This is a genomic window from Ruegeria sp. B1, from assembly GCF_056535885.1.
Map to the genome: position 1 here is coordinate 2,854,974 of NZ_JBQFJA010000001.1, position 456,589 is coordinate 3,311,562.

A 456,589-nucleotide genomic window follows, 5' to 3' on the forward strand; every position below is an offset into this window, starting at 1 on the left:
TACACTGCTGCGGCGCTGGATCTTGCCCCGACCAACAGCACCATGGGGCTGAGCGAAATGCGCGCTTCGGTCGGTGGTTTATTTGTTGTCACGGGGATCGCGGTTCTTTGGCTCAACAACCCGATGGCCTATGCCATGCTGGGCGTCGTGTACGCTGGGGCTGCTTTGGGGCGGTTTGTTTCGGTTGCTCTGGACAACCCACCAATGGTCAAAGCGCTGACATTTGGTGGAATCGAGCTGGTTTTGGCCGTCTGTCTGATTGCCGCAAACATCAACAGAACCGCCTAAGGCGTTGGTATTCAACACACCACCACGCGGGATTCTAAGTTTGCATCCGGTCGGTGTCTCACCTATATAAACCTTGTCCTTCGGGACTATGGACATAAACGCGCTCGTAATAAGCGGATCGGACCCGGGGGCGGTACCCGGCGGCTCCACCAACATCCTTCATTTGAGGATCGCGGGGCCGAAACAGGATCGACGAACGTCTAAAGGGGTTAGCTTTGTCTCGGCGGGGTGCCACCGTACCGGCCCAAACAGTACAATTGCAAATGACAATCGTGCTCCGGTTGCAGTTGCTGCGTAAGCAGTAGCAAGACCGAAACTTAAGCCCTTGCGCCTAGCCGCGTAAGGCGGGGTTCGCAGGTACCTGGCAACAGAAACCTGCATTTTCATTTGTCTGCGTTTAAACCGAATCCTGTGTACATTCAGGGTTTCTTCATTCCTTTTTGTCATCCTCACCCCGGACAGACAGGAGAGCCGGGATGACAAATTCAGACATACTCAGGGCGTGGTATTCCGAAGTTTGGGAAAAGGGAAACACCGACGCGATCGGTCAGTTTTTTGCCCCTGACACGGTGGCCAAGGGTTTGATCCCCGAAATGCAGGTTGGCGCGGAGGATTTTCGCGATTTGGTCATGGCGTTCCGGCACATATTAGGTGACATCAAAGTGGATTTGCCCAAGACCATTGAAAACGACGACTGGGTGTCGGCCATCCTGCATGTCAGCACATCGCGTGCGGACAATGGGGCCCCGCTGAAAGTGACCGGCCAGGTCATGGCGCGGTTCAAGGATCAGATGATTGTCGAAACCTATAACCAATTCGATTTTGTTTCATTGTTCGAGCAGCTGGGGCAGTTTCCGCAGGACACCCTGCCGGTCTGCATGACCGGGCAAAGGCTCGATTGGGTCTGAACACTCTAAACCAATCTTGACCCCCCGGGCGCTTGCGCGGTAGCAAGTGCCATGGGGTAAGATTGCGGACACCCCGTGAGGCGACAGCCCAAGTTTCGCATGTATCCTGGATTGTGAGGAAACATGCTATGGCGTCGCCAAATTCGATAACTCCAAGACAACTTCTGCGTCTGATCGGGACACCGCAGGCCCCGGCCCTGATCGACGTGTGCCTGGACCCCGATTTTCAGGCCGACCCCTATCTGATCCCGGGGTCTGTCCGGCATCCCGCCGATGACATCGCAGGCCTGAGCCAACTGGTGTCCGGCCGTGCCTGCGTCATCATCTGTCAGAAAGGTAAAAAGCTGAGTCAGGGGCTCGTCTCGTGGCTGCGCAGCGAGGGCCACAGGGCTGAATTTCTCGAGGGTGGAATGTATGCGTGGCGGGACCTTCCTGAAACCCTGCGGGTGCCAGCATCCGCCATACCTGCGCCGGTTTCCGGGCAGACGCTGTGGGTCACGCGCCACCGTCCCAAGATCGACCGGATCGCCTGCCCCTGGCTGATCCGGAGATTCGTTGACCCAAACGCCAAATTCCTGTTCGTAGCCCCTGCCGAGGTCGAAAACGTCGCCGACAGGTTCGACGCAACCCCGTTCGACATCGAAAACACCTATTGGAGCCACCGGGACGACAGATGCACCTTCGACACCATGCTTGACGCGTTCACTCTCAAATCGCCCGCGCTGGATCGGCTGGCCACGGTCATTCGGGCTGCGGACACCAACAGGCATGACCTCGCGCCCGAGGCCGCTGGTTTGCTGGCCATCTCGGTTGGTTTGTCCCGTCAGTACCGGGATGATCACGAAAACCTCGCGGCCGGGATGCATTGCTACGATGCCCTCTACCGGTGGGCGCGCGATGGGTTCGACGAAGGCCACGATTGGCCGACGGACCGCAAATCATGACGCCCACATTCCACGATCTGATCCGGGTGTTTGGCAGGATCGGACTGTTGTCCTTTGGGGGCCCTGCCGCACAAATATCGCTCATGCATCAAGAACTTGTGGAGCGTCGCCCGTGGCTGGACGAGCAAACCTATCTGCGCGCCCTGTCCCTCTGCATGTTGCTGCCGGGTCCCGAGGCCATGCAACTGGCCACCTATGCAGGCTGGCGCCTGCGGGGTGTGATCGGAGGATTGATAGCGGGTGGACTTTTCGTGCTGCCCGGCGCGCTGGTGATCGCCGTGCTCGTGTCACTTTATGCCGCATATGGAGATCTGCCCCTGGTTCAAGCCGCGTTTCTTGGCGTCAAGGCAACGGTGATCGTGATTGTTCTACAGGCGCTACGCAACCTGTCGCGCAAGGCGCTGACCGATACCGAACACCGCGTGATTGCGGGGCTGGGTTTTCTGTCAATCTTCCTCCTGGACCTGCCGTTTCCGGTGATCATTCTTACGGCGGCGGTGTGGGGCTATGCCACTTTCCAAGGGTCCGCGCGCGCCGCGGACACATCCCCTGCCCCAAGCCTGGCGCGCCCGATTCGAACTGCGGCGATCTGGTTGACGCTTTGGCTGGGTCCACTGATCCTGCTCAGCGTCACCGGTCAGACTTTGCTGAGTGATCTGGGCTGGTTTTTTGCGCGGCTGGCGGTTGTCACGTTCGGCGGAGCCTATGCCGTCCTGGCCTACATGACTCAGACTGTGGTGGATCAGTACCACTGGATCAGCACCGACCAGATGATTGACGCACTGGGCCTTGCGGAAACAACGCCCGGGCCCCTGATCCTTGTCACGCAGTTTGTGGCCATGCTGACCGGTCAAATGACCGGCGGGCTCACACTGGCTCTGGCGGCCGGAGCGGTGGCGCTGTGGGCCACGTTTGTTCCCTGTTTCCTGTGGATTTTTCTGTCGGCCCCTTATCTGGATAGGCTCGCCACCCGCCCGCGTCTTTCGGCGGCCCTGCATGGGATTACGGCTGCCGTGGTTGGCGTGATTCTCAACCTGTCCGTGTGGTTTGGCCTGAATGTTCTTTTTGGATCGGTTCCGCAAACGTCATGGGGCTGGGCAAGCCTGCCCGTTCCAGACCTCGACACGGTGGACGTGGCGGCCCTCGCATTGACCTTGGCCGCAGCTGTGTTGATTTTTCGCCTGAAAATGGGCATGGCCTCGGTTCTGATCCTGATGGCATTCGCTGGAATGGCCGTGCATTTGATCTGATCAATCGAGGGATCGTGCCCTTTCGTTTCCGCGCAAATCCCTTATGCTGAGGGTAACCACGTTTGAGGATGACACATGTCGCAAGACATCGACTATGGAAACCTGATGCATACCGCACTGCGCGGGCTCATCAAGACTGTGCTGACCGACATTTCCGAAACCGGGCTGCCCGGAGCGCATCACTTTTTCATCACGTTCGACACACGCGAGGACGGCGTTGAACTGGCCGACTGGTTGCGCGAACGCTATCCCGAAGAGATGACGATCGTCATGCAGCACTGGTTCGAAAACCTTGAAGTTGGCGATGCGGGCTTTGCGATCACCCTAAACTTTGGTGACGCGCCCGAGACGCTGTATATCCCCTATACGGCCATCAAGACCTTTGTGGACCCGTCTGTAGAGTTTGGCCTGCGGTTTGAAAGCCCCGAGGACGAACAGGACGACGATCACGACATCGAAGAGGTGGTCGAGGTTGAGGAACCGGAAGAACAGCATGACGCGGATGTTGTGTCGCTGGACAGTTTCCGCAAATAGGCTCCCGGCGTCACTGTTTCTCGAGAAACGTCTCGACCGAGCGGGATTTTTCGCCGTTGATGAACCGTGAAAAGGACAGGTTTAAGCCGCCATCAGTCAGGGTCCGGTCGTATTGTTGTAACTCGTAGCCACCAGTCTCGTCTATGAACAGGGAAAACACCGTTAACGTCGATCCGTCAATGCGGCCCCAGACAAAGGGCTCACCCTTCATGGGGTTCAACGGAACCTCATGCCCGAAAACATTCCGTTTCATGGCCGCCGAATACACGTCCGGGCGGTCGGATGACCTGAAATCAATCGAAAATTTCTGTTCTTTGACGCGGCCATCCAACTTGTATGATGTGGTTTTCCAACTGACGTTAAAACCCTTGTCGATCTCATGGATCGAAACGCTCATATCCCTGGGCGTTGCGGTGCCGTCCGCATCCACCACGTTGGCCGACCCGATATAGTCGCCCACAAACGGCTTGATATCGGCGGCACTGGCCGAAACACCTGACAGCGCCAGACAGGCCACAAACCCTGTTGCAAGTGCAATCAACCGATAAGCGGCGATCTGAGCGAATAAAGGCATTTGGTCCTCCACCACGGCGGCCCGGCTATTGTAGCCGAGCGCGTTACCCACACAATGGTGCAGTGGCGGGAAGAAACAAGAAAAATGACGCACCCCTGCGCTATACCTTTGACACCCTCGCGTTTATGGTGCGCGCAACTGGCCGATTGCGCTTCAGCGATGCTGTGGTTAAACGGCATGCGATTGCATACCTGACGGAGTGACAGATGTCTCAGACCCGCACCGAATCCGACAGCTTTGGCCCGCTCGAGGTTCCCGCCGACAAATACTGGGGCGCGCAGACGCAGCGCTCGATCATGAACTTCCCGATCGGCTGGGAAAAGCAGCCCGTCGCCATTGTGCGGGCGCTGGGCGTGATCAAGAAGGCATGTGCGATTGAGAACAAGGCCATCGGCAAGCTGGACGCCAGAATTGCAGATGCGATTATCGCGGCGGCCGGGGACGTGATCGACGGCAAATTGGACGACAATTTCCCTTTGGTCGTTTGGCAGACCGGGTCCGGCACCCAGTCGAACATGAACGCCAATGAGGTTATCGCGAACCGCGCCATCGAGTTGCTGGGCGGTGTAATCGGCTCCAAAGACCCGGTTCACCCGAATGACCATTGCAATATGGGTCAATCCTCGAACGACACATTCCCGACCGCCATGCATATCGCAACGGCCATGTCAGTGCGCGACGTATTGCTGCCCGGGCTGGAGAAGCTGGCGGCAGGGCTCGAGCACAAGGCCCACGAGTTCGGCGATATCATCAAGATCGGGCGAACCCACACCCAGGACGCGACGCCGCTGACACTGGGGCAAGAGTTTGGGGGCTACGCGCATCAGATCCGTCAAGGTATGGCACGGGTCGACTCCGCAATGCCAGGTATTTACGAGTTGGCACAGGGCGGCACTGCCGTCGGCACCGGGCTGAATACACATGGCGGTTGGGACGAGGCCGTAGCGGCCTATATGGCTGAAATCACCGGCTTGCCCTTTGTCACCGCACCGAACAAGTTCGAAGCTTTGGCGGCCCATGACGCGATGGTGTTCCTGTCTGGTGCCCTGGCCACGATTGCAGGGTCCTGTTACAAAATTGCCAATGATATCAGGTTCCTGGGCTCCGGTCCCCGCTCGGGCCTGGGCGAGTTGGTTCTGCCTGAAAATGAACCTGGGTCTTCGATCATGCCCGGAAAAGTGAACCCAACTCAGGCCGAAGCCATCACCCAGGTGGCCGCCCATGTGATGGGCAATGACGCCGCGATCAAATTTGCGGGCTCTCAGGGGCATTTCCAGCTGAACGTTTACAACCCGATGATGTCGTACAATCTGCTGCAATCAATCCAGTTGTTGGGGGATGCCGCCGACAGCTTTACCGAGCGTATGTTGATGGGCATCGAGGCCAACGAGCCCCGGATCGACAAGCTGATGAAAGAATCGCTGATGCTGGTCACAGCGCTCGCCCCAACTATCGGCTATGACAATGCGACCAAAGTGGCCAAGACCGCGCATAAGAATGGCACCACGCTCAAGGAAGAGGCTATAGCGCTGGGATTTGTCGATGAAGAAACCTTTGATGCGGTTGTGCGTCCCGAACACATGATCGGGCCCAAAGACAAATGAGCGCAAAACCTGAACCCAAACGCGGGTCGATAGAAGCCGCGATGCACGACAAAGGTTGGGGGCCAAGGCTCAAAGAACTAGCTTCCGACTTGTCCGATGGAGACAAGTCGGTGCTTATTGGAATGCTGTCAAACCAGGGCGACGAAGACGTTATTGCAATGACGTCAAGAGGTTCGCCAAATGACTGGTTTTGGGCGCATTTGTCCAATGTGGGATGGATGGAGCCGCAAGCAGACAAAGTTCCTGAGGGGCTGAATGAGGTTACGGTAGCGTACTCAATAACATCTACAGGGCGTTCACTTCTTCCAGGGTTATTGCCGCAACTGTTTTGATCCCTAAACGAAAACTCACTAAATGGTGGTGCCGAAGATACAGGTGACAACATGAAAGCCGCCATAAATTTGAACCGGTATCGCAAGGACAAGGCGCGGGCCGAGAAAAAGGCCCGCGCGGATCAGAACGCGGTCACGTTCGGTCGGACCAAAGCCGATAAAGAAGCAGCCAAGCTGAGCCAGATGAAACAGCGCCGCAATCTGGATGGTCATGAGATCGACAAATGAGCGGCCGACCCGTCAAACGATCACTGACGCTCAAGGGGCACCGCACCTCGGTCTCGCTGGAGGATGAGTTCTGGCTGGCGTTTCGAGATATTGCCAAGGCAAAAGACATGCCAATCAATGTGCTGGCGGGCGAAATTGATGCGGCTCGCGATCCCGAAACCGGGCTGGCCTCGGCCATTCGCGTGTTCATTCTAAACTGGTATCGCGACAATCAGTGACGTCTTGCCATCCCCGTTCATCAGTGTTTAAGCTAAAAAGAACAAAAAGGGTACATCGATGAGCAAAACCGTTTCCGGCCCAGACGGACACCCCCGATGCGCATGGTGTCAGGCCGCACCTGAATTCTTTGACTACCACGATAAGGAGTGGGGGTATCCGGTTGCCGATGACCAGAGATTGTTCGAGAAACTGTGCCTGGAAAGCTTTCAGTCAGGGCTGAGCTGGCGGACAATTCTGTCCAAGCGTGAAAATTTCCGCAGGGCCTTTAACGATTTTGATTTCAATAAGATGGCGACGTTTTCTCAGGTGGATGTCGAGCGTCTGCTGCAGGATACAGGCATCATTCGCCATCGGGGCAAGATCGAAGCGGTCATCAACAATGCCCGCCGTGTGCAGGAATTGATCGCGGATGAGGGATCGCTGGCGGCGTATGTCTGGCGCTATGAGGCCGAAACGCCGCCAGAGCCACAAACCGCGTCTACCTCCCCTGAATCGGTTGCGATGTCGAAGGATCTCAAGAAGCGTGGCTGGAAATTTGTCGGTCCAACGACCGTCTTTGCTTTCATGCAGGCGATGGGGTTGGTCAATGACCACGCGTTGGGGTGCGTCATGCGGGAAAAGGCGGCGCAATTGCGCCGCGACTTCGTAAAACCCCAATAATGTAAATGCCTTGCGCGGAAATGTGGATCAAACTGACGCGCGAAAAATCTTGTCGATATTGCCGCCCAGGGCCGCATTGAATTCGGTATCGGACTGTTGTTTCGACAGCCCTTCGGTCAAGGCGCGTGAGAACGAGGCGATCATCTTGGTGTTCTGATCCAACAGGTCACAGGCTTCTTCGGTCGAGTACCCGCCCGACAGAGCCACAACCCGCAGCACACGCGGATGATCGGCCACGTCGTCATAGAGGTTGGGTTGGCTGGGCAATGTCAGCTTCAGCATAACTTCCTGACCGGCATCCAGTTGATCGAGGTTCTTCAACAGTTCCGCGCGCAGAATCTCTTCGGCTTGGGCCTTGGTTTCCGAGTGAATATTCACCTCGGGCTCGACAATCGGGACCATACCCGCGTCAGTCACCTGCCGGGCCACGTCAAACTGTTGGGCCACAACGGCTGCGATACCTTCTGCATCGGCCTCGTGAATGACCGAGCGTTCCTTGGTCCCAAATACCCCATCGGCCTTGGACAGCGTCTCACCCAGCCCGGGGATCGGTTTCATCATCTGAACGCCGTTGGCCTGCTCCTCAAGCCCTTTGTCGATCTTGAGAAACGGCACGATGCCTTTGACGGACCAAAGATAATCAGCAACTTTCTTGCCTTCGATTTCCTCGCCAAGCGTCCGCTCAAACAGGATGGCGCCGATCACTTTGTCTTTGGTGAAGTCATTTGCCAGAATGATCCGGGCGCGCATGGTCTGGATTTCGCCGAACATTTCCTCGTCCGACCCGTAATCCGATGCCTGAACACCATAAAGCGCCAGGGCCTTGGGGGTAGAGCCGCCGCTTTGATCCAGTGCTGCAATGAATCCGGCGCCGTCGGTCATCTGTTTGCGCTGTTCTGCTCTGGACATAATACATTCCCATTCAATACTGATTCCGATTTCCTCACCCGCATACAGCACAGCGCTTGGCGATGGTAGATTGTTAGCGCTCAATGAGCCGCACCCATATGCCGTCTTTGGAGCGAACGGTCAGATGGGCGACCGGAACCGGCGTTTTGCCGCTGATTGTTTCGAACCGGAAGTGACGCAGCAGAATCGACAGCAAAAGCGGTCCTTCGACCATCGCAAACCCGGCCCCTGTACAGACGCGCGGGCCTGCCGAAAACGGGATATAGGCGTCGCGCTGGCAGGTTTTGCCGTTCTCAGTGGCCCAGCGGTTGGGGGCAAACTCATCCGGCCGGTCCCACAACCGGTCCTGCCGGTGCAGATGCCACGGGCTGATCACAATCTGCGCGCCTTTTGGTACGTCGCGTTTCCGAAATTGTTCCGGGCAATTCGCCTCTCGCACCATCATCGGCACCGGCGGATATAGGCGCAAGGCCTCGCGGAACACATCCCGACTGAGACGCAGGCGCGACATGTCGGCAAAAGAAGGGTCTTGCACGGTCTGCGCCTCGGCCGCCACTTTCTCCTGCCAGTCCGGATAGAGCGCCATCAAATACAGTGTCCACGCCAGCGCGGATGCACTGGTTTCATGCCCGGCCAGAAAAAAGATCGCGACCTGGTCGATCATTTCATCCGTATCAAAGCACCGTCCCGTTTCAGGGTCGGGCGTCGTCATAATTTTGGTGGCCAGATCATTCGGCGCAGTACCGGCCGCAATACCTGCGACGCGCTCGGCTGTCAGACGCCGTATCAGATCCCGTATCTCGCCCGCCGTCCTTCGCGTTTTGCGTGAGAAAAAGCGCGGTACCCATCCCGGCAATGGGACAAAAGCGGCCAGATTCAGCAGAGGTTGCTCGCGTTGATACGCTCGGAACTTCTCAAATACCTGCGCTGCGATTTCATTTTCTATGGGCACCGAAAACAGAGTGCGAAAGATGACGTCCGCCGCGACGTGCGAGGTGATCTGCTCACATTCAACCTCCGTTCCCGCCCGTTCGCGCAAGCGATCCACGCAGGCCTGCGCGGCGGCCAGCATGGCCGGAAACGTGTCTTTCAACCGGCCCCCTTCAAAGGCCGGGTCGATAATCCGCCGCTGGCGTTGCCAGGTCTCTCCGTTGCTCAAAAACACCGAGTTGCCCAGCAAGGGGCGCAAACCTTCGCTGATCCGTTCCGATTTGGGAAAGTCGCTGGGCCGTTTTTTAAGAACCGTATCAACCAGGTCCGGCTGGTTGATCAGGTAGGATCGGAAAAACGGCGTTCTGAATTCGGCCATCCACGCGTGGTACAGGCGTTGCGGTTGCGCCGATAACAGGTCTTGCCGAAACAGCCTCAGATACCGCCTCAACGAAACCTTGTCCGGACGCGGTGCTGGCTTTGGCGGGATCATGCGCTGACCGAGCGGTACTTGGATACCGCATGTTCAATCCGGGTTTGCGACGGCGCGCGGTCCCGGAACCTCTGTCCCAGCGTCTGCGGGCCAGCCGTAACCCGGAAATAGTCGTAGGACCCGGGACGGTCAAACGCACACAGATACTGGAAGTGCAAACGGAGGAATCGCCAGCGCAACTCATCCCACCTGTCGGGTGACAAGGTCTTGGTGAATGCTGCGGACAACACCAGCGGCCAGTGCTTGTCCGGCCCCGCCACGCCGCTGACTGCAACGGGATCACATAAGGCAAAGGCACATCCGTCGCCCGGTGCCGAAACATCCACCCAAGTCACATCCTGTTGCGTTGACAGAAATTGCAGGTCCGCCCGCAGTTTGTGCGCCTCTGGCAGAAACGAGACCATCGGCACCACCTGCCCCAATGTCAGAAAGGACAGGACTGGACCCTCACGGGGAACCCGATCCGTTCGGATCAGATCGGCCAAGACCGACACGCCGAGATGCGCACCCGAGCTGTGCCCGACCACCAGAACTTCGTTGGCGTCCGTCTCCAGCGCTGTGCCAATGAGGTCGGTGAATGTATCGAGTCGAGCCTGCAATTCGGCCGAGATTTTGCCCTTCAGCCGCGCAGAATAGGCGTAATCATGCATCAGGTAGTAAGCAAACAGACGATTGTCGATCCAGCGAAACCACCGCAGCATTGCATAACCTGCGGCGAGGCCCGGCAGCCCCCCCCACCAGCCCGCAAGAGACCACAAGAGCAACGTAATCCCAGCCGTAACACCGACCGCGAGAAGCAGTTGCAGCACCAGCATGCCAACGGGATACAAGGCGGCAATCACGGGGCCCTTGCGCAAGCGCATTAACCGGCGCAGCGTGCCTGTGGAGATGTAAGTCCACGCCGTTTGTGCCAGTTGCAGGTAAGTCGCAGGGATTGAGGCCGACATGCTGTCACGCACGATGTCCGACCAGACCAGCACTTCGACAATTGCCCGGACATCTTCGTCATCCTGACAGGAGCGGACATGCCAGCCAAACGGTCCCTTGCCCGGTTTGGCAGAGATTGAGATGTCGTAACCTGAGATGTCGCCCTGTTTGGCGGCCTCGCTCCGGTACAGTTCCCGGTACCGTCGCGGGTGAATCGGGTCGTAGCCGGGGATATAGAACACCCGGCGTTTGCGCACCCGAGGCTGATTTGTCTGACTGCTCATCGTCTTACCTACTGCTGCTCAGGTTAACCCAGCATTGCGGCCAAGGTAAGATGGTTTGGCAGATCAGCCCAGAACGGCCAGCGCAGGAAAGGTTTCCAGCAGCCACCAGCTGAATTCCGTAAACAGACCGGTAATCAGCATGATACCAACAAACAGCAGCAGTCCGCCCATCACCTTTTCGATCGTGCCCATATAGGGCTTGATCCGGTTCATAACTGTCATCGAACGATTGAGGAACATCGCTGCCAGCAGGAACGGAATGCCCAGCCCGGCGGCATAGACGCCCAGCAACAGCGTTCCGCGCGCCACCGATGCCTCGGATGCGGCCAGTGACAGGATTGCGCCCAGCTGTGGCCCAATACAGGGCGTCCAGCCAAAGGCAAAGGCCAGACCCAGAATGTAGGCGCCAAACACTGATCCGCCGGACTCTCCTGTCTCGACGCGCGCTTCTCGGTCCAAAAGCGGAATACGGAACACGTTCAGGAAATGCAGGCCAAACACGATAACCACCGCACCGGACAGTTTGGCAAACAGCACCTGGTTCTTAAGCACAAAGGCCCCAAAAGCCGAGGCGGTGAACCCTAGCAGCAGGAAGACCGTCGACAGCCCCAGAACAAAGAACAGCGCCGACAGGGTCGCTTTGCGCCGCGCACGGGCCTCATCCTGCATCTCGTTGATGGTTACACCGCTCATATACGCAAGATACGGGGGCACGATCGGCAGCACGCAGGGCGACAGAAAGCTGATCAGACCGCCGATCATGGCGATGAACATGGCAGGCAACAGACCCGCGTCGATGATGTCAATTCCGAACATAGATCAGCACATATGGTATGCGTGCGGCTTCGTCACGAGGCCAATCGGTCACATCCTCGTGCTTGCGCGCTGGACACCATGCCAAAGTGGAAATATCTGACCCTTATGTCAAACCCGACCGAAACACTCGACGCCTTGGGCCTGTTGTGCCCCTTGCCGGTTCTCAAGGCGCGCAAACGTCTGAAATCCATGCCTGCCGGGTCCGTTCTGCGCGTTCTGGCCGATGATCCTGCGGCCATCATCGACGTACCGCATTTCTGTGCCGAAAGCGGCCATCGCCTGTTGTCGCAGGAAGAGGTCGAGGGGCGTCAGATCTACCTCATTGAAAAATCGGTGTGACGGCGCGGGATGGCTGAGTTTGCCCCTGACTGCTGACAACGCTCTTTTGCGGCTTGCGAGTTCAGTGTCGTGCTCGGCGCCGATTTCTTCTGTGGGCCCAGAAAAGATAAATTGAGGCCGCCAGGGTCAGTACCGCCATTAAAGACCAAACGAAACCTGCCTGTTCTAAAAAGACGACACCAGTTTCGGGATCGTAGCATCTGCCCAAATCGTTGAAGCAGTGGCGCCATTTGAAGTATTGTGTGTAGTAGGCAATCCAGAACAGGGACGAAACTCCCAGCAACGCCACGGCAATACCAAGCCTGATCAATGTTCACCTCATGATGCCCGTTGTTGCTTTACGTCCCATATTGACGGAAAAAACCTTCGGCTGGTCCGTAAACCTGAACCTTGAACGAAAGCCCCGCCAAATTGGCGGGGTCTGTCATTCGTTCGAAGCGGGGTTTAGCCCCCGCCCCTTTTGTTCAAACCGGGGTTACTTACCCAGAGACCACCACCCCCGCCGTTTGGGCTTGGAGGGTTCATCGGGTTGCTCCGCTTCCTGCGCCACAACTTCCAGCACCGGCTCGGCTGGCGGCTGCTCTGGCTCGGGCTCTGGCGTCGGTTCGGGGGCTGGCTCAACAGCCTCAACCGGTTCGACAGCGTCCGCAGTCTCAGGAGCTTCAGGCGCCTCTGTTGCCGTCTCTGCGGTGGCGTCCGGCTCCGGCTCTTGTGCGTTTTCAACCGCTGGCTCAGTCGCCTGAGTATCCGCGTCGGCGTCCTTCTTCCGGCGACGTGGTGCGCGACGTTTCTTGGGCTTGGCTGGTTGCTCGGTCTCAGCTGTCTCCTCGGCCGACGTGGCCTCGGAAGGCTCTGCCGGTGCAGCCTCACCCTCTTCGGCCGGTGTCTCATCGGCCTCCGTTGCCACGTCCTGCGTCTCGGCAGATCCGCCATTCTTTTTCCGCCGCCGCCGCCGCCGTTTCCGCTTGGGCTTGGCTTCGTCTTCAGACTGATCAGCGTCTTCGCTGATGTCTTCTTCGTCGGCGGCCTCAACCATATCCATCAAAGAGGCATCGACCGAGACGACCGGCGCAGTGGCCTCGGGCACGATCCGGCTGGCGGTCTTGAATTTCTCCATCGAGAAATCGGGGCTGACGAGATGCACGTCGCCCTCGATCCGCACCGACAGCCCGTAACGGGATTCGATCTGGGCAATGTGCTCGCGCTTCTGGTTCATCAGGAAGTTGGCGATGCTGACCGGACAGCGCACCAAGACCTCGCGCGACCGGCGGCGGGTGCCCTCTTCTTCGATCTGGCGCAGAATGGTCAGCGCCATGTTGTCGTCCGACCGGATCAGACCCGTACCATGACAGGCCGGGCACGGCTGAGTGGTCGCCTCAAGCATACCCGGGCGCAGGCGCTGACGGCTCATCTCCATCAGGCCAAAGCCCGAAATCCGGCCCATCTGGATGCGGGCCCGGTCGGTCTTGAGCTTGTCTTTCATGCGCTTTTCGACGGCCGAGTTGTTCTTGCGCTCGTCCATGTCGATAAAGTCAATCACGATCAGACCAGCCAGGTCCCTCAGACGCAGTTGCCGCGCAACTTCCTCAGCAGCCTCAAGGTTGGTCTTGAGCGCGGTGTCCTCGATCGAGCCTTCTTTGGTGGCCCGGCCCGAGTTCACGTCAATCGCCACCAGCGCTTCGGTCACGCCGATCACGATATAGCCACCCGATTTCAGCTGAACGGTCGGGTTGAACATCCCGGCCAGATAGCTTTCGACCTGATAGCGGGCGAACAAGGGCAGCGCGTCCTCATACCGTTTCACGTTCTTGGCGTGCGACGGCATGATCATCTTCATGAAGTCCTTGGCGATGCGGTAGCCGCCTTCGCCTTCCACCAGGACTTCATCGATATCGCGGTTATAGAGATCGCGGATCGACCTTTTGATCAGATCGCCCTCTTCGTAGATTTTAGCGGGCGCGATGGATTGCAGTGTCAGCTCGCGAATCTGTTCCCACATCCGCTGCAGGTACTCATAGTCGCGCTTGATCTCGGATTTGGTCCGTTTCGCGCCAGCGGTCCGGATAATCAGGCCCGCGCCAGTGGGAACGTCGATCTCGGATGCGATTTCCTTGAGCTTTTTCCGATCCGGCGCGTTGGTGATCTTGCGGCTGATCCCGCCGCCCCGCGCCGTGTTTGGCATCAGAACGCAATAGCGGCCCGCCAGCGACAGATATGTCGTCAGCGCAGCGCCCTTGTTGCCGCGCTCTTCTTTGACCACCTGCACCAGCAGGACCTGACGGACCTTTATGACCTCTTGAATCTTGTACCGGCGCGGGCGTGGTTTGCGGGGCGGACGGATGTCCTCGCTGTCATCCTCATCAGCAACGGATTCAATCGCGTCGTCTTTTTCAGCTGCGTCAGACCGCCCGTCGCCGTCTTCAGCCTCCGCATTTCCGTCTTCCGTCTGCTCCGCCTCGGCGGCAGCCTCCTGAGGTTCAGTCGCGTCCGCCTGCGCCTCTGCTACCTCTGTTTCCTCGGCGGCGGCGGTTTCCGACGCCATCTCAGGCGTGTCAGCGGTTTCCTCGGCGACCTGTGCGTCAGACGTGGCCGCCGCCTCTTCACCTGCTACTTCCGCAGCAGTGTCTTCGGCCTCAGCCTCTTCGGCCGGCTCTTCAACCGGAGTGTCTGCAACCAGTTCCACCGGCGACGTGCCTTCCGGCACACCCCCATCAGCGGCCTCGTCACCGTTTTCGAAATCAATGGTTTCCATGCCGGTCGGTTCCGAGGACACCTCGGTCGACTCGACGGCATCGTCGGATTTCACATCCGCCGCCTTGGTCCGCGACCGGGACCGGCGTTTTTGGGCTTGGTCTCTTCGGCCTCATCCCGCGCGCGCATCGCCTCGGCATAGGCGCGCTCTTCCTCCATCAGCGCTTCGCGGTCGGCGACGGGGATCTGGTAATAATCCGGATGGATCTCGGAAAACGCCAGAAACCCATGCCGGTTCCCGCCGTAATCGACAAAGGCCGCCTGCAGCGACGGCTCGACCCGGGTTACTTTTGCGAGATAGATGTTGCCAGCAAGCTGGCGTTTGTTTTCGGATTCAAAGTCGAACTCCTCGACCTTGTTTCCATCGACCACCACAACGCGGGTTTCTTCCGCGTGGGTGGCATCGATAAGCATTTTCTTAGCCATGTGTCCTTGGTGCACCGCGCCAAACGCGTTGTCCTGACCTGTCCGGGTGGACAGGCGCTTTTGGGGTGGTGTCTTGTCAGGGCGATATCGGACGGCGCGCGGCAGGGTCTGGCGCTGTGGCCCCCTGCCCGGTCAATCAAACGTTGCGCGCGCGTCATCGCGGTTCTTCTCCGACAGGCGCAACTAAACGCGGCCTGCCCATTCATTCCCTTTGCCCAACATATCGGGCTCAGGCATTCAACTGCCCCATCCGGGGCACAATCGGTCTGCTGTGCCGTGACAAACATAACGTCACATACGGCACTGCAGCGAAACTCAAAGATTCGGGACTTATGAGCGCAAAAAAGCCCGGCCCGTTTGGACACAATAAAAGCAGTCCTGTGGAAAAGACAATGGGCAAACTGCACCAGCCCCCCTTTCCAGGGCACTGGGATCTCTTCATCTGGCCATAAATATCTCGGGGGAGGCGCGCGGAACGCGCGGCGGGGGCAGAGCCCCCTAAACCGTCACAAATAGTCTGACCGCTGCAAGCCGTATTTGGCCATTTTCTCATTCAGCGTCCGGCGCGGCAGACACAGTTCCTCCATTACAGACGCGATCGAACCCTTGTGGCGACGCATCGTATTGTCGATCAGCATGCGCTCAAAAGCCTCGACATATTCTTTCAGAGGTTTGCCTTCGGTTGTCATCACCGGCTGCATCTCTTCGTGGTCCGACATCAACAGCGACGCAATGGTTCCGGACCCGCGCCGCGACTGCAACACAGCGCGTTCGGCGATGTTGATCAGTTGACGCACGTTACCCGGCCAGGGCGCCTGCAGCAGCTGCGCGGCCTCCTGGGCGCTGACCTGCGGCGCCTCGCAGCCGTATTCCTCGGCAAATTGCTCGCTCAGGCGTGTAAACAGCGTCAGGATGTCCTCGCCCCGCTGCCGCAGTGGCGGCATGGTGATGCGCAACGCAGCCAGACGGTAAAACAGGTCGGGCCGCAGCACGTCTTCGCTGGTTTTGCCTGCTTCCTGCAGGTTCGAGATTGCAACAATGCGGGTTTCCGCCGGGGTCCCCTGCTCGTTCATTACGCTCAACAAACGCGCCTGCAACGTATCGCTCAGGGCCTCGACGTCTTCCAGAACCAGCGTTCCACCGCGCGCTTCTTCGATTGCGGGCAACTGCGCGTCTTCGGGCATCATCGGGCCGAAGAGACGTTTCGAGAGTGCCTCTTCTTCCAGCGCGGCACAGGACACCAGCACGAATTTCTTGCCAGCCCTACTGCCAACGGCGTGCAGCGCGTGCGCCACCAGCGTCTTACCGGTTCCGGTCTCGCCATCGATCAGCACGTGGCCGTCGGCCTGCCCCAGATCCAGGATATCCTCGCGCAAGCGCTCCATCACCGGGCTGGCCCCGATCAGTTTGTTCATGATCTGGGTGCCGCCGGACAGTTCCCGCCGCAGGGCGCGGTTGTCCAGGGTCAGGCGGCGCGCATTGCTGGCGCGTTTGGCCAGTTCCGACATGCGATCCGGGTTGAACGGTTTTTCCAGAAAATCGAACGCCCCGACCCGCATCGCCTCAACCGCCATGGGAACATCACCATGGCCGGTGATCATGATGACCGGAAGCGTGCTGTCTGCGCCCATCAGCTTTTTCAGCAGTTGAATGCCGTCCATACCGGGCATCTTGATGTCAGAAATCACAATTCCAGGATATTCGGGTCCCAGGACCTTCAGCGCATCCTCTGCGCTGCCAAAGGTTTCCGTGTCATATCCGGACAGCGCCAACCATTGACTGATCGACTGGCGCATGTCCTGTTCGTCGTCCACGATGGCGATTTTCATGGCCTGTGCCATAGTATTTCCTCGTTATTCAGCGGCCTCAAGGCCGTCGCTTCCCAGTATCGGCAGTTGCATCTCAAACACCGCGCCGCCGTGTTGGCCGTTTCGCGCGGTCAGCCGTCCGCCATGGTCGTTCACGATACCCGACGAGATGGCAAGCCCCAACCCGACCCCATCGCCCGGCTGTTTGGTGGTGTAGAAGGGCTCGAACAGGTTTTCGATGTCTTCAATTCCATGCCCGTTGTCACGTACAGTCAACACGGCCGTATCGCCTGCCGCCAGAATGATCTCGACATCGGGCTCAGCAACAGACTTGGTGGCGTCCAGCGCATTGCGCAAGAGGTTGACCATCACCTGCTCGATCCGCATCCGGTCCCCCATCACCATTACCGGCTGTTCCGGCAGGATCTGGGTGATCTTGACGTGGCGTTGACGCAGTTGCGGCTCCATCATCGACAGAGCCGAGGCCAGCGCTTCGCCAAGATTTACTGGCGAAAACGCGTCCGCACCTTTGCGGGCATATGACTTGAGCTGCCGCGTAATCGCGCCCATCCGCTCGATCAGACCGTCGATGCGGCCAAAGCTGGCCAAGGCTTCTTCGGGTCGGTTTCGGCGCAACAAAAGCCGCGCGCCGGCCAGATAGGTTTTCATTGCAGCCAGCGGTTGATTGAGCTCGTGACTGACGGCGGCCGACATCTCGCCCAGAGCGGCGAGTTTCGAGCTTTGCGCAAGGGTTTGCTCGGCCAAATCCAGCGTCTTTTCAACCCGTTCCCGCTCAGCAATTTCCCGCTGTAGCCTGGAGTTCAATGCGCGAAGCTCTGCCGACTCGCGCTGGAACAAAGCCATCCGCAGCGTAGCCCGGCGGCTAAGCGCATAGAAGGCCAGCGCCAGAAGAATCGCAAATCCCATGATTTCCAGTGCCAGGACGCTGTTCACCCGTTCCCGGATCGATGCGTAGGTGGTGAACGACGTCATTTGCCAGCCGCGGAAGGGAATACGCGTTTCCATCCGCATCACCGCCTCACCCTGCAGGTAGGCGTCGGGCGGTAGGGCCGTCCAATCGGTAGTGGCCCGAATGGCGCGTTGAATGGCGCTCTGCGGGGGCTGGCGCAGCATCGCTTCGTTTTCATCCACGCCGCGCCATTGCGGTTCGGTCGATAGGATGATGGTTCCGGTGCTGTCCACCACCATCACCGCATCCGAAATCCCCGCCCAGGCCCGTTCAAATTTTTGCAGATCGACCTCGACTACAATCACACCCAGGATGCCCGACCCGGTGTCGATCCGGCGGGAATAGACAAAGCTGTATCCACCGGATTCCCTTGGGATCACGGAAAAGATCGTTGAATTGGACCGGACCGCATCCACGAAGTAAGGCGAATTCCGGTGCGCCTCGCCCAGTCTGTTCCGGTCGGTGGCGGCAACAGACCGCCCGTCCCGGTCCAGCAACATCAGCGAGGCCGCGCCGATTTCCTCGACAAAGGAGATCAGGCGCTGGGTGGACAGCGAGTAATCGCTGGATTGCAACGCCGCGATCAGCGTCGGATCGCGCGCCAGCAATTGTGGAACGATTGCGTTGCGGCGTAACTCGCTGAGCAAGTTCCCGGAATAGAGTGCGAGGCGCAACTCAGCCCGGTTGCGGGTGGACTCGGTGAACCGATCCGTCAGCAGACGATTGGTTGTCCAGACCGTCACGACCGTGGCAATCAGCAGGAAGATGACCGCCAGACGCAGGCGCCATCCCAATGGTGCGCCACGAAACGGGGTTGTCAGCTTGGACCAGCCTGAGCGAACGTCGGAACTCATTTCCAGAAGTTACGCTTACGCTGCTGCGACCTCAAGTCACGCGGGCGTCAGAACCCCGGACAATGCGCGGAACAGCGCCACCCCGTCGGTCCCTCCATGCCCTTCGTCGGCGGCCCGTTCCGGATGCGGCATCATCCCTAGAACCCGGCGGTTTTCAGACAGGATACCGGCAATGTCCCCAACCGAGCCGTTAGGATTCTCGGTATAGGTGAACGCGATCCGGTCCTGATCCTGCAGCATCGACAATGTGGTGTCATCCGCGAAATAGTTTCCGTCATGATGGGCAATCGGAATGCCAATCACATCCCCGGCATTGTACCCCTCGGTAAACGCGCTGTTGCTGGTTTCAACTTTCAAACCTACGGTCCGACAGATGTATTTGAGACCGGCATTGCGCAGCAGCGCCCCTGGAAGAATGCCGGTTTCGGTCAGTATCTGAAATCCGTTGCAGACACCCAAAGCGTAGCCACCCCGCTCCGTATGCTCGACGACGGCCTTACAGATGGGCGACTGCGCAGCAATCGCACCGCAGCGCAGGTAGTCACCGTATGAAAACCCGCCGGGCACCCCGACGATGTCGACGCCTTGCGGCAATGCCGCATCCTTGTGCCAGACCATGTCAACCTGAAACCCGGCTTGTTCAAAGGCGACGGCAAGGTCGCGGTCACAGTTGGAGCCGGGAAAGACGATGACAGCTGCGCGCATGGCGGACCCTCCTAGGTCGGATCAGGTGCGGTCCTCAGACCAATTCGATTTCGTAGCGTTCGATGACCGTATTGGCCAACAGCTTTTCGCACATTTCGGTCACATCCGCTTCGGTCGCGCCCTCGGCCAGCTCGAGGTCGATGACCTTGCCTTGCCGAACACCTTCGACCTTGTCGAAGCCCATGGCGCCCAAAGCGTGACGGACCGCCTCACCCTGCGGGTCCAGCACCCCGTTCTTGAGCATCACATGTACCCGTGCCTTCATTTTGGAAACTCCACCTGCGGGGCGCCTGCATCGGGCCCATTCCGTTGCGCGGGGGATAGCGCGGCTGAGGTCCTTGGACAACCCTTCTTGGACCGGGTTCAGCCGTCACTGCCGGGCGCAAGACCGGGATAGTGCGTGTCGATGGCATTAAATGCGCCGGTCAGAACCATTTCGACCGCCACCGCCACCAGCAAAATGGCCATGATCCGGGTCAGCACGTTGATCATGGTCTCACCCAGAAAGCGCGATATCTGATCTGCAAAAAACAAACCGACCCCAACGATTGCACAGGCAATCAGAACGGCCGAGCCCAGTGTTACAATCTCCGCCCCGTCTGAGAGCTGGTGCGAGAAAACGATGGTGATTGCAATGGTTCCCGGCCCGATCGTCAGTGGGATCGCCAAGGGCACGACCGCAAAGTTCAGCTTGCGCCCCTGACCGTCCGCAACGGCCGCCTGATCGCCGGGCGGGCGGTCTTCGGCGTTCAGCATCGCCATGCCGATGCCAAATATGATGATCCCGCCGGCAATTCGAAAGGACGGAACGTCGATGCCAAAGATGGCGAGGATTTCCTCTCCGATCAAAACCGCGACCAACGCTATGACCGTGACCGACATCATGACAATCATCGCGACGCGCTGCCGTTCGGGTTTTGTGCAATTCCGGGTCATGCCCAGAAAGATCGGAATGTTATAAAGCGGGTTGAAGATCGCCAGAACCGCCGCCAGAAACTTGAAGAAAATTGCTTGGTCAAACAACTCGGCCATGACGGGTATCACCTTGATAGCAAACCGGATTGAGCGATGGTCGCCTGCGTGTTTTAGACCATGAATCCGCCGCGTCGCGCAAACTTAAAAACGCGGCCCGCTTTGGGACCGCGTTTTCTAATCAGCAAATTCGACCGAAAGATCAATTGATAAGCGTCGGCTTTGTCACATTGGTTTTGGGCAGAACGCCCAATCTGCGCGCCACTTCGGAATAGGCGTCGGCCAGATTACCCAGATCCCGGCGGAACACGTCCTTGTCCAGTTTTTGACCGGTCTCGATATCCCAAAGCCGGCAACTGTCGGGGCTGATTTCATCGGCCACGATCAGACGCTGAAAATCGCCTTCGTAGACGCGCCCGATTTCGATCTTGAAATCGATCAGACGAATGCCGACGGCCAGCATGACACCACTCATAAAATCGTTCACGCGCAGCGCTAGGCTGAGGATATCGTCCATGTCCTGCTGGCTGGCCCAGCCAAAAGCAGCGATATGCTCTTCTGAGACCAGAGGGTCACCCAGCGCGTCATCCTTGTAGCAGTATTCGATGATCGGACGGGGCAGTTGCGTGCCCTCGGCGATGCCCAACCGCTTGGACAGCGTTCCGGCAGAGTAGTTGCGCACGATGATTTCCAGCGGAATGATCTCGCAGTTGCGCACCAGTTGCTCGCGCATGTTCAAACGCCGGATAAAATGGGTCGGCACGCCGATCTGATTGAGGCCGGTCATGAAAAACTCGCTCAGGCGGTTGTTCAACACGCCCTTGCCGTCGATCACATCCTTCTTTTCCGCATTGAACGCTGTGGCGTCATCCTTGAAATACTGTACGATGGTGCCCGGTTCCGGACCTTCGTACAGAATCTTGGCCTTGCCTTCGTATATTTTCTTGCGACGCGCCATAAGCGACCTTTCCACAGTATTGTGACGGATTGAGTCCCCTCACGTTGGCGTCCTCATAGTCCAAGCCCCCCTTTCCCGCAAGTTCGTGCAACCGGGAGGGTTTGACGCAGCGCAAATGCCTTGCACCCGGCCTCCGCTATGGTCATATCATCAGTAAAGAACTTGTTACTCCAAGGGGTCCCCAAACGATGACCACATTTGACGAACGTGAAAACGCCTTTGAGGCCAAATTCGCCCGTGACGAAGAGATGCAGTTCAAGGCGCGGGCGCGCCGGAACAAGCTGTTGGGTCTTTGGGCCGCTGAAAAACTGGGCAAGACCGGCGCAGACGCAGAAGACTATGCCAAAACCGTCGTCGTTTCCGATTTTGAAGAGCCCGGACACGAAGACGTTGTGCGCAAGGTATCCGGTGATCTGGGCAGCCTGTCTTCGGACGACGAAATCCGCGCCAAAATGGCCGAGCTGATGGGCGAAGCCAAATCCCAGGTGATGAGCGAGACAGACTGACGCCGTGCTGCATACCTCATGATCTTCATGAGTTTTATGAATTTGATTTGACGCCCCGGTCATGGGACACGGGGCGTCTCTATTTTTGACGGCGCTTTGCGCCTCTTTTCGGATTATTCCAATGACAAATGCGCTGAGCACACTTCTGGACACCGGAGATGCCATTCTGGCCGACGGTGCAACAGGAACCAACCTGTTCAACATGGGCTTGCAATCGGGCGACGCCCCCGAATTGTGGAACGTGGACGCACCCGACAAGATCCGAGCGCTCTATCAAGGTTCGGTGGATGCAGGCAGTGACCTTTTTCTCACCAACACGTTTGGAGGTACGGCCGCCCGGCTCAAGCTGCACGACGCGCAGAATCGGGTCGCCGAGTTGAACCGGATCGGTGCCGAACTGGGGCGTGAGGTTGCGGACAAGGCCGGGCGCCCCGTTGTGGTGGCGGGCTCTGTTGGCCCGACGGGTGAGATCATGCAGCCCGTCGGCAGCCTGTCGCATGGCGAAGCCGTCGAGATGTTTCATGAACAGTCCGAAGCCCTTAAAGAGGGCGGCGTCGATGTCCTGTGGCTGGAAACCATCAGCGCGCCCGAAGAGTTTCGCGCCGCAGCCGAGGCGTTTGCCCTGGCCGACATGCCCTGGTGCGGCACGATGAGCTTTGACACCGCCGGGCGCACCATGATGGGCGTGACCTCAGCCGATCTGGCGCTGCTGGTTGAAACCCTGCCCAATCCGCCGGTTGCCTTTGGCGCAAACTGCGGAACCGGTGCGTCGGATATCCTGCGCACGATCCTGGGATTTGCCGCGCAGGGTACGGAACGGCCTTTGATCTCCAAAGGCAATGCAGGCATTCCGAAATATGTGGATGGCCACATCCACTACGACGGCACGCCGGATCTGATGGCGCACTACGCGGTCATGGCACGGGATGCGGGCGCCACAATCGTTGGTGGATGCTGCGGAACGATGCCGGCCCATCTGGCGAAGATGCGGGCCGCGCTGGACACCACACCGCGCGCGGGCCGTCCAACTTTGGATCAGATCACGGATGCACTGGGGCCGTTTTCGTCGGCGTCAGATGGCACCGGAGACGATGCGATGCCCGAGCGACGCTCGCGTCGCCGCCGCCGCGCTTAACTTCGATCAGCGCCCCTCGAAGTTCGGGGGGCGTTTTTCCAGAAAGGCCACAACGCCTTCGGCAAAGTCACGGGAACGCCCGCACTCTCCCTGCAGGTGCGCTTCGGCTGCCAGTTGTTGCGGCAATGTCTTCTCGTATGTGCCGCGAATGGCCTGTTTGATCGCGCCAAAGGCGGCGGTTGGTCCTTTCGCCAGGTACTCCGCCCGCTTGCGCCACTGCGCGTCAAAGGCGTCATCGGCCACCGCTTCCCAGATCAGACCCCACTCATCCGCCTGCCGTGCGCTGATCTTGTCGGCAAACAGGGCCGCCCCCATTGCCTTGGCAAAGCCCATCTGGCGCGGCATGAACCACGTCCCGCCGGCATCCGGCACCAGCCCGATCCGGGCAAAGGCCTGCAGGAAGTAGGCGCTTTCGGTCGCGATTACGATATCTGCGCACAGCGCAAGGTTGGCCCCTGCCCCGGCGGCCGGTCCGTTGACGGCCGCGATCGTCGGAACCGGGCTGTCGTGAATGGTCTCGAGCATGGGTTCGTATTCGTCCCGCAGCGAGCGTTCCAGATCGATCTTGCCGGTGCTGGAAGCATCCCCCAGATCCTGACCCGAGCAAAACGCCGGTCCGGAGCCGGTCAGCACAATGCAGCGCGCGTTGCGGGCGGCATCTTTCATCGCATGGGTGATCTCGGCGCGCATTTGCGTGGTCAGCGCGTTCATCTTGTCCGGACGGTTCAAGGTCAGCACCGCCAGATCATCCGCAATATCCAACAGGACCGTTTCGTATTCCATGAAGAGCCTCCCTCGCGCGGCGTTTTCGAGACCCTGACTCAATTGCCCAGTGAGGGAAAGTGGAACCGCGCGTCAGTCTTCAAGAATCCGCTTCAGGCGCTCTTTCTCGTCCTGGCTGAGCGTGTCGGTATCACCGGTGTCGTGCACCTTTGCCCGGTTGCGGAGAAAATTCCATCCGACGCCCGCCGCGATCAACAGCATGATCGGGCCCGCCAGCCATAATAGAAGGTTTGACCCGATTATGGTCGGTCTCAGCAGAACGTATTCGCCGTATCTGTCGACGATAAAGGTAATGGCCTCTTCATCCGTATCGCCCGCCACCAGCCGCTCGCGCAGCAACAGGCGCAGGTCGCGGGCCAGATCGGCGTTGCTTTCGTCGATGCTTTCGTTGCGGCAGACAAGGCAGCGCAGACCGGTACTCAGATCGCGTGCACGCTGTTCCAGCGCCGGGTCCTCCAGCACTTCGTCCGGTTGCACGGCCATCAGCGGTGAGGCCAGCAACGCTAGGATCAGGACAAGCCGTTTCATTCCGCAGGAACTCCGCCGACCGGGGTTTTACGAGCACCGGCAGCAACGCGGAACCTGCGGTCGCACAGGCTCAGGACACCGCCCAGCGACATCAGGATGCACCCTGCCCAAATCCAGTTGGCAAACGGCTTGATATAGGTCCGTATGACCCAGCCGCCGTCCTGTTGCTGGTCCCCGATGACGATGTAGAGGTCACGGAACACACGATAGTCGATGGCCGCCTCGGTCGTCGGCATTTGCGCCACGGGATAGTTCCGCTTTTCCGGGTGCAGCGTTCCGATTGTCCGCCCGTTCGTTTGAACCAGTACATCTGCCATCGTGGAAAAGTAATTTGGCCCCTGCACTTGGCGGACATCCTCCAGCGTCAGGGTGAACTGGCCCACGTCAAAGGGCTGGCCGGGTTGCGCGACGCGAATATCCTCAACCTCCCACGCGGTCAGCCCGGCCACTGCAAACATGGTGACCCCCAGCCCGGTATGGGCCACGGCTTTGCCCCAGTCGGCCCCGGGCAGGCGCAGCAACCGTTTGAAGTTGCCGTTGCGGCCCGTCCGGCTCCACAAATCGATTATGGCACCAAAGGTGACCCAGGCGCCCAGAAACAGGCCAATCGGTCCCAGCGGGCTACGCCCGGTTTGCATGGTCCAGACCAGCAGCGCCAGCGCCAGTGCCAGAACAAACGCATAGCGCAGCGACCATGCGGCCTTGCCAATCCGTCCCCGTTTCCAGGGCAGCATCGCTCCAATCGGCAGAGCCAGTCCCAGCAGAACCATAAACGGCGTGAACGCGGCATTGAAAAACGGTGCGCCAACCGACAGTTTCCGGTCGAACGCCATTTCGGCCACCATCGGCCACATGGTGCCGACGAAGACCACAAAACAGCTGACCGCCAGAAGGACGTTGTTGACCACCAGCGCGCTTTCGCGACTGACCATGCCAAACACCCCCTTGGCTTCCATGGCCTGTGCACGGGCGGCGAAAAGGGTGAGCGCGCCACCAATAAACACCACAAGAATCAACAGGATGAACACGCCACGTTCCGGATCTGTGGCGAACGCGTGCACCGAGGTCAGCAGACCGGAGCGCACGATGAAGGTGCCAATCAGCGAGAACCCAAAGGCGATAATGGCCAGCAATATGGTCCAGCTTTTCAGCGCCTCGCGCTTTTCCACCACGATGGCGGAGTGCAGCAGCGCCGCCGCCAACAGCCATGGCATGAACGAGGCGTTTTCGACCGGGTCCCAGAACCAGAACCCACCCCAGCCCAGCTCATAATACGCCCACCACGACCCAAGCGCGATTCCGATGGTCAGAAAGACCCAGGCGGCCAGCGTCCATGGGCGCACCCAGCGCCCCCAGGCCGCATCCACGCGCCCCTCGATCAGCGCGGCAACCGCAAAGCTGAAGGTCATGCTCAGCCCGACATAGCCGAGATACAGGAATGGCGGGTGAAAGGCCAAACCGGGGTCCTGCAGCAGCGGGTTCAGATCGCGCCCGTCAAACGGGGCAATGGCCAGCCGGTCAAACGGGTTGGAGGTGAACAGGATGAACGCGAAAAACGCAACGGCCACAGCGGATTGTACCGCCAAAACGCGTGCTTTGAGCGTTGGCGGCAAGCCACCGCCGAAAAACGCGGCCATGGCACCGAACAGAGTCAGGATCAGCACCCATAGCAGCATGGACCCCTCGTGATTGCCCCAGGTACCGCTGATCTTGTAGATCATCGGCTTTGCCGAATGGCTGTTTTCAACCACGATCCGCAGCGAAAAGTCCGAGGTGGTAAACGCCCAGACCAAAGCGCCGAAGGAAAAGGCGGTCAGCAGGAACTGTGAAATCGCCGCCGGTTCGGCAAAGAACATCCATCCGGACCAGCGTTTCGAGGCTCCGATCAAGGGCACCACGCTTTGGACGATGGCAACAAAAAAGGCGAGGATTAGCGCGAAGTGACCTAGCTCTGTAATCATGCATCGAGATATACTCTGCCTGCCGATCAGACGCCAATACCTTTCGCCTGATTCAGAGGCACATAGTGTCGCGGTTCAGGCTTTTCTGAGCCGTTTCCAGTCCTCTAACGCGGCGTTGTGATCTGCGCCTGTGACTTCCATGGAAAGCTGTGCGTCCGCGCCAGGATCGGCAGCGCCGGGGCTGTCGCCTCGCATCTTTTGTAACGCCTTCAGATTGTCCATCACGGCAGGCGCGCGCGCCATAGTTGCAGTGATCTCGCGCTGCAAATCCTGTATCTTGGCCTGATGCCGCGCACCGAAATAGAACGACACGATTACACCCAACAGCCACCACAGCGGTTCGGGCACCAGGGCGATCCCCTGCATCCGGGACGCAAACCACACCGGGTCGACCATCGCCGCCACAAGCAGGCCCAGCGTTCCCAGCGCCAAAGCGGGGCGCGGCAGACGGTTCAGTCCATCGACAAAACGGTCGAATCCACCCTTACGCGGTAACTGAAACTCAGCCCCAAACTGAGTCATGGCCTGACCCTGAGCCGCCGCCGCGCGCTCCGCCCTCGCTTCGGCATTTTCGCGAAAGATTTCAGCGGTTTCGCGCACAACATTGCGACGACCGCCAAACAGAAACGCCAATACACCCGAAATCAGTCCCATCCGGCGACCCTCCTATCGAACTCCGCCTGCTGCAGATGATACCGGGGCGACAGAAACTCTTCGGCGCGACGTATCCATCCCCCTTTGCCACCCGCGCGCGTGCGGGCATATTTGCGCAAGGGCGGCCTGCGATCTGCAAGCCGGAAGTAATAGTTGCGCCGCGCCACACCATAGGCATCCCTAAGCGCGATCGGATCCGGTTGCGCCGCACGTTGACAGGCCCCGGCAGTTTGCGGTCCGATCACACCGTCCACCGCAACCTCATACCCCATCTCGCGCAGCAGTCTTTGCAGGATTTTCACCGCCTGCGTCCCAGCATTGACTTGCATGTCGAACACCGACGCGTGAATCGCTTCGGGCAAGTCCGCGATACGGGGTTGTTCGAAATAGTGTTTGATAAAGATATCCACGGCTTGCCGACGACTGAGCGCGTGAACATCCGCCTGGTCGACGAAACCGTCAGCGGTCAAATCCAGCCCCAGCCTGCGCATTGTGTGAATTGTCACGCCGTATTTGGTCGCCCCGCCCGGGTCGTCCGGGTCGTTCACAAACCCGCCTTCGCGCGCCACAATTTCCCTGGCAATCTGCCGAACCGTTTGCATGACACCTCCAAAACCTGGTGCAGCAATCAATTCCGCAAAACCTTTAAGACGATAAAACGAAACAGAGCGCTGCCTGCCTGATGCACGCAACGCTCTTTAGCTCGGGTTTCCCACAGTCAGCCTTCGCCCGGCTCTTTGTAAACGCCTTGTTCCTTGAGCGCGTCCATGACCTCTTTCGGCATGTAGGTTTCGTCATGTTTCGCAAGGATTTCCGTGGCTTGAAAGACACCGTTCACGTAGCTGCCGGTGCCGACCATCCCCTGATTTTCCGAAAACAGGTCGGGCAGCACACCGGTAAAGGCCACCGAAACGCTTTCGCCGCCATCGGTGACCACAAACCGCACCGTTTCACCCTGCCCCCGCACGATAGAGCCTTCTTCAACCAATCCGCCGATACGGAAGACTTCGGTTTCCATGGGCGGTTCTGCAATCACCTGACTGGGGGATCGGAAAAAGTTGATTCCGTCGCGCATGCCATATCCGATCAAGGCCGTCGACACCGCGAGGGCGACAAAGGCCACCAGGATGATTTGGACGCGACGGCGTTTCTTGAGCGATTTCATGACGTCCTCATGGGAACAAGGGGGCCATCATCAGCCCCGTGGTTTCAGCTTCACCTAACATCAGGTTGGCGTTCTGCAAGGCCTGCCCACTGCTACCTTTTGTCAGGTTATCCAATGCCGCGACCACAATGGCGCGGCGCTCGATCCTGTCGGCGACAACCCCAATATGGCAGAAATTCGAGCCACGCACATGATGGGTCGAAGGTGTCTCTCCCATCGGCAGCATTTCGACAAACGGCTCATCATCATAGGCCTTGGTAAGCGTCTCATAGATACTCTGCGGGTCACCTTTCACGTAAGTCGTTGCCAGTATGCCCCGATTGGCAGGGATCAGGTGCGGCGTGAACTGCACATGCACCGTGCGACCGGCCAGTTTCGAGAATTCCTGATCGAACTCGCCCAAATGCCGGTGCGCGCCGCCAACCGCATAGGCATTGGCACCCTCGCTCAGTTCCGCGTGCAGCAGGTTTTCCTTGAGCGACCGCCCTGCCCCGGATACGGCGCATTTCAGATCCAGAACGATGTCATCCAGGTCAATGACACCGGCAGAAATCAAGGGGCGCAATACATACTGGCCCGACGCCGCATTGCAGCCGGTGCCGGCCACAAGACGCGCGGCGCGGATTTCGTCCCGATAGAATTCGGTCAGGCCATAGACAGCCTCTTCCTGCTGTTCCAGGGCGGAATGAGGGTTTCCGTACCATTTTTCGTATTCATCTGGATCGCTCAGCCGGAAATCAGCGGACAAATCGATGATTTTCAGGTTTTTGGGCAGATCCCGGATGACCGCCTGACTGGTCTTGTGCGGCAAGGCGCAGAAGCACAGATCGATCTGCGAAAAATCGATCTCCGAGATTTTGCACAGGGTCGGCAGGTCCATATGGCGCAGATGTGGGAAGACCTGCGCCATTGGCAGACCCGCTTTGCGTTCTGCCGCCAGCGCGGCAATCTCCATGTTCGGGTGCTCGGCGATCAGCCGCACCAGTTCCGCGCCGGTATAGCCGGAAGCGCCTAGAATTGCGATTTTATGGGTCATGTCAGACCTCTCGTCTCATAGTGTGTCACATATCACGACCGCCGATGTGACGGTCTTGGAATTAGAAGAACGTAAAGGCGGAGTCCTTGACCGAAGTCAGGCCGCCTCGAACGCGATCTGTCGTCGGAGAAACTGTGTTGCCCGGTCGCTGACAAAGCCCGGCTTGCCCGTGGTCACAAAACCGCCCGCGCCATCCCCCAGCATATTGGGATGGCGCTGCAAATAATCCGCCAGGCTCTGGGCCACCAGATCGCCCTGGCTGAACACCTGAACATCCGGACCCAGGGCCTGTTGAAAGGCGTCCGCCATCAGCGGGTAGTGGGTACAACCCAAAACGGCGGCCTGAGGCTCGGGCATTTTGCGTTTTAGCGCATCGACATGGGAGCGCACCAGCGCTTCGGCCAGGATCATGTCGCCCTCTTCGATGGCATCGACAACACCGCCACAGGCCTGTGCCTCGACATCCACACCGATGGCGCGAAAGGCCAGTTCCCGTTGAAAGGCGCGGCTGGAGACCGTGGCCGGCGTTGCAAACAGCGCCACGTGCTGCACTTCGACCTCGCGCGGCGGAGAGTTGTCGCCCCATTGCCGTTCGGTCAGGGCTTCGATGAGCGGAACAAAGACACCAAGAACCCGTTTGCCATCGGGTACGCCCGCTTCCTGCATGCGGCGCAGGGCGGCGGCACTGGCCGTGTTGCAGGCCAGAATCACCAGATTGCAGCCCCGCGACCAGAGGTCGTTCACGGCAGCGCGGGTCAGTTGGTAGATATCCTCGGCATCGCGCACGCCATAAGGCGCATGCGCACTGTCCGCAAAATACAGGAAATCAACGTCGGGCAGACGGGTCTGCGCGGCGTTCAGGACGGTCAGACCGCCCAAACCGGAATCAAAGATGCCTACTGCCATGTGCCCCTTCAGGCGCGATGCCGTTCCTCGAATTCATAGCCGTAGTCATAGGACTTCAACGGCTTCGGAGACAGCTCATACGTGGCTTTGCGCAGGAAATCCATCATCTTGCGCGTATCCTTGCCAAGCGGGTCCAAAACATCACGCCCAATCGGTTCGCCGATCACCACTTTGACCGGCGTATCGACGCGTTTCTTGAATTCTTTGATCAGCAGCCCCATGCGCAAAGTGTAGTGTAGATGGCTGGCAATCTGGAACAGGCGCGAGGTGTGACCATCGAAAAAGACAGGCACCACGGTTGCGTTGGATTTGGCCACCATCCGTGCGGTAAAACCGCGCCAGCCCGGATCCATCGGGTGCGAGAACGGCTTGGCCGCCGTGCTGACCGTGCCGCCGGGGAAAATGCCAATTGCACCGCCATCGGCCAGGTAGTTCAGCGCCGTTTTACGGGTTGCGAGGTTCTGTTTCATCGCCTCTTTTGTCTCATCGAATGAGATCGGCAAAATGATGCGGTTCAGGTCCTCGGCCTTGCGGAATATCCGATGCGCCAGAATGCGGAAATCGCTGCGGGTTTCGGACAACATGTGACCCATCATCAACCCGTCAAGAATGCCATAGGGGTGATTGGCGATCAGGATCAGAGGACCGTCCGACGGGATGTTATCCAGCGACCCGCCAACCACATCCAGGGTCAGACCATAGCGATCGACCATCACCGACCAGAAGTCGCGCCCCTTGGCAACCTCTGCCTCATATCCGTCCGCGCGTTTGATCAGACGCATCCGGCCGGTCGTGTTCTCCATAAGTTTAATGACCATCCGCCCGCCCTTGGTTTCGGCGGAATAGGCGTAGGAAATGTCACGAACGACGTGGCGGCGCGAGGGCATTGGATACTCCGGTTTGCTGCCGAGAAGATAGCTGCACGTAACAATTTTGCCCAGCTATCGTGACACACTTGTGACGGATCACTCGGCAGCTGCCCGCATTTCCGGCCCGCCGCTGCGGATAACGGCCAGCAATTCCTCGCGCCGTTTCGCGGCTTTTGCTTCGTTTTCCTGCAACACAGGCCCAAAGCCACGGATATCCAACGGCAACCGCGCCAGTGCCGCAATTGAGTCCTGAGTGTCCTGCGACACCAGCGGCAAGACCTCTTTCATGTCCTTTTCGTATTGCTTGATCAAAGACCGCTCCAACCGCCGCTCGGACGAATACCCAAAGATGTCCAGCGGCGTGCCCCGCAGGGATTTCAGTTTCGCCAGCAACTTCAAGGGGCCCAGCATCCACTCGCCAAAGGCCCGTTTGCGCGGACGACCATTGCTGCCTTCACCACCAAAGATCGGGGGCGCAAGGTGAAAGGTCATTTTGAAATCGCCGTCGAACTCCGCTGCCGCTTTGTCGCGGCTGCTCAACAACAGGCGCGCAACCTCGTATTCGTCCTTGTAGGACAACAGTTTGTGGTACCCTTTTGCGATGGCCTCGCGGATCGTGGCATCCGCGACCGCGTCCACGAGTTTGCGATAGCGTTTGGCTAAACGGGGTCCCTGGTATTCCGTCAGATGCTGCGCACGGAACTCGATCATCTGATCCAGGGTTTTCGGCAACTCGGCAACCGAGGGCGACAGGATCGACTGCACGTCCTCGGGGTGCAGAACCGCCCAGCGACCGATGTCAAACGCGCGTTTGTTGCGCTCAATCGCCGTCCCGTTCAGCTCGATGGCCTGTTGAATCGCGTCGTGACTGACAGGCAGCAACCCGCGCTGCCAGGCTGCGCCAAAGACCATCATGTTGGAATAGATTGAATCCCCCATCACCGTCCGCGCCAGATCGGTTGCGTCAAACAGCGATACATCGTCTTTCAGCCGGGCCTGAAGCGCCAGTTCCAACTGATCGCTGGGAATGCGAAACTCGGTATCGCGTGTGAAGTCGCCGGTGACGGTTTCATGATTGTTCACAACCGCGCCGGTCTGGCCACTACGGGTCAGACCCAGGGTCTTTGCCCCTGCAGACACAACCAGATCGCCACCGATCAGGGCATGCGCTTCGCCGGTTGCAACGCGAATGGCACTGATATCCTCGGGAGCGTTGGCCAGACGGCAGTGGATATGCACCGCACCGCCCTTTTGCGCCAATCCGGCCATTTCCATCATCCCGGCACCCTTGCCGTCGATCTGCGCGGCCTGTGCCAAAACGGCCCCAAGGGTCACCACGCCGGTGCCGCCAACCCCGGTGATGACCACGTTATGCGTGCCCTTGATCTCGGGCAGCACCGGCATAGGCAGATCCGGCAGATCAATCTCGGTGGTCGCCTCCTTACGGATCTTGGCCCCTTCGAGGGTAACAAACGAAGGACAGAACCCGTTCAGGCACGAGAAATCCTTGTTGCAGCTCGATTGGTCAATCGCCCGTTTGCGCCCCAGTTCGGTTTCTTTGGGCACGATGGACACGCAGTTCGACTGCACGCCGCAATCGCCACAGCCCTCGCAGATATCGGTGTTGATAAACACCCGCTTGTCAGGATCCGGGAAGGTTCCGCGCTTGCGTCGGCGGCGTTTTTCGGCGGCGCAGGTCTGTACGTAGACAATCACCGACGTCCCTTCGATCTCGCGAAATTTCTCCTGAACCCTCATCAGGTCGGCGCGCTCAAAGGTTTCGACGCTCGGCGGCAGTGCCTTGAAATCCACATCTTCCTTTTCGTCATAGACAAGTGCGACCTCTTTCACGCCCATTGCCTTGACCTCGCCCACGATCCGTTCGGCGGTCAGACCGCCTTCGTTTCCCTGGCCGCCGGTCATAGCAACGGCATCGTTAAACAGGATTTTGAACGTGATGTTGGTCCCGGCAGACAGCGCCGCCCGGATCGCCTGAACGCCCGAATGGTTGTAGGTGCCGTCGCCAATGTTCTGAAAGACGTGCTTGGTGGTCGAAAATGGCGCTTCCCCGATCCAATTTGCGCCCTCGCCCCCCATCTGAGTAAACCCGCTGGTTTCGCGATCCATCCACTGCACCATGTAATGGCAGCCAATCCCAGCATAGGCGCGGCTGCCATCTGGTATTTTGGTCGAGCTGTTATGCGGGCAGCCCGAGCAGAAATACGGCAGGCGCGTTGCAATCTCCTGCGCATTATCGGCCCTGCGCGCCTCGGACAGTTTTGCCAGACCGGCGCGCACGCCGTCTGTTTTGCGCCCTTCCTCGATCAGGATGCCGCCCAGCTTTTCGGCGATCATGATGGGATCCAGCGCGCCCCGTGTCGGGAACAGTTCCTCGCGATCAAGGGTCCCTGCCCCACCCTTGTACCAGCCATAGACCCTGCGCCCGCGCCGGTTGTCAAAGATCGCTTCTTTGACCTGTACCTCGATCAGTTTGCGCTTTTCCTCAACAATGACGATCAGGTCGAGCCCTTCGGCCCAGTCCTGGAACCCCGTCATATCCAGCGGAAAGGTCTGGCCGATCTTGTAGGTGGTGATCCCCAGCCGCTCGGCCTCGACCTCGTCGACGTTCAACAGTGATAACGCATGGGTCAGGTCCAGCCAGTTCTTGCCCGCAGCCACCAGACCGATCTTGGCGCCCGGCTTGCCCCAGACCCTTTTGTCGAGCTTGTTGGCACGCGAAAAGGTTTCGGCGGCAAAGCGTTTGTAATCAATCAGCCGCGCTTCCTGCAGATGCGGCGTGTCGCCCAGCCGGATATTCAGCCCACCCTCGGGCATGTCGAACTCGGGCGTGACCACCGGGTTGCGGGCCGGATTGCCGTCGACGACAGAGGTGACCTCAATCGTATCCTTCATAGTTTTCAGGCCGACCCAGACACCGGCAAACCGGCTGAGCGCAAATCCGTAGACGCCATAGTCGAGAATTTCCTGCACACCGGCGGGGCTGACAATCGGCATATACATGTCGACCAAGGACCATTCGGACTGATGCAGCACGGTCGAGCTTTCGCCGGTATGGTCATCGCCCATCGCCACAAGAACACCGCCATATGGCGCGGTCCCTGCCATGTTGGCGTGCCGGAACACGTCGCCGGAGCGGTCAACACCGGGCCCTTTGCCGTACCACAGGCCAAAGACACCATCGAACCGGCCATCGCCGCGCAGACCGGCCTGCTGACTGCCCCAAAGTGCCGTGGCCGCCAGATCTTCATTCAGCCCGTGTTGAAAGGTAACGTCGCTGTCGGCCAGTTGCTTTTGCGCACGGGTCATTTGCACGTCCACCGCGCCCAGCGGAGACCCGCGATACCCGGTCACCAGACCTGCGGTATTCAGGCCCGCATGACGGTCCCGGGCTTTCTGCATCAGCATCAACCGCACCAGTGCCTGGGTTCCGTTCAGAAGAACAGGACTTTTGGTCAGATCGAACCGGTCATTGAGCGAAATCTGTGGCTGACTCATCGGACGCCTCCCCACGTCAGATCAGTGTGCTTCATATGCAGGCATATTTAGGTCAAAACACCTGACCTGTATAGGGCCTATCCTCTGAATTGTAATAATGTCACCGTTTGATTGTAGAACTTGTTACCCATTTCATATAGGCCATCCCGAGGATAACGAAAGTTGCGACGATGGATTGGGACAAGCTTAGAATATTTCATGCAGTTGCGGACGCCGGAAGCCTGACACATGCGGGCGACAGGCTGAATCTGTCTCAGTCCGCCGTCAGCCGGCAAATCCGTGCGCTGGAAGACTCTCTCGACGCGACCTTGTTTCATCGCCACGCTAGGGGTCTGATTCTGACCGAACAGGGCGAGTTGCTGTTTGATGCAACTTCGGCCATGTCCAAACGTCTGGATGCCGCGGCGGCCCGCATTCGCGACAGCGAAGAGGAGGTTTTTGGCGTCCTGCGCGTGACCACGACGTTTGGGTTTGGCACGCTCTGGCTGGCCCCGCGCCTGCCCAAGCTCTACGAACAATACCCTGATCTCAATGTCGACCTGATGCTGGAAGAACGGGTTCTCGACCTGCCCATGCGCGAGGCCGACGTCGCCATCCGGATGAAGGAACCAAGTCAGGCCGATCTGGTCCGCAAGCGCCTGATGACGGTGAAAATGCAGCTTTACGCCACGCAGGACTACATCGAGACCCACGGTGGCATGTTGCAATCCATTGAGGAGATTAAGAACCACCGGCTGATCTGTCAGACGCCCGCCGCCCCGCAAGTCGGGGCCAGTGCCGCGATGGTTCGCCACCTGATGACATACAATCCGGTGTCTTTTCTCACCGTGAACAACTATTTCGGGGTGCTTCAGGGCGTTTTGCACAATCTGGGTATCGGCGTGCTGCCAGACTACGTCACACAGGATTTCCCGCATCTGGTGCCCATTCTGTCGGATATCGAAAGTGCCGATGTCCCGGTCTACCTCGCCTTCCCTGAGGAATTGCGCCAATCCAAACGCGTTGCGGCCTTCCGGGACTTCGTTCAAGATGAGATCATCATTCAACGCAAGCACTTGAAACAGATGGGAAAACTGTAGCTATGCGCCAACCGCATATCGGACATGACCGATGGGCAGGCTTATAAATCTTGAACGTACATAAACCGACGCCTAAATGAGCATGCGAAGGCGGTGATGCTGAAACGCTCATCATCTTCATACCTCCCTGTTGGACTACGGCCGAGCTTCGTGCTCGGCCTTTTTTTTGCCGTTTTGCCACGTGCGCGCGATCAAGCCGGTGAAACTTCTGGGAAAAAACACCTTCGCGCCTATGATCCCGGAAAAAACGAATAATTGCGATCGAGGACAAAACAGATGTTCCATCCCCTCCGCCTGTTTTTGGCGTTGATTTCTGCACTGCTGTTATCCGGGCCATTATATGCTCAGGTCACCAGCACATCAGCAGCACCCGCGACGGTAACCATTCCCGATGATCTGACCCCGGATCAGGTGGATGACCTCGTTGCGCGCATGTCCGACGATCAGGTTCGTTCCATTTTGCTCGAGCGGCTGGATGCCGTGGCCGCGCAAACGGCTGAGACTGCAGCGGCCCAAAAGGGCCTGATCCAAACGATGTCTGATACGGCCAGCATCATGGCCGCATCCTGGGTAGACGTTATTCGCAAGGTTCCGGTGCTGGTCTCTGCGCAGGTCGAGGCATTTACCAACTTCGGAAACACCTTTGGTGCAAACGGGCTGATGACTCTGTTTGGATTTACCATTCTAGCGCTGGCGATCGGATATGCTGCCGAAAAGGTGGTGGGCTTGTGGACCCGCCGTTGGATCAAGGTGGTCGACGGCGATTCCTCCACCAATCTGCGCGGCGCCGTGACCTATCTGTTCAAACGGTTCTGCGGCGAGTTTCTGGGGCTCTTAGTCTTCTACTACACGCTGGTCTTTGTTGGACGCCAGCTGCTGGATGAACAACAGATCTCGCAGGCGGCACCATTTGTGTTTTATCTGATCTGGTTCCCACGACTGGGCGCCGCAATCTCGCGGTTTATCCTGGCTCCGAACCAGACCAACCTGCGTCTGGTCAATGTGGACGATCATTGGGCCAAATACCTACATCGCAATCTGATCGGTTTGTTCCTGCTGATCGGGTTCACGATGTTCATTCTGGATTTCAACTTTCTCAACGGCGTGCCGCCGGGTGAATCCCGTCTGGGATTCTGGCTGAACACGGCGATTCACATCTATATCGGTGTGATTGCATGGACAGCCCGCGATGGCCTCTCTGACATGATGCGCGGGTCTGATCCCGATCGTACCAGATTTGATGAAGAGGTCGCACGGCTTTACCCCTACCTGGCTATTGGCGTATCGGCGGGCACGTGGTTGTTGGTCGAATATCTGGCCGCGCAGAAAAATCCGGCAGTGTTTGCGCTGTTGGCGCATGGCGCGCACTTCACGACGATGTTCTGGCTGCTGATCGCGCCCGCTCTGGATACCCTGATCCGTGGTCTCGTGCGCCATCTGCAACCCCCGATGATGGGCGACGGCCCGATTGCCGAACAGGCTTACAAATCAACAAAACGCAGCTACATCCGTGTCGGGCGGGTTTTGGCCGGTATCCTCGTGATCTTGATGATCGCGGATGCATGGGACCTCGATTTGCAAGAGATCTCTGGCGGATCCGAGTCCGGCAGCAATGTCATACAATTCTTCATCATCATCGCAATCGGCTACATTATCAACGAAGCTGTGTCGCTCTGGATCAACCGCCGTCTGGCAAAAGAGCAGACCGCAGCAGAGCAAAGCCCCGATGAAGAGGCTGGCGAAGGTGGCGGTTCAGGCGGATCGCGTCTGGCCACCGTGCTGCCCCTGCTGCGGGTGACCGCGCAGGTGGCGATTGCTGTCATCTTTGTGCTGCTGGCTTTGGGTGCGTTGGGCCTCGACATCACGCCGCTTCTCGCCGGTGCCGGTATCCTGGGTCTGGCCATCGGGTTTGGTGCGCAAAAGCTGGTGTCGGATATCGTTGGGGGCATCTTCTTCCTGATCGATGATGCGTTCCGCGTGGGTGAATATGTCGATGTCGGCGGAACCACCGGGACCGTCGAGAAAATCTCGATCCGCTCGATGCAGCTGCGGCACCATCGCGGCCCGGTGCATACGATCCCATACGGCGAAATCCAAAAGCTGACCAATTACAGCCGCGACTGGGTGATCATGAAGCTCAAGTTCACCGTGCCCTTCGACACCGATCCGAACAAGGTTAAGAAAATCTTCAAGAAGATCGGTGCCGAGATGATGGAGGATGAAACCCACAAGGATGGGTTCCTCCAGCCGTTCAAGTCTCAGGGCGTGTTTGACTTTGATGACGTAGGCATGATCATCCGTGGCAAGTTCATGGCCAAGCCCGGCAAGCAGTTCACCTTGCGCAAGGAAATCTTCAACCGCGTCAAAGCGGCGTTCAAGGAAAACGGCATCGACTTTGCCCGCCGCGAGGTGCGCGTCGCGATACCGGGGCTTGATGAGGCCGAAAATCTGACTGAGGAGCAGAAGACGACCGTTGCCGCTGCGGCGGGCGACGCTGTTGCACAGCAGGCCCAACAACAACAGGAACAGCAGAAGTAACTGCGTCGCTTGTTCGGTTGCAAAAGCTTAGTAAAGGGATGCCTTCGGGCGTCCCTTTTGTTTTGTGCAACCCACAAGTTGGCACCTGCTAAAGCCATAGAAATCAGACAATCCGCCTTTGCTCTTTCCCCCGGCGATCCCTTCCCCTAAAAGGCGCCAACGATTGCCATCTCGGGGATGAATACAGGATGCAAGAGCCAGCCATCACACCGGATCTGATTGCCGCTCACGGCTTGAAACCCGATGAGTACGACATGATCCTCGAGATCATCGGGCGCGAACCGAGTTTCACTGAGCTGGGCATTTTCTCGGCGATGTGGAATGAGCATTGCTCGTACAAGTCCTCAAAGAAATGGCTGCGGACCCTGCCCACTTCTGGCCCGCAGGTCATCTGTGGACCGGGCGAGAACGCTGGTGTTGTGGATATCGGTGACGGGCAAGCCGTTGTTTTCAAAATGGAAAGCCACAATCACCCGTCTTACATCGAACCGTATCAGGGCGCGGCCACAGGAGTTGGTGGTATTCTGCGCGATGTCTTTACGATGGGCGCACGCCCCATCGCGTCGATGAACGCTCTGTCGTTTGGGGAACCTGAGCACCACAAGACCCGGCAACTGGTCAATGGCGTGGTCGAGGGTATTGGCGGCTACGGCAACTGCTTTGGCGTGCCGTGCGTCGGTGGCGAAGTCCGCTTCCACCCGGCCTATAACGGCAACTGCCTTGTGAATGCCTTTGCCGCAGGCCTCGCGGATAGCGACAAGATCTTCTACTCGGCCGCCTCGGGCGTTGGCATGCCGGTCGTCTATCTGGGTGCCAAAACGGGCCGCGATGGCGTTGGCGGTGCGACCATGGCCTCAGCCGAGTTCGATGATACCATCGAAGAAAAGCGCCCCACAGTCCAGGTCGGCGACCCCTTCACTGAAAAACGGCTGATGGAGGCCACGCTGGAGCTGATGAAGACCGGCGCCGTGATCTCGATCCAGGATATGGGCGCGGCAGGCCTGACATGTTCCGCCGTTGAGATGGGCGATAAGGGCGGTCTGGGCGTACGCCTCGATCTGGAAAACGTGCCCCAGCGCGAAGAGAACATGAACGCCTATGAGATGATGCTGTCCGAATCTCAGGAACGCATGCTGATGGTGTTGAAGCCTGAGCTTGAAGCCGAAGCCCGCGCCGTGTTCGAAAAGTGGGATCTGGACTTTGCCATCGTCGGGGAAACCATCGCCGAGGATCGCTTTCTCATCATGCACAATGACGAGGTGAAGGCCGATCTGGTTCTGTCCAAGCTTTCTTCAACCGCCCCCGAGTATGACCGTCCGTGGGAGCCGACCCCCGAGCCTGAGGAACTGGCCGACGTTCCGCAGATCGACCCGATTGACGGTCTGCGCGTCCTGCTCTCTTCCCCCAATTACGCAGGTAAGCAATGGGTGTACGAGCAGTATGATACGATGGTCATGGCCGACAGTGCCCGCACTCCGGGCCTCGGCGCTGGTATGGTGCGTGTTCACGGCACCGACAAGGTTCTGGCCTTTACCTCGGACGTGACGCCCCGCTATGTGCGGGCAAATCCGGAAGAAGGCGGCAAGCAGGCCGTTGCCGAAGCCTACCGCAATCTGACCGCTGTTGGCGCAACGCCACTGGCCACAACCGACAACCTGAATTTTGGCAACCCGGAAAAGCCCGACATCATGGGTCAGTTCGTCGGCGCAATCAAAGGCATCGGGGCTGCCGTCGCGGCGCTGGATATGCCCATCGTGTCCGGCAACGTGTCGCTCTATAACGAAACCGACGGTCAGGCGATCCTGCCAACGCCCACCATCGGCGCGGTTGGCCTGCTGACGCACACTGATGAGATCATCGGCAACGAGGTGCGCGACGGTCATGTCGCACTAGTCATTGGTGAAACACAAGGCCATCTGGGCCAGTCCGCTCTGCTGGCAGAAGTCTTCAACCGCGAAGACGGCGACGCGCCGCATGTCGATCTGGATGCTGAAAAGCGCAACGGAGAGTTCATCCGCGCCAACCGCGATATGATTAAGGCATGCACCGACCTTGGGGATGGCGGGCTTGCCCTCGCCGCTTTTGAATTGGCCGAGGCGGCTGGTGTTGGCATTCATCTCGAGGACGCACCCACCGAGGTGCTGTTTGGCGAAGATCAGGGCCGCTATCTGGTCGCCTGCAACTTCGATCAGGCCGAAGCCCTGATGATTGCCGCCGGTCAGGCTGGTGTCCCGCTGGTTTCGGTTGGCCGCTTCACGGGTGAAACCGTCAAGATCGGTGTCTCCGAAGCGCCGCTTGCCGAACTGGCCGATACGTTCCGCAGCAGTTTTGCAGCCGCAGTCGCCTGATATCACGTCATTTAGCCCGCGCGCGACAAGATGAACGGTGCACAGACTCGGTCAGAGGCCGGCGTCAGAGTTTGTACGCAACCCGCATCTTGCGCGCGCTCACCCAGCGCTCTACATCTTGGGAAAGACCTTCAGGAGTATCCTACATGCCGATGAGCGCCCATGAAATTGAAACCTTGCTGCGGGACGCCTTTCCTGACGCCGAAATTCAGGTAGGCGGGCAGGATGGCGTGCATATGTCGGCCATGGTCGTGGACGAGAGCTTTCGCGGCAAGAACCGGGTGCAACAGCAGCGCGCTGTCTATGCGGCCTTGAAAGGCAAGATGGATGGTCCTGCGGGCGAGTTGCATGCACTGGCGCTGACCACCAAGGTGCCGGAGTGAAATGGAACATGCGATCGTAATCTGTGTTGCGGTTTCAGTCTTTGTAGTGCTCATCGCACTGATTGCATGGAACCACTCAAAGAAGGGGCGCAACACAAGACGAGGCTCGCTGCCAGGACGTGGAAAACACCTTCTCCATTCAAACTACAGTTCATCTGACGGTGGCGTTAGCTCGGCGCAGACCCATATCCCAAGAGACCCTCAAAACTACGCCAAAGCGATGATGCCAAAGAGCAAAGGAAACGCGAAATGACCGACGTGAAAACCCAGATAGACGAAACCGTCAAGGCCAATGACGTTGTGCTCTATATGAAAGGCACCAAAGAGATGCCGCAATGTGGATTCTCATCCCGTGTGGCCGGCGTGCTGAACTACATGGGCGTGGAGTACACCGACGTGAACGTTCTGGCCGATGAAGACGTGCGTCAGGGCATCAAGGATTATTCCGACTGGCCGACGGTTCCGCAGCTTTACGTCAAAGGCGAGTTTGTCGGCGGTTGCGATATCATCACCGAAATGACGCTATCCGGTGAGCTCGACACATTGTTTGACGAAGCCAGCGTTGGCTACAACAAGGATGCTGCTGACAAAATCCGCGAGGCAAATGCCTGATCACCTCTTAACGGCTGGTGCACTCCTGATAGATGACCTGTTCATCGGCGCTGCCGCTGGGCAGGTAGCTTATAGTGGCGTCCCAGCCTTTTGAGCGCAAGATATACGTGCCTCCTGTGCCAACGGATTCATACCGGATGCCAGACCCGCTTTCGGTCTGGCGCATCGGCACCAACCTTCGGTCAACCATCATCGCCGCCGCGCCAGAGCCATCGGATGCATTGAAATAGGTGACGGGGACCGACGCGCCCGTCTCGCAGGTAAAGGTCACCGACAGGATGTCGATCTCGGCCACTGCCGCTGACGCGGCGAGTGTCATCAGTGCCCCGCAGGCCGCACCAAAGAGTGTTTTCATTTCACAGACTTCTCTTCAACAACCGCGGCAAGGGCTTCGGCCCGCGCCGCCAGTTCAGCCAGAGTATCAGTGACTGACGGCGGTACAACTGCTACCTCGACCCGTTCCGGTTCCGGGGGCGGCGCATTGCGCAGCGTCCTTAGCTCTGCCTCGGCCTCAGCCAGTTTTTCCTCGAGCACCTGTACTTTATCATCGGTTGCTGCCGTTTTGTCTGCCAGCATGAGACCCGCCATCAACAGCATCCGCGATTCAGGCATCCGTCCGATCTGATCCGACAGAATCTGCGCCTCATCATCAAGCATCTTGGCCGCAGCCTGCAAAAAGGTCTCTTCGCCGTCCTGACAGGACACATCAAAGCCGCGCCCGCCGATATGAATGGTCAATTCCGGCATCACTCTACCTCGCCTTCCGTCAGTTTCGCCTGAGACAGCAACGGTTCAAGCCGTGCCAGCACCGCATGCGCTTCGGCCGCATCCGTTGCCTGAGCGGCTCGGGTCGCCTCGAGTTCAGCTACGGTGGCGCGATTTAACAACTCTGCGTCCGTCACACCGTCCTGCGCTGCAGTGCGCAGTTCGTCCATTGACATTCGCAGCTCCTCGTTGGCTTTGCGCATCCGCTGCAGATCGTCATCCAGACGCGACATCGCCGCGCCGTGGCTGGTCCTTTCGGCGCGCAGCATCTCGAGTTCAGCGTTCAGATCACCGACCTTTTCGCTGTCGGCCAACTCCGAACGCAACCGGCCATTTTCCGCCTCGATGTCCTGCGCCCGGGCCAGCAAGCGCTTTAGCTGTTCGATTTCATCCCGCAAGGGCGCCGGGTCAACGCGACCCTCAAGGTCGGTGCGCAGCGTTTCGTTTTCGGCCTTTAGCGCATCCAGTTCCTCGCGGTTTTCCAAGGCGGCTTTGGCCTCTGCCAGTTCAGCCCGGGCCGCTTCTACCGCAGCGAGTTTCTCGGTGGCTTCGGTCAACTGGTCGCGCAGAGTTTCTGTGTCATCATCATCACCAGAGCCCGGGCGCAGTGTATCCAGATCGGCGCGCAGGGCGTCGACTTCCTGTTCATGCCTTTCTTTCAGGGACTTCAACCGCTCCTGAAGCTGGGCATTTGCAACGCGCTCATCCTCTAACGCGTCCTGCAGACCCGCCTCCTGCCCGTCGCCACTGCCGCCCGTTTTGTGCAAAGTTTCGACGCCGGTGCCGATGCGTTCCATCGCAGCAATAATGCGATGTTGTAGTTCCTCGATCTGGCTCATGCCCCTGTCACCTCTTTATCAAGGATCGTTCTGTTGCCGGCCGTCCGAATCAAAAACAAACCGTGCCTTTGGTTAGTCTACCGGAATGTGACAGAAAATACCCACTCTTAGGTTTCAATCACTTGGAGCGCGCTCTTCATGCTCGGTTATGGCCTCTCGCCGGGTTCCGCTTGCACTTTGAGGGGTGAATGATATTCAGCGCTGGATCTGCCTGTAACCCAAAGGAACTCCGCCCGTGGACCTGACTGCGCTGCGCAATGCCAACCCCGAACACTGGGACAAAGCTGCGGCCATCCGCACCCTGACCCTCGACGCCGTCGCCGCTGCCAATTCCGGCCATTCCGGCATGCCCATGGGCATGGCCGACGTCGCCACCGTGCTGTTCGAAAAACACCTGAAATTCGACGCAGCCAACCCGGATTGGCCCGACCGCGACCGGTTCATTCTGTCGGCGGGACACGGGTCAATGCTTGTCTATTCGCTGCTCTATCTAACCGGTCACGCCGATGTCACGCTGGAGGAAATCAAGAATTTCCGTCAGTTGGGTGCCAGGACAGCGGGCCACCCCGAGAATTTCCTGATTGATGGGGTCGAGACCACCACCGGCCCGTTGGGGCAAGGCATTTCAAACGCCGTTGGCTTTGCAATCGCCGAGGAAGTTCAGCGCGCGCATTACGGCAAGAAAGTCGTTGATCACTACACCTATGTAATCGCAGGCGATGGCTGCCTGATGGAGGGCGTCAGCCAAGAGGCGCTGACCCTGGCCGGCCGCCATGAGCTGAGCAAGCTGATCGTGTTCTGGGACAATAACAACATCACCATCGATGGCACGGTCGATATGTCCGACCGAACCGATCAGGTGCGTCGCTTTGCAGCCTCGGGCTGGCATGTGATTGAGATTGACGGCCATGACCCAAATGCCATCGACACCGCCATCGTTCAGGCAAAAAAGTCGAACAAACCAACCATGATTGCCTGCGAAAGTCATATCGCACTGGGTCACGCCGCGCAGGACACCTCAAAGGGTCACGGCGCGCTGACGGATCAGGATCAGTTGCAGGCCGCCAAGGACGGATACGGCTGGCCGCATGCGTCTTTCGAAATTCCGGCCAGCGTGAAATCTGCTTGGGAAGCCATCGGCACACGCGGCGCGGCCGAACGCGCGGCCTGGGAGGAACGGTTCGCGCAATTGTCCGAGCGTAAACAGGCCGAGTTCAACCGGGCTTATGCCTTTGAAACGCCCAAAAAACTTGCCGGTGCAATACGATCTCTGAAAAAACAGATTTCTGAAGATCAACCCAAGATGGCAACGCGCGCCTCGTCGGAAAAGGTTCTGAGCGTTGTAAATCCCATCATGCCTGAGACCGTCGGCGGGTCGGCGGACCTGACCGGGTCAAACAATACCAAAACGGACGATCTGGGCGTATTCCTGCCGGAAAACCGCAAGGGTCGCTACATCCATTACGGTATTCGCGAACACGGCATGGCGGCCGCGATGAACGGCATGGCTCTGCACGGTGGCATACGCCCCTATGGCGGGACGTTCATGGCCTTCACCGACTATGCGCGCCCGTCGATGCGGCTGGCGGCGCTGATGAAGGTTCCAAGCGTCTTTGTGATGACCCATGACTCCATTGGTTTGGGCGAAGACGGCCCGACCCACCAGCCGGTTGAGCATCTGGCCATCTCGCGCGCGACGCCGAACACCTATGTGTTCCGCCCCGCCGACACGGTCGAAACGGCCGAAGCGTGGGAACTGGCGCTGACCTTCAAGAACAGCCCCTCGGTCCTGTCGCTGACCCGTCAAGGCGTGCCGACCGTGCGCACCCAGCACAAGACCAAGAACCTGGTTGCTCAGGGCGCTTATGTTCTGGCCGAAGCCGACGGCAAACGTCGGGCAATCCTGATCGCCACCGGTTCCGAGGTGTCGCTGGCGATGGAGGCCAAGGCGATGCTGGAGGCCGAAGGTATTGGTACCCGTGTTGTCTCGATGCCCTGCATGGAGCTGTTTGCTGAGCAGGATGACGCCTACCGCAAGCGTGTCCTGCCGGGTGGAGCCGTTCGTGTCGGGATCGAAGCGGCGGTTCGCGCAGGTGGCTGGGATCGTTGGCTGTTGGGCGAGCGTGGTCGTGAGGCCAAGGCGGGCTTTGTCGGCATGTCCAGCTTTGGCGCATCGGCCCCGGCGGGTGACTTGTACAAGCACTTTGGCATCACCGCTGAGGCAACTGTTGCCAAGGTTAAAGAGCTATTGGGCTAATACCCGCGCCTTTCACGCGAAGAAGCCCCGGGGATTCACCGGGGCTTTTTTGATCAAACGAAGATGATCACGGACTGCATTCCGTCGACGACAAGGTCACCGTCGGTGTTCCAAACCCGCATAACCTGCGAACTGTAGCCATCGCGACCGGCGGTCAGTTGATGCTCCAACAACCACCAGCCATCGCGCGTTTTGACGTCTTCGGTCAACACATTGAAAATCCAGTTCATCGACGAACTCGGCCCTGGCTTTTTCAGCGTCGGGTAAATCGCAGGTGGCGGTAAATCTGCGATCGAGATCAGACCTTCAATGCTATCCCACATGCGCACATCATTGTGCCGTGCCCAAACACGCAGGTAGCCCCGTTCTGCTCCTGATATGGGGAGCGCCCCCTCCACAAGACGGACATCGAAGTTTTCCAGAAATGCGATGGGTGGTTTTGGTAGGTTCGGTGGGAAATAGTAGTCTGTCGTTTCAGGCTCACCCGACGGTTTCGCTGCGCAGGTAAAGGTTACGTGACTGTCCTGCGCCTGACCGAAACTGAAGGTTCCAACAGCCGATACGCGACCCTCGACCTCGGCACGGGCGGTGATCGTTGTGACATTTCGCCCTCGGCGCAACAACTCGGTGCCGACGGTCGCCGGCGCCCCGATTGGTGCGGTGAAGTTGATCAAAGCAGACCGCAATGGCGGCAAGGCAGGATGTTGCGTGTGAACCGCCGACAACATCAACGCGGAGGAAAAGCCACCAAAGGTCGTACGACCTTGCATCCAATTCTGTGGCACAGGATAGCGCAGCCGATCTTCAACCTGCTCGGCGGCGTTCAAAACATCTGGCAAACTGAGTGAAGACATGATGAACCTAATTGGACGTTACCGCCACCATGGTTACTCCAACCTTTCCGTGAATCCAGATGCGACCCCACGTCACCAAACTGCTTGGCTCAATGCTTGTCTGTCCGCCCCGCTACTGCGCCGATTGCCGGAGAAATCACTTTCGTTGCCAACGGAATAAGCGCCAAACCGTACGCAAGACCAAACACACCATCCAGCGTTGCCTTGGATATCCACTCGACCGCGCCAACCCACTGTTCGGACACCAAGTGTCCGATTGCATAAGCCCAATCGTGGATGTGGTGGCCCAGCCAGCCAAAGCCCAGCACCTCCAGCCCATGAATGACGATCGAACCGCCAACCCAAAGCATTGCGGCGGTTCCGATGATAGACAGCAGCTTCATCACGCCGGGCATACCCTTGACCAGGCCGCGTCCTACTCCGCGCCCAATGGGCGTTGGGGCGTTCTTGGCCAGGTACAACCCGACATCGTCCATTTTGACGATCAGACCGACCGAGCCATAGACGGCCAGCGTCACGCCGGTCCCGACGACCGCCAGCGTTGCGGCCTGCATCCACAGGTTCGGCGCCTCAATCGCCGCCAGAGCAATGGTCATGATCTCCGCAGACAGGATGAAATCGGTTTTGATGGCGCCCCTGACCTTTTGTTCTTCCAGATGGCCGGGATCGGGGTTCTTCATGTCTTGCTCGATCACATGGCTGCCGTGCGGAAACAGCACGTGAAAGATTTTTTCCGCCCCCTCGAAACACAGATACGATCCCCCGATCATCAACAAGGGTGTAATCAGCCACGGTGCGAAATTGGCCAGCAGCAAAGCAACGGGCAGCAACAGCACAAGTTTGTTGAACAGAGAGCCGCGTGCGATGCGCCAGATGATCGGCAGTTCCCGCGCCGGCGCAAATCCCTGAACGTATTTTGGGGTGACGGCGGCGTCGTCGATGATCACACCGGCTGTTTTGGCCCCCGCCTTACCCGCTGCCGCCACCACATCGTCCACTGAGGCAGCCGCGACCTTGGCGATTCCGGCAACATCGTCCAAAAGGGCCAAAAGACCACTCATCACGCGTCCTCTCTTAACATCTGTCGCCTCCGGACCCTACCTGATCCGACGTATAGCGCAAGCGTTAGCGCAATCGGCCCAGGTTTGCGCTAACACCTTAAAAATATGTCATTTTTGCCCTTTTTAGATTCCGTATTCGCGGCTATATGGCCCCCAAAGCAAGCGCAGTCGGAGACGTCATATGACCATAAAGGTCGGTATCAATGGTTTTGGCCGGATTGGCCGCTGTACTTTGTCCCACATAGCGGCCTCAGCCCGCAACGACATCGAAGTGATCAAAGTCAACGCAACCGGGCCGCTGGAAACCTCTGCGCATTTGCTCAAATACGACAGTATTCATGGCCGATTTCCACGTGACATTTCGATCAACGGCAAGACTATGGACCTGGGTCGCGGCCCGATGGAGATGTTTTCGACCTACGACATGAACGAGTTGGATTGGGACGGTTGCGATGTCGTTCTGGAATGCACCGGCAAATTCAACGATGGCCTGAAAGCCAAGACACATCTTGAGCGCGGCGCACAGCGGGTTCTGCTGTCGGCCCCCGGCAAGAACGTGGACAAGACCATCGTTTTCGGCGTGAACCACAACAGCCTGGTGTCCGAGGACCGCATGGTGTCCAACGGGTCCTGCACCACCAACTGCCTTGCTCCGCTTGCCAAGGTTCTGGATGAAGGCATCGGCATCGAACACGGCATCATGACCACGATCCATGCCTATACCGGCGACCAGCCGACGCTGGACCGCCGTCATAGTGACCTGTACCGCGCGCGCGCCGCTGCGATGTCGATGATCCCGACCACAACAGGTGCGGCCGCTGCCCTGGGTGAAGTCTTGCCGAACCTCAAGGGTCGTCTGGACGGGTCCGCCATTCGCGTTCCCACCCCCAACGTCTCTGCCGTCGATCTGTCATTCCGCGCTGCGCGGGATGTCACCGTCGAAGAGGTCAACGCAATTGTCGAAGAGGCCGCCAAGGGCCCGATGCAGCGCGTTCTGGGCTTTGAGCCCGCACCACTGGTCTCGACCGATTTCAACCATACCGAAGAAAGCTCGATCTTCGCGCCGGATCAGACCCGCGTGGTCGACAACCGCATGGTGCGCGTGTTGGCCTGGTACGACAATGAATGGGGCTTTTCGGTGCGCATGGCCGATGTGGCCGTGGCCATGGGGCGTCTTAACTGACCCTTCGTACACCGCTTGTACCCTAACGCCCGCTCAGGTTATCTGGGCGGGCGTTTTCGTTCGGAGACATGATGACAAACCAAATCGCCATCTGGCTTGGGATTCTCATTCTCGGCGGAATCATGCTGGATTATTCGGTGTACGGAACCGAGCATTTATTGTTTCTGAGCAAGAAGCTCTACGCTTTTCTCGACTGGCTGGCCTTCTGGCGCTGACGGATGTTTTGCTTGACATTTTCGCTCATCTGATCTTGTTAGCGCTAACTACATTCCTATCGTGGCCGAACGGCCAATCAGACGGAGCGCAACATGACACTGAAACTGGCAATCAACGGCTTTGGACGGATCGGGCGCGGCGTTTTGCGGGCGGTCATGGAATCGGGTCGCACAGATGTTGAGATCGTGGCCATCAACGACCTGGGCAAACCCGAGATGAATGCGCATCTATTTGAGTTTGACAGTGTGCATGGCCGGTATCCCAACCCGGTGACCCTTTCTGATGCGGGTCTGGACGTCGGCGCGGGTCCGATCCGTCTGAGCAGCGAGCGGGATCCGGAGTCGCTGAACTGGTCCGATGTCGATGTGGTTCTCGAATGCACCGGCGTGTTTCGCACCCGCGAGGCGGCCGAGCGGCATTTCAAGAACGGATCGGGAAAAGTTCTGATCTCTGCCCCTGCCCGTGGGGACGGCACGGTCAAGACGGTGGTATTTGGCGTTAACGATCACGAACTGACGGCAGAAGACACGGTTGTATCTAACGCGTCTTGTACGACGAACTGCTTGTCGCCGGTCGCCGCCGCGCTGGACGCCGGACTGGGTATTTTGCATGGCAACATGACGACCATCCACGCCTATACGGCCAGCCAGCCGGTTCACGACACGGTCGGCAAAGACCCCTATCTGTCGCGCGCTGCCGCGTTGTCGATGATCCCGACAACAACCGGGGCGGCCTCGGCCGTTGGTCTGGTTCTTCCGCAATTGTCTGGCAAGCTGACCGGTCAGGCCATTCGCGTTCCCACGCCAAATGTCTCGGTTGTCGATCTGGTGGCAGAAGTGTCACGCGCCACGACCGAGGACGAGGTCAACGCGCTGTTTGTCGACGCTGCTGCCAAGATCCCTGGCGTTTTGGCCGCCGAAAGCCGCCCGCTGGTCTCCATCGATTTTAATCACGATGCCCACAGTTCGACCGTGTCGCTGGCTGAAACCAAGGTCACGGATGGCACGCTTGTGCGCGTGCTGGCCTGGTATGACAACGAATGGGGGTTCTCGAACCGGATGCTCGATACCGCCGCCGCTATGGGCGCGCTATCCTAACCTGTCCTTGAGGGCCGTATTGACGCGGGGCGTGACAAATTTGGACACGTCCCCGTCCAGCCGGGCGATTTCCTTGACCAGTTTCGAAGCAATGGCCTGGTGTCGCGCCTCAGCCATCAGAAAGACCGTTTCGATCGAGTCGTCCAATGCCCGGTTCATGCCAACCATCTGAAACTCGTATTCGAAATCGGCAACAGCCCGCAATCCGCGAACGATGATCTGGGCACCAACGTCGCGTGCGCAGTCGATCAGCAAGTTTTCAAAGGGGTGCGCGACAATCTCGGTACCGGTCTGTTCGGTCAGATGAGCGCATTCCGCCTCGATCATCGCGACGCGTTCTTCCAGCGAAAACAGTGGGCCTTTGTCACGGTTGATGGCCACGCCAATCACCAGTTTGTCCACCAGGGCTGCGGCGCGACGGATGATGTCGATGTGACCCAGGGTGATCGGGTCAAAGGTTCCGGGGTATAATCCAACCCGCATCGCGCCCTCCTGCGCAACAAAATTTCTGCGCAAGCAAACATAACTTTAACGAGGGCGCAAGGCACCTTGTCACAAGATCGGATGGTCAGTGACCCATAATCATGCCTTGAAGGGCGTCCTTCTCCATCGCCAGTTCCACCAGCTGTGCTTTGACCACGTCCCCAAGGGTCACGATGCCGACCAGCTTGCCTTCTTCAACAATGGGCATATGGCGAAAGCGGCCTTCGGTCATGCGGGACATGATGTCCTGAACCGTAGCCTGCCGTGTCGTGGTGACAAGATCCCGGGTCATATACGCACTGACGGGTTGGGTCAGACACCCGCTGCCGCTGACCGCCAGTTCACGCACGATGTCACGTTCAGACAAGATTCCAGCCGCCGTCTCGCCTCCGTCCTCCGTCCTCCGTCCTCCGAGACGATGACCGTACCGATCCGTTTTTCTGCAAGTATTTTTGCAGCTTCCGCAACGGTCGCCGAAGGATCGACCGTCACCACACTGTCTGTCGCTTTGGATTTCAGAATGGCCTGAACTAGCATTGATCAAAAAACCTCCGGATTAACGTACTGTTTTCCAAGCGTTGCGCGATTGTCCGGACCTGTCAAGTTTCTGCGGCGGCTTCCAGCCGTGCCACCTCGTCGCGGATGCCGCGAGTCAGCGCCTCGGCAAAGCGATTCAGCCGTTCGTTGCGTTGATCCCCCTGATGCCTGACAAGGTAGAAGCTGCGGGTCAAGCTGACCTGATCGGTCAGGATTTTCTGAAGGTCAGGATGAAACGGCAGCGTAAAATCGTGGGCCACGCACACCCCGGTTCCGGCCGACACCTGCCGCAACTGCACTGAAACCGAGTTGGACGCCAGCGGTACGCGGTCGACGCCAATATCGTTCAGATAGTCGAGTTCCCGGTCAAAGATCATGTCCGGGATGTAGCCGATCAGCCGGTGCGCACTCAGGTCCGCTACCGACCGAATGGGGCCTTTGCGGCTGAGATAGTCCTGAGTTGCCACGATGTGCAGCTTATAATCACTGATCTTTTTAACCAACAGCTTGCCCGCCGTTGGCGCACTGACCGTGATGGCCATGTCCGCCTCGCGGCGAGACAGGTTGATGATCCGGGGCAGTGCCAGGATCTGAATATCCAGATCCGGATTGGCGTCGCTGATCTTGGCGCAAACCTGCGGCAACAGGTAGTTTGCACTGCCGTCCGGAGCGCCGATTCTGATCTGCCCGCTCAAGGATTTGGTCGAGCCGGTCACAGCCCCTGCAGCGGCACGCATCGCTTCTTCGGCCTGTTGGCCATGCTCTAGCAATCGTTCACCCGCCGCCGTAAGCACATAGCCTTGCTGCGACTTGGTGAACAACAACGCATCCAGCGTTGTTTCCAGTCGCGCGATGCGTCGGCCAACCGTGGCCGGGTCGATCTTGAGGATGCGCCCCGCCGATGACAGGCTTTCTTCGCGCGCAACGGCCAGAAAGACCCGCATATCGTCCCAATTCGGGTTCATCTGCTCCCTTTTGCATTTTTGCAAAGCTCTTTTGAAAGATTGCCTCTGTTCGTGGGATTTCTGCAAGCCTATTCTGCGCGCAAACCTATCGGAGGAGAGTTCGATGCAAGACCTGACCCACTTCATCAACGGCGAAAACGTGGCTGGTTCATCCGGCCGGTTCGACGACGTGTTCAACCCCGCAACCGGCGAAGTTCAGTACAAGTGCCCGATGGCCAGCGCGGCTGAGACCACGGCTACCATTGAACAGGCCGCAATTGCGCAGCCTGTGTGGGGGGCGACCAACCCACAAAAGCGCGCGCGTCATGATGGCCATGGTCCATCTGATGAATCGCGACATGGACAAACTTGCCGAAGCCCTCAGTCGCGAGCACGGCAAGACAATCCCGGACGCCAAGGGTGACCTGCAACGTGGTCTGGAAGTGATCGAATACTGCATCGGCGCGCCGCAGATGCTGAAAGGCGAGTACACTGACAGCGCGGGCCCGGGGATTGACATGTATTCGATGCGCCAGCCCTTGGGTGTGGTTGCCTCAATCATGCCGTTCAACTTTCCGGCCATGATGCCGTTGTGGCATGTGGGCCCTGCCCTTGCCTGCGGCAACGCCGTTGTGCTGAAACCGTCGGAACGTGATCCGTCCGTTCCGCTGATGTTGGCAGAGTTGTTTGTCGAGGCCGGCCTGCCCAAAGGCGTATTCCAGGTCGTCAACGGCGATAAGGAAGCCGTGGATACCCTGCTCGACAGCGACATCATTCAGGGTGTGTCTTTCGTCGGCTCGACGCCGATTGCGCAATACATCTATTCCCGTGCAACCGCGAACGGTAAGCGGGCGCAGTGCTTTGGCGGTGCCAAGAACCACATGATCGTCATGCCCGATGCCGACATGGATCAAGCGGCTGACGCCCTGGTCGGGGCCGGGTTCGGCGCGGCGGGCGAGCGCTGTATGGCTGTGTCGGTTGCTGTTCCGGTGGGCGAAGACACCGCTGACGCGCTGATTGAAAAGCTGGTGCCAAGGATCGAAAAACTGAAAGTTGGCCCCTACACCGCTGGCGATGATGTGGACATGGGCCCGGTTGTAACCGGCGCTGCGAAGGAGCGTATCCTCGGCCTGATCAACTCGGGCATCGAACAAGGCGCGAAGCTGGTCGTCGACAACCGTGACTTTAGCCTGCAGGGATATGAGGATGGATTCTTTGTCGGTCCGCATCTGTTTGATCACGTGACCCCGGCCATGGACATCTACCGTCAGGAGATCTTTGGCCCGGTTCTGTCGACCGTACGCGCGGGTTCCTATGAAGAAGCACTGAAACTGGCGATGGACCACGAATACGGAAACGGCACCGCGATTTTCACCCGCGACGGCGACACCGCCCGCGATTTTGCCAGCCGGGTGAATATCGGCATGGTGGGCATCAACGTTCCGATCCCGGTTCCGCTGGCCTATCACACCTTTGGCGGTTGGAAGAAATCCATGTTCGGCGACCTGAACCAGCATGGTCCGGACAGCTTCAAGTTCTACACCCGCACCAAAACCGTCACGGCCCGCTGGCCATCGGGCATCAAAGAAGGTGGCGAATTCAACTTCAAAGCCATGGACTAGGGTTGTAACCACGCGAACACCAAAGGCCGCTCTGATGGGCGGCCTTTTCAGTTCAGCGCGCCTGTCTCAGTTTTTGCAGAAATGCGCGCTGAATCGCTGCCTGATTACGCGGTGCGTATAAGTTTCATGCCAAACTCACGAAAAATTCAGACATCGCATCTGGTTCCGGACGAAAACACACCCTAAATTGCGCCAAAACCCGAGCAGTCTTTGAGGAGGCTCACGTGTCCAATTCTCGGATCAATCGCCGCGCGGCCCTGTTGGGCGTGGCATCGGCTCTCACCGCACCAACACTGCTGCGCGCGCAAAGCCTGGATGCCTTCCCGCAGACCGAAGACGCGATCAGTACGCAATTGCCGGTGCGCCGCAACGTCTCATCCTTTTCCCAGCAGAACTGGCAGGATCATTTCGACGAGTTGGGTGTTGGCTGCCTGCTGGCCGATATCACCAGTCGCGCAGTACATTATTGGGCCCCGGACGGCACCTATAAGCTGTACCCAAGCTCGGTTCCCATGAGTGAAGAACTGACAAAACGCGGATATACCAAGGTCGTGCGTAAGACCGAGTACCCAAGCTGGACACCCACCGCATCAATGCGCGAACGTGATCCATCCCTGCCGGTGCGCATGGAAGGCGGCGACCCCGGCAACCCGCTGGGCACCCGCGCGATGTATCTGGACTGGCCTGCCTATCTGGTGCATGGCACCCACGACACCCGAAAAATTGGTCGTCAGAGCTCATCCGGGTGCATCGGGCTTTATAACCAGCATGTCGAGGAGCTCTATCCTCTGGTCAAGATCGGCACTCAGGTGCGTCTGGTCTAAAGACAAAGCCCCGGCCAGATGGACCGGGGCTTTTCGTTGGCAAAGTGGCTGTTCTTATTCCGGAATAATGACCGCGTCGATGACGTGGATAACGCCGTTGCTGGCCTCGATATCGGCCTGAACAACTTCGGCACCATTTACCCTGACGCCGTTTCTGGCGTTCACGCTCAGGCGGTCGCCCTGAACTGTCAGAACCTTGGCACGCTTACCGGCGATATCGCCGGCCATCACCTTGGCGGGCACCACATGGTAGGTCAGGATTTCGACCAGTTGATCCTTGTTCTCAGGCAGCAGCAGCGTTTCAACCGTGCCTTCAGGCAAAGCGGCGAACGCCTCATCCGTTGGTGCAAATACGGTGAATGGGCCCGGGCTCTTCAGCGTGTCAACCAGACCAGCGGCCTGAACGGCGGCGACCAGTGTGTTGAATGATCCGGCAGATACGGCGGTGTCGACAATGTCAGCGGCTTGCGCCTTAAGTGGCATTGCAAATGCAAGTGCGGCGGCTGCCCCCATAAAGGTACGACGGAACATGGCTGTCATCTCCTCTCCAGCTTGTTATGGAAAGGGGTACGGGCGTTGTTTGGGGCCGGATCACTTTGGATCAGTCTTCTTTCACCTGGACCCAGATGCTCTGGGCGCGTCCGTCCTTGAGAAACGGCAGCGATTCGACGGCATCCGGACGGGCTTGTTGCAGGTAATATCCCGGCCAAAGCATTGAATATGAACCGGATTGCAGCAGAGCGTGCAGCATGTACTGCTCACCCCATCCCGGACAATCGTAAAAAAAGCGTTTGGGATATTCGTAGGGCAGAAAAACATCATGCACGTGGATCACAACGCCGGGTTTCAGTGCCGGAATGATACGACAGAACAGATGCGCCACATCATTGCTCATCCGCACCACATGGCTGGAATCGATGAACAGAATGTCGCCAGAGGCCAGGTCTTCGAACACCGACGGGTCGACATCTTCCAGCCGTTTCTGCTCAAAATGATCGACGACATGGGCGATGTCTGCGCGCGGATAAGGGTCGATTGCCGTGATCCGGGTTTCGAACCCGCCGTCGATAACGGCCTGTCGCGTGACACGGGTGGAATTACCGCAACCGACTTCGATCACGCGCTTGGGCTGAAACCGGCGGACCATCAAGTACAGCGCGTCAGCATCCGGGCTGTCATAATAGCCGTTCCCAATCTTGTACCCGGTCTGATTGCGCGTTGGGTCCTTTAATGCTGCCAGCGCATCCGCGTGCTGCCGGTATTCATCTGTCAATTGCGCAATATCGAACCCGTCCATACCAGGGGACAGCGCATAGGCCGGGCGGGTCAGCCCCCCGGCCCGTTCGAAAGCTTCAAGCCGGGTGCGCTCGTCCCGTTCCATGATCTTGTCGACCAGTTTCACGCCAAACCGATCCAGAATGGCATTGGTTCGCGGAAATTTTCTGGGTTTCACGTCCGGCTCCGATTTGGTGACACTCCGTGGCCGCTCCTTACCTTTGCTTGCCGGACCTGCGCAAGAACCAGAACGTCAAACCCTTGGCAAAACGGCGATTTCCGTATTCACTGATCCGATACCGAAAGGAGAGGTCCGCGCATGCAGCAGGATTTCACGCTTGGCATCGAAGAAGAGTATCTGCTGGTCGATCGCGACAGCCTGCACCTGACCGAGGCCCCCGGAGCCCTGATGGAGGCCTGTCAGGCCGATTTCGAAGGACAGGTCAGCCCGGAATTCCTGCAATGCCAGATCGAGGTCGGCACACGGCCCCACACCACGATCAACGGCGCGCGCGAAGATCTCAAACGCCTGCGCTCTTGCGTATCCAAACGCGCGGGTGAGTATAACCTGAGCCCCATCGCCGTTTCCTGTCACCCGTTCGCGAACTGGAAAGACCAGCATCATACGCGCAAGGAACGCTATGATGCGCTGCAACATGCGCTTGGCGGGGTCGCGCGGCGGATGCTGATCTGCGGCATGCATGTTCATGTCGGAGTCGAGGACCCTGCCCTGCGCGCCGACCTCATGCCCCAGCTTTGCTATTTCCTGCCGCATCTTCTGGCCTTATCCACATCTTCTCCGTTCTGGAGTGGCGAAGATACTGGCCTGTCCTCTTACCGGCTGACCGTCTTCGACAACCTGCCCCGCACAGGACTGCCGCCGGATTTTGGCAGCTGGTCAGAATACGAAAGAACCACGGGTGTCCTGGTCGAACTGGGGGTTATCGAGGATACGTCGAAAATCTGGTGGGACCTGCGCCCATCACATCGTTTTCCGACGTTAGAGACTCGCATCATGGATGTGCAGCCGCGTCTGGAGCATACTTTGTCGCTGGCTGCATTAGTTCAGGCACTGACGCGTATGTTGTGCCGTCTCAAGGCCCGCAATCTGCGGTGGCGGCAATATGACAGGTTCCTAATCGGCGAAAACCGCTGGCGCGCGCAGCGTTATGGCGTTGGTGAAGGATTGATCGACTATGGGGACAGATCCATTAAACCCATGCCCGAGCTGATGGGCGAATTGATGGGGATGCTGGCCGAAGATACCGAAGCGCTGGGCACCATGACAGAACTGGCCCGTCTGCGTCAGATCGCAGAAACCGGAACGTCCGCCACCCGCCAGCGCCGCGCCCATGCCGAGGCCGTGGCCCGGGGCGACGACCCGGGACAAGCCGTTGTCCGGCACCTGATCGAAGAGTTCCACGCCGACCTTTAAGCGGTCATTCGTGTGCGAAAACCTATGATCAAATCGGATGCTCGGCATTGCTGTACCTGCAAAATTTCTGTAACGATTAAGAAATAAACAACCGTTCAATTCGCTATCGACGGGAGGGAGCGCCATGGACTTTGCGCTGAGCGAGGAACAAACCGCCATTTTCGACATGGCTTATGCGTTTGGGCAAGAAAACATCGCACCGTTTGCCCGTCAGTGGGAAGCAGACGGAACCATTCCCAAAGACCTTTGGCCGCAAATCGGAGAACTGGGCTTTGGCGCGCTATACGTATCCGAGGATGGCGGCGGGTCCGGTCTCAGCCGCCTCGATGCGACGCTTGTGTTCGAAGCTTTGTCGATGGCCTGCCCGTCGGTCGCCGCATTTCTGTCGATCCACAATATGTGCGCCAAGATGCTGGACAGTTTTGCCGATGACGATCTGAAGTCGCGCATCATGCCAGACATCCTGACCCTGAACACGGTACTCAGCTACTGCCTGACAGAGCCGGGGTCGGGCTCAGACGCCGCCGCCCTGAAAACCCGCGCAGAGCGGACGAATGAAGGCTACACGCTGAACGGCACCAAAGCCTTTATCTCGGGTGGCGGGTATTCCGATGCCTATGTCTGTATGGTGCGCACCGGGCAGGATGGGCCAAAAGGTATCTCAACGGTTTATGTCGAGGACGGCACGCCCGGCCTGAGCTTTGGTGCGCTGGAAGACAAGATGGGCTGGAAAAGCCAACCCACCGCGCAGGTGCAGTTTGACGATTGCAAAATCCCGTCGGGCAATCTGGTGGGCGTCGAAGGCGACGGGTTCAAATATGCCATGATGGGTCTGGACGGGGGACGCCTGAACATCGCATCCTGTTCGCTCGGCGCGGCGCAGAATGGTCTGGATATGACCGTGCAATACATGTCCGAGCGCAAGGCCTTTGGCAAATCGATTGACCAGTTTCAGGCGCTGCAATTCCGTCTGGCTGATATGGAGATCGAACTGCAAGCCGCCCGCACATTCCTGCGTCAGGCGGCTTGGAAGCTTGATCAAGGCGCGCCGGATGCCACCAAATTCTGTGCGATGGCCAAGAAATTTGTGACCGAAACCGGCTCAAAAGTGGTCGACCAATGCCTGCAACTGCATGGTGGTTACGGCTATCTGGCGGACTATGGGATCGAAAAGCTTGTGCGCGACCTGCGCGTGCATCAGATACTGGAAGGCACCAACGAAATCATGCGCGTGATCGTCGCACGCCAAATGGTTGCACAGAACTGAGGGCCCGATGTCCGACATCGACATTCGTACCACCGGCCGCGCCGGGCGCATCACGCTGACGCGCCCCAAGGCTCTGAACGCGCTGACCTATGACATGTGCGGCGCAATCGAGACCGCGCTTCGAAACTGGCGCGAAGACGACACCGTTGATCTGGTCATTCTTGACGCCGAGGGGGATAAGGCATTCTGCGCGGGCGGAGACATCGCCGAACTCTACGCGACCGGAACCAAGGGCAATTTCGACTATGGGCGCACCTTCTGGCGGGATGAGTATCGTCTGAACGCGCTGATCTTTGAATACCCCAAACCGGTTGTCAGCTTTTTGCAGGGGTTCACCATGGGCGGTGGCGTGGGTGTCGGATGCCACGGAAGCCATCGGGTGGTTGGCGAAAGCTCGAAAATCTCAATGCCCGAATGTTCCATCGGACTTGTACCGGATGTGGGCGGCACACTGATGCTCGCCCTCGCACCAGGGCGCCTGGGCGAGTACCTCGGCACAACGGGGCACCGCATGGGTCCCGCCGACGCCATTTTGGCAGGCTTCGCCGATCTTTACATCCCTCAGTCTCAGTGGCCTGACCTGATCGAGATGCTGGAAGCGTCCGGCACTGCGGACCTGCTATCGGATCACACCATCACGCCGCCCGAAGGCTTATTGACTGCGATGCAGGAAGACATCGACCAGTATTTTGATGGCGAAACACTGGGCGACATAGTGAACAGCCTTCGTGCCACCGGGTCGGAGTTTTCATTGAAAACCCTGAGCACGCTGCAACGGAATGCTCCACTGTCCATGGCTTGTGCGGTTGAGATGTTACATCGCTTGCGCGGCGCATCGTTGACGATGCGCCGGGCTTTGGACATGGAATACCGTTTCACCTATCGGTCGATGGAACATGGCGATTTTCTGGAAGGCATCCGCGCACAGATCATCGACAAGGACCGCAATCCCAACTGGCAGTTCCCGGATATCAATGTGCCAGCAGTGGCCGTGTCGAAAATGCTGCAACCATTGGGTGCGGACGCGCCGACATTTGAGGAGGAGTAAGCAATGAAAATCGGGTTCATCGGTCTAGGAAACATGGGCGCCCCAATGGCGGCTAATCTGGCAAAGGCCGGTCATGATGTTCTGGGCTTTGATACCGCCGGTGTCACCATCGACGGGGTCGCGCAGGCTCAGACCGCGGCGGAGTCCGTGGCAAATGCGGATGCTGTCATCACCATGTTGCCAAACGGTGCCATTTTACGTGCGGTCGCAGATCAGGTCATCCCGCACATGCAACGGGCCGCGGTGTTGATCGATTGCTCGACTGTGGATGTCGACAGCGCCCGGGCCGTCGCCGAGCAGGCAATTGCCGCCGGATTGCTGTCGGTCGATGCACCGGTTTCAGGGGGCATTGGCGGCGCGTCAGCAGGGACGCTGACCTTCATGGCCGGTGGATCGGAAGAGGCGTTTGCAAAAGCCGCCCCCTTGTTTGACATCATGGGTCAAAAGGCGGTGCACTGCGGCACGGCCGGAGCCGGACAGGCCGCCAAGATCTGCAACAACATGATCCTGGGCGTGACGATGATTGCAACCTGCGAGGCCTTTGCACTGGCAGACAAGTTGGGTCTTGACCGTCAAAAGATGTTTGATGTGGTCAGCACATCCTCGGGCTATAGCTGGACAATGAACGCCTACTGCCCTGCCCCCGGTGTTGGACCAACCAGCCCGGCGGATAACGACTATCAGCCGGGCTTTGCGGCCGAATTGATGCTGAAAGACCTGCGCCTTAGCCAGCAGGCCGCAGAAAGCTCGGATGCCGACACGCCGATGGGGCAAGCTGCGACGCAACTGTATGAACAGTTTGTCGAGGCCGAGGATGGCCTGGGCAAAGACTTCTCTGCCATGCTGCCGCGTTTTGAAACGCGTGGGCGTAGCTGAGGGCGCGGACGACCACGCGATATCGGAGCCGCCTTTGCTTATTCCGCTGCGACGCGTTGGCCCTGAAGCATTGGCTTCAGGTAGCGCCCGGTGTGGCTGCGCTCATTCTCGGCCACCTCTTCAGGCGTCCCCTCGGCGACGATCTGGCCACCGCCATCCCCGCCCTCGGGGCCGATGTCTATGATCCAGTCTGCGGTTTTGATCACATCCAGATTGTGCTCGATCACGACAACCGTATTGCCCTGATCGACCAGTTCATGCAGCACTTCCAACAGCTTACGCACATCTTCAAAGTGCAGACCCGTGGTTGGTTCGTCGAGAATATAGAGCGTTCGACCGGTTGACCGCTTGCTGAGCTCTTTCGACAGTTTCACCCGCTGTGCTTCGCCTCCGGAAAGAGTCGTCGCCTGTTGACCAACCTTGATGTAGCCCAGCCCAACACGGGCCAACGCATCCATCTTGTCCCGGATCGATGGCACGGCCTTAAAGAACTCCTGCGCGTCTTCGACTGTCATATCAAGGACATCGGCAATGGATTTGCCTTTGAACTCAATCTCTAATGTCTCGCGGTTGTACCGCGCGCCTTTGCAGGTTTCGCAGGTGACATAGACGTCCGGCAGAAAATGCATCTCAATCTTGATGACACCGTCACCCTGGCAGGCCTCGCAGCGACCACCTTTGACGTTAAAGCTGAACCGACCGGGCTTGTACCCCCGCGCCTTGGCTTCGGGCAGGCCGGCAAACCAGTCCCGGATAGGCGTGAAGGCCCCGGTGTAAGTTGCTGGATTTGAACGCGGAGTCCGCCCGATGGGTCGCTGATCAATGTCGATGACCTTGTCCAAATGTTCAAGCCCCTTGATCGTTTCACAAGGCGCCGGTGTCTGGCGCGCACCGTTGAGGCGCATCGAAGCCGTTTTGAACAGCGTTTCAATCGTCAAAGTCGATTTTCCACCGCCGGAAACGCCGGTCACACAGACGAATTTGGACAACGGAAAGTCGACTGTAACGTTTTTCAGGTTGTTCCCGGTTGCCTTGACCACCGTGACTTTCTTTTTGTTGCCCTTCCGGCGCTCTGACGGCACCGCAATTTCCCGTGTGCCTGCCAAATACTGGCCTGTGATCGAGGCAGAATCCGCCGCGATGTCAGACGGTTTGCCCTGACTGACCACCTGCCCGCCATGAACACCGGCGCCAGGGCCGATATCAAAGACATAATCGGCTTCGCGGATCGCCTCTTCGTCATGCTCTACGACAATGACTGAGTTGCCCTGATCCCGCAGGTTCTTGAGGGTTCCCAGCAGACGGTCATTGTCCCTTTGATGCAGGCCAATCGAAGGTTCATCCAGCACATACAGAACACCGGTCAGGCCTGAACCGATCTGGCTGGCCAACCGAATTCGCTGGCTTTCGCCACCGGACAGCGTTCCACTTGAACGGGACAGCGTAAGATATTCCAAACCCACATTATTCAGGAATCCCAGACGCTCGCGAATCTCTTTCAGGATGGCGCGCGCGATTTCGTTTTTCTGATCGCTCAGATGGTTCGGGACATCCTCGATCCAGGCCAGAGCCTCTCGGATCGACATCTCGACCACCTGACCTACATGCAGGCCGGAGATTTTGACGGCCAGAGCTTCGGGTCGCAAGCGATATCCGTCGCAGGACCCACAGGACCGATTGTTCTGATACCGTTCGAACTCTTCCCGAATCCAGGCACTGTCGGTTTCCCGATACCGACGCTCCATATTCGGAATGACGCCCTCAAAACTGCGGGTCACCTGATAGACACGCCCGCCTTCGTCATAGCGAAACTGGATTTCCTCGTCGCCGGACCCGCGCAAGAATACCTGCTGCACTTTCTCGGGCAGGTCTTTCCACGGGGTGTTCTTGTCAAACTCGTAGTGACGCGCGATTGCTTCGATCGTTTGCAGGAAATACGGCGATTTACCCTTGCGCCATGGGGCCAAAGCACCATCGTACAGCTTCAGCGTCTGATCCGGCACCACAAGGCGTTCGTCAAAGAAGAGCTCGACGCCCAGGCCGTCACAATCCGGGCAGGCTCCGAACGGCGCGTTGAACGAAAACAGGCGCGGTTCGATCTCGGGGATGGTGAATCCGCTGACTGGACAGGCAAAATTCTCGCTAAACGTGATCCGTTCCGACTCACCCTCTTTTGGTGCGGTCTCAAGGATTGCGATTCCGTCCGCCAGGTCCAGCGCAGTGCGCAGGCTGTCGGCCAGCCGCGTTTCCATACCCTCACGAACCACCAAGCGATCAACAACAACATCAATGTCATGGCGGAACTTCTTGTCCAGCGTGGGGGGCTGATCGAGTTCATAGAACTCTCCATCCACTTTAACGCGCTGAAACCCCTGCTTGCGGAGCTCAAGAAATTCCTTTTTGTACTCGCCCTTCCGGTCTCGCACGATGGGGGCCAGCAGATAGCCACGCGTCCCCTCCTCCATCGTCATGATGCGGTCGACCATGTCCTGCACCTGCTGCGCCTCAATCGGCAAGCCGGTGGCCGGGCTAAAGGGCGTTCCGGCGCGGGCAAAGAGCAAGCGCAGATAGTCGTAGATTTCGGTCACAGTCCCCACGGTCGAGCGTGGGTTTTTGGACGTGGTTTTCTGCTCGATGGAAATCGCCGGGGACAGACCGCTGATATGTTCGACATCGGGCTTTTCCATCATGTCCAGAAACTGCCGCGCATAGGCCGACAGGCTTTCGACATAGCGGCGCTGCCCTTCCGCATAGATTGTATCAAAGGCCAGCGAGGACTTGCCCGACCCGGACAGCCCGGTGATCACCACCAGCTGATCGCGCGGGATATCCACGTCTATGCCTTTGAGGTTATGCTCGCGCGCGCCGCGCACCTCGATATTCTTAAGCTCAGCCATTCAGGCCCCCAACACACAAGTGTCTAAGAGATAAGCGAGCCGCACTGAGTCTCCAACAAAAAATTAGAACAAAGTGTGAACAGTAGGTTTATTGCCGACACCTCCTGACATCACGCGCCAACTACGCGGATGCCGGGCGCCAAACGGTGATTTTTTCGGCGTTCGGTAGACGTGGCGCGGTTGACGGGGCTCGAACCCGCGACCCCCGGCGTGACAGGCCGGTACTCTAACCAACTGAGCTACAACCGCGCATTTAGGGTCTCTGTGTGATCCGTTTGCCCGGATCAAAGGCTGGCAGCGATGGCGCGGTTGACGGGGCTCGAACCCGCGACCCCCGGCGTGACAGGCCGGTACTCTAACCAACTGAGCTACAACCGCCCGCTGCCCGTTCGTTACAGAACGTTGGGGTGTATTATGGGTCCGCCCCCTTATCGTCAAGCGGGGTTTTTGAATTTTTTACTGGAACCGACGAATTTCGAAGGGTCCGACCGCGGCACCCGCACAGGCCGTAAAAAAGCGCCGCTGCGACACCAAAGACTCGGACTTCATCCGCACCGGCCTTGCGCGCAAAATCGTCAGGTTGTATGACGCAGTCCGACGGGTGATTAGCTCAGTGGTAGAGCGCTTCGTTCACATCGAAGATGTCAGGAGTTCAAATCTCTTATCACCCACCAGCTTTCTCATTTCCAATAAGGTTGCCTGCGTCAGAATGCTTGTCAGGCCTCAAACGCGCCGCGTAGTGTCAGGCAAGTCGCTGCTCGATGTTGCGGCACCAAGGGATGAGGTTGCAAATGGCCAAGCTGAAACGGGATATTGGCCTGGTCGGCCTGACCTTCATCTCGGTTGGGGGCATCATAGGGTCCGGCTGGCTGTTTGGACCCCTGCTAGCGGTTCAGCAGGCCGGCCCAGCCGCGATTTTGTCATGGATCATCGGCGCCGCGGCCATGTTCGTTCTGGCGATCACCTTTGCCGAGATTTCAGCCATGTTGCCGATCCCGGGCGGAATTGCCCGGGTTCCGCAGTTTTCCCACGGCAATATCGTGTCGATGGCCATGGGCTGGACCGCGTGGATCGGGTACAACACGACGGCCCCGATTGAGGTTGAGGCCATGCTCAAATACCTCGCCCCGTATGCACCGTGGCTGCATGCGGCGGATACCGGGGACTTGACGGGTGCCGGGATAACGGTGGCCCTGTTTTTCATGCTGTTGTTTGTTGTGGTCAACGCAATGGGTGTTAAGTTCTTCACCCAGGTCAACGCGACACTGACATGGGCCAAGATCGCTATCCCGATCGTTTTGTCGATATTGCTGATCGCCAGCCGCTTTGACGTGCAGAATTTCACCCAACCCGGCGGGTTTGCGCCCTACGGTCTGCAAGGCATTATGGCTGCGGTGTCGACCGGGGGCGTTATCTTTTCCTTTATCGGATTTCGGCATGTCGTCGATATGGCCGGTGAGGTTCGAAATCCCAAATTCGCTATCCCCGCTGCTCTGGTCCTGTCCATCGTTCTCTGTGCCGCCATTTATCTGGGCCTGCAAATTGCGTTCATCGGCGCGCTGGACTCTACGATGCTCAGCTCCGGCTGGGCCAATCTCAGCTTTGGTGGTGAGGGTCCCCTGGACGGCGTTATCATGTCGGTCGGCATTGTCTGGTTCATCAGCCTGTTGAACGTCGGATCGGTGATCGGGCCGTTTGGAAACGGGCTGGTTGCAACCGGCTCGAATGCCCGGATCGCCCTTGCCTTATCCAAGAACGGGTTTCTGCCAGAACGGCTGATGGTTCTGTCCTCGTTCGGGGTGCCGCTTTGGGCGCTGGCACTGAATTTCCTGATCGGGATTCTGTTTCTGCTGACTATTCCGTTCACCACGGTCATTGCCCTGAACGGTGCCGCGATTGCAATGTCCTTTGCCGTTGGACCGATTGCCGTTGTGTGCCTGCGTCGGTTGATGCCCGACCATCCCCGGTCGATCCGTATACCGGCGGTCAAACTGGTGGCCGTGTCCGCCTTCGCCATCGCGACGCTGGTCGTCTACTGGAGCGGCTGGGACACTGTCTGGCGGTTGGGGATTGCGCTTATTGTCGGGATGGTGCTGTTGCTCATACGCTTCCGCAACCGACTCGACGAAATGGATGTGACCGAGGCCCTGTGGCTGGTGCCCTATTTCGGTGGCATCGGGCTGATCTCATTTCTTGGACAATTCGGTGACGGCGCCCAGAAGCAAATCCCGTTCGGTTGGGACATTGCACTGTGTGTGCTGTTTTCAGCCGTGATTTTTGAGCTGGCGGTACGATCCTCGTTGCGATCCGAAAAGTTCGAGGAATACATCGCAGAGGAAGAAATTCTGGACCCGGCCAAACCTGTCATCGGGTTCTAATGAAAAAGGCGGGGTCAAGCCCCGCCTCCTTAAATCATGAAGTTATCTCAATGCGCCGTGGCGGCGGGTCCTGAGGTTTCCGCCGCCGTCGCCGCAGCGGCTGCAGCTTCTTCGGCCACCTCATCCCACTCCACGGGCTCGGGTTCGCGCACCAAGGCGTGTTTCAGGACTTCGGAGACATGTGAGACCGGGATGATCGTCAACCCGTCTTTCACATTGTCCGGAATCTCGGCCAGATCCTTTTCGTTCTCTTCCGGGATCAGTACGGTCTTGATTCCGCCGCGCAGAGCCGCCAGAAGTTTCTCTTTCAGACCGCCGATTGGCATCGCGTTGCCGCGCAGGGAAACCTCGCCGGTCATGGCGATGTCTTTGCGCACGGGGATACCCGTCAGAACCGAAACGATCGAGGTGACCATCGCCAGACCCGCGCTTGGGCCGTCCTTGGGCGTTGCGCCGTCCGGCACATGGACGTGAATGTCCAGCTTGTCGAACTTCGGCGGTTTTACCCCGATCCGGGGCGAAATCGAGCGTACATAGGACGAGGCCGCGTCGATGGATTCCTTCATCACATCGCCCAGCTTGCCGGTGGTCTTCATCCGACCCTTACCCGGCAGCTTCAGCGCCTCGATTTGCAACAGATCACCACCGACGGACGTCCAGGCCAAACCGGTGACTACACCGACCTGATCATCCTGCTCGGCCAGGCCGTAGCGGAATTTTGGCACGCCGAGGAACTCATCAAGATTGTCCGGCGTCACCGTTACGGTTTCAGCATCTTTCTTGATGATCTTCGTCAGTGATTTCCGCGCCACCTTTGCGATCTCGCGTTCGAGGTTCCGCACGCCCGCCTCGCGGGTATAGGTGCGGATGATCGATTGCAGTGCCTCATCGGTCAGCTCAAACTCCTTGGTTTTAAGGCCATGGTTTTTGATCTGCTTGTCGATCAGGTGCTGTTTGGCAATCTCGCGCTTTTCATCCTCGGTGTAACCAGCCAGCGGAATGATCTCCATCCGATCCAGCAACGGTCCGGGCATGTTGTAGCTGTTAGACGTAGTCAGGAACATCACGTTGGACAGGTCATATTCGACCTCAAGGTAGTGATCCATGAACGTATTGTTCTGTTCTGGGTCTAGCACTTCCAACATCGCCGAGGCTGGGTCGCCACGGAAGTCCTGCCCCATCTTGTCGATTTCATCGAGCAAGATCAGCGGGTTCGTGGTTTTCGCCTTTTTCAGCGCCTGAATGATCTTACCGGGCATCGAGCCAATGTAAGTCCGGCGGTGGCCCCGGATCTCGGATTCGTCGCGCACGCCACCCAACGAGATACGAATAAACTCGCGCCCCGTGGCTTTGGCAACCGATTTACCCAAGCTGGTTTTACCCACACCCGGAGGACCGACAAGGCACAGGATCGGACCTTTCAGCTTTTTCGAGCGTTGCTGAACCGCCAGATACTCGACGATGCGCTCCTTGACCTTCTCAAGGCCATAGTGATCGTCATCGAGAATTTCCTGCGCGCGGCCCAGATCCTTTTTCACGCGAGATTTCGTGCCCCACGGCAGCGACAGGATCCAGTCCAAATAGTTGCGCACGACGGTGGCTTCGGCTGACATGGGCGACATGTTCTTGAGCTTTTTCAGCTCACCCTCAGCCTTTTCGCGCGCTTCCTTCGACAGTTTGGTCTCGGCGATCTTGGCTTCGAGTTCGGCAACTTCATTGCTGCCGTCCTCGCCATCGCCCAGCTCTTTCTGAATGGCCTTCATCTGCTCATTCAGATAGTACTCGCGCTGGGTCTTCTCCATCTGGGATTTGACGCGGGTTTTGATCTTTTTCTCGACCTGCAGAACCGACATTTCGCCCTGCATCAGGCCATAGACCTTCTCAAGCCGCTCGCTGACGCTGAGGGTTTCCAACAGTTCCTGCTTTTGCTCGACCTCAATACCCAGATGACCGGATACCAGGTCGGCCAGCTTGGCGGGTTCCGTGGATTCACCCACCGCGGTCAAGGCTTCTTCGGGGATGTTCTTGCGGACCTTGGCATAACGCTCAAACTCATCCGCTACGGTGCGCAACAGCGCCTGCGTGGTCGTCACATCGCCCGGCATTTCGGTCAGATATTCCGCGCGTGCTTCAAAGAAGTTGTCGTTTTCCAGGAATTCCGTGATCTGAACGCGCGCCTGCCCTTCCACCAGCACCTTCACGGTGCCATCGGGCAGTTTCAGCAGTTGCAGCACATTGGCCAGAACGCCCGACCGGTAAATCCCGTCGGTTTCCGGGTCGTCAACGCCCGGATCAATCTGGCTGGACAACAGAATTTGCTTGTCATCCTGCATCACCTCTTCCAGTGCGCGGACCGATTTTTCACGGCCCACAAACAGAGGCACGATCATGTGTGGGAATACCACAATATCGCGCAGCGGCAGGACGGGGTATGAGGAATTCAGAGGCTCTTGCATGCTCAATCCTTATCATTGGCAAGACGGCTCTGGTCCCTGATCGAGGCAACGCTTGGCCGTCTCCTGTCTTGGATGGTTAAAGGTGGGGCTGTGACCACCCTATTTCAACCTCACCATCATGTCTTGGTTCGCAGCATGACCCGAGGTTTTCCGGACTGCAAGGCACCCAAAGGACTTATCCACCAAAATTCACCAATCTCCTATGTCGATGCCCGCTAGAGTGGCTCAATATCGCCCTGCGCGCGCTGCGCATGGAAGTTTTCTTGCCATTGCTCAAATGAACCCTCGGAAATCGCAGCACGCATCCCCTGCATAATCTCCTGAAAATAATGAAGATTATGCCAGGTCAGCAACATGCCTGAAATCATCTCGTTGGCGCGGAATACGTGATGCAGATAGGCGCGGGAGTAATTGGTGCAGGCCGGGCATGTGCAAGCCTCGTCAAGAGGTCGCGGGTCGTCCGCATGGCGGGCGTTTTTGATGTTCACCACACCAAAACGTGTAAACGCTTGACCGGTTCGGCCGGACCGTGACGGCAGCACACAATCCATCATGTCAATCCCACGGGCAACGGCGCCAACGATATCATCGGGCTTCCCAACGCCCATAAGGTAGCGTGGTTTGTCAGATGGTAGGAAATCCGGCGCGTAGTCCAGGCACGAGAACATCGCCTTCTGTCCCTCGCCCACGGCTAAACCACCAATGGCATAGCCGTCAAAACCCGTTTTCGTCAAAGCCTCGGCACTTTCTTCTCGCAGATCGGGCTCCAGGCCGCCTTGCATGATCCCAAACAGGGCATGACCCGGACGGTCACCGAACGCGTCGCGCGAGCGGTCCGCCCACCGCATCGACAGGCGCATGGACTCGGCAATGCGGTCCCGGTCGGCTGGCAGCGCGGGACATTCGTCAAAGCACATGACGATGTCGGAGCCCAGCAACCGCTGAATGTCCATCGACCGTTCGGGCGTCAACTCGTGTTGCGAGCCGTCAATATGGGATTTGAACGTGACGCCCTTTTCGGTCAGCTTTCGCAGCCCGGCCAGCGACATGACCTGAAATCCGCCTGAATCGGTCAGAATGGGGCGTTGCCAGTTCATGAAGGTGTGCAATCCGCCCAGCCGGTCGATCCGCTCGGCGGTTGGGCGCAACATCAGGTGATAGGTATTGCCCAGCAGGATATCGGCGCCGGTGGCCCGGACGCTGTCCGGCATCATCGCCTTGACGGTCGCGGCCGTTCCGACAGGCATGAAAGCAGGTGTGCGCACATCACCACGTGGCGTCCGAATGACGCCGGTGCGGGCCTTACCGTCTGTGGCCTGAAGCTCAAAGGAAAATCGCTGGGTCATGTCATCGCCTTGGATCACGGAACCGGGCAGGCTTTGCCTGATGTAACGGCCGATTGCAACCTGTCAGGTCGGCGGTGTGTTACATTGGTTGGGGCCGCCCGCGCCTTTTCTATTTCGAACCGGGCTGTAGGATGCAACGGGGTCACAACACGCAAAATCAAGGATGTTTTGAGGCATCGTTTCATTTGCAAATCGCTTGTTTCTCTCCATACCAAAGTTGAAATTCGCCGACTCAACCCCCAAGTGTATACTATCGTACACAAAAAATGAGGACAGATATGACAGAAGACCAGATCATTGGATTGATTTCGTCAAATATCATTTACTTATTGGCCGCTGTTCTGGTGGTCATCGTAATTCTGAAGGGCATCAAGATCGTCCCACAATCCGAAAAATATGTGGTCGAACGATTTGGTCGCCTGCACTCGGTGCTTGGCCCCGGCATCAACTTTATCGTTCCGTTTCTGGATGTTGCCCGCCACAAGATCTCGATTCTCGAGCGCCAGTTGCCGAATGCCACCCAAGACGCGATCACCAAGGACAACGTTCTGGTTCAGATCGATACCTCGGTCTTTTATCGTATCCTCGAACCGGAAAAGACGGTGTACCGCATCCGCGACGTGGATGGTGCAATTGCAACAACGGTCGCTGGTATTGTTCGCGCCGAGATCGGCAAAATGGATCTCGACGAGGTGCAGTCAAACCGCTCCCAGCTGATTTCCCGCATTCAGGAAAGTGTTGAAACCGCCGTTGACGATTGGGGGATCGAAGTGACGCGCGCGGAAATTCTGGATGTGAATCTCGACCAGGCCACGCGTGACGCGATGCTGCAGCAGTTGAACGCCGAGCGCGCGCGCCGGGCACAAGTGACTGAGGCAGAAGGACAAAAACGCGCCGTTGAGCTACAGGCCGACGCAGAGCTTTATGCCGCCGAGCAATCCGCCAAAGCCCGCCGCATTGAGGCCGAGGCCGAAGCCTTTGCAACGGGCGTTGTCGCCAAGGCGATTCAGGACAATGGCCTCGAGGCCGCGCAGTATCAGGTCGCCCTGAAACAAGTCGAATCTCTGAACTCATTGGGCAGTGGCGCCGGCAACCAGACCATCGTGGTACCAGCAAACGCACTTGAAGCATTTGGCGATGCGTTCAAAATGCTCAGAGGAGGTAAGTGATGGCAGACCCGATTTGGCTGACGTGGTGGATTTGGCTGGCCGGTGCGCTGGCGCTGGGAATCCTCGAAGTTGTTCTGCCCGGATTTATCTTTCTGGGCTTTGCAATCGGAGGGGCGATTACCGGGCTTCTACTTGTCATCCCGGGTGTTGCGCCTTCTCTTCCGATCCTGCTTTTAATCTTTGCGGTGCTGTCCCTGGCCGCTTGGTTGACCCTGCGCCGTATGTTCGCGCTGCCGCATGGTCAGGTGAAGACATTCGAGCACGACATTAACGACTGACCCTCAGTGGCGCCCCTTGGGGGCGCCACGAGCCACTGGACGCTCCCTAAGGTATTTCCTATATAATCACTCAGGCAACCCCGACCCGAGGTACAGATGACTCATCCCAGCGAACAGTTTGAAGGCGAGCCGCTTATTGCGCCGTCGACCATTGAACATCCCCTGTACGAACCCGTGGTCGAAGCCTGCCGTTCGATCTACGATCCTGAAATTCCAGTTAATATCTACGATCTTGGTCTGATCTACACGATTGATATCAACAGCGAAAACGCCGTGAAGGTCACCATGACCCTGACCGCCCCGGGTTGTCCGGTGGCGGGCGAAATGCCCGGCTGGATTGTCGATGCCATCGAGCCCTTGGCGGGCGTCAAAGACGTGGATGTGGAACTGACCTGGGATCCGCCCTGGGGCATGGAAATGATGTCAGACGAAGCTCGGCTGGAACTGGGCTTTATGTAGGCCCCGAATTGCCCACATAAACCCAAGCGCTGTCATAAAACGGTAATACCTCTGTTACCCGTTCGTTCCGAAATTGTCGTAGTTCTGCGAGACAGATAAGGCGCAACGACGGCCCAACAAAACCCGACCTGTCGTTTGCATGGGCCGAAGAAGTGAGTGCCGCCCCCAAAGGACCAGGCCCCGATTACGGACCGCTCTTGCCCGAGAGCGGTCCATTTCATGTCCGGCAACCGAAAACAGCTACTTTAGGCCGCAGGTTGCCTTGATTTCCGCCGACCTTTCGTCGAGCTGTTTTACGTAATCACCTGAAAGCATTTGGAGTTTCTTGTTTTCGGTGCCTGTCACCAAGCCCAGCAGGGCGCCTGCGGGCGTCAGTGCGGTGACGCTTTCCACCTCTTGGTCCTGTGCGTGTTTCTTTTCCGCGGCGATCGCGCGCAAATCGCCTTCGGCGGTGGCACAGTTCACCGGATGCCGTTTGGCGTCCTCGGCGGCAGCCGCCGCACCTGCGAACCCAACAACGGTCAGGCTGGTCACCATCACTAGTCGGGCGACGACGTGAGAAATAGGGTGTACTGGCCTCATTTCATTATACCTTTCTCGATAAGCTGTCGTGTTATGATCAGTCGAAACATACGCTGCCCTGTCAGGCTATTTCTATCCGTAGTGCAAAGGCAAGTCGCGGGTAAGAAAACCACACAAACGCCAAAGCGAAACGAAAAGTTGCTTCGCATTGCCACGCTCACTTGAGCCTTCCCGATTGCGGCCCTAGATTAGGAACAACGCGCGACAATGGAGAACAACATGTTCGGTATTCCCGGCAAACAGGCCGTGACACTGACGCCCAAAGCTGCTGAGCAGATCACCCGCCTGATGTCTGCGGGTGGGCATGCTGGCCTACGCATCGGTGTCAAAAAGGGCGGCTGCGCCGGCATGGAATACACCATGGACTATGTTGACCAGGCCGATCCCAACGATGAAATTGTCGAACAGGACGGTGCGTGCATCATGATCGCGCCGATGGCCCAGATGTTTCTGTTCGGAACGGAAATCGACTACGAGGTTTCGTTACTGGAATCTGGTTTCAAGTTCAGGAACCCCAACGTCGTTGATGCCTGCGGATGCGGCGAATCCATCAAATTCGATGAGACGCTGGCGGCCCAGCAGTAAACATTTCCGGGCTGCCGCCACCCAACTTGGGACTCTGCCCCGGTGATCGGGTCAGCGCCAAAGCAAACGCGCCCTTAACTGGAATTGTCAGGTAGGCCGGACGATGCTATCCGCTGTGCCAGTTCACCGAGCGATCTGGGAGAAACGGATATGCGGCGCAAGTTAGCGGCTGGAAACTGGAAGATGAACGGAACCGGCGCGACGCTAAGCGAGTTGGGCGCGCTGACCCAAAGCCACCCTGCCCCGTCCGTGGACATTCTGATCTGCCCTCCGGCCACGCTGCTTCAGCGTGCCGCTGCAACTGTGAATGGAACCGGGATTTCGGTTGGGGGTCAGGATTGTCATGCCAATGCCTCGGGCGCCCATACCGGCGATGTCAGCGCGGACATGCTGGTCGATGCCGGCGCAACAGCGGTTATTCTGGGTCATTCCGAGCGGCGGGTCGATCATGACGAGCAGAATGAAGATGTGCGTGCCAAGGCCCGTGCGGCCATGGACGCTGGTTTGAAAGCCATCATCTGTGTTGGAGAGAGCCTGGAGCAACGCGACGCCGCCAACACGCTCGACATAATCGGTGGGCAGATGTCAGGGTCTGTTCCGGATCAGTCGACCGGAGAAAACCTGATTATCGCCTATGAGCCGATCTGGGCGATTGGCACCGGTAAAGTACCGACACTGGACGAAATTGGTGATGTGCACGATTTTATCCGAGCCCGCCTTGAGCGCCGTTTTGGCGAAGGCGTTGGTCGTTCCGTTCGGTTGCTTTACGGCGGATCGGTCAAGCCCAGCAATGCAGCTGAAATTTTTGCGGTTTCGAATGTGGACGGGGCGCTGGTTGGGGGCGCAAGCCTCAAGGCCGCAGATTTCTCAGGCATCATTCAGGCGCTCGAAAGCGTCTGAACGGCCCCATTGGGCGTCTGATCATTCCGCAATATCCTCGGCCCAAAGCTCGGGCTTCTCTGTGATGAACCGTTTCATCAAGGCGATACAATCGGGATCTTCGGCCAAGACAACCTCGACGCCGCGCTCCCGCAGGAAGTCTTCATTGCCGCCGAAATTCTGAGTGTCACCGATTACCACCCGCGGAATACCGAACTGAACAATCGTACCGGCGCACATCATGCAGGGCGACAGTGAGGTATACAGAACCGTATCCCGATAGGTCTTTTGCCGTCCGGCTTTGCGCAGCGCATCCATCTCGCCATGCGCAATCGGATCACCCATTTGGACGCGCTGGTTGCGACCCTGTGAGACGACATCTCCGCCCCGGGCCAGAACGGACCCGATCGGGCACCCACCCTCGTCGAACCCGGCCTTGGCCTCATCATAGGCAATGCGCAAAAGACGCGCGTCGGTTTCAGTGAACATGACTGATCGCTTTTTTCTGGACCTTTTACAGTTAACCTGCCGATTGCACCCGAAGGCGTCAACGGCAGGCCGACCCGATCAGGCCAGTTTCATGGCGACAAGGCCTGAGACAATCAGGACAGCGGCCAGAATCCTGAGTGGCGTGATAGCCTCGCCCAGAAACATGATCCCGACCATGAACGCCCCGACGGCCCCGATGCCGGTCCAGATGACATAGGCGGTTCCCAGCGGCAATGTGCGCATTGCCAGGGCCAAAAGACCAAAGGAGCCGATCATCGACACGCCCATAATAGCCGTGGGCCACAGGCGTGTGAATCCGACCGATTGCTTCATAGCAACCGCCCAGATGATTTCCAGCAGTCCGGCCAATAACAGAAAAATCCAGGACATAAGGACACCTCATAAACGTTCGGGTCGTCCCGAATGATCACCCGGTGTGGGGAGGTCGTCCTCGACCCTCTATCTATGATCGCCGCCGGTCCGTTCAAGGGTGCATGCGGCAAGGTTTTGACATTGGTGATCTGCGCGATTCTCCTTTACACAATGCCAAAGCGCTAAAATCGGGCCTGAACCCGGACAAAGCGGTACGAAGAACGGGGACCCAGGAATGGAACGCACAGGGGCCGCAAATCGCAAGGTTTGCATCATCTGCATGAAATGGGGGGACCTGTTCGGCGGCGACTACGTCAACATGTTGTACCGTGCTGTTCAGGACCACTTGTCTCTGGATCATGATTTCATTTGCATAACGGACAACGAAGACGGACTTGATCCGGGCATTAAGGCCTGCCCACTGTCTTTTGCACAGCTGGATCGCCCGGACTGGACGCACGGCAAGTGGCCCAAACTGCTGATGTTCGACCGCCGGATCGTGGGCGACTACGAGGCCGCGTTGTTTTTGGATCTGGACTTGGTCGTAACGGGTCAACTCGACCCTCTGCTCGACATCGTGCTGGACAAGGGCGGTCTGTACCTGATGCCGAAATTCCGGGGTCTGATCTGGCGCATCCTGCCGGCAGCGTTTTGGGACAAAGTGCCCTGGTTCATGAACAAAGTGACCAGAGGCAACTCCTCGGTCGTTGGGTTTGTGCCCTCCGAGCAATATCACCTGTATGACGGGTTTGACGGCCCGGTTCATTTACCAAAGTACGAAAACGACCAGAACTACATCTCGGCTCTCGCAACGAACCGCAAATGCTACCCCAAGAACTGGTGCATCGGGATTGTACACCTCGTGTACTACTGGCCGTTTGGATTGATCTTCAGAAAATACAGGAACCGTCCGAAACGGCCAAAGATTGTCATCTTTAATGGCCGACCCAACCCGGTCGAGTTGGTCAATGACGACATCGGCTATTGGGGATCGCGCCGTCGCCGGGCTTATGGCGGGATCGAATGGGTGGCGGAGTATCTACGGAAATACAGCCGTTAAAAGATCAGGACCGGGTCTCGTTACAGGCCCGATCCATTTTCTGTAGGTACAGCTAGTTCGTTATGATTTCCGGGCCCATGAAAGTATTGGGCAGGAAGGTCGAGATCCATGGGATGTAGGTCACCATGATCAAGAAAACGAACAACACGGCGAGGAACGGCAGCGCCGCTTTCACAACGCTCATCATCGGCATTCCCGCGACACCCGAGGTCACGAACAGGTTCAGACCCACCGGCGGCGTGATCATCCCGATCTCCATGTTGACCACCATGATGATGCCCAGATGGATCGGGTCAATGCCCAGCTCTATCGCGATGGGAAACACCAGCGGCGCGACGATGACCAGCAGGCCGGACGGCTCCATAAACTGACCACCGATCAACAGGATCACGTTGACCACGATCAGAAAGGCCACCGGCCCCAACCCAGCGGACAGCATGGCCTCGGCGATGTGCTGCGGCACCTGCTCGTCTGTCAGCACGTGTTTGAGGATCAGCGCGTTTGCAATGACGAACAGAAGCGTCACGGTCAGTTTCCCAGCCTCAAACAAAGTGTGCTTGGTATCCGGATGGAAAAATGCGGTGACCAACGCGATCGGTTTGCGCATCAAGGGCAGATTCCGCTCGTCGCCTTTGACATGCAGCGGCCCCATGTCTTTGTAGACAAAGCTCGCGATGAAAAAGGCATAGACGGCAGCGACCGCCGCGGCTTCGGTCGGAGTGAAAATGCCGCCATAGATGCCGCCCAGAATGATGACGATCAGGAACAGGCCCCATCCGGCTTCGCGCGCCGAGACGAACACCTCTCCCCATCCTTTCCAGTCGCCTTTCGGCAGGTTCTTGACCTTGGCGATGACGTAAATCGTGATCATCAGCATCAGACCCGCCATCAGGCCCGGAATGACCCCCGCCAGGAACATGCGCCCAACCGACACTTCAACGGCTGCCGCATAGACCACCATCACGATGGATGGCGGGATCAGAATGCCGAGCGTCCCGGCGTTACAGATCACACCGGCGGCGAACTCCTTGGAGTATCCGACCTGGCGCATGCCCGCGATGACGATCGAGCCGATGGCCACAACCGTTGCCGGGGACGATCCCGACAAGGCGGCAAACAGCATACAGGCAAACACGCCTGCAATTGCCAGACCGCCCGGCAGGTGACCCACGCAGGCAATCGAGAAGCGGATAATCCGCCGTGCCACACCGCCTGTTGTCATGAAGGAAGACGCCAGAATGAAGAACGGGATCGCCAACAGTGTAAAGTGGCCCTCGAACGCCTCAAACAACGTGCCCGCAACCGACGCCAGTGAACTGCCGGAATAGATCAGCAGAAACAGGGTCGAACTGAGGCCGAGCGATACCGCAATCGGAACCCCGATCAGCAGCAGTCCGATGACCATTGAGAAAAGAAGGACGACGTCCATCAGTCATGCTCCCCCTGTTGCGCGCGAACTTCTTCGATCTCGTCCTCGACTTCGTGACTTGCGACCAGACGGTCCGTTTGACCACGCCAGATCTGAACGGCAACTTGCGAAAAACGGATCACCAACAGCAGCATCGACACTGGCAAAACCAGATAAGGCACCACCTTGGGCAGCTTTTCGTACCCTTCGCCGTAGTTGATCATGTCTTCCAGAAACCGCAGCGGGGCGACCATGGGGATGTCATCGACTTCATAAAAGCTCTGGCTGCGCGCATCGACATTGAACCCGGTGGGAAACCAACGGCCCGAGGTCGGCGGCAGATCGGCGAAGACGGCCCAGTAGTCATACGCGCCTTTCAGCATCAGCAGCGAAAACACAAGGCAGCATCCCACCGCGATCAGAGCCAGAATACGGCGCGGTGCCGGGGCCAGCATGTTCAGGATCGCGTCCACACCCAGATGCGCGTGTTTTTTGACCGCGTAAGATGCCCCGAGCAAAACCAGCCACCCAAATGTGAAGACCGTCAGCTCAAGCGCCCATAAGATATTGGAGTTGAAAACAAACCGCGCGATCACATTGGCAAAGGTCACGGCCGTCATCAGGCCCAGAAGCAATGCGATCAGGGTTTCCTCGATTTGGTCGACCAGCCCTGTCGGGCCGGATTTCGCACCAGACATTTCTCTGTCCCCGCATTTTTTGTGATGAGAGTGAAAAGCGGCGGGCCTTTTACGGCCCGCCGAGCCTGCGCGTCCTTAAACTCCCCAATCCCCGGACGCGCGGCCTCAACCGGGATCAGAACCCGGCGTTGATGGCCTGAGCGGCGTCGATCTTGTCCTGACCAACGTCGCCGGCAAACTGGTCCCAAACCGGCTTCATCGCGTCGACCCAGGCCTGACGCTGTTCAGGTGTCAGATCGCGGATGATGCCGCCTGCGTCAGTGATCGAGGCTTTGGCTGCTTCGTTTACAGCAAAGGCTTCCTTGTTCCGCTGCTCGGTCACTTCGGCCAGAATGGTTGTGAACTGATCCCGCACCTCCGGATCAAGGCTGTCCAGCCAATCCACCGAGGTCACGACCAGATAGTCGATGATGCCGTGATTGGTCTCGGTGATGCCGTCTTGCACCTCAAAGAATTTTTTGCCGTAGATGTTCGACCAGGTGTTCTCCTGCCCGTCCACAACACCCTGCTGCAGCGCGCCATACACTTCCGAAAAGGCCATTTTCTGCGGGCTGCCACCGATAGCTTCCATCTGAGCGACCAATACGTCCGAGGACTGCACGCGGAATTTCAGACCATCCGCATCAGATGGATCGACCAGAGGCGTGTTGGCCGACATCTGCTTCATGCCGTTGTGCCAGAAGGCCAGACCTTGCAGGCCGCGGCGCTGCATACTGTCTTTCATGGCCTGACCATCTGCTGACGCCTGGAACGCATCCACAGCGTCGATGTTCTTGAACATGAACGGCAGGTCAAACAGGCGGAACTGCTTGGTGAATTTCTCGAACTTCGACAGAGACGGTGCGGCCAGTTGCACGTCGCCCTGCAGCATCGCCTCAAGCACTTTGTCGTCATTGTAGAGTGTGGAGTTCGGGTAGACCTCCATGCACATCACGCCTTGCATCTCGTCATTGACGCGCTGCTCCAGCAGGGACGCAGCGATCCCCTTGGGATGTTTGTCGGTATTCGTCACATGCGCGAACTTCACGACAATCTCGCCGTCTTCACATGCAGCCCACCCCGCTGTTGCGGTAACGGTCAGGGCCAAAGCCGTTGCGGCCGTTGTCAGGATTTTCATCTGTTCTCCTCCCAGACTTCCTATGATCTTCCGGTCGGCAGTGAAGCGAATCAAATCCCGCCAAACAACAATTTGGCCCCGCCTCGCCAAACAGAAGTTTTTTGTTTTTTTATCAGTATATTACGTATCACATAAAGCATATCTCGCCTCCCGCTCGCTCCATGTGTGCGGATTTTCGCACGCTACAGGTGCGATTTGTGCGGATTTTCGCACATGTGACGAATCGTTTTTCGAATCGCAGTTCCGGAAAGTGACCTCCGGTGAATTCTCTCCTTTGCGGCGGATCACGACCGGGTTTGAACTATCTGCGATAGTCTTCGGGACGTATCTGATAGCGCGCCAGCTTGTCATAAAACGTTTTTCGCGGAAGCTTTAGGGCCTTGGCGGCGTCTGACGCCTTGCCATTGTGACGCCCAAGCGCTGCGATCAGTAACGAGCGTTCCACCCGTGCCATCTGTTCGGTCAACCCAAGGTCTGCACCTTGCGCGACGTCCTCAGGCATACCCAATACAAACCGCATCGCAGCAGACATCAGAGACCGCGCATTGCCTGGCCAATCGCTGGCCATCAGAAAAGCAAGGTGTTCGGATGTGATCTCCGGTTCTGCAATCCCGGCCTGTTCCGCTGCCTGAGCGACATACTGCCGGAAAATCACAGGTATGTCTTCGGGACGCTCGGCCAGCGACGGGATGCGCACCCGCATGACATCCAGTCTGTAATACAAATCGGCGTTAAAGCGTCCGTCCCCTGAAATCGCGGACAAATCCGCGCTTGAACCAGCGATGATCCGCGCAGTGATACCGCGTTCAATCAGCTCAAGAGCGGCGTATTGCGTGGCCTGCGGCATCGCGGACACCTCATCCAGAAACAGAGAGCCGCCAGATGCATCCTCGCAGGCGCGCGTCAGGTCATCCGCGCTCATCCCCGAAGCCGGTCGTTTGACAAACGGTCCCTGCGCAACTGGCGACATCAGATGGACAACTTCGGCCACCTTGGAAATCCCGCTGCCCGGCGGCCCGGTCACCAGAACTTCGGCACTGGTCGGCGCAACGGTGCGGACCCGCTCTCGCAAGGCTTCGGCTTGTGGGGAAAGACCAAACAGCAAACGCGCGGCCGGGTCACCGCGCTCCAGCTCTGATTTTAGTGCTCGTTGCTCCAAAACCTGCGTCCGGATAACAAAGGCGCGTTCCAGCACGGCCAGCAAATCGGCTGCCGCGCAGGGTTTTTCGAGAAAGTCGAATGCCCCCTGCCCCATGGCCTGCACCGCCATCGGTATGTCACCTTCGGCGGTCAGCAAGATGACCGGCAGGTCCGGATCGACATCATGCGCATAAGACAACAGGTGAAAACCGTCCCGACCCGGCATCCGAATATCGGACAGGATCACGCCGGGGAATTCGCTTCGAATATGGTCTTTTGCCGCAACAAAAGACCCCGCAGACACAGCTTCATACTCTGCCAGTTCCAGCGTCTGGGCCAGCGCTTCGCGAACAGCGGCATCGTCATCGACCAGAAGAACCTTACGCATCACGCGGCCTCTTCCTCTTCGCAGGGTTCAAGCTCAACCGTGAATTCAGCACCATCGGCGGTATTGCTGCCGCGAATGTCGCCGCCGAAACTCTGAACCAACCCGTAAGAAATCGACAGTCCCAGCCCCATCCCCTCGGATGAACCGACGCTCTTGGTCGTGTAAAACGGCTCGAACACCCGGTCCGGGTCTTCGATGCCGGGTCCGGTGTCACGGACCGAAACGCGCAAGCGTTTGCCCTGCGACACCGTGATCGACACCCGGCGCGTTGGCCGGTTTTCCATGGCGTCCACGGCGTTGTTGATCAGATTGACGAATACCTGCACCAGACGCACCTCGCCACCCCATGCCAGAACCGGCTCATCCGGGGGCGACCAATCCAAAGTGACGTCGTCGTCGCGCAGACGCGCGTCGGTCAGTTCCACGGCGGTGTTGATCACCTGAACCAAATCGACCCGTCCCATCGGTTCATCCTCGTTGCGGGCAAAGGCGCGTAGATTTCGGATGATCCGCGCCATACGGGCGGCCAGATCGGAAATCCGACCGAGGTTTTCGCCGGCCTTGTTTTCATTGCCCCGGTTCAGAAAGGCCGCGCCATTGTCGGCAAACTGTCGGATCGCCATCAGCGGCTGGTTCAATTCGTGACTGATTCCGGCAGACATCTGTCCCAGCGCGCTGAGCTTTCCGGCCTGAACCAGATCCGCCTGCGCGCGTTTCAGCGCGGCCTCTGCCTCTTGCCGTTCGGCGACCTCGCGCCGCAATGCCGTGTTGGCAACGGTCAGGTCATGGGTGCGCTTGGCTACACGGCTTTCCAGAACGGCGTTTGCCTCGGCCAGTGTCCGCCGACGCTCGGTCGCCAGAAACAGTAATGCACCAAAGGCCAGACAGATCGCGGCAACGGCTGCAGCCTGCAGCCCGGCCAGACGTCGGGCCGGGGCGACATCCACCAACACTTCGGCGGTCATATCTATAACTGGCAGATCGAGCGTCAGGTGCAACGCGTGGCGCGGCAGGTACCGACCCCAGTTCAGTGTCCAAAGCTCGTGTTCGCCAACCCATGACGACGCGAACTCAACTGCGACGTCGTCAGGTGGCGTCAAGCCCGGCTCCCCGTCTGCGCGTTGCCAGAATAACAGATCAGATCGGTTCGAGATGAACACAACGCCATCCGTGTCCACAAAGAAAACCGCTTCGGTACTGCCACGCCAGGTTTGTTCCACATCCTGCACGTCCGCGACCACCATCAGCGCGCCTTCTACCTGACCAGAGCGGCCGAAAGACGGTGCCGCGTAGGAATACGTGCGATCTTCATTGAATGGCTCAATGCCTCGGGCGCTTCCCATCGCGCCCTGCATGGCACGCTCAAAAGCCGGATGACCTGCCAAGTTGCGCTGTTCCAAAGGGTGGGCCGACACCAGAACCTGCCCGTCCAGATCGAGATATATCATGTTAAGCGCCGCGGTCTTGTCCGTTGCATCCAGCAACATGAGTTCCGCGTCCCGACGCTGTGACGGTGTGTCAAGCTCCCGCAGCACGGGGTGATCTGCCATTAGCACTGCAAGCTCCTGATAAACCTGCATCTGCGTGCTTAGTCGGTCGGCCGCCAGTTCCAGATCCGCCTCGGCCTTGTCGCTGAGCTGCGACACTGCCTGCCGATAGCCATACGACCAGACCACCGAGGACAACAGCCCGACGACAATCAGAAAACCGGCGATGACCCAAACCCTGTGCATGATCAAGGGTCTTGCATTCACAGCGCCCCATGGCAAGTCTGCAGCAGATGAAGGTAGTGTTCCAATCCCCGACAGATCCAGGATTCGTGCAAGATCCTTACCCGTTTTACGACATTGCCCGCGCATTTGGGGATCTGGTTTACTGGGACGATTACAACATGATCGCTGCGGTTTCGCACAGGGCGGTCCATGCTTTTCTTCGCGACCGTCGGTTCGGGCGCGAGGTGCCTGCCGAACTCGCGACCCCCGGTGCGGACCACCTTGCCCCGTGGCTGGCAATCGAGGCGCATTCCATGCTGGATGCAGAACCGCCCCGACATACACGCTTGCGGGCTCTGGTGATGCGGGCCTTCACGTCCAGAGCCATCGCGGCCCTTACCCCGTCGATTGAGAAACTCTGTCATACACTGATCGACGCTTTCCCGGCCGAACCCTTTGACCTGCTGGATGCGTATTGCACGCAGATCCCTGTCATTGCGATCTGCAGGTTGCTGGGTGTCCCCGAGGACATGGCGCCACATCTTTTGCGATGGTCCCATGACATGGTCGCAATGTATCAGGCCAGCAGAACCCGCGAGACCGAGGACAGAGCCGCGCAATCGTCGCAGGAATTCACCGATTTCCTCGACGACTACATTCGCAGACGACGCAGCGCACCGGCAGATGACCTGATCACCCGATTGATCGCCGCTGAAGAAGAAGGTGAAAAGCTGTCCCGAGACGAATTGATCGCGACCTGTGTATTGCTTTTGAATGCGGGGCACGAGGCAACGGTGCATGCCTTGGGGAACGGCGTAAAAACGATTCTCGAGGCCGCATTGCCGGGTGAGCTATTCGAGCGCAATGCTCTGGATGCGACGGTCGAAGAAACCCTGCGCTTCGATCCGCCGCTGCACATGTTTACGCGCTATGCCTATGGAGACGCAGAGCTTTTCGATCACAGCTTCCGGCGAGGAGATCAGGTTGCCCTTCTGCTGGGGGCAGCAAATCGCGATCCGTCTGTCTGGTCCAACCCGAATGAATTTGACCCTAGGCGCAAGGTGCAGACCAACACCAGCTTTGGCGGCGGCTTGCATTTCTGTATCGGTGCGCCTTTGGCGAGGCTGGAAATGCGTATCGCCCTGCCAATCCTGTTTGACAGACGTCCGAACCTGCGGCTTGTTGATCAGCCTCTTTACTCCGACAGCTACCACTTTCACGGATTGTCCCAATTGCGCGTTGAGGCCAAAGGCTGAGCCTTGCCGCACTATGCCTGCGTCAACGCTCCCAGCGGCAGCATCGTGGTGGATTTGATTTCTTCCATCGATAAAAGTGCCGTGACGTTGTGAACGCGCACCTCTGAGATCAGGGACTGATAAAACTGGTCATAGGCTCGGGCATTCTTGACCCGAACCTTCAGGATGTAATCGATGTCACCCGCTAACCGATGAGCCTCTTGCACTTCCGGATGATCCTGCAGCGCCTTGAGAAACTTTCTTTGCCAGTCCGCCTCATGCTCGGACGTGCGGATCAGGACAAAGAATGTTGCTTCAAATCCAAGCGCTTCGGCATCCAGCAAAACGGTCTGATGGCCTATGATCCCGGCGCCTTTGAGCTTGCGGATGCGATTCCACACCGGTGTCTTGGAACTGCCGACACGGGCGGCAATTTCATCCAGCGACTGACTTGCATCGCGCTGTAGCTCGGCCAGAATTTTCCGATCCATATCGTCTATTCGCACCGACATTCCAATTATCCCCTCATTTCGAAACCGGTGTTCTGATACGCGGTACATAACGAACACCCGTTCTTATTTGCCGCGCAATATGGCGCTTTGGCGGGAATATTTCCTATATTGGGAGGCAAGTCAAACCACAGCTGGAACGATCTGATGCAGCTTACCCAGGAAACACACAGAGTGGGACATGTCGATTTTGTCGGCGCCGGTCCGGGCGATCCAGAATTGCTGACCCTCAAGGCAGTGTCGGCGTTCGAACAAGCGGATGTTGTGCTGCATGATCGCCTGATCAGCGATGAGATTCTGTCGCTGGCGGGTCGGCACGCGACGCTGGTGGATGTTGGCAAAGCCGGTTTCGGACCGTCCTGGAAGCAAGGCGATATCGATGCGCTTCTGGTCGATTATGCAGCCAACGGTAATCGTATCGTGCGCCTGAAGTCCGGCGACCCCACGGTTTTCGGCCGGCTGGATGAAGAGATCGAAGCTGTTGAAACCGCAGGCATTTCCTGGCGGATCGTCCCCGGTATCACTGCCGCTTCTGCCGCAGTTTCCGAAATCGGCCAAAGCCTGACGCGCCGTGGGCGAAATTCGTCGATCCGGATTCTCACCGGTCACGACATGAAAGGCTTTGCCGATCATGACTGGAACGGTCTGGCGCGGTCCGGCTCGGTTGCGGCCATTTACATGGGCAAGAAATCAGCGCGTTTCATTCAGGGACGTCTGATCATGCATGGGGCAGATCGCGCAACACCGGTCACGCTGGTTGAAAACGCCTCACGCCCCGATCAGCGCGTTCTGGCCAGCACGCTTGACCAGTTGCCGACAGATCTGACTGACGCCGACATGAACGGTCCGGCGCTGATATTCTATGGCCTGGCGCCGCGCGAGGCGGTTCAGGCTGTGTCCGATTTCGAAAAGGAGCTTGCCTGATGCCCCGCGTGTTTACCCCCAAAGTCGTCACTGCAAACGATCTGCTGGAAGGCGACGTGATTTATCAGACCGAAGATGATGTCTGGTCGCGTGATCTGTCCGAGGCGGAGTTGATCACCGACGAGGCCCATGCGCAGGTTCGCCTGTTGGATGCTCAGCGTCAGGCAGGCAAGATTGTGGGGGCTTATCTGGCTGACGCCGAGGCCGGTGAAAACGGCCCCGAACCCACCCATTTTCGGGAGGATTTCCGCCGCACTGGCCCGTCCAACTATGCCCACGGGAAACAGGAAACTTCCCCGCAGCCCCGGGCCTGACAACAGGCCCCTCTCTCCCCTTCTCAAGGCCCCGGGTCCGGGGCTGCACCTAAGGACAGCTAGACATGTATCGCTACTCCGAGTTTGACACAGCCTTTCTGGAAGAACGCAATGCGCAGTTCCGCGCGCAGGTCGAGCGCCGTATCGACGGCTCGTTGACCGAAGATGAATTCAAGCCTCTGCGTCTTATGAATGGTCTGTATCTGCAGCTGCACGCCTACATGCTGCGCGTCGCGGTTCCCTATGGCACCTTGTCGAGCGCGCAGATGCGTCAGCTCGCCTTGCTGGCAGAAAAGTGGGACAAAGGCTACGGCCACTTCACCACGCGTCAGAACATCCAGTACAACTGGCCCAAACTGAAAGACGTGCCGGATATGCTGGACGCGCTGGCCGAGGTTGGCATGCACGCCATCCAGACCTCGGGCAACACGATCCGCAACGTGACCGCCGACCACTTCGCCGGTGCGGCCGCAGATGAGGTCGCCGATCCACGCCCCTATGCGGAACTGCTGCGCCAGTGGTCGACGGATCACCCGGAATTCCAGTTTATGCCGCGCAAGTTCAAGATCGCCATCACCGGCAGCGAAAACGACCGTGCCGTGATCAAGGCGCATGATATCGGCCTGCAACTGGTCGAGCGTGACGGCATTCTGGGTGCCCGCGTCATCGTGGGTGGGGGTCTGGGTCGCACGCCGATGATCGGTAAAGAACTGTCCGAGTTCGTCGCCTTTGACGATCTGCTGGCTTACCTTGAGGCCACCGTGTCCGTGTGGAACCAGATCGGCCGCCGCGACAACAAGTACAAAGCTCGCATCAAGATCACCGTGCATGAGCATGGCATCGACGCAATCCGCGCCAAGGTTAACGAACGCTTCCTGAAGGTGCGCCCGCAGTTCAAGGGTGCCGACATGACCCTGCTGGACGAGATCAAAGTCCACTTTGCGCCTCCAACCTTCCGTGAGGGTTCGGTTGCCTCGTTTGAGGGCGCCTATACCAACGATCCGGTCTTCCGCTCATGGGTTGACACCAACATTGCGCCGCACAAGAACGCGGACCACGCGATTGTGACCATCTCGATCAAGAAGCATGGCCAGACGCCGGGCGATGCAACTGCCGAGCAGATGCGCGTGATGGCCGATCTGGCGGAAAAGTATGCCTATGACGAGCTGCGCATCAGCCACGAGCAGAACGTGATCCTGCCGCATGTCCACAAGTCGGACCTGCCCGCGCTCCACGCGAAGTTGAAGGAATATGAACTGGCCACGGCCAATATCGGCCTGATCAGCGACATCATTGCCTGCCCCGGCATGGACTACTGCGCGCTGGCAACCGCGCGGTCCATCCCCGTGGCGCAGCAGATCGCGACCCGGTTCGAAGACCTTAAGCTGGAGCATGATATTGGTCACCTGAAGATCAAGATCTCGGGCTGCATCAACGCCTGTGGTCATCACCATGTCGGCCATATCGGTATTCTGGGGCTGGATCGCGCAGGCGTCGAAAACTACCAGATCACTCTGGGGGGTGATGGCACCGAAACGGCTGCAATCGGCGATCGCACCGGTCCGGGCTTTGCCTATGACGAAATCGTACCCGCCGTCGAACGCATCGTAGACGCGTATCTAGAGCAACGTGATAGCGCAGAGGAGACTTTCCTGGAAACCTACCGCCGCGTCGGTATGGCTCCGTTCAAGGCCGCCCTCTATCCCGAGGCTCGGGCGAATGCCGCTTGACCTGATCCAGACGGAACTGGGCCGGGACAGACGTGAACTGACCGAAAAGGTCAACGCGCTGAACGCCCGGTTCCGCCACCACAGTGCACATGATGTGATGCATGGCGCGATTGAGGAGATTGACGCGCTTGCTCTGGTTTCCAGCTTTGGGGCGGAATCGGTGGTTCTGCTGCACATGGCGGCGGTTGTCGACAAGGCGACACCCGTCCTGTTCATCGACACGCAGATGCTGTTTGCCGAAACGCTGGCATACCAGCAAGAGGTCAGCGAGCGGCTGGGCCTCAGCAATGTTCACATCATCCGGGCGGATGAGGAGGACATTGAACGCGAAGACCCCTATGGCGCATTACGGCTGCGTGACATGGATGCCTGCTGCAACCTGCGCAAGACTTTTCCACTGCAAAAGGCCCTGTCGGGCTATGACGGCTGGATCACCGGGCGCAAACGCTTTCAGGCCGGATCCCGAGCCGCGCTCGATTTTTTCGAGGTCGAGGATGGCACCGGACGGATCAAGGTCAATCCGCTGGCCCATTGGGCGCCCGAGGACGTGCGCACCTACATGCACGAAAACAACCTGCCCCGGCACCCGCTGGTGGCCAAAGGATACCCTTCGATTGGCTGTGCGCCCTGCACGTCGCCGGTCAAAGAGGGCGAAGATCCCCGCGCCGGACGCTGGCGCGATCAGAACAAGGAAGAATGCGGCATCCATTTTGTCGACGGCAAGATGATGCGCGCTGGAGAAACGACATGAGTGTAATTGTAACGGATGCAGGGTTCGGCCCTGACGACTGGACCGATGGCTACGTCACACTGGAAGATGCGGCAAATGACGTCGTTGCCTTGGACGTGGCCTCGGATACCGATCCCGATGACCTGATCGACCGGCTGGGCAGTGCGCAAATGGTGCGCGTGGACTTCCCGTCTTCGGCCGATGGGCGCGGATTCACGATTGCCCGCGTCTTGCGCCTGAAAGGGTTCACCGGCCGTTTGCGCGCCAAGGGGCATGTTCTGGCGGACCAATATGCCATGGCCCGCCGCAGCGGCTTTGATGAGGTTGAGATCGATAACGATCTGGCCGCCCGTCAGCCCGAGGATCACTGGCTGGCCCGGGCGAACTGGAAAGACAACAACTATCAGGCACGCCTGCGCGGCTAGAGCCGCAAATCGCCAGCCAGAGAAACGCAGGGGCACCTACCCCCTTTTCATGACCTGAATCAAAGCTTAAACGGAGAGGCCGGTTTAACAGACCGGTGGTGAAACGATGACAGAGATGAGACCCGTGACCGAAGCCACTGCCGTAAAGGCCCCCGTCCTGCCGGACGCCCAGACCGTCACCGATGTCAAGCATTGGACCGACAACCTGTTTTCCTTCAAGGTGACGCGCCCCGCCTCACTGCGCTTTCGGTCCGGTGAGTTTGTGATGATCGGTTTGCTTGGGGACAATGGCAAACCTCTGCTGCGCGCCTATTCCATTGCCTCGCCCTCTTGGGATGAAGAACTTGAGTTTTACTCGATCAAGGTGCAAAACGGCCCACTGACATCGAAATTGCAGCACATCAAACCGGGTGATCAGATCATCCTGCGGCCAAAACCGGTTGGCACGCTGGTCCACGACGCCTTGTTGCCGGGCAAGCGCCTCTGGCTGTTTGCCACGGGCACGGGTTTTGCGCCCTTTGCCTCGCTGCTGCGCGAGCCGCAAACTTACGAAGACTACGACGAGGTCATCGTCACCCACACGTGTCGGGAAGTGGCCGAACTGGAATTTGGCCGTCAATTGATCGAAAACGTTCGGCAGGACGAGTTGCTGGCCGAACTGATCGGCGAAGGCTTTGCCGACAAGATCCGCTATTACCCGACCACCACCCGGGAAGAGAGCCCCAAAATGGGGCGCATCACCAACTTGCTGAAAGACGGAACCGTGTTTGCCGATCTTGGCATTGACGGTGGCATCCAACCCGAAACCGACCGGGCCATGGTCTGCGGCTCGCTGGCCTTCAATTTGGATATCAAGGCAATCCTGGAAGAGTATGGTCTGCGCGAAGGGGCAAATTCGGAACCCAAAGAATTCGTCATAGAAAAAGCCTTTGTCGGCTGACTGGGTGCTTGGTCGGGGCCTTAGGCCCTGACCGGTTTCGATCGATGGCTGTGAAACCGGCGAGATTCAGGCATTTCCATGTTTATGGCGCTTGAAACGGCGCGCGGGGCAGTCTAAATTCCGGGCTCGAATTTCTGCAATCATCAAAGGAATGAACCCATAGCTCGCAGACCTCACAACGCGCCACCGCAAAGAGATACCGGACCGCGCGTCAATGATAAAATCCGTGCCCCCGAAATTCGCCTGATTGGCGCTGAAGGCGAGAATGTCGGGGTGGTTCATCCCGCCAAAGCGATGCAAATGGCAGCCGATGTTGGTCTGGATCTGGTCGAGATTTCGCCGAATGCAAACCCGCCCGTTTGCAAGATCATGGATTTTGGTAAGTATAAGTACGAACAGCAGAAACGCGAAAGCGAAGCGCGCAAAAAGCAAAAAGTCATCGAGGTGAAAGAGGTCAAATTCCGGCCCAACACCGATACGCATGACTATGATGTCAAAATGCGCAACGTATTCAAATTCCTCGACAACGGCGACAAGGTCAAAGTGACCCTGCGGTTTCGGGGCCGTGAAATGGCGCACCAGAATCTGGGCCGCGAGCTTCTCGAACGTGTGGCAGAAGACATTAAAGAGGTCGGCAAGATCGAGAACATGCCGAAAATGGAAGGCCGTCAGATGATTATGATGATCGGGCCGATGCCTCAGAAGTAATCTGAGTTACATGTCGAATTCAAAGGCTCTCGCAGGATTGCGCGGGCCTTTTTTCTTTTGGCTTTAACAACTTGAAAACAGCAGACTAGGTGTCTCTAAATCACTGCTGCTATAGCCCGATCCAACTTTGTCACCAGTTCGTCCACCTGATGATCTTCAATAATGAACGGCGGCGCCAAAAGGATATGGTCCCCGACCCTACCATCGCGGGTTCCCGACATCGGATAACAGATCAGCCCTGCGACCATGGCCGCTTTCTTGATCTGTCCGGCCGTGCCCAACGAAGGATCGAGCGGGGCCTTGCTGTCGCGATCAGCAACCAATTCGATCCCCCGAAACAGCCCCCGCCCCCGGATATCGCCGACATGGGGGTGCTGGCCAAACGCCGCCTCCAGCGCGGACTGCACTTTGTCGCCCATAACACGCGCCCGCGCTGGCAGGTCGCGTCCGGTCAGTTCCCGGATCACGGCCAGAGCGGCTGCGGTCGCAACAGGATGGCCCACATAGGTATGACCGTGCTGAAAGAAACCCGATTCATTCCGGATCGCGTCGTAAATCCGTCCTGTGCACAGCATCGCACCGATGGGTTGATACCCCGCCCCCAAGCCCTTGGCGATGCACAGAATGTCCGGCGCGACGCCATCATGGTCGCAGGCAAACAAATGCCCCGTCCGCCCCATGCCGCACATGACCTCATCCAGAATCAGCAACACGCCGTACTGATCACAAATCTCGCGGATCCGCCGGAAATACCCCTCTACCGCCGGAACCGCACCCAATGTGGCCCCCACAACCGGTTCCGCCATAAAGGCCATCACGGTGTCCGGCCCCAGGCGCAGGATTTCCGCCTCTAATTCATTGGCAATGCGCTGACCATAATCATAGCTGCTCTCGTCCTTGGGCTTTTCCGCATATTCGTAGCAGGCCGAGATATGTGTCATATCGATCAGCATCGGCGCGAACTGAGCCCGTCTCCACGCATTTCCACCAGCTGAAAGAGCGCCCAGTGTGTTGCCGTGATAGCTTTGCCGCCGGGCAATGATATGGCGGCGTTCGATCTGGCCGATTTCCAGGTAATACTGGCGTGCCAGCTTGATCGCAGCCTCGGTGGCCTCTGACCCGCCGGATACGAAATACACACGGTCCAGATCGCCCGGCGCATGTTTGATTAGCAAGTCCGCCAACGCCTCCGCGGGTTCGGATGTCATGAACCCGCTATGCGCAAATGCGATCTGTTCCACCTGATCCTGAACCGCTCGCACCACAGCGGGATTGGAATGACCCAAACAGGACACCGCCGCGTCGCCGCAGTCCAGATAGCGCCGTCCTTGCGTATCGATCAGGTAACAGCCATCCCCGCCCGCTGCGATGGGCAGGTCTGATTTCGTGTGTCTAGGAAATACATGGCTCATCTGACTGTCCTTTCCAACAGGGCCACCAGCGCAGCAACGGAGGCCGCATTGTCTGTCCAACTCCGCCCGTCAGCATCTGTCAGGCTGTTTTCAAATCCGACACGCACATCACCGCCACGTTGCGCTGACGCCTGTAGGCATCTGTGTTCCTGCGTCCCAAAAGCGCAGACCATCCAGGGTGCATCAGTTTGCGGAAACTCGTCGATATTCTCTGGTGCCGATTCCTGATTTTCAGTGTAGCGGCCCAGCACCAACAGGCGGTCCACCTGATCCGGGCGCACAATGCCTGACCGCTGCCAGCGATCCAGCATCCTACAATCCTCGGCATCATAGAGAATATGCTGCACGCGGGTGCCCTGCTCTGCACACAGCCCATAGACCTTGTCGGCCATCTCCGGCGCGCGCGCAATCTCCCGCACGGAAACTGAGGCCCAGTCCGGACGCACCGATTGCAGGCACTCAAACTGTGCGTCGACATCATACAGACCGGCAGCTTCGGTGGTAATCTGAATGTCCATCAGCGGGGCTTCTGATCGTACGGCGGCAATCGTTTCAAGATAGCGCCCTGCGTCAAGAGAGTGCTGGCCTTGATCGTCCCGAACATGCAGATGTATCCCCCGCGCCCCTGCGTCAAAGCATCCCAGCGCGGTTTTCACGATCTGATCCGTCGAAACCGGAAGCGCCGGGTGATCCCCCGGACTGCGCCGCGCACCATTAGGCGCGACAAGAATGTAGGGTTTCCGCCCTGTCAGTTCCGCCTGCGGTTGGGTCTCGACCATGGCCATCTCTCCTGCTGCCTTTGCCCATCTATCTGTCGGCGCAGTGTTTTCAACTTGCCAATGACAGAACATATGTTTTTCTTGAGTCATGACCCCTACACCGACCCAACTCACCGACAACCTGCGGCGCACCATAGACGACATGCCCGTCCAGCTTCAGGCCGCGGCGAAGTACATTATCGATCATCCCGCCGATTTCGGCATCGATCCCATCCGAACCACGGCAGGCAAAATCGGCGTCAGCTCGAACGTTTTGGTCCGGCTGGCACACCGGCTGGGATTTGATGGATTCGATGCGTTTCGGCGACCGTTCCGGCAGGCCCTGACCACGGATGGCGAAGAGCGCCTGCACCAAGACTGGTTGAAACGCCTGCGCACGCAGGATGAATTCAGTGCCGCGCAGGCGAATTTCGCGCAGAACGAACTAAATGTCGTGACGCGATCTTTGCGCCTCATGGATCCGCAGAAAACACAAGAGGCGGCGCAGCTGATCCTGGGATCGAACAGATGCTTTGTCACAGCCACCCGCGCCAGCTTTGCCCTGGCATACTGTTTTCACTACGCCGGGCGGATGGCACATCCCGGGCTGCACCTTATCCCCCGGCATATGGGATCGGCAGTCGACGACCTGCTGGAGGCGGGTCAGGGTGACTGCCTTTTGGCCATCACGGTGCGTCCCTATTCCGCAGACACGATCCGATCCATGCGGTTTGCCCGAGACAAAGGTTCACGGATCATTCTGATCTCTGACAGCAACGTGATCGCACCGGGCCTTCGGGCTGATGTCACCTTTCAGGTCACCACGCGATCCCTGCACCATTTCTCAAGCTTCTCGGGGGCGATGGCGGTTCTGGAATGCCTGTTGGGCCATCTCTTTGCCGCAGGTGGCGCGGAGGCACGCAAACGGGTCGACGCGTATCAAAAGGCCCGCGAGGACACCGGGGCCTATTGGCAACCGTCAAAGCCACCCAGACTACGCCGCAAATGACAAACCCCGGCCAGATCAGCCGGGGCCAGGTCCTGCTATCTGGACAACTCACATGGTCGCTTGAACGGCGCGTTTGGTCATGACGCCGACCAGATGTGCACGATAGTCCTTGCTGCCGTGCAGATCGCCGATCATGTTCATCGAGTTGACCTGAAGGTCCATCAGCGCGTCAGGCCGGAACTCCTTGCTCAGCGCCTGTTCGGCTTCCGACCAGCGGAACACGCCGTCTTCGCTGGCACCGGTGACGGCAACCCGCACGCCATCTGCAAACCGCGCCAGAAAGACTCCCACCAAAGCAAAGCGTGATGCTGGCTGAAGGAACTTCTGATAGCTCGCTGCCTGCGGTACCGGGAACCGCACCGACGTTATGATTTCCCCTTCCTCCAGGGCCGTGCTGAACATCCCCTCAAAGAAATCGTCCGCCGCGATCTGACGCGAGTTCGTCACGATCACTGCACCCGACCCCAACACACCTGCCGGATAACAGGCCGCCGGGTCATTGTTGGCAATCGACCCGCCGATGGTCCCGCGATTGCGCACCGCCGGATCGCCAATCTGGCCTGCCAGTGCCGCCAGCCCCGGGTAGCTCTCCGCTGCATCCCGCGCCACCGCGGCGTGGGTGGTCGCGCCGCCGATGCTGACCGAGCCATCATCTTCGACACACACACCCTTCATTTCGGTAATCCCGCTCAGTGCGACCAACGCGGATGGGGCCGCCAACCGCTGTTTCAAGGTCGGGATCAGCGTCTGACCACCCCCGAACGCCTGCGCGTCTTCAGCCCCCAATGCCGCAACCGCATCCGCAATCGTCGCGGGCTTCTCAAACTCGAAATTATACATTTCGTCGTCCTTTCCGAAGAGCACTCCTCCGCTCTTCATCTTTTTGGAAGTACTCCGGGGAGCGCGAGGGGCTGGCCCCTCGCACCCGCCCTCTCAACTCAGCTGTTCATCGCGGCCCAGACGCGCGACGGGCTCACCGGCATGTCGATATGATCCACCGCCTTGCCGCCGGAGGTCATCGCATCCAGAACTGCATTGACCACAGCCGGCGGCGAGCCGATCGCACCGGCTTCACCACAGCCCTTCACGCCCAGCGGGTTGTGCGTGCAAGGTGTCTGGCTGGAATGATCCACGCCGTAAAACGGCACGTCATCAGCGCGTGGCATCGCATAGTCCATGAAGGACCCGCTCAGCAGCTGGCCGTTTTCGTCATAGGCGCAGTTCTCCAACAGCGCCTGACCGATGCCCTGACCGATCCCGCCATGCACCTGACCATCCACGATCATTGGGTTGACAATGTTGCCAAAGTCATCCGCAGCCGTGAAGGCCTCAATCGTAACTTGCCCGGTCTCGGGGTCCAGTTCGACCTCGCAGGCATACGCGCCTGCCGGGAAGGTGAAGTTGGCCGGGTCGTAGAACGCGGTCTCCTCCAGCCCCGGCTCAACCTCCAGCGGGAAGTTATGCGGCACATAGGCCGTCAGGGTCACATCGCCCCAGGCCACCGACTTGTCGGTGCCCGCAACGCTGAACTGACCGTCCTTCAGCTCGATATCCGCCTCCGAGGCTTCCAGCAGGTGGGCCGCGATCTTCTTGGCCTTGTCGATCACCTTCTCGGTGGCCTTCACCATGGCCGAGCCACAGACCGCAAGGCTGCGCGAGCCATAGGTGCCCATGCCAAAGGGGATCTTCGAGGTATCGCCATGCACGATCTCGACCATCGACTCGTCGATGCCGATCATGTCGGCCACAACCTGCGGGAAAGCCGTCTCATGCCCCTGCCCGTGGCTATGCGCACCGACCATGACGCTGATCGAACCGGTGGCATTCACCCGCACGGTGGCGGCGTCATAAAGACCCGCCCGGGCCCCCAACATGCCCACGATGTTCGACGGCGCAATGCCACACGCCTCGATATAGCAGTTGATGCCCAGACCCCGCAGCTTGCCCTTGGCCTCGCTTTGCGCCCGGCGCGCGGCAAAGCCTGCCAGATCGGCGGCGGCCTCAAGCTTGTCCATCGTCCCGTTGTAATCCCCGGTGTCATAGGTCAGCGCGACCGGCGTGTCATAGGGGAACTGGGTGATGAAGTTCTGACGGCGCAGGGCAATCGGATCGACGCCCAACTCGCGCGCGGCCTTGTCCACGACACGCTCCAACTGGAACGTTGCCTCGGGCCGGCCCGCGCCGCGATAGGCATCCACCGGCACCGTGTTGGTGAACATCGCCTTCACATTCACCTGAATGACCGGCGTCTTGTAATTGCCCGCCATCAGCGTGCCGTGCAGCCATGTGGGCACGGAGCTGGAGAAGGTCGACAAATACGCGCCAAGGTTCGCGTAGGTGTTGGTCCGCAACCCGATGAAGTTATTGTCTGCATCCAGCGCCAGTTCGATTTTGCTGACATGATCCCGGCCATGGGCGTCCGACATGAACGCCTCGGACCGGCTGGAGGTCCACTTTACGGGCCTGTTGCAGGCCTTGGCGGCGAAGGTACAGAACGCCTCTTCCGCATAGTGGAAGATCTTGGTGCCAAAACCGCCGCCCACATCCGGGGCCACCACGCGGACCTTATGCTCGGGCAGGCCCAGCACAAAGGCGCACATCAGCAAGCGGATCACATGCGGGTTCTGCGACGTGGTATAGAGCGTGTACTCATCCGTGCCGCGTTTATACTCACCCACCGCCACGCGCGGTTCCATCGGGTTGGCGACCAGGCGGTTGTTGACGAGGTCCAGCGTGGTCACATGGGCCGCACTGGCGAAGACCTCATTGACCTTGGCGTCGTCGGTCTCACCCAGCTGCCAGTCATAGCAGATGTTGTTCTTCAGATCGTCATGGACCAGCACAGCACCTTCCTGCGCGGCGGCCTTCATGTCGATCACCGCGGGCAGTTCCTCGATATCAAGATCAATCGCCTCAGCTGCATCGCGGGCCTGCTCCAGGCTGTCGGCCACCACGGCGGCAATCGGATCGCCCACATGGCGGACCTTGCCCTGGGCCAGAATGGGATGCGCAGGCTCCTGCATGGGCGCACCATGCTTGTCCGTCACCTCCCAGCCGCAGGGCATGCCGCCCACGCCTTCGAAATCCTTGCCGGTGAACACTTTGACCACGCCCGGCATGGCCTCAGCCGCCGATGTGTCGAGTGATTTGATCCGGCCATGCGCGATATCCGAGCGCAGGAAATGAACATAGGCCTGTCCGGCCACGTTGATGTCGTCGGTGTAATTGCCTGCTCCGGTCAGAAAGCGCACGTCCTCGCGCCGCTTGGAACTGGCTCCGATGCCACTGTCTTTGGGCATTGCTTGTTCTCCTCCCTGAAGAAGAATTTTCGTCGAAAATTCTGAGACCGATTTATTCGGCGGCGATGCTGGATGCGTCCTGACCCGAAGCGGCCATGATCGCTTTCACAATGTTGTGGTATCCGGTGCACCGACACAGATTGCCCTCAAGGTACTTGCGGATTTCCGCCTCGGTCGGACGCGGGTTGTCCTTGAGCAGTGCCGCAGCGCTCATCACCATGCCCGGCGTACAGAAGCCACATTGCAGACCGTGGTGATCCTGAAACGCCTGTTGGATTACATTCAGCGAGCCGTCGGCGTTGGCCTGTCCTTCGATCGTTGCAACCTCAGCACCGTCCGCTTCCAGAGCAAACATGTTGCAGGACTTGACCGCCTCGCCATCCACATGGACCACGCAGGCCCCGCATTGCGCCGTGTCACAGCCGACATGTGTACCGGTCAGAGACAGATGGTCGCGCAGAAAACTGGACAGCAACGTCCGGCCTTCGACATCACCACTCACGGGTTTACCGTTCACGGTCATTGAGACCTGTGTCATAAGTTCCTCCCATTTGGTATTCTTGATTACCCCGAGTTAAACACGGGAATTTTCGTTTGAGAACAAAAATTTTCGCTGCATGGCAGAGCGGAGTCGGCGTCTAATTTTCACCACGTATAGCGACTGCTTGGCAGGGCAAACGTGCCGCTACGTCACTTTCTGCGCTGCGCCCGGGGCTGGGGTCTGGTCGGTATTTCCTTGAGCAAGCCGCCCACACCCATGCCAGCAATATCGATACCGGTGGTTTCGATTCCGCAAGCCACACGGGACAGAACCCAATCTGCGCCGTTCAGCGCGGGCGACCGTGCGCAGCCCGGCAAACCGATCACCGGACGGTCCCCAAGCTCACCGAGAAACAACAGATTGCCAGGGTCGACCGGCATACCGAACCGGTCCACCCGTCCGCCCGCGTCCCGAACTGCGGCCGGCGCAACATCATCGACATCCGAGGTGGCCGAGCCCGTCAGGATCATCGTCAGATCCCCACCAATCTCGGCAATCGCCGCAGACAGCGTATCGGTGCGATGTGGGACGATTTCCACATCACACAGGTCCATCCCCAGTGCCTCGACCCGCCCGCGAATGGCGGCGATGCCTTTGTCGTTGGACGGTCCACCGGGAATATCCGTTACGATCAGACCGGCGGTTTGATGCACCGGTCTGACCAACCGAATTGTATCCGTCGCCAGATTAGCGGCCCGCTGCACGTCAGCGCGCGAAACGGCATATGAAATGACCTTGATGGTCGCGACCATGCCGCCCGGGCCCATTTGCTGATATTGCGGGACCGTTGCGACAGTTATCACCGGGTTCACCCGGTTGAACTGTTCCAACGCATTTACATCCAGAACCGCAACACCCGGTCCGTCCGCCAGCAGGTTCACGCGCCCGGTAAACGCCTCGGTCACGCGCAGATTGGCTGCGTTCGGGTCGGGTGTGAGGGCATCGGCCAGCGCGCGTGCGGCCTCATCCTCGTGGCAATCGTCCGGGTCCAGCCGGGCAACCACGACTTCGCCAAGACCGGCTTCGGTCAATTGTAAGATATGCTCGGGCAACAGTCTGACGCCCTTGCGCATTTTCTGCCCACCAACCTTGACGGAATGCGCCAATATGGCGCCATCGGCTTCGGCGACCGGAACCGGGCCGAACTTCATGCCTTGCCCCGCAGAACCGCCGTCATCTGCGCAAGGATCGCAACCGCGATCTCGGAGGGGTCCGAAGCGCCGATATCGAGGCCGATCGGGCCGTGAATGCGCGCAATCTGTGCCTCTGAAAAGCCTTCGTCTTTCAATCGCTGGACACGTTTCGCATGCGTACGTGTCGATCCAAGGGTGCCAATATAGAACACATCGGCATTCAACGCGGCATGCAGCGCCGGGTCGTCCAGTTTCGGATCATGGGTCAGCAGAACCACAGCCGTCCGCGAATCCAATCCCAGCTTGGCAACAGCTTCGTCCGGCCAGTCGGTCAGGATTTTTTCCTCGGGGAACCGCGTTTTCGACGCAAAAGCTTCGCGCGGATCGACAATGGCCGGGTCATAGCCCGCGATCCGCGCCATCGGCACCAGCGCCTGAGCAATGTGAACCGCCCCGACAACAATCAGCCGCAAAGGCGGATTATGCACGGCCACAAAGGTCTGGCCGTCCTCTTCAAAGCCGGACCGGTCCAGTCGCAATCTGGCTTTATAGGCATCACGACGAAGGGCCCGATGGCCCGTGTTGATATTGACCTCATAGGCCAGCGGCTCGCGCGATGAACGGGCCGCGACCAGATCGGCCAGCATATCCTCGGGCAGGACGGACCCAACCGGCTCGACCAGCACCCGGATGGTCCCGCCGCAGGCCAGCCCAACCGCAAAGGCGTCGTCGTCGCTGACCCCAAATTCCAGAAGCCGCGCCTCACCTTCGTCAATGGCTTCAAGCGCTTCGACGATCACGGCCCCTTCGACGCATCCGCCAGAGACGGACCCTTCGATCCGTCCGTCGCCGCCGATGACAAGTTGTGCGCCGACGCGGCGGGGGGCGCTGCCCCAAGTCTCGACCACCGTGGCGAGGGCAGCGCCCCGCCCATTGCGAAACCAGTGCAACGCTGTTTCCGGACTGTTGTCGAATCGATCCATTGGCCCCTCCCAAAAGGCTCTCGATCAACATAGGGAGGTTTGGCGCAATGAAAAGCGGGGCCCTATCATGGGCTGGCTTTGGCGATGGGGTCTCGGGTATCGCCAAAGAGGGTTACGTATTCGAATACGAAGCCGATTGATTGTTTCCGGATTGGGCTCTAGCCTGCTTCTGCACCCGGCGCATAACCGGGCGCGCGCTTTCCACTATTTCAGAATGGAGACAGAGAGTTGAAACGCATTTTTGCTTTGGGAGCCGTGTTCGGCCTATTGACCTCGACGGCCGCGTGGGCCGACACATTTGAGCGCTATGGCGAGGTCGAAGGCTGGAAAGTCTTTATCGACAACGAAAAGAAATCCTGCCTGATCGAGGCAGTTGATGACTCGGAGAACGTGGTTCAGATGGGCCTGACCGAAGATCGCAGCATCGGCTATGTCGGCGTCTTCACAAAAGCCAAGACCAACATCAAGCGCGGCGAAAAAGAAGCCGTGGCAATCCTGATTGGCGACAACATCTATGTCGGCGAAGCGACTGGGATGAAAGGCAACATCACCAAGGGCTACTCTGGCGGATATGTCTTGTCAGACGATCCCCAGTTTGCCGACGATCTGGCCAAACAGAAGGTCATGGTGGTGTTTCCGGAGAAAGAATTCGCTTTCACCGTCGATCTGACCGGCACGTACAAAGCCATGGAAATGGCGCGTGAGTGCAACCAGAAACAGCTTGGTTAAAAGTCAGGCCGAAAGCGCGGTCATCAGCCGCGCTTTCTCACCTACGTCTTCGGGCCGTGATATGACGGCGGCCAGGTCCTCCAGCGACGCAATCGAATGACCGGCGCGAAAGCTGTCCACATGTGGCAACATCGCGGCGATACCCTGGGCCTTTGGAGCAAACCCGTCCCAACGCAACAGCGGATTGAGCCAGATCAGGCGACGCGCGGACAGATGAAGACGCTCCATTTCTTTGGTCAGCGCGTCAGCCTCACCCCGATCCAGCCCATCTGAGATCAGCAAGACAACAGCGCCCTGCCCCATGACCCGGCGCGACCAGTCCCGGTTGAACGCATGCAGGCATTCTCCGATCCGGGTGCCGCCCTCCCAGTCCTGGGCTTCCGCTCCGGCGGCAGCCAGCGCTGCATCCACGTCGCGCTGCTGCAGGTGACGGGTGATATTGGTCAGCCGGGTTCCGAAGGTAAAGGCGTGCACCTTGGCCCATCCCGCACCTTTTGCGTTCGAAACGGTATGCAGGAAATGCAGGATGATGCGGCTGTACTGGCTCATCGAGCCCGAGATATCGCACAGCACCACAAGATTGGGCCAGCGCGGCTTTGGTTTCATCCGGGCAATATTGCGTAGCTCTCCGCCTTGCCGCATCGCCGCGCGCAGGGTGCGGGCACGGTCAATTCGATGTCCCAGATGACTGGCTTGGCCACGCCGGGTTTCAATGGGTTTGACGGGCAAGGTGAGGCTGGCCAGAATGCGCTTGGCCCGGGCCATTTCAGCCGTGCTCATCTGTTCAAAATCAAGGCTGCGCAAGCGTTCCTCAGATGACGCAGTTTGTGATGCGTCGATGTCCAGCTCGGTTTCACCCTCACCGTCGGTCGGGTCGGGAAGGTCGCGCTCCACCCCGTCCAACAGCGCCTCGGCAGCCCGCTTTTCGCCAGCATCCGCCTTGCGCTCTTCTTGTACGCCCCGGATGGCGGGCAACATCATGGACATCATGTGTTCAAGATATCGCGGGTCGCGCCAATAAAGACGGAAGACTTGTGCAAAAACAGTGCGGTGCTCCGGTCGACTGACGAAACAGGCGTGCAGTGTCCAGTAGAAGTCCTGTCGTTGGGTGAAGCCAGCGGCCTGAACAGCGCGAATCGCATCCACCACGCGACCCGTCCCAATGGGCAGCCCAGCCTTGCGCAAAGCGCGTGCGAAATGGGTGATATTCTGCGCCAGCTTGGGGCTCTCGGGGATGTTCAGGGGCAGTTGTTCAGCCACGCGACCGCTCCAAACGCTGAACAATGGCCGCCGCTGCGGTCTCTGCCGTCATATGTGTTACATCGATCACCACGGTCCCTTCCGGAACGAACAATTTATTGGAACCTCGAATGGTCTTCAGGACATCGGAATCTGTCAGCTTCGCGCCACCAAAGCGCGCCGGATCTTGCAGCCTGCGTTGGTTCTCTTCAATGGAGGCGTCCAGCACAAAAAGACGCAAAGGCGCGTTGCGGTCTTTGGCAAAGTCAAGTTTTGGCTGAAACAATGGAACAGCGGCTGGTTCGTCCGCCAACGCATCTGTAAAAACGATGGGTACGTCCTTGGGCAACCGGCGGGCATGCGTGAGAATGGGCTCACGAACCTCTTCACGCATTTCAACGCTCTCTTGCGCGTCGCGTGCGTAAATTGCGCGCGTTGCATCCAGCATCAAATGATTATGGATCAGGCGCCCGCCCAAAGTCTCTGCCACTATCCGCCCAATTGTCATTTTGCCAACGCCCGGCCAGCCGCCGATATGGATAACAGGTGCGGCGGACATTGGATTAGACAGGCTCCAATTCAGCTTTGGCTTCATCCAGAATACGCTTAGCCTCAGAGCCTTGCAGTTTCTGGATGTCGTCCTGGTACTTGAGGATCGCACCTAACGTGTCGCCGATCACTTCGGGGCTCAGGTTGATGACATCCAGCGCCAGCAAACACTTGGCCCAGTCGATGGTTTCCGCAACGCCGGGTTTCTTGAACAGGTCCTCGGTGCGCAGGCGCTGAACAAAAGCCACAACCTCGCGGCTGAGCGCCTCGGCGGCTTCGGGCGCGCGGGCGTGCAGGATCTCAATCTCGCGGTCGAAATCGGGGTAATCGACCCAGTGGTACAGGCAGCGGCGCTTGAGCGCATCATGCACTTCGCGCGTGCGGTTGGAGGTGACAAACACGATGGGTGGTTCCAGGGCATGCAGCGTGCCCAGTTCGGGGATGGTCACCTGAAAATCGCTGAGAGCCTCGAGCAGGAAGGCCTCAAATGGTTCGTCCGTCCGGTCCAGCTCGTCGATCAGCAGCACTGGCGCGCCGTTTTCATCCGGTCGCATCGCCTGCAACAAGGGGCGTTCGATCAGGAAATCGTCCGAGAACAGCTCGGCCTGCAACGCGGTTCGATCTGCACCACCCGACGCTTCGGCCGTGCGGATCGCAACCATCTGTGCCGGAAAGTTCCACTCATAAACCGCCGACGAGGCATCCAGCCCCTCATAGCACTGCAACCTGATCAGCCGACGCCCAAGACCCGCGGCCAAGGCCTTGGCAATCTCGGTCTTGCCAACCCCGGCTTCACCTTCGAGAAACAGGGGACGGCCGAGTTTCAATGCGAGGAACACCACGGTGGCCAGGGCCCGTCCGCAGACATAGCCCTGCGCGCCCAAAACCTGCTGAACGGCGTCTATGGATTGGGGGTGGTGCATCTATCTCCTCCTCGCGCCTAACAGGTCACGGGCCGCAGGCTGCGTCAAGCCCGTGATCTTTCGGGATTTACGCCGAACCTGCGACACGACAAGGGCTTTTCCACCGCCGACCTGTGTGCTAGCCGAGGCGCATGACCAACAGCATCACGATCCGCCGCCCCGACGACTGGCATCTGCACCTGCGCGACGGCGCCATGTTGCAGGCCGTCCTGCCTGAAACTGCCCGTCATTTTGCGCGTGCGATCATTATGCCCAATCTGGTTCCGCCAGTGGTCGCGGGTGCTCAGGCCGCTGCCTACCGCGACCGCATCATGGCTGCGCTGCCGGAGGGCATGACCTTTGAACCGCTGATGACCCTGTACCTGACTGAGGATACGGACCCTGAGGATGTAGCGGCCGCGCATGCCAACGGTGTGGTGAAGGCCGTCAAGCTGTATCCGGCAGGTGCGACTACCAATTCGGCCTCGGGTGTGCGCGACTTTGACAAGGTGCAGGGTGTTCTTGAGAAAATGGCCGAGATCGGCCTGCCGCTCTGTGTTCACGGTGAGGTCACCGATGCCGAGGTCGATATTTTTGACCGTGAGGCCGTGTTTATCGACCGGGTTCTCGACCCGATCCGCAAATCGACGCCGGGGCTGCGCGTGGTGATGGAACATATCACCACCAGGGACGGCGTGGATTACGTCAGAGCCAACGATACTGATCTGGGTGCCACCATCACAGCGCACCATCTGATCATCAATCGCAACCACATCCTGGTTGGCGGCATCAAACCGCATTACTACTGTCTGCCCGTCGCTAAGCGCGAAGAACACCGCCTTGAACTGCTGACCGCTGCCACGTCAGGTGATCCGCGTTTCTTCCTGGGTACCGACAGCGCGCCGCATACGGATGACAACAAGGAAATGGCCTGCGGATGTGCCGGGTGTTTCACCGCGACGAATACCATGTCGCTGGTTGCCGAAATGTTTGACCGCATGGGCGCGATGGACAAGCTGGAAGGGTTTGTATCGCTGCATGGCCCCGCGTTTTATCGCCTGCCGGTGAACGAAGACACACTGACGCTGACCAAGGGCGACCCGGTCACCTATCCGGGCAAGATTGACACAGGCGACGGCCCCGTGACGGTGTTTGACCCAGGTTTCCCCCTGCACTGGCGCGTCGTTTAAACCGCCAGCCTCTGTGCCAAATCGCGGGCGCGCCCACCGGTGCGCAGCATCGACCAGATCGCGTCCGCCTCATCCCGCCCGATCAGCTTGGCGGCTTTGTCGCGCACCCGGTCTTCGCGGTCGGAGAGAGACAGGGGCGCCATCAGATCGTGCGTGGCTTCGCGTCTCACCCCATCCCGTCGCAGCAGCGCAAGATGAGCCTGCGTTTCCGACAATGTCCCATCTGCCTCGACGGTGATCCGATCCCGCAGCGAACCAAGGCGCGGGTCCGCGCAGGTTTTTTCGGAATAGCTGTCCGGCAGAGCCGTGTCGTATCCAAGGGCCTGCATGGCTATGACCGTCCGGTAGGAAAACTTTGCCCCCAACCCCGATGTCGGCGCGATCTGATTGCAAACGCTCATCCAGCGCGGGTGGGTTTTGACCTTGATTTCAGCCACTTCGGGCTCAGCAATGTCCAACTCCCGCGCCGCTTCGAGTGCCGTGTGAAGGCCGTGGCAACAGGCGTGGAACTTGTGACTGACCGAGTCGAACAACCACTGCTCTCCAAGCCCGTCCAGTGCGGTTGCCACATCCGCAGCGCCCTGATGGGTGGCCCCAAAACCAAACTGGCCCTCCAATGCATCGGGGTTTGGTTCAAACCCCCGCTGAACCAACAAGGCCGCCTCGACTCCGGTCGAAGACGCGAGCCCTGCATTATAGGGTTTACCCATGGTGCCAAACTGCACCTTGAGACCAGCAGCCCGCGTCGCCACCAATCCCAGAACCCCGCGCATCTGCTCGGCGTCAAAGCCAAAGACCCGGCCCACCGCTACCGCAGCACCGAACGCGCCTGCCGTCGCCGTTTGGTGAAACCCGGCCTGATAATGGGCACGGCCCAGCCACAGACCCGTGCGGATCGAAACCTCCATCCCGACAAGCGCGGCTTCGAGAAAATCGACCAGAATGCGGTCATCCCATTCCGTAACGGCCAGCGTCGCTGGCAAAACGGCAACCGAAGGATGCCCGATATGCGCAAAATGCGTGTCGTCATAATCCAGAGCGTGCGACACTGTTCCGTTCACCAGCGCGGCCGAGCGCAACGGCGCGGCCCCTTCGCCAAACAGATGCGCCTGCTCTGCCCCGCCTTCGGCCAGAACCATATCGCGCACCGCATTTGAGACCGGTTCGGACGCACCAGCGCGACCCACGGCGATCCAATCCAAGACAGAAAGGGAGGTGACGATCCGCGTCTGCGCCGAGGTGGTCACCGGGCCAGAGGCAAAAGCGGCCAGAGATGTTGTCAAATCAGTCATGGGCGCAGTCTAACGTGCGTCAAGTGATGGTAAAGGTTCAGTTATAGAGATCAGCGGCCCGGGCCTCGAACGCACGCACGATCCGCTGCATCGCCTCGTTGAACACAACACCGATAATCCCCTGCAGAATGGCATTCTTGAACTCGAAATCGACATGGAAAGCGATGTTGCAGCCCCCGTCCGGCGCGTCTTCGAAGTGCCAGTCGGATCTCATGTATTTGAAGGGCCCGTCCAGATATTCAGTGTCGATCTTCTTTTGATCCGGAAACAGGGTCACACGGCTGCCAAACCGTTCGCGGAACACTTTGAACGAAATGACGAGATCTGCCTCCATCACCTTGGCTGCGTCCATCTCATAGGTGCGGCGAATGCGGGCCGCCGCGCACCAGGGCAGAAACTCGGGGTATTTGGCCACATCCGCAACAAGATCGTACATCTGCTGGGCGGTGTAAGGCAGGTGGCGTGTTTCCGAGTGGATGGGCATAGCGTCCGGTATTTTCAGATGACAATGGCGCGTCATGTCGTATGTTGCGCGCCAAAGATCAAGGGGGCAGCGATGAGTGACCGCGCATATGTGATAGATGAAATGATCTCGGCCAAGGCCATCGCCGCCCGCATCGAAGAGCTGTGTCGGAAAATAACCGAAGAGTTCGGCGGTACCGACAAACTGGTTGTCGTCGGTCTGTTACGCGGCAGCTTTGTCTTTATCGCCGATCTGGTGCGCGAGTTGGACTTGCCGATTGAAGTGGATTTCCTTGAGGCATCCTCTTACGGAGACTCAATGGAAAGCAGCCGGGAAGTCCGTATTCTCAAAGACTTGCGCGGCGCCATTGAAGGGCGTGACGTGCTGGTTGTCGAAGATATCGTCGACACCGGCCATACGCTGAACCATGTCACCAAGCTGCTGCGCAGCCGCAAGCCCGCGCGACTGAAATCCATCGCCCTGCTGGACAAGCCCAGCCGTCGCGAGGTTGATTTCCGGTCCGACTGGATCGGATTTGAAATCCCGGATGAATTTGTCGTGGGTTACGGCATCGACTATGCGCAGCGCAATCGCAACCTGCCCTTTATCGGTAAGGTCAGATTTACCGAGGACTAGATGAACCCGCGCCACTTCCTGCGCATGTCCCAATGGGCCCGGAACCCGCCATCGCAACGGCGGGTCATTCTGGTGTTTGGGGTCATTCTCGTGTGCTTGCTGATTGCGGGCGTCGAGGTCATGGGATGGTGGCCAGGCTGGGCCACTGGTGAATGGACCCGTGCGCCTCGATGAGGTGAGTCAGCCCAGAAGGCGTCGAATGCACGCCAGAAACACACCACTTCCAATAGGGATGAGGTCGTCGGGGAAATCATAGTCCGGGTTGTGAAGCTGCGGATGATCGCGCCCTGATCCCAGCCAGAACATCGCCGTCTTGGCGCCTTTTGCAAACTGCCCGAAATCTTCGGAAAACCGTTGCGGGTCCGGGGTCAGAGCGCAGCGCACGCCCTCTGCCGCACAGGCGTCGGCGACAACCTCGACGGCATCCGGATGGTTTGTGCAGGCTTCAAATTCGTCCTCATAGTCAATCCTGTACGCCAAACCCTCGGATCCGGCGACCCTGGCCACCAAAGCCTCAGCGTCCGCAACCAGGCGGGTCATTCGGTCATCGGACACCGTGCGCAGGGTGACCCAGAGCTCACCCAGACCGGGCGCGACCCCAAAGGTCCTTTCCCCCAGCCTCACGTGGGTCACAGTGGTCAGGGCATAGTCTTGATCCAGAGACCCTCCCTGCCCCAAGGCACCCATCTCGGTCATAAGCCGAGACAATGCGCGCCCCGGTGACACCCCGTCTTGCGGCGCAGCGGCGTGAGATGTTTTTCCCGTCAGACCAATCCGCATTCCACGCGACGCGCAGTTTGCCGGGCCGCGACACAGCTCGACCGCGCCCAATTCCAAACCGGGTAAGTTGTGCAAGGAAAATAGATAATCCGGGGCGATCTGCGAAAACTGCGGGTCGGCGCGAAACGCCTTAGCCCCTTGTCCGGTTTCTTCGGCAGGCTGGAAAATCAGAACCGCGCGGCCCTTTTGGGGTCGGATTTGGCCTAACGCCTCGGCAACGCCCAAAACCATCACCATGTGACCGTCATGACCGCAGAGATGCGCTTTCCCCGCTGCCGAAGAGGTATACGGAAGGTCCGAGACCTCTTGAATCGGCAACCCGTCCAGCTCACACCGAATGCCGACGGTCGGACCCGTGTGCCCGCTGTCAAAGACCGCGGCCACCCCGTGCCCCCCAATCCCGGTCAGCACGGTATCAGCACCGGTATCGCGCAACAGACCTGCGATACGCGCCGCCGTTTGCCCCTCGTCTCCAGACAATTCGGGGAATTGGTGCAAAACGTGCCGCAGAGACCGCAGACGCGCGACAGTATCTGGCGTCACGCGTGGCCCAGTTTGGCCTGCCGGGCCTCGCGCAGCTGCGCGAAATCATCACCGGCATGGTAGGACGAGCGAGTCAATGGCGTGGCGGACACCATCAGGAATCCTTTGCCATAGGCTGCCTTTTCATACGATTCGAACTCTTCGGGGGTTACAAAGCGGTCAACACCGTGATGCTTGGGTGTTGGTTGCAGGTATTGACCGATGGTCAGGAAATCGATGTCAGCGGCGCGCATGTCATCCATCACCTGCCGCACCTGCTGTTCATCCTCGCCAAGGCCCACCATGATGCCGGACTTGGTAAAGATCGATGGGTCCAGTTCCTTGACCCGCTGCAGCAGACGCAGGGAATGGAAGTAGCGTGCACCGGGGCGTACCTCCGGATACAGACCCGGAACAGTTTCGAGGTTGTGGTTGAAGACATCCGGTTTCGCCTCGACCACGATTTCCAGCACGTCCGCGTCACATTTCAGGAAATCCGGCGTCAGAATTTCAATGGTGGTCTTGGGGGACCGATGACGCACAGCGCGAATAGTCTGCGCGAAATGCTCCGCGCCGCCATCCTTCAGATCGTCGCGATCAACCGAGGTGATCACGACATGGTTCAATCCCAGCTTGTCGACGGCATGGGCCACCCGGCCGGGCTCAAAAACATCCAATGCATCGGGGCGTCCGGTTGCGATATTGCAGAACGTGCATCCGCGCGTGCAAATCTCGCCCATGATCATCATTGTGGCATGACCCTGGCTCCAGCACTCGCCCACGTTCGGGCAGCCGGCCTCTTCGCACACAGTGACCAGATTGTTGTCACGCATAATCCGGCGGGTTTCGGCATAGCCTTGGCCACCAGGCGCCTTAACCCGAATCCAGTTCGGCTTTTTCGGTTGCGCATTGTCCTTGCGATGCGCCTTTTCTGGATGGCGTTGTTCGGGGATCTTGAGATCTCGCACGGTTGGCTTTCCTGACTTTGGGTCAACTTTGTGTACCTATAACATAAACCAGTAAGTAAGATTAGACCAGCGGCGCATAGCCGCTATGCAAGCCTACTTTGCAAGTGCAGCGCACGCATCTTGGGAAACAAATTTTTTCAATATTTTTAATATGTAAAGCACATGCCGCGTTTTTTGCATCTGCAGCATATCTTTGATTGAAGGCGGATGTGAACTGCCGTAAGCCTTGGACCAAACATATGTGAATCACAGGAGATCGAACATGAAATCCGGCACAAAACTGCCCGACGTGACCTTTCACACCCGCGTTCGGGACGAGGCGGTCGGCGGACCGAACCCGTTCCGCTGGGAAGACAAAACAACCGCCGATTACTTTGCCGGCAAACGGGTAATCCTGTTTTCCTTACCGGGCGCCTTCACTCCCACATGCTCGACCTACCAACTGCCAGGGTTCGAAAACGGCCACGCGGCGTTTACTGCCAAGGGCATCGACGACATCTATTGCATGTCCGTCAACGACAGCTTTGTGATGAACAAATGGGCGCAGGATCAGGGTTTGGAAAAGATCAAGGTCATTCCCGACGGTTCAGGTGAGTTCACGCGCAAAATGGGCATGCTGGTCGACAAGCACAATCTGGGCTTTGGCATGCGCTCCTGGCGGTATGCGGCCATCATTAACGATGGCGTTGTCGAAGCGTGGTTTGAAGAGCCCGGTCTGATGGATAACTGCCCCGAAGACCCGTATGGCGCATCGTCGCCTGAAAGTCTGATGACACATCTGGAAAGGACGGCTGAGCCCACTCCTGCGTAAGCAGTGTAAATCAAGCCAGACTCTGGCCCGCCATTGGCGGGCCTTTTTCACGTACGCGTGGCGGTGACAATCCCCTCACCAACATCCCGGATCACCTGCGCAAGGCGGTCCATCCAGTCCTCAGCGCTTGTCGACGCCCGCCGGACCAGGCCAACGGTTCTGGCCGGTTGTGGCGTGCCAAAGCGCAACAGATGCAACCCCGGAACGGCCTTGGTTTCGGACCGGGCCGCCAGTTCCGGCATCAGCGTCAACCCAAACCCCTCGGCCACAAGCCGCGACAGGGTCGCCAGCGACGATGCTCCCATGTTGATTTGCCCGCTTGCACGATCCTGACCGCACACGTCCAAGGCCTGATCGGTAAGGCAATGCCCATCCTCCAACAGCATCAACTGGGCCGATTGCAGATCCAGCGGGCGCAGGGATTCTGGATCGCCGGTCAGGCGTTTCAACCCTGCAGCACTGCCGGCCAGCAGGAACTGATCCTCAAACAGCGGAACCTCGTGAAACTCGGGCCCGCCCGCGGGCAAGGCCAGCACGGCGGCATCTATCTCGCCCCCGCGCAGCAGGGACAGCAAACGGTCGGTCCTGGCTTCGCGGATCTGTACCCTCAGCGACACGTCCCCGGATCGTAGCCGGGCCAGAACGCCGGGCAGCAAATATGGCGCGACCGTTGGGATGATCCCGATAGACAGCGACCGGTGCCCCCTGGAATGATCACGCGCGAATTGATCCAGCCGGTTTGCCGCGCCCAGAACCTGTTGCGCGTGATCCAGTACATCGCGCCCCAGCGGCGTCAACAGAATGTCCCGCGCCTGCCGCTCGAACAACGTACCGCCGAGCGTTTCCTCAAGCGCTTTGATCTGCACCGACAAAGCCGGTTGCGAAACATTACAAGCCTGCGCCGCCCGGCCAAAGTTGCGCAGATCGGCAACGGCCCGGAAATAGTGCAATTGTCTGAGGGTAAAATTCATAACCTTTGATTATCACTTACCCATAAAACTGCAAGAGAACCAAATACACCTTAGCCGATCATCTGGTCCCGCTCGGCCTGACCGCTGTAATGGCGTTTGAGCCGTTGCAAGGCGATCCGCAATACAATCTTGCCCGAGCGTGCAGACCATCCCATACGTTTCTCGGCCAGTTCCAGCCCCTCAAGATAGCAGCAGCACCGCAGGGCGACATCGCTCAATCCAGGACCCAGGTCCGACAAGGCCCGCGCCAGGCGGTCGCGTGCATCTGATGACCCCCGACCGCCATGGGTTTCGCTGTCGAAAGGACCCCGCCCGCCCGCCGTCAGGAACCGATCCCAGTTCTGTGCGACCTGCGGGCCGATCTGCGCTAGCTCAAAATCCTCGCGCAGGCGTTCTCCGACGCTGACCAGAGACTCATCCAGAAACGGTTTTCCATCGCGGTCCCGCCTGCGGGCCAAGGCAGCCAAGGGGCTTTCGGCCACACTGTAGCGCATGCGCCGGGGCGGCCTGTCTGCCGCATCCGCCGCATCCGCCGCTTGCGGCTGAAACGGGGTCTGCGCCTCTGCAATGCCGAATTCGCTGCGTGTGCGGGCCTTGTTTTCGGCCTCGGCCACCAAATGGCTCAGCGCGGTCCGGCCCGATGCCGAGATGCGGTACCTGGAGATACGTCCCGGGGTGTCACAGGAAATCCAGTCTTTCAGGGCCAGCGCCTGAGCCACCTTGCAATCCACCACTGCGGTTCTGGTCGCCCCCGCCTGCCCCGTGTTCCGTACAACAACGGCTTTGTCCATGTCCTCGGCAACCGCCAGAACCGAGCCGGTTTCACAAAGGCGGCGCAGAACGCGCAGCGCCTCGCGTTCAAATGCGCCGTCCTCGTCCTTGCCCTCGGGCTGCGTGGCTGGGCTTTGCGGATCATCCGCCATGGAAAAATGTGCCTCTGCCAAAGACTGCAAGGCCGCATCCACCAACGGATCGTCGCGGCGCATTTCGATACGCCGAATTTGTCTGAGAATGGTCGAGGCATGGCACCCTGCCGACCGCGCGATATCGCGGATGGATCGACCGGTTTCGGTATGCGCAAGGTATCTTTGCGCCCCTTCTGGAACCCAAGTCGGAATGGTGAATGCCATGTTGTTGTTCATAGTTATTTGCCCTCGTCGACAAAACAGACCGCCACTTTTCGCCCCCGGGATTTTAGTTAACCAAATCTAACTAGAGTCGCTTTTGTTACTCGTTCGTTAACCCCGATGGGCATGAACCAGATTTGATTCAAAAAGATAAACAGTCGTGAAGCCATCGTTCGGAGGGAGCCGCGTCAAGGCAACACGCGCCTAGGTTGTGTGACAAATGGAGGGTCGAAATCTGAACGAAGGACACGTCACATGCAGGACCTGACGAGCATGATCACAACCCTCCGCCGCCCCCGCTTGCTGGCGCGCGCCGCAAAACTTGGGGCACAGGATTACAATCGGGACAGGCATCTACAGCGTATCCTGGGTTATGGATCGCTGCCGGGAACCGGTGCGGCGCTTATGCGGCTGATGGACATGGAGCGGGAGATGAATGAGCAGCGAAAAGGAGAGGATGCCGCCTATTCGCTTGTGCGGCATCTGGATCTGCTCATTGCGGTGCTAGGTGAGGCGCAGCTCTATCAGGCCGGCCGCGCCTCATGCCTGAACTGATCAGGTGAACGCGTCAGGCATCGATGCTTTCTTTTCGGTGATGTACGCCTCGAGTTTCGCCGCCGTGTCCGGGTCCATCTGCGGCTGCTGATAGTTGGTCAGCAGATGTTCGACCCGCGCGGCCGCCAGCGCCCGCGTGTCACGTGCCCCCTCTTCCTGCCAGGTTTCAAACGGCTTGTAATCCAGCAGATCGGTTTTCCAGAACGCTTCCTTGAAGTTCGCCTGTGTATGGGCGCAGCCGAGGTAATGCCCCCCCGGACCAACTTCGCGGATTGCATCCATGGCTTGGGCGTTGTCGTCATAGGCCACGCCTTTCGCCAACCCGTGCAGGACGCCAAGCTGATCCGCGTCCATCACGAACTTTTCGAAATCCGCCACAAGACCGCCTTCGAGCCAGCCGCACGCGTGCAACATAAAGTTCACACCCGCCATCAGACCCATATTCAGCGAGTTTGCCGTTTCATATGCCGCCTGTGCATCCGGCAGCTTGGACCCGCAGAAAGACCCGGCAGACCGATATGGCAGGTTCAGACGTCGGGCCAATTGACCGGCGCCGTAGGTGATATGGGCCGCTTCGGGCGTGCCAAACGTCGGTGCACCCGAATTCATGTCGATCGACGTGACAAAGGCGCCAAAGATGACCGGAGCACCCGGCCGGATGATCTGGCTATAGGAGATACCCGCCAGAACTTCTGCCAGAACCTGCGTCAACGTTCCGGCAACCGACACCGGGGCCATCGCGCCGCCGACGATGAAGGGCGAAATGATGCAGGCCTGGTTGTTGCGCGCATAAACCTCCAGTGACCCCATCATCACGTCGTCAAAGGTCATCGGCGAGTTGATATTGGTCAGCGAAGTCATCACGGTGTTGTTCTGAACAAAATCCTTCCCGAACAGGATCTCGCACATTTCAACCGAATCCTGTGCCCGGCTGGGATCTGTCACGGACCCCATGAAGGGTTTGTCTGACAGCGTCATATGCGCTTTCAACATGTCCAGATGACGCTTGTTGACCGGCACATCGGTTGGCTCGCAGACGGTTCCCCCGAGTGGTGTAACCATTTCGACATGTAGGCCAGTTTCACAAACTTGTTGAAATCATCCATGGTCGCGTATCGGCGACCACCTTGAGAATCCCGAACAAACGGAGGGCCATAGACCGGTGCGAGAACCAGGTTGCGCCCGCCGATCTCCACGGATTTTTCGGGATTTCGGGCATGCTGGGTGAATTGGCTGGGGGCCGTCTTGATCAGCTCGCGCGCCAGACCGCGCGGAATGCGCACGCGCTCGCCATCAATGTCCGCACCCGCATCGCGCCAGCGGTCCAGAGCGGCAGGGTTATCGACAAAGTTGACACCGATTTCTTCGAGAACCGTTTCCGCGTTGGTCTCAATGATTTCCAGCGCTTCTTCGTTGAGGATCTCGAAATTCGGAATGTTGCGTTCGATATACTTCGCCGTTTCGATACGAACTGCGGTGCGCTCGGCCCGGCGGGCGGCGCCACCGCCACCTCTCGCCCTGCGCCGGGTGTTTGCCTCTGCCATGAGAAAATCCCGTCTGTTTGGTTTGGTTGAGCGTTGTGTTATCGGATTGGATCACCCTAGCGCATCTGGATTGCGGCGCTCTAGGGGGAAAAGCGACATTGACGTGAAACCCTCGGCTTTACCTGTTTTTAAGGCACACAGGTTTTTCCATCGCGATCCGGTTTCCGCCTCGGTCAACCTGGACCCATCCCATATGCAGATAGATTGCGATCGTGCCAGTCATCTTTTGATGTGTACGCAGCCTGAGCTTGGCGCATCCCAATTCGCGCGCTCTGTCTTCGGCAAATTGCATCAGGCGGCGCGCCAGCCCCTGCCCTTGGGCTTCCGGAGAAACCGCAAGATTGAAGATCATCATCTTGTCACCCACCTGATCAAACATGATGACGCCCAGCAGGTCCGGGTCCTGCTCGGCCAGAACGACCTGATGCGTTTCAATGGTGTCAGCGAGCCCTTCAGTCACATCGGGCAAGTCCTGGATTTCCCGACGCGCATCACGATACGCGTGTTCAATGCAGAGTTTGATCGCTTCGGCATCCTCGACACGCGCGGGCCGGAAATGAATGTGTGCCATCGTGATACTCTCCAGGTCAGGCAATGTAGCGCTTTTTCCTCAAATGATGTCATAGCGCTTGCAGTTACAAGGCGTGCAACCTATGAGCCGGTTATGAGCCAGACATCCCATGACCGCCTTCTGATCATCGACTTCGGCAGCCAGGTGACACAGCTGATCGCCCGACGCCTGCGCGAACTGAACGTCTACTGCGAAATCCACCCCTATCAAAAGACCACGATGGACTTCGTGCGGGACATGTCCCCGCGCGCCGTGATCTTCTCGGGCGGACCGGACAGTGTGACCCGCGACGGGTCGCCCCGTGCCCCGCAGGAGATTTTCGACTACGGCGTGCCGATCCTTGGGATCTGTTACGGCCAACAGGTGATGATGCACCAATTGGGCGGCAAAGTGGAAAGCGGGCATGGCACCGCAGAGTTCGGGCGCGCCTTCGTGACCCCGAACAACCGGCTGGATATTCTTGACGGGTGGTTTGACGACGGGGATGAGCAGGTCTGGATGAGCCACGGCGATCATGTCAGTGAAATCGCTCCGGGTTTTCATGTTTACGGCACGTCTCCCAACGCGCCGTTTGCGATCACCGCGGACCCCGATCGCCATTTCTATGCGGTGCAGTTTCACCCCGAAGTGCATCACACCCCCAAGGGGGCAAAGCTGTACGAGAATTTCGTGAAGCTGGCGGGTTTCAAAGACGACTGGACCATGGGCGCCTATCGCGAAGAGATGATCCGGAAAATCCGCGATCAGGTGGGCGACAAAAAAGTCATCTGCGGTCTGTCCGGCGGCGTCGACAGCTCGGTTGCGGCAATCCTGATCCATGAAGCCATCGGCGATCAGCTGACCTGTGTCTTCGTCGACCACGGCCTGCTGCGCAAGAACGAAGCCGAGGAAGTCGTCGGCATGTTCCGCGACAACTACAATATTCAGCTTATTCACGCAGATGAAAGCGAGTTGTTCCTTGGCGAGCTGGAAGGCCAAAGTGACCCGGAAACCAAACGCAAAATCATCGGCAAACTGTTCATTGATGTGTTCCAGAAACACGCCGATACGATTGAGGGCGCCGAGTTTCTGGCGCAGGGAACGCTCTATCCTGACGTGATCGAATCTGTTTCATTTTCGGGCGGGCCTTCGGTCACCATCAAGTCACACCACAATGTCGGCGGACTTCCGGAAAAAATGGGCCTGAAACTCGTCGAACCTCTGCGCGAGTTGTTCAAGGACGAGGTCCGGGCGCTGGGACGCGAACTGGGCCTGCCCCAGAGTTTCATCGGACGCCATCCGTTCCCAGGCCCTGGTCTCGCCATCCGGTGCCCCGGTGAGATCACCCGCGAGAAACTGAACATCCTCCGCGAGGCAGACGCTGTCTACATCGATCAGATCCGCAAACATGGTCTGTATGACGAAATCTGGCAGGCCTTCGTTGCCATTCTGCCGGTCCGTACTGTCGGTGTAATGGGGGATGGCCGGACCTACGACTACGCCTGCGCGCTGCGCGCCGTAACCTCGGTCGACGGTATGACTGCGGATTACTACCGGTTCAGCCACGAATTCCTGGGCGAAACGGCCACCCGGATCATCAACGAGGTCAAGGGCATCAACCGCTGCACCTATGACATTACCTCAAAACCGCCCGGGACGATTGAATGGGAATGAGCACAGTCCGAATGTCTGTAAAACCATTGAAACAAATGGTGTGTTAAGATGATAGATCGCAAAGAACCAACTTACAGCAGATCACCAAATGATTAGAGCCATTCGCAAAGCAATCAGACAAAAGTTCAACCCGCAAGTGGAGTACTTCGGTCTGAACGAGTTAGACAAAAAGCTCGAGCCCTACGTCGATTTTGACAACGGTTTTTACGTCGAGTTGGGGGCAAACGACGGGATAACTCAATCCAACACGCTGTATTTCGAGCAAAGCCGGAACTGGCGTGGAATTCTGATCGAACCAGCCCCACACAACTTTCTGGAGTGCGTAAAGCGAAGGGGTCACAAAAATCATGTGTTCTGCAACGCCTGTGTCGAATTCGACTTTCCAAACAAACTGGTGGAAATGACATATGCAAACCTAATGAGCATTTCGGAGGATTTGGACCTCGATCTGCCGGACAAAAACCAACATATCGAAAACGCCAAGGCGCATATGAAGGAAACAGAGGTCATCTTTTCGTTCGGTGCGGTTGCAAGACCTTTGAATGCGATTTTGATCGAGGGGGATGCACCCGATCGGATGAATCTCTTATCGTTAGATGTAGAAGGTGCGGAACTTAGTGTCCTAAAAGGCATTGATCACGACCGGTTTCGCTTTGACTACTTGCTTGTTGAATGCAGAAGCTTTGATCGGTTGAACTCATACCTGTCGCCGTTGGGTTACGAATTCGAAGCCAGCCTGAGCAATCATGATTACCTGTTCAGAGACACCACCGCAGACCACACAGTCTGAACGGCGGAACAAACGGATTTGTTTATCACGCGGCATCACTTGTTGGTGCAGGAAGTCGAAGTAGGATACCAGTGGCGGACTCGCATCGAACAATCCTGAAAGCCGCGCTTTGGATGACCGGTGCAATTGCCTCCTTTTCATCCATGGCCATCGCAGGCCGCGAATTGAGCCTGTATCACGATACGTTCGAGATCATGATGTACCGCAGCGTCGTCGGAGTGATCGTTGTCGCTTCGGTGCTGAGCATCACAGGAACGTGGCATCAGGTGTCCACCCGGCGATTGGGGCTGCATGCCATTCGGAACACAGTGCATTTTACCGGTCAAAACCTGTGGTTTTATGCCATCAGCGTCATTCCCTTGGCTCAGGTCTTTGCACTGGAGTTCACCCAGCCCATCTGGGTTATCCTGCTGTCGCCTCTGTTTTTGAAGGAACGCCTCACACCGCTGAAGATGATTGCAGCTCTGATCGGCTTTGCCGGAATTCTGATCGTGACACGTCCCGGAACAGCGCCGATGAGCCTCGGCATTATGACCGCGGCTGCATCGGCGGTTTTCTTTGCGTTCACAACAATCACCACCAAAAAACTCACACAGTTCGCCAGTATCGGATGCATTGTGTTCTGGCTGACCACAATGCAAGCCGTGCTAGGGGCGATTGCGGCTGGTTTCGACGGGCAAATCGCCCTGCCGACTTGGCAGACGGCCCCTTTTCTGATCCTTGTCGGGCTTGCAGGGCTGCTCGCGCATTTCTGCATTACCAACGCCCTGGCCATTGCGCCCGCCACCGTGGTGATCCCATTTGACTTTGCCCGCCTCCCCACCATCGCAATCGTTGGAATGATCCTGTATCATGAACCGATCGACCATTGGACGCTTCTGGGCGCGCTTGTAATTTTCTCAGGTATTTTTCTTAACGTCTGGTCCGAGAATCGTAACAGTTCGGCAACAGTTCGTAACGTAACAACGCCTAAGTAACGCATGGTCACCAGTTGACGCTAAAATGGAGGGCGAGCGAGTATCGGTCACCACAAATAACCGGACCAGCGTGACGCACTCAATCACTGCATAATTTGGTCCGAGAGTGACAGTATGGGAGGAACACATGAAAAAGGCGCTTTTCCAAGCGTGCGCGCTTTGCGTAGGGGCAACGACTGTGCAGGCAGGTGGTCTGGATCGCAGCGGTCAAGGCATCAACCTGATTTTTGAGGAAGGGTCGGTCGTTCAGTTCCGGTTGGGATACACGGATCCTGATGTGAGCGGGACGATGGAAGATCAAATTCCAGTTAGTCCGACACAAGGTCAGACAATTGACTCTGGGAACGTCACGAATAGTTTTTTCACGCCGCATCTGGGCTACAAGACTTCCCTGACGGAAAAACTTGATTTTGCTTTAATTTACGATGAGCCATTCGGCGCAGACGTCGAGTACTCAGCAGCCTATCCGCTATCTCAGAACGTATTGGGTTTGTTGGGATTACCGGGAGCAGATTCCGACGTTTTACGCGCAAAGGCTGATACCGATGCGGTTACAGCACTATTGCGATACAAGTTAGACAATGGGTTCAGCGTCATTGGTGGGATGAGAGCCCAGCGGTTGAAAGCTAGCGTATCTGTACCCATCGCTGGCGGCACGCTGACGCCGCCTCAAGGTGGTTACCGCGTTGAGACCGACGCCGAGATCGATTTTGGGTACGTCGTTGGTGTTTCTTGGGAGCGTCCTGAAATAGCGGCACGCGTCGCCCTGACATACAACTCAAAGATCACGCATGACCTTTCGCAAACAGAAGCCAATGACACATTTGGGGCTCCGGTTAACCGAGTTAGCGCCGACTCCTCTAGCGAGGTTGTAACGCCACAGTCTGTCAACCTCGACTTTCAAACAGGTGTCGCACCTAAGACGCTTCTGTTCGGCTCTGTCCGTTGGGTTGATTGGCCGCAATCGGTCTATGCGCCGCCTGTTTATGTTGGGCTGACCGGCATCAATCTGGTTGACTATGAAGAAGCCACATGGACCTACTCCCTTGGTCTGGGGTACCAGTTCTCTGAACAGTTCTCCGGCGCGGTAACTCTCGGCTATGAATCGTCACAGGGCAACTCCGTTTCCAACCTCGGTCCAACTGACGGGTTCTGGAGTATCGGCTTGGGTGGCACCTATTCTTTCGAGAAAGCCAAAATCTCCGGCGGTTTACGCTACACAGATATCGGCGACGCGACGGCCAACGGAACTGGCCCAAACAACCGCGCAACCTTTGAAGGCAACAGCGCTTGGAGCGTCGGAATCCAGGTGACTTACGCACTTGACTGAGAATAGTTTAACCACTTCGGGTCCCGCTGATCCAGCGGGGCCTTTTTTGTTAAGCGGGCGTCTTGCAGCGCCACGGCCAAACCATTGCCCGAAATCCAAGACCACATTCCAAACAACCCGACGCATCAGCCCCATCAGCGCGATTGACGCGATCCCCTGCCCGATTTAGCTAGGGCAAAAAGGGACAGTGGGACATGATTTACGGCTCGGCTCAGGACTGGCGCAGTACAGCACGCAAGAAAGTGCTGTTTTTCGGGATGTCGGGCCTTGGAAAGACCCATGTCTCGAACATTCTAAGGGATTCCGGGGACTGGTTTCACTACTCGATCGATTACCGGATCGGCACGCGCTATATGGGCGAATACATCATCGACAACGCCAAGGCAGAGGCAATGAAGGTGCCGTTTCTGCGGGACCTTCTGTTGTCGGATTCCATCTATATCGGCTCGAATATCTCGTTTCGAAATCTCAAGCCGGTTGCGACCTATCTAGGAAAACCCGGCAACCCGGTGCTCGGTGGCCTCGACATGCCCGAGTATCGCCGCAGGCAAGAACAATTCCGCCAGGCTGAAATCAGCGCCCTTCTGGACACCGAATACTTCATCGACCGGGCGCGGCGTCTTTACAGTTATCCAAATTTCATCTGCGATACCGGCGGGTCGATCTGTGAATGGGTGGATGCAAATGACCCCGCAGACCCGGTATTGTCAGAGTTGTCCCAACATACTCTGATGATCTGGCTCAAAGGGGACGAGGATCACACGGCGGAACTGATCCGACGCTTTGACCAAGCTCCGAAACCGATGTCCTATCAGGCGGACTTCCTAACAAAGGTTTGGAACGAATATCTGGATCAGCACGGCTGTTCCGAGGCCGATGTCGATCCGGACGCCTTCATCCGCTGGACCTATGCCCGCGCCCTCGCCCACCGTCAGCCACGGTATCAGGCCATGGCAGAAAACTGGGGCCTGACAATTGCCGCAAAAGAAATCGGCAAGGTCCGGGATGCCGCTGATTTCGATGAGTTGATCGAACGCACTCTTGAGACCCGCCGCAATAGCGCCTAACTAGCTGCACTCTATCAACCGGTCAAAAGCCTGAAACAATGCCGATAAAAATCCCCTCTGACCTGCCCGCCTTTGATGTCCTGACCCAAGAGGGCGTCATGGTGATGGCTGAGGATCAGGCCATGCGGCAGGATATCCGACCGTTGCGGATCGGGTTGCTGAACCTGATGCCCAAGAAGATTCAGACCGAAAACCAGTTCGCGCGTCTGATCGGGGCAACCCCGCTGCAGATCGACCTGTCGCTGATCCGCATGACCGAGCATCGGACCAAGAACACCGCAGCCGAGCATATGGCCGAGTTCTACCGTCCGTTTCAGGAGGTTAAGGATCAAAAATTCGACGGGCTGATCATCACCGGCGCGCCAATCGAACATCTGGAGTTTGACGACGTTACCTACTGGTCAGAAATGCGTGAAGTTTTTGAGTGGACGCAGTCCCACGTGCATTCCACCTTTGGCGTGTGCTGGGGTGGAATGGCGATGATCAACCATTTCCACGGCGTGAAGAAACATATTCTGGACGCTAAGGCGTTCGGGTGTTTTCGGCACCGGAACCTCAATCAGTCCTCGCCGTTTTTGCGCGGGTTTTCCGATGATTGCGTGATCCCCGTCAGCCGCTGGACCGAGATGAAGCAGGACGAAATCGATAGCGCTCGGGGTCTGACGACCTTGTTGGGAAGCGATGATGTCGGACCGTGCCTGATTGAAGACAAGGCGCATCGTGCGCTCTACATATTCAATCACTTTGAATATGACAGTGACACGCTGAAACAGGAGTACGATCGCGACGTCGCCAACGGCACGCCGATAAACGTTCCGGTCAACTATTATCCGGAGGACGATCCGTCGAAGACGCCGCAAAACAGATGGCGTAGCCACGCGCATTTGCTTTATGGCAACTGGATCAGCGAGATCTATGAAACCACGCCATATGACATCAACCGGATTGGTGTAGACACAACTGATCTGAGAGCGTGATGCAAATGCTGCGCATCAGCCTTGTTATCCTGATCCTGTTGGTCCTTCTCTGGGGCTTGGCGCAATGGCGGGCGATGCGACAGGAAACCAGGGCCGAGGCGGCGTTTCCACCTGAGGGACAGATCATCTATGTGGACGGCATCGCGGTTCATGCGGTTGTCATGGGTCAGGGGCCGGATGTGGTTCTGATCCACGGGTCCAGCGGCAACACCCGCGATATGACCTTCGCGCTTGCGCCGATCCTGGCGGAAAACTACCGCGTGATCGTCTTCGACCGACCGGGTCTTGGGTACTCTGCGAGTTTCAATCCCGACGGTGAGACCCTCATAGAACAGGCCGATATCCTGCAGCGCGCCACTGCCGAACTCGGTGCGGAAAAACCGATTGTGGCCGGGCAAAGCTATGGCGGATCTGTATCCCTTGCTTGGGCGGTCACCCGTCCGGACAATATCTCAGCGCTGGTTTTGATCGCCCCTGCTGCTATCCCCTGGGAAACGCCGTTGGACGGGTTCAATCGGCTCGCCTCGACATCTGTTGGAAATACGCTCGCCTTGCCTTTTATCACTGCATTTGCACCCAATTGGTTTGTCACGCAAACACTGGATGACGTTTTTGCACCCCAGACAGCCCCTGACGGTTATGCCGAACACTTTGGGCCGGAATTGACCATGCGGCGCGCCTCGATGCACGCCAATGCCAAGCAAAGGGCAAATCTGCTGGATGAAGTCGCCGCGCTTCAACCTCGGTATGGCGAAATCACAGTGCCCACGGAAATCGTGCATGGGACGGCGGATGACACGGTCGGGATAGGCTGGCACTCTGAGCGGTTGATCGAGGAAATCCCCGGCGCCGAACTGATTGAGTTGCCCGGTATAGGGCACATGCCGCAGGTCGTGGCAGCACCCGAAGTGGCCGCCGCGATTGATCGCGCTGCTCAGCGTGCGGGTTTGCGTTAACGCACCGTCTAATCCATAGTGGGATATGGATTTTACCGCGAGGCAGCACATGGCCCGGTCTGAAAAAGGCGCTATCGACACATATTACCGCAAGAGCGCACCCAAGGCCGTGCGTGACGAGATCAAGGCGGCCACAAAGGGCGATATCCTCAACCCGACCTACCCCTACTCCGAGAAGATGAAGGGCAAAGATTATCAGCAGCAAATGGACGCGCTGCAGATTGAGCTGGTCAAGATGCAGTCCTGGGTGCGGGACACCGATCAGCGTATTGCGATTCTGTTCGAGGGCCGGGATGCGGCAGGCAAAGGCGGAACAATCAAGCGGTTCCGCGAAAACCTGAACCCACGGGGCGCCCGGAATGTGGCATTGAGCAAACCGTCGGACATCGAACGCAGCCAGTGGTATTTTCAAAGATACATTCAGCATTTGCCGGCGGCCGGGGAAATCGTGTTCTTCGATCGCAGCTGGTACAATCGCGGCGTTGTGGAAAACGTGTTCGGATTCTGCACACCGATGGAGCGGGAGCGGTTTTTCGACAGGTGTTTCCCTTGGAGTCAGGTTTGGTCAACGATGGGATACACCTGTTCAAGTTCTGGCTGAATGTCGGGCGGGCGGAGCAGTTGAACCGGTTTTTGGCGCGCGAAAACGACCCGTTGAAACAGTGGAAGCTGAGCCAGATCGACATCGCCGGTCTGGACAAATGGGACGAATACACCCAGTCCATTTCCGAAACTCTGACGCGGTCGCATACCGAACACTGCCCGTGGACGATTGTCCGGTCGGACGACAAGAAACGGGCCCGGCTTGCCGCGATCCGAACCGTTCTGCACAGCCTGGACTACGACGAAAAGGATGAGCAGGCCCTTGGTGAAATTGACGAAAAAATCTGCGGCGGCCCGGAAATCTGGGAGGCGTAAGCCTGGGAGCGCGATGGTTCAGTATAAATTACCTCCCGAACACATTGGACGGCCCGGTCTTCGGACATTATGTCTTTAATGCCCAACAGCAGAACCAAAAACCACCTGAGGCCGGGATGACGAAACGCGGATACCACCATGGGAATCTGAAACAAGCCCTGATCGAGGCAGCGCTGTCCCTTATCGAGGAAAAGGGACCGACCGGGTTTACCTTGTCCGAGGCCGCAAAAACCGCAGGCGTTACACCAGCGGCGGTGTATCGGCACTATCACGGGCGCGAAGATCTGATTGCCGAGGCGGCCCGGCAAGGGTTCGAGATGTTCGCGGATTTGATGCAGTATGCCTATGACAAAGGTCAGCCCTCTGCCCTGGCCGCCTTCGAAGCCACCGGCCGCGCCTATCTGGCCTTTGCGCGCAAGCATCCGGGCCACTACATTGCCATGTTCGAAAGCGGCATCTCGCTGAATCGCACGCCGGAACTGTCCCTGGCCGCAAACCGCGCCCGAAACGTGCTGGAAAAGGCGGCGGCGGAACTGTCCCAGCATATTCCCGCGGAAAAGCGCCCGCCGGCATCCATGTTCAGTGCGCATATCTGGGCGATGAGCCACGGCGTGGTCGAGCTTTATGCCCGCAACACCGGCGCGACCTCACCCTTCCCGCCCGAGGATTTGTTGGAAAGCGGTATCGGGATTTATCTCAGGGGTCTGGGTCTGGTCCCACAGGACGAATGATCACAACATCCTGTTGCCGCGTGGCACGCTCAGGCCTGAGGTCACGTTGATCAGGTCCATCTCGCCCATGCCTTTGATGTCGACGCATCCCATATCCGAGACCTGAAACTCGTCGATCAACGCGTATTTCATCTCTTCCGGCGCCACGATGTTCATCGGGTTGGCAAAAACCTGAAGGCGCGAGGCAATGTTAACGGCCGGGCCAAAGACATCGTAGACGTATTTTTGGATCCCCACGACGGACCCCACAGCAGCCCCCATACCCAAACCGATCCGCGCCTGCCATTTATGCGGATGGCTCTCGTTGCGCCGCTCAAGATATCGTAGGAACCGAACCGCACAATGAGCAACGGCAGTGGCATGGTCCGGGGTTGGGTCAGGCATGCCCGATACGGCAAGATAGGCATCGCCGATGGTCTTGATCCGCTCGCACCCGAATTGTTCAACGATTCGGTCAAAGGCCGTGAAGACATCGTTCAATTCGCTGAGCGTCACGGTTGGGTCCGTTTTTGCGGCGAAGTCCGTGAATCCAACAAAATCCAGCATGACAACGGACACTTGGTCATAGAGTTGCGGCGTGACAACGCCGAAGGTTTTGAACTCTTCGTACACCGCGCGCGGCATCAGGTTCAGCAGCAGGCGTTCAACCCGCTCCTTTTCACGCTCTAACTCTCGCGTGTTACGCTCGACCATGGTCGAATAGCTGTCGATCATGCTTTCCAGTTCGCGAATGCGGGTAATGTTCTGACATTCGATGATCAGCACCTGATCTTCCAACCCGTTGGCCAGCGACACGGTGACCGCAAAGATCAATGTCCGGCGCCGGGGCTTGATCTGCAATTCGACCGAGTAGCGCAGCCCGGACTGCTTCACATCCTCAAGCTCTTTGGGATCAAGATCGGGCAGAAAATCCCTGAGGTTCTGGCCGCCTTCGGGTGAACCGAACCACTCGGCGAAAGACCCGTTGAAAAAGATGAAACTCAGGTCTGATGCCCGCACAACGGCGACACCGACACCAATGGCGCGCAACAGCTGCTCGTTGATGGCAAGGATGCTCATGCAGCAGTCCGGGCAACGATGATTGCGCGTTTTCCTTCGATCGCCCTGAGGGCCACCTTGACGTCTCCGTCCGACACGCCGTGCTGCGCCAACGCGTGACCGAACAGTTCTGCCATCTCGTCGAAATCATCATGTGAGATGTTGAGGTGCCGATGCACCGCCTCGATCCGGTCGTCGCTGAAAGATGCCGGTCCGCCGATCAGAGAGGATACGAATTTCGTCTGGTGATCAATCAGGCGCGGCATATCGATATCTTCGAAATAGTCACCGATCTGTTCGGAATCCAAGGCCATTTCGTAAAAGGACATCACGACCCGGCTGATCGTTTTGAACCCACCGTATTTCTCATAAAGCGTCTGTGACACACCAAAACCCGGGCGCTACCGTCGAATAACACCGCAACACTATACCAATTTGAGATTTTTGTTAACGCATATGAAGTTGGCGAACGTACTAGAGTTGAATCCACCGCTTCCGGTTGTGCCATCGACCGTTTCTTGGGCGCCGTCCTCAGACCCGCAGATCGTCTGCGCAGGGAATGAAACCGACATAACCACCTCGTTTCAACAAGCGATCCTGACCGCCCAACCGCCAGCCAAGCTTGCGTCGAACAGCGTATAGCTCGCGCCGGGCGCGAAACCACAGCGGGCCTTTGTCCAAACCGCTGTTCGTTGTTTCATCCTGTGTCCGTTCGCTGGTCTTAACCTGCGTTACGTTCTGATCCTGGTGCTTGGACCAGATCATTTGCACGCCCACCGCCGGAAACACCTGATACATGCGCCAGTCCGGGCGAGGGAGCGAGACAAAATCATCCAGATGATCTGAATAGGTTTCAGACCACGCCAACATCTTGCGGCACCCTTCTCGCGTCAGGATGTAAGCTGCCGCACTTGGTGCCATTTCCAACATCGGTCGGACTGGGATATCCGCGATGTAGTCTTGGGGTCCAAATCGCAGGGATCGCGGCGAGTAATCCAGCTTTGCGAAATCGAAACCATCCCCGGCCGCCAGCAGGGACGAGATAACGCGCCCTGCCCCGGCGGACATTTCAACATCGTCTTCAAAGATCGCAGCGGCCTGCAAATCCATGTCGGTCATCTGTCGCCACACCGCGCGGTGACTTTCAAAACATGCGATTTCGCTTTGCTTCAATCCCCAGCGGCTGCCGACCCCTGGCACGTATCCGGTGCCCTTCAACGCTTCTGGTTGTTGGGCATCCGTCGCGCTGAACCGAATTGCGCCCGGAACGCAGGCTCTTGAGAACTGTGCCTCCATGAACGTTCGTCGCTCGGGCACCCGATCCAGATTAATATAGAAAACACCGGTGCCCGGTTGCAGCTTTTGCTGGCCCAAAACGCGTCCTTTCGCTCGGTATCGTCAAATAGGACCGGCACATCCACAAAATCAACCCTTGTGGATGGTGAGCAGTGTCGGGCAGAGGCTCTACCCTTCGGTCCCGTGGGTTCGGTCATAGGCAGACACGGGCGGCTGCCTGTGCGCTGCCCGGGCCACCTCGCCAGGGTCGTACACCTCGATCAGCAACGGATAACACGCAGCGGTATCCGACGAGTGTTCTGACGAACAATCCCCACCCGGACAGGCGGACAGGCCCACGATCAGGTCGATCTCAGCAAAAAACTCGAGATAGTCGCCGGGGCGCACGGGGCTGGCTTTCATAAAGTACTGGCCGGTGTCCCGCGTGAACCCGGTGCACATGAACACGTTCAACACATCGTGCACATGCATCTCCGCCTCGTGCAACGGTAGATCACAGTGACTGGCCAGCGCACGCGTCAGGTTGGAATGACAGCAGTAATGATAGTCATCCCCGGAAAGCAACTGCCCGGTATACGGGTCGCAGCGCGTTCCAATCACATCGTGAACAGACCCTCCAAACTCATCGAACCCGTACCAATCCAGCGTATCACTCACGATCGTCGCCATGGGGCGCATATTCGGAAAGCTCGACCACATGCGGTCTCCGGTCGACAGGTGGGTGCCATGCAAGGCGCGGGTTTTACCTGAGTAAAAGCGCTCGGTCAGATCGTGTTTGTTCCACAGATTCAGATCGCCCACCTGCGCGCCCTGAACCGAAACGATCCGAAAGAACGCGCCCGCCGGCACTTCGATACAGGCCGCATCGCGCGGTGGCGCAGTAATTTCACCCGTCTTTTGAGATTGTTGCCGCAACTGGTCCAGACCGCTCAAATCCGGTGGATCAAGCGTATCGGGCGGGTAACAAATGACCGGCTTTATGGCCTTGCGATCGGCTGCATCCTGAGGGGCCTGAAAGTTCGGGTTTTGCAGTTTCACGAAAAACCTCCGATTCTGTGGTGCGTTGAGTGCCTGATCCGATCTCAGGTACCGCAAATTGCAGGGTTGCGCCATCAGCGTGATTGATTTCTGAATCGCGCGCAGCAAATGTCGCAATCGCGTCCGATTTATTGCCTCTGATGTCGGAATCGAGAGTGTCAAAAACGCGCAGAGAATTGAAATATGGGAAAAAAGGTCCGATTCATGCGATATTCCGGCTTTCAGGTCATCAAACAGGCCCTCAGCGGCCACAAAGGCTGGAAACCGGCATGGCGGGACCCAGAACCAAAACCGCATTATGACATCATCATTGTTGGCGGTGGCGGCCATGGATTGGCGACGGCACACTACCTCGCAAAGGTCTATGGCAAGTGCAAAGTCGCCGTGATTGAAAAAGGCTGGATCGGCAGTGGAAACGTTGGGCGGAACACAACCATTATCCGCTCGAATTATCTGTTGGACGGGAATGAGCCCTTTTACGAGTTCTCGCTGAACCTGTGGGAAGGTCTGGAACAGGACCTGAACTACAACGCCATGGTCAGCCAGCGCGGAATTATCAATCTGATCCATTCTGATGCGCAGCGCGACGCCTATACCCGCCGCGGTAATGCGATGATCCTGAACGGGGCAGATGCCGAGCTGCTGGATGCGGATCAGGTTCGCAAAGAGCATCCCTATCTGAACTTCGACGATGCGCGGTTCCCGATCAGGGGCGGGCTGGTACAACGGCGCGGCGGGACGGTGCGCCACGATGCGGTTGCATGGGGATATGCGCGGTCTGCGGATGGTTTCGGTGTTGATATCATCCAAAACTGCGAAGTCACCGGCCTTCGCATTGAAAACGGAAAGTGCCTTGGCGTGGAAACCTCGAAAGGCTTTATCGGCGCGGGCAAGGTCGGCTGTGCCGTTGCTGGCAACTCGGGGCGGTTGATGGGCATGGCCGGTCTGAGCCTGCCCATCGAAAGTCACGTGCTCCAGGCCTTTGTCTCGGAAGGCCTGAAACCTGTATTGCCGAGCGTCATCACCTTTGGCGCCGGGCACTTTTACATCAGCCAGTCAGACAAGGGCGGGCTGGTTTTTGGCGGCGACATCGACGGGTACAACACCTACGCGCAGCGCGGTAATCTGCCGGTTGTCGAAGACGTCTGCGAGGGCGGAATGGCCCTGATGCCAATGATTGGCCGGGCGCGGCTGCTGCGGATGTGGGGCGGCGTGATGGACATGTCGATGGATGGCTCTCCGATCATCGACCGCACCCCGATCGAAGGGCTCTATTTCAACGGCGGCTGGTGTTATGGCGGGTTCAAGGCGACCCCGGCGTCCGGTTATTGCTTTGCCCATCTGTTGTCGCAGGACGAACCGCACCCGGTTGCAACGGCCTACCGGATGGATCGGTTCCGAACCGGGCGGATGATTGACGAACGCGGGGCGGGCAACCAGCCCAACCTGCATTGAGGGGATAAACGCATGATCATCAACCATCCCCTTCTGGGTCCCCGCGACAGTTCGGAATTCGTGTATCTGGGTGATGCATCGCTGATCGACCGCCCCGACTGGCAGGCTGAAAACGCCGCCGAGGCGTTCTATGACTATGCCTATCTGCGCGACAATCCGGCGGGTGCGCATCAAGAGCTCTGGTATCACGAGGGCGGAGACCGCTCCTGGCTGGTCGTGACGCGCGATACGTTGACCCACGAGATATCAAAGGTGGAACTGGCCCGTGACGTGGCCCGGGCCCGGGGGCGGTCCAAATGACCCAGGTGAACCGGCTTAGCGGCGGTCAGATCGACCGCAACAACCTCCTGACCTTTCGTTTCGACAACCGCAGTTACACGGCGCATCCCGGCGACACGCTCGCCTCGGCGTTGCTGGCCAACGATGTGCGGCTGATTGGGCGGTCATTCAAATATCATCGCCCGCGCGGTTTGCTGACAGCCGGGTCTGAGGAACCCAACGGCATTGTCGAATTGCGCACCGGCGCTCGACAAGAGCCGAACACGCGCGCTACAACGGCCGAGATGTTCGACGGTCTTGACGCGCGGTCTCAGAACCGTTGGCCCAGCCTGAGATTCGACGCGCTGGGGATCAACGATCTGTTCTCGCGTTTTCTAACCGCCGGTTTTTACTACAAGACCTTCATGTGGCCCGCAGCCTTCTGGGAAAAGCTGTACGAACCGATGATCCGCCGCGCGGCGGGTCTTGGGTCCCTATCGATGCAGGACGACCCCGATGATTACGACAAAGGGTTCCGTCATTGCGATCTGCTGATCATTGGCGCGGGTCCCGCCGGGCTGATGGCCGCGCTGACCGCCGGACGCGCCGGGGCGGATGTCATTCTGGCAGACGAGGATTTTGTCCTGGGCGGGCGCCTCAACAGTGAAAAAATGTCGGTGGGTGATGGCGCGGCCAGCGATTGGGCCGCCAAGACCGTGGCCGAACTGTCCGCGCTGCCCAATGTGCGCCTGATGGCGCGGACAACCGTGATCGGAGCGTTCGATCACGGTATCTATGGCGCGGTTGAACGCACCGGGGATCACGTGGCCACCCTGCCCGCTGGCAAGCCTCGGCAAATCCTGTGGCGCATCTATACCAAGCGCGCAGTGCTGTGCGCAGGTGCGACCGAGCGACCGATCGCTTTCGATAACAACGATCGGCCCGGCATCATGCTGGCCGGCGCCATGCGCAGCTATGCCAACCGATTTGCTGTGACGGCGTCGCAAAAAGTCGCGGTCTTTACCAACAACGATGACGGACACCGGACGGCGGAAGACCTGCGCGCCAAGGGCGTTAAGATCGCAGCCGTTGTGGACGTTCGACCGGATGCGCCAATGAGCTACGATTACGAAGTGCTTGCTGGCGCGCAAGTCGTTGATACCAAGGGCCGCCTGGGTCTGAGCTTTGTTGAGGTCGAACTGGCGGATGGTTCAACCCGGACGCTGGAATGCGGCGCGTTGGGTGTGTCCGGCGGCTGGAACCCAAACGTGCATCTGACCTGCCATCATCGCGGACGCCCGGTCTGGAATGACAACCTTGCCGCGTTTGTCCCCGGTGCTGACATGCCGCCCGGTATGCGTGTGGCCGGTGCGGCAAACGGGGCGATGTCGACGCATGGCGCGCTGCAATCGGGCGCAGAGGCTGCGGCGGCGGCGCTGGACCTGAAAAAGGCTGTACCCGACCTGCCCGAGGCTGAAGACACACCCATTGCCCAGAAACCGTTCTGGTATGTGCAGGGCTGTTCCCGCGCCTGGCTGGATCAGCAGAACGACGTGACCGTCAAGGATGTGAAGCTCAGCCATCAGGAGGGCTTTCGCTCGGTCGAGCATCTCAAACGCTACACCACGCTGGGCATGGCGACCGATCAGGGCAAGACCTCGAATATCGGTGGTCTGGCCATCATGGCCGAGCTTGCCGGCAAATCGATCCCGGAAACCGGCACCACAATATTCCGCCCACCTTACACACCTGTGCCGATTGCAACATTCGCCGGTCGTATGAAGGGGCCGGACTTCCACCCCACCCGCCTGACGCCCTCGCACTACTGGGCCAAAGAACGCGGCGCTGTGTTTGTCGAGGTTGGCAACTGGCTGCGCGCGCAATGGTTCCCGCTTCCGGGTGAAACCCACTGGCGCCGGTCGGTCGACCGCGAGGTGCGCCAGACCCGCGCCTCGGTCGGTGTGTGTGACTGTACGACGCTTGGAAAAATCGACGTGCAGGGAACAGATGCGGCAGAGTTTCTCAACAAGGTCTACTGTAACGGCTTTGCCAAGCTCGCTGTTGGCAAGACCCGCTATGGCCTGATGCTGCGCGAAGATGGCATGGCGATGGATGACGGCACGGCGGCGCGGCTGGCCGAAGACCACTTTGTGGTCACCACAACCACCGCCAACGCGGTGAGCGTCTACCGCCACATGGAATTTGTGCGCCAATGCCTGTTCCCGGATCTGGATGTCCAGCTGATCTCGACCACCGAAGCCTGGGCGCAATATGCTGTGGCCGGGCCAAACTCCCGCAAGCTGCTGCAGAAAATCGTCGATCCTGAGTTCGACATCTCAAACGACGCTTTCCCCTTTATGGCCTGTGCCAATATCACGGTGTGCGGCGGCCTGCGCGCCCGGCTGTTCCGGATTTCCTTCTCGGGTGAGCTGGCGTTCGAGATCGCGGTGCCGTCGCGATACGGCGACGCGCTGATGCGCCGCCTGATGCAAGAGGGTAAGGAATTCGACGTTGTGCCCTATGGAACCGAGGCACTGGGCGTCATGCGGATCGAAAAAGGCCATGCGGTGGGCAACGAGTTGAATGGCACAACCACGGCGCTGAATCTTGGCATGGGGCGGATGGTGTCCAAGAAAAAAGACAGCATCGGCTCGATCCTGTCCGAACGGGAGGCCCTGAACGCGCCGGGGCAATTGATGCTGGTGGGTCTAAAGCCTGTAAATCCCGAAGACCCGGTCACAGCCGGTGCGCATCTGATGACTGCAACGGGTCCCGTCGATGCGGCGCATGATCAGGGCTACGTCACCTCGGCGGCCTACTCACCGGCTTTGGAAAGCCACATCGGGCTGGGCTTCCTGAAAAACGGTGATGCGCGGCAGGGTGAGGTGCTGCGCCTCGTGTCACCGCTGACCGACCAGGAGACAGAGGTTGAAGTTGTCTCGGCCCATTTTGTCGATCCCGAAGGAGAACGGCTCCGTGCATGATCTTGCTGCCGTCACCGCCCTTGGCGGATCAGGTCCTCGCACTGACACCATCGCGACGGTCACATGCACCGAAATGCCCGATGTTGCGCTGGCTTCTGTAGCCGCACGGATGGGGCAGAAAGGCAAGACGGAAAAGGCCTTAAAAAAGCTGACGGGTGCGTCCGCGCCAGGGATCGAGAGGTTCGACGGCACATCTCTGATCGCCATCTGGATCGGCCCGGATCAGTGGCTGGTTGAGGCCCCGTTCGATACGCATGAGGACCTTGCGGAGCATGTCCGTCAAGGTGTCGGCGCGGCGGCCTCAGTGACCGAGCAGACCGACGCATGGGTTCGCTTTGACTTGGGCGGCACTGGTCTTTCGGTGGTTCTTGAACTTCTGTGCCCGCTGAACACAAGCCGGATGACGGCGGGCGATGCGTCCCGAACGGTCATCCATCATCTGGGGTGTATCGTGCTGTGCCACTCTGAGGAACAGTTCAGTATATATGGTCCACGCGCGTCCGCAGGGTCGCTGCATCACGCCATTCTCGCGGCGATGACGTCCGCCTTGTGACAGGATGATCAAGTGCACCCTGCGATAGGGGCACAGCTAAACAGTCTATCACGGCACGCGCTGGGGTACGATCTCGCGGCCCTGCTGCCAGATTTTCTCCAACCCGCCTGTCCGTCCGATATGCAGGAAGTCGGCTCTCGCACCCCGCGACAGGCGCCCGATGTGAGACTGACCGATCAAATCCGCCGGGTAGCGACCGGCCATGTCCAGCGCCTCGGGAAAGGCGACATCCGCCAGATCAGAGAGGGTCCGAGCCGCGTCAAGCAATTCCAGATGCGCCCCCGCCAAGGTGCCGTCGGCCAGCGTCAGACGGTTACCAGCGCGGTGAATTTTTCGGCCGTTGAGCTGAAAACATGTGATATCCGACCCCGCCGTCGCCATCGCATCACTGACCAGAAAGATACGCCCGGGACCCGCTTTGGCGTGAATCGCGTTGCGCATACAGGTCGGGTGCACATGAATACCATCAGCGATCATCCCCGCAGAGAACTCTCCCAACGCCAAGGCGGCCCCAACGGTTCCCGGCTCGCGATTTCCCATCTGGCTTTGAGCGTTGAACAAATGCGTGACGCAACGGGCCCCGGCCCGGGCCGCAGCCGCACAGGCGGCAAAACCTGCATCGCTATGGCCGAGCGAGACGAGAACACCGGCTTGCGCCATCGCGCTGATCTGGGCGGTGGAAACGCTCTCAGGTGCGACAGTGACCTTGAGAAGCGGCAATTTGGCCGCCGCCGCCAGTATCCTCTCTAAATCCGGCTGTTGCATGGGCCGGATCAGGGTTGCGTCATGTGCACCCTTGCGCGACGGTGACAGGTGCGGCCCCTCCAGATGCAGGCCAAGGATGCCCGGTATGCCCTCAGCAATGGCGTCGATGACGGCGGCCACCGCCTGCCCGGTCACCTCGGGCGTGTCGGTGATCAGCGTGGGCAGAATTGAGGTCGCGCCAATCCGGACATGCGCGTCCGCCATGCGGCGCAAGGTCTCGACATCCGGCGCATTATTGAACATCGCGCCACCGCCGCCGTTGACCTGAAGATCCACAAAGCCCGGCGCCAAAAGACCCCCTTCCAGCGCGATGCGTTCACCCGCTGGCTCTAAATTGGCGACGGGTGTGACGGCCTCAATCACGCCGTCGCGATGCAGCAAGGCGTGCTCTTGCAGCACACCGTCCGGGGTCAGAACATCCGCACCGACCATGACCTGAAGCGGGCCGTTCATACCGTTTTTGCCGTCATGGCACCCGAACCCTGACCCGGTCCGCCAACCTGCGCGCCAATTGAACGGCCCCGTCCAGTGCGGTTCCTGCGGGCTCGACGAGGTTCCGCCGAATCCCTTCCGGCAGATAATCGATGTAATGCGGGGCCACCCCGCCGACGGCGCAGACAGGTTCTCGCCCGGAACAGCCAATGGCCCGCAGTCCGTCGACAATATACTCGGCGCCTATGCGCATCACGTCCCTTGCAACAGGATCGCCCGCCTTTGCGGCTGCGACGATCTGTGGGGCAAAACCCGCGATGTCTGCGGCGCCGGACGCCCTTGAAAACGCCACGATTTCAAACGGATCATTCCCGAACCGGGCTCCGATATCCCGCGTTAACGGGCTGTGCGGACATAATCCATCCATGGCCAACAGAACACGCCGCAAAACATGCGCCCCCAGCCAGTTGCCGGAAGCCTCATCCCCAATCAGCGGCCCATAGCCGCCGGCGAAACGGATGTCTCCGTCAATCTGTCTGGCCAGAAACGACCCGGTTCCAATGCCAATCAGACAGCCGTTTCGCGCGCCCAACGCGCCCACAACCGCCGATCTGCGATCATCCTCGATTTGGACAATGCGCGATTGCAACTGCTGCGCCACTTCGGATGCTACTTTGGAATCGGTCACACCAGCCAGACCGGCATAAACCGGGACGCCGCTCAAATCCGCGCGGGGCATTCCTGCCTGATCCGCCAGATACGCCAATCCCGTGTTAAGTGTCTTTACTGCCGTGCTGCGATCAGAAAATACATTTGCGCTGCCCAGCGTGACGTCCAGCTGACCGCCCGGCGTAATCATCGCAAACCGGCAGCGCGTGCCACCGCCATCGACTGCAATGAGGTATGGCGAGGTCTCAACCATATAGAGACGTTTAAAGTACCTTTGATGAAACAAAAAGAGCTTTACCGGGACAGGATTACAAATCCCGGCAGAGATACCCAAAACATCTTTTCCGAACACAATGTGGAAAAACGGTATCGGATCAGTGTGTGACAGGTGAACCAGACCGACAAGCCGGATCTTGTCCGATCGCGTGGGCTTTGGCACTTGAAACGGGATCACGCCGAGAGACACAAGGCCATTCCGGTGCGTCGTCAACAAAATCAATCCTGCGGCGGGCCACGTGGGTCGATAACGCGACCTGTTCGGTCGCCATCGCGCCCCGATAAAGAGATTGGATGCCGAACTTTCATGATCAGTTCTGCGAAACGATACGCAGTCGCACTGCCTCGGTCGGCTACGTCTATGCTCCTTCAAAATGCCGCGCCGCATGCAACGACTTTGAGCCCGGTGAAGACCGGTCATCGAAAGCTCGTTTCAAGTGGCTATCAGCAGGCATCTGTGTTAAGAAAATCAATACGACTGTTTTAGTCTATGGGAGATTTGGCATGAGTGTTGAAAACCTAAAGGAGTATGCCCGTCGTTGCGCCGCTGATCCAGAATTGCGCGCCAGAGCCAAAGAAATCGGCGCCACGGATCTCGATGGACAGATCGCACATGCGGCATCCTTGGGTTTGAATTGGACCAAGGATGACATGGTCGCTTTCCAAGAGGAGATCCAAGGCGATGGGGAGCTTGGCGAAGAGGATCTCGAGAAAGTCGCCGGTGGGGTTGTAACCACAACAACCGGAGTTGCGGCGGTTTCTCTTGCTTCGGCCGCTGTTGCATCGGCCGGAACTGCAGCGACGGCTACCAGTACAACAACTGGTGGCGGCTGGTAACTAAGTCTAAGCCGACTTCGCATGCCTCGATGAAGACACCGAAACCGGCGACTAACGCACTGTCCGTCTGGCGTGAGCGTCCTCCCTGCCCGCTCGTTGACCGGCGTGCTGGTTTTGCAACGTCCGCTCTGGGTTCAAAGCGACCTAGAACTAATCGACCCTAGTCCACCTGTGCTCAACGTCTATTAGGCTTGATCCATCGTCAAACACTTCCATCTCACGACCAATTTCGATGAGATCCTCACGGCGGTAAAATCGTCGCGCATCTTCGTTTTTCTCATATGCCCACACTGTGATCCACTGCCGATCTTCTTTGGCTAGGTCCAGCAATGCCTTGCCTATACCGTTGCCACGCGCTTCCTCCGCAACGTAGAGCCCCGTAATGTTGTCTTCAGTACGGGCACAAAACCCCAAGATGCGGCCATTTTTATGTGCGACCCACCCTATCTCTTCATCGAATATGCTGCTCCAAAACTCTGTCATGGGAGCAAGGTTATCTAATGGAACCATCCACGGTGTTTCATCGCCCCAATCTTGAATGATCTGGGAGCATGCTTCGGCATCTGTTGGCATTGCCAGACGAAATTCATACTTCATCCTACCGATAATGAACCGCCTCCTTTGTGATGTCTATTGTCCGCATCGAACGGCAAAAAAGTCCGCAAAAAGATCGTCAAGTAAGGTGTGAGAGCCCGCCACACACTCGGCGGGGAATGGCGGAGAGACAGGGATTCGAACCCTGGAGACGGTTTCCCGCCTACACACTTTCCAGGCGTGCGCCTTCGACCACTCGGCCACCTCTCCGTGCCGGCGATGTTTGGACCAACACATCCGGATTTGCAAGGGCTCAATAGCGGGTTTCCGACCAAGCCTCCTCAAATTGACCCGGGAACCGAACCCGTGAAACCGGTCCTCGTTTTCCAGCCGCGTAAGTCCGCCGTGAAATCGGCCAGACCAAGGTCAGACTTCGTCGCCACCGTCCGGATCCAGATCCTTTTCAGTCAACGTGGCGGGTCTGGGTGATGCGTCTTTGGCCGGTGCTTGCCCTGCCTCCGACGTGTCCGTGGATAGCGCCGTGGATCCGTGCAAGACCTCCGGGTTACGCAGCCACAAATCGCGCTGAGCAAAGGGAATCTCGATACCCTCTTCGGCGAAGCGCTGGTTGATCTGGTGGTTCATATCGGATTTCACCGACAGAACCCAGTTCACGTCCCGCAGAATCGCGCGGATTTCGAAATCCAGGGAATCCGCGCCAAACCCCTGGAACACCACGCTGGGCGCCGGATTCGCCAGCACCATCGGATGGCCATTGGCAATTTCACCCAGAATGGATTCGACCTTGCTGGTGTCCGTGCCATAGGCCACGCCAATAGGCACAATCACGCGGCCAATTGTGTTGCCGCGTGTGTAGTTTGTCACCACGCCGCTGATCAGATCCGAGTTCGGGACAATGACATCCGTCCGATCAAAGGTCTCGATCCGCGTGGACCGCACCGAAATGTCGCGGACATAGCCCATCATTCCGTTCACATCGATCCAGTCGCCTTTGGAAATCGGGCGCTCAACCAACAGGATGATACCCGACACGAAGTTCGACACAATTGTTTGTAACCCAAAGCCAATGCCGACAGACAAGGCACCGGCGACAATGGCAAGCGAAGACAAATCGAAGCCTGCGACCATGATGGCGACCAAGGCCGCCAGGAAAATCCCCACATACCCCGAACCGGCCACAATAGCGTTTTGTCCGCCCGGATCGATGCTGGTCTTGGGCAGCAGCGAGTTTCGAAGCCCGCTTTGCAACAGCCGCGTCAGCGCATAGCCAATCACGAACACGGCGACAAAGGTCAGGAAGTTGCTGGGCGAAATCGTGATCCCACCAATATTGAAGCCCTGTAACAGCCGAGACCAGACTTCCAGCAAGTCCGCTTCACGTGCGCCCCAATAGATCGCCAGGATGGGCAATGCCAGGATCGACAAGGCAAACCCGACCAGTACAGCAAACAGCGAGTCCCTTGCCGCATCGCCCTGCCCTGTGATCCAACCGTAGACCTGGCTGATAAAGCGTTGAAATATGACCAACGCAGCGATGAGGACGAGCGTTTTTACAGCCGGAAACACAATCGCTTCGGCGGCGTTGATATAGCCAAAAACCGCCAGCAACGGGGTTATGATGCCCAGCAGAAATACGGCGCGGCGCAGAAACTCGATCACTTGTGTAAACCCGGCGGCACGCACGGTGGTGTTCTGATCCGACCCATCACCCTGAATTTCGTTGGTCCGGATATGTCGAATTCGCAGCAGCAAAAGTGCCGTCGCTACGATCACGGGGAAGGTGACCACCGCCCGCGTCGCATCTGAGATGTTTTCGATCTGCTCGAACAGCAGCGCAAGTTCATGCAGGATCAGCATGACGGCAAGGAAATCGATATAAACACGCAGTTCGGTAATTCTGGCTGGGGAAATACGTTTGAAATCGCTTGCCGCGCTCATCACGTATATCTGGCGACCGATCCAATCATAAAACAGGATGATCGCCGCCCAATACGGAACCTCTTCCAGCAGAAGTGTCCCGCGCAGCCCCAGAACATCGGTCAGATCAATTGCCGTGACCGCGGCGACAACGCCGATCCAGGGCAAAATGATCCGAAGCAGGGAAATCACAAAGGTCCACGCGCCCGCGCCGCTGCCGCCGAACCTGCGCAGATAATCCCCACCCTTTTCTGACCAGTATTTTCCAAAGATCAGCAAAACGGCCGACACCGCCAGCAATACAAATATACCCAATCCACGATTGGTGATTTGCTCGCGCACAACGTCCGTTCGCATGTTCTCGACGGTTTCGTTGACAAGGCTGCGAACAGCTTCTTTGACATCGACCCAGGCCGGGCCCCAATAAACCGGATTGATCGGCGACGGCCCTTTTTCAAGCAGCTCTTTCTTCTGACGATCACGGAGGATTTGGTCGATTTCACTGATCAACCCGTTGGCGCGGCTAAAGGCTTCTTCGGAGATAATCCGCGGAACCCGCAGGCTGTTGAGCTGATTTTCTAAATGCTCGCGCAACAGGGCGATGTCTTCGGGTTCTGTGGCATCACCTTCGGGCTTGGGCCCAAGAGCCGTCAACTGGCTTTCGAGTGTTTGAATGCGTTCCGTATTTGCACCGCGTGCTCGATTGAAGTCTTCGCGATAGCCATTTATTTCTGAACGTAAATTCTCCATCGCGGCGTTCGACGCACGGTTCGTGTCGATCACCGCCTCGGCCCGGTCCGCCGTTCTGATCCAACCCTGATAGTACTCGCTCTGTCGATCCGACAGCTGCGCCTGTGCGGCGCCGCTGAAACCGATCAGGCACAGGGTGACAAGGACAAGAAACAGGCGGACCTGCCGGAGCATCACACGTCCTCGAAAACGCCGGGAATACTGCGCGGAGCTTCGGTCATCCAGTCAGGCACCGGCAGTTCTTTTTCCCGTAGGAATTCAGGGTTGAACAGTTTGGACTGATAGCGGGTGCCGTAATCGCATAAGATGGTTACGATTGTATGGCCCGGCCCCAGGTCCTTGGCCAGACGAACGGCCCCAGCCATATTGATCGCGGTAGAGCCTCCCATAACCAGACCTTCTTCGCGCAGCAGATTGAAGATGTATGGCAAGGCCTCAGTGTCGGTCATCTGGTAGGAATAATCCGGCTTGAAACCTTCGAGGTTTTTGGTGATCCGGACCTGTCCGATGCCTTCGGCTATGGAACTGCCCTCCATCGCGATTTCGCCAGTGGTGTAATAGGAATAGAGGCCCGCGCCCATTGGATCGACCAGACCGATCTTGACGCCCTTGGGCTGCAACGCGTCGGCCACACCGGCCAACGTGCCACCCGAACCCACGGCGCAGATGAACCCGTCCACCTTGCCGTCGGTCTGTTCCCAGATTTCAGGACCGGTGGTTTCCACATGCGCCTGACGGTTGGCGACGTTGTCAAACTGATTGGCCCAGATCGCACCGTTGGGTTCGCTTTGCGCCAGTTCCTCGGCCAGACGACGGGAATAGTGTACGAAATTGTTGGGGTTGCGATACGGCGCGGCCGGAACCTGCACAAGTTGGGCCCCTGCCAGACGCAGCATGTCTTTTTTCTCTTCAGACTGCGTTTCCGGGATGACAATCACGGTCTTGAACCCCATCGAGGCCCCGACCAGAGCCAACCCGATACCGGTGTTGCCCGCTGTCCCTTCGACAATCGTGCCGCCCGGTTTCAGATCACCGCGTGCGACGGCGTCGCGAATGATATAGAGTGCTGCGCGGTCTTTTACGGACTGGCCCGGATTCATGAACTCGGCTTTTCCGAGAATTTCGCATCCGGTCTCGTCACTGATGCGGCGCAGCCGGATCAACGGTGTTTTGCCGACTGCGTCAGCGAGGTCTCGTGCAATGCGCATGGCACCCTCTTGTCATTTGGTATCATGGAAGATTTACAGGCGCGGTGCGTCGACCACAAGCGCGTTAGTCACCCACGCAAACGGTCTCGGTTGCGGGCCAGCCAATGGGCCAGCGATAATAGCGGCAAATCTTTGAAAACGTTCCGGTCCACGCGATCCATGAACTCACTGAACGGCAGGATTTCACTGCGGATATCCTCTCCTTCGGAGGCCAAACCTCCGGTGTCGGTGGTGTCCGTGAGGTCGGCCAACCCGACATAGAGGTAGATGAACTCGGTCGACGATCCGCTCGACGAATAGGCCCCGCCCGCATATTCAAGACTGTCGAGCGTGACATGCGCCTCTTCCGTCGCCTCGCGATAGGCGGCCTGTTCGGGCGTTTCGCCGGGGTCGATCATTCCGGCGACCGGCTCCCACATCCAGGGCTCGGGATCTTCGATAAGAAACACCACGGGCCGGAACTGTTCCACCAGCAGGACCGTATCCCGTACCGGATCGTAAGGCAGAACGACCACCGCACTGCCTTGCAACAGCCCGCTGCGGTTCAGAACCGGACCCATCGACCCATCATGTTGACGGTGCTCCAGCGCGATCTCTTCCATGCCAAAATAGTTAACATATGCCCGCGTGTGCGTGTGGACGATCACGTCTTTGGCGGTATCCCGTGGGTCGCCTGATCTGCGCTTGCGCGCAAACAGCTTGGCCCAGGCCCGGGTTTGCATCGGTGGCATACGGCTGGCCATGGCGCGCGCCTCGACCCGGCCGAAATACGCCATCTCTTCCTCGGCGGCCAGAACGGTCACCTCGCCCAGAGCGTCTATCCAGCCCTGCAGCGACCAGAGCGGCCCCGGCTGCCAGACACCCGGTGTCGGAAAAAGACCTGCGCCGGAGCGTCAGACCCGTCATCTAGCTGCACGGTCACGGGCGCGAGATCATAATCGAACCCGCCTTCGTAAAAGGCCAGCCTTTGCAGATCAACGTCGCTCAACCCGCGCACCAGTATGCCCTGCGCCTGCGCACCCGGTGTCCTGAGGATCATCGGAAAGGTATGGCCCTGCACGGCATGAACGGCATGGTCCGCAAGCACTGCAGACACGGTCGTCAATGCGGACTCGCCCAGGCCCAGCACACATTCCAGCAGGGGCAGATGCCGCAAAGTGCCGTAAAAGAACAGATCAGACACGTGGGGTACTCTTGCGTTGAATTCTCGGGATTAACGCCAGCGGCGGCTTGCTTCTTCGGTCAAGAGGCCGGTGAGGACCGCTCCGACGCCCAATGTGATCAGGATTTCCGGGACCAGTAATAACTGCCCGTAGTCGACTCCGATTTTGAAGATGGCCAGCAACGCTTCGAATGGGCCGTCATACCGATGGCGCATCGCAAGGCGAAACATTTCGTAGCAGCCCTGAACAAACAGGGCCCAAAATACCAAAGAGACAACGCCGGTCAGACCGTTATTGATACCGGCGGTCCAGCCCCGCCCCGCACGCTTGCCCATGATCGCCCAGCCGCAAATCCAGCCCAGAGCCACGTTGACATAGGTGAAGTAGCCATAGTCTTTGCCCTCTTCACCATTGTCGATGATCATGCTCGACACCAGAAAAGCCACGACCATAAGACAAACAGCGGCTACGAGACGCGAGGCACTGGGCATTTCCGACTTCCGTTCCTTAACTGGGCTTTGCTATGGTGATCTGTGTCACATCGCAATTGCCCGTGTCAAAGGCCGCGCCGCAGGCGGTCAAATAATAATTCCACATGCGGCGAAAACGCTCGTCAAAGCCCATGTCCGAGACCTGATCCCACTTGGCATTGAACGTCTCGTACCAGCGGCGCAACGTCAGGTCATAGCTTTTGCCAAACTCCTTGGACCCCACCAGATCCAGCCCGGCTTGCTCGATCTGCTGTCGCAGCACGGTCGGGGACGGCAACATACCACCCGGAAAGATGTATTTCTGAATGAAATCAACGCCGTTTTTGTAGAAATCCCATCTGTGGTCGCCCACAGTGATGATCTGCAACGTCGCCTGCGCACCGGGTTTCAGACGGTCGCGGACGGTCTCGAAATAGACCGGCCAGTACTTTTGCCCGACCGCTTCAAACATCTCGATGGACGCGATCCCGTCATACTGGCCGCGTTCGTCACGATAATCCTGTAACTTGAAATCCACCTGATCCGAAAGACCAGCATTATCAATACGCTGCTGCGCGTACTTCAACTGTTCTTTGCTGATTGTCAGACCTGTCACGCGCAACCCGCGTTCCTTGGCGGCATATTCAGCGAACCCGCCCCAGCCACACCCGATCTCAAGCACATGATCGCCGGGCTTGGCGCCCATCTCGTCCACGAGACTGGCGTATTTGGCCGTTTGCGCCTTTTCCAGACTTTCCTGCCCGCTTTCGAACAAAGCGCTGGAATAGGTCATCGTATCGTCCAGCCACAACGCATAGAAATCATTCCCCAGATCATAGTGATAGGAGATGTTCTTTTTTGCCTGCACTCGATTGTTCCGATGCAGCCAGAACCGCAGCCTCTCATAGGCCTGAACCAAAAACTGGCCAGTGAACCCGTCATAAACAGTCTCGGTGCCCAAATGCACCAGATCCATGAAGGATCGCAGATCAGGGGTGCTCCACTGGCCTTCCAGGTAGGCATCGGAAAAGCCGAGCTCGCCTTCGCGGATCAGCCGCGCGAAGACGTCCGGGTCATAAATATCCACCTGCGCAACCGGACCCGGTTTTGCCCCTTCGGTGCGAAACCTGCGGCCATCCGGCAGATTTATGTCCAGACGCCCAGACTCCATTTTGCTCAACATCTTGAAGACTTGCGCGAAATACCTTGGCAAGTTTTTTTGGCCATCGGTCGTCGTCAGGATCATCCGCTCTCCCCTCTGCGGTGGTTTGTGCAGGCTAGGCCGCGATTTTGTTTCTGGCAAGTTTTCAGTTCCTTACTGGTTTTTTCTACGCTCATACGCCGCCAAGGCCCGGCTGCGACCTTCGGATAACGCAACAACCGGTGACGGGTAGTCTGCGTCTGGCCGCAGCCCCCATGATCTGGGAACAGCCTCAAAATAGGACAGCGCCGTCTGGCTGGGATCAGGGTACCCTTCGGCGATCCACTGCCGCAGATAGGCGGCTTCCGGGTCGAACCGCTCCTGCTGGGTATTAGGGTTGAAAATCCGAAAATAAGGCGATGCGTCCGGACCAGAGCCAGCGACCCATTGCCATCCCATGGCGTTGGCTGCCGGATCCCAGTCGACCAGACAGTCCTCAAACCAGGCCATCCCGAGTTTCCAGTGGGTCAACAGGTGCTTCGTCAGGTAACTTGCCACGATCATCCGGGCGCGGTTGTGCATGCGACCCGTCACATACATTTGCCGTAGCCCAGCATCGACCACCGGGATACCCGTTCTTGCCTGTCTCCACGCCGTCACGTGGGGATGGTCCGTGTCCGTTTTCCATGGAAAGCCATCCCATTCGGGTTTCCAGTTGTCGGTCAGAATGTGTGGGCTGTGATACATCAGATGATAGGCAAATTCGCGCCAGACAAGTTGGCGCAGATACACCTCGGTCCCGGAAACACCCGTAAAGGCTGCGCGCTGCACCTGATGCCAAATCCGGCGCGGCCCGATCTCGCCGAGGGACAGATACTCGGACAGGTTCGAAGCGCCGTCCCGGTCCAGCCGATCCCGGTCGCTGGAATAGTTGCTGATCTGATCCAGAAATGCGTCCAGCCGATCCTGCGCAGCCTGTTCGCCGGGTCGGACATGGGGGCGTACGATGTCCCTGCCCCGGTTCATGGAATCACCCAGCCCCCAACTGGACAGATCCTCGGATGGCGGCCATTGCGCAGGTGCCGCAAGCCGGTCCGGTGGCGCGTCCGGTAGTGGCACCTCACGGTTTTGCACCGCGCGCCACATCGGGGTGAAAACACGAAACGGTTGACCTGCTTTTGTCGCAACGGTCCAGGGCTCGAATAGCAAATGCCCGGCGAAAGACTTGGCTTGGACACCTTGTTGGGTCAACGCCGCCTTGATCTGCGTATCCCGTGCGATGGCCGCAGGGTCATAAGTACGTGACCAGAAAACCGCACCCGCACCGGTTTCCGACACCAGCTGCTGCAATTGGGTCAGGGCATCCCCCCGACGCAGGATCAGACGGCTGCCGATCCGGGCCAGGGACTGCGCGAATACCTCCAGCCCCAGGCCCAGACGCCATTTGGGCGCCGCGCCGAGTTGTTGAACCAGATCGTCGAAGACAAAGACAGAAATGATCGGGCGACCGGTCTCAAACGCCGCCCGCAGCGCAGGATGATCCGACAGGCGCAAATCCCGTCGGAACCACAAAATGATCGGAGATTGCGCCTGCGCCATCTTTGCCCTGCTGTTTTTCTCGGTATACGAAACAGAGCCAACACCGGATCACAAAACGCGATCAAGTGCCTTTAAAAGCTGATCAATTTCCTGTTTCGAAGTATAGTGCGTAAAGCTGACACGCAGCACACCCTGGCTCGTCTCCACGCCCATAGCCTGCAATGGGCGAACGGCGTAAAAGTCGCCTCCGCCCGCCATCACACCGTGCTGCGCCAACTCTGCCGCCACCGGTTCCGCTGCACGGTTCAGCGCCAGCGCAACCGTCGGCGCCCGTCGCTCGGCCTCAGACGTGCCGATCAGGCGCACCGCGTTACGATCCTTGACCGCGTCAAGCAACGGTTGCAGCAATGTCACTTCGTGGGCGCGCATCAGGTCATGGACATAAGCGCCCTGCTCCGCTGCCCCCGAAGACGGTCCGCCATGATGCGTGCACAGCAGATCCACATAGTCCGCCATCCCCGCACTTGCAGCGATCTGCGCGTGGTCGGGCCCTGCCGGCGTGAATCGTTTGTACAAAACATCGCCGTTGAAATAGTGTGCCTGGTTGGGCAAGAGCTCTCCCAGCGTGCGGCGCACAACCATACAGCCCTGATGGGGCCCATAGGTCTTGTAAGATGAAAACAGGTAGATGTCGGGGCCCAGATCACCAACATTCGGAAATCCGTGCGGGGCATAAGACACGCCGTCCACACAGACAAAGGCTCCGGCAGCATGCGCGATTGCGGTAATCTCGGTCACCGGGTTGATTTCACCGATCACGTTCGAGCAATGCGGAAAACAGACGAGACGCACCTTGTCGTCCAGTATGTTTTCAAGGTCTTCAGGGGCCAGAGACCCCGTATCCGGGTCGATCTGCCATTCCCGTATCTCGATCCCCGCCTCGGACAGCCGCCGCCACGGTCCGGAATTGGCCTCGTGATCCTGATTGGTGACAACGATGGCCTCGCCCGGCTTCATCCACTGCCGAAACGCCTGCGCCAGAACATAAGTGTTTTGTGTGGTCGAGGGTCCAAAGCTCAACTCATCCGTATCCACACCGAGAATGGCCGCCATGCGCATACGCGCCTCGTCCATCTCTTCACCCGCCAATCGGCTGGCATCATAGGGCCCGTACGGCTGCACCTTGCGTTGCGTGTAAAACCGCGTCAGCCGGTCGATCACCGGCTTACATGTGTAAGACCCGCCCGCGTTTTCGAAAAAGGCCTGTCCCTGTAGGCTGGGTTCGGAAAAGGCCGGGAACTGCGCCCGAACGAAATCGATGTCCAGAGTGCTCATCGCAACTCGCTCCTCAGTCATGCTGCACAGTCCAAAGAGAGGCCCGCGCATGTTTCCGGACATCTCAGAAATCATGGCAGGTCTTCCAGCCTCGCCGCAGTCAGGGTCCTTTCAATGACCAATCTGCGGCAGTCCTGTGAGTTGATTGCGACATCACCAGAACGGCGCCACGTTGCCGACAGAAGCCGCCAACGTCAAGCATTGCGTGGACAAAAGAAAACCGCGCCGACCGGCCCGGTTTTGGTCACGTAAGGAACCGGGGCTATCAGCCCTGAACCTTGGTATACGTCCCCTCACCCGAGAGGATACCGCGGAACCCGCCGGGCTCATCCAGCCCGAACACGATCAGGGGCAGATTGTTGTCTCGGGCAAGTGCGATGGCCGAGGCGTCCATGACACGCAGCCGTTTGGTAAGAACATCGTCATAGGTCACCGTGTCATAGCGCACCGCATCCGCATGGGTTTTGGGATCCTTATCATAGACCCCGTCAACGCCATTTTTGCCCATGAAAATGGCCTCGCACGCCATTTCGTTGGCGCGCAGCGTCGCTGCCGTGTCTGTCGTAAAGTAGGGGTTGCCCGTCCCGGCAGCAAATATACAGACCCGTTGCTTTTCAAGGTGCCTGACCGCGCGGCGGCGGATGTAAGGCTCACACACCTCGTCCATGCGGATGGCCGAGATCACCCGGGTAAACACCCCAACCTCCTCCAGCGCGGATTGCATCCCCAGCGCATTCATCACGGTGGCCAGCATGCCCATGTAATCCGCCGTGGTCCGTTCCATCCCCTGCGCCGAGCCGCTGAGCCCACGGAAGATGTTGCCGCCGCCGATCACCATGCAAATCTCGACCCCAAGGTCGTGGACCGATTTCACCTCCTCGGCAATACGCTGAACGGTCGGCGGGTGCAGACCGAATCCCTGGTCCCCCATCAGCGCCTCGCCCGAAATCTTCAACATAACGCGTTTGTACTTTGTTTTGGGGGCTTCAGCGGCTTCGGTGGTTGGGGAAAGGCTCATATTGCGCTCCGGGCTGGCACGGGTTTATTTTCCGGCGCAAAATGAAGCAAAAGCTCCGCAGGTTCAATGCGGATGGTGAGGAATGATTTAACCCCTTATGGCCGACCACGCCACAGCACAGGTCTGGAGCAGATTGCCCGACATTCCAGACAGCAAACCAGTGCTGATTGCCGGGCCAACCGCCTCGGGCAAATCCGAACTTGCGCTGCGGATCGCTGAAACCTTTGGCGGGGTGGTTGTGAATGCCGATGCCAGCCAAGTGTACGATTGCTGGCGTGTGATTTCGGCCCGCCCCCCGGTCGAAGAGGAAGCCCGCGCGCCGCATCTGCTTTATGGACACGTCGCCTATGATCAGGACTATTCCACCGGTCACTGGCTGCGCGAGGTCCTTCCTGTGCTGCACGGCGATCAGCGACCGATCATCGTAGGTGGCACAGGTCTTTATTTTTCTGCCCTGACCGAGGGTATGGTTGATATCCCGTCAACTCCGTCACAGGTGCGGTCCACCGCAGACCAGATGTTGCTTGACGACCTGTTGAAAGGCATCGACGCCCAGACGCTGGCGCGTATCGACACAAACAACCGCGCCCGCGTTCAACGGGCCTGGGAGGTGCAACAGTCTACGGGACGCAGTCTTGCGGCCTGGCAGGCGGACACACCGCCACCGGCCCTCGCTTTGAACCAATGCGTCCCAATCGTCTTTGATGTCGACAAAACCTGGTTGCTGGACAGGATCAAACGCCGGTTCGATCAGATGGTTGAAGCCGGAGCCCTTGAAGAGGTCGCAGCGATGCGCACACGGTATGATGCCTCGCTCCCGGCCTTCAAGGCAATCGGTGTACCTGAATTGATCGCCTATCTGGAAGGTCGCATGACCCTGGATCAGGCCAAGGAGCGGGCAACCATTTCCACCCGACAGTTTGCAAAACGTCAGCGCACCTGGTTTCGGGCGCGCATGAGAACCTGGAATCATGTCGATTTCTCAGTGTGATACCCGGTGCGCCCTTTCGTCACTCCTGCCCAAGATGCGAAAACGACCAGAGCCCGGGGCGCAGCACCGTTGTGCCCCATTGCATACCGCGCAAAGCGCGTTCGCGCATTCCGGATTCGGCTGTAGTCGGGCCAGCTTTACTCTCTGGCCGCGTGAAAAGATGTCGCTTTTGTACCCCGAATGACGATTTCGAACATTGACCTTGCCCTTATTCTCGTGCCGAATGCGTCAATGGGGATCGTGGGAATCCAAAAGTAAAGAGAAACCATCCACCTATAGTATGGCGCAAGCTGCGCCAGGTGGTTCAGAAACATCACAAAAAAATCCGTATCACTGGGAGACACCTTCATGAAAGATATGACAGATCAAACACTGACAGGAGCACCGATGCACTGGGCGGCCGAGATGCATGCCCAGGAATATCGCGATGGCAAGCTGAGCCGCCGCGAATTCCTGGCACGCGCAACGGCGTTGGGTATCGCGGCGCCTGCGGCATACGGCCTGATCGGTCTGCAATCGCCAGCAGCGGCTGCCGAGCCCGAGCGCGGCGGCACAATTCGATATCAGATGGAAGTTCGCGCGCTCAAAGATCCACGCACCTACGACTGGACACAGATCGCCACCTTCACCGCGGGCTGGCTCGAGTATCTCGTTGAGTACAACAATGACGGCTCCTTCAAGCCGATGTTGCTGGAAAGCTGGGAAACAAACGACGACGCGACCGAACATACGCTGAATGTTCGCAAGGGTGTGAAGTGGAACAACGGGGACGACTTCACCGCAGAAGACGTGGCGCGCAACATCACCGGATGGTGTGATGCAACGCTTGAAGGCAACTCGATGGCGGCACGTATGGCCACACTGGCCGATCCGGAGACGCAAAAAGCGGCCGATGGCGCGATCACCGTTGTCGACAGCCACACTGTGAAGCTGAAATGTAGCGCCCCGGACATCACGATCATCCCGGGCATGGCCGACTATCCAGCCGCCATTGTGCACAGCAGCTTTGATGCCAATGACATGCTGAGCAACCCGGTTGGAACCGGATTCATGCTGCCGGAAAGCCACGAAGTGGGCGTGAAGGGCGTGCTTGTACGCAACGAAGACCACGAGTGGTGGGGCTATGCGGCTGGCAAAGGCGGCTATATCGACCGGATCGAGTTCATCGATTACAGCACCGACCCTGCCGCGTTCCTTGCGGCCTATGAGGCCGAAGAGATCGACATGAACTGGGAGTCGGTTGGCGAGTTCGTCGACATCTTCGACGGTATCGGTCTGGTCCGCTCGGAAATTCCTTCGGGCTTTACCATTGTCATCCGTCCGAACCAGTTGGCCGAAGACGGCAATGGCAACAAGATCTATGGCGACAAACGCGTACGCCAGGCGCTGGCCATGGCCGTCGACAACGAGGTTTGCCTGGAACTGGGTATGTCCGGATACGGCATCCCGGCCGACAACTGTCACGTCGGTCCGATGCACCCTGAGTATGACTCGGCCGTGACCCGTATTCCTTACGATCCAGCAGGCGCCAAGGCGCTGATGGACGAAGCGGGCATGGGCGATTTCGAACACGAGGTTCAGTCCATTGACGACGACTGGCGCCGGAACACCACGGCGGCCGTGGTGGCCCAGTTGAACGACGCCGGGATCAACGCAAAGCACACAGTGCTTCCAGGATCCACCTTCTGGAACGACTGGACCAAATACGCGTTCTCGTCGACCAACTGGAACCACCGCCCACTGGGAACGCAGGTTCTGGCGCTGGCCTATAAGTCAGGCGTTGCGTGGAATGAATCAGGCTTTGCCAATGAGGAGTTTGACACGCTGCTGGCCGAAGCGAACTCGATCGCCGATGTCGATATGCGCCGCGAGGTGATGGCCAAACTGCAAGCGATCATGATCGACGAAGGCGTGACCATCCAGCCGTATTGGCGAACAGCGATGCGCCACCACCGCGACAACATGGTGGGTGTTGAAAAGCACATCGCGGACCTGCCGCAGATTTACAAGTTCGGTCTGATTGGCTGACTTGATCGAAAAGAGGCCGCGCCTTTTTGGCGCGGCCTTTTCGTCCTGAATGCGGCGACCATAAAAACAGCAATGCGTGGGAAACAGCGGTATCCACGCTGGCCTACCAACAGGGGCTAACATGGGACTTTTCATTTTAAGGCGTGTCGGCATCATGCTTCTGACGGCCTTGTGCCTGACATTCCTGGTGTTCTTTCTGACCAATCTTTATCCGAATCTCGAAAAGCTTGCGAAAACGCAAGGCAACTTTCGGATGTCGGATGAACAAGTTGCCAGTTTCCTGGAGAAAGGCGGATATCTCCAACCAACGCCAGTAAAGTATGGCGAATGGCTGGGTGTCCTGCCCTCTTACCGACACACCAACGACGATGGCACCGTTCAGGGCAGATGCATTCTGCCGGGCAAGACGGCTGAGGAGTCACCAAATTTCTGCGGTATCCTGCAAGGGTACTGGGGATACTCGAGCGTGTTTAAAGAAGAAGTCTCGACCGTTGTCGGCAACCGGCTGGCCCTGACCGGGCGCCTGATGCTTTGGGTGATGCTGCTGATGGTCCCCTCGGCGCTGATACTGGGCATACTAGCGGGCATGAAAGAGGGATCGGCAACAGACCGGACGCTTTCAACGTTTGCCATCACCACAACGGCAACGCCGGAATATGTCTCGGGCGTGATCTTCATCGCGATCTTCAGCTCGTCGGCCGTGGGGTTGAAATGGTTCAAGGGAACGGCGACGCAGGCGATGGAAAACCCGACATTTGAGAACTTTTTCCTACCGGTTCTGACCATCGCACTGTACGGGATGGGCTATATCGCCCGCATGACCCGCGCCTCGATGACCGAGGTAATGACGGCGCAGTATATCCGCACCGCACGGCTGAAAGGGGTTTCGTTCCCCAACATCGTGATGAAACACGCATTGCGCAATGCGCTGATCGCGCCTTTCACCGTTATCATGCTGCAGTTCCCATGGCTGCTGAACGGCGTGGTGATCGTCGAGACCCTGTTCAACTACAAGGGCTTTGGCTGGGCGCTGGTTCAGGCGGCGGGCAACAACGACATCCAGCTGTTGCTGGCGATCTCGGTCGTGTCGGTCTTTGTGGTGCTGGTGACGCAGCTGATCTCGGATATCGGCTATGTCTACCTCAACCCACGCATCCGGATTTCTTAGGGAGATAGATCATGGAACCACTTACCTGGACCGGCTCTATCGCCTTTCTCAACCCGCTTCTGTTGATCGCGCTGGTGGCACTGGCACTGTCGATTGTGGCCTGGATTCTGGGCAGCATCGTTTTGCCCGAACCGCAGGTCACCGTGAACCCTGATGGCACGGTCAGTGCCTCGGGCGGCTTGCGCGGGCTTACGCAACTGTCCTTGCGCTACAGCTTTGTGGCCTGTACCGCCCTGGCGCTGGCTTATGTGGTGCTGGGGATTGTCATGGGCACAGGCGCCGGCATCATCGGGGCAATTTCCCAGCAATTCCTGCCCGTATGGCTGTCGCTGGTCATCCTGTTTGCAATGTCTATCGCGTTCAAGCGGCGGCTTGGGCTTTATGGCAAGCTGTTCGACAGCCCGATCGGCATGATCGGTTTTGGCCTTGTCATGTTCTGGGTCTTTACCGGAATCTTCGGCGCGCTTGACCTGATCGTGACCCATAATCCGTTGGATCAGGTCTCGGGCATGAAAAACAAGGTGCCGGGGACACCGCTGCCCAATCTGGAAGATGGTGAATACGCCTGGTATCTGCTGGGCGGTGACAATCTGGCGCGTGATGTTTTCAGCCGCATGGTCAAAGGGGCATGGATCGTCGTACAGATCGCGCCGCTGGCCACCATGTTCGCCTTTATGGTGGGGATCACGCTGGGGCTGCCGGCAGGATACTACGGTGGCCGTCTGGACACGTTCCTGTCGTTCCTGGCCAACCTGATCCTGGCGTTTCCGGTGATCCTGTTGTTCTACCTGCTGGTGACACCGGAAATCGTAGCCACGGGCGTGCCGAACTATATGGCTGCGGTCCTGTTCGTCTTTCCGATTGCGTTTATCGGCGTTCTGCTGAACTCACGGTTCTACACCCGGCCGAGTTTCCGCACACCGCTGTTGATCGGTGTGTTGGGCATCGCGATCTGGCTGTACCTTTCACTGATTTCAACAGGTGGCTACATCGTCAACACTGAGACCTACAGGATCTGGGGTCTGCCGACTTATCTGGATCTGTTCGACATTCCGGGCGGTATTCTGGTGGTCTTTGTCTCTGTCGTGTTCGTCAACTCGCCCACGGTGTTCCGTATCGTGCGCGGTCTGGCGCTGGACATCAAAACACGCGACTACGTGGCTGCGGCACAAACCCGAGGTGAAGGACCCTGGTACATCATGCTGTGGGAAATCCTGCCCAACGCCCGTGGCCCGCTGATCGTCGATTTCTGTCTGCGGATTGGATATACGACGATCCTGCTGGGAACCCTTGGTTTCTTTGGGCTGGGTCTGCCGCCTGAAAGCCCGGACTGGGGTTCAACGATCAACGAGGGGCGGAAACTGCTGTCGGTTTACCTGCACCCCGCCCTTCCACCGGCCTTGGCCCTGTTGTCGTTGGTTCTTGGTCTGAACCTGCTGGCGGATGGCCTGCGCGAAGAAAGCCTGAAGGACTGATGTGAGCTGCTCTGGGGGCGCTGCCCCCAGACCCCGGGGATATTTTTAGTCAGATGAAGGGGATCCCCGGACTCTCGTGAGGAGATGCAAGATGAACAAACTTGCCGATTATGACGGCCCGATCCTGGAGATCGACAAGCTGTCCATATCCTTTTTCACCCGCCTTCGTGAAATACCTGCGGTGATGGACTTTTCGGTTAGCGTTCAACCGGGTGAGGCCGTTGGCCTTGTGGGGGAATCCGGATGCGGCAAGTCCACCGTGGCGTTGGGTGTCATGCAGGATCTGGGCAAAAACGGTCGCATTGTCGGCGGCACCATCAAGTTCAAGGGCCGCGATCTCAGCGAAATGACGGCGGACGAGCTGCGCGACATTCGCGGCAATGAGATCGCCATGATCTATCAGGAACCCATGGCCTCGCTGAACCCAGCGATGAAAATCGGCAAACAGCTGATGGAAGTGCCGATGATCCACGAGGGCGTCAGCCAGGAAGAGGCCCGTGCCCGCGCGTTGGAGGTGGTCACCGATGTGCGCCTGCCCGACCCCGAGCGGATGCTGAACAGCTTTCCGCACCAATTGTCCGGTGGTCAGCAGCAGCGCATCGTTATCGCCATGGCGCTGATGTCCAAACCGTCCCTGTTGATCCTGGACGAGCCGACCACGGCGCTAGATGTGACGGTCGAGGCGGCTGTTGTCGAATTGGTCAAGGATCTGGGCAAGAAGTATGGCACATCGATGCTATTCATTTCGCACAATCTAGGGCTGGTTCTGGAGACCTGCGACCGGCTGTGCGTGATGTATTCCGGTGAGGCGGTGGAACGTGGGTCGATCCATGACGTGTTTGACGAGATGCAGCACCCGTACACGCAGGCGCTGTTCCGGTCGATCCCACTGCCGGGCGCAGACAAGAACGCGCGACCGTTGGTGGCCATTCCGGGGAATTTCCCCCTGCCCCACGAACGACCGCCGGGCTGCAATTTCGGTCCGCGCTGTGACTACTTCGAAGAAGGCCGCTGCGATGCCCAGAACATCCTTATGGAGGCCGTTCCGGGGAATGACCGGCATCACACGCGCTGTCTGAAATTCAAAGAGATTGATTGGAATGCGCCGATTACCGTTGCCGAGCAGAAGGAAAAAGGGGAGATCGGGCGCACCGTCCTGAAAATGGACAACCTCAAGAAGTACTATGAAGTGGCTGCCAATGCGCTGTTTGGGGGCGGCGAAAAGAAGGTGGTCAAGGCGAATGAAACCCTGAGTTTCGAGGCTCATGAATCTGAAACTCTGGCCATTGTGGGAGAATCGGGTTGTGGCAAATCGACCTTTGCGAAGGTTCTGATGGGGTTGGAAACCGCGACCGACGGCCAGATCCTGTTGGACAATCGCAATATCGAAGATGTGCCCATCGAGGGACGTGACGCCAAAACCGTTGGCGAGGTTCAGATGGTGTTCCAGAACCCCTTTGACACGCTGAATCCTTCGATGACGGTTGGGCGTCAGATCATTCGCGCATTGGAGATCTTTGGCGTCGGAAACTCGGAAGCCGACCGCAAGAAACGCATGCTGGAGTTGCTGGATCTGGTCAAACTGCCGCGCGCGTTTGCGGATCGCATGCCACGGCAATTGTCAGGCGGGCAGAAACAGCGTGTCGGGATTGCCCGGGCCTTTGCCGGCGACGCGCGGATTGTTGTGGCGGACGAGCCGGTATCGGCCCTCGACGTATCGGTGCAGGCGGCGGTGACCGACCTGCTGATGGAAATACAGCGCAAACACAAGACGACGCTGCTGTTCATCAGTCACGACCTGTCGATCGTGCGCTATCTCAGCGACCGCGTGATGGTGATGTATCTGGGCCATGTTGTCGAGCTGGGCACAACCGATCAGGTGTTCTCACCCCCTACCACCCCTATACCGAAGCGTTGCTGAGCGCGGTGCCCATTGCCGATACATCGGTCGAGAAACAGCATATCGTGCTGGAAGGTGACATCCCGTCGGCGATGAGCCCGCCGCCCGGATGCCCCTTCCAGACGCGCTGCCGGTGGAAATCCGAGGTGCCCGACGGACGGTGTGAATCCGATGTGCCGCCGGTGAAAACGCTGGCGGACGGTCATCAGATCAAATGTCATCTGGCCGAAGATATCCTTGCGCGGATGGAACCGGTCATCAAAATCGCCGCCGAGTAACGGTGACCGACAAAAGGGGCCGGTCCTTTCTTGTTCGCGTCATGAGTTGAGCCTGCGAGGTTTGCGCCCACTCCGCACTTTTCGTGGATGGGTCGATTGTCAGCCGCCCCAGACGACTTTCACGTAGTTTTGCGTCTCTTTGTAAGGCGGGACGCCACCGTGTTTTTCGACCGCCTGAGGGCCCGCATTGTAGGCTGCAAGTGCCAGCCGCCAGGACTTGAACTTGCGGTACTGCCAGGACAGGTAACGCGCGCCGCCTTCAAGGTTCTGCTGCGGGTCATGCGGGTTCACGCCCAACAGTTTCGCAGTTTGCGGCATCAGCTGCGCCAGCCCCAAGGCCCCCTTGTGCGACTTTGCATGAGGGTTCCAGCCGCTTTCCTGCTGAACGAGGCGCAAAAACAACTCCTCTGGCACACTGTGCAGACGCGCCGCTTCACGCGCCATGGTCAGATACTGACCGCGATAGTTCCCGTTATAGCGTTTGTTGAATTTGCCCCGTTCCGTTTTTGGTTTCAGGCGCTCAGAATCGCGATACTGGGTCGCTGCGCGCGAATCCAGGACCTTGGCTTGCTTGAGGAAAATATCCATCCGGCTCTTGGTGGACAGCGTGTCAGCCTGCACCGGACCTGAAATCAGCGCAAGGCACAGAGTAGTCAAACCAATAACCAGAGAACGCATCCAAACCTGTCCCGCTCGTTCAGAAATCAGCCATATTATAGGTATTCCAGTCGGAAATGAAAGCTTGGTAAAGATCGCGGACAGAAATCTTGCCGAGTGTTGTCGAAATCAACTGTGTTTTAACCATGACGCAGGCCGTATAGGGTCGCACTGATACGCAGCGTCAGATTCGGCGCACTCAGGTTAAAACTACGGGGAGCTTCATGGCGGGTTCAGTCAACAAGGTTATTTTAGTCGGCAATCTGGGCCGCGATCCCGAGGTCAGAACATTTCAGAACGGCGGCAAGGTGTGCAACCTGCGTGTCGCCACCTCCGAGAATTGGAAAGACCGCAACACCGGTGAGCGGCGCGAGCGCACCGAATGGCACTCGGTCGCGATCTTCAACGAAGGTCTTGTCCGGGTGGCAGAGCAGTACCTGCGCAAAGGGTCCAAAGTTTACCTTGAGGGGCAGCTTCAGACCCGCAAGTGGCAGGATCAATCCGGTCAGGACCGCTATTCAACCGAGGTTGTTCTGCAAGGGTTCGGGTCAACACTTGTCATGCTGGATGCACGTGGTGAGGGTGGCGGCCAATCAGGCGGTTACGGCGGCGGTCAGGCCGGTGGCGGGTACGGCGATCCGTATGGCGGCCCGTCCAGCGCACCGGCACCGGCATCAGGCGGAATCGACGACGACGAGATTCCGTTCTAAGCGGAACGGAGGCATATCATGACATGGTCCTTCTCTCTCGGCCGGTTGCTCGGGTCCGAATTGAGGGTCCATGTGACTTTTTTTCTGCTATTGGCATGGGTCGGGTTTGCGGCCTATTCCAGCGGCGGCTGGCCGGCAGCAATTGACAACATCGTGTTTGTTCTTGCGCTGTTTGCGTGCGTCGTGGCGCATGAGTTTGGCCACGCACTGATGGCGCGGCGCTACGGCATCAAGACACCCGACATCACCCTGCTGCCAATCGGAGGCCTGGCCCGGCTCGAGCGAATGCCGGAAAAACCGATGCAGGAGGTCTGGGTGGCCCTGGCGGGGCCTGCCGTCAACGTCGTCATCTGGCTTGTTCTGATCCTTCTGGGTGCCGGAATGCCCGTTGAGACGATTACCCAGATTGACTCGACCAATGTCAGCTTGCTGAACCGATTGGCCTATGTGAACCTGCTGCTTGCGGTGTTTAACATGATCCCGGCGTTCCCGATGGACGGCGGTCGTGTGTTCCGGGCGTTGCTGTGTCTGCGGATGGACCGCGTCAAAGCCACACGTGTCGCCGCGGTGGGCGGCCAGATCGTGGCGGTTGGGTTTGGATTTCTGGGTCTGAGCACCGGCAACCCCATTCTCGTACTGATCGCCGTCTTTGTGTTCATCGCGGCCAATGCGGAAAGCCAGGATGTCGCCCTGCGGTCCGTCGCCCGCCGCGTTCTGGCGCGCGACGCCATGATCACAGAGTTTCGCGCCCTATCGCCCGACGACACCCTGGGGACGGCTGCACAGGCCGTGATTCACACAACTCAGCACGAATTTCCCGTCGTGAATGAAGATGGAAGCTTACTGGGATTTGTGACCCGGGACCGTCTGTTCGCGGCCTTGGCAGGCGACCATCCGCGATCCGACAAGGCCACGTCGATCATGGTTTCCGACATACCGCAGGTTGGGTTGACCGCTGGCCTCGAAGCGGTTCTTGACGGGCTGCACAAAGGCGCCCCAGCCATTGCCGTGCTCAGCCGGTCTGGCCACATGATGGGCTATATCACGCTGGAAAATGTCGGTGAATTGATGGTGATACGCGGGCGCTAAAGCCTATTTTTTCAGGCAATTGCCAGCGCATCCTCAAGCACCGAAAGCACCGCCTCGCGCGGCACATCGGACGTGACAAAAGCCTGCCCGATCCCGCGGGCCAAAACGAACCGCAATTGCCCGTCCACAACCTTTTTGTCCTGACCCATCAAATCGACCAGCGTCTCGGCAGCCGGCAGTTCCCCGGGGATATCCGCCAGATCGGTTTTCATGCCCATCGTGCGCAGATGCGCTCGGACCCGGCTGGGATCCTCTTGCGAACACAGGCCCAAGCGCGATGACAACTCAAACGCCAATGCGCAACCGATTGCCACGCTTTCTCCGTGCAGCAGCCGGTCGGAATACCCGGTTGCCGCCTCGAGGGCATGGCAAAATGTATGACCGAGGTTGAGCAGCGCGCGATCGCCCTGCTCGGTCTCGTCGCGCGCAACGATGTCGGCCTTCATCTGGACCGAACGTGTTACGGCGTGCACACGCGCGTCCATATCCCCGGCAGAGACATCCGGGCCATTCGTCTCCAGCCATTCAAAAAACCCGGCATCACCCAACAGACCATATTTCACCACCTCGCCATAGCCAGACAGAAAATCCCGCCGTGTCATCGTCGCCAGAACAGACGTGTCCGCCAGCACCAGTGAGGGCTGATGAAACGCTCCGATCAGGTTCTTGCCATGCGGCGCATTGATCCCGGTTTTGCCGCCAACCGAACTGTCCACCTGTGCCAAAAGAGAGGTCGGAATCTGAACGAACCTTACTCCGCGCCGCAAGACAGCGGCGGCAAACCCCACCAGATCACCAATAACGCCCCCGCCCAACGCGATGACAACATCCCGACGTTCAATTTTCTCGTCCAGCAACCATTCGACGGCGCGCTCAAACTGCGGCCAGCTTTTGGTTGCCTCGCCGGCTGGCAGGGCCAGCGCGGTCATGTCAATGCCGGCGGACCCCAGCCCATCGCGAAGTGCATCGACATGCAGGGTCGCGACATTTTCATCGGTCACAACCGCCACTTTCGGGCGATACAGCAAGGGTGCAACGCGCGCACCGGACTGCGCCAGCAGGTCCGGCCCGATCTCTACGTCATATGAGCGACCGCCAAGAGCCACATGTACGGTTTCATGCATTTAAATCTGTTCCAAAACATCCGGTCGGGTCAGAAGTGCGGCAACGACCCGGTTCACCATGTTGTCGATAGAGGTTTCTGCATCCGAGTCCACAGTCAAATCAGCCTCAGCATAAAGCGGCACACGTGTCTCGTATAAAGACCGAAGGGTCGCATGAGGATCGGCGGTGCGCAGCAAAGGTCGCGTATCTTTGTGACGCACACGGCCCCACAAGACGTTAAGGTTTGCCCGCAACCAGACGGAGGCGCCGCGCTGCGAGATCATTTGCCGGTTTTCCCGGCTCAGAAACGCTCCGCCGCCCGTGGACAGGATGCCTTTTTTCTCATCCAGCAGCCGTGCGATCACCTGACTTTCCTTAGCACGAAAGAACGGTTCTCCGTCACGTTCAAAAATCTCCGGGATGGTCATATTGGCTGCCGATTCGATCTCGGCATCGCTGTCGAGGAACGCAACCCCCAGCCGCGCGGCCAAGGCACGCCCAACAGCCGTCTTTCCTGCCCCCATCATGCCTACAAGCACTACGGTTTTGTGCAGATCAAAGCGCTGGGTTGTGTCCGCATCTTGCGTATTATGCTTAATTTCGCTCATTTCATCGTGAATGACGTGATCTTGGAAAAAATGCCAGTTATAACTTTGGCAAAATCAAAAATCGAGGCAGCGTTGCGCGATGAGCAGACTGATCAAGTTTCTGGTATATATAATTTGCCTGACATTTATCGGGTTGGTTGGCTATGCCTATCTCGGTCCGTTTTTTGGCGCGGATTTTTCCGCGCCGCAAAGCGAAATCCGTGAACCGGTCATTCTGAATGTTGACTAGGCACACGCTGCTGGCCCTGGTTCTGGCCGGATCGGCACAGGCGCAAGAACCGCTTTCGGTAATCGATTGGCTTTCGGTGCCAGCCGAGAACCTGCCGGGCACCGTATTGCTTGAACCGCCTGTGGCTCAGAACGGCGGACAGCCCGATGTCGAAGTCACTTCGCTCGAGGCGCTGTCGCAGCCGCTGGGTCTTGTCGCCTCCTCGGTCACCGGACTGCCGGTCGATATGTGGCAAGGCAGTGACCCTGCGCGTCTGGCCGAGTTGCTGGAACGAGTCCCCGTTAAAGACAACCCGGCCTTGCAGCGGCTGTTGTTTACTTTGTTGCTGTCCGAGGCGCGCGCGCCCGGTGGACCAATGGCGGAAGAGATCCTTTTGCTGGCGCGGCTGGACCGTCTGATGCAGCTTGGCGCTGCCGATCCGGCGCAGTCTCTGGTGCAACTGGCGGGTCCGACCAACAGCCAACAGCGTTTTCAGCGTTGGTTTGATGCCACGTTGCTGACCGGTGATGAGGACCGCAGTTGCACGTCGCTGACTGCAAAGCCGCATCTGTCACAGGATTATGCCGCACAGATTTTTTGCAAGGCCCGTCGCGGCGATTGGGCCTCGGCAGCTCTGACACTCGAAGCGGCGCATGCGCTGCAAATTCTGCCGCCCCAGGATCTTGCCCTGTTGGACCGGTTCCTGAGCCCTGAATTGTTCGAAGACGCGGCCTATTTGCCGCAACCGGACAACCCGGACCCCTTGAGCTTTCGCCTGTTCGAAGCGATCGGAGAACGCCTGCCATCCGCCCCCCTGCCACGCGCTTTTGCCAATGCCGATCTGCGGGACGTAGCAGGCTGGAAAGCGCAGATCGAAGCCGCTGAGCGTTTGACCCGGATTGGAGCGTTGACGCCGAACCAACTGCTGGGCCTTTACACCGAACGCAATCCTGCGGCCTCTGGCGCAGTGTGGGACCGGGTTGCCGCCATTCAACGCTTTGAAAGCGCGTTGGAAACCGGTAGCGCCGAAGCGATCGGGAAAACCCTGCCCGCCGTGTGGAAACAGATGCGCAATATCGGGCTCGAAGTGCCCTTTGCAGAGCTTTTTGCCGACCGCCTCGTCGATGTCTCTTTGCCGGTGCCATCGACCGAAAACCTGCGTTGGCAGATTCTGTTGCTATCAGAACTCTACGAAGAAGCCGCTTTGGAGCCCCCCAGCGCAACGGAAGAGACGCAGTTTCTGGCGGCGCTTGCACAAGGCGACCCCGGCCGTGCACCCTCACCGTCCCCGTGGACCGACGCGGTGGCAGAAGGATTTGCCTGGGCCACCCCCGTCCCGTCGGATATCGCCGCGATGCTCGACAAAGGCCAGTTGGGCGAGGCGATTTTGGAATCCATGCAGCTGTTCGATCATGGCGCACGCGGCAATCTGGTTGACCTGACCGCCGCAATTGCTGCGTTTCGCCGTGTTGGTCTGGAAGACACTGCGCGCCGTGCCGCGCTGAATCTGCTCATTCTACAAGGTGCCTGATCATGGCGGCGCCCGCCTCGCAAGAACTGTGGATATCCACTTTTTTGCAAGCCCAGGCTGCGGAACTGGGTGCTGCAACAAACACGCTGTTGGCCTATGGGCGCGACCTGAAGGACTTTGTCGCCTGGCTTGAGCAGCGCAAGGTTGCGTTTGCACAGGTGGACCGGGATCAGATCGAGGCCTACCTGATTGATTGCGATGCGCAGGGCCTGTCCCGCTCGACCCGGGCGCGCCGGTTGTCTGCCATCAAGCAATTGTATCGATTTGCGTTTGAGGAAGGCTGGAGGGAAACCAATCCGGCCATTCAGATCAAGGGACCCGGTCGTCAAAAACGTCTACCCAAAACGCTGGATGTCGCTGAAGTCGACCGTCTGCTGGCAGCGGCACGCGAAACGGGTCGTAGCAAGGCTGACCGCGTACGCAATACCTGTCTGATGGAAGTGCTCTACGCGACAGGCATGCGCGTGACCGAGCTGGTATCGCTGCCGGTGTCCTCTGCGCGCGGCGATCCAAGGATGCTGCTGGTTCTGGGCAAAGGCGGCAAGGAACGGATGGTGCCGCTGTCTCCACCCGCCCGCGATGCGTTGGTGGCCTGGTTGACCCAGCGCGATACGGCCGAAGACAACGCGGTGAGCAACGGCGCGCAACGCTCGCGTTTTCTGTTTCCCTCGCGCGGCAAGTCAGGTCATCTGACGCGGCACAGGTTCTTTCTGCTGGTCAAAGAGCTGGCGGTTCAGGGTGGGGTTGCGCCCGACAAAGTCACCCCGCACACGTTGCGCCATGCGTTTGCGACCCACTTGCTGGCCAACGGGGCCGATCTGCGCTCAATCCAGACCCTTTTGGGCCATGCAGACGTCGCGACAACCGAGATTTACACCCATGTTCTGGACGAAAGGCTGGCGGAATTGGTGTTGCAGCATCACCCTCTGGCAAAAGACCCCGAAGACGATCCGGGCTAAGCCCTTGATCGGACGCGGTCGCATCCCCATAACGGATGCAGTAACACGAACTTACAAGGACAGATGGAACCTACTTCTACCCTGATCGACAGCGCCTTCTGGATAACAGCAGGCTCTATCATTCTTTTGCTTTTCCTGTCGGGCTTTTTCTCGGGATCTGAAACGGCGTTGACCGCGTCGTCGCGCGGTAAGTTGCGGGCGCAGGCCGACAAGGGCTCGCGCGGTGCGCAAAAGGCGCTGGATTTGACCGATGATAACGAACGTCTGATCGGGTCGGTTTTGCTGGGCAACAACCTGGTGAACATTCTGGCCGCGGCGCTGGCGACTGCCCTGTTTACCCGCCTATTCGGGGAAAGCGGTGTGGCTTTGGCGACATTGGTCATGACCCTTCTGGTTCTGATCTTCGCGGAAGTTCTACCCAAGACCTACGCCATCACCAACTCGGAAAAAGCAGCGTCAGCTGTCGCACCGATCATCAGCATTGTCGTGACCGTCTTTTCGCCAATCGTGGCTGCGGTCCGCCTGCTGGTGCGCGGTGTTTTGCGCATATTCGGCGTGCGGATCGATCCGGACAGCCACATTCTGGCCGTGCGCGAAGAAATTGCCGGGGCGCTGCAGTTGGGCCATTCCGAGGGTGTGGTCGAAAAGGAGGACCGCGACCGTATTCTGGGCGCTCTGGACCTGGGGGACCGGGCGGTTGAGGAAATCATGCTGCACCGCTCGAACATCGAAATGATCGATGCCGGAGCAGCGCCCGAGGCTATCCTGAAACAGTGTTTGGAAAGTTCGCACACCCGTTTGCCTGTATTTCGGGACGAACCCGAGAACATTGTCGGCGTTGTTCATGCCAAGGACCTGTTTCGCGCCATGTACGCGCAGGCGGGTGGCAGCGATGGGGATGCCGAGCGGCTCAAATCCTTCGACATCTCGAAGGTGGCAAATGATCCGTATTTTGTGCCCGAAACCACCACGCTAGATGATCAGATGCGGGAATTCCTGCGCATGCGCAGCCATTTTGCGCTGGTCGTGGATGAATACGGGTCGCTGCGCGGGTTGATCACGCTGGAGGACATTCTCGAAGAGATCGTCGGAGAAATCGCCGATGAATTCGACATCGAAGAGGATGTCCCGGTCACCCGCACCGACGACGGCCAGTATCTTGTTGAAGGTGCCATGACCATTCGGGACGCAAACCGCGCCATGGACTGGTCGCTGCCGGACGAAGAGGCCAATACGCTGGCCGGTCTGGTCATTCATGAGGCGCAGATGATCCCGGTTGTCGGTCAGGTTTTCGCCTTCCACGGCTTCCGGTTCGAGGTTACGGCGCGCGAAGGCAATCGGCTCACTGCCTTGAAAATCCGACCGCTCTAGGGTCAAGCGTCTGAGATCGGCAAACCGGCGTCCGATGGCCGCCGGTTTGCATTGGTCTTCGCTCCGCTGATTGTCATCGCGGCTCTTGCGTGCGACATGTTTTGTCGCATTTGGAATTGCGCTAGCGACCTGCCCAACCAGACTGGCGAAAATTCAAACGGAGGCGTTCATGAAACTCGAAACCCGTGTGGCGGTGATCGGCGGCGGTGTTGTTGGCTGTTCGGTGCTCTACCATCTGACGAAATTGGGATGGTCGGATGTCATGTTGCTAGAACGCTCCGAGCTGACATCGGGCTCGACATGGCATGCGGCGGGTGGGTTTCATACGCTGAATGGCGACACCAATATGGCTGCGCTGCAGGGCTACACGATCCGCCTATACAAAGAGTTGGAAGAGATCACCGGCATGTCCTGCGGTCTGCATCATGTAGGCGGTGTGACGCTGGCCGACAATCAGGACCGGTTTGACATGCTGCTGGCCGAGCGGGCCAAGCATCGGTTCATGGGACTGGAAACCGAAATCGTGGGTCCCGAAGACATCCGGAAAATCGCTCCGATCACCAATACTGACGGGATCATTGGCGCGCTTTACGATCCGCTGGACGGCCATCTGGATCCGTCTGGCACCACACATGCCTATGCCAAAGCCGCGCGGATGGGCGGCGCGACAATCGAAACCCACTGCATAGTCCGCGAAACCAATCAGCGCCCGGATGGCACGTGGGATGTGGTGACGGACAAAGGCACCATACACGCCGAACACGTGGTCAACGCGGGCGGGTTGTGGGCGCGCGAGGTCGGCGCCATGGCGGGTATCTATTTCCCCCTGCACCCGATGGAGCACCAGTATCTCGTGACCGACTCGATCCCGGAAATCGAGGCGATCATCGATGGCGGCGGGGAACATCCCCATGTCATGGACCCGGCGGGAGAAAGTTATCTGCGGCAGGAAGGTCGCGGGCTGTGCATCGGGTTTTATGAACAGCCCTGCAAACCTTGGGCCGTTGACGGCACACCTTGGAGCTTTGGGCATGAGTTGCTGCCCGATGACTATGACAAGATCACCGATAGTATCGAGTTTGCCTATCAGCGCTTCCCGGTTCTGGCCGAGGCAGGCGTCAAGTCCGTCATCCATGGCCCGTTCACCTTTGCCCCTGACGGGAACCCTCTGGTCGGCCCGGTGCCGGGCATGCGAAACTACTGGTCCGCCTGCGGTGTCATGGCCGGGTTCAGCCAAGGTGGCGGTGTTGGCTTGACGTTGGCCCAGTGGATGATCGAAGGCGAACCGGAACGCGATGTCTTTGCCATGGATGTGGCCCGGTTCGGCGACTGGATCAGCCCAGGCTACACCCGCCCCAAAGTCATCGAGAACTATCAAAAGCGCTTCAGCGTCGCATATCCGAACGAGGAACTGCCGGCGGCGCGGCCCAACCGGACCACGCCGATGTATGACATTTTCAGCGACATGGGCGCGGTTTGGGGTCAGCAATACGGGCTGGAAGTGCCCAACTATTTTGCCCAGGATGGCGAACCCGGCTACGAAACCCCCTCTTTCCGCCGGTCCGACGCGTTTGACGCAACCGGCCGTGAGGTGCGCGCCGTCCGCGAGGCGGTCGGCATTAACGAGGTCCACAATTTCGGCAAATACCGGATCACCGGCTCGGGTGCGCGCGATTGGCTGGATCGGATCATGGCGGGCCGTATCCCGCAACCGGGCCGCCTGTCCCTGACCCCGATGCTGTCCGAAAAGGGAAAGCTGATCGGGGACTTCACCGTCTCGTGCCTGAACGAGACGACGTTTCAGCTCACCGCATCTTACAGCAGTCAGGCCTTTCACATGCGCTGGTTCCTGCAACATCAGGAAGACGGCGTGCGCATTGAGAATGTCAGCGACCGGTTGAACGGGTTTCAGATCGCCGGGCCAAACGCCGCAGATGTTCTGGCAGCGTGCACACGGGGCACGGTCTCGGACCTCAGGTTTCTGGATGTGCGCCCGATGACCATCGGTATGACCGACTGCATCGTGCAACGGGTCAGCTATACCGGCGACCTCGGGTATGAGATTTACTGCGATCCAATGGCACAGCGACAATTGTGGTGGACGCTGTGGCGGGCCGGTCAACCCCACAGCATGGTCCCCTTTGGCATGCGCGCAATGATGTCGTTGCGGCTCGACAAGTTCTTTGGCTCGTGGATGCGCGAATTCTCACCCGATTACACCGCCGCAGAAACCGGTCTGGATCGGTTCATCTCGTTTTCCAAAAACGTCGATTTCATTGGCCGCGCGGCGGCCGAGGCTGAAAGATTGACCGGAACGGCCCGCAAGCTGGTGGCGTTTGAAGTGGACGCGGACGATGCCGACGTCAACGCCTATGAGCCCATATGGCTGGACGGGTCGGTGGCAGGGTTTTGCACCTCGGGTGGGTATTCGCACTTTGCGGAGAAATCCGTCGCGATGGGATTTCTGCCGACGGAGCGCGTAACCGACGGGCTGGAAGTCGAGATAGAAATTCTGGGTCAGATGCGGAAAGCCCGCGTCATCTCGATCCCCTTGTTCGACGCAGATGGCGCGCGGATGCGGGGATGACTTATCGCGCCGCCACCGGCATGGTGGCGGAATGACCGAGATACCGATCATATTGCTCGCTGCCGGGGAATCCCGCCGGATGCGGGGGCCTGATAAGCTGATGCAGGAGATTGACGGCGTGCCGCTCTTGCGGCGCTCGGCCCTGGCAGCGCACGCGGCAGGGCCCGTTATTGTGGCGCTGCCTACCCCGCCGCATCCGAGATACGCGGCATTAGACGGGCTCGATGTCCTTACGGTTCCTATTTCGAATCCGGCCGAAGGCATGAATGCCAGCCTGCGTGGCGCACTGGCCTGGATTCCCGAGGGTGCTCCGGCGGTGATGGTGTTGTTGGCTGACTTACCGGATATGACAACCACGGACCTGACCGGCGTGTTGCGGTCCCGAGTGACCCATCCCGACCATCTGATCTGGCGCGGGGCGACGCAGCAAGGCAAACCCGGGCACCCCGTCCTCTTTGACCGGCACCTGTTCAGCGAATTGTCGCAGTTAGAGGGTGATGCCGGTGCGCAAAGCGTCGTGCGCGCGCATCAGAACCAAGTTCACTTGCACTGCCTTCCAGGGACTAACGCGCTGTTGGATCTAGACACACCGGAAGATTGGGCTCAGTGGCATGCAATCCGGTCCTCACAAAACTAAGACGGCCCGGTCGAAATCGACCGGGCCGGTTGCCCAACTTAGGACTACCACTTTCACCAATCTCAAGAGCGCAACCAGACTACCTTAAGGCACCATGGTTATTCCGCCGCCAAACCTAAACAAGACCCCCTCGTTAACATGCCGCTAGCGCTTATGATGACTGAGTTAGCCGCTGGCACCCCCTAGTGCCGTTGGCTCCCCCTCACTTGGGCAAAATCATCCTCACCGATCCGATCCTTCGAAACAACGTAAAATTGGAAGAAACGGTTAATTTTGGACGTATCAGAATGGTTTTTGCGCAACATCCCGCCAATCGCGAATCTACCTTAAGATGAGTGGATAACTTCTTGAAATCAGTATGCTGGCCATTAAGCACAAATCTAATTGACTATGCGACCATTTTGACAAGGCGTTATGGATGGCTTTGGCAGGCTTCCGGGACTCGCTCACAACCAAAAGAAGATCGGATAAATCTCAATGATCCGAGACCTTCGTTTGTTAACGAATCTGATTTAATTCAATGATTTTGAAAGTTTGACACGCGATTCGGCAACAATCCTCCGATTCGCACAGCGGAATCGGTGCGTAATCAGCGAATCCCCCCAACGAATACGCGGATATGAAACCGCTCCTTTGTGGCGAAATTAAGATTTCTTAATGGATCAGTCAGGAAACACACAGGTTAGAACGGCACTTCTGTTCGTAACGCGCGGCCGCAATCGCGCGATACAAACAGGAGACCATAATGAGCATCCGAAAATCCTCGCTTCTTTTACCACGTACATCCGGCTGGGTCGGCGTCAGCGCACTAGGTGCCGCCATGCTGGCAACAACCGCCCTGCCCTCGTTGGCAGATGAAGCTGTGGCCGATCTTGTCGAGAGCGTTTCGCCCTCGGTCGTGACCATCATCGCAGAACAAACCGCAACGCCGGTGCCGGCCCGAGACCAGGACTTTGATTTCGAAGGACATCCGTTTGAGGAGTTCTTTAAACGATTTGGTGGACCTGAAGGGTTCAACATGCCCGACCGCAGACCGGCCCAAGGCTTGGGATCTGGGTTCGTTCTGGATGAGGCGGGTTACATCGTCACCAATCATCATGTCGTCGACAACGCATCGACAGTCACCGTTCGTCTGAACGATGATCGCACCTATGAGGCAGAGGTGATCGGCACCGACCCGCTGACCGACATTGCCGTGCTGAAAATCGACGCCGAAGGCGCGCTTCAAGCCGTTGAACTGGGCGATAGCGATATCATTCGCGTGGGTGAGGACGTTGTAGCAATCGGCAACCCCTTTGGGCTCAGCTCTACCGTGACCACTGGTATCGTATCGGCCAAAGGCCGCAACATCGCTCAGGGGCCTTATGCTGAATTCATCCAGACGGATGCCGCCATCAACAAAGGCAATTCAGGCGGCCCGCTGTTCAACATGGATGGCGAAGTGGTTGGGGTGAACTCGGTCATCTATTCACCCAGCGGCGGATCGGTCGGGCTTGGATTCGCCGTCACGTCGAACATCGTCGAGCATATCGCAGCCGATCTGAGAGACGATGGCGCGGTGAGCCGTGGTTGGCTGGGCGTATCGATCCAGAATGTCAGCCCGGAACTCGCGGCGGCCTTGGGAATTGACGCATCCACCGGCGCGCTGGTGTCCGATGTTGTGGATGGCAGCCCGGCAGATGGCGTTTTGCAACAAGGTGACGTGATTCTGTCGTTTAATAACGAAGCCGTCGATTCCAGCAGCGATCTGCCAATCCTTGTCGGCACCACCAAAGTCGGTACCAACAGCGTTCTGACCGTTCTGCGCGATGGCGCGGAAGAGCAGTTGGAACTCAAGATCGGGCAGTATCAGACTGCGGCGGCCGAGGTTGATACCCTCGTGGATGGGACTGCCACCGGCACCTCTTTGGGTGTGACTGTTGCCCCCCTGACCGATACGGCGCGCGCCGAAATGGGCGTGGATGAAAGCGTAGAGGGTGTGGTCGTGACAGATCTGAAACCCGATGGACCTGCTGCAGACGCCGGTCTTCAGCGGGGCGACGTTATCGTCAAGCTGAGCAATCAGGATACCTTTACGCCAGATGCGCTGAAGGCGGCCTTGGACAGCGAAAAGACCGATCCAGCTCTGGTGCTGATCAATCGCGACGGAAGCCAGATCTTTGTGGCGGTTGAAGTCGCCTGATCAAACACCGGTATGCGCCACTTGATGGGGAAAAATGGCGCATGCATCCCTGGCGGATTAAAATTGTCCACAATCTGCCGGGACTGCCGGGTGCGCAAGTCGCACCCGGCAGGCGAATTATCCAAAACATGTGCTTCCAGCAAAAATTATGTTTAAATACCAATAGAAAGGAACCCCGATCATGAGCCGACGCCTTCTTATTGTCGAAGATGACGATGACACCCGGGACTTTATCGCCAAAGGGTTTAGCGAGGAAGGATATGTCGTCGAGGTTGCCGCGGATGGCCGCGAAGGTCTGTTTCACGCAACCGATGGCGGGTTTGACGCGGTCGTTCTGGACCGCATGCTGCCCGGGCTGGACGGATTGTCCCTGATCAAATCGATGCGGGCGGCGGGCTTGAAGACCCCGGTTCTGATGCTGACCGCGATGAGCGCCGTTGACGAACGCGTCAAGGGACTGCACTCGGGTGCGGACGACTATCTTGTCAAACCGTTTTCCTTTCAGGAACTGCACGCGCGGATCGAGGCGCTGCTGCGGCGCCCGCAGGAGGCCGAGGAAACCCCAACGCTGACCTGCAAGGATCTTGAGATGGACCTGCTGACCCGCAAGGTCACCCGTGACGGGCACGAGATCACGCTGACACCGCGCGAGTTTCAGATTCTGGAATACTTCCTGCGGCGCAAGAACCGTGTTGTGTCACGGACGATGCTGCTGGAAGGGGTTTGGGATTACCACTTTGACCCGAATACAAACGTGGTCGACGTGCATATCTCAAAGCTGCGGCGCCAACTGGACGAAGGCGGCGGTGAGCCGTTGATTGAAACCGTTCGGGGCGCCGGTTACATGATATCTGATGGATAACCTTCGACTTTCCATCAACAATTCCAGAACCAGACTTGTCGTCGCCGGCATGGTTCTGAGTACGTTTCTGACGGCAACCGTGCTGGCGCTGGTTTATGTCACCGCCAACCGCAGCATAGAGGCCGAGACTCGATCCGTTGTTTCGGCGGAACTGACCGGATTGGCAGACGAATACGAACGACGGGGCCTGATCGGTTTGATGGCCGCGATTGAACGGCGTCTGCCAAGCGCGTCCGAGCGCGACGCTTTGTATCTGCTCACCGATCGTTTCGGCACCAATCTCGTCGGGAACCTGAAACATTGGCCGGAAAACGTCTCGGCTGGTAGCGGATGGGTCGATCTGGAGCTGCGCCGAGCCGACAACGACCAGCTTGTCCCGGTCTCCGCCGCATCAGTACGTCTGCCTGGCGGCGAACGCCTGTTGGTCGGGCGTGATGCTGTCGCCAGAGAGCAGTTTGATCGCGTCCTGCTGCGGTCTGTTGGGCTGGCGCTTGGGATCGCGCTGGCGCTAAGCATGGTAACCGGCTGGCTGTTTACCAGGCTGGTCTTTTCGCGCCTGTCGGATATTGCCAGCACAGCGGAAAACATCGTCTCGGGCGATTTGTCCCGCCGCATGCCCCTGCGCGGGACGGGCGATGAGTTCGATCAGGTGGCTGGCACGCTGAACAACATGCTCGACAAGATCGAGGAGTTGATCCGCAACCTGCGCACCACGTCAAATTCGATCGCGCATGATCTGCGTTCACCGCTATCCCGACTGCGTCAACGGGTCGAGGCCCTGTCCGATCCGGGCAAAAATGATCTGGACCGCGAAGTGGACATTGCCCGCGCCACCGGGGAAATCGATCACGTTCTGTACGTGTTGGGTCAACTGACCGAGATTTCCCGTGCCGAGGCCGGACTGGGACGCGAACAGTTCGAACCCATGGATTTGCGGCAATTGGTCAGCGATGTTGTTGAGTTGTATGAGCCTGTTGCCATGGATCAGGGGATCCAGCTTGAGATTTCCGGACAGGCCGAAGCCATACCGTGCCATCGCCCGCTTTTGTCACAAGCGCTCTCCAACCTGCTGGAAAATGCCATGCGCTATGCGCCGCAGGATACGACCATCACGGTCTCGATTTCCGATAACGGTCCCTATACCTGCCTGAGTGTCCGCGACCGCGGTCCCGGTGTGCCGAACGAGGAACTGCCGCGCCTGCAAATGCCGTTTGTCACACTTGATCCGGCCCGAACCGAGAAAAACGCCGGGCTGGGCCTCGCATTGGTTGCTGCCATCTCACGCATGCATGGCGGCAGATTTGTCGCGCGCAATTGCGACCCTGGCCTCGAGACAACCATAATGCTGGCGCGACGTCCCTAAGCCGGAAGTCCCGCAGTCGCCATCGTCTTGTTTTTATACCGTTTATCGTCCGTCACATCCGACCCGAACCAGGTGGGCGGAGCAAAGTTTATTGCCTCTGCCTCTGATGTGAACTCGACCTCAACAAGGCGTAAGGACGCCAGATTGCCGAGAAACACATCCAGTTCAAAAACACGCCCATCCGGCAACTGACCGGTATAGCGTTCTTTTTCAACGCGGCGCCCTTCTGTTTCCGGCCAAAAGGTCTCGAACTGCGCGGCACTGACTTCCGCCTCTCGTTCCACACGAACCAATCCGCTGCCACCTTTGAGGGTCAGATAGTAGCGTTCGTTTTTCTGCCGCAGCCGCAGTTCGGTCGAATCGTCCGGTGCGGTCAGATAGCCCTGTCGCACGATAGCCTTTTGCGCGGTACTCAAATCGGGCATGTCCGCAACCAGAAATTTGCGCTCGATTTCCTCGCTCATGTGTTCGAAGCCACTTTGTGTTCCAGTTCGTCATACAGCGCCTGATAGGCCGCACCGGCCGCACTCCGACCGGCATAGATGCTGACCGGCGCGCGGTTTTGGCCCATTTTTTCGATGTCAGATGCAAACGGCACCACAGTTTTCAGAAACCGCTTGCGATAGGATTTGCGCATCGTCGCCATCGTCTCCAGATGCAGGGACTTGCGCCGCTGAACCATGGAAAAGAACGCCTTCAGCTTTTTCTTGCGCAGTTTGTGCTCGTCAAAAAAACGCACCAACTGTTCGAAGGTACGTTCAGAGAGGGTCGTTGGGATTACTGGAACCACGATTTCGTCCGCGGCCTTAAAGATGTTTTCGGACAGCGTCGAAAAGTTCGGAGGGCAATCCAGAATGATCACGTCATAGTCACTGCCAGCCGCAATCAGAGCCTTTTTCAGGCGCGATCGTTTGTTGCGCATCCGGGACAGGAACACATCGAAGTCGCGGAAGGTCAGGTTTGCCGGCAACACGTCCAGACCTTCGAAATCACTGGCGCGTATGGCGTTGGTAAACCGTTTGACGTCTTCGAAGAACCGCGCCTCGGTCAGTTTCTTAGACGGCTTGACCCGCATGTAAAATCCCGATGCCCCCTGCGGGTCCAGGTCACACAAGAGGACATGTTTGCCTGCCTGCGCATACGCATAGGCCAAGTTGACGGAGGTAGCGGTTTTGCCGACACCGCCCTTGTTGCTGTAACAGGCAATGATTTTCATTCCTCACTCCCCCGTGCGGTGAAACAAGCTGCGAAACAGGTGGCGGATGTCCGGCCCGTCGAATTGCTGGAAATTGGCGATCACGCGATCCCGCTCGGCCCGTTGCCGTTGGTCCAGAACAGCGATCAGCCCGCCTGCGGCCATCCCAATGCGGGCATCGACACGTCCCTGCGCGTTGCTGTGCTGCGATACAAAGCTCAGCAAAGCCTCTTGTTGGACCGAGTAATCATTGAACAGGCCGAGGTTATCCTGCAGCTTTTTCAATGGCTTGATGATCGTCTTAAAGGATTTGGCGTCAAAGAGCGGCGCAAAGAACTCCATCAGATAGCGCAGTTTCTTACAGTCGATGCGCAGGTCGTGAACGGTTTCGTCCTCGGTGTCCTCAGAAATGCTGCGCGCCAGCTTGCAGACCTTGCGATAGCGTTTCCAGATCAGCGCGCCGGCATATTCATAGGCCCCCCGGTTTCCGTTTGGCCCCGCGTGTATCGCATCCGGGGACTCAAATACCGCTGCAAGCTCCGTCATGGATGTGTTGTAAGCAGAACTGCGAAGTCTGCGCGACAGACGGGTCAACTCCTGCGCGCGCTCTTTTTCGAAGCGCTCAAACATGGAATGGAGCCCAGGATGAAGATTGGGCGGCACAAGATTGAAATACATATCTTTTTCTAAAAGATAAACGTCCAGATCCCGAAGCCGCCCGGTCGGTTCCATAAGACCGGAAAACACCTGTTTGAATTCGGCGGTTTGCTCTGCGGCAAATACCCCTTTGAACAGGCTCAGGACCGAACGGACACGTCGCAGAGAAACGCGGTAGTCGTGCAGGAACTCCGTGTCTGTATCCGCGAGAATGCCGTCTTCATTCTGCCGCGCGACCCCCAGATAGGTTCGGATGATATCTGTTGCCACCTGTATCGACGGCTCGGTCTTACCCAGTTTAATGTCCGGCTTGGCCTGATACGATTTCATGTTGGGGAAAAGGCCCTGGAACACCGCGGCGACCCCGCCATCCGGCAGCGCCATTCTCTTCAGCGCGGTGCAAACCGTCTCAAAGGCACGGTCGTATCCCCGCAATTGCTGGACACGCACCAGCGCCACAGTCCCGCTCGCCGATGACATCGACAATATGGTGCCCCGCACCTGCGTTTTCTGAAGATCGTCCAGGACGGTAAGGCTCTGAGTTGAAACATCGCCAGACCCTATGGCCATCAGCGCACGCAGTTTCGGAAAACCGGCCAATCCGTCGCGCACCGGCCCGTCCGGCAGGTCTCGGGGAAACCAGCCAATGCCTTTGGTCTTTTGCACCCGGAGTTGGCCGTCACCTTGCAGCAAATTCAGCGTGCCACCTGTTTCAATCAGCAGTTTTTCTGACGCTCTCAGAGACTGATCGTGACAGTCCAAAAACACGAATGGTTTGGGCGTGGTTGACGTCTTGATTTGAAGACCCATCGGCTCAATTGCGCGCGCAAAAGCAACATGATCGAACACGCCTTCAAGAACAAAAAAGCCGTCAGTCTGCGATGTCATAACCAACCTTTCAAGGTGCCAACAGGCAATCAACCATCCGCGAGGCCAGCCTCCAGAACACAGATTCTTGCTCTTGATGGCCCAGATTTTCGTCTACTCTTCTGGGATTTATCATCCGGTTTTCGGAACTTGGTATTTTCTGCGACTGCTGTGCTGTTCGTTAGCATCCCAACTTATGAACATTCGCACGACCGCAACAGCATAAGAGCATGCAATCGCAGTTCTCCTGTCTGCGCAAGCAGAACTTCACTGATGCTGAAGGATACACAAGTGACAGTTGTCGCAGGTACGGATATGACAGAGCCATGTCCGATCCTGTATCGTCGATCCGAAATCTTGGTCCGGCTTTCGAACAGGCCTGCGCCCGCGCTGGAATACACTCAGCGCAGGACCTGCGCGATCTGGGGGCAGACGCGGCCTATGCCAAACTGCTGCAGGCCGGCACCCGGGCGCATTTCATAGGCTATTATGTTCTGGTCATGGGGCTGCAGGGCCGCCCGTGGAATGACTGCAAAGGCGATGAAAAAAAGGCGCTGCGCCAGAGGTTCGATGCGTTAAAGGCGGGTGTCTCCAAGGCGCCGGAAACCCAGATGATCTCGGATCTCGATGCTATTGGCGTCCGTGTGGGACCAAACGATCTAAAACCGACCTGACCCAAACAAAAAAGCCGCATCCGATGTCGGATGCGGCGGGATCTTCCAAGACTGGCAGCGGTTCAGCCGACCAGCTCGATACCCGAGAAAAAATAGGCGATCTCGACCGCGGCAGTTTCCGGAGCATCCGAACCGTGAACCGAGTTTTCACCAACCGATTCAGCGAATTCAGCGCGGATGGTGCCGGGGGCTGCGTCTGCCGGGTTGGTTGCCCCCATGACTTCGCGGTTCTTTGCGATGGCGCCTTCGCCTTCGAGAACCTGAACAACAACCGGGGCCGAGGACATGAATTCGCACAGTTCGTCATAAAACGGACGCTCGGCATGTACATCATAAAACTTGCCCGCTTGCGCTTTGGTCATGTGGATGCGCTTTTGCGCGACGATGCGCAGACCAGCCTCTTCGAACTTGGCGTTGATCTTGCCGGTCAGGTTACGGCGGGTTGCATCGGGTTTGATGATCGAGAATGTGCGTTCCAGTGCCATGTCGGCCTCTCCTTAAGTGACAGCGCGAAGGGGCCGCGCCGAAATCCATCGCGCGCCGCCTAACATGGTATGTGATCCATGAAAAGTGGAATGATGAGCGGTTTTGCGGTTTGCTGATCAGACAGCGTCCGGCAACGGATCGATGCGGTCGATCCGGCGAACATACAACACCGCCAGCAACCCAGCGAAACTGCTGGCGCACATCATACCCAGAACCAGATAAGGGCCGTTTTCCGGGGTGACCAACGCGCCTGTCATCGACGTCAGAACAGCACCCAGCGCAACGATCATGGCCCCGGACAGACCGGCCGCGCTGCCCGCCAATTTGGGACGCACGGACATAACACCGGCGGAGGCATTGGCATTTGTCAGCCCGTTTCCAAAACCGACCCAGATCGCTGATCCAAAGAACACCCAGACCGAACCCAAATCAGCCGGGAACATCAAAAGCCCTAAGAACGGCCCGGCCGACGCGACAATCCGGCCGATCAAGATCATTGTCGTTAACCGGGTGTGCGCGGCGATCCGCCCGGTGATGAAATTGCCCGCCATAACCCCCCCTGTGATGATCCCGATGCCCAGACCCAGCATCGCCGGGCTGAGGTCGAACCAGACTGCGGCGACCAGGGGCGCTCCGGTTATGAAACTGAAAAACCCGCCGATAGAAAACGCCGCACACAGGGCATAACCCCAGAACCGGCGCGCCCGGAACAGATGTGGATACTCACGCAACTGTGCCGAAAACGTCGCGCTTCGATCCGTATTGGTCTCGCCCATATCCGCCCACAACAGGGCCAGCATCCCGGCCCCGAGTATCGAATACAGGACAAACCCGGCCCGCCATCCGAACAGGGAATCCAATGCGCCACCCAACATCGGCCCTAGCATCGGAGCCAGTGCCATGGCCATCGCAACATAGCCGAGTTTGCTGGCCGCCTCATTCGGCGGGTACATGTCCCTGATTGACGCACTGGACAGAACGGGACCGGCGACAACAGCGGCTTGCAAAAGGCGGAACCCAAGAAACAACCAGATCGACTCGGCCAACACGCAACCGATGGAGGCGGCGGCGAAAATTGCCATACAGATCAACAGGATGGGCCTGCGTCCAAACCGGTCGGACAGAGGCCCCATAATCAGCTGGAGGACAGCAGATACCGCCAGGTATCCGGCCACGGACAGGTTCACCAGCGCATAATCGACCTGAAAATCCTCGCCCATGCGTGCGAGTGACGGCAGGAACATGTTCAGCGACAGCACCGACAGGGCCGTTGCAAAGATAAGGGTGACCAGAGATGGGGGCGAATGAGCCGCGCGCATGAGGAATACCGGTGTCAAAAAAGCCAACCGGCACAGCGCTAGCACATCGCCCAAGTCTTGAACATGCCGACCTCTGGCGGCGCCATTCAGGCTCTGCTAAGAGCGCCCCATGCTGCGGATCGAAAACATAACATATGCCGTGGAAGGCCGTCCCTTGTTCGATGGGGCCAGTGCAACCATTCCGGACGGGCACAAGGTCGGGCTTGTCGGGCGAAACGGGACCGGTAAAACCACGCTGTTCCGCCTGATCCGGGGCGAATTGGCGCTGGAATCGGGCAACATTTCGATACCGCGGCGGGCGCGGATTGGGGGTGTCGCGCAAGAGGCACCGGCGTCCGACGTCTCGCTGATCAACACGGTTCTGGCGGCGGACACCGAACGCGATGCCCTGATGGCCGAGGCCGACGGTGCCACCGATCCAAACCGAATTGCCGAGATACAAACGCGTCTAGCCGATATCGACGCCTGGTCGGCCGAGGCCCGGGCAGCGTCGATCCTCAAGGGTCTGGGGTTCGACGACGAAGACCAGTTGCGCCCGTGCTCTGATTTCTCTGGCGGTTGGCGAATGCGCGTCGCACTTGCGGCGGTGCTGTTTTCGCAACCCGACCTGCTGCTGCTCGACGAACCGACCAACTATCTCGATCTTGAAGGCGCATTGTGGCTGGAAAGCTATCTCGCCAGATATCCCCACACCGTGATCATCATCAGCCATGATCGCGGTTTGCTGAACCGTGCCGTCGGATCGATTCTGCATCTCGAAGACCGCAAGCTGACCTACTATGCGGTGCCCTATGACAAGTTCGCGGAGCGGCGAGCAGAGCGACTGGCGCAGGCCGAGTCCGAGAACGCCAAGGCCAAAGCCCGCATCGCGCACCTGCAAAGTTTCGTCGACCGGTTCAGGTACAAAGCCTCAAAGGCCGTTCAAGCCCAGTCGCGCCTGAAGATGATCGAACGGATTCAGCTGATTTCGACCCCGCAAGAAGCCGCTTTGCGCGCCTTTTCCTTTCCGGAACCCGAAGAATTGTCGCCGCCGATCATTCAGCTGGAAGGCGGTGTGACAGGCTATGGCGATATCGAGGTACTGCGCCGTCTGAGCCTGCGGATTGATCAGGACGACCGCATCGCCCTGCTGGGCAAGAACGGCCAGGGCAAATCCACCCTGTCCAAACTGCTGTCCGACCGCCTGCCCCTGATGGCAGGCAAAATGACGCGCAGCAGTAAATTGCGTGTCGGGTATTTCGCGCAGCATCAGGTAGATGAATTGTATGTCGACGAAACACCGCTGGATCACCTGCGCCGCCTGCGTCCGGAAGAAGGGCCAGGCAAGTGGCGCGCGCGGCTGGCCGGGTTCGGGCTGAATGCGAATCAGGCGGAAACCAAGGTTGGTCGGTTGTCAGGGGGGCAAAAGGCCCGCCTGTCACTGCTAATTGCCACGATCGATGCGCCGCATATGCTGATTTTGGACGAACCCACCAACCATCTGGATATCGAAAGCCGCGAGGCGCTGGTCGAGGCGCTGACCGCCTATTCCGGGGCCGTCATTCTGGTCAGTCACGACATGCATTTGCTGGGGCTGGTGGCCGACCGTCTTTGGCTGGTCTCGGACGGAACAGTCAAACCGTTTGAGGACGATCTGGAGGCCTATCGTTCCTTGCTCCAGGCGCGCGAGAAACCCGCCCGGGAAAAACCTCCGGCCACCAAACCCAAACGACCGTCACGCGACACTGTTCTGGCGCTGCGTGCCGATCTTCGGAAATGCGAAGACCGGATTGAGAAACTGACCGACATGCACAAGAAGCTTTCCGCCAAGTTGGCGGACCCTGCCCTCTATGACGATGATCGGATCAACGACCTGGAGACGTGGAACCGTAAATTCGCCGAAGTGGTCGAGGCGATGCAAAAAGCCGAGGCACTGTGGGTGGCCGCGGCGGAACGTCTCGAAAACGCCGAGAATGCCGCATGATTGATGCCGCTTTTCTGATTACTGCCTTCACAACGCTTTTTGTGGTTATCGATCCCCCTGCGCAAACACCGATCTTTGTGGCGCTGACGCAAAACATGGATTGGCAGGCGCGGCGGGCAATTGCGGTCCGGGCCTGTCTGACAGCCGGTGGTATTCTGGCGGTGTTCGCGGCATTCGGTGAAGCGGTTTTGGGGTTCGTCGGAATCTCGATGGAGGCGTTCCGTGTCGCGGGCGGCGTTCTTCTGTTCCTGACCGCTCTGGACATGCTGTTTGAGCGTCGCACCAAACGGCGCGAAAATGCCGCCGAAGAAGAAGAGCACCCGGACCCCTCGGTATTCCCGCTGGGCATACCCCTCATCGCAGGACCGGGCGCGATCGCGACCATGATCCTGTTAGTGGGTCAACACCCCGGCATTCAGGGGTTGGCTGTGGTCATTGGCGTCATGCTCATTGTCGTGGCGATGGTGTTTGGAATGTACCTGTCATCCGGAGCGGTGGCGCGGTTGCTGGGAAAAACCGGGTTGAATGTGCTGACGCGGCTGTTGGGCATGCTGCTGGCGGCCTTGTCCGTTCAGTTCATTCTCGACGGTCTAAAGGCCTTTGGTTTTGCATCATGACCCCCCATATCAGGGTAGGAATGATTTTTTCCGGGTGACGGTATGGATGGTTACGAAATCGGGCGTTTGACCTATCTGGTTCTGCTGGGCGCGGCCCTGCTTATGTGGTTCTTCACCCATAACCGGCAATCGCTGGGTAAAACCGTGCAGCAGGTGATGGCGTGGGTGTTCATTTTCATCGGGGTCATCGCACTGGTGGGTCTGTGGGATGATATCCGCTCGACCGTTGGCACAACGCCCCAGATGGCTGTCTCCGGCGACACAATCGAAGTGCCGCGCGCATTTGACGGGCATTATTATCTGCCGATGCTGGTCAATGGCGAGCCGATCACTTTTCTGGTCGATACCGGTGCCAGTCAGATTGTGCTGAACGCGCGCGACGCCCAGCGCGTTGGGATCGATCTGGACCAGTTGAACTATCTGGGCCGGGCCGCCACTGCAAATGGCGTGGTGCGCACCGCGCCTGTGCAACTGGACAGCCTCGCTTTGGGACCGATCCGGGATACCGGCGTCTCCGCCTGGATCAATGAGGGCGATCTGGACAGGTCGCTTTTGGGCATGGACTACCTGCATCGTTTTTCCAACATCCAGTTTGCCGATGGACGGATGATTCTGTCCCGCTAAGGGCGCTCCTCGCTTGAGAACAAAGTAAGAACATGGTAGCGTGATGCCATGTCTACACAGCTTCTTGGCCAAAAACCCACGCGCGCAGCGCCGGGGGTGTCACTTCATGATGGGATCACCCTGCAACTGGGTCGCGTACACGAGGCCTGCGGTCCGGCCCGGCGCAGCTTTGCCATGTGGCTAGCCGGTCAGGCACAAGGGCCGGTCCTGTGGATCTCACCCGCGTGGGAACCCGGCCAGCTGAACCCGGACGGCATGATGCCCTTTGCCGATCCTGCCCGGTTCCTGTTCGTCCGCCCCACCCGTGCCGAGGACCTGCTGTGGTGCATGGAAGAGGCCCTGCGCAGCGGGGCGGTGCCGCTGATCATCGGCGACCTGCCCGGTGCACCGGGCCTGACGCCCGTGCGCCGGATGCATCTCGCCGCCGAACAGGGTGGCACAATGGGGCGGCCTCCGCTGGGGTTATTGCTGACGCCGGGGGACGGCGGCGCACAAGGAGTTGAGACCCGCTGGCACATGGCCGCGGCCCATCAGGCCGAGATCCGGCGCTGGACCCTGACCCGTCGGCGCGCACGCGCCCTGCCCCCGGTCACATGGCAGGCCACACAAATCGCGGCGCGCAGTGGCCTGCAACTCACGCGAGCCAAAACCGAGGATACCCCCTTGTGAACACGGGCGGATCACGCAACTTGTGACTGGTCAAAACCCGAGCCGCGCCCTAGCGTCACCGCATGAGCCATCCGATCCATGACAGCCGCTACTCCTGGCTTCGCCTTCTGATCACGCTCGCCATCGCGGCGGTGGCGAATGTGGGTATGTGGGCGGTGATCGTCGTGATGCCCGCCGTCGAGGCCGAATTCGGCGCCGGACGGGCCGAAGCCTCGATGCCCTACACCCTGGCCATGATCGGATTTGCCCTGGGCAATATGTGGCTGGGGCAGCTGGTGGACCGGCTGGGTGTGACCAGGGCCCTGATCGGCGCCTCGGTCCTGAGCGCCATAAGCTATGTGCTGGCCACAATGGCCCCAAACATCGCGCTGCTGTCCGTGGCGCATCTGTTGCTGGGATTGGGCACATCGGTTGGCTTTGGCCCCCTGATTGCCGATATCTCGCACTGGTTCATGCGTCGGCGCGGGATCGCCGTGGCGCTGGTGGCCAGCGGCAACTACCTTTCCGGGGCGATCTGGCCCACGATGCTGTCGGGCATTCTGGCGCGGGACGGGTGGCAGCAGGTCTATCTGACGTTGGCGGTTCTCACCCTGGCCGTCGTGATCCCCCTGTCCCTGCTGCTGCGCCGGCAGGTCCCGATCGAGGCCCACAGCACCGCCGCGGCCACCGCACAGATCAATGCGCGCAGCGTCGGGATTTCGCCGCGCGCACTCCAATACATACTCGGACTGGCCGGGATCGGCTGCTGTGTCGCCATGTCAATGCCGCAAGTTCACATCGTGTCCTATTGCGTCGGCCTGGGCTATGGCCCCGCAGTTGGGGCCGAGATGCTGTCGTTGATGCTGTTGGGCGGTGTCGTCAGCCGCATCATTTCCGGCCTCGTGGCGGATCGTCTGGGCGGGGTGCATACCCTGCTGATCGGCTCGATCTTGCAATGCATCGCGCTGTTCCTGTTTCTGCCGTATGATGGGATGGTGTCGCTTTACGTCATCAGCCTTTTGTTTGGGCTGGCGCAGGGTGGGATCGTGCCCAGCTATGCGTTGGTGGTCCGCGAATATATGCCTCCGCAAGAGGCTGGCGCACGGGTTGGCTTTGTCATGATGATGACAATTCTTGGCATGGCACTGGGTGGCTGGATGTCGGGATGGATTTATGACCTGACCGGCAACTATCAACTGGCCTTCGTAAACGGCATTCTGTGGAACGGGCTGAACATCGCCATCGTTTTAATGTTGCTGAAACGCTCCCGACCGGGCAGACAGGAGATACTGGCATGACCCGACTGACGCGACGCGAGATGATGATTGGGCTCGCCTGTCTTGTACTGGCCAGCCCTGCTCGATCCGCGCTGAGCCCTTACCGTTTGTCCACCGAAGGCACACGTGTCGGCTTTACCTTCGGATTGTCCGGGATCGCCCAGAAAGGGTCGATGCCGATCCAATCTGCCGAGGTTCAGGTGGACACGCGGCGCCTGCAAAACAGCCAGGTGGATGTCAGCCTGGATGTGACACGGGCCCGGACACGGCTGCCGTTTGCCCGGATGCCCATGCTCAGCCAGAGTGTTCTGAACGCGGCCGATCATCCGACCATTCGCTTTGTCTCGACCCAAGTGCAGCTTGGCCCCGGCGGGCGGATTTCAGAGGGTGCACGCATCGCCGGGGATGTGACCGTGCGCGGCATCACCCGTCCGGTTGAACTTCAGGCCAGCTTGTACCGTCCCCCCGGAACCGCAGCGGACGATCTTGATCGCCTGTCGATCCGCCTGACCGGCGCGGTGAACCGACATGATTTCGGGGCCTCGGGTTATCCCGATCTGGTCGCGGACACGGTTGGGTTGGATATTCGGGCCGAGATCGCGCGCGTCACCTGACCACCGAAAGGCAAAAAACGACTCGATAAGGTCGAATAGATGCGTGCATCTTCCGCAGGATTGGTCAATCTGTGGTCGTTATGCGCACGATCATTTCTTTTGCCGCTCTGTTTCTTTCTGTCATTCTTCTGCAACTGTCGACCGGCGGTGTCGGCCCGCTGGATGCGATTTCGGGCCTGACCCTGAATTTCTCCACCGAACAGATTGGTTTGCTGGGGTCGGCGCATTTTCTGGGGTTCTTTATCGGATGCTGGTGGGCCCCGCGGCTCATGGGCAGCGTCGGTCATTCGCGCGCCTTTGCCGTCTGTACCGCCTTAGGTGCCATGGGCTTGATAGGTCACACACTGACCGAAGACCCGTATATCTGGGCGGCCCTACGGATTGCATCCGGAACCTGTGTGGCCGGGTGTTATACGGTGATCGAGGCCTGGCTGAACGCCAAGGTCACCAATGAAACGCGCGGACGCGCCATGGGCACCTACCGAATCGCCGACATGGGGGCATCCTTGTGCGCGCAGCTGATTATCGCCGTTCTGCCGCCCGCATCCTACGTTTCCTATAATCTGCTGGCCATCCTCTGTTGTGCCTCCCTGCTGCCGCTGACACTCACACGGGCAAGTCAACCCAAAACACCGAATGCGCCTCGACTGCGGCCCAAGCTGGCCTGGCACAGCTCTCCTTTGGCTGTTGCGGGCGTTATCGTTTCGGCGCTCAGTTCCGCCTCGTTCAGGATGGTTGGCCCCGTCTACGGGCAGGAAGTCGGTTTGGCGGTCGATCAGATCGCTTTCTTTCTCGCCTCATTCGTCTTGGGTGGCGCATTGGCGCAGTACCCGTTGGGCTGGCTGGCGGATAAGTATGATCGGCGCTGGGTCCTGATCTGGCTGTCCGCAGCTGCGGTGATCAGTTGTGGGGTGACAATGGCCGCCAGCGGCGCGGGCACGTTGGGCGTGATGCTGGCCGCCGGGTTCTTTGGCCTGACCACCTTCCCGATCTTTTCTCTGTCCTCCGCCCATGCCAACGATTTTGTAACGACAGAACAACGCGTCGAACTGTCTGCAGCGCTGATGTTCTGGTACGCATTGGGCGCGATTGCTTCACCATTCATTTCCTCCACACTGATCCAGCAATTCGGACCGGGAGCACTGTTTGGCTTTGTCGCCATCGGCCACATCGTGCTGATCGTGTTCGGCCTGGCCCGCATGCGATCCCGCCCGACGCCGGAGGAGCGGACCAACTACGTCTATGCACCAAGAACCTCGTTCACCATCGGCCGGTTGCTCAAGAAATCCCGGGAGGAGCGCTGAGCCACTGTTCGGCGCTGACGCTTTTTTCGCTATTATTTCCGAGCGTTCAAATCCCGGGGTTTTGCTGACTGCCCACATAAGGTAGACGGGCGAACGGACAGACACGCGGATACGGAATATGGCTCGGATTCTCATCACTTCAGCGATCCCCTACATCAACGGGATCAAACACCTCGGCAACCTGATCGGCTCGCAACTGCCTGCCGATCTGTATGCGCGCTACCAGCGTGGCCGGGGGAACGAGGTCATGTTCCTGTGTGCCACCGACGAACACGGCACGCCAGCCGAGCTTGCTGCCGCCAAAGCGGGCAAGCCCGTGGCCGAATACTGTGCTGAGATGTACGGAGTTCAGGCCGATATCGCCGAGCGCTTTGGCCTGAGTTTCGATCACTTTGGCCGCTCTTCCAGCGAGCAGAACAAGCACCTGACCCAACATTTCGCCGGTAAGCTGGATGAGGCTGGTCTTATCCGGGAAGTCAGCGAGAAGCAGGTCTATTCCAACGCCGACGGCCGGTTTCTGCCGGACCGCTATATTGAAGGCACCTGTCCCAATTGCGGATACGAGCGCGCCCGCGGCGACCAATGCGAAAACTGCACCAAACAGTTAGATCCGACCGATCTGATCAACCCGCGCTCGGCCATTTCCGGGTCGACCGATCTGGAGGTGCGTGAGACCAAGCATCTGTATCTGCGCCAGTCCGCGATGAAAGACCAGTTGGATGCGTGGATCGACAGCAAGGCCGACTGGCCGATCCTAACAACGTCGATTGCCAAGAAATGGCTGCATGACGGCGACGGCCTGCAGGATCGCGGCATCACCCGCGATCTGGACTGGGGTGTTCCGGTCAAGAAAGGCGATCAGGACTGGCCTGGGATGGAAGGCAAGGTCTTCTACGTCTGGTTCGACGCGCCGATCGAATACATCGCCTGCGCCAAGGAATGGGCCGACGCGAATGGCAAGACGGATGCGGATTGGGAACGCTGGTGGCGCACCGACAAAGGCGCGGATGAGGTGCGCTATGTCCAGTTCATGGGTAAGGACAATGTGCCCTTCCACACCCTCAGCTTCCCCGCCACCATTCTGGGGTCGGGCGAGCCGTGGAAGATGGTCGACCACCTCAAGTCGTTCAACTACCTGAACTATGATGGCGGCCAGTTCTCGACCTCACAGGGCCGCGGCGTGTTTATGGATCAGGCGCTGGACCTGCTGCCGGCGGACTACTGGCGATGGTGGCTGCTGAGCCATGCCCCGGAAAGCAGCGATAGCGAATTCACGTGGGAGAACTTCCAGCAATCAGTGAACAAAGACCTCGCCGACGTGCTGGGCAACTTTGTCAGCCGGATCACCAAGTTCTGTCGCTCGAAATTCGGCGAAGCCGTGCCTGAAGGCGGTGAATTCGGTGACTGCGAACGGGCCTTGATCGAGGACCTGACACGCCGCGTGCGTGCCTATGAGGCGCACATGGAGGCGATGGAAGTCCGCAAATCTGCGCAAGAGTTGCGGGCGATCTGGGTGGCAGGCAATGAGTATCTGCAAGCCGCCGCACCCTGGTCGACCTTCAAGGAAGACCCTGGACAGGCCGCAGCACAGGTGCGATTGGGCTTGAACCTGATCCGTCTTTATGCCGTGCTCAGTGCGCCCTTCATCCCGGAAACTTCAGCCCGGATGTTAAGCGCGATGAACACGCTGGATACCAGCTGGCCCGACGATGTCGGCGCGGCGCTTGCGGCCTTGCCACCCGGTCATGACTTTGCGGTGCCGGACGTGCTTTTCGCCAAGGTCACGGATGAACAGCGCGAGGACTGGCAAGTTCGTTTTGCCGGAACGCGAACATAAGACGACCGCACAGGCTGCTTTTTCATGCGGCAGCAAATGGGCAGTCACGCGTCGATCCCGAGCGCCGCGTGACGGCGCACAAAGCTGTGTCCGCAGGCAAGCCGCCACCTTTTCTGATCTTAAGCCTGTCAATCCAAGGGCAAATTCCTTGAGGCGCGACAAGACACGCCGCGATCAAGATGCTTGAGATAAAAGCACAAAACAGCCATCCTGACCGGGAAACCCATCGACTCGCCCGGGGGGTCCGATCTCATGGGGCGCAGAATCCATAGTTTGAACGAGGCACCTGCCATGTCCCATGCATTGAAGAAACCAACCCTGCGCGACATCACCGCCTGCAGGGCGAAAGGCAAGCATCTCGCTCTGCTCGCATGTCTGGGTCTGGCACAGCCCACATTCGCTCAGGACCAGAGCGAGGCAACGCCTCCGAAGGTTTCCATCGCCGCCGCCTATTCCGAGGAAATCACCGACGAAGCGGTGTTCATTGGGCGGGCGGAAGCACTCGACAAAGTGGACATCGTCGCACGCGTCAGCGGCTTCCTCGACAGTCAGGATGTGGAGGACGGCGCGCTGGTCAACGAAGGGGACCTGCTGTTCACGATTGAGCCGGACCTCTATCAGGCGACGCTTGAGGCCCGTAAGGCCGATCTGGATCGGGCCGAGGCAAATCTGGAGCTGGCCAAGGTTGATCTGGCCCGGAAGGAAGAACTCTATCGCCGCGATGCAACGCCGGAATCCGAGCGTGACATCGCGCGGGCCAATGAATTGGTGGCCGAAGCCGAAGTTAAGGCGGCAAACGCGGCCATTCAGCAGGCGGAACTGGACCTGAGCTACACGGAAATCCATGCGCCATTTACCGGGCGCATCGGTCGGGTTACCACCAGCGTGGGGGATGTAGTCGGTCCCAGCAACCCGCCTTTGGTCAATCTGGTCAGCGAAGCACCCATTTATGTCAATTTTTCTCTCAACGAAAAGCAGTTCACATCGGTTCTGGAGCAGTTCGGTGAAAGCGCGTCGTCTCTTGCGGAAAGCCAAAAGAGCCCGAACGTTCACGTGACACTCCCGAACGGCACGGAATTGGATGAAACCGGCGAGATCGTCTTTGTCGACAACCGGATCGACCCTCTGACGGGCGCGATCACCATGCGGGCCGAGTTCGACAATATGAAACGGCTGATCATCGACGGTGCGTTCGTAAACGTGCATATTGAAGCGCTGGAACCCACGCTTCAGGTTCTGATCCCTCAGGCCGCGCTGCAACGCGATCAGCGCGGGGAGTTTGTTCTGGTTGTGAATGACCAGCAGATGGTTGAACAGCGCTACATCACGACCGGGGACACGGTCGGTACGGCCATCATCGTTCTGGACGGTCTGCGCGAGGGGGAAAGCGTTATCGTCGAGGGCCTGCAAAGGGTGCGCCCGGGTGTGTCGGTCGACGCTGTCGTCGCCTCAGAGCAGCCGGGAGAGTAACGGATGTTCTCAGCCCTGTTCATCAGCCGGCCCAAGCTGGCGCTTGTCATTTCGCTTGTCCTGACAATCATGGGCGGCATCGGCTATCTGGTTCTGCCGGTGGCTCAGTTCCCTGACATCACACCGCCGGTGGTCAGCGTAACCACCACGTATACAGGCGCAAATGCCGAAACTGTGGAAAACACGGTCGCCGCACCCATCGAGGCGCAAGTCAACGGCGTGGACGACATGATCTACATGACGTCGACATCCTCCGATAACGGCTCGTATTCCCTGAATATTACTTTCGAAGTTGGCGCGGATCCCGACATCGCCTCAGTGAATGTGCAGAACCGCGTGGCCCAGGCCATGTCGTCGCTTCCAACCGAGGTCACATCCTCGGGTGTCGTGACGCAAAAAGCATCCACCAACATGCTTTTGCTGGTGACGCTGACATCGCCCAACTCCACTTATGACAGCGTGTTTCTGTCCAACTACGCCTCGATCAATCTCAAAGACGCTCTGGCGCGGATTCAGGGTGTGGGTAAGGCGGACGTTCTGACCAATCTGGAATACGCCATGCGGATCTGGATCGATCCCGACCAGATGGCCGCCCTGTCGATCACACCAGGCGATGTGATCGCGGCCATCCGCGAACAGAATATCGAAGTCTCCGCGGGATCCATCGGTTCACCGCCCGTGCCCGAAGGGCAGACCTTTCAATACACGATCAAGACCAAAGGTCGCCTGACATCGGCTGCGGAATTCGGCGATATCGTCATCCGAACCGGCGAGGCAGGATCTATCGTCAGGGTGCGCGACATCGCCCGCGTGGAACTGGGCGCGCAGTTTTATTCGGCGTCCGGGTACTTTCAAAGCGTGCCGGCAACCGTCATCGGCATCTATCAAGCACCCGGCGCGAACGCTCTGGCGGTGTCCGAACGGGTTCAGGCCGAGTTGGAGCGACTGTCCCGCTCCTTCCCAACGGACGTTGAATATCAGGTGCCGTTTAACACCACGGATTTTGTGGAACAATCGTTGAACGACGTGGTCACGACCTTGATACTGACATTCATTCTGGTGATCTCGGTCGTATTTGTCTTTTTGGGCAATTGGCGCGCGACGATCATCCCTGCGGTGGCTATTCCGGTCTCACTAATCGGGACATTTGCGTTTTTGCTGCTCTTCGGCATGTCGCTGAACACGATATCCCTGTTTGCTCTGGTGCTGGCCATTGGGATCGTAGTGGATGACGCCATCGTTGTGGTCGAAAACGTGGAACGGATCATCGCCGAGGAGGGCCTGCCACCAGCAGAGGCCACCCGTAAGGCGATGGGCCAGATCACCGGACCGGTCATCGCGACCACGCTGGTTCTGCTGGCGGTGTTCGTGCCCGTGACCTTCATGCCGGGCATTTCAGGGCGGCTTTATTCTCAGTTCGCGGTCACCATCTCGACCGCAGTGGTCATCTCGTCCATCAACGCCCTAACCCTGTCCCCTGCCTTGTGCGGGCTGGTGCTGCGGCCAAGATCAGGCCCACCAAAGGGCATTCTGGCCTTGTTTGAGAAGTTCATCGGGACCGTCCGCAGCGGCTATGTCGCGATTGTGCGTAAATTGCTGATCCTGCCGGTTATCGGGTTGGGTATGATTGTGGCGCTGGCCGTGGGCGCCGGCACGATCATGTCCAACACCTCCAGCGGCTTCATCCCATTAGAAGACAACGGATATCTGTTCGTGGATGTGCAACTGCCAGACGCTGCGACGCTGGAGCGCACAGAGGTGGTTACCAAACGGGTCGACGATCAGATCCGAGAAATCCCCGGCGTCGCCAGTACCGTTCTGGTCAACGGCTTTTCGCTGCTGAACGGAACCATCACCAACGGGGCGGCCATCTTTGTAAACCTCGACAATTGGGACGAACGTCAGGAAGACGACCTGAGCGCCAACGCGATCCTCGGCAAAGTGCTGGCAATCGCCAACGCTGAATCCGCCGCATCGATTGTGGCGTTTAACCCGCCGCCCATACAGGGCCTTGGCATGTCCGCCGGGGTCGAGATGGAGGTGCAGCAAACCGGGGGCGGCACGCCGCAGGATCTGGCATCCGCCGTGGGATCATTTGTCTACGCGGCCAATCAGCGGCCGGAAATCGGTCAGTCCTATACAACCTTCCGCGCAAATGTTCCGCAGTTGTTTGTCGATCTGGATCGGGAGAAGGCCAAGACCCTACAGGTTTCCGTATCGGAGATCTTTCAGACGATGCAGGCCCAGTTGGGGTCCTATTACGTCAATGACTTCAACCTGTTTGGTCGGGTGTATCGCGTGATGATTCAGGCCGACGGGACCTACAGGGACAATGTCGAGGATATCTCGAACCTCTATGTCCGCTCGAACCAGGGCGAGATGGTTCCGCTGGGCACCCTGATCGATGTCGAAAACGTTCTGGGACCTGTCTTACTGAAACGTCACAACCTGTTCCGGTCTGCGACGGTGACGGCGGTGCCTGCTCCGGGATTGTCGAGCGGGGATGCAATCACCGTCATGACCGAGGAGTCGGCCACGGCCCTGCCCCCTGGCTATGCGTTCGAATGGACGGGAACGGCCCAACAGCAATTGGCCGCAGGCGGATTGGTGGTCGTGATCCTCGGGTTGGCGATCCTGTTCGGGTATCTGTTCCTTGTGGGCCAATACGAAAGCTGGACCTTGCCGGTGTCGATCCTGCTATCGGTGACGGTGGCCCTGTTCGGCGCTGTCGCGGCTGTGGCAATCGTGGGCAGTGACATCAACCTCTACACGCAGATCGGGATGATCATGCTGGTGGGGCTGGCGTCGAAAAACGGGATTCTGATTGTCGAGTTTGCAATCGAGCAACGGGCCAAAGGACTCTCGATCAAAGAAGCGGCAGCCGAAGCGGCGCATCAGCGTTTCCGGGCGGTGATGATGACCGCCTTGTCTTTCCTGTTGGGCGTTGTTCCACTGTTGGCGGCCAGTGGCGCAGGTGCCGCCAGCCAAAAAGCCATCGGTGTTGCCGTTTTTGGCGGAATGCTGGCGGCCACACTGGTTGGCGTCATCCTGGTGCCGGTGCTCTATGCCCTGATGCAGGGCCTACGCGAGTGGGTAAAAGGCAGTAAAAACGATCCCGACCCGACCAGCCAGGCCACCTGAGCGAGACGCCAGAAACCAAACAGGCCCCGCGACAATCGCGGGGCTTTGTATTGGCAAGGCTCTGGACAATCCGGCAATCAGCCTGTGTCAGGCAGGGACCGCCCCATTCCGCAGTCGGCGGCGGGCCGTGACAGCATGGATCACTGTCTTTGCCTCTTCCGGAGGCGCCTGCTCGACCCGCCGGTAATTGCTTCCGTCACTGTGTCGGGTCAGTAATCCGCTGCCTATCATAGTCCGCCGCAACGTTGCCGGGTCGTTGAACAGGTGTTCTTGCCGCAGGCGCGCGTTGATCTCTTTCTCATCAAGGCTGGTGTCGCTGGGCAGGCTGGCCCAAAGCGCCCATAGTGCCAGAGCTTGTACTGATCGTCTTGCAGGCCAGCGCAGCAACCGGCCTTCGGCGTCGAATTGAACCAGCGTGCGTTCCACGGTTCGCATGTCGACGGCCAGAGTTTGCGGTTGCGCCTCAAACCGGCGCCGCGCGGCATGAGCGGCCCGCATATGCTGAAGGTTCTGAAACCCCGCAGCGCGCGCCACCATGTTCATCAAGGCCACATGCGAAGGTTTGGGATCACCCAGTTGTCGGCCCAAGGCACGGGTGAAAGCGGACAGGTCGTCCACGTACAGGGGGATAGGTGTTTTCGTCATCATGCATCCATATCGGGCGTTCTGCGCGATCGTCGGTCGCTGACTTAACGAAACAACGCCCTTATGATTGCGATGTCGTTTTGTAAAACTGGCAGGTTTAGCACTCCGAGCAGGAGCAGCGACGCCTCGGTGACTGCCGACCGTATGCGATGGCTAGCATGATCGACCCGTCCGGCCAAGTGGGAAAGGCAGGAGATCCTTAAGCGACTTGGGCCGCCTGACTACGCTGGCCCATCCACTGATCGATCCGCGCGATCTGATCGTCATCCAGACGCAACCCCAGCTTGTTGCGACGCCACACAACGTCCTGCGCGCTGCGGGCATATTCCTTGTCCATCAGCCATTCGACCTCGCGCGCAGTCAGAGTCGCGCCAAAGGCTTCTCCCAGATCGTCAGCTGATTTTGCATCGCCCAGCATCACACGCGCCTCGGTTCCGTAGGCTCGCACCAGCCGCGCGGCCCAGACCCGATCCAGAAAACCGTAATCCGCCAACAGCGCGTCTATCAGGTCTTGCACACCGTCCACGGGGAAGTCCCCGCCGGGCAACGCAACGCCCGCCGTCCAAGGCCCCGGCAGGTCAGGGAAATGCTTGGATATCTTGTGCAACGCGCTCTCTGCGAGACGACGGTAGGTGGTGATCTTGCCGCCAAATACATTGAGCAAAGGCGCCCCACAGTGGTCATCCACTTTCAGCTTATAGTCACGCGTCGCCGCCGTAGCACTGCTGGCCCCATCATCGTAGAGCGGCCGCACGCCGGAATAGGTCCAGACAACATCCTCGCGGGTCACAGGTTGCTTAAAATACTTATCCGCAAAAGCGCACAGATACTCCTCTTCAGCGTCTGTGCAGACCGGAGGTACGGAGGGATCCGAATGATCCTGATCCGTGGTGCCGATCAGGGTAAAGTCCTGCTCATAAGGAATGGCAAAGATGATGCGCCCGTCCTCGCCCTGAAAGAAATAGCACTTGTTGTGATCATACAGCTTGCGCGTCACGATATGACTGCCGCGCACCAATCGGACGCCTTCGCGCGAGTTTATGTGGATTTTCGCTTGGATGATATCGCCGACCCACGGGCCGCCCGCATTGACCAGCATTTTGGCCCGCACCTCGCGGGTCTCGTCATTGTCCCGGTCCCGAATTGTGATCTGCCACACATCTTCAACCCGCCTCGCAGCCACAACTTCGGTGCGCGTGAGGATATTTGCACCCCGAGACTCCGCATCGCGTGCATTTAGCACGACCAGACGTGAATCCTCGATCCAGCAATCGGAATACTCATACGCAGTCTGAAACTTGTCCTGCAAAGGTCGGCCTTCTGGTGCCGTTTGCAGGTCGAGAGAGGATGTCCCCGGTAGAATTTTCCGACCCCCAAGATTGTCATAGAGAAACAGACCAAGACGTATGAGCCAAGCCGGGCGCCGCCCGTGCATCCACGGCATGACCGCGCTCAGAAAACGAGAGGTCGGCGTTTCCGTGTCGAACCGCATGTCCTTGTGGTATGGCAACACAAAGCGCATGGGCCAGCTGATATGCGGCATGGCGCGCAGAAGGGTTTCGCGTTCTTTCAGAGCCTCGTGTACGAGCCGGATTTCAAAGTATTCCAGATACCGCAGACCCCCGTGAAACAGCTTGGTCGACGCCGAAGATGTGGCCGATGCCAGATCGTTCATTTCCGCCAGTGTCACCGACAGCCCGCGCCCCGCAGCATCGCGCGCGATGCCACATCCGTTGATACCGCCACCAATAATGAACAGGTCCGTGATCTGATTGTCTTGCTGGTCCATGTCAGGCCGATTCCCTACCTTGCAGGCTTGGGCGCATTAACCCGCTGGACCTTCGTTTCGTCAAGTCTGGGTTTCGATTTTATTCGTTTTTCGAATAATCGAACAACATACGAATCTAACTCCAATCGCCCAATGGATAAAGATTACATGGTTTTTGGTGAGATGTGATGCCAATAGAGCAGTCAAGCGCCGCGAATTTCTAAACCGCCCCTTGCAATGCGACGACAAAAGAACAAAAACGAAAAGGCGTATTTTTGGAGACCCACATGTCCATGTCCTTTCGCCAAGCGGACATTATGTCCCTTGCCCGACAAACCGGCCGTGTAGCCGTTGACGATCTGGCCGAGCAGTTTGGGGTGACCGTGCAAACCATCCGCCGGGATCTGTCCGAACTGTCTGATTTGGGCAAGCTGGACAGGGTTCATGGCGGTGCCGTGCTGCGGTCCGGCGTGTCAAACATCGGCTACGAAGATCGCCGCGCTTTGAACGAGGAGGCAAAAGCCTGCATTGCTGGGGTGTGCGCCCGAGATATTCCGGACGGAGCGTCGGTTTTCATGAATATCGGCACGTCGACCGAAGCGGTCGCGCGACAATTGCTCAGCCATAAAAACCTGATGGTGGTGACCAACAACATCAACGTTGCCAATATCCTGGTTGAGAACCCGGCTTGCGAAATCGTGCTGGCCGGTGGCGTTCTGCGCCCGTCGGATGGCGGGCTGATCGGCAATCTGACCGTGTCGACCATCAAACAGTTCAAGTTTGACTATGCGATCATCGGGTGCTCCGCACTGGACGCCGAAGGCGATCTGCTGGATTTCGATTTTCAGGAGGTGCATGTAAGCCAGACAATCATCGCGCAGGCGCGCCAGACCTTTCTTGTGGCCGACCATTCCAAATTTCAACGCTCGGCACCGGCGCGCATCACCTCGCTTGCCGACATTGATACGTTTTATACCGACCTGCCGCTGTCCAAGGACTTGACCCGCAAATGTGCGGATTGGAATACGGCGTTAAAAACCTGCGCCTAAGCACCAGCAAAACTCTCTTGCAGGATGAGCGACCCGCCTCGAATTCTTGCCAGATGACCGATAGCCTGCCAGTATCGCGGATATTGACATCGTTGCACGGATAAGGAGACCCGGGCCATGATAGCGCTTTTATTTGCATTACTTACAGCCGTAATGGGACTGAATTATTTCAAACAGACCATGGCCGCCAATGCACTTTTCTTTATCACTTTGGCGCTCAGCGTGTACTGGCTGAAGTTTCACGCCACCAGCCAGCTGACCATTCAGCTTTGAGGGGCCGCCATGACACCTGAACTTTCCCGAAATCTAAACGCAATCGGCATGCTGGCGGTAAGCCTCGTCCTGGTCCTGGCCTACATCTATCAGCTTACGCTCTACGAACTGCCCTGCCCCCTGTGCCTGCTGCAAAGGGTTGGCTTTGTTGCCGTCGGCGTGGGGCTGGGTCTCAATCTGCTCTATGGCGCGCGTCCGCGTCATTACGCGTTGATGCTGATCGCCGCCCTTTATGGTGGCAGCGTGTCGGTGCGCCAAATCCTGTTGCATATTGTTCCAGGAACCGGGCATTACGGATCGCCGGTCCTGGGCCTGCATTATTACACTTGGGCTGCGATCTGCTTTTTTTTGATCATTTTGGGGACCGCGATCATGCTGCTGTTTGACCGCCAGTATGCGGAGGGTGCGGCTGATGAACCCCGGTTCGGCGGCAGCACGCTTGCCAAAGCCGCCTTTTTCATCATGCTGGGACTGGCGGTGTTGAACGCCGTCTCAACTCTGATCGAATGTGGCCCCGGTATCTGCGCAGATCCTCCGACCAGCTACAAATTGATTGACGAGATGGGCACCAACAACTGAGGATGGGGCAACCTTCCCAACAGGAGGCACGAGCATGGGACTATTAGGTCAGCCGTTGGGCTATTATGATTATCTGACATTTGTGGCATTGATCCTGCTATTGGCCGCCGTGATGGCGCTGTTTCTGTTCATCATGGGCCTGCCGGGCCGGATCGCTATCAAACGGAACCATCCGCATGCCGAAGCGGTCAAGATCATGGGCTGGATGGGTTTTCTAGCCGTGGTTCCTTGGGTGCATGCCTTTATCTGGGCGTTCCACGACGGCGTTACAGTGGACATGCGCCGCGGCCCCGACGAAGAAAAGAAAGCCATCCGTGACGAGATCGAACGTCTGGGTGGTGACGTAAAGGAAGAGTATCAGGACGCGTCCGGCGAGACGCAGAAGAGCTGAGGCTGAAGGAATCTTACCACTATGTTCGTCGCCCTGGGCATCACGCTCTTTTACATCATTTTCGTCTGGTTCATTTTCTTCAAGGCGCAGTGGCTGAAATTCAATATCACCTGGGGCGTTGTCTCGTTCTGGGTCGGCGCGCATCTGCTGCTGATTTTTCTGGTTGCCCTGCGCTTTTTCCAGCCGTTTTCCGCAGACAGCCATGTGGTTCGTTCGACCATTCAAATCGTGCCCAGGCTGACCCAGCCCACGATCCTGACCGAAGTTCTGGTTGAACCGAACACTCAGATCACCAAGGGCGAACCACTCTATCGCTTTGACGACACGGTGTTTTCGGCGGCGGTTGAAAACGCCCAGGCGCAGTTGGTTGCCGCCGAGCAGAACGCCAAGATCCTGGAACAGGATGTCATCGCCAAGGCCCAGGCGGTTGAACGCGCCAACGCACAACTGGCCTATGCGTTAACCGAGCAGGCACGGTATGCAAATCTTGTACCGGCCGGCGGTGCGCGGCAGGACGAACTGGATCGCTGGAACGAACAGGTTGCCGAGGATCAAGCGTCGGTCAATCAGGCTGAGGCCAACCTTGAAAAAGCGCAGCTGGCGCTGGACTCACAAATTGATGGGATCAACACCGGCATTATTCAGGCCCAGGCTCAACTGACCGAAGCAGAGTATTTTCTGGAAAACACAACCATCTATGCGCCTGAAAACGGCATGATCGTCTCGCAGCAGGCCCGTCCGGGGCTTGTCGTCGGCGACATTCGCCTGGGCGCGATTGCCAGCTTTGTGACCGAAGACAACCCGTATATTCTGGCCACGTTCCGGCAGCAGAACCTGAAATTTGTCGAGCCCGGTCAAGAGGTCGAGGTCGCCCTGGACCTCTACCCGGGCGAAATACTTCCGGGCAAGGTCGAAGCGATCTGGTGGGCGACACGTCAGGGTCAGTACCTGCCATCGGGCCGCCTGCCCGGGTTTGAGTTGCCCAAGCTGCCCGGTCGGATTGCGGTTCAGATCACGGTAGATCTGCCTGAGGGGCATACTCTACCCGCTGGCGGCCATGCAGCCGTGGCGATCTACACAGGCCAGGGCAAGAGTTTCGAGTTCCTGCGGCGCATTAATACCCGCCTGTACTCGTTTGCCAACTTCATCCGACCCCTAAACATTTGAGGACGCGTTATATGAACCGGGCCACATCCTTTCGCAAACTGATGGGAACGGCCCTCTGTGCGGCGATGCTGGCGGCGTGCGCCCCGGTTGGCCCGGATTTCGTGCGGCCAAATTCGCCGGTCGTTAAACAATGGATCGAGGTGAATAGCCCCAGCGCTGGCCAAAGCGGCCTGACCTCGCGCAGCGCCCCGGTGGTGAGATGGTGGGAAACCTTCAACGATCCCACGCTGAACAAGCTGATTGCCGAAGCCTATGCCCAGAACCTGACCCTTCAGGTTGCCGGCGCACGTGTGCTGCAAGCCCGCGCTCAGCTGGGCATCGCCTTTGGCGAACTGTATCCGCAGTCACAGGCCATTGGAGGCTCGCTGCAACGGCGTCAGATCAGCGACAATCTGGGTCCCGTCGCTGATATCAATCGGATCATTCCGCTGGATACCGAGTTTTCGACCTCGCAGGTTGGGTTCGACGCGCAGTGGGAGCTGGATGTCTGGGGCGCCCAGCGGCGCGGTGTGCAGGCGGCGCGATCAAACCTCGCCCTGCAGGTTGCGAATTATGACGATGCGCTGGTGACGCTGACCGGAGATGTCGCGGCTTTATACGTGAACATTCGTGCCCTGCAGGAATCGCTGATTGTGGCGCGTGAAAACATCACGTTGCAGCAGGCCTCTGCCGATCTGACCCAGCTCCGCTTTGACAATGGGGTCACGACAGAACTGGATGTGCAGGAATCCACCGCGCTTCTGAACAACACCAGGGCGCTTGTGCCCGAGTTGGAAAGCGACTTGCAGCAAACCAAGAATGCGCTGGCCGTTCTGTTGGGAGCCACGCCCTCGCGCATGACCAGCTTGCTGGGCAATTCCGGGCGCATTCCGTCGGCCCGGTCCAGCGTTGCGGTGGGTGTGCCTGCGGAATTGTTGCGGCGGCGGCCTGATGTGCGCGCAGCCGAATTGGCCGCAGCGACCCAGTCGGCGCAGGTCGGGATCGCCATGGCCGACCTGTATCCGCAATTTGTGTTGTCGGGGTCCATTGGCCTGCAAGCCTCAGGCGGGCGCGACTTGTTCAGCTCTAGCAGCAACACAGGGCTGGCCAGCGCTGGCGTGGTCTGGAATGTGCTGAATTACGGACGAATCCAGAACAATGTCCGCGCACAAGATGCGGCGTATCAGGCCCTGATTGCCAATTACCAGAACACCGTGCTCACCGCCTATTCCGAGGTGGAAAGCGCCATGGTCGCTTATGCCCAAGCGCGCAAGCAGGTTGGATTCTATCAAAACAGTGTCGAGGCGTCACGCAAGGCGGCTGAGATCGCCGTCAGCCAGTATCGTGACGGTATCGCCAGCTACTCGCGCATTTTGAACACCCAGACGGCACTGTTGCGGTCCCAGGCCAACCTGATCGAGGCGCGGCAACAAGTGTCGAGCAATCTGGTGGCCGTTTACAAGGGGCTCGGCGGCGGATGGCAGATCCGTCAAAATCAGGAGTTCTTGCCCGAAACCGTTTTGGCCGAAATGGCCTACCGCACTGATTGGGGCGATTTGCTGGAGCAGACGCCAACCCGCGCCAGTCTGAACTGATCCTTACTTCGTCAGGCCCCGCAGACCGCCGGAAATCAGGATATTGACCTCGTACAGAATACGCGGGGCTGCCAATCCCCCGGGGCTGGCCAGGTAATTCGGGCTCCATTCCGGCTCGAATTTTTGCTTGAAGGCGCGCAGGCCTTCAAAGTGGTAGAACTGCTCGCCATGCTCGTACACAAACCCGCCAATCCGGTTCCACAGGGACGCAAGCTCTCGGTTCTCGATACCGGAAAACGGCGCCGCCCCGAGTGAGAACCAATGAAATCCCTGCTCGGATCCCCAGACCATCATTTCGGCAAACAGGGCATCCATCACAAAGCTTGGGCTGTCCGGTTCATAGCGCATCAGGTCCAGCGACAGTTCAGATTTATGACCGCCTTGGAAGAGGTTGGCGAAGGCCATGATCTTGCCGGTCTCGCCGTTCTTCAGTACGGCGTGATCGAAGTAAGACAAATACTGCTCATCAAACCCGCCCAGAGCAAAGCCCTTTTCCGCGCCCGCCTTATGCTCCAGCCAGTGGTCGGAAATCGCGCGCAGCTCTGGCAATACGGGTGCCAGATTTTCCTTTGGGATGATTTCAAAAACATATCCCTCACGCTCAGCGCGGTTTTTGGCTTGCCGGAACCGCTTGCGAGACTTTCCGTCCAGCGAAAACCCTTCGAGCGGTACGCGCGCCACTTCGCCGATCTTCAGGATGGACAGACCGAGATCCAGAAATGTCGGCAGGTATTTGGTTGACACGCTGTAAAAGGCGCACAGTTTGCCTTCGCGATCCGCCATTTCCCGCAGCTGCCAGACCAGTTGTTGACCGGCCTTTTCGTCCCCGACGGGTTCGCCTTTTGAGATTATGGCATTGCCTGTATCTGCGTAGGCGATGAACGCCGTTTCATCCGGTGAAATCAGGAATTGCTTGTCGCCCGTCAGCGAAATCTGCGTTTCGGTGTCCTCGCTTTGCATCACAAGCCGTTCGACCACTTCTGGGATCTCAGTGCGAACCGGCGGCGGAATCTCTCGCCCGAACAGGGAATTGACGGCGACGATCCCAAGGATCACCGCCACCACAAGGCTGGACCGCAGGAACCGCGAGGCGTCACCGTTCCACGCAAATTCCCACCACAAAGCGTTCTGATACTGGACGTGGGAATAGGCAAAGAGGCCAATCCAGAAGATCACGGCCAGCAGCGCAATAACACTGACCAGCCAGGGAATGTTCAGCCGAAAGATGGATGCCCCGCTGACCCGGTAGAAGGCGCCGCGAAACATCGCCAGAACGGCGATGGTGCCCAACATGCTGATGGCTTCATGCGTATCCAGCCCCTTGGTAAGCGACGCAATAAACCCCGCCACCATCAGCAGCATGGCAACCACCCAGGCGCGGTAGAGTTTGCGGAACAGCCCACGCGAGACCAAGATCAGCAACACCCCCACCGCACTTCCGGTAAGGTGCGAGGCTTCGACAAAGGACAGGGGCAGAAACGCCCGCAGAACGCTCAGGCTCTGGCTGTCCGATGGCAACGCCCCTGATACCAGCAGGATCACCCCGGCGACCGCAGCCACACCCGCTGCAACCATCGGTACAATCGGGCGGATCACGCGGTAGACCCATGTCGCCGCCCCGCCAATCCGACGGCGTTGGGTCAGGGCCGAAGCGACTGCAATCGACAGGCTGGCGATGACAAAGGGCGTGAACGTGTAGACAACCCGATAGAGCAGCAGCGCAGCGATCACGTCCGACCGGCCCGACGCGCCGAGACCCGCAATCAGCGTTGCTTCGAATACGCCTATCCCGCCGGGCGCATGGCTCAGAATACCGACCGCGATGGCAGCGATGTAGATCGTAAAGAAATAGGGGTAACCAACGCCCAGATCGTCCGGCATGAGGACGTAAAGAACCATGGATGCGCCAAACAGGTCCCCAAGGGCGGCCAGTGTCAACAGGCCCGCCAGTTTGCCACCCGGCAGGTTGAACCCCATACCCGCCAACTCAAACCTGCGCCCGCCGCTGGACAACCAGACAAACAGGCCGACCAGCACGGCCAACAGGCACAGCCCGATTATGGTTTCCGTGGTCTCTCCAATCGGCACAATCTTGGACACACCGTCAGGGTGAAAGGTCAGCAACAGTCCCAGGATCAGAATGAGGCCCATCCAGAACGCCACCCAGGATGTTGCGATTACCCCCGCCACGCGGCTCAGATCCAGACCGAGGGACGCATAGATCCGGTACCGGATCGCAGTTCCGGTGATGTAGGAAAAGCCCAGGCAATTTGACACTGCATAGCCGCTGGCCCCTGCCATTCCGGCCACCGGCAAGGGGACTTTCCCATCCGCCACGCTTTGCACCGCAAACACATCATAAAACGAAAGCGACAGAAAGCTGACCGCAGTCCAGCACAGCGCAAAAAACAAAAGCTTCCAAGACGTTGACGCGACATCCGACTGAACGTCGGACCATTTCACATGTGACGATAATTCATGCAGAACGGTCAGGGCGATCAGCGTCACCAGAACCGGGATTACGATCCGCACCCACGGCTTTTCCAGCAGGCCCGTCACCTTTTCAATCCAAAGCACGGCCCGGGGTTCATCGCCTGTCTGCTGAGTGGTCATCGAGCGCGTCCCTGCCCTTTCGCCCTGTATAGCTTTTCCTGTATGCACTTTGGACGACGGGATACGCCGACAGAGTCCACCTCCAACTCTGACACATTTCCCATGCTGATCACAGCACTACGGGCTGGTCGCATGCTGAGGATCAAAACCGGCCCTTGCGCGTGGACAGCAACAGGTTTGTCTCGGACCGGTTGATGCCCTCCATGCGACGGATCTGAAACAGAACCTCGTCGAGTTCTGCCAGAGTCTCGGTGCTGATCTCTGCAATCAGGTCCCAGCTTCCGTTTGTGGAATGCACCGCACGCACTTGCCGCATGGCTGCGATTCGGGCCATAGTCCGTTCAGTTCCGCGCCCTTCGATTTCCAGCATCATCAATCCGCGGACCGGGCTTTGCGCCACATCGCGCCGGGTCAATACCGTAAATCCGACAATCTCGCCGGATTGTTTAAGCCGCTGCAGCCTGCTGCGCACCGTGGTCCGTGTGACGCCCAGCGTTTCGGCCAGTTCGGACAGCGAAGCCCGGGCGTCTCGGTGAAGGGCGCTGAGCAATCGGCTATCCAAATCGTCCATATCGTTGTCTCATTTTGGATTTCTTTGTTCCATTTTGAGCAATTTGATCTCTTCACGCAAGACATATCGTCGGTCTACATGATCACATGGAGACAAAAGACGTAATTTTGGTCGGCGCGCCGATGGATGACGGCAAGCACCGCCAGGGCTGCCGCATGGGCCCCGACGCCTACCGCGTCGCAGGCCTGGAGCAGGCCTTGACCGATTTGGGACACACCGTGACGGACTGGGGCGACATTGCGCCCGACGATGTGGACATTCCCCCGCATCCGCACCTTTTTGCCCTACCGGAATGCGTGGGCTGGACCCGCGCGCTCAGCCGGGCTGCACAAGACGCCGCACAGAACGGATTGCCTATCTTCATGGGCGGTGATCACGCCTTGTCCATGGGCACCGTTGCCGGCATGGCCGCTCATGCGCAACGCATCAAACGCCCCTTGTTTGTTCTCTGGCTCGACGCGCATAGCGATTTTCATACCCCGGACAGCACCGGCAGCGGCAACCTGCACGGCACACCGGTGGCCTATTTCACCGGTCAACCCGGATTTGACGCCTTTCCGCCCCTGCCTGCCGCTGTACCGACCAACCGTGTCGGCATGATTGGGCTGCGCTCGGTCGACCCGGAGGAACGTGCCGCACTGGAACAGGATCACGCCATGCTGGTCGACATGCGCAGCGTCGACGAACATGGAATCAAAACGCCCCTTTTGGCGTTTCTTGACCGCGTCCGCAGTGAGAACGGTCTGCTGCATGTCTCGCTGGACGTCGATTTTCTCGATCCGGCCATCGCGCCCGCCGTCGGAACCACAGTGCCCGGAGGCGCGACCGAACGTGAGGCGCATCTGGCGATGGAATTGCTGCATGAAAGCGGGCTGGTCTGTTCGCTCGACCTGGTCGAGTTGAACCCGTTTCTGGACGAACGCGGACGGACCACGAAACTGATGGTCGATCTGGCCGCATCTCTGATGGGGCGCCGGATTTTTGATCGCCCGACACGGAGCTTCTGATGCTGTCCCTTCAAGCCCCTTCCGCTGTGGTCATGATCCGTCCGCATGCCTTTGCGTCCAATCCGGAAACTCGTGATGACAATGCCTTTCAAACACTGGCCAACCGGTCGGCCGAGGCCACCTCGGTCGCCGCGCGCGACGAGCATGACAAGGCCGTTGAAAAACTACGTTCTGCGGGTGTCACGGTCCATGTTTTTGATGACCACGGTGACCTGGACACACCTGACAGCGTTTTTCCAAACAACTGGTTTTCGACCCATCCCGGTGGTCATGTGGCGATCTACCCAATGTTCGTTCCCTCCCGCCGGCGTGAACGGCGCGCGGACGTCATCGAGTTGCTGAAACAGGACTATCGCGTGCAGGATGTCATCGACTATTCGGGGCTCGAGCAGGATGATCTTGCTCTTGAAGGGACCGGGGCGATGGTGCTCGATCACGTTGCCCGCATTGCGTACACGGTGAAATCGAACCGCGCGGACCCGGTTTTGCTGGAGCGGTTCTGCACCCATTTCAATTATGAACCCATCGCGTTCGAGGCCCGCGACGCCACAGGCCGCGACGTGTATCATACCAATGTGCTCATGGGGATCGGGACGCATTACGCGTTGATCTGTCTGGACATGATCCCGGATGCCGAGCGGCGGGCCACCGTCCGGGCTAGGCTTGAGGAATCCGGTCGGACAGTCATTGATCTGACCCATGACCAGATCGCCGAGTTCGCCGGAAATGCGATTGAACTGATGGGGGACGACGGTCTGGTGCTGGCCCTGTCCAGCCGGGCGATGGCAGCGCTGAGGCCCGACCAGATCGCAGCCATCGAGGCCAGCGCAACGCCGCTGCCGCTTTCGGTTCCAACAATTGAAACTGCTGGTGGATCGGTGCGTTGCATGATTGCAGGCGTCCACCTGGCCCGCCGATAGGAGCAAGATATGCAACCGTCCGACAAAGCCCTGGTGCCCTTTGTATCCGTCGACAACATGATGCGGCTTGTTCACTATATCGGCATCGAAGCAATGATCACCCAGATCGCCGCGCAGATCGAGGCGGATTTCAAACGGTGGGAGAGTTTTGACAAAACCCCCCGCATTCCGGCGCATTCGCCGCATGGCGTGATCGAACTGATGCCGACATCGGATGGCGAAGCCTATGGGTTCAAATATGTGAACGGGCACCCCAAGAATACCTCCGAAGGGCTGCAAACGGTCACCGCGTTCGGCCTCTTGGCAGATGTTTACACAGGCTACCCGACCCTTTTGACCGAAATGACAATGCTGACGGCATTGCGGACGGCTGCGACCTCGGCCCTCGTCGGCAAGTATCTTGCACCCAAGGCCTCATCCACGATGGCAATGATCGGCAACGGGGCACAATCCGAGTTCCAGTGCCTTGCGTTCAAGGCCATGTGCGGCATCGACACAGTTCGGCTGTACGACACCGACCCCAACGCCACGGCGAAATGCGCGGCCAACCTTCAAGGCAAGGGTCTGACCGTAGCGGCTTGCAAAACAGCCGAAGATGCAATCGAAGGCGCTCAGATCATCACGACCTGCACGGCGGACAAGAAATACGCGACGATCCTCACAGACAACATGGTTGGCCCCGGCGTGCATATCAATGCAATCGGCGGCGACTGCCCCGGGAAGACAGAGCTGCACCGGGACATCCTGCTGCGGTCAGAGATCTTTGTGGAGTATCCCGAACAAACGCGGATCGAAGGCGAAATTCAGGCGTTGGATCCGGATCACCCTGTCACCGAGATGTGGCAGGTGATCACCGGTCAGGCCGTAGGGCGCACGGATGACAGCCAAATCACCCTTTTTGACAGCGTAGGCTTTGCCATCGAGGATTTCTCGGCCCTCCGATACATCAAGCGCGCCATCGAAGACACTGATTTCTTTGAACCTTTGGATATGCTGGCCGACCCGGATGACCCGCGCGACCTGTACGGGATGCTGATGCGGGCACAATAGAGAACCCGCAACAATACCAAACCTGCCCCGGCCTCTGGCCGGGGCTTTTTTATCCGGCCAGGGACGGCAGGTAGAGAACGATGCCCGGAAAGGCGACAAGTAGCGCGATGGTGACACCATCTGCGATGAAGAAAGGCGTCACGCCTTTGAACACGTCCTGAACGCTGAGATCCGGCCGCACACCCGCCACCACGAAACAGTTCAGACCGATGGGCGGCGTGATCAGGCAGAATTCGGCCATCTTCACCACCAGAATACCGAACCAGATCGCGCACATCGGGCCGGACATGCCGAACGCGCTATCTGCGGCGCTGACAGCCTCACCTCCGTTCAGCGCCATGACGGCCGGGTAGACAACCGGCAGTGTCAGCAGCAACATCCCGATGGCATCCATGAACATGCCAAGCACGGCGTAGGCCAGCAGAATACAGATCAGGATCAGCATGGGGGACATTTCCAGCGAGGTGATCCAATCTGAGAACGCGCCCGGCAGGTCTGCAAATCCCAGAAAACGCACGTAAATCAGGACGCCCCAGATGATGGAAAAGATCATCGCGGTCAGTTTCGCCGTCTCCAACAGGGCGGATTTGAACTCTGCCCACCGCATCCCGTGAAACAGGGCAAAACAGAACACGATAAAGGCCCCGATGGCGCCGCCTTCGGTTGGTGTACCCCAGGCCTTGTCGCCGAACGGGTTGTAGACAAAACAGATGATGATCAGGATCACCGCAACGATCGGGATTGCACCGGGCAGCGCCGTAAAGCGCTGTTTCCAGGTAAAGCCCGTCACAGGCGGGCCGACTGTTTTGAAGAAAACGGCGATGCCCACAATCAGTAAGCCATAGACAAGGGCCGAAAACGCCCCCGGGATAAACCCGGCCAGCAACAGTTTGCCCACGTCCTGTTCGACGATGATGGCATAGATGACAAGGATGGCCGAGGGCGGGATCAGCGACGCCAGTGTTCCCCCGGCTGCCACAACACCCGCTGCAAAGCGTTTGTTATAGCCAACCCTCAGCATCTCCGGGATCGCGATGCGGGCAAAAACAGCCGATGTGGCCACGGACGCGCCCGAAACGGCCGCAAACCCTGCGGTCGCAAAAACCGTCGAGACCGCCAACCCTCCGGGCACCCACGCGATCCAGCGTTTCGCCGCCTCGAACAGGGCCCGGGTCAGGCCCGCGTAATACGCAAGGTAACCGATCAGAATGAATGTCGGAATCAGACTGAGCGTGTGCGAGGCAACCTTGGAATGCGGCACCTGTCCCGCGGTCTTAACGGCAACCGTCACAGCCCGCCCGAACCGGTCCGGATCGTAGTCGAATTTCGCCCAGAAGATCCAGACCAGACCAACAAGGCCAGCCAGACCTGCGGCAAAGGCCACACGCATGCCGGTGACCACAAGAACCAGCAAGCCAGCCGTGACCCACAGGCCGATGTCAATCGTGTCCATGCGTCAGTCCTGCCCCTCGAACTTCTCAGCCTCGGCTGCGGCCTGAGCCGCCGCGTCCTGTATCAGCGGGACGGCCACTGGCGTGTCCAGCCCCAATACGAAAGCCCGGCCATAGCCCCAGACCTGCAGGATCAGCCGCAGGCACAACACGGAAAAGGCAATGGGCGCCAGCAGTTTGGCTGGCCAGAGCGGAATACCGATATCTATGGAGCTGTCCCGGCTCCACAGCGGCGCGCCGAAATCGAATGACCGGTCGAAATGGGACCAGCTGCCCCAGACCAGCGCCAGCATCAGAACCAGAATAAGGATCACTGAAATCAGTTCGAACAACCACAGCGCGCGGCCATGCAAGCGCGCGATGACAATATCCATACGGATATGTCCGCCGGACCGCTGGACAAAAGAGATGCCCAGAAACGCGATCAACGGCATTGCCTGCTCGATCCAGTCCACATATCCGGGCAAAGGCGCGTTAAACGCGTTGCGCCCGCTGACGGAAACCACCGCCAAAACCATCAGCCCAAAGACGGCCAACCCGCTGATCAACGCCATAAACCGTTCCAGTTTCAGCAGATGTTGATCCAGCTGGCTCAGGCGGCTGCCGTCCTCCAGCACCGTGGCATGTCCTGCCATTCCGGCATTCTCCTAACGTATGAAGAAACCGGGCGCCGTGTCGGGCGCCCGGTGCGTGTGATCAGTTGCCGCCGCGCTGCTGTTTCAGCGTCGTCTGAACCAGATCATACAGGTCCTGTGCCGGAAGACCCTGCGCTGACATATCCGCAATCCACTGCTCGCGGATCGGATCAGCCGCCTTGGTGCGGAATTCTGCAATCACCGCCTCGTCGATATTGATCTTCTGCACGCCTTTTTCATCCAGAACGCTGTCCCACTGTTCCAGCAACCCGCCATAGTTGGCGAGATAGTGGTCAATCGCCTCGTCAATCGAACTGTTCAGAGCTTCGCGATGTTCCGCGGGCAGTGCCTCATAGGCATCGATATTGACAACGACCGGGCAATTCACCGTTCCGGGGTTCAGGTTGGCTGTCCACCAGTCCGCTTCGTTGATCGTGCCGAAAGACAGATGGGCGTGCTGGGCAAAGGCAACGGTGTCAACGACGCCGGATTCCATCGCATTGTAGGCCTCTGTCGCGGGCACCGAGGTTGGCACACCACCAACCGCCTCGAAGGCCTGCCCAAGGCCGCCGGTTGCGCGGACCCGCATGCCATCAAAATCGGCCAGTTCATCCCGCGGCTCGCCTGTGCCCACGATGTTGTACTGCGGCATAGGCGACGTCATGATAATGCGGGCATTCCACTGCGCCATCTCATCCTTGACGGCCGGGTGATCATAAACCGCGTGGCTGACGGCCACCTCTTCGTCCAGGTTGTTCACACCCAGAAACGGCAGTTCCAGCACGGTGATGGCGCGGTTCTTGTCCCGATGGTAACCGGCGCAGAACTGCGCCATTTCAAACGCACCGATCTCGATCCCGTCCAGATTCTCGCGCGGCTTGGACAGACCACCATAGCTGACGTTGATGGTGAAATCCCCGCCGGTCTTTTCGCTGACCAGTTCGGCAAGTTTCTCGACATGTTCCGTAAAGGCACGGCGCTTGCCCCAAACGGACGCGTTCCATTCGGTTGCTGCAGCTTCGGTGACAAAGGCAACGCCAATGGCGGCGACAGCTGCACCGCTCAACATCTTTCTCATAGTGAATTCTCCCATTGGTGCGCCTCCTCCCGAGGCGCTTGGCACTGAAGCTAGCGCCAACACCAGTGTGTGCCAACCCCCGCCGACGGTTCGCGGCCAACGCACAAGCAGTTCGCTTGTTCCGCAGGCAATCCCGACACGCTGCTAGTTTTCTGTCGCGGTGGATCGGCTCACGAAGATCAGCAAGTAAAAACACAACAATTAATTCATTGTTTTATATATGATATTCTGAATTATTTACATTTTGTTGACTCAATTCTTGGCTTTGTAGAAATTTCTTTACAAACAAATCTAAGGATTACTGATATTTATTTATTTGTTTTCAGAACCCGGTAATACTGCAGCCGGGGAGGAACAGGATCGAAGGGTCCCGTTCAGCGGGCGAACTGATCCACGTAGACCAATCCAGAGGGAGGAGCCTCAGAATGACTACCGCTGCTCAGGCAGATTCTAACGTATATCCGCTATCCGCTGAAACCGTTGCCCGTGCGCATGTCGACTCGAGTCAATATGACGATATGTATGGCGCTTCGGTCTCTGACCCCGATGCATTCTGGGGCGAGCACGGCAAGCGCGTCGACTGGATCAAACCGTTTACCAAGGTCAAGGACGTCAACTACGACTTCGGGTCCGTCAAAATCAACTGGTATGCGGATGGCACGCTGAACGTGTCTGCCAATTGTCTGGACCGCCATCTGGAGACGCGCGGCGATCAGACCGCGATCATCTGGGAGCCCGATGACCCAAATGATGCGGCACAGCACATCACATATGCCGAACTGCACCGCCGCACCTGCCGCATGGCCAATATTCTGGAATCCATGGGTGTGCGCAAAGGGGACCGCGTTGTCATCTACCTGCCAATGATCCCCGAGGCGGCCTATGCCATGCTGGCCTGCGCACGCATTGGCGCCATTCATTCGATTGTCTTCGCAGGCTTTTCGCCCGATGCGCTGTCTGCCCGGATCAATGGCTGTGATGCCAAAGTCCTCATTACAGCCGACGAGGCCCCACGCGGCGGGCGCAAAACACCGCTGAAATCCAATGCCGACGCGGCCCTGCTGCACTGCAAGGACACGGTCAAATGCCTGGTGGTCAAGCGGACCGGTGGCCAGACGACATGGATCGACGGACGCGATTACGACTATAACGAAATGGCGCTGGAAGCGGATGACTATTGCGCGCCTGCGGAAATGAGCGCCGAGGATCCCCTGTTCATTCTTTACACGTCCGGCTCCACAGGTCAGCCCAAGGGCGTTGTGCATACAACCGGCGGATATCTCGTGTATGCGTCGCTGACACATGAGATCACATTCGACTATCACGACGGCGATGTGTACTGGTGCACCGCTGACGTGGGCTGGGTCACGGGCCACAGCTATATCGTCTATGGCCCGCTGGCCAACGGCGCGACCACCCTGATGTTCGAAGGCGTGCCAACCTACCCGGATGCCTCACGCTTCTGGCAAGTCTGTGAAAAGCATAAAGTCAACCAGTTCTACACGGCACCGACCGCATTGCGGGCCCTCATGGGGCAAGGCAACGAATGGGTCGAGAAATGTGATCTGAGCGATCTGCGCGTGCTGGGCACCGTGGGCGAGCCAATCAACCCCGAAGCCTGGAACTGGTACAATGACGTCGTCGGCGGCGGACGCTGCCCGATCGTCGATACATGGTGGCAGACCGAAACCGGTGGTCACCTGATGACCCCCCTGCCCGGCGCACACGCTATGAAGCCGGGATCGGCCATGAAGCCTTTCTTTGGCATCGAGCCGGTGGTTCTGGACCCTCAATCAGGTGTTGAGATCACTGGGAACGGCGTCGAAGGTGTTTTGTGCATCAAGGACAGCTGGCCCGGGCAGATGCGCACTGTCTGGGGCGATCATGAGCGGTTCGAAAAGACCTATTTCTCGGATTACAAAGGCTACTACTTTACCGGCGACGGTTGCCGCCGTGACGAAGATGGCGACTACTGGATCACAGGTCGTGTTGATGATGTGATCAACGTCTCGGGCCACCGTATGGGCACCGCCGAGGTGGAAAGTGCGCTGGTGGCGCACGCCGCCGTGGCTGAGGCAGCTGTTGTGGGCTATCCCCATGAAATTAAAGGGCAAGGCATCTATTGTTATGTCACTTTGATGAATGATCGCGAACCCAGCGATGAGTTGCTGAAAGAGCTGCGCACATGGGTTCGGACAGAAATTGGTCCGATTGCCTCACCTGATGTGATCCAGTGGGCACCGGGCCTGCCCAAGACCCGTTCGGGCAAGATCATGCGCCGTATCCTGCGCAAGATCGCCGAGAATGACTTTGGCTCACTGGGCGACACCTCGACCCTTGCGGATCCATCCGTGGTCGAAGACCTCATCGAAAACCGGGCGAACAAGTGAGGATGTGATGGACGCTGCCACGATCACCACACCCACGGTTCTGATCCTTCTCGGTCCTCCGGGCGCCGGGAAGGGCACGCAGGCGCGGATGCTCGAAGACAAGTTCGGTCTGGTTCAGCTCAGCACCGGCGATCTGTTGCGCGCCGCCGTAGCAGCCGGGACCGAGGCGGGACAGGCCGCCAAGGCCGTCATGGAGGCCGGCGATCTGGTCAGTGACGATATCGTTATCGCGATCTTGGGCGACCGTATCGCCGAGCCGGATTGCGCCAAGGGTGTCATTCTGGACGGCTTCCCGCGTACCACGGTTCAAGCCGAGGCGCTGGACGGATTGCTGTCTGAAAACGACCAGAAGATCAGCGCGGCCATCAGCCTCGAGGTTGAAGACGCCGAAATGGTGATCCGGATCTCGGGCCGCTACACCTGTGCCGGCTGCGGCGAAGGATACCACGATCGGTTCAAAACGCCTGCAATCGAGGGTGTCTGTGACAAATGCGGTCACACGGAGTTCAGTCGCCGGGCAGATGACAACGCGGAAACGGTGGCCTCGCGTCTTGAGGCCTATCACGCGCAGACCGCGCCGCTGATCACCTATTACGAAACCCATGGAGTGCTGCAGCGCACCAATGCCATGGGCGGGATTGAAGACATCGCCAGCGATCTTGAACGGATCGTTGGCGACACGATGAGTTAAGGGGAGGAGACAAGCCCACACCGGGCTTTGCTCCGATAACAGACTACTTCGAAGGACCCGCCTTGGCGGACCGGTGGAGTTTTGCCCGATGCTGACCCGGCGTTTGGCATGTCCGAGATGCGGCCCGATGCGCTGGAGGAGTTATGCAAAGGGCCGCTCAACGAGCAAGCAAGGAGGAACCCGCAATGGCGGATCAATCTACAGACTCCGCGCAGACTGCCGAGGCCGACAAAGGCTATTGGCAGGCCAACCTGCGCCTCATCTACATCAGCCTCGCGATCTGGGCGCTGGTGTCGTTTGGATTCGGCATCCTGCTGCGTCCGCTTTTGTCCGGGATCGCCATTGGCGGCACCGATCTGGGCTTTTGGTTCGCACAGCAGGGATCGATCCTGGTCTTTCTGGTGCTGATCTTCAACTACGCCTGGCGCATGAACAAGCTCGACGCCGAATTCGGCGTAGAAGAATAAAGGAGCGCAGGGACAATGGATCAGTTTACCATCAACCTGCTGTTTGTTGGCGCGAGTTTCGCGCTATACATCGGCATCGCGATCTGGGCCCGTGCGGGGTCCACATCAGAGTTCTACGCCGCTGGTCGCGGCGTTCACCCGGTCACCAACGGTATGGCGACAGCGGCAGACTGGATGTCCGCGGCCTCGTTCATCTCGATGGCGGGCCTCATTGCCTTTACCGGCTATGACAACTCGACCTTCCTGATGGGTTGGACCGGTGGCTACGTGCTGCTGGCGCTGTTGCTTGCGCCCTACCTGCGTAAGTTCGGCAAGTTCACCGTGTCAGAATTCATCGGCGACCGGTTCTACAGCCAGACCGCACGTATCGTGGCGGTTATCTGTCTAATCGTCGCGTCAGTGACCTACGTGATCGGTCAGATGACCGGTGTGGGCGTTGCTTTTGGCCGTTTCCTCGAAATCGACAACACCTATGGTCTGTTGATCGGCGCGGCGGTTGTGTTTGCCTATGCGGTGCTTGGTGGAATGAAGGGCGTGACCTACACTCAGGTCGCTCAGTACTGCGTGCTGATTACCGCCTATACCATTCCGGCCATCTTTATCTCGCTCCAGCTGACAGGCACGCCGATTCCGGCCATTGGCTTGTTCAGCGACACCGCCAGTGGTGAGCCTCTGCTGACCAAACTGGACGCGATTGTGACCGAGCTTGGCTTTAACGACTATACGGCGCACCACTCGAACACGCTGAACATGGTGCTGTTCACGCTCTCGCTGATGATCGGTACCGCCGGTCTGCCGCACGTGATCATGCGCTTTTTCACCGTGCCGAAAGTGTCTGACGCCCGCTGGTCCGCTGGCTGGACGCTGGTCTTCATCGCTCTGCTGTACCTGACCGCCCCTGCGGTTGGTGCCATGGCGCGCTTGAACATCAGTGACATGATGTGGCCCAATGGTGGCATCGAGGGTGGCGCTGTTTCGGTCGAGGCTATCGACACTGATCCACGCTATGACTGGATGAAGACGTGGCAAAAAACCGGTCTGCTGGATTGGGAAGACAAGAACGGCGACGGCAAAATCCAGTACTACAACGATCAAAACGCTGACTTGCAGGCGATCGCTGAAGAAAAAGGCTGGGTTGGTAACGAGCTGACCAAGTTCAACCGCGATATCCTGGTTCTGGCGAACCCGGAGATTGCCAACCTGCCAGGTTGGGTTGTGGGTCTGGTTGCTGCCGGTGGTCTGGCTGCGGCTCTGTCCACGGCTGCGGGTCTGTTGCTGGCGATCTCGTCGGCGGTGTCTCATGACCTTGTGAAAAGTGCCATCAACCCGCAGATCTCGGAAAAAGGAGAACTGCTGGCGGCGCGGATCGCTATGGCTGTGGCCATCGTGGTTGCGACCTGGCTGGGTCTGAACCCACCGGGCTTTGCGGCGCAAACCGTGGCCCTTGCCTTCGGTCTGGCGGCTGCCTCGATCTTCCCGGCGCTGATGATGGGGATCTTCTCGACCCGCATCAACAACACCGGTGCGGTCTGTGGCATGCTGGCCGGTCTGGTTGTGACCCTGGTCTACATCTTCCTGCACAAGGGCTGGTTGTTCATTCCGGGCACCAACTCGTTCACCGATGCTGATCCGCTTCTGGGTCCGATCAAGTCGACCTCGTTCGGCGCCATCGGTGCGATGATCAACTTTGCGGTTGCCTACGTTGTTGCAGGCATGACCAAAGAAACTCCGCAGGAGATCAAAGAACTGGTCGAAAGCGTTCGCATTCCCCGTGGTGCGGGTGCCGCTCAGGATCATTGAGCGTGATGCGGCCTTTGGGTAAGGTCCAAAGGCCGCGTCTTTCGACTGACTGTCCCCGCCCGGCACTCCACCGGGCGGGATTTTTCTTAAGGAAACCTAGAGAGATCTGATGCCCCTGTCCCATGATGAGATCACCCGGTTTCTGAAATCCGTCCACCCTTATGACGCGCTGCCAGCCGACGTGCTGGACGATCTGGCAAAGCAGATCGAAGTCTGGGAGGTCGAAGAGGATTATCCGGTCTACGAGCTGGGGCACAACTTGCCGGGCGTATTCGTCATTTACGAAGGGCAGATAGAAATCACCGACGAGAACGGTGCCGTGGTGTCGCATCTTGGTTTGCGCAACTCATTTGGCGAACGCGGGCTGTTGAAAGATGGCAAAGCGGCGACAAAGGCGCGCGCGCATACCCCGTCGGTCCTGATGGTTTTGCCGCCGCATGTTGTTCGCAACCTGATTGAGGGGCACGACGTCGTCTCAAAGTTCTTCAACAGAACACGCGGCGAACGTACGGGACCTCAGAGCCTAGCGACCAGTGCAATTGATGTGCTGATGGCACATGACCCGGCCACCTGCCCGCCGAACACCCCGGTTCAGGACGCCGCCCGGATGATGCGCGACAAAGGGATTTCATCGCTGTGCATCACCGAAGGCGATACATTGCTCGGCATTGCAACGCTGCGGGATATCTCGGGCAAATACGTGGCCAGCGCCATGCCGGACAACACAACAATCTCGTCTATTATGACATCCGATCCGGTGACTTTATCGCCCAGCGATATCGGATCGGACGTTCTGCATGTGATGATGGAGCGCGGCATCGGCCACATTCCGATCTCGGAGGCGGGGCGCCTTGTCGGGATCGTAACACAAACGGACCTGACCCATTATCAGGCCGTCAATTCCGCCGAGCTTGTGCGCCGGATCGCCCGCGCGCAATCCGCAACCGAAATGGCGCTTGTGACATCGGAGATACCGCAGCTTTTGGTGCAATTGGTAGCGGGCGGCAACCGGCACGAGATCGTCACGCGCCTGATAACCGATATCGCCGATACCGCGACACGCCGGTTGTTGGCCTTGGCCGAAAAGACACTGGGACCGCCCCCTGTTCCGTATCTCTGGCTGGCCTGCGGCTCTCAGGGCCGACAGGAACAGACCGGCGTGTCGGATCAGGACAATTGTCTGATGCTCGACGACGGCGTCAAAGAAGCCGACCTGCCCTATTTCCAGAAATTGGCAAAACTTGTGTCGGACGGGTTGGATACATGCGGGTATTTTCACTGCCCCGGCGACATGATGGCGACCAATCCGCGCTGGTGTCAGCCGGTCAAGGTCTGGCGCGACTATTTCAACGGCTGGATTGCAAAGCCAAACCCCGAGGCGCAGATGCTGGCCTCGGTCATGTTCGACCTGCGCCCGATCGGCGGTCAGTTCGATCTGTTCGCTGACCTGCAAAGCGATACCCTGAGCGCCGCCAGCGCGAACTCGATCTTTGTGGCGCACATGATCTCGAACTCCCTCAAACACACGCCACCACTGGGACTGTTGCGCGGGTTTGCCACCATTCGCTCCGGCGAGCATCGCAATACACTGGACCTCAAGCATAACGGAGTTGTTCCGGTGGTCGATCTGGCCCGGATTTACAGTCTTCAGGGACAGTTGACCGAGGCCAACACCCGCGCCCGGCTCAAAGCTGCAGAAGCCAGCGGTGTGCTCAGCCCATCCGGCGCGCATGACCTGCTGGATGCTTATGACCTGATCGCCGAATCCCGGCTGCAGCATCAGGTCAGGCTAGTTAAATCGGGCGGTGATCCAGACAACTACCTGCCGCCGTCAGATTTGTCGGACTTTGAGCGAAGTCACCTAAGGGATGCGTTTGTGGTGGTAAAAACTATGCAGTCGGCGGTTGGTCATGGCAAAGGCATGCTGGGCTGATCGTCTAACGGTCGGAAGCGAGCAGGAATACAGCGGGCGACACAGCCCAAGCAACGGAGAGACGATATGTTTCTGGAATTGATCGGCACAATCTTTGCAGGCTTTGCCTTTGCCGGCGTTGTGATGATTCTGAACAAACTGACGGGCGGCCGCCTGCCCCGCTGGTCCGCGCCTGTGGCCGCTGGACTTGGGATGATCGGTGTCACCATCGCCAGTGAATATTCCTGGTATGACCGGACCCGGGAAAACCTGCCCGACGGGTTGGCCATTATCCAAGAGGTTGAAAGCCAGGCCTTTTATCGCCCATGGACCTACGCCGTGCCTTTTGTGGATCGCTTTGCCGCCATCGACACCGTGTCTGTACGCACCAACGACCAGGTTCCGGACGAGCGCCTGGTTGATCTGTATTTCTTTGGCCGCTGGGCGCCAGTCTCGAAACTGCCTGTTGCAGTGGATTGCGCTGGCAATCGCCGCGCCAATCTGGCGGATGGTGCAGAGTTTGCCGATGACGGTCGCCTTTTGAACGCCGACTGGATTGCCGCCGGAACCGGCGATCCGATCATCGAGGCCACCTGCGGGGTTTAACGATGCTGACCAAGCTAAGCCTGCGCATGAGGATCTTTCTCTTTTTCTGCCTGTTGGCGGTGGGCGGGCTGGTTGTCAGCACATTTGCGTTATGGGTGAGCTTTGTGCGGGCGGACGACCCCGAACTGCTGGACGACTTCATATTCGCCGAAATAGTGATCGGTTTTGGGTTTTTGGCCATGGTCGCAGGCGTTTGGCTGTTGTTCGATGACAACGTGGCGAAACCAATAGAACGTTTGTCTGCAGAGCTGCGTGCCCGCGCTCATGCCGGGGTCAGCAGCGAAATGGATTTGCAGGCCGCCCGGTATCTGGGGGACCTCGCCCCCGCTGCGGCAGGGCTGGCAAATCAGCTATCGGAAAAGACCATGAACATTGCCGAGGTTGTTGCCGCCGAAACCGCCAACCTCGCCTTTGAAAAACAAAGACTGACCGCGTTATTGACTGAAATTCCGGTGGCCATGGTTCTGGCAACCCCGACCCATAAGATCGTGCTCTACGATGCTCAAGCGGCCGAGGTTCTGGCGCAAATCGCACATCCCCGTTTAAACGCCTCGTTACTGGAATATCTGCAACCCGGCCCGGTAGAGCAAGCCTACGCACAGCTGATCAAGTCCGGGATGGACGTGACCTGCACCCTCCTTAGCATCGACGGAAACCAGAGTTATTCGGCGCGGATGAAACCCCTTGGCGATGCGCCCGGATACATGCTGATCTTTGACGACAGCGCGGCCCATATTTCTCCAGATGCCGCGCGTCCGTTGGTCTATGATTTCGACCTGCTGCACTCGGCCGCCGAAGACGAATTTGAAAGCCGGACCTTGTCGGATTTGTGTTTTGTGGTGTTTGATACGGAAACCACGGGGTTGCTGCCCCACAAGGATGAGATCGTTCAGATCGGCGCCGTTCGGGTTGTCAAAGGTCGGATTGTGCAGGGTGAGCAGTTGGACATGCTGGTGAACCCCGGCATTCCGATCCCACCGGCGTCAACCAAGGTGCACAAGATCAGCGACCCGATGGTACAAACCGCGCCGGACATCTCCGAGGCCGGGCGCGTCTTTCACCAGTTTGCGCGCGATGCGGTGATCGTGGCCCATAATGCCCCGTTTGACATGGCCTTTCTGCGTCGTCATGCGAAACGCATGAATGTCGAATGGAACCATCCAATTCTGGACACGGTGCTTTTGTCTGCGGTGCTGTTCGGGCCCAGTGATACCCACACGCTGGACGCCCTCTGCGACCGTCTGGACATCACAATTCCCGATGAATTGCGCCACACTGCGCTGGGGGACGCGGTTGCAACAGCAGAGGCTTTGGTCAAGATGTTGCCTGTGCTTCAGGCCCGGGGCATGATCACATTTGGCGATGTGATTGTCGAAACGCGTAAACATGGCCGGTTGCTCGAAGACCTGAACTGACCGGTCAATCAGTACAACACGCTCAGCTTTTCATGGACAATCCCGGGCGGTCGTGGCACCTGATGGCCGACTTGAATATGAGCGTGCGATGTCGGAAAAGACCTTCACCCCAAGCCCGGATCAAAGCCAGGCCTTTCGCGAGGCCTTGGGGTGTTTTGGCACCGGCGTAACGGTCGTGACCACCACCACCGAGCGCGGTCCGCGTGCGATTACGGTGAATTCGTTTTCTTCAGTCTCGCTCGACCCGCCATTGGTTCTGTGGTGTCTGGCAAAAGAGTCGAACCGGTTCGATGCGTTCAAAGACCGCCAACATTATTCCATCCACGTCATGGCGCAGGAACAGCAGGAACAGGCCCTGCGGTTTGCCCATGATGGCGCTGATTTCACCCATGCGGAATGGTCTGTCGATGACGCCGGGCGACCGCAGTTGGCCAATTGCCTTGCACGTTTTGACTGTCACCTGCACGCGTGTCACGAGGCGGGCGATCACCTGATCCTCGTTGGACATGTGGAAAAGGTGATGTATCGCAAAGGTCAGGGTCTGATCTTTAAACGCGGTCAATTCGGCGGATTCATGGACCTGATCTGAGGACCCAGATGGGCACTAAGCGGTGTTCACCTACCTGTACCCATTGATCCCTTGGTGATGGCCCAAACCTACTAGCTTATGCGTAGCCGTGTGCGACCATGTCTCGGGCGATCTTGCGGAACGCCCCGGCCTGCGGGCTGTCGGGTTTGCTGACCACGATGGGTACGCCCCCGTCTGCGGCCACGCGGATGTCCAGATGCAGAGGAATCTCCCCCAGCAGCGGAACACCGAGCGACTGCGCCTCGGCCGCGACCCCGCCATGGCCGAACACATGTTCCTCATGGCCGCACTTCGAACAGATATGGGTCGACATGTTCTCGATCATGCCGACGATCGGCGTTTTGAGCTGATTGAACATGTCGATCCCTTTGCGTGCATCAATCAGGGCGACGTCCTGCGGTGTCGAGACGACAATGGCGCCATCCACCTTGAACTTTTGGCCAAGCGTCAGCTGAACATCCCCGGTTCCGGGGGGAAGGTCCACGATCAGCACATCCAGATCGCCCCATTGCACCTGGCTCATCATCTGCTGCAACGCACCCATCAGCATCGGGCCGCGCCACACAACCGCCTGCCCTTCGTTGGTCATCAGACCCATCGACATCATCGTCACGCCATGGTTGCGCAGCGGCAGGATGGTCTTGCCATCCGGACTGGCCGGGCGCCCCGAAACACCCAGCATCTGAGGTTGTGAGGGGCCATAGACATCCGCATCCAGCAGGCCAACCCGGCGCCCCTCGGCCGCCAGAGCACAGGCCAGGTTGGCCGAAACCGTGGATTTACCCACGCCGCCTTTACCGGATGCCACCGCTATGATTCGATCCACGCCCGGAACCGCCTGTGGCCCTGTTTGGGATGGCTTCGGCTTGGGTTTCAGATCCGGCGGCGTCTTTTCAGAATGTGCCGTCAACAGCGCCGAAACCTTGGCGACACCTTCGATCATCTGCGCGGCCTGTTCTGCGGCGGCGCGAACCGGTTCCATCCGCTCTGCCAGCTTGGGGTCGACCTCAAGAACAAAGCGCACCGTATCGCCTTCGACATTCAAGGCGCGCACGACGCCGGCGCTGACAATGTCCTGACCCGAGACAGGGTCAGTGATCTTTTTTAGGTTCGCCAGAACCGCGTCACGAACGCTCATACGAAGACCCCTTTGTTGTGCCCGGCCCTTGGGGCGCTGCGAGACAGCATGTATCTGTCACTGCTCATCTCATATGTCTCCGTCCTTGTTCCGGTCGATCTGACGCATTTGACCCTTCTTTGGACAAATGCCGTCTTCTCTTGTGCCTGAGCTTGTCGCGTACCACCAGCCCCCTAGGCCTCACGCAACGATAAATCCACTCAGTAGAGGCTGCGACAATTACCCAAGTGCCCTTTGACCTGAGCAATTCTAAAACGCTCTTTTCTACGCAGTTCCAGACCGCTAGTTTCATGGGCACAAGGTACGGATGCAAGAACCGCAAGAGGCCAGAGGCCTGATCACCCGTTGGGTCGCGTGATGGCAGACCAGACCGGAACCGGAGGGAACCATGAAAGACGTTCGAACCGCTGCCAGTGTGGGGATCGCTGCTCCTGCCGCGCAGTTATGTACGTGCGATAGTCTCGGGTTAATCATCTGGGTTGCCGGGTCAAACCTGGCGTTGCGTCAAACCTGAATGGCTGACTATCTGACCACCCGCGAACTGGCCGACCTGCTGCGCATCGGTGAGCGAAAGGCCTACGATCTCGCGTCCTCTGGTGAAGTGCCCTGCGTCCGCGCCATGGGAAAGCTGCTGTTTCCCCGTGCCGAGATCATTGCGTGGCTCAACGCCTCTCGTTCGGGGCCTCAGGTGGCCGAACCGCCCCTACCCCCAATTGTCGCCGGCAGCCATGATCCATTGCTGGACTGGGCCCTGCGCGAAAGCGGATCAGGGCTGGCCACATATTATGATGGATCGTTCGACGGGCTGACCCGTCTCAGCGATCGCAGCGCACAGGCGGCCGTTCTGCATATCCACGAACAGGATGGGTTCAACACGCGCGCGCTGCACGACGCGTTGGGCGAAGCGCCCGTGGTTCTATGCGAAATCGCCAAAAGACAACGCGGCCTGCTGCAGGCCCCGGGTGTTATGGACATCTCATCTTTTGATGATCTAAGAGGGCGCCGCGTTATCCTGCGTCAGGACAGCGCCGCCAGCCAACGCTTGTTTGATGCGCAACTGGAAGACCACGGGCTGACGCGCGATGACCTAGATACCTTGCCCATTTGCGCCCGCACCGAAGAGGAACTGGCCATTGCCCTTCATGACAAGAAGGCCGAAGCAGGGTTTGGACTGGGAGCCCTTGCGGGGCTTTATGATCTGGGTTTTGTGCCAACCCATTCCGAACGACTGGATCTGGCAATCTGGCGGCGCGCCTATTTCGATCCGCCGATGCAGAAACTGTTGGTGTTTCTGAAGTCGGATCGGTTCGCCGAACGCGCCGCTGAGCTTGGGGGCTATGACCTCTCAGGCCTCGGCACCGTTCATCACAACGGCGCCAGCGGCTAGAGTTTCAGCCCTGTTTAACTGGCATTCGGAAAAAAGACCTGCTGCCCATGCAGTTTGTACGACTCAATCGCCGCCTGCCCGTCCGGTCCGGTCAGCCAGTCAATGAAGCGCTGCCCGGCTTTGGCCCGCACACCGGGATGCTTTTCCGGGTTCACCAGGATCACACCGTATTGGTTGAACAGGCGCGGGTCACCTTCGACCAGAATCTCCAGGTCCCCGACATTGCCAAAGGACAGCCAGGTCGCACGGTCTGTCAGGGCATATGCGCCCATTCCGCTGGCCACGTTCAGCGTCGCTCCCATACCCGACCCGGTTTCGCGGTACCAGGTGCCCGAGGCGGCGGTTGGATCGAGACCCGCAGTGCCCCAGTGGCCCATTTCGGCCTTGTGGGTTCCACTGTCATCCCCGCGCGACGCAAAGGGGGCCTCTGCCTCGGCCACCGCCGTCAAAGCCGCCACGATATCGTCCCCGCCCTTGACCTTGGCCGGATCGGATTTCGGGCCGACAAGCACAAAGTCATTGTACATCAGGTCCTTCCGCTCAACGCCCCAGCCATCGGCCACAAATTTCTCTTCCGCAGGCTTGGCATGCACGAGAAGGACATCCCCGTCGCCGTTTACCGCATTGCGGATCGCCTGCCCGGTGCCAACTGCGACAACGCGCACATCAATCCCGGATTCCGCTTCGAAGCCCGGCAAGATGTAATCCAGCAGACCTGAGTTCTGTGTCGATGTCGTGGATTGCACCACGATAAAAGGGTCTTCAGCCCAGGCAGGCCCAGCCATCAGGGCAAGCGCCGTGAGCGCCGTTCGAATAAATCCGCGGATCATCAAAGTCTCCTGTTGTTGCGTTAAGTTACCAGTCCTCCCGCCAAATAGCGGCGTGACGCCTCGCTCTTTGGGGTATCCAAAACCTGTTTGGCGGCGCCATGTTCGACGACCTTGCCGCCTTGCATCATCACAACGTCCGCCGCCAGTCGGCGAGCCTGTCCGATATCATGTGTGACCATCACGATGCGCACCCCCCGCGCCGAGGCCCGCAGGACCATGCGTTCGATCATCTGCGTTGCTCCGGGGTCCAGCGCGCTGGTGGGTTCGTCCAGAAACAAAGTGTCGGGGATCAGCGCCAACGCGCGCAGAATGGCGAGACGCTGCGCCTCTCCGCCGGACAGCGACCGGGCGGATTGCCGCGCCTTGTCTTCCAAGCCCCCCTCGGCCAGCAATTCCGCAATCCGAGCTTTTCGTGCGGCGCGATTCAAACCCTGTCGCTTGAGCACAAAGTCCAGATTGGCAGCAACCGACCGGCGCAACAGAACCGGCCGCTGAAACACCATGGCCTGACTGGCCTTGTGATCTGCATTCAAAGGCACGCCGTCCTGCACCACGTATCCGACGTCGGGCGCGATCAGCCCGTGCAGGCAGCGCAATAAAAGGCTCTTGCCGGCACCGTTCGGCCCTAGAATCAATGTGGGTCCCGGCCCGTCCAGCGTCAGCGTCGGGACATCCAGCAGGGCCTTGCCTGTGCGCCGGATTTGCAGGCCGTTTACCTGCAAGACCCCCGGCCCACCCGAAACCAGATCACGCATGGCGCAAGCCCTCCTGTTCGGCCCGCAGGCTCAATGTGCTGACCATGGCGTTCACGGCCACCGCTATTCCAATCAGGATCGCGCCAAGGGCCAGCGCCAGAGCCAGATTGCCTTTCGATGTTTCCAGCGCGATGGTCGTGGTCATCACGCGGGTGACATGGTTGATGTTGCCGCCAACGATGATCACCGCCCCGACCTCGGCGATGGCGCGTCCGAACCCGGCGAGCAACGCCGTGACCAGCGCAAGGCGCGCGTCCCAGAGCAACACCGGAACAGAGGCCAGTCGTGACACGCCCAGCGATCTAAGCTGTTCGGAATACTCTTCGGCGAGCATCTCAACCACCTGCCGGGTCAAGGCCGCGATAATCGGCGTGACCAGAACCACTTGTGCGATGATCATGGCAGTCGGGGTGTAAAGCAGTTCGAGAACACCCAACGGCCCGGATCGTGACAGCATCAGGTAAACCAGCAACCCGACAACCACCGGCGGGAATCCCATGAGCGCATTGGTCAGGACAATCAAAGCCCGTCGGCCTGGAAACCGGGCCACCGCCAAGGCAGCACCAAATGGCATGCCAATGACCGCAGACATCAGAACTGCAAACAGAGAAACTTGCAGAGACAATCCCACAATTGCCCACAGCTCTGCATCCCCGTTCAGGATCAAGGAGAGAGCCATATTGAATTCTGATGCAAAACTTTGCATTTTGTACGCTTTCTATGGCATTTTGTAGAAAATGCGCTGATTCACAACGTAAACCTATGACATCTGCGCCTCAAGTACAGATGCGACGCCAAAAAAACGGCCCCAGTAACGGGGCCGTTTCGCGTAGTCCTAAACCTGCTCTTTCGGGTTAGTTCAAAGCTGCATCCGTGATCTGATGAGTCCATGCCCCATCCGGCTGCTTGGTGATGACCGGATCGGACCCCCCCGCCAACAGCGTGGCCACGGTGCGCTCGAAATCCGCCGGGTCCAGCGCGCCGTTGGAACCTGCGGTCAACTTGGCAATCTCACCCATCATCCGCTTTTGATGCTCTTCCGTCTGCGCACCGGTTGCATCGTTTTCCAGAACGATCTCGGCCGCTTCATCCGGGTTTTCTTCGGCGTATTTCCAGCCCTTCATTGAGGCTCGGACAAAGCGTTCCATCTTGTCGGCAAAATCCGCATCGCTCAGGTTTTCTTCGAGCACATAGAGACCATCTTCCAGCGTCGCCACGCCCTGATCTTCATACTTGAACGTGACCAATTCCTCGGGCGTCACACCCGCATCGATGACCTGCCAGTATTCGTTATAGGTCATGGTGCTGATGCAGTCGGCCTGACGCTGCAGCAATGGATCGACGTTAAAGCCCTGCTTTAGAACCTCAACCCCACTGTCGCTCTTGCCACCTGTGTCGATCCCAAGCTGGCTCATCCAGCTCATGAACGGGAATTCATTGCCAAAGAACCAGACACCCAGCGTGCGATTCTTGAGGTCCTCGGGCGAGGCGATACCCGCATCCTTCCAGCAGGTCAGCATCATACCCGAGCTTTTGAACGGCTGCGCGATATTGACCAGCGGCAGCCCCTTTTCCCGCGCGGCCAGGGCTGCGGGCATCCACTCGACTGTCACATCGGCACCACCGCCCGCGATCACCTGCGTGGGCGCGATATCCGGGCCGCCGGGCAGGATGGTGACGTCCAGCCCTTCTTCCTCGTAAAACCCCTTGTCCTTGGCCACGTAGTAGCCCGCAAACTGCGCCTGCGTGACCCACTTTAATTGCAGTGTCACCTCATCTGCCGCCAGGGCCGAACCAGCGGCCAGGCTAAAGGCGGCAACCGCCCCACTGAGTAGCTTTTTCATCTTCATTTCTCCTAGTTGCTAGTTGCGCCCCGTTTTCGGGGTCTGTTGAAGTCTTTCCTTTGTGTTATCCGCGTTGCGACGGGTGCCAGAAGGTCACCGCCTTTTCGATCATGGCCACGACCCCGTAAAACGCCGTTCCGGCCAGTGCCGCGACAACGATTTCCGCCCAGACCATGTCCAGCGACAATTGCCCAACGCTTGTCGAAATCCGGAACCCCATGCCCAGGGTCGGCGACCCAAAGAACTCTGCCACGATAGCGCCGATCAGCGCCAGCGTGGTAGAAATCTTTAAGCCGTTGAATATGAACGGCATCGCGGCGGGCAGACGTAGCTTTAGGAAACTCTGCCAATAGGTCGCCGCATAGGTTTCCATCAGATCGCGTTGCATAGCCGTGGCCTCGCGCAGCCCCGCCACGGTGTTCACCAGCATGGGAAAGAATACCATGACCACAACAACGGCCGCCTTTGAGTGCCAGTCGAACCCGAACCACATGACGAGAATTGGGGCCGTGCCGACGATAGGCAGGGCCGCCACGAAATTACCAACCGGCAGCAACCCGAGGCGCAGAAAGTCCCAGCGATCCACGGCGATTGCCATTAGGAATGCCGCCCCGCAACCGATGACATACCCGCTGAGCGCGCCTTTGATGATGGTCTGAACAAAGTCCGCCCACAAGATGGGTAAACTGTCTGCAAACCGTACAGCGATGACCGATGGTGAGGGTAGAATGACCAGAGGCACCTCAAGTCCCCGCACCAGCAACTCCCAGATGCCGATGACCGTCAACCCAAAGATCAAGGGGGCCAGAAATCGCACCATCCGGGTGTCGGATTGCGGTCCGCTGGCCAAGCGGCGGTTCAACCACCACCCCAGCAGCCAAAGGCCAAATGCAAACAGCACCAACGTCATTGCGCCATCCCCATTCGCTTCAGAACCGTGCGTTCCATCAGGCCCAACAGACCCACAAGGCAGGCCGCCAGAATCGCCGCGGCAAACAGCGCGGACCAGATCTGGACGGTTTGGCCATAATAGCTGCCGGCCAGAAGACGCGCACCCAGACCAGCGACTGCACCAGTTGGTAGTTCACCCACAATTGCACCGACCAAAGACGCTGCGATACCGATCTTAAGCGACGTAAACAGATACGGCATCGACGCCGGCAAGCGCAGTTTCCAGAATCCCTGGGACTTGGTCGCGCTGTATGTCCGCAACAAATCCAGCTGCATCGCATCGGGGCTGCGCAGACCCTTAACCATACCGACAACCACCGGGAAAAAGCTCAGATACGCCGAGATGATTGCTTTGGGGATGATCCCCTGAATCCCAATCGAATACAGAACCACGATGATCATCGGGGCCAGCGCAATAATGGGGATTGTCTGGCTGACAATGGCCCAGGGCATGACCGAAAGATCCATCACCCGGCTGTGTACGATCCCAACGGCCAGCAGAATGCCCAGACCTGTGCCAATCGCAAACCCCAACATTGTAGCGCTAAGCGTGACCCAGGCGTGATAGATCAATGAGCGTTTCGAGGTGATCTTTTTCTCAATGGTCGTCTCCCACAACTCAGTGGCCACCTGATGCGGTGCCGGCAGGCGGGGACGCTCCTGCGCCCATGTGGCCGGGATGGCAAAGCTGTTGGTCAGAGTCAGGCCAATCTCGCTCATATCCCGTCGATCTTTCGCGGATGGCGGCTGAACTTCTGCCCCGCCGCGTTCCAACTCGGTCAGAACACCCTTGATGTTCATCGGAATACAGGCCCCGTACCAAAGCGCGACAATCGCGGCGATCACGGCCAGTACTGCAACCACCTGCTTCATGCCCGCCACTCCATCCGCACAACCGGCAGAGTTTCAGGGGGAGTCGGAGGCTCCGTTCCCGTCGCTTCAAACCCTTCTCGTCTATAGAATTTTTGCGCAGCCTTGTTTGGATCATGCGCCGTCAGCCACAGATAATCGCGCCCGGCTTTTGCCTGATCCAGCAACTGTTTACCGATCCCTTCACCGGTCCGCAGACAGTACAGCGCGCCGACCTTGCAGTCCTTTGGGTCCAGCGACATGTAGCAGTCCACCGGATCTCCAGCGACCCAGATCTCACGGTTCGGAAAAGCCTCCCGGATCAGCGCCTCAAGCTCGTGTTCCGGCAGTTCCTCGGGCATCCAGTCCGTCTTGGACATCCACGTCGCAAGGATATGGGCACAAGCCGGAATGTCATCCGGTATCGCCCGTCTGAGATCGCTGGCGCCCATTAGACCTCCTCTCCGTGCCCGGCCCGCAGCCCTTCGCGCACCCGATGCGCGACCTCGATGAACTCCGGCGTATCGCGGATGTCCAGCGGTCTTTCCTTGGGCAGTGGGCTGTCGATCACATCGGTAATCCGTCCGGGCCGTGGGCTCATCACCACGATTTTTGTGCTCAGGTAAACGGCCTCGGGGATGGAATGCGTCACGAAGCCAATGGTCTTTTCTGTCCGCGCCCAAAGTGCCAACAGTTGTTCATTAAGGTGATCGCGCACGATTTCGTCCAGCGCGCCAAAGGGTTCGTCCATCAGCAAGATGTCGGCATCAAACGCCAAGGCACGCGCGATGCTTGCCCGTTGCTGCATCCCCCCTGACAGCTGCCAGGGAAACTTGCCACCAAACCCTTCGAGATCAACGAGTTCCAGAACCTTCCTAACCCTCTCCTCCTGCTCGGTAGCCGTGTATCCCATGATCTCCAGCGGCAGCTTGATGTTCTTGGCAATGGTGCGCCACGGATAGAGACCAGCGGCCTGAAAGACATACCCGTAGGCCCGATTCCGCCGCGCCTCGTCCGGTGTCATGCCATTGACGGTCAATGATCCGCCGGTTGGCGTTTCGAGCGCCGCGATACAGCGCAGAAAGGTGGTCTTGCCACATCCGGACGGGCCAATAAAGCTGACGAATTCGCCCTTGCCGATCGTGAGGGTCACGTCTTTGAGCGCGTGGATGGGCCCATCATTTGTCTGGAAGGTAAGATCCAGCTGCCTTGCCTCGATAACGGGCTGGGTCATTGTTTCAGTATTCATTCCGTTGCCTTGAAAACCTTGGCTTTGGGCCACCCGGCAGGCAACCCAACGCGATCATACTCCAGTCGCCGGAATACCTGTCCGTTCTACCGGCCGGGGCGCGGTCAGCTCTTTCCAGGTACTCAGGGCCTTGTTTACGTGGCTGTTCGGCTCCCGCGCCACAAAGTCGCCATGACCTTCCTCGGTCCGGATATCGCCGTCATGCACCGCAACCTGTCCCCGAGTGAGCGTAAAGCGTGGCAGGCCCTTCACCTCTTTGCCCTCAAACACATTGTAGTCGATGGCAGATTGCTGGCTGTCGGCACTGATCGTCTTGGTTTTTTCCGGATCCCAGACAACGATATCGGCATCCGCACCCACCAGAATTGCGCCCTTTTTCGGATAGCAATTCAATATCTTGGCAATGTTTGTTGAAGTCACGGCCACAAACTCGTTCGGGGTCAGACGCCCGGTTCCCACGCCATAGGTCCACAGCATCGGCATCCGGTCTTCCAGACCCCTGTCCCGTTCGGAATCTTGGTGAAATCGCCCACACCATATCGCTTCTGCTCGGTCGTGAAGGCGCAATGATCGGTGGCCACTACGCTGAGCGAGCCCGATTGCAGACCGGCCCACAGGCTGTCCTGATGCTGCTTGTTGCGAAACGGCGGGCTCATGACCCGACGGGCCGCGTGATCCCAATCGTGGTGGAAATACTCACCCTCGTCCAACGTCAGGTGCTGGATCAGCGGCTCACCCCAGACCCGCTTGCCCAGCATTTTCGCCCGGCGAATGGCTTCGTGGGCTTCCTCGCATGAGGTGTGCACGACATAGAGCGGCACGCCTGCCATATCGGCGATCATGATCGCGCGGTTGGTTGCCTCACCCTCCACCTGTGGCGGACGGGAATAGGCATGCGCTTCGGGTCCGGTGTTGCCTTCGGCCATCAGCTTGGCCTGCAATTCAGCAACCACATCGCCGTTTTCGGCATGCACCATTGCCACGCCGCCAAGCTCAGCCAGGCGCTTGAACGATGCGAACAGCTCATCATCGTTCACCATCAGCGCGCCTTTATAGGCCATGAAATGTTTGAAGGTGTTGATTCCGCGCGTTTCGATGACCGCCTTGATGTCATCAAAAACCTGCTCGCCCCACCACGTCACGGCCATGTGGAAGGAATAGTCACAGTTCGCACGGGTCGATTTGTTGTCCCAGCGTTTCAGGGCGTCCAGCAGGCTCTCGCCCGGGTTCGGCAGCGCAAAGTCCACCACCATAGTAGTTCCCCCCGCCAGCGCGGCCCGCGTCCCGCTTTCGAAGTCATCGCTGGAATAGGTCCCCATGAACGGCATTTCCAGATGGGTATGAGGATCAATTCCGCCCGGCATGACATAGCAGCCAGTGGCATCCAGCTCTTTGTCACCCTTCAGATCCAGCCCGATTTCGGTGATGACACCGCCCTCAACCATGACATCCGCCTTATAGGTCAGGTCGGCAGTCACCACAGTTCCGTTTTTTATGACAGTATTCATTTTGAACTCCCTCATGCGGTCTGCGCCGCTTGCTTCATCTGGCCAAAAGTATCCCGGGGGAGCCGCCCAAAGGGCGACGGGGGCAGAGCCCCCTATTCCACAATCTCCGCTGTCTCGACAACGGCATGAAACAGAACATCCGCCCCGGCAGCAGCCCAATCCTTGCTGATGTCTTCGGCCTCGTTATGGCTCAGCCCATCCACGCAGGGGCACATGACCATGGCGGTTGGCGCAACCCGGTTGATCCAGCAGGCATCATGACCCGCGCCCGAAATGATGTCGGTGTGCGAATACCCCAACCGCTCAGCCGCATCGCGCACGGCGGACACGCAGGTATCGTCGAATTTCACCGGATCAAAACCACCCACCTTTTCGAACTCGATCTGCAATCCCATCTCGTCGACGATGTCCTCCGCCGCGACCCTCAACCGGTTCTCCATATCCGTGATCACCTCCAATTCGGGCGAACGGAAATCGACCGTGAACACCACTTTACCAGGGATCACGTTACGCGAATTCGGATAAACGTCGATATGGCCCGCCGCACCCACCGCGTGCGGCGCATGGGACCAGGCGATTTCGTCGACTTTTTCTAGGACACGCGCCATGGCCAGCCCGGCATTCTCGCGCATCGGCATCGGGGTGGACCCGGTATGGGCGTCCTTGCCGATGATGGTGATCTGGGTCCAGCTCAGCCCCTGACCATGCGTGACAACGCCGATATCCTTCCCCTCGGCTTCGAGAATGGGTCCCTGTTCGATGTGCAGCTCAAAAAACGCGTGCATCTTGCGCGCGCCAACTTCCTCATCCCCGCGCCAACCGATCCGGTTCAGTTCGTCTCCGAACTTCTTCCCATCGGCATCTTCCCGATCATAGGCCCAATCCTGCGTGTGCATGCCCGCAAACACGCCAGACGACAGCATCGCCGGGGCATACCGCGTGCCTTCTTCGTTGGTCCAGTTGGTTGCAACAATCGGATGCCGGGTCTTGATGCCCAGATCATTGAGCGTCCGGATGATCTCCAGCCCGCCCAGAACCCCCAGCACCCCGTCATACTTCCCGCCGGTGGGTTGCGTATCCAGATGCGATCCGACGTAAACGGGCAATGCCTCGGGCTCGGTTCCTTCGCGCCGCGCGAACATGTTGCCCATCTGGTCCAGACCCATCGTGCAGCCCGCATCCTCGCACCATTTCTGAAACAGAGCGCGCCCTTCAGCGTCTTCGTCGGTCAACGTTTGTCGGTTGTTGCCACCCGCAACTCCGGGTCCAATCTTGGCCATCTCCATCAGGCTGTCCCATAGCCTGTCTCCATTGATCCTGAGATTCTGCGCTGGAGCTGCCATGTTCTTTTCCCCGTTGCTTGCGAATTGGCTCGCTTTTGGTGTCTTGATTTGACCATCTGGTCAAACTCACGCTATCACGGGTTCGACATCAGTCAAGAAATTGCAGGACAAAGCCGGAATTTTTGGCATATTTCGCGCCTGCTTGTCGGAAAAAGAGACACGCTGGAAACATGCCCAAAGATCGCGCCCCGACCCGCATACAGAAAAAGAACCGCGCCGCGATTCTCGAGGCCGCGTTGAACGTGTTTTCGGCACACGGGTTTCGCGGGGCCACGGTGGATCAGATCGCTGCCGAAGCCGGTCTGAGCAAACCGAACCTGCTGTATTATTTTCCGTCGAAAGAGGCGATCCATACCGCTCTTCTGTCGGGGCTCCTGGAGACCTGGCTTGCCCCTTTGCACGACCTGGACGAAAACGGTGATCCGATGGCGGAGATCCTCTCTTATGTTCACCGCAAGTTGCAAATGAGCCGGGAATTGCCCCGAGAAAGCCGCCTGTTTGCCAACGAAATCGTGCAGGGCGCGCCGCGCATTCGTGATGCTTTATCAACAGATCTCAAGAAACTGGTCGACGAGAAAACTGCAATCCTGACCCAATGGATGGATCAGGAAAAGATTGCCCAGGTTCACCCCTATCATCTGATCTTCTCGATTTGGGCGCTGACCCAGCACTACGCAGATTTCGACGTGCAGGTGCGGGCCATCCTCGGTGAAGAAGATCCGTTCGAAGGTGCCAACCTTTTTGTTGAAACGCTCTACCGGAAACTGCTGACCCCTTAAGGGATGCTTAACCCTATTGGGGAAAGCTGCTGCAATGATGGTGCAAAAGCCCACCCCCAATCCCTGGATCGCCCAGCTTTTTTCTTCCCGGTCGGCACGAAGCGGTGCTGTTGTACGCCGTTCGGTGAACTGGGTGGAGCGTGAAGTTGGCCACCTGGCATTTCAGACTGAAGTAAAACGGCGCGGATACCACCTGATCCGCACCGCCAATCAGTACATCGTCATCTGTCACAATGGCCCCATCGACATTCTGTTCTGAGAAAACTCGCCGAATTTTCTCGTCCAAGATTTTTCGTCGAAAAATCTTCGCCTATTCAGCCGCTTTAGCCATCGGGTTATTCGGATGAGTTGTCCAGTTGGCGTATTCTTTCTGCACCACGACGCCGGTACGTGGATCCACCTCTCCGGCCTCCATCGGCTCCATCGAAATACATCCTTCAACCGGGCATACATCCACACAAAGGTTGCAGGCCACGCATTCTTCGTCGATCACTTCGAACACGCGATCCGGCGACATCGAGATTGCCTGATGGCTGGTGTCTTCGCAGGCCGCGTAGCACCGGCCGCATTTGATGCACTGATCCTGATCAATCTTGGCCTTGGCGACATAGTTGAGGTTCAGGTACTGCCAATCCGTCACGTTCGGAACCGCACGCCCGACGACTTCGGAGACGTTGGCAAATCCTTTTTCGTCCATCCATTCAGACAGGCCAGCGGTCAATTCGTCGATGATCTTGAAACCGTAGGTCATGGCCGCCGTACACACCTGGACGTTTCCGCATCCCAGCGATATGAATTCCGCTGCATCGCGCCAGGTGGTGACACCGCCGATGCCCGAGATTGGCAATCCATGGGTGGCCTCGGCCCGTGAAATCTCGGACACCATCGACAGGGCGATCGGCTTGACTGCCGGACCGCAATAGCCGCCATGGCTGCCTTTGCCATCAATCGAGGGTTCGGGGCTGAAGGTGTCCAGATTAACGCTGGTGATCGAATTGATGGTGTTGATCAGAGAGACAGCGTCCGCCCCGCCATTCCGCGCCGCTTCGGCCGGTTTGCGGATGTCGGTAATGTTCGGCGTCAGCTTCACGATGACCGGGCGGTCATAATATGTCTTGCACCAGCGCGTGACCATCTCGATATATTCCGGCACCTGCCCGACCGCTGAGCCCATGCCGCGCTCGCTCATCCCGTGGGGGCAGCCGAAGTTCAGTTCAATCCCGTCCGCACCGGTTTCTTCGACGCGGGGCAGGATGGCTTTCCACGCCTCTTCTTCGCACGGAACCATGATCGAGGCGATCAGCGCACGATCCGGGTAGTCCGCCTTGACCCGCGCCATTTCCTCAAGGTTCACCTCAAGCGGACGGTCGGTAATCAGTTCGATATTGTTCAGACCCAACAGTCGGCGGTCAGCACCGTAAATGGCCCCATAACGCGGGCCGTTCACGTTGACGACGGGCGGTCCCTCGGACCCGATCGTTTTCCAGACGACGCCGCCCCACCCCGCTTCGAACGCGCGGCGCACGTTGTATTCCTTGTCGGTCGGCGGCGCTGAGGCCAGCCAGTACGGATTGGGGCCGGAAATTCCCAGAAAGTCGGTTGTCAGGTTCGCCATAGGGTCTCCTTCCCGGCTCAGCCGGATTTCGTGAATATCATTTCGGTCGGGCGGATGCGCCCGGCCTCGAGGTTTGCGACGTAATTCTGGAATTTCTCGGGTGCCGTTTCGCCCATCATCAAATGAATGCCTAGCGGCGGCGGACCACTTTCGGCGGTGCGAGCAAACACCTCTTCGAAAAACGCCACCGCAAAATCGGTCCGATCATTTTCAGCGATCAGCTCCAGGCCAGCAGCGGTGGCAGCATCCCTGTACGCTTCAGGGGCGTCTACAAAGGACGTTTCAGGATGGGTAGACCAGGGCAGCGGGAAGGCCAGAGGCTCCGCCACCGCACCACCCATCACGTCGAACAGCGCAAAAGTTCCGCCTGTTGCCAGCGTGCGGGACACCTCGCTGAACAGCCCCGCCTTGTCTTCGATATTCATTCCGACATGCAGCATAACCGCCAGATCAAAGGACGAATCCGAAATCGGCATATCCAACGCACTGCCAACCAGAAAGGTCAGCTTGTCTGACAGCCCCACAATTTCGCTGAGCGCGGTCGCTGTCTCGACAAATTCCGGTGTCAGGTCCACACCTGTAACGGTTGCGTCGTAGCGGTCCACGATATACCGGGATGTCCCGCCAATACCGCAGCCAACGTCCAGAACCCGGGTCGCATGGGTTGGGGTCAGCTGAGCGAACAGGTTATCCGTCGCGGCAACACCGCCAGTGTGGAATTCATCACCCGCCTTAAGGTCCGCGACCGTGGCCGCATCCGGATCGACGCCGGTGGCAATCAGGGCATCGCGCACCCGCTGGGTCAGGGCACCTGTCGTGTAGTGTTCTGCAACTGCGTTTTCGATCTGGGACATGACGATACCTCAGCGAACAGGGAGAGTTGACGGTCTCACCCTATCACGAAACCAGCGTCGCGTGGATGTCCATCGCCGCATCCCGCCCTTCCGCAACCGCAGTGACAGTCAGATCCTCGCCACCTGCGGCACAGTCTCCGCCGGACCAGACACCCGCGACCGAGGTGCGCCCCGCTCCGCTGACAGCGATCTTGTTTCCATCCAGTTTCAGCCCTTCCGGCGCGCCTTCCAGTGTCTGACCGATGGCCTTGAGAATCTGATCTGCCGGCAAACGGATGGTTTCACCGGTGCCGCTGAGGCGACCATCCAGACTGGTGGTGTACTCCAGTTCGATCTCGGCGGCGGCACCGTTTCCGTGGACAGCGACCGGTTGCACGTTGCACATGATCCGAACGCCATGAGATGCCGCAAGATCCTGTTCGTACCGGCTGGCCCCCATCGCGTCGCGACCGCGCCGGTAGGCAATCGTTACATGTTCCGCCCCCAGCAGCTTGGACTTTACAGCCGCGTCCACTGCGGTCATGCCACCGCCGATCACCACGACGTTTCGCCCAACCGGCAAATGCGCGAGATCAGAGGCCTGCCGCACATCCGAGATGAAATCGACTGCGTATCGCACGCCATCCTTTTCCGCGCCATCTGCGCGCAAGGCATTCACCCCGGCCAATCCGATGGACAGGAACACCGCATCATAGTTTTCGCTCAAACCATCCAGGGAGATCGTCTCTCCCAGGATCGAGCCCGTCTCGATAGCGATCCCGCCGATCTTCAACAGCCAGTCGACTTCGGCCTGCGCAAAGTCGTTCGTCGATTTGTATGCCGCGATGCCATATTCGTTCAAACCACCCGGTTTGGGTTTGGTTTCGTGGATCACGACCTCATGACCCAGCATCGCCAGCCGATGAGCACAGGCCAAACCCGCCGGCCCTGCCCCAACCACTGCGATTGTCTTGCCGGTAGCAGCAGCGCGTTCGAATGGATGCGCTCCCGAGGCCATCAGGTCATCGGTGGCAAACCGTTGCAGCCGCCCGATCTCGACCGGCTTGCCTTCGGCGGCTTCGCGCACGCAGGCTTCTTCGCACAGCGTTTCGGTCGGGCACACGCGGGCGCACATGCCGCCCAGGATATTCTGTTCCAGAATAGTGCGGCCGGCAGCCTGTGGCTGGCCAGCCTGAATCTGGCGAATGAACAGCGGAATATCGATTTCCGTCGGACAGGCCGTGATGCATGGCGCGTCATAGCAGAAGTAGCATCGATCTGCCGCAACCGCCGCCTCATGCGGGGCCAGAGGCGGATGCAGATCGGCAAAATTTGTGGTCAGTTCATCGCTGGAAAGCCGCCCGGACACAATGCCGGGGGCCATCTGGCCCTTTGCCATCACTCTACTCCCTGTAGATATGTTTGTTACTGCCCCAGCTTGCCATAATCTGATTTTTTATCAATTGGTAAAATTTGCCAAATGGTCAAAAAATGAAAAATCCGGGTTTTTCACCCGGATTTGACCGAAATTTGACTGTTTTTGTAGCAGTCTTGGGATCAGACCATTCCGGCAAGATGACCAGACTTGACCCAAACACGCGCTCCACCATTGCCGACCTGCGCCTGCGACTGCGTTCCGGGCGGCAGGCGCAGCCAGTCCCAGGTCGAAAACTCCTCGTCCCCTTCTGAGAAACTTCCTTTGACCACGAACACCTCCAGCCCATCGCGAGCGTCCAGTGTGACGGCTGTACCCGCTGGCCAGTTCTGAACCTGCACCTCCTCATGATCATCTTTGAACAATTGAAGGTCTGCATCGCCTGTGATCGACCGACGAACCTCGGTTCTGTCCTGCGGATCAAACTGATGCAGCTTAACCAGGATCGTTGCGCCCTGAGCGGCGGACGGGGTGTGCGAAGATGTGGGCGGGTTGCGGACGTAGCTGCCAACCGGGAAGTCACCGGTTTCATCCTGAAAGACACCGTCCAGAACCAGATACTCTTCGCCACCGTCATGGGTATGCGCGTCAAAGGCACTGCCCGGGGCAAAGCGCACGATCGTCGTGGCCCGGGCAATCTCATCCCCGATCCGATCCAGCATCTTGCGCTCGACCCCGACCGCAGGGGACGCAACCCAATCGGTCTGGTCGAAATGAACTGCTGCACGCTTGGTGAAGTCTGCATTGATCCGCATGATCACACTCCTGAACATTTGCAGCCCTAAGAATGGGGTGACTTGTTCAAAATTCCAACCACGCACCACATCGGGCTTTTGACGCTGTGCACGGCTTGCTGTACTCCCGAGAAAGCGGCGCAACACACAAGCGCCCGACAGGAACAGGCACAGATGCAGGCACCCTCGGCAAAATTCAACATCCTCATCATCGGGCAGAACAATCGTCTGCAATACGAGGCTGTGCTGTTCGCCGCGTCGCTGCGCCATTCCTCACCCAATTTCAACGGCAGGCTGTTTGTCGCGACACCCAACCCCGGACCCCGTTGGGCGCAAAGCCCAAGCATTCAGAACGAAGATGTGCTGAAAGCGCTGAGTCAGCTGGGGGCAGAGATTCTGCCCTTCGATGCCGCAGTGTTTGGTGAAAGCTATCCCTATGGCAACAAGATCGAGGCCCTTTTGGCCATGCCCGAAGGTGAGCCATTTGTGTTTTTCGACACGGACACATTGATCACCGGTGAATTGACCGACGTGCCATTTGACTTTGACCGCCCCGGCGCGTCCTTGAAAGTTGAAGGCACATGGCCGAAACCAACTCTGTACGGACCCGGCTTTGACGGCATCTGGCGCGCGCTCTATGAGCGTTTTGGATTGGATTTCGACAGCTCTGTGGACACCAGTCAGCCGCAGAACTATTGGCGCCGCTACCTGTATTTCAACGCGGGCTACTTCTTCTACAAATGCCCGCACCTGTTCGGAGAGCGGTTTCTGAATTACGCCCGGACGATCCGCGACGAGGACATCCCCGAACTGACAGGGCAGAACCTTGATCCCTGGCTGGATCAGGCAGCCCTCCCGCTGGTCATCCACTCGTTCGGGGGCGGCCGGGACGCACTGCCCAGCGGATTGCTCGACGGTTCGGTCAGTTGCCACTATCGCCTGTTTCCCTTGCTCTATGCCCGCGAAAGCGACCATGTGATCGACGTTCTCGAAACCGTTTGCGCACCAAACAGGGTCAAGAAGGTTCTCAAGAACTACGAACCGCTGAAAAAGCTGGTCATTCAGGGCAAGGGCGCAAAGATCCGGGACCTGTTCGATCAGGACAACCTGCCGCAGCGCGAACATGTCATCCGCAAAACGATCAAAAGCAAAGGTCTGTGGCTGCGCTGACACGAGCGTTGTGCACAGGCTGGCAATGCCCTACAGATTCGCGCACACAAATACCAACTGGAGATATCCGAGATGTCTGACGGCCCAACTTACGGTTTCGACACACTGCAGATACATGCGGGCGCCCGCCCCGATCCAGCCACTGGCGCGCGCCAGACGCCAATCTATCAGACAACCGCCTATGTGTTTCGGGATGCGGATCACGCCGCAGCCCTGTTCAACCTGCAAGAGGTCGGTTTCATCTATTCGCGCCTGACCAACCCGACGGTCGCGGTTCTGCAGGAACGGGTCGCCACGCTGGAAGGCGGGGTCGGCGCGGTGTGCTGCTCGTCCGGACATGCGGCACAGATCATGGCGTTGTTCCCGCTGATGGGTCCGGGCTGCAACGTTGTGGCGTCGACCCGGCTTTATGGTGGTACGGTCACCCAGTTCAGCCAGACGATCAAACGCTTTGGCTGGTCGGCCAAGTTTGTGGACACGGATGATCTGGATGCGGTCAAAGCGGCCATCGACGAAAACACCCGCGCGGTGTTTTGCGAATCCATCGCCAATCCCGGCGGATATGTCACCGACATTCGTGCGATGGCCGACATTGCCGACGCCGCCGGCATCCCGCTGATCGTCGACAACACCTCGGCCACGCCGTACCTCTGCCGCCCCATTGAACACGGCGCGACACTCGTGGTGCATTCGACCACCAAATACCTGACCGGCAACGGCACCGTCACTGGGGGCTGCATCGTGGATTCCGGAAAATTCGACTGGTCGGCGAATGACAAATTCCCCTCGCTCAGCGAACCGGAACCCGCCTATCACGGGCTGAAGTTTCACGAGACCTTCGGACCGCTGGCCTTCACCTTCCATGGCATTGCTATTGGTTTGCGCGATCTGGGCATGACGATGAACCCGCAGGCCGCACATTACACATTGATGGGGATCGAAACGCTGTCGCTGCGGATGGAGCGCCATGTGGAAAACGCGCAGAAGGTTGCCGCATGGCTCGAAGCCGATGACCGCGTGGACTACGTCACCTATGCGGGTCTGCCCTCGTCCCCCTATCATGATCGGGTCAAGACCCATTATCCCAAGGGCGCGGGCGCGCTGTTCACCTTTGCGGTCAAAGGCGGCTATGACGCTTGCATCAAACTGGTCAATGCGTTGGAGATTTTCAGCCATGTGGCCAATCTGGGCGACGCGCGGTCCTTGATCATCCACTCAGCCTCGACCACCCACCGGCAACTGACTCCCGAACAGCAGGAGGCCGCAGGCGCCGGAGCCAACGTGGTTCGTGTGTCCATCGGCATCGAGGATGCAAACGACCTGATCGCTGATCTGGATCAGGCGCTCAGCAAAGCCAGCGCCTGATTGATGAGCGAGCACGACACGAACGACCTTGGCCAACCGATCGGACGGCCGGTTGCGGGCGACTTTCCGCGCCCCGCGCCGCCCTACACGCCGATGCAGGGTCGGTTCTGTTCAGTCGTGCCACTGGATGTGAATCGGCATGCGCCCGGCCTGTACCGGGCGTTTGCCAAAGATGCGGATGGGCGGAACTGGACGTATCTGCCCTATGGGCCATTCGAACGCGAACATGATTTTGTGGCGTGGGCGCAAGCAAACTGCATGGATGCCGATCCCATGTTCCATACGGTTCTGGACGCGGATGAGCTTCCCATCGGAATGGCATCGTATCTGAGGATCGAACCAGCAGCGGGTGCAACCGAGGTCGGGCATATCCATTTCTCGCCGCTTTTGCAGCGCAAGCCGCAATCCACGGAAGTCATGTATCTGATGATGCGCCGGGTATTCGATGAACTCGGCTATCGCCGCTATGAATGGAAATGCGACGCTTTGAATGCTCCGTCGTGTCGCGCGGCCGAGCGGCTGGGCTTTACGTTCGAAGGCATCTTTCGTCAGGCCACGCATTACAAGGGGCGCAATCGGGATACGGCGTGGTACGCGATACTCGACAGTGAATGGCCCCGCATTCGGGCTGCGTTCGAAGCGTGGCTCTCGCCCGACAATTTCGACGCGGCGGGCCAGCAACGTAAACCGCTGATGGCCCGCGCCGAGGCGTAGTCTTATTCGGAAATCTCGAACTCCATCGACACACTGACCGAGACGGAGATCTCGCCCCCGGCAACCGGAACGCCACCGGCATCCGATGCGCTGAGGGCGCGCATCTCGGCCATCGGGCGCACGCCACTGCCTCGCTCTGAGATTGTCTGGACCGGGCCAAGCGTGACATTGGCGGCCTGCGCCAGTTGCTCGGCCTTTGCGGTGGCTTCGCCCACGGCTTGAGCGCGGGCTTGCACCTCAATCGGTTTCGGGTCCTGCAAACCAAAGCTCAGCCCGCCAAAGTCATTTGCCCCGCCTTGGATAACCGCATCCATGATCTGGCCCAGCTGCGACAGATCCCGCACCCGCACAAACACGCGGTTCGAGGCGACAAAACCGGTGATTTCCGGCGGCTGTCCGCTCTGCTGGTTTCGATTCGACCAAACCGGTGACAGGGACAGGTCGCGTGTTTGCACATCGCGATCCTCAATACCCATGTCACCGAGCCGGGACAGAACCTGCGCAACGGCATCTGACGTGGCTTTCATTGCCACTGAGGCCTCGGCATCCTGGTTTGTCACGCCCAAAGTGATGGTCGCCATGTCAGGCGCGACCTGTACGGTGCCGGTTGCGTCCACATTGATGCGACGTTCTTCCGCATGGGCCATTCCAGCCAGGGTTGCGGCCATGAGTGCCGTCAAAAAAGCGAATGTCTTCAAGGTGATCCCTCCAAATTGCTTGGTCCCAACATGGGTCTGCAAGGTGTGGATCGGCAAGGGGCGGGTTTGCCTTTTTCTTTCCCTCGGCGGGTTCCTGCTTTAATGTCGGTCTGCAGACGCAATGTCGTTTGCATTGATGCTGACAATTATGGTTCCTCCGGAATATGAATCCCGCATTTGCGCTGTCTTTTTCTGCTACCGGAATTTCCCTGCACCATCAGTCGGATGGCGACTGGTTCAGCATTGGCACGGTGTCTCTGGATGCATCCGACCTTGAGGCCCAGATAAAAGCGCTGCACGAAAAGGGATTTGCGCTCGAAACCGACCTGAGTTGCAAGGTGATCCTGCCACCGGATCAGATCCGATATCTGTCGGTTCAAACCGAGGGGTTGAGCGCTGAGGAGCGGGATCAAAAGATCTACGACGCCCTGGCCCAAGCGACGCCGTACGACGTGTCCGAACTGGCCTTTGACACGGCACCGCGGGGTCCGGAAACCTGCATTGCGGCGGTCGCCCGCCAGACGCTGCAAGAGGCAGAGGCGTTTGCGACGCAGCACGGTTTTATTCCTGTTCGCTTCAGCGCGGATGCCCGAGCACAGGACTTTCCAAAAGAGCCGGAATTTGATCTGTCCGCTCCAGCACTGTCCGTTTCACCCTCTGTCGCATCTGCTGTTGATCCGGTCATCACACAGGATGGGGCTGCCGTACCGGAAGACACCGCGATTCCGCAGACGCCGGACACACCAGAGGAAACTGGCGTTCCGGAAGAGACTGCCGTTTTGGATGTGACTAATGCTCCGAACGAACCGGACTTTTCGGAAGTGCCGGACACCGATGAAGATCCACAGACATCTGGCCCGGCTGTGCATGCCATCGCGGATGCCGAAGCGCCGGATGTATTCCGCTCACCAAATCCCTTGGCTGCTGCCGCAGGGCTGAGTGAGAGCACCTGGGTGCTAGGACTCAAAGGCTACGCAATCCCGGCTGTCGCAGCCGTGGTTTGCGTTGGCGTTGCCATCGCGGCTTGGTCGGTTCTTGGCCCAGAACCAGACACGACCGAAGATGAACTGGCTGCGTCAGAGGCTCTGGCAACACCTGTTCCATCAGACGAATCTGTTCAGCTGGAGTCTGACACTCAGGCCACGGTGCTGCTGGCAGAACCCGGCATCGCAACCGAAGAAAACCCTGTTGATACGCCGCCAGAGGCGACCACCGAAACATCGGCCGAAGAACAGCCAGAGTTGACCCCGACCGACGCTGCCATTCTGGAGGCTTTGCAAGTCCCGCCGACACCAGTTGAACCAATCGCAAGTGACCCAGAAGCTCTGGAAGATGCGGAAGCTGTTGCGGGTCTGGGTCTGACGGCGCCAATCGCCCCGGATATGCCTTTACCGGTAGAGCCCGGCGATCTGTATCTGGCATCCATAGACAAAAGGAATTTGTCCACCGATGCGGTCGCCCTGCCCCCGGTTTCCAGTTTCGACACGGAATTGCCTTTCATACAACCGGCATCTCTCGGCGATGCCGCGGCTGACTTTGACCTGGACGAACGCGGCCTCGTGACGCCGACGCCCGAGGGAACTCTGAACCCCGAGGGTATTTTGGTCTTCCTAGGGCCGCCGCCTTCGGTTCCCCCGACGCACCCGTGCGGTTTGAAAAAGAACCGGGGGTCGAAGAAGAAGAGGATCAGAGGCTCGCCGGTTTGCGACCGAGATTGCGCCCCGGTGACCTGATAGAACAATTCGAGCGCCAGCAATTGGGCGGCCGGTCTCTGGAAGAGCTTTCGGTTCTGCGCCCGAAACTGCGCCCCGAATCTGTGCAGGCAAGCCCGCAGATCGATGAAACGCCAACTGCGCTGGCGGTTGTGCGCGTGCCACGCCCCAATGCGCGCCCTGCCGGATTGGCAGCCGCTGCGGCCCGTGTGGCCAGCGCCAACACCACCAATCTGGGCTCAACAGCCGCCGTGGATCAGAACAGCGACGAGGCGGGATCGTTTGAGGCCAAGGCCGTTGCACCCACTATCCCGTCAACGGCGTCCGTCGCCCGTCAGGCCACGATCGATAATGCCATCAACCTGCGCAGACTGAACCTGATTGGGGTTTACGGCACACCCGCAAACCGGCGCGCGCTGGTCCGGCTGCCCAGTGGGCGATACAAGAAGCTGAAGGTCGGAGACAGGATCGATGGCGGTCGGGTCATCGCCATCAGCGAAAGCGAGCTGCGGTACGAAAAACGCGGACGCAACCTGACCCTGAAGATGCCGCGTGGCTGACGCCTCGGTCGACGTCCAGCGCGTCATTTCAGCATATGACAAAGCCGCGCCAAACCTTATCCCGCTATATGATGGGTTGGATCCTGCTCGCGTTCTTGCCCCGGTCCTCAACGACCTGCCGGTCTCAGGCCAAACTGTGCTGGATGTTGGCGCAGGGTCCGGCGCGACTGCTGCGTGGCTTACCAGCAAAGGGTGCCTCGTCACCGCAATTGAACCTGCAGCAGCGTTCCGCAACCATGCACAACGACGATACCCGTTGCACGGAATTTCCTGGCAGGATGACCAACTTCCGAACCTGTCTGCTCTTCGTTCGGACGGGACGGTGTATGACGCGATTCTGGTTATAGGCGTGCTGCACCACCTGTGTCCGGTGGATCAGGCACACGCCGTCGGAACACTGTCGACACTGCTGGCATCGGGCGGGCGGATGATACTGTCGCTGCGACACGGGCCCAGCCCGACCGACCGGCCTGGGTTTCCCATTTCAACCAACGATCTGACGCGGCATGCACAGCAGGCAGGCCTGCATGTTCTGCGCAAGATAAAGACAGGATCCATTCAGGATCACAACCGGCGCGCCGGGGTCACGTGGACCTGGTTGGTATTGGGCGCGCCGAACTAAAGAATGGCACAGCGTCAGGCTGCCGAAATCTCACCGCTTTCAATCTGTTCGCGTTCGATGGATTCGAACAGGGCCTGAAAGTTCCCTTCCCCAAACCCGTCATCGCCCTTGCGTTGAATGAACTCGAAGAAGATCGGGCCAATCACGGTTTTTGAGAAAATCTGCAACAAAATCCGCGTTTCACCGCCGTCGACAACACCTTCGCCATCGATCAGGATACCGTGCTTCATCATCCGGTCCAGTGGCTCGGCATGATCTGTCACGCGGGTGGTCGACATATCGTAATAGGCCTCGTTCGGACCCGGCATGAATTTCAAACCTTTTTCGGCAATCGCATCGGTCGAGGCATAGATATCCTCGCTGCCCACTGCGATATGCTGGATGCCCTCACCCTTGTACTTTTTGAGGTAAGAGACGATCTGACCAGTTTCGCCGCGGTCCTCGTTGATCGGAATGCGGATGCGGCCGCAAGGCGAAGTTAGCGCCCGGCTGTACAATCCGGTGAACTTGCCCTGAATGTCAAAGAACCGGATTTCACGAAAGTTGAACAGGTCGCCGTAGAACTTGAACCATGTGTCCATGTTGCCCTTGTAGACATTGTGGGTCAGGTGATCGAGATAGTAGAACCCGTCGCCTTTTGGCTTGGATTGCCGGATCCACTCAAACTCCTGATTGTAGGGCGACGTGTCGTAATACTGGTCGATGAAGTACAGCAGGGATCCCCCGATGCCCTTGATGGCCGGGACATCCAGTGTCTTGTCGGCGGCATCATAGGGTTCTGCACCCTTCGAGATCGCGTGTTCATAGGCTTGTTTTGCATCTACGACGCGCCAGCCCATCGCCGGGGCGCAGGGCCCGTGCTCTTCAACAAATTTGGCGGCAAAACTCTCTGGGTCGGCATTCAGGATGTAGGTGACATCGCCCTGCTGCCAAAGCTCGACCGCCGGTTTGGTTTTGTGGCGTGCAACAAGGTCAAAGCCCATCTTTGCGAACAGGTCGCGCAACTCCTGCGGCTCGGGATGGGCGAATTCGACAAACTCGAACCCGTCGGTTCCTGCCGGGTTTTCTTTGCTGATGACGGATTTCGGGGCGTTGTGGGGGAAAGGACCCATGGCGCGTCTCCTCAAAAAAGGGGGATTTATTGCTGATTCAAAGATACGCCTTTATCAATGCTGTTTCCGCGCATTGTTTTCGTGTAAACTGGCTCTGAACGCGCATAACCCGCACAAAATAGCGAAAAACCGAGGAAACGCCGCGCATGCTTGATCGGACTGATATTGGGTTGCTTGCAGCTTTGCAGCGGGATGCGCATCTGACGGCCCAGCAGTTGGGCGACATATTGAACCTGTCCGCCAGCCAGGCAGGCCGTCGCCGTCAACGTTTGGAAGCCGAAGGCTACATCACCGGCTACACCGCCCGGCTGGACCCATTGAAGCTGGGATTACAGGTACAGGGGTTCGTTCAGGTGCATCTGGGCACCCATGGACCCGAACAATCGGCGAGTTTCGCCCGCATGGTCGATACCCGCCCCGAGATCACCAGCGCCTGGACGATGACCGGAGAGGCAGATTACCTGCTACATGTCTATTGCGACGATCTTTCCGCGCTCAATCGCTTGCTTCATCAGGTTATCCTGCCGCATCCTGCGGTAGCACGGGTTCAAAGCCAGATCGTAATGGACCAGCTGAAACGAGACGCTCCGCTGCCGACCTGAGCGGGACAAGAGGACAAACATGGACGACTTCCTATATCAGGCTTCAATCTATCTGGCCGCGGCCGTGATTGCCGTGCCGCTTTCGGCGCGCCTGGGCCTGGGATCCGTGCTGGGTTATCTTGCTGCCGGGATCATCATAGGCCCGGTTTTGGGGCTGGTCGGCGCGGAAACCGAAGATTTGCAGCATGTGGCCGAGTTCGGTGTGGTCATGATGTTGTTTCTCATCGGCCTGGAACTGGAACCGCGCGCCTTGTGGGACATGCGGGACAGGTTGGTGGGTCTGGGCGGCCTTCAGGTTCTGTTATCGACCGCTGTGATTGCAGGTGTCACCATCTATGCAAACCATCCCTGGTCGGTCGCCCTGGCCGTGGGTCTGACGCTATCGCTGTCTTCGACCGCGATTGTGCTGCAAACCCTGTCGGAAAAGGGTTTGATGCAGACAAATGGCGGGCGGGCCACGTTCTCGGTTTTGCTGACACAGGACATTGCGGTCATCCCCATTCTGGCGATGCTGCCCCTGCTGGCGCTGCCCGCAATGCCACATATCGAGAGTGACGGGTCAATAGATCGCGGAGCCGACGATCTGCACGGGGCAGGTCATCACAGCCTGTCACTCGTCGAAGGATTGCCGGGCTGGGCTGTCACGCTGGTGACTATAGGGGCGGTCGCGTTTGTCATTCTGGCAGGGATATACCTGACGCGTCCGCTGTTCAGGTTCATTCACGCCAGCAACCTGCGCGAAATGTACACCGCTTTGGCGTTGATGATTGTGGTCGGTATATCCTTTCTGATGACCCTGGTGGGCCTGTCCCCTGCCCTCGGCGCGTTTCTGGCGGGCGTGGTTCTGGCAAGTTCGGAATTCCGGCATGAAATGGAAAGCGATCTGGAGCCGTTCAAAGGCCTGTTCCTCGGTCTCTTTTTCATCACTGTCGGAGCCGGGATTAATGTCGGTTACTTCTTCGCCGATCCGCTGGATCTGATTGGCCTTGCCCTGTTGGTGATCGTAGCCAAAGGTATCATCCTGTTTCTTGTTGGCAGAGCTTTCAAGCTGCGCGGCCGGGATCACTGGTTGTTCACGCTCGGTCTGGCGCAGGCGGGCGAATTTGGCTTTGTTCTATTGGCCTTTTCGACCCAGCAGAACGTCATCCCGCCGGACCTGTCACAGAAACTGCTGATGATCATTGCGCTGACGATGCTGATCACACCGTTGCTGTTCATCATCTACGATGTTCTGTCACGCACAATCGGCGATTCGACCCTTGACCTTGAGCCTGACGAGATCGACGAAAAAGGGCCGGTCATCATCGCTGGCATCGGACGCTTTGGTCAGATCGTCAACCGGCTGGTCCGGGCCAGCGGGTTCAAGACGATTGTTCTGGACCATGATATCGAAACCATCCAGTTGATGCGCCGGTTTGGGGTGAAAGGGTTTCTGGGTGACCCGACACGGCCTGAATTGCTGCGGGCCGCAGGATTAGAGAAAGCCGCTGTGCTGGTGGCGGCGATGGACGACCGCAAACAGGTGACGCGGCTGGTCGGTTATGCGCGGCGTCAGCGCCCGGACCTGCATATCATCGCGCGGGCCCATGACCGGACCCATGTCTACGAGCTCTATCAGGCCGGGGCGAGTGATATCGTGCGCGAAATGTTCGACAGCTCGCTGCGCGCCGGACGCTATGTTCTTGAGAATATCGGCCTCAGCGAATACGAGGCCGCGCAGGCCGAACAGACCTTTTATCACCATGACCGCATGTCGGTGCGCGATTTGGCGGAACTGTGGATTCCCGGTATGCCGACGGCAGAGAATAAGAAATACATCGAGCGGGCCCAGCAGCTTGAAAAGGATCTGGAAACCGCTCTGCTCGAACTGGCCGAGGAGCATGCCAAGAAATCAGCCTGACCTGAGCAAACGTCCGGGTCACGCCATGCGTCACCCGTCCGAAACACCTGCCTCGGCAAAGGTGGCCATACCGGAATGGCAGGCTACGGCGCTTTTGAGGATGTTGATCGCCAATGCGCCGCCGGACCCCTCGCCCAGTCTAAGGCCAAGATCGATCAACGGTTCCTTGCCAAGCTTGGCCAGCACGGCGCCATGGGCGCCTTCCGAGCTCAGATGTCCGGCGACCGTGTGGTCCAACGCTCCGGTCGCAATATCCGCCAGACAAGCTGCGGCAGAGGAACAGATAAAGCCGTCCAGAATAACTGGAATGCTCAACACGCGCGCTGCCGCGATTGCACCCGCCATTGCCGCGATTTCGCGTCCGCCAAGGCAGCGCAGGGTATCCAACCCGTCCGCCCCACCGTGACGCGCCACGCCTTCCGCCACAACCCGGATCTTGTTGGCCAGGCCTGCATCGTCAACGCCCGTTCCGCGCCCGGTCCAATCGGCGGCCTCACCGCCGAACAGCGCGCAGGCAATGGCAGCGGCGGGGGTTGTGTTGCCGATACCCATCTCGCCGACCACAAGCAAATCCGCCTGTGGATCAACCGCTGTCCAGCCAGTTTGCAGCGCCGTCAGCAATTCCCCGTCGGTCATTGCCGGGCCTTTGGTGAAATCTGCGGTCGGCTGATCCAGGTCCAGCGCATGCACGTCCATCTTTGCCCCGGCCGCTTGGGCCAATTGGTTGATGGCCGCCCCGCCCTGCTGGAAGTTCATCACCATTTGAACCGTGACTTCCGACGGGAAGGCCGAGACCCCCTGCGCCGTAACCCCGTGATTGCCAGCAAACACAATCACCTGTGGGGCCATGATCCGCGGACGGGCCGTTCCGCGCCACCCCGCATACCAGATCGCGAGGTCTTCAAGCCGCCCAAGGGCACCGGGGGGTTTGGTCAGTTGCCCGTTTCGCGCGACCGCCTTCTGCACAGCGTGCGCATCTGGACCCGGCGCACCCACAAGTGCGTCACGGAACGTGTTCAAATCATTCAGTTCGGGCAGCATTCAAAGCCTCATTGCATTCGAGTGGTTCCGTGTGTTTAACCGAAGCGGTCCGAGCAACAAGACCCTGAAGGACGTACGCGTGTACAAAAACGACACCAGATCCTTTTCCCCGTGGGATGTGCCTTTGGCCTTAGTCCTTTTAACGCGCCTGCCAGTGCCGAAATTGCCCGACGCAGTTTTTGCACGGCAGGCACAGGCTGTCTGGGCCTACCCCTTGGCGGGTCTGGTTGTCGGCGGGTTGGCTTGCCTGATTGGGTGGGCCGCCATGGCTGCAAACCTGCCGTCCTTGGCATGTGCGGGGCTGATCGTCGCAGTTTTGGTCTGCGCCACCGGGGCCATGCATGAAGATGGTCTGGCCGATACGTTTGACGGCTTATGGGGTGGGTTCGACGTCACGCGCCGACTGGCCATCATGAAAGACAGTCATATCGGAACATATGGCGTGCTGGCCTTGCTGATCTCACAACTTGTCCGCATCGCAGCCGTGGCAGCGCTGGTGGCGGCGGGGGCACTGTGGTCGGTTGTAGCCGCCTGCGTGGTCTCTCGTGCGCTGATGCCGGTGGTGATGACCGCTCTTCCAAACGCCCGCCCGTCAGGTCTCAGCCACTCTGTTGGCGTGCCCCGCATCATACCCGTGGCGGCGGGTGTCGGTCTTGCCGTGGGTCTTGCCATACTGATGAGCGGCGCTCAGGTTTTTCTGGCCACACTGATTGCTGCGGGGGCGGTGAGCGTGCTGGCCTATACGGCCAAGGCCAAAATCGGCGGTCAAACCGGGGATATCCTGGGGGCGTCCCAACAGCTGGGTGAAATTGCGTTCTTATTGGCCTTAACGACGCAAGTTTGAGCACGTGACTGAAAACATACTGGTAATGCGCAACATGAACCTGACCTCATAGGCCGTTGAAATCATTAAGCTGGTCTGGAACAGAAACCTCTCCCATCGCAACAAAAAAGGCCACCCCAGACAGGAGCGGCCCAAGGATCAAAGTGTTCGAAGATCAGGCGGCAGCGGCGGCGCGCGACGTCAGAACATCATCGACCTGTTTTGCCGCGGAAATCTCTCCGGCGCCCGATACGGCGGCCACTTCGCGGGTCAGACGCTCCAGCGCCGCTTCATACAGCTGACGCTCGGAATAACTCTGTTCGCGCTGATCGTCGGTGCGATGCAGGTCACGGACCACTTCGGCAATCGAAATCAGATCGCCCGAGTTGATCTTTTGTTCATATTCCTGCGCTCGGCGGGACCACATGGCGCGCTTGACCTTGGCCTTGCCTTTCAGGGTCCGCATCGCCTGGCTGATCACATCCGGCGAACTCAGCGACCGCAGGCCGGACTCGGTGACCTTATTGGTCGGCACCCGCAGGGTCATTTTGTCTTTCTCAAATGAGATGACGAACAGCTCGAGCGTGAATCCAGCAACTTCCTGTTCTTCGATCGACACGATCTGTCCCACGCCATGGGCGGGATAGACAACATAGTCGTCCGGGCGGAACTCAAGCTTTTTCGACTTTGTCATTCAGTGTATTCCTTGGTTGCAGAGCGGAACGCAGGCGACAAAAATACCACATACGGGGACTGTCTCAGCCCCGTCATGCGGCGTATCTGTCAAAAATTCAAAACTCCAAAGCGAGCATACTTACGGAGTGCACCCCAATCTCGGTCATCATTTAAGTGCAAAGTATATCACAAAAATACGACATCCGAAAGCTCACGCTACGGAAACCTGCAATATGCCATGTCTTTTCAACGCTCTAAGCCAGATTCTCGTCCAACTTGTGTTGAAAAAACGCTCACCGAATCGCTCAGCCACCTTCGCCGGGCGCTTCGGAGAAGTATTTCTCCATCTTGCCCTCTTCGCCGTCCCGCTCTTCTGCATCCGGCATCGGATCCTTTTTGGTGATAATGACGGGCCACTGCTCCGAGTATTTGCGGTTGAACTCGACCCACGGCTCCATTCCCGGCTCGGTATCCGGTCGGATGGCGTCTGCAGGGCATTCGGGCTCGCACACGCCACAATCGATGCACTCATCGGGATGGATGACCAGAGCGTTTTCACCTTCGTAAAAACAGTCCACCGGACACACCTCGACACAGTCGGTGTATTTGCAGGCGATGCAATTCTCGGTGACAACGTAGGTCATGGTCGACTTTCTGCTTTGACTTGGGCTGTAGCTAATTCAGTCTGCGCCGGTCTTCAAGATCAGTTCAGTCGTCTTGCATGCGAGAAAGATCAATTGCCCGCCTGTCCTTCTTGGTTGGGCGACCTTTTCCTTGATAGCCGGGATTTTTGGACGGAACGTTCTGCTTTTCCGTCATATCCGCATACAGCAACTGAGCTTCCGAGGCCGGTCCGCGCCGCTGGCCCAGTGCATGGATTCGCACGACCCGCACCACTCGGCCCTGATGAAAGGTCAGCACGTCGCCGGGTCCAACGCCTTGCGCCGGTTTCAGAACCCGGTTGCCGTTTACACGTACATGGCCGCCGCTGACCTGTTTCGCGGCCAGGCTGCGGGTCTTGAAGAACCGCGCCTGCCACAACCACTTATCGATCCTCAGCTTGGCCTGTGTCTCGGCCATGGCGCCTCAGTTGTTTTCTTTCAAACCCATAAGCGCAGCAGCAAATGGGTTGTCGGGGTCGATGGCTTTTTCCTTTTTGGGCGGCCGGGACGAGAAGGTTTTGCTCCCTTGCGGTTTGCCACCCTTCTTGCCCTGTGGCTTGCCGCGTCCGTCCTGGGGTTTACCGCGCGGCTTGCCTTTGCCCTGACCCTGGCGCTGGTCGCGCCGCGGCGCCCGGTTGGCCTGACGTTGGCGTCCCCAGGTAAACGTGTAAAACACCTCGACCTCAGGAGCGTCTGAGGGGGCATCTGACGCCGGTTCCGGCACCTGAGCCTCGGCTGCCGCCTCGGTGCTTTCGGTGGCCTCGGCTGGCGCCTCGGCGGGTGTGGCGACCTGGTCCGTCGGCGCCTCGGTCATCGGCGTTTCTTCGGCGGTCGGCGTGTCCTGCGCCTCCACCACGGCCTCTTCCGGTTGCGTCGTCGTTTCCGCCGGCGCCGGTCTGATCTTTTCCCGCTCTCCGCGCTCGGCCTTGTAGCCAAGCCCCTGCATCAGATCGGCAAACTGGTCCAACGTCATGCCGGTGATCGACAGCATGTCGGGCTTGGCCTCGAATCCGCCGCGGCTGTCCTCGGCGCGCAGCATATCCGCCAAGCGTTCCAGCATGTCGATGCGGATCGAACGCTCGCCCGCATCGCGGTAGCCGCACATCGTGTCATAGCCATCCGGTGCATCCTTGGCGACGGGCACAGTCACAAGGCCCGGCGGCGGCGCTTCGGGGAACTCTTGCAGGCCGTTTGCCAGCGCCCACAAAACAAGCCGCAGCCGTGTTGGTGCAGGCTTCAACAGCAAAGGCATGAAGATCGTAAACTGGCCAAACCGGATACCGTGTTTGCGCAAGGCGCCACGTGCATCCTGATCCAGATCCTTCACCTCTTGGGCGACACCGGCCCGCGGCAGCACGCCCAGCGCCTCGACCATACGAAATGCAAATCCTTTGGCCAGCCCCGAGAGTTCTTCGTCACGCGATAGGTTCAGAAGCGGCTCAAACAGAGCCGCCACCTTACGGTCGATGAAGTGCTGCAAGCGGCGCTGAACCTTTTGCTCGACATCCGGCCCGGCGGCCTCATCCACAAACACCTCGACCATGGGCTTGAGCGGTTCTGCCCCGGCAACCAGTTTGCCCACGGCGTATTCACCCCACATCAGGCCGCCCTGATCGGTAAAATCAATTTCGGTATCGGGTGCATTATAGAAGCGGTCCGCACGCAGATGGAATTGCGGCGCGAGAGCCTGCAGGGATGCCGATTTCAAGGCCTTCGCCTCGGCGCCCTGTGCGCTCTTGTCCGGGCTAAAACGGAACCCTTCCAGACGACCGACAAATTCGCCTTCGACGGTCACTTCACCCTTGTCGTTTACTTCGGCCAAAAGGGCCTCCTTCTGTTTGAGCCGACGCAATAATACAGAGGTGCGGCGGTCTACAAATCTTTGCGTCAGACGGTCGTGCAACGCGTCCGACACTCTGTCTTCTACAGCGCGGGTTTCGGCGCGCCAATGGGATTCGTCACGCACCCAGCCGTTTCGTTGCGCAACATAAGTCCAGGTGCGAATATACGCCAACCTTTTGGACAGCGCATCTATATCGCCGTAAGTCCGGTCGATCCGGTGGATTTGCCGCGCCATGAAGTCATCCGGAACCGCGCCGCGTTCGTGCAGATGGCCGTAGATCACCTCGAGCAGGCTGGCATGTTCTGCGTGGCTGATGCCTCTGAAATCAGGGATTCGGCACACATCCCACAGCAATCGGATCGACGCGCCATCGCTGGCACGGGCCGCAACCTCGCTCACTTGCGACAGCGATTTCAGCACGTTCAGGTCATCAGCAGGCCGCGCCTTGGTCAGATGCGCGCCGTCCGGGGAAACCTCCAGCGACGCGATCAACGCCTCGAGAGAGCCAAACCGCAGAGCGGAGTTCCGCCAGTTCAGTTTCTTGATCGGCGTAAATCGGCTGTCCGTAATGGCCTGAGCCACACCGTCGTCCAGCGGCGGAGCCTCGCCGGTCACCCCAAACGTTCCGTCTGACATTCCGCGCCCGGCGCGCCCGGCAATCTGGGCGAGTTCGTTTGGCGCCAGCGCCCGCATCCGGCGCCCGTCAAACTTGCTGAGCGCGGAAAACGCCACATGGTCGACATCCAGGTTCAACCCCATCCCAATGGCATCCGTTGCGACAAGGTAGTCGACCTCTCCGTTCTGGTAGAGATCGACCTGAGCATTGCGCGTTCGCGGGCTGAGCGCGCCCATGACCACCGCCGCGCCGCCCTTTTGACGGCGCAGCAGCTCGGCGATGGCGTAGACGTTTTCGACCGAGAACCCGACAATGGCACTGCGCGCAGGCATGCGGCTGATCTTTTTTGAACCGCTGTAGACCAGTTGCGACATCCGTTCGCGGCGTATGAACTGCGCCTCAGGAACCAGCGCTGAAATCGGGCCGCGCATGGTGTCCGCGCCCAGAAACAGCGTCTCATGCGTTCCGCGTGCCCGCAGCAGACGGTCCGTGAAGACGTGGCCCCGCTCTGGGTCTGCGCAGAGCTGGATTTCGTCAACGGCCACGAAATCCGCCCCCATACCCTCTGGCATCGCTTCGACGGTGCAAACCCAATACTGGGTCCGGGGCGGCACAATGCGCTCTTCACCCGTCACCAGGGCAACAACGGACGGACCCCGGATGGCGACGATCTTGTCATAAATCTCGCGGGCCAACAGACGCAGCGGCAAGCCGATCACACCGGTCCGATGCCCCAGCATGCGGTCGATTGCGTAGTGGGTTTTTCCTGTATTTGTCGGGCCCAGTACGGCCACGATTCGGGATGACCCGTTCACCTCTGCCCCCTGCCCTGGACCTTTAGAGTGCCGCGCCTTCAATCCGAGGCTTCAGCCGATTCACGGCATTGGTTACTTCCTCGTGATGGGGATGTATAGCCAGCGCACGGGAATACGCCTCATAGGCCTGTTCCGGCTGGTCCAGAACCTCAAAAATCAGGCCCAACCCATAAATGGCCTCGTAATGGTTGGGATTAAGCGTGAGCACATATTCCAGATCAGCAGCAGCCATGCCGTAGCGGTCTATGCCAAAAAACGCGGATGCGCGCAGATGCCAGCCTTCGGCAAAGCCGGGCGCATGATCGGTGAGCGCTGTCAGATGATCCAGCGCTGCATCGACGTCGCCATCATCCAACGCTTCGCGCCCTCGTTCCAGCAGCAAATCTGCCGAGGCAGATCCGGATTTGGACCACAGTGCCTTGAGCTGTCGATCGATGCCAATGGCCTGTTCCGGCGTGGCCTGAACCAGACGCGCCAGCAGCTCTGCCTCGTCCTGAGAATCCGCCTGTTGCGCAAAAGAACTGGTGGAATACATGACTATGACAATAAGTGCCGCGACGATACCTTTGAGATTGGTGATTGCAATGGCCATAACAATGCTCAGTGTAGCGTTGCGACCGGGGATGTCCATTCACGGCGCACAAACAAAGTGAGGAAGATCATGAGCGACACTCTGGAAAAAGCCGCAGCCGCGCTGAACGAAAAACTTGCAGGCGGTGATTTCGACGCGTCGGCCAAATTTGCTATCGCCGATCTGGGCGCTATCGTTCTGGATGCAGACGGCGCACGGGTCAGCGACGACGATGCAGATGTGACCCTGAGCGCAGATGCAGATACGTTCGAGCAAATTCTCAGCGGTGAGCTGAACCCGACGGGTGCGTTCATGTCCGGCAAGCTGAGCGTTGATGGAGACATGGGTATTGCCATGAAACTTGCTTCGGTGCTGGCCTGATGGAGTATTCGCCGGCCCCCTTTTATGAAGACGTGGCCGGCGGTCCTGCCGGTGGTATGGCGCACTGGCTGAAGACAACGGACGGCAAACGCATCCGAATGGCCCACTGGCTGCCCGAAGGTGAGGCGAGCGGAACAGTGATGCTGTTTCCCGGCCGCACGGAATACATCGAGAAATATGGTGACACGGCAGGTGAATTCGTGCGTCGCGGATTCGCAGCACTGGCCGTGGACTGGCGCGGTCAGGGGTTGGCGGATCGTTTGCTCGACAATCCCCGGATCGGTCACGTCGACCATTTCCCCGACTATCAACACGATGTGATGGCGGTTCTGGATCTGACCACGATGCTGAACCTGCCGCAGCCTTGGTATGTGATCGGGCATTCCATGGGGGTGCCATCGGTATGCGGGCCGTTATCGAGCAAAAGTGTTTCGCGGCCTGTGCGTTCACCGGCCCGATGTGGGGCATCTACTTTACGCCGATCATGAAACCGCTCAGCCGGGTCACGGCCTATTGGGGCACACGGCTTGGACTGGGGGAAAAGACACCGCCCACGACGACTCTGGAGAGTTACGTATTGGCCCAACCGTTCGACGGCAATGTGCTGACCCGCGATCCGGCCATGTACAGGATGATGCAGGATCAGTTGACCGCACATCCCGAACTGGCGCTTGGCGCGCCGTCCAATCGCTGGCTGCGTGAGGCTCTGGATGAATGTGCCTGGTTGATGGAGCGTCCGGCCCCGGATACGCCGTGCCTGACCTTTTTGGGCAGCCACGAGCAAATCGTTGATCGTGACGCAATCCGCGCGCGCATGACCAATTGGCCAAATGGAACGCTGGTTGAGATCCCGGATGGTGAACATGAGGTTCTGATGGAAGGACCGGATGTGCGCGGACCGGTTTTTGAGCAACTGGCTGCTCATTTCTTTGCTGCACAGTCGCTGGACACACCCGAAGCTGCCTTGTCGCGCTGACCGCTTGTGATCCCAGCCGCGCGCGCCTAGATGTTTGCGAAAGAAATTCATCGAGGTGACACATGCGCGACCTTCCCTTTCCCGTTCGTGATGCAAACGCTGTTGGCGGCTCAGACAATCTGGGTGACCTGCCGGAATGGGATCTGAGCGATCTCTACACCTCAGACACAGCGCCCGAGTTGGAGCGTGATCTGGGTTGGCTGGAAGGGGAATGCGCCGCGTTTGCGTCGGACTACGAAGGCAAGCTCGCCGATCTGGACGCCGAAGGCTTGCTGACCTGCGTGTTGCGCAATGAAAAGATCAACGCCGTTGCCGGTCGGATCATGTCCTTTGCCGGTCTGCGCTATTACCAGCTGACCACGGATGCCGAGCGCGCCAAATTCCTGTCGGACATGCAGGAAAAGGTCACGATCTTCACCACGCCGCTGGTGTTCTTCACGCTCGAGATTAACCGGATCGACGACGATGTGCTAAAATCAAACTTCGCGGCGAACGCGGACCTTGCCCGTTACGAGCCCGTGTTTCGCCGCATCCGGGCGATGAAGCCTTACCAGCTGTCGGATGAACTGGAGAAGTTCCTGCATGATCTCGGTGTCGTCGGCGACGCATGGGAGCGTCTGTTTGACGAAACCATCGCTGGATTGACCTTCACTGTGGACGGCGCAGAGCTCAACATCGAAGGCACGCTGAACCTGCTGACCGAGCAGGACCGCAGCAAGCGCGAGGCGGCGGCCCGGGAATTGGCTTCGGTCTTTCAGGACAACATCAAAACCTTTGCCCGCGTTCACAACACGCAGGCCAAGGAAAAGGAAATTCTGGATCGCTGGCGCAACATGCCCAGCGCGCAAACAGGTCGCCACCTGTCCAACGACGTCGAGCCCGAAGTGGTCGAGGCCTTGCGCGAGGCCGTTGTCGCCGCCTACCCCAAGCTCAGCCATCGCTATTACGAGCTCAAGCGCAAATGGCTGGGGCTGGATGTCATGCAGGTCTGGGACCGCAACGCACCCCTGCCGATGGAAGACACCCGTATCGTCGACTGGGCCGAGGCCGAGACAACCGTGATGGATGCCTACACGGCCTTTGATCCCCGCATGGGCGAGATTGCCGCGCCATTCTTTTCCAAGGGCTGGATCGATGCGGCGGTGAAACCTGGCAAAGCGCCCGGCGCGTTTGCGCATCCGACCGTCACCGACGTGCACCCATATGTCATGCTCAACTATCTGGGCAAGCCGCGCGATGTGATGACGCTGGCGCATGAACTGGGGCACGGCGTCCATCAGGTTCTGGCCGCAGATCAGGGTGAGATGCTGTCCTCCACCCCGCTGACACTGGCTGAGACCGCGTCGGTCTTTGGCGAGATGCTGACCTTCCGTAAGATGCTGGATCAGGCCGAAACGCCCGAACAGCGCAAGGTGCTGTTGGCAGGCAAGGTTGAGGACATGATCAACACGGTGGTCCGGCAGATCGCCTTTTACGATTTTGAGTGCAAGTTACACGCCGCCCGCCGGGAGGGGGAGTTGACCCCGGACGACATCAATGCACTTTGGATGAGCGTTCAGGCCGAAAGCCTTGGACCGGCGTTTGAATTCATGGATGGGTACGAAACCTTCTGGGCCTACATCCCGCATTTCGTGCATTCGCCCTTCTACGTCTACGCCTACGCTTTTGGTGATGGTCTCGTGAACGCACTCTATTCGGTTTACGAGAATGGCGCGGACGGGTTTGAGGACAAGTATTTCGAGATGCTGCGCGCCGGTGGGTCAAAGCACCACAAGGAATTGCTGGCCCCATTCGGGCTGGATGCGAGCGACCCGACCTTCTGGGATAAGGGCTTGTCGATGATCTCGGGCTTTATTGACGAATTAGAAGCGATGGAAGGCTGAAACCCTCTGTTTGGCACGTCATAGTCAAGTGGCTTGACTGAATAAACGGGCTGGTCCAATCACCAGCCCGTGTTCGTTCTCAGGATTCCCCTATCCTTCTGACACCACTTCCGCGGACGGACGCGGCGTGGTTTCCGTTTCAGCGGGCAGAAGCGGATAGACGACTTCGGGCATCTTGCCCGTCAAGCTCTCCAGAAACGCAACCAGTTCAGCGACGCTTTGGTCGTCAAGCTCTTCACCCAACTGCGATTCAGCCATAATCTGTACCGCCACCGACAGGTCCCAGACCTTGCCCGAATGGAAATATGGTGCCGTTACAGCAATGTTGCGAAGCGGAGACGCCCGAAAGACGTATTCATCGTCCACGGTCTCGGTCACGGCGAAGCGGCCTTTATCCCCCTCTGGCAGCACATCGGCACCGGGTTTTTCGATCAAACCAAACGGATAATACCCATTACCGCCAAGATTTACCCCCGAATGACAGGAGGCACAGCCGATCTCGATGAACTTGTCCAGCCCGGCAATCTGCTGTTCGCTCATCGCGTTTTCATCACCGTTCAGCCAGGCATCAAACGGAGCCGGGGTGATCAACGTCGCCTCATAAGCTTCGATTGCCTTTGCGAAATTGTCGAAAGTAACCGGATCAGCCTCACCCTCAAAAGCCGAGCCGAACCATTCGACATATTGCGGCATCGAGTTCAGCGTCGCCAACACGTTCTGCGGCGTGTTCGCCATCTCAACGCCAGCCTGTACCGGCCCCTTGGCTTGCTCGGCAAGGTCCGCCGCGCGGCCATCCCAGAACTGCGCATCGTTGAAAACCGAATTCAGCACCGTGGGCGAATTCCGTGGGCCGCGCTGCCAGCCATGGCCAATTGAGGTTTCAAGGTTGTCGTCCCCACCGGTCGCCAGATTGTGGCATGAGTTGCACGAGAACACACCCGAAGCCGACATGCGAGGATCAAAGAAGAGTGCCTTTCCAAGTTCAATCTTTACATCAGTAATCGGATTGTCCTTGAGCAGTGGCACAGTCGACGGAAGGGGCTGGAAAATCTCCAATGCGTCCTGCCGCAAATCCTGTGCATCTGCTATTTGGGTGAAGGAAACAAGGAAGGCACTCGCCAGAGTTAGTGTCTTGAACATTTCTCTCTCCTGAAACGTTCGCGCGCACCCCTTCTGTAGAAAAGAAAACCGTTTCCGTATCTGATTTAGATCAATTCTAAGTTAGAATTATTATAATTATCAGAAATGTGATTGACCGGCTGAATCAAAACGTAATTCTGGCTCAAAATTCTACTTAAGCTGGCTGTCTTTCGACCCGCGACGGTTGATTCCCGCACGTGCCCTGAATGCACCGTCCCGGTCTTGCTGGCACTCTATGCAGAGCTTGACACCCGGCAGCGCGAGGCGGCGTTTTTCGGGAATCGGTTCTTTACATTCGGCACAATGGGTCAGGCTGTCTCCCACCGGTCGCTTTTGCGCCTGCATGCGCGCCAGTTCGTCCGAAATCGATGCTTCAATCTGTTCGCTGACCGCGCCGTCGCGCGCCCATCCTCCAGCCATGGTTCCTCTCCTGATCAGGGGACCGTCAGGATAGGCGAGACCGGGCAAGTCTGGCAAGCTACAGCGAAACGGCCTCGTCAAACACGCGATCAATCACCTGTTGCGTTCCGCGCGAGAATTCGAGCGAACAGGGGTAGTCGACCCCGTCCCGCACGGAGCGGCAAAATGCTTCGACCTGTAGCTTGTAGTGGTCGTCGCCCGGGAACCGGGTCACCTGCACCTCCAGCCCCGGTCGGTGCAACTCCACCCGTGCCTCGCCAAACACCCTTGCGTTAAAGGGCGCGGTCAATCGGATCACACCGCCTTCACCGTGAAACAACATGTCCTGATGCGGATGCATCCGGATCGACACATAGCTGGAATAGGTGAAATCAGGGAATTGCGCGCGAATCTCGGTGAAGACATCGATGTCATTCTGCCAACGGATCGCAGATTGAACCGAGACCGGCTCTTGCCCGGTCGCGAACCGCGCCCCGCCGATCACATAGACACCGATATCGCGCAGTCCACCGCCGCCGGTTTCCGCTCGGTTACGGATATTTGAGGTGTCTTGACGATTGTCGAAACTGAACGCCCCGGTCACATGAACCAACTGTCCGATTGCCCCGTCGGCGATGAGTTTTTGCGTCAGGTGCCACTGTGGATGGTGAACGATCATGTAGGCCTCGGCAGCCAACAGACCGGTCTGATCCCGTTTTGCGATCAGAGTATCGAACTCTTCCGTGCGCATGGTCATGGGTTTCTCGCACAGAACATGCTTGCCTGCATCCAGTGCTTTCAGGCTCCAGTCGACATGCAGATGATTTGGCACAGGAATATACACCGCTTCGATTTCAGGGTCCGCGAGTAGTGCATCATAGGTTTCGTAGACGGTGAGGTCCGGACAAAACGTCAGAAACGGGTCGGCCTTGGCCGTGTCCGAGGTTGCAAGCCCTGCCAACCGAGCCCCGTTGGCCCCATGTATGGCAGGCGCCATGAATTGCCGCGCAAACTTGGCAGCTCCCAACACACCCCATTGAACCGGTTTCGGCATGCTACTCTCCCTGATTTCGGCGCCCAGACCATTTGATCGCGCGGCATCCGCCCAACGCGAGTTTTTTAGCAATGAACCGACGCCAAGTCAGGCTTTTCTCTTGGGCCATCATCCGTACTCTGCTGTTCCAGGGACGGAGGAATTGAAGATGCGCAGGTTTCTGAAATGGGTTGGCGGCATTCTGCTCGTGACGGTGGTGGCTGCAGCGGTTGCGTTCTTTGTTTTTCTGCCGTCCTATGTCGAGCGCTCGCGCAACAACGTGATCGATCACGCGCCCTATCCGGTGTCCGACAGCGCCGCTGCGCTACATGAGACCCTGATCATCGGCGATCTGCATGCGGATCCCCTGTTGTGGAGCCGGGATTTGACGGAACGGGGCACACGCGGACAGGTCGACATACCGCGCCTGATCGAAGGCAATGTGGCGTTGCAGGTGTTTACCGCCGTAACGAAATCGCCGGCCGGACAGAATTATGAGGCGAACTCTGCCGAAGCCTTCGACAACATCACGCTGTTGGCCATTGGGCAGCTGTGGCCTTTGCGGACATGGGACAGCCTGAAAGAACGCGCCATTTATCAGGCGGATAAGTTGCACCAGTTCGAGGCCGCTTCAGATGGCCGCCTGAAGGTGATCAAAACGCGCGCCGATCTCGAGGATGTGCTGACCGCGCGCACCAAAGGCGAGCCGGTTGTTGGCGGTATTCTGGGGATCGAAGGCGCACATCCTCTTGAAGGGGATATGGCCAATCTGGATGCGATTTACGATGCCGGGCACCGCGTTTTTGGCCTGCACCATTTCTTTGACAATGAGCTTGGCGGCTCGCTGCACGGTCGGGGGAATGCCGGTTTGTCCGACTTTGGCCAGCAGGTTGTCGAAGAACTGGCCCAACGCCCGGTGGTCATCGATCTGGCCCATTCCAGCCCTCAGGTCGCGCGCGACGTGATCGAAATGACGGATGTTCCGCTGATTGTCAGCCATGGCGGGTTACATGGGTTCTGTCCGGTCAAGCGGAACTATCCGGATGACCTGATGATCGAGATTGCCGCCACTGGTGGCGTTATCGGAATGGGGTATTGGGCTGATGTCACATGCGGGGATATTGCGCCATCCGGTATCGCCAAGATGATCAAAGCGGCGATCGATACAGTAGGCGAAGATCACGTCTCGCTCGGCTCGGATTATGACGGGTCGGTCGAAACCGCCTTCGACACATCAGAACTGGCCGCACTGACCTCTGCATTGATGGCTGAGGGGCTGACCGAAGCGCAGATCCGCAAGGTCATGGGCGAAAACATGGTGCGGGTGTTCCGAAACCAGTTGAAATAGAACAGAAAAAACCGGCCCGATCTTGGTCGGGCCGGTTTCAAGGATTTTCGTCCCGGGTCAGACCGTGCTCAGCATGCCTTTTTCGCGTGCCAACTCGCGCATCTTCTTTTGCAGCTTTTCAAAGGCGCGCACCTCGATCTGGCGAATGCGTTCACGGCTGACATTGTATTGCGTGCTCAACTCTTCCAACGTGACCGGCTGATCCATCAGACGGCGTTGCGTCAGAATGTCCTTTTCGCGGTCATTCAGCACGTCAAGCGCAGCGGCCAGCAATTCGCGGCGCGCGTCCAACTCGTCCCGCGCCTCATAATCACCGGCCTGGTCGGCATCTTCGTCTTCCAGCCAGTCCTGCCATTGCATGGTCCCTTCGCCTTCGGAGCCGACGGTCGCATTCAGCGACGCGTCGCCACCGGACATGCGGCGGTTCATGCTGATCACTTCTTCTTCGGTCACGCCCAGATCATTTGCGATCTGCGTGACGTTTTCCGGGCGCATATCGCCCTCTTCCAACGCTCCGATGCGCGCCTTGGCCTTACGCAGGTTGAAGAACAGCTTTTTCTGAGCCGATGTCGTGCCCAGTTTCACCAGTGACCAGGACCGCAGGATGTATTCCTGGATAGAGGCCCGAATCCACCACATCGCATAAGTTGCCAGACGGAAACCCTTTTCGGGGTCAAACCGCTTAACGGCCTGCATCAGGCCTACATTGGCTTCCGAGATGACTTCGGCCTGGGGCAATCCATACCCCCGATATCCCATGGCGATCTTGGCCGCCAGGCGCAGGTGCGAGGTGACCATTTTATGCGCGGCTTCTGTGTCTTGCTCTTCGACCCAGCGCTTGGCCAGCATGTACTCTTCTTCCGGCTCCAGCAGGGGAAATTTGCGAATTTCCTGCATATAGCGGTTCAGGCCGCCCTCGGGCGTCGGCGCGGGGAGATTTGCGTAATTTGCCATTTTGATGTCCCTCCGACAAATGTTTATGTCTTTAACATACGATATGGGTAACAAACCCAATCCGTTCAAGAGGTATTGTTAACAGTCTGAAATTAAGCTTGGGTAAAGGAAAGCTAAGAAACTCTTACTCACAGGAGTTTGCTTATTGTGTCAGCGGTTTTCGCAGATCTGCAATCAAGTTTTCCATGTCTTCCGGCAAATCGGCCTCAAACCGCAGGTTTTCGCCCGTAACGGGGTGATCAAAGCCCAAAACCGCCGCATGCAGCGCCTGACGCGGAAACCCGCGCACACGCTCGACCGTTGCTTCGCTGAACGCCCGCGTTGCCAGTTTGCGTTTGCCCCCGTAAACCGGATCGCCCACCAATCCGTGCCCCACATGGGCCATATGCACGCGAATCTGATGCGTGCGCCCTGTCTCTAACCAGCACTCGATCAGTGTGAGCCCGGCAGGATCACCGAACGTCTCTACGCCACGCGCTCGGGTCACGGCGTGGCGGCCACCGTGAAACAGAACCGCCTGCTTCTGGCGATCCACCTTGTGGCGGGCCAATTGCGTGGTGATCCGCAGAACGTTGCCGGGCTCAAAGCTGACCCCTTTGATGCCCCTCAGGCGGGGATCATTGGCGTCGGGCACACCATAGCAGAGGGCGCAATAGTATCGCTCGACGCTATGCGCCTCGAACTGCGCAGCCAACCCATGATGCGCCGCGTCGGATTTGGCGACAACCAGTAACCCGCTGGTGTCCTTGTCGATACGGTGCACGATACCGGGGCGCTTGACGCCCCCAACCCCGGACAGATCCGCACCACAATGGTGCAGCAATGCGTTCACCAGCGTCCCGCCGGGCGAACCAGGCGCTGGATGCACCACCATACCTGCCGGTTTATCGATCACGATCAGGTCCGCGTCCTCATAGAGGATCACGAGCGGAATATCCTCCGGCTCGATATAGCTGTCCTGGGCCTCGGCCACGGTAATGACCACCGCCGCGCCTTCCGGAACCTTGGATTTTGGGTCGCGCGCAATCGCGCCATCAATTTGCACCGCACCGTCTTCGATCAACCGCACCAAACGCGTGCGCGACAGGGCCTCTGCTGCTGGCACATCCCGTGAAAGCGCCTTATCAAGGCGGGGTGGCGGAGCGGCCGCGATCTGAAACTCAATCTGGCGGGTGCCCATGACTGTCCCTTCCGAACCCCAGGAACCGCAGGAAACGCCGCAGCTTCGCCTGCTGCGGCGCATGGTCATGCTGCTGACCGCGGTGATGATTGGCGGGGTTCTAGTGACATTTGCGTTGATTGTCATCCGACTATCGGACCGCACCCCAACCCTGCCCGATCAGGTCGAATTGCCCGATGGCGCGCGCGCTCAGGCCGTCACGATTGGCAACAACTGGTATGCCGTGGTGACTGACGACAACCGTATCCTGATCTTTGACAAGACGACCGGTAACTTGCGCCAGGACATACCCGTCGAGTAACCCTGCGCTGCTTTAGTTCGGAAACAATCGCGTGCCCGTCCAGGCATCGCCCAACTGAGTGTCCAACTCTGGCGTGCGCATTTGCCGTTTGCCTCCAAACGGGCAAAGCGTGATTTCACCCATGTAAACCTTGCTTCCGACCGAGTAGAGATCCACGCGAGCGAATTCGACACGCCGTCCAACAGCCTCGGCAATCGTGACCATATCCCCAAATCGTTCCGGCCGGGGCTCGGTGTCTTCGCTCGTTTCGAAGTAAAGCTCTTTGGCGATGAAATTATAATCCCTGTCATGGATCATTTGAACATGTCCGCGTGAGCGGTCTCGGTCGACCTGAACAAGCTGGACCCGCCCCGCAACTACCCAGAACTTCCAATCAATGATGTCCTCACCCTCTGATGCGAGATTTTCTTCAATAAAGTACTGTGTGTCGATGGTTGAATACCACCATTCAGCCGCCCAGTACCCGTGCGGCACTGAACTCCTACTCCAGATTTCCAGGTTTCGGTTCGCGAGCCGCCGCGATTCTCTGGTAAGAGGCCAGTTTAGACGATGGTTTTGTCCCTGGGCGTTATTACACTTAAGCCAGTAACTTCCTGAGTTGAGGTCAAGTTCAGGAAGGGCTGGATCAGAAGAGACCCAGTATCGCTGAACCGGTGTTAGCAGACCTTTCGCTTCCTCAGGCACAAAATCTTCCGCTTTTAGCTTGTCTGCCGCACTGACAACGGGAAACTCGGCAAAAAGCTTCATGATCAACAGTTTCTCAGTCAACGTAGCAGGTGCCAACAAGTCAGGCAGGTAGCGGTGATTTTTTACAAACCGAAACAGCGACAGCATTAGAGCATTCAGTCGCGCAGGTTCGCTACCGTAGTGATCCCACCCGCGCAGATAGCCATTGCGCGGTTCTTCGTGCACACGGTAAAGACCCTGATCTTTTATTTTGTCCAACTCATTTTGCGCAAACCGCAGATAATCCCTGCGGTCTGACAAAAGCGCAACGGGCATCTTTCCACCCGTTGCCGCACTAATTTGTTCGTTGGTTAAACGCAGATCAGGCAGCGTATCTGGTAACTCAATAGGCTTGGGGGCACCCCTGCCTTTACGAGGGAGCGGCGCAGTGTTGGGGCGGATGCCCAAGCCACGCAAACGCCGATCCAGGAAAGAATGCCTTTTAATGCCTTTGGCAATCCACCATCGCATACGACGCCCCCAAAGATGAACGGCCAGCGTTTCATCTTTGATGTAAGTATTGCGAAACTCCCGTGCAGGGATGTCATTGGCCTGCCCGGTCTGACGAAACGGCAATGGATAGAAGACCGAGGGCGGGCTGGCATACTGTATCTCTCCATGGTGTCTGAGAAACCAGGTCATGACGTCCGGCCCATAAACGCTGTGATCTTGATCCGATGCGTGCGGCAATTCTCCAGCTTGTTTCATCGCTTCAAGCCGTTGCCTCTCTTCCCCCTCAACCCAGGGGCGTATGGGAAATGAGTCCAAACTGTATTCAGTATAGGCTTTCAAAGCGGGGCTATTGGGCGGCAAGCGCATTACAGCGTTGCAAATTGTGGTTTTGTTAAAAAAACCAAAAATGTATTCCGATTTCGGAATTGGTGCCAACGAAAACACATCGGTATCACACCAGAGAAAATCGGTTTTCTTCATTAACTGAAGTCTGAAAATGTCAGACTGCGGCACAGGCGTATTGAACGTATTGCTCATGATGAACTGCTTGGGTTCATGAATCTCGTTGGCCGACACCAATTCAATCCCCTCGGGGACGTTCTCGACCTCACCATAGTGAAACAGAACCACTTTGTGCCCGTTCGCCACAAAGGACAGCAGACACATCTGCTCAAGAAAGCTCAACGGGCCCTCCAACCAGAGCATTCCAATTGTCGGCAAGTTGTTTTCGGCAACCATTATGTCACTGCTCCGAACTTTTTTAACTATGATTCAGTCTGTTGCCCATCCGAAGGGTGCATCTCGTCCTTTGCAAGCTTCTCGTGCACGCCGCGATCCCGGGCAACGAAGTTCACCGCCGGCTTTTTGACAAGTTTCTGGTAAAGATCCTGATAGTCCGGAACCTCCAGCAGATTTGAAATCAGAGTCTTGTGCCACCGAAAGGCCCTTTTGTGCAACCGTCTGAGAGCATCGTCCGACCTGAACTCGGCAAGCAACGCCTCAACGTCATCCTGGTATCTGAGGATTGAAGCATCCTCGGCCCCGCCCCGGTTCCAGCGGTCCCAATACTCGGTCCCCAGCGTCTCAGACGAATGGTTCGCTCGGCCTCTACTGCGCTTGGACAGATAGGCTTGCGTCGAGCGCACTGCGTAGTGGTTGATCTGCGCCACGTCAAATCCGAATGGTGGTGAGACATGGTTGCCGTAGGGCGCAGCCTCGGCCGCATGGCGGCCGGGGACTGACCGAAACACGTCCGCTTGAAAATCAGGTCTGGGATGAGGGTTGTGCAACCCATAGCGCGTATAGACATCACCCTGGCGGAACATCGATTTCACAAACCGCCGACCAGCCCCGCCGTCTTCGAAATCAAGCTCCGCGTCGGTGAACTGACCGGTAACCGGCAGGTCGCGCAGCACGTGGCGGCCATTGTTTGAAAAAATCTTCCACGGGATGGATATCACGTCCACATCAGGCGTCGCATCGATCAGATCGTCGACCTTGTGATTGCCGACATGGATGTTCAGAAACTCGTCGGCATCGCAGACATAGACCCACTTTGCCTCTTTCACTTCGGGCAAACGGCGCGCCTGGCGCAGTGCCGAGCGGTGAATGCCACCCACGCCTACACGGTTCCTACGAAAGTCCACATGCCCCAGAGCCTGAAGCCGCTTTAGAATCTGGTTGGTTCCGTCCGTGCAGTCATTGGTGTAGACAAAAATTCTGTCGAAGCCGAGAACCTTGTGATGGGCCACCCATTCCAGAATATAGGGCCCCTCGTTCTTCATGGCCGAGATGAGGACTTTCTCAGGCTTGTCCATCGCAATTTCTCAGATTCACTGCCTACTCTTCGTCAGTCTTGCGGTCATCTTGGGGAACGATCTTCTCTATTGCGATCTGTGCGCCAGCAATCGCCCGGATACGCAGTTCCCTGGGGTGCATCCCCAGAAACTCGTTGACTGCGCGGATGACCCCGTCGCCCCACCAACCACGGCGGTGGTAATCGTCAAAGGCCATGATGCCGCCCTGCTTTATCTTGGGAAACAGCGCCGCCAGATCGGCCGACACACCTTCGTAAGAATGATCGCCATCCACATAGGCAAAAGAAATGCTGTCGTCCTGAAAAAGCTGAAGCGCAGGGACCGAGAAATCGCGGATGATGCCGACCCTGCCCTCGTCGATCTCTTTTTCAAACGACTTGACCACTTTCTGGAAAATAGCCTCCATCTTCTCGTCTTCCGTACGACCCACAAACGCCGTTGTGTGCGACTCCTCACCGATGTGTTTCCATGGGTCGATGAGAAACAGCTGGCTGGGCTCCAAAAGCTTCAGAATGGTCGGAGAGAATTCGCCCTGCCAAACCCCGATCTCGACGGCCACGCCACCCTTGGGCAAGCGTGACAGAAAAGTACGGCGAATGGCGTCTTTGGTATTCTTTCGCTTGCCAGCCTTGGCCGCTTTTGGTTTCTCCTGACGCCCAGGAATCGCACCGATAACCTTGGATTCGTCTGACATCTCGACCTCACTGTGCTGCCGGGGTTTATTTGAGATATCGATCCCACCCGCTCGTTTCTTACCAAACGGGTACCATGCCGTCGCCACAAGAGCCAGAAGCTATGTGCTTTCTGTGTTTAACGGTGGCAACTTGTCGATACCAAGCCACGGTGGTTCTAAACTGGTAACCCGATATCGAGCCGCGTTATCGGAAAGGAACCTGTTGATTGCGGCGGACATCCCCGAATAGGACCCCGCACCTCGCCGGTACGATGTAAACGCAATACTCCCGCCGGGGGCCAGGACCCTATCGATCCGTCTGAGCAATTGAAACATGACACGTTCCGCCCGAACGCCTCGAATAATAAAAACACCCGCACTTTCATCTTCGAACAGTTTTAGCATCAGCGCAGGCATCGCCCTGAATACACGCAGTCTTCCGGACAACAGCGGCGCCCGGAAATGCTCCAAAAACGCATAAAACGCGCGATCAAGTGCCTGAAGGTCCGGATCTTGTGCAGTGTCTTTGCATGCGAACCCGTTCCACGATAGCCCCCACGGCGCAATGACCGTCAATTGCGCCACGGTTTTTAGGTCCAGGATTTCTTCGACGATTTCTATTTCGACCTGACCAATCAGGACCCAGGATTTTTTACCGCTGATGGACTTCAGGAATCTTTTACGTTGTTTGGCTGTCTTCTTAATCTCGTTAGACGATTTTGGCAGAAAATCGGGATCTCTGGGATCGAACGGTAAGTTAACCTGCTTTGGATCAGTAATTTTGGCGTGTTCTGCCGCAGCTTGCTGGTAATCTAACGGTGTACCCAGACTGTCCAGACGAACAAACCAAGGGTAGTTCATTGATTTCGAATTGCCGACAACGGCCATTTGCCCAATGCGGTTCCACTTGGCAACCTGCGCGAAACTCACTTCCGGATCTTTGTAGGTTTCGACATCAAATGAGGTGTTTGCTTCTTCCAACACACCCAAATCCAAGGCCTTAATACACGCTCCGCCGCGAAAATTCTGATATCTCTTTATGAATCCTTTTGCCGCGTCGGTTTCACGGATTTCCGCGATTTTAGTCCTATGGAAAGCAACCGCCTGCTCGTGCAATGACAACAAGACCTCGTCTTTGAGCAGACGATCATAGACCCGACGAAGCCGGTCAACTTTGGACAGGATCGAACGCTCTTCGACCGTATTGAAGCAATGCATATGCCAATAGGCCTGCCCTGTGGCTTCCATCTTGGGATGAAAGGCCGTTGTGTTGACATCACCCCGAAGTCGCTTGATCAAATAGCTTTCGATGGACCTGACGGCGTAATGGTTCATGCGAAACAAGGACGTACCAAAGGCGGCCCCGGTCGTGGTGAAGGCCCACCCCCGTCGACGCATCGCGGGTGGCAAAGGATCCCCATCCCCATCCACCCAACCAAAGCCGTCGACCTTACCGGGAATTGGTCCTCGTGGTCGATGCGTGTTTATTGACCGATACGAACCGTTATTTCGGATCAGCGATTTGAACGCACGTACATTCTGCGGCATGACCATGCCCAGTTCGCCTGCGCGCGTGAATTGCTCGACGACAAGCCGATCTTCGAATTCAACGATGCCGCTATGTCCAAACAACTGCCACAGCGCGGCAAAACCATCCGCATGTGGCAACGCCCGGAACAGATCGTCCAACGCGCCATCGCCGATGCGGATATCCAGGAACTCGTCGACATCGCATACAAGGATCCACTCCGCCTCGTTGTACCACGGCTGCTCCATCGCCTTCGCATAGGCGGATGCCTGCGGCCCGAATTTCCAGGGCCCCGGATTGTCTATGTGTGTGAGAAAGCCAAGCTCTTCACATCGCCGCAGGATTTTGTCGGTTCCGTCCGAACAGTCATTCGAACTGACAATGAAATGCGTAAAGCCGATGGACAAGTAATAGGCGACCCATTCTAGAATAAACGGTCCCTCGTCCTTCATCGTCGATATGATAAGTCTCATCGGCGTAGACCTGGTACCATTGCTTTGGGCTCAAGGATTTCCCGTGAGTTCGCGTTCTTGCCGGCGCGTGCAGGTGCACAGAACCGCTCGACTTTGTTACGGTTCAAGAACCTGCTTTGCAAGGGAGAGGCCGAGGCCAAAAGCGGCACTGTGCTTTTCGGAACGTCCCCGGCTCTCAGGAAAACGGATTGAGCTTCAGCGGACTACCCAGATACCCAAACCATTTTTTCGGCTGATGTGGTGCGGTTTAGAGGGGTAGCGGACTCTATTTGGCGGCGTTAACGCGACAACAAAAACATGCGCTCGCCTGCTGCAATGGTCCGGCAATCTGGTCGCCTACTCACAGTCTACCCAAAGCACACGCCACCCCTGGTTCAAAAAGATGCGGCAGGGGCTCGAGAGTTAAAATCCCTGGCAGCCGAGCTCATGCGCTCGATTCACGATTTACCATCTCTCGCAGAGGCTTAGCAAAAAAGGACCCGAGGCATTTGTTGTCTCGTCTAGCAAAAGAAGGCTTCTTTGGAAAAAAGTCTGCTCAATAATGCCAAAAAAAGGTACAATAAAACTATTTAACCCAAAATACTTGATTGAGATGATCGACATGACAGAGAAAGATAAGAACTCTCCTGAGAACACCGGTATATCCGTTGCGGATCTAAGATCACATACCGAGAGTGTTGTTAATCAAATTTCACGCCATACCGAAGTAATGAAGGATGCATTGAGCAGCGAGAAGCAGCTATTGGCCGATGGGCTACAAAAACAAATCGACAATGCTGGCAGAGTGATAGACGGGCAAAGGTGGACGGTTACTACAGTCCTCAGTATTTTTGCAGCCTTGGCCATTGGCGCAGGATACTTATTCGGCTCAGAGTTTTCGCAGCTAGAGGAATCGATTAACAATGACATTGCCACTCGAGCCGAGTCATTTGAAACGCAGATCAACGACGCACTCGATAATTTGGAAAAAAGCCGACAGGAAATTGGAACTCAACTCAGAGAGTTTGACGACACTCAGGAAAGGAAATTGACCGAACTGGCCACTCGACTGGATACGGAGTTGCTAAAATTTGAAGACCTGCTGGAAGTACAGTTAAAGCTAATTCCGTCAGCCGTCCGAGACACTGTCCTCCAAGATAGTCAGACGGCCGAACGTGCCTCAAAAATATGGAGTACAATGGGGCCGCTTCTTCAGAACCTGGAAGACAGTAACGAGAAGTATGGCAGAGTTCTCAGAAACGCCGGAGTGGTGATTGAGAACTTTGAAAAGTTACCCTACAGCATTGATGCAGCCTACTCGCAGTTGGAAAAAATAGAGACTGACTTTCTCGGTCAAGAGGAAGATTTCACTGAAGAGAACCGAGTTCGCGCCGCCTCCCTGCTGTCAACGATGGTTAGTGAGAGCTTGGAGGGAGCGGTAGATCCCAACACGCTTTTTAACTCGTCAGTTGCTGCAAATCGTCTCGGGTTTATGGACGAGGCCCTGAAATTAGCAATTCTAGCGGAGTGGTTTCAGACCAGCCTTCACCACTCGGCAATGCGCCTGGAGCGTGAAGCCTTGACAGGCGTTTCTTACGATATGAAGGACAATAAACTTGTTCCCGTGAAGGTATCTCCGGCCAATGTCAGGCAAAATGCTTGGGCTGAAATGCTCGAGGTCATTCGCCAGCTTCCTCGTCAAGAATCGCAGCAGATTTTTTTTCGCGCTAAGAAAGTTGCCAATCGGTATGCCAGCTTAGGTTACTATGATGACTTAATAGATGCGATCACGGACGGTATAGAACAGTCCTCGAACCAGCCTACGTCGTATGTATACGTTTCACTTGCTGACTTACATGCGTCCCGTGCGGCACCGAACTGGAGGGTAGAGTATCTTAAATCTGTTGATTCCGCAGTTCGGCTTCTTCGGAGCGAGCCAGCGACTGCGAGTTGGTATGAAGACTCAGTTACAGAAATGTTTGATACCGCCGACCAGTTGGATATGGCGGATGAAGTTAGCCAAGTACTCATCAGTTATGGCCTCGTTCCAGGAAGCGACGAAGGCGGTTAACCGAGCCAGTTCTCACGAGCGCTTTCTGGTCCTTAAACTGGCCTTCGCAGACCGCATTCAATACGACCGAAATCAGGGCCCTAGAGCCCCGAAAATATCTCTGTCATTCAAATTGTTAGAGGAGATCACAGACCACAGATTCTGTTCTGGTGCGGTCGAGAAGACTCGAACTTCCACGGGTGTTACCCCACAGCGACCTCAACGCTGCGCGTCTACCAATTCCGCCACGACCGCACTGCCAGTGACTTGGTAAAGGGGCGTATAGACGTTGCGACGGGCGATGTGAAGAGGCAAAAACCGGGCGGTTTGAAATCTCGCCGAGCGCCCTTATTGTGAGCTTTAACCAACATCTCTTATGACCTTCTGGAGCCGCAGATGTCCACGTCTGATCCCCGCCCCGCTGTACAGATCGACATTGTCTCTGATGTGGTTTGCCCGTGGTGCATTGTCGGCTTTCTTCAACTCGATCAGGCGCTGCAGAACCGTGGTGTACTGGCTCGGCTAAGATGGCATCCATTTGAGTTGAACCCCACGATGCCGCCGGAAGGTCAGAACCTGCGTGAGCATATTGCCGAGAAATATGGCTCGAACGCCGAACAAAGCCAGCAGGTCCGCGATCATCTGACCTCGATCGGTGCCGAACTCGGTTTCACCTTCAACTTCAATGATGACAGCCGGATCGTGAACACCTTTGCTGCGCATCAGCTGCTGGATTGGGCGGAGACGCAAGGCCGCCAGCACCCGTTGAAACTGGCGCTGTTCGACACGTATTTCACCAAGCAACAAGATGTATCTGACCCCGAGGTTCTGATGGCCGCAGTCGGCGCTGCAGGGCTAGATCCGGATGCCGCGCGTGCGGCGCTGGCCTCGGGCGATCATGCAGGGAAAGTCCGCGAAAAGCAGACATTCTGGACCAGTCGAGGTATTTCAGGCGTTCCATCCATGGTGTTTGGCGGAAAGTATCTTTTGACGGGCGCGCAAGGCGCCGACACCTATGCACACGTTCTGGACCGGTGCTTGACCGAAGCTGCGTGACCCTTTTCCCCGGGACCCTCGCAGAGTATGAGGCCACTATGGAATGGAGAATTACAGACGGTCTGACAGGGTATGACGACGCCGTTGCCTTTATGGAGGCGCGCGTGGCGGCCATTGCGGCAGGTGACGCAGACGAATGCATATGGCTGTTGGAGCACCCCCCCCTCTATACCGCAGGCACCTCAGCCAAGATCGAGGACCTGACGGAGCCGGATCGGTTTCCGGTTTATGAGAGCAAGCGGGGCGGCGAATACACCTATCACGGGCCCGGACAACGGGTGGCCTATGTGATGCTGGACCTGAACAAACGAGGGCGCGACCTGCGCCAGTTCGTGAAGCAACTGGAGACCTGGGTGATTTCAGCTCTGGCTGAGTTCAATGTGCAAGGCGAAATCCGCGCCGGGCGGGTTGGTGTCTGGGTGCGGCGGGACGACAAGCCGCTGACCCTCGCGGGAAACCCGGCCGAAGACAAGATTGCCGCCATTGGACTGCGCCTGCGCAAATGGGTCAGCTTTCATGGCATTTCAATCAATGTCGAACCGGACCTTGAGCATTTTTCCGGCATCGTGCCCTGCGGGATCAGCGAGTATGGCGTGACCTCGCTGGTCGATCTGGGATTACCTGTAACAATTGCGGATCTGGACTCCGCTTTGCAAAAGACCTTTGCAGAAGTCTTTGAATCCCCGCACACCGGCCCAGCCGCCATCTGACGCGCGGTTCGAATCGCGCTGGCCCCGGGAAAAAAGAACAATCCGCTAGGGGTATGCCTTCTGTTTCCAAAGCACGCGCCAAATCAACGATGATTGCCGGAATTTAGTAGAATATTTATCCAATATTCATGTTCACTGGACATATCAGACGGGTTAGCGAGTAGTATAACACGACCAGTCTAGAGTGAGTGGTATGTTAAACCGGTGATCGCGGGTTCGCCCGAGTAATCCGATAAGTGTTTGGTTACGAGTCTGCCGTTCCGACCCCAAATCGGAACGGCAATTCTCTTTTTGGCCCCTAGCTCTCTCCATGACCGAACCGCGCCGGTCCCGAACAGGCGCGTCAGGTCTGTTCGAGCTCAAGCGTCGCACGATCGATCCCAAAACGATCATGCAAATCCTGCCGAACCTGGCCTTGAATGTCTTCGGCCTCTGGCCATGCCTCCGCTATGGGCATGCTCATGCGCCATTGCGGTCACGCCCTATATCCGCGCCCCCGAACAAAGTCCTGCCAATCTCTGAGGGCCCGCAAACAGGATTAAACACGCAACCAAACCAAAACCCGTATCGTCCGCGCGGGACTACGGGGGCACGGCGCGCTGATGAAAACAGTCGGCACGCACCAATGCTCAGGCCAGCGCGGCTTTTATCTTTTCCCCATGATCTGCGATCAGGTCGAAATCGCCCATCTTGCCGGGGGGGCGAATGGATACACCTTCGTGGCGCGGCAGGACGTGGACATGCAGATGAAACACTTCTTGCCCTCCAGCGGCCTCGTTAAACTGCTGGATCGTGACACCATCGGCGTCAAAGGCTGCCTTGACCGCGCGGGACATCTTCTGAACCGTTGCCATGACGGCGGCCATCTGTTCGGGCGTGGCGTCCAGGATATTGCGGCACGGTGTTTTGGGAATGACCAACAGATGACCGTCGGCGCGCGGCATGATATCCATAAAGGCCAGCGTGTCGTCATCTTCGTAAACGCGGGTTGCGGGGATCTCGCCCCGCAGAATTTTTGCAAAGATGTTGTCGGGATCGTAACTGTCCATTTCGGGCCTCCGGTTTCGGATTTGGGCTTAGTTTTGCGGCCCCCTGTAACGGGGGTCAAGGCGCATCTTTTCCAAAAGCAGCAAAACAAATTTGCGGCGCGCAGGAACGCTTGCTGACGACGACCGGACAGCTGACACAAAGACCAAGTCAGCGCGAGACGCCTCGTGCCCGCGACAATTAATCTTGATCCAGATCAAACTCGACCATTGAAGGTACTGTCTTCGCATTCTAAAACCAGCAGGAAACCTGCGCGTCGGAGAGGTCCGGCCGCGCGGCGTCGTTGCAACAGGAGGCACCTAATAATGGCAGACGCAGCCATTCACGGTCACGACCATGAAGACAAGCGCAGTTTTTTCACGCGCTGGTTCATGTCGACCAACCACAAGGATATCGGGATTCTCTACCTGATCTTCTCGGCGCTCGCCGGGTTTATCTCGGTCGCGATGACCATCTACATGCGACTCGAGCTGATGCACCCCGGTGTCCAGTACATGTGCCTCGAAGGGTTCATGGCCGATCCGTGTACCCCAAACGGACATCTTTGGAACGTGATGATCACCTACCATGGTGTTCTTATGATGTTCTTCGTGGTCATCCCCGCCCTGTTCGGTGGATTTGGCAACTATTTCATGCCGTTGCAGATCGGTGCACCGGACATGGCCTTCCCGCGGATGAACAACCTGTCCTTCTGGCTTTATGTTGCCGGGACCTCGCTGGGTGTGGCTTCGCTGCTCAGCCCCGGAGGTAACGATCAGCTTGGGTCTGGCGTGGGCTGGGTTCTGTACCCACCGCTGTCGACGACCGAGGGCGGCATGTCCATGGACCTTGCGATCTTTGCCGTGCACGTATCGGGCGCCTCCTCGATCCTCGGCGCGATTAACATGATTACCACCTTCCTGAACATGCGCGCCCCGGGCATGACCCTGTTCAAGGTGCCGCTGTTCAGTTGGTCGATCTTTATCACCTCGTGGCTGATTCTGCTGTCGCTGCCGGTTCTGGCCGGTGCGATCACCATGCTGCTGATGGACCGTAACTTTGGCTTCACCTTCTTTGATCCAGCCGGCGGTGGTGACCCGATCCTGTATCAGCACATCCTGTGGTTCTTCGGCCACCCGGAAGTGTACATCGTGATCCTGCCGGGCTTCGGCATCATCAGCCACGTTATTGCGACCTTCTCGCGCAAACCGATCTTCGGCTACCTGCCGATGGTCTGGGCGCTGATTGCAATCGGTGTTCTGGGCTTTGTGGTCTGGGCGCACCACATGTACACGGTTGGCATGTCGCTGCGTCAGCAGGCGTATTTCATGTTAGCCACGATGGTGATCGCTGTACCCACAGGCGTTAAGGTCTTCTCTTGGATTGCGACCATGTGGGGCGGCTCGATCGAGTTCAAAACCCCAATGCTGTTTGCCTTCGGCTTCCTGTTCCTGTTCACCGTTGGCGGTGTGACCGGTGTGGTTCTGTCGCAGGCGGGTATCGACCGCGCCTATCACGACACCTACTACGTTGTGGCGCACTTCCACTACGTGATGAGCCTGGGTGCCGTGTTCGCGATCTTTGCGGGCGTCTACTTCTACTTCTCGAAGATGACGGGCCGTCAGTACTCGGAGTTCTGGGGCAAGGTGCACTTTTGGATGTTCTTCATCGGTGCCAACCTGACGTTCTTCCCGCAGCATTTTCTGGGCCGTCAGGGCATGCCACGCCGTTACATCGACTATCCCGAGGCCTTCGCGCTCTGGAACTTTGTGTCGTCGATTGGTGCGTTCATCTCGTTTGCCTCGTTCCTGTTGTTCTTCGGCATCGTGATCTACGCCCTGCTACGCGGCGCGCGCGAGACCCGGCCGAACCCGTGGAACGAATACGCGGATACGCTGGAATGGACCCTGCCCTCGCCACCGCCCGAGCACACGTTCGAGCAACTGCCGAAGCAGGAAGACTGGGACAAGGGCCACGCGCACTGAACCGGTTCTTATAGAAACAGAAACCCCGCCCACAGTGGCGGGGTTTTTGTTTGTCGTGGCGGCGGCGGATCAGCGGACTGCGGTATCGACATCGCCAGATCGCCAAAAATACGCTATTCTGGGTCGGGCAACTTGTCCGGCAAACCGGAGGGTCCAGATGCCAGAAATTGATTTTTGGTTCTCAATAGGCAGCACCTACAGCTTTCTCACGATCATGCGGCTGGATGACTGGTGCATTGAAAACGATGCCACAGTGCGGTGGCGCCCGTTCAACGTTCGTACCGTGATGCTGGACCAGCAGAACGTTCCGTTTACGGGGAAACCGGTGAAATCCGCCTATATGTGGCGCGACATTGAACGCCGCGCGGCCAAATATCACATCCACGCAAAACTGCCTGCACCCTATCCGATCTCGGATCTGGCGCTTGCCAATCAGGTTGCCCTGCTAGGGATGCAGGACGGTTGGGGCAAGGCGTTTACTCAGAACCTCTATCGCATTTGGTTCGAAGAACGCGTCGAAGCCGGAAGCGAGGCCGCCGTGTCCGAGGCTCTGCTGCGCTGCCAGCAGGATCCGCGCCTGATGTTGGCCCGTGCGCGCAGCCCGGACAGCGTCAAAGCACTGGAAACCGAGACCGTTCAGGCGACCAAACTTGGCGTGTTCGGTGCACCCAGTCTTGTTGTTCGTGGCGAGGTGTTCTGGGGCGATGACAGGCTGGACGATGCCCTGTCCTGGGCCCGTGTCGGCCACGTCATATAGTTTTTAACGTCGACAGACCACATCATACCGCTATTTTTCTGCCATGCCCTATAGATGGAATCAGACATCTGCGACGGAACAGGAACTGCGCCTCTGGCCGCACAACTCCCTGCCCCCGCGCGGGGCGATGATTGTCATACTGTCCGTTTTTTTGTTCGGCCTGATCCCGTTGCTTGCCATGCTGGGATCGGTCGTGCTGTGGGGCCTGTTGCCGTTCCTGTTGCTCACGGTTCTGGGCCTCTGGCTGGCCATTCACACGAATTACCGCGCCCGCAGCGTGTTCGAAGTTCTGACCCTCAGCGGCACGCAGGCCAGGCTGATCCATCACGTCCCGGGCAAAGAAGAACAGGAGTGGACCTGCAACCGATATTGGGCCAGGCCGGAAATGCACATCAAGGGCGGCCCGGTCCCGCATTATGTCACATTGGTCGGCGACGGGCGCGAGGTCGAGATCGGCGCCTTCCTGTCCGAGGACGAGCGCATCACACTGTATGACGATCTTGTCGAGAAACTGCGCGAACCGGCCCCAGAACAAGGTGCTTGAGGGCTCAGCAGGCGCCGTTTGAGGCCGCGCAGAGATGGTCCTTGACCATTGGGCCGACCTTTCCAAAGTCCATTTGCCCGGTATAGCGGGTCTTTAACTCCCCCATGACCTTGCCCATGTCGCGGATCGAGCCGGCACCGGTGGCGGTGATCGCCGTCTGAATCGCCTTGTTGACTTCATCGTCATCCAATTGCCTGGGCAGGAATTCCTCAATCACCGAGACCTCGCGCAGCTCCCGCTCGGCCAGGTCCAGCCGCCCACCCTCTTCGTAGGCCCGCGCGCTTTCCTTGCGCTGCTTGGTCATTTTGCCAAGAATTTCAAGAACCTCGGGATCGCCGCATCCTTTGACCTCTTCATTGCCGGACGCGCGCGTGGCGATATCGCGGTCTTTGATGGCCGCATTGATCAGCCGCAAGGTCGACAGACGCTCGGCTTCTTTGTCTTTCATAGCTTGCTTCAGGGCTGTGTTCACCCGTGATCGCATATCCATTTGGTGTGTCCATCCCCATGGCAAAGGAACCCCGACCATACCGAAACAAAAAGCAGGGCACAACAGTCGACAGATATACCTAACTTATTGAAATCAAAAGATAGCCCAAAAATTGAACAGACTTGACCCAGCGCCCCAACCCACTTAGGTATGCGCCGATTTACCTTGCAGGAGAGTCGCGCCATGGCCTCGAACGTTTCCTCAAAGCCGACCGCGTGTCTGGCCCTCGCCGATGGCACCCTGTTTTACGGCATGGGTTTCGGCGCAACCGGTCAGACAGTGGCGGAACTCTGCTTTAATACGGCCATGACCGGGTATCAGGAAATCATGACCGATCCCTCCTATGCTGGACAGATCGTGACCTTTACCTTCCCGCATATCGGAAATGTCGGCGTGAACCCGGATGACGATGAGACCGCAGATCCTGTTGCAGAGGGAATGGTGGTTAAATGGGACCCGACAGAGCCGTCCAACTGGCGCTCTGCCGAAGAGCTGAAAGACTGGCTGGCCCGGCGAAACCGGATCGCGATTGGCGGTGTAGACACGCGGCGCCTGACCCGCGCCATCCGACAGCAAGGTGCCCCGCATGTGGCTCTGGCGCATGACCCTGACGGCAACTTTGACATCGAAGCCCTGATCGCTGCGGCGCGCGGGTTTGCAGGTCTGGAAGGTATGGACCTGGCCAAGGACGTCACCTGTGCGCAAAGTTACCGCTGGGATGAGATGCGGTGGGCCTGGCCAGACGGGTTTGAGCGGCAAGAGGCGCCCGTACACAAGGTTGTCGCGCTGGATTATGGCGCCAAGCGGAACATCCTGCGCTGCCTGGCATCCGCCGGGTGCGAAGTGACCGTTCTGCCCGCCACGGCCACGGCAGCTGAGGTTTTGGCGCATGATCCCGATGGGGTTTTCCTGTCCAACGGTCCTGGCGATCCGGCGGCAACGGGCGAATACGCCGTCCCGATGATCAAAGAAATTCTCGGCACCACCAAGTTGCCGGTCTTCGGAATTTGCCTTGGCCATCAGATGCTGGCTCTGGCGCTCGGGGGCCAGACCGTCAAGATGAACCACGGGCACCACGGGGCCAATCATCCCGTGAAGGATCTGGAAACCGGCAAGGTCGAGATCACCTCGATGAACCACGGGTTTGCGGTTGATGCTCAATCCCTGCCGGACGGTGTCGTCGAAACGCATCGGTCGTTGTTTGACGGATCCAATTGTGGAATTCGCATGACCGGTCGACCTGTCTACTCGGTGCAATACCACCCCGAGGCCTCCCCCGGCCCACAAGACAGTTTTTACCTGTTCGAGCGGTTCGCGACCGCCATGGCTGAGAACAAGACACAGGCATAACGCCCAAACTATTTAGTGTTAACCGGGCGTTAACCCTGATCCGACAAGCCTGACCGCACGGTGTTGCGTCGGGATTGTCTTAAATGGCCGAACTGAACCTTCAGAAACTTGTGTCGGCCGCGCCGATCCCGGCTCAGGGTGCGCGCAAACCTCTTGGCGAATGTCTGATCGAAAAAGGCGCCATCACGCAGGACCAATTGATCCGCGCACTGCATCTGCAGACCCGACAAAAAGCGCCGTTGGGTGAGATTCTGGTGGGCGAAGGCTGGGCCAGCCGGGCCGATGTGCTGGCCGCCCTGTCCACGCAGACGGGTCTGCAAATCGCCGACCTGGAAGACCACCCGCCGACGCGCGCGCTTTGCAGTCTGGAATCGCTGGAATTCTGGCTGAAACACAACGTCATCCCATGGATGAAGATGGGGCCGATCATTCTGGTTGCCACCGCCCGACCGGACCGTTTCGCCGCTGTCCGGGCAAAAATGCAGTATAGCGACAAGACCATTATTCCAGTGCTGGCCGCCCCGGACCAGATCGATAGATCGATTGCGCAGGTGTACTCCAAACCGCTGGCACGACTGGCCGAAACCCGCGTCGACAAGGCGCAAAGCTGCCGCACCTGGACGGCCCGGGCCCGCATGGGCCCCGCTGCCGCGGTTCTGTTGGTTCTGGCCGCCTTTGCGTCGATCCCGCAGACCGCGTCAGCTCTGGTTGTGGCAGCGGCCTTGGGCTCTATGGTTCTGTTTTCGACCCTCCGCCTGTCGGGATTTCTGGCCTTTTTGTCGTCGAACAGCCGGCGCTACGCCAAACCGCCGGACACTCCGGTTCCGATCCTGCGCCAACCCTGCGTGTCGATCATGGTTCCCCTCTATAAGGAAAGGGAAATCGCGGGCGCCCTGATCCGCCGGCTCCAGCGGCTGACTTATCCCAAAGCGCTGCTGGATGTGATCCTTGTTCTGGAAGAGAAAGATGACGTCACGCGCAAAGCCCTTGCCAACGTCGCTCTGCCCAGTTGGATCCGCACGATCGAAGTGCCCGAGTTGAACGGGCTGACGACAAAACCCCGCGCGATGAACTATGCGCTGGACTTCTGTCGCGGCGACATTCTGGGCGTCTGGGATGCCGAGGACGCACCGCAGCCCGACCAGATCCAGCGCGTCGTTCGCCATTTTGCCCAGGCCGCGCCCGATGTGGTGTGCCTGCAGGGGGTTCTGGATTACTACAACCCCCGCACCAACTGGCGGTCGCGTTGCTTTACCATCGAATACAACAGTTGGTTCCGCGTTGTTCTTCCGGGCATCGCGCGTCTGGGCCTGGTAATCCCCCTGGGCGGTACCACGTTTTTCTTTCGGCGCGACAAACTGCTGGAGCTTGGGGGCTGGGATGCCCACAACGTCACCGAAGATGCCGATCTGGGCGTGCGCCTCAGCCGGGCCGGATACCGGACCGAGATGGTGGACACGACCACGTTTGAAGAAGCCAATTTCCGCGCTTGGCCCTGGGTGAAACAACGCTCGCGCTGGCTCAAGGGATTTATGGTTACCTACCTAGTTCACATGCGCAACCCGCTGCAATTGCTCAGGGATCTGGGCGGGGTGAAATTCCTGGGCCTCCAGGCTTTCTTTTTGGGAACTGTGGGTCAGTTTCTGCTGGCCCCGGTCCTGTGGATGTTCTGGCTGACCATGCTGGGGCTCTACAACCCGCTGCTCGAGGTCCTCCCGCATCAGGCGCTGCGATCGCTGATCTGGCTGCTGCTTGCAACCGAGGTGTTGAGCTTTGCAATCGGCGTACTTGCCGTTTCAGCGCAGGAACGCCGGTTTCTTGTCCCATGGGTGCCAGCCATGGTTCTGTACTTCCCCCTCGGCGTTGTCGCCGCCTACAAAGCGTTGTGGGAACTGGCCATCAAACCCTTTTTCTGGGACAAAACCCAACACGGTCAGGCGGCCGAGGATCAGCCGGTGGTCTGACCGTCAATTCTCGCGCCGCACGGCGTCCTGTTTCAGGCGGGTCATGAACGCAACCGAAATATGATCGTTCAGGGCCCGCTCTGCCGCGTCTTCGTCGCGCGCGGCAATTGCCTCGACAATACCCTTGTGCTCGGCTTGCGCGATCTCTCCCCGACCCTGCACCGCAAGCGACGTGGTCGCCATCAACGCCATGGTGCGATGCACCAGATCAAGCTGCTGGACAAGATAGCGGTTGTGAGAGGCCAGGTGGATCTGCTCATGAAACCGCCGGTTGGCCCGCGACAAGGCGGCCGGATCATCCACCAGCGCATCATCTGCTTCGACCATATCCTGCAGCACCTTAATCTCTTCCTCGGTGGCATGTTTGGCCGCCAGCCTCGCGGCCAAACCCTCCAATTCGCGACGCACGATATAGAGTTCCGCCATCTGGTTATGGTCCAGCGACGCCACGATCAGCGACCGCCCGTCCCGTTCCAGCAGCGATTGCGTCTCGAGTCGCTGCAAAGCCTCGCGGATCGGCGTGCGGGACACACCAAACCGTTCGGCCAGCTCACTTTCAACCAGACGGTCCCCCGGCTTGTAGATGCCAACGTCGATGGCTTCGAGAATCAGGTTGTAGGCATCCCTGGACGGGTGTCGGGTCTGGCTCATGTGGTTCTCTTTCTCCTCGTTCGGACCTGTCTATCCGCCACTCGGGCCTGCGATCAAGAGCGGCATTGAAAACCGCGGCGCCGCACCATAAACCTCTGTCATGGTCAAGCCTGCCTTTCATCATGTCACCCAATGGGTGTTCGATCTGGATAACACGCTTTATCCGCCGCAGATGCGCCTGTTCGACCAGATTGAGGTCCTGATGACCGACTATGTGGTGGAAACCATCGGTGTCGACCGGGCCGAGGCCAACCGGCTGCGCGCGGCCTACTGGCGACAATACGGAACCACGCTTGCCGGTCTGATGGCAGAGCATGATCTGGACCCCGAGCCCTATCTGCACGCTGTGCATCAGGTCGATATGAGCCACATGGACCCTGACGCAGAACTGGCGGCGCATATCCGGTCGCTGCCGGGTCGGCGCATCGTCTACACCAACGGCAGCGCGCCTTATGCCGAACGGGTGCTGGAGGCGCGCGGTCTCTCTGGATTGTTCGATGCGATCTACGGGGTCGAACATGCCGGGTACCGTCCCAAGCCGGAACAGGCCGCGTTTGAAGCCATCTTTGCCCGTGATGGTATCGAGGCCGAAAAAGCAGCGATGTTCGAAGACGATCCACGCAATCTGGCCGCGCCGCATGCGATGGGTATGCGGACGGTGCATGTGGCACCTGAACCGCATGAGGCCGATCACATTCACCACCACACGGACGATCTGACTACCTTTCTTGCCCGCCTGCGGTAGCTAGCCTGTCACACTGCGACCATCTGTGCATTCTGCATCTGCAGCATCGGCCCTATATCCCAAGGTGCGCCGAACAGAACGGAGACCCCAATGAGCGCGATCGAGATGCCTCGGCGCCTGCCTATTTGGCAGCGCCTGCTCTATTCAATTCCCTTGTTTGGCTGGCTGGCCCGCGATGCCGCCGAGGGCGATCCCGACGATCTGGGGTATACTGCGCTGGCGATTGTCAGCATGTGGGGATGTTCGGCACTGCTGTTTGGACTGCCGGGATTTTACCTTCCTGCGGTTGCTTTGGTTCCGGTGATGTTCCTGATCCTCATTCTGATCTCGCGAGGCTGAGACAAGGGACAGGATGTCGCTTGGCGTGTGCGGTTGATCCGGATTAGGGTCCGTCCAGAACGGAGAGCTACGCCATGACCGACAGCTGTGACATCCTGATTTCCGGTGGCGGAATTGCCGGGCTGACCGCGGCAGCCGCGTTTGGATCGGCGGGGTTCGATGTGGTCTGTGTCGACCCGACACAACCCATCACCGAACGTGATGCCGACGGGTCCGACCTGCGGACCACGGCGATCCTGCAACCGGCCCATGCCCTGCTGGAACATTGCGGCTTGTGGGAAAAGCTAGACGCCCACGCCGCACCCTTGCAGATCATGCGCATCGTTGACGCCGGCGGGGATGTCCCCGAGCCTCGGGTGGTGCGGGACTTCAATGCAGCCGACATTTCCGATCATCCGTTTGGCTGGAACCTGCCCAACTGGTTGCTGCGCCGCGAGATGGTGGCGCGCCTCGCCGAGTTGCCCAATGTCGATTTCCGTCCGGGCACCGGGACCGTCAGCCTGTTTACCCGAACCGCAGAGGCACGCGTGGGGCTCAGCGATGGCAAGCGGGTGCACTGCAAGTTGGTGATCGCCGCTGATGGTCGCGAGTCGCCCATGCGCGAGGCGGCGGATATCCGTGTTCACACCACACGTTACGGGCAGAAAGCTCTGGCCTTTGCTGTTACGCACGCGATTGCGCATGACAATGTCTCGACGGAAATTCACCGGTCAGGCGGGCCGTTTACCCTTGTGCCCCTACCCGACTGGCAGGGTCAGCCCTCATCCGCAATCGTCTGGATGGACCGAGGCCCTCGTGCGGTCGAGTTGTTGACTATGGAGCCCGAGGTCTTCGAAGACGCAATGACAGAGCGGTCCTGTGGGCTGTTCGGACCGCTGAAACTGGCCTCGCGTCGCACGATCTGGCCGATCATCAGCCAGTCCGCCGCGCGCCTGTCCGGCGAACGTATTGCCCTGATGGCCGAAGCGGCGCATGTGGTGCCCCCAATTGGCGCACAAGGGCTGAACATGTCGCTGGCCGATTTGAGCTGCCTGCTGGATCTGATGCAGGCACGCCCCGATGGTTTGGGCGATACGGAAATGCTGGAGGCTTACCACAAAGCCCGGCACACTGAGATCGAGATGCGCGTCAAAGGTATCGACCTGCTCAACCGCGCCTCAATGATCGAAGCGCGCCCCCTGCGGGACGTCCGGGCGATGGGCTTGAACGCGCTCTATTCCTTGGCTCCGGTGCGACGCACCCTGATGCAGATGGGCCTTGGGGTTCGCTAACGCCGGTAAGCGGTCAGAGCACCTGATTCAACACCCGTTTCAATCGCGAAATCGTGGCGTCGACATCGTAGAGTTTGTCCAGCCCGAACAGACCAAGGCGAAAGGTGCTGAATCCCTCGGGTTCGTCGCATTGCAACGGCACACCTGCAGCAATCTGCATGCCAAGCGCGGCAAATTTCTTGCCGTTTTGAATGTCTGGATCGGATGTGTAGCTGACGACCACACCCGGCGCGCCGAACCCTTCTGCGGCCACGGAAATGACGCCCTTGTCCTTCAACAATGCACGAACGCCCGCCCCAAGCGCCCATTGCGCAGCCTGAAGTTTGTCAAACCCATAGTCTCTGGTCTCAGCCATGGTGTCTCGGAACTCGCGCAACGCGTCGGTCGGCATGGTCGCGTGATAGGCATGACCGCCATTTTCATAAGCCCGCATGATCTGCCGCCACTTTTTCAGGTCAATGGCAAAACTGTCTGAGTCTGTTTGTTCCAACCGTGCCTCGGCGCGATCTGACAGCATGACGAGACCCGCACAGGGCGACGCGCTCCACCCTTTTTGCGGGGCCGAGATCAGGATGTCGACACCGGTCGCCTTCATATCCACCCAGACGCAACCCGACGCGATGCAATCCAGAACCATCAGCGCCCCAACCTCATGCGCGGCATCGGCCATGGTTGTGATATAATCGTCCGGCAGAATGACTCCCGCCGATGTTTCGACATGGGGTGCAAACACCACATCCGGACGCTGATCACGGATCGCCGCGACAACCTCGTCAATGGGCGCAGGCGCAAATGGCGACGGGCTGGAATTGCCGGTCTCCCGCGCCTTGAGAACCGTTGTCGAGGCGGTCAACGATCCGCTTTCGATGATCTGGCTCCAGCGATAAGAGAACCACCCGTTACGCACAACCAAAACGTTTGCGCCACGTGCAAACTGCCGGGCAACGGCCTCCATCCCATAGGTTCCGCCCCCGGGAACAACAGCAACCCCATCGGCATTGTACACCTGCTGGAGCATGTCGGAGATATCGCGCATCACCTGCTGAAATGCGACAGACATATGGTTGAGCGACCGGTCGGTGAAGACCACAGAGAATTCCTCGAGACCATTTGGGTCGACGGTTTCCAACAGCGCTGGCATGTGCGGCGTCCTTTCTATGGGTTTCCGACAGTCATGGCCCGATTGGTGAAAAGGGTAAAGGTATATTTCTGATGCAAAGATTACCCAACGGAACGCGCTCGATTTCGGCATGAATCATCGAATAAGCCCCTCAAATCCCGCGAGTTGACGCCAAATAGTGTCACCTACCTCTTTACACTTCTGCGTGCTTCTGAACAGATACACACAATTTTTACATGAAGGGATTTTTGTCACCGTGACTGCACGCAAGCGGATCAGTTTCCAGGTTGTTCGGGACGAGGTCAAACGCCGAATCGAAACCCGCGTCTGGCCACAAGGTGCATTGCTGCCAACCGAGACGCAACTTTCCGAGGAATTCAACTGCGCCCGCGCAACCGTGAACCGCGCCCTGCGGGAACTGGCGGACCAGGGGTTTGTCGAACGCAAACGCAAAAGCGGTACGCGCGTTAAGAAAGAACCCAGCAAGCACGCCAAGCTCGAATTCTCCCTGACCCGACAAGTTGTCGAGAACCAGAATGCGACCTATCGTTACGCCCTTGTCGAGCGCACCGTGAAACCAAGCCCCGGATGGCTGGCGTCACAATTGGGTACGCCTTGCGAGGCTCGGGTTCTGCATGTCGTATGTATGCACTATGCCGACAACCTGCCGTTCCAAATGGAAGAGCGCTGGATCAACATAGATGCCATTCCAGATGTCGAAAGCGCCGACCTGCGGGATCACGGACCGCATGAGTGGTTACTGAACGCAGCCCCGTTCACGGGGGCCGAGATATCGTTCAGCGCCATCTCAGCAGACAGCCGATTGGCCGAATTCATGGGCACCACGGCCGGGACCTCGATGATCAAGCTGGAGCGGACCACGTGGAAAGACGAAGAGCCCATTTGCTTTGCCCGCATGGTGCATCATCCCGGGTATTGCATCCGCACGCGGTATTGATCCGTCTATCCGATTGGTCCGGCCAGTCGTTCTTCGCTGAGCATGACATTTGCTTCGACATCGCCCGCACCGGGCAAGGTCATGATCCGGCGCCGAAGAACGCGTTCAAAGTCTGACAGGTCGCGCGCAACCACCCGCAAACGGTAGTCGTATAGACCCAGCACATGCTCGACGGTCTGAACCTCGGGGATCGCGCTGACAACACGTTCAAAGTCTTCCAGGCTCACCTGCCCCTTGCGGGCCAGTTTCACACCCAAGAAAACCGTCACGCCGAAACCCAGCGCCTCAGCATTCAGGCGCAACCGTCGCCCTTTCAGGATCCCCGCCTCCTCCAGTCTTCGAACACGCCGCCACGTTGCAGGCTGAGACAGGCCAAACCGACGCCCCAACGCGCCCGCGCTTTGGGTCGCGTCCAGCCGCAAAGCGCGCAGGATGTTCCGGTCGATGTCGTCGAGTTCAATCATACCGGCAGAACCTCATCGCGTTTGACCCGCGCAATATGCATCAGAGCCTCGATATCAGCGATATGCGGCAAGGTCAGGATCCGGTCGCGATAAAGCTGCTGGTAGTGCGCCATATCGCGCGCCAGAACGGACAGGCGGACATCCACGCGGCCGAGAAAGGTCTGTATCTCGATCACCTCTGGCACCGCGCGGGCTGCCTCGGTAAACTCGTCGAAGGCTCGGGCCTGTGTCTTGTCCAAACTGACGCGCAAGGACACTTCGACGGCATATCCCAATGCCGCCCAGTCAATGACCGCCTCTTGCCCTTCGATAATGCCCGCCGCTTGCATCTTTTCGATCCGCCGCCAACACACGCCCGGACTGATCTGGCACAGGTCGGCCAATTCGGCTGTCGACAGGCTCGGTTCAGCCTGAAAATGCCGCAGTATCCGGCGATCTATGTCATCGAGCATGAATTTTTCCAAAACCTTTCTCTTAGCGAATAGTTCTTCATCTTTTTCAAAAATACTCAACTAAAATACGCTCGTAAATCCCGCTACACCCGGATAAAAGCACCGCAATCGAAACTGAAAGGACCGGCAAAATGCGCGTCTATTACGATCGCGATTGCGACATCAACCTGATCAAAGACAAGAAAGTGGCGATATTGGGCTATGGCTCGCAAGGCCACGCCCACGCGCTCAACCTGCGGGACTCGGGTGCCAAGAACCTTGTCGTCGCTTTGCGCGAAGGCTCGGCATCCGCCAAGAAAGCCGAAGCCGAAGGCTTGCAGGTGATGGGCATCGCCGAAGCGGCAGCTTGGTGCGACGTTATAATGTTCACCATGCCCGACGAATTGCAGGCCGAGACCTACAAGAAATACGTGCATGACAACATCAAGCCGGGCGCAGCTATTGCATTTGCGCACGGCCTCAACGTGCACTTCGGCCTGATCGAACCGAAAGACGGCGTCGACGTCATCATGATGGCCCCCAAGGGCCCCGGTCACACCGTGCGCGGTGAATATGTGAAAGGCGGCGGCGTGCCGTGCCTCGTGGCCGTCAACACCGACGCCACCGGCAAAGCGCTGGAAATCGGCCTGTCCTATTGCTCGGCCATCGGCGGCGGCCGCTCGGGCATCATCGAAACCAATTTCCGTGAAGAATGCGAAACCGACCTGTTCGGCGAACAGGCGGTTCTGTGTGGCGGTCTGGTTGAGCTGATCCGCATGGGTTTCGAAACGCTGGTGGAAGCCGGCTACGCGCCCGAAATGGCCTATTTCGAATGCCTGCACGAAGTGAAGCTGATCGTTGACCTGATTTATGAAGGCGGTATCGCCAACATGAACTACTCGATCTCGAATACCGCCGAATATGGCGAATATGTCTCCGGCCCACGCGTGCTGCCGTATGAGCAGACCAAGAAAGAAATGAAGGCCATCCTGACCGACATCCAGACCGGTAAGTTCGTGCGTGATTTCATGCAGGAAAACGCAGTGGGTCAGCCCTTCTTCAAAGGCACCCGCCGTCTGAATGACGAGCATCAGATCGAGGAGGTCGGGAAGAAACTGCGCGGCATGATGCCGTGGATTTCGGCCGGCAAACTGGTCGATCAGGAAAAGAACTGAAACGGAAATCCGTTGGTTTCGAGGCGGCCCGACGTGGTCGCCTCAATTAGTTTGTGACGGCGTTCACAAAGCACTCACCAAGCACAAAGTCCCATCCGGTTTCATACCCGTCCCTCTTGGCGGGTGCCTCGGTTGACCAGACCTCCCACCCCGAATGGGTCAGGGTCACCAACGTGCGATCTGCGCCAGCGCATTCAAACCTCACTTCGACCTGGGTGGGTTTGTCGCGATTGGTGCCCGGATGCCAGCTGAATGCCAGGCGGCGCCCGTCTTCATAGACCAAAACCGTTCCCCAATCCGCGCGTTCGCCGTCATGCATCGTTTCATAAACCGCACCGCCAACCCTTGGCTCGATCGTGACGGCAAGGGCCGGTTTTCCGTTGGACGCAGAAACCACGTGGCCATCCAGCGGCCACCACTTTGCAATCCGGTGAACAAAGACATCAAACGCCCGATCCGGTGTCGCGTTGACCGTGACTGTTTTGACAATTGGGTCCGTCATGTGTCGGGTCCTTCCTTGTTGATCTCGGCGGCGAAGCTGTCCAAAACGTCTGACCAATACCGATCCAGCCATGCCCTGAGGTCCGCCAGACCCTCGGGTCGGGCAAAGTAGATCCTGCGCGTCCCTCTCGAATGACATCCGACCAATCCGGCCTCGGTCAGAACCTTGAGGTGCTGTGACACAGCCGGGCGACTGACAGGCAGCGTGTCAGCCAAGGCGCCGACAGCGCGCGGACGGGTTGCAACGGCTTCGAAAACCTGTCGCCGTGTCGGGTCACCCAAAGCGGTAAACGCATCTTGGTAAGTCATAGCTTACCGTAAGTATGAACTAACGCTTTGTCAATATCAGGCGCGTGACATCGGTCAAACCACAGGATAAGGGGGGCTATGGTCCAACAACCCGATTACCGCGACTGGGGCGGCGTCATAGCACTTGGCCTCATCTGGGGTGGCACGTTCATGGTTGTGGCCTTGGCGCTGGAAGGCTATGGCCCGATCACAGTAGCAGCCGCACGCACAACGTTGGGTGCATTGATGTTGCTGTTTCTGATGGCCGTGACCGGGCGCCGATTTCCGACCCCAGACCGCGCGTTGTGGGGGTCCATCGTTGTAATCGGTCTCCTGTCCACTGCGCTGCCCTTTGTCCTGCTCAGCTGGGGCCAGCAATACGTAGCCTCGGCCTTTGCCGGACTGTCGATGGCAGCAATCCCCCTGATGGTGCTTCCGCTGGCGCATTTCTTTTCGGACGAACCGTTGAACGCGCGCCGCTTGTTTGGCGTCACGCTGGGGTTCTCGGGCGCGCTGGTCCTGATTGGTCCCGGGCTGGCCCAGATTGGCCAAGGGGTCGAGCCGCTGGCGCAGTTGGCCTGTTTAGGCGCCGCGCTCTGCTATTCGGTTGCCTCGATCTTCACCCGCCGCTGCCCGCCGATTGATCCGGTTACACTGGCCGCCCTGACACTGGTGGTTGGCGCAGTGATTCTGTTGCCAATCATGTTCGCGACAGAGGGTGTGCCGCACTGGGAAGACAACCGAGCCGGCCTTGCCATCATCATTCTCGGCCTTGTTCCGACCGCGTTTGCAACGCTCTTGCGCGTCTCGATCATTCGCAGCGCTGGGTCGGTGTTTCTGACGCTGGTGAACTATCAGGTGCCGATCTGGTCGATGGTTTTTGGCGCATGGATCCTGTCCGAGGCCTTGCCCCTGCGGTTTTACATCGCCCTGGCTCTTATCCTGACGGGTCTGGCCATCAGCCAGTGGTTTAGCCTCAGAAAACTGCTGATCGGACGTTAACTGCCAACCGCATCCAGAACCGCGTCGACAACCGACTCCACAGCCCGCTCCAACAGCACTGCGTCTTCGCATTCGGCCATCACGCGGATCAGGGGTTCGGTTCCGGATTTTCGGATCAGCAGGCGCCCCTGCCCGTTCAGGCGCGCCTCGGCATCAGCAATGGCCGCCTGGACGTTCTGGGCATCCAACGGCACCTGACCCGCCTGATACCGGACATTTTTCAACAATTGCGGCACCGTTTCGAACTGTTTCGACAATTCCGACGCCTTGCGACCGGAATGGACCATTTCCGCTAGAAAATGCAGCCCGGCCATCAGCCCGTCACCGGTGGTGGCATAATCGCTCATCACGATATGCCCGGACTGCTCGCCGCCCAAGTTGAAGCCGCCATCACGCATGCGCTCAACCACATAGCGGTCACCCACAGCCGTCCGTTCCAGTCGCAAACCTTGCTCGGACAGGTGCCGCTCGAGCCCGAGGTTGGACATGACCGTCGCGACCAGCGCGCCGCCCTTTAACTGACCAGAGGCCGCCCAGGCCGCAGCCAGCAACGCCATCAACTGATCGCCATCGGCCACCTGCCCGGTCTCATCAATCATCACCACCCGGTCGGCGTCCCCGTCCAGGCAGATACCGACATCGGCGCCATGGGCCACAACGGTTTCCGCAGCCAGCTGCGGTTGCGTGGAGCCGCAATTGAGGTTGATGTTCTTGCCGTTGGGCGCGATGCCCACCGGTATCACGTCGGCCCCCAGTTCCCACAGCACTTCGGGCGCCGTGCGATGCGCTGCCCCGTTGGCGCAATCGACAACCACCTTCAGCCCATCCAGCCGCAACTCGCGGGGCAGCGAGGATTTAATGCGTTCCCCATAGCGAAACCGGGCATCGTCAACCCGGCGGGCCCGACCAATGTTCTGAGCCTGCGCGGGTTTGACGCCTTCTTCGATCAGCCGCTCAATTTCAGTTTCGGCCTGGTCGGACAGTTTGAACCCGTCGGGGCCAAAGAACTTGATCCCGTTGTCAATCGCAGGGTTGTGGCTGGCCGAAATCATCACACCAAGATCGGCCCGCATCGACCGGGTCATGAGCCCGACCGCAGGGGTCGGGACCGGACCCAGCAGCAACACGTTCATCCCTGTCGAGGTCAGACCCGCCGTCAGCGCGTTTTCCAACATGTAGCCAGACAGACGCGTATCCTTACCGATAACCACCCGGTGCACGCCACTGGCGTCGCGGCGGAAATACCGCCCAACCGCCGCACCGATGCGCAACGCCATGTCTGCCGTCATCGGATGCGTGTTGGCGGTGCCCCGCACCCCGTCGGTTCCGAACAGCTTGCGCATACCTGTCACTCCATCAAACTGATTGCGACCGCATTAACGGACAGCGGCCCACAGACGCAAGGCCTGAGCGGTTTCGGCCACATCGTGCACCCGCAGGATCTGCACACCCTGAGCCAATCCAGCCAGAGCCACCGCAATTGATCCCGGGGCGCGGGCGGTTTTGCGCGGCTCCTGCCCGATGCTGCCAATAAACCCTTTTCGCGACACACCCAGCAGGATCGGACACCCCAAACCGTGAAACAGGCTGAGGTTTCGCAACAAATCCAGATTGTGATCCTGGGTTTTGCCAAACCCGATGCCCGGATCGATGACGATGTGATCCCGATTCAGACCCAGCTTTTGCAGATGCGCGATCTGGTCTGCCAGAAAGTCGTACACGTCCAGCACAACGTTTTCATAGTACGGGTTGTCCTGCATCGTTGCGGGATCGCCCTGCATATGCATGACACAGACTGGAACACCGGATTGAGCGCAAAACGGGGCCAGCTCCGGATCGAATGTGAACCCTGAGACGTCGTTGACCAGCCCCGCTCCGGCCGCGCAGGCCGCCTTGGCAACACTGGCCTTGCGGGTATCGACAGAAATCAGGGCATCCGTCTGCGCTCGGATCGCTTCGATCACCGGGCGGGTTCGGGCGATCTCGGTATCTTCGGGAACAAATGCAGCACCGGGGCGCGTGGATTCGCCGCCGACATCCAGAATACTGGCCCCCTGTGCAACCATGCTGATGGCGGCATCGCGTGCCGCGTCGATCGAATTGTGCACACCCCCATCCGAGAAACTGTCAGGCGTCGTGTTCAGGATTCCCATGATGTGCGGATGGGCCATATCCAGACCGGCTATCGACCCGCGCGTGCGTATCAGTCGATCCAGAACCTCCGCAGGCATTTCCTTTGTGGCCACCACCTCGGGCGCAGACCTCCGTGTCAACGCCTCGGCATGGGTAAACCACAACGCCTGACCGGCAAGCGGCACCGCACCTTTCGGCCGGTTCGGCCCATGTTGCACCAGCGGTCTGAAATACGTCGTCACAGCTGCGCTTGATCCACAGGCACGGCGCGCAAGGGTGTCTTTGGTGCTTCGGGCAGGTCCCCGCCAATCACCAGCATCTCACTGGCCTCAAAGGTTGCGGCAAACCACGCGGCCAGCGCCACCGCATCAGATGGGGCCGCGGACGGGCCATCCACCGCATCCAGCACGATCTTGGACGGGGCCCACACGCAGATCTGACCATTCTTCATGGCCCAATCCAACTCGGTCCGGGTTGAAACAACAACGCAGCGATGATCCCGCGCGGCCAGCACCCAGGCGTTCTGTTCGATCGCCAGCAAATCGATCCGACGCTGGGTCATGGCGTGACCCGTTTGCGAAACGGCCATTTCGGATGCGCCAACACACAGGATCAACGGGCGCTGCCGGTTTTCAAGCTGATCGATCCAACCGGTCAGGTTGTCGGACCCAATCGCATCATTCGACAGGAACACCAGACGCGGATGCGGGCGCTCTTCTTCGACAATATCGTGGTGATGGGCATCCCGCCCACGCACGATTTCAACGCCAAGCGCCCCCGGACCCCGATCCAGTTTTTCAATTCTGACAAAGGCCCTTACGGCTTGAGGTTCAAGTAAAATACGCTCTGCCACACGCTCTGCAAGCGTCTCGAGCAGATTCAACCGTTCGGCAGACAGCTCATACGCAATGGCTTCGGTCACGCGATCATAAGACAAGATACGATCCACATCGTCGTCGATCGGGTCGGTGAGCGGGCGCACCTCGACCACGATGTTAAAGCAGATGCGTTGGGTGGTCCCGCGCTCGGCCTGAAAGGCGCCGATTTCAACTTCGACGATGTGGTCCCGCAGCGAAATGCGGTCCAGCGGCCCCCGGGTCGAGGTCGCCTCGGACCGTTCAGACGGGTGTGCAAATGCCAGGCGGATTTCAGAACTCATGGGTCAGGCCTATTCGGGCTTGGTATTGACGTTCGCCCAGTTTAGGCGCTGCGCTGCCCTATAGCATTCAAACAAACGCCAATCCAACAACCGAATGCGGCATCACCCATCTGGTCGGCTCAAACCCGTTAGTTGCTCGCTGTCTGGTAGTTGTGCCGATAGAAGATATGCACGCCAATCCGGGCGGTCTCCCGGTAAACACGCGCCCAAGACGGACGCACCGCCGTGGTGTGGTAATGCGTGGCTCCCTCGGTCAGTTCCTTGGCAACACCATCGATTGCCGCACGCGCAACCTTGGACACGCGTTCGAAAGCCTTCTTTTCGTGGATGACTTCCTTGTGTCCGTCACAGGTGTACGTGAACTGGCACTGGTATTTCTTGCCAGTACCCTGACGGATCACACCACACAGCGAATCCGGAAAGCGGCTGCTTTTGACCCGATTCAGGATGACCTCGGCCACCGCGAACTGACCGCGTACGCTTTCGCCGCGCGCTTCAAAATACAAAGCCTCGGACAGGCATCGCCAGTCCTCGTCGCCGGTGGCGGCGGGCTGCTGGTCCAGCCAGTCGCTTGAATAGGATATTTTGATCGGTTCAGCCGCTTTTCGAGGCTGGAACAAGTTAAAGTAGTCACGAAAACTCTGTCCCGGCAATTCATTGCGGGCCGTAAGCTCTTGCTTGGCAGAATCGATTGCTTCCCTCTCGGCGAAGGACGCAACAGGCAGCACGGTTGCTGCCAGAGCGGCAACAGCCATTATGTAACGTAGCATCAGATAACCTCGCACAGGCACTTAACGCGCCAAACCCTCCCCCGGCGGGCGCGACGAGGCTCTTACCCCACTCAGAGGCAAACGTCCAGTTCTGATAAAAAAGCAAGAGAAAAATTGCCCGCAGGGTCGAAAAATTTCGACCACAGGTCCATCCCTGACCCACTAATCCTTGGGCAAACGGCCTCTGTCAACCCCCAAGTCTGGACGAAATCGCCAGTTGAGCGGCAGCCAGCCGAGCGACGGGCACCCGGAAAGGTGAACACGACACGTAGTCAAACCCCAAATCGCGACAAATAGAGATTGATTCGGGGTTTCCACCATGCTCACCACAAACCGAAAGAGTGACATCCGCCTTTGCGGCGCGGCCCCGCTCGGCCCCAAGTTTCAGCAATTCGCCCACCCCATCCGGGTCAAGCACGTGGAACGGATCTTCGGTAAACACACCCTGCCTGACATAAGCGGACATAAACCGTCCGGCATCGTCGCGCGACAGCCCGTAGGTCATTTGGGTGAGGTCATTGGTGCCAAAACTCAGAAAGGCCGTGCTGGGCGCAATTTCCTCCGCCCGCAGACAGGCGCGCGGCGTTTCCACCATCACACCCAGCCGGTACTCAAAATCCTGTCCCTGTTCGGCTGCAACAGCAGCAGCGACGGAATCGATGCGGGATTTAACCAGTTCGACCTCGCGCTTGGCCGAAACCAGCGGGATCATCACCTCTGGCACGACAGGCGCACCGTTTTCGCGGGCCTCCAGCGTGGCCTCAAAAATTGCCCGGGCCTGCATGTCATAAATCTCGGGAACGGTCACACCCAGCCGGACGCCGCGCAAACCCAACATCGGGTTGTACTCGCTCATCGCGTCGACCCGGCGTTCCACATCCGAGACCGGCAGATCCAGCGCCTCGGCCAGTTCTCTCTGACCGCTGCGGGTGGTCGGCAGGAACTCGTGCAACGGCGGGTCAAACAATCGGATACAGACCGGCAGCCCTTTCATGATCCGGAACAGCTGCACAAAATCGTCGCGCTGCATCGGCAACAGGCGTTCCAGCACCGCTGCGCGTCCCGACGATGTTTGCGCAAAGATCATTTCGCGCATGACGATAAGACGGCCGGGATCAAAAAACATGTGCTCGGTTCGGCACAGTCCGATCCCCTGCGCCTGAAAGTTACGCGCGGTTTGCGCATCCGCAGGCGTGTCCGCATTGGCGCGGACTTCGATATCCCGCTCGGCATCCGCCCAACCCATCAATGTCTGGAAACTGTCATCCAAGGCCGCTTCGAGCATGGCCGGCTGCCCGGCCAGAACCTGACCGGAACTGCCGTCAATGGTTAGTGTGTCGCCGGTTTTGAACACCCGGCCATCCGGTGCGGTCAGCAGTCTCTTTTTGGTCTGAAACCGCATGTCGGACGCACCAACGATGCAGGGCAGACCCAGCCCGCGACCAATCACCGCCGCGTGGCTGGTCATGCCGCCCTTTTCGGTCAAAACCGCAACTGCCGCATGCATCCCGCGCACATCCTCGGGCGAGGTTTCGCGGCGCACCAGAATACAGGCCTCGCCGCGCGCGGCACTGGCTTGCGCCTCGGCGGCGGTAAAGACAATCTTGCCGGTCGCCGCCCCCGGGCTGGCGCCGATACCGGTGGTCAGAACATCGCGGCGCGCTTCGGGGTGGACCTGACGGTGCAGTAGCTCGTTCAATGCATGCGGATCGACTCGCATAACCGCTTCTTGCGGCAGGATAATCCCGTCTTCGGCCAAACGGACCGCAATGCGCATCGCGGCGCGGGCACTGCGCTGAACCCGGACCCCGTCAAGAATGTGGACCTGGCCATTTTCGACGACAAACTCAACCTGCATCTCTTCGCGCAGCTTTTCCCGCATCAACGCCGCTTGCGCCTTGAGGTCTGCAAACGCCTTGGGTGCGACCTCTTCGAGCGACTGACCCCGCGGGTCCTTTTCCAAGAACAGAGCGGCGACACCCTCGCCCAGGGCATCGCGGCCCTGACTCTGGCTCAGATAGCGCCCGGTGATCTGCGGCATGCCGGTGGTCGAATCCACCAGTTGCAGAACCCCCGATCCGCATTCTCCCTGCCCCAGTCCCGGGATCATTTCCTGGATCACGAGACCCAGCCCGGCATCAGCCGGAGCACCCTTGGCCTGTCGCAACAAACGGGCCGAGGTGCCATCCCACGCGCGCGCCATTGACCGCAAAACAGCCACCAACTGCTCACCCCGGTCCTGTGGAAACGCCTCGTCCGTCTCATCCTCATAGGCGCGCAAGGACAGGCGCAGCCCTTCGCTGCCATCCGCATCAATGTCGTCAAACACATCCGCATCCAACCGCGCCACATGGATCGCGTAGCTTTGCACAAACCGCAGATACAGCGCGGCAGCCGCCTCTGCGCCCATCGTGTCCGACAGGTCCACGTAGCGCGCATCATTCATGCCGATATTCAGTACCGCCCCCGGGCCACCCCAATCGGGGTCCTCGGAGCTGGGCCGCACGCACAGCAGTGTGGCGGTGTCAAACAGTTCGAGGATCGCGGCCAGATCGGGTATGTGCCCTTCGGCGATCCGGTGCACCGCATTGAAGGAGAGCGCCACCGTCCGAGGGACCGGCAGGTCGAGCCGGACCAGTCGTTGCAGGCATTTTGCCCGTCCGCCATGGGTCTGCGCAGCAACGGGCGCATTCGATGTGATCAGCGTGGTATGCGGATTATTCTGCACTGCGGCACCTTTTGGTTTCACCGCAGCATAGGCAGATGCGCCCTTCGCGCAAGGGCGCGCCGACCCCTTTAGCCTTCGATCCTGCTCAAATCGGCAACAGTGGAACATACCTGCCGGATTTGGCTGAGCAAGTTCAACCGGTTACGACGCAGAATATCATTGTCTGTGTTGACCTGAACATCCTCAAAGAAGGCGTCAACAGGCCCCCGCAGTGCCGCCATGGCGGCCATCGCAGCCGGGAAATCCTCGGCTTTCAGCGCCGGATCGATCTGCGCCTGCGCCGTCTCCAGCGCCGCAAACAGCCCCTTTTCGCTGTCCGTCTCGGCAAATTTCACATCCGCGCCGTAAGAGTATTCGACGCCGTCCTTTTCTTCGGCCTGCGTCAGGATGTTGTTGGCCCGTTTGAAGCCCTGCACGAGGTTTTCCCCATCCTCAGTCGCAATCACCGCGTTCAGTGCGCGGGCGCGTTTGACCAACAGGTTGAGGTCGTCATTGCCGTCCATGGCGATACAGGCGTCGATGATGTCATGACGGATGCCCTCATCGCGCAGGAAGACTTTGAGGCGGTCGTGGAAGAAATCAATAAGGGTTGGAATATATACGTCTGGTAAAGGGCCCACGACACCATCAGGATTCTCTGCAACCAGTACGTCGGCTTTGCCGACAAACTCCCGCAAGAAGTCACTCAGTCCTACCTGAATTTCACCAGCTAGAATAAGACGAATAACCCCCAACGCCGCCCTTCGCAGGGCAAACGGGTCTTTCGACCCGGTGGGTTTCTCATTAATCGCCCAGAAACCGGTCAGTGTGTCCAGCTTGTCGGCCAAAGCGACGGTCACAGACAGCGGCGCGGTTGGTACATCATCTGACGGACCCAGTGGCGAGTAGTGTTCCTGCGCGACGGCGGCCACGGCGGCGTCTTCACCTGCTGCCTCGATGTAATACCGCCCCATAAGCCCCTGAAGTTCTGGGAATTCATAAACCATCTCGGAACTCAGATCAGCCTTTGCCAGACGCGCGGCTTTTTCGGCCTGATCGGCATCAGCACCAACGACCGGAGCCAATTCGCGGGCCAGCGCGGCGATACGGTCGATGCGTTCAGCCTGCGTCCCCAGCTTGTTGTGAAAGGTCACATTCTCCAGCGTGCGGGTCCATTGGCTGATGTCTGATTTGGCGGTACGCAGATCGTTTTCCCAGAAAAACTTGGCATCGGCCAGACGGGCCGACAGCACCTTTTGGTTCCCCGCCAGAATGGTCGCGCCATTGTCGGCGGTTTCGCGGTTTGCAACCGTGATAAAGCGTTCGATCCGCCCTGTTTTCGGATTGCGGACCGAAAAAACTTCTGATGTTCTTTCATCGAGGTCTGCAAGACCTCGGGTGGAAGATCGAGAAACTCATCATCGATCTGCCCCATCAGCACCACGGGCCATTCAACCAGCCCGGCAACCTCGGCCAGCAAACCCTTGTCTTCGACCACCTCCAGACCAGCGGCAAAAGCCATGTTCTGGGCGTCGTTCCAGATGTGCTCTGCACGTTCCTCAGGCGATAACACCACAAAAGCGCGCTTTAACTTTGCCGCGTAATCGTCGAAAGAAGAAACAGAAAACCGCCCCGGCGCCATGAACCGATGACCTTCGGTTTTGTCATTTGACTGGAGCCCGTCAATTTCCAGCGGCACAACCTGCGCGCCCGCCTCGTCCGTCAGAATGCAGAGAACCGAATGCAACGGACGCACCCAGCGCAGGGTACCATTGCCCCAGCGCATTGATTTTGGCCACGGAAAGGTCCGAATGGCCACCTCAAGCACCTCTGCGACGATTTCAGCGGCCGGACGCCCTGTCTTTTCAATTGTCGCAAAATATGTCGCGCCCTTGGGCGTGTCGCGCTCTTCCAATTGGTCACGGGTCACCCCTGCACCACGCAGAAACCCGTCAATGGCCTTGTCCGGCGCGCCGACCTTCGGCCCTTTGCGTTCTTCGCGGATCGTCGGGCTTTCCGCCAGCAGCCCCTCGACCGCCAGCGTCAGGCGACGCGGCGTAGTCTGGGCCGCAGCGGAAGCATAGGTCAGACCACCTTCGACCAGACCGTCGGTCATCCGCTTTTTCAGGTCTTCCCCTGCGCGGGTTTGCATGCGCGCGGGAATCTCCTCGGAAAACAGTTCGATCAGCAGGTCGGGCATTTTCGGTCCTTAGAAATTGACAATCGTCTGGATGACGATGGCATTGGCGATATCCACAAAGAAAGCGGATACAAGGGGGAGCACGATAAAGGCAATAGGCGACGGGCCGTATCGCTTGGTCACGGCTGTCATATTGGCAATTGCGGTGGGTGTTGCCCCCAAGGCAAAGCCGCCGAACCCGGCGGCCAGCACGGCAGCGCGGTAGTTTCCGCCCATGATCGGAAACAGGACCCAGATCACGAAACTGACGGCAAACAAGGTCTGAGCCGACATGATCACAACAATGGCCAGCCCCAATTCGGCAATCGTCCACAGCTGCAGGCTCATCAGAGACATGGCCAGAAACGCACCCAGCGAAAATTCGGAAATCAGGGCCAGCGACGGCGTGCGCGCGACGGGCTGGGCCCGCGGGGCCAGATAAGACCGCAGATTGGCAATCACGATGCCCATGATGAGACACGGCACGAACAGCGGCAGTTTCAGACCGGCTGCGGCGATACTCTCGCTCAGCATATACCCGGTTATGATCGCTAGATTCAGATAGAGCAAAACCCGCATGACCGTCAGGTGATCGATCCGCGCGGTCTTTTCGTCGGCGTCGTCCGGCAGACCGATGGTGTGTTCTTCGTCCGGCCGGGCTGGCGTCAGACCGCGCCCCTCGACCAGAAGGCGCGCGATCGGTCCGCCGACCAGCGCGGCAAGAACGAGACCCAGCGTGGCAACGGCCACGCCCAGTTCCGTTGCGCCCGTTAGGCCGGTGACCTCGGCCACCTCGGGTGACCAGGCGATGGCCGTCCCGTGCCCACCGATCAGGGCGGCAGAGCCAAACAAAACACCCGCCTGCGCCGGATAGCCAAAAGCCACCGCGCCCGCAGCGCCGATCACGTTCTGAAAGACAATCGTTGCCAACGTCAAAAGCAGAAGAAAAAGCAGAGGCTTACCGCCTGCAATCAAATCGGACACCCGTGCGTTCAGGCCGATACCAGCGAAGAAGACAACCAGCAGAAAATCCCGGGTGTTCAAGTCAAAAGACAGCTCGAGACCAAACAGCAGATACATCGCCAGCACCACCAGCGAGGCCAGCAATCCGCCGGTGACAGGTTCGGGAATATTAAACTGGCGCAGGGCCGCGACCCGCGCATTGACCTCGGCGCCGAACAGATACACCGCAAATCCCAGGGTGGCCGTCAGGAAGTCCGGGATCTCAAAAACCTGATCGACCATGCGTGCCTCAGCTTTCCGGTCTGCGCGGACATTCCTCGCCCACGATGGTGCCATCATAGGCCTTTTCGCCACAATTATTCAGCACATGCCAAGCAAACCCCCGTCCGTCCTGGGTGACGGCGACAATGCGATCCACCCCGAAATGCACGTTCTTGATGCCCATGAATGCCTCTGCCTCGCCTGATTTCAACGCATCGGCCAGTGTTTCCGCGTCATAACAGTCAAACCATCCCGGTGCCGTGAGGGGCGTTGCCTCGTCTACCGGGCGGTATGTTTGTCGCAACTCGTCCAGTGTCAGGTCGGTTTCAAAACAGGCCCGGTACCGGATTGGAGAACTGTCCGCATCAATCGCCTGAAACGCAGTATACGGGATCGAAACGGGTACATCCGCATCTTCCGCCAACAAGACCACATCCTGTCCGGGATGCGTTTCGACCTCGTAGTAGTACCCATAAACCTGCAGGTAATACATGCCCGCGCCGGCCAGAATGCCGGACAGGATCAGAATGAATGCAACGACTTTTCCAGTCATCTTTTGGCTTTTCCTTCTACGCCGCCTCTTTCAAGTGCATCAAAAATAGGACAGGTTCCATTGCGGAACAGTCAGATCCGAGGCGTTTTGAATGGACACGACCCTTACCGTAGGATTCTTTGGTGCGCTTTTTGCGATTATGAACCCGGTGACCAACCTGCCGGTGTTCCTGAGCGTGACACAAAGCCTCCCGGCTGCGGATCAAAGGAAAATTGCGGTCAAGACGGCCTTGTACTGCCTTGTCCTTGGCGGTGCTTTCGCATCCGTCGGAAGTCAGGCACTGGGGTTGTTTGGAATCACGGTTGACCATCTGCGTGTGGCCGGTGGCCTTGTGGTGATGATGATCGGGCTCAACATGCTCAACGGCAGCGAAAGCAGTTCGCATCACGGAACCGAGGGTGAAAAACAGTCTTACCCGGCACCGGAAACCGTGGCGTTTTATCCGCTGGCGTTTCCAATCCTGGTGGGTCCCGGAACGATAACCACGTTGATCCTGTATGCTCATCACGTCAAAAGACCCATGGAAGCCATTTATTTTACAGGCGTTTTCGTGGGAGTTGTGCTGCTGCTGTTGGTCACGTTCTGGAACGCGGCGTGGCTGGCTGAACGGTTGTCCGACAATGCACGTGTGATCATGAGCCGGTTTATGGGCATGATCTTGTCGGCCATCGCAATCAGCATGATCGCCGACGGTCTCAAGGCGTTGTTGCCGGGGCTGGCCTGACGGTCTCATCAGGCTGTTTGTCCGGCGGCCTCGGTCTGAACAAACGCATCGGCGCACTGCTTGGCCAGCGCCCGCACCCGACCAATATAGGCCTGTCGTTCCGTCACCGAGATCACGCCGCGGGCGTCCAGCAGGTTGAAGATGTGGCTGGCCTTGATGCACTGATCATAGGCGGGGTGCGCCATGATGATACGTTTGCCGGTTTTCGGATCGTCATGCTCCTGCGCCAGAATCGTGGCACATTCGGCCTCGGCCTCTTCGAACTGACGCAGCAAAACCTCGGTATTGGCCACGTCAAAGTTCCAGCGGGCATATTCCTCTTCGGTCTGCTTGAAGATGTCGCCATAGGTGAGCGGGCTGGGCGATTGCGGATCGTTGAAGGGCATATCCATCACATGGTCGATGCCAAGAACATACATGGCCAGGCGTTCCAGCCCATAGGTCAATTCCCCGGATACTGGCGCGCAGTCATGCCCGCCGACCTGTTGGAAATAGGTGAACTGGCTGACCTCCATCCCGTCGCACCAGACCTCCCATCCCAGGCCCCAGGCACCCAGCGTGGGGCTTTCCCAGTCATCCTCGACAAACCGGATGTCGTGCAGGTCCATGTCGATGCCGATGGCCTCAAGAGAACCTAAATACAACTCTTGCAGATCGGGAGGGCTCGGTTTGATCAGCACTTGATATTGATAATAATGCTGGAGCCGGTTCGGGTTCTCGCCATATCGCCCATCGGTCGGGCGGCGCGAGGGCTGAACGTACGCGGCGGCCCAAGCCTTGCCCCCCAAAGCGCGCAGGGTGGTCGCCGGGTGAAACGTCCCTGCCCCGACCTCCATGTCATAGGGTTGCAGAATGGCACAGCCTTTCGACGCCCAATAGGTCTGAAGACGCAGGATAATTTCCTGAAAAGAACGCGGTGCGCTGGACTGTTCGGTCATGACATTCCCTTTGGGCGCGGCAAGCGCCCGGTTCCGGTCGGTTTTGCCCTTCCTATGCAAGGGGCCATGGGGCGTCAACGGGCCAGTGGCTCAACGCTGTAACTGCACGGCCACACCGGAAATTCCCCGTATTCCAAGCATGGCATTCGCTGTCTGAAATCGCGTACTGTGCGCCCAAGCACCAACACTGCATAAAACGGGCAGAATATGACACGCGTATTTACAGCAATTCTATTGTTTCTTTTGTTCGGCCTGCGCGCCGCAACTGCTCAGCAAGACCAAGGCGTCTGGGTTCAGGTCGAGGCGCAGCCCTCGCTGCGGGCAGCGCAGGACCGCGCTCAGGCCTATGCCAACTCACTGCCGGACGTGAACGGGTTCCGGCTGAACAGCGGATGGTACGCGATTGTCATCGGTCCCTACCTGCGCAGCGACGCCGAACAGGTTTTGCGGGTTTACCGGGCGGAAGGGCAGGTCCCAGCAGACAGTTTCATCACCTTTTCCAGCGGTCTGGGTCAGCAATTCTGGCCCATCGGCGCAAACATACTCAACCGGGGTGTGATTGCGCCACCTGTCGAACCCCAGCCGCAAGAGGAACAGCCTCTGGCCGAGGTGGCACCACGGGCTGCCGATGAGTCCCGCTCCGAAGCCTTGCAAAACGAACGTTTGCTGAGCGCGCAGGAACGCAAGGACCTGCAGACCGCATTGCAGGCCGCTGGGTTCTATAACTCGACGATCGACGGTGCCTTTGGTCAGGGCACGCGCCGGTCCATGGGCGAATGGCAACGTTTTAACGGCTATGAGCCAACCGGCGTTCTGACCACCTTGCAGCGCAAAGCCCTGATGGACGACTACAACGCACCTCTGATCAGCGCCGGGATGCAGCCCTACACCGACGACAAGGCTGGTATCGCTATGGATATGCCGCTGGGCGTTGTCGCATTTGACCGCTACGAAGCGCCGTTTGTGCACTTCAATGGCTCCGCCGATCAGGGTGCACAAGCTTTGCTGATCAGCCAGGAGGGCAGCAAAGCAACCCTGCGGGCACTTTTTGAAGTGATGCAGTCGCTGGAAATTGTGCCGCTGGACGGCCCACGTGAACTGCGCGGCGATCGCTTCACCCTTGAAGGGCGCGGCAACGGCATCGTTTCATACACGCAGGCGGAATTGGATGGCGAACGGATCAAAGGCTTTACGCTGGTCTGGCCCGAAAACGACGAGGCCCGCCGGGCCCGCGTTCTGGCGGCTATGAAAAACAGCTTCTCTACCACCGATGCCGTGCTTGACGCAACCGCCGGAGCGGATGCCGAGCAGAGGATTGACCTCGTGTCCGGCCTGCAGGTGCGCAAACCCCGTCTGTCGCGATCCGGTTTTTTCGCAGATGAAAGCGGCGCGGTCCTGACCGTGTCCGAAGCGGCGGACAGTTGCACGCGCGTCACTCTGGACGGCGATCAGGAAGTTCAGGTGGCATGGACCGATGCGGATCTGGGTATCTCGGTCCTGCGTCCAAGCCAGACGCTGGCGCCTATGAGCGTGGCGGCATTCAGCGCGGATCAACCCCGGATACAGTCCGAAGTGGCCGTGTCCGGATTTTCGTATCAAGGCGTATTGGGGGCTCCGACGCTGACCTATGGGCAAATCGCGGATATCCGGGGCCTGAATGGTGAAAGGGGCGTGAAACGCCTTGCCCTGAATGCTCAACCCGGCGACGCCGGCGGGCCCGTCTTCGATGACAGCGGCAATGTTGTCGGCATGCTGCTGCCCGCGCCGTCAGATGGCCGCACTCTGCCCGCCTCTGTCAGCCTGGCCGCCACGGTGGATCGTCTGACGGATATCCTGACCAAGGCGGGCGTCACAGGTCAGCCGGGGCAGGAAACGGCGCAAATCTCGCCTAATGAGTTGAATCGCCGCGCGAGCGGTATGACCGTACTTGTGCACTGCTGGGACTGACCCATCGCCGAGCCTTGATTAAGCGCCGCACAGCGAGGCGGCGCTTTTTTATGCCTAGAGAATGTCCGGTGTTACATGGATCACCGTTGGAAGCGGCGCGTCGAAGGCCGCCTTCACCGCTGACTGTGTCTCTTCTAGATTGGTTGGCGCGGCTGACAAGGCGCCAAACGCCTCGGCCAGTTTACAGAAATCGGGATTGCCAGCCACGACAGCGTTCGGGGCAATCTGACGGCGCACCATACTGTCTTCGATCTCTTTGAGTTTCCCATTATCCCAAAGAATGATCGGCAACGACAGGCCCAGTTCGACTGCGACACCCAACTCCTGCATGGTGTAGTGAAACCCGTAGTCTCCCGCGATCACGGCAGTGGGTTTGCCGCGCCGCGCAACTGCGCCACCAATCCCGGCCGGTAAAGCATATCCCAGCGTGCCAAACCCGGTCGGATGGTGCCAGTGATACGGAAAGGCCATATCCCACACCTCATTCGCGACATAGGCGATCTGGGTCATGTCGGAATAGATCATCGCGTCCGCCGGGATGGCGCTGCGCAACGCATCGATAACCGGCACAATACCAGGGTGGTCCGCATCCACTTCGGCTCGCCATCTGGCGCGGGCACCGGCAACCTCCTCAATCGTCCAACCTTTTGCCGGCTTGGCGTTTTCCGTGGCCACCCAGAGGGCTTTGGCAAAGCTCTCGCCGTCAGCCTGCAGTTTCACCGCAGCACGGTGATGATCCGACAAAACCTCAGGATCCAGATCGACCCGGACCAGATTGGCGGTATGCCCCAGTTGGCTGCGCCACAAATCAACCTCGGCCAGTTCTGTCCCGACCGCAACCACCAGATCTGCCGAGGCGATCACGTCAGCGCTGCCCGGTCGTGCCAGCATGGACCCGAAGTCCAGATCGTAGCCAAGACCCGCCATGCCTCGCCCCGCGTAGGTCGTGAAACACGCTGCCCCCAGTTGGGTCAGGATTTGCCGCCAGGCATTGGATTTGCATCCGCCGCCCAGAATGAACAGAGGCCTGCGGGCAATATTCAGCATCGACACAACTGGCGCGACGTCAGATGGCAGAACCGGAGTGCGCAGAGCCGCCTGATTGGGAAACGGTGCCGGGTCGGCGTCGGCCTGCAGTTGCGCAATCGGCACCTGTATGTGTTTGGGACGCGGGCGTGACAGTTCGAATTCCTCAAAGGCCCGCTCGACCAAACCATAAGCCGCTTCGGCCGTTTCCGCCTGACTGGACCAGTCCGCCACCGTCGCGGCGGCCGCACGCTGATCCTTCATTTGATGCAGTTGCCCGCGAAACGCCTGCGTTTCATCGAGGCAGGATGACAGAACCAGCATCGGCACCGAGTCACTGTAGGCCTGTCCCATCGGGGTCATGATATTGCACAAACCCGGCCCCGTGATCACATAGGCCACCCCCGGTTTGCCCGTCGCCCGCGCATACCCGTCGGCCATGAACCCGGCGCCCTGCTCGTGCCGGGCCAGAACATGCGTGATCCCGGCCTCTTCGATGCCCCTGTACATTTCTTGATTGTGCACACCGGGGATGCCGAAAATCACGTCTACGCCCCGGTCCCTGAGCATGTGCGAGATTTGCGCACCAAGGGGTCTTTTCATCAGTCTCTCCAGAATTGGACGGTAAAGATCGCATAGACGGCCAACAGCTCCAGACGCCCGACCAGCATTCCGATTGACAACAGCCATTTCGCAGTGTCGTTCAGCCCGGCAAAGTTGCCCGCAGGACCAATGTGATCGCCCAGACCCGGCCCCACATTGGCCAGCGCCGTCGCCGCCCCCGAAACCGATGTGATAAAATCCAGCCCGGTCAGCGCAAGGGCCCAAGCCAAAATTCCCATCGACAATACGAAGAACATAAAAAAGCTCATCACCGAGGTCAGAACGTCCCGCCCCACCGGGCGGCCATCATAGCGCGGCATGAACACCCCGTTTGGAGAGCGAATGCGCCGAATCTGCGTTTTGATCGATGCAAACAGCAGCTGATAGCGGAACACCTTGATCGAACAGGTGGTCGAGCCGGCGCAGCCCCCAATAAGGCCGATTAGGAAAAACAGCATGACCGGAAAGCTGCCCCAGGTCATGTAATCCACGCTGGCGTATCCGGTACCGGATATGATCGATGTGATGTTGAACAAAGACTCGCGAAAGGCCTGTTCCCAGTGATGCGGGAAGACGGATGTCAGAAAAACCGACATGATTGCGACAAGCACGAGGATGGTCGCCAGAAAGGCCCGAATCTGGCTGTCCTGCCACAGTGAGGTTGTGTGGCCATTGGCCAGTTGCACGTAGCGCACAAAAGGCAAGGCCGCGAGTATCATGAAGACCGATGCGGCATATTCGACCGGGCCCTGAAAGGTCGAAAACGACGCGTCGTAGTTGGAAAAACCACCCGTCGCGATTGTCGTCATGGAATGCACGAGCGCATCAAAAAAGCTCATCCCCAGACCTGCATAAACCAGGCAGCAGACCAGGGTCAGAAACACGTAGATCAGAGAAATCTGCCCGGCGATTTCCTGTGCGCGCGGAAGGATTTTCCCCATGGTTTCAAACCCTTCCGACCGGAAGATCTGCATCCCGCCAACACGCAATTCAGGCAGGAACACCATCGCGACCACGATGATGCCGATCCCGCCCAGCCATTGCAGAATGCCGCGCCACAGCAACAAGCCCCTGGGCAGGTCATCCAGACCGGTCAGAACGGTCGAGCCTGTGGTTGTCAGACCCGACATCGCTTCGAAGTAGGCGTCGACAAAGCGCAGTTCGGACTCGCCGAACAAAAAGGGGACAGCCCCAAAAATCGGCAGCGCCACCCAGACGCCGGACGTCAGAAGAAAGGTCTGACGGATGGTCAAACCTTGACCTACACCGTTTGCGCAGCTCAACGCCAGCACGGTGCCCGTCAAAACCGTCAGGATCGCACTTTCGAGAAAGACGTGCCATTCACCCCGGCCTTCGATCAGGTCCGCAGCCATTGGCAGCAGCATGGTCGCGCCCAGAATGGCGACCAGCAAGCCAATCACATATCCGACCGGGCGAAGATCCATCATGACGGGCAGCGTTGGCGCGGCAACCCGACCGTGTCAAGCGGATGATCCGGGTTTACTCTTCGGTTTTTACCATCGCGTCGGGCATCGCAGGCGGTTTGGAAGGCGCGCGCGTCCGGCGAGGCTGTGGGACCAATGTTTCAGCCGCAGGTGCAGGTTGCGCCTCTTGGGCCTTGGGCGTCGCTTTGACAGCCGCTGGCTGACCTGTCTGTGTTGCCGGTCTTGGCTTTGCAGCAGCCGGTTTGGGTGCCGACGTCGGTTTCGCCTTTGCCACCGAGGGTTTTGGTGCAGCGGCCTTTGCCGTGGCCGGCTTTCCGGTGGATTTGGGTGTTGCCGCCTTGGCAGGCTTCGCCGCCGGTTTGGCTGTGACAGGTTCCGATTTGACTTTGGTCACCGTGGCGGGCTTGGCTTCTGCTTTTTCCGGTGCTGGCTTGGCGGCCGCTCGTGGTTTGGCCGTGAATTCCGCAGTGGGCGCTTTGGCCGCAGGCGACACCCGTTTGGCGTTGGTTTTCACTTTAGCGGGTGCCGCTTTGGCGGCCACAGGCTTAGCGCGTTTCTTGGCAGGCGTCGCAGGCTTTGGCGCGGCAGCGCGTTTTGCAACCGGCGTGGCGGATGGGTTCGCGCTTGCCTGGACGGGGGCCGACGATGTCGCATACAACGCATTGACCGGAGCCATAGGCAATTCGATTGCGGAGCGGGCCATGATTTGCATAATTTTCATCTGGTTCACCATCGCATAGCCAGCGATACGGAACGCGGCGGCCTGAAGCTCGAGCGGTTGGGTAATCGGGTTCATTACATGTCTCTCCTGTAAATGCGATGCAGACTCAAAACGGGATATGTATCGCCCTGCCCGCTGACGGATCGGGCTGGATGTTAAAATTCTGCAATCCAAGGCGTCGCACGACTCGGCGTCCTTCCTGGGCGGTATACCATCATGCGTGCAGGCGACCGGGGCTGCACTCAGCCTCACGATATCGCAAAAGGCATCGCATATGCAGCAATTTTTGCTGCAATGCGGCGAAAAAGCGCTGATTTGGTATTTTTACAACTCAGCCGACAATCCGGCTGAGTATGGTTCACCCGACATGAAACAGGGTCGTGAACAGGCGCGGATCCAAGCTCGTGGCCTCAAAGGTCGGGCCCTCGGTCAGGATCGATACGGCATCATGGCTGTGCAAGCTTTCCTGATGACTGGCGATCACACGGAAGTCGCCCACGTGATGATCGGCCAGCAGTTCCGCGCAGAACAGCCGCGCCGCATCCTCTACAAAAATCGGATTGGCCGCGTTCAACTCGGCAAACGCCTGTTCATCCTCGCGTTTGACCATCACCTGCGTTTCCGTCGGCACGGCACGGCGGCACAAGGCGATCAGGTCCTCAAACCACAGGCAATCGGCGTCACAATCCACAACAACCGATATACGCGCCACCGAACGCTGCGAATGCGGCGTCGCAAGCTGTCCACGCATCGAGCGGGCGTGTTCGCTGAGTTCCAGCGAGCACGGACATGTCGACGAGTACACATAGTCCAGATGCATGATCTTCTGGCGAACGCCGTTTTGTTCGACCAGTTCCAACGCGATGTCGTAGTACTGATAGCCCTCAAGACCCGAGCGCAGGCTTTGCACCTTGTCGGGGTAGGAAAAGCGCATCTGGATACGGGCGTCGAAACTGTCCAGATCGGCCATATAATCGCTCAGCGCGGCTTCAATCACCTCAAAGCTAAAGGTACGCTCGGCATGCTTGTAAAAAGACCGCATGATGCGGGACATGTTGATGCCTTTCTTTTCGGCATCAAGACTGACCGTACCGGTCACCGAGGTTTCCAGCGTCAGGTCATCGCCGTCTTTGCGATGGAACCGGATCGGCAGGCGGAAGTTTGAGATACCCACATGCTGAATCTGCTGCTTGGCCCCCCGGATCAGGCTCGACGGACCGTTCTGAAGATCAGGCAGCGATGCCCTATAAGCGGCATCTACGTTGAATTCTTCAGGATAGTCGCGGGACAGCGACGGGTAGTTCACCGGCGCGAGCCCGGGCACCAGACGTGCGACCGCCGGGTCCAGCTGGCTGATCTCGGAGGCAGACGCCGATTGCGCCCAATCCCTCAGCGTCTTGAGAGCGGCAGCAGCTTTTTCACGGTCAGGGGTGTCGTCAATGTCGCGTGGGTGAACGTTCATTGGCTGGGGTTCCTTGGTTGGACGTCGATAAATATAAACGACTGCAGGTCATAATCCAGTCTAGACCTATACGCGGACCATAGCGGTCCGGATCGAAAAAGGCAGGCCAAAACCGTCATTTTTCAATGGAATACGGCTCGTCAATCGCAAAAGACGCTGTTCAACGGCTGCATGCCATCGTCCGACCGAACCTGCGATAGCACGTCGGGCAGCATCCTATTGGCATACGACTGAGCCGAAACTACCGGTTAGAAAACGGCAATACCCGGCCAATGTCGGAACCTCTGGGACAACCGGAATGAAATACCGCCGGCGTTCCTGCGGTCACCGCTGCAAGGCGTCCAACGCCTGCTGTAAATCGGCAAGCAGATCGTCCGCATCTTCCAGACCGACCGACAAACGGATAAGTCCGGGCGTTATGCCCAATTCGTCCTTCTGATCATCACTGAGGCGCTGGTGCGTTGTCGTCGCGGGGTGGGTGGCGATAGACTTGGCGTCACCGAGATTGTTTGAGATCACCGGAATTGTCATTGCGTTCAGAAAAGCAAACGCCGCGTCCTGTCCACCTCTGATATCCAGTGACAGAACCGTACCCCCTTTCCCACCGAGCTGTGAGCGAACCAAATCATGCTGCGCATGTGTTTTCAGACCGGGATACAATGTCCGCTCCAGTGCCGGATGCCCGTTCAGGGCCTCGGCAATGATCTGCGCCGTCTCGGTCTGGGCATTGACCCGTAACGCTATCGTTTCCAGCCCCTTAAGCATAATCCACGCATTAAAAGGACTCAGCGCTCCGCCCGTGTGCTTGAGATAGGGTTCCACCGTTCCACGGATAAAATCCCGTGTGCCGATGATGACCCCGCCCAGCGCGCGTCCCTGCCCGTCGATATGTTTGGTCGCCGAATAGACAACGACATCTGCCCCCTGCTCGATGGCCCGCGAAAACACTGGGGTCGAGAACACATTATCGACAATGACAACCGCACCGACCGCGTGCGCCAACCTGGCCACGGCAGCGATGTCGATCACCTCAAGCGTCGGGTTCGACATGGATTCAAAGAACACCGCCTTGGTGTCCGGCCGGATCGCGGCCTCCCACTGCTGCAGATCGGTGCCATCGACAAACGTCACTTCGACACCGTAGCGGGTTAGAATGGTCTCAAGAATATACAGACAAGACCCGAACAGCGCCTTGGCCGAAACCACGTGATCCCCGGCCTGCAACATCGAGGCCAATGCGCCGTTGACGGCCGCCATACCCGACGCTGTCGCAAATGCATCTTCGGCGCCCTCCAATGCCGCGATGCGCTGTTCGAACATCGACACCGTTGGATTGCCATAGCGGGCATAGATGAACTCATCCGGACCGCATTCCAGAAACCGCGCCTCAGCCTGTTCGGCCGTCTCGTAAACGAAACCCTGGGTCAGAAAGATCGCTTCGCTGACCTCGTTGTATTGGCTGCGGCGGATGCCGCCGTGGACAGCTTGGGTGCGCTTGTTCCAGCTCTTGCTCATGTCGTTCCTTTCGGCCTCAGGGATGAGGCAAACAAAAAACCCCAGACGCGGCCAAGCGAAAGGGGTCTTTCATCCTGACCTTTTAGCGGTGTTGTTTAGCGTGGCCCGCAATCCGGTAACAAATCGCCACGTGCTTGTGACGTTGCCCTTACGCCGCACTTGTAAACAGGTCAACCCCGACGGGTGCATCGTCACGGTTCTGTAACCGTCCGTTCATCGAAGCGTCATAGCGTTATGACAAAGCGGCACCACAACATCTTGTGTGAGGCACAGCCAATGCCAATAGTCAGGATCAACGCCCTTCACGGTCGCGCCGAACTTCACCGCAACCGCCGGCCGGTTTTCAGAGCCCTGCAGCAAACGCGTGACACCAAAGGCCCGGTCATCATCATGACCCATGGCTACAAGTACCGGCCCGATGCAAAAAATGCCTGTCCCCACCGCCATATCCTGTCCCTACAGCCGCAGACGACGCCGTGGTACAGCCCCAGTTGGCCCCAACAACTGGGCTTTGGCGCGGGGTTCGACGATGAAGGCTTGGCGATTGCTTTTGGCTGGGACGCACGCGGGCCGCTCTGGTCGGCGCATCGCCGAACTGTCTCTGCTGGGCAGGTTCTGGCCAGGGTCATAAACGATCTGCACCGTTTAAATCCGGATCGCCCGATCCACTTCATCGGACATTCAATGGGAACCGAATTGGCGTTGGAAGCGCTGCACCACGTGTCCCCCGGATCCCTAAACCGCATCATTTCGATGACCGGTGCCGCCTACCACACCCGAACGGTGCAGGCCCTGGCGACGCCGGCGGGCCAGACGGCCGAGTTCATCAACATCACCAGTCGCGAGAACGACCTGTTCGACCTTATGTTTGAATGGCTGATCCAACCGCCTGATAAAGGGGATCGAAGCATCGGAAACGGCCTTGAGGCCAAAAACGCCGTGACCCTACAGATCGACTGTGATGCAACGCTAGATCACCTGTCCAGCCTGATCTGTCCGGTGGCCGCCCCGCAACGCCGGGTCTGCCATTGGTCGAGCTATACCCGCCCCGGCGTGCTGCGAGTGTACAACGCGCTGCTGCGTAACCCCGAGCACCTGTGCCTGGCCACCTTGCGCCGCGGCCTGCCAGCCCAATCGAATGGCCGCTGGTCACGCCTTTTTGCGCTGCCCCGCCCGCAACAGCTCTTGCCGTTTGCTCAGAAAGCCTCATGATCGCCTCAACCTGAGGAGGCGTCATGATCGACCTGTATTTCTGGCCCACGCCCAACGGCTGGAAAGTATCCATCGCACTGGAAGAGATGGATCTGCCTTACACCACGCATCTGATCGATATCGGCAAGGGCGACCAGTTCGACGCCGCGTTTCTCAAGATTTCACCGAACAACCGGATGCCCGCAATTGTCGATCCGGACGGACCAGACGGTGCGCCGATCTCGGTCTTCGAGAGCGGCGCGATCCTGATATACCTGGCCCGCAAGACCGGACAGTTCTATGGCAAAACCGAACGCGACCGGATCGCGGTCGAGGAATGGCTGATGTGGCAAATGGGTGGCGTCGGTCCCATGGCCGGTCAGGCGCATCACTTTCTGAAATACGCCCCGCAACTGGAGCCGCCGCAGGACCTGCCCTACGCAAAAGACCGCTACCGGGCAGAAGTTGGACGTCTTTATGGTGTGCTAGACCGTCGGTTGGCCGAATACGAATATGTCGCCGGAGACTTCTATTCCATCGCTGACATGTCGATCTGGGGCTGGGCGAGCCTGTGGGAAGGCCAGCAACAAGCGTTGGAGGACAAACCCCACTTTGCCCGCTGGCTAGAAACCGTCAGCGCCCGCCCGGGCGTAAGGGCCGGCCGCGCGCTGCATGCCGAGTTACGCGGGGATCATCGAGACAAGCAGTCGCAGGGGGTTTTGTTTCGCCGTTGAGGCGTTTTACCGAATGGCTAATTTGAGCCCAAAATGACGAATGCTGTAATGCCCGCGAATGACCGCTTTCTTCTCGGCTCGCACTTAAATGCAGACTTAGCCGTGGCTCAGTTTGAGGCGGTCTGATGCGTCGGATTCGTGACCTCTCGATCTAGACCGGAGTTCATGCCTGTTCCGACCGCCGCCTAAGGCCTGCCTTCGACAAGCCTGGCGGCTAGTCGAGCAAGATTGCGAGGAGAGCGGTCGTCCAATGTATCGGTTGATATCCGCCCCTCGGTAGCAAGAGATGCAAGGCCGTGCACGACGCCCCATGCAACAAGCGTTCGCTCTTTCTGTTCGACGTCCGTTGCTGCTGGAAAAACTTCGTTTACGGTATCCCGAAGCATTTCGTAGGCCGCTCGGGACACATGGCGAAGCCTCTCGTCGTCTTCGACACGCGTGCCCGTGGCGAACATGAGCCGGTACAAACCGAGGTTTTCTGCCGCGAAGACCATATACGCCTCGGCCAATGCCGTTAGGCCGGGCGTGTCATGTTTGACTTTTTCCAGGTCCGATGCAAGGCGCTGGAACCCGCGCACTGCGAGGGCGGTCATCAGGTCAGATTTCGTACGGAAATGGGCGTGCGGTGCCGTGGCACTGACGCCGAGCCGAGCCGCGAGCGCCCGAATGCTGGGCACTGCGTCGGGGCTGCGCCGTAGATCGTCCTCGGCGGCGTCTAGCAAGGCGGCGCGCAGGTCCCCGTGGTGGTAGGCAACTTCATTCATGATATTCTCCAAACTAAGCATTGCAAAGTTAGCACTGCATAGTTACCTGGATGACAGTTCCAAAACGAAAGGTCAAACCCATGACAGCCACATCGCTTCGCACCTACTTGCGTTGGTTCCACATCATTGCTGGACTGACCATAGGCACATACCTCTATTCGCCTTGGTCAGCGAACACCGCATTTACTGCCTTGATCCTTTACGTCGTCACGCCCGCTCTCGTTCTAAGCGGCCTAGCCATGTGGAAGCAGGGGGTCATCATGCGTATTCTCCGACGCGGTGCCTGAGGTATTGATGTGCGGGGATTGATTTGCATTACCGCAAGCAGGCCTTCGTGCCCCGCGCAGCGAATGGCAGCGAAGTGTCGATTCTGTTGAAAAACAACGTGTTGCAGTCGCAGAATGGGGTGACCTGAGCACGGCACGAGCGCCTTTCTGGTCAGGCGTTTCGCGTTTGCTGCGGTGCGGGAAAGATTTTCGCCAATTTGCGGAGGTTCTGGGCGGTGGCGGCGAGGAGGAATTCGTCATTTGCGCCGCACGGTCCACGTAATCGGAGCCGTCCAAGGCCTAGGATGCGCTTGAGGTGGGCGAAGAGCATCTCAACTTTCTTTCTGAGCTTCATCGCAATCTGGTACTCTTCAGTTTTGGCCAGATCTCTGGCGACCTGGCGCGCATCTTCGTGCTCTTCGCGGGTGATTTTGCGTGCATCAGCGTTGGGGCAGCATCTTTGTTTGGACGGACATACCTGGCAGACTTCTTTCAAGGCGCGATAGCGGGCTGTGCCCTTGCCCGACGGCCCCCGGTTTGGATCAGAGTAATTCCGGCGGAACTGTTTAAGCGCGTGACCCTCTGGGCAGATATATTGATCATGCTCAGCGTCCCATTCGAAGTCTGTGCGTGTCCAGGTGCCGTCGGGGCGTCCGGCCTTGTCGATGACCGGGATGTAAGGATCGATCTTGCGATCCACGAGCCAGCCGAGCATCGGGCCTGAGCCGTAGGCGGTATCGGCGATCATCCAGTCGGGGACGAGGTCGAACTTGTCCTTCACCCGGTCCAGCATCGTCTTTGTCGACCCCACTTCGGCTTGCCGGATGGATCTGGTCGCTTCCACATCCACAATCACGCTGTGATCTGTATCAACGAGGTAGTTATCAGAGTAAGCAAAGAAGGCTGGTGCCTTGTGCGCCGCTGTCCATTGGCTGGCAGGGTCCGAATATGAAATGAACTTAGGCTTGACTGGCGAGGCAGCACCAAACGCGGCCTCATCCAGGGTTTCCAGATATTCCCGAACAGCGCGCGGTGCGGTCTTGGCATCGATCTGTGCAGCATCCCATTCTTCTTGTGACGCTGAATACTGCTTGGTCGCTTCTGCCTCAATCAAGCTGGCATCAATCGCCATACGCTGGCCGCTGACCAAACCTTCTGCGATGCACCGCGCCACTGTCGTTTCGAACACGTGCCGCAAGAGTTCACTCGCGGAACCGACCATGGCGGTTCTTGGAAAAGGTAGAGTGATCCGGCACTCGATCAGTCAGATCGAGGCGACAGAACCAGCGATACGCAAGGTTCAGGTGCACTTCTTCGCACAACCGCCGTTCCGACCGGATGCCAAAGCAATAGCCCACCAGCAGCATGCGGATCAGCAACTCGGGATCGACGGAAGGGCGACCAGTATGACTGTAAAAATCCGCCAAATGATTGCGGATACTACTCAGGTCAACAAATCGATCAATCGACCGCAGCAGATGATTGTCCGGGACATGTTCCTCCAGGGAGAACTCATAGAACAGCTCAGCCTGAGTTTCCTGTTTTGGTCCCATCATCATCCAAACTCCCATTCAATAAGAGAATTGAATCAGCCAGATGGCCTTCGATCAAGACAGAGTTTTTCAACAGAATATGTCCGCGAGCCGACCTACCCCTCGCCCCTTACCAGCAAATCCAGCATGCCCGAGATGTCCTCGATCTCTTCGGCAATCACATGGGTCACCGAATGCGCGCGCTGCATCCGGCCGGTGACGCGCAACAGCCGCCCCGAAATCACCGCGCGGCGGAAGCGTTCGTAAATCTTGCGCCAGACCACCACGTTCACGATGCCAGTCTCATCTTCAAGGGTGATGAATATAACCCCTTTGGCTGTCCCCGGCCTCTGCCGCAGGATTACCAGACCTGCGACTGCCACGCGGGCATTGTCTGGCGGATCGTCCAGCCGGTTGGCGGGCAGGCAGGCGGGTGGACGCGGCCAGTCACTGCCATGGGCAGCGGGGCGAACAGAGGCAACAAGCATGGGAACAAAAATAGAACAAATACAGGTAAAGTCCAGAGGCGGCCCACCGGGTCGCAAATGAGGGTGGAAAGACCTAAATGCCTTGACTAAGGAAGAATTCGAACATCGCAAAAGGAAGACGCACGCAATGGCAAAGATCACCTATGTCGAGCATGGCGGTACCGAACACACAGTCGACGTCGCCAACGGCCTGACTGTCATGGAAGGGGCCCGTGACAACAACATCCCCGGCATCGAAGCCGATTGTGGAGGGGCCTGCGCCTGTTCGACCTGCCATGTCTACATCCACCCTGACTGGGTCGAAAGAATCCCGGCCAAGGACGACATGGAAGAGGACATGCTGGATTTTGCCTATGAGCCCGATCCGGCCCGCTCGCGCCTGACCTGCCAGATCAAGGTCACCGACGATCTGGACGGGCTGGTCGTGCAGATGCCGGAAAAACAAATCTGATGGTGTCCAAAGCGCCGCGTCCCACCGCGTGCCTGTGGCACCACCGGGCCCGCGGCGCGCGGCTGCTGTTGTGCTTTTGGCTGGCCGGGGCCGTGCCGGCAGCCATGGCTGACACCATTACGTCGGCCCGTTTCAGCGAACCCACCACGCGCTATGCGCATGGCATTCTTGGGGACAACATCGAATACGGCGCGCTGGAACTTAGGGTCAGTCGCTCATCTCCCGGCAATTCAGACGGTCCATCAGCTGCTGCACACTCCGTCCTGACGGTCCGCCTGCCCATAGACCGCGTTTTTGAAGATCTTGCACCCCGATTGGTCGACCTGGACCTGGACGGGTCACCCGAAGTTATTGTCGTCGAGGCTCAGAAAGACACCGGCGCTCAGTTGGCCGTATATGACGCGTCAGGACAGAAGATTGCTGCCACCCCGCATATCGGAACCCGCTTCCGCTGGCTTGCTCCGGTCGGAGCAGCGGATCTGGATGGGGACGGGCATATTGAAATCGCCTATATCGACCGTCCTCACCTGGCCAAAACCCTAAGGATCTGGCGGTTCAAGGACGGGGCACTCAACGAAATCGCCACCGTGCCCGGCCTGACCAATCATCGGATCGGCGAGGATTTCATCACGGGCGGCATTCGGACATGCGGATCGGGCCCTGACCTCGTCGTTGCCAGCGCCGACTGGCAAGAAACAATCAGCGTGCGCTACGATAAAAACTGGACAAAAACACGATTGAACTCGTTCTCACCGACCAATATGAAAAATGCGATAGAATGCAAAAACTAGCAAACGAAACTGACGCCGGTAAACGCTCTCTCTCACGTGAAAACGCAGCCGCAACTGCAAAATTATTCGGCTTTGTTGAGTTTGCGACCTTAAGCCTCAGGGCAGATGGATTGTTGGATATGACAATCACATGTCCGGAAACAGCGTCTACTGACCGTGCGTTGTACTTTTGGGCAATCAATGATGAAATCATGCGCGTTGGATCAAGTAAGAGCACATTACTTAGTCGGACGAAACAGACCGTCGGCTGGTTAAATGGCTTCCTGAACGGCACCGCAAGACGTAAATCCGCGGAGCAGAGAGCAAAACAACTGGCAGACGCAAAAAATTGGCAAAGGTTTATCGGGTCCTCGCCAACAAAAACCGCAATTTGTTTTGGTAGACGAGGTTCAATGGTGCAGACGCCAATGGGTAAGATAAATTCATACCTTTCCGAAGAGAATTGGCTGATTGAGCGCCTGCAACCGCCCCTAAATAGAAGCAAGTTCCGGTAAGATCACGAACCTTGGTCTCGTTCCATTGGATAGTGGAGCATTCTCATCATCCAGGCAGGGGCAGCAGCCTGTCGCCAAAAGCTGCCGTCAGAGCGCCCTCCAGCCGATATCGCGCCGATAGAACCCATCCGGCCATTCGATCCCGTCGACCATGGCATAGGTCCGGTCACGCGCCTCCTGCAGGGTCTCCCCCCGCGCCGTCACATTTAGGACCCGCCCGCCCGCAGCCGTGATCTGGCCATTCACCGACTTGGTGCCCGCGTGAAACACCATGTTGCTGCTGTCTTCCGGCGCGTTCTCCAAACCATTGATCCGCGTCCCTTTTTCATACGATCCAGGATAGCCGTTGGCGGCCATCACCACAGTCATCGCGTGATCATCCGCCCAATTCACCTGCGTCTCGGCCAGCCGCCCTTCAGCAGCCGCATGCATGAGATCCATGACCTGCGCGCCGAGCCGCATCATCAGAACCTGACATTCCGGATCGCCAAATCGCACGTTGTATTCCACCAGTCGCGGCTGGCCGTTCTTGATCATGAGACCTGCGTACAGGACACCCTGAAACGGCATCCCCCGCCGCTTCATCTCGGCGATGGTCGGGCGCACGATCTGTTCCATCGCGCGCGCCTCAACCTCGGCATTCAGTACAGGTGCCGGGGAATAAGCGCCCATGCCGCCGGTATTCAGCCCGGTGTCGCCCTCGCCGACGCGCTTGTGGTCCTGTGCTGTTCCGATGGACAGGATGTCCTCGCCATCACACAGGACAAACAGGGAAGCCTCTTCACCTTCCATGAATTCCTCGATCACGACCTCCGCCCCGGCGCCACCAAAAGCGCCCCCAAACATATCGTCAATCGCCTCCAGCGCCGTCTGTTCGTCCATTGCAACGATCACACCTTTGCCGGCTGCCAGACCGTCGGCCTTCACCACAATCGGCGCGCCCTGTTCGCGGATGTAGGATTTGGCGGGCTCGGCCTCGGAAAACCGGGCATAAGCCGCCGTCGGTGCGCCCGACGCGTCGCAGATTTCTTTTGTAAAGCTCTTTGACGCCTCCAGCTGCGCGGCCTCGGCCGAGGGACCGAAAACCAGAACCCCGGCTTCGCGCAGGCGATCCGCAACACCAGCGGCCAAAGGGGCTTCGGGGCCGACGATCACAAAATCAATCGCGTTTTCTTCGGCAAAACTGACAACGGCGCCACCATTCTCGATATCCAGCGCGGCGCAATCCGCGATCTGGGCAATCCCGGCATTGCCCGGTGCGACGATCAGACGGTCACATTTGAGGTTCTGCAGGACCGCCCAGGCCAGGCTGTGCTCGCGTCCGCCGCTGCCGAGAATAAGGATATTCATGAAACGCTCCGATCTGCTTGGCCTTGCCGTCCGCGCGTTCTAAGCTGGGCGGGCATTTGACACAAGGCGCTGAAATGACCGACCTGCTCGACGACCCCATTCCCGGTCAAAACACCCCCGAATACACCGTTTCGGACATCTCGGGTGAGGTGAAGCGGACACTCGAGGGCGCCTTCGGACGAATTCGCGTGCGCGGAGAAGTGGGTCGCGTGTTCAAGGCGCGGTCCGGACACCTGTATTATGACATCAAGGATGACCGGAACGTGCTGGCCTGCACCACGTGGAAGGGCCAGATATCAGGATTGTCGGTTGTCCCCGAGGAAGGGTTGGAGGTCGTTGTTACCGGTCGCCTGACGGCTTTTGGGGCACAATCAAAGTACAATTTGAACGTTGATGAGGTCGCCGTTGCGGGACAAGGTGCGCTGATGGCGCTGCTGGAAAAGCGCAAAAAACAGCTTGAGGCCGAAGGGCTGTTTGCGACCGAGCGCAAAAAACCCCTGCCCTACTTGCCGCAGGTCATCGGCGTTGTCACTTCGCCCTCCGGTGCGGTGATCCGGGACATCCTGCATCGTTTGCGGGATCGCTTTCCCCGCAAGGTTTTGATTTGGCCTGTCGCGGTGCAGGGATCAAACTGCGCGCCCGAGGTTACAAACGCCATCAAAGGGTTCAACCAGTTCACTTCCGGCGGCGCCCTGCCCCGACCCGACCTGATCATCGTCGCGCGGGGCGGCGGGTCGATTGAGGACCTTTGGGGCTTTAACGAAGAAAGCGTTGCGCGGGCTGCTGCTGCCTCTGAGATTCCGCTGATCTCGGCTGTGGGCCACGAGACAGACACAACCCTGATTGACTTTGTCTCCGACCGCCGCGCACCGACACCCACCGCTGCCGCTGAATTGGCTGTGCCAGTGCGCATGGAACTGCTCGCCTGGACCGGTGAACAGGGCGCACGCCTGTCGCGGGCCGCCACCGACGGCGTGCAGAGACGCTCCCAACGGCTGCGTGATCTGTCGCGCGCGTTGCCGCGGGCCGAAACGCTGTTGGACAGCCCGCGCCAACGGTTGGATCAGATCTCGGAACGGCTGCCAAACGCATTGATCCGGGGTGTTCAGACCCGTCGTGTGCGGTTGCTGGATATGTCGGCACATCTGCGCCCGTCAACGCTGCGCGGAGTGGTCGAAACACGCCGCGACCGTTGGCGCAACCTGACGTCCCGCCTGTCGCTCCGCTCGATCCAGCGCGAACTTGATGCACGGCGCGAGACGCTGGACCGCCTGACCGACCGGTTCAACACTGCTCAGGCCACGCGACTGGATCGGCTACGCCAGCAACTTGAAAGCGCCGACCGCTTGCACGAAACGCTCAGTTACCGGGCGACCCTGGACAGGGGCTATGCAGTTGTCCGCGCCGGCGATCAGGTCCTGACCCGCAAGGCGGATGCAGAAAAACACAGCGCTCTCGAGATCGAATTCGCAGATGGCAAACTCAGCACCGGTGCCGGCGGTGCCGACAAGGCGAAGAAACCGCCAAAACCACCCCCGGCCGATCAGGGATCCCTGTTCTGATCAAACCCCGACATCCGGCCCGTAGCAGATCATTTCCTCACCCAGATCTTCGGCTTCATAGAGTTCCGTGGCCTGCGGATCGCCTTCGAATTGCGCAATCAACCCGCCGCCCGAGCGGGTAAAGACCCAGCATTGCGGGTCCAACCGGTCTTCGTAAACAAAACAAATCTGCTCTTCGCGCTGATACCAGATGCCTTCCTTGCAATCGCCGTCCAGAAACGACCAGATAACCCGGCGATTGGGCAGGTAGCGTTCGACCCCGTAGATCTGGCCTTCGAAGCCATAAAACAGGGTTTTGCCCCGCGTATAGTCATCGAATTCCGTGGCAGACAGTGGCGGCTGCGCGGCGGCGGCCTGCGCCGAAAAGGTCAAGAGAATCATCAGATGTCTGAGCATGGCCGCATTCTGTCAGATGCCGGGTGCATCTTCCATGCAACCTTTGGCATGCGGCGGGTGCGATTTGCGTAACTCGACGTCACGGCTTGTGTCATCGATGCTGCCAGAGTGACATAACCGGAACCAGACGATCAGCCCGACTTATAGGGGAAAACATGACGACTTTTCTATTTTGGGCGGCACTGGCCTGTGCCCTGACCTACTTGCCGCTAACCGTGCGGCCCGCCGGCTCTGTACGGTCGGTGTTGAAAACAGCCTCCGTCGCGCTTCTCGGCGTGATTGCCATCGCCCAATCGTTACCCTTTTTGCTGATCGTGGCCCTGACCCTATGCGCAATTGGCGACGCGCTGCTGTCGCGAGAGACGGACGCGACATTCATGGCCGGTATCGCAGCCTTTGCCGCCGGGCATATCGCGTATATCGGGCTGTTCCTGACCTTTCCCCTGAGCACCGTGGACCTGATCCTGGCTTCGCCAGCTATTGTTTGGTCACTCGTCATTCTCGGTATCGTCATGGCCACCTTGCTGGCACCGCGTGCAGGTGACTTGAAAGGTCCCGTGCTCGCCTACATCCCGATTATCCTCGGCATGGGCGTCGCAGTTCTGGCTTTGCCGGACGCCGGATCACTGCGATGGGCCCTGCCCGCCGCTCTCACCTTCATCGCCTCGGACCTGATCCTGGCGACCGAAAAGTTCTTGCTGCCCGCCGACCATCCGGCCCTCAAGCTCACGCCATACCTTGTCTGGCCGCTCTATTGGGGTGCACAGGCCGGTTTTCTGGCTGCCTTTTCTTGACCCTTTGCAACTGCCGTCAATCCGCATTAGGTGAGTTGAACACCTGCGGAGACCAAAAATGGCGTTTTTCTCAAAGCTGAAGGACCGGCTGTTCAAATCATCATCACGCCTGGAACAGGGGCTCGAGGCTATTGTCGAGGATGGCGGCGAAGAAACGACCGCGCCCGATCCTGTCGTCCCAGAGCCCGAACCCGAGCCGCAACCGGTTCCCGAGGTTCCACAGCCTGCGCCCGTCCCTCAACCGGTTGAAATACCCACGCCTGAACCCGCCGATCCGGCACCCACCCCGCCGCCACCCGAAGTGCCGGAGTCCAAGGGATTGCTGGGCCGTCTGCTTGGCCGCAGCGACACCCGGACCGAAGTCCGCCGCACTCTGGACGATGATATGCTGGAACAGCTTGAAGAGTTGTTGATTGCCTCGGATATGGGGGTCGACACGGCCCTGCGCGTGACCGCCAACATGGCCGAAGGGCGGTATGGCAAAAAGCTCTCGACCCATGAAATCAAACAGTTGCTCGCACAGGAAGTGGCGCGGGTGATGGACCCTGTCGCCAAACCGATGCCCCTCTACCCCAAACGCCCGCAAGTGGTATTGGTCGTTGGAGTCAACGGATCTGGCAAAACCACCACCATTGGCAAGCTGGCCAGCCAGTTCAAAGCGGCTGGAAAACAGGTTGTCATCGCCGCCGGAGACACCTTCCGCGCCGCGGCTGTCGAACAATTGCAGGTCTGGGGTGAACGCGCCGGCGTGCCGGTCCTTACCGCACCAGAAGGGTCGGACCCGGCTAGCCTGGCCTTCGACGCGCTGACCAAGGCGCAGGAGGACGGCGCCGACCTGCTGATGATCGACACCGCCGGACGCCTGCAAAACCGCGCCGATCTAATGGAGGAACTGGCCAAAATCGTTCGCGTCATCCGCAAGGTCGACGACACCGCACCGCACAACACCCTATTGGTCCTGGACGCCACCACCGGTCAGAACGCGCTCAGCCAGGTCGAAACCTTCCGTAATCTGGCGGATGTGTCGGGGCTGGTGATGACCAAACTCGACGGTACCGCCAAGGGTGGTGTTCTGGTCGCATTGGCAGACAAATTCGGCCTGCCCATCCACGCCATCGGCGTTGGGGAACAGATCGACGACCTCGCCCCGTTCGACCCCGAAGAATTCGCCGCAGCGCTCACCGGTCTGGGGCAATCCTGATCCGGACCTTCATCTGGCCCCAAATATCCTCCGGGGGTCTGGGGGTGGAAAACCCCCAGCCTCTCCACCCAACAAAAAGATCTGATACTTGAGCGACTGGCTGATCTCTCTTGACGGCACGGCCGCGGGCCATCAACTGGCTCTCGGGCTTGCTTTGATGGCCGCCTTCCTGCACGCCGTCTTTGGAGCGTTGCAAAAGGGCCGCCACGATCCCTGGCTATCGCGCGGGGCAATTGATGCCAGCTATTGCCTTCTTGCCGCGCCTTTTGCGCTCTTTGTGGTGCCCTGGCCGGAACCTTATATGTGGCCCATCTTTGCAACTGTCTGGCTGATCCATACCGCGTATAAAATCCTTCAAGCCATGGCCTATACCAAGGGGTCCTACACCGTGGTCTATCCGGTCATGCGCGGGACCGCGCCGCTGTTCACGGTGATCGGAGCCTATCTGCTGTTCGGAGAAGTGTTTTCCGGCATGCAATGGTTCGGCGTTACAGTTCTGCTGGCCGGCATTTTCGGACTGGCAGCGTATAACCTGCGTTTTCTGGAAACCGACCGGGACACGTTGGGCATTGCGCTGGTTCTCGCCATTGCGACCGGTCTGTTCGTTGCACTCTACACCACCTATGACGCCTATGGCATACGGGCGACAGCCGATCCCTTCACATTTTTAGCGTGGTTTTTTATGATCGACGGGGTCGTCATGCCGATTTACGTGTTCCTCAGATGGCGCACCATGATCCATCGTCCCGCCATCGGTCCGTTGATGCTGCGTGGGCTGGCAGGAGGGATCATCGCACCCCTGTCCTTTGGCGCGATCATGCTGGCCACCCGTCTCGACAAAGTGGGTGAAGCCGCCGTGTTGCGCGAAACATCTACAGTGTTCGCCGCGCTGATTGGCTGGCTGGTCCTTAAGGAAACCGTGGGTCCCCGACGCATTGCCCTGATGGCATTGATTGCGCTTGGCGCAGTAATAGTTGAAATGGGCGGGTAAGCGGCAGGATGGAATCATGACAGGCAAGAAAGAGATCAACCCGTTTCTGAAACAGGTGCTGGAACTGGGCCCGCCGCTGGCGTTCTTCTTCATCTATCTGCGCCTGCGGGATGACAGCTTTCAATTCGGCGCCACCGAGTATTCGGGTTTTATCGTGGCCACGATCCTCTTTGTTCCGCTGATGCTGGGAGCGATGGCGATCCTGTGGTACCTGACCGGCAAACTCAGCCGAATGCAAATCTTCACCGCCATCATGGTCATCTTTTTCGGCGGGCTGACGGCCTGGTTCAATGATGAGCGGTTCTTCAAGATGAAAACCACACTGGTTTATGGGTTCTTCTCGCTCATTCTTGGGATCGGCCTGCTGCAAGGCAAATCTTATCTGGCCTATGTGCTGAATGAGATGCTGCCCATGCGCCACGAGGGCTGGATGATCCTGACACGCCGCCTGTGCGGGTGTTTTGCTGTTCTGGCTGTTGCCAATGAAGTGGTCTGGCGCACCCTGTCCACCGATCTCTGGGTCAAGATTGAAACATTTGGCTTTCCCATCGCCCTGATGGTGTTCCTGATGCTGCAATTCAATCTGTTGCAGAGTTACATGGACGATCCAGACAGCCAGTAGACGCATCATCAAGTTCAGTATCGGACGGCTCGCGCATACCGCCTTCGGTCGCTGTTCGGAAAGTAGCCAATAGAGGTATCCGACAAAAACCTTGGCTTAGCGCTAAACCTGTGAAAAATTAGGGCACCACTCACCACTTCCATCTGGAGAACTGTGCCAGAATGACGGCCTTCCCAACCAGCGGCTTTCTGTCCGAAGCGTCCGACAGATTGAGAGCGATGCTTTCGGCACAAGCATCCGAGATATCCTTGGAAAAAAACGAAGTTCTGTTCGAACAGGATGACGAGGGCGATGCGCTCTATGCCATTCTGGAGGGCACATTGGAGGTCTCGTTTCTGGCCATGAGCGGCCGAAAGCTGACCCTGACCCTGATGCGCCCCGGCGAAGTGTTCGGCGAGATCGCCCTGTTCGACAATGGACCACGCACCGCAACAATTGCCGCTGCTGAGCCGTCGCGTGTCTTGCGTGTCCGCCGCAATGACGTCATGAACCAGATCCGCCAGCATCCCGACCTGGCCGAGGACATGATCCGCCTCGCCGGCCGTCGGATGCGCTGGATGGGATCGCAACTGAACGAACAGGTGTTTTTGCCGTTGCCAATCCGTCTGGCCCGCAAACTGCTGCACCTGTCCGGGCTGCAGGATGATCCGGCTGAACGGATAACCCTGTCGCAAAGCGAACTGGCCGAGTTTGTCGGTGCAACGCGCGAAGCCGTCTCCAAGACTATTGCCACGTGGAAGCGCGACAACGTTGTCGAAGCCTCGAGGGGTGGTTTGTTGATTCAGGATTTTCAGGCTCTGCACGAACTGGCAGAGTCCGATCTGATCTAATCCCGTGTGATCTGGTTCACATACGCGGTGAGCTCATTACCCTAGATTGAACGTGTACCGTAGGAGGTCAGAGAATCATCCCCGATATCTGTCCACTGACCTCTCCCTGTATCTGAGCCATATGCCTTTCGGCATATGGCTCATTTCTTTTCTGTCAGACGCCACGGCATTCTGCACAAGCCACGTCGTGATCGCGCGAAAAAGGCCGGGCGAAACCCCGGCCTTCTCAGATCATACTTGGAATTTACTCTTCGAGGCTCAACGCCACAAACCTGGGATCACCACCGCGACGAACCAGCAAGAGCAGCGACTTTCGCCCGGCCTCGCGCGCCTCGTCCATACGTGCTTCAAGATCCGCAATCGACGTGACCTTTTGCTGACCCGCCTCGGTGATCAGATCTCCGGCGCGCAACCCTTTGGCATAAGCCTCGGATGCCTCATCCACATCGGACACGACCAGACCCTCGGCCTCTGCGTCCAGACCCAGGTCCTCGCGCAGAGTGTCGGTCAGCGGCGAAATCGTCAGACCCAGAATATCCGTGTTTTCGTCAACCGGTTCGTCTTGCGCCTCGTCTTCGCCATTCTCGGAACGTTCCGCATCCTCGCGACGACCCAGAGTGACAAGCACGGTCTGCGTTCCGCCGTCCCGCTGCACAACCACTCGAACGGATTTACCAACAGTTGTCTCGCCGACCTGCCGGACAAGACTGCGGGTATCTTCGACCTCGACACCATCAAAGCTGAGGATCACATCCCCGGCTTTTAGACCGGCTTCTTTGGCCGGACCATCCGGCACGTCGCTGATCAACGCCCCACCCGGTTTATCGAGGCCCATCGCCTCGGCCATGTCCTCGGTGACATCCTGAATCCGGACACCCAGCCAACCGCGGCGGGTTTCACCGAATTCACGCAGTTGGTCGACAACTTTGACGACCACATTTGACGCCATCGAGAACCCGATTCCGATCGAGCCGCCATTTGGGGACAGAATGGCAGTGTTCACACCGATCACCTGCCCGTCCATGTTGAACAACGGACCGCCCGAGTTGCCCCGGTTGATGGCGGCATCTGTCTGAATGTAATCGTCATAAGACCCGCTCAGCGCCCGGTTACGGGCGGACACGATGCCTGCGGAGACCGAGAAACCCTGTCCCAGCGGGTTGCCCATCGCAATGACCCAATCGCCGACCCGCGCTGTGTCGCTGTCTCCAAAGGTCACGTATTGCAGCGGGCTTGTCGCTTCGACCTTGAGCAGAGCGATGTCTGTCTTGTCGTCAGTGCCTATCACGGTTGCCGGAAGTTCCTTGGCGGGCTGCCCATCAGCAGGGAAGAATTCAACAAGGATTTCATCGGCTTCTGCGATGACATGATTGTTGGTGACGATAAACCCATCCTCGGAGATCACAAAGCCCGACCCCAGCGCGGCGCTGCGGCGCGGCCGATCCCCTTCGTCTCCGTTGCGGTCCTGAAACTCGCGAAAAAAGTCTTCGAAAGGCGATCCTTCCGGCACGATCCCCTGGGGACCGGTTTGTCCTTCGATCAAAGTCGAGGTTGTGATGTTCACAACGGCGGGGCTGATCTGTTCGGCTAGCGGCGCAAGGCTCTCACCCCGCGCCTGAGCCGTCATAGTCTGTGCCAGCACCAGAACCATACCGGCAAAGGCAAGCCACATAAGCCGCACGAAAACAACCACTTCGTCCCTTCGGACCAACATACTGCGCGCTTTTGCCTGCACCTGGGCTCTCCTTGCTGATACTCTTGCCTTGGCCGCCCTCGGGCGGTTTTGCTTGACTTCCAATGTAGTCAGTTTGGTCGCGCTAGCAACTCGGGATCGCAGGGAAATCACCGGCAAGTGAAATCACCGCCTCAAAACCCCACCTGATATGCCCCCCATAACAGGATAAAGCCACTGACCACGCACAGCATACCCATCAGGCGCCGGGCCGATTCCGGCAGGGCGCGCAGTGCCTCAAGCATGCGTTCAATAAGCGAAGGGGCCAGCGCATAGGCCAGCCCCTCGACAATCAGCACCAGCCCAAAGGCCAGAAGGATCATACCCATTTATCGACCAGCCTGCCCTGTCGGCGATTTGAGGTAATTGAAGAACTCGGAATCCGGGCTCAGCACCATCGAGCTGTTCCCCCCACCCAGCGCCTGCTCATAAGCTGACAGCGAGCGGTAGAATTCAAAGAATTCGGGATCCGCACCATAGGCCTCGGCAAAGATCGCGTTGCGTTCGGCATCTGCCTCACCACGGATGATCTCGGCTTCGCGGTTGGCGTCTGAGACCAGTTCCACCACGGTCCGGTCGGCCTGCGCCCGAACACGCTGCGCCGCCTCGTTACCACGGGCGCGTTCGTCGGTCGCTTCGCGTTCCCGTTCCGCCTTCATCCGGTCAAAGGTTGCCTCAAGGTTCGCCTGCGGCAGGTCGGTCGCCTTAAGACGCACGTCGATCACATTCACGCCCAGCGCTTGTGCTTGTGCGATCGCGCTGTTGCGGATGCGTAGCATCAGCGCGGCCCGGTCAGAGCTCAGGATATCGCGGGACGAGACCGAGCCCAGCACTTCGCGGGTTTCAGCGCGCAGAATGCGGTCCAGACGATCCTCGGCCACCGGGATACCGCCGACGCCCACCGCCTGACGGAACTGTTCAAGGTCGGAAATCCGGTACCGCGCAAAGGCATCTACAACCAGACGTCGATCATCCAGTGGTGTGACTTCCAACGGCTGCACGTCGATCGACAGGATGCGGTCATCATAGCGAACAACCTCTTGAATGACCGGGATCTTGAATGCCAAACCAGGCTCTTCCTTGACGGCAACAACGCGTCCGAACTGAAGAACCAGCGCGCGCTCGCGTTCGTCCACAATAAAGATCGAAGAAAGGCCGATCACGCCGAGAATGACGACAACAATCAGAATAATAGGTGATTTACGCATCAGTTACTCTCCGCGACAGGGGTGTTACGGCGCAATTCGTTCAGCGGCAGATACGGCACAACGCCCTGCCCCTGACCGGTCGAGTTCTCATCCAGAATGATCTTGTCAACGTCGCCCAAAACCTGCTCCATCCGTTCCAGATAGAGACGTTTGCGGGTCACATCGGGTGCTTTGGAGTATTCTTCCAGAACCGCACTGAAACGGCTGGCCTCACCCTGTGCACTGTTGATCTGCTGGGCGCGATAGGCTTCGGCTTCTTCGAGAACCTGCGCGGCCTCACCACGGGCCTCGGCGAGAACCCGGTTCGCGTAGGCGTCAGCGACGTTCTGCAACCGGTCACGCTCCTGCGCAGCCGCCTGGACGTCGCGGAACGCGGCGATCACGTCCTGCGGCGGGTCGGCCTTGTCAAAGTTCACACGGACGATGTTCACACCGGAATCATAGCTGTCCATCGTTAATTGGATCAGCTCCTGCAAACGGTCTGCAATGATACCCCGATCACGGTTCAGGATCGGCGCCAGCTCGCTTTGCGCGATAATTTCGCGCATCGCCGATTCAGACACGGCACGGATGGTTTGGCGCGGATCGCGAAGGTTGAACAGGAACTTGGCCGGGTCGTTGATGTTCCAGACAACCTGATAGTCGATATCGACAACGTTTTCGTCACCGGTCAGCATCAGACCGTCGTCGCTGCTGCGCGCGCCGCCCATGTCTTCGTTCTGCTCGCGTGTAACCGGGATAACCTCAGCCGTCACCACGGGCCATGGCGCGAAGTTCAGACCCGGATTTCCGACCGCTGAAAACTCACCCAGAAACAGCTCAACAGACTGTTCTTCTGGTTTCACGGTATAAAAACTGGCGGCCGCCCACAGGCCCGCCGCAACCAGCACACCGATGACAACTGTGCCTCTGGTAAAGATCGGGCCACCGCCGCCGGACCCCGAACCACTGCCGCCACGACCGCCGCCACGACCGCCCATCAGGACGCGCAGCTGTTCCTGGCCCTTTTTCATCAGCTCGTCGATCTCGGGGATCTGCGGGCCATCGCTTTCGGGAGGCTTGCGCCCATCCCCGTTATTACCCCGATTTCCTCCGCCTCCGGATGAGCCTCCGCCCCCCCAGGGGCCGCCGCTGTTGCCCGCCATATGTATCGTTTCCTTCGTTTAGGCCCGTGTGATCACGGGGTCCCTTGTAACTTGTGTGCGCACGCTTGCAAATCAAGCGGTGCGCATAGGTTGCCGCATTGTCACGATTTCTTCGGACATGGTCGGATGAACCGCCACGGTCCGGTCGAAATCTTCCTTGGTTGCACCCATCTTTATGGCTATTCCGGCCAACTGAATCATTTCGCCGGCACCTGGTGCGACAATATGGCAGCCCAGGACCTTCCGCGATGCTTTGCTGACCACCAGTTTCATAAGGACACGGTCGGGTTTTCCCGCAAAAGCAGACTGCATCGGGCGAAAACTGGTGCAATAGATTTCAACCTCTTCCTGCTCACGCGCGGCTTCTTCACTCAGACCAACCGTACCCATTTCGGGTTGCGTGAAAATCGCGCTGGGAATCAGATCGTGATCGACCGGTGTCGGATTGCCTTTGAAGACGGTTTCGACAAATGCCATTCCTTCGCGGATCGCGACAGGTGTCAGGTTCACGCGATTGGTCACATCGCCGATTGCATAGATTGACGGGACCGCGGTTTGGCTGAATTCATCAACAACCGCCTCGCCCCGGCGCCCAATCTCAACGCCAACCTCCTCAAGTCCCATGCTGCGCGTATTCGGATCCCGACCGGTTGCGAAAAGCACCGTGTCAAAGACTTTCTCGACCCCGTTCGTGGCCTTCACCCAAACCGGGCCCTGGCGATTTCCGCCATGACTTTGCCGCAGGGGCTTGTCTTGCACGGCAACTCCCATCGCCGCGTCCGACTGAGTGAGCGTTTGGCCGATCTCGTGATCCTCGCTTGCGGGCGCCATTTCCACGATGTTGGTGCCCAGATGCAGGTCAATGCCCTTTTCGCGCATCGCCTCGGCAACCAACCCGCGCGCTTCGTCATCAAAACCGCGCAGGATTTGCGCCCCACGATAAAATTGCGTCACTTCGACGCCTAGCCCGTGCATGATACACGCAAATTCGCACGCGATATAGCCACCGCCGATAATCAGAATGGATTTGGGCAGTTTTGGCAGATGAAAGATGTCATCCGATACGATGCCCAAATCTGCGTTCGGCAGATCCGGCCGAACCGGATGACCGCCCGTCGCCACCAGAATGTGCTTGGCCGTGAACTCTTGTCCGGTGGACAGCGATACGGTGTGCGCATCTTTGATCGTGGCGCGCGCATCGAAAGCGTCGACGCCCGAGTTCTTCAGCAAACTGCGATAGACATCTTCCAGCCGGTCGAGCTCCGTGTTGAGCTTGCCGGAAAACGCGGGCCAGTCGAACTCACCGTCGGCGAAGTCCCAACCGTATGAGCGGCCCTCGGACATCAATTCCCCATATTCACTGGCGAAGACCATCAGCTTTTTCGGAACACAGCCCCGTATCACACAGGTGCCGCCATAACGGTCCTCTTCGGCCAGCGCCACTTTGGCTCCGGTCTCACCAGCCGCCACACGGGCGGCGCGCACCCCGCCCGAGCCCCCACCGATGACAAACAGATCATAGTCAAAGCTCATGACAGGTTCCTTCGTTCTTCATTCAAAAGTCTCTGGGTATCTGGGCGCGAAATGTCACCTGCCAACCCCTCACTTAGAAAATTCAATATGCACGGGGGGGGTCGCGGTTCGACCGCCCAGTTTCAATCTGCGATATCTGAGAACAGGTTCTCTCCAGCTCCGTCCACCAGTTGATCCAACTCAATCGTTCCGGCATTGATATCGCGCAGCTCGACCCGGCCATCGCCGTGACCGACCACGACCTTATCACAGATATCGATGAACAGGCCGTTTTCGACCACCCCGGGCACCTGGTTCAGCACCAGGGCGAGTTGTCGTGCATTGCCAATACGTTGCAGATGCAGGTCAAGAATGTGGTTGCCTTCATCCGTCACAAACGGAGCTTCGCCATTCATGCGCAGCACGGCTGACGTGCCCAGAACATCCATCGTGTTCAACGCCTCTTCGATCAGGGTGCGCGTGGTTTGCCACCCAAACGGGATCACCTCGACCGGCAACGGATAAGCGCCCAGCGTTTCAACTTCTTTGCCGGCATCCGCGATCACCACCATCTGATCGCTTGCGGTTGCCACGATCTTTTCCTGCAGATGCGCGCCGCCGCCGCCTTTGATCAGATTGAACTCTCCGTCGAATTCGTCCGCGCCGTCAATGGTCAGATCCAGCCATCCGGCCTGATCCAATGAGATCACTTCGATCCCGACTTCGCGGGCCAGTTGCGCGGTTCGGGTCGAGGTGGGCACGCCCTTGATCTGCAAACCTTCGTTCTGGACCCGTTCACCAAGGCGACGCACAAGCCACACGGCGGTCGATCCGGTGCCCAATCCAACACGCATCCCCCCTTCGACCATGTCAGCGGCGCGGCGCGCGGCAACATATTTGGCCGTATCGATGGGCGACAATTCTCCGGTCATGGCAGCTTTCCCATATATTGCTGCCGGACTTATACGGAATGCGGCGCATAACTTCGAGACCCAAATCACACGGGTTGCAGACCCTTATTGTCGCTCTTATACGTGTTTCCTATCGGAAACGTCGCAATCGGCACTTCCCGTTCTTACGCTGGTATATAAATAGGCCTCATGGATAACTCTTACCGCCTGCACTATGCCCCCGATAACGCCTCGCTGGTGATCAGACTGGTACTGGAGGAGATGGGTACGTCCTACGATACGGCTCTGGTGGACAGAAGCCGGGACGAGCAGAATGGCGTTTCGTATCGGACATTGAATCCAAACGGGTTGATTCCGGTTCTGGAAACCCCGCAAGGCCCGATTTTCGAGACCGCCGCGATACTCTTGTGGCTGGCCGACACCCATGGCCAACTGGCGCCTTCGTCGGGTGATCCGGACCGCGCGGCATTTCTGAAATGGCTTTTCTTTGCCTCCAACACGTTACATGCCGATCTGCGCATCCTGTTTTATGCGGAAAAGTACATCGATCCTGCCCAGGCCAACACGCTGCGGGCAGGTATCCGACCCCGTCTTCGTCAACACCTGAAGTTTCTGGATGCCCAGGCGGCACAGGCACCGGACTGGTTTCACGCGGAAAAACCCTCGGTCCTGACATATTACATTGCCTGCATGATGCGGTGGATGGCACTTTACCCCGCGCGGATGGACCGCAGCTGGTATCAACTGGCCGACACACCCTATCTGCAAACGATCCTGATGCAGCTGGAGCACCGCCCCGCAACGCGCGCCGCCATCGCCGCCGAGGGGCTGGGGGCCACACCCTTCACCGCTCCGATACACCCCAATCCTCCAGAAGGCTCGGCCACCTGACATGTTCCTCTCTGTCTTTGATATGTTCAAAGTGGGCATCGGCCCGTCCTCGTCGCACACAATGGGCCCGATGGTGGCCGCAGCGCGGTTTCTGGACATGATGCGCGCCTCGCCCTTTGACTTTGCGGGTCTGCGCGGTTCGCTGCATGGATCGCTGGCCTTCACCGGCGTTGGGCATGCCACGGATCGCGCCACCATTCTGGGCTTGGCCGGATTCGTTCCGGACACCTATGACAACGACAAGGCCGAGGCGGCACTGGCGGCCATATCGGACACCCACACCGTCACGCCCGAAGGGTTGCCCACCCTGAAATTCAACCCCAAAACCGATCTGATCTTTGACTATGATCACAATCTGCCGGGGCATGCCAACGGTATGATCCTGATGGCCACCGATGCACAGGGCGACGTCATTCTGCGCCAGGTGTTTTATTCCATCGGCGGTGGCTTTGTCCTGACCGAAGAGGAACTGGCCCAAGGCAAGGCAACGGACGAAGGCGCTCCGGTCCCTTTCCCTTTCAAGTCAGCGGCCGAGATGCTCGACATGGCCAAGACCAGCGGCAAGACCATCGCAGGTATGAAGCGCGATAATGAAGTCGCGCGGGGATGCGCGAACAGTTTTGCCAAGGGCTCGGCCCGGCTTTGGCAGGTGATGAACGACTGTATCGAACGCGGCCTGACCACCGATGGCATTCTGCCGGGTGGTCTGAGCGTGCGCCGCCGCGCAAAAGGCATCTATGACTCGTTGATGGCCGAACGTGGAATGAACCTGACAGCACCGCACACCATCAATGACTGGATGAGTGTCTATGCCATGGCGGTGAACGAAGAAAACGCCGCGGGTGGGCAAGTTGTCACCGCACCCACCAATGGTGCGGCTGGCGTGCTGCCTGCTGTTCTGCGCTATTATCTCGATCATGTACCCGGCGCATCCGAGAGCCATATCGAAGACTTCCTGCTGACCGCTGCAGCGATCGGTGGATTGGTCAAATACAATGCGTCAATCTCGGGCGCAGAGGCGGGGTGCCAGGCCGAGGTTGGCAGCGCCTCGGCCATGGCTGCGGCGGGTCTGTGTGCCGTCATGGGCGGCACGCCGGAACAGGTGGAAAACGCGGCCGAGATCGCGTTGGAACACCATCTGGGTATGACATGCGACCCGATCGCCGGGCTGGTGCAGGTGCCGTGTATCGAACGCAACGGATTGGGGGCGATCAAGGCGGTGTCGGCCGCATCCCTAGCCCTGCGCGGGGATGGTCAGCACCTGGTTCCGCTGGACGCGGTTATCGAAACCATGCGCCAAACCGGAGAGGACATGCACGCGAAGTACAAAGAGACCTCGTTGGGTGGTTTGGCGGTAAACGTACCGAATTGCTAAAGCGTCAGGCGCAGTTCGGCATATGCTCATCGCGGATTTTCTGTAAGGCTGCGGACAGCCATTAGAGAGGTGAGGTATGCGTGGTCGGTGTTTGTGCGGTGAAATCCGGTTTGAAGTTGAACCCCCGGTTCTGTCCTGCGTGACATGCCATTGCGAAAGCTGTCGCCGACAGTGTTCGGCCCCGATGACCGCCTATTTTGGCGTACGGGACGGTCAGTGGCGGTGGACCGGGGACGCGCCCGCGCTGTTCCATTCCTCCCCGGGTGTCGAGCGCAGTTTTTGTCCCAAGTGCGGGACACCGATGTCGTTCCGGTCCACCTCGATGTCCGATGTCATGCATCTCTATGTGGCCGCTCTGGAAGACCCCGAAGCGCTTGAACCCACGTTGCATGTTGCGCATGAGGAGCGCGTGAGCTGGCTCAAACTGGATGACGGCCTGCCCCAATGCATCGGTCCAGACTACACAAAATACCAACCATTGCCCGAGGCCTGATTTCGGTCTTCCCTCTGCGAGGCCGAGCCGATAGCGTGCCGGCATGACCCAGGATCGTCCCGTATTTGGCATCGTTCTGATGCTCGGCTTTTGCGTGCTTGCGCCGCTTGGTGACGCGCTGGCCAAACTGCTGGGCGAAACGACACCACTGGGTCTGCTGGTGCTCGTCCGGTTTGCGGTTCAGGCGTTGATCCTGATCCCGCTGGTTGCCTTGACCGGACGCCCCTGGCGCATGCGGGGACGTATCCTGCGGCTGACGGTCATCCGCACTCTGCTGCATATCGTCGGGATTTCGGCAATGTTCAGCGCCTTGCAATTCCTGCCGCTTGCGGACGCGGTGGCGATTGCCTTTGTCATGCCGTTCATCATGTTGCTGCTGGGCCGATATGTACTGGGCGAAGAGGTCGGCAGTCGACGGCTGATTGCGTGCATCGTCGGGTTTGTGGGCACATTGCTGGTGATCCAGCCCAGCTTTGCCGAAGTCGGCGCGCCGGCCCTTTTACCTGTGGTCGTGGCGGTGGTCTTTGCGCTGTTCATGCTGGTGACGCGGCAGGTCGCCAAAGAGACGGACCCGATTTCGTTGCAAGCCGTGTCCGGTGTGTTCGCCACCATCTTGTTGCTGCCAATTGTTTTGATTGGAACGCAGGCCGGGATTTGGGAGCTTTCGCTGATAATTCCGACGGGCAATACCCACTGGCTGCTGATCGGCATCGGTTTGCTGGGCACCGTCGCGCATCTGCTGATGACTTGGTCGCTACGCTATGCACCTTCGGCGACACTGGCGCCGATGCAATATCTGGAAATCCCCGTCGCAACCCTGATTGGCTGGATGATTTTTCACGATTTCCCCGACGGGCTGGCGGGCCTGGGCATATTGATCACCATTGCTGCCGGTCTCTACGTCATTCTGCGTGAGCGGGCCAGCGCCCGGTCTGCCCCGACAGAAACGCCTGCATGACCTGATCCAGTGCGGCGCGCGGCGCCATCACCACAAGCCCCGGGCCATCCATCTGCAACACGACGTCGGACACCACCCGGTTCGATGTGCCAATTTGTTTGAGCGGTTCGAACACCAGGTTTTTGATGGGCCATTCCAATCCCTGGCTGTCCCCGGTGACCCGTTGAAGCGGGAACAGCGACACGATCTCTCCCGGATTGGCGCTGAATGTGACTTTCGGGGGGGCATGAAAAACGATTTCGTGTTCGCCCAACAATATACAAGGGCAGTCCGGTCGGCTCACCAACGTGTTTAGGGCCGCCAGTTGATGATCCAGACGTCCCCCTAGGAACCCAACACCCAAGGCTATCGGGGCTTCAACGCTGCGCAACGCCTTATCAAAATCCGTGCTGTCCTGCTCTGCGATCTGAAAGAGACGATCAGACGGGATTTGCTGACGAGTCTTGCTGTCCAGCGAATCAAAATCGCCAATCACGGCGTCTGGCATCCGCCCTGATTCGACCAATGCGGTTGCTCCGCTATCAACCGCGACAGCGGATTCAACACGAATCAGCGCGTCAGCCAGGTCGTTTTTGCCGATATGCCCCCCGCCAAACAGGCCGATTGGATCATTTGCCCGCACAATCGGCGCATTTTTTCTAGGATTGATCATTTTTTCCGGTTTTGGACATATTCAGACCACAAAATGATAGGTTGATGTGAACAGTTTTGAGCCGACGAGTGTGCCCGGGCCTGGGTGAGTTGGCTGTCGTAGTTTGTAGAGGACGTGCGTCTGATGGTACAGAATAACAAGGTATTGACCGTTTCTTATGGAACCTTTTCCTGCACTTTGGAAGGATTTGACGATTCCTTTGAAACGATGAAATCCATTGCCGAATACTTCCGGGATCTTGCAGCGGACGACCGGTACTTCGGGTCCGAACCGCCCCAGCCCGATGCCGAAATGCTGACACGAATTGCACAGCGAGACCCGTCGCAGCGCGTCGAAGCCCGGCAGAGCGAAACCGGCCTGTTGTTGCGCGCCACCGATGCAGCCCCGGCCCCCGCCGCAGAACCGCAGGATGAGACCCCCGTCCGTGCGCCGGATCTGAACGTGGTTGACGCACCTGCATCGTCGGAAACGCCTGCAAAAAGCGCAGAGCCGTTCTTTGTTGAGGCCGAGCCCGTGGATGACGCACCCGCGCCCCCTGCCGACAGCATTGCAGCCAAACTGCAGCGTATCCGCGCTGTCGTATCTCATTCCGATGAAAACCCCGGTGCATACACTGAGGATGAGGAAACCGCATTGCTGGACAGTGCCGCGGCTCCTGTAGACGCTGTTGCCGCAGCCTTCGAGGCGGGCGCCCTGAGCGCTGACGATCTGGAACCCAAGGCACCAGAAGCAGAGCCGCAGGTAGACGCCGAGGAAGACACTCCTGCCCCCGCTCCGATCATGGAAGACGAGGTGGAGGACGAAGCCCCGTCTGATGAGGTCCTGTTTTCGGACATCGACGAAGCAGCCGCTGAAGAGGACGAAGATGACGACGTCCTCAATATTCTCAGCGAAGACGAAACCAGTGCAGAAGATGACCATTCTGAAGAAGTCGCGGCAGAGGACGCTCGGGACGAACCCGATCACGGTGTTCTGACGGCTGAAGACGAAGTCAGCCTGCTGAATGAAATCTCGCAGGTCGAGGCAGAAATGTCCGACCAGTCCAGCCGCGCAATGGCGGACGACTCTGCTTCGGATCAGGATGTGTCCCGCCTCATGGATATGGCGGGCGCACAAATGGACGATCCCGCCACCAGCGACACGCACGAGACTTATTCGCACCTGCGCACGGCTGTCGCCGCCACCGAAGCCGAACGTCAGGATGGCGAGGGCGCGGACAAGCCGTCAGTCGACCAGGACTACCGCGGAGATCTGGCATCTGTTGTCAGCCCCCGCCGCCCGGAAATCCAGGTCACCAGCATGCGCCCCGAATCTGATACCTCCGCACCGCTTAAGCTGGTTGCGGAGCAGCGTATCGATGATCGTGATGAAGACGCCGGCCCGGTTACACCGCGCCGCGTGACCGCTCAGCAGGATGAGGCTCCGTCCGATGAAGGTGGATTTGCGCAGTTCGCACAGGATCAGGGCGCGCAGTCCCTGCCCGATCTGCTCGAAGCCGCGGCGGCCTATCTGTCATTCATCGAAGGACAGGCGCAGTTTTCGCGCCCGCAACTGATGAACAAGGTCAGGTCGCTAAAGCAGGATGAGTTCAATCGCGAAGAAAGCCTGCGCTCTTTCGGTCAATTACTGCGTGACGGCAAGATCGAGAAAGCAGGTGGCGGTCGGTTTGCGGCATCGAGCCTGATCGGTTTCCGCCCCGACGACGAGCGCGCCGCCGGCTGATACTTTCAAATCGCTTTCAACAAGGGCCGAGCATGTCTCTCGGCCCTTTTTTGCTGCGATCACGGGCTGAAGCACGCGAAAATCGCCTGTCCAAAAGGGTGTAAAAGGGTCGCTATGCTGCACTGCAGAAAACGTGCTATAGTCAGTGTAACTTTGAACTCTCGTGTGACCCAAGGACCCAACGGAGACCGTAAGCATGTACGATATTGCGATCCGCCGCTTGCGAAAATACGATCAATCTCAGATCGTTACACATTTTAACAACCTCGACGACGACGCGCTGGCGTCGCGATTTGGTGTGACGGTGCAACCCGGCTACGTTCAGTCTTATATTTCGCGGATGTTCGACGATGCAGCATTGGTTTTTGGTGCATTCCCGGACCCGTTTCTGCGTGGCGTGGGCGAGCTGCGACAGATGACCGATGGCGCGAACCACGTCGCTGAGGCGGCATTCACCGTTGAAAACTCGTGGCAGGATCGGGGCATTGGAGACGCCTTGTTATCCCGGATCATCACTGCGGCCCGCAATCGCGGGATTCGTGAGGTTCATATGCTGTGCCTGGCCACCAATCAGAAAATGCGGCGGCTTGCGTCGAAACACGATGCGGATCTGACCCTGGTAACCGGGCAGGTCGAGGCCACATTGGCGACGCCATGGCCAACGCCATTCAGTCTGGCCGAAGAGATATCCGGCGAATACCATGCTTATGCCCGTGCTGTTCTCAGCTGGTCCGGCACAGCGCAAAGCGCTGATTAATATCAGAAATTGAAGGCAACGGCCACGTAGGGACCAGTCAGGATCAGATCGATGACGGTGCCGCCCTCCTGAAAATCAACGCTCAGGTGCCGGTATCCGCCTGCGATACTGGTGCGCTCGGTCCACTTCCAGCTGGCTTGAAGCACGGCCTCCCACTGAAAGTCCGAGCCGTAGCCAAACCCACCAATATTGCCCATCGCGCTTACGCCCCAGCGTTCGTTGATCGCGCGGTCGTATCGCGCTCCCACAATAGGATCGGTCCAGCTTTGATCCGTGGTTGCCGTCAAACCCAGAACCGTGGTTGCCAAATCAAGGTCCCAGTGTCGCAACCCTCCAAACGCCTCGACCCGGGATTGGCTGTCTTCGAGCACCGTATACCCCGCCACCAAGGACGACATGGTCCCATCGAGTTCCCAGTTTGCAAGCTGATTGAAAGGCCCGATGGTGACATCGTCGCCCAGATCGAGATAGTTGAATTCCGCCCCGATTGCCCAGCGCCCATTTCTGGCCTCGCCTGCGATCAGGAACGCGCTGTTGAGGATGTTGAAGATGGAAGTGCTGCCATCAACCGGGGGGTTCCGACCTATGTCTAACGAGGTTCGAAAGTCAGGGCCCCACAAATAGGGCGCTACAGTGTATTCCCAGTTGTTTGCGTGCGCAGTGTCCGTAATCAAGGCGGTCGCGACCATCGCTGCGCTCAATCCTGTTTTGTTCATGCCTTATGCCTCCCGGAACCGGGCGCGCCAAAGCGCCGGAGTTCCGGAAAGCTGGCATGACGCGCCTTAACAGGCAACTGTCATGGTAGATTTCAGGATTGATCCGGGTCTTCTTTGCCGACACCCCTGAATACAAACTTGAAAGGCAAGGCCCACAGGATGCCAAGAACGACGTAAACCAGAAACTCAACCCAGATCGGCGGGCGGTCCAGCCAGTTGACCACTGTCACGACTGCCACGATGTACATCGGCAACCCGACCAGCAAGATGACCAGCGACCAGCGGCGGCGTGCCTTGTAACTCAGGCCGGGTTTTCGATCATCGCTCATCAGTCAGCAAACGGGTCGGTCACCAGAATGGTGTCGTCTCGCTCGGGGCTGGTGGACAAAAGGGCGACCGGGCACTCGATCAGTTCCTCGACACGGCGCACATATTTGATCGCATTTGCGGGCAGATCGGCCCAGCTGCGCGCGCTTTCGGTGGATTCACTCCAACCGGGCACTTCCTCATAGATCGGTTTGCAACGCGCTTGTTGATCAGTGGCTGTGGGCAGGTAATCCAGCCGTTCACCGTCCAGATCGTAGCCGACGCAGATTTTCAGCGTCTCGAACCCGTCCAGAACATCCAGTTTGGTCAGCGAAATGCCATTCACACCGCTGGTGGCGCAGGTCTGGCGCACCAGACAGGCGTCAAACCAGCCACACCGGCGTTTGCGCCCGGTGACAGTGCCGAACTCGTGCCCACGTGTTCCAAGGCGCAGACCATCCTCATCATCCAGTTCGGTTGGGAATGGCCCCTCGCCCACACGCGTGGTGTATGATTTGACAATGCCAAGCACAAAATCCACGGATCCGGGGCCGATACCCACACCTGTCGCCGCCTGCCCGGCGATCACGTTTGACGATGTGACAAACGGATAGGTTCCGAAATCGATATCCAGCAACGCGCCTTGAGCGCCTTCAAACAGGATGCGTTTACCGGCCTTACGTTTTTCGTTCAGCACTTTCCAAACCGGCGCGGCAAAAGGCAGAATCTCCTGCGCGATCTCTTTTAGCTGCGCAACCAGCGCATCCCGATCCACCGGAGCGATGCCAAGCCCTTTGCGCAACGGATCGTGATGCTGCAACGCACGATCCACGCGCGCCTCGAGCGTTGCTTGATCCGCCAGATCCGCAACCCGAACCGAACGGCGCCCCACCTTGTCTTCGTAAGCCGGGCCAATGCCTCGACCGGTGGTTCCAATCTTGGTGCCCTTGCTGGCGGCCTCTTCCCGCGCGCGATCCAACTCACCATGGATGGGCAAAATCAGCGGTGTGTTTTCAGCGATCATCAGTGTTTCTGGCGTGATCTCAACACCTTGCCCCCTGATCGACGCGATTTCCCCGACCAAATGCCAAGGGTCGAGAACAACTCCGTTTCCGATGACACTCAATTTTCCACCGCGCACCACACCAGAAGGCAGCGCATTCAGCTTAAAGACCTCGCCATCAATCACCAGCGTATGGCCGGCATTGTGCCCGCCCTGAAAACGCGCGATCACATCTGCTCGCTCGCTGAGCCAGTCGACGATCTTGCCTTTTCCCTCGTCACCCCACTGGGCGCCGACAACAACCACGTTGGCCATATTCGGTCCTTTTGCGCTGATTTACCAAACCCGGCTCGTATAGCGAGGCGCGCGCGGCAGGGAAACCGATAATTCGACGCAGTAAGGCGCTAAGTATCGTCTAGCTGCACGGGTTGGCCATGGGGCGTTGAAAGATAGGCTTTCTCCCACGCCTCTTGCAGCTCCTGAACATCCTCGGGAGCCGCCTCGTCTGTCTCAGCCAGAAATGCCTCGAGCGTTTCGAGCCACGCGTGAAAGTAGTCGTCGCCGCCGTCTAAGTCTTTGGTCAGACCGTTACGTTTCAGGGTTTCCGAAAACCGTGCGGCCCAATCCGGCCAGTCAAACCGGCCAGCTTCGTTCAAGGCGACCGCCACAGCAAAGACCTGCGCGTGCCAGGGTTCGGCAAAGACCGGTTCCGGCGCGCCATGGGTCAGGCAATCGGTCATGCGGGCTCCAGGTAGCACTGCCAGAGGTCCAAAACCACTTCGTCATTCGGATGTTCCGGGGCGGCCCACAACTCGGACGCTGGGAAAACGACCGCATAAAGGGGTTCAGGCGCCTCTCCCAATCCGTGTGCATTTGAATCCGGTAAGACATGGGTACCGTGCAGCTTTAGAATGCGCCCATGCGCACCAGCGGCGTAATGCGGCAGGCGCGTGTGTCCGCCATCCACAAGCCGGTTGGCTGTTGGACCCACCGTGCGAACCGCCTGTCCGATCTCGTACTTCACTGCAACATTTGACTGTCGGTCTGCAGGTCCGCCCTTAGCCAGCGCCGCCGCCACCGCTTCTGCTTTGAGGACCCGATCGGCCAGCGGGTGCGCGCTGCCCTCATCCAAGCCGCGCAGCTCGTCCGGGGTTAGCACTCCGGTTTCGACCAGCAGGTCTGCAAGACCGGCAATCCATTTCTCGTAGTAGGAAAACCGCGCGTAATCCTTTGGCGAAAGCCGTTCGCGCGCGTGGCGGGACACGTCGATGTTCCATTGACCCAGAAAGCCGGAGGCCAGTGTGACGGCCAACGCCCGACTATGCCATTCCTCGGCAAACACCGGATCATCCTCAGCCGCGGGCCGGACCGGTCCGTCGCCAAACCGTCCTCCAATATCGTGCACGCGGGTCATGACGGCTCCTTGGGCAATCCCGTTCCAATCATACTGTCCCGGGTGACCAGCGCGGCCAGGTCATCTTCGCCGAGACCTTCGGTCCCTTCCGGACGCATCGGCAGGACGAGATAGCGGACTTCGGCGGTCGAATCCCAGACCCGAACCGCAGTGGCGTCGGCCAAGGTCACGCCAAACTCGGCCAGCACCTTGCGCGGCTCGCGCACTGCGCGGGCCCGATAAGCGTCGGATTTATACCAGCCCGGAGGGATGCCCAACAGCGGCCACGGGTAACAGCTGCACAAGGTGCAGACGACCATGTTGTGCTGCTCGGGCGTGTTCTCGACCACCACGATATGCTCGCCCTGCCGACCATAATATCCAAGGTCGGCCACCACCTGCGTTGCGTCTTCCATCAGCGCACGCCTGAAGCCCGGATCGGACCAGGCTTTGGCAACAACGCGCGCGCCGTTCTGTGGCCCGATCCTGTTCTGATAGGTGTCGATGATCTCGTCTAGCGCCGCCGGGTCGATCAATCCCTTTCGGGTCAGAATCGTCTCAAGCGCTTTGACCCGCAACGCGGGTTCAGGCGGCAGCAGGCTGTGCGGGTGGTCGGTGTCATCATGCGGCATGGGCGCAGCCTGCGTCACCCATCACCGCCCTGTCCAGTCTCTTTGCCGTGATCTTGGACATCACGCTCTGTGATACCAACTCGTCCCTTGCCCCTAGCATCAAACTTGCATAAGTACCACGCGATACACGCCACTCGGTACAGGACCACCATGGAAAACGTCGTTCTCATCATCCACCTTCTCTTGGCATTGGGCCTGATTGCCGTTGTGCTGATGCAGCGGTCCGAAGGGGGTGGTCTCGGTATGGGCGGCGGTGGCGGTGGCGCAATGACAGGCCGTGCGGCTGCGACGGCGTTGGGCAAAGTGACCTGGGTTCTTGCGGCGTGTTTTATTGTTACGTCGATCACGCTGACGATTCTGGCCGCGCAGAAGTCCTCGGGCAGTTCGGTTCTTGACCGGTTGGGTGTTGCTGCACCGGCGCCAACCGAGGAAAGCACGCCTGCTGTTCCGTCGGCAGATGACCTGCTGCCACCGACGCAGGGCGACAACGTACCGCTGATCCCGCAGGCCGACTGACCCACAAAACCTAGAAATCTGAAAGAGAACGGCAACAGCATCTTGCGGTTCTCTTGCGCCCTGCGCGCGAATCCTTTATACGTGAAGTCCCGTGGTGCAGCGGTTTTTTGAGACCGCCGGGCAGCAGATAATGATGTCTCACGGGAGCAGCCGAAAAAACATGGCGCGGTTTGTTTTCATCACTGGTGGTGTGGTTTCTTCTTTGGGCAAAGGGTTGGCGTCCGCCGCTTTGGGTGCCTTGTTGCAGGCCCGGGGATACTCGGTGCGACTGCGCAAGCTGGACCCTTACCTGAACGTTGATCCCGGTACGATGTCGCCCTTTGAGCATGGCGAAGTGTTCGTCACCGATGATGGGGCCGAAACCGATTTGGACCTTGGCCACTATGAGCGATTTACCGGCGTGGCGGCCCGCAAGACCGACTCGGTCAGTTCAGGGCGGATTTACTCCAACGTTCTGGAGAAAGAACGCCGCGGCGACTATCTGGGTAAGACCATTCAGGTGATCCCGCACGTCACAAACGAGATTAAGGATTTCATCGCCATTGGCGAGGACGAGGTCGATTTCATGTTGTGTGAGATTGGCGGCACCGTCGGCGATATCGAGGGTCTGCCCTTTTTCGAAGCCATCCGTCAGTTCAGCCAGGACAAGCCACGCGGCCAGTGTATTTTCATGCACCTGACGCTATTGCCCTACATCAAGGCCTCGGGTGAGCTGAAAACCAAACCGACCCAGCACTCGGTCAAGGAGTTACGGTCGATTGGCTTGGCGCCCGACATTCTAGTTTGCCGCTCGGAAGGGCCGATCCCAACCAAGGAACGTGAGAAACTAGCGCTGTTCTGCAACGTGCGCCCCGACAGCGTGATTGCGGCGCAGGATCTGTCGACCATCTATGACGCCCCGCTGGCCTATCACCGCGAAGGTCTGGATCAGGCGGTTCTCGACGCGTTCCAGATCAGCCCGGCCCCCAAGCCCGATCTGGCCAAATGGGAGGACGTCAGTGACCGCATCCACAATGCCGAAGGCGAAGTGAAGGTCGCCATTGTTGGCAAATATACCCAGTTGGAAGATGCCTATAAGTCGATTGCCGAGGCGCTGACCCATGGCGGTATGGCCAATCGCGTGAAGGTCAAGATCGAATGGGTGGATGCCGAAGTATTCGACAACGAAGATGTCGCCCCGCATCTGGAAGGCTTCCATGCGATCCTCGTCCCGGGCGGTTTTGGCGAACGTGGCACCGAAGGCAAGATCAAGGCCGCGCAGTATGCGCGTGAGCACAAGGTGCCTTATCTCGGCATTTGTCTGGGCATGCAAATGGCGGTGATCGAGGCTGCCCGCAACGCGGCCGGCATTACCGAGGCAGGCTCGGAAGAATTTGACCACGAAGCTGGTAAAAAGCGTTTCGAACCCGTTGTGTACCACCTCAAGGAGTGGGTGCAGGGCAACCACAAGGTGGAGCGCAAGGTGGGCGACGACAAAGGCGGCACCATGCGCCTTGGGGCCTATGATGCGGTGCTTAGCGACGGATCAAAAGTGGCCGGGGTATATGGCGACACGAATATCGAAGAGCGCCATCGCCACCGCTACGAGGTGGACATCAAGTACCGCGACAAACTGGAAAAGGCAGGCCTGAATTTTTCGGGCATGTCGCCGGACGGGCGATTGCCTGAGATCGTGGAATGGTCTGATCACCCGTGGTTTATCGGGGTTCAGTATCACCCCGAGCTCAAATCCAAACCCTTTGATCCACATCCATTATTCCGCGACTTTGTGCGGGCGGCAAAGGATACATCGCGTCTGGTTTGATCCCGGTGGCGTGCCCCTGCAAAATGATCTCTGGAGTAGAAAAACCACTATCCGGAATCCCGGCATAGGGTTAACTGTTAAGCACGTTCTGACAGGAGGGACTCATGACCGATCAAGTCCAACGCGCCTTGACCTTTGCCAGCCTTCACAAAAAGGGTGACCCAGTTATCCTTTATAACATTTGGGACCCTGGCAGTGCAGTGGCCATAGCCGAGGCCGGCGCGCAGGCAATTGCCACGGGCAGCGCCCCTGTCGCGATGGCACAAGGGTTCTCTGATGGGCAGAATGTTCCGATAGACACGGCATTGGACAACGCGCGCCGCATCGTCGACGCGGTTTATGTGCCGGTCACGCTGGACTTCGAAGGCGGCTATGCGGAAAAACCCTCGGATATTGCGCTGAACGCGCGCAAGGCTCTGGCAACCGGGGTGATCGGTTTTAACTTCGAAGATCAGATCGTTGGAACGACCGAGCTCTACGACACGGAAACCCAGGCCGCGCGCGTCGCTGCGCTGCGTGAAAGCTGCGACGCGACGGGCGTTCCGGCGTTCGTTAATGCCCGCACCGACATTTTCCTCAAGACCCAGCCAGACGCGCATAGTCAAGAGATGCTGAACGACGCCATAACCCGGGCCAAGTCTTATGCCGATGCCGGAGCGAGCGGTTTCTTTGCCCCCGGGCTGCGGGATGAAGGCATGATCGCGCAGTTGTGCGAAGCGACCAGCCTGCCCGTCAACATCATTGCCCTGCCCGGAACGCCCGACACGCCAAAGCTGGCGGAGCTTGGTGTTGCCCGTGTCAGCTATGGCCCGGTCCCGTACCGCAACATGGTCAAATGGCTCACGGAACAGGCACGGAGTGCCATCCACTATCGCGCGTGAAGGTCTGCAACGGACAGGATTGCAATTGACGCCGTTTCCCAGCACCCTGCCCGCACGTCTGAGCAGGAGGGGCATGTGACCAAAGGCTATTGGGTTGCCCATGTCGATGTGGACGACATGGAGAGGTACAAGGACTACATCGCGGCAAATGCCGAACCTTTTGCGGCGTATGGCGCACGGTTTCTGGTGCGCGGTGGCGAACGCGAGGTAAAAGAAGGAGCGTCGCGATCCAGAACGGTCGTCATCGAATTCCCCAGCTACGAGGATGCCCTGGCCTGCTATGAAAGCGACGGCTATCAAAAAGCCAAAGCGCTACGTGATCCGGTGTCGATGGGCGATCTTGTGATCATTCGAGGCTATGACGGGTAGTCTCCGCTTGGCGGACCACAAAATATGGAATAATCTTTACCCATGTTGAAAAAGCTCTTTCAGGCGTTCCGCCCGCCGAAACACGACAATCTGCCTGATCCGGACGCTGAACTGGCGCTGGGGGCCTTGATGGTGCGTGTCGCGCAAGCGGATCGTGACTACAAACTGGAAGAAATCAGCCTGATCGACAGGATCCTCGCCCGTCTGTATCAGCACAACGCAATCGAAGCCGCCAAGGTCCGCGCCACCTGCGAGAAACTGCATGCGGCCGCGCCTGAAACGGACACGTTTGGCAAGCTGATCCGCGAAACAACCGGCTTGCAGGAGCGTCTGGCCGCGCTGGACGCGCTGTGGGAGGTAGTGCTGGCCGACGGAAACTCGGACGAAGGCGAGATGAAAATTGTCGAAGAGGCCCGCGTTGCGATGGGTCTGAGCTATAACGACAGCCAGAAGGCCCGCGAACGTGTGCAATCGCGCTTGGATGCGGACTGAGCCGGGGCTATATCTGTCTCATGTTCAGTGATTTCTTAGCAAAGCTTACACAGCCGCAACCAGATCCGATTGTGGACGAAGACGCTCGGCTGGCCCTTACCGCGCTTTTGGTGCGTATCGCACGGTCAGACAATGACTATGCCGACACCGAAATGGCGCGGATCGATCGGATATCCGCTCAACGATACGGTTTGTCGCCTTTTGAGGCTGCGGCGCTGCGCTCGCGGGCCGAAGATCTCGAGGCCGAGGCGCCGGACACGGTGCGTTTTACACGGGCCATCAAAGAGGCGGTCGCCTACGATGACCGGCTTGCGGTGGTTCAGGCGCTCTGGTCGGTGGTTCTGGCGGATGGTCAGCGCACCGGGGAGGAGGATGCCCTGCTGCGGCTGGTGGTCAGCTTGCTGGGTGTCAGTGATGTTGATTCCGCGCTGGCCCGGCAAAAGGCCTCCAAATCGTGATCGCAATGCTGGGCATGTACGACATGCCCGCGCTTCAGCCAGTAAATGACCGGTTCTGGCGGTCCATTCGCAGCCAGCTCGGGTATGGGCCTGAGCGTTTGACGCGTGACCGGGATGTTTGGGACGTCTGGCTGGACCCCAACCTAGTCTTTGCCCAGACCTGTGGCATGCCGTTTCGAACGCAGTTGCACGGCAAGGTGCAGCTGGTCGGCACACCTGATTACGGTCTGACCGGATGTCCGCCGGGATATTATCATTCGGTTTTTGTTGCGCGCAAAGATGACCCGCGCGATCTGGCCCATCTGTCGCAGGGAAGATTTGCCTTTAACGAAGCCCTGTCGCAATCGGGCTGGGCGGCGCCTATCACGCATCTGACCGAGTTGCATCTGACACCGGGCCGCCTGTTGGAGACAGGCGGTCATGCCCTGTCAGCCCAGGCGGTTGCAGACGGGCGCGCTGATTTCGCCTCACTGGATGCGGTGACATGGCTTATGCTCAAAGAACACACCGACCTCGGCCACAAGCTTCGCGACGTGACAAAAACAGAACCAACCCCGGCCTTGCCCTACATCACCGCAAACGGACAGGATGCCAATCACATCGCAGCCACCGTCCGGGCCGCCATAAAGAGCCTGTCACGCGAGGACTTGAGCGCGTTACACCTCCGTGGGTTGATAGCCATTCCGGCCGATGAATACCTTGCCGTTCCGACTCCGCCTGCGCCGCAGGCATTGCGGTGCAAGACCTGACCAAATTGGCAAGAACGTCTGGTCAATTTGGTGGTTTGGTGAGTTGAATCTGTCATTTGCGCATTGCATTGCGCTGAAATATCAGTCCTAGTACCGCACCAACACCACTAGCAACTGGACCGCCCGTGACAGACAGCACTCCCGTCATCGAGATCAAGAACCTTCATAAAAGCTTCGGTCATCTCGAGGTGCTCAAGGGCGTCGACATCACGGCTCATCGAGGAGACGTTGTGTCATTGATCGGCTCATCTGGTTCGGGCAAATCCACACTTCTGAGATGCTGCAACCTTTTGGAGGACAGTCAGCAAGGCGAGATCGTTTTCAAGGGCGAGCCTGTTCACTGGACTGGCAGCCACCACGGGCGCCGACCTGCTGATGCCAAGCAGGTTCTGCGTATCCGGACAAACCTGTCGATGGTGTTCCAGCAATTCAACCTGTGGGCGCATATGACCATCCTGCAAAATGTGATGGAGGCGCCGATAACGGTTCTGGGCCGCGACCGGGCCGAGGTCGAGGACAGCGCCCGCAGATACCTGGACAAGGTCGGCATCGGTGACAAGTGCGACGCCTACCCGGCGCAATTGTCCGGTGGCCAGCAACAACGCGCGGCGATCGCCCGCGGCCTGTGCATGGAACCCGAAGCGCTGCTGTTTGACGAACCCACCTCTGCGCTCGACCCCGAGCTGGAACAGGAAGTGATCAAGGTGATCAAGGATCTGGCCGCTGAAGGCCGCACCATGATCATCGTGACCCATGACATGACCATGGCAGCCGAAATCTCAAGCCATGTTGTGTTCCTGCACCAGGGCCTGATCGAAGAAGAAGGCACAGCCGAAGATATCTTCACCTCCCCCGAATCCCAACGGCTTCGGGGGTTTCTCTCCGCCACAAAGGCGGCTTAACCTCAGGACAGAACCAAAAAAGGGGAGCAACAAATGAAAAACCTGATTCTGACCACAACAGCACTGGCACTGACAGCCGGACTGGCCATGGCCGACACCGTGCGCATGGGCACCGAGGGTGCGTACCCTCCTTACAACTTCATCAATGACGCCGGCGAGATCGACGGGTTCGAACGGGAGGTTGGCGATGAGTTGTGCAAACGCGCCAGCCTGGACTGCGAATGGGTCAAGAACGACTGGGATTCGATCATTCCGAACCTGGTCTCGGGCAACTACGACACCATCATTGCGGGCATGTCGATCACCGACGAGCGCGATGAAGTCATCGATTTCACACAGAATTATTTTCCGCCTGCCGCATCAGCTTATGTCGGGGCCAGCGATGGCGTTGACCTGACAGGCGGTATCATCGCGGCACAGACCGCGACTATTCAGGCCGGTCACGTGGCTGAATCGGGCGCAACTCTGGTCGAGTTCGCAACGCCGGAAGAAACCATCGCAGCCGTGCGTAACGGCGAAGCAGACGCGGTGTTCGCCGACAAGGACTTTCTGGTCCCGATTGTCGAAGAGTCCGGTGGCGATTTGGTCTTTGTAGGCGATGACGTGCCATTGGGCGGCGGCATCGGCCTGGGTATCCGTGAGTCGGATGGTGAACTGCGCGGCAAGTTCGACGAAGCGATCACGTCGATGAAGGCCGATGGGTCGCTGAACGAGTTGATCACCAAATGGTTCGGCGAAGGTGTTCCCACCTACAATGCCGACGGTTCGGTCGTCACCAACTAATCCCTGTCAACGGGTCCGGTGCATCCTCTGCACCGGACCTGCCCCGACATTTGCTCGGGTGCAACGTTCGAAAGACGCCTTATGTTCTCATACTGCGTTGATCCGGAAGCGCTGGGTACGGCCCGCTGGTTTTCGTGCTACCTGACCAATGGCGTCCACTGGTCGTTCTATCTGTCTTTCATCAAGGTTTTGGCGCTGCTGGCCGTCACGGCTCCTGCCGCGCTGGGGTTCGGCTTTGCAGGCGCCATGGCCGCCCGGTCGCATTTCCTGCCGCTCAGTTGGCTGGGCAAGGCCTATATCGCCATTGTGCGCGGTGTGCCGGACATTGCGTTCTTTTTGTTTTTCGTCATCGCGCTGGATCAGGGGTTCGAATGGCTGCGCCACAAGCTCCTCTGCCCGGACTGGTCCGACCCGATCCGCCAGGGCAATGATTTCATTGTCTGTCAGGCGGCAAAACTGCCCCTGGGCAGCGCACCGGAATGGATGCACGAGACATACGGCTTTTTTCTTGCGGTCATCACCTTCGCCATCGTCTTCGGTGCCTTTGCCGCCAACGTGCTGTTCGGCGGAATGCGGGCCGTGCCGCTGGCCCAGCTGGAAACGGCCGAAGCCTATGGCATGACTCGCCGCCAGACCTTTTGGCGGATCCTGATTCCGCAGATGTGGGTCTATGCCCTGCCCGGCCTGTCGAACCTGTGGATGGTACTGATCAAATCAACGCCCCTTCTGTTCCTGCTGGGGGTCGAGGATATCGTTTACTGGGCCCGCGAACTGGGCGGCACCAAGACATCCCGCTTTACCGACTATCCGCATGGCGACTGGCGCATGTGGTACTTCTTGTTTTTGCTGTTCTTCTATCTCGGCATGACCCGCGTCTCTGAAATTGGTCTGGAACGCCTGATGCGCCGCCTGTCCCATGGTCAGGCCACATCCGGCGGTGAGCTTATGCGCAAGGAGACCACGGCATGAGCTGTTGGCAAACCATTCAGGATTATGCGTTCCGCTCGATTGCGACCAAAATCGAGCTAGCAGACTATGTGCCCGAGCGAGCACCTAAGTGGATATCGGAGTACTTTGCCGACAAGGAAATCGTCATAGATGCCGAACGCCTGCTGCCTCGATCCGATTTTACCCTATGCGAACAATTCACGCTGATCGGCTCGGGCATGATCTGGAACGTCTATTTCGGGCTGATGGCGCTGGCGACCGGGTTCTTCCTTGCAACGGCGCTGGCCGTTGGTAAGGCCTCTAGCAACAGATGGCTGCGCAAACCCTCGGAATGGTTCATCTTTATCTTCCGGGGCTCGCCCCTCTTCATCCAGTTTTTCTTTGCCTATTTCTTCTTTCTGTCGCTGAAAAAATCCTATCCGATGTTCGACGCGTTCACGTCAGCTTGGCTGGGCGCCTTGATCGTGCTGTTCCTGAACACAGCTGCCTATTCCGGCGAAATCTTCTATGGCGCGCTGCGCTCGATCCCCAAAGGCGATATCGAAGCCGCCGACGCGTATGGCATGTCTGGTTGGTCCCGATTTCGCCGTGTCGTCTGGCCGACAATGCTGCGTCTGGCTTGGCCAGCCTATACAAACGAGGCGATCTTTCTATTCCATGCCACGACGCTGGTGTTCTTTTCCGCCTTCCCAGCGTGGCAACAACGCGGCGATGCGCTGTATTACGCCAGCTATTTCGCGGACAAGACGTTCAACCCGTTTGTGCCCTATCCGATCCTGGCCTTCTACTTCATCTTACTGACTTTGCTGATCGTCTGGGGCTTTGGCGTCATGAACAAGCGATTGAACCGCCATTTGCCGACCGCAAGTCGCCCTAAAATGCGCTTCAGGCTCAACCTGGCCCGGTAAACTCGTCCGCGTCAAAGCCTGTTGAATTATGTTGATCGTCTGGGAAATGGTACCGCCTCCCTGGCTTGAACAGGGGACCTCTGGATCCACAATCCAGCGCTCTAACCAACTGAGCTAAGGCGGCACTCGTGAAGGGCGATGTAGCGAACGCGCCTTGGGAATGCAAGTGGATTAAAGCTCAATTTCCCAGCTTTGTTCGACAAGATCGACGCCAAAAGAATGCACGGGTTTACTGTCTGTCAGTTGCCATCCGTTTGCCCTGTAAAGGGCACAGGCCGCCTTGTGGCTCTCATGGGTCCACAACGCCATCCGCCGATACCCGGACGCGCGTGCGAACGCGGTGCAGGCCGCCAGAAGTCGTTTTCCAAGGCCCAGACCGCGCGCTTCGGGCACCAGAAGAAACAGTCTCAGCTTGGCCGTATCATCATCAAGCGAGACGCAGAAAATACTGCCCAGCCGTTGCCCTGCCCGTTCGGCAATCCAACCGCGTTCCCGCGACGGATCGTGATTGGCGATGAAGTCTTGAAGAATCCGAGCCACAAGCGGGCCGAAGCTGCTATCAAACCCCTCATCCCGGGCGTAGAGCGTGTCGTGCTGCTCAACCAGCCAGGGTGCGTCATCGGGGCGAAACGGTCTGAGAACAACATCTTCCATAGCCTATCTGACCGCAAAGGTGACTTGATTCTCAACCCCCGCGCGCTAGCACGAACGCTCAGGTCCGGAGGCACACATGGGCATTAACACCGAACGCGACATTCAGGCGAACCTGCAGATCGGGCCGACGGACCAAGGTATGGTGCGGCTGTTTGTCGATGCCGACGGCGTTGAGATCCCGATGGATTTCGATCCCGAAGAGGCCGAGGAAATCGCCGAAGAGCTTCGGGCCGCCGCACAGGCCGCCCGCGCGCTGCGCGACTGATCCCGCTACAGTCTCGGGTCTCTGACCATCTGCAGTCTGCGCGCTGCGTCCATGGCGAATTTCTGAACCATTTTCTTGCGCCGCGCCGGGGCGATCTTGTCCTCAGGCGCCATGCGGACAATTTCCGCATCATAGGCATCCGCGATGATGAGCCCTGTTTCATCGGGCAGCAAATCGGTTGGAAACTCCGTATCAACCGCCCAGAAAAACCGGTCGCACCACTCCAGATAGCCGTGCCATTTCGCATCCGACTGATAGTCGGCCCGGCTGGATTTGCACTCGATCACCCACAACTCACCCTTTGGACCCAACCCCATGACATCCACACGCAGCCCGCGTGTCGGCACAAATTCTTCAACAGAGACAAAGCCATGCGCGGCAAGGTGGCGCGACACACCACGCGCCAATTTCTGTCCGGGCTGTAAATCGAGGGTCATTTGGCGACTGTGAACAATTCGTGAACAAATGTAAAGCGCGGCGACCCGCTTGACATGATACCTTTTGGTATCTTATCTAAATAATACCAAACGGTATCGCAATTGAGGTTGCCAATGAACACACAAATCCAAAACGCATTCCGTGCGCTGGCCGACCCAACCCGCCGCGACATCGTGCAGATGCTTGCCGGTGAGGACATGACAATCGGACAGCTGACAAACCGGTTCGACATGACCCGGGCCGCTGTCAAAAAGCACCTGACGGTGCTGTCGGATGGTGGCCTGATCACTGTAGAAACCCGCGGTCGGGAACGCATCAACCGGCTTGAACCCAAAGGCATGGCTCCGGTGCTGGACTGGTTCAGCTACTTCGATCAATTCTGGAACGATCGCCTTAACTCTCTCAAAGAAGCTATTGAAAGGAATGCTAAATGACGAACGCTGTTCTACAAAAGACGATTTTTTTACGCGCCACGCCTGAAACCGTTTGGGCCTATCTGACCGAGCCAGAGCGACTGGAAGAGTGGTTTCACAAACCAGAACGCGCTTTGGCCGAAGGGCAAAAACTGGAGATGTTCGGAACAACCAGCGGTGACTTGCTGATATGGGGAGATGTGCGGGTTGCGCGACCGCCGGAATATCTGGAGTACACATTCACCGTCAAACCCATGGGACAGGCCGTCAGCGTCGTCAAATGGACCCTCGAACCGGTTGCGGGCGGCACACGCCTGGGATTGCAGCATGAAGGCCTACCGCAGGGCGCCGACGCCTTTGGCCTGATCCTGTCCCTTGACAATGGTTGGGATGAGCATTTCGGCAAGATGCGCACAGCTTTACACGAAACAGTTGATGCGTAGCCCCTTGTGCGAACCCGTCAGACGCCCTAACTAAGCGCTTGGCGGGTTCTGCCCTTCTTGTGACAGGTAGCATTCTGGTGGCCTTAAGCAATTCCGAGGGGGCTGGCTCTGTTCAGGTCCTGGCCTGATTACCCGGCGCCCACCTGTACATACAGGTCCTCGGGAATCAAACCGCACGGATGACTGGCGGTCCCGCCACACAGTTTATCGAAAAATCAGCGCCCTTTGGGGGCTTCCTGTTCGGCCAGGACCGGTTCAAAGCTGTGCACGACAGGTGTGCCGCGACGCGGACCTTGCGGTTTTTCGGCCATACTCATGATCGCATAGGCAAACTGCACGCCCGCAAAGACGATGCCGTTCATAAACCAGATCATCACCAGCGCGATCAGACCAATATCAGAGCCGGTGATCAGATGGCGCAGATTGGCGACGTTAAACGCCAAGAGGACCCCGACAAACACCGCCGAGATGACAAATCCCCACGCAACCTGAGTGATGTATAGGCGGATCAATTTGGGCATCGCAGACCTCCTTGCGCTGTGATATTCACCTTAGCGCATATCCGATCCGCGTAAAGGCGTCAGAACGCCTCGGGGTCGGCCTCGCGCGCCATATGATCGAGAACCGCGTTGACGAATTTGGGTTCTTTTCCGTCAGGAAAAAAAGCCCGCGCGACATCCACAAATTCTGTAATGACCACTTTGGGCGGTGTCTGGCTTTGGGTCAGTTCCGCACCGGCGGCGCGGAATACGGCGCGCAGGGTCGGGTCGATACGTGCAATCGGCCATTTGGCGACCAGCGCCCGATCAGTCATCTGATCAATCGGCGCCTGGTAGTTCACGGCATCCTCGACCAGTTTGCGAAACACCGAAATGTCCCCGTCCAACATTTCATCGCCCTCGTAGACGGCGCCGAACCGGTGATCCAGAAACTCCTGTACAACCTGATCCGTCGTCTGGTTGGACTGCTCCATCTGAAACAGCGCCTGCACGGCATAGAGCCGGGCTGCCGATTTCATCAGGCGTTTCTGCTTGGCCGGTTTCGGCGCGTCAGTCTGGGTCATGCGGTTGTGGATCCGTTGCTGTCGCCCGCCACTAGGATGGACTCGGACGGCGGCTTGAAACCCACGCCCTTTTGCGAAGAGCCCCACTTACGGCTGAGCGCAATCAGATGCAAGGCCGCAGCAGCCGCACCGCCGCCTTTGTTCATCTTTTTGGGGTTGGCGCGCACCTCAGCCTGATCGTCATTTTCAACCGTCAGGATGCCGTTGCCGATGCACAGACCTTGCAGGCCCATCAATTGGATTGCCCGGCTCGAGTCGTTGCAGACCGTCTCATAGTGCGTTGTTTCGCCTCGGATCACGCAGCCCAGCGCCACATATCCATCGAAATTGCACTGGCGATCAGCCATAGCGATGGCGGTAGGGATTTCCAGCGCGCCTGGAACCTCGACAACCTCGCATGTACCGCCAGCAGCTTCGATCTCGGCCGTGGCGCCGGCGATCAGGTCGTCGGCAATTGCACGGTAGAATGGCGCCGCAACGATCAGCAGTTTCACCGGCTTGTCAAAACTCGGCCTCTGCAGAACACCATGTTTGTCTTGTTCAGCCACAATCATCCCTCCTTGAGAATGGAACGGGTTCCGACGATGGAGAGGCCAAAAGCGTCCAGACCCAGATACTTTGTTTCTGGCGAATCCGTCAGCAGGATCAATTCCTGTATGCCCATCTTGGACAGGATTTGCGCCCCGAGGCCGGTTTGCTTGATGGTCCGCGGTCCTTCATCCTCGACCGCATAGAGCGAATTGCGCGGCTGGCGGAACAGGCAGACAACGCCGCGCCCTTCAGCCGCAATCTTTTCCATCGCGCGGGGCAATTCCTGCGGTGGTTTCGGGCCAAGACCCAGAATATCGGGCGCCTCGTGGAGCGCATGGGTTCGAGTCAGAACCGGTTCCGGTGTGGTGATGTCCCCTTTGATCATGACAACGTGTTCGATGCCATGCGTCTGATCCGTGAAAATCCGCATCTCCCACGCACCGCCATACTCCGAGGTGACGGTTTCGCGCGATGTCTCGACAACGAGGTTGTCGTTGCGCGAGCGGTACGCGATCAGATCACTGATCGTGCCGATCTTCATGTCATGCTCTTTGGCAAAAGCAACCAGATCCGGCAACCGCGCCATGGAACCGTCGGGCTTCATAATCTCGCAAATCACACCCGAGGGGTTCAGCCCCGCCAACCGTGAGATATCCACGGCGGCCTCGGTATGACCTGCGCGCACCAGCACCCCGCCCCGTTTGGCGCGCAACGGAAAGATATGGCCGGGCGTGGCGATATGCGCCATCGTGTTCTGTTCGTTGATTGCCGTTGCGACGGTCAAGGCCCGATCACCCGCAGAGATGCCGGTCGACACCCCCTCGCGCGCCTCGATGGACACCGTGAACGCCGTTTCGTGACGGGACGAATTGTTCACCGCCATCATCGGCAGGCCAAGTCGATCAATCCGCTCGGCCGTCATGGGCAAGCAGATCAGTCCACGCCCATGGGTGGCCATGAAATTGATCGCATCGGCATCGGCAAATTCGGCCGCAATCACCAGATCGCCTTCGTTCTCGCGATCTTCGTGATCGACAAGGATATACATCCGGCCGCGACGCGCCTCGTCGATGATCTCTTCGATCGGGCTGATCGCCTCGCGCAGTTGCGCCTCGACGGGTCCGGGAGTTTCAAAGCTCATGAGGCAGCCTTTCACAAGAGCATTTCTGCTGGGCGGGATAGACCACCCTGCGCCCAAACACCAGACCGCAAGCGGCACCGCAGGGGTGCGACGCGGCGTTGCCGCTGCTTTCCAGCCTTTCAGGACATCTCAGCAAGGCGCGCGACATAGCGGGCCAACGTATCGATCTCAAGGTTCACTCGGTCGCCGGTTTTTACGTCGCCCCATGTGGTGACGTCTTTGGTGTGCGGGATGAAATTGATACCAAAGTCACAATCATCCACATCGTTTACCGTCAACGAGGTACCATTCAGCGCAACCGACCCTTTCGGCGCTATAAACCGTGCAAGGTCTTTCGGCGCGCGTAGCGTCACGCGGGTGCTGTCGCCTTCGTCCTGAACGGCCACAACCTCGGCCACGCCATCTATATGACCCGACACGATATGGCCGCCCAGTTCATCACCAACTTTGAGCGCACGTTCGAGGTTGACGCGACTGCCCACCTGCCAGGTGTCCAGATTGGTTTTTGAAACCGTCTCGGCGCTGATCTCCACATCATACCAGTTGTCGCCCAGGGCGATCACGGTCAGGCAAACACCATCGCTGGCGATCGAGGCGCCGATGTCGATGGTTTCGGTGTCGTAGGTGGTTGTGATCCGCGCCCGCAGATCTCCCCGTTGCTCCAGCTCGGTGACGGTACCGATATCGGTGACAATCCCTGTAAACATTCCGTTAACCCTTACTTCCTAGCCTGTGCCTGACACTCAACGCCGAGGTAAGCCCATGCGCCAGCCCGGGCAAGCCCCACCTTGCCCGGAAAGGCCGAAACCGGCATAGTTTTGACAAAAAATACAGATAATGCAGGTGAGATGCAGCAAGCGCCAATGAATTCGAACTCACGGGTCTTCCTGTTCCTACAGGGGCCACATGGGCCGTTTTTCAATGGCCTGGGACGCATGTTGCGCGCATCCGGTGCTCAGGTCTGGCGCGTTGGGTTCAATGCCGGCGACAAGGCGTTTTGGTTCAATAAGGCATCTTACATTCCGTTTTGTGGCACACCCGAGGACTGGCCTGCGGCGTTGATTGACATCATCGTTGGGCGCGGTGTCACAGATATCGTGCTTTACGGTGACACACGCCCGATTCACGCCCGCGCCGTTGAAGTCGCAAAATCGCGGGGCGTGACCGTTCATGTCTTTGAAGAAGGGTACCTGCGGCCTTGGTGGGTCACTTACGAACGGGACGGCTCGAATGGCCATTCGCGCCTGATGTCGACGGATGTCGATCAGATGCAGCGCGCGCTGGCCCAGTCTGACACGCAGACACCGCCGCCGCCGTCGCATTGGGGCGATATGCGACAGCATATCTTTTACGGCGCGCTGTATCACTGGTTTGTCCTGTTCCTGAACGGCCGGTACCGCAACTTTCGCCGCCATCGGGACTTGCCTGTGTCTCGGGAATTCTGGTTGTATTTCAAACGCCTGTCCCTGATGCCATTTCATCGAATTCAACGCGGATGGGCGAATGCGCGGGTCCGCAAGGGCGGATTCCCATACCACCTTGTGCTGTTGCAGCTGGGGCATGACAGTTCGGTGCAATCGCACTCCGACTACTCCGGCATGTGCGAGTTTCTGGAACAGGTGATTGCGGGCTTTGCCAAAGGTGCGCCACCACATCACCGGCTGGTGATCAAGGAGCACCCGCTGGAAAACCACCGTGAGCCGTTGCGCCGCAGGGCGCGCCAGTTGGCGCGGGACCATAGCATTTCGGACAGGGTTCACTATGTGCCGGGCGGTAAACTTGCCGGACTGCTGGATGAGGCAAGCTCGGCCGTGACCATCAATTCGACGGCTGGTCAGCAGGCTTTGTGGCGCGGGATTCCGCTGCGCATCTTTGGCCGGTCGGTTTATGACAAACCGGAGTTTGTCTCGCAACAGCCGATAGAGGCGTTTTTTGCGGACCCGACCCCGCCCAACAGCGAGGCGTACCGCCACTATCGCCGCTTCCTGCTGGAAACCAGCCAGGTTCCGGGCGGCTTTTATTCGCGTCGTGGCCGCCGCCAATTGCTGCGGCGCGCCGCCGATATGATGCTGAAGGACAAAAACCCCTATCAATTTGTCCTGACAGGCAACGAGGCGCAGACGCCACAGTTGAAAATCGTTAAGTAAGCAGCTGCAACCGTTGCTGGAACACGGGCCTCAAACCGGGTAGCCTGCGCAAAACAGAATACAAAAAACAACGACGATTGAGGATATTCGGCAGTGCAGTGCTTTCCAATCCGATGGATACGGGGGGTTTCCCTTGTGGCCGCATTTGGCATGCTTGCGGCGTGCCAACTTCCGAAATCCGGCCCCAGCAAGACCGAAATTCTCGCAGGATCGGTCGAAAACGGCGGCAACGCCTTTGTTGTCGAAGTTGACGACCGCGTGGCAAAAGCGACCGCGGCGATACCGCAGTTTGGCTTTTCGTCCTCCTTCAGAAGCGCGCAAAGCCTGACGGCAGATACCGTTCGTCCGGGCGACGTTCTGGGTCTGACAATCTGGGAAAACGTCGATGACGGCCTGCTGTCCGGTGAAACCGGGGCGGCCACTGCGCTGGAGCAGGTGCAGGTCGACAGTGAAGGGTTTATCTTTGTGCCCTATGCCGGACGCTTGCGGGCGGCAGGCAATACCCCCGAGCAACTGCGTGTTCTGATCTCGAAGGAACTCGAGGAACAGACACCGGACCCTCAGGTCGAAGTGCGGCGCGTCGCTGGCGATGGGTCGACTGTGTCTCTGACCGGCACGATAGGGGAGCCTGGCATCTATCCAATCGAACGACCCACCCGTACCCTGCTGGGCATGCTGTCTCAGGCGGGCGGGGTCTCCGTCGCCTCGGATATCGCACTGGTGACGCTGATCCGCGGCGATCAGAGAGGCACCGTCTGGTACGAGGACCTGTTCCGAAACCCCAAACTGGACGTTGCACTACGCGGCGGCGACCGCATCCTCGTGGAAGAGGACAGCCGGTCCTACATCGCGCTTGGTGCCACGGGCGGGCAGTCGCGTGTGGCCTTTGACAGCCAGGATTTGACGGCCCTAGAAGCTTTAGCGCAGGTGGGCGGCCTGCTGACGCTGTCGTCTGACCCAACCGGAGTGTTTGTTCTGCGCGAAGAACGACAGGATGTTGCCCGCAACGTCATGGGTCGTCAGGATCTGCAGGGGGATCAGCGCATGATCTACCTGCTGAATCTGACCGCGCCCAACGGCCTGTTCATAGCGCGCGATTTCGTGATCCGCGACGATGATACGATCTATGTCACCGAAGCGCCCTATGCACAGTGGAGCAAGTCGATCTCGCTCATCGCCGGCGGGCTGACACCGCTGGCAAATGTTACAACACTGACCGGAAACTGATCCGTGGGTCATGGCCCGGACACCGTGGCCGAAGCTGAGCGCGCAAGGCTGTTCGTTTACAATGGCGGGTTTCTGACCAATCGCCGCATCCGCCGTATCCTGTCGCTGGTCGGTTATGACATCCGGCTAGGCCTTCCGCAGCAAGGGGACTATGTGGGCGTCTGGGGCAACAGCCCCACATCGCATCGCGGGCGGCATGTCGCGGACAAACGAGATACTCCCATCCTTCGGGTCGAAGACGCCCTTCTGAGGTCTTTGCATCCCGGACGCAGTGGCGAGGGACCGCTCGGCCTGTTGCTGGATCGGTCCGGCTTGCATTTCGACCCGAAAACGCCGTCAGACCTGGAAAATCTCCTGTCCACTCACCCGCTGGATGACACGGCGCTCTTGAACCGGGCGCGCGGCGCAATTGAACGGATGAAGGACCTGCATCTGAGCAAATACTCGGCCTTTGATCCGGATGTCGCGCCGCCAGACCCCGGTTATGCGCTTGTGATCGACCAGACACAGGGCGATGCCGCTGTGACGGCCAGCGCGGGGGATCTTGCACGGTTCCGCGAGATGCTGGTCATGGCACAAGAGGAAAACCCCGGCGCGCGGGTTCTAATCAAGACCCACCCGGAAACACTGGCCGGTCACCGCATGGGTCACTTCTCGGATCAGGATGTGTCAGAAAGGGTCTCGATTCTGCGGAACCCGATCAGCCCATGGCCACTACTGGATGGGGCAATCGCGGTCTACACGCTGTCGTCGCAACTGGGGTTCGAGGCGATATTGGCCGGACACAAACCGCGCATCTTTGGCCAACCATTTTACGCCGGCTGGGGGCTGACACAGGATGAACACCCAGTCCCGCGCCGACGCCGCAGCCTGACCCGAGCACAGCTGTTTGCGGCCGCAATGATGCTGTATCCGACCTGGTACGACCCGTATCGGGATCGGCTATGCGATCTGGAAACGATTATGGACACGCTAGAGGCGCAGACACGCACCTGGCGAGAGGATCGCAACGGGTGGACGGCGTCTGGGATGCGCCTTTGGAAACGAAAGCACCTGCAACAGATGTTTGGTCAGCATCGAAAGGTTGAGTTCACGACGACGACCCCGCCTGTTTCAAACCGACCACATATGGTGTGGGCCAGTCAGGCGCGCGATACCAGTGACGTGATCCGGGTGGAAGACGGGTTTTTGCGGTCTCGCGGGTTGGGGGCCAACCTTGTGCCTCCGTTGTCGCTCGTGACCGATGATCTGGGCATTTACTACGATCCGACACATCCCAGCCGGTTGGAAGAACTGATCACACTGCGCGAGACGTTGCGCCCCGATCAGGACCGCCGCGCCGAGCGCCTGATCTCCGAACTGCTTTCAGAAGGTGTAAGCAAGTACAATACTGGGCAAGCCTGCCCGCCCCTCCCCGATGGGTACCGCATTCTGGTGCCGGGGCAAGTCGAAGACGACGCTTCGATCCTTTTGGGCACCAGCACCGTTCGCACGAACCTGGATCTGTTGCGTGCGGCCCGTGCGGCAAACCCGGATGCCGTTGTGATCTACAAACCTCATCCCGATGTCGAAGCCGGCCTGCGCGAAGGCCGGATTGAGGCCCAAGGTTTAGCGGATGTCATCGTCACGGATGCAGATCCCGCCGCTCTGCTGTCGCAGGTAAACGAGGTGTGGACCATGACCTCGCTGCTGGGATTCGAGGCCCTGTTGCGAGATGTTACAGTCACGACATTGGGGGCTCCATTCTATGCCGGGTGGGGTCTGACAAAGGATCTCGGCACGGTTCCGGCGCGGCGCGGCGCCCGGCCATCTTTGGCGGGGCTGGTACATGCATCCTTGATTGACTATCCCCGGTACATTGACCCTGTGACCGGGCTTCCCTGCCCCGTCGAAGTGGCGGTCGAGCGGTTGGCCGCTGGAGAGACCGGACGATCAGGCCCGCTGAACCGGATTCTGTCAAAGCTTCAGGGTGCGCTGGCGACACATGCGCATTTTTGGCGATAAGACCGGCTTTAGCCTGTCGCGCGTCGCCATCGGTGCAGGATGTCATCCTCGACCGCCCGCGTTTCGATCAACTCGAACCGGGGAGCGGCGTCCAGGCTCTCCAAACCCAGCGCTCCGACGGCGGACAACCCTTCGGCCCCGATCGTGAGACCTGCTGTGAACCCGGCAAGCTCATCCACCAGATCCTCGGCCAACAGCGATGCAGCCAGTGCGGCGCCGCCTTCGCAGAACACCCGCGTCAGACCGGCTTGTCCCAACTGTTGCAACAGATCCGCTGCATCGATGTGATGTTCCTGTACGGCGCATTGGATCAGCCGCGCCCCCAGTCCTTCCCAGGCGCGGGCCCTCTCTGCATCCGGGGACGGCCCGTGACACAGCCAGACCGGCGTTTCAGCCGCCGTACGCGCCAGTCGCCCCATCAGGGGCAAATCCATGTGGCGCGAAACCACGACCCGCACCGGCTGATGCGAAATTCCCAGATCGCGCACGGTCAGCGACGGGTCATCTGCCCGGGCGGTACCTGCGCCAATCATCACCGCGTCATGGCGCGCGCGCATCGCGTGAACGGCCCGACGCGCCCCGGGACCTGTAATCCACTGGCTATGTCCGCTTGCTGTTGCAATCCGGCCGTCGAAACTGCTGGCCAGTTTCAAGGTCACAAAAGGCCGGCCCTGTTCGGTTTTCAACAAGAAACCCGCCAGGTCGTATTCCGCCTGTTCAGCCAGAACACCCGTCACAACGTCGATCCCTGCCGCGCGTAACATCTCAAAGCCCTGCCCCGCCACCCGCGGGTCACTGTCTTCGATAGCAGAGACCACGCGCGCCACGCCGGCCGCGATCAAAGCCTCGGCGCAGGGGGGTGTCTTGCCATGATGGGAACAAGGTTCCAGTGAGACGTAGGCTGTCGCACCACGGGCATCTGGCCCGGCTTGTTTCAGCGCTTCGGTTTCAGCGTGTGGGCGTCCACCGGGTTGGGTCCACCCACGACCGATGATCCGGTCATCCCGCACGATGACACACCCAACCGACGGGTTGGGCCAGCACACGCCTTGTCCGCGCTGCCCCAAAGACAAGGCCAGCGCCATGTATCGCTTATCTGTGTCGGTCACTCGTCCGTCGAAGGCTGCGGCGGGCGCAACTCGTGGACAAACTCCTCGAAATCATCGGCCGCCTGGAAATTCTTGTACACACTCGCAAAGCGAACATAGGCCACGGTATCAATCCGCGCCAGAGCTTCCATAACGATCTCACCAATTTTACTCGACGGGATATCGGTATCGCCCATGCTTTCCAGCCGGCGCACGATTCCGGAAATCATCTGGTCGATCCGATCCGGGTCTATCGGGCGTTTCTGCATCGAAATACGGATCGAGCGTTCCAGCTTGTCGCGGTCGAAATCTTCCCGTTTCCCGTTGCTCTTGATGACGACCAGATCGCGCAACTGAACGCGTTCATAGGTGGTGAACCGCCCGCCGCAAGCGGGACAGAATCGCCGCCTGCGGATCGCGACGTGATCTTCCGCCGGCCTTGAATCCTTGACCTGAGTGTCGATATTTCCGCAAAACGGGCAGCGCATCCGCCGTCTCCTCGTCCCTAGTTCGGCCTCATTTGTAAGCGCTGCGGCTTACTTATCCACAACTATAGGACAGCCGCTAGAGTTTGGGTAGTCGGAATTTTGAACCGCTAAATGAAGGGTCACCCCAGATGCGCCGCGACACGGCGTGTATGTGGTGCGCTGCGGTGTTCCACCAGATAGACACCCTGCCATGTGCCCAAGACAGGCTGGCCCCTGGACACCGGTATCGACAGGGATACCGGCATCAGCGCAGCCTTGATATGGGCGGGCATATCGTCCGGTCCTTCGTAGGTGTGACGCAGATATGCCATGGACGGGTGATCAGAGGGCGGCACCAGCCTGTCGAAAAAGGCCTGCAGGTCGGTCCGGACCTCAGGATCGGCATTCTCCTGTATCAACAGCGAACAGGAGGTGTGGCGAACGAACAGCGTTAGAACGCCATCCGCCGCCGTGTCACCCAACCAGAGTTTCACGTCTGTTGTGAACTCGTACAGCCCTGCTCCTCGGGTCTGGATCGTGAACTCAGTTTGCATTCACCTTGTCTCGGTTTTCATTCAGTTGTTAAAAAACGGTCTGTAGTTACACCGGGCATTGGCCGCTGACACCGACATGCTGGAGCCAGGGACAAAGCTGGATGTGACAATACTGGATTGCTGCGGCGTTACACCTGTTGGCTGTTTGATCGAAAACTGAACCGCCGTCCGGCGACCGGTCGTGACGCTGGGTCCGTAGCCGCGCAATACATAGATCGGTTGTTGCCAGCCAGCGCCCAGCTTGCGACGCGCAAAGTCTGCTGCCGCGCACCAGTACCCTTCGGTGAATTGATCAGCTCTGGGGATGACTTCAAAATCTGTGCCGTTGATCGGTTCGGTCCGGTATCCGTTCGGAGCGGCCTCGGCAGTGGCAGGAATACCCAACGCAAATGCGGCGAGTGTGGCGGTGATCATCATCTGTTTCATCGTCAACATCTTCCTTATTTGAATGTCCAGTTTATCTTAGACCTTTGATGCCGCAGGCACAGATCGCATCACAATCATTTCAGGCACGGGCAGACGCAGCGTGATCGGGCGTGAGCCAACCTTGATATCGGATCAACAGGCCCAGACCGGGCGCGCTTGCCGAGACATCAAACCGAAACCGGCCATGCTCGTCCTCCCACTCAGTCGTCGCGGATCGCGGCAACAGAAAGGCCGGGATTGGAATACCAAGAACGCTCAGACGTTTGATTTCAATCATCAATCCTCGACCGTTTGAGACTGGTTGTAACTGTACAGCAAACGGACCGAGCTGCTCCCGGACGCATCCGGTTTTGCCATCAAAGGTCAATGTAGACTGTGTTATGTGGCCTCCGAAATTGCGTTCCCATGACCAGCGCGATCCAGTGCGTTGAATTGTGAGGCGCACGTGTACATCCTCGCCACTCGGAGGAAACCGCACGATGCGCAACACCATTGCGACCAGCCACCCTTTGCCGCGTTGGATCCGACACCGCCCGATATAGACGCCTTCCGAACTGTGCAACGTTCTCACCGGATCGGGCAAGCGGATCTGCGACGGCAAGGCCTGCAAAAAGGGGTCGGGCGTCACTCAATATCCCTCTGGGGCAAATCGTGACCGCGTGGTCTCATCAGGCACATGACACAGTTCGGCACGTCCGAAGATGGCATATCGGTTGCTGGCAATCGCACGATACAACGGGTCTTTGAGGAACGCAGGAAAGAAACGGCAGAGCGCCAACACCGACCACAGCCCGGGCAGACTGCGCATGGCAGCAGCAAACGCATCCAATCGCTGAAAGACGGTGCCATTCACGATCACCAGGTTGGTGACAAAGTCATCTGTCGGCAGCCCAAACTCTCGATACAGCCGTTGGCCCAGAGGGGACTGCGCTGTTGCAAACTGAAAAAGCCTGTTCCGGTCATGTTTCAGCATGAACCTGAAAAAGCCCGAGCACAGGACACATTCGCCGTCAAAAACAATCAGATTCCGATTGTCGAACAGATTTGAGTCTGCACAACCTGGCATCATTCCCACGCAAGTTACCAAAGGGTGCCGCGATGGTGTCACGCGGGTGGTAAAACGGCAATGCGACATACGGGGTCACGGCGCATTGAGCGGCTATCCGATGTCGGACTGATCTACCTTGCAGGTTGTCAGTACTGGTCGTCCAGTGGTGCAAAAAAGGCGCCTCGGTCTGAGGCGCCTTGATCCTTATTGATCCAAGAAGGATCGCAGTTTGCGCGATCTGCTGGGATGTTTCAGTTTGCGCAGCGCTTTCGCCTCGATCTGACGAATACGTTCGCGGGTCACGCTGAACTGCTGTCCGACCTCTTCCAACGTGTGGTCGGTATTCATCCCGATGCCAAAGCGCATCCGCAGCACCCGTTCCTCACGCGGGGTGAGCGAAGCCAGAACCCGTGTGGTGGTTTCCTTGAGGTTTTCCTGAATGGCGCTGTCCAATGGCAGCACGGCATTCTTATCCTCGATGAAATCGCCCAGTTGGCTGTCTTCCTCGTCGCCAATCGGCGTTTCCAGCGAGATCGGCTCTTTGGCGATTTTCATCACCTTGCGCACTTTCTCAAGCGGCATCTGCAACTTCTCAGCCAGTTCTTCCGGCGTCGGTTCGCGGCCGATTTCGTGCAGCATCTGACGGCCGGTCCGGACCAGCTTGTTGATCGTCTCGATCATATGTACCGGAATACGGATCGTCCGCGCCTGGTCCGCAATGGACCGCGTGATCGCCTGACGAATCCACCAGGTCGCATAGGTCGAGAACTTATAGCCCCGGCGGTATTCGAACTTGTCCACCGCCTTCATCAGGCCGATGTTCCCTTCCTGAATAAGATCAAGGAATTGCAAGCCGCGGTTCGTGTACTTTTTGGCAATCGAGATCACCAGACGCAGGTTGGCTTCGACCATTTCCTTCTTGGCCTGACGGGCTTCTTTTTCACCCTTCTGCACCTGCTGCACGATGCGGCGGAATTCGCTGATATCCAGACCGACATACTGGCCGACCTGGGCCATGTCGTTGCGCAATTCCTCAACCTTGTCGGTCGAGCGTTCGATGAACATCTGCCAGCCCCGGCCCGGCTTTTCCGCCATCTCGGTCAGCCAGTTCGGGTCCAGTTCGCGCCCGCGATACGCGTCGATGAATTCGCGACGGTTGATGCGGGCCTGATCTGCCAGCTTCACCATGGCGCTGTCCAGCGACATGATCCGGCGATTGATGCCGTACAACTGATCGATCAGAGCCTCGATCCGGTTATTGTGGAGGTGCAGACCGTTCACAAGCTCGACGATTTCAGCCCGCAGCTTCTGATAGGTCTCTTCGTCCTTTTTGCTGAACGAACCGTCTTCGTTCAGCGTTGCGGAAATCCGGCTGTCCTGCATTTCCGACAGTTGCGAAAAGTCGGTTGAAATGCGTTCCAGCGTGGTCAGAACCTGATCTTTCAGTGCCGCTTCCATCGCGGCCAGTGACATGTTGGCCTGTTCGTCTTCGTCGTCATCATCGTCGCTGACAATCGGGTTGCCATCAGCATCCAGTTCCGGCCCTTCGTCCTTGGCGGGCTTTGCGGCTTGAACGGCCGATGTGTCGACGACCGGTTCTTCAACGTCACCATCCTCGCCCATCTGGTTCCCAAAGGTGGTTTCCAGATCAATGACGTCGCGCAGCAGGATGTCCTCGGACAGCAATTCATCATGCCAGATGGTGATGGCTTGGAAGGTCAGCGGACTTTCGCACAGCCCGGCGATCATGGTGTTCCGGCCCGCTTCGATCCGCTTGGCGATGGCGATCTCGCCTTCGCGGCTCAGCAGTTCGACACTGCCCATCTCGCGCAGATACATCCGCACCGGGTCATCGGTGCGATCCAGCTTTTCGGTCGCGGCACCGGCCAGCGCAACTTCGCGGTTGCTTTCGGTGGTGACCAGTTCGGTCGAGCCTTTCTGCTCTTCCTCCTCAGCCTCTTCATCTTCGATGATGTTGATGCCCATCTCGGACAGCATCGACATCACGTCCTCGATCTGTTCCGAGCTGACCTGATCAGGCGGCAGGACCTGATTGAGCTGATCGTAGGTGATGTAGCCTCTCTCGCGGGCCTCTGCGATCATCTTCTTGACCTGGGCCTGGCTCATGTCCAGCGAGATTTCCTGTTCCTGCTCGTCGGATTTGCGGTCTTCGTTCGTATCCTTGGCGGCCATTCAATGCTCCTGCAGGGATGGGTGATTCGTTAGGGGCGAATCATTAGCGCGTGAAAGTGATTCGGCCACCCATTTACCCGTTTTTCTTTTCAAGTGCCTTACGAAAACACCACTTTAACGCTGTTTTCGCTCGTATTTGATGCCGGACATGATTGCTTCAAACGCATCTTTCTCGTCGCGACTGATTCGCGCACCGTTATCCGCGATGTCGAATACGGCCTTGTCCTCGTTCTGGCTGCGACTCGTGCGATTGCGCTCTTCGGCGGCCTGAGCCAGCCGGAACGTCAACGCCTCGTCAGCCAGATCGGACAATTCCTCTGCAGCTTCGGCAATCTCAGCATCCAACCCCCGGAGCGCTTTGATTTTTGCGAGTTCCTCGGCCAGCGTCATCTCGGCCTTTTCAACGTCGCCCGGTTTGAACACACAGGGGATCACTGCCACATGGCGAAGGCCCAGCAGCTTTTCAAGGGCGTCAGGGCCCAAAGTTGCAACGATATGCTCTTTCAGGTGGTCCGGGTCCTCAATCGCATGGCGCAAGACAGCCTGCCGCAGGGCCGCATGATCGGGATGGTGACACTCCATATCTTCCAATTGATGTTCGAACTGGACGACAACCTCGGGGTTGAGAATGGCGATGGCCAGTATGGCAGCTTCGCGCAACTGAATTTCGGCGTTCTCCGAGGACGCCAAAAATGACGCCCGTGCGCCGGGCGTGGCGGGCTGTTTCGGTTGCTGCCACTTGCCGCGCGGTTGCCACTGCTGGGTCTGCGAGGCACGCAGCGGCCGAAACAATTGCCAACGCAGGTCCTTGATCTCTTGCCCGTAATGCGAGCGGATTGACGGATCCCGGATCAGCTTGATTTTTTCCCGCAGCGATTTGTCCAGCGCCGCTTTCCGTTCGGGGCTGTCGAACACTTTGCCTTCGGTTTCCCTTTGCCAAAGCAGTTTGACCATCGGGATTGCGCCCTCCAGCACGGCCTGCACCGCCCCGGGCCCCTCGGCGCGCAGCAGGTCATCAGGGTCTTTGCCATCGGGCATCAGAGCAAAGCGCAGCGACTTCCCCGCCTCCAGCAGTGGCAGCGCCAGATCAACCGCCCGCAGTGCCGCGCGCAGACCCGCCGTATCACCATCCAGGGCGATGATCGGCTCGTTTGAGATGTGCCAGAGCAAGTTCAACTGGTGTTCGGTAATCGCGGTGCCCAGCGGAGCAACGGAGGCCCCAAAACCAGCCTCGGCCAGCGCAATCACGTCCATATACCCTTCGGCCACGATCAAAGGCTGACCTTTGCCCGCCGCCTGCCGGGCGGGTCCATGGTTGTAAAGGTTGCGCCCCTTGTCGAACAGTTCGGTCTCGGGCGAATTCAGGTATTTCGCATTGTCGTTCGGGTCCATCGCGCGACCGCCAAAGGCGATACATCGCCCACGCGCATCTCGGATCGGGTACATGATCCGGTTACGGAACGTGTCATAAGGTTTCTTGCCCTTGTTTGACGGCTTGGCCAGCCCTGCATCCAGGATCAGGTCCTCGGCAATACCCTTTCCACGCAGGTGATCCCACAGACCCTGCCAGCCATCGGGCGCAAAGCCAATTTCCCATCGATCCAGCGCGTCTGCGTCGAGGCCCCGGCGGGTCAAATAGTCCCGCGCCGCGTTGCCTGCGCCGGTTTTCAGCTGCAGGCGGAAGAACTGCACCGCCTGTTCCATCACGTCAGCCAGCTGGGATCGGCGATCCTGTTTCTGCTGCGCTTTTGGATCACGGGCCGGCATGGACATCCCGGCCTCGCGCGCCAGAATCTCAACCGCTTCGATGAACGAGACATTCTCGGTCTCTTTGACAAAGCTGATCGCGTCGCCTTTGGCGTGGCACCCAAAGCAATAATAAAAGCCCTTGCGGTCATCCACGTGGAAGGATGCCGTCTTTTCTTGATGGAACGGGCACGGTGCCCACATGTCCCCCTTACCCTGATTGGACTTGCGCGGATCCCAAACAACCTTGCGTCCGACCACCTGAGACAGGCTCAGCCGGGTCCGCAACTCATCCAAAAATCCAGGGGGCAAAGACATGCGTCAAACTTGGCAGAATCCGGGGCGCACGCCAAGGGTCTGACGCGCGGTTGTCCACAGTGAAATCGAAGGGCTGTGGATTACTGCTGCAAACACAGCTCCAACCAGGCCGCGCCCAGGTCTTTGTTGCGAACGTCGCGCATCTTTTGCTCGTAGACCCAGGGCGTGATCAGGGGGACCGCCGCATTGTAATTCTCGGGCCAGGCCGGGCTGCTCTCCGCAACGGCTTGAGGCACGTCCCGCTCTTTGACTTTGTCCAGACGGGCCTTCTGGATCGCCGCCACGACATCGGCCTGATACTGACAACTCTGCTCTTTGGATTCGGCAGCAGCCAGAGGGGTGGCCAGCGCAGCAACGGCGATAGCAATACGCAACATAGAGATCTCCCGGATTCGTTTCTTGGTCACAGCTTAACCGGGCGCGGCAAAGCCTGCCATCTCCCTTTTCCCATTTGCGGGTGGTCGTGATGCTATTTCCTGTCGGCAACCCGGCCAAGCCGGATTGCCTTATCGCACAGTCCTCAGAGGCCTTTCGCGCGGTAGCTTTTCGAAACCCGGTCAATGGCCACGATATAGGCTGCCGTTCGCAGGTCCTCGACATCGTTGCGACTGTGCCAGACCTCGCGCATGGACTGATAGGCGATACGCATTGTGTCATCGAGACCGGAACGCACCAGTTCAAGTTCACCCGCACCTTTGAGGTATTTGGATTTGAAATCCGGCGACATTGTCCAAGCGTCACCCAGATAGCGGTCCAGGCGCTCCAATTCACTGACGATCAATTCATGCCGCGCCTCTTCCTGACGGCGCTGCATGCGGCCAAAGCGAATGTGGCTAAGATTCTTGACCCATTCGAAGTAGGACACGGTCACACCGCCGGCGTTGGCGTACATATCCGGAATGATCACCGTCCCCTTCTTGCGCAGGACTTCGTCCGCGCCCGCCGTTACCGGGCCGTTTGCGGCCTCGATGATCAGCGGCGCTTTTATACGCTCAGCGTTTTCCAGGTTGATGACGCCTTCCAAAGCGGCCGGAACAAGAATGTCGCAATCCGCCTCAAGAACCGCCCCACCTTCGGCAGAATGCGTGGCGTCGGGATAGTCACTGACGCCCCCATGTTTGACGATCCAATTGCGGACCGCTTCGACATCGATGCCTTCTGGATTGTAGAGCGCACCATCCCACTCAATGATGCCGACAATGATCGACCCATCTTCTTCGCTAAGGAACTTCGCGGCATGGTATCCCACGTTGCCAAGACCCTGCACCACAACACGCTTGCCATCCAGTTTGCCCGACAACCCAGCCTTTTGAACGTCTTCCGGATTGCGGAAGAATTCGCGCAGGGCGTATTGGATGCCACGACCCGTCGCCTCGACGCGGCCCGCGATCCCACCCGCGTTCAGCGGCTTGCCGGTGACGCAAGCCCGCGCGTTGATATCGGTCGTGTTCATCCGCGCGTACTGATCCGCCATCCAGGCCATCTCACGCTCGCCCGTGCCCATATCGGGGGCCGGGACGTTTTGCGACGGGTTGATCAGATCGCGCTTGGCCAACTCATAGGCGAAGCGCCGGGTGATCTGTTCCATTTCATATTCTTCGTATTTGCGGGGGTCGATGCACAGGCCGCCCTTTGACCCGCCAAACGGGGTTTCGACCAGCGCACATTTGTAGGTCATCAGCGCCGCCAGCGCTTCAACCTCGTCCTGGTTCACCGCCAAAGCATAGCGAATACCACCTTTCACAGGCTCCATATGCTCGGAATGAACCGAACGATAGCCCGTGAATGTATGGATTTCGCCCCGCAGCCGGACACCAAACCGCACGGTGTAGGTTGCGTTACAGACCCGGATCTTCTGCTCCAGCCCCGGCGGCAGATCCATCAGAGATGCCGCCCTATTGAACATCAGATCAACACTCTCGCGAAAGCTGGGTTCTTTGATGCCGGTCATGAATTCCTCCGTGTCGGTATTTGACGAATGTCATGACGTTTTGTCGCACCGCTGACCGATCCCTGCAATCTCCTAATGCACTTTTTTCAGGCATTTCATGTACAAGCGACCAATGGTAAACGAGGTGAGTCGCTGAACCACACGCAACCCCGATATTGTTTTGCATGATGAAACAAAGGGGTCAAAGTTCGCAAAACTGCGGCCAATTTTCATTCAATAATAGCATCATAGTGGCGATGGTGCCCAAATCTCGCCACGATCCGCATCTAAATTATTAAAGCTGCGAACAACTGGATTCAGTGTGTCTGACCAGTAGAGGGACTCGTTATGAACAATTTTGTTTGGAAGTCGATATTAACAAAGTCGAAGCGGGCAGACACCACCCGACCCGCGTCGGAATCCTTCGTGAAATCCGAAGATGGCTTGATGACTCTTTTGGCTTTGGGTCTGATCATGGTTGTGTTCGCCACAGCAGGTTTTGCCGTCGACATCATGCGTTTCGACCATGAGCGGGCGAGATTGCAGTATTCCCTTGACCGGGCCGTTTTGGCGGCCGCCGACCTTGAACAGGACCTTTGCCCAAAGGTTGTGATTGAAAGCTACCTGGAGAAAGAGGGCCTCAAAAAGTACCTGGTGGGGGATCCGATTGTCACGCCAGATCTCTGCGGTTCTCAAGCGGTGACGGTAAATGGGTATCGACGCGTTGAAGCTAGCGCGCAAATGGACGTCAAAATGCACTTCATGCAGTGGTGGAACGTCGACCACATCACCACCTCGGTGGTTAGTGTCGCTGAAGAAGCGATTGGCAATGTTGAAATCTCCCTAGTCCTTGACGTGTCGGGATCAATGAATAACAACAATCGCCTGACCACGCTGAAACTTGCCGCTCAAGACTTCGTGCAGGAAATGGTCGACAAAACCGAAGACGGCAAACTGTCGATCTCGATCGTTCCCTACGCGACGCAGGTTTCGCTGCCGGATTATCTAATGAACGAATTGTCCACATTTGGGACAAACGACCATGCAAATTGCATCAATTTCACCAGCCCTGAATTTTCAACATCGGCGTTTGATCTTGACATGATCCGCGAGCGCACAATGCACTTCACGCCATGGGGTACCTATGACCGGAGACCGGACGGTCTGATTGTATATAGCGAGGTTTGCGAGAATTCGCCCAACCGTGAGATCATGGTCCTTCAAAAGGATGCAGACGTTCTCAAGCAAAAAATTGCAGACTTCAGCGCAGCCGGGAACACGTCAATCGATCTTGGCGTGAAGTGGGGGCTGACCCTTCTGGACGATAGTTTCCGGCCGGTTATCGCCAAGCTAGCGGCAAATGGTGATGTTCCTGCCGAATTTGCAACCCGTCCCGCCAGTGTCGCGACGGGTGACACAATGAAAGTCATGGTCCTGATGACGGACGGGTCTAACACAACACAATACTGGGTAAACGAACCCTATCGTTCGGGGCAGGCAAATGTTTGGTGGAACGACGACGAGAAGATTTACTCGTACTTCGATGTCGACAACAACAACTTTATTTGGCCGGAGATTCCAACAGCTGTCTACGACTATGATGAGGGTTGGTACTGGGTCCGCGGCTCGCGCCAAGGACATGCTTATGGAAACGGCAACTACCGCCAGTATCGGTGTCGCTCCTATTCGTCCTACTACGGTGCATGCTACGATGTCGATTACGACACGTACGAAGATATTGTCGAGAATGGCACAGCCATATCACTGACTTGGCCTCAATTGTGGGAAAGAACGACGCGACGCGAAATCCGCGACATGCTGCGAAGCGCTTATGGTTGGGACTATGGAACGGATTGGTACAATGCAGCGGTTTCCACAAGTAGCCGCTCTCAAAAAGACCCCCGTGTAGAAGCCATGTGCGCCAAAGCCAAGGAAGAAGACAATGTTGTGATCTTCACAATCGCTTTGGAGGCCCCCTCAGCTGGCAAGAGCATTCTGAAGAAGTGCCAGAGTGATGACGGTGCCTACTATGAAGCCACGCCAACAAACCTTCCGGATGTATTCGCTTCAATTGGATCGAGCATCCGTAACCTGAGGCTGACACAATGATCAGACGTTTGTTCAGGAGACTGCGCCTGTTTCGGCGCGACGAAGAAGGCATGGCAACCATTGAGTTCGTCATGTGGTTCCCGATCTTTATTATGACGACTTACTCTGGTGTTGAACTTGGAATCGTCGCGTACAACCATGCGAATTTGGAGCGCGCCTTGGATGAAACGATCCAGGATGTCCGGATGAATCACATCTCAAAGTATACAGTTAATCCGGAGGAGGGGTGGACACACACCTTGCTAAAAGAAATCGTTTGCGACAAAGCCGGCGCGATCCCAGACTGCTTCGAAAACCTGGCGCTCGAGATGACGTCGATCGATCCTTTTAAGGGTAACCCCATGCTGTCGGGAGAGTTTGTAAACCCTTTCTGTGTCGATACGCCGGAAGATGTTCGCGGGAAGAAGGATCAGATGTTTTCGCCAGGAGCTGCAAATGAATTGATGGTCATTCGCGCTTGTGTCGAGATTAAGCCGTTGTTCAACGGAACCACCTTGGGAAAGTTGGCACAGCGCGACCCGGATGGTCAGTACGAACTGCACGCAACAACGGTGTTTGTCCATGAGCCAGCTTAATCAAATACTGCGCCGATCTATTTTGGGTTTCTTCGCTCGCTTCTTTCACAAACAAGAAGGCGTTGTCAGTATTGAGGCCATTATTGTCTTTCCGCTGCTGTTTTGGTCAATGTGGACCGCGTATACCTACTTCGATGGTTACCGTCAGGGTGCGCGCAATCTAAAAGCGGCCTTTGCCATTGCTGACATTCTATCGCGAGAGAAAAGTGACGTGAACGCACAGTACATCACATCGATGTATGAGTTGCAGCAATTCATGATTGCGGACCGCTCAGCCGTCTCGATGCGCATTTCGTTTGTCCGTTGGGATGAAGATGATGAGCGCCACTACCGGTTGTGGTCTTGCGTGCGCGGTGAAAGCTTCGAAAAACTGAACAACGAAACCGTTCTGGACTTAGCCGATCGGCTTCCGGTCATGGCGGACAACGCCAGGATGATCCTCGTAGAGACCAAAGACCTGTACACACGCCCTTTTAAAATCGGTTTTGGTGACCATCAGTTTGCAATTGACAAATTTATTTTCACTCAACCGCGCGGCTACACCAACATCAAAGCGACGGATGATTGCTAGACCCCGTCCCTATCCGCCAGCATCGCGGACAGCATCTCGGACATAAACTTGGTTTCGGCGGCGGCTGTCATGCCTCCGACACCGATGCGATGGCCCAAGCGCCACCAGAGCCCCGGCTCCCAAGTATTCACACCCTTGGTACCTGTCCGGACCAGGAAACCATTTGATGGTTTGAATGCAAACGCGCCCCGGTCAACCGCCTCAACGTCTTCAACGCGCGCGATCACGCGCCCCGACCCCGTGCGCAATTCCAGGCGCGTGAGTTCGATCCGGTCCATTGTCGCGTGCCACATGCGGTAGGCCAGCCAGAACGACGCTCCGCCGACGACAAACAGGAACACTTGCCAGACCGGCTCGGGCGGAGATGCAAGGGCGACATAGATCACCAGCGCTCCGACGATGGACAACATCCCCACCCCAGCCCATCGACGGGGCGACGACGCCTGAACCGTCGCGAGCACTTCATCCTGCATACATGCCTCCTGTCTGCTTTGGTCTCCCTTAACGGCTTTTCCCTGCGAACAACAGAGCGACAGATCATGATCAAATCTGCACAGTGAAGGTGTTTCTGCGCAAATTGACTGTGTACATGCAAGGCTTACATGCGGTCCAAGATTTCAGGAGGCCATCATGTCCCTAAGACCCACGCTTGAAACGCGCAAAGCCATGCCCACGATGGAAGGGGCTGGCGTCAAGCTTCACCGCGCATTCGGGTTTCAGGATCCGTCCGAACTCGACCCGTTTCTCCTGTTTGACGATTTCAGGAACGAGCACCCGCAGGACTATCAGGCCGGGTTTCCGTGGCATCCCCACCGCGGAATCGAAACCATAACGTATGTTCTGGCCGGGACCGTCGAGCATTCGGATTCGCTCGGCAATAGTGGCACGTTGGGGGCCGGGGACGTTCAGTGGATGACGGCCGGGTCCGGGATTTTGCATCAGGAAATGCCGCACGGCAACACATTAGGCCAGATGCACGGGTTCCAGCTGTGGGGCAATCTGCCTTCGGATCAGAAAATGACGGCCCCGCGCTACCAGGATGTGCAAGGCAAGGATATTCCTGAAGTCGTCGATGACGATGGGACATCTGTGCGTGTCATCGTTGGTGAGTTCTGGGGCCAAACCGGCCCGGTCGATGGGATCGCGGCGGACCCGCAATATCTGGATATTCACGTTCCACCGGGCGTGAAAAAGACCTTTCGTGTTGACACGTACCGCCGCGCCTTTGCCTATGTGTTTCAGGGCGCGGCGGCCTTTGCCGATGCCTCTGCACCCACCGGCGTGTTGCTTGAGAAAGAAGTGGCTGGGCAAGAAGTTAACATTCGGGACATGTCAGGTAATCGCACGCTTGTTCGCTTTGGAACAGGCGATGAAATCACCGTGCAGGCCGGTCCCGAAGGCGTCAGGTTCCTGCTGATCTCAGGCGCGCCGATTGATGAGCCTGTGGCCTGGCACGGCCCGATTGTGATGAACACCCGATCAGAGTTGGAACAAGCCTTCCGGGACCTGCGCAACGGCACGTTCATTCGTCCCGCGCATTGACGACACTGCGGCCGGGCCCGGATCGGGTCAGGCTGTCACTGCGCCGCGCACCATCTCCCAGTAGATCTGCTCGACCTCGTCCAGCGACAACCGCCCCCCTGCCCTGTACCAGGTCATTACGCCGTTCAGCATGGCGATGACTGCCAGCGTCGCAATCTTGGTATCCGTGATCGAAAACAGACCCGCCTTCTGCCCATCACTCAATATGGATTCGAGCGAGTCCTCGTACCTGCGCCGCAGATTTTCGATCTCGGTGAAGTTTTCGGGCGTCAGGTTCCGCAATTCCATATAGGCAATGAACACCTCGTCCGGACGCTGGAGATGGAACCGGATGTGAAATCCAACAAAACGGCGCAGGTCTTCTTCGGCGTCTGTGCTGGTCTCGAGCGAACGATATGTTTCCAGAAGTTCCTGCATATGGTCGCGCATCAAGCGGTACAACAGGCTTTGCTTGTCGGGTGTATAATTGTACAGCGCTCCAGCCTGCACACCCACCTCGCTCGCGATCTGTCGCATCGACACCGCCGCATAACCTTGCTGCGCAAACAACCGCAGCGCGGCCTTACGAATGCGCGGCCCTGTGATATCCGAATGTGAACCCTGTGTTCTTGCCATGAACCCACCGTATATGAACAGTTGTTCAAATAGAACCCTGCTTGAACCGGAGTCGCAAAAGGTGCATCACGGTGGTGCAATTGACGCTTAAAAGGTTCGCGATGAAACCTCTGGCCGTATCGGTATTGATCTTGATTTGCGCCGGATGCGCCGACGTCCCGGAACTGGACGGCAGCGAACCGCCCTCGGTCAAGGCCGCGCCCTATCCACGGCTTATCCCGCTGCAGGACACGCTCGGGCCGCCTTTAGACCCGGTCAATGAGGCTACGGAGGTTGAGGACGAGTTGACCGCACGCAGCGAAGCACTGGCGGCCAAAGCCCGTGCGCTGCAAACCGCGCAAACCAACTGAGCGCTTGCGCCTTTGACCCTTTGCGGGCCCTTGACGGATTGCACCCTCGGCCTGAACCGGCTAAGGCAGCGCTGATCGGACAAAACGTCCAAAATCAAGCAGGTCGAGCGGAAAGGACCCCACGGGATGACACAGGCGTTGCGGCTGGGAATTGCAGGCTTGGGCACTGTTGGAGTGGGCGTGGTAAAGATTGTCCGTCGTCATGCAGACCTGCTGCAGGCCCGCACAGGGCGCCCGGTCGTGATCACGGCGGTTTCGGCGCTGAATGCGGACAAAGACCGTGGTGTCAGCCTGTCGGACTATGCCTGGGAAACCGACCCTGTGGCTTTGGCGCAGCGGAACGACATCGACGTCTTTGTGGAACTGATGGGTGGCGAAAACGGCCCGGCAAAAGCGTCAGTCGAAGCTGCGCTGGCCACTGGCAAGGATGTGGTCACCGCCAACAAGGCGTTGCTCGCGATCCATGGTCAGGAGCTGGCGGAACAAGCCGAAGCAGCCGGCCGTGTCATTCGCTTTGAGGCGGCGGTCGCCGGTGGTATCCCGGTGATCAAGTCTCTGACCGAAGGTCTGGCCGGAAACGATATCACCCGTGTGATGGGCGTCATGAACGGCACCTGCAACTACATCCTGACCCGTATGCAATCGCAACAGCTGGGCTATAACGCCCTGTTCGAAGAATGCGCCCAGCTTGGGTATCTCGAGGCGGATCCCAACCTCGATGTGGGCGGCATCGACGCTGCACATAAGCTGGCCCTGTTGTCATCGATTGCGTTTGGCACAAAACCGAATTTTGACGGGATCGAGATTGAAGGCATCCAGCAGATCAGTCTGGACGACATCCATCAGGCCAGCGACATGGGATACCGCATCAAGTTGCTGGGAGTGGCGCAGCGGACGCCGCGCGGTCTCGAACAGCGCATGCAGCCGTGTCTGGTGCCCAGCGACTCGCCGCTGGGTCAGCTCGAAGGCGGCACCAATATGGTCGTGATCGAAGGCGACGCGGTCGAGCAGGTTGTCTTGCGCGGCCCTGGCGCCGGCGAAGGCCCAACCGCCAGCGCCGTGATGGGCGATGTTTGCGATCTGGCGCGTGGCCTTCATGTCCCGACATTCGGACGCCCTGCTGCGTCTCTGCAAGAAGCGAGACCGGCCCGTACTGGCCTGCCCGCCCCCTATTATCTGCGCCTTGCCTTGCTGGACAAACCCGGCGCACTGGCCAAGGTCGCCGCCATTCTCGGCGATGCCGGCGTGTCCATCGACCGGATGCGCCAGTATGCGCATTCCGAAACTACAGCCCCGGTTCTGATCGTGACTCACAAAACCACCCGCACAACACTGGACCACGCGCTGGACGGGTTGCGCACAACCGATGTGGTGTCAGGCGACCCGGTCGCGCTCCGTATCGAAAAGGTCTGACCCCTTGCAGCCTGCGGCGCGTGCAGGCTATGCCAGACACACCGTCTTTACTGACCAAAGGATTACATCGCATGACAGCCGCCAAGATCGATTTTAACGACCGTTTGCTCTCGCTTGGCCTCGCCCGGGTCGCGGAACAGGCTGCACTTGCCTCGGCGTCGCTGGTTGGGCGCGGAGACGAAAAAGCCGCTGATCAGGCGGCGGTGAACGCGATGCGCGAACAGTTGAACATGCTGGATATTGCAGGCGTTGTTGTGATCGGTGAAGGCGAGCGGGACGAAGCGCCGATGCTGTATATCGGGGAAGAGGTTGGCACCGGAAGCGGCCCCGGCGTGGACATCGCGCTGGACCCGCTTGAGGGCACCACGTTGACCGCCAAGGACATGCCAAATGCGCTTACAGTGATTGCAATGGGCCCGCGCGGCTCGATGCTGCATGCACCCGACGTGTACATGGACAAGCTGGCAATTGGCCCGGGCTATGCCGAGGGCGTCGTCACCCTGGACATGAGCCCGCGTGAACGGGTCGAGGCGTTGGCCAAAGCCAGAAACTGCGCCCCGACAGATATCACAGTGTGCATCCTGGAGCGCCCGCGTCACGAGGCAATGATTGCCGAGGTCCGCGACACCGGCGCGGCCATCCGCCTGATCACCGATGGGGACGTGGCAGGCGTGATGCACTGCGCCGAAAGCGAGGTCACCGGCATCGACATGTATATGGGCCTGGGTGGCGCGCCCGAGGGCGTGCTGGCCGCCGCCGCACTGAAGTGTATGGGGGGTCAGATTTTTGGGCGCCTGACGTTCCGCAACGACGATGAACGCGGCCGCGCCGCCAAGGCGGGTATCACTGATCTGGACCGTATCTATGCCCGGGACGAGATGGTGACAGCGGATGTGATCTTTGCCGCCACCGGCGTCACCGGCGGCTCGCTGCTGCCGCGTATCAAACGAGAACCCGGATGGGTTGAGACCACAACGTTGCTGATGCGGTCCAAAACCGGGTCTGTACGCCGCATGTCCTATCGGACCCCGATGTGGCCCCATGATGCCGCATAGCGGCTTGCGCCGCGGCCTTCGGCGAGAGTATTTGTGAAAAGATGAAGAGGCCGGGTCCAATGGGGTCCGGCCTTGATCGTAAAGGGGAACAGGTTGAGCTTTTTGGGTGTCGAGCAGTCCCTTACGGGCAGGCAATGGGTTGGACCCGCACCCGAGGTTGAACGAGCGGCAGCGATGCTGGCTCAACAGGTCGACCTGCCCCCAGCCGTGTGTCAGGTTCTGGCCCGACGCGGCGTATCGCCCGCAGAAGCTCTGAGCTTTCTGAACCCCAAGCTGAAAGAGCTGTTGCCCGACCCACGTACGCTGAAAGACATGGAAACTGCCGCTGCGCGGTTTCTGACCGCAGTGCGGCAAAAACAACGCATCGCCGTTTTTGCGGATTACGATGTGGACGGCGGCAGCTCGGCCGCGTTGCTGATCGTCTGGCTGCGCCAAATGGGTCTTGAGGCGACGCTCTATGTGCCCGACCGCATCGATGAGGGGTATGGGCCGAATGTGCCGGCCATGCGTGACCTCGCGCAAACCCATGATCTGATCCTGTGCGTGGATTGTGGTACCCTGAGTCACGATCCGATCTCTGCCGCCAGTGCTGCGGATGTGATTGTTCTGGATCACCATCTCGGTGGGGAAACCCTACCGGATTGCGTGGCGGTGGTGAATCCGAACCGGCAGGATGAAAGCGGCGAACTGGGTCACCTCTGCGCAGCTGCTGTGGTTTTTCTGATACTGGTCGAGGCCGGGCGGCAGTTGCGCGAAGCGGGCGCCAAAGGCCCCGATCTGATGTCGCTGTTGGATCTTGTCGCGTTGGCCACGATTGCTGACGTCGCGCCGCTGATCGGCGTCAACCGGGCGCTGGTGCGGCAGGGCCTCAAGGTTATGGCGGCCCGAAAGCGCCCGGGCCTGGTGGCTCTGTCAGACGTCTCCCGGCTGGATTCTGCGCCCACCAGCTATCACCTGGGGTTTGTGCTGGGTCCGCGGGTGAATGCGGGCGGGCGGATCGGTCAGGCTGATTTGGGCGCCCGTCTGCTGAGCACCAGTTCTCCGAGCGAGGCCGCCGCGTTGTCCCAACGGCTAGACGCGTTGAATGCAGAGCGGCGCGACATCGAAAACACCGTGCGTGCGGCGGCATTGCAGCAGGCCGAAGAGCGTGGACTGGACGCCCCTCTGGTCTGGGCTGCCGGCGACGGCTGGCATCCGGGGGTGGTCGGCATCGTGGCCTCGCGCCTCAAGGAGAGCGCAAACCGCCCTGCGATCGTCATCGGCTTTGACGGGGACGAGGGGAAAGGCTCGGGCCGGTCGGTGTCCGGTGTGGATTTGGGGGCTTCGGTGCAACGGCTGGTGTCCGAAGGGCTGCTAGTCAAGGGCGGCGGTCATAAAATGGCGGCGGGCCTCACCGTTATGCGCGATCAGTTGGAACCTGCAATGGCGCGTCTGAGCGACCTGTTGGCCAAACAGGGCGCGGGACGCGGCGGTCCGGCAGATCTGGAGCTGGACGGCACCTTGATGCCCGGCGCGGCGACCGTGGGCCTGATCGAGCAAATCGAACAGGTCGGTCCGTTCGGGGCCAGCGCCCCTGCCCCGCGCTATGCTTTTCCGGACCTTCAGGTTCGGTTCGCAAAGCGCGTGGGCGAGACACATCTGAAACTGTCGCTGTCAGACGGAATGAACGGCAGTCTCGAGGCCATTGCCTTTGGCGCATTCGACGGTCCAATGGGTGAGCGTCTGTCCAATCACGGCGGCGCGCGGTTTCATTTCGCCGGGCGTCTCGAGGTCAATTCGTGGGGCGGTCGCCAAAGCGTGCAATTGCGCCTGGAAGACGCGGCAGAGGCGAGTTAGGCTGTGTTTCAACCCGGCTTGATTGCCACCAAAAAACTTTAACACCGCTGCATTTTTCGGCTTGCGGGGGTGCAGGTGAAACCGTAAAAGGCCCTCCACAAGCCAGCGTGGCCCGTTCGTCTATCGGTTAGGACGCCAGGTTTTCAACCTGGAAAGAGGGGTTCGATTCCCCTACGGGCTACCATCAACCCATCTTTTTAAAATAAAATTATACACTTAGCGTATCACCACCTTCTCCGCCCAAGTATTAAACTGGAAAGCGAAGACATACAAACGGCCCCGAAGACACGCGCAACCGCCCATGAAAGCGTGATTAAATACTTCTCCATATCCGATCAACTGATGCACTTCGACAGTGATCACGGTAGGAATACGTTATGAGAACCGGCAACATACCCTTTCGCTTCGATATGTCGGACCTGTTGGCGGGCGCACGTCGCAGGTATACGAAGCACGTAGGCAACGTAACTATCAAATTGCCATTCGTAAGCATTGCGGTTGATCCGACCGACATAGAGCAACAGTTAGCCCGTGAACTGGTTATTCGGCTGGCAGATCGTCGCGTTCTATCTGCATGGGAATGCTGCGACAATTGTATCGACAACGCGTTGACATCCCTGCGGGAGATACGCTCGATACTCGTGGATAAACAGGTGGAACTTTCGAACTTAAGGGACGGCTCACTGTACCTTCTTGTTGAAGCTATGGCGTTGGGAATTCGTCAGTTCTTGACCTACGAAGAACTCTTGAACCGATCCGATGATGCGCCGCAGCATCCGCGATTTGGCGAGTTCTACAGGCCACCGGACACGCGACAAGCCTACTTCGACGCCTTGGAAGTGTTGCGCGGCCATCTAAGCCGGTGCTTGGGGCAGGTCGCCGCTATCGGTGCGATGGACTTGCCACAAGAGGGGTTGGTCAAAGAGTATCAAGGCAAATGGCAGATAGAAGCCTACGAAGGTTTACCCATCGAACACCAAGACAACATGTAAGAAGGCCGCGCCTCTGTTGGACATGGACTCGGCACGGTCGATGCGATGCAGCAATCGCCACGGAAAAACACCATCTCGATTGGGGTCAAGCCCGTACGCGAAACGGCATGCAAAAAAAGCGCGTAGGGCGGATCGGTGTGTCATGCGGGGTCACAGGCTGAATGTCTTACGACAAAGATCCTCGATCTGTTGCCAGGTTGCCTTGTATTCCGGTGTGTTTTCAGGCGCGTAGTGGAAGTTCTTCATCAATCCGGTCAATTGAGTAAACACCTGTCGCACCTCGGCCTTGTCCGAGAAGTCGGCCGTAGACTGAGACACGCCGTATACCAGTTTGAATACCATCTTCTGCCGCTCCAACGGCACCGTCGCATCCACCTTGTCGAACGCGTCCTGCTGTAGATAGACCATGTCAACAAACAGCGCCTTCTGCTGGGTCACAAAATCCTCGATTGTGACGCCTTCCTCGCCAGTCACCTGCATCATCTGGTCCACCTGTTCGCCTTTTTCGATCAGAGCGAGCAGATCGCGAACTTTGCTTGTCCAGCCTGGTTCCGCATTTTTGTCGTACCAGTCTGACAGCTGATCCAGATAGCGCGACCAGCTGAGCATCGGATCGACGGCAGGATAAAACCGCTTGTAGGCGCGTTCGGAAGACAGCCCGAGAAAGCACTTCACCGTCGACAGCGTCGATTGCGTGACCGGTTCGTCAAAATTTCCACCAGCGGGTGAGACCGTGCCAATCAGCGTCAGGCTACCCGGATCACCATCGTTGGTCATCAAAGCTCCGGCGCGTTCGTAAAGACCTTTGACCGAGCTTTCCAGATAAGCCGGAAAGCCCTCCTCCCCTGGAATTTCCTCCAGCTTTCCAGAGGTTTCGCGCATCGCCTGCACCCAGCGGCTGGTGCTGTCGGCGATCAGCAGCACGTCAAACCCCATCTGGCGGTAATACTCGCCCAGCGTTATGCCTGTGAAGATTGAGGCCTCGCGGGCCGCAACCGGCATGGACGAGGTGTTGCAGATGATAATCGTCCGGTCCATCAGGCTGCCCCCGGTGGTCGGGTCGGTCATCTTCGGAAACTCGGAAATCGTTTCGACGACTTCCCCTGCCCGCTCACCACAGGCCACGACGATCACGATGTCCACTTTGGCGTTTCGCGCGATCAGGTTCTGCAGGACAGTCTTACCCGCGCCAAACGGACCGGGGATACAGGCCGTGCCGCCACGCGCGATGGGAAAGAATGTGTCGATCAGCCGTTGCGATGTCAGAACCGGCTCGGTCGGATACAGACGCTCGGACAGGGCCCGTTTGAGGATGCTTTCGGGCAATGGCCGACGAACGGGCCATTTCTGTGACAGGGTCAGGGTGTGTTCACCCCCCTGTTCGTCTTCAAGGCGGGCCACGATGTCGTGGATCGTGGCCGCACCTTTCTGAACCCAGACCACCTTGTAGTCGCCTGCCCAATTGAACGGCAGCATGATCTTGTGGGTGAAATGTCCCTCAGGCACGGTTCCGAGACTGTCGCCTGCGGTCACTGTGTCTCCGACCTTGACCGACGGGGAAAACGACCACTTGGCCTGATCGTCGAGCGGTGCAACATCGGCACCGCGGGGCAGAAAGGTCCCGAATTCTGCAGCAACCTTCGGCAAAGGTGACTGCAGACCGTCGAAAACCTGTCCCAGCAAACCCGGCCCCAGTTCCACGGACAACAACTGTCCCGATTGTTCGACCGGATCACCCACCGCGATGCCGTCGGTGCTTTCGTAGACCTGCACATCGGCTGTATCGCCGCGAACCCGAAGAACTTCGGCTTTCAGACGCTCTTGCCGGCCGCCTGGGCCCGGGCGCGTCGGCAAAATGAAGACGACCTCGTTCTTGACCAGTTGCCCGGGCTGGCCGGATGCATCCTTGTCAGCCTGTATCTGCACAAGCCCTTCCTGAACGGAAACGACCCGCGCTGTGGCGGTGGATGACGATGTGGTTGGGGCGGTCATGCGCTTGCTCCGGCAAAATCAATATCGGCGACATCGGCCATCGCCTGCAGGGCCAGTTTTTCAAATCTTTGCGCAGCGTCCTGCGCGTTGCTTTGCGCCCAGCGGTCGAAAATGTTCCAGATCAGGACGTAGATGGCGACCGCCTCGAAATCGAACATGTGGCGGGCTGCATGCCGCTTTAGCTGTTTGTGGCTAACCGACAGAATGAGACGTTCGAGACCCAACGGGTCATCGTTGTCCAGCAATTGATGCGCCTCTTTCACCCAGGGCATCGCGCGCTCAAGTCCAAAGCCCGGATCGGACCAATGGGCCGGGATATAGCGGTTCCATCGACCTACGCCGAACGACCCGCTCGGCGGTCCCTCTCTCCGGTTGCGCAGACGCATGGCGGCCATCACCGACCGCAGCTCCATCCGTTCCATGAACAGCTTTTTCAGGGTGGGTTGCGGGATATCGCGCAAGGCCTGTTTGCAGCGCCGGATGGCCTGTGCGTCGGTGACATCCATGTCATAGGCGCTCCAGCTCAGGGCGTTCTCCAACACGCTCAGAACCTGCGAGTCCCCGGGCGTCAAAGCCTTGAGGCGGCGATCCAACCTAAGGCGGGACAGCGGGGGCTGCTTGGCAACAAACAACCGTTCGGACCCGGGTAGGCTGCAGATCAGTGCAATATAGGCATTGGGGTCCGACATCTCAGCGGATCACCCCTTCCAAAACCGCACGAAAGCGCGGCTGCAGATGCTGCATCAGCAACGAGGCCACAGCCTTATCGGTCAGGTCCAGAACGACGCCCTGATCTTCGGCCCGTACGCGAATTCCTGTCTGCGTGTCGTCCGACGCGTGCAGTTCGACATTCTCGCGCAGCATCTTGGCGGTCAGACCCAATACGTATTTCGTCAGTTTCCCGGACTGGATATCGTCCGCGTTCTGTTTGATGTCTTCCTGGGTGGCCACCTTTGCCGGCAGGATAACCTGCACCCTGCCCTCGAGATTGGCACCCGCGGCGGCACGGCCAACAACCTCAAGGATCATCTGTTTCAGCAGTTCAGGATCGGCCATATCCTTGGTGACCAGACGTTCCACATCCCCGCGAAACCGGTCGGTCAAACCCGCCTTCATCGTGAGAACCGCATCGCGCATCGCGGTGTTCAACGCCTCTTCTCCGGCCGCACGGTAATTGTCGGCTTCGGTGCGCGCCTTTTTAAGATAGTCGTCGGCTTGGTGCCGGGCATCCGCGAGGATGCGCGCCGCCTCGGCCTTGGCGTCGTCGCGTAGCTTTTCAGCCTCAGCCTGACCCGCCGCGACCCCATCGTTGCGCAGCTTGTCGATCAGGGCATCGACACCGTGGGAGATTGTACGATCCTGCGCCATCAACTGATCCCCGCGCTGATAACCAGGGCAAATACAAAGGCAAAGACACCGAAGCCTTCGATAATCGCGGCGGGCGCAAGCGCAAGGCCAAAGATCTCAGGCTTTTCCTTGGTCGCGTTGATTGCTGCGGCACAGGCCCGGCCCTGCCATATGCCGCAATACATCAGCGCAATACCCGACAGGATACCGATCCCGAACAATCCACCCGCGTTGTCCGGTGTGACATCCCGGTTCAACGTGAACATGATGACAATGCCATAGATCACCATCGTCGAAGGAAAGGCCGACACGCCGACAAACCGCCCATAGCCGCCGTCGGTTTCGGTCATGGCACCGATGCTGGCCTGTCCGGCTATGGCGCATCCAACCGCACTGGCGGCGGCGCCCAGCGCCATGGGTGCATAGATGCCCAGCCAGCCCAAAGTGAGTACAAGCTCATTCATTCCTGAACCTCCTTGCGGGCGAACGGGCGAAAGACAATGCCTTCGTCCGGCAGACCCCATTTAAAGAATTCGATGTAATTCAGACGCAACCCGTGGACGACGCCGCTCATCATCGCGAGGGCAAAGTTCAGAACGTGCCCAACGATCAGGATCAGCAACCCAAACAGGATACCCGGCCCCTTGAGCGCCTGCATCACCGATCCTGCCAGATCGTTGAACGTGATCGCCAGCGACGCCGAGGCGAGACCTAGCGCAAACAGGCGCATATAGCTGAGGACATCGCCGAATGCGCCCATGGCACCTGCCAGGCTTTGCAAGCCGCCGACCAGCCGCCAGACCCAATCCATCGGCGTCTTAATCATGCGTTCGCTGGAAAACAGCACAATCGCCAGTACACCGGCACCCATCATTGCGGCACCCGGCGCCATGGAGGTCGCATTCATGTAGCTCAGCCACAGAATAAACCCGCCGATCAAGGCCGCGATCCAGCCCAGGTTGGCGATGGCCTTGCGCTGACCCCAGGCGGCGCGCGCTGCCAGCGCGTTGGCAAGCACCAGATGCAAAACACCCACCACGATGGACATCATCATCATTGCGTTGAAATTGTTCAGGTCCAGCACCTTGAATCGAGCCAATACCGATCCATCCGGCGGCGACACGCCAAAATAGCTTCCAACCAGAACGCCATACAGGATCGTTGCACCGGAAATCATAACTCCAAACCGTCGCCAAGAGCGTTGGGCAGCCGTCGCGTCCAGCCGCTTCCAAAACGCCAGCAATCCCAGCAGGATCACCGCGCCGTACCCTGCATCTGCAACGATCATTGCAAAGAAAATCGCAAAGGACACCGATACAATGACGCTGGGATCCCAGTCCCGATAGCCGGGCACCTGATAAAACAGCGCCAGATCCACCGCAGCACTGCGATTTTCGGGCTGTTCCAGCAATGTGGGCGGTGTGTCATCCGGCGTGGGGTCCTCGATCAGGACCGCCGCACCTTTGTCGCCCGCCATGCCCAGAACCGCATCCACACGGTCCTGGGGCACCCAACCCTGCAACGCAAACACTGCCTCGTCATCGCGCACCTTTTGCCGCGCATGGGCCAGTTCAGCAGCGCTTTCTGCCACCGAAAGGTTGCGGCGCATCAAGGTCAGATACCGCGTCTGTGCCACCCGTTCGGCATCCAACGCCTCCAGCGCAATCTTGGCCTCTTCCAACTGCGCCTCAAGCTCGTGTATCGGCAACGATCCCGTATGCGTCCGGGAGATGGGCAGAATGTCGTCATCCGGTTCTTCAGGGGAAATAAGAACGGCGTAGAGATACCTGTGATCCTCTTCGAGAACAGCCCAGGGTAACTCGAGCCCGGACAGAGCATCGCGATGCTTGAGTGGCAGTCTGTAAAACCACAACCGGTTGCCAGCCAATACATCCGTCGGAGGGAAGTCCAGATCCCCCCACGGTCGGACCTGCGCGATGCGATGCGCCAGAAAGTCCCGCCGGTCCATCATGTCCCGGCTGCGCTGCATCAGGTCGCGGATGTCTTTCACGAACTTATCCATGTCGAAATTGGGATCGCGCTGGATCTGACGGCGCGGATCGGGGGTTTCGGCCAGAAACCGTAGGGCCTTGTAGGCGTCTCTGGCCCCCCGTTCGCTGATTTTCTCGGGCTCACTCGGCGGCGGAACCAGCGGCAGCACATGCATACATCCCAGATCCTGCAACGCCTCGAGCGTTTTGGTCTTTTGCGCAGCCGGACCAACCAGCGACAGTTTTTTAAGCCTGGCGACTGTCATGCCAATGCCTCACGCGCATGCTTGCGTTTGGAGATTTTCGACCGCACGACTGCCTGCATCTGTTCGTCGCTCAGGTAGATGCGAATTTTTTTGATGTTGGCTTTGGCACGCGGGATCAGAACCTTTTCAAACAGATTGACGCGCTGGGTGATGGTCGCGACGGCTTTGTCAAAGATCCTGACCCGCTCCTCGGCCACTTTGACCCGCAACCGCGCCTCGATCATATCGTGCAACAGCCGCGCCGTTGTATCGACCCAATGCGGTTTGGCGAGCACCGAATACGGGCGCACCACGACCTCTATCCGATCCAGCGCCGGCATTTTCACGCCCACGACATTGATCTGTTTGATCTGATAGTCCTTGAGCGTGACCAATCCATCCAGACCGACCTTGTGCTGTGCCAGCATCGGCAGCTTTTCACCCACTTGGCGGGCCAACTCCTGTACCTCGTCTTGCAGGCGCAGCACCTCCGTGCGGGCTTTCGCCCGTTCCGCCATCAGTTGCTGACGCTTGAGATCCAGAGATGGCAGAAACCGCTCATAGCTTTTCAGCTGGGTCTGTTCGCGGGCAAGCGACGATTTATTCAGCTGCAACCTGGCCATCGGCGTCCTTTGGGAAGTATTTGTCGATCAGGGTCTGTTTCATCAGCAACTGCTCGGGCGCAAAACACTCCGCCAGCGTTTTCCAACCCAGATCCAAGGCCGCCTCCAGCGGGATCGAAACGTTGATGTCCATAAACCGGGTTCGAAACAGGCCCCCGAACTTCAGCAACTGATGATCATAGTCGGACAGATCGAACGCCATCGCCTGTTTTTGCGCTGCGTCCCGGCTTTCCGAATAAAACCGGATCATCGTGTTCATGATCTGCCCGTGGTCTTCGCGCGTGGTTTTACCAATGACGTTCTGTTTCAGGCGCGACAAGCTGCCAAACGGATCAATCACTCCGCTATGCAAGTAGAACTGCCCTTCGGTGATGTATCCTGTGTTGTCCGGTACGGGATGGGTCACATCGTTGCCGGGCATCGTCGTCACTGTCAGAACCGTGACCGAGCCGCCCTTGGCATAGTCACACGCCTTCTCATAGCGGCGCGCAAGCTGCGAATAAAGGTCCCCCATGTAACCGCGTTGCGAGGGTACGCGCTCCTGACTTATGCCGACCTCTTTCATTGCATCGGCATAGGCGGTCATGTCGGTCAGCAGCACCAGCACGCGCTTGCCCTCTTCCACCGCAAATTTCTCGGCCACCGCCAGCGCCATGTCCGGCACCAGAAGGCGTTCGACCAAGGGGTCCATCGCCTGATTGACGAACATGACCGTCCGCGAGAACACGCCCGCATCCTCAAAGGATGTGCGGAACGTGTGATAGTCGTCAAAGATCAGCCCGAGCCCGCCAAAGACCACGATGTCTGCATCTGCCTGAATGCCAATTCGACTCAGGAACGCGTTGAACGGCTCGCCCGAGACGGAAAAGATGGGGATTTTCTGGCTTTCAACCAGCGTGTTGAACACGTCGATCATTGGCACATCGGTGCGGATCATCTTGTTGGGCACCGCCCGTTCGGCAGGGTTCACCGTAGGTCCGCCAATCTCGATCCGGGGCTCGGAAGACAGATCCGGCCCGCCGTCGATTGTCTGACCGGCGCCGTCAAACACGCGCCCGAGAATGTTGGCCGAATACGGCGTCTGCATCGGGTGTCCGAGAAATGTCGCGGTCGCCTCGGTCGAGATACCCTTGGTGCCGGAAAACACCTCAAGCGTCACCACGTCCCGGTCGATGAAGATTACCTGCGCCAGCGTTTTGCGGCCATCCACCGTCTCGATCACGGCAAGATCATTGAAGCGCACCGCAGTTTCGCCCGAGCGCTCGGCCGGCACCCGAACCTTGATCGTATCGCCGACAATTTCCAGGACGCGTGTGTATTTCAATAGACTTTGGGACATTGCAAATCCTCATACGTCCAAATGATTTTTAGCACTCCGCGCCGCGACGGCCAGTGCGAATTTTTGCAATCACAGGTTCAGCTTACAACGAATTCAAAAATTGACAAATGAGGATACACCCAACCTGCCGAGACCGGCGCCGATTCACTTGCCGAAATTTCAGTGTTGCAAACGGGTGTGGTCTCACTGACGCCGTCTAGCCGCCGGGTTGGAGCCGGGACGTAATCTCGCCGAGTGAAGACTTGATCGGTTCAAAACAAGTAATCGACGAGGTCGATCCCCGATCACCACCCGCGGCGACCAAACAGGGAATGCAGCCGGTTCTGATCCGCGAAAGGCTCGATAGCCTGGGATTGTTTCAGGCGCGAGACGACGCGCTCGACCATAACGCAGCTGATCACCGCAAAAATGACACCGCCAAAGGCCTGCCCCAGCAGCACGCCCGAGGCACCTGCCAGATAAGACCCGATGGACGCAAACACCCAGGTTCCAATAGTGTGGCGCCCCCAGTTGATCCAGGTGGAATACACCGGATACCCGAGGTTGTTGAAGCTGGCATTTGCAACAAAAATGACGCCGTTGAAAAACGCCGCCAGAGCCAGCGGGCCGCAGAACAGATAGATCAGAATGCGGGTCTCTCCCTGGGCTGCGAACAAGTCTGCAATGGGCGCACGCAACAGAAACAGGATCGCGGCCATCCCCAGGACATAAATCGCAGTGAATTTGATCCCGGCGAAAAAGGCGTCTCGAACCCGATCAAATTTTTCGGCCCCGAAATTCTGACCGATGATGGGCCCGATTGCCCCCGAAAGCGCGAAAATCACCGAAAACGCAACCGGCAGCAAGCGGCCGATCACGGCCATTCCGGCGACGGCATCTGTTCCATATTCAGCAATCTCGCGCACCACGATAGCGTTGCCGATGGGGGTAGCCACATTCGTCAGAACCGCCGGGATCGCAATGGCGCGCACCGGGCGCAGATCGTATGCAACTTGTCTCAGCGATGGGCGGGCAAAACCTCGATGAACATGCAATGTAGGCCAAAGCGCCGCACCCAGAATGCACAGCCGCGCCAGAACCGACGCCAGGGCTGCACCGTCCAGACCCAGGCCAACGCCAAAGATCAGAATCGGATCAAGGACCGCGTTCACCACGCCGCCATAGATTGTCGCCAGCATCGACCTGCGCGCGTCGCCATGGGCACGCAAAACGGCCATGGCCACCATCGCAATCGACATCACCCACATGGTTGGCAAGATGATCGAGACATACCGGGTGGCCAGGCGCAAAACCTCGCCCTCAGCGCCGAGCAGAGACAACAAAGAGCTCAGATTCAGCATCACCAGAGCGGGCGTGATCAACCCGACGATCAAACCCAGAACCGCCACGCTGGAGGCAAAGTGCCGCGCCTGATCCGGCCTGCCCGCGCCCAGTTCGCGCGCCACAAGCGCCCCTGCGGCAATCGACAGACCGATATTGATCGCGTTGGTAAAAAACAACAGCGTCCCCGCGTACCCGACCGCAGCGGCCAACGCATCGTTGCCCAGCATGGAGATGAAAACCATGTCGACAAAATCAACGGCAAAGATCGCCATCAGACCGATGCTGGTGGTCAGCGACATGCGCGTGACATGGCGCATCAGGCTGCCACTCAGGAACACCGCTTCGTTGGTTGACTGACCGGCCATGTCTTTGCCCGTTTGTTACCGCGACCCGCGCGGCCACACCACAAGCGACCACAGCGCCCCGCCAACCGTCAAGACGGATATGGCCCGGCACAGGCGTAGGAACCAATTGCCCTCCAGCGATGAGCGGTCACCGGTTCTAGCTTTGGGACGCCTGAGTGTACGCGTCGACGATCCCGTAAAACCAATCCGCCCCGTCTTTCCACCTATTGTCGAAGGTCAGGAACACGGCCCTGCTAAAGCTCGGAGCCGCGTGCAAACGATAGAGTTTGTTGCGTGACAACTCCTCCTCCACAAGCCGCAGGGGCAGATACGCGCTGCCCACCGCCCGCAGGATGTGTTGCAGTGCCACAGGTGCATTTCCGAAACTGAGGCGTGCGGTACCGGCATCGGCATAGGCGATGGCGTGATCGCGGCCAAAAACCTCGCCTGCATCGACATAGACATAAGATGGGTTGAACCGGATCGGGCTGGCCGGGTCATCTGATACCAAAACCAATTCGTCCGGCGGTAAAACGATTTGATCCTGTTTCTGCGAATGGGCCGAGCGATATGTGAAAGCCAGATCAGACTTGCCCTCGTTCAGCCAGTTTGTGACATCCGACTGACGGCCTAGCCAGATCGACAAGCTGACATCCGGGTATTGATCCATAAGGCATTCGGCAAAGCGCTCAGCCAGGTTCGGCCACAGATCAAACTCGCAGGCCAGATTGCAGATCCCCGACAGGCCGTCTGGCAATGCCGTTTCCTGGCGGGCCTGCTGCCACAGGTTCACGATTGTATCGGCATATCGATGCAGTTTGACGCCAGCCGCCGTCAGCGTGGCACCGGATTTGTTGCGCACCAAAAGGGTTTGGCCCAATTCATCTTCCAACGATTTCAACCGCGCGGTGACCGTGGATTGCGTGACGTTCAGAGCATCCGAGGCCCGCACAAGGCTTCCGGCTTCCACAATGGCCAAAAATGTCCGTAGCTCCTGAAGGTTCATTGTTCTTAATTCGGATTTTCCGAACTTAATGTCCAATATTATTTGATATCCCGCTGCATTCTTCGTTGCTACGGTCTGTTTCAGGGAGGACAGTAGGCCATGATGCATGTTGAACGGGAGAGTTTCATCGCAGCGATGCGCAATGTCGCCAGCAGCGTCAGCGTCGTCACCACCGACGGGCGGGCTGGCCGATACGGCGCGACAGTGTCAGCGTTCTGTTCGGTGTCAGCCGATCCGCCGAGTGTTCTTGTCTGTTTGCATGCCGCATCGCGGATCGCGCATTTTGTTGCCCAAAATGGTGTATTTTGTGTGAATGTTTTGCCGGCGGGAGCCTCTGACATTGCGGACCGCTTCGCGGGAAAACATGACGCGGCGGTTGAGAGCCGGTTTGACGGAATCGACATCTGCGGTGCAGTGCCCGTGTTGCCTTGTGCGACGGCTTTGACCTGCACCGTGACCCAGACAACGCAGGAAGGCAGCCACCTGATCTGCTTTGGCCGGGTGACGGATGTCACGCTGGGCTTTGAGATGCCGCTCACCTACCTGGCGGGTCAGTATCGTCCTATTGCAACGCATGAGGTGCCGAGTTGACCGTTGAAATCCGTCAAATGCGGGTCGGGATGCAAGCGGTTGGCTACACGCGCTCTCATAGAGCCAGATGACCCTGCCCGATGACCCGATCGCAAACCCGTTCAAGCCATACGGTTAGAAGCAAGGTGACAGTATGAAATTTCACTTGGCCATCAATCTTGAACGCATGGACCCATCGACCTGCATGAAGGCCGTGCGCGATCATACGATTGATATGGTGAAAATGGCAGATCAGGCCGGGTTCGAAATCGCCTGGGCCGCCGAGCATCACGCGCTGGAAATGACCATCGCGCCGAACCCGTTTCAGATCATGACCTGGTGGGCTGATCACACCGAAAACATCCGGCTTGGATGCGGTGTGGCCAATGCCGCCTACTGGCATCCGATCAACCTGGCCGGTGAGGCGGCGATGGTTGATTTGCTGTCGGACGGGCGGTTGGAACTGGGCCTTGGGTCCGGCGCATATCAACGCGAGTTTGACCGCATGCATCCCGGGCTGGATCAGAAAGACAGCTACAAGTTCATGCAGGAAATGCTGCCGCTGGTGCGCGACCTCTGGAAAGGTGACGTGGAACACAACGGTGACAAGTGGCAGTTTCCCAAGGCGACCGCCTGCCCCAAACCGGTGCAGGAGACAGTGCCGATGTGGGTCGCCGCCCGCTCGCCCATCACCTTTGACTACGCGGTTGCCAACGACTGTAACGTGATGTGCTGGCCGCTGACGATGCCGATGGCAGAGGCCGAGAAATATAAGGCGCAACTGGATGAAAGTATCGCAAAAGCCGGTGGCTGGACCGGGACCTTTGCGCTGATGCGTCATACGGCGGTCTATGACAACGAGGATGACCGTGCAGCGTCCGTCGGGGCCGTGCGCAATGTGTTGGGCCAGTTCGGCAACCTGATGATGAAAAAGGGCGATGTCTTGAACGGCTTTCCTGAGCGTGTTCCGCTGGAAGAGTTGGACGGCAACGTGCGGGTCGATCCGGACATGCTGGAGGAAAACCTGATGCTTGGATCGCCCGAACAGGTTATCCAAAAGCTGAAAGCGTACAAGGCATTGAGTGTGGATGCCTTCATCTACTACGCCTCGATGGGCCTCGATCTGGACGTGCAAAAACGGTCGATGAACCTGTTTATCAATGAAGTCATGCCAGAGTTTGCATGATGCCGCCTAAATTCTAGGCAAACGCGGTTCAGGATGTCGCGCCCGGAATGGGTAAGCTGCAGCTGGACGTAGCTGGCGACGCACTGGAATAGGTGTTGCAAGGTGTGGGTGGGCGCCGAAAGGTGCCTTTTGGTAAGCGCATCTCGTTCATCACGCCCTAAGCGCACTGAGGCATCAGGTCGGAACCAACCTTCCAAAATTGGTGTGCGCCTCTGAAAAACCTGTGAACGCCACCAGACGTCATGCATCTGATGAGCGCGGTTTCTCCTATAACGCGAGCCAGGTCGGCGGAACATCGCGTGTAAGCTGGATGTCATTGGTGAGTTTTCTCGCAAGCACCTAGCCTTGTGTCCGGACGAATCGCTCATCTGAAAAAGGAGTGGCAGGCATGATCACGTTTCGCGTATTGGCCTGTGTTTCTGCAACCGCATGGATCGCGTGGACTGCCGAACCGTCGGATGCCATGCCGCAGGGCGGCAAATCGTTTTTTGACCCGTTTGATACTCTCGAAACAAGCCGGTGGTTTGTCTCCAGCGGGTGGGCAAATGGCGATCATCAAAGCTGTCTGTGGCACAGCAACCGTGTCGGGGTTCGGGACGGGCTGCTAGAGCTGTCCTTGACAGATCACGCCAAACAGGACCGCGCGTTCAGTTGCGGCGAGGTACAGACCCATGACCGGCTGGGATACGGAACTTTCGAGGCCCGTATGAAAGTGCCCTATGCGCGCGGCATGAACGCGAACATGTTTACCTTCATCGGCGCGCCCCAGGATCGGCCGCACAACGAAATCGACTTTGAGTTCATTGCCCGTGATGGACCGACACTGCAGACAAACTTCCATTTTCGCGGCAAAAGCGACAATACCGACCTGCTGCCGATGCCGGATGACGGCAAGTTTCACGACTACGCCTTTATCTGGGAGCCGGACCGGATACGCTGGTACATTGACGGGAAACTGATCCGCGACATTCGCGGTGGCGATTTGCCGGATGAGCCGCAAAAGATGTATCTCAGCCTGTGGTCGACCGAAACGCTCGTCGACTGGATGGGGATGTTCGATGCAAGTTCAGCGCCTCAGGTTCTTGAGGTCGACTGGGCCGCCTACACGAAATTGGGAGAAGGCTGCGCGTTCCAACAGTCCGTGCTGTGTCGCAGCGGGGTTGATGCTCCGTCATGAGAAGACTGAAATGCACGCCCGGTGCCGCACGGCCCGGCACCAGTGGGACATGTGGCCCGGGGTCCGGCGCGCGTCGTTTCCCGACTGATCCTTGCCATCGAACCAAGGTCACCGGAACTTGGGTGGGCACCGTCGTCGAGACGTGCAAAACCACGCCAAAGGCCACAGTTCCATGAGCATTGCGCTGGCCTCACTCATCGATCCGGAACGGAACACGCCTTATGCGGTGCCTGCCATTGCGATATCGATGTTTGTTTTTGCCTATTCCCCGAGTTTTGGGCCGCTTTCGGTCCTTATCTTTTATGGTCTATGGCTGCTGCCGTTCACACTGGCCCCCCGCATCCTGCTGGCGCGCCCCTGGCCGGTAATCCTTCTGTTACTCGTCCCATTTTTCTTTGCACTGTCCACCATTTGGAGCGATTCCCCGGCCGTTACACTGCGGGCTTCGATTCAGTATGGCATCACGGTTTTTGCGGGGTTGGTGGCCGCGCGCATTACCTCGGTCGCCAACCTTGCGCTGGGTGGTACGGTCGGGGGGCTGATCGTTTTGCTCTATTCGGCGGCCAATGGCGGCTACTCGTATGACTACATCGACGGAGATTTTGCCTTCAACGGCGCATTTTCATCGAAGAACCAGCTTGGCTACTTTGCCACGCTTGCGATCATTTTCTCGGTCTCGCTTGTCTGGATTTTCAGAACCAAGCGCAGCTTGATCCCGCTGGCCGCGATTACCGCCGCAATCGGCGCGGTGATTCTGTGGATGTCGGATTCCGCCACATCCCTGCTGTCGGCGCTTGCCGCTTTTGCCGTAATCCTGTTCATCGGATTTGTTCTGCTGCTGGCGCCCAAGTTGCGGCGCACCACCGTTTTCCTCGCCGTCACCGCGCTGGGCGCTTTGGTTTTGGCATCACATCACCTGGGGGCTTTCGACGCCGTGCTGGCAGCCTTCGGCAGGGACGCCAGCCTGACAGGCCGCACCTATTTGTGGAGCCAGGCGTTTGAGGTCGGGGCCGAACAGCCCATTCTGGGTCTGGGATACAACGCCTTTTGGGTTCATGGGCGTCCGGCGGCGGAACAACTCTGGGCCGAGTTCTACATCACCGCACGCACCGGCTTTCACTTTCACAATCTTCTGATCGAAACCTATGTCGGAACCGGTCTGGTCGGGCTGGCGATGATCATCGGTCTGTGCCTGCTGCTGGTCATCATGCCGCTCAGCGCCGCTCTGGCGCGCGGCAGTGTCGGTTCGATCATGTTCTTTTCCGGTCTGGCAGCACTGTTTCTTGTGCGCTCCGTTGCCGAGGTTGATTTTGTGACACCCCATACAGTCGGCTCATTTCTAGTCGCCTACGTCCTCTTACGCCTGTTCGATCATCACCGCAGTGTGCGGCACGCAACCCGCTTGTCGATGCCCATGCGGCAGATGCGGCATCCGTCGCTGGCCAGAACAGTGGGGGCAATCGAATGAAAACCTGGGCCGATCATAGTTTCTGCAAAACATCGATGCATGGCAAACGCGGGGGCGCACGCTTGCCAAAGGTGCAGTTCGCCACTGACGCTTCGGAGGTCTTGCCATGAACGAGCCCGTCAAGGAAAGGCGCATCAGCTGGACAAAAGACAACGCACATCTGCTTGCGGGATACCGGGACGAACCCCGGATCGATACCGGCGCAATGATACGGGCCGTTCGGCGTCAGGTTCCTTTGACCATGGCATCTGCCACTCTGGGCGTCGCCCTGTCGGTGGTGATGATTCTGGGGTCTGTGCCCCGCTATACAGCCGTCGAGACGGTACTGTTGGATGAGGAACGCGCCGAGTTGCTGAACGAGGTGTCGCCTCTCCCCAACGCCGTGCGATCGGACACGGCGGTTCAAAGCGAGATCGAGATCATCAAGTCCCGTGCTCTGGCTTACCAGGTCGTGGACATGCTGGGGCTGGAACAGGATACGGATTTCCTGTCGCCGCCGCTCGGGGCCACTGAACATGTGAGCCGCCTGATCTCTTCTGTGACGCGCCCGCTGGCACGGCTTTTGACGCCTGCGCCCCCTGCCCCCCGAGCAGACGCGCTGTCCTCGGGTATGGGCACCCAAGGCGGTGCTGAAACCACGATCCCGGAGTTTGATCTGGAGGTCACGGACAGGGACCGGGCCGTGCGCATCCTGCGTGACCGGCTGTCGGTGTCGCGGTCCGGCCGGAGCCTTGTGATCGAAATCGGGTTTTCGGATTTCGACCCGACGCGCGCCGCACTGATCGCGCGCGGCTATGGATCTGCCTATGAGAACTTTCAGCTCGTCACGACAAACGAGGTTGCCGCCAAGGCCGAAGCCTGGCTGCGCGACCGTCTTGAGGTGCTAGAGGAAAAGAGCATCCAGGCGGCCTCGGCCCTGCAGGAATTCCGCACCGAGAACGATCTGGTTCAGGTACGCGGCGATTTGCTGACCGAACAACAGCAATCCGAACTGGCCAGCGAACTGGTCACGGCAGCAGCATCTGCAGCCGAAGCAGAAGCGCATCTGGACAGTCTGGAATCGCTCGTTGCGCGCGTCAGAAACGATGAACAGATCATCGCCGTTCCATTTGTCGACGGCCTTGTCGCCGGCGGCAGCGAAGACCTGCGGCGCAATTACCTGAGTGCACGTCAAAACTATCGCCGGATTGTCGAGCAGTTCGGCGCGGAACATCCCCAGGCGCAGCAGTTGCAGGACCGTATTCAGGTTCTGACCGACGCCCTGATCGTTGATCTGGAGCAAGCGACCGAAGCGGCCCGCGTCGTCTACAACATGGCGCGTGGCCGCGAGCAGTCCCTGCGGTCCGATCTGGCGGCGACCACCGACACGTCGGACCTGAACGTGGCGTTGCGCGGACGGTTGCAGCAGCTTGAGGCCATTTCGGAAACCTATGCGCAGGTCTACCGCGACTATCTTGCCCGCCTTGAAGTGACGATGCAGCAACAGAATTTCCCCATTGCCTCCATCAAGATCATCTCGCCGGCCGAGGTTCCCAGAGACCCGTCGAGCCCACAAAAGAAAGCCATGATTTTTGCAGGTCTGCTGCTGGGCGGTCTGTTGGGAGCGTTGATCGGGGCCGCACGTGAACTGGTTCCGAAACCCGTCCGGACCGCCGCGGCGCTTCGCCACGAGGTCGGTTTGAACTGCGCGGGCCTGCTACCGGGCAAGGACAGCGCACGCGACAAGGCTGCGGCAAACACAAAGGCGCGCACGCTGGAACGGCTGGCTCAGGCCTGCGAGGCCAACCGGCAAAACTCTTCGGGTGTCTTGATCGGCATCGCACCCCTATTGCCGGGCCTCGCAAAGCCGCAGGATCTACCGATGGAGTTGGCCCAAAGACTGTCTGGGCATGGCAGCCGCAAGGTTTTAGTGATTCACGCGGACCACGCATCCGACAGGTCGCCTCAGACACCGTCCGCCGGTGTTGATACCGTCAGTCTGGAAAGCGTAGCCGCCAGTTTCAGCGACCCAGACACGCGGACACCCGGCCTCGGCGATCTGACGCAATTGGCCAAGGAGCTTCGGCAAAAGTATGACTTTGTCCTGGTTGACATGCCCCCCCTGAGCCAGGCCGCGCAATCTGACCCCACCTCATGGGCGTATGACGTGACACTCCTTCGGATCGCCTGGGGCAAAGTGCTGCCGAGCTTTATCTCGGAGGCGCTGCAGGACCATCCCCGGTTCAGTGCCGCGCTCACCACGACGGTTTTGGAAGATGCAAATCTTGCGACGGCAAGAAAATACATCAGTCCGGGTAGCTATGAGGAACTCAAGATCAATGCTTAGATGCCGACCCATAAGCCTATACCTGGCGCATCTGGGTGTCGTTTGTGCCGTAATGCTGAACATGCTGGTTTTCGGTGGAGCGTCCGCGCAAACCCAACCCGAATCCGGGATTTTGGATCGCGAACATATCGGGCCGCAACAGACGCTGGACATCCGGATCGGCCGTTGGGACCCGGTCAGCGAAGCCTTTGTTGCCTGGGAGGCAATCGGCGGGTCGTATCTTGTCGACACGACGGGCAAGGTGGCTCTGCCCCTGGTCGGCAGCGTTCAGGCGACCGGGATGACACCTGACGAATTGGGCGCGGACCTGTCGCAACGTATTCAGGACCGCATGGGGCTGCGCGGTACTGTCCAGGCCATTGTGACGATTACAGAATTTGCGCCGATCTACGTATTGGGCGATGTCCGGGCCCCGGGCGCCTACCCACATGTGCCAGGTATGACCGTACTGCAAGCGCTCAGCCTGTCCGGCGGCATCGATCAGGCCTCGTCGGCTCTGGTTCGGGGCGAACGCAACGCCCTGACCGCGCTTGGCAGCTACCGGGTTTCGGAGCTTGAGTTGATGCGGCGCGTGGCCCGGCTGGCGCGGCTGGAGGCCGAAGAGGCTGACCGGAAGATCGCCGTGCCGCCCGAACTGGAGGCTTCGGCGCTTGGCGCCGAGTTGATCGAGCAGGAACGCAAGATCATGGCGTCCCAGAAATCGGCCTTTGCCTCGAATCTGGCCCAGATCGAAGATTTGGAGGCGCTTTTGCTGGAGCGCATCGACAGACTGCAACAACAGGCGACCCTGCGGGAGCGGCAGTTGAGCCTGCTGAGCGAGGAACTTGAAAACGCTGCCAGCCTAGTCGAACGGGGCCTGTCGACCGTCTCGCGGGAAAGCGGCCTGCAACGCGCGGTGACGGATCAGCAGGTACGGCTGCTTGAGGTTGAAACGGCACAGTTGAATGCCGAACAACGGCTGAACGAAACCCGCCGCGACAGGCTTGACCTGACCAACCAGCGCGATCGCGAACGCGTTCAGGGCCTACAGGAGGAACGCGCCGCCATTGCTGAATTGCGGGTCAGAATGGAAACGCAGGCCGCGCTGTTTGCCGAGGCGAACCGTACCGGAACCGGATTGATCTCGCTGTCCGATCTGGTGTCGTCAAAGATGCAGATCACGCGAAACGACCCTGATGGAACGGTCACGTTTGACGTCGGCCGCAACGATCCCGTCAAAGGCGGCGACGTTCTGGAAGTTATCCTGTCCGCGCCATCGGCAAATGATACGATCCCCGTCCGCCGGTTGACGCCGCAGGGAAACTGACATGTTCCATCGCTATGGAGCACCACCGCCGAGAATTTCAAGCAGCCGGTCAATCTGTCTTTCGGGCATCATCTCGGGCCGCTGGGCATGCGCCAGCGCCGCTTTGGACACCGCGGAATAAGCCTGATCGTCGTTCCAGAGGCTGCGCACCGCATCCGCCCAAACGTCAATCGGCGCATCCTTGTCCAATAGAACACCGCCCGGCCCGACCGCTTCCGGCAAGCCGCCAACCCGTGACGCGATCACCGGAATGCCACTGACCTGGGCCTCGGCGGCAATGCGGCCGAACGCTTCCTCCCACTGGCTGGGGGCCAGCACGATGCGAGCATCCGCATACACCGTCCGCATGTCATTGGTGGAGGGGCGCAGCGTGACATTTGGAAGCTTGCCCAGACGGCTCTGCAAATCGTTTTCCTGTTTGGCCGACAAGCCCCAGCCCCGGACAAACACAAACGGAATGTCCGGACATGCCTCGGCGACTTTGAGTGCGGTTTCGACGCCTTTATTCGGATGAGGGTTGATGAAGGTCACGTTCTGACCTGTTGTTTCGCTTTGGTATTTCTCAGCCTCGATCATCGGGTAAATCACGCTGGCTGAAACACCCTGCGTTTCTGCGAACCTTTTTGCGGTAAAGTGCGAATTGGCGATGAACCTGCAATTGGACAGATCCGTCAGCGCGCCCCCAAGATCTTCGGTTTCGACATTGCGCAGATAGATAAATGTGCGGGTGGCTTCCCGGTCGATGGCCTGCGCCAGCGGAACCGGCAGCCGTGACTGAAAAATCGCAACCTCGGCCCCGAAATCCGCAACAACCCTACGCACCGCCTGGTCCGCAAACCAGGCCCGGAAGACCGGGTAGCCAAGCGTCTCGTCCCGAACATAACCGCGCCTCGTCAGTTTCAGCAAAAGCCGCGCACGCCTTCCCAACCAGCCCTGCCCGGTCAATCCAGCAAGAACGCCCACTGTGTGGCCCCGCGATCTCAGCCTGCGAACCAGTTCCTGCGTGCTGGTTTGCGCCCCGCCATACATCTGCGGCAGGTAGGGATGGGCACTTCCAAAGAGAATTCGCACGGCGGGTTTACCTTATCGAGAACCTTGGGCGGCGTGCCGGACCGTCAAGGGCAGCCATGCGCATGCCCAAACGCGCTTCCCACGCATCCCGCTGGCAGACGCGCCTGATCTCGACTCCGACCCCAAAGGCAAGCCGTGAGGTGCAAGAATAACCGATCATCCAGCCGCAGATTCGAATCACCTTGAAACAGGTGCAGACTAGTCTTTCTCAAGTTAAGCATCTCTCGTTAAGCGCGAGTGGGGATTCGGGACATTCACATGCAAACCGTGCGCCGAGTGTTTAAATTGCCTTCGATTTGGGCACGTGGTCTGTCCGATGTCAAAAGATACCCTCTGTCCAAGCAGCCATGTGCGGAAATCGGGCCAAAGTCCTGCCTGCCATAGGCGGGGCTTTGCTTGCATCGATAATGAAGTTTGCAATCGCAGCGATTGTCATACCCTTCTTATGTGCAGGTGCAAAAAGGTACGTGTCAGCGAGGGCAGCCAGGTACGGATCACTTTCGCCGGCATCGGTTGATGCTTTGCGGCGATCGTCTTTGCAACTTTAGGGGGCATGGGTGCTGATTTTCGGTGCCGGTCACTTGAGACATAAGGATGGACTGTGATGAAACCGATAGAGACTGAGGCGGCCCCTGCGGAGGGTATGATTGCTCCAATCGTTCAACCCCGCCATGCTCTGTGGGTACGGCCCGCGCTGCACGCGGCGCCAGTGGGCGGAATGACAAAACGAGCCCTGGATGTCGCGGTGGCCATGGCCATGCTGGTTCTGTTGTCGCCGCTGATGGCGGGCTTGGCCCTTTTGGTCTGCGCCACATCGCCGGGACCGATCTTTTATCGCCACCGCCGGATTGGGTACAAAGAACGGTCCTTCGGCTGCCTCAAGTTCCGGACAATGGCCGTGAACGGAGACGATGTTCTTGAACGGCATCTTCAGCAGAACCCGCAGGCGCGCATCGAATGGGAGCAGACCCAGAAATTGCGGGACGATCCCCGGGTCACGGCGGTTGGTCACGTGTTGCGTAAACTCAGCCTCGATGAGTTGCCGCAGCTTTATAATGTGCTGCGCGGAGATATGAGCCTTGTTGGACCGCGTCCGGTTCTCAGCGAGGAACTGCGCAGATACGGACCTTCCAGCCGGTATTATCTGCGGGCGCGGCCGGGTATCACGGGTCTGTGGCAGGTCAATGGCCGCAACACCACGACATACAGGCGCCGGGTCGCCTATGACCGCGCTTATGTTGCAAAAGCCAGTACAACGCTCGACATCGCCATCCTCGCCAAGACCCTGCCAGCCGCGATGCGGTCGGCGGAAACCTCGTGAGGGTGCGCGTCAGGAGCATTGCGGCGTGCAGGCAGGTCGCAGGCTGATGATGGGGATGGCCGAGGTGGCCAAGGGAGGCGGGCAACCGAAACCTCTCGACACTGACGACACCGCCGCAACGGCCGCACAGGTCGGGGCCGCGCCGTTGGTGTCCGTCATAATGGCGAACTACAACGGCGCCGCTTATCTGCAAGACGCGGTTGCATCGGTGCTCGACCAGTCGCATTCAGAGCTGGAACTGATCGTCGTCGATGACGCATCGGACGACGGCAGCCATGAAATCCTGCGGAAATGGGCTGCGTCAGACGCGCGAGTGAGGCCCATCTTCCTTACCACAAATGTAGGAGCCGCCGGGGCAAGGAACATCGCAGTTGGGGCTGCGCGCGGCGCGTGGATCGCAATCGTCGACGCGGACGATCTGATCCACCCGATGCGTATCGAGCGCCTGCTGGCCACTGCTCAGCGCATGGGGGCAGACGCGGTGGCCGACGACCTGCTGAGTTTCGGGGCATCCGAAACGGCGGGCCAGACACTGCTGGCGGACGCGCCAAACCTCGGTCCAAAATGGATCACCGCCGCCGATCTTGTCCAAAGCGACGCTGCAATCGCCGGGCTGGCGTCTTTGGGGTATCTGAAACCGATGATCCGGCGCGATACTCTGGGCGCGCTGCGGTATGATGAAACACTGCGCATTGGCGAAGATTTCGATCTGTATTGCCACCTGCTCGTACAAGGGGCGCGCTTTCTGCTGACGCCAGATCCGACCTATCTCTATCGGCGATATCGGGGCTCGGTGTCGCACCGCCTGACCGTACCTGCGGTGGCCAGCCTTATCTCGTCGCATGACCGATTGGCCGATCTTGCGGCTGCCATATGCCCCACGGACGAGGCGTTGATGCGTCAACTGGCCAGGCGCCGGGCACGGTTGGGACATGCCTTGCGCTATCAGGAACTCGTTGCCGCACTCAAGTCTCGCGACTTGCCCCAATCGATCCGACACCTGTGCCACAAACCGTCCCTGCTGGCGGATTTGGTCAAAAGCGGGAAAGACCGCATGCGTCGCAAACACCCGTTCCGACAAAAATCGGCGGGAGGCAAAGCAATGACACTCGTCCTTGCCGCACCGGATCGGTTGGATCAGGTCGCCGCCCCGTCAGGCGCAATTCGGCTGCCCGTGCAACCATCCACCGGGCTGGACGGCGCGGACGGGACCGGGCGTCGCAAGCTGGCCTGCCAGCTTGCCCGATTGGCTGGGCAAGGGCCGGTTGACGTTGTTGCGGACGGTCTCGCAGGGCTGGAAGCTCTGGGATACATTCCGATGTGCCGTTCCAAGCAGCTTGTGCTGTGCAAAGAAGACGCGGAAAAAGCCCCAATCCCCCAAGGCGTTGTGCTACAACTCCGGTAATCCAGACCCGGGATTGACCTCATCTGTCTGCAACAACAGACGCACCCCGTGATCGGGTGCTGCCTCCCCTGCCATCTCGTCCAGTCCAAGCTTGTCGCGCGCGATCTGCCGCGCGACCGGCCATGCACGGTCCCGCGCGCTCAAAAGGTAGCGGATCGCCGCCCGCCCCCCCTGGCTGCGGCGCAAATCGAGAAAGACGCGGTGATCGTGCTTGCGCCGAACCTCTGTCAGATGGGCCTGCATGGCCCGGGTCAAGTTGGATGAATGCGGCCCCATAGCCAGATGCGCGCGCAGCGCGGTGAAGAAGCTCCCCAGGTCATCTGCGCCGTGTCTGGCGCTGAGCGAGTCTCCCCGTACGACAGCCGCATATCCCGGCCTGCGCGTCAGGCGCATCCGCGCCCCGGCAAGCAGCATCCTTACATAAAGATCATAGTCTTCCCCCAGGCGCAGCGATGGATCATAGCGCAGGTTGTGTTGTTCAAGAAAGCGGCGCGACAGAAGTGGTTTCAGAAATCCCAACTCGCCGCGGGACACTCCTTTTTTGCGAAGATTGCCCAACACAAACCCGGTTGCATCCAGCGGAGTAAAAGCGGGTGAAATCACAGACCAGTCCTGTTCAACTGCCATCGCCAGATGCCCGGGTTTCACGAATGCGATGTTATCCGCCACCATCTCGATAGGGTCACAGGACAACAGACATTCAAGCCGCCCAGGCAAAAACACATCGTCCGAGTCCAGTACAGCAACAAAATCGGATGTAGCGTCATCAATCGCCCTGTTACGGGCAGCGGCTGGACCCTGATTGGTGTCCTGCCGGATCAGTCGAACACGTCGGTCTGCTTCTGCTTCGTGGTTGATGGCAGCACAAGTGCCGTCAGCGGAAGCGTCGTCCACAACAATCACTTCGGCCGTTTCCGGCTGCGCCAGGGCGGAGCGGATCGCGCGGGATACAGTCGCTTCGGCGTTGTAGGCGGCGATCACGACGGTGACGGAAACAGGCATCGGTTCTGGTCCGGTTTACATGTGCTCGGGCCGCGTCGTTGGGCGGCACCCGAAGGCCTACGGCATCCAGCGGATCTGTCCAAGCGTCTCTGAGACAAAGGATGGAGGCTCAGCAGTCATTTGCCGGCGACGCCGCCGGAATGGGCGGTCATGCCCCGGCGCGTGGGGACATCATCCGGCGTCGCGTTCCTGTGAAACGTTCGAAGCTGGCGCTTTTTCCTGGCTCTCTTTGCTCTTGCGGCTGTGTTCCGCCGCAAGGAGCGCAACAACCAAAACATATGCCAGCTGCAAGGCAACAGTAACAACGATGACAAAAAGAACCAGTTGAGACGACTCGAAGCCTGCCGCCATGCCAATCGCTGCCGACACGGCGACGGCAACAAAGAGACCAACGATAAAGATCGGTAATCGCATCCTATCCACCAGAGACCCAGACCCGGACCGGAGCCCCGGCACGCCGTACCATTTGACGAAGCCTACAGCAAAACTGCGGTGGACGACCACCCAATTATCGTTGCACTTGTCGCGATTGACGAAAAAATACAGGCGCATTTGCGAAACAAATGCCGGAAATACGGCAAGGCGCAATGAAACCCGGGGCACCCTGCCCCCCCTCTCAGGTTGAAGGTGTCCGCCTTTTTCTTCCGGGCGCACCGTAAACCGCAACGGCGCGAATGCCGATCAGCGCGGCAATTGTGCCCAGATGCAGCGCACCCCGCAGCAGATAAGCATTGCGGCGCGCAACAAAGGGTGCGGTCAGCAGAGCAAAAACCATGCAGTAGAGAACCTTGGCGAGTGCCAGAGGCAACACCATCAGGTATGCACCGATCCGGTTATGCTGGCGGACCAGACTGCCGTGCGTCTGCCCCATGCGGAAACGTCTCTTGAACAACCAGGCCATCGTCGCGCGCGCGGGTGTGACCGGCTCGTCGAGACTGGCCTCAGGTGCAAACGCCAGTTCGGCACCGTCCTGCAATGCGTTTTTGAAAAACGCCGTATCCTCGCCCCCGGAAACGCCCCGGTTCAGGTCAAACCGCCGCCCGGCAAGGGCTGCGCTGTCCAAGTTCATAACAACATTACAGCTGTGTCCGGCAATCGGTCGACCATCCACGGCCAGTTCGGGATTGGTGTCATGGATACGCAGGTCCTGCATCCACCCTGGCGCATCGGGCGCATAAAGCGCGCGCACGGGCCCGACAACGGCATCAGCTTGCGTTTCTGACAGGGAGGCCACAAGAGCGGCCAGCCAGTTCTGGGGCGCCAGCTCGTCATCGTCTATGAAGGCAAAGATGCGCAATCCGCGCCGGTCGGCCTCATCCAGGGCCGCATTCCGCGCAATCGAAATGTTCCCCGAAGGTGCAAAGCGGTAGATCACCTCATGGCGCGAGTCGGCGGCAAAGCCATCCACGACGGCCCGTGCGCTGGGGCTGTCATCGTTATCGATAACGATGATCGTCAGGTCCGTGTCGGCCGGAAGAGTCTGGTGTTCGAGTGTCTGCAGAGTGTCTAGCAGCGAAGACCGGCGGTAGGTGCAGACGCCGACAGCAATACGATCAACCACAATTTCGGATTTCTCGGACTCCATTTTCGGTAGGCGTCCAGTCTTGGCACCAGGACAGTGTAGAAGGACGTGTTGCCAGAACCCAAACGACCACCCCAGATGCATAACGGCTGCAATCGGGCCGGCGCTCAGCGCCGTGATGTCACGCCGCACAAAGGCCAAAGACGCGGCGGCGGCGAGACACGCCAGCACCCAGATCGTTGCAGGCAGCGCAAACAACACAGAAAGCGGGGTCAGAACCGTCAGGCCAAGCATCGGCGCAACAGAGATCATCGCCATTTGGCGCAGTCTGGGGCGCTGCCGATGCTTCAAAACGGTGCGCGCCCGTCCACCGCCAAAGTTGACATATTGCCGAAAAAGCGTCCGAACTGAACTGCGCGGAAAGTAATCGAGCCTCGTCTGCCCGGTCAGCCAAATGCGGTAGCCCGCCTGCGTCAGGCGCATATCCAGCTCGGCATCTTCGTTATGCGAAAAGGTTTCGTCATAACCACCCGCGGCCCTGAACGCATCAAGGCGCATCAATGCGTGATGCCCGTGATCAACAAACCGCCCGGCCCCGCCGGTTCGGTGGGCCGATCCCCCATTTCCAAGACGTGAATTCTGGGTCAGTGCGATGGCGCGTTGCATTGGGCTTTCGCCAACCGCAGTCATCGGAACCACAACGCTTGCGGCACCCGTCCGCCCTGCCTCGGTCAGCAGGACATCCGCAAAATCTTCGGGATAGCTGGAATGGGCATCCATGCGGATCAGCCAGTCCATGCCGTCCCCAAAGCGGGCGCAGGCGGCGTTCACCCCTGCGCTCTGGAGGTGGGCCGGATTGTTCATCAGCCGGATGTCGAACCGGGGCAGTGCCTGCATCCTATGTTCGACAATACCCTGCGTTCCATCCGTCGAGCCGCCATCGGCGATCACCAGACGCGCCGGGGCCGACAGGGCATTCCGGCGGTCAAGGAAGCCTGTCAGCCCGTCGATGACACCGGCAATATGGGCCGCCTCATTCAGTGCCGGTACCACGATCAACACTGCGTCCTGCGATGCATCATGGGTGGCTGGCAACTGGTGGCTGTAGCCAGCGACAATTGCATCGACCAGATCGCAGGCGTCCTTCCGGGTCGCCCTCCAGACATCCGCTGGCACGGCCATCTGTGCCCGTTGTAGACAATCCAGAGACGCCGGCGTCACGCGGCGCAAAACTCTGGCCACCGTCGCCGGATCCGCCTTGTCGAGTGTCAGCCCAATGCCCAGATCGATCAGACGATGCGCCGTTTCCGTACCCGCAAGGGCGATGGGTGGGACTCGGGTCAAACCGCTTTCGTACAGGCGGTTTGGCAAAAGCCAGGTCGAGTTTTGCCCGGTGTCATACTGATCGACCAACCAGGCCAGATCGACCGCACCGTAGATGTCTGCCAGATCATCCGGATAGGTGTAGGGGCCGTAGAACACCATGTCGGGATTGTTCTCAACAATCTTATGAAAATCGGGCAGCTCATCCAATGCCGGGCGGCCACGCAAAACGACCTCATACTTGCCGGGCTCGGCACGTGTCAGACTGTCGAAACTGTGCAGCGAAAAGCTGCATCTGAGGATCCCGAACCAACCGATGCGCAGCGGCCCGGGCACCGGGGCCGGAGTGTGTTGCGTGTATGGATCGACCGCAACATCTGCTGCGACAACTTTGTTTTCCACCAGTAGAATTGGGACAGCGCAGTGCTGTGCCGCATCGAAATACGCGCGCTGAAACGCAGGGGATGACACGATGATGCGGTCCACATCCCGGCACAGGCGGCGCTCGATCCAGCGTAAGGCCCGCGCTTGGGCGGATGGCCCCACCATCAAACGATGAATGTCGAGTACCTCGTAGACAAGCGGGATCGGGTCCCCCGCCCCCCACATCCGGCGCAATTGGACGGCAAGCGCCAACATCTCTAGGTTGCGGCACAGGATCGCATCCGGCTTTTGCATGCCCGAAAACGCCGAGCGCAGCTGGACCCGCTGTTTCAGGACGGACACTGCCCGTTGCAGCATCCTGGCATTGTATGTCTGGCCAAGAACCAGCGCGGGGCCGGGCAGCGCGCCTGAGCGGCGGCGGAACCCCGCAACCGTCACCCGGGCGCCACCCATTTGCAGCATGTCGGCACGGCGCCATACGGCGGCATCATCCAGATCATGCGCCAAATACAGAAGGCGGCTCATTGCCCGGAAACACTTGTTTTCTTGGACAGCACTCGCACTCTGCGGTTGATTCTGCTCGTCTTCATCGGGCAAAGACCCTATCGAAGGTGGGCTTTCATCCGGCAGCTAAAACATCGCGATCCCGCTTGTCAAAGCCCGTTTCAAGGACCGGCGAAACCGAGCCGGAGCTGCTGTCTCCATAGGCAAGAAACCGTTCAGACGACCATAAACACAACGGTTTATACACCGCAGGACAACCGGATGGGTGATCGATTCTGCAGCCTTTGCGACCCGTATCGGCGTGTTTTCCACCCTAATGAGCACCCGTTTGGCGAGAAGTTGCTGAAATGGATGCTGCACGTGCAAAGGACGGGCGTGGCGATTTGTGCCCTGTATTGTTCCCGTCGGAATCACGTTGAAATGGCGGAAAGCCCCAAAGCATGACCCAACGCGACGCTCACGAACAGGTCGAGACCGCTGCCCACGACAGTTACAGTGGTACGGTCATGCAGGGCAGTTTTTACGCTGCGCTCAGTCAGGGCGTCACAATCGGCTGCCAGATTGGGTCTGTCCTCATTCTGTCGCGATTGCTGATGCCCTCGGATTTCGGTTTGATTGCGATGATCGGACCGCTCATTGCCTTTCTATCGATGTTCAAGGAAATGGGCCTGTTGCAGGCGGTCATACAGAAACGGACGCTCACCTATGGGCAGCTCAACTCACTGTTCTGGATCAACCTGAGTGTCAGCGTTGGATTAACCGTTGTGTTGATTCTGACGGCCCCGCTGATCGCTGCATTTTTCAGAGAACCCGATCTGATTTGGCTGATCAGGGTCATGGCCCTGAACATGGTGCTGACGGCGCTGGGAGCGCAGCATTTTGCCCTTCTCAATCGCCAGATGCGTTTTGGCAAGATTGCAGTGAACGCGGGTGTCGTCGCGGTATGCTCGCTGGGAACATCGATCCTATGGGCCGCGGTGTCGCCGACACCATGGGCCTTGGTGGCCGGAACGCTGGTAAGCGGGGTTGTCGGCGCGGTGCTTGTGTGGGCCTGGGTGCCGTGGCTGCCGTCCCGCCCATCTGTGGCCACCGGCACGGGTGACCTATTGCGGTTTGGGGCCGGTGTCACGGGGTTCAAACTGGCAAACTTCCTGTCGCGCAATCTGGACTCGGTCCTGATCGGGCGCGTCTGGGGCGGAGCTGCATTGGGGTTCTATGACCGCGCTTACAGGCTGATGTTGTTTCCACTGAACCGCGTGGCGCAGCCACTCTCTCAGGTGATGGTGCCGGTCCTGTCGCGCATACAGGACAACCCCCACCGCTACACCCATGCGTTTTTTCGCATGTTCGGGCTGATGCAGCTTGCGATTCTGCCCGGTGTCGCGGCCATGACCGGGATGGCAGATACAGCTGTTCCTTTTCTTTTGGGCGCGAAATGGGCCGATAGCGCGCCGATCTTCGCAGCGCTGGGGATTGCCGCCTTGGCACAGCCGCTGGCAAACCCCACCGGCTGGCTGTTTGTCAGCCAGGGCCGCACGACCGAGATGGCGTGGTGGGGGTTTGCATCCGCAGGGATCAGTTGTTTCGCGTTTGTATGGGGCGTCCGCTATGGGGTGTGGGAGCTTGCCATGGCCTATGCCGGCGTCAGCATCCTGAAACTGCTTCCTCTTTGGCTGCTGGTCACCCGAACGGGACCGATCGGTCGGGACAACATCCGAAAACGGGTTTTGCCGTTGTTTTGCGCGGGGTTGATCACCTACGGGGCGATTGTGGCGGTTCAATCGAGCTTGCCCGATTTCGCTGCAGCCAAACTCTTGTTCGGAACCGCAGTCTGTTACGCGGTTTTTGTCGGCGTTCTGACTGTTACGCGGTTTGGACGCGAGATTTTGTCCGATGTGAAACATGTCGGTTTGACCGGGCTGCGCAAGCTACGGCGCCCCAATTCAAAGAGGCCCGCATGATCTGTTTTGTGGCTCGGTCAACCGCCGCGCTGTGGCTCGGCCCGTACGCGACCTCCCAGATAGCCGGGGTTTTGTCATGCACGCGATAGAGCACATCAGAACCAACATCGGCTGGCAGTTTGCCCCGGATCGCATGATCGAACGGTTGGCGCCAAGACCTGACCCGCAACTTGAGGAGGTCTACAGACGACGCGGCCTCATCTTGATCCACATCCCCAAGAACGCGGGCACCTCTGTCGAAGAGGCTTTGTTCGGGTATCGCGTGCGGCATCGGACCTGGCGCGAGGTTCAGGCCACATGCCCGCGCGCGTGGCGCGACCTGCCTAAGATCGCAGTTATACGCGACCCCGTAGACAGATTCCTGTCGGCCTTCGATTACCTGAAATCCGGCGGACGCAATGAACATGATCGTATGTTCAGCGCAAAAGTAATCGGCAACAAGTCAGTCTGTGCCTTCATAGACCTGTTGTCTGACAGCAGGTCGTATCGGGATACCGCAATGCGATATTTTCACTTTCGCAGACAAACGGATTATGTGTGCGACAAGACAAGGATCATGGTTGATGAGTTGATCCCGTTCGGCAACATGGCCGAGGGCCTGACCAGGATCGCGGGCGTTCGACCCGGCTCTTTGACCCACGCGAACAAGACAGCGGGTGCGCGAACGGACAGGTCCGACCTTTCGCAACGGCAGATCGACCAGATCACCCGTCTCTATACCACTGATGCCAATCTGTATGCGCAAGCCTGCGCGGCATGGCTGGTGGCATATCCCGACACGGTAAAACACCAGGATGGAGCCGCAGGATGAAATGTGCCGCTTTCACGGGCCGCTACGACCCATCAACACGCGCAACAGGTTTGCGCCGATCAGCAGGGTATTGAACATGCGCATTCTTTTTGCAGGCGGAAACGGCTGGCTGCCCGAGGCCAGCGGCGGCACCCAGAACAGCACCGATCACCTGATCCGTCAGAGCATTGCACAGGGTCATGACTGTGCCGTTTACTGTGGCTTTTCCGGTCGCGGGGTCTTTGGCTTTCGTATGCGGGCACAGCGCAAGATCACCGGCCGTCCGTTCAGCATCGACCGCAGTCAGGGGTATGAGGTGATGCGCACATGGGAGCCGGTGGACCCCACGCGCATTGCCGCCGCAATCGAGCGGTTCAGGCCTGATATTGTGGTGATCCAGACCCGGCACTCGGCAACTCTGGGTCACGCGTTTTCAAAACACGGCCTGCCCGTTGTGCTCTATCTCCGCAACGTGGAGTTCGAAGAAAATGAGGGTGATGTGAGTTCAATTCCGAACGCCAGTTTCATTGCTAACTCGAACTTTACCGCCGGGGTTTATTATCAAGCCTATGGTATCGACTGCACCGTGATCACCCCAACGATCAACTTTGAGGAATACCGCTGCGATACAACCCGAGAGTTTGCAACGCTGATCAACATACATCCCAAAAAGGGATACGAGGTCGCGCGCGAGATGGCGCGCGCCTGCCCCGACATACCGTTCCTGTTTGTCGAAGCCTGGACACTCTGGGACGGGCTGTTCAAAGACATCATGGCCGAAATTGCCGAATTGCCCAATGTAACGTTCATGCGCCGCACCTCGGACATGTCAAAGGTCTATGGGCGCACTAAGGTCTTGCTGGCACCCAGCCAATGGGAAGAAGCCTGGGGCCGTGTCGCGTCGGAAGCGCATTGCAGCGGCATTCCGGTGATCGGATCAAACCGCGGCGGATTGAATCAGGCCATCGGACCCGGCGGTATCATCCTGCCCCATGACGCACCAACGATTGAATGGGTGACCGCACTGCGCAAACTGTGGTCGGACGACGCAGCTTATGCTGAACTTTCCGAGAAAGCGCTCGCTTACGCCAAGCGTCCCGAACTCGAATTCAGTCGTCAACACAAAACGTTCCTGGCCGTTCTTGAACGCGCCATCGCCCAAAGGGACGTTCGACGTTCGGCCTGAGGACGATCTCAAAACCAAGTTCGGAGCGATCCATTGAAGATTTGCTTTTGCGTCTCAAGCTTTCCGGCCCTGTCTCAGACCTTTGTCACCTCACAGGTGATCCATGCTGTAAAGCAGGGTCATGAGGTGACCGTGGCCTGCAAGGCCTTTGACGACACAACGCCCCTGTCCCCCGAGCGGAAAAGCGTGCTCCGGAACGTGCGGATCGTGATCTGGCCGTCGCCCCATCCGCAGGTTTTAAAGGCGCTGCCAAACAGTCTGGCCGACCGCATCGTCGTAAGGCTGGATCGGTCCGCTTGGCGGCGCCAGATCGACGCGGATCTTGTGATCGCGCATTTTGGATATCGCGGAACGGCAGTTGCCCGCGCGCAACGCAACTGGAAAACGCGTCCGCCGCTGGTGACGATCTATCACGGACGGGATGTCAGCGTGGAATACCGGCGAAACGCCCTCTCCCGATACCGCATGTTGTTCGAAGAAGGTGACCTGCACGTCGCGGTCAACACCCCTTTTGCACACCGCCTGATCGATTGCGGCGCGCCAAAGGCTCGGGTTGAGACCCGCCATCTGGGTATTCCAGTTTCCGACTATCCCTTTGAACCGGCTGAGCTAAAGACACCTTTGCGCCTTTTCAGCGTTTGTCGACTGGTTGAAAAAAAGGGGTTGGCGACGGCCATCGATGCCCTTGCACTATTGCGCGAAAAACACCCGGAGATTGATTGGAGATACGACATAGGCGGCGATGGTCCATTGGCGGAGGATCTGCATACCAGAGTGATCCAGTTGGGACTCGGTGAGACAGTCCATTTTCTCGGCGCGCTGTCGCATGAACACGCATTAAAGCGGATGAGAGATACAGACATCTTGCTGGCCCCCAGTTGCACTGCGGAAGACGGCGATCAGGAAGGCATCCCGGTCACCCTGATGGAAGCGATGGCGTTGGGCACCCCGGTTTGCGCTACCCGTCATTCTGGCATTCCGGAGCTTGTGGAACACAATGCCACCGGGCTTTTGTCGGAGGAAAAGGACCCAAACGGGTTGTGCCGAAACATCGCCGCATTGGCCGGGGACCCGCATAAGGCCAGAACCCTGTCCGTTGCAGCCCGAAAAATGGTCGAGCAGGCGTTCAATGAAGACCTACAAAATGTCCGGTTCCTCGAGCGGTGTCTTGAACTGGTCAAGGACTCGGAAATGCCAGAAGCCAGTCCAATTTCGATCCGGTCTTGACGCTTTTAAGCCCGCTTTTTCTCAGGAGACAGAGACATTGAAGACGCCGGACTTCATAATCGGAGGGGCCCCAAAGTGTGGCACAACTTCGCTGCATCAGGTTTTGGACCAGCATCCGGGCGTGTGGACGGCAAAGAACGAGCTCTATTTTTATGACGCGGACGACCCGATCGCGCATGGCGATTTCCTTGGGATGGATGGCGATCACCTTACATGGCGGTCACCCCATGATCCCGGCTTGGAAAGCTGGTACCAAAATCGGTTTTCAGAGGCACCGCAAGGATGCGTCCTTGGTGAGGACACAACAACTTACCTGATGTCAGATGTGGCCGCGTTTCGCATCAGAGCAGCGGCCCCAAAGGTCAAAATGATTTTCATGCTGCGTGATCCGGTTGAACGCGCCTATTCGCAGTATTGGCATCTTGTCCGCAGTGGTCGCACCTGTTTATCTTTTGAAAAGGCACTGAGCCAAGAGCCCTCGATCATTCTGGGATCGACCTATGCGCCCGGCCTGCGGCAATTCCACCAAGCACTAGGTCGAGATCGTGTGCACGTCGTCCTGTTCGAAGAGTTCAAGGCGAACAAGCAGGGTGTTCTGGATAACGTTTTGGCTTTTCTGGGTATGGACCCTATGCCGTTGGAAAGGGTCGAAACCTGGCACAATCGGACAAGGTACCCGGCCCGAGCCAGGACTTTACTGCGGCTGAATCATATTGGCCGGATTCTGGTCCGGTATAGGTATGCGCGCCATTTCGGCGGGGCCAGCAAAGTGGTGGCCCGTTTGGGACACACAGCTTATCGGCGCTGGTTTCGCTTTGTGGACAGACACATCCTGACCCAAGACAAACCGCCTTGTGACATGCGGGCGAAAACGCGCGTGTATCTGAACCAGCACCTATCGGACCGAAATGCAGGTCTCTCGGACCTTCTTGAAAAAGACCTCAGCCAAGTCTGGCCAGACTTTTAGCATTAGATGTTCCTGGCAACGACGCTAACGTTTCAACAGAATAGAACCGGACGCACCAAGACGTCTCAAAACACCAGGTTAAGCATCACCAGCGAGACGATCAGGAAAAGTATCGTCATGACCCCACCAGATCTAACGAAATCCATGACTTTGTAGCCGGCGGGGCCCATAATCAGCGCATTGACCTGATGTGTTGGTATGATGAAGCTGTTCGACGTCGATATCGCCACGGTCAGCGCAAAAAGGGCCGGGCTGCCGCCGGCCGCAACCGCAATGGATACAGCCAGCGGAACGAGCAAAACCGTGGCGCCGACATTCGACATCACAAGCGAAAACGCGGTGGCCAGAATGGCGACCCCTGCCTGCAACGACCAGATCGGCCATCCGTCCAGAATGGTCATGATTTGCTGTGCGATCCATGCCGCAGTGCCTGTGTTTTGCACCGCCTGGCCCAGCGGAATGAGACAAGCCAGCAAAAACACGGTGTTCCAGCCAACGGCCCGGTAGGCCTCGTCCACGCTGAGTACGCGGGTCAGCATCATTCCGGCGGCACCCGTCAACAGGCACAGTGACAACCGCACGTCGGTGAACAGGATCAGCGACAGAGAGATGGCAAAAAACCCCAGCGCCCAGCCGACCTTTTTGGGGCGCAGTTCGTCCTGTGGGAAATCCGTCGTGACAACAACAAAATCCGGGTCGCGCTTGATCCGCATCAGGTTGTCCCAGCGGGTATGGGCGACAAGCATGTCACCGGCATGGAATTTCTCGAGCCCGATCTGCGTGGAGTGATGTGTATCCGTTTCAACATGGCTGAGCGTTTCTTCACCACGGTGGATCGCCAGCAACGACATACCGTAGGTCTTGCGGAACAACAGCTCGCGGGGGCATTTGCCGATCAGCTTGCTGTCCGGGGTGATGACAACTTCGGCGATACCGGCATTTGTCGGAGCAAACTCTTCGACGAAGATATCCAGATCCGGCAGGACCGTCAGACCAAATTTGCTGGCAAACTCCTCCACAACCCAACGCCGACCTATGATTGCCAGCCTGCATGGTGCGGCAATCTCGGCGGTCAGAACCTGCACCATCGAGGTCTTTCCACGATAAAACGTTGAAATGATGTAAAGGTGGTTTTCGTGATTGATGTCGGCCAGAATCTGCCCAACCAGCGGGCTGTCTTCGGGCACGATCACTTCGAACACATCGGCCTTCAGCCCGTACACACGTTGCAAATACTCCTGGGTCCCCTGCCCCGTTCCGGTGTTCTCCGACCCGGCATCACCAGGCAGAACCCACCGGCCCAGCAGCAGAAAGTAACAAATCCCGGAGAGGATCAGAGCGGCGCCAATCGGTGTTACTGAAAACAGACCAAAAGGCTCCATTTTCTGGCCCTCGGGCAGACCTTCGTTTGCCGTCAGGATCAGGTCGTTCAAAAGGATCAGGGGGGACGAGCCGACCATTGTCATGGTGCCGCCTAAAATTGCGCAAAAGCCCATGGGCATCAGCAGGCGCGATAGCGAGATGCCGGATCTTGAGGAGATCCGGCTGACCACCGGCAGAAACAGAGCCGCCGCCCCGACGTTCTGCATGAAAGAAGAAATGACCCCAACAGTGCCCGACACAATGGGCAGCACCCGGTTCTCGGACGTTCCGCCATATTTCAGGATGACCGCTGCGACCTTGTTCATGATGCCGGTCTTGTCCAAGCCGGCCCCGACGATCATCACCGCAATAATCGAAATCACGGCATTGGATGCAAACCCGTCAAACAGTTGTGTGACGTTGGCCAGATTCTCCAGCCCGGGCGCGTAGCTGAGCAGACCGACAATAACCAAAACCAGAATGGCAGAGAGGTCGATCCGGACAACTTCCGAGACAAAAAGAAACACCGTGAAAGCCAGAAGCGCACAAACCACGCCCATCTCAAAGGTAAAGGCCAACTCTTCCACTGGTACCACCCGGATCTTTTTTCTTGAGTGTAAAAAGAACCTTTAGACCATTGGACTTGGCTTGTCATGAAATTTCGAAATCACGTCAGTAAACGCAAGAATGTTGCCGTACGGCACGCAGATTTGTTGCGCCCGGTTGATATCACAGACCGGACTATCTGGCATCTCATACGGGGAACGTGTCGCGACCCATTGTCAAAGACCCGGGTCGCGGGAGTGCTTTTGTGCCTGAACCGGTGAGCTGGCTCACACCATGGAAATTGCTCTGAAGCGCCCCTTACATCGCTGACAGCTGCCCGTCCAACTACTCTCGCCACCGGTTGCTCGGGACAAAACCCGTCTGGATGGGATCGCGTGGGGCATTCACCCACAACTCCCGACCGGGATGGATTCCCGCACCCTTGACGGCAGGAACGGCAGAGTTGCGCATGCGGTACAGCAGCCGGGTATCAGCCAAGCCGCAGTTCGGGTGCACGCCGCCATTTGCGGCCACCACAGCATCCCACTTCGCTTGGCGCTCAGCCCGTACAACCGGGTCGTCCAAAACTGGCGCGTTCAGTTCATTGACATTCAAGTCGGCGATGATTTCATCCCCGTCTTCGATCAACGCAATCGGCCCGCCCAGCGCAGCTTCGGGGCCCACATGCCCGATGACCAAACCAACCGAACCGCCGGAGAACCGGGCATCTGTCATCAATCCAACCGTTATTCCGCGCTCACGGCACAAGGTGGTGATGCGCGAGGTCGGGTCCAGCATTTCGGGCATGCCCGGGGCTCCGGCCGGGCCTTCGTAACGGACGATAATCATGTCACCATCCTCGAAACCTGTCGGATTGGTGTCGAGCATATGCAGAAGCCCGGTCTCGCCTTCAAACACACGAGCTTTGCCTCGGAACACATTGTTTTTAAGGCCGCCTTCGACACCTGCCAGTTTCAGGATGGCGCTGAATTCGGGCGACAGGTTGCCGCCGAGCAGACGCAGACCCCCGGTTTCCTTGAAGGGGGCTGAAACGGGATAAATGACATCCCCGTCTGGAGCCGCAGTTTCCAGCCGTTCAACTTGCTCTGCCAGCGTTTCGCCGGTGCAGGTCGGAACGTCGCCGTTGACCATCCCAGCATCGATCAACTCTTTGACAATCACCTGCACGCCACCAACGCGATCGATGTCCACCATCGAATATCGGCCATAGGGACGGGCGTCGGTGAGAACGGGGACGATCTTCTGTGACCATTCATTGAACTCTTCGGGTGTGACAACGTCGCGCCAGAAGTTGCCAAAACCCGCGGCACGGCCAATCTCCGGTGCATGTAGAACAACGTTGGTTGAGCCCCCGATGGCCATCGCGACAATCAACGCATTGCGCAGCGAGTCGCGTCCGACAATGTCACGGGGGCAGGTGTTGTTCTCGATCATCTTTGCGAGATAGCCCACGAGCTGGGACGGAAACTCTTCCATACGCCGGGGGTCGTCGGACGGCGGCGCGACCATATGCAAGGGCTGCATGCCCGCGACGCCGATAAAGGTTTGCATTGTATTGTAAGTGAAGATACCGCCACACGATCCATATCCCGGACAGGCCAGGCAGGCGATGCGTTTGCGGTATTCGGCATCTTCGTTTCCGGCAACCTGATAGGCTGAGATAATGTCGATGCGCTCATTCGAATCCGGGTCGCGGGCCGGATGGATCGACCCGTCCGACATCATGATAGCCGGCTGGTTGTGCTCCAAAAGGGCGGCCAGCGTACCGACCGGCGGCTTGTCACAGGCCACAACCGCGATCGTTCCGCCCAGACCCGAAGCCGACAAGTGCTCGCAAAAGCCATCGTTGGTCACCTCGCGCCCGATCAGCGAATACCGCATTTCCTTGGTTCCGTTGCGAATACCGTCCGACGTGGCAACCGAGTATTCGGGCTGAACAAGACGCATTGCGATCTTACCCGGTTCGGTGCCGATCTGGTCACGCAATGTCGCGTGGATCGCCTCGACCTTGGGCTGGACGCCAAGATAGCACTGGCTGTCTCCTTTGGTGCCGACGACACCGATAGATGGCGCATGGATCAGGTCCATGTCAGTGCCAAGTTCACGGGCAATTCCATAGGCTTGAGAATTGCGGCCAGGGTGTTCGTCGAGACGTACGGGATTCTTAGGCATGCTGTCTTTCCAGTTGGTCACCCGCCCCGGGCCGGATCATACTCCGGAAACGCGGCGGTCATTCGTTCGATGGCGTTTTGGTTTATAGAGCAGGTTTTTCGGCAGGATAGAAGCCTTAGCCGTTCGCCCTGTCAAAAAGTCCCAGCCAGCTCAGATACGCAGTGACTATCCAGATTCCACCCGCAGGCAGAGTTGTCGACTGTCTGCACAGGCTTTTGGAGGGCCGATTTATCCGGTCTTCGGGCAAGCGTTTGTCAAAGCCAAACATCGGTTTTTCCGGTTCAACGGTACGTCTTTTGCGCTGTACCATTTGATGCGCACTACCAAAAGCTGACATGTCGGGCAAAGCCAGCAGCCCCTCTTCCCATCCTTCTCAATTGCTCCAGAGCCGCAACAAATCTACGGCTGTCGCATCACTTGTGTTTGCGTAAACCGCGACATCCAGCGCCTCTCGGCCAAGCCCATTCGCCAACGAGACCATTTCACCGCTCTGCAACTCGCTATGCACCATGCTGAATGGTAGCCAACCTACCCCAAGCCCCTTTAAAACCATTTCACGAATTCCTGTGGAAAATGCGGTTTCGCAAACTGTCTTGGCGCTGAAGCCAGCGGTGCCAAAAATCCGTTCCTTGCGTCGCAGCACCTGGCCAAAATAACTGTTATCCGGATACACGATGGCCGGGGCATCCGCAGTAATCTCGCCGATATCCTTTATCGCAAACCGCATCGCTCCACCGACAACCGGAATGAGATAGTCGCGCCCCCAGAGCCCCCGCGCGACCCGGTTTCCGAATTCCAGAGGTTCTGCCAGATCGGATTCGTAACACAGCAGCATATTTGCGTCTTTCCGCAGAAACATGCTGACGCAATCGCTGAGGTTGGCCGCGTGCAGCCGAAACCGGACACCCGGAAACCGGCCGCGCGCCTTAAGCGCCATATCGGGGAAACGGGAAAACACCGCTGCATGCTGTGCGGCAATTCGAACCGTGTTTGCTTTGGGATCATGATGAACAATTTTTGTGCGCATCTCCCGGAGTTGCGTCAGCAAGGCTCTGATCTCTGTTTCGTTTAAAACCAGCGCCGGGCTGATTTCGACGCGGTTTGTTTTCCGGTCGAGAACCGGCACGCCCAGCCAATCCTCGAAGGCGCGAATCCGCCTTGAAAACGCCGGTTGCGTGATGTTTCGGCGGGCGGCGGCGCGGCTGAGATTACCCTCTTCCAACAGGACTAAAACGTCATCCAGCCATTGCGTATCCATCAGCATTCCCCATCAGTCAAAGAAAATGTATGAGCAGCCATAGAAAAAAGCACTGTTTTTCTACGTTTTGATAAGGAACGCTTTGAGAAAACCCAATGCGGAGGATTTCGGGGCATGTCAGAGTCAATAGAGATCGAGACCCACGGTGCAGGCGGGGCTCTGGATGAAACTGTGAGCCTCTGTAAAGAGCTGTCGATCAAACTGGCCCGATTTCCGCGTATCAAATTTGGACATTTGCCGACACCGCTTGAGCCTATGGACCGTCTCGGCGAAACTCTCGGTGGCCCACGGCTCTGGGTGAAGCGCGATGACTGCACCGGCCTGTCGACAGGGGGTAACAAGACCCGCAAACTGGAGTTTCTGATGGCAGAGGCCGTCGAAACCGGCGCCGACACGATCATCACCCAAGGTGCGACACAGTCGAACCACGCACGCCAGACTGCGGCTGCGGCGGCCAAGCTTGGCATGGACTGTCATATCCTGCTGGAGGATCGCACAGGATCCAATGACCCAAACTACACGTTGAACGGCAATGTGCTGTTGGATCGGCTGCACGGGGCCACGGTCTCTAAACGCGGCGACGGCGCAGATATGAATGCCGAGATGGAGGGTTTGGCGGAGCAAGTGCGCGAAGCCGGGAAGAGGCCCTACATCATACCCGGAGGTGGGTCGAACGTCACCGGCGCCTTGGGTTACGTGAATTGCGCCCGCGAATTGACGGAACAGGCCGCCAGCATGGGGCTGGCCATGGATGCACTTGTGCACGCAACAGGCAGTTCCGGAACGCAGGCTGGCCTTGTTGCGGGCCTGTCAGCCATCAAAAGCCCCACCCACCTTCTGGGCATCGGTGTCAGAGCGCCGCAGGACAAACAGGAACAGATGGTCTTTGACCTCGCCACCCGCACGGCCACCCATCTGGGGACCGGAACGGACATCATGCGCAGCGACGTTCGGGCCAATTGCAACTATGTCGGACCCGGCTATGGCAAGCCGACCGCAGGCATGGTTGAGGCGATCAAGTTACTGGCGCGGACCGAGGGGCTTTTGTTTGATCCCGTTTACTCGGGCAAGGGTCTGGACGGGCTGATCGATCAAATCCGCAAAGGGTATTTTGACGGAATGTCCAACATCGTGTTCCTGCATACTGGCGGAAGCGCGGCCCTTTTTGGCTATTCTGATGCATTCGGATTGCCCGGATACACCTAAAATACAACGATAACAAAAAAGACCACCAACAAGGAGATCTGAACAATGACAGTAAAAAGAACACTTGCCAGCGCGGCCTTTGTAAGCGTTTTGGCCGTGCCTGCCTTTGCAGAAGAGGTCAAAATCGGCGTCCCGTCCTGGACCGGCGCGCAGGCAATCGCCTATGTGCTGGGCGAAGTCGTGACGTCCCGGATCGGCGGCACGGTTGAGTATGTACCGGGAAACAACGCCACGATCTTTCAGGCGATGGATCAGGGCAAGGGCGACATAGATGTGCACCCGGATGTCTGGCTGCCGAATCAGGAAAGCTTTACCAAGAAATACGTGGATGAAGCGGGAACGGTCACGCTGTCCTCAAACCCATATGAGGGCAATCAGGGCTTTTGCGTCTCCAAGGACTTTGGTCAGGCCAACAACATCACCGATATCGCCGATCTGGGTCGGCCCGACGTTGCGGCGCTGATGGACAGCGACGGCAATGGCAAGGGAGAGATGTGGATCGGAGCGCCCGGCTGGGCATCCGCGAATGTGAATGAAGTCAAGGTGCGCGACTATGGTCTTCTGGACTTCATCGAGCCGATCCGCGCCGAAGAAAGCGTCAAAACCGCCCGGATCAAGGACTCGATTGCCAAGGGTGAAGGCTATGCGTTCTATTGCTACAAGCCACATGCCGTCTGGTTCATGTTCGATGTCGAGATGCTGACAGAACCGACCTTTGATCCCGCAAAATACGTGATGGTGCAGCCATCCGACGATGCGGATTGGTACGAAAAGTCAAACGTGGCGACCAAGGATGCCCTGAAGCAGGTTCAGATCGCGTGGTCCAACTCTCTGGTCGATCGTTCGCCCGCTATCGCGGACTTTTTCTCGAATTTCGCGTTGACCGCAGACGATGTGAGCAGCCTTGCGTTTGAGATCAGCGCCCAGGGGCGCGAGCCGGCCGAGGTCGCGAAGGATTGGGTCAATGCCAATTCCGACCGCGTCGACGCAATGCTGGGTCTCTAAGACAATCCAGATGACAGCACCGGCAACAGCCGGTGCTGCACCAGAACGTTCCCTAGCACTGGCTGCTCTCATGAAATCTGAACCCGTCATCGACATCTCAAATGTCTGGAAGATCTTTGGCGCCAAGCCACAAGCCGCCCTTCAGGCCGTGCTTGATCGTAACCTGAGCAAGGCCGAAGTTCTGTCCGAGTTCAATTGCGTGGTCGGCGTCGCGGATGTCAGCCTTTCGGTGAACCGGGGCGAAATATTCTGCATTATGGGGCTGTCGGGCAGCGGAAAATCCACCCTCGTGCGGCACTTTAACCGTTTGCTGGAACCAACGGCCGGTAAAATCGAGATCGAGGGCACAGACGTCATGGCCCTTGGCGCCAAGGACCTGCAGCACTTTCGCAATGAAAAGATTGGCATGGTTTTTCAGAACTTTGCCCTCATGCCGCATCGGTCCGTTCTGGATAACGTGGCGATGCCGCTGGAGATCAGGCAAGTCGCCAAAAACGAACGGATGCGTCAGGCAGCAGCAATACTCGACATCGTGGAACTTGGTGCCTGGGGTGCCAAGTTTGCGCATGAGCTTTCGGGCGGGATGCAACAGCGCGTGGGGCTGGCCCGCGCACTCGCAGCCAACCCCGATGTACTGCTCATGGATGAGCCGTTTTCGGCGCTCGATCCCCTGATCCGGCGCCAGTTGCAGGACGAGTTCATCCGGCTGTCGAAAATCCTGAAAAAGACGACCGTATTCATCACCCACGATCTGGATGAAGCCGTTCGGATCGGAGATCGCATCGCGATCATGCGCGATGGCAAGATGGTGCAGATGGGCACTGCGGAAGACATTGTCATGCATCCGGCCGACGACTACGTGGCGGATTTTGTGGCTGGTATTTCACGACTGAAAGTCGTGCACGCCAAGGTGGTGATGCAACCTGTCGAAAGCTGGATCGCGACCAAGGGTCCGCTGTCAGCTGATCTGCATCGGGTGACCAGCGACGAGACTCTCAGCAATCTGATCAACCTGGCCATCGACGATGACAGCCCGATCATGGTGACCGATGCGGGCTCGGACGTTGGTGTCATCACGCGTGCGGATCTTCTGCGCACCGTAATCGAAGGGACCGAGGTGTCATGAAGGACGAAAATGTAAACCCGCTGGAAGACACCGAAAGCGAAGCCGCACTGGCCTATGCCGAGGAACGAAGGGACAATATCCGCACTTTTGTGCGAACCAGCCCCGACTACTACATTACGAATTTCGACAAGGTTGGCGCGTCGGCCCGCTTTACCCCGACCTTCAACTCTTTCGCAGGGCTTTTTGGCCCGATCTGGTTTGGTGCACGCGGGCTTTGGTCCTGGGCGCTGTGCTTTCTGATTGTCGAGGCAATTGGCTTTGTCCAGATCGCACGCGGCTTGTTTGGCGATCTCGCCTCTGACGCCATGGCCCGCATTGCCTCGATTGAGGGCACTTTGGAGCTGCGTAAACAGCAATTGGCCGCAGCGATCGAAAGCGGTTCAGACCGGGTGGATGCCTTTCAACGCGCAGTCGACGGGTTGGAAGCCAATATCGGCGGCATCCGGGCCGAAGCCGAAGCGCTGGCTGAACAAGGTCCGACAATTGCCCTAACCGGCCTCGCAATCTTGTTGGTCGTCAAAACTGTCGAGGCCATTGTCGCGAACTGGGCGCTGGAAGCCCGGTTTTCGGAATGGCTGTCAGATCGGTCAATCCGCTCTGGCATGCCGATGTCTCAGATCGGATTTAGTGCAGTGTTCATGATCCTGATCGTGGCCGTCGCGATGGTCAATTACAGCTTTCCGGGGCGGTTCGCGATCCTCAGCGATTTCCCGACCGACCCCGAGCTTCGCTTGCTCAGCATCGACGGGGTTGAGGCGTTCTTTAACTGGGCGGTTCTGAATGGCGAAGCCCTGTTCGACGGCATTACCTACGGTATCCGTCTGATGCTGGACGCGCTGGAACTGATCTTTGTCAGCACGCCATGGATCGTCATCGCCGCGCTGATCATCCTTTTGACATGGCTCACGGCGGGCGTTCGCATGGCGATTTATTCCGGTGCATTCCTGGCCTATATGGGCTTGCTAGGCTTCTGGGAAAAGGCAATGACGACACTGGCCTTGTTGGGAACTGCGGCCTGCCTGTCGATCATTATCGGCATCCCATTGGGTATGTTTGCAGCAAGACGCCCCAGATTCTATGCCTTTATCCAACCCATTATGGATTTCATGCAAACAATGCCCGCCTTCGTCTTCATGATCCCGGTGATTGCATTCTTTGGAACAGGAAAACCGGCCGCTGTCGTCACCACGATGATCTTTGGTGGCACACCCGTCGTTCGACTGACGGTTCTAGGCCTGCGGGGCGTTCCAGAAAGTGTGCGTGAAGCGGCGATCAGTTTTGGCGCCAACAAGTGGTATTTGCTCACAAAAGTGGATTTGCCGCTCGCCAGCCCATCAATCCGGGCGGGGATCAACCAGACCATCATGCTGTCACTGGCCATGGTCGTGGTTGCCTCGCTGATTGGAGCCAAGGGTCTGGGTGAGGATGTGCTCGAAGCCCTGCAATACGCCAATGTCGGACAAGGTATCCTTGCCGGCTTTGCAATCCTGTTCTGCGCGATGATTCTGGATCGCATTGTTCAGGGCCAGCGTAAGTGACACCACTGGTTTTGGTCCATGGTCTCATGGGCGGAAGCGCTCAATGGGAACTACAGCGTGAGGCACTGGCGGAGTTTTTCGATGTTGTGGCAGTCGATTTGCCTGGGTTTGGGCTCAACGCACATCTGAAACCAATTGACAGCATCGATGGTCTTGCTGACTGGGTTCTTGGCGCACTACGCACAAAGAACATTGAGCGCTATTGTCTTCTGGGGCATTCGATGGGTGGCATGATCGTGCAAGAGATGGCGCGAAAAGACCCGGCGCGTATCCAATGTCTTGTCTTGTACGCAACCGGGGCCATTGGCGTGTTGCCGGGGCGGTTTGAAACCATCGAACAGAGCAAGACCCGCGCCGAAAAGGACGGCGCACACGCCACCGCAAGTCGGATTGCGGCGACATGGTTCTGGGAAAAGGAGGCTGCGCCCAACTTTGAGCGATGCGAAGCCATTGGCAAACTAGCCTCAGTCGAGGCGATCCGGGCGGGCCTTGACGCGATGCAGGATTGGTCTGGTGTCGAGGGTTTGTCCGATATCGTTCCTGACACGTTAGTCCTTTGCGGCGACCGGGACCGCACTTATTCGTGGGATCAGACACAGCTGCTGTGGTCCAAAATTCCAAAGTCCAGTCTTGCGGTGATATCGGGATGCGCGCATGCGGTGCATATGGAAAAGCCTGAGCTGTTTTCAGCTGTTTTGCTGGACTACCTTTTAGGTCAACCCGACGGGACCGTCAGCACCAAACCGTGATCCGCAGACCTCCGGCTTCACCGTTCTTCGTATGTGATCAGCGACTTGATGTGGTCGGTGGCAAAGCTCAAAGACATGCCGCATTCAACACCCGGCAACACCGCGACATCAAACAACTCCTGCACCGCGCCGTCGATGCGGAACCATGCGGCGACTTCTTTCTTTTCCATATCGATAATCTGAACACCGCACCACGGTTCGCTGTCCGTTTCCGCGAGCTTTGCATCTAGTGGAAGGCCTTCAAACCGTTCGTAGCGGGGTTTCGACAATCCAACGATTGCGAATTTTCCATGAAACGCCAGGCCGCGCACAAAGCCGGGGCAAAACACAATTTCCTTGAACGCGCCCGCGCCTGTCTGCGCATCACGCACAATCCGGCCAAGGCGACCGGAGCCGGAATCCAAAACATATAACTCACCCTGATGCACGCGCGGCGAGTGCGGCATGGACAGGCCGTCGCAGATAACTTCATTGCTGCGGACGTCGATCACCACACCTCCATGACTGCGCCGATCGCGCCACCCATCTATGGTATCCGACCGGCTGACGGCGGTGACATAGGCAGGCTGTCCGCCCTCCAGCGCAAGACCGTTCAGATGGCACCTGTCTTCATCCGCGAATTTCGAAATGAAGGCAGGTTTCCAGATCGGCTCGAAGCTGTGTTTTTCTGAAACTGTCGCAAGACAGTTGAACCGCGTGTTCACAAACACAATCTGACCGTCGTCGGTCACCGCCACGTCATGGGCATCAAGCTCGCCAGTTGTATAACTTCTGCGCGGGACAAAGCAGGCGTCAAACAATGTATCGACCCGCTGGTCGGGTTTCAGAACGTTTTCGAACTGATGTATCTGAAAAAGGGTGGCCAACGTGATGGACCCGCCACGTACACTGATGCCCATCGCTTTTTCGAACAACTGCTCGTTGATCATGATCCCGCCCTGCGGGTTTCGGCCCAACATGTAGAACCGGCCGGACTGATACGAGCTCAGGCAAATCGAAAGGTTATGCTGTTCCAGAAATCCCAACAAACCGTTGGAAACCGAATAGATAACTTGCGCGTCCTCTGTGTTCTCGGCCGGAGGCGTCAGGTCCTGGGTCATATCGTTTATTGATTAGATTTCGTCGAAAGCGGCAGTAAATCCGGTCAGAGACACCGGCACGTCCAAGGTTGTACCCCCGTCCAGCGTATAGAGCGAGATCTGAATTGTACCGCTCTTCTTCATCTCTTCGACCATCTCAGGGCCAACCGTCAATGGCACGACGCATCCGAAATTTTGACAAGTTCGCATCGGAAGGTTCCAACGAGGCCCGCCGTCAACGGACAGCGAGATACCTTTGGTGATATCCAGTCCAAATGGAACAATGATCACGCCAGAGGCCCCGTCCTCGGGCTCACGCCGCAGTTCCATTCGAAGCAAAAGGCCCGCCTGATTTTGCAGGTTCAGGCTTTGGCTCATCGCGCACTGCTTTTGGCTGTCTTCTTCGGTGCAGGTCACCGTCCAGCTTTGGAACTGTGTTGAACTGGTTTCCGTTGTTTGCGCGGTGGCGGTCCCAAAAGTCGTGACCAGACCAAGAGCACCCCAAATCGGAGATTTACGGGCACCGATCATTCAGAACCGGACCTGCAGGCCCAACACAGCTTCCAATTCGTAGCTTTCACCCAGATCTTCCAGACCGGTCAAATAATTCAGAGACCCGGACAACTCGTACCTGTCGTTCAGCATCATACGTGCACCCAACCCCAGTTCGATGCCGGTGTCATCAAGCTCCTCGTCAAACGCAATGCCACCCACCGAAACCCGAGTCTCGGGGTCGAATTCATGATACAGGTTAACGAGGCCAAAGTAACTGCCCACTCCTCGGCTGTTCGAGAAGGATTTGTTGGCCGAAAGCCCCAGACGCGCCAGCAGGCTGTCGGCATCGTCCAACACAACCTGATTTCCGAAACTGTCCGTGAATTCATCCACATCCAGCGTCGTATAAGACAGCTGGGCCTGCGGTACCAATACCAGATTTGGGTTCACTTCAACCGGACGGCCAACCTCGACAGACACACCAAACTGGTCCGAGTCGATGCCATTCTGCGATGTGCCCGTGGCCGGGTCATTCACGTCGCTAGAGTTCCGGTTGTATTGCAGTTGTGTGTCCACATAAAAGCCACGCGTGTCCAGCCACGTCGCACTGAAGTTGAGGCCGAGCGATTGGGTATCTACATCACTATTGCCCTGATCCGTGGCCACTGTGCTGGACGCATCGCCATAAATGACGCTTACACCGCCATAAAGAGAGCCGGTCCCAAACTCCGACAGCAGCATATCGGCACCCACCGTGATCGTGTAGGTGTCGGTCTCAATACTGTTGATACCCGCGTCCGACACAACAGGTGTGATATCGCTACGGGAACCGCTCAACTCGAACCAAAGCGGGCTGACCGGGTTTGAGAACACGTCGTTGCTCACAAACGGAAACGCCGATCGTGTGACTGTCTGGTCGGCCGGTCCACCGGGCGATCTGGACGCCAGACGCGCCTGAAGACTGCGCACGCTGTTCATCGACAGCAGGACAGATGGCAGCGCCTCGTACGCGGCAACGCTTGCACCAACCAGAATGGGATTTCCGGATGTGTCCACGCTCGACAGAGTATAAATTCCGCTGTTTTGAACGAGCCGGTATCCAAACGGGCCTGCCGTCACAATCGCTTCGCCACTGGGCAGCTGCGCAGTGCCATTCAGGGTGAAAGCGCCGAGGGGTGAAGTGCCGCTGACCCGTACAATCTCGATCCCGTTTACGGTCTGCGCCCCCGCCCCGCCGATATTATTGATCGAAACAAGGGTGTTACCGGACGCGTTACCGGAAATCGAAAGAGTATCCGCCGGTGATCCGTCGCCGCCCAGCGCAACGTCAAGTAAGAGGTTTCCGCCGATCCCGGTGTAATTGCCACTGACCGTTATGATGTCCCCGGCTGCCCCGTTTTGCGCCGAAAGCGAACCTCTATTTGCGAAATTGCCGTTCAGGCTGGTTGCGCCGGTGTTAAGCCCTAATGTGCTCCCCGACCCAACGAAAACACCCGTGCCCAAAGTGCCATCTCCGGCGGACAGCGTATTGTCGCTGAGCGTGATCGTTGAGTTGTTTGTAATCTCAAATCGCTCAAAATTCGTGACAGTGGCCCCGGCAATCGTGCCGCTGCTGCCAAACCGCAATGTGTCGGTAAACCCGTCGCCAGAGGAACTGTCATCGCCGCCGTCAAACAGGGTGACTCCGCTGAAATCACCTCCGTTAAAGAACAACAGATCGCTGCCATTGCCGAGGCTGATCGACCCGTTCACCGCCGCGCCCGAGTTGACAATGACCGAGCCGTCAGCGTCGGTGTTTGTGATCCCCGTGCCAGACGTCGCGCCAACAACGCTGCCTGAATTCAATGTGATCTGTGTCGTGGTCCCGGTATTGCCGACCGTCGCGATCCCGGCACCGGTGCCACCATTCACCGCACCTGATGTGGTGATCGAAATCCCACCAGAGCCGGTGTTGCCCGCGTAGATGCCCGTTCTGCTTCCGCTAACCGCACGCCGCGCGTTGATCGTGATATTGGTTCCCGCATTTCGGGCGTTAATCCCGTCTCCCCCGGTACCCGACACCGCACCTGTAGCCGTTATGGTCACAGCCCCAGTGCCAGCGTTACGGGCCACGATGCCAAAACCGCCTCCGTTCACGCGGGCCGTCGAGATCGTGATGTCTGTGGCGGTTGCCGCATTTCGGGCATAAATCCCGGTATTGTTGATGCCCGTTACTGTTCCAGTGACGGTAATCGTCGTTGCGCCAGTGCCATTGTTTCGTGAGAATATGCCGATATTGTGTCCGGTAATCGTCGAGCCGTTGTTATCTGTGAATGTGACACTATCGGTAGATTGAAGTGAGAAAGCATTACCTACGAAAAAAGCGGTTTGTCCAAATCCAGGCTGGGTCGTCACGGTCAATGGTGACGCCATGGAGTTGAGCGAAATCGTCGTATCCACAGCCGATGCAGGACCGGAACACTGATACGAACCACCACCGGTAGACGTACAAGTACCCCCATAGGCCACGCGTCCATAACCGGACACGAGAGCCATCGCCATGGAGGTTGTGACTAGGAGTTTAGCATTGCTAATCGAAGCGGGTTGGCTATGCGTTTTGGACACTGACTACAACTTTTAAAACTGGTTACACTTTTTAAGTGTAACGATAATGTCGCAATTTTCCAAGAAACAATCACCAAAAGCCTCAATTGGCCCCGCAAGTTTCCCAGCCGAACAAGGACGGGACGGTCAAGATTCCGCACAACTCCCTGACCAACAAAAGGCAACCGACCCTGGATCTGACGAGGATGCAGACGCCACTCTGATCGCCAATTCCACGTTCGGCCCTCGGTCACGGCCTGGGCGGTCAGAACGGCCAGTTCTTGTCGTGATCGCGCTGCGCGACCGTCAGGCCGTTGTCGAAATAGGCATCATAGTACTCAGTCTCCACCCGATGCGTTTGCAGCCAGATTCCAGGCGCATGAATGGCCTCGCAATGCGCTGGGAAGCGGCCATGAGTTTTGTGAATGTAGGTACAGATGTCGCGCGCGCAGTCGATGACGTCCTGTTCATACTCCCCGGCCTCTTCCAGATATTTGCTACCGAAATCCTGCTTGTAGATGTTCTGAAACAGAGCCTCATTCTTGTAAATGCCATCCGGGCCGAATTTGCCTGCGATGACCGCATCGACCGCGTCGGACATGGATGGATAATATGGCGGGCATTTTCCCTTGATCAGATGTTCGCCGTGATGCCGCAATCCCACCGCATGCGCGCGGACATGTTTCATTGCGGCAATTGGCAGGGTGTGCCAGCGCAGCAAATCCATCAATCGCCATTTGGGCGTCACGTAATCGAAATTCAGCATAGCCCCATAGCGATCGCTGAACTTCGGATCCCCCATCAGAACCGGCGGTGAAATGGCCGCGTGTATCCATCCGCCCAGCCCCATCGCCTCAGACACAAGAAACAGGTTCTGGATCAACAGATCAGCCTCGATCTGCGTCCGCATCTGACCCAGCACCCCAAGCGGGATTTTAATGTCTGGGTTCAGAAAGCCCCTTTCGATCCACTTTTTGACCCCGGCCGGTTGATAGAAATTGCGGTCGTCCACAATTACAGGCCGTGCCTTGTCCGGCTGAGTCAGCAAGTACATCAGCGCGTTGATATATTGGTGTGAGAGATCAACCACCGGGAAAAAGATGGTCGACCCCGGCGTATTCGACAAAAACCGATTGGAATCCAGGTAGGCCGGAAAGTCGCGCATATCGCCGGGCACGTCGATCCGCCGGTCAAGGATCTGCACCTTGGACTGCTCGGCGCGTTCGATCAAAACCTCGGGTGTCCAGTCATTGGTGCCGCCTTCCAGCGGGTCGAGGCGACGCAAAAAATAAGTACCGCTGTCATTGATCATGAAAAAATGCGTGCCCTGTGCATTGTCCGGGCTGCCTGCGGTCCGACCTTCCATCACAAGGTTTGGTTTGGACATGATCGGATCGCCGCTTTCATCGTCAAAAAACGGACGATCCGGCATGGTCATTCCAGACGCACCTGTCGCAGCGATCAGGATCGCTTCTTGCAGAGGGGACAGTGGTGCGCGGTCGTTCTGAGACTCCCAACTCAGCGATCCGGCCACAACATTCGAGCCCCGGCTGACCCGTTTGGTGCGGCGGTTCCACAACGTTCTTGCCAGCGGCGCGTTCAGAAAGGCCTCTAAGCCCTTGGGGGCTGCATCTTTTGGCATCCTACACCTCTTAAACCATGCGCCACGGCGCAAACGCCGTCGCGTCTTTGGGCAGAACCGGTGCAAACTCCGGGAAATGACGTAGCAACAGCGACTTCATTCCGTTCTGCGCAATCCAGTCCATGCCCAGCTGCGTATAGATTTCCGGCCGAAAATCGGTGGTCAGGAACCGATCCGACTGCAACCGGCGTGAGGCCATCAGGATAAAAACGCGAAACGCGGTGTCTGAAAACCCGAAACCATCCGGGGGCGTCTCACCCAACAGGCCGATGACAGTGTCGACCTTGTCGATATCCCCATAAAGCTCTTTCAGGATATTGTTGGTTTCCGGGTTGGCTGTCAGGTCCTCCCATTCGGTCACCGGCGGCATGTGCAAACCCTTGCGGAACTCATTGTACCGCGGGACGCGTCGGGCACGGGTACGCACAATATCAACCACGGACAGGTCGATCAGTTCATCGAACCTTTCAAGGTTTTGCAGGGATTTCGGAAAATTGTGCAGCGTGATTGCGCCGGGATGGGCAATACCCTGGGAATACAGGCAGTCGCGCAGTCCGAGTTTTCGCAGTTGCTCGTCTGTCTGTTCGCCTTGAATCTCCAGGAACCCCCGCCGCGCCTTTTCTTCACCCGTCGAAAAATCATAGAAAATGTAGTCATCCGGGATCAGAGGATGCATTCGGTAAACTGTCGCGAACTCTTCGGTCAACGCGTATCGCGCTGTGTGATGATCCGGCTCGGTTTCCGGGATACCTTTCAGGGCGTGAACATCCGTCAACCAGATGCCCAGACGCGTCAGCCAGGATTTTGGCGGGCCGTACCAATTGGTGTTCATCCCGATATCCAACGCCTCGGTGCCCAGAATGGCAGGGGTCCATTCGACAGTATGGATTTTGGCGATTAACGCAGAAACGATCAGGCGCGCGGTCTGATAGATGCGCTCGTCGTCCATTTGCGGATATTCGCGTTGAAGCTCGTCGCACAACACATTGTGTTCTCGGGCAAAAAGCGTGTGGAGAGTAGACAGGCCCAGCCACCAGCTTTCATTGAACCCGGTTAACTCAAAGCCATGAATGTTGAGAGGCAGATACCCCTCTTTGGTCAGCTTGAGTTTGGGGCCGTCCCTCAGTTTCTGTGCCGCTTTGGAGTTCACCCCATAGACCTGCGAACCATCCCACCAATGTGAGTTTTCATTTGCGAACAGAAATGGATCGTTGGCTCCAGCTTTCGGGATGTTACCCGCGATCCGCATGTTCCGCTCGGGCGCGCCATCGGGTCGGTTTTTCCAGTCCGGGTATCCGTCCGGGATTGGCACGATGTCATCGTCTTCGTCCAGTTTGCGCCGTTCATGCGACACCCAGTCATGGACCTGAAACTGAATCCAGGATGCGGCAAGGATGTTCAGGATTTTGGCAGGGATGAACGCCTCCCGGTCCATTAGTTTTCGTGCCACCAGAATCGGGTTTGGACTGTCGTCAGGTTGCACTTGCGGGGGCATATTGCGCCCAAAGGTCGCTCCTGCTGCGCCCATACATGGGTCAGACAGATCATTGTAGCTGCCGTCATGGGTACGGTACACGCGCTGCTCCGAACTTGGCTCCGGCGGGACCGAGCGGGCGCTGGGAACGGTTTCTTCGGGGTCCGTATCGATCAGGTTCTTTTGCCGCAAATCGTACCTGAGGGCATCCAGATTGAGCAGTTGAACCAACAGGAACGGGATCTTGTGCCAGGGCACCCGGCGGTTGACAGCCCGCAGGATGGACCGTGCGGCGGAGCCGAAGATGCGGTTTTGAATTGGCGGCGGCGGGGCCTTGAACCGCTTGCCCTGCCTGTGGGCCGCAGACGCATCATAGGCCGCCTTGCGTGCACGGTTCAGATTGCCCAATGGCCGGAAATCCTCTGTTGTGTTCCAGGGGTTGAACCCCATGGTCTCGATTTCCAGTGCCTCGGCAAGGGCCTCGGGCGTGGACAGATCGCGTTGCGGCAGAACCAGTTCCGCAACCTTGACCGGCGGGCTGACCCGTTCGTCCCATTCATGGGCCGCATCCTCGATGGGGGTTTGGTCCTCGTTCACAAACCTCTGAACGTAGAGGTCAAATACGATATCACCGTTCGACTGCCGCGCTTGATACTCGGCGGACAGACGCGATGCGCCACTGTGGGTTCCTTGAACGCCCGGCGTGGTATCGGAAGGTTTGAACGTATATCTGACCGCCTCATTGCCCCAGGCAATGGCCCCCTGCTCCAATAGCTTTCCAGCGCGACGCTGTCACATGTCCGCAGGGCCGTTCGCACGTTGTCCAGCATCCGGCGTGTCTCGGAAAGACCAAGTACAAAGCACAGGCGCACAAGCCCAATCAGTTTAGACAGCCGCCCACCCGAGACCGCATGGGCGAAAACCACGAACTGCCGCGCGTTCCGGGCGTGCGGCACGGGAAAGTTTGTCGCCAGCAGGTCGTGATCGACACCGTCGGTTTCATTGACACGTATGGCCAGCCCACGCAGGTCCTTGTCCTCGTCGGACTGGGTTTGCGAAGACGCATTGGAAAAGCGCACCATCGCCGGATAGCTTGCACCTGGCTTTGCGAAACCGACTTGCAGATCTTGCGGCAAGTCCGTGCTGAATCGCAGTTCTGCCCCGTTGAACGCTGCGATTGCCTTTTTGTGAAAAGCGCGATCCACGTTACGCGCGCCACCTGCGGCCATTGATTTCAATTGGGCCGCCATCATCATCTGGGCGAGCTCTCTGGTTTCTTTCAGTTCGGCCTCGGGCGACCCGCCCACATAGACCTCACGCCACTTCCGCAGAGATTCTGAGCTGCCGTCCATGGTGGCCTCCTCTTCACAATCCAAATCGCGTGCGCACGCCTTCCCAGATCGCGGCCAGCACGCCTTCGGGATGGGGCGAGTAATTGGGCAGTGCCAGACGTGTGATCCGTGCATCGATCAGGGCCGGTCGGCCGCTGGCCAAGGCCGCACCAAACGCCTGTTCGAACTCGTCCAGTTGACTGACCGTATACCCGTCAGCCCCACAGGCGCGGGCGTAGTCGGCGTAGTCGGGGTTATCGAATTCAGTCAGACCGGTCTTGAAGAAGGCCGACAACTGATACAGCTTGATCAGCTTGAATTCCCGGTCGTTGAAAATCACCCAAACGACCGGAATGTCGTATTGCACCGCTGTCATCAGCTCGAACCCGGTCATCAGATACGAACCGTCCCCGACCGCAGCCACTACTGGTCGATGCATCTCGGCGTATTTCGCGCCGATCACACCGCAGACACCGATGCCCATGGGTCCATAGGTGCCTGGTTTTCGGAAATTCTGACCCTCTTTGAGTTCGAGATAGTATCCTGCCCATGCAGCGTGCGCCCCGGCATCCGCCAGAACAATACCGCCGGGGGGCAGCATCTGAGAGATTTTCTGGACCATCTCGCCGGGATGCAGTTGCTTCTGCGGAGAGATGATAAAACGCTCATCATAGTCCTTGGGCCGGTAGTCCCGTTCAGGGACCGGTCCGATCACCGCATCAAGACGATCATAAAGCCCCTGCAAAGCCTGGCTTGCGTCGCCAAGGATGACGTGATCGGGCTTGTAAAACTTGTCGAATTCCCCGGCATCGATGTTGATGTGAATAAGGGTTTTGCCGTCGAACAACCCGTCATGGAAGTCAAAGGTTGCGTGCTGCGCAAAGGAGTTTCCGACAGCCAGCACGACATCCGCGTCTGAAAACACCTCCCAGGCGGCCTTGTGCCCCGAGTCGCAATAAAGACCGATGGCGAGCGGGTTTTCTTCGTCCACGATCCCCTTGCCGTCCATCGTCGTAACCAACGGAATCTGAAACCGTTCAAGGAACGCCTTTGTGATGGCGTTCGCGTCGGCCAATATGGCGCCAAATCCCGCCAGCATGACTACGGTTTTGTCCGAGGTGATCGCCTGCTCCAGAACCCCGGCTGCGCTGTCCAGTGCGCCGGGGTCGGGCGTCACACCAATTTGCGGCAGGCGCAGCGGACGGAAATTGGTCACTTCGACCTTTGGGTCGGTAATGTCCTCGGCAACCGCGACATGCACTGGTCCGGGTCGCCCTTCAAAAGCGATGTCGATGGCCTTTTGCAGCGTGTCCATCAGGTCATCCGGATCGGTGACCAGAAAATCCGCAGGTTCGCCGGTTTCCGGATCTTTCTTGGTGGCGGCCCGAAACATCATGCGCGAATCCGGTGTACGCGCCAGGCCAGAGGTCTCGTTCAAACCGCCCCGCCCCTGCCAGGCCACCGTCGAATACCCGCTGATCGCCAGCAATGGATAACTGTCGGTCAACGCCACACACATACCCGAGATCAGATTGAAGGCACCGGGTCCGGCGGTTGCAAAACACACGCCCAGCTTGCGACTGAACATCGCGTGCCCGCAGGCCATGAAGGACGCGCCTTGCTCATTTTTTGCAATGACCGGTCTGATTTTATCCGAAGCATCCAAGGCCAGCATAAGGCCAGCGGCGTTCTCGCCGGCCCCGCCATAGGCGGCATCGACGCCAATACTCTCGAGTGCGGCAACCACCGCTTCATAAACACGCATTCACTCAAATCCAATAAAGTCTTCTACAATATCGCTGGAACATAGCAGAAATTGGCGCTTTTCGAAACAGTCAGGGAGTTTACGTGCGCAAGTGTACTCGAGTGTCCGCCGAAACCGTGCGGTCCCAGGACTGATTGTCAGCGACCCCGGATCCTTTGTCTGACCGGTGCGGCACTTAGTTCCGATCCCTTTTAAGCAGGTCTGAATTCTGCTCGGCAACCTTCCGCACGACATCCAGCGTGCGCGGCAGATTGGTTGTATCCACGCCTTCGGGTCGCATTTCGGTCGCGGCCAGAAACTCGAGAAACTGCAACAGATTGCCCAGCGCCTCGCCATTCTGCGGATCAACCGAGACCGCGTCGGCGAACCATCGCGCAGGGTCGCGATACGGCGGCGCACCCTTTTCAGAACAACACAGCACAGTGTCGGTGACACCCAGCGCATTTCGATAGTGGGAATCGGTGGGCGACAGTTCGGCCGCGCGCAAAAACGCCTTCCGCGCACCGGGCCAATCCCCGACATGAGAGGCCAACACAAATCCGATCATCCCATGAGCCAAAGCGCGCGCCTCGGGTTCGTCGGCGGTCAGCTCATTCCCAAGATACCGCGACAGCGCGTTTGCCGTCTGCCGCCATGCACTCTCTGGCGTCGGTGCGAATTCCAATGAGTTGCGGGCTTGCTGTAGTCTGAGAAAACCCAGCACACCGTTCACAAAGTCCAACTCCGGCAGACTGCGGTGTAGAAAGCGCGATGCCTCCGGGCTTACGCGGATAAATCCGCGACTTGGCTGTCCGCCGAATATGTTTTCGACTTCGATCCAGCCGGGGTCGTTCGTGATCCGGACACTGAACGCCTGCGGTTGATCCGCGTGAAAGACAAGGTTTTCACCGGGCATGGCCTCATTCGGCAACGGAAAGACCTTGCTGGCCCGGATGAAAGCGGCGTTCATGTTGTTGAACAACTCCTCCGACACCACCCTTGGCGCAAAGGTTACATCCAGCACCGGAAGAGAGATAAACAAACGGTCCTCTGACCCGTCTAAAGAGACCGACAGATTTTCGCTGGCGAAGTTACCCTCCATCGGAAAGACATAGTCAAACTGGTCCGACTGGCGTCGAAATCCCCGGACTCTCGACTGGATGAAAATCTGCTCATCCTCAATGAAGATACGCCCCTGTAACATGATGAGGATCTGGCCTTGTCTGACGGGTGGCCCCGACCCGCCAACCAACAGCTGCCCAAGCACTTCGTCGGAGTGACACGGCCGTCCAAGGAACATGTGCGAGACGACGCCAAGACTGCCGTAAGTCGGCTGATGCCAGCTGTCGAGTTTGAACAGCCACGACAGCCGCTGGGCAGTTTCCTGCAATCTCGCCATGCGTTCGTCCTGAGAGGCGGCCAGATCGACCGAGGTTGCGGTGTATTCCAGCGGCACGATATTGGCAGCCGACCCTTCGAATATGAAAGGCTGTTCGCATGCGGTGAAGCCACCCGCGACTGCGGGTTGTGCACCAACCAGCGCGCCTGCGCCGAGCATCAGTTTGACAAGCAACGGACCTGCCACACGGTTCTCGATTGTCTTAACCCAGCGTTTCATCATCAGTCTCCGCCGCCTCCTGCCTGAGAGGGGAGCGGATCGACACAAGCGCCGCTTGGCGTGGCGTCATCCCCGCGAATTTCCTGAAGAATAGGCAACGTGCTTTGTTCGCCAAATTCGTCAATCGTCCATTGATAGACGCGGGCCGCGCCGGCATTCGCAAAGTCGCCAAGCGTTTCCCACTCGGCTGGCTGCAGGCCCAAGTAGTTTGCCCGGGGACGGGCTGCATCCAGGGTGCCGATCGCATCGCAGTAAAAGGCGCGCGACCGCAGCAGCATCGTCTTGCGTTCGTTGGACGGCGGGGCAGCCTCTGCCGCCTTTTCATGCCTTAGGCCCAGCGCAAGTGCGGCTAGCAGATGCAGCTCTGCATTCCCGCGAAACAGATCGGCCAGCCCGGTTTCGATCTGGGCCTGCTCGTATAAGGCCTCGTGATACCCCGGCAGGCGCGGCGGTTGTGCATTGTGGAACTCGTAATGACGTAAGGGAACAACAACGTAAGCAACGATGATGTCATCGCCGCTGGCACGCGCGCCAACTTCCAGCAGCACACGTTCGTCATTCAGCACGCCGGTTACATTTGCGTCGTAGTTGTTGGGATCTCGCAACTGCCGTTGAGGGCAATAGATCACCTTGGCCAGCGATCCCAGCGAGGCATCCGCCTTGTCGAAATGCATTTCAAACGCGGCAAGCAGAGCCCGCCTGTTCCGTTCGCTGATCGCGCGCACCAGATCCATTGACCCGATCAGCAACTTATCGTTCGGAGCCGCCTCAACTGGGCACCCCTGCAACTGTGCCTGCACCCCTTGGCACAGAAAAAGGCCGGAAAGCAGCGCCGCCAGAAAGCGACCGCCGGGGCCACACACGCGCCTTAAAATCTCTTCCACCATGGTTGCGCCCTTTGATTTGCTCTTCCGATTTGTTTCAACGCGGTTTGGATCGCCAGACTGAAATTGGCGCTGGGCTCGCCTGCAGGTACGCCCGCGCTGCTCACGTCCGCGCTCAGACGTTCCAGCGGGTCCGTGGCATTTTTGCAGGCAACCGACCCGGCCGTTTCGATCGCCACCTTGCGGGTCTGCCATTTGAACGTCGATGTGGGATCATCGATGACCCTGACCAGAACGTCACACGTGCCTTCATTTGCAATCAAACCCGCCTGCTCCAGACCCAGTTTGCCCCACCCGATCTGCAGCTCGTTCCCATGCTCGACGAGCTGCACGAGCGGATACGCAGCGACACTTCCAAACCCGCCCAGCGCCAACGCGGTTGCTTTTGATCTGGCGGGATCATTGGCCGAATCCCCGCTGTTCAACTCGATCACGTAAGTCTTAAGCTTATCGGCCGCATCGGCGCTGAACTGCGCACGCTTCAGGTCAAGCTCTACGCTCTGCACCAGAAGATACCCCAGAAAAAAGCCACCGAAGTCTTGATCAACGCCGCCAGAAGGTCCGCGAACCATGCGCCCACCTTGCTTTCTACTGGCTCTGGTTTTACCGGTTCCGCAGGCGGCGCGTGCCCGGAACCGCGCGTGTACAAAAGCAGCGCTTCGGCGCGGTCACCGCCCTCTTCATCTGGCGTATTTGCTTCGTTTGGAGTCATTTCACAGGCAAAAAGCGCTCCCGGGACTGGTTCAACCCTATCATAGTTGGGCTGAATCCAGAAGGAGACCGGCACACGCGCAACAGGCCCACGTCGCGGCGAAAACGTCAAAAGCAAGCAGACCGGGGGTCGTGGAACATGCCTGACGACCGAAAATGTGCTACGCATCCAAACAGGTATTTTGACTGCGCAAGGGGTCGGATATGGTGAACCAACGCGTAAAACCGGTCTATTTTGGCATCGCCTTGCTGCCGGTTTGCATCTTTGGGATCCACGAGCTGATCCACCAAAACCTGATTGAGGCGCAACTGGACGTCCCGCTCGACATTCTGCACGGGGAACGGCCCTGGCTGGAGGCGGTCGGCCGGTACCGGTTTCTTGCAGCATCCTGGTTTTTTGCCTCGATTTCTCTGCTGGCCGTGGCAGTACTGGTCCGCAATCTGATGCGCCCGATGACGCGTGGCACGCGGATTGCCGCAACTCTGACGACATTGGTCGTTCTCACCCTCGCCGTGACGCCCACGATCCAGCAATACGCGTCATCGGAATCCCCCGGAATTTACCATCAGGTCGGCAAAGCCGTTTTTGAGACGGCGCTGTCAAAAGGGGCCCTGCCCGGGTGTCTGACCCCGGATGACAGATGGCTGCTGGGTAGATGCGGTGACATATCGGTGTTTTCAATGTTCAGACATGTGCTGGACATCATCAATGCGCTGGCGGGGCTTGCGGTTGGTGCATTGATTGCAGGCATGATCCTGTGTCTGGCGTCCAGTGAGAGCCGCGATATCGAAGAACGGGCTGCCGAATTGGCCAAAAGCCTAAGACAAATGCGCCAGCAGCTTTATCTGTCCAGTCTCATTCTCACCTTTGGCCTGTTTTTTGCGACAAGCTGGATGTACTGGCCAATGCCTCTGATATTGGACTCCGAAAAGGCAGCCTACAGTTCCCTCGTGACCGCATCCGCTCTGTTCACAGGCACTTATTTCTGCCTACTGATGCTAAGCTTCTATTTGCCGGTGGCTCTTGTTTTGGATGGCAGGGTCAGGACTCTGGCCGATACAGCCAAACAAATCAGCGCATCCGAGCAAGCACTGGATGTAGATGACTGGAGGGCAACGCACGGATTGACAGAAGGCGTCAGCGACATGCTGCGCGCAGGTTTCGCGTTGGCGGCCCCCATATTGGCGGCCTTTGCAGGGGGCATATCACCATTGGCGGTGTAATAGGATCGGTTTATCTGGGCGCGATAGATACACTGCCTTGCCTGAGACCTGGCCCAACCCGCATGTGCCGCCAAACAGGCCAGGAAAGCTATCGCGAAGGAACTCTTTGGGTTCAGCTCTGCATTGGTAGTGCCAGTGGAGCGATTGCGTAAACGGAACCGGATAATTTCGGTGCTTACAGGTCCCCAGCAAATCAGCGTCTGCCGCCAACACAGTTTGACGTCGCGATCCGTAGGGTTCTCCGCCTGCCCCATGCTTGACAGGTGTCAATCATATGGCTCTGATGACACGGTGAAAAACAAGTCAACAACCCGCCGCCTAACAGTTCAGCTCGCGCTCTCACGCGGCGCCAATTTCGACGGCTTGGCATGCAACACACAAACCTGCGGGCCTCTGCCGGGCCAGTCTGATCGTGCACACTTCGTCAGGGTTGCCACCCCGTGACGGGACTGATGAAGAGCTATATCGGTTTTGTGGACCGATCCAATCGCATGATCGGGCGGATTGTAATGTATGGCATCTTCGTGATGATGGCCATTCTGCTATACTCCTCTGTTTCCAAGACCTTTTTCGTCCCATCGCTTTGGACTCTGGAAATGGCACAATTCGCCATGGTGGCTTACTACGTCCTTGGGGGACCTTACGCGATGCAGATGGGCGCCAATGTCCGGATGGATCTGTTGTATGGCGACTGGACGGATCGCCGGAAAAGCCAGGTGGATGCGCTGACCGTGTTCTTTCTCATCGTGTATCTGGTATTCCTGCTCTGGGGCGGTTGGGACAGTCTGATGTATTCCTTCCAATATGGCGGCGAACGCTCGTCTTCCGCCTGGCGTCCCTACATCTGGCCGATCAAGACCATCATGGTCATTGGCATCGTTCTCATGCTGTTTCAGGCCGTTTCCGAGTTGTTCAAGGATATCCTGCGCCTTCGGGGCCATGACATGGGCCCCAAGGATGACGAGCCCGTTCACATGGCCCCCGAAGACCTCGACGGAGGGCACCGGGGGTGAGTTACGAACTGATTGCCGCGCTCATGTTTTCGACGATGATGCTGATGCTTTTGACCGGGCAGCGCGTGTTTGGGGCAATCGGTTTCGTGGCTGTTGTGGCCGCCTTTTTCCTATGGGGGGATCGCGGCGGGTACGACCTTGGGTTTGCCGCCGCAATCAAGGTGATGCGCTGGTACCCGCTGCTGACGCTGCCGATGTTCATCTTTATGGGCTACATTTTGTCCGAATCTCGGATCGCCGATGATCTCTACCGGATGTTCCACGTCTGGATGGGGGGCCTGTCCGGTGGTCTGGCCATCGGCACAATCGGCTTGATGGTTCTGATCTCGGCGATGAACGGGTTGTCGGTCGCAGGCATGGCTATCGGAGCGACCATTGCCCTGCCGGAACTGCTGCGCCGCAACTACGACAAGCGCATGGTTACTGGGGTGATTCAGGCGGGGTCGTCGCTGGGGATTCTTGTGCCCCCATCCGTCGTTTTGGTCCTTTACGCGATGATCGCCCGGCAGCCGGTGGGTCAGCTTTGGCTGGCCGGTGTCGTGCCCGGGCTGATGATGGCCACGCTGTTTATCATCTACATCGCCATCCGCTGCCGCCTGAACCCCGCGCTCGGCCCGGCCATGAGCGCGGCGGAACGGGCTCAGGTGACCTGGGGCGAAAAGCTGCGGCTGCTTGGCGCGGGCTTGCTGCCGCTGGGCATCTTCGCGGTGATGATGGTGCCGTTTGTGAACGGCTGGACATCTCTGGTGGAAAGCTCGGCGCTTGGAGCCATCGCCGCATTCCTTGCCGCGGTTCTAAAGCGCCGCATGACATGGCAGGTCTTTGAAACCTCGGTCAAACAGACGCTGGGCATCACCTGCATGTTCATGTGGATTATTCTCGCCGCCCTCGCCTTTGGCGCGGTGTTCGACGGTTTAGGAGCGGTAAAAGCCATCGAGAACCTGTTTACAGTGCAGCTTGGGCTGAACCCGTGGATTATCCTGATCCTGATGCAGCTGAGTTTTCTGTTGATGGGCACGTTTCTCGACGACACCGCGATGTTGGTGATTGTTGCCCCGCTCTACGTGCCGCTGGTGGGCGCGCTTGGCTTTGACCTGATCTGGTATGGCGTCTTGTACACGATCACGTGTCAGATTGCCTATATGACGCCGCCGTTTGGATACAACCTGTTCCTGATGCGGGCGATGGCGCCGCCAGAAGTAACCATTGGAGATATCTATCGATCCATCATACCCTTCGTTGGCGTGATGGCGCTCGCTCTGGGATTGGTAATGGCTGTCCCAGAGATCGCATTGTGGCTTCCGGGCGTAGTTTACGGAAACTGAGCAAGTGACAAGAACAAGTGACCGGGTCAACCGGTTCGAGGTTCAATTATAAGCACAGGAGAGGATGACCATGACCACGACACGACGCAGATTTCTGAAAACTGCTGCTGTGGCAGCGCCCGCAATACTTGCGGCCCCTGCCATTGTCAAAGCGCAGGCCCCAATCAAATGGCGCTTTCAGACCTACGCCGGCGGTGCGCTGGGCGAACATGTGACCAAACCGGCGATCGACTATATCAACGCCAACGCAAATGGTGAGTTGGAAATCGAACTGTTCTACGCGGACCAGATCGTGCCGACAGGTGAGCTGTTCCAGGCGCTTCAGCGCGGAACCATCGACGGGGTGCATTCTGACGATGACTCGATGGCCTCGCCCACACCGCTGCGGGTGTTCGGCGGGTATTTTCCGTTTGCCACCAAGCACATTCTCGACGTACCGGTGCTGTTCAACCAGTACGGACTCGCGGATATCTGGCGTGACGAATACGCCAAAGTTGGTGTGCAGTGGTTGTCGGCAGCAGGGCAGGATCCCTGCAACTTCAACACAAAGAAAGAGATCACGTCGGTCGCCGATCTGGATGGCCTAAAGCTCTATACCTTCCCGACAGCGGGGCGGTTCCTGGCCCAGTTCGGTGTGGTCCCGGTGAATATCCCGTATGAGGACGCCGAAGTGGCCGTGCAGACCGGCGAGTTGGACGGTATGGCCTGGTCCGGCATCACCGAGGATTACACGGTTGGCTGGGCAGATGTGACCGACTACTTCCTGACCAACAACATCTCGGGCGCCTGGATCGGATCGTGGTTTGCCAACCAGGAACGATGGACCGAGTTGCCCGATCACCTGAAATCCATTGTGATGGCCGGTATCGAGGCCAGCCACACCTACCGCAATCAGTGGTATTGGGGCGGCGAAGCGGCCCTGCGCGCCAACGGCGACAAGCTCGAATTACGGTCAGTTCCCGCGTCGGAATGGGCCGAGGTTGAAAACGCGGCCAAGCAGTTCTGGGATGAGATCGCCCAGGAAGGCGAAGTGCATGAGAAGATCGTCGGTATCTTCCGTGAGTACAACAGCGTCATCAACCAGGCTGGCGTTCCGTACAATTTTGAATAGGCAAGTTCAGGGGCGGCGCAGCAATCAGCGCCGTCCCCAACTGAGGCACGATGTATGCGCACCTATCCCAAACCCGCCTTGTATTTCAGGGGTATCTTGAACGCCCCGGTTCTTCGAAGTTTCATGACATTAGTCTGGTTGAGCATGGCGCTAACCATCGTACTTGGGACCTCGCCCTATAGTAGCGCGCAGGCTGATGTGGATTGGACCGACGTGAAGCCAATCCTGGATCACCGCTGCGTCGTCTGTCATAGCTGTTATGACGCGCCGTGCCAGCTCAAGCTGACCGTGCCCGAGGGGCTGATACGTGGCGGGAGCAAAGACGCGATTTACCACACCGAACGTCTGAGCGACGCACAGCCGACACGGTTGGGCATTGACGCTCAGACGGTATCCGGGTGGCGGGGTCTTGGGTTTCACCCGGTTACAGGCGAGCCAACCGCGCCGGCGAACACGACCAATCTGCTGGCGGAATATCTTGAATTGGGCCGAAACAACCCACTGCCTGTAAATGCACCTCTTCCAGACGAACTTGGTCTGGAACTCGACCGCCCGCTGGTCTGCCCGACACCTGCGGAATTTGATGCATTTCGTGAAAATCAACCATTGGCGGGCATGCCATACGCAAGCGCGCCACTTGATGACGCAGAGTACACGATGCTTTTGTCCTGGGCCCAAAACGGGGCACTGATTGCGTCGAACCCCGTCGAGATTCCGAACGACATCGCCGCGCAGATCGCATCTTGGGAAGCCTTCTTGAATGCAGACGGCCTACGCAGCCAATTGGTCAGCCGGTACCTTTACGAGCATTTATTTCTGGCCCGCCTCCACTTTCAGACAGACACGCCTCGCCGGTTCTTTCAGCTTGTACGCTCGACAACCCCGCCCGGCGAGAGAATTGACGTTGTTGCGACCCGTCGTCCATTCGACGATCCCGGCGATCGCCCGTTTTATTACCGATTGCGGCTGATTGACGAGACGATCGTACATAAGGAACACTTGGTTTACACGCTGGGTCCCGACCGTATGGTACGGTTTCAGGAGGTGTTTTTCGACCCTGACTGGAGCGTTCAAACCCTTCCGATCTATGGCGATGCCGAAGGCGGCGACCCGTTCAGCACGTTTGCCGACATCCCGGCCCGAAGCCGCTATCAGTTTCTTCTGGATGACGCGCTGTTCTTTGTCCGCAGCTTTATCCGAGGCCCGGTTTGCCACGGGGAAACTGCAGTCGATGTAATCGAAGATCGGTTCTGGGTCAGTTTTCTGGATCCGGACGCCGATCTGTCAATCACCGACCCAAGCTATCTGGCGGACGGCGCCACGTTTCTGGAACTGCCAGTGTCGCAAATCGATGACGGCGTTCTGGGGGATCTGCAGGGCTTCTCACATCAAAATCAAATCCAATATCTGGAGTTTCGGGACGCGCGCTATCAGACAAGCGCTGCGCATAAGACCGGGTTCGGCTACGACGCGATATGGGATGGGGACGGCACAAACCCGAATGCGCTGATCACTGTGTTTCGCCACTTTGACAATGCGTCCGCCGTGACCGGGTTTCATGGCGGCATTCCCGAGACCGCGTGGGTCATCGATTATCCGATTTTCGAACGCATCTATTACAATCTGGTGGCTGGATATGACGTATTCGGACGCGTGGAACACCAGCTTTCGACGCGCCTTTATATGGACGAGTTGCGGATGGAAAGCGAGGATACGTTCCTGTCCTTCATGCCAAGAGCCGTGCGGCAGGACATGCATCGAAGCTGGTACAAGGGTGTTTTGGCCGAAATTCATACGTATTGGCATCGGCGTCGTGTCGACGACAGCTTTCCCGCGGGTATCGCTTTCGAGACCGAAAGCCCAAAACAGGAATTCCTGTTGTCGCTGCTGGATCGGGGTGGCGGGCTGTGGCCCGTCGATGATGCGATTAATCGATGCGCGGACACAAGCTGCCCTGAGCCCGACGATGGTGACACCGAGCGCGTCCTGCGGACATTGGCAAACCAGCGCGGCGACTGGGTGAAATACTTGCCGGATCTGTCCGTTCTCGTCATCGATTCAAACGGCGCAACACCGGACGTCTTCACGCTTGTGCACGACAAAGCGCATGACAACATCGCCTTTCTGTTCGAGGAAGACTCCCGGCGGGACCCGCAGTCGGACGTGATAACAATCATGCCGGGTTTGATCGGGAGCTACCCGAATTTTTATTTCCATCTGCGTCAAAGCCAATTGCCCTCTTTCGGCGAAGCGCTGAAGTCCATGAACTCGCAACAGGACTGGATGGAGGTGGCGTCGACCTATGGCGTACGGCGAACCAGCCCGATGTTTTGGCAGGTAAGTGATCAAGTCCATTCGTTTTTCACGCGGCAGGACCCTGTCCAGGCGGGTATTCTGGACCTCAACAGATACAAAGACCCCAAACCGGATGACGATCCGACCTGAAACCCTGAAAGACGCTCTGCAACGGCGCGTTCAACCCGGTCTTACAGGGTGTCCACGGCTTGTCGATCTGCATGCCGGACCATAAGTTGATATTCATGAGGTCTTTTGCAGACATTCGTCCGGCCTACAGCCGTGCTGAACGCATAAGCGACGGGGTTGTTCATGTTCTGGGTGTTTCTTCGGCTCTCATAGCCGTGCCCGTGCTGATCACGATGACCGTCTTTTATCGTTCTGATCCCGCAGCCATTCTGGGGGCGTCGATATACGGTATTACGCTGGTTCTGATGCTGACTTTTTCTGCGCTCTACAACATGATCGAGAGCGAGAGATGGTCTGACGTTCTCCGCCGCCTCGACCATTCCGGCATCTACGTTAAGATCGCTGGCACCTACACACCCTTTATTCTGCTGTCAGGCGTTCAGATACCCGGGCTTTTGATCGGCCTCTGGTCGTCGGCAACGCTTGGATCGCTTTTGAAGCTGGTGGATCCAAACCGCTTTCGATGGTTCGGGCTTGCGCTCTATCTGATGATGGGATGGGCCGTGGTTTGGGCAGGGCACTCGATGCTGGCCGAACTGCCACCAGCGGTTCTGATTTTGATGATCGCTGGCGGAGTTGTCTATACTGCTGGCGTTGCCTTTTATCTTTTGGAGTGGCTACCGTTCCATAACACCATCTGGCATGTGTTTGTTCTGACGGGCAGCGTCCTGTTTTTCGTTGCAGTTGCTGCACAAATCGAGTTGGTGTCAGTCGCCTCAATCTGAGGTGATAAAGACAGGCTCTGAGGCACCAGGTCAGCCATGCTGTACACGCTGTGTCATTGTCAGGCTCAGCCCGGTATCTGAACCACCATTTCCACCTCGATCTTAAGCTCTGGACTTGCCAATGCGGCGACGCCAATGCCGGTCAGGCTCGGTTGTTCGCCGCCCAGAAATTCCATGATCTCGTGCATCGCGACGCCTATGGTGTCGTCGTTCAGATCGGTCATGTAGATGCGCATCTGTACAATATCTTCCGGACTGGCCCCGATAGATTGCAAGGCCGCGTTGAGATTTGCCACAACCTGTTTGGATTGCGCTTCAAGTGTTTCAGGGATTGCAGATCCGTCTGCGTTCCAAGCAACCTGACCGGAAACAAAGGCCAATCGACCCGGGTTGGCGACCGTAATCTGCGAATAGCCTACTTTTCCTGCATCAGGCAGTGTCTTCGGGTTCATTCGTGTGAGTCCTGCGGACATGTCAGATCCTTATCTTCGGTTGATGATGTGCAAGACAAGGGGCAGGCTGAGTTCACTCTCAGACCACGGCCCTTGCGACAGCGAGCATCTGTTAACGCTGCGTTTGAATTTGGTGCCGGTTCTGCGTCGAAACAAGTTCGCTCTGATTACCGACGGCGCCGAACACGCCCTGGCAGGCCGCGCTGAACAGTCTTGCTTGGAATAGTCGCTTTGGAAATCGGCTGGGTCTAGAGCTTGAGCTGTTCATGCATGCTCCCTTCATCTACCGCCGAGTGCGGTCGGCCGTGGAACCAGGCCTCCATCCTCCTTCGCAATCTTCCGGCACATCCCATTGACGGATATCGGACCGCCAATTTCTACCTCTTATGGCGCGCGATACATTCTTCTACTGCGCCCTCGACGGAAACCGGGATCGACCAACACGCTGATCGCAGAACGCGGATCATGATTAAGCGACGTTAACCTACCAGACACGCGCGTTTCAGCCGCGCACCCAATCTATTTCTCGGGAACAGCCGATCATGCAAAGGAGGGTGTAATGATGGCCTACGCAGACTTCATCACCAGAAACGGTGTATTTTCCAATCTCTTTGCGTCCGCCGAAGACCGGAAAGCAAAGCGTGAAAAGAGGGCCGCGTATAAAAGGAAGAAGCGCGAAGCCGACATGATATCAGAGCGCGAGCTCATGGATCTTGGTGATTGTCGACGTAACATGCATGAAGTCCTGTACCGCCATTACTTCACTGGCTAGTCAAAGAGCCTTGCAGAAAAACCATTCGCGATGCCGCCGGGTCAAAACGGTCTTCGGTCCGGTCGCGCATCTTTTGCATGGCACCCACCTCGGCGGCCTTGTTCGACCGACCGGTAGCCACATCAACAATGACCCTTGATCGCTCGTGGTCGGGTCGTTTCAAAAACCGCGGGCCCATAGCGCGCTGCTACCGATTTGTTGTCGGGATTGGCGTGAGTGGCGAAGTTAGGCTGGGCCATCGTGGTGCGCACGTCATCTGGGATCACGTCATCTGGGATATTTAGGTCCTCTCGCACCGCGCGCAGCGCATCATTTGGATTGATCTTCCGGGCCGCCCGGCTCTTTGGATTGCCGACTTCTTCCAGACATGCGCAAAAAATCAGGCAGGCTTCGACGTCAATGTGCTGAAACGCTCAGTGCTGGAAAGCGGTAGGCACGCGTTCCAAGCAGGCAAGAGAAAAAGGTTTGCGTCGCCCGAACGTCTTTCTCCATCCGACGGCTTTGAGCCTAAAGTAGCTATCTGTTTTGCTTCTGAAACGCTGCATGCTGACGCTTTTCTTTGCTGCCTCTTGATATGTGTTCGCGGTCATCAAGTAGCTGTTTGACGTCAGCAAATGCGGCTTCCCAAATTGCGGTTTCTTTGAAGGCAATAAGGCCAGCAGCCTCAACTGCATCGCGTTCCTCAGGAAGCCAATCGCTTAGCTCGAACGAATCTTGCAAACTTCTTAAAAGCTTAAGTCGCGTCAGAAGGCTGCCTGTATGGAGCTTCTCGAGGTCTTCAATTGCGATAGGCTCAATGGTTCGCAAGTTGTCAATACTAATACCCATGATTTCTCCGCTTCCGCACCAATCGGCTATCCGGTTCTAAGATGCATAGCAAATAAGTGTTCATGGCACGATTGGAAAAGACGGCAGCTTTGTCCCGCAAAGAGGTCGTCAAGTAAGGTATTAGAGCCCGCCGCGCAATCGGCGGCGAATGGCGGGGAGACAGGGATTCGAACCCTGGGGACGCTCTCACGCCCAACGGTTTTCAAGACCGCCGCATTCGACCACTCTGCCACCTCCCCGCGTGGGGCGGGTCTAAGGCCAACTGAAATCAGAGGCAAGTCGAAATAGGGATTTCTTGCCGAAGCATGCGCAGCGGTCTTTCCATGACAAAGTACCCACGCTATGATCCGCAACAAAGACCGTACGACGCTGGCAAAAGAACCAGCCGACCGGCGGCAGGGCTCGGGAAACGAGGCCCCATCAGGCAAGGGATGAGAAAATGAAGCGAGCGACTGAGATACGCCCGGGGCCGAAAAGGCTGGCGTTTCTGGTTTTGGCTTTGGCCGTTCTGTCCGGATGCGAGGAACCTTTTGGGTCGGCTGAAAAACCCGAGCCCAACGAAGGATCAACAGAACTGTTGCCTGAGGTTACCAGCGGGTCGCAGCGCGATGTCGAAGCGCCCGACGTATTCGAAGTGACCGAGGCCGGGCTTTGGGACGGACGCCCGTCTCTGGGCGGGATTTGGGTCGCTCATCCGGATGTTACTCAGCCCGAGCGCGTGGTTATCAAGAACGCCGCAAACAATAAGTCCGTCACCGGCGCTCTGTTCCGGCGGGAACGAAACCTGCCGGGGCCTGCGCTGCAGGTGTCGTCTGCGGCTGCTGAGCAGTTGGGTATTCTGGCCGGTGCGCCCACACGGCTCAACGTTGTGGCCCTGCGGCGTGAGGTGGTTGTCGAAGAGCCCGTGCCGCAGGAAGAAGACGCCGCACCTCTGCCTGATGACGAAGCGACAGAGGCAGCCGTCGAAACTGCGACGGCCACATCTGAAGAGCCCGTTGCGGCCGAGGCCGAAAAACCCGCGAAGCGAAAGTGGTGGCAGAGAAAAGAACCAGCTGCGGCAGCAGCAGCCGGGACAGCAGCTGGTTTGGCCGCATCAACCGCTGACGAGGCGGCCGAGGTCGCTGCGGAAGCGCCAGCAGCGACAACAGCAGCGGCCCCTGCCCTGTCTGACGCCCCTGTTGCAGCGCCCGCCGAACCACCCGCCAAACGCAAGTGGTGGCAGAGGAAAAAACCGAACGAGATTACCGAAACGCCGCTCGACCCCATCGAAGGGGCCGCAGCGGCCATCGATGCGACCGAAGCGGCCCCTGCCGCTGCAGCGGTAACCGCGACGGCAACGACGTCCGCTCTGGCAAAACCCTTTGTTCAGATCGGTACATTTGGTGTTGAGGCCAATGCCAACAGCGCCGCAGAGAAAATTCGCAGAAACGGCATGTCGGCGGAGGTGCGCGAACTCACGGCCGAGGGCAATACGGTCTGGCGGGTTCTGGTCGGCCCCGCAGCAACGCGCCCAGAACGCAAAGCTTTGTTGAACGACGTCAAAGATCTGGGGTTTACCGACGCGTTCACTGTGTCCAACTGAGATAGGAGACTTCACATGCTTAATTCGCTGCGTGGTTCCGTGCTCACCTTGGGGCTGGCACTGCTTGCCCTGCCCGCCCACGCCTTCGACACGTCCGCCAGGGCGGCTTATGTGATGGATCAGACAACCGGCACGGTGCTGTTGTCGAAAGACGCGGATCAGCCGCTTCCGCCGGCATCGATGTCCAAACTCATGACGCTTTATGTTGCGTTCGAGGCATTGCGGGACGGGCGCCTCACGATGAACGAAACCCTGCCGGTGTCGGAACACGCGATGAGCTATGGCGGCTCGACCATGTTCCTGAACACGCAGGATCGCGTAACGGTCGAAGACTTGCTGCGCGGGATTATCGTCCTCTCAGGCAATGACGCCTGTGTTGTCATAGCCGAAGCGCTCAGCCCCGACGGGACAGAGGCGGGGTTCGCACGCTATATGACCCAGCGCGCCAAGCAGATGGGGATGAACCATTCAAACTTTATCAACTCGAATGGCTGGCCTGCTGCGGGTCATATGATGTCGGTGCACGATCTGGCGGTGGTCGCGGATCGTCTGATCACGGACTTCCCGGAGTATTACCCGCTGTTCGACGAGGAAGTATTCGAGTTTGACGGACGGGCGCCTTCGAACGCGCGAAACCGCAATCCGCTGCTGCGGCTGGACATTGGCGCGGATGGTTTGAAAACCGGCCACACACAGGAGGCCGGCTACGGACTTGTTGGGTCGGCAAAGCAAGGGGATCGCCGGGTGATCTTCGTTCTCACCGGCATCGATACAACCGGCCAGCGCGCAGAGGAGGCTGAGGCCGTGGTTAACTGGTCGTTTCGAAATTTTGTCGAGAGGACTGTTGCCACAGCAGAAACGCCGATAGCCGAAGCGAAGCTGTGGATGGGAGAGAAAAAAACGGTCGGTCTGGTGCCCGAGGGCGATCTGAATGTTCTGTTCCCGGTCCTGGGAACACAAGATGTCGAAGCCGAAGTGGTGTATGAAGGGCCAATCAACGCGCCTGTTGCCAAAGGTCAACAACTCGCCGAACTGGTCATCAAACCCGAAGGATTGCCGGAAATCCGGCGCCCTCTAGTAGCAGCCGAGGACGTGGCAGTGGGCGGTTTTGCGGTGCGCATGATGACCGTGGGCGGGATCGTTCTGAAGGATGTCATCAATACCCCGCTGGACTCAATGTGACGAGCGCTGGGTTGTTTCTGACCTTTGAAGGCATTGACGGATCAGGCAAGTCCACTCAGGCGCGCATGCTCGCGGATCATCTGCGCGACGCAGGTCGCGAGGTGGTGTTGACACGCGAACCCGGTGGGTCTCCCGGGGCGGAAGAAATCCGCAGCCTCGTTCTGGAGGGCGACCCCGAGCGCTGGTCTGCGGAGACGGAAATCCTTTTGTTTACCGCCGCACGTCGCGATCATCTGGAACGCACCATCGAACCCGCGCTGGCAAAAGGCAAAGTTGTGATCTGTGATCGGTTCGCCGACAGCACACGCATGTATCAGGGCCTGTCGCGCGGTGACCTGCGCGGGCTGGTCGACCAACTGCACAGCCTCATGATCCGACGCGAACCGGATATGACCCTTTTGATCGACATGGACCCCGATACCGGTCTGTCCCGCGCCAAAGGGCGGCAGGGCACCGAAGAGCGGTTTGAAGATTTCGGGCCGGCTTTGCAGCGGAAAATGCGCGCTGGTTTTCTGGCACTTGCCGAAGAGTTCTCCGACCGTTTTCGCGTTGTCGACGGCAATCGCGACATGGACAGCGTCGCGCAGGATGTGGCACAGATCGTCACGGCAGCTTTGCGATAGGCGATGAGTGACGACACCCCAACCCCGGATCAGGCGCCCGGCGCCCCGCACCCACGCGAGACAGCACACTTGTTTGGGCAGTACGCGGCGGAACAGGCCTTTTTGACCGCCTATACGTCTGGACGTTTGCACCATGGCTGGTTGCTGACCGGGCCGCGCGGTGTTGGCAAAGCAACACTGGCCTGGCGGATCGCCCGGTTTCTGCTCGCGACACCTCCGGTCGATAACGGCGGACTGTTTGGGGCGCCCCCGCCCCCTGACACGCTGGATGTCGACCCTGATCATCCGGTCTCGCACCGCATTCTTGCCGGTGCGGAACCAGGACTTGCCGCGATCACCCGGTCTCTGAATGACCAGGGCCGTCTCAGAGGTGAGATCGTTGTCGACGACATTCGCAAACTGGGACGGTTTTTCGGCCTGTCCTCGACCGATGGTGGCCGCCGGGTGGTGATTGTCGATTCCGCCGACGAGATGAATGTCAGCGCCGCCAATGCCCTGCTGAAAATGCTCGAAGAACCGCCGGCCCGCACAACACTGTTGTTGGTCTCACACCAGCCTTCGCGGTTGTTGCCAACCATCCGGTCGCGCTGTCGCACATTGCGCCTGTTGCCGCTTGGACCTGAAGAGATGCAATCCGCACTTGCACAGGCTGGCGCTGAGCAGCCGCCGCAGGGTGATCATCTGGCGGCATTGGCGGCGGGTTCAGTGGGGGATGCGGTCCGGCTGATCAATCTGGGCGGGTTGGAGATTTATGCTGAACTGATCGCCATTCTGGGAACACTGCCCCGACTTGACCGGCAGCGGGCGCTGGTGCTGGCCGAGGCCGCAGCCCAACGGGGCGCTGCGGAAAAGCTCGAGTTGCTGCTGACGCTGATCGACGTGGCACTTGCACGGCTTGCTCTGACCGGGGCAACTGGTTCGCCGCCTGCACCAGAGGCCGCTCCGAACGAGGCAGAAACCTTGTCGCGCCTGTCTGCCTCTCCGCATCAAGCACGGCGCTGGGCCGAGGTGGCCGCTGTGATCACGTCGCGGGCGCGTCACGGGCAAGCTGTGAACCTTGACCCTGCTGCGTTGGTCCTAGATACGGTGTTCAAGATACAGGAAACCGCCGGTCAGAGTTGATGAGCGACACCCCCCAGATCACTGACAGCCATTGCCATCTGGATTTTCCGGATTTCGATGGGCAGTTGGACGCGGTCGTTGCGCGCGCGGCGGAGGCTGGCGTAACCCGGATGGTGACCATCTGCACGCGGCTGCGCAACGAACCCGCCATTCGCGCAATCGCCGAGGCCCATGGCCCGGTGTTCTACGCCGCTGGCACCCACCCGATGAGCGTGGCGGACGAACCGATGGCCACCGTTGATGAACTGGTCGCACTGTCAATGCACCCGAAATTTGTCGGCATTGGCGAATCTGGACTGGATTATCACTACACTGCCAACAGCGCAGACCTGCAGAAACGCTCTCTGCGCGTCCATATCGAGGCGGCCCAGCGCACCGGGTTGCCTCTAATCATCCACGCCCGCGCCGCAGATGAGGACATGGCCCGCATTCTGACCGAGGAATACCGAAACGCGCCCTACACCTGCGTCATGCATTGCTTTTCCTCAAGTGCCGAATTGGCCAAGGCGGCGCTGGACCTTGGCTTCTACCTGTCAATGTCGGGTATCGCGGCCTTTCCCAAAAGTCAGGAATTGCGCGATATCTTTGCCGATGCACCGGTGGATCGCATTCTGGTGGAAACCGACGCTCCGTATTTGGCGCCGCCGCCTTTTCGCGGCAAACGGAACGAGCCGGCCTATACCGCACACACGGCCCGGAAAGGGGCCGAAGTTTTTGGCATGGAGTATGCCGCCTTCGCCGCGCAAACGCAGGTGAACTTCGATCGGCTGTTCAGCAAGGCAGCCGCCTACAAGGCGGCTGCATGACCCAGTTGCGGTTCACCATCCTTGGCTGCGGATCATCCGGCGGCGTTCCCCGGCTGGGCGGGCATTGGGGTGACTGTGATCCGGACAATCCCAAGAACATCCGCCGACGCTGCTCGATGCTGGTTGAACGTGACGGACCCAATGGAACAACTTCAGTTCTGATCGATACGACCCCCGATATGCGAAGCCAATTGCTGGACACGGGAACCGGGCGCCTGGATGGCGTCGTCTACACGCATTCCCATGCCGACCACGTGCATGGCATCGATGATCTGCGGATGATCGTATTCAACATGCGCACCCGCGTGCCGGTCTGGGCCGACGGTGATACACAAAATGCCCTGCTTGGGCGGTTCGGATATGCGTTTATCCAGCCGGAAGGCTCACCCTATCCGCCAATTCTGGACCTAAAAACCATCGACGGTGCGTTCGGCGTCGACGGACCGGGAGGCCCAATTCCGTTTCGCCCGTTCAAGGTCAATCACGGCTCGATCGACTCGCTGGGGTTTCGCATCGGCAAGCTCGCATATTTGCCGGATGTGGCAGAAATCTATGATGATGCCTGGCCTGAAATGGAAGGCCTCGATTGTCTTGTGATCGACGCCCTCAGACGCAGTCCGCACCCGACGCACACGCATCTGGAAAAGACCCTGGGTTGGATTGAGAAATTGCGACCCAAACGTGCCATTCTGACCAACATGCACATCGATCTCGATTACGCCACGGTCGAAACCGAAACACCCGACAACGTCACCCCTGCTTATGACGGGATGATCCTCCATCAGGCGCTGTGAGACCCTGTTCGATCTGAACGGCATACGGCTCCGTCGGGTCCCGACACCGCAGACCAGCGACGGGCTGACATGCTGCAGAACCTGATCAATGTCATTCTGCCGGTCTTTCTGGTCATCGGTGCGGGGTATGCCGCAACACGGTCGGGATATTTCAAAGAAGTACATGTCGACGGGCTGATGAAGTTCACGCAGGGCTTTGCCATTCCCTGCCTTTTGTTTCTGGCCATCGCGCATCTGGACCTAAGCGCCAGCTTCGACCCGCGCCTGCTTGCCAGCTTTTATTCTTCGGCCGCTCTGTGCTTTATGGCTGGCCTGTTCGGAGCCCGGATCCTCTTTGGACGCGATTGGGAGGACTGCGTCGCCATCGGGTTCTGCTGTCTGTTTTCCAACTCCGTCCTGCTGGGCTTGCCCATCACGGAACGCGCCTACGGGACCGAAAACCTAACCGGGAACTACGCTATCATCGCCTTCCATTCCCCCTTTTGCTACGGCGTCGGGATCACGGTCATGGAGGTTGTTCGAAGCCGTGGGCATGGGCGTGCACATATGGCCCGCTCGGTCCTGTCCGCTATGTTCAAAAACGCGCTGATCCTGGGGATCGCACTGGGATTTGTGGTCAACCTGTCCGGCCTCGCCATACCGGCCGTGGTGGATGAGGCGCTGGGGCTGGTGTCCCGCGCGGCCTTGCCCGGTGCCCTGTTCGCCTTGGGGGGCGTGCTGGTCAAATACAAACCCGAAGGCGATCTGCGCACCATCGCCTATGTCTGCTGCATCTCACTGATGCTGCACCCAAGCCTTGTCTGGCTATTCGGAAAATCCGTGGGCCTGCCGCAGGATTTGTTCCGCTCGGGTGTGCTGAATGCCGCCATGGCGCCGGGTTTCAACGCGTACATCTTTGCCAGCATGTATGGGCGTGCCAAACGTGTCGCGGCCTCCTCTGTCCTGATCGGAACGGCTGCATCCATCCTGACGGTGTGGCTCTGGCTGACCGTACTGGGCTGACCAGGCGGAACCTGCATTGACATTACGCCCCGGTGAAGCACCTATCTTGCATTCAAACAGGAACCCGCGCATGCCTCATGCCATTATCGTCGCTCATGGTCAGCCGTCTGACCCCGCCCCCGCGCAGGAGGCGCTGGCCGCATTTGCCGCGAAAGTCGACGCATTGAGCGGCGACGTGACGGTGCACGGCGCCACTCTGGCCGCTCCGGGGGTGCTTGAGGCAAAAGTGGACAGCCTGCCAGACAGCGTCGTGATTTATCCGCTGTTCATGGCGAAGGGCTGGTTCGTGACGAGCGCGCTGCCAAAACGTCTTGGGACCCGGAAACGGCGCATCCTGGATCCTCTGGGGATTGATCCAGATTTACCTGAACTGTCAGCCAGCGCCCTGCGCGCAGCATTGTCCGAACGGCAATGGGCAACCGACGACACTGATCTGGTCATTGCGGCACATGGCTCAGGACGCAGTCGCAACCCCTCTGCGGTTGCGACAGACTTCGCGTCTCAACTGTCGCGAAAGCTCCCTTTTAACTCCATTCGGGTTGGATTTGTCGAAGAGCGTCCGTCCATATCCGAAGCCGCCAGTGGAATGTCGCAGAAAGCTGTTTGTCTTCCGTTCTTTGCCTGCATGGGCGGACATGTTCTGGACGACGTGCCCGAGGAACTGGAAAGGGCAGGTTTTTCGGGCATCGTCTTGCCTGTGGTCGGCGAACTGCCCCTGATCCAAAGGCAGATAGCAAACAAGATATGTCAGGCCTTCAAGGCCGCCGCATAAATGTACTAACGCAACCGATACTCGCATAACTAACGGCGATGCGCATGGCAGGATGCGATGCTCACCCCTCTGCCCTTTTCACCTGTTTTCGCCGACTTTCTGGCTTTGCAATTTCCCGGATTCGCTCAACGCAACCGGCGAATACAACCGGTGGCAAGACCGCCCCTCTCCTTTGGCTTGATACAGCGCAAGATCGGCGGCGTGCAGAATTTCCGCCGCTTGTAAGGACTCAAACTGCGTTGAAACTGCGGTGCCTATGCTCACTGAAACGCGACAAACCTGCCGTCGGAATGCCATCGGTTCGTTCAGCCGCCGGATAAGACGATCCGCAATTGACGCCAACCTGTCTTTTTGGGTCAATCCCTTGAAGATGATGACAAACTCATCCCCACCAGATCTGGCCACGGTATCCTCGCTGCGCGTCTCTTCGATCATGATCCGTGCGGCCTGCTGAAGAACGAAATCGCCGGCAGCATGACCAAACTGATCGTTTACTGACTTGAAAAAATCCAGATCCAGATGCATCAGCGCAAAAGTACAACTGGTCGAAATCAGTTGCCCGATCATGTGATCCATAGCGCGACGGTTTTTCAACCCGGTCAAGGTATCTGTATAAGCCTGCTCTTCTGCGGCAATCATAGCGTCTTGCAGGCGCAGATTCAGAGACCTTGATGCCTGCATCGCCGCTGATTTTGCCTCGACAAGATAAAGCAGTTCGATGGCCAGATCGGTGCCGGAGAAATCCGCGCTCGTCAGCGCATAGTCCTGAACCGCATCCAATATCGAAATACCAAAGGACAGATTGACCACCGCGCCGCGCCCGTCAGGCAGCGGGGCAACTAGCCCCTTGAGCGCCGTTCTTGGTTCATCCAGAAATCTGAGACGCAGTTTTGCCCCGGCCGCAGAATTGAGATCTGTAATGGTTGTCAGGGTACGCGGGCGGATCAGTTCGAACACATCGAGAAAGTTCTGCCCCGCGAGCGGTTTGCCCGGACGGAGTTTTTGCAGCGTCGGCCCGGTCCGTTGGATACGCCCCGCGTCGTCCAACAACAGGAACATCGGACACAGCGTTTCCAAAAGATCGGCCAGTTCACTGGGTTTCATCATCCGTTTCTCGCCCCCAGGTCAAAATGCCGACCCTCGGTAAAGGCGCTTTCCACAAGGATAATCGAAATGATCTCGACGTCACCCTGCTGCCCGTCATGGGACAGCATAACAAGCGCGCCGTAGTCGTCGGCCATCGCCCGCAAGACGCCGACCATAGTGCTGGAATACCCCGGCAGACCGGGATAGCAGTACAGTTGATACTCGGTCGGTGACAGTTCCCGAAGTTCCAGCGCGGGCAGCTTGAGATCGGAAACCGCCAGCCGCACCCGATCCGCAAGATCGTCAAGAGAGTGCAGAAACTCGACATAAGTTACTCCGCCAAATCGCAGCAGCCTGCGCAACTCTTCCATATTCGGATGGGACACCAGATAGGTTCCCAGATCTTCCAGAAGTTCGGAACGCGGGCGGTTCAGATCCGCACTCAGAGCATCCACAACCCGGGTGGACATACCGGCTTCATACAAAAGCATGGCCTCGAACTCGACAAAGTCCAGGCCCGCAGCCTCGGTCACACGCAGCCAGCACGACTGCCCGTAGGTTGCGCACACGAATGACTGTATAGCCCGATTGGTCAGACCATGCATGACATGCCCCAGATTGGTTTCCTGTCCAATCTGGTCCGACAAACCTTAACAATTAGCCAAAGCGCGCCGATAGTTGTCGCAAATGCGACGGAGTATCATAGCGATACCAAGCCTCATTCCATCAGAAATCCGTGGGCGCCCCACCCTCTGCCTTGCGGCGTGCAACAAACTCAGCCAGTTCCTCGCGGATACCTTCATCCAGTGCGGGTGCCTCAAAGCTCGAGATAATCTCCTTGAACATGTGATGGGCCCGCTCGGCGGTCCAGATGCCTCCGGCGATTTCCCATCCCTCGTAGTTTTTCCAGTCGCTCAGGAAGGGTTGATAAAAGGCCGTGGTGTAACGGTCCTGCGTGTGCTGAATGCCAAAGAAATGGCCATCGTTGCCAACAGATCGGATCGCGTCCAACGCTATTTCGTCTGGCCCGGTGGCCGTCAGATCGGGGTTCATATAGCGCTGGATCTGCTGCAGGATTTCGCAATCCATGACAAACTTCTCGGGGCTTGCGATCAGACCGCCCTCCAGCCAGCCCGCCGCATGATAAACCATGTTGGTGCCGGACTGTACGGCCGCCCACAGGGAATTCGATGTCTCCCAGACCGACTGGCCATCCGGCACATTGGCCGCACAAACACCCGAAGATCGCATCGGTAAGCCGTAGTAGCGTGCCATCTGCCCGGTCATCTGGGTCGACCGCATGTATTCCGGGGTCCCAAAAGCTGGCGCGCCTGATTTCATATCCACATTGGATGTGAATGTACCGATCACACACGGAATGCCCGGCCGCACGTATTGGAACAGAGCGATGGCGCAGAGCGCCTCGGCCAAAGACTGCGCAACCGCACCCGCCATGGTGACCGGCGCCATGGCACCCGCCAGTGTGAATGGGGTCACCACAATCGCCTGCCCCCGCCGTGCCAAGCGCAGACAGCCATCGATCATCGGTTGGTCATGTTTCAGTGGCGAGGTCGAGTTGATATTGGTGTACATGCGCGGAGTCGCTTCGAATTCCTCGTGGCTGAGACCGCTGGCAATCCGGACCATCTCCATCACGTCTTCGACACGCTCTTTGCCCAGAGAATACGCGTGCATCGCCTTGTCGGTCAGCGTCAGCTTGTCATAGAGAACATCCAGATGGCGCACGCTGGCATGGATATCAACCGGTTCGACCGGATACCCACCCGCGAAGTGGATACAGTTGAAATATTGGGTCAGCTTCAGAAGGTTCCGGCACATTTCGCGATTGCCGGGGACTTTGGTTCCGATTTCCATATCCCAGTAATTGGGCGGTGAGGAAACATTTCCGAACAGCAGGTTTTTGCCACCAACTTCAATTGTCCGCTGGGGATTTCGCGGCGTGATGGTGAAGCTTTCGGGTGCCTTTGCCACCATTTCCATGACAAAATCACGCCCCATCCGGACGTTGTCCCCGTCAATCGTGCAGCCCGCCTCACGCAGGATCCCGATGGCCTCTTCGTTGTAGAATTCGATAC

The 456,589-nt window shown here is 58.4% G+C and carries 423 protein-coding genes, 8 tRNA genes, 1 other RNA gene, 10 pseudogenes and 1 riboswitch (2 of these 443 only partly in view); of the genes and pseudogenes, 221 read left to right on the forward strand and 221 right to left on the reverse strand.

The window, feature by feature from the left end; translation table 11 throughout:
* The 6 genes from ACR3ES_RS14125 to ACR3ES_RS14150 form a co-directional block, all read left to right on the forward strand.
* Positions 1–288, forward strand: the 3' portion of a protein-coding gene (locus ACR3ES_RS14125) for a DUF4345 family protein (protein WP_170430382.1). It extends 75 nt beyond the left edge of the window; only the last 288 of its 363 coding nucleotides appear in the window; its start codon lies beyond the left edge, outside the window; its stop codon occupies positions 286–288.
* A 36-nt stretch (positions 289–324) separates the two neighbouring features.
* Positions 325–670, forward strand: a transfer-messenger RNA (tmRNA) gene (gene ssrA / locus ACR3ES_RS14130).
* Positions 671–764: 94 nt separating this feature from the next.
* Entirely contained in the window at positions 765–1,196 is a 432-nt protein-coding gene (locus ACR3ES_RS14135) for an ester cyclase (protein ID WP_170430380.1), read from the forward strand.
* Between the two features lie 128 nt (positions 1,197–1,324).
* Positions 1,325–2,140 carry a sulfurtransferase/chromate resistance protein gene (locus ACR3ES_RS14140; RefSeq protein WP_170430378.1) on the forward strand — a complete coding sequence of 272 codons (816 nt, stop codon included), beginning with the start codon at positions 1,325–1,327 and terminating at the stop codon, positions 2,138–2,140.
* Positions 2,137–3,390, forward strand: coding sequence for a chromate efflux transporter (gene chrA / locus ACR3ES_RS14145; protein WP_170430376.1), 1,254 nt, complete (start codon positions 2,137–2,139; stop codon positions 3,388–3,390). Before ACR3ES_RS14140 ends, chrA begins: the two co-directional genes overlap by 4 nt.
* 75 nt (positions 3,391–3,465) lie before the next feature.
* On the forward strand, positions 3,466–3,924 hold the full coding sequence (locus ACR3ES_RS14150) for an SspB family protein (RefSeq protein ID WP_480423769.1): 459 nt from the start codon (positions 3,466–3,468) through the stop codon (positions 3,922–3,924).
* A gap of 10 nt (positions 3,925–3,934) precedes the next feature.
* Here the strand turns inward: ACR3ES_RS14150 and ACR3ES_RS14155 are convergent, their stop codons facing one another.
* A complete protein-coding gene (locus ACR3ES_RS14155; protein WP_170430372.1) occupies positions 3,935–4,498 on the reverse strand; it encodes a hypothetical protein in 564 nt (187 codons plus the stop codon).
* A 206-nt stretch (positions 4,499–4,704) separates the two neighbouring features.
* Between ACR3ES_RS14155 and fumC the strand changes: the two genes are divergently transcribed.
* From fumC to ACR3ES_RS14180, 5 genes are read left to right on the forward strand one after another with little or no spacing between them, the layout of a single operon-like run.
* Positions 4,705–6,102: a class II fumarate hydratase gene (fumC, locus tag ACR3ES_RS14160; protein ID WP_170430370.1), complete on the forward strand. Its 1,398-nt coding sequence runs from the start codon at positions 4,705–4,707 to the stop codon at positions 6,100–6,102.
* Positions 6,099–6,434, forward strand: a complete 336-nt coding sequence (locus ACR3ES_RS14165) for a hypothetical protein (protein WP_480493348.1) — start codon at positions 6,099–6,101, stop codon at positions 6,432–6,434. Before fumC ends, ACR3ES_RS14165 begins: the two co-directional genes overlap by 4 nt.
* Positions 6,435–6,485: 51 nt before the next feature.
* Positions 6,486–6,662 (forward strand): DUF4169 family protein, encoded by a 177-nt coding sequence (locus ACR3ES_RS14170; RefSeq protein WP_170430368.1) that lies wholly within the window; start codon positions 6,486–6,488, stop codon positions 6,660–6,662.
* Positions 6,659–6,880, forward strand: coding sequence for a ribbon-helix-helix domain-containing protein (locus ACR3ES_RS14175; RefSeq protein ID WP_170430366.1), 222 nt, complete (start codon positions 6,659–6,661; stop codon positions 6,878–6,880). The genes ACR3ES_RS14170 and ACR3ES_RS14175 overlap by 4 nt, the downstream gene beginning before the upstream one ends.
* Before the next feature lie 58 nt (positions 6,881–6,938).
* A complete protein-coding gene (locus tag ACR3ES_RS14180; protein ID WP_170430364.1) occupies positions 6,939–7,541 on the forward strand; it encodes a DNA-3-methyladenine glycosylase I in 603 nt (200 codons plus the stop codon).
* 27 nt (positions 7,542–7,568) lie between these two features.
* On the opposite strand, the gene ACR3ES_RS14185 is transcribed toward ACR3ES_RS14180, so the two are convergent.
* The 4 genes from ACR3ES_RS14185 to ACR3ES_RS14200 all read right to left on the reverse strand — a co-directional run bounded on the left by ACR3ES_RS14185 (position 7,569) and on the right by ACR3ES_RS14200 (position 11,900).
* On the reverse strand, positions 7,569–8,450 hold the full coding sequence (locus ACR3ES_RS14185; protein ID WP_170430362.1) for a fructose bisphosphate aldolase: 882 nt from the start codon (positions 8,448–8,450) through the stop codon (positions 7,569–7,571).
* Between the two features lie 73 nt (positions 8,451–8,523).
* Positions 8,524–9,873: a cytochrome P450 gene (locus ACR3ES_RS14190; RefSeq protein ID WP_170430360.1), complete on the reverse strand. Its 1,350-nt coding sequence runs from the start codon at positions 9,871–9,873 to the stop codon at positions 8,524–8,526.
* Entirely contained in the window at positions 9,870–11,084 is a 1,215-nt protein-coding gene (locus ACR3ES_RS14195) for a hypothetical protein (RefSeq protein ID WP_170430358.1), read from the reverse strand. The genes ACR3ES_RS14190 and ACR3ES_RS14195 overlap by 4 nt, the downstream gene beginning before the upstream one ends.
* 63 nt (positions 11,085–11,147) lie before the next feature.
* On the reverse strand, positions 11,148–11,900 hold the full coding sequence (locus ACR3ES_RS14200; RefSeq protein WP_170430356.1) for a cytochrome c biogenesis protein CcdA: 753 nt from the start codon (positions 11,898–11,900) through the stop codon (positions 11,148–11,150).
* 105 nt (positions 11,901–12,005) lie between these two features.
* On the opposite strand from ACR3ES_RS14200, the gene ACR3ES_RS14205 reads away from it, so the two are divergent.
* The gene (locus tag ACR3ES_RS14205) at positions 12,006–12,239 is read left to right on the forward strand and encodes a sulfurtransferase TusA family protein (RefSeq protein WP_170430630.1); all 234 of its coding nucleotides are present in this window, start codon (positions 12,006–12,008) and stop codon (positions 12,237–12,239) included.
* A gap of 475 nt (positions 12,240–12,714) precedes the next feature.
* Here ACR3ES_RS14205 and ACR3ES_RS14210 read toward each other — a convergent pair.
* From ACR3ES_RS14210 to purC, 7 genes and pseudogenes are all read right to left on the reverse strand, one after another.
* Positions 12,715–15,416, reverse strand: a pseudogene (locus ACR3ES_RS14210) (Rne/Rng family ribonuclease).
* A gap of 506 nt (positions 15,417–15,922) precedes the next feature.
* Positions 15,923–17,257, reverse strand: a complete 1,335-nt coding sequence (locus ACR3ES_RS14215) for a sigma-54-dependent transcriptional regulator (RefSeq protein ID WP_170430352.1) — start codon at positions 17,255–17,257, stop codon at positions 15,923–15,925.
* A gap of 12 nt (positions 17,258–17,269) precedes the next feature.
* Positions 17,270–19,048 carry an ATP-binding protein gene (locus ACR3ES_RS14220; protein ID WP_170430350.1) on the reverse strand — a complete coding sequence of 593 codons (1,779 nt, stop codon included), beginning with the start codon at positions 19,046–19,048 and terminating at the stop codon, positions 17,270–17,272.
* A 36-nt stretch (positions 19,049–19,084) separates the two neighbouring features.
* Positions 19,085–19,753 carry a phosphoribosylformylglycinamidine synthase subunit PurQ gene (purQ, locus tag ACR3ES_RS14225; protein WP_170430347.1) on the reverse strand — a complete coding sequence of 223 codons (669 nt, stop codon included), beginning with the start codon at positions 19,751–19,753 and terminating at the stop codon, positions 19,085–19,087.
* A gap of 34 nt (positions 19,754–19,787) precedes the next feature.
* Entirely contained in the window at positions 19,788–20,018 is a 231-nt protein-coding gene (gene purS / locus ACR3ES_RS14230) for a phosphoribosylformylglycinamidine synthase subunit PurS (protein WP_170430345.1), read from the reverse strand.
* Positions 20,019–20,116: 98 nt separating this feature from the next.
* Positions 20,117–20,785, reverse strand: a complete 669-nt coding sequence (locus tag ACR3ES_RS14235; protein WP_170430343.1) for a MarC family protein — start codon at positions 20,783–20,785, stop codon at positions 20,117–20,119.
* 142 nt (positions 20,786–20,927) lie between these two features.
* Entirely contained in the window at positions 20,928–21,683 is a 756-nt protein-coding gene (purC, locus tag ACR3ES_RS14240; protein ID WP_170430341.1) for a phosphoribosylaminoimidazolesuccinocarboxamide synthase, read from the reverse strand.
* A 188-nt stretch (positions 21,684–21,871) separates the two neighbouring features.
* Between purC and ACR3ES_RS14245 the strand changes: the two genes are divergently transcribed.
* Together ACR3ES_RS14245 and bmt are read left to right on the forward strand one after the other, a co-directional pair.
* On the forward strand, positions 21,872–22,189 hold the full coding sequence (locus ACR3ES_RS14245; RefSeq protein ID WP_170430339.1) for a DUF1476 domain-containing protein: 318 nt from the start codon (positions 21,872–21,874) through the stop codon (positions 22,187–22,189).
* Between the two features lie 121 nt (positions 22,190–22,310).
* Positions 22,311–23,324 carry a betaine--homocysteine S-methyltransferase gene (gene bmt / locus ACR3ES_RS14250; protein ID WP_170430337.1) on the forward strand — a complete coding sequence of 338 codons (1,014 nt, stop codon included), beginning with the start codon at positions 22,311–22,313 and terminating at the stop codon, positions 23,322–23,324.
* Between the two features lie 6 nt (positions 23,325–23,330).
* On the opposite strand, the gene ACR3ES_RS14255 is transcribed toward bmt, so the two are convergent.
* The 10 genes from ACR3ES_RS14255 to ACR3ES_RS14300 form a co-directional block, all read right to left on the reverse strand.
* Positions 23,331–24,107, reverse strand: coding sequence for an enoyl-CoA hydratase-related protein (locus ACR3ES_RS14255; protein WP_170430335.1), 777 nt, complete (start codon positions 24,105–24,107; stop codon positions 23,331–23,333).
* A gap of 72 nt (positions 24,108–24,179) precedes the next feature.
* A complete protein-coding gene (locus tag ACR3ES_RS14260; protein WP_170430333.1) occupies positions 24,180–24,635 on the reverse strand; it encodes a cytochrome c-type biogenesis protein in 456 nt (151 codons plus the stop codon).
* Positions 24,632–26,596 carry a heme lyase CcmF/NrfE family subunit gene (locus ACR3ES_RS14265; RefSeq protein ID WP_170430331.1) on the reverse strand — a complete coding sequence of 655 codons (1,965 nt, stop codon included), beginning with the start codon at positions 26,594–26,596 and terminating at the stop codon, positions 24,632–24,634. The genes ACR3ES_RS14260 and ACR3ES_RS14265 overlap by 4 nt, the downstream gene beginning before the upstream one ends.
* Before the next feature lie 75 nt (positions 26,597–26,671).
* Complete coding sequence (locus tag ACR3ES_RS14270; RefSeq protein ID WP_170430329.1) at positions 26,672–27,250, reverse strand: holin family protein; 579 nt, start codon at positions 27,248–27,250, stop codon at positions 26,672–26,674.
* Complete coding sequence (locus ACR3ES_RS14275; protein WP_170430328.1) at positions 27,241–27,852, reverse strand: holin-associated N-acetylmuramidase; 612 nt, start codon at positions 27,850–27,852, stop codon at positions 27,241–27,243. Before ACR3ES_RS14275 ends, ACR3ES_RS14270 begins: the two co-directional genes overlap by 10 nt.
* A 116-nt stretch (positions 27,853–27,968) precedes the next feature.
* A complete protein-coding gene (ccmE, locus tag ACR3ES_RS14280) occupies positions 27,969–28,415 on the reverse strand; it encodes a cytochrome c maturation protein CcmE (RefSeq protein ID WP_170430325.1) in 447 nt (148 codons plus the stop codon).
* A 7-nt stretch (positions 28,416–28,422) separates the two neighbouring features.
* Positions 28,423–29,451 (reverse strand): N-acetyl-gamma-glutamyl-phosphate reductase, encoded by a 1,029-nt coding sequence (argC, locus tag ACR3ES_RS14285; RefSeq protein ID WP_170430323.1) that lies wholly within the window; start codon positions 29,449–29,451, stop codon positions 28,423–28,425.
* Positions 29,452–29,547: 96 nt separating this feature from the next.
* On the reverse strand, positions 29,548–30,357 hold the full coding sequence (gene murI / locus ACR3ES_RS14290; protein WP_170430321.1) for a glutamate racemase: 810 nt from the start codon (positions 30,355–30,357) through the stop codon (positions 29,548–29,550).
* 8 nt (positions 30,358–30,365) lie between these two features.
* Entirely contained in the window at positions 30,366–31,244 is an 879-nt protein-coding gene (locus tag ACR3ES_RS14295; RefSeq protein WP_170430319.1) for a lysophospholipid acyltransferase family protein, read from the reverse strand.
* A gap of 78 nt (positions 31,245–31,322) precedes the next feature.
* Positions 31,323–34,742: an indolepyruvate ferredoxin oxidoreductase family protein gene (locus ACR3ES_RS14300; RefSeq protein WP_170430317.1), complete on the reverse strand. Its 3,420-nt coding sequence runs from the start codon at positions 34,740–34,742 to the stop codon at positions 31,323–31,325.
* Between the two features lie 170 nt (positions 34,743–34,912).
* Between ACR3ES_RS14300 and ACR3ES_RS14305 the strand changes: the two genes are divergently transcribed.
* The 5 genes from ACR3ES_RS14305 (at position 34,913) to grxD (ending at position 41,702) form a co-directional block, all read left to right on the forward strand.
* Positions 34,913–35,821: a LysR family transcriptional regulator gene (locus tag ACR3ES_RS14305; protein WP_170430315.1), complete on the forward strand. Its 909-nt coding sequence runs from the start codon at positions 34,913–34,915 to the stop codon at positions 35,819–35,821.
* Between the two features lie 276 nt (positions 35,822–36,097).
* Positions 36,098–38,359: a mechanosensitive ion channel family protein gene (locus ACR3ES_RS14310; protein ID WP_170430313.1), complete on the forward strand. Its 2,262-nt coding sequence runs from the start codon at positions 36,098–36,100 to the stop codon at positions 38,357–38,359.
* A gap of 188 nt (positions 38,360–38,547) precedes the next feature.
* On the forward strand, positions 38,548–40,707 hold the full coding sequence (gene purL, locus ACR3ES_RS14315) for a phosphoribosylformylglycinamidine synthase subunit PurL (protein ID WP_170430310.1): 2,160 nt from the start codon (positions 38,548–38,550) through the stop codon (positions 40,705–40,707).
* Positions 40,708–40,853: 146 nt separating this feature from the next.
* Entirely contained in the window at positions 40,854–41,090 is a 237-nt protein-coding gene (locus tag ACR3ES_RS14320) for a BolA/IbaG family iron-sulfur metabolism protein (protein WP_170430308.1), read from the forward strand.
* 249 nt (positions 41,091–41,339) lie between these two features.
* The gene (grxD, locus tag ACR3ES_RS14325) at positions 41,340–41,702 is read left to right on the forward strand and encodes a Grx4 family monothiol glutaredoxin (protein ID WP_170430306.1); all 363 of its coding nucleotides are present in this window, start codon (positions 41,340–41,342) and stop codon (positions 41,700–41,702) included.
* Between the two features lie 7 nt (positions 41,703–41,709).
* On the opposite strand, the gene ACR3ES_RS14330 is transcribed toward grxD, so the two are convergent.
* From ACR3ES_RS14330 to ACR3ES_RS14340, 3 genes are read right to left on the reverse strand one after another with little or no spacing between them, the layout of a single operon-like run.
* Complete coding sequence (locus ACR3ES_RS14330) at positions 41,710–42,057, reverse strand: MliC family protein (RefSeq protein ID WP_170430304.1); 348 nt, start codon at positions 42,055–42,057, stop codon at positions 41,710–41,712.
* Entirely contained in the window at positions 42,054–42,449 is a 396-nt protein-coding gene (locus ACR3ES_RS14335) for a cell division protein ZapA (protein WP_170430302.1), read from the reverse strand. Before ACR3ES_RS14335 ends, ACR3ES_RS14330 begins: the two co-directional genes overlap by 4 nt.
* On the reverse strand, positions 42,449–43,306 hold the full coding sequence (locus tag ACR3ES_RS14340; RefSeq protein ID WP_170430300.1) for a hypothetical protein: 858 nt from the start codon (positions 43,304–43,306) through the stop codon (positions 42,449–42,451). Before ACR3ES_RS14340 ends, ACR3ES_RS14335 begins: the two co-directional genes overlap by 1 nt.
* A gap of 235 nt (positions 43,307–43,541) precedes the next feature.
* On the opposite strand from ACR3ES_RS14340, the gene tkt reads away from it, so the two are divergent.
* Positions 43,542–45,563: a transketolase gene (gene tkt / locus ACR3ES_RS14345; RefSeq protein ID WP_170430298.1), complete on the forward strand. Its 2,022-nt coding sequence runs from the start codon at positions 43,542–43,544 to the stop codon at positions 45,561–45,563.
* Positions 45,564–45,616: 53 nt separating this feature from the next.
* Here the strand turns inward: tkt and ACR3ES_RS14350 are convergent, their stop codons facing one another.
* Both ACR3ES_RS14350 and ACR3ES_RS14355 read right to left on the reverse strand, forming a co-directional pair.
* Complete coding sequence (locus ACR3ES_RS14350; RefSeq protein WP_170430296.1) at positions 45,617–46,417, reverse strand: thioesterase family protein; 801 nt, start codon at positions 46,415–46,417, stop codon at positions 45,617–45,619.
* A gap of 89 nt (positions 46,418–46,506) precedes the next feature.
* A complete protein-coding gene (locus tag ACR3ES_RS14355; protein ID WP_170430294.1) occupies positions 46,507–47,478 on the reverse strand; it encodes a DUF808 domain-containing protein in 972 nt (323 codons plus the stop codon).
* A gap of 181 nt (positions 47,479–47,659) precedes the next feature.
* Here ACR3ES_RS14355 and gap (ACR3ES_RS14360) point away from each other — a divergent pair, with 181 nt between their 5' ends.
* From gap (ACR3ES_RS14360) to gap (ACR3ES_RS14370), 3 genes are all read left to right on the forward strand, one after another.
* The gene (gene gap / locus ACR3ES_RS14360; protein WP_170430292.1) at positions 47,660–48,661 is read left to right on the forward strand and encodes a type I glyceraldehyde-3-phosphate dehydrogenase; all 1,002 of its coding nucleotides are present in this window, start codon (positions 47,660–47,662) and stop codon (positions 48,659–48,661) included.
* A 71-nt stretch (positions 48,662–48,732) separates the two neighbouring features.
* Positions 48,733–48,876, forward strand: coding sequence for a hypothetical protein (locus tag ACR3ES_RS14365; RefSeq protein ID WP_170430290.1), 144 nt, complete (start codon positions 48,733–48,735; stop codon positions 48,874–48,876).
* A gap of 93 nt (positions 48,877–48,969) precedes the next feature.
* Entirely contained in the window at positions 48,970–49,974 is a 1,005-nt protein-coding gene (gap, locus tag ACR3ES_RS14370) for a type I glyceraldehyde-3-phosphate dehydrogenase (protein ID WP_170430288.1), read from the forward strand.
* On the opposite strand, the gene coaD is transcribed toward gap (ACR3ES_RS14370), so the two are convergent.
* The 3 genes and pseudogenes from coaD to ACR3ES_RS14385 all read right to left on the reverse strand — a co-directional run bounded on the left by coaD (position 49,966) and on the right by ACR3ES_RS14385 (position 51,959).
* Entirely contained in the window at positions 49,966–50,457 is a 492-nt protein-coding gene (gene coaD, locus ACR3ES_RS14375) for a pantetheine-phosphate adenylyltransferase (protein ID WP_170430286.1), read from the reverse strand. The two genes, gap (ACR3ES_RS14370) and coaD, sit on opposite strands and share 9 nt — an antisense overlap.
* A gap of 85 nt (positions 50,458–50,542) precedes the next feature.
* A pseudogene (locus ACR3ES_RS14380) lies at positions 50,543–50,994 on the reverse strand (CBS domain-containing protein).
* A 62-nt stretch (positions 50,995–51,056) separates the two neighbouring features.
* The gene (locus ACR3ES_RS14385; protein WP_170430282.1) at positions 51,057–51,959 is read right to left on the reverse strand and encodes a LysR family transcriptional regulator; all 903 of its coding nucleotides are present in this window, start codon (positions 51,957–51,959) and stop codon (positions 51,057–51,059) included.
* A gap of 211 nt (positions 51,960–52,170) precedes the next feature.
* Between ACR3ES_RS14385 and ACR3ES_RS14390 the strand changes: the two are divergent.
* Both ACR3ES_RS14390 and ACR3ES_RS14395 read left to right on the forward strand, forming a co-directional pair.
* Positions 52,171–53,560 (forward strand): annotated as a pseudogene (locus ACR3ES_RS14390) (CoA-acylating methylmalonate-semialdehyde dehydrogenase).
* Positions 53,561–53,784: 224 nt separating this feature from the next.
* The gene (locus tag ACR3ES_RS14395; protein ID WP_170430277.1) at positions 53,785–54,384 is read left to right on the forward strand and encodes a L,D-transpeptidase; all 600 of its coding nucleotides are present in this window, start codon (positions 53,785–53,787) and stop codon (positions 54,382–54,384) included.
* A 54-nt stretch (positions 54,385–54,438) separates the two neighbouring features.
* Here ACR3ES_RS14395 and ACR3ES_RS14400 read toward each other — a convergent pair whose 3' ends face one another.
* Positions 54,439–54,915, reverse strand: a complete 477-nt coding sequence (locus tag ACR3ES_RS14400; RefSeq protein WP_170430276.1) for a fasciclin domain-containing protein — start codon at positions 54,913–54,915, stop codon at positions 54,439–54,441.
* A gap of 70 nt (positions 54,916–54,985) precedes the next feature.
* A complete protein-coding gene (locus ACR3ES_RS14405; protein WP_170430273.1) occupies positions 54,986–55,837 on the reverse strand; it encodes a class I SAM-dependent methyltransferase in 852 nt (283 codons plus the stop codon).
* 141 nt (positions 55,838–55,978) lie between these two features.
* Between ACR3ES_RS14405 and ACR3ES_RS14410 the strand changes: the two genes are divergently transcribed.
* The 4 genes from ACR3ES_RS14410 to mmsB all read left to right on the forward strand — a co-directional run bounded on the left by ACR3ES_RS14410 (position 55,979) and on the right by mmsB (position 60,285).
* Positions 55,979–57,094 carry a carboxylate-amine ligase gene (locus ACR3ES_RS14410; RefSeq protein ID WP_170430271.1) on the forward strand — a complete coding sequence of 372 codons (1,116 nt, stop codon included), beginning with the start codon at positions 55,979–55,981 and terminating at the stop codon, positions 57,092–57,094.
* Between the two features lie 124 nt (positions 57,095–57,218).
* Entirely contained in the window at positions 57,219–58,361 is a 1,143-nt protein-coding gene (locus tag ACR3ES_RS14415; RefSeq protein WP_170430269.1) for an acyl-CoA dehydrogenase family protein, read from the forward strand.
* Positions 58,362–58,368: 7 nt separating this feature from the next.
* Positions 58,369–59,409 (forward strand): enoyl-CoA hydratase/isomerase family protein, encoded by a 1,041-nt coding sequence (locus ACR3ES_RS14420; protein ID WP_170430267.1) that lies wholly within the window; start codon positions 58,369–58,371, stop codon positions 59,407–59,409.
* A 3-nt stretch (positions 59,410–59,412) separates the two neighbouring features.
* Positions 59,413–60,285 carry a 3-hydroxyisobutyrate dehydrogenase gene (gene mmsB, locus ACR3ES_RS14425; protein WP_170430265.1) on the forward strand — a complete coding sequence of 291 codons (873 nt, stop codon included), beginning with the start codon at positions 59,413–59,415 and terminating at the stop codon, positions 60,283–60,285.
* Positions 60,286–60,323: 38 nt separating this feature from the next.
* Here mmsB and uvrA read toward each other — a convergent pair whose 3' ends face one another.
* The 3 genes from uvrA to ACR3ES_RS14440 form a co-directional block, all read right to left on the reverse strand.
* A complete protein-coding gene (gene uvrA / locus ACR3ES_RS14430) occupies positions 60,324–63,182 on the reverse strand; it encodes an excinuclease ABC subunit UvrA (RefSeq protein ID WP_170430263.1) in 2,859 nt (952 codons plus the stop codon).
* A gap of 172 nt (positions 63,183–63,354) precedes the next feature.
* Positions 63,355–63,431: transfer RNA gene (locus tag ACR3ES_RS14435), tRNA-Asp, on the reverse strand.
* Between the two features lie 52 nt (positions 63,432–63,483).
* Positions 63,484–63,560: transfer RNA gene (locus tag ACR3ES_RS14440), tRNA-Asp, on the reverse strand.
* A 221-nt stretch (positions 63,561–63,781) separates the two neighbouring features.
* Between ACR3ES_RS14440 and ACR3ES_RS14445 the strand changes: the two genes are divergently transcribed.
* Together ACR3ES_RS14445 and ACR3ES_RS14450 are read left to right on the forward strand one after the other, a co-directional pair.
* Positions 63,782–63,856, forward strand: a tRNA-Val gene (locus ACR3ES_RS14445).
* Positions 63,857–63,973: 117 nt separating this feature from the next.
* Positions 63,974–65,560: an APC family permease gene (locus ACR3ES_RS14450; protein WP_480423779.1), complete on the forward strand. Its 1,587-nt coding sequence runs from the start codon at positions 63,974–63,976 to the stop codon at positions 65,558–65,560.
* 47 nt (positions 65,561–65,607) lie between these two features.
* On the opposite strand, the gene lon is transcribed toward ACR3ES_RS14450, so the two are convergent.
* Together lon and tgt are read right to left on the reverse strand one after the other, a co-directional pair.
* Positions 65,608–68,016, reverse strand: a complete 2,409-nt coding sequence (lon, locus tag ACR3ES_RS14455) for an endopeptidase La (RefSeq protein WP_170430260.1) — start codon at positions 68,014–68,016, stop codon at positions 65,608–65,610.
* A gap of 215 nt (positions 68,017–68,231) precedes the next feature.
* Entirely contained in the window at positions 68,232–69,362 is a 1,131-nt protein-coding gene (tgt, locus tag ACR3ES_RS14460) for a tRNA guanosine(34) transglycosylase Tgt (protein ID WP_170430258.1), read from the reverse strand.
* 278 nt (positions 69,363–69,640) lie between these two features.
* On the opposite strand from tgt, the gene ACR3ES_RS14465 reads away from it, so the two are divergent.
* The 3 genes from ACR3ES_RS14465 to ACR3ES_RS14475 all read left to right on the forward strand — a co-directional run bounded on the left by ACR3ES_RS14465 (position 69,641) and on the right by ACR3ES_RS14475 (position 71,268).
* Positions 69,641–70,531, forward strand: a complete 891-nt coding sequence (locus ACR3ES_RS14465; RefSeq protein ID WP_170430256.1) for an SPFH domain-containing protein — start codon at positions 69,641–69,643, stop codon at positions 70,529–70,531.
* Positions 70,531–70,809, forward strand: a complete 279-nt coding sequence (locus tag ACR3ES_RS14470) for an NfeD family protein (RefSeq protein WP_170430254.1) — start codon at positions 70,531–70,533, stop codon at positions 70,807–70,809. The genes ACR3ES_RS14465 and ACR3ES_RS14470 overlap by 1 nt, the downstream gene beginning before the upstream one ends.
* 96 nt (positions 70,810–70,905) lie before the next feature.
* On the forward strand, positions 70,906–71,268 hold the full coding sequence (locus ACR3ES_RS14475; protein WP_170430252.1) for an SUF system Fe-S cluster assembly protein: 363 nt from the start codon (positions 70,906–70,908) through the stop codon (positions 71,266–71,268).
* A 240-nt stretch (positions 71,269–71,508) separates the two neighbouring features.
* Here ACR3ES_RS14475 and ACR3ES_RS14480 read toward each other — a convergent pair whose 3' ends face one another.
* Positions 71,509–71,850: a hypothetical protein gene (locus ACR3ES_RS14480; RefSeq protein ID WP_480423780.1), complete on the reverse strand. Its 342-nt coding sequence runs from the start codon at positions 71,848–71,850 to the stop codon at positions 71,509–71,511.
* Between the two features lie 219 nt (positions 71,851–72,069).
* Between ACR3ES_RS14480 and ACR3ES_RS14485 the strand changes: the two genes are divergently transcribed.
* Together ACR3ES_RS14485 and tpiA are read left to right on the forward strand one after the other, a co-directional pair.
* Positions 72,070–72,435 carry an iron-sulfur cluster assembly accessory protein gene (locus ACR3ES_RS14485; protein WP_170430249.1) on the forward strand — a complete coding sequence of 122 codons (366 nt, stop codon included), beginning with the start codon at positions 72,070–72,072 and terminating at the stop codon, positions 72,433–72,435.
* 150 nt (positions 72,436–72,585) lie between these two features.
* Complete coding sequence (gene tpiA, locus ACR3ES_RS14490) at positions 72,586–73,335, forward strand: triose-phosphate isomerase (protein WP_170430248.1); 750 nt, start codon at positions 72,586–72,588, stop codon at positions 73,333–73,335.
* 21 nt (positions 73,336–73,356) lie between these two features.
* Here the strand turns inward: tpiA and ACR3ES_RS14495 are convergent, their stop codons facing one another.
* Positions 73,357–73,803 carry a nucleoside deaminase gene (locus tag ACR3ES_RS14495; RefSeq protein WP_170430246.1) on the reverse strand — a complete coding sequence of 149 codons (447 nt, stop codon included), beginning with the start codon at positions 73,801–73,803 and terminating at the stop codon, positions 73,357–73,359.
* 78 nt (positions 73,804–73,881) lie between these two features.
* Positions 73,882–74,193 (reverse strand): DMT family transporter, encoded by a 312-nt coding sequence (locus tag ACR3ES_RS14500; protein ID WP_170430243.1) that lies wholly within the window; start codon positions 74,191–74,193, stop codon positions 73,882–73,884.
* A 217-nt stretch (positions 74,194–74,410) separates the two neighbouring features.
* Here ACR3ES_RS14500 and ACR3ES_RS14505 point away from each other — a divergent pair, with 217 nt between their 5' ends.
* Positions 74,411–75,235, forward strand: a complete 825-nt coding sequence (locus ACR3ES_RS14505) for a hypothetical protein (protein ID WP_170430241.1) — start codon at positions 74,411–74,413, stop codon at positions 75,233–75,235.
* A 52-nt stretch (positions 75,236–75,287) separates the two neighbouring features.
* Here the strand turns inward: ACR3ES_RS14505 and ACR3ES_RS14510 are convergent, their stop codons facing one another.
* The 5 genes from ACR3ES_RS14510 to ACR3ES_RS14530 form a co-directional block, all read right to left on the reverse strand.
* The gene (locus ACR3ES_RS14510; RefSeq protein WP_170430239.1) at positions 75,288–76,664 is read right to left on the reverse strand and encodes a TRAP transporter large permease; all 1,377 of its coding nucleotides are present in this window, start codon (positions 76,662–76,664) and stop codon (positions 75,288–75,290) included.
* Positions 76,664–77,341, reverse strand: coding sequence for a TRAP transporter small permease (locus tag ACR3ES_RS14515; protein ID WP_170430237.1), 678 nt, complete (start codon positions 77,339–77,341; stop codon positions 76,664–76,666). The genes ACR3ES_RS14510 and ACR3ES_RS14515 overlap by 1 nt, the downstream gene beginning before the upstream one ends.
* 115 nt (positions 77,342–77,456) lie before the next feature.
* A complete protein-coding gene (locus ACR3ES_RS14520) occupies positions 77,457–78,458 on the reverse strand; it encodes a DctP family TRAP transporter solute-binding subunit (protein WP_170430235.1) in 1,002 nt (333 codons plus the stop codon).
* A gap of 301 nt (positions 78,459–78,759) precedes the next feature.
* Positions 78,760–79,989: a sigma-54-dependent transcriptional regulator gene (locus tag ACR3ES_RS14525; RefSeq protein WP_170430233.1), complete on the reverse strand. Its 1,230-nt coding sequence runs from the start codon at positions 79,987–79,989 to the stop codon at positions 78,760–78,762.
* Positions 79,986–81,719, reverse strand: coding sequence for an ATP-binding protein (locus ACR3ES_RS14530; protein WP_170430231.1), 1,734 nt, complete (start codon positions 81,717–81,719; stop codon positions 79,986–79,988). The genes ACR3ES_RS14525 and ACR3ES_RS14530 overlap by 4 nt, the downstream gene beginning before the upstream one ends.
* Before the next feature lie 47 nt (positions 81,720–81,766).
* Between ACR3ES_RS14530 and ACR3ES_RS14535 the strand changes: the two genes are divergently transcribed.
* Positions 81,767–82,954, forward strand: a complete 1,188-nt coding sequence (locus tag ACR3ES_RS14535) for a cytochrome P450 (RefSeq protein WP_170430628.1) — start codon at positions 81,767–81,769, stop codon at positions 82,952–82,954.
* A gap of 11 nt (positions 82,955–82,965) precedes the next feature.
* On the opposite strand, the gene ACR3ES_RS14540 is transcribed toward ACR3ES_RS14535, so the two are convergent.
* Positions 82,966–83,445, reverse strand: a complete 480-nt coding sequence (locus tag ACR3ES_RS14540) for an Lrp/AsnC family transcriptional regulator (RefSeq protein ID WP_170430229.1) — start codon at positions 83,443–83,445, stop codon at positions 82,966–82,968.
* Positions 83,446–83,589: 144 nt separating this feature from the next.
* Between ACR3ES_RS14540 and cobA the strand changes: the two genes are divergently transcribed.
* The 7 genes from cobA to infC all read left to right on the forward strand — a co-directional run bounded on the left by cobA (position 83,590) and on the right by infC (position 89,213).
* Entirely contained in the window at positions 83,590–84,366 is a 777-nt protein-coding gene (gene cobA, locus ACR3ES_RS14545) for a uroporphyrinogen-III C-methyltransferase (RefSeq protein WP_170430227.1), read from the forward strand.
* Complete coding sequence (locus ACR3ES_RS14550) at positions 84,366–84,680, forward strand: DUF2849 domain-containing protein (protein WP_170430226.1); 315 nt, start codon at positions 84,366–84,368, stop codon at positions 84,678–84,680. The genes cobA and ACR3ES_RS14550 overlap by 1 nt, the downstream gene beginning before the upstream one ends.
* Positions 84,681–84,745: 65 nt before the next feature.
* Positions 84,746–86,410 (forward strand): nitrite/sulfite reductase, encoded by a 1,665-nt coding sequence (locus ACR3ES_RS14555; protein ID WP_170430224.1) that lies wholly within the window; start codon positions 84,746–84,748, stop codon positions 86,408–86,410.
* Positions 86,400–87,161, forward strand: a complete 762-nt coding sequence (locus ACR3ES_RS14560) for a phosphoadenylyl-sulfate reductase (RefSeq protein WP_170430222.1) — start codon at positions 86,400–86,402, stop codon at positions 87,159–87,161. The genes ACR3ES_RS14555 and ACR3ES_RS14560 overlap by 11 nt, the downstream gene beginning before the upstream one ends.
* The gene (locus ACR3ES_RS14565) at positions 87,158–87,565 is read left to right on the forward strand and encodes a DUF934 domain-containing protein (RefSeq protein ID WP_170430220.1); all 408 of its coding nucleotides are present in this window, start codon (positions 87,158–87,160) and stop codon (positions 87,563–87,565) included. Before ACR3ES_RS14560 ends, ACR3ES_RS14565 begins: the two co-directional genes overlap by 4 nt.
* Before the next feature lie 106 nt (positions 87,566–87,671).
* Positions 87,672–88,505 carry a ferredoxin--NADP reductase gene (locus ACR3ES_RS14570; protein ID WP_170430218.1) on the forward strand — a complete coding sequence of 278 codons (834 nt, stop codon included), beginning with the start codon at positions 87,672–87,674 and terminating at the stop codon, positions 88,503–88,505.
* A 246-nt stretch (positions 88,506–88,751) separates the two neighbouring features.
* Entirely contained in the window at positions 88,752–89,213 is a 462-nt protein-coding gene (gene infC / locus ACR3ES_RS14575; protein ID WP_480425499.1) for a translation initiation factor IF-3, read from the forward strand.
* 95 nt (positions 89,214–89,308) lie between these two features.
* Here infC and ACR3ES_RS14580 read toward each other — a convergent pair whose 3' ends face one another.
* Both ACR3ES_RS14580 and ACR3ES_RS14585 read right to left on the reverse strand, forming a co-directional pair.
* Entirely contained in the window at positions 89,309–90,625 is a 1,317-nt protein-coding gene (locus ACR3ES_RS14580) for an aspartate aminotransferase family protein (protein ID WP_480423783.1), read from the reverse strand.
* A complete protein-coding gene (locus tag ACR3ES_RS14585) occupies positions 90,622–91,404 on the reverse strand; it encodes a beta-keto acid cleavage family enzyme (protein WP_170430214.1) in 783 nt (260 codons plus the stop codon). Before ACR3ES_RS14585 ends, ACR3ES_RS14580 begins: the two co-directional genes overlap by 4 nt.
* Positions 91,405–91,492: 88 nt before the next feature.
* Here ACR3ES_RS14585 and ACR3ES_RS14590 point away from each other — a divergent pair, with 88 nt between their 5' ends.
* Positions 91,493–92,392 carry a MurR/RpiR family transcriptional regulator gene (locus ACR3ES_RS14590; protein ID WP_170430212.1) on the forward strand — a complete coding sequence of 300 codons (900 nt, stop codon included), beginning with the start codon at positions 91,493–91,495 and terminating at the stop codon, positions 92,390–92,392.
* 48 nt (positions 92,393–92,440) lie between these two features.
* Here ACR3ES_RS14590 and ACR3ES_RS14595 read toward each other — a convergent pair whose 3' ends face one another.
* The 5 genes from ACR3ES_RS14595 to ACR3ES_RS14615 form a co-directional block, all read right to left on the reverse strand.
* Entirely contained in the window at positions 92,441–93,232 is a 792-nt protein-coding gene (locus tag ACR3ES_RS14595; protein WP_170430210.1) for an FAD binding domain-containing protein, read from the reverse strand.
* A 98-nt stretch (positions 93,233–93,330) separates the two neighbouring features.
* Positions 93,331–95,691, reverse strand: coding sequence for a xanthine dehydrogenase family protein molybdopterin-binding subunit (locus ACR3ES_RS14600; RefSeq protein WP_170430208.1), 2,361 nt, complete (start codon positions 95,689–95,691; stop codon positions 93,331–93,333).
* A gap of 52 nt (positions 95,692–95,743) precedes the next feature.
* Entirely contained in the window at positions 95,744–96,229 is a 486-nt protein-coding gene (locus tag ACR3ES_RS14605) for a (2Fe-2S)-binding protein (RefSeq protein ID WP_170430206.1), read from the reverse strand.
* Between the two features lie 152 nt (positions 96,230–96,381).
* Positions 96,382–97,383: a molybdopterin-binding protein gene (locus ACR3ES_RS14610; protein WP_170430204.1), complete on the reverse strand. Its 1,002-nt coding sequence runs from the start codon at positions 97,381–97,383 to the stop codon at positions 96,382–96,384.
* Complete coding sequence (locus ACR3ES_RS14615) at positions 97,380–98,348, reverse strand: XdhC family protein (protein WP_480423785.1); 969 nt, start codon at positions 98,346–98,348, stop codon at positions 97,380–97,382. Before ACR3ES_RS14615 ends, ACR3ES_RS14610 begins: the two co-directional genes overlap by 4 nt.
* Before the next feature lie 228 nt (positions 98,349–98,576).
* Here ACR3ES_RS14615 and ACR3ES_RS14620 point away from each other — a divergent pair, with 228 nt between their 5' ends.
* Positions 98,577–99,077 carry a hypothetical protein gene (locus ACR3ES_RS14620; RefSeq protein WP_170430201.1) on the forward strand — a complete coding sequence of 167 codons (501 nt, stop codon included), beginning with the start codon at positions 98,577–98,579 and terminating at the stop codon, positions 99,075–99,077.
* Between the two features lie 3 nt (positions 99,078–99,080).
* Here ACR3ES_RS14620 and ACR3ES_RS14625 read toward each other — a convergent pair whose 3' ends face one another.
* Genes ACR3ES_RS14625 through ACR3ES_RS14635 form a run of 3 tightly spaced genes read right to left on the reverse strand, consistent with a single transcriptional unit; the run spans position 99,081 to position 101,788 of the window.
* Positions 99,081–100,337, reverse strand: coding sequence for a vWA domain-containing protein (locus ACR3ES_RS14625; protein WP_170430199.1), 1,257 nt, complete (start codon positions 100,335–100,337; stop codon positions 99,081–99,083).
* Entirely contained in the window at positions 100,330–100,875 is a 546-nt protein-coding gene (locus ACR3ES_RS14630) for a GTPase domain-containing protein (RefSeq protein WP_170430198.1), read from the reverse strand. Before ACR3ES_RS14630 ends, ACR3ES_RS14625 begins: the two co-directional genes overlap by 8 nt.
* 4 nt (positions 100,876–100,879) lie before the next feature.
* Entirely contained in the window at positions 100,880–101,788 is a 909-nt protein-coding gene (locus ACR3ES_RS14635; protein ID WP_170430196.1) for an AAA family ATPase, read from the reverse strand.
* A gap of 131 nt (positions 101,789–101,919) precedes the next feature.
* On the opposite strand from ACR3ES_RS14635, the gene pyrC reads away from it, so the two are divergent.
* Entirely contained in the window at positions 101,920–102,957 is a 1,038-nt protein-coding gene (gene pyrC, locus ACR3ES_RS14640; protein ID WP_170430194.1) for a dihydroorotase, read from the forward strand.
* Here the strand turns inward: pyrC and ACR3ES_RS14645 are convergent.
* Together ACR3ES_RS14645 and ACR3ES_RS14650 are read right to left on the reverse strand one after the other, a co-directional pair.
* Positions 102,954–104,249, reverse strand: coding sequence for an MmgE/PrpD family protein (locus tag ACR3ES_RS14645; RefSeq protein ID WP_170430192.1), 1,296 nt, complete (start codon positions 104,247–104,249; stop codon positions 102,954–102,956). The genes pyrC and ACR3ES_RS14645 overlap by 4 nt on opposite strands.
* 37 nt (positions 104,250–104,286) lie before the next feature.
* Positions 104,287–104,733, reverse strand: coding sequence for a type II toxin-antitoxin system RatA family toxin (locus ACR3ES_RS14650; RefSeq protein ID WP_170430625.1), 447 nt, complete (start codon positions 104,731–104,733; stop codon positions 104,287–104,289).
* A gap of 72 nt (positions 104,734–104,805) precedes the next feature.
* Here ACR3ES_RS14650 and hpt point away from each other — a divergent pair, with 72 nt between their 5' ends.
* The gene (gene hpt / locus ACR3ES_RS14655; protein ID WP_170430190.1) at positions 104,806–105,348 is read left to right on the forward strand and encodes a hypoxanthine phosphoribosyltransferase; all 543 of its coding nucleotides are present in this window, start codon (positions 104,806–104,808) and stop codon (positions 105,346–105,348) included.
* Complete coding sequence (locus ACR3ES_RS14660) at positions 105,349–105,522, forward strand: hypothetical protein (protein WP_170430188.1); 174 nt, start codon at positions 105,349–105,351, stop codon at positions 105,520–105,522.
* Positions 105,523–105,528: 6 nt separating this feature from the next.
* Here ACR3ES_RS14660 and ACR3ES_RS14665 read toward each other — a convergent pair whose 3' ends face one another.
* Both ACR3ES_RS14665 and lipA read right to left on the reverse strand, forming a co-directional pair.
* Complete coding sequence (locus tag ACR3ES_RS14665; RefSeq protein ID WP_170430187.1) at positions 105,529–106,671, reverse strand: amidohydrolase; 1,143 nt, start codon at positions 106,669–106,671, stop codon at positions 105,529–105,531.
* Positions 106,668–107,618: a lipoyl synthase gene (gene lipA / locus ACR3ES_RS14670; protein ID WP_170430185.1), complete on the reverse strand. Its 951-nt coding sequence runs from the start codon at positions 107,616–107,618 to the stop codon at positions 106,668–106,670. The genes ACR3ES_RS14665 and lipA overlap by 4 nt, the downstream gene beginning before the upstream one ends.
* 262 nt (positions 107,619–107,880) lie before the next feature.
* Here lipA and ACR3ES_RS14675 point away from each other — a divergent pair, with 262 nt between their 5' ends.
* Entirely contained in the window at positions 107,881–108,429 is a 549-nt protein-coding gene (locus ACR3ES_RS14675; RefSeq protein ID WP_170430183.1) for a peroxiredoxin, read from the forward strand.
* Between the two features lie 47 nt (positions 108,430–108,476).
* Here ACR3ES_RS14675 and ACR3ES_RS14680 read toward each other — a convergent pair whose 3' ends face one another.
* Together ACR3ES_RS14680 and ACR3ES_RS14685 are read right to left on the reverse strand one after the other, a co-directional pair.
* A complete protein-coding gene (locus ACR3ES_RS14680; protein WP_170430181.1) occupies positions 108,477–109,400 on the reverse strand; it encodes a LysR substrate-binding domain-containing protein in 924 nt (307 codons plus the stop codon).
* Positions 109,401–109,450: 50 nt separating this feature from the next.
* On the reverse strand, positions 109,451–110,542 hold the full coding sequence (locus ACR3ES_RS14685) for a DUF6456 domain-containing protein (protein ID WP_170430179.1): 1,092 nt from the start codon (positions 110,540–110,542) through the stop codon (positions 109,451–109,453).
* 240 nt (positions 110,543–110,782) lie between these two features.
* Here ACR3ES_RS14685 and ACR3ES_RS14690 point away from each other — a divergent pair, with 240 nt between their 5' ends.
* A complete protein-coding gene (locus tag ACR3ES_RS14690) occupies positions 110,783–111,082 on the forward strand; it encodes a DUF6477 family protein (RefSeq protein WP_170430178.1) in 300 nt (99 codons plus the stop codon).
* Here ACR3ES_RS14690 and ACR3ES_RS14695 read toward each other — a convergent pair.
* Positions 111,083–112,626 (reverse strand): annotated as a pseudogene (locus tag ACR3ES_RS14695) (trimethylamine methyltransferase family protein).
* 118 nt (positions 112,627–112,744) lie between these two features.
* Positions 112,745–113,197, reverse strand: a complete 453-nt coding sequence (locus ACR3ES_RS14700; protein WP_170430173.1) for a GNAT family N-acetyltransferase — start codon at positions 113,195–113,197, stop codon at positions 112,745–112,747.
* Positions 113,198–113,290: 93 nt separating this feature from the next.
* Between ACR3ES_RS14700 and guaA the strand changes: the two genes are divergently transcribed.
* The 9 genes and pseudogenes from guaA (at position 113,291) to ACR3ES_RS14745 (ending at position 122,596) form a co-directional block, all read left to right on the forward strand.
* Positions 113,291–114,850 (forward strand): glutamine-hydrolyzing GMP synthase, encoded by a 1,560-nt coding sequence (gene guaA, locus ACR3ES_RS14705; protein ID WP_480423789.1) that lies wholly within the window; start codon positions 113,291–113,293, stop codon positions 114,848–114,850.
* 88 nt (positions 114,851–114,938) lie between these two features.
* Positions 114,939–115,640, forward strand: a complete 702-nt coding sequence (locus tag ACR3ES_RS14710) for an FkbM family methyltransferase (protein WP_170430169.1) — start codon at positions 114,939–114,941, stop codon at positions 115,638–115,640.
* Between the two features lie 71 nt (positions 115,641–115,711).
* On the forward strand, positions 115,712–116,617 hold the full coding sequence (locus ACR3ES_RS14715; protein ID WP_480423790.1) for a DMT family transporter: 906 nt from the start codon (positions 115,712–115,714) through the stop codon (positions 116,615–116,617).
* 127 nt (positions 116,618–116,744) lie between these two features.
* The gene (locus ACR3ES_RS14720; RefSeq protein ID WP_170430167.1) at positions 116,745–117,947 is read left to right on the forward strand and encodes an outer membrane protein transport protein; all 1,203 of its coding nucleotides are present in this window, start codon (positions 116,745–116,747) and stop codon (positions 117,945–117,947) included.
* 194 nt (positions 117,948–118,141) lie between these two features.
* The gene (locus ACR3ES_RS14725; protein ID WP_170430165.1) at positions 118,142–119,014 is read left to right on the forward strand and encodes an ATPase; all 873 of its coding nucleotides are present in this window, start codon (positions 118,142–118,144) and stop codon (positions 119,012–119,014) included.
* A 38-nt stretch (positions 119,015–119,052) separates the two neighbouring features.
* Positions 119,053–119,991, forward strand: a complete 939-nt coding sequence (metA, locus tag ACR3ES_RS14730; protein WP_170430163.1) for a homoserine O-acetyltransferase MetA — start codon at positions 119,053–119,055, stop codon at positions 119,989–119,991.
* Positions 119,992–119,996: 5 nt separating this feature from the next.
* Positions 119,997–120,947: an alpha/beta fold hydrolase gene (locus tag ACR3ES_RS14735; RefSeq protein ID WP_170430621.1), complete on the forward strand. Its 951-nt coding sequence runs from the start codon at positions 119,997–119,999 to the stop codon at positions 120,945–120,947.
* A 49-nt stretch (positions 120,948–120,996) separates the two neighbouring features.
* Positions 120,997–121,865 (forward strand): annotated as a pseudogene (ppk2, locus tag ACR3ES_RS14740) (polyphosphate kinase 2).
* A gap of 116 nt (positions 121,866–121,981) precedes the next feature.
* The gene (locus ACR3ES_RS14745; RefSeq protein ID WP_170430159.1) at positions 121,982–122,596 is read left to right on the forward strand and encodes a TetR/AcrR family transcriptional regulator; all 615 of its coding nucleotides are present in this window, start codon (positions 121,982–121,984) and stop codon (positions 122,594–122,596) included.
* Here ACR3ES_RS14745 and ACR3ES_RS14750 read toward each other — a convergent pair whose 3' ends face one another.
* The 4 genes from ACR3ES_RS14750 to ACR3ES_RS14765 all read right to left on the reverse strand — a co-directional run bounded on the left by ACR3ES_RS14750 (position 122,597) and on the right by ACR3ES_RS14765 (position 125,962).
* Complete coding sequence (locus ACR3ES_RS14750) at positions 122,597–123,655, reverse strand: adenylate/guanylate cyclase domain-containing protein (RefSeq protein ID WP_170430157.1); 1,059 nt, start codon at positions 123,653–123,655, stop codon at positions 122,597–122,599.
* Positions 123,652–124,020 carry a group I truncated hemoglobin gene (locus ACR3ES_RS14755; protein ID WP_170430155.1) on the reverse strand — a complete coding sequence of 123 codons (369 nt, stop codon included), beginning with the start codon at positions 124,018–124,020 and terminating at the stop codon, positions 123,652–123,654. The genes ACR3ES_RS14750 and ACR3ES_RS14755 overlap by 4 nt, the downstream gene beginning before the upstream one ends.
* A gap of 145 nt (positions 124,021–124,165) precedes the next feature.
* Positions 124,166–125,008 carry a glycosyltransferase family 25 protein gene (locus ACR3ES_RS14760; RefSeq protein ID WP_170430154.1) on the reverse strand — a complete coding sequence of 281 codons (843 nt, stop codon included), beginning with the start codon at positions 125,006–125,008 and terminating at the stop codon, positions 124,166–124,168.
* 90 nt (positions 125,009–125,098) lie between these two features.
* Positions 125,099–125,962: an urea carboxylase-associated family protein gene (locus ACR3ES_RS14765; protein WP_480425501.1), complete on the reverse strand. Its 864-nt coding sequence runs from the start codon at positions 125,960–125,962 to the stop codon at positions 125,099–125,101.
* Between the two features lie 210 nt (positions 125,963–126,172).
* On the opposite strand from ACR3ES_RS14765, the gene ACR3ES_RS14770 reads away from it, so the two are divergent.
* From ACR3ES_RS14770 to ACR3ES_RS14785, 4 genes are read left to right on the forward strand one after another with little or no spacing between them, the layout of a single operon-like run.
* The gene (locus ACR3ES_RS14770; protein ID WP_170430618.1) at positions 126,173–127,423 is read left to right on the forward strand and encodes a sarcosine oxidase subunit beta family protein; all 1,251 of its coding nucleotides are present in this window, start codon (positions 126,173–126,175) and stop codon (positions 127,421–127,423) included.
* A 12-nt stretch (positions 127,424–127,435) separates the two neighbouring features.
* Positions 127,436–127,723: a sarcosine oxidase subunit delta gene (locus tag ACR3ES_RS14775; protein ID WP_170430152.1), complete on the forward strand. Its 288-nt coding sequence runs from the start codon at positions 127,436–127,438 to the stop codon at positions 127,721–127,723.
* Positions 127,720–130,665 carry a sarcosine oxidase subunit alpha family protein gene (locus ACR3ES_RS14780; RefSeq protein ID WP_170430150.1) on the forward strand — a complete coding sequence of 982 codons (2,946 nt, stop codon included), beginning with the start codon at positions 127,720–127,722 and terminating at the stop codon, positions 130,663–130,665. The genes ACR3ES_RS14775 and ACR3ES_RS14780 overlap by 4 nt, the downstream gene beginning before the upstream one ends.
* Positions 130,658–131,218 carry an aminomethyltransferase family protein gene (locus ACR3ES_RS14785; RefSeq protein WP_170430147.1) on the forward strand — a complete coding sequence of 187 codons (561 nt, stop codon included), beginning with the start codon at positions 130,658–130,660 and terminating at the stop codon, positions 131,216–131,218. Before ACR3ES_RS14780 ends, ACR3ES_RS14785 begins: the two co-directional genes overlap by 8 nt.
* Before the next feature lie 48 nt (positions 131,219–131,266).
* Here ACR3ES_RS14785 and nagA read toward each other — a convergent pair whose 3' ends face one another.
* Positions 131,267–132,436 (reverse strand): N-acetylglucosamine-6-phosphate deacetylase, encoded by a 1,170-nt coding sequence (gene nagA / locus ACR3ES_RS14790; RefSeq protein WP_170430145.1) that lies wholly within the window; start codon positions 132,434–132,436, stop codon positions 131,267–131,269.
* A 13-nt stretch (positions 132,437–132,449) separates the two neighbouring features.
* Positions 132,450–133,574 (reverse strand): glucosamine kinase nucleotide-binding domain-containing protein, encoded by a 1,125-nt coding sequence (locus ACR3ES_RS14795; protein WP_480423793.1) that lies wholly within the window; start codon positions 133,572–133,574, stop codon positions 132,450–132,452.
* A gap of 80 nt (positions 133,575–133,654) precedes the next feature.
* On the opposite strand from ACR3ES_RS14795, the gene ACR3ES_RS14800 reads away from it, so the two are divergent.
* Positions 133,655–134,197, forward strand: a complete 543-nt coding sequence (locus tag ACR3ES_RS14800) for a Nif11-like leader peptide family RiPP precursor (protein ID WP_480423794.1) — start codon at positions 133,655–133,657, stop codon at positions 134,195–134,197.
* A gap of 150 nt (positions 134,198–134,347) precedes the next feature.
* Here ACR3ES_RS14800 and ACR3ES_RS14805 read toward each other — a convergent pair whose 3' ends face one another.
* From ACR3ES_RS14805 to pyrH, 11 genes are all read right to left on the reverse strand, one after another.
* Positions 134,348–134,794, reverse strand: a complete 447-nt coding sequence (locus tag ACR3ES_RS14805; RefSeq protein ID WP_170430139.1) for a GNAT family N-acetyltransferase — start codon at positions 134,792–134,794, stop codon at positions 134,348–134,350.
* 117 nt (positions 134,795–134,911) lie between these two features.
* Positions 134,912–135,001 (reverse strand) — tRNA-Ser (locus tag ACR3ES_RS14810).
* A 156-nt stretch (positions 135,002–135,157) separates the two neighbouring features.
* Complete coding sequence (locus tag ACR3ES_RS14815) at positions 135,158–137,593, reverse strand: DUF3772 domain-containing protein (protein WP_170430137.1); 2,436 nt, start codon at positions 137,591–137,593, stop codon at positions 135,158–135,160.
* Positions 137,593–138,627 carry a cysteine synthase A gene (locus ACR3ES_RS14820; RefSeq protein ID WP_170430135.1) on the reverse strand — a complete coding sequence of 345 codons (1,035 nt, stop codon included), beginning with the start codon at positions 138,625–138,627 and terminating at the stop codon, positions 137,593–137,595. Before ACR3ES_RS14820 ends, ACR3ES_RS14815 begins: the two co-directional genes overlap by 1 nt.
* 68 nt (positions 138,628–138,695) lie before the next feature.
* Positions 138,696–139,430, reverse strand: coding sequence for an NUDIX domain-containing protein (locus ACR3ES_RS14825; RefSeq protein WP_480634725.1), 735 nt, complete (start codon positions 139,428–139,430; stop codon positions 138,696–138,698).
* A 14-nt stretch (positions 139,431–139,444) separates the two neighbouring features.
* Positions 139,445–139,810 (reverse strand): gamma-glutamylcyclotransferase family protein, encoded by a 366-nt coding sequence (locus tag ACR3ES_RS14830; protein WP_480634726.1) that lies wholly within the window; start codon positions 139,808–139,810, stop codon positions 139,445–139,447.
* A gap of 30 nt (positions 139,811–139,840) precedes the next feature.
* Positions 139,841–140,281, reverse strand: a complete 441-nt coding sequence (locus tag ACR3ES_RS14835) for a TrgA family protein (RefSeq protein ID WP_170430131.1) — start codon at positions 140,279–140,281, stop codon at positions 139,841–139,843.
* A gap of 16 nt (positions 140,282–140,297) precedes the next feature.
* Positions 140,298–141,506 (reverse strand): SAM-dependent methyltransferase, encoded by a 1,209-nt coding sequence (locus ACR3ES_RS14840; RefSeq protein WP_170430129.1) that lies wholly within the window; start codon positions 141,504–141,506, stop codon positions 140,298–140,300.
* Between the two features lie 69 nt (positions 141,507–141,575).
* On the reverse strand, positions 141,576–143,000 hold the full coding sequence (locus tag ACR3ES_RS14845) for a cryptochrome/photolyase family protein (protein ID WP_170430127.1): 1,425 nt from the start codon (positions 142,998–143,000) through the stop codon (positions 141,576–141,578).
* A gap of 48 nt (positions 143,001–143,048) precedes the next feature.
* Positions 143,049–144,275 (reverse strand): aminotransferase class V-fold PLP-dependent enzyme, encoded by a 1,227-nt coding sequence (locus ACR3ES_RS14850; RefSeq protein ID WP_170430125.1) that lies wholly within the window; start codon positions 144,273–144,275, stop codon positions 143,049–143,051.
* 265 nt (positions 144,276–144,540) lie between these two features.
* Positions 144,541–145,293, reverse strand: a complete 753-nt coding sequence (gene pyrH / locus ACR3ES_RS14855; RefSeq protein ID WP_170430124.1) for a UMP kinase — start codon at positions 145,291–145,293, stop codon at positions 144,541–144,543.
* 97 nt (positions 145,294–145,390) lie between these two features.
* On the opposite strand from pyrH, the gene miaA reads away from it, so the two are divergent.
* The 5 genes and pseudogenes from miaA to ACR3ES_RS14880 all read left to right on the forward strand — a co-directional run bounded on the left by miaA (position 145,391) and on the right by ACR3ES_RS14880 (position 153,133).
* Complete coding sequence (miaA, locus tag ACR3ES_RS14860; RefSeq protein ID WP_170430122.1) at positions 145,391–146,284, forward strand: tRNA (adenosine(37)-N6)-dimethylallyltransferase MiaA; 894 nt, start codon at positions 145,391–145,393, stop codon at positions 146,282–146,284.
* Between the two features lie 357 nt (positions 146,285–146,641).
* A complete protein-coding gene (locus ACR3ES_RS14865; protein ID WP_170430616.1) occupies positions 146,642–148,312 on the forward strand; it encodes an ABC transporter substrate-binding protein in 1,671 nt (556 codons plus the stop codon).
* A 121-nt stretch (positions 148,313–148,433) separates the two neighbouring features.
* Complete coding sequence (locus ACR3ES_RS14870) at positions 148,434–149,480, forward strand: ABC transporter permease (RefSeq protein ID WP_170430119.1); 1,047 nt, start codon at positions 148,434–148,436, stop codon at positions 149,478–149,480.
* Between the two features lie 11 nt (positions 149,481–149,491).
* Positions 149,492–150,955 (forward strand): ABC transporter permease, encoded by a 1,464-nt coding sequence (locus ACR3ES_RS14875; RefSeq protein ID WP_170430117.1) that lies wholly within the window; start codon positions 149,492–149,494, stop codon positions 150,953–150,955.
* A gap of 91 nt (positions 150,956–151,046) precedes the next feature.
* Positions 151,047–153,133: pseudogene (locus tag ACR3ES_RS14880) on the forward strand (dipeptide ABC transporter ATP-binding protein).
* 99 nt (positions 153,134–153,232) lie between these two features.
* Here the strand turns inward: ACR3ES_RS14880 and ACR3ES_RS14885 are convergent.
* Positions 153,233–153,811 (reverse strand): lytic transglycosylase domain-containing protein, encoded by a 579-nt coding sequence (locus ACR3ES_RS14885; protein WP_170430113.1) that lies wholly within the window; start codon positions 153,809–153,811, stop codon positions 153,233–153,235.
* A gap of 203 nt (positions 153,812–154,014) precedes the next feature.
* Between ACR3ES_RS14885 and ssb the strand changes: the two genes are divergently transcribed.
* Together ssb and ACR3ES_RS14895 are read left to right on the forward strand one after the other, a co-directional pair.
* Entirely contained in the window at positions 154,015–154,500 is a 486-nt protein-coding gene (ssb, locus tag ACR3ES_RS14890) for a single-stranded DNA-binding protein (RefSeq protein WP_170430111.1), read from the forward strand.
* An 18-nt stretch (positions 154,501–154,518) separates the two neighbouring features.
* A complete protein-coding gene (locus ACR3ES_RS14895) occupies positions 154,519–155,589 on the forward strand; it encodes a site-2 protease family protein (protein ID WP_170430109.1) in 1,071 nt (356 codons plus the stop codon).
* 11 nt (positions 155,590–155,600) lie between these two features.
* Here ACR3ES_RS14895 and aroB read toward each other — a convergent pair whose 3' ends face one another.
* Positions 155,601–156,713 carry a 3-dehydroquinate synthase gene (gene aroB, locus ACR3ES_RS14900; RefSeq protein WP_170430107.1) on the reverse strand — a complete coding sequence of 371 codons (1,113 nt, stop codon included), beginning with the start codon at positions 156,711–156,713 and terminating at the stop codon, positions 155,601–155,603.
* Positions 156,714–157,301, reverse strand: coding sequence for a shikimate kinase (locus ACR3ES_RS14905; protein ID WP_170430105.1), 588 nt, complete (start codon positions 157,299–157,301; stop codon positions 156,714–156,716). It abuts the gene before it with no gap.
* A 79-nt stretch (positions 157,302–157,380) separates the two neighbouring features.
* Between ACR3ES_RS14905 and ACR3ES_RS14910 the strand changes: the two genes are divergently transcribed.
* The 9 genes from ACR3ES_RS14910 (at position 157,381) to ACR3ES_RS14950 (ending at position 169,001) form a co-directional block, all read left to right on the forward strand.
* Positions 157,381–157,530 carry a hypothetical protein gene (locus ACR3ES_RS14910; protein WP_170430102.1) on the forward strand — a complete coding sequence of 50 codons (150 nt, stop codon included), beginning with the start codon at positions 157,381–157,383 and terminating at the stop codon, positions 157,528–157,530.
* Entirely contained in the window at positions 157,520–159,040 is a 1,521-nt protein-coding gene (locus tag ACR3ES_RS14915; RefSeq protein WP_170430100.1) for a hypothetical protein, read from the forward strand. Before ACR3ES_RS14910 ends, ACR3ES_RS14915 begins: the two co-directional genes overlap by 11 nt.
* A 2-nt stretch (positions 159,041–159,042) precedes the next feature.
* Positions 159,043–159,999, forward strand: a complete 957-nt coding sequence (locus ACR3ES_RS14920) for a tyrosine recombinase (protein ID WP_170430098.1) — start codon at positions 159,043–159,045, stop codon at positions 159,997–159,999.
* 63 nt (positions 160,000–160,062) lie between these two features.
* Entirely contained in the window at positions 160,063–161,370 is a 1,308-nt protein-coding gene (locus ACR3ES_RS14925; RefSeq protein ID WP_170430095.1) for an HlyC/CorC family transporter, read from the forward strand.
* Between the two features lie 169 nt (positions 161,371–161,539).
* Positions 161,540–163,957: a GcvT family protein gene (locus ACR3ES_RS14930; RefSeq protein ID WP_170430093.1), complete on the forward strand. Its 2,418-nt coding sequence runs from the start codon at positions 161,540–161,542 to the stop codon at positions 163,955–163,957.
* A gap of 31 nt (positions 163,958–163,988) precedes the next feature.
* On the forward strand, positions 163,989–164,594 hold the full coding sequence (locus ACR3ES_RS14935; RefSeq protein ID WP_170430091.1) for a nucleotidyltransferase family protein: 606 nt from the start codon (positions 163,989–163,991) through the stop codon (positions 164,592–164,594).
* Between the two features lie 745 nt (positions 164,595–165,339).
* Entirely contained in the window at positions 165,340–166,776 is a 1,437-nt protein-coding gene (locus ACR3ES_RS14940; protein ID WP_170430089.1) for a Do family serine endopeptidase, read from the forward strand.
* 181 nt (positions 166,777–166,957) lie between these two features.
* Complete coding sequence (locus ACR3ES_RS14945) at positions 166,958–167,638, forward strand: response regulator transcription factor (RefSeq protein ID WP_170430087.1); 681 nt, start codon at positions 166,958–166,960, stop codon at positions 167,636–167,638.
* A 49-nt stretch (positions 167,639–167,687) separates the two neighbouring features.
* Positions 167,688–169,001 (forward strand): sensor histidine kinase, encoded by a 1,314-nt coding sequence (locus tag ACR3ES_RS14950; protein WP_480634727.1) that lies wholly within the window; start codon positions 167,688–167,690, stop codon positions 168,999–169,001.
* Here ACR3ES_RS14950 and ACR3ES_RS14955 read toward each other — a convergent pair.
* Genes ACR3ES_RS14955 through ACR3ES_RS14965 form a run of 3 tightly spaced genes read right to left on the reverse strand, consistent with a single transcriptional unit; the run spans position 168,998 to position 171,741 of the window.
* On the reverse strand, positions 168,998–169,465 hold the full coding sequence (locus ACR3ES_RS14955) for a CYTH domain-containing protein (RefSeq protein ID WP_170430083.1): 468 nt from the start codon (positions 169,463–169,465) through the stop codon (positions 168,998–169,000). The genes ACR3ES_RS14950 and ACR3ES_RS14955 overlap by 4 nt on opposite strands.
* Positions 169,462–170,217 (reverse strand): AAA family ATPase, encoded by a 756-nt coding sequence (locus ACR3ES_RS14960; RefSeq protein ID WP_170430081.1) that lies wholly within the window; start codon positions 170,215–170,217, stop codon positions 169,462–169,464. Before ACR3ES_RS14960 ends, ACR3ES_RS14955 begins: the two co-directional genes overlap by 4 nt.
* 3 nt (positions 170,218–170,220) lie before the next feature.
* Positions 170,221–171,741: a CHAD domain-containing protein gene (locus ACR3ES_RS14965; RefSeq protein ID WP_170430079.1), complete on the reverse strand. Its 1,521-nt coding sequence runs from the start codon at positions 171,739–171,741 to the stop codon at positions 170,221–170,223.
* A gap of 305 nt (positions 171,742–172,046) precedes the next feature.
* Between ACR3ES_RS14965 and ACR3ES_RS14970 the strand changes: the two genes are divergently transcribed.
* Positions 172,047–172,394, forward strand: coding sequence for a TfoX/Sxy family protein (locus tag ACR3ES_RS14970; RefSeq protein ID WP_170430077.1), 348 nt, complete (start codon positions 172,047–172,049; stop codon positions 172,392–172,394).
* A 62-nt stretch (positions 172,395–172,456) separates the two neighbouring features.
* On the opposite strand, the gene ndk is transcribed toward ACR3ES_RS14970, so the two are convergent.
* A complete protein-coding gene (gene ndk / locus ACR3ES_RS14975; protein WP_008757405.1) occupies positions 172,457–172,879 on the reverse strand; it encodes a nucleoside-diphosphate kinase in 423 nt (140 codons plus the stop codon).
* A 117-nt stretch (positions 172,880–172,996) separates the two neighbouring features.
* Positions 172,997–174,199: a multidrug effflux MFS transporter gene (locus tag ACR3ES_RS14980; protein WP_480423800.1), complete on the reverse strand. Its 1,203-nt coding sequence runs from the start codon at positions 174,197–174,199 to the stop codon at positions 172,997–172,999.
* A 109-nt stretch (positions 174,200–174,308) separates the two neighbouring features.
* Between ACR3ES_RS14980 and ACR3ES_RS14985 the strand changes: the two genes are divergently transcribed.
* From ACR3ES_RS14985 to ACR3ES_RS15030, 10 genes are all read left to right on the forward strand, one after another.
* The gene (locus ACR3ES_RS14985; RefSeq protein ID WP_170430073.1) at positions 174,309–176,162 is read left to right on the forward strand and encodes an ABC-F family ATP-binding cassette domain-containing protein; all 1,854 of its coding nucleotides are present in this window, start codon (positions 174,309–174,311) and stop codon (positions 176,160–176,162) included.
* Positions 176,159–176,779 (forward strand): MarC family protein, encoded by a 621-nt coding sequence (locus tag ACR3ES_RS14990; protein WP_170430071.1) that lies wholly within the window; start codon positions 176,159–176,161, stop codon positions 176,777–176,779. The genes ACR3ES_RS14985 and ACR3ES_RS14990 overlap by 4 nt, the downstream gene beginning before the upstream one ends.
* A 42-nt stretch (positions 176,780–176,821) precedes the next feature.
* Positions 176,822–177,403 (forward strand): TIGR02281 family clan AA aspartic protease, encoded by a 582-nt coding sequence (locus tag ACR3ES_RS14995; protein ID WP_170430070.1) that lies wholly within the window; start codon positions 176,822–176,824, stop codon positions 177,401–177,403.
* Positions 177,404–177,451: 48 nt separating this feature from the next.
* Positions 177,452–178,072 carry a hypothetical protein gene (locus tag ACR3ES_RS15000; protein WP_170430067.1) on the forward strand — a complete coding sequence of 207 codons (621 nt, stop codon included), beginning with the start codon at positions 177,452–177,454 and terminating at the stop codon, positions 178,070–178,072.
* 62 nt (positions 178,073–178,134) lie between these two features.
* Entirely contained in the window at positions 178,135–179,349 is a 1,215-nt protein-coding gene (locus ACR3ES_RS15005) for an MFS transporter (protein WP_170430065.1), read from the forward strand.
* Complete coding sequence (locus ACR3ES_RS15010; RefSeq protein ID WP_170430063.1) at positions 179,346–179,942, forward strand: YceI family protein; 597 nt, start codon at positions 179,346–179,348, stop codon at positions 179,940–179,942. Before ACR3ES_RS15005 ends, ACR3ES_RS15010 begins: the two co-directional genes overlap by 4 nt.
* 80 nt (positions 179,943–180,022) lie before the next feature.
* A complete protein-coding gene (locus tag ACR3ES_RS15015; protein WP_170430060.1) occupies positions 180,023–181,246 on the forward strand; it encodes an MFS transporter in 1,224 nt (407 codons plus the stop codon).
* Between the two features lie 118 nt (positions 181,247–181,364).
* Entirely contained in the window at positions 181,365–183,083 is a 1,719-nt protein-coding gene (gene metG, locus ACR3ES_RS15020) for a methionine--tRNA ligase (RefSeq protein WP_170430058.1), read from the forward strand.
* Between the two features lie 291 nt (positions 183,084–183,374).
* Positions 183,375–184,553, forward strand: coding sequence for an efflux RND transporter periplasmic adaptor subunit (locus ACR3ES_RS15025; protein WP_170430057.1), 1,179 nt, complete (start codon positions 183,375–183,377; stop codon positions 184,551–184,553).
* Between the two features lie 3 nt (positions 184,554–184,556).
* Positions 184,557–187,694: an efflux RND transporter permease subunit gene (locus ACR3ES_RS15030; protein WP_480423803.1), complete on the forward strand. Its 3,138-nt coding sequence runs from the start codon at positions 184,557–184,559 to the stop codon at positions 187,692–187,694.
* Positions 187,695–187,781: 87 nt separating this feature from the next.
* Here the strand turns inward: ACR3ES_RS15030 and ACR3ES_RS15035 are convergent, their stop codons facing one another.
* Both ACR3ES_RS15035 and glpD read right to left on the reverse strand, forming a co-directional pair.
* Positions 187,782–188,339, reverse strand: a complete 558-nt coding sequence (locus ACR3ES_RS15035; protein WP_480423804.1) for a DUF2087 domain-containing protein — start codon at positions 188,337–188,339, stop codon at positions 187,782–187,784.
* Between the two features lie 199 nt (positions 188,340–188,538).
* Complete coding sequence (gene glpD / locus ACR3ES_RS15040) at positions 188,539–190,128, reverse strand: glycerol-3-phosphate dehydrogenase (protein ID WP_170430051.1); 1,590 nt, start codon at positions 190,126–190,128, stop codon at positions 188,539–188,541.
* 266 nt (positions 190,129–190,394) lie between these two features.
* On the opposite strand from glpD, the gene ACR3ES_RS15045 reads away from it, so the two are divergent.
* The 6 genes from ACR3ES_RS15045 to ACR3ES_RS15070 all read left to right on the forward strand — a co-directional run bounded on the left by ACR3ES_RS15045 (position 190,395) and on the right by ACR3ES_RS15070 (position 195,140).
* On the forward strand, positions 190,395–191,156 hold the full coding sequence (locus tag ACR3ES_RS15045) for a DeoR/GlpR family DNA-binding transcription regulator (RefSeq protein ID WP_170430049.1): 762 nt from the start codon (positions 190,395–190,397) through the stop codon (positions 191,154–191,156).
* A 117-nt stretch (positions 191,157–191,273) separates the two neighbouring features.
* Complete coding sequence (locus ACR3ES_RS15050) at positions 191,274–191,429, forward strand: DUF5993 family protein (RefSeq protein ID WP_170430047.1); 156 nt, start codon at positions 191,274–191,276, stop codon at positions 191,427–191,429.
* Between the two features lie 9 nt (positions 191,430–191,438).
* Positions 191,439–192,008: a disulfide bond formation protein B gene (locus ACR3ES_RS15055; protein WP_170430044.1), complete on the forward strand. Its 570-nt coding sequence runs from the start codon at positions 191,439–191,441 to the stop codon at positions 192,006–192,008.
* A gap of 34 nt (positions 192,009–192,042) precedes the next feature.
* Positions 192,043–192,399, forward strand: a complete 357-nt coding sequence (locus ACR3ES_RS15060) for a DUF3302 domain-containing protein (RefSeq protein WP_170430042.1) — start codon at positions 192,043–192,045, stop codon at positions 192,397–192,399.
* Between the two features lie 21 nt (positions 192,400–192,420).
* A complete protein-coding gene (locus ACR3ES_RS15065; protein WP_170430040.1) occupies positions 192,421–193,566 on the forward strand; it encodes an HlyD family secretion protein in 1,146 nt (381 codons plus the stop codon).
* Positions 193,567–193,577: 11 nt separating this feature from the next.
* Positions 193,578–195,140: an efflux transporter outer membrane subunit gene (locus ACR3ES_RS15070; protein WP_170430038.1), complete on the forward strand. Its 1,563-nt coding sequence runs from the start codon at positions 193,578–193,580 to the stop codon at positions 195,138–195,140.
* A gap of 3 nt (positions 195,141–195,143) precedes the next feature.
* Here ACR3ES_RS15070 and mprF read toward each other — a convergent pair whose 3' ends face one another.
* Together mprF and ACR3ES_RS15080 are read right to left on the reverse strand one after the other, a co-directional pair.
* On the reverse strand, positions 195,144–197,753 hold the full coding sequence (gene mprF, locus ACR3ES_RS15075) for a bifunctional lysylphosphatidylglycerol flippase/synthetase MprF (protein WP_170430036.1): 2,610 nt from the start codon (positions 197,751–197,753) through the stop codon (positions 195,144–195,146).
* A 142-nt stretch (positions 197,754–197,895) separates the two neighbouring features.
* Positions 197,896–198,324: an Lrp/AsnC family transcriptional regulator gene (locus tag ACR3ES_RS15080; RefSeq protein WP_170430034.1), complete on the reverse strand. Its 429-nt coding sequence runs from the start codon at positions 198,322–198,324 to the stop codon at positions 197,896–197,898.
* Between the two features lie 86 nt (positions 198,325–198,410).
* Between ACR3ES_RS15080 and rocF the strand changes: the two genes are divergently transcribed.
* Genes rocF through ACR3ES_RS15095 form a run of 3 tightly spaced genes read left to right on the forward strand, consistent with a single transcriptional unit; the run spans position 198,411 to position 201,301 of the window.
* Positions 198,411–199,331, forward strand: a complete 921-nt coding sequence (gene rocF, locus ACR3ES_RS15085; protein ID WP_170430031.1) for an arginase — start codon at positions 198,411–198,413, stop codon at positions 199,329–199,331.
* Positions 199,331–200,251 carry a citrulline utilization hydrolase CtlX gene (ctlX, locus tag ACR3ES_RS15090; RefSeq protein ID WP_170430029.1) on the forward strand — a complete coding sequence of 307 codons (921 nt, stop codon included), beginning with the start codon at positions 199,331–199,333 and terminating at the stop codon, positions 200,249–200,251. Before rocF ends, ctlX begins: the two co-directional genes overlap by 1 nt.
* A 9-nt stretch (positions 200,252–200,260) precedes the next feature.
* On the forward strand, positions 200,261–201,301 hold the full coding sequence (locus ACR3ES_RS15095; protein WP_170430026.1) for an ornithine cyclodeaminase: 1,041 nt from the start codon (positions 200,261–200,263) through the stop codon (positions 201,299–201,301).
* Between the two features lie 49 nt (positions 201,302–201,350).
* Here the strand turns inward: ACR3ES_RS15095 and ACR3ES_RS15100 are convergent, their stop codons facing one another.
* The 3 genes from ACR3ES_RS15100 to ACR3ES_RS15110 all read right to left on the reverse strand — a co-directional run bounded on the left by ACR3ES_RS15100 (position 201,351) and on the right by ACR3ES_RS15110 (position 204,465).
* Positions 201,351–202,754 (reverse strand): TRAP transporter large permease, encoded by a 1,404-nt coding sequence (locus ACR3ES_RS15100; protein ID WP_170430024.1) that lies wholly within the window; start codon positions 202,752–202,754, stop codon positions 201,351–201,353.
* 3 nt (positions 202,755–202,757) lie between these two features.
* Positions 202,758–203,387, reverse strand: coding sequence for a TRAP transporter small permease (locus ACR3ES_RS15105; protein ID WP_170430022.1), 630 nt, complete (start codon positions 203,385–203,387; stop codon positions 202,758–202,760).
* A 61-nt stretch (positions 203,388–203,448) separates the two neighbouring features.
* Positions 203,449–204,465, reverse strand: a complete 1,017-nt coding sequence (locus tag ACR3ES_RS15110) for a C4-dicarboxylate TRAP transporter substrate-binding protein (protein WP_170430020.1) — start codon at positions 204,463–204,465, stop codon at positions 203,449–203,451.
* Between the two features lie 425 nt (positions 204,466–204,890).
* On the opposite strand from ACR3ES_RS15110, the gene acs reads away from it, so the two are divergent.
* The 8 genes from acs (at position 204,891) to ACR3ES_RS15150 (ending at position 214,335) form a co-directional block, all read left to right on the forward strand.
* Entirely contained in the window at positions 204,891–206,855 is a 1,965-nt protein-coding gene (acs, locus tag ACR3ES_RS15115; RefSeq protein ID WP_170430018.1) for an acetate--CoA ligase, read from the forward strand.
* Between the two features lie 7 nt (positions 206,856–206,862).
* A complete protein-coding gene (locus ACR3ES_RS15120) occupies positions 206,863–207,546 on the forward strand; it encodes an adenylate kinase (RefSeq protein WP_170430016.1) in 684 nt (227 codons plus the stop codon).
* A 185-nt stretch (positions 207,547–207,731) separates the two neighbouring features.
* Positions 207,732–208,013, forward strand: a complete 282-nt coding sequence (locus ACR3ES_RS15125; RefSeq protein ID WP_170430014.1) for a DUF4212 domain-containing protein — start codon at positions 207,732–207,734, stop codon at positions 208,011–208,013.
* A 15-nt stretch (positions 208,014–208,028) separates the two neighbouring features.
* Entirely contained in the window at positions 208,029–209,813 is a 1,785-nt protein-coding gene (locus tag ACR3ES_RS15130) for a sodium:solute symporter family protein (RefSeq protein ID WP_170430012.1), read from the forward strand.
* Between the two features lie 109 nt (positions 209,814–209,922).
* Positions 209,923–211,746: a DUF294 nucleotidyltransferase-like domain-containing protein gene (locus tag ACR3ES_RS15135; RefSeq protein WP_170430010.1), complete on the forward strand. Its 1,824-nt coding sequence runs from the start codon at positions 209,923–209,925 to the stop codon at positions 211,744–211,746.
* A gap of 66 nt (positions 211,747–211,812) precedes the next feature.
* Positions 211,813–212,331, forward strand: a complete 519-nt coding sequence (locus ACR3ES_RS15140; protein WP_170430008.1) for a hypothetical protein — start codon at positions 211,813–211,815, stop codon at positions 212,329–212,331.
* A gap of 2 nt (positions 212,332–212,333) precedes the next feature.
* Positions 212,334–213,746, forward strand: coding sequence for a 3'-5' exonuclease (locus ACR3ES_RS15145; RefSeq protein WP_170430006.1), 1,413 nt, complete (start codon positions 212,334–212,336; stop codon positions 213,744–213,746).
* Between the two features lie 88 nt (positions 213,747–213,834).
* Entirely contained in the window at positions 213,835–214,335 is a 501-nt protein-coding gene (locus ACR3ES_RS15150) for a flavin reductase family protein (protein ID WP_170430004.1), read from the forward strand.
* 76 nt (positions 214,336–214,411) lie between these two features.
* On the opposite strand, the gene ACR3ES_RS15155 is transcribed toward ACR3ES_RS15150, so the two are convergent.
* Complete coding sequence (locus ACR3ES_RS15155; protein ID WP_170430002.1) at positions 214,412–215,473, reverse strand: Mrp/NBP35 family ATP-binding protein; 1,062 nt, start codon at positions 215,471–215,473, stop codon at positions 214,412–214,414.
* 514 nt (positions 215,474–215,987) lie between these two features.
* Here ACR3ES_RS15155 and ACR3ES_RS15160 point away from each other — a divergent pair.
* Positions 215,988–216,860 (forward strand): substrate-binding domain-containing protein, encoded by an 873-nt coding sequence (locus ACR3ES_RS15160; RefSeq protein ID WP_480423809.1) that lies wholly within the window; start codon positions 215,988–215,990, stop codon positions 216,858–216,860.
* A 14-nt stretch (positions 216,861–216,874) separates the two neighbouring features.
* On the opposite strand, the gene ACR3ES_RS15165 is transcribed toward ACR3ES_RS15160, so the two are convergent.
* From ACR3ES_RS15165 to ACR3ES_RS15210, 10 genes and pseudogenes are all read right to left on the reverse strand, one after another.
* Positions 216,875–217,690: an extracellular solute-binding protein gene (locus ACR3ES_RS15165; protein ID WP_170429998.1), complete on the reverse strand. Its 816-nt coding sequence runs from the start codon at positions 217,688–217,690 to the stop codon at positions 216,875–216,877.
* A gap of 20 nt (positions 217,691–217,710) precedes the next feature.
* On the reverse strand, positions 217,711–218,445 hold the full coding sequence (locus ACR3ES_RS15170) for an ATP-binding cassette domain-containing protein (protein ID WP_170429996.1): 735 nt from the start codon (positions 218,443–218,445) through the stop codon (positions 217,711–217,713).
* The gene (locus ACR3ES_RS15175) at positions 218,438–219,151 is read right to left on the reverse strand and encodes an ABC transporter permease (RefSeq protein ID WP_170429994.1); all 714 of its coding nucleotides are present in this window, start codon (positions 219,149–219,151) and stop codon (positions 218,438–218,440) included. The genes ACR3ES_RS15170 and ACR3ES_RS15175 overlap by 8 nt, the downstream gene beginning before the upstream one ends.
* A 148-nt stretch (positions 219,152–219,299) precedes the next feature.
* Positions 219,300–220,289 carry an ABC transporter substrate-binding protein gene (locus ACR3ES_RS15180; protein ID WP_170429992.1) on the reverse strand — a complete coding sequence of 330 codons (990 nt, stop codon included), beginning with the start codon at positions 220,287–220,289 and terminating at the stop codon, positions 219,300–219,302.
* A gap of 64 nt (positions 220,290–220,353) precedes the next feature.
* Complete coding sequence (locus ACR3ES_RS15185) at positions 220,354–221,199, reverse strand: ABC transporter permease (RefSeq protein WP_170429990.1); 846 nt, start codon at positions 221,197–221,199, stop codon at positions 220,354–220,356.
* A complete protein-coding gene (locus tag ACR3ES_RS15190) occupies positions 221,196–222,113 on the reverse strand; it encodes an ABC transporter permease (RefSeq protein WP_170429989.1) in 918 nt (305 codons plus the stop codon). The genes ACR3ES_RS15185 and ACR3ES_RS15190 overlap by 4 nt, the downstream gene beginning before the upstream one ends.
* The gene (locus ACR3ES_RS15195; RefSeq protein ID WP_170429987.1) at positions 222,110–222,541 is read right to left on the reverse strand and encodes a GNAT family N-acetyltransferase; all 432 of its coding nucleotides are present in this window, start codon (positions 222,539–222,541) and stop codon (positions 222,110–222,112) included. Before ACR3ES_RS15195 ends, ACR3ES_RS15190 begins: the two co-directional genes overlap by 4 nt.
* Positions 222,541–223,338, reverse strand: coding sequence for an ABC transporter ATP-binding protein (locus ACR3ES_RS15200; protein WP_170429984.1), 798 nt, complete (start codon positions 223,336–223,338; stop codon positions 222,541–222,543). The genes ACR3ES_RS15195 and ACR3ES_RS15200 overlap by 1 nt, the downstream gene beginning before the upstream one ends.
* Before the next feature lie 54 nt (positions 223,339–223,392).
* Positions 223,393–224,846: pseudogene (gene hydA / locus ACR3ES_RS15205) on the reverse strand (dihydropyrimidinase).
* A 92-nt stretch (positions 224,847–224,938) separates the two neighbouring features.
* The gene (locus ACR3ES_RS15210; protein WP_170429980.1) at positions 224,939–226,189 is read right to left on the reverse strand and encodes a Zn-dependent hydrolase; all 1,251 of its coding nucleotides are present in this window, start codon (positions 226,187–226,189) and stop codon (positions 224,939–224,941) included.
* A 170-nt stretch (positions 226,190–226,359) separates the two neighbouring features.
* On the opposite strand from ACR3ES_RS15210, the gene ACR3ES_RS15215 reads away from it, so the two are divergent.
* On the forward strand, positions 226,360–226,968 hold the full coding sequence (locus tag ACR3ES_RS15215) for a TetR family transcriptional regulator C-terminal domain-containing protein (protein WP_170429978.1): 609 nt from the start codon (positions 226,360–226,362) through the stop codon (positions 226,966–226,968).
* A 34-nt stretch (positions 226,969–227,002) separates the two neighbouring features.
* Positions 227,003–227,227, forward strand: a complete 225-nt coding sequence (locus ACR3ES_RS15220; protein WP_170429977.1) for an N-(5'-phosphoribosyl)anthranilate isomerase — start codon at positions 227,003–227,005, stop codon at positions 227,225–227,227.
* Positions 227,228–227,278: 51 nt separating this feature from the next.
* On the opposite strand, the gene preA is transcribed toward ACR3ES_RS15220, so the two are convergent.
* From preA to ACR3ES_RS15240, 4 genes are all read right to left on the reverse strand, one after another.
* Positions 227,279–228,583: an NAD-dependent dihydropyrimidine dehydrogenase subunit PreA gene (gene preA, locus ACR3ES_RS15225; protein ID WP_170429975.1), complete on the reverse strand. Its 1,305-nt coding sequence runs from the start codon at positions 228,581–228,583 to the stop codon at positions 227,279–227,281.
* Positions 228,584–228,600: 17 nt separating this feature from the next.
* On the reverse strand, positions 228,601–229,437 hold the full coding sequence (locus ACR3ES_RS15230; RefSeq protein ID WP_170429973.1) for a methyltransferase domain-containing protein: 837 nt from the start codon (positions 229,435–229,437) through the stop codon (positions 228,601–228,603).
* A 43-nt stretch (positions 229,438–229,480) separates the two neighbouring features.
* A complete protein-coding gene (locus ACR3ES_RS15235; RefSeq protein WP_170429971.1) occupies positions 229,481–230,815 on the reverse strand; it encodes an NAD(P)-dependent oxidoreductase in 1,335 nt (444 codons plus the stop codon).
* A gap of 158 nt (positions 230,816–230,973) precedes the next feature.
* Complete coding sequence (locus ACR3ES_RS15240; protein ID WP_170429969.1) at positions 230,974–231,606, reverse strand: cupin domain-containing protein; 633 nt, start codon at positions 231,604–231,606, stop codon at positions 230,974–230,976.
* 153 nt (positions 231,607–231,759) lie between these two features.
* Between ACR3ES_RS15240 and ACR3ES_RS15245 the strand changes: the two genes are divergently transcribed.
* From ACR3ES_RS15245 to ACR3ES_RS15255, 3 genes are all read left to right on the forward strand, one after another.
* Positions 231,760–232,755: a hypothetical protein gene (locus ACR3ES_RS15245; protein ID WP_170429967.1), complete on the forward strand. Its 996-nt coding sequence runs from the start codon at positions 231,760–231,762 to the stop codon at positions 232,753–232,755.
* A gap of 72 nt (positions 232,756–232,827) precedes the next feature.
* Complete coding sequence (locus ACR3ES_RS15250) at positions 232,828–234,120, forward strand: O-acetylhomoserine aminocarboxypropyltransferase/cysteine synthase family protein (RefSeq protein ID WP_170429965.1); 1,293 nt, start codon at positions 232,828–232,830, stop codon at positions 234,118–234,120.
* 3 nt (positions 234,121–234,123) lie between these two features.
* The gene (locus ACR3ES_RS15255) at positions 234,124–234,834 is read left to right on the forward strand and encodes a GNAT family N-acetyltransferase (protein ID WP_170429963.1); all 711 of its coding nucleotides are present in this window, start codon (positions 234,124–234,126) and stop codon (positions 234,832–234,834) included.
* 2 nt (positions 234,835–234,836) lie between these two features.
* Here the strand turns inward: ACR3ES_RS15255 and ACR3ES_RS15260 are convergent, their stop codons facing one another.
* Entirely contained in the window at positions 234,837–235,532 is a 696-nt protein-coding gene (locus ACR3ES_RS15260) for an SIMPL domain-containing protein (RefSeq protein ID WP_170429961.1), read from the reverse strand.
* A gap of 164 nt (positions 235,533–235,696) precedes the next feature.
* Between ACR3ES_RS15260 and ACR3ES_RS15265 the strand changes: the two genes are divergently transcribed.
* From ACR3ES_RS15265 to ACR3ES_RS15275, 3 genes are read left to right on the forward strand one after another with little or no spacing between them, the layout of a single operon-like run.
* Positions 235,697–237,265 carry a hypothetical protein gene (locus tag ACR3ES_RS15265; RefSeq protein WP_480634728.1) on the forward strand — a complete coding sequence of 523 codons (1,569 nt, stop codon included), beginning with the start codon at positions 235,697–235,699 and terminating at the stop codon, positions 237,263–237,265.
* Positions 237,235–237,804, forward strand: a complete 570-nt coding sequence (locus tag ACR3ES_RS15270) for a hypothetical protein (protein ID WP_480634729.1) — start codon at positions 237,235–237,237, stop codon at positions 237,802–237,804. Before ACR3ES_RS15265 ends, ACR3ES_RS15270 begins: the two co-directional genes overlap by 31 nt.
* Positions 237,797–238,426: a class I SAM-dependent methyltransferase gene (locus ACR3ES_RS15275; protein WP_170429957.1), complete on the forward strand. Its 630-nt coding sequence runs from the start codon at positions 237,797–237,799 to the stop codon at positions 238,424–238,426. The genes ACR3ES_RS15270 and ACR3ES_RS15275 overlap by 8 nt, the downstream gene beginning before the upstream one ends.
* 14 nt (positions 238,427–238,440) lie before the next feature.
* Here ACR3ES_RS15275 and hppD read toward each other — a convergent pair whose 3' ends face one another.
* On the reverse strand, positions 238,441–239,538 hold the full coding sequence (gene hppD, locus ACR3ES_RS15280; RefSeq protein ID WP_170429955.1) for a 4-hydroxyphenylpyruvate dioxygenase: 1,098 nt from the start codon (positions 239,536–239,538) through the stop codon (positions 238,441–238,443).
* A gap of 146 nt (positions 239,539–239,684) precedes the next feature.
* Here hppD and ACR3ES_RS15285 point away from each other — a divergent pair, with 146 nt between their 5' ends.
* Positions 239,685–240,140, forward strand: a complete 456-nt coding sequence (locus tag ACR3ES_RS15285; RefSeq protein ID WP_170429953.1) for an Lrp/AsnC family transcriptional regulator — start codon at positions 239,685–239,687, stop codon at positions 240,138–240,140.
* A gap of 19 nt (positions 240,141–240,159) precedes the next feature.
* Positions 240,160–242,040, forward strand: a complete 1,881-nt coding sequence (locus ACR3ES_RS15290) for a monovalent cation:proton antiporter-2 (CPA2) family protein (RefSeq protein WP_170429951.1) — start codon at positions 240,160–240,162, stop codon at positions 242,038–242,040.
* Positions 242,041–242,070: 30 nt separating this feature from the next.
* Here ACR3ES_RS15290 and cobT read toward each other — a convergent pair whose 3' ends face one another.
* A complete protein-coding gene (cobT, locus tag ACR3ES_RS15295) occupies positions 242,071–243,081 on the reverse strand; it encodes a nicotinate-nucleotide--dimethylbenzimidazole phosphoribosyltransferase (protein ID WP_170429949.1) in 1,011 nt (336 codons plus the stop codon).
* 79 nt (positions 243,082–243,160) lie between these two features.
* On the opposite strand from cobT, the gene ACR3ES_RS15300 reads away from it, so the two are divergent.
* The gene (locus ACR3ES_RS15300; protein WP_170429947.1) at positions 243,161–243,925 is read left to right on the forward strand and encodes an adenosylcobinamide-GDP ribazoletransferase; all 765 of its coding nucleotides are present in this window, start codon (positions 243,161–243,163) and stop codon (positions 243,923–243,925) included.
* 154 nt (positions 243,926–244,079) lie between these two features.
* Here the strand turns inward: ACR3ES_RS15300 and ACR3ES_RS15305 are convergent, their stop codons facing one another.
* From ACR3ES_RS15305 to ACR3ES_RS15325, 5 genes are all read right to left on the reverse strand, one after another.
* Entirely contained in the window at positions 244,080–244,598 is a 519-nt protein-coding gene (locus ACR3ES_RS15305; RefSeq protein ID WP_170429945.1) for a CarD family transcriptional regulator, read from the reverse strand.
* A gap of 286 nt (positions 244,599–244,884) precedes the next feature.
* The gene (fdxA, locus tag ACR3ES_RS15310; RefSeq protein WP_170429943.1) at positions 244,885–245,223 is read right to left on the reverse strand and encodes a ferredoxin FdxA; all 339 of its coding nucleotides are present in this window, start codon (positions 245,221–245,223) and stop codon (positions 244,885–244,887) included.
* A 64-nt stretch (positions 245,224–245,287) separates the two neighbouring features.
* On the reverse strand, positions 245,288–245,659 hold the full coding sequence (locus ACR3ES_RS15315; RefSeq protein WP_170429941.1) for an RNA-binding S4 domain-containing protein: 372 nt from the start codon (positions 245,657–245,659) through the stop codon (positions 245,288–245,290).
* Between the two features lie 6 nt (positions 245,660–245,665).
* Positions 245,666–248,515: a helicase-related protein gene (locus tag ACR3ES_RS15320; protein WP_170429940.1), complete on the reverse strand. Its 2,850-nt coding sequence runs from the start codon at positions 248,513–248,515 to the stop codon at positions 245,666–245,668.
* Between the two features lie 22 nt (positions 248,516–248,537).
* On the reverse strand, positions 248,538–249,107 hold the full coding sequence (locus tag ACR3ES_RS15325) for a tetratricopeptide repeat protein (RefSeq protein ID WP_480423818.1): 570 nt from the start codon (positions 249,105–249,107) through the stop codon (positions 248,538–248,540).
* Positions 249,108–249,176: 69 nt separating this feature from the next.
* Here ACR3ES_RS15325 and ACR3ES_RS15330 point away from each other — a divergent pair, with 69 nt between their 5' ends.
* The 3 genes and pseudogenes from ACR3ES_RS15330 to ACR3ES_RS15340 all read left to right on the forward strand — a co-directional run bounded on the left by ACR3ES_RS15330 (position 249,177) and on the right by ACR3ES_RS15340 (position 252,326).
* Positions 249,177–249,467: an SCP2 sterol-binding domain-containing protein gene (locus ACR3ES_RS15330; RefSeq protein ID WP_170429936.1), complete on the forward strand. Its 291-nt coding sequence runs from the start codon at positions 249,177–249,179 to the stop codon at positions 249,465–249,467.
* Positions 249,467–250,443, forward strand: a pseudogene (locus ACR3ES_RS15335) (alpha/beta fold hydrolase). The gene ACR3ES_RS15330 and the pseudogene ACR3ES_RS15335 overlap by 1 nt, the downstream one beginning before the upstream one ends.
* A 62-nt stretch (positions 250,444–250,505) precedes the next feature.
* The gene (locus tag ACR3ES_RS15340) at positions 250,506–252,326 is read left to right on the forward strand and encodes a M3 family oligoendopeptidase (RefSeq protein ID WP_170429932.1); all 1,821 of its coding nucleotides are present in this window, start codon (positions 250,506–250,508) and stop codon (positions 252,324–252,326) included.
* Between the two features lie 90 nt (positions 252,327–252,416).
* Here the strand turns inward: ACR3ES_RS15340 and ACR3ES_RS15345 are convergent, their stop codons facing one another.
* The 3 genes from ACR3ES_RS15345 to ACR3ES_RS15355 all read right to left on the reverse strand — a co-directional run bounded on the left by ACR3ES_RS15345 (position 252,417) and on the right by ACR3ES_RS15355 (position 254,919).
* The gene (locus ACR3ES_RS15345) at positions 252,417–253,466 is read right to left on the reverse strand and encodes a cytochrome-c peroxidase (protein ID WP_170429930.1); all 1,050 of its coding nucleotides are present in this window, start codon (positions 253,464–253,466) and stop codon (positions 252,417–252,419) included.
* Between the two features lie 150 nt (positions 253,467–253,616).
* The gene (locus ACR3ES_RS15350) at positions 253,617–253,886 is read right to left on the reverse strand and encodes a DksA/TraR family C4-type zinc finger protein (protein ID WP_170429928.1); all 270 of its coding nucleotides are present in this window, start codon (positions 253,884–253,886) and stop codon (positions 253,617–253,619) included.
* A gap of 58 nt (positions 253,887–253,944) precedes the next feature.
* Complete coding sequence (locus ACR3ES_RS15355; RefSeq protein WP_170429926.1) at positions 253,945–254,919, reverse strand: Gfo/Idh/MocA family protein; 975 nt, start codon at positions 254,917–254,919, stop codon at positions 253,945–253,947.
* A 148-nt stretch (positions 254,920–255,067) separates the two neighbouring features.
* Here ACR3ES_RS15355 and ACR3ES_RS15360 point away from each other — a divergent pair, with 148 nt between their 5' ends.
* A complete protein-coding gene (locus ACR3ES_RS15360) occupies positions 255,068–256,246 on the forward strand; it encodes a membrane dipeptidase (protein ID WP_170429924.1) in 1,179 nt (392 codons plus the stop codon).
* Between the two features lie 57 nt (positions 256,247–256,303).
* Here ACR3ES_RS15360 and rpoH read toward each other — a convergent pair whose 3' ends face one another.
* Together rpoH and ACR3ES_RS15370 are read right to left on the reverse strand one after the other, a co-directional pair.
* The gene (rpoH, locus tag ACR3ES_RS15365; protein WP_170429921.1) at positions 256,304–257,200 is read right to left on the reverse strand and encodes an RNA polymerase sigma factor RpoH; all 897 of its coding nucleotides are present in this window, start codon (positions 257,198–257,200) and stop codon (positions 256,304–256,306) included.
* 142 nt (positions 257,201–257,342) lie between these two features.
* Positions 257,343–258,380, reverse strand: coding sequence for an RluA family pseudouridine synthase (locus tag ACR3ES_RS15370; RefSeq protein WP_170429919.1), 1,038 nt, complete (start codon positions 258,378–258,380; stop codon positions 257,343–257,345).
* On the opposite strand from ACR3ES_RS15370, the gene ACR3ES_RS15375 reads away from it, so the two are divergent.
* A complete protein-coding gene (locus tag ACR3ES_RS15375; RefSeq protein WP_170429917.1) occupies positions 258,379–258,681 on the forward strand; it encodes a DUF6476 family protein in 303 nt (100 codons plus the stop codon). The two genes, ACR3ES_RS15370 and ACR3ES_RS15375, sit on opposite strands and share 2 nt — an antisense overlap.
* Positions 258,682–258,693: 12 nt before the next feature.
* Here ACR3ES_RS15375 and ACR3ES_RS15380 read toward each other — a convergent pair whose 3' ends face one another.
* The 4 genes from ACR3ES_RS15380 to ACR3ES_RS15395 all read right to left on the reverse strand — a co-directional run bounded on the left by ACR3ES_RS15380 (position 258,694) and on the right by ACR3ES_RS15395 (position 264,351).
* Positions 258,694–260,598: an ATP-grasp fold amidoligase family protein gene (locus ACR3ES_RS15380; RefSeq protein ID WP_170429915.1), complete on the reverse strand. Its 1,905-nt coding sequence runs from the start codon at positions 260,596–260,598 to the stop codon at positions 258,694–258,696.
* Positions 260,599–260,624: 26 nt separating this feature from the next.
* Positions 260,625–261,677 (reverse strand): glycosyltransferase family 2 protein, encoded by a 1,053-nt coding sequence (locus ACR3ES_RS15385; RefSeq protein WP_480423821.1) that lies wholly within the window; start codon positions 261,675–261,677, stop codon positions 260,625–260,627.
* 22 nt (positions 261,678–261,699) lie between these two features.
* The gene (locus ACR3ES_RS15390; protein WP_170429913.1) at positions 261,700–262,371 is read right to left on the reverse strand and encodes a class I SAM-dependent methyltransferase; all 672 of its coding nucleotides are present in this window, start codon (positions 262,369–262,371) and stop codon (positions 261,700–261,702) included.
* A 99-nt stretch (positions 262,372–262,470) separates the two neighbouring features.
* Positions 262,471–264,351, reverse strand: coding sequence for a glycosyltransferase family 2 protein (locus ACR3ES_RS15395; protein WP_170429911.1), 1,881 nt, complete (start codon positions 264,349–264,351; stop codon positions 262,471–262,473).
* A 541-nt stretch (positions 264,352–264,892) separates the two neighbouring features.
* Here ACR3ES_RS15395 and ACR3ES_RS15400 point away from each other — a divergent pair.
* The gene (locus ACR3ES_RS15400; protein ID WP_480493340.1) at positions 264,893–266,401 is read left to right on the forward strand and encodes a hypothetical protein; all 1,509 of its coding nucleotides are present in this window, start codon (positions 264,893–264,895) and stop codon (positions 266,399–266,401) included.
* Positions 266,402–266,548: 147 nt separating this feature from the next.
* Here the strand turns inward: ACR3ES_RS15400 and ACR3ES_RS15405 are convergent.
* Positions 266,549–266,635, reverse strand: a tRNA-Leu gene (locus tag ACR3ES_RS15405).
* Between the two features lie 141 nt (positions 266,636–266,776).
* On the opposite strand from ACR3ES_RS15405, the gene ACR3ES_RS15410 reads away from it, so the two are divergent.
* Positions 266,777–267,436, forward strand: a complete 660-nt coding sequence (locus ACR3ES_RS15410; RefSeq protein ID WP_170429907.1) for a DsbA family oxidoreductase — start codon at positions 266,777–266,779, stop codon at positions 267,434–267,436.
* A gap of 38 nt (positions 267,437–267,474) precedes the next feature.
* Entirely contained in the window at positions 267,475–268,146 is a 672-nt protein-coding gene (lipB, locus tag ACR3ES_RS15415) for a lipoyl(octanoyl) transferase LipB (RefSeq protein WP_170429905.1), read from the forward strand.
* 629 nt (positions 268,147–268,775) lie between these two features.
* Here lipB and ACR3ES_RS15420 read toward each other — a convergent pair.
* The gene (locus tag ACR3ES_RS15420) at positions 268,776–269,195 is read right to left on the reverse strand and encodes an HIT family protein (RefSeq protein WP_170429903.1); all 420 of its coding nucleotides are present in this window, start codon (positions 269,193–269,195) and stop codon (positions 268,776–268,778) included.
* Positions 269,196–269,498: 303 nt separating this feature from the next.
* On the opposite strand from ACR3ES_RS15420, the gene ctaD reads away from it, so the two are divergent.
* The 3 genes from ctaD (at position 269,499) to ACR3ES_RS15435 (ending at position 272,458) form a co-directional block, all read left to right on the forward strand.
* The gene (gene ctaD / locus ACR3ES_RS15425) at positions 269,499–271,157 is read left to right on the forward strand and encodes a cytochrome c oxidase subunit I (RefSeq protein ID WP_170429901.1); all 1,659 of its coding nucleotides are present in this window, start codon (positions 269,499–269,501) and stop codon (positions 271,155–271,157) included.
* 157 nt (positions 271,158–271,314) lie between these two features.
* Positions 271,315–271,914 carry a DsbA family protein gene (locus tag ACR3ES_RS15430; RefSeq protein ID WP_480423824.1) on the forward strand — a complete coding sequence of 200 codons (600 nt, stop codon included), beginning with the start codon at positions 271,315–271,317 and terminating at the stop codon, positions 271,912–271,914.
* A 43-nt stretch (positions 271,915–271,957) separates the two neighbouring features.
* Positions 271,958–272,458: a DUF2244 domain-containing protein gene (locus tag ACR3ES_RS15435; RefSeq protein ID WP_170429891.1), complete on the forward strand. Its 501-nt coding sequence runs from the start codon at positions 271,958–271,960 to the stop codon at positions 272,456–272,458.
* A gap of 4 nt (positions 272,459–272,462) precedes the next feature.
* Here the strand turns inward: ACR3ES_RS15435 and ACR3ES_RS15440 are convergent, their stop codons facing one another.
* Positions 272,463–272,948: a GatB/YqeY domain-containing protein gene (locus ACR3ES_RS15440; RefSeq protein WP_170429889.1), complete on the reverse strand. Its 486-nt coding sequence runs from the start codon at positions 272,946–272,948 to the stop codon at positions 272,463–272,465.
* Between the two features lie 183 nt (positions 272,949–273,131).
* On the opposite strand from ACR3ES_RS15440, the gene carA reads away from it, so the two are divergent.
* Together carA and ACR3ES_RS15450 are read left to right on the forward strand one after the other, a co-directional pair.
* The gene (gene carA / locus ACR3ES_RS15445) at positions 273,132–274,298 is read left to right on the forward strand and encodes a glutamine-hydrolyzing carbamoyl-phosphate synthase small subunit (RefSeq protein WP_170429887.1); all 1,167 of its coding nucleotides are present in this window, start codon (positions 273,132–273,134) and stop codon (positions 274,296–274,298) included.
* A gap of 83 nt (positions 274,299–274,381) precedes the next feature.
* Positions 274,382–276,262, forward strand: a complete 1,881-nt coding sequence (locus ACR3ES_RS15450) for a glycosyltransferase (protein WP_170429877.1) — start codon at positions 274,382–274,384, stop codon at positions 276,260–276,262.
* Between the two features lie 3 nt (positions 276,263–276,265).
* On the opposite strand, the gene ACR3ES_RS15455 is transcribed toward ACR3ES_RS15450, so the two are convergent.
* Complete coding sequence (locus ACR3ES_RS15455) at positions 276,266–276,913, reverse strand: GntR family transcriptional regulator (protein WP_170429875.1); 648 nt, start codon at positions 276,911–276,913, stop codon at positions 276,266–276,268.
* A gap of 100 nt (positions 276,914–277,013) precedes the next feature.
* On the opposite strand from ACR3ES_RS15455, the gene ACR3ES_RS15460 reads away from it, so the two are divergent.
* From ACR3ES_RS15460 to ACR3ES_RS15470, 3 genes are all read left to right on the forward strand, one after another.
* On the forward strand, positions 277,014–277,658 hold the full coding sequence (locus ACR3ES_RS15460; protein WP_170429873.1) for a pyrimidine 5'-nucleotidase: 645 nt from the start codon (positions 277,014–277,016) through the stop codon (positions 277,656–277,658).
* 90 nt (positions 277,659–277,748) lie between these two features.
* Positions 277,749–277,997 (forward strand): hypothetical protein, encoded by a 249-nt coding sequence (locus ACR3ES_RS15465; protein ID WP_170429871.1) that lies wholly within the window; start codon positions 277,749–277,751, stop codon positions 277,995–277,997.
* 74 nt (positions 277,998–278,071) lie between these two features.
* Positions 278,072–279,268 carry a UbiH/UbiF family hydroxylase gene (locus tag ACR3ES_RS15470; protein WP_170429868.1) on the forward strand — a complete coding sequence of 399 codons (1,197 nt, stop codon included), beginning with the start codon at positions 278,072–278,074 and terminating at the stop codon, positions 279,266–279,268.
* Between the two features lie 13 nt (positions 279,269–279,281).
* On the opposite strand, the gene ACR3ES_RS15475 is transcribed toward ACR3ES_RS15470, so the two are convergent.
* Positions 279,282–280,409 (reverse strand): aminotransferase class V-fold PLP-dependent enzyme, encoded by a 1,128-nt coding sequence (locus ACR3ES_RS15475; RefSeq protein WP_170429865.1) that lies wholly within the window; start codon positions 280,407–280,409, stop codon positions 279,282–279,284.
* 235 nt (positions 280,410–280,644) lie between these two features.
* Here ACR3ES_RS15475 and ACR3ES_RS15480 point away from each other — a divergent pair, with 235 nt between their 5' ends.
* A complete protein-coding gene (locus ACR3ES_RS15480; protein ID WP_170429862.1) occupies positions 280,645–281,346 on the forward strand; it encodes a GntR family transcriptional regulator in 702 nt (233 codons plus the stop codon).
* Positions 281,347–281,351: 5 nt separating this feature from the next.
* Here ACR3ES_RS15480 and ACR3ES_RS15485 read toward each other — a convergent pair whose 3' ends face one another.
* Positions 281,352–281,810, reverse strand: coding sequence for an Lrp/AsnC family transcriptional regulator (locus ACR3ES_RS15485; protein ID WP_170429859.1), 459 nt, complete (start codon positions 281,808–281,810; stop codon positions 281,352–281,354).
* Positions 281,807–282,262, reverse strand: coding sequence for an Lrp/AsnC family transcriptional regulator (locus ACR3ES_RS15490; protein ID WP_170429856.1), 456 nt, complete (start codon positions 282,260–282,262; stop codon positions 281,807–281,809). The genes ACR3ES_RS15485 and ACR3ES_RS15490 overlap by 4 nt, the downstream gene beginning before the upstream one ends.
* 131 nt (positions 282,263–282,393) lie before the next feature.
* Between ACR3ES_RS15490 and ilvC the strand changes: the two genes are divergently transcribed.
* Positions 282,394–283,416 (forward strand): ketol-acid reductoisomerase, encoded by a 1,023-nt coding sequence (gene ilvC / locus ACR3ES_RS15495; RefSeq protein ID WP_170429853.1) that lies wholly within the window; start codon positions 282,394–282,396, stop codon positions 283,414–283,416.
* A gap of 46 nt (positions 283,417–283,462) precedes the next feature.
* Here ilvC and ACR3ES_RS15500 read toward each other — a convergent pair whose 3' ends face one another.
* Positions 283,463–283,918 carry an SRPBCC family protein gene (locus ACR3ES_RS15500; protein WP_170429850.1) on the reverse strand — a complete coding sequence of 152 codons (456 nt, stop codon included), beginning with the start codon at positions 283,916–283,918 and terminating at the stop codon, positions 283,463–283,465.
* A complete protein-coding gene (locus ACR3ES_RS15505; protein WP_170429847.1) occupies positions 283,915–284,226 on the reverse strand; it encodes a metalloregulator ArsR/SmtB family transcription factor in 312 nt (103 codons plus the stop codon). The genes ACR3ES_RS15500 and ACR3ES_RS15505 overlap by 4 nt, the downstream gene beginning before the upstream one ends.
* A 78-nt stretch (positions 284,227–284,304) precedes the next feature.
* On the opposite strand from ACR3ES_RS15505, the gene ACR3ES_RS15510 reads away from it, so the two are divergent.
* Positions 284,305–285,207 carry a DMT family transporter gene (locus ACR3ES_RS15510; RefSeq protein ID WP_170429844.1) on the forward strand — a complete coding sequence of 301 codons (903 nt, stop codon included), beginning with the start codon at positions 284,305–284,307 and terminating at the stop codon, positions 285,205–285,207.
* Here the strand turns inward: ACR3ES_RS15510 and glmM are convergent.
* The 8 genes and pseudogenes from glmM to ACR3ES_RS15550 form a co-directional block, all read right to left on the reverse strand.
* Positions 285,204–286,550 carry a phosphoglucosamine mutase gene (gene glmM, locus ACR3ES_RS15515; RefSeq protein ID WP_170429841.1) on the reverse strand — a complete coding sequence of 449 codons (1,347 nt, stop codon included), beginning with the start codon at positions 286,548–286,550 and terminating at the stop codon, positions 285,204–285,206. The two genes, ACR3ES_RS15510 and glmM, sit on opposite strands and share 4 nt — an antisense overlap.
* A gap of 33 nt (positions 286,551–286,583) precedes the next feature.
* A complete protein-coding gene (gene folP, locus ACR3ES_RS15520; RefSeq protein ID WP_170429838.1) occupies positions 286,584–287,582 on the reverse strand; it encodes a dihydropteroate synthase in 999 nt (332 codons plus the stop codon).
* A complete protein-coding gene (locus tag ACR3ES_RS15525; RefSeq protein WP_170429835.1) occupies positions 287,579–288,499 on the reverse strand; it encodes a dihydroneopterin aldolase in 921 nt (306 codons plus the stop codon). The genes folP and ACR3ES_RS15525 overlap by 4 nt, the downstream gene beginning before the upstream one ends.
* Positions 288,500–288,627: 128 nt before the next feature.
* A complete protein-coding gene (locus tag ACR3ES_RS15530) occupies positions 288,628–289,269 on the reverse strand; it encodes a cell wall hydrolase (protein WP_170429833.1) in 642 nt (213 codons plus the stop codon).
* A 187-nt stretch (positions 289,270–289,456) separates the two neighbouring features.
* Positions 289,457–292,018: a putative PEP-binding protein gene (locus ACR3ES_RS15535; protein WP_480423830.1), complete on the reverse strand. Its 2,562-nt coding sequence runs from the start codon at positions 292,016–292,018 to the stop codon at positions 289,457–289,459.
* Positions 292,019–292,065: 47 nt separating this feature from the next.
* A pseudogene (gene glyS, locus ACR3ES_RS15540) lies at positions 292,066–294,176 on the reverse strand (glycine--tRNA ligase subunit beta).
* A 9-nt stretch (positions 294,177–294,185) separates the two neighbouring features.
* Positions 294,186–295,400 carry a sodium/glutamate symporter gene (gene gltS / locus ACR3ES_RS15545; protein ID WP_170429825.1) on the reverse strand — a complete coding sequence of 405 codons (1,215 nt, stop codon included), beginning with the start codon at positions 295,398–295,400 and terminating at the stop codon, positions 294,186–294,188.
* A gap of 7 nt (positions 295,401–295,407) precedes the next feature.
* A complete protein-coding gene (locus ACR3ES_RS15550; protein WP_170429823.1) occupies positions 295,408–295,932 on the reverse strand; it encodes a DUF6446 family protein in 525 nt (174 codons plus the stop codon).
* Between the two features lie 91 nt (positions 295,933–296,023).
* Here ACR3ES_RS15550 and ACR3ES_RS15555 point away from each other — a divergent pair, with 91 nt between their 5' ends.
* Positions 296,024–296,656 (forward strand): MarC family protein, encoded by a 633-nt coding sequence (locus ACR3ES_RS15555; RefSeq protein ID WP_170429820.1) that lies wholly within the window; start codon positions 296,024–296,026, stop codon positions 296,654–296,656.
* An 8-nt stretch (positions 296,657–296,664) separates the two neighbouring features.
* On the opposite strand, the gene ACR3ES_RS15560 is transcribed toward ACR3ES_RS15555, so the two are convergent.
* The gene (locus tag ACR3ES_RS15560) at positions 296,665–297,594 is read right to left on the reverse strand and encodes a glycine--tRNA ligase subunit alpha (protein ID WP_170429817.1); all 930 of its coding nucleotides are present in this window, start codon (positions 297,592–297,594) and stop codon (positions 296,665–296,667) included.
* 207 nt (positions 297,595–297,801) lie between these two features.
* Here ACR3ES_RS15560 and ACR3ES_RS15565 point away from each other — a divergent pair, with 207 nt between their 5' ends.
* A complete protein-coding gene (locus ACR3ES_RS15565; RefSeq protein ID WP_170429814.1) occupies positions 297,802–299,541 on the forward strand; it encodes a serine protease in 1,740 nt (579 codons plus the stop codon).
* Positions 299,542–299,595: 54 nt separating this feature from the next.
* On the opposite strand, the gene ACR3ES_RS15570 is transcribed toward ACR3ES_RS15565, so the two are convergent.
* From ACR3ES_RS15570 to metZ, 5 genes are all read right to left on the reverse strand, one after another.
* Positions 299,596–301,170, reverse strand: coding sequence for a thiamine pyrophosphate-binding protein (locus ACR3ES_RS15570; protein WP_170429799.1), 1,575 nt, complete (start codon positions 301,168–301,170; stop codon positions 299,596–299,598).
* Complete coding sequence (locus tag ACR3ES_RS15575; protein WP_170429796.1) at positions 301,170–302,618, reverse strand: TrkH family potassium uptake protein; 1,449 nt, start codon at positions 302,616–302,618, stop codon at positions 301,170–301,172. The genes ACR3ES_RS15570 and ACR3ES_RS15575 overlap by 1 nt, the downstream gene beginning before the upstream one ends.
* Before the next feature lie 52 nt (positions 302,619–302,670).
* Positions 302,671–303,411: a hypothetical protein gene (locus ACR3ES_RS15580; protein WP_480423832.1), complete on the reverse strand. Its 741-nt coding sequence runs from the start codon at positions 303,409–303,411 to the stop codon at positions 302,671–302,673.
* A 283-nt stretch (positions 303,412–303,694) separates the two neighbouring features.
* Entirely contained in the window at positions 303,695–304,798 is a 1,104-nt protein-coding gene (gene folE2, locus ACR3ES_RS15585; RefSeq protein WP_170429791.1) for a GTP cyclohydrolase FolE2, read from the reverse strand.
* Positions 304,799–305,122: 324 nt separating this feature from the next.
* Positions 305,123–306,313 (reverse strand): O-succinylhomoserine sulfhydrylase, encoded by a 1,191-nt coding sequence (gene metZ, locus ACR3ES_RS15590; protein WP_170429789.1) that lies wholly within the window; start codon positions 306,311–306,313, stop codon positions 305,123–305,125.
* Between the two features lie 62 nt (positions 306,314–306,375).
* Positions 306,376–306,453, reverse strand: a riboswitch (SAM riboswitch).
* Between the two features lie 136 nt (positions 306,454–306,589).
* Between metZ and ACR3ES_RS15595 the strand changes: the two genes are divergently transcribed.
* Both ACR3ES_RS15595 and ACR3ES_RS15600 read left to right on the forward strand, forming a co-directional pair.
* Positions 306,590–307,525: an alpha/beta fold hydrolase gene (locus tag ACR3ES_RS15595; protein ID WP_170429786.1), complete on the forward strand. Its 936-nt coding sequence runs from the start codon at positions 306,590–306,592 to the stop codon at positions 307,523–307,525.
* A gap of 23 nt (positions 307,526–307,548) precedes the next feature.
* Positions 307,549–308,238, forward strand: a complete 690-nt coding sequence (locus ACR3ES_RS15600) for a glutathione S-transferase N-terminal domain-containing protein (protein WP_170429783.1) — start codon at positions 307,549–307,551, stop codon at positions 308,236–308,238.
* Between the two features lie 185 nt (positions 308,239–308,423).
* Here the strand turns inward: ACR3ES_RS15600 and ACR3ES_RS15605 are convergent, their stop codons facing one another.
* The gene (locus tag ACR3ES_RS15605) at positions 308,424–309,002 is read right to left on the reverse strand and encodes a TetR/AcrR family transcriptional regulator (protein WP_170429781.1); all 579 of its coding nucleotides are present in this window, start codon (positions 309,000–309,002) and stop codon (positions 308,424–308,426) included.
* Between the two features lie 50 nt (positions 309,003–309,052).
* On the opposite strand from ACR3ES_RS15605, the gene ACR3ES_RS15610 reads away from it, so the two are divergent.
* Positions 309,053–309,289, forward strand: coding sequence for a hypothetical protein (locus ACR3ES_RS15610; RefSeq protein ID WP_480581772.1), 237 nt, complete (start codon positions 309,053–309,055; stop codon positions 309,287–309,289).
* A 151-nt stretch (positions 309,290–309,440) separates the two neighbouring features.
* Here ACR3ES_RS15610 and ACR3ES_RS15615 read toward each other — a convergent pair.
* Positions 309,441–310,824, reverse strand: a pseudogene (locus ACR3ES_RS15615) (IS1182 family transposase).
* 92 nt (positions 310,825–310,916) lie between these two features.
* Positions 310,917–311,288: an OB-fold nucleic acid binding domain-containing protein gene (locus ACR3ES_RS15620; protein WP_170435657.1), complete on the reverse strand. Its 372-nt coding sequence runs from the start codon at positions 311,286–311,288 to the stop codon at positions 310,917–310,919.
* 127 nt (positions 311,289–311,415) lie between these two features.
* Between ACR3ES_RS15620 and ACR3ES_RS15625 the strand changes: the two genes are divergently transcribed.
* From ACR3ES_RS15625 to ACR3ES_RS15635, 3 genes are read left to right on the forward strand one after another with little or no spacing between them, the layout of a single operon-like run.
* Positions 311,416–311,739 (forward strand): 2Fe-2S iron-sulfur cluster-binding protein, encoded by a 324-nt coding sequence (locus ACR3ES_RS15625; RefSeq protein WP_170435655.1) that lies wholly within the window; start codon positions 311,416–311,418, stop codon positions 311,737–311,739.
* Complete coding sequence (locus ACR3ES_RS15630) at positions 311,739–312,530, forward strand: FG-GAP repeat domain-containing protein (RefSeq protein WP_170435653.1); 792 nt, start codon at positions 311,739–311,741, stop codon at positions 312,528–312,530. Before ACR3ES_RS15625 ends, ACR3ES_RS15630 begins: the two co-directional genes overlap by 1 nt.
* On the forward strand, positions 312,518–313,024 hold the full coding sequence (locus tag ACR3ES_RS15635) for a GIY-YIG nuclease family protein (RefSeq protein ID WP_170435652.1): 507 nt from the start codon (positions 312,518–312,520) through the stop codon (positions 313,022–313,024). Before ACR3ES_RS15630 ends, ACR3ES_RS15635 begins: the two co-directional genes overlap by 13 nt.
* 87 nt (positions 313,025–313,111) lie before the next feature.
* Here the strand turns inward: ACR3ES_RS15635 and purD are convergent, their stop codons facing one another.
* Positions 313,112–314,374 (reverse strand): phosphoribosylamine--glycine ligase, encoded by a 1,263-nt coding sequence (purD, locus tag ACR3ES_RS15640; RefSeq protein WP_480423837.1) that lies wholly within the window; start codon positions 314,372–314,374, stop codon positions 313,112–313,114.
* A 74-nt stretch (positions 314,375–314,448) separates the two neighbouring features.
* On the opposite strand from purD, the gene xseA reads away from it, so the two are divergent.
* On the forward strand, positions 314,449–315,936 hold the full coding sequence (xseA, locus tag ACR3ES_RS15645) for an exodeoxyribonuclease VII large subunit (RefSeq protein ID WP_170435646.1): 1,488 nt from the start codon (positions 314,449–314,451) through the stop codon (positions 315,934–315,936).
* Here the strand turns inward: xseA and ACR3ES_RS15650 are convergent, their stop codons facing one another.
* Entirely contained in the window at positions 315,937–316,332 is a 396-nt protein-coding gene (locus ACR3ES_RS15650) for a hypothetical protein (RefSeq protein ID WP_480423839.1), read from the reverse strand.
* Positions 316,333–316,487: 155 nt separating this feature from the next.
* On the opposite strand from ACR3ES_RS15650, the gene ACR3ES_RS15655 reads away from it, so the two are divergent.
* The 5 genes from ACR3ES_RS15655 to ACR3ES_RS15675 all read left to right on the forward strand — a co-directional run bounded on the left by ACR3ES_RS15655 (position 316,488) and on the right by ACR3ES_RS15675 (position 320,770).
* Positions 316,488–317,126: a lysoplasmalogenase gene (locus ACR3ES_RS15655; RefSeq protein ID WP_170435642.1), complete on the forward strand. Its 639-nt coding sequence runs from the start codon at positions 316,488–316,490 to the stop codon at positions 317,124–317,126.
* Positions 317,127–317,184: 58 nt separating this feature from the next.
* Complete coding sequence (gene ftsY / locus ACR3ES_RS15660; protein WP_170435640.1) at positions 317,185–318,327, forward strand: signal recognition particle-docking protein FtsY; 1,143 nt, start codon at positions 317,185–317,187, stop codon at positions 318,325–318,327.
* A gap of 88 nt (positions 318,328–318,415) precedes the next feature.
* Entirely contained in the window at positions 318,416–319,318 is a 903-nt protein-coding gene (locus ACR3ES_RS15665) for a DMT family transporter (RefSeq protein WP_170435638.1), read from the forward strand.
* A gap of 16 nt (positions 319,319–319,334) precedes the next feature.
* Positions 319,335–319,940, forward strand: coding sequence for an inner membrane-spanning protein YciB (locus ACR3ES_RS15670; RefSeq protein WP_170435636.1), 606 nt, complete (start codon positions 319,335–319,337; stop codon positions 319,938–319,940).
* 161 nt (positions 319,941–320,101) lie between these two features.
* Positions 320,102–320,770 carry a Crp/Fnr family transcriptional regulator gene (locus tag ACR3ES_RS15675; RefSeq protein ID WP_170435634.1) on the forward strand — a complete coding sequence of 223 codons (669 nt, stop codon included), beginning with the start codon at positions 320,102–320,104 and terminating at the stop codon, positions 320,768–320,770.
* A gap of 244 nt (positions 320,771–321,014) precedes the next feature.
* Here ACR3ES_RS15675 and ACR3ES_RS15680 read toward each other — a convergent pair whose 3' ends face one another.
* The 6 genes from ACR3ES_RS15680 to rpiA form a co-directional block, all read right to left on the reverse strand.
* Positions 321,015–322,484, reverse strand: a complete 1,470-nt coding sequence (locus ACR3ES_RS15680; RefSeq protein ID WP_170435675.1) for a Do family serine endopeptidase — start codon at positions 322,482–322,484, stop codon at positions 321,015–321,017.
* A gap of 152 nt (positions 322,485–322,636) precedes the next feature.
* The gene (locus ACR3ES_RS15685) at positions 322,637–322,831 is read right to left on the reverse strand and encodes a DUF2065 domain-containing protein (protein WP_170435631.1); all 195 of its coding nucleotides are present in this window, start codon (positions 322,829–322,831) and stop codon (positions 322,637–322,639) included.
* A complete protein-coding gene (gene hflC / locus ACR3ES_RS15690) occupies positions 322,832–323,710 on the reverse strand; it encodes a protease modulator HflC (protein ID WP_170435629.1) in 879 nt (292 codons plus the stop codon).
* Positions 323,710–324,855 (reverse strand): FtsH protease activity modulator HflK, encoded by a 1,146-nt coding sequence (hflK, locus tag ACR3ES_RS15695; protein WP_170435627.1) that lies wholly within the window; start codon positions 324,853–324,855, stop codon positions 323,710–323,712. Before hflK ends, hflC begins: the two co-directional genes overlap by 1 nt.
* A gap of 72 nt (positions 324,856–324,927) precedes the next feature.
* The gene (locus ACR3ES_RS15700; protein WP_170435625.1) at positions 324,928–326,388 is read right to left on the reverse strand and encodes an FAD-dependent oxidoreductase; all 1,461 of its coding nucleotides are present in this window, start codon (positions 326,386–326,388) and stop codon (positions 324,928–324,930) included.
* Between the two features lie 122 nt (positions 326,389–326,510).
* Positions 326,511–327,299 carry a ribose-5-phosphate isomerase RpiA gene (rpiA, locus tag ACR3ES_RS15705; protein WP_170435624.1) on the reverse strand — a complete coding sequence of 263 codons (789 nt, stop codon included), beginning with the start codon at positions 327,297–327,299 and terminating at the stop codon, positions 326,511–326,513.
* 168 nt (positions 327,300–327,467) lie between these two features.
* Here rpiA and ACR3ES_RS15710 point away from each other — a divergent pair, with 168 nt between their 5' ends.
* From ACR3ES_RS15710 to ACR3ES_RS15725, 4 genes are all read left to right on the forward strand, one after another.
* Positions 327,468–328,169: a glutathione S-transferase family protein gene (locus ACR3ES_RS15710; RefSeq protein ID WP_170435622.1), complete on the forward strand. Its 702-nt coding sequence runs from the start codon at positions 327,468–327,470 to the stop codon at positions 328,167–328,169.
* Position 328,170: 1 nt separating this feature from the next.
* On the forward strand, positions 328,171–329,544 hold the full coding sequence (locus ACR3ES_RS15715) for an L-serine ammonia-lyase (RefSeq protein WP_170435620.1): 1,374 nt from the start codon (positions 328,171–328,173) through the stop codon (positions 329,542–329,544).
* A gap of 76 nt (positions 329,545–329,620) precedes the next feature.
* A complete protein-coding gene (locus tag ACR3ES_RS15720; RefSeq protein ID WP_170435618.1) occupies positions 329,621–330,037 on the forward strand; it encodes a GFA family protein in 417 nt (138 codons plus the stop codon).
* A 43-nt stretch (positions 330,038–330,080) separates the two neighbouring features.
* On the forward strand, positions 330,081–330,995 hold the full coding sequence (locus ACR3ES_RS15725; protein WP_170435616.1) for a DMT family transporter: 915 nt from the start codon (positions 330,081–330,083) through the stop codon (positions 330,993–330,995).
* Here the strand turns inward: ACR3ES_RS15725 and ACR3ES_RS15730 are convergent.
* Positions 330,940–331,647, reverse strand: coding sequence for a thiamine diphosphokinase (locus ACR3ES_RS15730; protein WP_170435614.1), 708 nt, complete (start codon positions 331,645–331,647; stop codon positions 330,940–330,942). The two genes, ACR3ES_RS15725 and ACR3ES_RS15730, sit on opposite strands and share 56 nt — an antisense overlap.
* Positions 331,648–331,770: 123 nt before the next feature.
* On the opposite strand from ACR3ES_RS15730, the gene ACR3ES_RS15735 reads away from it, so the two are divergent.
* Together ACR3ES_RS15735 and ACR3ES_RS15740 are read left to right on the forward strand one after the other, a co-directional pair.
* Positions 331,771–333,369, forward strand: coding sequence for a hypothetical protein (locus ACR3ES_RS15735; protein ID WP_170435612.1), 1,599 nt, complete (start codon positions 331,771–331,773; stop codon positions 333,367–333,369).
* Positions 333,370–333,565: 196 nt separating this feature from the next.
* Positions 333,566–334,126 (forward strand): N-acetyltransferase family protein, encoded by a 561-nt coding sequence (locus tag ACR3ES_RS15740; RefSeq protein WP_480423843.1) that lies wholly within the window; start codon positions 333,566–333,568, stop codon positions 334,124–334,126.
* A gap of 2 nt (positions 334,127–334,128) precedes the next feature.
* On the opposite strand, the gene ACR3ES_RS15745 is transcribed toward ACR3ES_RS15740, so the two are convergent.
* The 6 genes from ACR3ES_RS15745 to nthA all read right to left on the reverse strand — a co-directional run bounded on the left by ACR3ES_RS15745 (position 334,129) and on the right by nthA (position 338,176).
* Positions 334,129–334,842 carry a hypothetical protein gene (locus ACR3ES_RS15745; RefSeq protein WP_170435608.1) on the reverse strand — a complete coding sequence of 238 codons (714 nt, stop codon included), beginning with the start codon at positions 334,840–334,842 and terminating at the stop codon, positions 334,129–334,131.
* Between the two features lie 92 nt (positions 334,843–334,934).
* The gene (locus ACR3ES_RS15750; RefSeq protein ID WP_170435606.1) at positions 334,935–335,171 is read right to left on the reverse strand and encodes a DUF2842 domain-containing protein; all 237 of its coding nucleotides are present in this window, start codon (positions 335,169–335,171) and stop codon (positions 334,935–334,937) included.
* Positions 335,171–336,466, reverse strand: coding sequence for an adenylosuccinate synthase (locus tag ACR3ES_RS15755; protein WP_170435604.1), 1,296 nt, complete (start codon positions 336,464–336,466; stop codon positions 335,171–335,173). Before ACR3ES_RS15755 ends, ACR3ES_RS15750 begins: the two co-directional genes overlap by 1 nt.
* A gap of 89 nt (positions 336,467–336,555) precedes the next feature.
* Positions 336,556–336,891: a nitrile hydratase accessory protein gene (locus tag ACR3ES_RS15760; protein ID WP_480423846.1), complete on the reverse strand. Its 336-nt coding sequence runs from the start codon at positions 336,889–336,891 to the stop codon at positions 336,556–336,558.
* A complete protein-coding gene (gene nthB / locus ACR3ES_RS15765) occupies positions 336,888–337,565 on the reverse strand; it encodes a nitrile hydratase subunit beta (protein WP_170435600.1) in 678 nt (225 codons plus the stop codon). The genes ACR3ES_RS15760 and nthB overlap by 4 nt, the downstream gene beginning before the upstream one ends.
* Positions 337,562–338,176 carry a nitrile hydratase subunit alpha gene (gene nthA / locus ACR3ES_RS15770; protein ID WP_170435598.1) on the reverse strand — a complete coding sequence of 205 codons (615 nt, stop codon included), beginning with the start codon at positions 338,174–338,176 and terminating at the stop codon, positions 337,562–337,564. Before nthA ends, nthB begins: the two co-directional genes overlap by 4 nt.
* Positions 338,177–338,326: 150 nt before the next feature.
* Here nthA and secG point away from each other — a divergent pair, with 150 nt between their 5' ends.
* The 11 genes from secG to ACR3ES_RS15825 all read left to right on the forward strand — a co-directional run bounded on the left by secG (position 338,327) and on the right by ACR3ES_RS15825 (position 346,986).
* Positions 338,327–338,692, forward strand: coding sequence for a preprotein translocase subunit SecG (gene secG, locus ACR3ES_RS15775; RefSeq protein WP_170435596.1), 366 nt, complete (start codon positions 338,327–338,329; stop codon positions 338,690–338,692).
* 160 nt (positions 338,693–338,852) lie between these two features.
* The gene (locus ACR3ES_RS15780) at positions 338,853–340,496 is read left to right on the forward strand and encodes a CTP synthase (protein WP_170435594.1); all 1,644 of its coding nucleotides are present in this window, start codon (positions 338,853–338,855) and stop codon (positions 340,494–340,496) included.
* Positions 340,497–340,600: 104 nt separating this feature from the next.
* Positions 340,601–341,377, forward strand: a complete 777-nt coding sequence (locus ACR3ES_RS15785) for an isocitrate lyase/PEP mutase family protein (protein ID WP_170435592.1) — start codon at positions 340,601–340,603, stop codon at positions 341,375–341,377.
* 75 nt (positions 341,378–341,452) lie between these two features.
* A complete protein-coding gene (locus ACR3ES_RS15790) occupies positions 341,453–341,746 on the forward strand; it encodes a DUF1330 domain-containing protein (protein WP_170435591.1) in 294 nt (97 codons plus the stop codon).
* A gap of 42 nt (positions 341,747–341,788) precedes the next feature.
* Positions 341,789–342,238, forward strand: a complete 450-nt coding sequence (locus tag ACR3ES_RS15795) for a tellurite resistance TerB family protein (protein ID WP_170435589.1) — start codon at positions 341,789–341,791, stop codon at positions 342,236–342,238.
* A gap of 20 nt (positions 342,239–342,258) precedes the next feature.
* On the forward strand, positions 342,259–342,696 hold the full coding sequence (locus ACR3ES_RS15800) for a tellurite resistance TerB family protein (protein ID WP_170435587.1): 438 nt from the start codon (positions 342,259–342,261) through the stop codon (positions 342,694–342,696).
* A 5-nt stretch (positions 342,697–342,701) separates the two neighbouring features.
* Positions 342,702–343,445, forward strand: a complete 744-nt coding sequence (locus tag ACR3ES_RS15805; RefSeq protein WP_480425502.1) for a phosphate/phosphite/phosphonate ABC transporter substrate-binding protein — start codon at positions 342,702–342,704, stop codon at positions 343,443–343,445.
* A gap of 125 nt (positions 343,446–343,570) precedes the next feature.
* Entirely contained in the window at positions 343,571–344,347 is a 777-nt protein-coding gene (locus tag ACR3ES_RS15810; protein ID WP_170435583.1) for an amino acid ABC transporter ATP-binding protein, read from the forward strand.
* Positions 344,348–344,380: 33 nt separating this feature from the next.
* Positions 344,381–345,130, forward strand: coding sequence for a transporter substrate-binding domain-containing protein (locus ACR3ES_RS15815; protein WP_170435582.1), 750 nt, complete (start codon positions 344,381–344,383; stop codon positions 345,128–345,130).
* Between the two features lie 81 nt (positions 345,131–345,211).
* Positions 345,212–346,099, forward strand: a complete 888-nt coding sequence (locus ACR3ES_RS15820; RefSeq protein ID WP_170435580.1) for an ABC transporter permease subunit — start codon at positions 345,212–345,214, stop codon at positions 346,097–346,099.
* Positions 346,096–346,986: an ABC transporter permease gene (locus tag ACR3ES_RS15825; protein WP_480423848.1), complete on the forward strand. Its 891-nt coding sequence runs from the start codon at positions 346,096–346,098 to the stop codon at positions 346,984–346,986. The genes ACR3ES_RS15820 and ACR3ES_RS15825 overlap by 4 nt, the downstream gene beginning before the upstream one ends.
* A gap of 47 nt (positions 346,987–347,033) precedes the next feature.
* On the opposite strand, the gene ACR3ES_RS15830 is transcribed toward ACR3ES_RS15825, so the two are convergent.
* Together ACR3ES_RS15830 and ACR3ES_RS15835 are read right to left on the reverse strand one after the other, a co-directional pair.
* Positions 347,034–347,110: transfer RNA gene (locus ACR3ES_RS15830), tRNA-His, on the reverse strand.
* Between the two features lie 47 nt (positions 347,111–347,157).
* The gene (locus tag ACR3ES_RS15835; RefSeq protein WP_170435578.1) at positions 347,158–347,640 is read right to left on the reverse strand and encodes a GNAT family N-acetyltransferase; all 483 of its coding nucleotides are present in this window, start codon (positions 347,638–347,640) and stop codon (positions 347,158–347,160) included.
* Positions 347,641–347,716: 76 nt separating this feature from the next.
* Here ACR3ES_RS15835 and ACR3ES_RS15840 point away from each other — a divergent pair, with 76 nt between their 5' ends.
* On the forward strand, positions 347,717–347,905 hold the full coding sequence (locus ACR3ES_RS15840; RefSeq protein WP_170435576.1) for a DUF6324 family protein: 189 nt from the start codon (positions 347,717–347,719) through the stop codon (positions 347,903–347,905).
* Between the two features lie 5 nt (positions 347,906–347,910).
* On the opposite strand, the gene ACR3ES_RS15845 is transcribed toward ACR3ES_RS15840, so the two are convergent.
* Entirely contained in the window at positions 347,911–348,342 is a 432-nt protein-coding gene (locus ACR3ES_RS15845) for an MmcB family DNA repair protein (RefSeq protein WP_170435574.1), read from the reverse strand.
* 114 nt (positions 348,343–348,456) lie between these two features.
* Between ACR3ES_RS15845 and ACR3ES_RS15850 the strand changes: the two genes are divergently transcribed.
* Both ACR3ES_RS15850 and ACR3ES_RS15855 read left to right on the forward strand, forming a co-directional pair.
* Positions 348,457–348,777 carry a metalloregulator ArsR/SmtB family transcription factor gene (locus ACR3ES_RS15850; RefSeq protein ID WP_170435572.1) on the forward strand — a complete coding sequence of 107 codons (321 nt, stop codon included), beginning with the start codon at positions 348,457–348,459 and terminating at the stop codon, positions 348,775–348,777.
* Positions 348,774–349,199, forward strand: coding sequence for an SRPBCC family protein (locus tag ACR3ES_RS15855; RefSeq protein ID WP_170435570.1), 426 nt, complete (start codon positions 348,774–348,776; stop codon positions 349,197–349,199). Before ACR3ES_RS15850 ends, ACR3ES_RS15855 begins: the two co-directional genes overlap by 4 nt.
* A 215-nt stretch (positions 349,200–349,414) precedes the next feature.
* Here ACR3ES_RS15855 and ACR3ES_RS15860 read toward each other — a convergent pair whose 3' ends face one another.
* From ACR3ES_RS15860 to ACR3ES_RS15880, 5 genes are all read right to left on the reverse strand, one after another.
* Positions 349,415–349,720 (reverse strand): hypothetical protein, encoded by a 306-nt coding sequence (locus tag ACR3ES_RS15860; protein ID WP_170435568.1) that lies wholly within the window; start codon positions 349,718–349,720, stop codon positions 349,415–349,417.
* 59 nt (positions 349,721–349,779) lie between these two features.
* A complete protein-coding gene (gene nusB / locus ACR3ES_RS15865) occupies positions 349,780–350,262 on the reverse strand; it encodes a transcription antitermination factor NusB (protein WP_170435566.1) in 483 nt (160 codons plus the stop codon).
* Positions 350,259–350,816, reverse strand: coding sequence for a 6,7-dimethyl-8-ribityllumazine synthase (locus ACR3ES_RS15870; RefSeq protein ID WP_170435564.1), 558 nt, complete (start codon positions 350,814–350,816; stop codon positions 350,259–350,261). The genes nusB and ACR3ES_RS15870 overlap by 4 nt, the downstream gene beginning before the upstream one ends.
* A complete protein-coding gene (ribB, locus tag ACR3ES_RS15875; RefSeq protein WP_170435562.1) occupies positions 350,813–351,934 on the reverse strand; it encodes a 3,4-dihydroxy-2-butanone-4-phosphate synthase in 1,122 nt (373 codons plus the stop codon). The genes ACR3ES_RS15870 and ribB overlap by 4 nt, the downstream gene beginning before the upstream one ends.
* A gap of 119 nt (positions 351,935–352,053) precedes the next feature.
* Positions 352,054–352,641 carry a riboflavin synthase gene (locus tag ACR3ES_RS15880; RefSeq protein ID WP_170435560.1) on the reverse strand — a complete coding sequence of 196 codons (588 nt, stop codon included), beginning with the start codon at positions 352,639–352,641 and terminating at the stop codon, positions 352,054–352,056.
* Between the two features lie 141 nt (positions 352,642–352,782).
* On the opposite strand from ACR3ES_RS15880, the gene ACR3ES_RS15885 reads away from it, so the two are divergent.
* The 3 genes from ACR3ES_RS15885 to ACR3ES_RS15895 all read left to right on the forward strand — a co-directional run bounded on the left by ACR3ES_RS15885 (position 352,783) and on the right by ACR3ES_RS15895 (position 357,312).
* Complete coding sequence (locus tag ACR3ES_RS15885) at positions 352,783–354,081, forward strand: capsular biosynthesis protein (RefSeq protein WP_170435559.1); 1,299 nt, start codon at positions 352,783–352,785, stop codon at positions 354,079–354,081.
* A gap of 93 nt (positions 354,082–354,174) precedes the next feature.
* Positions 354,175–355,308 carry a polysaccharide biosynthesis/export family protein gene (locus tag ACR3ES_RS15890; protein ID WP_480423853.1) on the forward strand — a complete coding sequence of 378 codons (1,134 nt, stop codon included), beginning with the start codon at positions 354,175–354,177 and terminating at the stop codon, positions 355,306–355,308.
* A 3-nt stretch (positions 355,309–355,311) separates the two neighbouring features.
* Positions 355,312–357,312: a capsular polysaccharide biosynthesis protein gene (locus ACR3ES_RS15895; protein ID WP_170435557.1), complete on the forward strand. Its 2,001-nt coding sequence runs from the start codon at positions 355,312–355,314 to the stop codon at positions 357,310–357,312.
* 8 nt (positions 357,313–357,320) lie between these two features.
* Here the strand turns inward: ACR3ES_RS15895 and ribD are convergent, their stop codons facing one another.
* From ribD to ACR3ES_RS15945, 10 genes are all read right to left on the reverse strand, one after another.
* Complete coding sequence (gene ribD / locus ACR3ES_RS15900; protein WP_480423855.1) at positions 357,321–358,421, reverse strand: bifunctional diaminohydroxyphosphoribosylaminopyrimidine deaminase/5-amino-6-(5-phosphoribosylamino)uracil reductase RibD; 1,101 nt, start codon at positions 358,419–358,421, stop codon at positions 357,321–357,323.
* Positions 358,418–358,888: a transcriptional regulator NrdR gene (gene nrdR, locus ACR3ES_RS15905; RefSeq protein WP_170435555.1), complete on the reverse strand. Its 471-nt coding sequence runs from the start codon at positions 358,886–358,888 to the stop codon at positions 358,418–358,420. The genes ribD and nrdR overlap by 4 nt, the downstream gene beginning before the upstream one ends.
* A 119-nt stretch (positions 358,889–359,007) precedes the next feature.
* The gene (locus ACR3ES_RS15910) at positions 359,008–359,421 is read right to left on the reverse strand and encodes a secondary thiamine-phosphate synthase enzyme YjbQ (RefSeq protein WP_170435553.1); all 414 of its coding nucleotides are present in this window, start codon (positions 359,419–359,421) and stop codon (positions 359,008–359,010) included.
* A gap of 21 nt (positions 359,422–359,442) precedes the next feature.
* Positions 359,443–359,847: a hypothetical protein gene (locus tag ACR3ES_RS15915; protein WP_170435551.1), complete on the reverse strand. Its 405-nt coding sequence runs from the start codon at positions 359,845–359,847 to the stop codon at positions 359,443–359,445.
* 79 nt (positions 359,848–359,926) lie between these two features.
* Entirely contained in the window at positions 359,927–360,475 is a 549-nt protein-coding gene (locus ACR3ES_RS15920; protein ID WP_170435549.1) for a DUF4166 domain-containing protein, read from the reverse strand.
* Positions 360,476–360,916 (reverse strand): thiol-disulfide oxidoreductase DCC family protein, encoded by a 441-nt coding sequence (locus tag ACR3ES_RS15925; protein WP_480425504.1) that lies wholly within the window; start codon positions 360,914–360,916, stop codon positions 360,476–360,478.
* Positions 360,917–361,099: 183 nt separating this feature from the next.
* Complete coding sequence (gene rpoD / locus ACR3ES_RS15930) at positions 361,100–363,088, reverse strand: RNA polymerase sigma factor RpoD (RefSeq protein ID WP_170435545.1); 1,989 nt, start codon at positions 363,086–363,088, stop codon at positions 361,100–361,102.
* 114 nt (positions 363,089–363,202) lie between these two features.
* On the reverse strand, positions 363,203–365,152 hold the full coding sequence (dnaG, locus tag ACR3ES_RS15935) for a DNA primase (protein WP_170435543.1): 1,950 nt from the start codon (positions 365,150–365,152) through the stop codon (positions 363,203–363,205).
* Positions 365,153–365,232: 80 nt separating this feature from the next.
* A complete protein-coding gene (locus ACR3ES_RS15940; RefSeq protein ID WP_170435541.1) occupies positions 365,233–365,529 on the reverse strand; it encodes a hypothetical protein in 297 nt (98 codons plus the stop codon).
* A gap of 143 nt (positions 365,530–365,672) precedes the next feature.
* Positions 365,673–367,103: a Glu/Leu/Phe/Val family dehydrogenase gene (locus tag ACR3ES_RS15945; RefSeq protein ID WP_170435539.1), complete on the reverse strand. Its 1,431-nt coding sequence runs from the start codon at positions 367,101–367,103 to the stop codon at positions 365,673–365,675.
* A gap of 327 nt (positions 367,104–367,430) precedes the next feature.
* On the opposite strand from ACR3ES_RS15945, the gene ACR3ES_RS15950 reads away from it, so the two are divergent.
* Genes ACR3ES_RS15950 through ACR3ES_RS15960 form a run of 3 tightly spaced genes read left to right on the forward strand, consistent with a single transcriptional unit; the run spans position 367,431 to position 370,337 of the window.
* Entirely contained in the window at positions 367,431–369,191 is a 1,761-nt protein-coding gene (locus tag ACR3ES_RS15950; RefSeq protein ID WP_170435537.1) for a pilus assembly protein TadG-related protein, read from the forward strand.
* The gene (locus tag ACR3ES_RS15955; RefSeq protein WP_170435535.1) at positions 369,188–369,766 is read left to right on the forward strand and encodes a TadE family protein; all 579 of its coding nucleotides are present in this window, start codon (positions 369,188–369,190) and stop codon (positions 369,764–369,766) included. The genes ACR3ES_RS15950 and ACR3ES_RS15955 overlap by 4 nt, the downstream gene beginning before the upstream one ends.
* A complete protein-coding gene (locus ACR3ES_RS15960; protein WP_170435533.1) occupies positions 369,753–370,337 on the forward strand; it encodes a hypothetical protein in 585 nt (194 codons plus the stop codon). The genes ACR3ES_RS15955 and ACR3ES_RS15960 overlap by 14 nt, the downstream gene beginning before the upstream one ends.
* On the opposite strand, the gene ACR3ES_RS15965 is transcribed toward ACR3ES_RS15960, so the two are convergent.
* Positions 370,334–370,810 (reverse strand): hypothetical protein, encoded by a 477-nt coding sequence (locus ACR3ES_RS15965; RefSeq protein WP_170435531.1) that lies wholly within the window; start codon positions 370,808–370,810, stop codon positions 370,334–370,336. The genes ACR3ES_RS15960 and ACR3ES_RS15965 overlap by 4 nt on opposite strands.
* Before the next feature lie 157 nt (positions 370,811–370,967).
* Here ACR3ES_RS15965 and ACR3ES_RS15970 point away from each other — a divergent pair, with 157 nt between their 5' ends.
* Positions 370,968–371,879, forward strand: coding sequence for a pirin family protein (locus ACR3ES_RS15970; protein WP_170435529.1), 912 nt, complete (start codon positions 370,968–370,970; stop codon positions 371,877–371,879).
* Between the two features lie 27 nt (positions 371,880–371,906).
* On the opposite strand, the gene ACR3ES_RS15975 is transcribed toward ACR3ES_RS15970, so the two are convergent.
* The gene (locus ACR3ES_RS15975) at positions 371,907–372,494 is read right to left on the reverse strand and encodes a TetR/AcrR family transcriptional regulator (protein WP_170435526.1); all 588 of its coding nucleotides are present in this window, start codon (positions 372,492–372,494) and stop codon (positions 371,907–371,909) included.
* An 80-nt stretch (positions 372,495–372,574) separates the two neighbouring features.
* Here ACR3ES_RS15975 and ACR3ES_RS15980 point away from each other — a divergent pair, with 80 nt between their 5' ends.
* The 6 genes from ACR3ES_RS15980 to ACR3ES_RS16005 all read left to right on the forward strand — a co-directional run bounded on the left by ACR3ES_RS15980 (position 372,575) and on the right by ACR3ES_RS16005 (position 378,140).
* Positions 372,575–372,844, forward strand: coding sequence for a hypothetical protein (locus ACR3ES_RS15980; RefSeq protein WP_480423858.1), 270 nt, complete (start codon positions 372,575–372,577; stop codon positions 372,842–372,844).
* Positions 372,845–372,970: 126 nt separating this feature from the next.
* A complete protein-coding gene (locus tag ACR3ES_RS15985; protein ID WP_170435522.1) occupies positions 372,971–374,257 on the forward strand; it encodes a homoserine dehydrogenase in 1,287 nt (428 codons plus the stop codon).
* A gap of 71 nt (positions 374,258–374,328) precedes the next feature.
* A complete protein-coding gene (gene glpX / locus ACR3ES_RS15990) occupies positions 374,329–375,312 on the forward strand; it encodes a class II fructose-bisphosphatase (RefSeq protein WP_170435519.1) in 984 nt (327 codons plus the stop codon).
* A gap of 93 nt (positions 375,313–375,405) precedes the next feature.
* On the forward strand, positions 375,406–377,148 hold the full coding sequence (gene recJ / locus ACR3ES_RS15995) for a single-stranded-DNA-specific exonuclease RecJ (protein ID WP_170435517.1): 1,743 nt from the start codon (positions 375,406–375,408) through the stop codon (positions 377,146–377,148).
* A gap of 109 nt (positions 377,149–377,257) precedes the next feature.
* Positions 377,258–377,332 (forward strand) — tRNA-Glu (locus ACR3ES_RS16000).
* 193 nt (positions 377,333–377,525) lie between these two features.
* A complete protein-coding gene (locus ACR3ES_RS16005; RefSeq protein WP_170435516.1) occupies positions 377,526–378,140 on the forward strand; it encodes a hypothetical protein in 615 nt (204 codons plus the stop codon).
* 150 nt (positions 378,141–378,290) lie between these two features.
* Here the strand turns inward: ACR3ES_RS16005 and ACR3ES_RS16010 are convergent, their stop codons facing one another.
* From ACR3ES_RS16010 to ACR3ES_RS16050, 9 genes are all read right to left on the reverse strand, one after another.
* Positions 378,291–380,132: a V-type ATP synthase subunit A gene (locus tag ACR3ES_RS16010; RefSeq protein ID WP_170435515.1), complete on the reverse strand. Its 1,842-nt coding sequence runs from the start codon at positions 380,130–380,132 to the stop codon at positions 378,291–378,293.
* On the reverse strand, positions 380,129–380,821 hold the full coding sequence (locus ACR3ES_RS16015; RefSeq protein WP_170435513.1) for a hypothetical protein: 693 nt from the start codon (positions 380,819–380,821) through the stop codon (positions 380,129–380,131). The genes ACR3ES_RS16010 and ACR3ES_RS16015 overlap by 4 nt, the downstream gene beginning before the upstream one ends.
* Position 380,822: 1 nt before the next feature.
* On the reverse strand, positions 380,823–381,500 hold the full coding sequence (locus ACR3ES_RS16020; protein ID WP_170435511.1) for a hypothetical protein: 678 nt from the start codon (positions 381,498–381,500) through the stop codon (positions 380,823–380,825).
* Positions 381,500–381,943, reverse strand: a complete 444-nt coding sequence (locus ACR3ES_RS16025) for an ATP synthase subunit C (RefSeq protein ID WP_170435508.1) — start codon at positions 381,941–381,943, stop codon at positions 381,500–381,502. The genes ACR3ES_RS16020 and ACR3ES_RS16025 overlap by 1 nt, the downstream gene beginning before the upstream one ends.
* Positions 381,940–383,736, reverse strand: coding sequence for a V-type ATP synthase subunit I domain-containing protein (locus tag ACR3ES_RS16030; protein WP_170435506.1), 1,797 nt, complete (start codon positions 383,734–383,736; stop codon positions 381,940–381,942). Before ACR3ES_RS16030 ends, ACR3ES_RS16025 begins: the two co-directional genes overlap by 4 nt.
* Positions 383,733–384,338, reverse strand: coding sequence for a V-type ATP synthase subunit D (locus ACR3ES_RS16035; RefSeq protein ID WP_170435505.1), 606 nt, complete (start codon positions 384,336–384,338; stop codon positions 383,733–383,735). The genes ACR3ES_RS16030 and ACR3ES_RS16035 overlap by 4 nt, the downstream gene beginning before the upstream one ends.
* The gene (locus tag ACR3ES_RS16040; protein WP_170435503.1) at positions 384,316–385,677 is read right to left on the reverse strand and encodes a V-type ATP synthase subunit B; all 1,362 of its coding nucleotides are present in this window, start codon (positions 385,675–385,677) and stop codon (positions 384,316–384,318) included. Before ACR3ES_RS16040 ends, ACR3ES_RS16035 begins: the two co-directional genes overlap by 23 nt.
* 284 nt (positions 385,678–385,961) lie before the next feature.
* On the reverse strand, positions 385,962–387,365 hold the full coding sequence (locus ACR3ES_RS16045; RefSeq protein ID WP_480423863.1) for an MATE family efflux transporter: 1,404 nt from the start codon (positions 387,363–387,365) through the stop codon (positions 385,962–385,964).
* Positions 387,366–387,501: 136 nt separating this feature from the next.
* Positions 387,502–388,350 carry a LysR family transcriptional regulator gene (locus ACR3ES_RS16050; RefSeq protein WP_480458667.1) on the reverse strand — a complete coding sequence of 283 codons (849 nt, stop codon included), beginning with the start codon at positions 388,348–388,350 and terminating at the stop codon, positions 387,502–387,504.
* 99 nt (positions 388,351–388,449) lie between these two features.
* On the opposite strand from ACR3ES_RS16050, the gene ACR3ES_RS16055 reads away from it, so the two are divergent.
* From ACR3ES_RS16055 to ACR3ES_RS16080, 6 genes are all read left to right on the forward strand, one after another.
* Positions 388,450–388,941, forward strand: coding sequence for a flavin reductase family protein (locus ACR3ES_RS16055; protein WP_480423867.1), 492 nt, complete (start codon positions 388,450–388,452; stop codon positions 388,939–388,941).
* 133 nt (positions 388,942–389,074) lie between these two features.
* Positions 389,075–390,106 (forward strand): LLM class flavin-dependent oxidoreductase, encoded by a 1,032-nt coding sequence (locus ACR3ES_RS16060; protein WP_170435499.1) that lies wholly within the window; start codon positions 389,075–389,077, stop codon positions 390,104–390,106.
* Between the two features lie 388 nt (positions 390,107–390,494).
* The gene (locus tag ACR3ES_RS16065; protein ID WP_170435497.1) at positions 390,495–391,283 is read left to right on the forward strand and encodes a family 16 glycosylhydrolase; all 789 of its coding nucleotides are present in this window, start codon (positions 390,495–390,497) and stop codon (positions 391,281–391,283) included.
* A gap of 172 nt (positions 391,284–391,455) precedes the next feature.
* Complete coding sequence (locus ACR3ES_RS16070; protein WP_170435495.1) at positions 391,456–392,751, forward strand: O-antigen ligase family protein; 1,296 nt, start codon at positions 391,456–391,458, stop codon at positions 392,749–392,751.
* A 106-nt stretch (positions 392,752–392,857) separates the two neighbouring features.
* Complete coding sequence (locus tag ACR3ES_RS16075; protein ID WP_480423869.1) at positions 392,858–395,077, forward strand: GumC family protein; 2,220 nt, start codon at positions 392,858–392,860, stop codon at positions 395,075–395,077.
* Positions 395,078–395,129: 52 nt separating this feature from the next.
* Positions 395,130–396,383, forward strand: coding sequence for a polysaccharide biosynthesis/export family protein (locus ACR3ES_RS16080; protein ID WP_480493333.1), 1,254 nt, complete (start codon positions 395,130–395,132; stop codon positions 396,381–396,383).
* 12 nt (positions 396,384–396,395) lie between these two features.
* Here ACR3ES_RS16080 and ACR3ES_RS16085 read toward each other — a convergent pair whose 3' ends face one another.
* The gene (locus tag ACR3ES_RS16085) at positions 396,396–397,454 is read right to left on the reverse strand and encodes a glycosyltransferase (protein WP_170435488.1); all 1,059 of its coding nucleotides are present in this window, start codon (positions 397,452–397,454) and stop codon (positions 396,396–396,398) included.
* Between the two features lie 604 nt (positions 397,455–398,058).
* On the opposite strand from ACR3ES_RS16085, the gene ACR3ES_RS16090 reads away from it, so the two are divergent.
* Complete coding sequence (locus tag ACR3ES_RS16090) at positions 398,059–398,775, forward strand: sugar transferase (RefSeq protein ID WP_480423871.1); 717 nt, start codon at positions 398,059–398,061, stop codon at positions 398,773–398,775.
* A 25-nt stretch (positions 398,776–398,800) separates the two neighbouring features.
* Positions 398,801–400,180: a glycosyltransferase family 2 protein gene (locus ACR3ES_RS16095; RefSeq protein WP_170435486.1), complete on the forward strand. Its 1,380-nt coding sequence runs from the start codon at positions 398,801–398,803 to the stop codon at positions 400,178–400,180.
* On the opposite strand, the gene ACR3ES_RS16100 is transcribed toward ACR3ES_RS16095, so the two are convergent.
* The 3 genes from ACR3ES_RS16100 to ACR3ES_RS16110 form a co-directional block, all read right to left on the reverse strand.
* Positions 400,166–401,182, reverse strand: coding sequence for a glycosyltransferase family 2 protein (locus ACR3ES_RS16100; protein ID WP_170435485.1), 1,017 nt, complete (start codon positions 401,180–401,182; stop codon positions 400,166–400,168). The genes ACR3ES_RS16095 and ACR3ES_RS16100 overlap by 15 nt on opposite strands.
* A gap of 171 nt (positions 401,183–401,353) precedes the next feature.
* Positions 401,354–401,734, reverse strand: coding sequence for a hypothetical protein (locus tag ACR3ES_RS16105; protein WP_480563066.1), 381 nt, complete (start codon positions 401,732–401,734; stop codon positions 401,354–401,356).
* Between the two features lie 64 nt (positions 401,735–401,798).
* Positions 401,799–404,936, reverse strand: a complete 3,138-nt coding sequence (locus ACR3ES_RS16110) for a glycosyltransferase (RefSeq protein WP_170435480.1) — start codon at positions 404,934–404,936, stop codon at positions 401,799–401,801.
* Between the two features lie 419 nt (positions 404,937–405,355).
* On the opposite strand from ACR3ES_RS16110, the gene ACR3ES_RS16115 reads away from it, so the two are divergent.
* The 5 genes from ACR3ES_RS16115 to ACR3ES_RS16135 all read left to right on the forward strand — a co-directional run bounded on the left by ACR3ES_RS16115 (position 405,356) and on the right by ACR3ES_RS16135 (position 411,046).
* Positions 405,356–406,876, forward strand: a complete 1,521-nt coding sequence (locus ACR3ES_RS16115) for a lipopolysaccharide biosynthesis protein (RefSeq protein ID WP_170435478.1) — start codon at positions 405,356–405,358, stop codon at positions 406,874–406,876.
* Between the two features lie 76 nt (positions 406,877–406,952).
* A complete protein-coding gene (locus tag ACR3ES_RS16120) occupies positions 406,953–407,687 on the forward strand; it encodes a sulfotransferase family 2 domain-containing protein (RefSeq protein WP_170435476.1) in 735 nt (244 codons plus the stop codon).
* 76 nt (positions 407,688–407,763) lie between these two features.
* Positions 407,764–408,852: a glycosyltransferase gene (locus tag ACR3ES_RS16125; protein ID WP_170435474.1), complete on the forward strand. Its 1,089-nt coding sequence runs from the start codon at positions 407,764–407,766 to the stop codon at positions 408,850–408,852.
* A 33-nt stretch (positions 408,853–408,885) separates the two neighbouring features.
* Complete coding sequence (locus tag ACR3ES_RS16130; protein WP_170435473.1) at positions 408,886–410,079, forward strand: glycosyltransferase; 1,194 nt, start codon at positions 408,886–408,888, stop codon at positions 410,077–410,079.
* 37 nt (positions 410,080–410,116) lie between these two features.
* On the forward strand, positions 410,117–411,046 hold the full coding sequence (locus tag ACR3ES_RS16135; protein ID WP_170435471.1) for a sulfotransferase family protein: 930 nt from the start codon (positions 410,117–410,119) through the stop codon (positions 411,044–411,046).
* 65 nt (positions 411,047–411,111) lie between these two features.
* On the opposite strand, the gene ACR3ES_RS16140 is transcribed toward ACR3ES_RS16135, so the two are convergent.
* The 3 genes from ACR3ES_RS16140 to ACR3ES_RS16150 all read right to left on the reverse strand — a co-directional run bounded on the left by ACR3ES_RS16140 (position 411,112) and on the right by ACR3ES_RS16150 (position 416,405).
* Entirely contained in the window at positions 411,112–412,968 is a 1,857-nt protein-coding gene (locus ACR3ES_RS16140) for an SLC13 family permease (RefSeq protein ID WP_170435661.1), read from the reverse strand.
* Positions 412,969–413,299: 331 nt separating this feature from the next.
* Positions 413,300–415,147, reverse strand: a complete 1,848-nt coding sequence (locus ACR3ES_RS16145; protein ID WP_170435469.1) for a dihydroxy-acid dehydratase domain-containing protein — start codon at positions 415,145–415,147, stop codon at positions 413,300–413,302.
* A 373-nt stretch (positions 415,148–415,520) separates the two neighbouring features.
* Positions 415,521–416,405 (reverse strand): LysR family transcriptional regulator, encoded by an 885-nt coding sequence (locus tag ACR3ES_RS16150; RefSeq protein WP_170435468.1) that lies wholly within the window; start codon positions 416,403–416,405, stop codon positions 415,521–415,523.
* 195 nt (positions 416,406–416,600) lie between these two features.
* Here ACR3ES_RS16150 and cuyA point away from each other — a divergent pair, with 195 nt between their 5' ends.
* The 5 genes from cuyA (at position 416,601) to ACR3ES_RS16175 (ending at position 422,029) form a co-directional block, all read left to right on the forward strand.
* Positions 416,601–417,611: a D-cysteate sulfo-lyase gene (cuyA, locus tag ACR3ES_RS16155; RefSeq protein WP_480425505.1), complete on the forward strand. Its 1,011-nt coding sequence runs from the start codon at positions 416,601–416,603 to the stop codon at positions 417,609–417,611.
* A gap of 45 nt (positions 417,612–417,656) precedes the next feature.
* On the forward strand, positions 417,657–418,616 hold the full coding sequence (locus tag ACR3ES_RS16160; protein ID WP_170435463.1) for an ABC transporter substrate-binding protein: 960 nt from the start codon (positions 417,657–417,659) through the stop codon (positions 418,614–418,616).
* A gap of 70 nt (positions 418,617–418,686) precedes the next feature.
* The gene (locus ACR3ES_RS16165; protein ID WP_480425506.1) at positions 418,687–419,742 is read left to right on the forward strand and encodes a quaternary amine ABC transporter ATP-binding protein; all 1,056 of its coding nucleotides are present in this window, start codon (positions 418,687–418,689) and stop codon (positions 419,740–419,742) included.
* Positions 419,739–421,280 (forward strand): ABC transporter permease subunit, encoded by a 1,542-nt coding sequence (locus ACR3ES_RS16170; RefSeq protein WP_170433531.1) that lies wholly within the window; start codon positions 419,739–419,741, stop codon positions 421,278–421,280. The genes ACR3ES_RS16165 and ACR3ES_RS16170 overlap by 4 nt, the downstream gene beginning before the upstream one ends.
* Complete coding sequence (locus ACR3ES_RS16175) at positions 421,277–422,029, forward strand: alpha/beta fold hydrolase (protein ID WP_170433529.1); 753 nt, start codon at positions 421,277–421,279, stop codon at positions 422,027–422,029. Before ACR3ES_RS16170 ends, ACR3ES_RS16175 begins: the two co-directional genes overlap by 4 nt.
* Before the next feature lie 17 nt (positions 422,030–422,046).
* Here ACR3ES_RS16175 and ACR3ES_RS16180 read toward each other — a convergent pair whose 3' ends face one another.
* The 10 genes from ACR3ES_RS16180 to ACR3ES_RS16225 all read right to left on the reverse strand — a co-directional run bounded on the left by ACR3ES_RS16180 (position 422,047) and on the right by ACR3ES_RS16225 (position 435,451).
* Positions 422,047–423,129 (reverse strand): TIGR03032 family protein, encoded by a 1,083-nt coding sequence (locus ACR3ES_RS16180; protein WP_170433527.1) that lies wholly within the window; start codon positions 423,127–423,129, stop codon positions 422,047–422,049.
* Positions 423,130–423,141: 12 nt separating this feature from the next.
* Positions 423,142–423,639, reverse strand: coding sequence for an invasion associated locus B family protein (locus tag ACR3ES_RS16185; protein WP_170433525.1), 498 nt, complete (start codon positions 423,637–423,639; stop codon positions 423,142–423,144).
* Entirely contained in the window at positions 423,640–426,015 is a 2,376-nt protein-coding gene (locus ACR3ES_RS16190; protein WP_480634730.1) for an autotransporter family protein, read from the reverse strand. It lies immediately after the preceding gene.
* 436 nt (positions 426,016–426,451) lie between these two features.
* Positions 426,452–427,828 (reverse strand): hypothetical protein, encoded by a 1,377-nt coding sequence (locus ACR3ES_RS16195; protein ID WP_170433521.1) that lies wholly within the window; start codon positions 427,826–427,828, stop codon positions 426,452–426,454.
* A 10-nt stretch (positions 427,829–427,838) separates the two neighbouring features.
* Positions 427,839–429,899, reverse strand: coding sequence for a peroxidase family protein (locus tag ACR3ES_RS16200; RefSeq protein WP_480634731.1), 2,061 nt, complete (start codon positions 429,897–429,899; stop codon positions 427,839–427,841).
* Positions 429,896–430,654: a catalase gene (locus ACR3ES_RS16205; protein ID WP_480634732.1), complete on the reverse strand. Its 759-nt coding sequence runs from the start codon at positions 430,652–430,654 to the stop codon at positions 429,896–429,898. Before ACR3ES_RS16205 ends, ACR3ES_RS16200 begins: the two co-directional genes overlap by 4 nt.
* Positions 430,655–430,667: 13 nt before the next feature.
* Positions 430,668–432,398, reverse strand: a complete 1,731-nt coding sequence (locus ACR3ES_RS16210; RefSeq protein WP_170433518.1) for a thiamine pyrophosphate-binding protein — start codon at positions 432,396–432,398, stop codon at positions 430,668–430,670.
* A 175-nt stretch (positions 432,399–432,573) separates the two neighbouring features.
* Positions 432,574–433,995, reverse strand: a complete 1,422-nt coding sequence (locus tag ACR3ES_RS16215; RefSeq protein WP_170433516.1) for a hypothetical protein — start codon at positions 433,993–433,995, stop codon at positions 432,574–432,576.
* A gap of 2 nt (positions 433,996–433,997) precedes the next feature.
* Positions 433,998–434,882 (reverse strand): hypothetical protein, encoded by an 885-nt coding sequence (locus ACR3ES_RS16220; protein WP_170433514.1) that lies wholly within the window; start codon positions 434,880–434,882, stop codon positions 433,998–434,000.
* On the reverse strand, positions 434,864–435,451 hold the full coding sequence (locus ACR3ES_RS16225) for a hypothetical protein (RefSeq protein ID WP_480634733.1): 588 nt from the start codon (positions 435,449–435,451) through the stop codon (positions 434,864–434,866). The genes ACR3ES_RS16220 and ACR3ES_RS16225 overlap by 19 nt, the downstream gene beginning before the upstream one ends.
* A gap of 343 nt (positions 435,452–435,794) precedes the next feature.
* Between ACR3ES_RS16225 and ACR3ES_RS16230 the strand changes: the two genes are divergently transcribed.
* The 6 genes from ACR3ES_RS16230 to trhA all read left to right on the forward strand — a co-directional run bounded on the left by ACR3ES_RS16230 (position 435,795) and on the right by trhA (position 443,472).
* Positions 435,795–436,814 (forward strand): hypothetical protein, encoded by a 1,020-nt coding sequence (locus ACR3ES_RS16230; protein WP_480423879.1) that lies wholly within the window; start codon positions 435,795–435,797, stop codon positions 436,812–436,814.
* 452 nt (positions 436,815–437,266) lie between these two features.
* Positions 437,267–437,827: a TRAP transporter small permease subunit gene (locus ACR3ES_RS16235; protein ID WP_170433508.1), complete on the forward strand. Its 561-nt coding sequence runs from the start codon at positions 437,267–437,269 to the stop codon at positions 437,825–437,827.
* Positions 437,824–439,152 (forward strand): TRAP transporter large permease subunit, encoded by a 1,329-nt coding sequence (locus ACR3ES_RS16240; RefSeq protein ID WP_170433506.1) that lies wholly within the window; start codon positions 437,824–437,826, stop codon positions 439,150–439,152. Before ACR3ES_RS16235 ends, ACR3ES_RS16240 begins: the two co-directional genes overlap by 4 nt.
* Positions 439,153–439,222: 70 nt before the next feature.
* Positions 439,223–440,263, forward strand: coding sequence for a TRAP transporter substrate-binding protein (locus ACR3ES_RS16245; RefSeq protein ID WP_170433504.1), 1,041 nt, complete (start codon positions 439,223–439,225; stop codon positions 440,261–440,263).
* A gap of 123 nt (positions 440,264–440,386) precedes the next feature.
* On the forward strand, positions 440,387–442,708 hold the full coding sequence (locus ACR3ES_RS16250) for a fatty acid cis/trans isomerase (RefSeq protein WP_480423882.1): 2,322 nt from the start codon (positions 440,387–440,389) through the stop codon (positions 442,706–442,708).
* Positions 442,709–442,803: 95 nt separating this feature from the next.
* Positions 442,804–443,472: a PAQR family membrane homeostasis protein TrhA gene (gene trhA, locus ACR3ES_RS16255; protein WP_170433502.1), complete on the forward strand. Its 669-nt coding sequence runs from the start codon at positions 442,804–442,806 to the stop codon at positions 443,470–443,472.
* Between the two features lie 65 nt (positions 443,473–443,537).
* Here trhA and ACR3ES_RS16260 read toward each other — a convergent pair whose 3' ends face one another.
* Entirely contained in the window at positions 443,538–443,924 is a 387-nt protein-coding gene (locus ACR3ES_RS16260; RefSeq protein ID WP_480423883.1) for a RidA family protein, read from the reverse strand.
* Positions 443,925–444,483: 559 nt separating this feature from the next.
* Between ACR3ES_RS16260 and ACR3ES_RS16265 the strand changes: the two genes are divergently transcribed.
* Entirely contained in the window at positions 444,484–444,696 is a 213-nt protein-coding gene (locus tag ACR3ES_RS16265; protein WP_170433498.1) for a hypothetical protein, read from the forward strand.
* A 516-nt stretch (positions 444,697–445,212) separates the two neighbouring features.
* Here the strand turns inward: ACR3ES_RS16265 and ACR3ES_RS16270 are convergent.
* Both ACR3ES_RS16270 and ACR3ES_RS16275 read right to left on the reverse strand, forming a co-directional pair.
* On the reverse strand, positions 445,213–445,524 hold the full coding sequence (locus ACR3ES_RS16270; protein WP_170433496.1) for a hypothetical protein: 312 nt from the start codon (positions 445,522–445,524) through the stop codon (positions 445,213–445,215).
* Between the two features lie 149 nt (positions 445,525–445,673).
* Positions 445,674–445,763 (reverse strand) — tRNA-Ser (locus ACR3ES_RS16275).
* Positions 445,764–445,963: 200 nt separating this feature from the next.
* Between ACR3ES_RS16275 and ACR3ES_RS16280 the strand changes: the two genes are divergently transcribed.
* The 8 genes from ACR3ES_RS16280 (at position 445,964) to ACR3ES_RS16315 (ending at position 453,407) form a co-directional block, all read left to right on the forward strand.
* Entirely contained in the window at positions 445,964–447,106 is a 1,143-nt protein-coding gene (locus tag ACR3ES_RS16280) for an SPOR domain-containing protein (protein ID WP_170433494.1), read from the forward strand.
* A gap of 15 nt (positions 447,107–447,121) precedes the next feature.
* On the forward strand, positions 447,122–448,288 hold the full coding sequence (locus ACR3ES_RS16285; RefSeq protein ID WP_170433493.1) for a D-alanyl-D-alanine carboxypeptidase family protein: 1,167 nt from the start codon (positions 447,122–447,124) through the stop codon (positions 448,286–448,288).
* Positions 448,285–448,911 (forward strand): dTMP kinase, encoded by a 627-nt coding sequence (gene tmk, locus ACR3ES_RS16290; protein ID WP_170433491.1) that lies wholly within the window; start codon positions 448,285–448,287, stop codon positions 448,909–448,911. The genes ACR3ES_RS16285 and tmk overlap by 4 nt, the downstream gene beginning before the upstream one ends.
* Before the next feature lie 3 nt (positions 448,912–448,914).
* Positions 448,915–450,033, forward strand: coding sequence for a DNA polymerase III subunit delta' (locus ACR3ES_RS16295; RefSeq protein ID WP_170433489.1), 1,119 nt, complete (start codon positions 448,915–448,917; stop codon positions 450,031–450,033).
* Complete coding sequence (locus ACR3ES_RS16300; protein ID WP_170433487.1) at positions 450,033–450,839, forward strand: TatD family hydrolase; 807 nt, start codon at positions 450,033–450,035, stop codon at positions 450,837–450,839. Before ACR3ES_RS16295 ends, ACR3ES_RS16300 begins: the two co-directional genes overlap by 1 nt.
* Positions 450,836–451,633, forward strand: coding sequence for an MBL fold metallo-hydrolase (locus ACR3ES_RS16305; RefSeq protein ID WP_170433485.1), 798 nt, complete (start codon positions 450,836–450,838; stop codon positions 451,631–451,633). Before ACR3ES_RS16300 ends, ACR3ES_RS16305 begins: the two co-directional genes overlap by 4 nt.
* 69 nt (positions 451,634–451,702) lie before the next feature.
* Positions 451,703–452,635: an AEC family transporter gene (locus tag ACR3ES_RS16310; protein ID WP_170433483.1), complete on the forward strand. Its 933-nt coding sequence runs from the start codon at positions 451,703–451,705 to the stop codon at positions 452,633–452,635.
* Positions 452,636–452,705: 70 nt separating this feature from the next.
* Entirely contained in the window at positions 452,706–453,407 is a 702-nt protein-coding gene (locus ACR3ES_RS16315) for a CbiX/SirB N-terminal domain-containing protein (RefSeq protein ID WP_170433480.1), read from the forward strand.
* 78 nt (positions 453,408–453,485) lie between these two features.
* On the opposite strand, the gene ACR3ES_RS16320 is transcribed toward ACR3ES_RS16315, so the two are convergent.
* The 3 genes from ACR3ES_RS16320 to ACR3ES_RS16330 all read right to left on the reverse strand — a co-directional run.
* On the reverse strand, positions 453,486–454,514 hold the full coding sequence (locus ACR3ES_RS16320; RefSeq protein ID WP_170433479.1) for a GGDEF domain-containing protein: 1,029 nt from the start codon (positions 454,512–454,514) through the stop codon (positions 453,486–453,488).
* Positions 454,511–455,098 carry a heme NO-binding domain-containing protein gene (locus tag ACR3ES_RS16325; protein ID WP_170433477.1) on the reverse strand — a complete coding sequence of 196 codons (588 nt, stop codon included), beginning with the start codon at positions 455,096–455,098 and terminating at the stop codon, positions 454,511–454,513. Before ACR3ES_RS16325 ends, ACR3ES_RS16320 begins: the two co-directional genes overlap by 4 nt.
* Before the next feature lie 121 nt (positions 455,099–455,219).
* A protein-coding gene (locus ACR3ES_RS16330) for a trimethylamine methyltransferase family protein (RefSeq protein WP_480423887.1) crosses the window boundary here: on the reverse strand, positions 455,220–456,589 show its 3' portion. It continues 190 nt past the right edge of the window; the window shows 1,370 of its 1,560 coding nt (coding positions 191–1,560); its start codon lies off the right edge, out of view — the gene reads right to left on this strand; it ends in the stop codon at positions 455,220–455,222.

What these genes read in the sequence shown, in the direction of transcription:
- ACR3ES_RS14135 (WP_170430380.1), top strand. Translation starts at nt 765, where the DNA reads ATGACAAATTCAGACATACTCAGGGCGTGGTATTCCGAAGTTTGGGAA.
- ACR3ES_RS14140 (WP_170430378.1), top strand. Translation starts at nt 1,325, where the DNA reads ATGGCGTCGCCAAATTCGATAACTCCAAGACAACTTCTGCGTCTGATC.
- chrA (WP_170430376.1), top strand. Translation starts at nt 2,137, where the DNA reads ATGACGCCCACATTCCACGATCTGATCCGGGTGTTTGGCAGGATCGGA.
- ACR3ES_RS14150 (WP_480423769.1), top strand. Translation starts at nt 3,466, where the DNA reads ATGTCGCAAGACATCGACTATGGAAACCTGATGCATACCGCACTGCGC.
- ACR3ES_RS14155 (WP_170430372.1), bottom strand. Translation starts at nt 4,498, where the DNA reads ATGCCTTTATTCGCTCAGATCGCCGCTTATCGGTTGATTGCACTTGCA.
- fumC (WP_170430370.1), top strand. Translation starts at nt 4,705, where the DNA reads ATGTCTCAGACCCGCACCGAATCCGACAGCTTTGGCCCGCTCGAGGTT.
- ACR3ES_RS14165 (WP_480493348.1), top strand. Translation starts at nt 6,099, where the DNA reads ATGAGCGCAAAACCTGAACCCAAACGCGGGTCGATAGAAGCCGCGATG.
- ACR3ES_RS14170 (WP_170430368.1), top strand. Translation starts at nt 6,486, where the DNA reads ATGAAAGCCGCCATAAATTTGAACCGGTATCGCAAGGACAAGGCGCGG.
- ACR3ES_RS14175 (WP_170430366.1), top strand. Translation starts at nt 6,659, where the DNA reads ATGAGCGGCCGACCCGTCAAACGATCACTGACGCTCAAGGGGCACCGC.
- ACR3ES_RS14180 (WP_170430364.1), top strand. Translation starts at nt 6,939, where the DNA reads ATGAGCAAAACCGTTTCCGGCCCAGACGGACACCCCCGATGCGCATGG.
- ACR3ES_RS14185 (WP_170430362.1), bottom strand. Translation starts at nt 8,450, where the DNA reads ATGTCCAGAGCAGAACAGCGCAAACAGATGACCGACGGCGCCGGATTC.
- ACR3ES_RS14190 (WP_170430360.1), bottom strand. Translation starts at nt 9,873, where the DNA reads ATGATCCCGCCAAAGCCAGCACCGCGTCCGGACAAGGTTTCGTTGAGG.
- ACR3ES_RS14195 (WP_170430358.1), bottom strand. Translation starts at nt 11,084, where the DNA reads ATGAGCAGTCAGACAAATCAGCCTCGGGTGCGCAAACGCCGGGTGTTC.
- ACR3ES_RS14200 (WP_170430356.1), bottom strand. Translation starts at nt 11,900, where the DNA reads ATGTTCGGAATTGACATCATCGACGCGGGTCTGTTGCCTGCCATGTTC.
- ACR3ES_RS14205 (WP_170430630.1), top strand. Translation starts at nt 12,006, where the DNA reads ATGTCAAACCCGACCGAAACACTCGACGCCTTGGGCCTGTTGTGCCCC.
- ACR3ES_RS14215 (WP_170430352.1), bottom strand. Translation starts at nt 17,257, where the DNA reads ATGGCACAGGCCATGAAAATCGCCATCGTGGACGACGAACAGGACATG.
- ACR3ES_RS14220 (WP_170430350.1), bottom strand. Translation starts at nt 19,048, where the DNA reads ATGAGTTCCGACGTTCGCTCAGGCTGGTCCAAGCTGACAACCCCGTTT.
- purQ (WP_170430347.1), bottom strand. Translation starts at nt 19,753, where the DNA reads ATGCGCGCAGCTGTCATCGTCTTTCCCGGCTCCAACTGTGACCGCGAC.
- purS (WP_170430345.1), bottom strand. Translation starts at nt 20,018, where the DNA reads ATGAAGGCACGGGTACATGTGATGCTCAAGAACGGGGTGCTGGACCCG.
- ACR3ES_RS14235 (WP_170430343.1), bottom strand. Translation starts at nt 20,785, where the DNA reads ATGGCCGAGTTGTTTGACCAAGCAATTTTCTTCAAGTTTCTGGCGGCG.
- purC (WP_170430341.1), bottom strand. Translation starts at nt 21,683, where the DNA reads ATGGCGCGTCGCAAGAAAATATACGAAGGCAAGGCCAAGATTCTGTAC.
- ACR3ES_RS14245 (WP_170430339.1), top strand. Translation starts at nt 21,872, where the DNA reads ATGACCACATTTGACGAACGTGAAAACGCCTTTGAGGCCAAATTCGCC.
- bmt (WP_170430337.1), top strand. Translation starts at nt 22,311, where the DNA reads ATGACAAATGCGCTGAGCACACTTCTGGACACCGGAGATGCCATTCTG.
- ACR3ES_RS14255 (WP_170430335.1), bottom strand. Translation starts at nt 24,107, where the DNA reads ATGGAATACGAAACGGTCCTGTTGGATATTGCGGATGATCTGGCGGTG.
- ACR3ES_RS14260 (WP_170430333.1), bottom strand. Translation starts at nt 24,635, where the DNA reads ATGAAACGGCTTGTCCTGATCCTAGCGTTGCTGGCCTCACCGCTGATG.
- ACR3ES_RS14265 (WP_170430331.1), bottom strand. Translation starts at nt 26,596, where the DNA reads ATGATTACAGAGCTAGGTCACTTCGCGCTAATCCTCGCCTTTTTTGTT.
- ACR3ES_RS14270 (WP_170430329.1), bottom strand. Translation starts at nt 27,250, where the DNA reads ATGGGACTGATTTCGGGTGTATTGGCGTTTCTGTTTGGCGGTCGTCGC.
- ACR3ES_RS14275 (WP_170430328.1), bottom strand. Translation starts at nt 27,852, where the DNA reads ATGCAAACGGTTCGGCAGATTGCCAGGGAAATTGTGGCGCGCGAAGGC.
- ccmE (WP_170430325.1), bottom strand. Translation starts at nt 28,415, where the DNA reads ATGAAATCGCTCAAGAAACGCCGTCGCGTCCAAATCATCCTGGTGGCC.
- argC (WP_170430323.1), bottom strand. Translation starts at nt 29,451, where the DNA reads ATGACCCATAAAATCGCAATTCTAGGCGCTTCCGGCTATACCGGCGCG.
- murI (WP_170430321.1), bottom strand. Translation starts at nt 30,357, where the DNA reads ATGGCAGTAGGCATCTTTGATTCCGGTTTGGGCGGTCTGACCGTCCTG.
- ACR3ES_RS14295 (WP_170430319.1), bottom strand. Translation starts at nt 31,244, where the DNA reads ATGCCCTCGCGCCGCCACGTCGTTCGTGACATTTCCTACGCCTATTCC.
- ACR3ES_RS14300 (WP_170430317.1), bottom strand. Translation starts at nt 34,742, where the DNA reads ATGAGTCAGCCACAGATTTCGCTCAATGACCGGTTCGATCTGACCAAA.
- ACR3ES_RS14305 (WP_170430315.1), top strand. Translation starts at nt 34,913, where the DNA reads ATGGATTGGGACAAGCTTAGAATATTTCATGCAGTTGCGGACGCCGGA.
- ACR3ES_RS14310 (WP_170430313.1), top strand. Translation starts at nt 36,098, where the DNA reads ATGTTCCATCCCCTCCGCCTGTTTTTGGCGTTGATTTCTGCACTGCTG.
- purL (WP_170430310.1), top strand. Translation starts at nt 38,548, where the DNA reads ATGCAAGAGCCAGCCATCACACCGGATCTGATTGCCGCTCACGGCTTG.
- ACR3ES_RS14320 (WP_170430308.1), top strand. Translation starts at nt 40,854, where the DNA reads ATGCCGATGAGCGCCCATGAAATTGAAACCTTGCTGCGGGACGCCTTT.
- grxD (WP_170430306.1), top strand. Translation starts at nt 41,340, where the DNA reads ATGACCGACGTGAAAACCCAGATAGACGAAACCGTCAAGGCCAATGAC.
- ACR3ES_RS14330 (WP_170430304.1), bottom strand. Translation starts at nt 42,057, where the DNA reads ATGAAAACACTCTTTGGTGCGGCCTGCGGGGCACTGATGACACTCGCC.
- ACR3ES_RS14335 (WP_170430302.1), bottom strand. Translation starts at nt 42,449, where the DNA reads ATGCCGGAATTGACCATTCATATCGGCGGGCGCGGCTTTGATGTGTCC.
- ACR3ES_RS14340 (WP_170430300.1), bottom strand. Translation starts at nt 43,306, where the DNA reads ATGAGCCAGATCGAGGAACTACAACATCGCATTATTGCTGCGATGGAA.
- ACR3ES_RS14350 (WP_170430296.1), bottom strand. Translation starts at nt 46,417, where the DNA reads ATGTCTTCACTCAGTTTGCCAGATGTTTTGAACGCCGCCGAGCAGGTT.
- ACR3ES_RS14355 (WP_170430294.1), bottom strand. Translation starts at nt 47,478, where the DNA reads ATGAGTGGTCTTTTGGCCCTTTTGGACGATGTTGCCGGAATCGCCAAG.
- gap (WP_170430292.1), top strand. Translation starts at nt 47,660, where the DNA reads ATGACCATAAAGGTCGGTATCAATGGTTTTGGCCGGATTGGCCGCTGT.
- ACR3ES_RS14365 (WP_170430290.1), top strand. Translation starts at nt 48,733, where the DNA reads ATGACAAACCAAATCGCCATCTGGCTTGGGATTCTCATTCTCGGCGGA.
- gap (WP_170430288.1), top strand. Translation starts at nt 48,970, where the DNA reads ATGACACTGAAACTGGCAATCAACGGCTTTGGACGGATCGGGCGCGGC.
- coaD (WP_170430286.1), bottom strand. Translation starts at nt 50,457, where the DNA reads ATGCGGGTTGGATTATACCCCGGAACCTTTGACCCGATCACCCTGGGT.
- ACR3ES_RS14385 (WP_170430282.1), bottom strand. Translation starts at nt 51,959, where the DNA reads ATGAACCCGAATTGGGACGATATGCGGGTCTTTCTGGCCGTTGCGCGC.
- ACR3ES_RS14400 (WP_170430276.1), bottom strand. Translation starts at nt 54,915, where the DNA reads ATGTTCCGTCGTACCTTTATGGGGGCAGCCGCCGCACTTGCATTTGCA.
- ACR3ES_RS14410 (WP_170430271.1), top strand. Translation starts at nt 55,979, where the DNA reads ATGCAGCAGGATTTCACGCTTGGCATCGAAGAAGAGTATCTGCTGGTC.
- ACR3ES_RS14415 (WP_170430269.1), top strand. Translation starts at nt 57,219, where the DNA reads ATGGACTTTGCGCTGAGCGAGGAACAAACCGCCATTTTCGACATGGCT.
- ACR3ES_RS14420 (WP_170430267.1), top strand. Translation starts at nt 58,369, where the DNA reads ATGTCCGACATCGACATTCGTACCACCGGCCGCGCCGGGCGCATCACG.
- mmsB (WP_170430265.1), top strand. Translation starts at nt 59,413, where the DNA reads ATGAAAATCGGGTTCATCGGTCTAGGAAACATGGGCGCCCCAATGGCG.
- uvrA (WP_170430263.1), bottom strand. Translation starts at nt 63,182, where the DNA reads ATGGCTGAGCTTAAGAATATCGAGGTGCGCGGCGCGCGCGAGCATAAC.
- ACR3ES_RS14450 (WP_480423779.1), top strand. Translation starts at nt 63,974, where the DNA reads ATGGCCAAGCTGAAACGGGATATTGGCCTGGTCGGCCTGACCTTCATC.
- lon (WP_170430260.1), bottom strand. Translation starts at nt 68,016, where the DNA reads ATGCAAGAGCCTCTGAATTCCTCATACCCCGTCCTGCCGCTGCGCGAT.
- tgt (WP_170430258.1), bottom strand. Translation starts at nt 69,362, where the DNA reads ATGACCCAGCGATTTTCCTTTGAGCTTCAGGCCACAGACGGTAAGGCC.
- ACR3ES_RS14465 (WP_170430256.1), top strand. Translation starts at nt 69,641, where the DNA reads ATGACAGAAGACCAGATCATTGGATTGATTTCGTCAAATATCATTTAC.
- ACR3ES_RS14470 (WP_170430254.1), top strand. Translation starts at nt 70,531, where the DNA reads ATGGCAGACCCGATTTGGCTGACGTGGTGGATTTGGCTGGCCGGTGCG.
- ACR3ES_RS14475 (WP_170430252.1), top strand. Translation starts at nt 70,906, where the DNA reads ATGACTCATCCCAGCGAACAGTTTGAAGGCGAGCCGCTTATTGCGCCG.
- ACR3ES_RS14480 (WP_480423780.1), bottom strand. Translation starts at nt 71,850, where the DNA reads ATGAGGCCAGTACACCCTATTTCTCACGTCGTCGCCCGACTAGTGATG.
- ACR3ES_RS14485 (WP_170430249.1), top strand. Translation starts at nt 72,070, where the DNA reads ATGTTCGGTATTCCCGGCAAACAGGCCGTGACACTGACGCCCAAAGCT.
- tpiA (WP_170430248.1), top strand. Translation starts at nt 72,586, where the DNA reads ATGCGGCGCAAGTTAGCGGCTGGAAACTGGAAGATGAACGGAACCGGC.
- ACR3ES_RS14495 (WP_170430246.1), bottom strand. Translation starts at nt 73,803, where the DNA reads ATGTTCACTGAAACCGACGCGCGTCTTTTGCGCATTGCCTATGATGAG.
- ACR3ES_RS14500 (WP_170430243.1), bottom strand. Translation starts at nt 74,193, where the DNA reads ATGTCCTGGATTTTTCTGTTATTGGCCGGACTGCTGGAAATCATCTGG.
- ACR3ES_RS14505 (WP_170430241.1), top strand. Translation starts at nt 74,411, where the DNA reads ATGGAACGCACAGGGGCCGCAAATCGCAAGGTTTGCATCATCTGCATG.
- ACR3ES_RS14510 (WP_170430239.1), bottom strand. Translation starts at nt 76,664, where the DNA reads ATGGACGTCGTCCTTCTTTTCTCAATGGTCATCGGACTGCTGCTGATC.
- ACR3ES_RS14515 (WP_170430237.1), bottom strand. Translation starts at nt 77,341, where the DNA reads ATGTCTGGTGCGAAATCCGGCCCGACAGGGCTGGTCGACCAAATCGAG.
- ACR3ES_RS14520 (WP_170430235.1), bottom strand. Translation starts at nt 78,458, where the DNA reads ATGAAAATCCTGACAACGGCCGCAACGGCTTTGGCCCTGACCGTTACC.
- ACR3ES_RS14530 (WP_170430231.1), bottom strand. Translation starts at nt 81,719, where the DNA reads ATGCACAGGGTTTGGGTCATCGCCGGTTTTCTGATTGTCGTCGGGCTG.
- ACR3ES_RS14535 (WP_170430628.1), top strand. Translation starts at nt 81,767, where the DNA reads ATGAAGGTAGTGTTCCAATCCCCGACAGATCCAGGATTCGTGCAAGAT.
- ACR3ES_RS14540 (WP_170430229.1), bottom strand. Translation starts at nt 83,445, where the DNA reads ATGTCGGTGCGAATAGACGATATGGATCGGAAAATTCTGGCCGAGCTA.
- cobA (WP_170430227.1), top strand. Translation starts at nt 83,590, where the DNA reads ATGCAGCTTACCCAGGAAACACACAGAGTGGGACATGTCGATTTTGTC.
- ACR3ES_RS14550 (WP_170430226.1), top strand. Translation starts at nt 84,366, where the DNA reads ATGCCCCGCGTGTTTACCCCCAAAGTCGTCACTGCAAACGATCTGCTG.
- ACR3ES_RS14555 (WP_170430224.1), top strand. Translation starts at nt 84,746, where the DNA reads ATGTATCGCTACTCCGAGTTTGACACAGCCTTTCTGGAAGAACGCAAT.
- ACR3ES_RS14560 (WP_170430222.1), top strand. Translation starts at nt 86,400, where the DNA reads ATGCCGCTTGACCTGATCCAGACGGAACTGGGCCGGGACAGACGTGAA.
- ACR3ES_RS14565 (WP_170430220.1), top strand. Translation starts at nt 87,158, where the DNA reads ATGAGTGTAATTGTAACGGATGCAGGGTTCGGCCCTGACGACTGGACC.
- ACR3ES_RS14570 (WP_170430218.1), top strand. Translation starts at nt 87,672, where the DNA reads ATGACAGAGATGAGACCCGTGACCGAAGCCACTGCCGTAAAGGCCCCC.
- ACR3ES_RS14580 (WP_480423783.1), bottom strand. Translation starts at nt 90,625, where the DNA reads ATGAGCCATGTATTTCCTAGACACACGAAATCAGACCTGCCCATCGCA.
- ACR3ES_RS14585 (WP_170430214.1), bottom strand. Translation starts at nt 91,404, where the DNA reads ATGGTCGAGACCCAACCGCAGGCGGAACTGACAGGGCGGAAACCCTAC.
- ACR3ES_RS14590 (WP_170430212.1), top strand. Translation starts at nt 91,493, where the DNA reads ATGACCCCTACACCGACCCAACTCACCGACAACCTGCGGCGCACCATA.
- ACR3ES_RS14595 (WP_170430210.1), bottom strand. Translation starts at nt 93,232, where the DNA reads ATGTATAATTTCGAGTTTGAGAAGCCCGCGACGATTGCGGATGCGGTT.
- ACR3ES_RS14600 (WP_170430208.1), bottom strand. Translation starts at nt 95,691, where the DNA reads ATGCCCAAAGACAGTGGCATCGGAGCCAGTTCCAAGCGGCGCGAGGAC.
- ACR3ES_RS14605 (WP_170430206.1), bottom strand. Translation starts at nt 96,229, where the DNA reads ATGACACAGGTCTCAATGACCGTGAACGGTAAACCCGTGAGTGGTGAT.
- ACR3ES_RS14610 (WP_170430204.1), bottom strand. Translation starts at nt 97,383, where the DNA reads ATGAAGTTCGGCCCGGTTCCGGTCGCCGAAGCCGATGGCGCCATATTG.
- ACR3ES_RS14615 (WP_480423785.1), bottom strand. Translation starts at nt 98,348, where the DNA reads ATGGATCGATTCGACAACAGTCCGGAAACAGCGTTGCACTGGTTTCGC.
- ACR3ES_RS14630 (WP_170430198.1), bottom strand. Translation starts at nt 100,875, where the DNA reads ATGTCCGCCGCACCTGTTATCCATATCGGCGGCTGGCCGGGCGTTGGC.
- ACR3ES_RS14635 (WP_170430196.1), bottom strand. Translation starts at nt 101,788, where the DNA reads ATGCACCACCCCCAATCCATAGACGCCGTTCAGCAGGTTTTGGGCGCG.
- pyrC (WP_170430194.1), top strand. Translation starts at nt 101,920, where the DNA reads ATGACCAACAGCATCACGATCCGCCGCCCCGACGACTGGCATCTGCAC.
- ACR3ES_RS14645 (WP_170430192.1), bottom strand. Translation starts at nt 104,249, where the DNA reads ATGACTGATTTGACAACATCTCTGGCCGCTTTTGCCTCTGGCCCGGTG.
- ACR3ES_RS14650 (WP_170430625.1), bottom strand. Translation starts at nt 104,733, where the DNA reads ATGCCCATCCACTCGGAAACACGCCACCTGCCTTACACCGCCCAGCAG.
- hpt (WP_170430190.1), top strand. Translation starts at nt 104,806, where the DNA reads ATGAGTGACCGCGCATATGTGATAGATGAAATGATCTCGGCCAAGGCC.
- ACR3ES_RS14660 (WP_170430188.1), top strand. Translation starts at nt 105,349, where the DNA reads ATGAACCCGCGCCACTTCCTGCGCATGTCCCAATGGGCCCGGAACCCG.
- ACR3ES_RS14675 (WP_170430183.1), top strand. Translation starts at nt 107,881, where the DNA reads ATGAAATCCGGCACAAAACTGCCCGACGTGACCTTTCACACCCGCGTT.
- ACR3ES_RS14680 (WP_170430181.1), bottom strand. Translation starts at nt 109,400, where the DNA reads ATGAATTTTACCCTCAGACAATTGCACTATTTCCGGGCCGTTGCCGAT.
- ACR3ES_RS14685 (WP_170430179.1), bottom strand. Translation starts at nt 110,542, where the DNA reads ATGAACAACAACATGGCATTCACCATTCCGACTTGGGTTCCAGAAGGG.
- ACR3ES_RS14690 (WP_170430178.1), top strand. Translation starts at nt 110,783, where the DNA reads ATGCAGGACCTGACGAGCATGATCACAACCCTCCGCCGCCCCCGCTTG.
- ACR3ES_RS14700 (WP_170430173.1), bottom strand. Translation starts at nt 113,197, where the DNA reads ATGGCACACATTCATTTCCGGCCCGCGCGTGTCGAGGATGCCGAAGCG.
- guaA (WP_480423789.1), top strand. Translation starts at nt 113,291, where the DNA reads ATGAGCCAGACATCCCATGACCGCCTTCTGATCATCGACTTCGGCAGC.
- ACR3ES_RS14710 (WP_170430169.1), top strand. Translation starts at nt 114,939, where the DNA reads ATGATTAGAGCCATTCGCAAAGCAATCAGACAAAAGTTCAACCCGCAA.
- ACR3ES_RS14720 (WP_170430167.1), top strand. Translation starts at nt 116,745, where the DNA reads ATGAAAAAGGCGCTTTTCCAAGCGTGCGCGCTTTGCGTAGGGGCAACG.
- ACR3ES_RS14725 (WP_170430165.1), top strand. Translation starts at nt 118,142, where the DNA reads ATGATTTACGGCTCGGCTCAGGACTGGCGCAGTACAGCACGCAAGAAA.
- metA (WP_170430163.1), top strand. Translation starts at nt 119,053, where the DNA reads ATGCCGATAAAAATCCCCTCTGACCTGCCCGCCTTTGATGTCCTGACC.
- ACR3ES_RS14735 (WP_170430621.1), top strand. Translation starts at nt 119,997, where the DNA reads ATGCTGCGCATCAGCCTTGTTATCCTGATCCTGTTGGTCCTTCTCTGG.
- ACR3ES_RS14745 (WP_170430159.1), top strand. Translation starts at nt 121,982, where the DNA reads ATGACGAAACGCGGATACCACCATGGGAATCTGAAACAAGCCCTGATC.
- ACR3ES_RS14750 (WP_170430157.1), bottom strand. Translation starts at nt 123,655, where the DNA reads ATGAGCATCCTTGCCATCAACGAGCAGCTGTTGCGCGCCATTGGTGTC.
- ACR3ES_RS14770 (WP_170430618.1), top strand. Translation starts at nt 126,173, where the DNA reads ATGCGATATTCCGGCTTTCAGGTCATCAAACAGGCCCTCAGCGGCCAC.
- ACR3ES_RS14775 (WP_170430152.1), top strand. Translation starts at nt 127,436, where the DNA reads ATGATCATCAACCATCCCCTTCTGGGTCCCCGCGACAGTTCGGAATTC.
- ACR3ES_RS14780 (WP_170430150.1), top strand. Translation starts at nt 127,720, where the DNA reads ATGACCCAGGTGAACCGGCTTAGCGGCGGTCAGATCGACCGCAACAAC.
- nagA (WP_170430145.1), bottom strand. Translation starts at nt 132,436, where the DNA reads ATGAACGGCCCGCTTCAGGTCATGGTCGGTGCGGATGTTCTGACCCCG.
- ACR3ES_RS14800 (WP_480423794.1), top strand. Translation starts at nt 133,655, where the DNA reads ATGCCGAACTTTCATGATCAGTTCTGCGAAACGATACGCAGTCGCACT.
- ACR3ES_RS14805 (WP_170430139.1), bottom strand. Translation starts at nt 134,794, where the DNA reads ATGAAGTATGAATTTCGTCTGGCAATGCCAACAGATGCCGAAGCATGC.
- ACR3ES_RS14815 (WP_170430137.1), bottom strand. Translation starts at nt 137,593, where the DNA reads ATGCTCCGGCAGGTCCGCCTGTTTCTTGTCCTTGTCACCCTGTGCCTG.
- ACR3ES_RS14820 (WP_170430135.1), bottom strand. Translation starts at nt 138,627, where the DNA reads ATGCGCATTGCACGAGACCTCGCTGACGCAGTCGGCAAAACACCGTTG.
- ACR3ES_RS14835 (WP_170430131.1), bottom strand. Translation starts at nt 140,281, where the DNA reads ATGCCCAGTGCCTCGCGTCTCGTAGCCGCTGTTTGTCTTATGGTCGTG.
- ACR3ES_RS14840 (WP_170430129.1), bottom strand. Translation starts at nt 141,506, where the DNA reads ATGATCCTGACGACGACCGATGGCCAAAAAAACTTGCCAAGGTATTTC.
- ACR3ES_RS14845 (WP_170430127.1), bottom strand. Translation starts at nt 143,000, where the DNA reads ATGGCGCAGGCGCAATCTCCGATCATTTTGTGGTTCCGACGGGATTTG.
- ACR3ES_RS14850 (WP_170430125.1), bottom strand. Translation starts at nt 144,275, where the DNA reads ATGAGCACTCTGGACATCGATTTCGTTCGGGCGCAGTTCCCGGCCTTT.
- pyrH (WP_170430124.1), bottom strand. Translation starts at nt 145,293, where the DNA reads ATGAGCCTTTCCCCAACCACCGAAGCCGCTGAAGCCCCCAAAACAAAG.
- miaA (WP_170430122.1), top strand. Translation starts at nt 145,391, where the DNA reads ATGGCCGACCACGCCACAGCACAGGTCTGGAGCAGATTGCCCGACATT.
- ACR3ES_RS14865 (WP_170430616.1), top strand. Translation starts at nt 146,642, where the DNA reads ATGACAGATCAAACACTGACAGGAGCACCGATGCACTGGGCGGCCGAG.
- ACR3ES_RS14870 (WP_170430119.1), top strand. Translation starts at nt 148,434, where the DNA reads ATGGGACTTTTCATTTTAAGGCGTGTCGGCATCATGCTTCTGACGGCC.
- ACR3ES_RS14875 (WP_170430117.1), top strand. Translation starts at nt 149,492, where the DNA reads ATGGAACCACTTACCTGGACCGGCTCTATCGCCTTTCTCAACCCGCTT.
- ACR3ES_RS14885 (WP_170430113.1), bottom strand. Translation starts at nt 153,811, where the DNA reads ATGCGTTCTCTGGTTATTGGTTTGACTACTCTGTGCCTTGCGCTGATT.
- ssb (WP_170430111.1), top strand. Translation starts at nt 154,015, where the DNA reads ATGGCGGGTTCAGTCAACAAGGTTATTTTAGTCGGCAATCTGGGCCGC.
- ACR3ES_RS14895 (WP_170430109.1), top strand. Translation starts at nt 154,519, where the DNA reads ATGACATGGTCCTTCTCTCTCGGCCGGTTGCTCGGGTCCGAATTGAGG.
- aroB (WP_170430107.1), bottom strand. Translation starts at nt 156,713, where the DNA reads ATGCATGAAACCGTACATGTGGCTCTTGGCGGTCGCTCATATGACGTA.
- ACR3ES_RS14905 (WP_170430105.1), bottom strand. Translation starts at nt 157,301, where the DNA reads ATGAGCGAAATTAAGCATAATACGCAAGATGCGGACACAACCCAGCGC.
- ACR3ES_RS14910 (WP_170430102.1), top strand. Translation starts at nt 157,381, where the DNA reads ATGAGCAGACTGATCAAGTTTCTGGTATATATAATTTGCCTGACATTT.
- ACR3ES_RS14915 (WP_170430100.1), top strand. Translation starts at nt 157,520, where the DNA reads ATGTTGACTAGGCACACGCTGCTGGCCCTGGTTCTGGCCGGATCGGCA.
- ACR3ES_RS14920 (WP_170430098.1), top strand. Translation starts at nt 159,043, where the DNA reads ATGGCGGCGCCCGCCTCGCAAGAACTGTGGATATCCACTTTTTTGCAA.
- ACR3ES_RS14925 (WP_170430095.1), top strand. Translation starts at nt 160,063, where the DNA reads ATGGAACCTACTTCTACCCTGATCGACAGCGCCTTCTGGATAACAGCA.
- ACR3ES_RS14930 (WP_170430093.1), top strand. Translation starts at nt 161,540, where the DNA reads ATGAAACTCGAAACCCGTGTGGCGGTGATCGGCGGCGGTGTTGTTGGC.
- ACR3ES_RS14935 (WP_170430091.1), top strand. Translation starts at nt 163,989, where the DNA reads ATGACCGAGATACCGATCATATTGCTCGCTGCCGGGGAATCCCGCCGG.
- ACR3ES_RS14940 (WP_170430089.1), top strand. Translation starts at nt 165,340, where the DNA reads ATGAGCATCCGAAAATCCTCGCTTCTTTTACCACGTACATCCGGCTGG.
- ACR3ES_RS14945 (WP_170430087.1), top strand. Translation starts at nt 166,958, where the DNA reads ATGAGCCGACGCCTTCTTATTGTCGAAGATGACGATGACACCCGGGAC.
- ACR3ES_RS14950 (WP_480634727.1), top strand. Translation starts at nt 167,688, where the DNA reads ATGGTTCTGAGTACGTTTCTGACGGCAACCGTGCTGGCGCTGGTTTAT.
- ACR3ES_RS14955 (WP_170430083.1), bottom strand. Translation starts at nt 169,465, where the DNA reads ATGAGCGAGGAAATCGAGCGCAAATTTCTGGTTGCGGACATGCCCGAT.
- ACR3ES_RS14960 (WP_170430081.1), bottom strand. Translation starts at nt 170,217, where the DNA reads ATGAAAATCATTGCCTGTTACAGCAACAAGGGCGGTGTCGGCAAAACC.
- ACR3ES_RS14965 (WP_170430079.1), bottom strand. Translation starts at nt 171,741, where the DNA reads ATGACATCGCAGACTGACGGCTTTTTTGTTCTTGAAGGCGTGTTCGAT.
- ACR3ES_RS14970 (WP_170430077.1), top strand. Translation starts at nt 172,047, where the DNA reads ATGTCCGATCCTGTATCGTCGATCCGAAATCTTGGTCCGGCTTTCGAA.
- ndk (WP_008757405.1), bottom strand. Translation starts at nt 172,879, where the DNA reads ATGGCACTGGAACGCACATTCTCGATCATCAAACCCGATGCAACCCGC.
- ACR3ES_RS14980 (WP_480423800.1), bottom strand. Translation starts at nt 174,199, where the DNA reads ATGCGCGCGGCTCATTCGCCCCCATCTCTGGTCACCCTTATCTTTGCA.
- ACR3ES_RS14985 (WP_170430073.1), top strand. Translation starts at nt 174,309, where the DNA reads ATGCTGCGGATCGAAAACATAACATATGCCGTGGAAGGCCGTCCCTTG.
- ACR3ES_RS14990 (WP_170430071.1), top strand. Translation starts at nt 176,159, where the DNA reads ATGATTGATGCCGCTTTTCTGATTACTGCCTTCACAACGCTTTTTGTG.
- ACR3ES_RS14995 (WP_170430070.1), top strand. Translation starts at nt 176,822, where the DNA reads ATGGATGGTTACGAAATCGGGCGTTTGACCTATCTGGTTCTGCTGGGC.
- ACR3ES_RS15000 (WP_170430067.1), top strand. Translation starts at nt 177,452, where the DNA reads ATGTCTACACAGCTTCTTGGCCAAAAACCCACGCGCGCAGCGCCGGGG.
- ACR3ES_RS15005 (WP_170430065.1), top strand. Translation starts at nt 178,135, where the DNA reads ATGAGCCATCCGATCCATGACAGCCGCTACTCCTGGCTTCGCCTTCTG.
- ACR3ES_RS15010 (WP_170430063.1), top strand. Translation starts at nt 179,346, where the DNA reads ATGACCCGACTGACGCGACGCGAGATGATGATTGGGCTCGCCTGTCTT.
- ACR3ES_RS15015 (WP_170430060.1), top strand. Translation starts at nt 180,023, where the DNA reads ATGCGCACGATCATTTCTTTTGCCGCTCTGTTTCTTTCTGTCATTCTT.
- metG (WP_170430058.1), top strand. Translation starts at nt 181,365, where the DNA reads ATGGCTCGGATTCTCATCACTTCAGCGATCCCCTACATCAACGGGATC.
- ACR3ES_RS15025 (WP_170430057.1), top strand. Translation starts at nt 183,375, where the DNA reads ATGTCCCATGCATTGAAGAAACCAACCCTGCGCGACATCACCGCCTGC.
- ACR3ES_RS15030 (WP_480423803.1), top strand. Translation starts at nt 184,557, where the DNA reads ATGTTCTCAGCCCTGTTCATCAGCCGGCCCAAGCTGGCGCTTGTCATT.
- ACR3ES_RS15035 (WP_480423804.1), bottom strand. Translation starts at nt 188,339, where the DNA reads ATGACGAAAACACCTATCCCCCTGTACGTGGACGACCTGTCCGCTTTC.
- glpD (WP_170430051.1), bottom strand. Translation starts at nt 190,128, where the DNA reads ATGGACCAGCAAGACAATCAGATCACGGACCTGTTCATTATTGGTGGC.
- ACR3ES_RS15045 (WP_170430049.1), top strand. Translation starts at nt 190,395, where the DNA reads ATGTCCATGTCCTTTCGCCAAGCGGACATTATGTCCCTTGCCCGACAA.
- ACR3ES_RS15050 (WP_170430047.1), top strand. Translation starts at nt 191,274, where the DNA reads ATGATAGCGCTTTTATTTGCATTACTTACAGCCGTAATGGGACTGAAT.
- ACR3ES_RS15055 (WP_170430044.1), top strand. Translation starts at nt 191,439, where the DNA reads ATGACACCTGAACTTTCCCGAAATCTAAACGCAATCGGCATGCTGGCG.
- ACR3ES_RS15060 (WP_170430042.1), top strand. Translation starts at nt 192,043, where the DNA reads ATGGGACTATTAGGTCAGCCGTTGGGCTATTATGATTATCTGACATTT.
- ACR3ES_RS15065 (WP_170430040.1), top strand. Translation starts at nt 192,421, where the DNA reads ATGTTCGTCGCCCTGGGCATCACGCTCTTTTACATCATTTTCGTCTGG.
- ACR3ES_RS15070 (WP_170430038.1), top strand. Translation starts at nt 193,578, where the DNA reads ATGAACCGGGCCACATCCTTTCGCAAACTGATGGGAACGGCCCTCTGT.
- mprF (WP_170430036.1), bottom strand. Translation starts at nt 197,753, where the DNA reads ATGACCACTCAGCAGACAGGCGATGAACCCCGGGCCGTGCTTTGGATT.
- ACR3ES_RS15080 (WP_170430034.1), bottom strand. Translation starts at nt 198,324, where the DNA reads ATGGACGATTTGGATAGCCGATTGCTCAGCGCCCTTCACCGAGACGCC.
- rocF (WP_170430031.1), top strand. Translation starts at nt 198,411, where the DNA reads ATGGAGACAAAAGACGTAATTTTGGTCGGCGCGCCGATGGATGACGGC.
- ctlX (WP_170430029.1), top strand. Translation starts at nt 199,331, where the DNA reads ATGCTGTCCCTTCAAGCCCCTTCCGCTGTGGTCATGATCCGTCCGCAT.
- ACR3ES_RS15095 (WP_170430026.1), top strand. Translation starts at nt 200,261, where the DNA reads ATGCAACCGTCCGACAAAGCCCTGGTGCCCTTTGTATCCGTCGACAAC.
- ACR3ES_RS15100 (WP_170430024.1), bottom strand. Translation starts at nt 202,754, where the DNA reads ATGGACACGATTGACATCGGCCTGTGGGTCACGGCTGGCTTGCTGGTT.
- ACR3ES_RS15105 (WP_170430022.1), bottom strand. Translation starts at nt 203,387, where the DNA reads ATGGCAGGACATGCCACGGTGCTGGAGGACGGCAGCCGCCTGAGCCAG.
- ACR3ES_RS15110 (WP_170430020.1), bottom strand. Translation starts at nt 204,465, where the DNA reads ATGAGAAAGATGTTGAGCGGTGCAGCTGTCGCCGCCATTGGCGTTGCC.
- acs (WP_170430018.1), top strand. Translation starts at nt 204,891, where the DNA reads ATGACTACCGCTGCTCAGGCAGATTCTAACGTATATCCGCTATCCGCT.
- ACR3ES_RS15120 (WP_170430016.1), top strand. Translation starts at nt 206,863, where the DNA reads ATGGACGCTGCCACGATCACCACACCCACGGTTCTGATCCTTCTCGGT.
- ACR3ES_RS15125 (WP_170430014.1), top strand. Translation starts at nt 207,732, where the DNA reads ATGGCGGATCAATCTACAGACTCCGCGCAGACTGCCGAGGCCGACAAA.
- ACR3ES_RS15130 (WP_170430012.1), top strand. Translation starts at nt 208,029, where the DNA reads ATGGATCAGTTTACCATCAACCTGCTGTTTGTTGGCGCGAGTTTCGCG.
- ACR3ES_RS15135 (WP_170430010.1), top strand. Translation starts at nt 209,923, where the DNA reads ATGCCCCTGTCCCATGATGAGATCACCCGGTTTCTGAAATCCGTCCAC.
- ACR3ES_RS15140 (WP_170430008.1), top strand. Translation starts at nt 211,813, where the DNA reads ATGTTTCTGGAATTGATCGGCACAATCTTTGCAGGCTTTGCCTTTGCC.
- ACR3ES_RS15145 (WP_170430006.1), top strand. Translation starts at nt 212,334, where the DNA reads ATGCTGACCAAGCTAAGCCTGCGCATGAGGATCTTTCTCTTTTTCTGC.
- ACR3ES_RS15150 (WP_170430004.1), top strand. Translation starts at nt 213,835, where the DNA reads ATGTCGGAAAAGACCTTCACCCCAAGCCCGGATCAAAGCCAGGCCTTT.
- ACR3ES_RS15155 (WP_170430002.1), bottom strand. Translation starts at nt 215,473, where the DNA reads ATGAGCGTTCGTGACGCGGTTCTGGCGAACCTAAAAAAGATCACTGAC.
- ACR3ES_RS15160 (WP_480423809.1), top strand. Translation starts at nt 215,988, where the DNA reads ATGGCTGACTATCTGACCACCCGCGAACTGGCCGACCTGCTGCGCATC.
- ACR3ES_RS15165 (WP_170429998.1), bottom strand. Translation starts at nt 217,690, where the DNA reads ATGATCCGCGGATTTATTCGAACGGCGCTCACGGCGCTTGCCCTGATG.
- ACR3ES_RS15170 (WP_170429996.1), bottom strand. Translation starts at nt 218,445, where the DNA reads ATGCGTGATCTGGTTTCGGGTGGGCCGGGGGTCTTGCAGGTAAACGGC.
- ACR3ES_RS15175 (WP_170429994.1), bottom strand. Translation starts at nt 219,151, where the DNA reads ATGCAAAGTTTTGCATCAGAATTCAATATGGCTCTCTCCTTGATCCTG.
- ACR3ES_RS15180 (WP_170429992.1), bottom strand. Translation starts at nt 220,289, where the DNA reads ATGAAAAAGCTACTCAGTGGGGCGGTTGCCGCCTTTAGCCTGGCCGCT.
- ACR3ES_RS15185 (WP_170429990.1), bottom strand. Translation starts at nt 221,199, where the DNA reads ATGACGTTGGTGCTGTTTGCATTTGGCCTTTGGCTGCTGGGGTGGTGG.
- ACR3ES_RS15190 (WP_170429989.1), bottom strand. Translation starts at nt 222,113, where the DNA reads ATGAAGCAGGTGGTTGCAGTACTGGCCGTGATCGCCGCGATTGTCGCG.
- ACR3ES_RS15195 (WP_170429987.1), bottom strand. Translation starts at nt 222,541, where the DNA reads ATGGGCGCCAGCGATCTCAGACGGGCGATACCGGATGACATTCCGGCT.
- ACR3ES_RS15200 (WP_170429984.1), bottom strand. Translation starts at nt 223,338, where the DNA reads ATGAATACTGAAACAATGACCCAGCCCGTTATCGAGGCAAGGCAGCTG.
- ACR3ES_RS15210 (WP_170429980.1), bottom strand. Translation starts at nt 226,189, where the DNA reads ATGGCAGCTCCAGCGCAGAATCTCAGGATCAATGGAGACAGGCTATGG.
- ACR3ES_RS15215 (WP_170429978.1), top strand. Translation starts at nt 226,360, where the DNA reads ATGCCCAAAGATCGCGCCCCGACCCGCATACAGAAAAAGAACCGCGCC.
- ACR3ES_RS15220 (WP_170429977.1), top strand. Translation starts at nt 227,003, where the DNA reads ATGATGGTGCAAAAGCCCACCCCCAATCCCTGGATCGCCCAGCTTTTT.
- preA (WP_170429975.1), bottom strand. Translation starts at nt 228,583, where the DNA reads ATGGCGAACCTGACAACCGACTTTCTGGGAATTTCCGGCCCCAATCCG.
- ACR3ES_RS15230 (WP_170429973.1), bottom strand. Translation starts at nt 229,437, where the DNA reads ATGTCCCAGATCGAAAACGCAGTTGCAGAACACTACACGACAGGTGCC.
- ACR3ES_RS15235 (WP_170429971.1), bottom strand. Translation starts at nt 230,815, where the DNA reads ATGGCAAAGGGCCAGATGGCCCCCGGCATTGTGTCCGGGCGGCTTTCC.
- ACR3ES_RS15240 (WP_170429969.1), bottom strand. Translation starts at nt 231,606, where the DNA reads ATGCGGATCAATGCAGACTTCACCAAGCGTGCAGCAGTTCATTTCGAC.
- ACR3ES_RS15245 (WP_170429967.1), top strand. Translation starts at nt 231,760, where the DNA reads ATGCAGGCACCCTCGGCAAAATTCAACATCCTCATCATCGGGCAGAAC.
- ACR3ES_RS15250 (WP_170429965.1), top strand. Translation starts at nt 232,828, where the DNA reads ATGTCTGACGGCCCAACTTACGGTTTCGACACACTGCAGATACATGCG.
- ACR3ES_RS15255 (WP_170429963.1), top strand. Translation starts at nt 234,124, where the DNA reads ATGAGCGAGCACGACACGAACGACCTTGGCCAACCGATCGGACGGCCG.
- ACR3ES_RS15265 (WP_480634728.1), top strand. Translation starts at nt 235,697, where the DNA reads ATGAATCCCGCATTTGCGCTGTCTTTTTCTGCTACCGGAATTTCCCTG.
- hppD (WP_170429955.1), bottom strand. Translation starts at nt 239,538, where the DNA reads ATGGGTCCTTTCCCCCACAACGCCCCGAAATCCGTCATCAGCAAAGAA.
- ACR3ES_RS15285 (WP_170429953.1), top strand. Translation starts at nt 239,685, where the DNA reads ATGCTTGATCGGACTGATATTGGGTTGCTTGCAGCTTTGCAGCGGGAT.
- ACR3ES_RS15290 (WP_170429951.1), top strand. Translation starts at nt 240,160, where the DNA reads ATGGACGACTTCCTATATCAGGCTTCAATCTATCTGGCCGCGGCCGTG.
- cobT (WP_170429949.1), bottom strand. Translation starts at nt 243,081, where the DNA reads ATGCTGCCCGAACTGAATGATTTGAACACGTTCCGTGACGCACTTGTG.
- ACR3ES_RS15305 (WP_170429945.1), bottom strand. Translation starts at nt 244,598, where the DNA reads ATGACAAAGTCGAAAAAGCTTGAGTTCCGCCCGGACGACTATGTTGTC.
- fdxA (WP_170429943.1), bottom strand. Translation starts at nt 245,223, where the DNA reads ATGACCTACGTTGTCACCGAGAATTGCATCGCCTGCAAATACACCGAC.
- ACR3ES_RS15315 (WP_170429941.1), bottom strand. Translation starts at nt 245,659, where the DNA reads ATGGCCGAGACACAGGCCAAGCTGAGGATCGATAAGTGGTTGTGGCAG.
- ACR3ES_RS15325 (WP_480423818.1), bottom strand. Translation starts at nt 249,107, where the DNA reads ATGGCCATTGCAATCACCAATCTCAAAGGTATCGTCGCGGCACTTATT.
- ACR3ES_RS15330 (WP_170429936.1), top strand. Translation starts at nt 249,177, where the DNA reads ATGAGCGACACTCTGGAAAAAGCCGCAGCCGCGCTGAACGAAAAACTT.
- ACR3ES_RS15340 (WP_170429932.1), top strand. Translation starts at nt 250,506, where the DNA reads ATGCGCGACCTTCCCTTTCCCGTTCGTGATGCAAACGCTGTTGGCGGC.
- ACR3ES_RS15345 (WP_170429930.1), bottom strand. Translation starts at nt 253,466, where the DNA reads ATGTTCAAGACACTAACTCTGGCGAGTGCCTTCCTTGTTTCCTTCACC.
- ACR3ES_RS15350 (WP_170429928.1), bottom strand. Translation starts at nt 253,886, where the DNA reads ATGGCTGGAGGATGGGCGCGCGACGGCGCGGTCAGCGAACAGATTGAA.
- ACR3ES_RS15355 (WP_170429926.1), bottom strand. Translation starts at nt 254,919, where the DNA reads ATGCCGAAACCGGTTCAATGGGGTGTGTTGGGAGCTGCCAAGTTTGCG.
- ACR3ES_RS15360 (WP_170429924.1), top strand. Translation starts at nt 255,068, where the DNA reads ATGCGCAGGTTTCTGAAATGGGTTGGCGGCATTCTGCTCGTGACGGTG.
- rpoH (WP_170429921.1), bottom strand. Translation starts at nt 257,200, where the DNA reads ATGGCAAATTACGCAAATCTCCCCGCGCCGACGCCCGAGGGCGGCCTG.
- ACR3ES_RS15375 (WP_170429917.1), top strand. Translation starts at nt 258,379, where the DNA reads ATGACTGTCCCTTCCGAACCCCAGGAACCGCAGGAAACGCCGCAGCTT.
- ACR3ES_RS15370 (WP_170429919.1), bottom strand. Translation starts at nt 258,380, where the DNA reads ATGGGCACCCGCCAGATTGAGTTTCAGATCGCGGCCGCTCCGCCACCC.
- ACR3ES_RS15380 (WP_170429915.1), bottom strand. Translation starts at nt 260,598, where the DNA reads ATGGTTGCCGAAAACAACTTGCCGACAATTGGAATGCTCTGGTTGGAG.
- ACR3ES_RS15385 (WP_480423821.1), bottom strand. Translation starts at nt 261,677, where the DNA reads ATGGACAAGCCTGAGAAAGTCCTCATCTCGGCCATGAAGAACGAGGGG.
- ACR3ES_RS15390 (WP_170429913.1), bottom strand. Translation starts at nt 262,371, where the DNA reads ATGTCAGACGAATCCAAGGTTATCGGTGCGATTCCTGGGCGTCAGGAG.
- ACR3ES_RS15395 (WP_170429911.1), bottom strand. Translation starts at nt 264,351, where the DNA reads ATGAGACTTATCATATCGACGATGAAGGACGAGGGACCGTTTATTCTA.
- ACR3ES_RS15400 (WP_480493340.1), top strand. Translation starts at nt 264,893, where the DNA reads ATGCCAAAAAAAGGTACAATAAAACTATTTAACCCAAAATACTTGATT.
- ACR3ES_RS15410 (WP_170429907.1), top strand. Translation starts at nt 266,777, where the DNA reads ATGTCCACGTCTGATCCCCGCCCCGCTGTACAGATCGACATTGTCTCT.
- lipB (WP_170429905.1), top strand. Translation starts at nt 267,475, where the DNA reads ATGGAATGGAGAATTACAGACGGTCTGACAGGGTATGACGACGCCGTT.
- ACR3ES_RS15420 (WP_170429903.1), bottom strand. Translation starts at nt 269,195, where the DNA reads ATGGACAGTTACGATCCCGACAACATCTTTGCAAAAATTCTGCGGGGC.
- ctaD (WP_170429901.1), top strand. Translation starts at nt 269,499, where the DNA reads ATGGCAGACGCAGCCATTCACGGTCACGACCATGAAGACAAGCGCAGT.
- ACR3ES_RS15430 (WP_480423824.1), top strand. Translation starts at nt 271,315, where the DNA reads ATGCCAGAAATTGATTTTTGGTTCTCAATAGGCAGCACCTACAGCTTT.
- ACR3ES_RS15435 (WP_170429891.1), top strand. Translation starts at nt 271,958, where the DNA reads ATGCCCTATAGATGGAATCAGACATCTGCGACGGAACAGGAACTGCGC.
- ACR3ES_RS15440 (WP_170429889.1), bottom strand. Translation starts at nt 272,948, where the DNA reads ATGGATATGCGATCACGGGTGAACACAGCCCTGAAGCAAGCTATGAAA.
- carA (WP_170429887.1), top strand. Translation starts at nt 273,132, where the DNA reads ATGGCCTCGAACGTTTCCTCAAAGCCGACCGCGTGTCTGGCCCTCGCC.
- ACR3ES_RS15450 (WP_170429877.1), top strand. Translation starts at nt 274,382, where the DNA reads ATGGCCGAACTGAACCTTCAGAAACTTGTGTCGGCCGCGCCGATCCCG.
- ACR3ES_RS15455 (WP_170429875.1), bottom strand. Translation starts at nt 276,913, where the DNA reads ATGAGCCAGACCCGACACCCGTCCAGGGATGCCTACAACCTGATTCTC.
- ACR3ES_RS15460 (WP_170429873.1), top strand. Translation starts at nt 277,014, where the DNA reads ATGGTCAAGCCTGCCTTTCATCATGTCACCCAATGGGTGTTCGATCTG.
- ACR3ES_RS15465 (WP_170429871.1), top strand. Translation starts at nt 277,749, where the DNA reads ATGAGCGCGATCGAGATGCCTCGGCGCCTGCCTATTTGGCAGCGCCTG.
- ACR3ES_RS15470 (WP_170429868.1), top strand. Translation starts at nt 278,072, where the DNA reads ATGACCGACAGCTGTGACATCCTGATTTCCGGTGGCGGAATTGCCGGG.
- ACR3ES_RS15475 (WP_170429865.1), bottom strand. Translation starts at nt 280,409, where the DNA reads ATGCCAGCGCTGTTGGAAACCGTCGACCCAAATGGTCTCGAGGAATTC.
- ACR3ES_RS15485 (WP_170429859.1), bottom strand. Translation starts at nt 281,810, where the DNA reads ATGATTGAACTCGACGACATCGACCGGAACATCCTGCGCGCTTTGCGG.
- ACR3ES_RS15490 (WP_170429856.1), bottom strand. Translation starts at nt 282,262, where the DNA reads ATGCTCGATGACATAGATCGCCGGATACTGCGGCATTTTCAGGCTGAA.
- ilvC (WP_170429853.1), top strand. Translation starts at nt 282,394, where the DNA reads ATGCGCGTCTATTACGATCGCGATTGCGACATCAACCTGATCAAAGAC.
- ACR3ES_RS15500 (WP_170429850.1), bottom strand. Translation starts at nt 283,918, where the DNA reads ATGACGGACCCAATTGTCAAAACAGTCACGGTCAACGCGACACCGGAT.
- ACR3ES_RS15505 (WP_170429847.1), bottom strand. Translation starts at nt 284,226, where the DNA reads ATGACTTACCAAGATGCGTTTACCGCTTTGGGTGACCCGACACGGCGA.
- ACR3ES_RS15510 (WP_170429844.1), top strand. Translation starts at nt 284,305, where the DNA reads ATGGTCCAACAACCCGATTACCGCGACTGGGGCGGCGTCATAGCACTT.
- glmM (WP_170429841.1), bottom strand. Translation starts at nt 286,550, where the DNA reads ATGCGCAAGCTGTTCGGAACCGACGGGGTGCGGGGCACCGCCAACACG.
- ACR3ES_RS15525 (WP_170429835.1), bottom strand. Translation starts at nt 288,499, where the DNA reads ATGAGTTCTGAAATCCGCCTGGCATTTGCACACCCGTCTGAACGGTCC.
- ACR3ES_RS15530 (WP_170429833.1), bottom strand. Translation starts at nt 289,269, where the DNA reads ATGCTACGTTACATAATGGCTGTTGCCGCTCTGGCAGCAACCGTGCTG.
- gltS (WP_170429825.1), bottom strand. Translation starts at nt 295,400, where the DNA reads ATGGTCGATCAGGTTTTTGAGATCCCGGACTTCCTGACGGCCACCCTG.
- ACR3ES_RS15550 (WP_170429823.1), bottom strand. Translation starts at nt 295,932, where the DNA reads ATGACTGGAAAAGTCGTTGCATTCATTCTGATCCTGTCCGGCATTCTG.
- ACR3ES_RS15555 (WP_170429820.1), top strand. Translation starts at nt 296,024, where the DNA reads ATGGACACGACCCTTACCGTAGGATTCTTTGGTGCGCTTTTTGCGATT.
- ACR3ES_RS15560 (WP_170429817.1), bottom strand. Translation starts at nt 297,594, where the DNA reads ATGACCGAACAGTCCAGCGCACCGCGTTCTTTTCAGGAAATTATCCTG.
- ACR3ES_RS15565 (WP_170429814.1), top strand. Translation starts at nt 297,802, where the DNA reads ATGACACGCGTATTTACAGCAATTCTATTGTTTCTTTTGTTCGGCCTG.
- ACR3ES_RS15570 (WP_170429799.1), bottom strand. Translation starts at nt 301,170, where the DNA reads ATGAAAAGACCCCTTGGTGCGCAAATCTCGCACATGCTCAGGGACCGG.
- ACR3ES_RS15575 (WP_170429796.1), bottom strand. Translation starts at nt 302,618, where the DNA reads ATGATGGATCTTCGCCCGGTCGGATATGTGATTGGCTTGCTGGTCGCC.
- ACR3ES_RS15580 (WP_480423832.1), bottom strand. Translation starts at nt 303,411, where the DNA reads ATGAACCCGATTACCCAACCGCTCGAGCTTCAGGCCGCCGCGTTCCGT.
- folE2 (WP_170429791.1), bottom strand. Translation starts at nt 304,798, where the DNA reads ATGAACGTTCACCCACGCGACATTGACGACACCCCTGACCGTGAAAAA.
- metZ (WP_170429789.1), bottom strand. Translation starts at nt 306,313, where the DNA reads ATGAGCAAGAGCTGGAACAAGCGCACCCAAGCTGTCCACGGCGGCATC.
- ACR3ES_RS15595 (WP_170429786.1), top strand. Translation starts at nt 306,590, where the DNA reads ATGCCAATAGTCAGGATCAACGCCCTTCACGGTCGCGCCGAACTTCAC.
- ACR3ES_RS15600 (WP_170429783.1), top strand. Translation starts at nt 307,549, where the DNA reads ATGATCGACCTGTATTTCTGGCCCACGCCCAACGGCTGGAAAGTATCC.
- ACR3ES_RS15605 (WP_170429781.1), bottom strand. Translation starts at nt 309,002, where the DNA reads ATGAATGAAGTTGCCTACCACCACGGGGACCTGCGCGCCGCCTTGCTA.
- ACR3ES_RS15610 (WP_480581772.1), top strand. Translation starts at nt 309,053, where the DNA reads ATGACAGTTCCAAAACGAAAGGTCAAACCCATGACAGCCACATCGCTT.
- ACR3ES_RS15620 (WP_170435657.1), bottom strand. Translation starts at nt 311,288, where the DNA reads ATGCTTGTTGCCTCTGTTCGCCCCGCTGCCCATGGCAGTGACTGGCCG.
- ACR3ES_RS15625 (WP_170435655.1), top strand. Translation starts at nt 311,416, where the DNA reads ATGGCAAAGATCACCTATGTCGAGCATGGCGGTACCGAACACACAGTC.
- ACR3ES_RS15630 (WP_170435653.1), top strand. Translation starts at nt 311,739, where the DNA reads ATGGTGTCCAAAGCGCCGCGTCCCACCGCGTGCCTGTGGCACCACCGG.
- ACR3ES_RS15635 (WP_170435652.1), top strand. Translation starts at nt 312,518, where the DNA reads ATGCAAAAACTAGCAAACGAAACTGACGCCGGTAAACGCTCTCTCTCA.
- purD (WP_480423837.1), bottom strand. Translation starts at nt 314,374, where the DNA reads ATGAATATCCTTATTCTCGGCAGCGGCGGACGCGAGCACAGCCTGGCC.
- xseA (WP_170435646.1), top strand. Translation starts at nt 314,449, where the DNA reads ATGACCGACCTGCTCGACGACCCCATTCCCGGTCAAAACACCCCCGAA.
- ACR3ES_RS15650 (WP_480423839.1), bottom strand. Translation starts at nt 316,332, where the DNA reads ATGCTCAGACATCTGATGATTCTCTTGACCTTTTCGGCGCAGGCCGCC.
- ACR3ES_RS15655 (WP_170435642.1), top strand. Translation starts at nt 316,488, where the DNA reads ATGACGACTTTTCTATTTTGGGCGGCACTGGCCTGTGCCCTGACCTAC.
- ftsY (WP_170435640.1), top strand. Translation starts at nt 317,185, where the DNA reads ATGGCGTTTTTCTCAAAGCTGAAGGACCGGCTGTTCAAATCATCATCA.
- ACR3ES_RS15670 (WP_170435636.1), top strand. Translation starts at nt 319,335, where the DNA reads ATGACAGGCAAGAAAGAGATCAACCCGTTTCTGAAACAGGTGCTGGAA.
- ACR3ES_RS15675 (WP_170435634.1), top strand. Translation starts at nt 320,102, where the DNA reads ATGACGGCCTTCCCAACCAGCGGCTTTCTGTCCGAAGCGTCCGACAGA.
- ACR3ES_RS15680 (WP_170435675.1), bottom strand. Translation starts at nt 322,484, where the DNA reads ATGTTGGTCCGAAGGGACGAAGTGGTTGTTTTCGTGCGGCTTATGTGG.
- ACR3ES_RS15685 (WP_170435631.1), bottom strand. Translation starts at nt 322,831, where the DNA reads ATGGGTATGATCCTTCTGGCCTTTGGGCTGGTGCTGATTGTCGAGGGG.
- hflC (WP_170435629.1), bottom strand. Translation starts at nt 323,710, where the DNA reads ATGCGTAAATCACCTATTATTCTGATTGTTGTCGTCATTCTCGGCGTG.
- hflK (WP_170435627.1), bottom strand. Translation starts at nt 324,855, where the DNA reads ATGGCGGGCAACAGCGGCGGCCCCTGGGGGGGCGGAGGCTCATCCGGA.
- ACR3ES_RS15700 (WP_170435625.1), bottom strand. Translation starts at nt 326,388, where the DNA reads ATGAGCTTTGACTATGATCTGTTTGTCATCGGTGGGGGCTCGGGCGGG.
- rpiA (WP_170435624.1), bottom strand. Translation starts at nt 327,299, where the DNA reads ATGACCGGAGAATTGTCGCCCATCGATACGGCCAAATATGTTGCCGCG.
- ACR3ES_RS15710 (WP_170435622.1), top strand. Translation starts at nt 327,468, where the DNA reads ATGGATAACTCTTACCGCCTGCACTATGCCCCCGATAACGCCTCGCTG.
- ACR3ES_RS15715 (WP_170435620.1), top strand. Translation starts at nt 328,171, where the DNA reads ATGTTCCTCTCTGTCTTTGATATGTTCAAAGTGGGCATCGGCCCGTCC.
- ACR3ES_RS15720 (WP_170435618.1), top strand. Translation starts at nt 329,621, where the DNA reads ATGCGTGGTCGGTGTTTGTGCGGTGAAATCCGGTTTGAAGTTGAACCC.
- ACR3ES_RS15725 (WP_170435616.1), top strand. Translation starts at nt 330,081, where the DNA reads ATGACCCAGGATCGTCCCGTATTTGGCATCGTTCTGATGCTCGGCTTT.
- ACR3ES_RS15730 (WP_170435614.1), bottom strand. Translation starts at nt 331,647, where the DNA reads ATGATCAATCCTAGAAAAAATGCGCCGATTGTGCGGGCAAATGATCCA.
- ACR3ES_RS15735 (WP_170435612.1), top strand. Translation starts at nt 331,771, where the DNA reads ATGGTACAGAATAACAAGGTATTGACCGTTTCTTATGGAACCTTTTCC.
- ACR3ES_RS15740 (WP_480423843.1), top strand. Translation starts at nt 333,566, where the DNA reads ATGTACGATATTGCGATCCGCCGCTTGCGAAAATACGATCAATCTCAG.
- ACR3ES_RS15745 (WP_170435608.1), bottom strand. Translation starts at nt 334,842, where the DNA reads ATGAACAAAACAGGATTGAGCGCAGCGATGGTCGCGACCGCCTTGATT.
- ACR3ES_RS15750 (WP_170435606.1), bottom strand. Translation starts at nt 335,171, where the DNA reads ATGAGCGATGATCGAAAACCCGGCCTGAGTTACAAGGCACGCCGCCGC.
- ACR3ES_RS15755 (WP_170435604.1), bottom strand. Translation starts at nt 336,466, where the DNA reads ATGGCCAACGTGGTTGTTGTCGGCGCCCAGTGGGGTGACGAGGGAAAA.
- ACR3ES_RS15760 (WP_480423846.1), bottom strand. Translation starts at nt 336,891, where the DNA reads ATGACCGATTGCCTGACCCATGGCGCGCCGGAACCGGTCTTTGCCGAA.
- nthB (WP_170435600.1), bottom strand. Translation starts at nt 337,565, where the DNA reads ATGACCCGCGTGCACGATATTGGAGGACGGTTTGGCGACGGACCGGTC.
- nthA (WP_170435598.1), bottom strand. Translation starts at nt 338,176, where the DNA reads ATGCCGCATGATGACACCGACCACCCGCACAGCCTGCTGCCGCCTGAA.
- secG (WP_170435596.1), top strand. Translation starts at nt 338,327, where the DNA reads ATGGAAAACGTCGTTCTCATCATCCACCTTCTCTTGGCATTGGGCCTG.
- ACR3ES_RS15780 (WP_170435594.1), top strand. Translation starts at nt 338,853, where the DNA reads ATGGCGCGGTTTGTTTTCATCACTGGTGGTGTGGTTTCTTCTTTGGGC.
- ACR3ES_RS15785 (WP_170435592.1), top strand. Translation starts at nt 340,601, where the DNA reads ATGACCGATCAAGTCCAACGCGCCTTGACCTTTGCCAGCCTTCACAAA.
- ACR3ES_RS15795 (WP_170435589.1), top strand. Translation starts at nt 341,789, where the DNA reads ATGTTGAAAAAGCTCTTTCAGGCGTTCCGCCCGCCGAAACACGACAAT.
- ACR3ES_RS15800 (WP_170435587.1), top strand. Translation starts at nt 342,259, where the DNA reads ATGTTCAGTGATTTCTTAGCAAAGCTTACACAGCCGCAACCAGATCCG.
- ACR3ES_RS15805 (WP_480425502.1), top strand. Translation starts at nt 342,702, where the DNA reads ATGCTGGGCATGTACGACATGCCCGCGCTTCAGCCAGTAAATGACCGG.
- ACR3ES_RS15815 (WP_170435582.1), top strand. Translation starts at nt 344,381, where the DNA reads ATGAAAAACCTGATTCTGACCACAACAGCACTGGCACTGACAGCCGGA.
- ACR3ES_RS15820 (WP_170435580.1), top strand. Translation starts at nt 345,212, where the DNA reads ATGTTCTCATACTGCGTTGATCCGGAAGCGCTGGGTACGGCCCGCTGG.
- ACR3ES_RS15825 (WP_480423848.1), top strand. Translation starts at nt 346,096, where the DNA reads ATGAGCTGTTGGCAAACCATTCAGGATTATGCGTTCCGCTCGATTGCG.
- ACR3ES_RS15835 (WP_170435578.1), bottom strand. Translation starts at nt 347,640, where the DNA reads ATGGAAGATGTTGTTCTCAGACCGTTTCGCCCCGATGACGCACCCTGG.
- ACR3ES_RS15840 (WP_170435576.1), top strand. Translation starts at nt 347,717, where the DNA reads ATGGGCATTAACACCGAACGCGACATTCAGGCGAACCTGCAGATCGGG.
- ACR3ES_RS15845 (WP_170435574.1), bottom strand. Translation starts at nt 348,342, where the DNA reads ATGACCCTCGATTTACAGCCCGGACAGAAATTGGCGCGTGGTGTGTCG.
- ACR3ES_RS15850 (WP_170435572.1), top strand. Translation starts at nt 348,457, where the DNA reads ATGAACACACAAATCCAAAACGCATTCCGTGCGCTGGCCGACCCAACC.
- ACR3ES_RS15855 (WP_170435570.1), top strand. Translation starts at nt 348,774, where the DNA reads ATGACGAACGCTGTTCTACAAAAGACGATTTTTTTACGCGCCACGCCT.
- ACR3ES_RS15860 (WP_170435568.1), bottom strand. Translation starts at nt 349,720, where the DNA reads ATGCCCAAATTGATCCGCCTATACATCACTCAGGTTGCGTGGGGATTT.
- nusB (WP_170435566.1), bottom strand. Translation starts at nt 350,262, where the DNA reads ATGACCCAGACTGACGCGCCGAAACCGGCCAAGCAGAAACGCCTGATG.
- ACR3ES_RS15870 (WP_170435564.1), bottom strand. Translation starts at nt 350,816, where the DNA reads ATGATTGTGGCTGAACAAGACAAACATGGTGTTCTGCAGAGGCCGAGT.
- ribB (WP_170435562.1), bottom strand. Translation starts at nt 351,934, where the DNA reads ATGAGCTTTGAAACTCCCGGACCCGTCGAGGCGCAACTGCGCGAGGCG.
- ACR3ES_RS15880 (WP_170435560.1), bottom strand. Translation starts at nt 352,641, where the DNA reads ATGTTTACAGGGATTGTCACCGATATCGGTACCGTCACCGAGCTGGAG.
- ACR3ES_RS15885 (WP_170435559.1), top strand. Translation starts at nt 352,783, where the DNA reads ATGCAGCAAGCGCCAATGAATTCGAACTCACGGGTCTTCCTGTTCCTA.
- nrdR (WP_170435555.1), bottom strand. Translation starts at nt 358,888, where the DNA reads ATGCGCTGCCCGTTTTGCGGAAATATCGACACTCAGGTCAAGGATTCA.
- ACR3ES_RS15910 (WP_170435553.1), bottom strand. Translation starts at nt 359,421, where the DNA reads ATGCAAACTGAGTTCACGATCCAGACCCGAGGAGCAGGGCTGTACGAG.
- ACR3ES_RS15915 (WP_170435551.1), bottom strand. Translation starts at nt 359,847, where the DNA reads ATGAAACAGATGATGATCACCGCCACACTCGCCGCATTTGCGTTGGGT.
- ACR3ES_RS15925 (WP_480425504.1), bottom strand. Translation starts at nt 360,916, where the DNA reads ATGATGCCAGGTTGTGCAGACTCAAATCTGTTCGACAATCGGAATCTG.
- rpoD (WP_170435545.1), bottom strand. Translation starts at nt 363,088, where the DNA reads ATGGCCGCCAAGGATACGAACGAAGACCGCAAATCCGACGAGCAGGAA.
- dnaG (WP_170435543.1), bottom strand. Translation starts at nt 365,152, where the DNA reads ATGTCTTTGCCCCCTGGATTTTTGGATGAGTTGCGGACCCGGCTGAGC.
- ACR3ES_RS15940 (WP_170435541.1), bottom strand. Translation starts at nt 365,529, where the DNA reads ATGTTGCGTATTGCTATCGCCGTTGCTGCGCTGGCCACCCCTCTGGCT.
- ACR3ES_RS15945 (WP_170435539.1), bottom strand. Translation starts at nt 367,103, where the DNA reads ATGACCGGCATCAAAGAACCCAGCTTTCGCGAGAGTGTTGATCTGATG.
- ACR3ES_RS15950 (WP_170435537.1), top strand. Translation starts at nt 367,431, where the DNA reads ATGAACAATTTTGTTTGGAAGTCGATATTAACAAAGTCGAAGCGGGCA.
- ACR3ES_RS15955 (WP_170435535.1), top strand. Translation starts at nt 369,188, where the DNA reads ATGATCAGACGTTTGTTCAGGAGACTGCGCCTGTTTCGGCGCGACGAA.
- ACR3ES_RS15960 (WP_170435533.1), top strand. Translation starts at nt 369,753, where the DNA reads ATGAGCCAGCTTAATCAAATACTGCGCCGATCTATTTTGGGTTTCTTC.
- ACR3ES_RS15965 (WP_170435531.1), bottom strand. Translation starts at nt 370,810, where the DNA reads ATGCAGGATGAAGTGCTCGCGACGGTTCAGGCGTCGTCGCCCCGTCGA.
- ACR3ES_RS15970 (WP_170435529.1), top strand. Translation starts at nt 370,968, where the DNA reads ATGTCCCTAAGACCCACGCTTGAAACGCGCAAAGCCATGCCCACGATG.
- ACR3ES_RS15975 (WP_170435526.1), bottom strand. Translation starts at nt 372,494, where the DNA reads ATGGCAAGAACACAGGGTTCACATTCGGATATCACAGGGCCGCGCATT.
- ACR3ES_RS15985 (WP_170435522.1), top strand. Translation starts at nt 372,971, where the DNA reads ATGACACAGGCGTTGCGGCTGGGAATTGCAGGCTTGGGCACTGTTGGA.
- glpX (WP_170435519.1), top strand. Translation starts at nt 374,329, where the DNA reads ATGACAGCCGCCAAGATCGATTTTAACGACCGTTTGCTCTCGCTTGGC.
- ACR3ES_RS16005 (WP_170435516.1), top strand. Translation starts at nt 377,526, where the DNA reads ATGAGAACCGGCAACATACCCTTTCGCTTCGATATGTCGGACCTGTTG.
- ACR3ES_RS16010 (WP_170435515.1), bottom strand. Translation starts at nt 380,132, where the DNA reads ATGACCGCCCCAACCACATCGTCATCCACCGCCACAGCGCGGGTCGTT.
- ACR3ES_RS16015 (WP_170435513.1), bottom strand. Translation starts at nt 380,821, where the DNA reads ATGTCGGACCCCAATGCCTATATTGCACTGATCTGCAGCCTACCCGGG.
- ACR3ES_RS16020 (WP_170435511.1), bottom strand. Translation starts at nt 381,500, where the DNA reads ATGGCGCAGGATCGTACAATCTCCCACGGTGTCGATGCCCTGATCGAC.
- ACR3ES_RS16025 (WP_170435508.1), bottom strand. Translation starts at nt 381,943, where the DNA reads ATGAATGAGCTTGTACTCACTTTGGGCTGGCTGGGCATCTATGCACCC.
- ACR3ES_RS16030 (WP_170435506.1), bottom strand. Translation starts at nt 383,736, where the DNA reads ATGACAGTCGCCAGGCTTAAAAAACTGTCGCTGGTTGGTCCGGCTGCG.
- ACR3ES_RS16035 (WP_170435505.1), bottom strand. Translation starts at nt 384,338, where the DNA reads ATGGCCAGGTTGCAGCTGAATAAATCGTCGCTTGCCCGCGAACAGACC.
- ACR3ES_RS16040 (WP_170435503.1), bottom strand. Translation starts at nt 385,677, where the DNA reads ATGTCCCAAAGTCTATTGAAATACACACGCGTCCTGGAAATTGTCGGC.
- ACR3ES_RS16045 (WP_480423863.1), bottom strand. Translation starts at nt 387,365, where the DNA reads ATGGCCGGTCAGTCAACCAACGAAGCGGTGTTCCTGAGTGGCAGCCTG.
- ACR3ES_RS16050 (WP_480458667.1), bottom strand. Translation starts at nt 388,350, where the DNA reads ATGAACCTTCAGGAGCTACGGACATTTTTGGCCATTGTGGAAGCCGGA.
- ACR3ES_RS16055 (WP_480423867.1), top strand. Translation starts at nt 388,450, where the DNA reads ATGATGCATGTTGAACGGGAGAGTTTCATCGCAGCGATGCGCAATGTC.
- ACR3ES_RS16060 (WP_170435499.1), top strand. Translation starts at nt 389,075, where the DNA reads ATGAAATTTCACTTGGCCATCAATCTTGAACGCATGGACCCATCGACC.
- ACR3ES_RS16065 (WP_170435497.1), top strand. Translation starts at nt 390,495, where the DNA reads ATGATCACGTTTCGCGTATTGGCCTGTGTTTCTGCAACCGCATGGATC.
- ACR3ES_RS16070 (WP_170435495.1), top strand. Translation starts at nt 391,456, where the DNA reads ATGAGCATTGCGCTGGCCTCACTCATCGATCCGGAACGGAACACGCCT.
- ACR3ES_RS16075 (WP_480423869.1), top strand. Translation starts at nt 392,858, where the DNA reads ATGAACGAGCCCGTCAAGGAAAGGCGCATCAGCTGGACAAAAGACAAC.
- ACR3ES_RS16080 (WP_480493333.1), top strand. Translation starts at nt 395,130, where the DNA reads ATGCTGAACATGCTGGTTTTCGGTGGAGCGTCCGCGCAAACCCAACCC.
- ACR3ES_RS16090 (WP_480423871.1), top strand. Translation starts at nt 398,059, where the DNA reads ATGAAACCGATAGAGACTGAGGCGGCCCCTGCGGAGGGTATGATTGCT.
- ACR3ES_RS16100 (WP_170435485.1), bottom strand. Translation starts at nt 401,182, where the DNA reads ATGCCTGTTTCCGTCACCGTCGTGATCGCCGCCTACAACGCCGAAGCG.
- ACR3ES_RS16105 (WP_480563066.1), bottom strand. Translation starts at nt 401,734, where the DNA reads ATGCGCCTGTATTTTTTCGTCAATCGCGACAAGTGCAACGATAATTGG.
- ACR3ES_RS16110 (WP_170435480.1), bottom strand. Translation starts at nt 404,936, where the DNA reads ATGAGCCGCCTTCTGTATTTGGCGCATGATCTGGATGATGCCGCCGTA.
- ACR3ES_RS16115 (WP_170435478.1), top strand. Translation starts at nt 405,356, where the DNA reads ATGACCCAACGCGACGCTCACGAACAGGTCGAGACCGCTGCCCACGAC.
- ACR3ES_RS16120 (WP_170435476.1), top strand. Translation starts at nt 406,953, where the DNA reads ATGCACGCGATAGAGCACATCAGAACCAACATCGGCTGGCAGTTTGCC.
- ACR3ES_RS16125 (WP_170435474.1), top strand. Translation starts at nt 407,764, where the DNA reads ATGCGCATTCTTTTTGCAGGCGGAAACGGCTGGCTGCCCGAGGCCAGC.
- ACR3ES_RS16140 (WP_170435661.1), bottom strand. Translation starts at nt 412,968, where the DNA reads ATGGGCGTGGTTTGTGCGCTTCTGGCTTTCACGGTGTTTCTTTTTGTC.
- ACR3ES_RS16145 (WP_170435469.1), bottom strand. Translation starts at nt 415,147, where the DNA reads ATGCCTAAGAATCCCGTACGTCTCGACGAACACCCTGGCCGCAATTCT.
- ACR3ES_RS16150 (WP_170435468.1), bottom strand. Translation starts at nt 416,405, where the DNA reads ATGGATACGCAATGGCTGGATGACGTTTTAGTCCTGTTGGAAGAGGGT.
- ACR3ES_RS16160 (WP_170435463.1), top strand. Translation starts at nt 417,657, where the DNA reads ATGACAGTAAAAAGAACACTTGCCAGCGCGGCCTTTGTAAGCGTTTTG.
- ACR3ES_RS16165 (WP_480425506.1), top strand. Translation starts at nt 418,687, where the DNA reads ATGAAATCTGAACCCGTCATCGACATCTCAAATGTCTGGAAGATCTTT.
- ACR3ES_RS16170 (WP_170433531.1), top strand. Translation starts at nt 419,739, where the DNA reads ATGAAGGACGAAAATGTAAACCCGCTGGAAGACACCGAAAGCGAAGCC.
- ACR3ES_RS16180 (WP_170433527.1), bottom strand. Translation starts at nt 423,129, where the DNA reads ATGACCCAGGACCTGACGCCTCCGGCCGAGAACACAGAGGACGCGCAA.
- ACR3ES_RS16185 (WP_170433525.1), bottom strand. Translation starts at nt 423,639, where the DNA reads ATGATCGGTGCCCGTAAATCTCCGATTTGGGGTGCTCTTGGTCTGGTC.
- ACR3ES_RS16190 (WP_480634730.1), bottom strand. Translation starts at nt 426,015, where the DNA reads ATGGCGTCACCATTGACCGTGACGACCCAGCCTGGATTTGGACAAACC.
- ACR3ES_RS16195 (WP_170433521.1), bottom strand. Translation starts at nt 427,828, where the DNA reads ATGCCAAAAGATGCAGCCCCCAAGGGCTTAGAGGCCTTTCTGAACGCG.
- ACR3ES_RS16205 (WP_480634732.1), bottom strand. Translation starts at nt 430,654, where the DNA reads ATGGACGGCAGCTCAGAATCTCTGCGGAAGTGGCGTGAGGTCTATGTG.
- ACR3ES_RS16210 (WP_170433518.1), bottom strand. Translation starts at nt 432,398, where the DNA reads ATGCGTGTTTATGAAGCGGTGGTTGCCGCACTCGAGAGTATTGGCGTC.
- ACR3ES_RS16215 (WP_170433516.1), bottom strand. Translation starts at nt 433,995, where the DNA reads ATGAAACGCTGGGTTAAGACAATCGAGAACCGTGTGGCAGGTCCGTTG.
- ACR3ES_RS16220 (WP_170433514.1), bottom strand. Translation starts at nt 434,882, where the DNA reads ATGGTGGAAGAGATTTTAAGGCGCGTGTGTGGCCCCGGCGGTCGCTTT.
- ACR3ES_RS16225 (WP_480634733.1), bottom strand. Translation starts at nt 435,451, where the DNA reads ATGGTTCGCGGACCTTCTGGCGGCGTTGATCAAGACTTCGGTGGCTTT.
- ACR3ES_RS16230 (WP_480423879.1), top strand. Translation starts at nt 435,795, where the DNA reads ATGGTGAACCAACGCGTAAAACCGGTCTATTTTGGCATCGCCTTGCTG.
- ACR3ES_RS16235 (WP_170433508.1), top strand. Translation starts at nt 437,267, where the DNA reads ATGAAGAGCTATATCGGTTTTGTGGACCGATCCAATCGCATGATCGGG.
- ACR3ES_RS16245 (WP_170433504.1), top strand. Translation starts at nt 439,223, where the DNA reads ATGACCACGACACGACGCAGATTTCTGAAAACTGCTGCTGTGGCAGCG.
- ACR3ES_RS16250 (WP_480423882.1), top strand. Translation starts at nt 440,387, where the DNA reads ATGACATTAGTCTGGTTGAGCATGGCGCTAACCATCGTACTTGGGACC.
- trhA (WP_170433502.1), top strand. Translation starts at nt 442,804, where the DNA reads ATGAGGTCTTTTGCAGACATTCGTCCGGCCTACAGCCGTGCTGAACGC.
- ACR3ES_RS16260 (WP_480423883.1), bottom strand. Translation starts at nt 443,924, where the DNA reads ATGAACCCGAAGACACTGCCTGATGCAGGAAAAGTAGGCTATTCGCAG.
- ACR3ES_RS16265 (WP_170433498.1), top strand. Translation starts at nt 444,484, where the DNA reads ATGATGGCCTACGCAGACTTCATCACCAGAAACGGTGTATTTTCCAAT.
- ACR3ES_RS16270 (WP_170433496.1), bottom strand. Translation starts at nt 445,524, where the DNA reads ATGGGTATTAGTATTGACAACTTGCGAACCATTGAGCCTATCGCAATT.
- ACR3ES_RS16280 (WP_170433494.1), top strand. Translation starts at nt 445,964, where the DNA reads ATGAAGCGAGCGACTGAGATACGCCCGGGGCCGAAAAGGCTGGCGTTT.
- ACR3ES_RS16285 (WP_170433493.1), top strand. Translation starts at nt 447,122, where the DNA reads ATGCTTAATTCGCTGCGTGGTTCCGTGCTCACCTTGGGGCTGGCACTG.
- ACR3ES_RS16295 (WP_170433489.1), top strand. Translation starts at nt 448,915, where the DNA reads ATGAGTGACGACACCCCAACCCCGGATCAGGCGCCCGGCGCCCCGCAC.
- ACR3ES_RS16300 (WP_170433487.1), top strand. Translation starts at nt 450,033, where the DNA reads ATGAGCGACACCCCCCAGATCACTGACAGCCATTGCCATCTGGATTTT.
- ACR3ES_RS16305 (WP_170433485.1), top strand. Translation starts at nt 450,836, where the DNA reads ATGACCCAGTTGCGGTTCACCATCCTTGGCTGCGGATCATCCGGCGGC.
- ACR3ES_RS16310 (WP_170433483.1), top strand. Translation starts at nt 451,703, where the DNA reads ATGCTGCAGAACCTGATCAATGTCATTCTGCCGGTCTTTCTGGTCATC.
- ACR3ES_RS16315 (WP_170433480.1), top strand. Translation starts at nt 452,706, where the DNA reads ATGCCTCATGCCATTATCGTCGCTCATGGTCAGCCGTCTGACCCCGCC.
- ACR3ES_RS16320 (WP_170433479.1), bottom strand. Translation starts at nt 454,514, where the DNA reads ATGATGAAACCCAGTGAACTGGCCGATCTTTTGGAAACGCTGTGTCCG.
- ACR3ES_RS16325 (WP_170433477.1), bottom strand. Translation starts at nt 455,098, where the DNA reads ATGCATGGTCTGACCAATCGGGCTATACAGTCATTCGTGTGCGCAACC.